A 459430-nucleotide genomic window follows, 5' to 3' on the forward strand; every position below is an offset into this window, starting at 1 on the left:
TGCGCGTGCAGGAAGTGCTGCGCAAGTTCTACAACGCCGACAGCGTCGACTTCGATGTGCTGCTGAGTGAATCCGCGCTGGCCCGCATCCACTTCGTGGCCCGCGTCGCCCGTGACTGCGAACTGCCGCAGATCGGCGCCGACGAAGTCGAGGCACGCATCGTCGGGGCCGTTCGCTCCTGGTCCGAAGACGTCCACGCGTTCCTCGTCCCCGCCGAGACCGGCGATTCCGGCGCCTCGCATGCCCGGGCCGACCTGTGGTCGAAGGCGTTCCCTCCCAGCTACGGCGAGCACCACACCCCCGCCGAGGCGGTCGCCGATGTCGGTCGGTTCGAAGCCCTCGACGCCGGTCACGGTCCGGCGGTGCGCCTCTACCGTCCCGAACAGAACACCGATGCCTCCGTGCGCCTCGTCCTCTATCGTCGTGACCGGGTCAGCCTGTCCGAGGTCCTGCCCTTCCTCACGGCCTTCGGCGCCGACGTCGTCGACGAACGACCCCACGAACTCGACCTCGCCGACGGTTCCCATCGTTACATCTACGACTTCGGACTCAGCTTCTCCGAAGAGCTGGCCGATGACGACTACGACCGCATCGCCGAGGCCTTCATGGCCGGCTGGGACGGCAAGAAGGAAGCTGGGGTCTTCGACCGCCTCGTCGTCGCCGGACTCTCCTGGCAGCATGTGACGATCATCCGCGCACTGGGCAAGTACCTGCGCCAGGCGGGATTCACCTATTCCGACGCCTATGTCGGTGAGGTCTACAGCGACAACCCGCAGATCTCGAAGCTGCTCGTCGACTACTTCTCCGCCAAGTTCGATCCCGACGTCGACGACGCCGGACGCGAAGCGACGATGACCGAGATCGACGACGCGATCGAAGCCGCCCTCAGCGAAGTGGCCAGCCTCGACGCCGACCGTGTGCTGCGCTCCTCGCTGGAACTGCTGCGGGCGACCCTGCGCACGAACTACTACATCGACGAATCCGGTGCTCTGCCCACCGCCCTGGTGCTCAAGATCCGGCCCGACGAGCTCAGCTTCGTGCCGAAGCCGAAGCCGGCTCTGGAGATGTGGGTGTATTCCCCGCAGGTCGAGGGCGTGCACCTGCGTTTCGGCACCGTCGCCCGCGGAGGGCTGCGGTGGTCGGATCGTCGCGATGACTTCCGCACCGAGGTCCTCGGTCTCGTCAAGGCCCAGATGGTCAAGAACGCGCTCATCGTGCCCACCGGGGCGAAGGGCGGCTTCTTCCCCAAGCAGCTGCCGCCGATGAGCGATCGGGACGCGTGGATGGCCGCCGGTCAGGCCGCCTACGAGGTGTTCATCGAAAGCATGCTCGAGGTTGCGGACAACCTCACCTACGGCAGCGACGACTCCAGCGTCGTCGTCCACCCCGACCGTGTCGTCCGCCACGATGGAGACGACTACTATCTCGTCGTCGCCGCCGACAAGGGCACGGCACGGTTCTCCGATGTGGCCAACGCGATCGCCGAACGCCGCGGATTCTGGCTCGGCGACGCCTTCGCATCCGGCGGATCGGTCGGCTACGACCACAAGGCGATGGCCATCACCTCCCGGGGCGCGTGGAAATCCGTCGAACGCCACTTCCGCGAACTCGGACTCAACACCGCCGCCGAGGACTTCACCGTCGTGGGCATCGGCGATATGAGCGGTGACGTCTTCGGCAACGGCATGCTGCGCAGCGAGCACATCCGCCTCGTCGCGGCATTCGACCACCGGGACATCTTCCTCGATCCGAACCCCGACGCCGCCCGCAGCTTCGTCGAACGCCAACGCCTCTTCGACCTGCCGCGTTCGAGCTGGCAGGACTACGACAGGGACCTCATCTCCTCAGGAGGCGGAGTCTTCTCCCGGTCGGCGAAGTCGATCGACCTCAGCCCCGAAGCCGCCTCGGTGCTCGGAGTCGAACCCGGAAAGCGCAGCCCCGCCGACCTCATGTCGGAGATCCTCAAGGCACCGGTCGACCTCGTCTACAACGGCGGTATCGGCACCTATATCAAGGCCTCGAGCGAGAGCCACGCCGACGTCGGCGATAAGTCCAACGATGCCATCCGCATCGACGGCGCCGATGTGCGGGCGCGGGTGATCGGCGAGGGCGGCAATCTCGGTGTGACACAGCTGGGACGTGTCGAGGCCGCCCTGGGCGGCGTCGAGGTCAACACCGACGCCGTCGACAACTCGGCCGGCGTCGACAGCTCCGACCACGAGGTCAACATCAAGCTGCTCCTGCGTACGCTCTTACACAAGGGAGCCTTCGCCGCGGAAGAACGGGAGGCGGTCCTGCACTCGTTCACCGATCAGGTCGCCGATCGGGTGCTGGCGAACAACTACTCGCAGAACGTCGTCCTCGGCGAGGCTCGGGCCCAGACCGAATCGATGTCGGGCACCTACGGCCGGCTGCTGGGCTACCTGGAGAAGAATGCCGATCTCGACCGGGCGGTCGAATTCCTGCCCAACGCCGATGAGCTCGCCAAACGCGAGTTCAGCTACTACGTGTCGCCTGAACTGGCCGTGCTGCTGGCCTATGTGAAGATGCACGCCGCCGATGAGGTCCTTGCCAGCACCGTGCCGGATGAGACGTGGATGCGGCGCGAACTCGTGTCCTACTTCCCGGATGCTCTCCAGGAGAAATACGGCGAACTCATCCCCGAACACCCGTTGCACCGGGAGATCGCGACGGCGAAGCTCGTCAACCGGCTCGTCGACCGCGGCGGACTGACCTACATCTACCGGATGTTGGAAGAGACACCGGCGTCGGTGCCGCAGATCGCACGCGTGTTCGTCGTGGTCTCGGAGATCTTCGGACTCGATGACTTCTTCGACGCAGTGTGCGCACTCGACAACCAGGTGCCGACCGAGGTGCAGGTGAAACTCCAGCACGACTATGTGCGTGTCCTCGATCGTTCCTCGCGCTGGCTCGTGCAGCAGGCGCCGGACAGCCTCGACGTCGATTCCGGCATCGAGATGTACGGCAAGGTCGTCGAAGCACTGCGCTCCCGGGTCCCGGACCTCGTCGACGGCTACGATGCCGAGACCATGCAGGCGAAGGCGCAGAGCTACATCGACGAAGGCGTGCCGAGCGAACTCGCGTGGCGCTCCGCCGCCCTGCTCGACGAGTTCGTGCTGCTCGACATCACCCAGCTGGCAGCTCGGGCGAACGAATCCGCCGAGGATGTCGCAGAGGTCTACTACGCCGTGAACGAACGCTTCTCCGGTTCGCAGATCCTCACCCTCATCGGAGAGCTCGATCGCAGCGACCGGTGGTCTGCGCTGGCCCGCGGATCCATGCGTGACGACTACTACGCCGCGATCCTGTCGGTGACCGGCACGGTTCTGGCCGCCACGGATTCGCCGATCTCCGGAACCCCGGACGAACGGGCGAAGCAGCGCCTGGCCGAATGGCTCGAACGCAACGAGACTGTCGTGGGGCGGGTGCTGGAGACGACGGAGACGATCCTCGGTCTCGATTCCGTCACCCAGGCGCCGCTGTCTGTGCTGCTGCGCTCACTGCGGTCGATGGTCCGCTCCTCGGCCTGGGAGAGCGAACACAACGGCTGAGGCCGATTGCGGTCGCGGTCGACACCATGGTCGGCCGCGATCGGCAGTGCGTCCGCGACCGGCCGGACACTCCTGATCGGTTCGACAGCGGTGACCGGCAGGGCGACCACGATCGGCAGGTCAGTTGGGATCGTGCGGACACAGTCGCCTCGGTGGGTCCGAACACCGACCGATTAAGTGGTAGCGTCTGAACATCGACATCTCAGCAGATCCGCGCAACGCGGGTCTGCTGATCTCACCTTGGAGGAACGTATGGTGCTCAACGAACTGCTGGCGGCCGAGGGCATCACGGATGAGTCAGACGTCGAACACATCCATCTGCTCGTCGGCGACTGGCAGCTGTTGGCCGACCTCTCCTTCGCCGATCTCGTGCTGTGGGTGCCGTCGCCCAACGGTGCCTACACGGTCCTGGCTCATGCCCGATCGACGACCGGGGCGACATTGTTCAACCGGGATCTGATCGGAGCGCGTGCGACCGGTCTGGAGAAAGAGCTGCTTGACCGGGCCAGCAGCACCCGCAGCTCTGTCTCCCACGTTGCCGCGGCCCGAGAGATGGGAATCAGCGCCGGATCCTCTGACGTCGACATCCTCGCCGAGGCGGTGCCGATCATCCGCAGCGGCGAGGCCATCGCGCTCGTCGTCCGGTATTCGGAGGAGGTCCGACGCAGAGGTTCGTCTCGCCTGGAGAAGTACTACCGGGAAACGGCGATGGCTCTGATGCGGATGATCGTGCAGGGAACGTTCCCCGATCGCGATGCCCCGTCCGGGGCCCGGCACGGCGAACCGCGAGTCGGCGACGGCATCTTCATCCTCGACCGCGATTCGCATGTGCAGTATGCCTCCCCGAACGCCGTATCGCTCATGCACCGGCTCGGCTACGGAGGAGAGATCGAAGGCAGCTATCTCTCCGAGGTGGTCTCGAACCTCAGTGCAGAGCTGCGTCAGGTCGATGAGACCCTCCCACTGGTGCTCACCGGGCGTGCCCCGTGGCGGACCGAACTCGAAGTCGGGCGAACGAGTGTGTCCCTGCGCGCGATTCCGCTGACGGACGAGGGTGAGCGGGTCGGTGCGATCGTCCTCGCCCGTGACGTCTCAGAGATCCGTCGCCGCAAACGCGAGCTGCTCTCCCGCGACGCGATGATCAAGGAGATGCACCACAGGGTGAAGAACAATCTGCAGACCGTGTCCGCCCTGCTGCGGCTGCAGACCCGCCGCATCGACAGCCCCGAGGCCAAGGGTGCGCTGACGGAGGCGATGCGCCGGGTCTCGATCATCGCCGTGGTCCACGATGTGCTCAGCCAAGGCGTCGAATCCGAAGTGGACTTCGACGAAGTCGTCGATAAGGGACTGCGTCTGACTCCCGAGCTGACCAGCCCCCTGGTGCATATCGAACTCAAACGGTGCGGAAGCTTCGGAACCATCTCCTCCGCCGATGCCACCTCTCTGGCCCTGGCCATCACGGAGCTGATCACGAACGCGATCGAACACGGATTCCCCACCGAGAACCTCGAGAGCCTGGAACCGGGGGAGACGCTCAACGGCCATGTGTGGGTGACCCCGGAGCGCAACGGCGACCACCTGAGCGTGACGATCGCCGATGACGGCATTGGGTTGGGGGAGACGCAGAATCCGGGCAATGGTCTGGGCACGCAGATCGTGCGCACGCTGGTCTCGGCCGACCTGGCAGGTTCGATCCAATGGCAGGCGCGCGAAGGCGGCGGAACAGTTGCCGTCCTCGACGTTCCGCTGCGCCCGGACTCCTACGACTGAGCGAGGCCCGTCGGACCGACCCGCAGAGCTGCCACGCTCCGGTGTCGGTCGACATTCGGCCGGACGCTCGTGCGCGCACACGACTGAGTCCCTTGTTCCGACGACGATCTTTCGCCGTCGGGACAAGGGACTCAGTCTTCGGTGCAGGTGTGGCTGGTGATTCAGTTATCGCTTCGGCAGTCCGGGGGAACCGCCTTCTCAATGGCCGGCGACTCAGCCGGCGCGGCGGGCGCGAGCGGCACGACGCTTGAGAGCGCGGCGCTCGTCCTCGCTCAGACCGCCCCAGACTCCGGCATCCTGACCGGATTCGAGGGCCCACTGCAGGCAGGTCTCTGCGACTTCACAACGGCGACAGACAGTCTTTGCTTCCTCAATCTGGAGCAGCGCGGGTCCGGTGTTGCCGATCGGAAAGAAGAGCTCCGGATCCTCATTGAGGCATGCTGCACGGTGTCGCCAATCCATGGTGACCTTTCGACGAATTCAGTGAACGCGGTTGACTACGCCCGAATTCCGGGCGTGCAACTCTCACAGTCAAGGTTCACATAACGCAATTGGGCGCACAAGGGTCCGGCAGTGTGAAATTTCTGACAAGAATTTTCCCCATTGTCCTGCTATGAGGGCGATCGCGCAAATCGGTCCGCGATTCGTCTTTCCGGGCCTGTCTGAGCGTCTCCGCCTAGACTGTCAGGCACATGCAGACAGCAGGTGAATGCACACAGACATCACGTGAACCAATGGAGGACTCATGACCAACGATCTCGCCAGCCCACGCATCGTCTCCGTCGGCGGACACACACCGCAGATCGATCCGGAGGCGTTCGTCGCAGCCGGTGCCACTCTCGTCGGCGACGTGCACGTGCGGAAGGGCGCCAGCGTCTTCTACGGCTGTGTTCTGCGCGCCGAAGCCGCCCCGATCACGATCGGTGAGGACTCGAACGTGCAGGACAACACCGTCATGCACACCGACGCCGGCAAGCCCGTCGTCATCGGCGCGCGCGTCTCCATCGGCCACCAAGCACTCGTTCACGGTGCCGTCGTCGATGACGATGTGCTCATCGGAATGCACTCCACAGTGCTCAACGACGCCCATATCGGCAGCGAATCCCTCGTTGCAGCGGGCGCCGTCGTCCTCGAAGGCACGCAGATCCCCGCACGGTCGCTCGTCGCAGGTGTGCCGGCGAAGGTGCGCCGGGAGATGACCGATGAAGGAGTGGAGAAGGTCCGGCAGAACGCCCAGTCCTATGTGCGTCTGTCGACCCTGCACAAGGACACCGCCGTGGTGGTCGACCCGAACTGATCGGACCGTAACCGGACCGATTCCGGACCGGCCCAGGCCCGATCTCCACCAGATCCCAAAGGAACCATTCGGTCGATCCCCAGGGGGCCGTTCGCCAGCATCGTGGCGATTTGAGACAATCAGTATGTGAACACTGAATTTGATTCCACTGCAGATCGCGTCGTCATCATCGGCGGCGGCCCCGGCGGCTACGAAGCCGCGCTCGTCGCGGCTCAGCTCGGTGCCGATGTCATGCTCATCGAGCAGAATCGGTGCGGTGGTTCCGCCGTGCTCACCGACGTCGTGCCGTCGAAGTCGCTCATCGCCACCGCGGAGATGATGGACGAGATCGAGCGCTCCGACGGGCTCGGAATCCGGATCGAGAACTCCGAGGACACCGAGGCCGTTGCGCGCCGAGTCACCGCCGACCTCGAAGCGGTCAACAAGCGCATCCTCTCCCTCGCCGACGCTCAGGCCAACGACATCTACGAGGGCCTCATTCGGGCCGGTGTCAAAGCCATCCAGGGCAAGGCGACTCTGGCCGGTCGCGACCAGGTCCATGTCGTCGAATCCGGCGGCACCGAGTACACCCTCGAGGCCTCGACGATCCTGCTCTCGGTCGGCGCCCACCCGCGTGAGCTGCCCACTGCGCAGCCTGACGGTGAGCGCATCCTCACCTGGACTCAGCTGTACGACCTCGACGAACTGCCCGAGCACCTCATCGTCGTCGGCTCCGGTGTCACCGGTGCCGAGTTCGCTTCGGCTTATCGGGCACTGGGCACCGAGGTGACCCTCGTGTCCTCGCGTGAGAAGGTCCTGCCCGGCCAGGACGAGGACGCAGCCGATGTGCTCGAATTCGTCTTCCGCAACAAGGGCATGAATGTCCTCTCCCGCTCCCGCGCCGCCTCGGTGACTCGCACCGACGACGGAGTCGAAGTCGTGCTCGCCGATGGTCGCCGTGTCGAAGGATCCCACTGCCTCATGGCCGTCGGTTCGATTCCGAACACCGAAGGTCTCGGCCTGGAGAAGGCCGGTGTCCGGGTCAGCGAATCCGGACACATCGTCGTCGACGGCGTTTCGCGGACCTCGCGGGCCGGAATCTACGCGGCCGGTGACTGCACCGGTGTGCTGCCGCTGGCCTCGGTGGCAGCGATGCAGGGGCGGATCGCCATGAACCACGCGCTCGGCGACGCCGTGCAGCCTCTCAAATTGCGCAATGTAGCATCGAACGTGTTCACCGCACCCGAGATCGCCACCGTCGGCTTCACTCAGCAGAACTACCGCGAGAACCCGACGGACATCGACACCGTGATGCTGCCGCTGGACACGAACCCGCGCGCCAAGATGCTCGGCATCGAGGACGGCTTCGTCAAGATCTTCGCTCGGCGCGGATCCGGCTCCATCCTCGGCGGAGTCGTCGTCGGTCCCCGAGCCAGTGAGCTCATTCTGCCGATCACCATGGCAGTGGAGAACCGGCTGACCGTCGATCAGCTCTCCGCCTCCTTCGTCGTCTACCCCTCGGTGAGCGGTTCGCTGACCGAAGCGGCACGGAAGCTCCACCGTCACCTCTGAATCGTCGATCCGACGATCGCAGGAAAGTTTTTCTCCGCAGCTGTCGATCCGGTCGCTCCTCGACCGTCATCATGGTGTCAGGCCGCCCGGCATGACATGAGGAACGACGAAGGAGAACGACATGAAATACGCACTTCTGCTCATGGGACGCACACAGGATCCTGACTGCGGTGAGGACGGCGGAGCGGACCCTGAAGAATTCATGGCATTCGACAAGGAGATCAGCGAGGCGGGGATCGTCGTCGGCGGCTTCGCCCTCGAAGGACCCGAACTCGGGGTCCGGGTGAGCGGATCCGGAGGCGAATCGCTTGTCACCTCGGGCCCGTTCGCCGAATCGAACGAGTTCGTCGGCGGCAGCTACGTCATCGACGTCGCCGATATCGACGAGGCGATCGCCTGGGCGAAGAAGAGCCCCGCAGCCAAGGCCGGACACATCGAGATCCGTCCGGTGGCCGACTACTGATGGACCCCGACCCCGATGCGGCCGCCCGCGTCCTCAGCGCCATCGGCGAGGAGGACTACGGGCGGCTGCTCGCGGCGCTGGTCACCCGGTTCCGTGACTTCGACCTCGCCGAGGAGGCCCTCCACGATGCCGTGCTGCGCGCGGTCGAGACGTGGTCGGGCAGGGGAGTGCCCGAACGCCCTCAGGCGTGGCTGATGGCCACGGCGAAGAACCGCGCCATCGATCTCATCCGCTCCGATGAGGCGCGCACCCGGCATCTCGCCCGCCTACGCATCGAGGACGAGCTGCGACCAGGTGACCACGACGATCACGCGGAGCGCCTCGGCGAGGAGATGGATGCCGCGGATCTGCCCGACGAGCGCCTCGGCTTGTTCTTCACCTGCTCCCACCCGACCCTGCGCGAGGACGAACGCATCGTGCTCATCCTGCGCTTCCTCTCGGGGCTGACCACCGCCGAGGTGGCCGCCGGGTTCCTCATCGAGACCGCGACGATGCAACAGCGGATCGTCCGTGCCAAACAGCGGATCCTCAAGACCGGGATTCCCTTCGGCCGCCCAGCGCCCGATGAACTCGGCAACCGGCTGCCCGGAGTGCTGCGCGTCCTCTATCTCATCTTCACTCAGGGCATCAACGCCACTGCAGGACCCGAACATACTCGAGTCGATCTGCAGCACGAAGCCATCCGGCTGACCCGACTGCTCGTCGGATACCTGCCCGAGCAGACCGAAGCCCGTGGCCTGCTGGCTCTGCTTCTGCTCACACGGGCACGTGAGACCGCCCGTGTGACGCCGGATGGCCGGCCGGTGCCGCTGGCCGAGCAGGACCGCAGCCTGTGGGACTCACGCCTCATCGCCGAAGGGACCGGACTCGTCGACGTGGCCGCCGGCGAACCGGGAGCCGGGGCATTCACCATCCAGGCGGCGATCGCCGCCCTTCACGCCGACGCCGCGCGATTCGCCGACACGGATTGGAAGCAGATCCTCGTGCTCTATCGGATGCTGTCCGGCCTCGATCCGTCGCCGGTCGTCGCTCTCAACACCGCGATCGCCCTCGGGCAGGTCTCGGGTCCCGAAGCGGCCATGAGCGCACTCGGTGAACTGGCCCACGATCCGCAGCTGCTGCGTTACCGGCCCTTCCACATCGCACGGGCGATCACCCTCGACGAACTCGGTCGTACGGCGGAGGCCGAGGACGCCTATGCCGCGGGTCTGGAATGTCCCGGCAACGATGCCGAATCCGAATACATCACTGCCCGGATCACCGATCTTCGACGGTGATCCGGGCAGGGACTTCTGTGTTCGTGACTCCTGACCGCAGGCCGGAGCGAACGGAGGCAGGAGCGGGAGCGGCTCAGGCGGCGAAGCGGATGATCGCCTCACCGGACTTCACCGAGGCGCCTGCGCCGACGAGCACCTCGGAGACGGTGCCGGAGTGGCCGGCCTTGAGCGGCTGTTCCATCTTCATGGCCTCGATGACGGCGAGGGTGTCACCGGCTTCGACGGTGTCACCGGGGTTGACGGAGACGGAGACGATGGTGCCCTGCATGGGAGCGTTGAGCGCATTCGAGTCGTCGGCGATCTTCGCACCCTTGCGGCTGCTCAGCCCGCGCTTGCGCCGCGGCACGCTGGGGCTGGGAACATGACCGAGGTCCGAGATGACGTCCTTGGGGACCGAAACGGTCATGCGGCGGCCATCGACCTCGACCACAACGCTGAAGCTGTCGGTTGCAGTACTCATCTGTTCTCCTAGCTGTGGATCGACAAGCGGATTGACGAAAGCGGTTTCGAGCCAGTTGGTCCAGACCTTGAAATCGGTCGCGAAGGCCTGTTCGTTCACGAGCACCCGATGCAGCGGCAGCAGCGTCGAGACGCCCTCGATGCGGTATTCGGACAGGGCCCGGCGTGCTCGTGCCAGGGCCTCGTCACGGGTGGCACCCGTGACGACGAGCTTGGCCAGCATCGGGTCGAAGTCCGTGCCGACGACGCTGCCTTCGCCGATGCCGGAATCCAGACGCACTCCGGGACCCGAAGGTGCACGGTAGTTCTTCACTGCGCCGGTGGCGGGGAAGAACGTCGTGGGGTCTTCGGCGTTGATGCGGAACTGGAAGGAGTGTCCGCGCACGGCGGGGAATTCGTCGGGCAGCGCCTCGCCCGAAGCGATGCGCACCTGCCAACCGACGAGGTCGACTCCGGTGACCTCCTCGGTGACGGTGTGCTCGACCTGGATGCGCGCGTTGGCTTCCATGAAGATGATCGTGCCGTCCTCGCCGAGGAGGAACTCACACGTCGCGGCGCCGACGTAGCCGACGTGGGCGAGCAGGCGAGACGAGGCTTCGGAGACGATGCGCTCCTGTTCGGCGGTGAGGAACGGAGCGGGTGCTTCCTCGATGATCTTCTGGTTGCGGCGCTGCAGAGTGCAGTCACGCGTGGACACGATCCGCACGTTGCCGTGGGCATCGGCCAGGCACTGGGTCTCGAGGTGACGGGGGCGCACGATCTGCTTCTCGATGAGGCACTCACCGCGCCCGAAGGCACTCTGTGCCTCGCGGGTCGCTGCAGTATAGGCGGCTTCGAGGTCTTCGGCAGCAGCGCAGGCGCGGAAGCCACGCCCGCCTCCGCCGTGGACGGCCTTGACGACGACGGGGAACCCGATCCGGTCGGCCACCTCGGCGGCCTCTGTCAGATCGGCTACGGCGCCGTCGGAACCGGGCGCAACCGGAGCGTCGACGGCTTCGGCGACGGCACGGGCTCCGGACTTGTCACCGAGGAGTTCGATCGCCGCCGGGGGAGGACCGACCCAGATCAGCCCGGCATCGATGACGGCCTGCGCGAACTGCGCGTTCTCGGCCATGTAGCCGTAACCGGGGTGGACGGCATCGGCGCCGGAGCGCTTTGCCAAGGCGAGGATCTTCTCGATGTCGAGATACGTCTCCCCGGCTCCGGAACCGTCCAGCAGCCACGCGTCGTCGGCGAGTTCGACGAAGTCGGCATCGGAATCGGCGCGAGTGTACACGGCGACGGCCTTGATACCGAGGTCGTGGGCGGCCCGGATGATGCGCAGAGCGATCTCACCGCGGTTGGCGATGAGGACTCGGCGGACGGCCCCGGTCGGAACAGTGGTGCTCAGTACCGAGGTCGTGGAGTCGGAGAGGACTGTGGTCATGGTGCTCCTTTGTACGATCACAGAACAATTTAGAGAACAGCACCAAGGGTTTGTAGGACAGCGATAAAAAATTGGGACGAGAACTTCAATGTCCTCGGGCGTGTCACCGGACCAGGGTCGAGTCTACCGCTTGAGAGTCCACAGATCGGGCCAGAACAGGCCCATGTCGGTGACCAATTCGCGCACGACGGGCAGGCTGAGGCCGAGCACGGTGAGGTGGTCGCCGTCGAGCCGGTCGACGAAGGCCCCACCGTAGCCGTCGATCGTCAGCGCCCCGGCCACGTGGAAGGGCTCTTCGGTGGCGATGTACGCTTCGAGCTCCTCCGTGCTGGGTGAGCCGATGAGCACCGAGGTGGCCGACCGCTGCGAGCGCAGCGCGCCGAGTTCGAAGGGCGCCGAGTCGGTTCGACCGGCAGGGGCGGGGCTGTCACCGCTGCTGTCAGCTCCCGCTCGTCCGGCTGTGCCGTTCGCTGGCTGCGCCCGCGTGAGCACTGCGACCGTATGGCCCGAATGCAGCTGTGTCCACTGACCGGCGATCGCCGACCACACGTTGCGAGTGCGATCGGCCGTTCCCGGTTTGCCGATGGCCTGTCCGTCGAATTCGAGCAGGGAATCCCCGGCGATGACGACCACGGTGTCCGCGCCGTCAAGTGTCGGGGGAGCGGACGTGATGATCCGGTCGATGACCGCACGCGCCTTCGCCTCCGACAACGCTGTGGTGAGTTCGCCGACGGAGCCGGTGAAATCGTCCTCGATGGCACGTTCGTCGACCTCGGAGACGATGATGACCGGGTCGATCCCGCCGTCCCGGAGGATCTGGCGACGTGAAGGAGATTGGGAGGCGAGGACGACGGGGATCACGAGGCTGCTTCCGAACGATTCGGGACCGGTTCGGGGCTGGCGTCTTCTGTCACTGCTGTTTTTTCGGCATCTGGCTGCGCCTCGGCGCCGGTCTGCGCCTCGATATCCGAATCGTTCTGAGCAGCAGATTGCGCCTCGGCGCCGGGGACCAGTTCGTGTCGGCGGGCGGTTTCGCCCTTCTCGGGGATGTCGAGGCTGCGGTCGACGACGACCGGTGCATCGATGCGTTCGGCGATTGCGGCCAGCAGCGTCGAGGACAGTTGCGCATAGCCGAGTTCGCTGGGGAATCGGCCCGAGTCGTTGAGCAGAGACCGGCGTGTCGTTCCGCTCAGCGATCCCGTCGACCGCAGCGGAACCGCACGCGCGGCCAGGGCGGCCAGCCATTGAGAGCCGGCGAGGACCCGCGAGGTTCGGCGCAGCGACGTCTTGAGAGGATCGCGCAGCCCCGGCAGACCGCCGAGATTGGGGCAGACGAGAACGAACACGGTGTAGCGGCCCTCGCGTTGGAGCCGGTTGATGGCCTGGTTGAGCACGGGTACGCCGATGGTCGCCTGGATCGGGTGGATGATGTCGCCGGTGCCGATCGAGATGATCGCGAACCGGCGGTCGTCGCTCCAGCGGTCCGAGAGCTGGCGCGAGAGCCACGGCGAGCGCAGGACTTCGTCGACCTGTCGGTGCAGATCATCCGACAGTGCCGAGGGGCGTGCGGTTGTCTGGACCCGGACGGTGGTGCCGAGCATCCGCGCCAGGCCTCTCCCGATGAGGGTCGGGGGCGCCTGCTCCGGGTCGACGTCGACCCCGCACAGCCAGGAGTCGCCGATGATGGCAAGAGCGGCGGAGTCGTCATCGTCGTTGTCACGTGGGGCGGCGATCGCCTCGGTGAAGGTGGAGAAGCGACGGTTCTTGTCGTCGTCGAAGGAACGGCGCAGCGATCCGGCCTGGTGGCGGAGCAGTCCCGCCGCCGAGGCGCCGGCGCCGACGACGGTCGCCCCCATGGTCGCCAGCGTGTAGATCAAGCGTCTTCCCACTGATTTCCCTCCTCCGGCGTCATCATTGCACCTTTGTCACTGCATCAACAACTATTGTTGAGTCATGAGCGAAAACGATCAGCAGCATCCTCCGAACCGACTCCGAGGAGCATGGGAGGCGTTCCGGCGCGGACGCGGCTCCTCTCACTCCTCGTCCGAACCCGAAGCTACCCCATCGCAGGCAGTCAGTCCCGAGGAGATCGCACTCAGCCGAATCGAAGCCGAGGCCAAACCGTATGTGGCTCCCGGTCTCAAGCTAGCTGCCGCATGGTCGTGGCGGTCGATCGTCGTGCTCGTGGCGATCGGTGTGGCGCTGTGGCTCCTGTCGAAGATCTCCAGCGTCGTGCTGCCCGTGCTCATTGCTCTGCTGTTGGCAGCGCTGCTCGCGCCCCTGACCGGATGGCTGAAGAAGAAGGGCGTGCCTCGAGGAGGGGCCGCCGCGATCTCCTTCATCGGGTTCATCGTCGTCGTGCTCGGACTCTTCGGCCTCGTCGGTCAGCAGATCTATTCCGGCATGCCCGACCTCGTCAAACAGGTCATTGCCGGTGTGTCCGGGATCAGCGGATGGCTGGCTTCGAGCCCCTTCGGCATCGACGCAACGACGATCTCGAGCTATATCGACGACGCCATCAAAACCGCGACGAACTTCTTCCAGAACAACAGCAGCCAGCTTCTCGGCGGCGCCCTGGAGGCCACCTCCTCGGTGGGCACCTTCCTCACCGGTATGGCCGTCTGTCTGTTCGCGACGTTCTTCTTCCTCTACGACGGGCAGAACATCTTCAGGTGGGTGATGAACCTGCTGCCGGTCCCGGCCCGTCCCGTCGCCACGGGTGCCGCTCTGAAGGGGTGGACGACCCTCGTGCAGTACGTGAGGGTCCAGATCCTCGTCGCCGCCGTCGATGCGATCGGCATCGGCATCGGCGCTGCGTTCCTCGGGATCCCGCTGGTCATCCCCATGACCGTGCTCGTCTTCCTCACCTCGTTCGTCCCCGTCGTCGGAGCCATCGCCTCCGGTGCGGTCGCCGTGCTCGTGGCATTGGTATCGAACGGTCTGGTCAGTGCCGTCATCATGCTCGCGGTTGTCATTGCCGTCCAGCAGATCGAAAGCCAGGTGCTGCAGCCGTTCCTCATGGGCAAGGCAGTGTCGGTCCATCCGCTGGCTGTGATCCTCGCAGTCACCGGAGGCGGCTTCCTCTTCGGCATCGTCGGCGCTCTCTTCGCCGTTCCCTTGGTTGCCGTGCTCAACAGCGTCGTCAGCTATATCGTGCGTACGAACGCCGGTGATTCGGACGAAGACGAAGCGGAGGACGACGCCGAGCGTGACCCGGACGAACGCGAGGCCACGGCAGTCCTCGAGACGGCGAAGGAACGGCTCACCGATGCCGTCCACGAGTCCGCGGAAGACGAACGTGCATCAGGTTCCGGACAGACCGATTCGACGGAAACCGGATCAACCGGTCCGACCACGTCGGGTGAGACCGGTTCGGCCGAACCCGGACGGCCGAAGAAGGGCCCCGATGCCTGAGGCTCGGACCAGACGACCCGGCAGGACTCGTCTGAATCGGGGTCCGGAAGGACGCGCCTGAACCGGAATGAATAGAGAAGTGGGCGGGTGCGATCGCACCCGCCCACTTCTCTTTTCGGTCTCGATCAGCCGGTGAAGGCTTCGACGGAATCGACCTTGACCTCGATGGTCTTGCCGTTCGGAGCCTCGTATGAGGTCTTGTCTCCGGCCTTGACGCCGAGGACAGCCGCTCCGAGCGGCGACTTCTCCGAGAAGACGTCGATATCGGAGTCTCCGGCGATCTCGCGGTTGCCCAGCAGGAATCGCATGGAGTTGCCGGCAACGCTGGCGGTCACGACGGTTCCGGGTGCCACGGTCTTGCCGTCGCTGTCGCTGGAGCCGACCTTCGCGTTCCGCAGCAGCACCTCGAGTTGGCGGATGCGTGCTTCCTGTTTGCCCTGCTCATCACGCGCAGCGTGATAACCGCTGTTCTCCTTCAAGTCACCCTCGTCGCGGGCGGCTTCGATCTTCTCAGCAATCTCTGCACGACCCGGTCCGGAGAGATGCTCGAGTTCCTTCGACAGGCGGTCAAAGGCTTCCTGGGTCAACCATGTCTCTTCCTGGGTGACTTCCTCGGTCATGACTTCTCCTTCTTCGGTCGGTGCACTGACGGGCGTGTCAGGCAACGAAAAAACCGGGCGTATGGGCACGCCCGGAAGTTGAATGAAACTACAGTGTAACGCATCTGCGGAGAAAAACGATGAGTTCGATCACGTCCCCGGCCGTGAGGCGGAGGTTCGCGACCGCAAGATGCGTTCCCGTGCGAGAACTATTCGAAGAGACTCGTGCGACCGGGTTCCTGTGCTTCCACCAGGCGGTCGAAGCGGTCGAAGGTTCGGCCTATTCGAACCAGCAGGAGTCCACGTGGCCGGAGGCAGCCAGCTGAGTTGTGGCCAGGTCCACGTCGATGCGCTTCGGCGAATTCGGATCGGCGTTCGGATCGGCGGGAACGGTCACCTCGGTGAATCCGACGATCGCTTCCTGCTCATTCGTGGCCTGGACGATGCAGTGCACGTCGCGTTTCTGATCAGGAAATATTCCGACGCTGACGCGCGTTGAAGAATCGTCGACAACCGAATAGTCAAGGGTGCGCGGTGTTGTGGGATTCGTCTGCGGGCGGAATGCCCAGACAGCGATGACGGCGACCACCACGGCGAGGACGATGACGGCGATGATCTTCGCCCGACGACTCAGCTCTCGCTTGGGTCTGCTGGTCCGGCCGTAGCGATCATCATGCAGTGGTGGTGCCACTGTTACCTCAGTCATTGAATTCCTCTTTAAGTACTTCGCGCACTAATCTAGAGTAGTCGATCCTCTGCCGGCGATCATGTCAGCCGCAGCGCCGGCAGCAGGTGGCCACCAGGCTGAATCGAAAGGGACATTTAGGATATGACTTCGCTTCCGTACCATGGACTGCGCCTGTTGGCCGTCCATGCCCACCCCGACGACGAATCCTCCAAGGGTGCGGCAACGAGCGCGAAGTACGCTTCACTGGGTGCCCGGGTGCTCATCGCCACCATGACCGGTGGCGAGGCCGGCGATATCCTCAATCCCGCTCTCCTGCAGAGTCCGAAGGCCAGCCGCGACATCGCCGGTCTCCGTCGAGAGGAGATGGCGACCGCTGCCGCAGCCCTCGGCGCCGAACATGTCTGGGTCGGTCACGTCGACTCGGGACTGCCCGACGGCGATTTCGACAACCAGACTCCTCCCGGATGCTTCTATCGGGTTCCCGACGAGGTGGCGATGCTTCCCCTCGTGCACATCATCCGCACCTTCCGTCCTCAGGTGGTGACCACCTACGACGAGCTCGGCGGATATCCTCACCCCGACCACATCAAGAACCACGCTGTGACCATGGCCGCTGTCGAAGCCGCCGCAGATGCGACCTCGCATCCCGAGCTCGGCGAACCGTGGCAGGTGCAGAAGATCTACTTCAACCAGGACCTGTCGGCGAAGAAGTGGATCACGATCCACGAGAAGATGCTCGAGGCGGGACTCAAGTCCCCGTTCGCCGACCACCTCGAGGATTTCAAGAAGCGTGACAACCAGCGCCACAACTGGCTGAGCACCCGCATCTCCTGCTCCGAGTTCTTCTCTGCCCGCGATCGTGCGCTGCTCTCCCACGCCACTCAGATCGATCCCGAAGGCGGTTTCTTCTCCGCATCGCGCAAGGCCGCTCGTACGTATTGGCCGACCGAAGAGTTCGAGCTGGCTCTCGACCTCACCGACCGTGAGCCGCTGAACCGGGAACTGGACTTCCAAGAGACCGACCTGTTCGCCGCAGTGACCTTCGATGACGGTCGTCGCGTTCCCGCCGAGGGGATGCTCCCGGACTCGCCGGCTGCCGACGACCTCGACGCTGATTCCGCCGTCCCGACCGAAAGCGACACCCGCGCATGATCTTCGCGTCCTCTCCAGCCCCGACTCCGGACGGAGGCACACCGGACCCGGATCTGGTGACGCCCGGAACCGTCGGCTTCCTGGCCACCCTCGCCATCGTCGTCCTGACGATCTTCCTCATCAGGGACGCCCTGCGCCGTGTCCGTCGGGTGCGGGCGCACTCGGGCGCCAGCGATGCCTATCCGATCCCGCTGCGCAGGCATGTGGTGCCCAACCAGTCGAAGCTCTCAGGGCCGGAGGCACCCGAACCGGAGACCGCTGACAGCGACTCCGACGCGTCCGCCGATACCGGACCATCCGATGCAGATCGCCGAGGCGGCTCGGCGGAGGAGCCGATCGATTCCTCCGAATCCACCGACGAACGCAATGAACGAGCCTGAGCTCTGAGGCTTTGAGGTCCTGCGCACACAGACAACGGCGCGATCACCGATCGGTGATCGCGCCGTGTGCGTCCGTGCGGACTCAGTCGATTGGAGTTCAGTAGGCTGCGACGGCGGCGATGATGAGTGCGGCGAGGTGGCAGCCGTAGCCGAGGATCGTGAAGATGTGGAAGATCTCATGGAAGCCGAGCCACTTCGGTGAGGGGTTCGGGCGCTTGATCCCGTAGATCACCGCGCCGGCGATGTAGCACACGCCGCCGACTACGACGAGGAGTCCGACGGGGAAGTTCGTGGCCCAGATCTGGGGAATGTACCCGACTCCGGCGACGCCGAACCCGACGTAGATCGGGACGAAGAGCCACCTCGGTGCGGTGGTGAAGATCGTACGGAAGGCAGCGCCGAGTGCGGCGGCACCCCACAGCACGGACAGCAGGAGGACTGCCTGGTCGGTGCGGAGCATCAGCACTGCCAGCGGTGTGTACGTACCGGCGGTGATGAGGAAGATATTCGCGTGGTCGAGCCGCCGCAGGACGAGGCGGACGCGGGTGCGCCAGCGGCCTCGGTGATAGACGGCGGAGGTGCCGAAGAGCAGCATGCCGGTGACGGCGAAGATCGCGGCGGCGATGCGCGACTCGATGGTCGGGGAGATGATCACCAAAGCCAGGCCGCCGATCATCGCCAGAGGGAACGCCCCGGCGTGGAACCAACCGCGCAGCTTCGGCTTGACCTGACCCGCCAACTTCGTCAGTTCGGCGCGCAGTGCTGAGCGGCGACGGGCGATGCGGTGGTCATCGGCGGGCGGAACGTCATCCGCGCCCGCTGAACCGACCGGCCCGGCGCCGTCGGGAACGACCGGAGAGGAATCGGTGAGCGAAGCATTCATAGCTCCATGGTAGCCAGCGGACCTGAGGCCTCATTCAGCATCGTCGGCTAGTAGTCTGTACAGTATTCGAACCGACCGACGACCCATGTGGAAGAGGACAGCTGTGGCGCGACCCGTGAACCTGCTCTATCGGCTGTACGAGCGACGGCTCAAACGTGAGCTCGACAAGTCGGTTCCGGTTCCACGTCACGTCGGGGTCATCACCGATGGCAACCGCAGGTGGGCCAAGGAGTTCGGTGCGACGACCGCTGACGGTCACCGCGCCGGAGCGGCGAAGATCGTCGAGTTCCTCGGCTGGTGCCACGAGATCGATGTGGAGATCGTCACTCTCTACGTTCTGTCCAAAGAGAACCTCGCCCGTTCGGCAGAAGAGGTGTCGATCCTCATCGAGATCATCTCGGACCTGGTGGAGAAGATCGCGGCTCTCGACGGCGTCGGCGTCCAGCTCGTCGGTGATCTCGACATCGTTCCCCCGGATCTGCGTGCCCGCCTCGAAGCGGTGTCGACGACCGAGGACTGTGGAATGCGCGTCAACGTCGCCGTCGGCTACGGCGGTCGGCAGGAGATCGTCAATGCTGTAAAGTCCCTGCTGCGCACACGGTCCGACGACGGCATGGACCTGGAGTCGATCATCTCCGAACTGTCGCCGGAGCAGATCGGCGAACACCTCTACACCAAGGGCCAACCCGATCCCGACCTCATCATCCGCTCCTCGGGAGAGCAGCGACTCTCCGGCTTCCTCATGTGGCAGAGCGCCTATTCGGAGTTCTATTTCTGCGAAGCCTATTGGCCGGACTTCCGCCGTACGGACTTCCTCCGAGCCGTGCGCGACTACGGTCTGCGGCAGCGGCGCTTCGGCAAATAGGTCGTGCCCGCCGCCGGCGAGACCCAGCGGCCGTCTGACGGGGGAATCCCGCATTCACTCGAAGTTCATGACCCTGACTTGCCCGAGCACGCGTGCCGCTACCGCCTGCGGGGGCGAACCGGGTTAGGTTGGCTGTAGTTGGTCGACACCAACCCGAGATCGGGGGATGTCAGAACCGGATCTCGGCGGAACTCACGCCTCAGAGGTCCTCATGGCTGAAAAAGTCCACACCTACGTTCTCGACACCTCGGTGCTGCTGTCGGATCCCGGAGCGCTTCTGCGCTTCGCCGAACACCACGTCGTCATCCCGCTCATCGTCGTCTCCGAACTCGAGGGCAAACGCAATCATCCCGAACTCGGATTCACCGCACGCAAAGCCCTCCACATCCTCGACGACTTCCGTTCCGACTACGACCGGTTGGATCAGCCCATTCCCGTCGGTGACGCAGGCGGAACGCTGCGGGTCGAGCTCAACCACATCGACGCCTCCACGATGCCGGTCGGCTTCGACCGGACGGAGAACGACACCCGCATCCTGGCCGTGGCCCGCAACCTCTCTGCCGAAGGCTGTGACGTGGTTGTCGTGACCAAGGACGTGCCGATGCGAGTGAAAGCTTCGGCCCTGGGTCTGCACGCGGAGGAGTATCTGGCGGAGCTGGCCGTCGACTCCGGGTTCACCGGGATGAGCGAGCTCGGCCTCGACGACGAGCAGATGAACGAGTTCTACGATTCGGGGTCGGTCGTCACCGAGGATGTCTCCGACGAGGTGGTCAACACCGGGGTCGTCATCACCTCACCGCGCGGATCCGGACTGGGACGTGTGCGCAGCGGCAACCGAGTGTCGATGGTGCGCGGGGATCGTGACATCTTCGGCGTCCACGGACGGTCGGCAGAACAGCGGATCGCCATCGACATGCTGCTCGACGACGCCCTGGGGATCGTGTCGATGGGAGGGCGAGCCGGAACGGGGAAGTCCGCGCTGGCCCTCATGGCAGGTCTGCAGAAGGTGCTCGAGGAGAACAAGCACTCGAAGATCATGGTCTTCCGTCCCCTCTACGCAGTGGGCGGACAGAACCTCGGCTACCTGCCCGGCAGCGAAGGTGAGAAGATGAACCCCTGGGCGGAGGCCGTATTCGACACCCTCAGTGCGCTGGTGAGCAAGAACGTCATCGACGAGGTGGTCAACAGGGAGATCCTCGAGGTGCTTCCGCTCACCCACATCCGCGGACGGTCCCTCCACGATGCATTCGTCATCGTCGATGAAGCGCAGTCGTTGGAGCGCAATGTTCTGCTGACCGTGCTCTCACGCATCGGAATGAACTCGAAGGTGGTGCTCACCCACGATGTCGCCCAGCGCGACAACCTGCGAGTAGGCAGGCACGACGGAGTCGCCGCGGTGATCGAGAAGCTCAAAGGCCACGAACTGTTCGCGCATGTCACGCTGACGCGGTCGGAGCGGTCGGAGATCGCTGCCCTGGTCACCGATGTACTCGAGGAATTCGACCCGTTCCGGTCCTGAGCCTCTGCTCCGGTCGCCGACCGATCACGTTACCGCCGATGTCGCGTGCTGTTCGGTGAGCGGTCGACGCTGGGGTGGGCGGTCGACGGGACTCGAAATGGGCCGCCAACACGAAACGGCGCCCGGACGGTATCCGTCCGGGCGCCGTTTCGTTCTGTCAGATCGGAGGCTTACTTGTAGCTGCCGATCATGGTGGTGACGTCGAGGGCCTTGTCGAGGTCCGCCTCGGTGATGGAGCCGTTCTCGACGAAGCCGAGCGCGATCGTCGCTTCCTTGACGGTCATCTTCTCAGCCACGGCGTGCTTCGCGATCTTCGCGGCCGCCTCGTAGCCGATGACCTTGTTCAGCGGGGTGACGATGGAGGGGCTCGCCTCGGCGAGGAAGCGGGCACGCTCCTCGTTGGCGGTGAGTCCGTCGATCATCTTCTCGGCCATGACGGTCGAGGCGTTCGCGAGCAGGCGGATCGACTCGAGCAGGTTCGAGGCCATGACGGGGATGCCGACGTTGAGCTCGAACGCGCCGTTGGTCGACGACAGCGACACGGAGGTGTCATTGCCGATGACCTGTGCGGCGACCTGAATGGTGGCCTCGCAGATGACCGGGTTGACCTTGCCGGGCATGATCGACGAACCGGGCTGCAGGTCGGGGATGGCGATCTCGCCGAGGCCGGTGTTCGGTCCCGAACCCATCCAGCGCAGGTCGTTGCAGATCTTCATGTAGCCGTAGGCGATGGTCCGCAGCTGACCGGAGGCCTCGACGAGTCCGTCGCGGTTGGCCTGGGCCTCGAAGTGGTTGCGAGCCTCGGTGATCGGCAGTCCGGTCTCCTCGGCGAGGATCTCGACCACGCGGGAGGAGAAGCCGTCGGGGGTGTTGATGCCGGTGCCCACAGCGGTTCCGCCCTGCGGGACCTCTGCCACGCGCGGCAGGGAAGCCTCGATGCGCTCGATTCCGTAACGGACCTGAGCTGCGTAGCCGCCGAACTCCTGACCGAGAGTCACCGGAGTGGCATCCATGAGGTGGGTGCGTCCGGACTTGACGATCGAGGAGAACTCCTTCGCCTTCTTCTCCAGCGAAGTCGCCAGGGTGTCCATGGCCGGGATGAGGGTGTTGACCAGGGCCTTGGTCACTGCCAGGTGCACCGAGGTGGGGAAGACGTCGTTCGACGACTGCGAAGCGTTGACGTGGTCGTTCGGGTGGACGTTGATTCCGTCGGCTTCGAGCGCCTTGGTCGCCAACGAGGCAAGGACCTCGTTGGTGTTCATGTTCGACGAGGTTCCCGAGCCGGTCTGGAACACGTCGATCGGGAAGTGGGCGTCGAACTCGCCTGCGATGACCCGGTCGGCGGCGTTCTGGATGGCTGTGGCGCGGGCCTCGTCAAGCACGCCGAGTTCGGCGTTGGCCTTCGCAGCGGCCTTCTTCACCTGAGCCAGTGCGGCGATGTGAGCGGATTCGAGGGTCTTGCCCGAGATCGGGAAGTTCTCGACGGCACGCTGGGTCTGTGCGCTGTAGAGGGCGTCCTTGGGGACTTTGACCTCACCCATGGTGTCGTGTTCGATGCGAAATTCTTCGGTCATTGTTGTCCTTTCCGTTGGGTGCCTGGGAAATGATTGCGGAGCTCAGGCTCGTTGGGAGACTGAACGGCTGTCCACCGAGGTGGCTGGTCGCTCAGGAAGCATAGGTGGAGACCGCGGCCTCGTCGCCTCCGTATTGGGCGACGACCGTAGTGTGGCCGTCGTGGAGTTGGTAGGTGAGTCCGACGATGATGAGTCGGCCGTCGTCGACGGCGGTCTTGATGATCGTGGACAGCTGCATGATCTTGTCGACCGTGTCCATGGTGTTCTGCCCGACGGTCTCGTTGATCGTGGTGCGCCCGTTCTTTCGGGCCCGGGCCACTGTCGGCAGGATGCGGGCGACGACGTCGGAGATGAATCCCGGGGGAGTCTCACCCGAGTCGTAGGCGTTGTAGGCGGCGGTCACGGCCCCGCAGCTGTCGTGGCCGAGCACGACGAGCAGGGGAGTGCCGAGCATCTCGACTCCGTATTCGAGCGAGCCCAAGGTTACCGGGTCGACGACCTGTCCGGCATTGCGCACGACGAACATGTCACCGAGGCCGACATCGAAGATCATCTCTGCGGCGACTCGGGAATCCGAGCAGCCGAAGAGAGTGACGAACGGGGTCTGGCTGCCCGACAGTGACTCACGTCGCGCCGTGTCCTGGTTGGGGTGCTGAGGGACATCGTCGACGAAACGCTGGTTTCCCTCGAGGAGTCGCTTCCACGCCTGATTGGGCATTGCTTTCGCACCTGCTTCCGAGTTGTGTGCATCGCGCCCGGGACCGGGTGCGATTGGAGGTCAGACCAATCCGCGGCGTGCGGCTTCTTCGGCGGCCTCCACGTAGGAGTGGGTCTTCGCGGCCTGGTGCTCGGCGAAGACCTGCCGGACGGTCCCCGACTTCGACCTCATCACCAGGGAATGCGTGGTGACGTGGCCACCCTGGAACTTCACTCCGTCGAGCAGGTCGCCGTTCGTGATGCCTGTGGCGACGAAGTAGCTGTTGTCACCGGTGACGAGGTCATCGGTGTTGAGCACCTGATTGATGTCGAGGCCGGCCTTGGCCGCGGCCTCGCGCTCTGTGTCGTCCTGCGGCCACAGACGGCCCTGGATGACTCCGCCGAGTGCTTTGATGGCGCAGGCGGTGATGATGCCTTCGGGGGTACCGCCGATGCCCATGAGCATGTCGACGCCGGTTCCCGGACGGCAGGCGGCGATGGCTCCGGCGACGTCGCCATCGGTGATGAGCTGGATGCGGGCTCCGGCGGCGCGGATCTCATCGATCATCTGCTGGTGGCGGGGGCGGTCGAGGATCATCACCGTCACCGAGGCGGGATCCTTCGTTCCCTTCGCCTTGGCGACGCGGCGGATGTTCTCAGCGATCGGCAGACGCATGTCGACGGCGTCAGCGGCATCGGGGCCGGTGACGAGCTTCTCCATGTAGAACACGGCAGAGGGGTCATACATCGCACCGTCTTCGGTCACAGCCATGACCGAGATCGCATTGGGCATGCCCAGAGCGGTCAGGCGAGTGCCGTCGATCGGGTCGACAGCAACATCGCAGTGCGGTCCTCCGCCGTCGCCGACCTGCTCGCCGTTGAAGAGCATCGGAGCTTCGTCCTTCTCACCTTCGCCGATGACGACGGTGCCGGCCATGCGGACGGTGGAGATGACATTGCGCATCGCGGCCACGGCTGCTCCGTCGGCTGCGTTCTTGTCGCCGCGGCCGACCCAGGGGGCGGCGGCGATGGCTGCGGCCTCGGTGACTCGGACGAGCTCCAGAGCCAAGTTGCGGTCCGGAGCATCCGACTCGACCTGAGCCTTCTGTGACCATGAGTCGGTCACTGCGACAGGCGGAGCCTCCTCATCAACTCGTCCTCGGTCATGGTGAGATTTCACGTCAACAGGCTCTTTGGAGTCACTCATGCCTCCAATTGTGCCACCCCTGTGATCGAGGTCGCGACAGCGGTGTCCGCTTGTGGCCGCAGTCACGTCCTCGGGCCGGAATTGGCCCTTCGCGCGCGAGCCGAGGACAATGGCGGTGTGAATGTCCGAAATGCTGCCGACGAGACGGGTACTCGAACGGTCGTCGACGAGGCGACGACGAGTCCTAGGGGAGAGTCCATGGCTGATGAGTCCGGAGTGATGCTGCCGGGGTCCCGGGAAGAGATGCGCTTCCTGCGCAAGAACTCGAACTGGGTCAATATGGTCATCGCGATCCTCGCCTGTCTGGCGGTCGCCGTCGGGATCCTGTTCCTCGCCCCGCAGCCCGAAGTCGACTCAGAACGTGTCGTCGACTATCAGGGGATCGCCGAGCAGTCCCAGGGCAACGCCGATTTCGACCTCATCGTTCCGCAGATCCCGCGCGGATGGACGTCGAACGAAGCCAGCCTCGACCGCGTGGGCGACTCCGAATACACCTCGTGGTACATGTCGTTCATCGGCCCCGACGACCAATGGGTGAGCATCGAACAGGCCGAAGCGAGTGCGAACTGGGCGAAGCGGAAGACCGATGAGGCTGTCGCCGCCGAGAAGGTGACCGTCGGCGGCGCCGACTTCCAGGTCTACCGCACCGAGGAAGCTAAGGAATACTGGGTCACGCACAAGGGCGATATGTATGTCGTTCTGACTGCCACCGCTGCGCCGGACACCGTCAACAGCTTCGCCGATCAGGTCGCCGCCGAACTGAAGTGATCCCAGGCTGACCCGAAGTTCTATTCGGTGTCGTTCGAGGTTTCCTCACGGGCCTTGTCGAGGCGTTCCCGTGCTCCGTCGAGCCACGCCTGGCACCGGTCGGCCAGAGCCTCGCCGCGCTCCCACAGCCGCAGTGACTCTTCGAGCGGCAGGTTGCCGGTCTCCAGACGCTTGACGGTCATGACGAGTTCTTCGCGCGCCTGCTCGTAGCTGAGCGTGCTGATATCGGGCTGGTCCTGTTGGGTCGTCGGTTCGGTCATCGGTGTCTCCTTCGCAGAGTGTGTGAAACGTGGACAGAGTGTGGAGTTGTAGTCAATCGTCGGTCTCCGGAGTGACCTCGGTGATATCTGCGTCGAAACGACCACGAGCGACCCGGACATGGACGGTGTCGCCGGCGGCGACTTCGGCGGCATTGCGGACGGCCTGACCTTCGTCGGTCTGCACCACGGCGTAGCCGCGCTCCAACGTCCGCAGGGGAGAGAGGGACCTGGCTTGGGAACGAAGATGCTGGATCTCGTTCTGAGCTTGGATGAGCCGTCCGTTCGTCGCCTGCAGGCTGCGGCGGCGGATCGTTGTCAGCTCGTTCTCATGCGCGGTGATCATCGTCTGCGGTTCGGCGAGCACCGGCCGTGATCGCACGGCGGTGAGCATCTCCTGTTCGCGGTCGAGGATGCGATTGACGGCAGCTTCGAGCTCGGCACGGGCACGCAGCAGATTCATGCCTTCCTCGGCGACATCCGGAACAATCCTCTTTGCGGCATCTGTTGGTGTTGACGCCCGCATGTCAGCGACCTCATCGAGGATGGGCCGGTCCGCCTCGTGCCCGATCGCCGAGACGACCGGTGTCTGCGCGGCGGAGACGGCACGGACGAGGGCTTCGTTGGAGAACGGCAGGAGGTCTTCCATGCTGCCGCCGCCGCGGGCGATGACGATGACATCGATCTGCGGGTCGGCGTCGAGTTCGGCGAGGTTCTTCATCACTCCCGGCACGGCATCCGGGCCTTGCACTGCACAGTTGCGGACTTCGAATTCGGCGGCAGGCCAGCGAAGGTGCACATTGCGGATGACGTCCTTCTGCGCATCCGAATCCCGTCCGGTGATCAGCCCGATCCGGTTCGGCAGGAACGGCAGGCGCAGCTTCCGGTTGGGATCGAAGAGCCCCTCGGCGCCCAGCTGTTTCTTCAATCGTTCGAGGCGGGCGAGGAGTTCGCCGAGGCCGACGGCGCGGATATCGTTGGCGCGCATCGTCAGCCGACCGGTCTTAGTCCAGAAATCGGCTTTGAGATTGGCGACGACGTGGCTGCCTTCGGTCAGAGGAGCCCCGGTGCGGTCGAGGACGTTCTTCCAGATCTGGACCGGCAAGGACATCTCGACATCGGTGTCGCGCAGGGTCAGGTAGCTGGCCTTGCCTCGATGGTTGAGCTCGACGACCTGCCCTTCGATCCACACGCTCGACATGCGGTCGATATAGGATTTCATCTTCGAAGACAGCAGACTCAGCGGCCACGGATTCTCCGCCGTGGTCTCGGCTGCGGTGGCGGCGAGCTCCTTCGGCTCGGCTGTTTCACCGAGCGTGCCGGGAGTGCCGGAAATTCTTTGCGCCATTTAAGTCCCCTTCCGAATCCCAAGCCTAACGAACGGCACTGACGCAGCCCATTCCTGGCCGCAGTCGATGGCTCCGGCTTAGACTGAACGGGTGAGCGTCGTTTCAGTACCTGCCCCGACCATTCCGCGCCGGCGTTTGGCACCGGGCGAGATCCGCACTCCGGTCAATGCAGACAAGAGGGTGCTGCTGGCCGCACCGCGAGGCTATTGTGCCGGCGTGGATCGTGCTGTCATCGCCGTTGAGCGCGCCCTCGTGCACTTCGGCGCACCGATCTATGTCCGCAAGGAGATCGTGCACAACCGGCATGTCGTCGAGACCCTGTCCGAACGCGGGGCCGTCTTCGTCGATGACACCGATGAAGTCCCGGAAGGTGCTCGGGTCGTGTTCTCCGCTCATGGAGTCTCACCGGCCGTGCACACCGAGGCTGCCCAGCGTTCGCTGTCGACGATCGATGCGACATGCCCGTTGGTGACGAAAGTCCACAAGGAGGCCATCCGGTTCGCCCGGGACGGCTTCCGCATCCTCCTCGTCGGCCATGCCGGGCATGAAGAGGTCGAAGGCACCATGGGCGAGGCGCCGGAGCACATCACACTGGTGCAGAGCCCGGAAGAGGCCCGCACCATCGAGGTTCCCGATGCCGAGAAGCTGGTGTGGATCTCACAGACGACCTTGAGCGTGGACGAGACCATGGAAACGGTTGAGATCCTGCGTGAGCGCTTCCCGCACCTGCAGAATCCACCCAGCGATGACATCTGCTACGCGACACAGAACCGGCAGGTCGCGGTGAAGAAGGTCGGGCCCGACGCGGATCTCGTCATCGTCGTCGGGTCGGCGAACTCCTCGAACTCCGTTCGCCTCGTCGAAGTCGCTCTCGAACACGGGGCGAAGGCTGCCTACCGTGTCGACTTCGCCCGCGAGATCGACGAGACATGGTTCCACGACGTGGCCACGGTCGGTGTCACCTCAGGTGCGAGCGTTCCGGAGAACCTCGTCCAGGACGTGCTGCAGCTGCTGGCCGAATACGGATTCGACACCGTCGAAGAGGTCGTCACCGCCGAAGAGGACCTCATCTTCTCGCTGCCGAAGGAACTGCGCAAGCTCGGCTGAGCTGAGCAATTCCGCTGCGCGGCGCGACGGGGAGTTCCACGACTCAACGGAGTCGACGAACGCTGTCGATTCTCAGCTTGTCCCCGTCTGCCGATCACGCAGATGAGTCGGACCGCGTCCGTCGAAGTCCATGGCCCGCGGCCGACTGAGTTCTTCTGCGCTGATGCCGCGAGTGCGAGTATCGAGTTCGGCCACGGCATCGAGTTCGTCGGCGACGATCCCGGTCGACGGAAACTTTCTGGCGGTGACGAGGAACCGGGACTCCAAGGACGAGACGAACCGGTTGTAGTCCTCGACGGAGCGGTCCAGGCTGGCTCCCATCCGTGACACATGAGTCACCAAAGTGCCGATGCGTTCGTAGAGTTCCGTGCCCAGCCGCAGCACTTCGGCCGCCGAGGTGGACATGTCCGCCTGCCGCCAGTTGAGCGCCACGGTCTTCAACAGCACCAGCAGAGTCGCTGGTGAGGCGAGGACGACGTTCTTGCCCAGTGCATGATCGATCATCTTCGGGTAGCTTGCCGCGGCCGCGGAGAGCAGACCGTCGGTGGGCACGAAGCAGACGACGAAGTCGGGGGAGGCTTCGAACGCCTTCCAGTACTCTTTCGATGCCAGCGCATCAACATGGCGCAACAGGGCGCGGGCATGGTCCTGACCGCCCGTGCCGGAGTCGGCCGCCTCGCCGGAATCCTCGTTCATCCGCGCCGACAGGGGAGTCTTTGCATCGATGACGATCGTGCCGCCGCCGGGCAGGTGGACGACCATATCGGGGCGATGGCGCTTGCCGTCCCGGTCGGCGCTGACCTGCGTGTCGAAGTCGACGTGGGGGAGGAGGCCGGCATATTCGACGATGCGTTTGAGCTGGACCTCGCCCCAGTCTCCACGGTGGGTCGTCGAGTTCAAAGCGTTGGCCAGTGACCCGGTCGATTCCTGGAGGCGGAGGTTCTGTTGGCTGAGGTGCCCGATCTGGGAGTTCAGTCGGGTGATCTGTTCGATCTGCGTGCGGTCCTGGGAGTGCAGGTTCTCCTGCAGATTCTTCACGCTTGCCGCCAACGGCCCGATGGCGGCGGTGATCTCACCGGCCATCTGCGCATCGGCCTCGAGATCTTCGGTGCGCTCGGACAGGATGCGTGACGTGGTCTCGGCGCGAGTGAGTCTCTCGAGATAGCGGGAACGGGTGAGACTGCGGCCGAGGAGGAATCCGAGCGCGGCGGCGAGGACGATCGCCACGATGAAGACGATGATGACTGCGGATGCGGGGAAAGCATTCATGATCCCAGGGTGACAGAGGGCACTGACACGAGAATTCGAGGACCACCTCGGCGACGGCTAGACTTGGATACCGTGGCTTTGACTATTGGAATCGTGGGACTGCCCAATGTCGGCAAGTCGACCATGTTTAACGCACTGACCAAGAACCAAGTTCTCGCGGCGAACTACCCGTTCGCGACGATCGAACCGAACGTGGGTGTGGTCCCGCTGCCGGACGAGCGACTCACGCGACTGGCTGAGATCTTCGGCTCCGAACGCATCCTCAATGCCACCGTCGACTTCGTCGATATCGCTGGAATCGTGCGCGGCGCTTCCGAAGGGGAAGGCCTGGGCAACCAGTTCCTCGCCAACATCCGCGAAGCCGATGCGATCTGCCAGGTCATCCGCGGATTCGTCGACGACGACGTCGTCCACGTCGACGGCAAGATCAGCCCCGCAGACGACATCGATACGATCAATACCGAGCTCATCCTCGCCGACCTCCAGACATTGGAGAAGGCTCGGCCCCGGATCGAGAAGGAAGTCAAGGGCAAGCGCGCTCCTGCTGAGCAGCTGACTGCGATCGATGCCGCCACCGAGATCCTCGAAGGCGGGCGGACGCTCTACCAGGCGATGCAGGCCGAGAAGTTCGATGTCAGTGCACTGCGCGAGCTGCAGCTGATGACGGTCAAGCCCTTCCTCTACGTGTTCAATGTCGACGACGAGGTGCTCGCCGATGAGGACAAGAAGAATGAGATGCGGGCACTGGTGGCTCCCGTCGAGGCGATCTTCCTCGACGCGAAGTTCGAGTCCGAACTCGCCGAACTCGACGAGGAGGAAGCCCGGGAGATGCTCGAATCGACCGGCCAGGAAGAGAGCGGACTCGATCAGCTCGCCCGAGTCGGCTTCGACACCCTGGGTCTGCAGACCTATCTGACGGCCGGGCCCAAGGAATCCCGTGCGTGGACGATTCCGAAGGGTGCCACCGCCCCCGAGGCGGCCGGAGTCATCCATACAGACTTCCAGAAGGGCTTCATCAAGGCCGAAATCGTGTCCTTCGATGATCTCGATGCGAACGGTTCGATGGCTGCCGCGAAGTCCGCCGGCAAGGTCCGGATGGAAGGCAAGGATTACATCATGGTCGATGGGGACGTGGTCGAGTTCCGGTTTAACGTCTAGCGTTATTGACGGTTTCCGTTATAGAATGCTCTCGTGATCAGATCGTTCGGCAGCAAGGACACCGAGCGCATCTGGCATGAGCAGTACGTCAAGCGCGTCGACCGGACGGTGCAGCGGGCGGCCATGCGGAAGCTCGAGCTGATCCATGCGGCGAAGGATGTCGAGGATCTCCGGGTCCCGCGGGGCAACCGCCTGGAGCGTCTGGTCGGCGACCGAAACGGGCAGCACAGCATCCGCGTCAACGCGCAATGGCGTATCTGCTTCGTCTGGAGAGAGGGAGGTGCGGACGATGTCGAACTCGTCGACTACCACTGAGGCCGACCTGATCGAGCCGATCCACCCGGGAGAGATCCTGATGGAGGACTTCATCGAGGGCTTCGGGATCACTCAGAACAAGCTCGCGGTGTCCATCGGCGTGCCGCCACGCCGGATCAACGAGATCGTGCACGGCAAGCGGGGGATCACCGCTGATACGGCGATCCGTCTGGCGCGCTACTTCGGAACGTCCGAGGAGCTCTGGATGAATCTGCAGTCGAACTACGAGCTTCGGCTTGAGCGCCGTGTCCTGCACGACAAGGTTGCCGCGATCACACCGTTGGAGGTTGCGTGACTGTCCTCGTGGAAGAGCTCCGCGATTCTGCACAACGTGACGGCGTGGAGAAGTTCGTGGTCGGCGCGGTGATACATTCAGATGGGTCTGTGCTGGTCGTCACTCGTAGCGAACTGGACGACTTCCTGCCTGGGATCGATGAACTGCCCTCTGGTGGCGTTGAGGTCGGGGAGTCACTCACAGCGGCGCTTGATCGTGAACTGCTCGAAGAAGTCGGATTCGAGTCTGAGGTGATCGATGGCGACTTCCTTGAGCACTTCGACTATAGATCCGCTTCGGGGAGACTGACGCGACAGTTCACAGTGTCAGTGCCGTTGGCCGATCGTATTGTGAAGCTCTCGGACGAGCACGTCGCGGCTCGATGGATCACTGCAAGGGATGTCATTGGTGCGTCATGTACGCCAGAGACTCAGGGCGTGATCGAGACATGGTTCCTCCGCTGAGGTCTCCCGTGCTTGCCGAGCGTGGGGTTTGAGACGTTGTTCCGTGCCGGAACTCGGTGGAGTTCCGGTCCATCGAGTGATGCCCACACTCTTGACTCTTCCTATAAGTGGAAGATATCTTCGTGTTCTATGAAGAATATCGCACCGCAGCTGACGCCTTTCGTGCGCTCGGATGCCGTTGGGGCGATTCTGGCCGAGACTCTCGGGCACCCTGAGCGGGAGTTTACGCTGGCAGAGCTTGGGCGGCGCACGGACACGAGCGGCCCGGTCGTGCACCGCGAAGTGGGGCGACTGGTCGACTCCGCCGTGCTTCGTGACCGGTATGAGGGGCGAAACCGTCTCGTGAGTGCGAATGCCGACCACCCATTGTTCGCTCTGATGCGAGATCTGATCGCGGCGACCTACGGGCCGGTGCCGGTCTTGCGTGAGCTCTTCGACGGGATCGACGGGGTGGAGGAGCTGCTGATCTACGGATCTTGGGCCGCGCGCCGGTCCGGGGAAAGCGGTGAGTTTCCCAACGACTTAGACGTCCTCGTCGTGGGGGAGACGCCGCGGAGGACGCTCTCGGGGATTGCGGCCGAAGCAGGTGACAAGCTCGACTTGCCCGTGAACATCACGCGTATCGCACCGGTTGACTGGAACTCTGAGGACCCGTCGCCGTTCGTCTCGACGATTCGGTCACGCCCCTTAGTCGATGTGAGGTCCGGTGAGATCCTTGCCTGAGATCGTCAATCAGATGCTCGTGAACCGAAGACTGGAGCGTGTGGAGCGGAATCGCGAGCATGCGCTGGCTGTGGTCGTGACCGCAGAACGCCATATCCGTACGGCAGAGCTGCTTGCTGATACCGACGATCACGCGATGGCGTTCACAGCGGCGTACGATGGTGCGCGCAAAGCGCTCGTCGCGGTTCTTGCCGCCGAAGGGTTCCGTGTCCGACCCGTGGGCGGAGCTCATCGCAACACCGGGATCGCGGCAGCGGGCTTCGTCAACGACAGTGCCTTGGGCGAGTTTGAGTGGATGCGTCAAGTGCGCAACGCGACTGAGTATCCCGACGACGATCGACCGACAGCGACGAACCAAGACGTGGCTGAAGCGATCACCGCGGCCGTTCGGATCGTCGATGTCTGTGCCGAGTACGTGCGTCGCGACGGGTAGTCGACGAATTTGGGTGCAGTTTTTCGCCCGCATCGGCTTCGACACGGCGGAAGAGTTCTGGATGAACCTGAAGTCGAGCTGCGGGCTGCGTCGTGAGCGTCGGGTGCTGCGCGACAGGATCTCTGCGATCACACCTCTCGTAGTCGCGCAGCCGTTCGACTCTTCGCGGAATCCGGTCTGCCGAAGGTTCCGCTTCAACGTCTGCGGCAGAGGCTGGGGCACTGTGGCAACGACAGCTTGAGCTGTCACTGCACTTCCCCGGCTCAGAACGCCCGAATAGTTGCGGAGAGGCCGGACGGCTCTGGACGTGTGCGGATGGAGTGCGGCGGCGATCAGCCCCTAGACAGCTCCTTGCGGACGATCGCTGTTCCCGCACTCAAGGCGCTCATCTTCGCGAGGGCGACGTCGCGCGCGAAGGGGGCCATGCCGCAGTTCGTGCTTGGAATGAGCTTGTCGGCGTCGACGAACTTCAGAGCCTTGCGCAGAGTCGCGGCGACCTCCTCCGGTGTCTCAATGGTCTCGTTTGCCACGTCGATGGCACCGAGCATGACCTTCTTGCAGCGGATCAGTTCGATGAGGTCCATCGGGACATGGGAGTTGTGGCATTCGAGCGAGACGATGTCGAGGCTCGAGCGCTGCAGGAGGGGGAAGGATTCCTCGTATTGGCGCCACTCGGACCCGAGGGTCGTTTTCCAGTCGTTGTTCGCCTTGATCCCATAGCCGTAGCAGATATGCACTGCGGTTTCGGCCCGCAGACCTTCCGCTGCTCGTTCGAGCGCGGCGACTCCCCAGTCCTTCATCTCCTCGAAGAAGACATTGAATGCGGGCTCGTCGAACTGGATGATGTCCACTCCCGCCGCCTCCAGATCCTTTGCCTCCTGATTGAGGACCGTGGCGAATTCCCATGCCAGCTTCTCGCGGCTCTTGTAATGGTCGTCATAGAGTGTGTCGATCATCGTCATCGGTCCCGGCAGCGCCCACTTGATCGGCTGATCGGTCTGCTGGCGGAGGAACTTCGCATCGTCGACGAAGACCGGTTTCTCACGGCTCACGGCGCTGACGACTGTGGGTACGCTTGCGTCGTAGCGATCGCGGATCCGAACCGTCTTGCGCTTCTCGAAGTCGACTCCGCTGAGATGCTCGATGAACGTCGTCACGAAGTGTTGGCGGGTCTGCTCTCCGTCGCTGACGATGTCGATGCCGCGGTTGGTCTGCTCATGAGTCGAGATGCGCAGGGCATCGTGCCTGCCCTCGACCAAGGCATCGCCTTGGAGGTTCCAGGGGGACCAGAGGGTTTCGGGCTGCGCGAGCCAGGACGGCTTCGGCAGACTGCCGACGATTGAGGTGGGCAACAGCGGCTGGGTCATCGTTTCTTCTCCTGCGGTCATGCGACTGGGACGGGTCGGTCGGACGCCCACTGCTCGAGCATCTCTCGGTGCGGGTTGACGAAGAACTCCTCCGTGAACTTTCCCTGTCTGATGCCGAGCTGGTTGCGTTCGACGCGATCATAGGTGACCGGCATCTCCGAGAAGTCGTGCCGGTCCAGCGTCGGCCGGTAGACCTCTCCGGCGGCGGTATTCGCGTTGTAGATCTCTGGCCGATAGATCTTCTGGAAAGTCTCCATCGTGGAGATCGTGCCGATGAGCGCCAGATCGGAATAGTCGCCGAGGAGGTCGCCGCGATGGTAGAAGGCCAGCGGTGCGACGCTGCCCGATGGCATGAAATACCTCACCTGGAGTCCCATCTTTGCGAAGTAGTCATCGGTCAGCGAGTAGTCGTCCTGCTGGTATTCGAACCCGAGAATCGGGTGGTGATTCTCGGTCCGATGGTACGACTTGCTCGTGGACACGCTGATGCAGATCACGGGTGCCGTCTGGAACCGTTCCCGATAGGCGGCAGAATCGAGGAAGTGTTGGAATAGTTTGCCATGCAGATCACCGAAGTCATCGGGGACCGTGAACTCGGTTGCGGCCTCATTGGCAGCCGGCAGCCGCACGCTGAAATCGAAATCGCGGACGAAGGACGAGAAATTGTTCCCCACGATCCCGGGGTGACGTTTTCCAGTGAGTCTGTCGATGATCTGGATATCCAGGACTTCGAGCAGCGGGAACTCCTGTTCCCGGCCGCCCGAGGTGAAGTGAAGTCCTCCGGAGACGATGTCGAGTTCGAGGACATAGCGATCCCGGTCGGGATTGTCCCAGGACGCGAGTTCGTTGAAGCGGCGATTGATGATGCTCAGAGCAGTGCGGAGGTTCTGCTGACGGTCCTCGCCCCTGGCGAGGTTGGCGAAGTTCGTCGTCGCTCGGGTGCTCTCCGACGGCGAGTAGTCCTCGTCGAATCGAGTCGTGGTGATGCTGAATGAGAACTCAGGTGTCATGGACGTCCAATTCGGTGGGTGTGCGGCCGGTTGTGGTCGCTGGCGTGTCTGTGATCCATCCTGCCCGTCCCCTGTGGTCATCGGGTAACTCGGGGGAACTATGGATTCCTATAGCCTTGATCTATGTCTCGAGGTCTGAAGAACATCACGCTGCTGCAACTCCAGTACTTCATCGAGGTCGCGTCGGAGGGGTCGATCACCGCCGCCGCCGATCTCCTCTATGTCTCTCAGCCGACCATGTCTGCCGCGATGAAGGACCTGGAGACCCGTGTGGATCGCGCTCTGCTCGTCCGATCCGCCCGCGGGGTGACGTTGACTGACGACGGTGTGGAGTTCCTCGGCTATGCCCGGCAGGTCGTCGAACAGGTGGAACTCCTCGAGCAGCACTACCTAGGGCGCCCACCGTCACGGCGTCTGCTCGGAGTCTCGGCGCAGCACTACTCGTTCGTCGTCGATGCTTTCGTTCGGATGGTCAAGGCCAGCGATGCTGCCGAGTACGAGTTCTCACTGCGAGAGACGCGTACCTGGGACATCATCGAAGACGTTCGCACGCTCCGCAGTGAGCTCGGCATCCTCTACCGCAACGACTTCAACAGGAAGGTCATCGACAAACTGCTGCGAGATTCCGGGCTTGCGTTCCACCCGCTCTTCCTCGCCTCCCCTCACATCTTCATCTCTCGTACGAACCCGCTTGCCTCCCGCCACCGCGTCACCCTTGACGATCTCACTGCCCTGCCGCGCCTCACTTTCGACCAGGGGGCGAACAACTCGTTCTCCTTCGCCGAGGAGATTCTCTCCACCCTGTCGAGCAAGCAGGAGATCCGGGTTTCTGACCGTGCGACCATCTTCAATCTGATGATCGGTCTCGACGGCTACACCATCTCGACGGGCATCATCAGCGACGATCTCGATCCGGCCATCGTCGCGATTCCACTCGAGGTCGATGAACGCATCGAGATCGGCTGGATCGATCATTCCGGGATCCCGCTGACCGAACAGGCGCAACGCTACCTCGACGAAGTTCGGGCCGTCGTCGGCGGTTTCGGCATTGCGCTGCTCGATCAGCCGTGACCGAGGACAGCACCAAAGGAGTTCTGGATGAACCTGCGGTCGAACGACGAGTTGCGGATGGTTCAGCGCCTGTTGCGTGATGCTGTCGCCGCATTCACACCTCTGGAGGCCGCATGTCTGTCGTCACATTAAGAGGCAGGCTCATCTGTGCCGACGGCAACGAGGCGGACATCGTCGCCGGCTATCTTGACCGGCATGTCGAGCTCACTCGCGCCGAATCCGGGTGTCTTCACTTCAGTGTCGAACCGACGGCGGATCCACTCGTGTGGATGGTGTCCGAGAGGTTCGTCGACAAGCATGCGTTCGATTCCCATCAAGCGCGAGTGCGGGTCAGTGACTGGGGCCGAGTGACGGAAGGAATCATGCGGGAGTACACGATCGACTATGGTGCGGACTCCTGATTATCTGGGTTCGGAGGGTTGATCACTTTCCGTGAAGCATTCCGGTGGAGTTCCGGTTCAAGGTATGACTTGTACTGCGGGCGAGACTTGGTCAGCTGACAGTCTGCACGACCTGAATCAGATGTCCTTCTGGGTCCTCGGCCCAAGCGATGAGCAGGTGGTCGAGCCAAGGTTCCGGTGGCTTGATCGGGGTTGCACCGAGATCGACCCGATGCGCGTAGCCTGCGTGGACGTCGTCAGTCCAGAGGATCACCGCTGCGTGCTGGCCGTCGGCGACCGGGTCGAGGCAGTGGTCATTGCGGGTGCTCGTTTCAGTTGCGAGCCCGATTCGGTACCCATCTAGGGTGAGGTCGACGTGTATGGGTGTTCCAACTCGAGGGGTGCGAAATGCCTCCTCGAAGCCGAGGCGCCGATAGAAGTTCGTCGCGCGGTCGATGTCGCGGGTGAACAGCACGATCTGAGGCGTGCGAAAGAGCGTCATGCGGCTACATTGCCTCTGGGCTGCTGACGTCGTCAAAGATAGGCACGAATAGTCGTCATCGCACCTGATTCATCAAGGTCGTGAGAATCAGCCTGCGTTAGAGTGACCCCTGGCGCCAGCAGGTGACCGCCACGATGAGATCTGCCGCAGAGGGAATCTCAACCCGAAAGCTCGGAAGGCGAGGACCGAAGATGACAGCCAGCAAGAATTCGTCACAGCCCGCGGTGCCTCAGCGCGTGACCAAAACAGTTCGGGCAACGGGCCTCATCCTCGCGCTCGTGCTCGGTGCGATCGCTGCGGTCATCGGCCTGGCATCGCTTATTCCCGGGCTTGGCCCGTTCAGTTCCGCCGCTGCTCGGTTTGCGCCGACGATTGCGCCGATAGCGACTGTGACCGGAGCGATTGTGCTTGGGTTTGGAATCTTCTGCCTGCGCCGAGGCCGACGACGGACCGGAGCTGTGGTGACAGGATTCGGAGCGGTGAGCACAATCGCGAATCTGGCTGTCGTCATTGTGCTCCTCGTTGCCATCACCTCGGCCGGTGGTTCGGTGAATCTGTTCACTGCGACGTTCGGGCTCTCGGCGATCGACTCGGCATCGCCTGATCGCAAGGAAGTGTACGACAAGTCCAGCTCAGGCGATGACCTCTCCGTATCGATCTACGAACCTGAGAGAGCGAAGGGTTCAGCTCCGACGATCATGTACGTCCACGGAGGCGGTTGGATCGCAGGCGAACCGAACGCAGCGAGCTCAGAGCTCCGTGAACTCGCCGATCACGGCTACCTGGTCGTATCGGTCGAATACGAACTCGCCACCCTGGATAACGCCACCTGGCAGAGCGCACCATCGCAGGTCGCCTGTGCGGCAAGCTGGATTCAGACCCACGCAGACACAATCGGTGCAGACACCGATCGCCTTGCGTTCTGGGGCGAGAGTTCGGGCAGCAACATGGTCGCCAATACCGCCGGTGCCGCAGCGCAAGGCGACGCCGAATCGTCCTGCGGTGGGAAGGTTCCGGTTCCGGCGGCGGTGATTGCCGACTACCCGGCGTTCGACGTGACGGGCCTCTACGAGAACGCACCCACCGGGCCCGGTGCGGGATCCGGCACGCGCCTGTTCGCGACCAGTTACACCGGTGGCACACCGGAGGAGTATCCGGAACGCTATGCAGTGGCCGATTCCGTTACGCATCTGAAAGCACCCGCGCCGCCGATGCTCATGATGACAGCGATGCGCGATGACGTGATCACCCCAACCGACCAGCTTTCATGGGCCGAATCGGCCCGAAGTCGTGGCGTCGACGTCACAACCGTGAAAGTTCCCCTCGCCAATCATGCGTACCCGCAGAAGGCGAAGAACTCAATCGGCAGCCAGGGACACCTGAGCATCGCAGAGGCCTACTTATCCGAACAACTTCGCTAGCCACACGTCCGTTGTGGATCTCGGCTGCTCTGGCGGGGAGGCATCGATGCAGGTATCGTGGAAACCGGCAGCACGTACGGTTGCCAGCACTTCCAGGTACCTAAGCCTGAATCATTGCGGAGAGCTCCGGTCGGCCCGGAACATGTCCAGATGGGGTGCGGCGCATTTCTGCGCCGTCTTCAACCGCCGGTGCGACACACCGGCTGACGTAAGGACATGACATGACGACCAAAGACGAGAAGAACCTGTCCCAGGTGACCGACAAGATCGCGAAGATGGACGAACCGGAACGATCGCTCATGCAGCGAGCGCACGACATCATCGTGACCGTCGCCCCCAGTCTCAAACCGCGGATCTGGTATGGCATGCCAGCCTATGCTCTGTCCGCGAGCACTCCTGCACTGGTGACACTGCGTAATGACGAGCGGGTCAACCTGGCCCTCACGGAAAAGGTCGAACTCACCCCAGCCGGTGGTTCCGACGGATCGCTGATGCCCGCCGCATGGTACTTCGAGACCATCGACGAGGCCGCCGAGAAGCGCATCGCCGATATCGTCAGGACGGCAACCTCCTGACGGTGACGATCGCCGGGCTGAGCCCGCAGACGTCACTTCGTGCGATGTCTGGGGCTCGGCCGCGCGGTCGGGGCTGAGCGTCTCACTTCCGATTGGCTATGGTGGTGCTTAAAGGGAGAGCAGTCCCATCTGCCATAAGTTTGAGGAGTGATCGACTTGAGTTTCTCTGTCTATCTGTCCGGTGAGATCCACACCGAGTGGCGCGATGAGGTCAAGCGCGGAGCCGAGGCGGCCGGTCTGGATATCGATTTCACCGCACCCGTGACCGACCACCCTGCCAGCGATGCTGCCGGTGACCACCTCGGCGAGAACGATAGCGCCTTCTGGCGTGATCACCAGTCGGCGAAGGTCAACGCCATCCGCACCCGGACCCTGATCGAAAAGGCCGATATGGTCGTCGTGCGCTTCGGAGACAAGTACAAGCAATGGAACGCCGCCTTCGATGCCGGCTATTGCGCGGCACTCGGCACACCCTATGTGACCCTCCACGATGCCGACATCGTGCATCCGCTCAAAGAAGTCGATGCCGAAGCCAAGGCCTGGTGCCAGACGACGGATCAAGTGGTCGAAACCCTGAAGTATGTTCTCAGAGACTGAACTCGATGAGTTGAGACCGCGAACGACCGAGGAGTGAAAACGGCCGGTCGCGGCCTCAGGACCTGCGCGTCGTGACGCTACGGCAGGGGATGATCACCCTTGATCTTGAAGAAGGATCCACGGATCTCCCCGGCGAGCTTCGACTTCTGACGGGCGAACTTGAACGCCGACAGCTCGGGAGGCACGTCCATCCCCTCCGAAAGTTTGAAGCCGACGGCCCGCTTGCCATCGTCTGCTCGTGTCCATAGGACATTGACTGCGAGCCCGGACTCGTAGAAGACGTGCACCCAATAGATGCCATCGACGTCATTGATGCTGACTTCGAGGGCAGGCGAGGTCGGTACGATCTCACGCTCGGAGTCAAGGATCTCCTCCACCCAGTTCAGGGCCTCCTGTACCTCGGCGGCCGGGGCCACGGCGAATGTGTGTTTGTATTTGTTGGAGAAGTACCGTGCCTCGTTGGCGCGCAGACCAGCCAGCGCCTCGGCGATGGGGGAGGATTCGAGTCCCGCGGTGGAGACATCGGTGAATGAAACGGCTTCGAACGGCATGGGTCAAGGATATGCCTGATCCTGGATATCCGCCCACGACCGGGCCCACGGTCGTCAGGAAGGGTGAGAGACTCGCTCATGAGGCAGCGAATCCGCATGTCGCCGAGGGCCGATGAACATCTGTCAATGAACCTCTGAGGAGGAATGCATGCACAGCGGAACCGACGTCAAACCGTTCACACCGTCAGACCACTGGCTCAACGACTGGCCGTTCGACGTGTGGACCGTAGTTCAAGTCCGGGCCTCGATCACAGGTGCTACCGCCGAGCGCGCGGTGCGCACGTTTCAGGCTGCTCTCAGGCCCGACCCCGATGCTGATGTCGCCGAAGGCACAGAAGTTCACTTTTGGGGGAGGCTATACGGCGGAGACGTCTCCGTCGACTGGCAGAATTGGATGGCAGATCGTGCTCAAATCGTCGGGTCAGGACGGTATCAGCTCTGTCATCGGAGCGACTGACGACCTCGTCGAGGCGATTCGTCAGACGTCTGGAGAGGTGCGACTCACCTGGCATGAGGTGGCCGCGAGCCGGGCCGAAGGCCATTGAGCAGGTGAAAGCCTCCGTCCCCGCACCCAGGGTCCCCGCACCCAGGTCGAATCGGTGCGGTAGGGTGATCTGCATTCCACAGGTTTTGCGAACTGCACCACGGCGGTGCGGACACACGTGACGACAGAGGAGTCCCACCTTGGCCCTGCACGAAATCGAGTTCACCTCTCACAACGATCGTGACACGGTCTTCGGCTGGCTCTACACACCGACCACTGAACCTCGAGCCATCATCCACATCATCCACGGCCTCGGCGAGCATTCCCGGCGCTACCACCACCTCATCGCCACCCTCGTCGACTCCGGATTCGCCGTCGTCGCCGATGACCATTCCGGCCATGGCCGGACGGCCATGCAGTCGGGAATCTGGGTCGATACAGGTGACGACGCCGCTCGAGTGGTCGTCGCCGACGAACTGACGCTCCAGCGCGAGGCTCGAGAGATCCTCCCGAATCTGCCGTACATCGTGTTCGGTCACAGTTGGGGATCGATGATTGCACGGGTCATGGCCTCCGATCCGACGGCTGGCCTCGCGGGGCTGGCTCTGTGTGGAATCGCTGCGCAGATGCGCGGTATCGATCAGACCATCGACCGTGTCGAACTCGCCGAGGCGGCCACCGGCAACCGACGAGCCGAACCTGCATCCGATCAATTGGTGGGCCAGCTCTTCGACGGATTCGTCGAACGTTTCGGTCCGGATGCCGGCCCCACCGCCTGGGTCGCCCTCGACGAGGCTGTCGTCGCCGATCATGGGCGCGACCCCTTCAACAACTTCGGCGCCCCGATGAGCTCCCGATTCCTGCAGGGCTTCGTCGAACTCTATGACGGTGCCAATGCCGATTCCTGGTACGCGACGATCCCCAGCGGTCTGCCGGTGCTCATCCTCGCAGGTGACCAGGATCCTGTCGCGAACTACGGCGAAGGCGCCTATCACGTCGCGAACCGCCTCCGCGCGACCGGACACGACGATGTGCGCACCCGCGTCTTCGCCGGAGTCCGCCACGAAGTCCACAACGAACCGACCACCCGCCTCGAGGTCGAGGCGGAGATCGTCGACTTCGCTTCCCGCGTCAGCAATCGGACGAGGCCCGTTCAAACGAACGAGAGCTGAATCCGTGAACCCGGCAGAAAGCTCAAACCGCAGTGTGAATTGGCCACAGGCGACACCCATCGTCACCGACAGGCTGCAGCTTGAGCCGCTCGCAGTCCACCATGCGTCGGAGATGGTGGAGACACTGTCCTCACCCGACCTATACACCCATATCGGTGGGACGAGCCCGAGCCGGTCCGAACTCGAACGACTCTATGCACTCCAATCCGCAGGTGCCTCACCGACCGGTGACGCCGGCTGGCTGAACTGGATCGTTCGCGAAACGGCTGAGTCCGCTGCAGTCGGATATGTTCAGGCCACAGTGACAAGAGCCGAAACCGGTTATCAAGCCGACATCGCTTGGGTCATCGGCGTCGACAGCCAGGGGCAGGGATTCGGCACCGAGGCGGCCCGAGCCATGGTCGATTGGCTGGCGGATCATCTCGTGACTGTGGTGCAAGCGGCCATCCATCCTGACAACGCCGCTTCCGCCCGAATCGCTGTCTGTCTCGGACTGCAACCGACCGACGAGATCGACGACGGTGAAGTCATCTGGCGCGCAGAGGCGAGGACAGAGGAATGACCATGTTGACACCGACTACGACGGACCGGCCGGACATCATCGACACTGTCGCGTCCTGGCAACGCGAAGGACTGCCCGTCCAGGTACATCCCGGAGACCTCGGTTGGTATCAGCGTTTCGGGGCCGATGCGCTCGCCTCGGCACTGCGGGTGTGGACGGTCGGTGACGACCCCGCGGCCGTCGGATTCCTCGACGAATCCGAACTCATCCGAATGGCCATCTCACCCGATCACTCCGATGACCAAGCGCTCGCTGAGGCGATCTTGGCCGACTTCACCGGAGATCTCTCCGAACTGCTGCCGGCAGGGAAGGGCATCGTCGAAGCTCGATTCGGATCCGCCCTGCAACATACCCTCACCGAGGCGGGATGGGGATCCGACGAAGCGTGGACCACGCTCCACCGAGATCTGAGCGAACCGATCCCATCCGTTACCCAGCGGATCGAAACGGTCGACCCCGACAGAGCAGATAACCGTATCGCCGACCGTATCGCGGTCGAATCCTCGGCTTTTCCCGGGTCCTCATTGACTGCGGACCGTTGGCGGTCCATGGCCGACGATCACGCTTACAAGCAGGCCAAATGTCTCGTCGGATTCACCGCCGACGGCGCTCCAGCCGGTGCCACAACCGTTTGGTCGGCCGGTCCTAGGCGCCCCGGTGTCATCGAACCACTCGGCGTCCACGGCGACCACCGGGGTCACGGATTCGGAGTCGAGATGACACTGGCCGCGGCCGCGGGCCTGCGCGGGACGGGAGCCTCGAGCATCACCGTGGCCACTCCGTCATCGAACACCGCCGCCGTCGCCACCTACCGTGCGGCCGGGATGAGCATCCTCGGCGAAGTCAGGGATTTCCGCCGCCCCTGAACCAGGTCAAGCAGTCGCGCCCGCGATGAAAGCCGCCTGCGCGACATGCTGGATCGCATCGTCGATGATCGAGACCATGCGAACGCCGCGTGTGACCGCAGGAGTCCAGTTCTCGTCGATGATCTCATCGAAATCTTCCTCGGACAGCGTCTTCAAGTACTCCATGAACGCATTCAAAGTGGCGTGGAGATAGTCGACGAGAAGCTGCTGATCGTCCACGCGGATCTCGGCTGCTTGTTCCGGGGAGTGGCCGAGCCCGAAGCCGTCGCCGGCCTCGCCGAGTCCGAATCGTTCTCGGAAGTCCTCCCACTGCTGAGGACGGCCAGTGAGGTCCGAAAGCTGCACATCGATCTCACGGCCGCTGTGCCACAGCAGCCAGGCGACGGAATTCGGATGACCGCCCAGACGGCTGTTGAGCTGTTCGGGGGAGAGGTCGGGCAGAGCTTGTGCTGCCTGGAGAGGGCGCTGGGACAGGTCGGTGAGAATGTCGATGCTGTTCATGTCGCCCATTCTGCTCTTCACGTCAACCGCTGTCACCACCCGGGCTCAATCGAGACGGGGCCTGCGACGGTTGCGTTTGATCTCCGACCGCCGCTGTTCGGTCCGGACTCGGCGACGACGGGAATTGCGTGACGGCTTCGTCGCTCGCCTCTGCACCGGCGGAGCCAACGCCTCACGCAGCAGCTGCGCCAGACGCATGCGTGCGTCCTGACGGTTCTTCAGCTGTGACCGCTGCTTCTCCGAAGTCACGGTCACCACGGTGCCCGACAGTCGTGGTGCCAACCGACTGAGCACTCGCTCGCGTTGAACCTCGGTGAGGAATCTCGCTGAGGCCAGGTCGAGGCTCAGTTGCACCCGTGAATCGGAGGTATTGACGTGCTGGCCGCCCGGGCCGGATGACCGGGAGAACTGTTCGGACAGGTCGGACGCGGGGATGACCAGCCCGGCGGGGATACCCGGCCCGGCGGGGACGCGCAGATCACCGTCCATCTCAGTTCGGCTCCGCTTCGCCTTCGCGATCGTCACCGGCGGAGTCTTCTTCGCGCAGCCTCGGCGTGATCTGCAGGTGCGGGCGGATTCCACGCTTGTCGGCGTAGAATTCGCGGATCCGATCCATGTCCGCGGCGATGTCGCCGGTCATCTCCAGGGTCGGGCCCAGCCCCGTCGTCCGGGTCGCGGTATCCAGGTAGCCCAACGTTACGGGCATTCCCGTTGCCATCGCGATGCGATGGAACCCGGATTTCCAATGAGTGTGTCCGCCGCGGGTGCCGTCCGGGGTGATGACGAGCGCGAAGACCTCGCCGTCTCGCATGCGGTCGACCACCTCGGTGACGATCTTGCTCGGATCCGACCGATCGACGGGAATCCCACCGAGTCCCCGCATGATCGGCCCCCGCCAGCCGGTGAACAGGGAATGCTTACCCAGCCAATGGACGTCGACGCGCATGCGCCACGCGATCGCGAGCATGACGACGAAGTCCCAGTTCGAAGTGTGCGGGGCGCCGACGAGGATGGTCGGACGGTTCGGAGCGGGCTCGGTCACGAGGTTCCACTTGCTGAAGGACCAGAAAGCGCGAGCGAGGAGGCGTCGGATCATGAACTCAACGGTAAGGCACGAGGATGTGTGGGCCTATCGGTGTCCATGGACGTGTGGTGAGAAACGGGCATGAGCGGCCCTGAGGACCGGGTAGAGTCGGCGATGTGAGAGGACGAATCCGCTTCTGACGAGCATGCGCGGATTGCGCCCGCGTCCGATGAGTCGGCGGGTTGCCTCTTCGGTGAGCATATAAGCGAGCACCTTCGGGCCTGGAGACACCGCCGATTCGAAGACCACTGACTCGATATCGTGCCATGGCAGCAGAGTCCCGGGCAGAACCTCACCGCGCCGGGCCGACGCGACGCCGGTGGGGGAGACAACGAGGGATTCGTGCCTGCGCAGCCGCACGAATACGCCGACCGGCGCGACGACGAGGCATCCGATGATGCCAGCGACAATTGCCCACATGCGCAGGTTCGCAACGATGACCCATGGGCTGCCTCCGTCACCGAGAGCTGCAGTGACAATGTAGACGAAGAAGGCGAGCAGGCCGATGCCGAGCGGGACCGCGATGGCCAAAGCAGTGAAGACGTTGCGTTTCGAGGAGGGGATGACGACCTGCTGTCCACGCTCGAGCCGGCGCACGACGTCGGCGGGGGAGAAGTCGTCGGTCATGGTCCTCAGAATACCGGCGGACTGGGAATAATCGCGCAAGTGGCATCGCTGTACCGAATGCCAAGCTTCACCGACAACGGAGGTAGATATGTCTGATTCAACTCGTGTCGTCATTCTCGGCGGCCATGGAAAGATCGCACTTCTGGCCGCGCCCAAGCTCAAGGCCGCAGGCTTCGCCGTCGATTCGGTGATCCGCAACCCCGACCAGTCATCAGATGTCGAAGCCGCTGAGGCCAACCCGGTCGTCCTCGACATCGAAACCGCCGACACTCAGGCGCTCGCCGATCTGTTCTCCGGAGCCCAGGCTGTCGTCTTCTCCGCAGGCGCCGGCGGCGGCAACCCGGCCCGGACCAAGGCCGTCGACCTCGAAGCAGCCAAGCGATCGATCGACGCCGCCGGGCAGGCGGGCGTCAAGCGCTTCGTCATGGTTTCCTATGCCAGTGCGAGCGTCGACCGTGATCGCGTCGACCCCGAGAGCTCGTTCTACCCCTACGTCGAGGCCAAGGCCGGTGCAGACGAGCACCTGCGCGCCAGCGACCTTGACTTCACGATTCTCGGACCCGGCGGTCTGACCCTCGAGCCCTCCAGCGGCAAGGTCCTCATCGCCGATGCGGCCGGCGATCTCGACGGTGAACGCCCGGCAGACGAGGTGCGGGTGACCTCCCGCGAACTCGTCGCCGAGGTCATCACACACGTCATCGCCGAATCTGCAGCTGTGCGTGAGACTGTGAACTTCTACGACGGGCAGACCCCCATCGCCGAGGCGATCAACTGACCTGACAATCCATGCGGGCGCTGTCCCGTCCCTACCCGATGGCCTGTGGTCTCCGAACCGAGACCACAGGCCATCGGGCGTTCCGACGAGTCCGGTTCGAGTCGCCGCTGAGATTCAGCCTCGTCTGTTCCACAATTGATGGGTCAGACCGCTGGCCGTGGTGAGACTCTCGATCGTGAAGTCCTTCTCCAACCCCTCGAGTCCTTCCCAGAGCCAGACCCCGCGGCCGAGGGTGACCGGGACGATGACGAGGTGCATGAAGTCGACGAGGCCGTCCGCAAGGAACTGTCTGACCATCGAAGGACCGCCGCCGATGCGGACATTGCCGCCGTCAGCGGCAGAGGTCGCCTCGGCGAGTGCCTCCGCGGGCGACGCGTCGATGAAGTGGAAACTCGTGCCGTTGTCGAACTCCATCGGCTCCCGCGGATGATGAGTGAGAACGAAGCACGGGGTCTTGAACGGCGGCTCCTCACCCCACCAGCCACGCCAGCCGTCGTCGGGCCACGGCCCCGTCTGGGGACCGAACTTCTTCCGGCCCATGATCTCGGCTCCGATGCCCTGCCCCCACATGGCGAACAGAGCGCGGTCTGCGGTCACCGGGGCGTCGACCTTGTCCACGCCCTCGATGCCGCGGCCGTCGAAGTAGGAGAACAGTGCTTGGGCTTCGCCGATCGGCTGATCGAAGGTGACGAACTCGCCGGCAGCGAATCCGTCGAGGGAGACGAAGAGGTTGTTGACACACGCTTTGGCCATGTGCACTCCAATGTGATGGTTCGGCTGATGTCTTCAGTCCGACGGATGGCGTGGGTTCCGGGGAAGTGGACCCAGTGTAAGATTAAGTAGTTTCAGAATGCAATCACTGGAGGTGGATCGATGCCCGCGCAGCCGCGTTCAGGATGTGCGATCAATGCCGCCGTCGAGGTCCTCGGAGACAACTGGTCGCTCATCGTCCTCCGCGACATCATCTTCGGCAATCGTCGGCACTTCCGCGAGCTGCTCACCCGCAACGATGAGGGCATAGCCTCGAACATGCTCGCCAGCCGTCTGAAGAAGCTCATCGACGAAGGGCTGCTGACGAAGGCGGAAGCCGCACGCGGGCAGCGAGCTGAATACTCCCTCACCGAGGCTGGAATCCAGACTCTGCCGGTCATGGTCGCCCTCGGAACATGGGGAATGACCCACCGGGAGACCTCACCGGAGCTGACGATCCGATCCAGAATCATGGCCGATGACTCCCGACTCGTCGCAGGTCTCATGGACGAACTTCGGGAGACCCACCTTGGTGTGCCGCGCCCGAATCCTGACCAACCGCGTTCCTCAGAGCAACTGCAGGCCGCCTATGAAGCGGAGATCTCCGGAAGTTGAATCAGGCGGGGGACTGCCCGGGCAGTCTCAGTCGCTCCAGCAGCTTCCTTGAGGTGATCGAGACGATGCCGACCAATCTGCCGTCTGCCACGGTGCATGCCATGAGCCCCAAACGGTGACCGCTTGCGGTCAGAACGAGCAGACCCGGCTCGCCGTTGACGTTGACCTTTCGAACTTCGATCCTGTCCGGATCGCCGCGCCGAATCGCTGCGAGCACCTCGTTCGCACCCATCCGGACCATGTGGCCGCGGGCGTTGCTGCGGTGCCACGTCAGTCCCGGGTCGAGAAAGTGCAGCAGAGCGTCGAAGTCTCCAAGCCGTGCGGCAGTGAGGAATGCGTCGACGACAGCACGGCGCTGTGAAAGTTCTCCGGACGGTGGTGGTGTGTCCTTGACCTTGCGCCGGGCCCGACTGGCGGCCATCTTCGCGGCGGCTTCCGAGGATCCGATGACGGCCGCGATTTCGGCAAAGGGCACTGAGAACATGTCGTGGAGGACGAACGCGACTCGCTCCTCCGGGCGCAGCGAGTCGAGCACGATGAGCATGGCCGGTCCGAGCGAATCCGACAAAGTTGCATTCTGCTCGGGCGTCGGGTCATCCTCGTCGACGATTGCTTCGCTGAGCCAGGCGTCAAGCGACGATTCTCCCCGAGTGGTGCGTCGGCGGAGCGCATCGAGGCAGATGCGTCCGATGACCCGGGTCAGCCACCCGCCGAGATTGTCGATGGACTCCGGGCCGTTCCGCTCCCAGCGGAGCCACGTCTCCTGAACGGCATCCTCGGCGTCCGAGTGCGAGCCGAGCACTCTCGTGGCCAACGCAGTGAGGCGAGGGCGATGAGCTTCGAACTCTGAGGTCGAAGATGACTGCGCGATGGTTGTTACCTTTCCTGGCGGCGGTGCGTCAACAGAGTGAGAGTCCGACCGGGCTCTTTCGGCAAAGGAGAATCGCAATGATGGACATCGTACTATGGGTCGTCGCCGCCGCAATGGCAGTGGCCTTCGGCATCGGCGGAGCCTCGCAGGTGAATTTGTCCAAGGAGAAGTATCGGGCGCTGGCTCGCAGCCAGCACTGGGTGGACGATTTCAGTCCGGGGCACATCAAAGTCATCGGAACCATCAAGCTCCTCGGCGTGATCGGACTGATCGTGCCCCCGCTGGCGGGAATCCTTCCGGTTCTCTCGCCGATCGCGGCGTGTGGACTCATGCTGGTGATGACGGGGGCGGCGACGACACGATTTCGGCGCAGCGAATGGGGCCTGATGGCGGGGGACACCGCGTACCTGCTGGTGTTTGCGTTCCTCGCATGGGGCCGGTTTGCGTTGGCCCCGTTCGGGGGCTGAGCTGAGCGTCGCTCTTGTTCCCGGGGCCGATGTGTGCTTCCATGGAATAAGTGATTGCAGAATGCAATCACTCAATCTCAAGACTGATCCCGAAGGAGCGATCATGATCACCGGACTCATGGCCAATATCGTTGTCACCAGCGAGAAGGAAGCGACCGAATGGTATTCCCGACTCTTCGAAAGACAGCCGGATGACAAGCCGATGGCGGGGCTGGCCCAATGGCTCTTCGACGAGAGGTTCGGAATCCAGATCTGGGAGGACCCGCAGCGAGCCGGACGCTCCAACGTGGTTCTCGACGTGGACGACCTCGACACGATGGCCGAGCGTCTGCGAGCGGCCGGAATCGACCATGACGAACCGTCCCCAGGCGGCGGACAGCGCATCCTGCCGGTCACCGACCCGGACGGAAACCAGGTGGTGTTCTTCGGTGAGTGAGGCAGCATCCGACCAGGGCGCGCCAGTGACCGCGACGATCAGCCTCGGCGCTGATTTCGAGCATCTGGTCTCAAAGGTCTGGAACGCCTTCGCCGATTCGGATCAGCGCGTGCAGTGGGGAGTTCCCGAGGGGGAGGAGATAGTCTGCGACATCGACGAATTCCGTCCGGGCGGAGCGATCCGGGCCCGCTGTGGGTCACCGGGAGAACTCGAGTTCGTCTCCACCGGGCAGTACTGCTCACTTGCGCCGGGACGTCACATCGTCACAACGGAGACTCTCACCAAAGACGATGAGATACTATCGACGGCCATCATCACCTGGACCCTGACCGCTATCCCGACAGGCACCCGGGTCGAGCTCGTCGACCAGGTCGTGTCCTTCGTCGGTCGGGGAATGATCGACGGACACCGCAACGGCCATGACATCTGCCTGCGACAGCTCGGCGACTTCCTCAGTTCGTGAGTTCCACGGCCCACGGCAGATCCGCACCCTCACGGCTGACCGTGATCGCCGCAAGCGCCGATGCGCGATCTCCCAGGGCTGTGAGTTCTGCCGTGCTGAGATCGGACACAGCGTTCTCCTGAGCATGCAGGTCGTGGATGAGTGAGACCATGAACGTATCCCCGGCCCCGATCGTGTCTTTGACTTCCACCTTCCTTGAGGTCACCGATGCCCGCGCCGAGGCGGTCGCCACGATCGCACCCTCACCACCGCGAGTCATGGCGACCAGATTCGCCCCGAGGCTGAGAAGACGGTCGACCTGTGCGGACTCGTCGAGATCGGGATAGAGCCAGTTCGCATCGACGTCGCTGAGTTTGAGAACGTCGACTCGACGAGCCAACTCCTCGAAACGCGGCAGCGCATCTTCGCGGGAGCCGATGATCGACGGTCGGATATTCGGATCGAAGGAGATGAGCGGACGAGGATGCGTACCGAAAGCCCCGGTCGCAGAGGCGAGAACATCATCGATGACTGCGGAGCCAGGCGAAAGGAATGCCGCAATCGAGCCGAAATGCACAACGGAGCGAGGTGCGTCCGTGAGCAGGGAAGAGTCAGGGTCCCACCGCAGGTGGAACTCGTACTCGGCGGAGCCGTCATCGGCGAGGCGAGCCAGCGCCGTCGACGTGGCGCCACGTGGTGAAGCGAGCACAGTGACATGAGACTCCTGAAGATGAGCGAGAAGGAACCCGCCGTGGAAATCATCACCGACATCGGTGAGGAACTCGACCTCGACGCCGAGGCGGCCCAGCCCGAGAGCGACATTGGCTGGAGCTCCACCCGGTGCATATCGGTCTGGACTCCCGGGCGTGCTGACGATGTCGATGAGGGCCTCACCGATGACGAGAATGCTCATGGGTCCGATTCTAAGGTGAAAAGTCTTCTCCAGTTGCGACCTGCATAAATAGGACGGAAATCGATGAACGATATTAATTCGCCTCATGTCATGTCAGTGCCGTCTGGGACTGTGTGGCCATGGACAAGAACACCATTGACAACGACGTCAGAACGATCATCGACGAGGAGACCGCCCGAGTCTTCGCTCCGCGCCCCGGCGAATGCCTGGCCTGCTACGTGTTCCGACAACTCGGCGAATTCGGCTGCAACGGCACCCACCGGTTCGCGGAAGGCTTCCGCGACCGTACGGCTCCACGCGCCACGGCTCTGCTCGCGCGGCTGAGCAGCATGGGTGCCTGCTGCTGTGACTGTGAAATGTTCCTCAACGCCTTCACCTTCGCGGCCAAACCGTGGATCACCAGCATGCCGTTCGGTGAAGTCATCGGCACTCCCTTCGGCAGCGAGGAAGCCATCGACATGAGAGAAAGGTTCGGAATCGACGGACCTCCCTCGGCGAAGCTCTACCTCTGCTGCCGACTGGTGAGACGGGGATCAACCCAAGCCTGCGGAAACTGGGCCCGCATCCGACGGTGGTGACACAGCCGGATCCGGCAGAATAGAACCATGCCTGCCGCTCTGCCGCTCTTCCTCGACTGCGACCCCGGAATCGACGATGCTATTGCACTGGCCTACCTGTGCTGCCAAGACGACGTCGACGTTGTCGGCATCGCCGCATCCGGAGGCAACGTCGCCACCGCACAAGTCGTCGAGAACACCCGCGGATGGCTGTCGCTGGCCGGACGCAGCGACATTCCCGTCCACGCCGGCCACAGCCTTCCGCTGGCATGGCGGGTCCTGCAGATGGATCCGCAGGCAGCGGAGACGGCAACGGGCGAAGCCCTGGAATATGCCGACCTCACCCATGGGGAGTCCGGGCGGGGATATGCGCGGCTGCCGGCCCCGAGCACGCCGGTGAGTTCGGTGACGGCGGCTCAGGCCTGGGTCGATGCTGCCCACGCCCATCCCGGACAGCTCCTCGGTGTCGTCATCGGTCCAGCCACGAATCTTGCCCTGGCCCTCGAAATCGACCCGGAACTCCCGAGTCTGTTCAAACGTCTCTTCATCATGGGAGGAGCGTTCAACTACCGGGGCAACACCCACCCGACGACGGAATGGAATGTCACCTTCGACCCTGAGTCCACCGCCCAGGTGCTTGCCGCTTTCGACCGCACCAGACAGGAGGAGAGGCTGGCCCACCTTCCGGTCATCGCCCCGATCGAAGCGACCGAAGCCGTTGAGATGACACCCGAGCGTCTCGCCACCATCCTCGACGGAACCTCTGCCGGTGGTGCCGATGACCGCTGGCAATCAGTACTCGCACAACTGGCCGAGGCGCTTCGGTTCTACTTCGAATTCCACGAAACCGACGGGCTCGGCTACCTCGCCCACATCCACGACCCGTTCGTCCTCGCCTGCGCTCTGTCCTGGGCTCGGCAAGACACCACAACGTCGACCGGAACAGAGCTCGAGGGATCGGACTCCGACTCCCGGGAGCCGTCCGCCCCGGTGCCCGTGAGGGGAAGTGCGGGGGACCTGCCATGGGCGTCGACGCTGTGGGCACCTGTCGATGTCGAACTCACGGGTACACTCACACGAGGCGAAACCGTCGCCGACTGGCTGGGGCGGTGGGGCCGCCCCGTGAACGCAGAGATCATCCGCGCCATCGACGCTCCTGCCTTCCTCGACCACCTGAGCGCCACCCTGATGAAAGGACCACCCGCATGACCGCACACTCCAGAAAGTCTGGGCAGGGGCCGACCACCACGGTCGGTCCCGGACAAAACCGCAACCGCACTCTTCCCCTCATCCTCACACTGCTCGGCACCCTCATCGTCATCGGCACCTACGTCGCCGTACTCCTCACCCAACCTGCCAACCTCGGCGTTGACCTCGGATACACCACTCTGTGGGTCATGCTCGGCTATCTCGGCGGAGGAGTTCTGCTCGCCGCAGGCACTCTCCCGCTCATTCCCCGCAGCGTTCTCGCGCTCATCCCGGTCGCCATCGCCCTCAACGTCGTCATCGGGCAGATCATCGGCAACTACACGCCCGTGCCCCTCTACCTCGACTCCATCGGAACCGTGCTCATCGGCGTCCTGGCAGGCCCCGCAGCAGGTGCCTTCACGGGAATCATCTCGAACCTCATCTGGGGCGTGACCCTGAGCCCCAGCGTCATCGCCTTCAGCTCCGGAGCCGCCTTCATCGGCGCCGCCGCCGGCTGGGCAGCAAGGCTCGGAGTCTTCCGCACACCCTGGACCGCGATCATCGTCGGCGCCGTCGCCGGTGTTCCCGCCGGCGCCATCGGAGCACCCGTCGCCGCTTATGTCTTCGGCGGCGGGCTGGGGGCCGGCACCGGGGGAGTCGTCGCGATCCTCCAAGCGACGGGCCTCGAGATGTTCAATGCCACCTTCGCTCAGAGCATGGTCTCCGACATCGTCGACAAGGCGCTCATCTTCGCCCTCGCCTATGTCGTCATCCAGTCGCTGCCCAAACGCATCGTCGGTCGCTACGAGTTCGCCGCTCATAGTCGCCCCCGGGCGAAGAAGTCCGACGGCCCCGATCTGACCAAACAGGCCGAATCGGCACAGCCGGCGGAATGAGTCACGCCTCTTCCGACACGCACGCCGCCGTTGACGCGGCTGAGGCTCACCGCCCGAAGCGTCGTCTGCACCCTGCCACGGAATTGATCATCCTTGCCTGCAGCCTGCTGCTCGTCTTCGGAATCCCCTCTCCGATCGTGCCGGTCATCATCCTGACCGGCACGGTCGTGACCGTGACAGTCTCACCTGCCGTGCGACTGCGGGAATGGGCGACGACAGTAGGTCTCCTGTGCCTGCCGACTCTGGTTGTGCTGATCGTCGTGCAGGGGCTGTTCTACCCCGGAACCGATGTGCATGTGCTCTGGCAGGTCGGACCCGCTCGCCTCAGCGTCGAAGGACTGAGCATCGCCGTTCAGATCTGGCTGCGGGTGAGCGCCCTGATCGGGCTGTGCGCGATGTTCGGTCTGGGTGCCGACTCCGCTCGCCTCTTCGACGGTCTGCGTCGACTTCGTCTGCCCTCGGCAGTCGCCTATATGTGCGCCTCTGCCATCGGTCTCATCCCAATGATCGGCGCACGCACCCGACACATCATCGAAGCCAGACAGGCCCGCGGCTGGGCCACCGACTCCTGGCGGGTGCGCATCCGACTGCTGCCGGGAATCGTCACAGGACTCGTCACCGCGATCCTGCTGACCGTCGACCAACGTCACGACGTGCTCGAATCCAGCGGACTCAATTCGAACGCGACCGCGACTGCGCTCCAGGACCACACGGACGGGACAGGGCAGAGCCTCCTGCGGATCCTGACTCCGCTCGTGAGCATCGGACTCATCGTCGCCTCGGTGACGGGATCCCTCCCGCTGCCGGGCGCCGCGCAGCTGATCGGCGGTGCCTGAGATGACCGTTTCGATCACGGACGCGTGGTTCACCTATCGTGGAGAGGACACTGCCGCGCTGAGCGGAATCACTTTCGACGTTGTCAGCGGCACCATGACCGCAGTGCTCGGACCGCTCGGATCGGGAACGTCGACTCTCTGCCGCCTGTTCGCCGGACAGCTCGTCTCTCGGGGAGCCCTGACCGGCACCATCGACCGGAACGGAACCGTGGCGCTGCTCGGCGATGACCCGGAAGCGCAACTGAGCGGAATGACCAGCCACGTCGGTGACGAGTCCCAGCTGGCGTGTCGACTGTACGGGCATGATCCGGCCGATGCCCACCGCCGAGCCCGGAACCTGCTCGAGCTCCTCGGCATCGGAGACCTATGGAACCGACGGCTGGACACGCTCTCCGGAGGGCAGAGGCAACTGGTCGCGGTGGCACGGATCCTCGCACCCGGGCCCGACCTGCTCGTTCTCGACCAACCAGCACAGTCCTTGGATCCGCAGATGCGTGTGCGCCTGGTGACAGTGCTGCAGGAATTCTGTGATCGGGGAGGGGCTGTGCTCATCACCGGTCATCAGACTGACGAACTGACCCGGATCTGCGAAGAGGTCCGCTTCCTTGACGCCGGTCGGCTGCAGACGGCGACTCCCACGGTTCGATCCGTCGGAATCTGGGACAGCCGCCCGAACGATGATGCGACTCTCTCGACGATGCTGAGGTCACAGGCAGATCCGCTGCTCACCGTTCGCGACCTCACCGTGGATCGGGGGAGCAGCCGAATCCTCGACGGCCTCGACCTCGATCTGCGGCCCGGCGAACTCACCTCAGTCACCGGTGCCAACGGGGCCGGCAAGTCCACGCTTCTGCGGGCCCTCCTCGGCCTGCTCGACCGGTCGGCGTCCGTGACGGGCACGATCACAGTCAGCCGCCTCGGCGAGATGATCCGATTGGACACCCTGCCCGCCCACGCGCGCAGTGCTCACCTCGGATGGGTGGGACAGGATGCAGGACTGCAGCTCTCCGCAGCCACAGTGGCACGCGAACTGCTTCACGCCGCTCCGCTGCCGCCGCATCGACGGCGAGACCGAAAGCGAGTGCGCGACCATCGCCTGGCAGCCGCAGACAGCGTCCTCGCCGAGGCGGACCTGACCGAGGTCGCCGACGACCATCCCTTCGACCTCGATGTGGCCAGGCGCAAAGACATCGTCATCGCCTCGGCTCTGATGACCGAAACGACGGTGCTGCTGCTTGACGAACCGACGATCGGGCGCGACCTCGCGGCAATGACCCGACTGAACGCGATTATCGAGTCGTTCCTCAACAGTGGAGGCGCTGTCCTGGCAACAACACACGACCAGCGCTGGGCGAACGAGTTCGCGCACCGCAGACTGCGGCTTATCGACGGGCGAGCCCGGTCATGATGGAATGGCGGGCGGATATTTGAGAGCGGATGACAGCGGTCAGTAGTCGAAGGAATCGTCTCCGGCAGCTGCGGGGCTGCGCAGCCTCTGCAGGTGCAGATGCCTGATGAGGCGGATGACCGGGCGAATGAGCATCTCGACACTGCCGATGACGAACAGCCAGGTTCCCGAATAGGTCAGTGATTCGGAGAAGAACATGAAGCTGCCGATGAGGAACCACAGGCCGATGAGCACATCATTGGCGATGCTGATCACCTGGTAGCGCTGCCGGACGACGAGTTCCTCCCGCCCGATCCGCAGATGAAGATCCGGATTGTGCTCGGTCAACACTCTCTCCTTTCCCGCTGAATCTGTTTCACAGCGAGCCTACCGCCGCCGCCCGGGCACGGACTCCGACCGGCGCCGAATCTCGTGTCAGGGGCTGCGCCTACCGTGAGAACATGGATCAGAAGTCGAAACCATTCGATTCCCACGTTGCCGAGTTGCTCGACCGTCACTTGCCGATGTCATGGGATGAGTTGCTCGCCGCTGTTCGTCGGTCCCCGCAGCTCTCCGCCGTCGAAGCGGCCCGCGGTGCGAAGCAGAGGCCCGATCGCACGACCGACGGTCTCAGGTCTCTGCCCGCGGCGAGCCCACCCACCTGGGATGGACTGCACGCAGTCATCAATACGCTGCACCGGAAGAACCTGCTGCCGGACGACCTTCCGCACACACGCAGCCCCTCCGTCATGCTCATCCATCTCCTCAGCGAACTCGCGCTCAGCCTCTCCGACCACCGCAGGCCAGGGCGCGACCTCGGTGCGGCGTCGGTCGAGCCGAAGGCTGAGGGAGTCCAGGCGCGGTTCGAAACCGAATGCATCATCTGGCTCATCACCGGGCGACTCGGTGTGAGGGCCGCCGCGACCGGATCACTCAAGGGCTACCTCAAATACGGAGAGCTCATGCCCGAGTTCTCCCGGGACCGGGTGCTGCAGACCGTCGACACGATCGAGGGACTCTTCGGAGGTGCGCTCGCCTTCGGGATCATGATCCGAGAGGAGATGCCGAGCCTGTTCGAACTCGATGACAGCTTGGCTGTCTGAACCCTGGCAAAGCGCCTTCGACCCTGGTGCTCAGCCGTCCACCGGAGCAGAATGACCATCATGTCCACCTCACCACAGCGCTGGAGCATTGCCACCGTCTACCCCGATATGTGGGTCGATCCCGACGACGACCCCCGCAGCTCCGACAGACACAGTCCCGACGGAGAACTCGCCACACTGCTGAGCTACCTGCGCGACTACCGGCTGACCCTGGATCTGAAATGCCAGGGACTCACGCTTGAGCAGATGATGAAGCTCTCCGTCCCACCGTCGACGATGTCGCTGTTCGGGTTGGTCCGTCACATGACCGAAGTGGAGCGAGACTGGAGGAATTGGATCAACGACGGCGAACCCGAACCCCCGATCTATGGGAGCTTGGATGACGCATTCGACCTCAGTGATGTTCCGTCTCACCCCGAGGAAACCGTCCTCACCGATGCCTTCGCCCGACTGGAACAGGAGCAGGCCGCCACCGACGCTGAAGTCAGCAGACACGACGACCTCGGCACACACGTGGGCCGAGAAGACATCGCGGTTCGGGAATTCTTAGTCCACCGCATCGAAGAATATGCCCGCCACTGTGGTCACGCTGACCTGCTGCGTGAATGCATCGACGGCAGAACCGGACAATAGGGAGCCACCGACCATGAGCCGAACAATCCAGGTGACCGTCGACTGCCACGACCCCGAAAGGCTCGCCCGCTTCTGGGCCGAAGCACTCGGCTACATCATTCCAGGACCTCCGGGGGTGCGACTCGGTGCTGACGACGACCCCCTCGTCGCTTGGAAGGAATTCATCGCCGGACTCGGCGTCGAACTCGGTCCCGAGAACATGCGTGCCGCCATCGAAGACCCTGAACAGGTCGGTCCTCGGGTCTTCTTCCAAACGGTGCCCGAGCCCAAAACGGTGAAGAACCGCGTGCACCTCGACGTCCGTGCCGCTCCGGGACTCGACGGCGATGAGCGGATGGATGCACTCGAAGCAGAATGCACCCGACTCACGGGACTCGGAGGCACTCGGTTGCGCCGAGTCGATCCGGACCCGCCGTTGGAACACGGCTTCATCGTCATGGCCGATCCCGAAGGCAACGAATTCTGCCTTGACTGACCAGCAGTCTCGAACCCCTTCAGATGAGATTGTTCTCAGAAACGACTTGTGAAAGGTGTTCGCTTGCTAGCGTGGCAGCCATGAAGACGAATCGCATGGCAATGAGTACAGTGGCCGGACTTGCAGCACTCACTCTCGGCCTGGCCGGGTGTGGCGGAAGTGATTCCGGAAACGGAGGCGATGAGGCGCAGGACTCGTCCGCGGCAAGCGAATCGGCCGAGGCCAGCCCTGCCGGAGGCGAGGATCAGCGCGACGATGGCCAAAACGATGACGGCGATGAAACCAGGCCGGCGGAGGAATCGTCCGGGAAAGGCCTGAGCGCCGGTGCCGACCTGAGCAAAGAATCGCCGGCCATCAGTGCCGAAGACGCGATCAAGACTGCCGAGGAGGAAGTCGGGAACGGAATCGTTCATGGCATCGAGCTCGACTGGGACGACAAAGACGAGGCCTGGCAGTACGAGGTGTCCATCCTCGACGGAAACACCGACCATGACGTCGAGATCGACGCGGAGACCGGGAAGATCGCCGAACACGAGCAGGACTCGACCGATGACAAAGAGAAGGCCATCGACCTCAACGATCCGATGGCCTTCGACGACGCTCTCAAACTTGCCCAGAAGAAAGCCGACGGAAAGCTCGTGAGCTGGAAACTCGAATTCGACGACGGCAAGCAGGAGTACCAGTTCGATTTCGAGAAGGGCAGCGGAGACGTGGAAGTCACCGTTGACACCGACTCCAAGAGAGTCAGCGTCGATGACTGACACCGGTCGTCTCACGGTCATCGCCGGACCTATGTTCTCCGGAAAATCCGAAGAGCTTATGCGCAGGGTCCGGCGGGCTACGATTGCCGGAATCGATGTCCTCGTCGTGTCCCACTCGCTCGACACCCGATCGGACATCTCCACGATCACCTCGCACACCGGGGTGAATATCCCCGCAGTGCCGCTCGGAGACGTCGCGTCCCTTGCAGGGGCGGCCCTACAGAAGGACTATGACCTCATCGCCATCGATGAGGCGCAGTTCTTCGGCCCGGAGCTCGTCCCCGCCGTCGAGGACCTCCTCAGCCGTGGACTCGACGTCATCGTCGAAGGACTGTGCGTGACCTTCGACGGGCAGCCGTTCGAACCGCTGCCCAGCTTCATGGCCGTCGCTGAGGAGGTCCTGAGACTCACGGCGGTGTGCACAGTCTGTGGGAAGGACGCTGTGTTCCACCAGCGTTTGGAACAGACGGAGAGCCCGAACGGACCAGACGCAGCACGGACAGTTCAGCCACCCGAGGCGACTCTGGCCGCGACTGAGATCGACGCCAGCCACATCGGTGGCTTGGATACCTATGTCGCTCGCTGTCGGCAGCACTTCACCGGGGCCGGGTAGCTTCACCGGACCTGTCCAACGGTCCTAGCCGTCGATGCTGTCCCAGACCTCTCGCCAGATCCGCGCGAGGTCTGGGATCTGATAGTGGGCGTTGAGGCCGCTCGGCTGCGGAACCACATGCAGCGCCACATCAGCCGGCCACCCGTCGATCAGCGTCGTATCCTGCCGGCCGAGCTGAGCTTTCGGCACCTGAAAGCCGGTGCGGAACGCTGTGATCCCGGCGATCGCGACCGCCCGGGGTCGGATATCGGCAAGACGCTCGATGAGGTGAGCCGCACCTTCACGCAGCTCCTGCCGGGAGAGTTCGTCGGCGCGGACAGTGGCTCGCCCCACGAGGTTGGTCAGACCGATTCCACGACTGAGCAGCTGCAGCTCATCCGCAGGCTCGAGCCCACACGAGGCATCGACTTGGTGATCGGTGAGACCCGCCTGATGCAGAGACGGCCAGAAACGGTTGCCGGGACGTGCGAACGGCGCATTCACCGCGGCCGTCCACAGCCCCGGATTGATACCGACGATGAGCATCTTCAGCCCGGAGGAATCGCTCGGCAGAATATCGTCGATCGCATCCGGGTCGTCCGTGGCGAAAGCCGCGAGATCGTCCTTGGTCGGTTTGCGACCGCCCAGAGGGGATAGCCGACGATTGCTGACGAAGTTGTCCTCACTCACATCTTTCACACTACCGTCGTACCATGAGCCACGATCATGTGACCCCACAGCCCGGAGAGTCCGCACCCTTCCATTTCAACGACCGCTGGACCACCGACGCCGGAATCGAATCGGTGTGGGCGGTTCTGGAACAGGTCGACGAGTGGCCTGGGTGGTGGCCGGGACTGACAGCAGCCGAAAGGGTCGGGGCTGCACAGGCTGACGTTGATGCCGCCGATCTGCCGGTGACCCCAGGCAGCCGAGCCCGCCTTCTGGTCCACGCACCGGTCGGGTGGTCTCTGCGGTTCTCCATCGAAGTCGAGGAGGTCGATGCACCCCATCACATCCGGTTCCGGGCGAGTGGTGATCTGCGCGGCGAAGGCCGATGGACTCTGACCGCCACCGAGGGGGTGACGACAATCGATTCTCTGTGGTGTGTGACGACGAGCAGAACGATCATCAGTGCGATGCGACCGCTGTCCGGACTCATGCATGGGGCAGTGATGAGAGCCGGCGAACGGGGACTGCGATCACGACTGGCCGACCGGCCCGGCTCCTGAGCGAACCGGTACCCAGGTCCTCGAATCTGCCGGTCGCTGGTCTCTCTGGTCTGCCGAGGCGCGAGCGGCGGCCTCCCACGCCTCGATGCCCCCGGCAAGCGAGCGCAGACGTACTCCGGTCGGGACCGATCGGGACAGAATCTGGGCGGCCTCGGCCGATCGGGCCCCGGACTTGCAGTGGAAGACGATATCGACCGGTGCCTCAGCCCGGCCGGAGGCACCGAGCAACGACTCAAGCGCCTGCCACCCGCCGTCTCGGAGGGCGCCGAGCGGCAGATGCATCGAGCCGGGGATGGCCGCCAGCTCACGTTCCCAGTCCTCCCGCACATCGACGACGAACACATCGTCTTCGACGGACAGGAATTCGGCGACGTCGATCTCATCCGCCGCAGGCTCTGCCACGCCGCCGCCGTCTAGGTCCACAGCACAGGCGGCAGCCACCTCGGTGAGGTCGGTGACCGGGGGACGGTCGGGATCGAGGGAGAACCGCAGGGTCGAGTACTCCCCGGTCAGCGCCTCATAGCGCAGCAGCCGACCGATGAATGGGGCACCGATGCCGCAGATGAGCTTGATCGCCTCGGTTGCCATCGCCGAGCCCACGGTTCCGCACAGCACACCGAGGACTCCGCCCTCGGCGCAGTTGGGCACCGAATCGGGTTCCGGGATATCCGGGAACAGATCGCGCAGCATCGGCCCGTGACCGGGAACGAACGTGCTCACCTGACCGGCGAAGCGGAAGATCGTGCCCCACACCAACGGGGTGCCGGTGAGTTCGGCGGCATCATTGGATAAGTACCGAGTGGCGAAGTTGTCCGCCCCGTCAACGACGACATCGTGTTCAGCGAAGAGACCGAGCACATTCTCCGGGCTCAGCCGTTCCGCGATCGTGCGCACCTCGAAGTTCGGATCGAGCCGGTGCACGGCATCGGCGGCAGATGAGACCTTCGGTCGGCCCACATCCGCATTCCGGTGGATGATCTGGCGCTGCAGGTTCGAGGCCTCCACCACGTCATCGTCGATGATCGTGATCGACCCGACTCCTGCGGCCGCGAGATAGTTGAGGACTGGAGCCCCGAGCCCGCCGGCGCCGATGACCAGCACCGAGGCGGCCCGCAGACGCCGTTGTCCCTCGAGTCCGAATCCCGGCAGGCTCAGGTGCCGGGAGTAGCGTTCCAGCTCCGTCCGGGACAGAGACTCCACGGGGTCGACGAGAGGAGGCAGCGACGGAGGAGTGGCGGCAACGGTGGTCATCGTGCTGCGACCATTCCATCGAACGGCGATGATGCCAATGCCAACGGTCGTTTGGGAATCCTCCCGGCTCCGGCCGCCAGATGCCCGGCCTCGACGGCCAAAGCCATCGCCCGGGCCATGGCGTGAGCATCGTGGGCGCGGGTGACCGCCGAGGCCAGCAGCACCGCGGTGCACCCGAGCTCCATCGCCAGAGCGGCATCGGAGGCGGTGCCGACACCGGCGTCGAGGATGACGGGCACCTGTGCACGGGAGACGATGGTCTCGATGTTGTGAGGGTTGAGGATGCCCAGCCCACTGCCGATCGGAGCACCGGCCGGCATCACCACAGCCACGCCAGCGTCCTCCAGACGCTTCGCCAGGGCCGGATCGTCGTTCGTGTAGGCGAAGACCGTGAACCCATCGAGGACGAGCTCCTCGGCTGCGGCGAAGAGCTCGATGGGATCCGGCAGCAGGGTGTCCTCATCCGCGATGACCTCGAGCTTCACCCAATTCGTCTCCAGCGCCTCTCGGGCCAGTCGGGCGGTGAGCACGGCATCCCGGGCCGTATAGCAGCCGGCGGTGTTCGGCAGCACCCGAATACCCAGACGCTGGAGCATTGTGAACACTGAGTCGCGGGACTCGGCATCGAAACGGCGCATCGCCACAGTGGTCAGCTCGGTTCCCGAAGCCACGAGTGCGTCTTCGAGAATGCTCAGGGAACTCGCCCCTCCCGTGCCCATCACGAGGCGAGACGACATCTCCACATCATCGATCGTCCAGGTCATCTCAACCTCCCTGCACAGCGGTGACGATGTCGACGGTGTGCCCGTCGGCCAGGGTGTAGTCGGACCAGGCACCGCGACGGATGACTTCACCGTCGACGGCCAGGGCGATGCCCAGGCGGCCGCCGTCGGCTGGTGTCCCATCGGGGTTCAGTTCCCGTCCGGTGACGTCGGCGATGAGGTCGAGCGCCGAGGTGGCACCCGGCAGCTCATGGCGAGCGCCGTTGAGGACGATGGTCGGTGAGTGTTCGTGGTCGGTCATGCGTTGCTCCTCATCGGGTAGGCACTGGTGTGGTCTGTGGTGAAGCGGTGTGGGGACACGGACTCGAGCGTCCCGTCAGGAGGCCAGTCGGAGGCGACGCCCAGGGCGAGCTCGGCACCGAGCCTGCCGCCGAACGGGGCCAAGAGGATGCCGTGGCGGAAATACCCGGTGCTCACGATGCAGCCGGGATCGATGCGGCCGATCATCGGCAGGTCGTCCGGAGAACCGGGCCGGGCACGGGTGGTGATATCGGTGATCTCCGCGTCGAGGATGCCCGGGACCAGTCGCTGCCCGTCGGCGAGCAGCCGGTGAATCGTCCCGGCCGGAGTGCCGGAGAGTCCGTCCTCACGCGAACTGGCACCGAGCACGATCTCGCCGTCCGGGCGAGGAACCAGGTAGACGGGGCGACCATTGACCAGCCCGCGGATGGTGCGGCTCAGCAGCGGAGTCGCCTTCGCGGAGGCGCGCAGTCGCAGAACATCACCCCAGACCTCACGCAGAGGCAGCTGCGGGGCACCGACGATCGCGGACACAGCGCTGCCGGCGCAGATGATCACCTGATCGGCCTCCAACCGGCGGCCATCGCCCAGTGCGACTCCCACAGTCGTATCGCCGTCCTTGATCAGGCTGGCCGCCCGCTGGCGAATGAAGCCTCCTGAGTGAGAGGACAGGACAGTCAGCAATGCGGCAGTGAGCCGACGGGGGTCGATCGAGTGATCGCCTGGAATGTGGACTGCCCCGGCGACGGCAGGCGACAACGACGGCTCAACCCGGCGGGCAGCACTGCCGGTGATGAGCTCGGTGGCGAAACCGGACCGCGATTGTGCATCGCGCAGCTCCCGCAGAGCCTGCAGATCAGCTCGGTCACCGGCGCACACCAATGTTCCGGCATCCGAAAAACCGAGATCGCTGCCAGCGGCGCTCGCCACCTCGGCGGAGAACTGAGGATACATCTGCGCGGAGGCTCGCATCAGCGGGTACAGGGGAGTCTGCCCCCAGACCACCTCGGCGGCGGGAGCGAGCATCCCTGCGGCAGCATGGCTCGCACCCTGAGCGGGCGCAGGATCGATGATGGTGACTTCGGTACCGAGGCGGCGCAGATACCAGGCCGTGGACAGGCCGATGATCCCGGCGCCGACGACAATGACTCTCACAGCTTCTCCCTCCGGCGGCATGATCCGCATCAGGTCTGACGGTCGGCTCCTACGCCCTCTCAGCCTCGTTGGGAGGCTCCCGCGAACTCCTCTACTCTATGACCATGACCACACAGATGCCACCGCGCACCGCAGCGCGGCAGACGAAGAGAGCCTGGAGAGAGGCGCGACTGGCAGAGGCGAAGCTCTACCTGTGCACCGATGCCCGGACCGGTCAGGGCGACCTCGCCGAGTTCCTCGACGCCGCCTACCGTGGAGGTGTCGACATCATCCAACTGAGGGACAAGAGCCTCGAGGCCCGCGCCGAGATCGCGGCATTGGAGGTCCTCAAAGATATCGCCACCCGTCACGACAAGCTCTTCTCAGTCAATGACCGTGCCGACGTTGCGCTGCTGACCGACGCCGACGTCTTCCACGTCGGTCAAGGCGACCTCACCAGTGCTCAGGCCAGGGCTGTGCTCGGACCCGATGTCATCCTCGGCCGCTCGACCCATTCCCTCGAGCAGGCGCTCGCCGCCGAGGCGGACCCGGAGACCGACTATTTCTGTGTCGGGCCGGTCTGGGAGACCCCGACGAAGCCAGGCCGCGCCTCTGTGGGGACGGCGCTGCTGACCGCCACCGCCGCCGAGGCGGCCAAACCGTGGTTCGCGATCGGCGGTATCGCGACCGGGGAGAGGCTGGACGCGATCCGTCAGGCGGGCGCGAGGCGTGCCGTCGTCGTCCGTGCGATAGCCTCGGCTGAGGATCCCGCTGCGGCCGCGCGGGAGCTCAAGGAGGAGTTGGAATGACCCAAGCAGCTGACAGCGCATCCGACGGAATGGGTGCTGGCGCCGACCTGTCGATTCTCATCGCCGGGGCGGGGGCGACCGGCGGAGCGTTCGGCACCTATCTGCAGGAGGCCGGACGCAATGTCACTTTCCTGCTCCGGCAGGCACGGGCGGAGACGGTCCGCGCGGAGGGGCTGCGCTTCACTGCACCCGGTGATGATCGGACGAATCAGGTCGATGTCATCACCGCTGAGGAACTCACAGCCGCACCACGAACCTTCGACCTCGTCATCGTCGCGGTCAAAGCGGGTGGACTCGACTCGGTCATCGCCGATATCGGACCGGCTGTGGGCGAGCAGACGACGATCATTCCGTTCCTCAACGGCATGGCTCAGATCGAGAAGCTGCAGAGCAGATACCCCGGACAGGTGCTCGGAGGGTTCGTCAAGATCGTCGGCACCATCAGGGACGGAGCCGTCGTCCAGCTCACCGACCTGGCCGTGATGACCATCGGAGATCTCCACGGCGCCGAAGTGCCCACACGCATCTCCGAGGCGCTCGATGTGCCCGGATTCAAACTCCAGACCGTCGATGGAATCATCGACGGGCTGTGGGAGAAATGGATCTTCATCGCCGCGGCAGGAGTCGTCACCTGCCTGTTCCGCGCCCCGGTCGGAGCGATCATGGAAGCCGGCGGCAGATCGCACGTGTATGCCATCGTCGATGAGCTCGAAGCCGTGGCGGCTGCGGCAGGACACCCGGTGTCGGAAGCCTCCCACGCCATGACTATCAAGATGCTCACCGAGGACGGTTCCGCCTTCACCTCATCCCTCTACCGGGATGTGACGGCAGGGCTGCCGAGCGAAACGGAGCACATCCTCGGCGACCTGTCGATCAAGGCGGAGGATCTGGGAGTGGCGACTCCGCTGCTCGACCTCACACTTGTGCAGCTGCGGGCAGGGGAAGCCCAGAAGCGGCTCTGACTTCGGCAATGCCGGTGCGCAGCATCGCCAGATACGGCTCCTGCGGCTGAGCGTGTTCGACGTCGGACGAACGATGCGCGGCGGTGAACGTGACCATCGGGACACCGTCGACATCATCGAGGACGAGCAGCGTCTCGTACCCGCCCGGACCCAGAGAGTGGGAGCTGCCGGCTGCCAGATCGAAGACGAGGCGTTCCAGTGGACTGTCCGGTTCGGGCGGTCGGTGCATCTCCTGTGCCGCCACATCGGCGAACTGTTCGGCAGTGATGAGGTAGGCCTTGGCGGGGGTCGGTCCGGGGAGGAAATGATCGTAGAAGGCCATGCCGCCGCCCCACACCTTGGACTCGCCGGCGAAATAGATCGTTCCGGGCAGTTCGATCCCGGCTTCTGCGCGGGGCAGTGTTGCGTCCCTGGCACCTGGATAGGTGACCATCGCCCCGGGCGGTCGCCCGCCCTGCAGATAGCAGGCGAGCCGATCGCGAGCCATGTTCGACCCGTAGCTGACGTACCACACATATGTTTGAGACATCCCTGCCATCGTGACATCTCGGGCTTGGAATTCGGTGAATCGGTGACGTGCGCGTCCTCTGCGGCGCCGGCGTAATCGGCGGACGAGTTCGGCGCTGCCGGTGATGGCCAGGGCGATGCCGATGCCCACGGCGACTCCGAGCAGCGGCCGGTCCTCGAAGATCATTCCCCCGATGAGTCCGATCACCGTCGAATAGAGCGCCCAAGCGAGACTGCCGATCCCGTCCCAGAGCAGGAAAGTGCGGATCGGGAACCCGAGCAGACCGGAGCCGATGGTGGCCAGGCTGCGGCCCCCGGGAACGAATCGGCCGGCGATGAGCACGGTCCCGCCTCGGTGAGAGAAGACCGTGTGGGCGGAGTCGAGCAGGTTCGCGATGCTCGCCCACTGTCGCCATCGGCCGACCCCGGTCGCAGCGAATCGGCCGACGAGGTGAGCCGCCAGGTCCCCGAGGAGAGCCCCTCCGGCAGCGGCGAGGACGAGTCCTGCCGGGTGAGGGTGCCCCGTCGCGGCGAAGGTCGCAGCGGTGATGAGCAGAGTCTCCGACGGCACAATCGGCACGAGCGAGTCCAGTGCCGCGGCCACGGCGATGAGCAGGTACACCCACGGAGAGGTGAGGGTGGCGGTGAGCAGCTCGAGTGCGAGATCCATACTCATCCACGCTAGGCACAAGACGGCAGGGCCGGTACGCGGTCGGGCGCACGGTCAGTGCGGCCGACCGGCAGGTGCCATTGCGGAAAACCGGAATCCGAGACTGCGGCCGAACCTCTGGGAGGCGGCGTCAGGCGTTGCTACGATCGACTCATGCCCTGGCCGAGCGCGCTGTCCACCCGCCTTCCTCCGGAAGTACGGATGTTCACCGCGCGGTGGGCGCGGTCCGTACTCGCCGTCGCGTGGGGCGGTCTGCTGTGTCTGCCGCTGCTCATGGCCTCCGTGCTTCCGCCCACCTCACGCATGGCCGCGAAGGTGCGGAGCTGGGAACTCGCTCGGCATTCTCGCGGGTTCGGACTCGTCCTCGCCGACGAGCCGACCAAACGTCGGTTCCTGCTCGGCAACGGCTTGGTCGCAGCACTCGCCATCATTCCCACCGCGAACCTCCTCGGCGGATTCTTCGTCGTGACTCTCGGATCGCTCTTCCAAGGATTCTTCATCGGGGGAGCGGTCAACATCGGGTTCGACATGTGGTCGATCTCGCAACCCACGCTCTTCGTCGGTGTCCTCTACGGGGCGGCGAACCTCATCGGCGCCGTCGCTCTGGCCGAGGCGGCAAGCTGGGCGCATGGTCGCATCGACGCTCATTTCGTCGAGGTGGAGCGTCCCTTCGCCGTGTACACCCGCATCAGCGAGCTGCTGACGACCCGCCGTGGAGTCGTGCTCGCCATCGACGAGGAACGACGCCGGATCGAACGGGACCTGCACGACGGCGTGCAGCAGAATGTCGTCTCCCTGTCCGTGCTCATCGCCCGAGCCAGGCGTGCCTCTGACCCGGCGAAGTCCCAAGCGCTGCTCGACGATGCGCTGGTCCAGTCCCAGGACCTCATCGACGAGATGCGGGAAGTCGCCTGGCGGGTCTATCCCACTGCGCTGGACGACCATGGTCTTCGAACCGTGCTCGAGAGGATCGCCGGTCGCAGTCCTATTCCGCTGACCCTCGTGACCGTGCCGGAAGGCAGATTTCCGCCCGCAGTGGAATCTGCCGCCTACTTCGTCGTCCGTGAAGCCGTCACGAATGTCGTCAAACACGCCGAGGCGTCCGCGATCACGGTGAGTATCGTCGCCGAGCCCCGGACCGCGTTGACCGTGACCGTCTCCGATGACGGTGTCGGTGGAGCCGATCCGCGCGGGGGAGGGCTCCAAGGGCTCACACGGCGGGTCGGAGCGCTCGACGGGAGTCTCGAGGTCGACTCCCTTGAGGGCGCAGGCACCACAGTTCGAACTCGGATCCCGTTCGGGACCGACGCACAGGACGGCAGCACGACGAAGGAGAAGAGACAGAAGTGAACACGACAGAGGTCCAGACAGAGAACCGGATGCGCGTCGTCCTCGCCGATGACGCGGTGTTGCTGCGAGAGGGCGTCCGCAGTCTGCTCGAAGACGAAGGGATCAGCGTCGTCGCGTCCGTCGGAGACGGAGGGGAGCTGCTGCGGGCGGTCGCCGAGCTGCGCCCGACCCTGGCGATCGTCGATGTGCGGATGCCTCCGACTCACACCACCGAAGGACTCGAAGCGGCGTTGGCGATCAAACGTCGCTTCCCGGATATCGGAGTCCTCGTCCTCAGCCAGTATGTGCTGAGGGAGTATGCGACGGAGCTGCTGAGCACCGAATCGGTGGGCGTCGGCTACCTCCTGAAGAACCGGGTGACCGACATCGACCGGTTCCTCGAGTCCGTACAGCGGATCGCAGAGGGAGGAACGGTCATCGACCCCGACGTCGTCCGGCAGCTGCTCACCACCTCGGAAAGGCAGAATACGTTGTCGACGCTGACTCCACGTGAGAGCGAAGTGCTCGAGGCGATGGCCGAAGGACTGTCGAACCGGGGAATCGGCGAACGGCTCTTCGTCTCGGTCAGTTCCGTCGAAAAGGCGATCAGCTCCATCTTCGATAAACTCGGCCTCCAGGCAGGGGAGACCACGAGCCGCCGTGTCGCGGCAGTGCTCGCCTACCTCAACCGAGAACGAGGAGAGAGATGAAGCGCCGACTGCCCGATCTGAGTGAGCTCGCCCCCTTGCTGCAGTTCGACCTGCCCCGACTCGACCGGGTCGCAGCCAGATTGGAGTCGGCCGCAGACATCTGGGACCTCCGCCGCATCGCCAAGCGCGTGACGCCGACCGCGCCGTTCGACTATGTCGACGGTGCCGCTCTGGACGAGCGGACCTTGGCGAAGAACCGTGAGGCGCTCGGCAACGTTGAGCTCCTTCCGCGCATCCTCCACGGAGTCGATGCGCCGGATACGTCGACGACGATCGCCGGTGCCCGAACCCGGCTGCCCTTCGGCATCGCCCCGACCGGCTACACCCGCATGATGCACTCCGAAGGCGAGGTCGCCGGAGTGCGTGCGGCGACGAAGGCCGGAATCCCGTTCTCACTGTCGACGATGGGCACGACCTCGGTCGAAGACGTCGCGCAGGCGGCGCCGGATTCCACCCGGTGGTTCCAGCTCTACCTGTGGAAGGATCGGCAGCGCAGCCTCGATCTGATCCAGCGGGCCGCCGCCAGCGGTTACGAGACCCTGCTGGTCACCGTCGACACTCCGATCACCGGTCAGCGTCTGCGCGATCACCGCAACGGTCTGACGATCCCGCCCCGACTGACGCTGGGAACCATCCTCGACGCCTCCTATCGACCTGGCTGGTGGTTCAACTTCCTCACCACCGAACCGCCGAAATACGCGTCGCTGTCGAACACCTCCCAGTCCCTCGCGGAGATGACGAAGACGATGTTCGACCCGACCCTCGACCTCGATGACCTGCGGTGGATCCGCGAACAGTGGAACGGACGCCTGTTCGTCAAGGGAATTCTCACCGCCGAGGATGCCCGCCGCGCTCAGTCGATCGGAGCCGATGGACTCGTCGTCTCCAATCACGGCGGCCGGCAGCTTGATCGGGCTCCGGACTCGCTGACCTCACTGGCCGAAGTCCGTGCGGAGGTCGGACCGGAGATGGAGCTGATCTTCGATTCCGGGATCATGTCCGGCACCGATGTCGTCGCCGCACTGTGCGCCGGAGCCGACTTCGTGCTCATCGGCCGGGCGTACCTGTACGGGCTCATGGCCGGAGGCCAGCGCGGAGTCGAGCGGGCAATCGAGCTCATCGGACAGGAGATCCTCACCGCCATGGGACTCATGGGTGCCCGGAGCATCTCTGATTTGGGTCCCGAGCTCGTCCGCGGGCTGCCTCAGGCACCGGCCGCTGACGGGGAGTTGCGGACCGACGCTGTGTGAGCCTCGGCCCGACGAAGGAGACCACGCATGATCATCGCGGCAACGGTCAACGAGCAGCTGAAGCACGTGGACTCGGACGAGCCGCGCATTCTCATCGTCGGAGCCGGAATCGCCGGGATCACCCTGGCGCAGCTGCTCCGGGGTCGCGGGATGCACCCGACCCTCATCGATCGGTCGGCCGATTCCGGTCGGATGATCGGTGACAATCGTGCCGGATATATGCTCGCCCTCATGCCTATGGTCGATCCCATCATCGAAGAACTCGAGTGCCGGGAAGCCTACCTCGAAGCCAGCGTCGGCATCGATCGCTATATCGCCCATGCACACACCGGGAAAGTCCTCCGACAGGACCACCTCGGTGATCTTCTGGCCGACTTCGGCGACTATCGCGGGATCTCCCGCTCAGCGCTGCTCGACGTGCTCACCGGCAGCGACTGCCCGATCGCCTTCGGCACCACAGTGACCGGTCTGTCCGGCGACGGCGCCACTGTGACTCTGGCCCAGGCGAGCGTCGGCCGACAGCGCTTTGGAGAGCAGGAACAGAGCCGTGGCCACGAAGAAGTGCTCGAATTCGATGCCGTCGTCATCGCAGACGGAATGAATTCCCACACCCGTCGGCTCGTGACCAGAGAACTCGCCGCGATCGCCACCAGCGACTCCGGCGGTACCGCCGTTGCCGGCTCGGGCACGCCTTCGCCGGTGTCGACAGTGGACACGACATGGGGCGGATGGGTCTGCTGGGCCGAGACGGATGACGATCAGGGCGCCGTCGATGAGATCTGGGGCGATGGATTCTTCCTCGGCATGTATCCGGTCAAGGGCGACGTCGGAGTCTTTCTCGGCTGTCCCGACACCCGTCAGCCGCTCGGCCCCCGACGTTTTGCAGCCGAAGTCCGCAGTCGACTCACGATGCTGACTCCGCGGATCGACGCCTGCCTCACCGCAGTCGAAGAGGCCGAAGCGCCGTTCTTCTGGCCGCTGAGAGATTCGCGGGCGCACAGGTGGAGGCATGGTCGCGCCGTTCTGGTCGGCGATGCCGCCGCCGGGTTCCTTCCCACCGCCGGAATCGGCGCCGGAATGGCGATGGAATCGGCCGGAGTGCTCGCCGACGAACTCTCCGCCCTGTCGACCGGGCCCGGTGCAGTCTCAAACGGGGGCGGGCCAGCCGCCCCCTCAGGTACTCGCAGGCCGGCCGCACCTTCCTCGATGGTCGCCGCACTCGAACGCTTCGAGGCCCGCCAGCGGCCGCGAGTCGAGGCCGCTCATGACAACTCGCGGTCCCTGGCGCGACTGATGTTCGGCAGATCCCGCCTCTTCGCCTTCGGCCGCGACCAGGCGTTCCGCTTCATCAGCATCCGCACCGCGCTCAAGCCGATACTGCATCTGCTCGAATCCCCGCCGAAGAGGGTGTGACCCTCCTCCCACCCTGCATCTTCGTCGGCCGTGGATGCCTCCGTTTGTGGTAGGAATGGCCAGGGTCCTCGTGCGCGGACCTGCCGAACCACGAACGAGGATGACCATGGGAATGCCAGCCGCCTCGGCGAACGAAGAACGCCGACTCCGACGGGGACTGAAGTCCCGCCACCTGCAGATGATCGCCATCGGCGGTGCCATCGGCACCGGGCTCTTCCTCGGCTCCGGCGGCACGATCTCACAAGCCGGCCCCGGCGGCGCCCTGCTGGCCTATGCCGCGATCGGCATCATGGTCCTCTTCGTCATGCAGTCCCTCGGCGAGATGTCGACCCACCTGCCCGTGGCCGGATCGTTCCACACCTACGGGACCAAATACGTCAGTCCCTCGTTCGGATTCGCCATGGGCTGGAACTACTGGTTCAACTGGGCGATCACCCTGGCTGCCGAACTCGTCGCCGCGGGCGTCATCATGTCCTTCTGGTTCCCCGACGTGCCCTCGTGGATCTGGGCGGCGGTCTTCCTCATCCTGCTGGCCGGGCTGAACTTCCTGTCGGCGAAGGCCTTCGGCGAAGGTGAATTCTGGTTCGCCGCCATCAAGGTCACGGCCGTGCTGGCGTTCCTCGTCCTCGGTGTGCTCATGATCGCCGGCATCCTCGGCGGGACTGCACCCGGGGTGAGCAATTGGACGACGGGAGAAGCTCCTTTCGTCGGCGGCTGGATGTCCATCATCAGCGTCTTCATGATCGCCGGATTCTCATTCCAGGGCACCGAGCTCGTCGGCGTCACCGCGGGGGAGTCGGAGAACCCGCGCAAGGACATGCCGCGCGCCATCCGCACCGTGTTCTGGCGCATCATGCTCTTCTACATCGGCGCCATCGCCGTCATCGGCTTCCTCCTGCCCTACACCGACCCCTCGCTGCTGGCCTCGGCGAACAATGAGGACATCACGGCCTCACCGTTCACTCTCGTCTTCGAACGCGCCGGAATCGCAGTGGCCGCCGGAATGATGAATGCCGTCATCCTCACCGCAATCCTCTCCGCCGGCAACTCCGGCCTCTACGCCTCCACCCGCATGCTCTACGCCATGGCGAAAGAGGGAACCGCGCCGAGGCTGTTCGCCCGACTCAACGAACGCGGAGTCCCCGTCATGGCGCTGCTGGCCACCGCCATGATCGGACTGTTCGGATTCCTCACCGAGATCATGGGTGACGGTGGAGCCTATACCTGGCTGATGAATGTCTCCGGACTCTCCGGCTTCATCGTCTGGGTCGGCATCGCCTGGTGCCACTTCCGGTTCCGCCGCGCCTATGTGCGGCAGGGGCGCGCTGTAGCGGACCTGCCGTACCGGGCGCCGCTGTTCCCGATCGGCCCGGTCATCGCGCTCATCATGCTCATCGTCGTCATCATCGGGCAAAACGTGCAGGCGATCGTCAACGGGCAGCTGCTCCAGGTCGCCAGCGCCTATGCAGGGCTTCCTGCGTTCCTGCTTCTGTGGGTCATCCACCGCATCGTCACGGGCCGCCGCTCACGCATGGTCGCCCTCGATGACATGGACGTCGAAGGGCTCGAGATCAAGGCTCCCTGATCCCTTGGTCGATTCCTCGCCGAGGCGGCCGTGCGGTCGGATTCGAACCGCCGGAGAAATGGGTTAAGCTAGGCTCGCCTAACTACTCAAGAAGGATTCCATGCGCCGTATTCTCGCCCCAGTGATTGCCTCCGTTCTCGTCCTCGCCGGCTGCGGCGGAGGAGCAGATTCAGCCGACGAGGCCTCGGGGCCCACCGTCGACACGAAGTTCGGCGCCGTCGAGGTGCCCGCCGACCCGCAGAAGGTCGTGGCGCTGGGATGGGGCGATGCCGAGACCGCTCTGGTGCTCGGAGTCCAGCCCGTCGGCGCCTCTGACTGGGTCGAGTTCGGCGGCAAGGGCGTCGGCCCCTGGGCCGAAGATCTCTACGACGAAGCTCCGGAGATCATCGCGACGATGGAACCCGACTACGAGGCCATTGCCGCACTTGAGCCCGACGTCATCCTCGATACGAACAGCTCCGGAGAGAAGGAGCGCTACGACCGCCTCTCTGAGATCGCTCCCACGGTCGGAGTGCCGGAAGGCGGCGACAACTACCTGACGACGATGGACCAGCAGGTCGACCTCGTCTCCCAGGCGCTCGGCAAGGAAGACGACGGGAAGAAGCTGCTCGACGACCTCGACGAGACCTACGCCGATGCGCGCGAAGCCCATCCGGAGTTCAAGGACAAGTCCGTGACCGTGGCAGCGAAGACCTCCGAGGGATGGGGTGCCTACGTCGAGGAATCAGGTCGCGTGCAGGTCATGGAGCAGCTCGGCTTCAAGCAGTCCGAGACGATCGCCGGAATGAAGGCGGACGGCTTCTCCGTGCCGATCTCCGAGGAGAACCTCGATCAGCTCGACGCGGACCTGCTCCTGACGTTCCCGATCTACATCGAGGACAAGGATGTCACCGAGGATGCTGCCTACAAGCGCATTCCTGCCGTCAAGGACGGGCACGACCTCGTTCTGACCAACGACAATGACGACATTCGCAAGGCTTTCTCACTCAACTCGATCCTCTCGGCCAAGTACACCGCAGAGGAGCTTCCGGGACTCATCGCCGACAAGGTGAAGTAACCGACTGACGAGCGCTGCTGCGCGCCCATGCGCAGAACTCACACTGCGGCACGCCACGCATCCAGGCCGAGGTCGATGATGCGGGCGTGCCGCACATCTTGAAGTGAATCGATCGGCAGCCATTCCGCCCGATCCGTCGTCCCATCGACCTCGAGCGTGCCCAAGGTGCCGCCGGTGATCCGCGCCTCGTAGACGACGCGTACGCCTTTGAAAGGACGATCCGTCGAATCGCTGAAGATCGGATTGCGACGTGCTTCCGTGAAGGAATGAGTGGTCAGCGGGCGGACGACCTCAGCGTCGAACCCGGTCTCCTCTTTGATCTCACGGACCGTGCCGGCTTCGATGCTCTCGTCGAACTCGATTCCGCCTCCGGGCAGCGTCCAGATCGCGTGCAGGCGGTCCTTTCCGCCGTTGAACCAGCTGAGGAGGATTTCGTCGTCGTCATTGACGATGACCGCATAACCGGCAAGTCGGGTGTCATATTCGGAGAAGTGCATGACCTCACCCTACCCGCGTCAGCAGTGACCGCCGGGTGAGAAACTCAACAGGGCTGCTGATATGCAGAACGGCACGGGCTAGGCTGGGATCGTGACCACCATCAACAGCACTCGAATCGGCGAGTCCGGGCGCCTGGTCGTCTTCCTCCACGGCCTGTTCGGCCGAGGCAAGAACTTCACCCGCATCGCCAAGGACATCGAGCCCGAATTCTCCAGTCTCCTCGTCGACCTGCCCAACCACGGTGAATCCGAATGGACAGAGACCTTCGACTATGTCGAGCTCGCCGATGCCGTGGCGGCCCATATCGCCGAGGCGGTCGATCCCGGCGATCAGCCAGTGCACCTGGTCGGACATTCCCTGGGTGGAAAGGTCGCCATGGTGCTCGCACTGCGCCACCCCGAACTCATCGACCGCCTCGTCGTCGTCGACATCGGACCCAACGCCGGCGGGTCCACCGGAGTCTTCGACCATCTGCTCTCCAGTCTCGCCTCCCTCGACCTCGACCGGATCGAATCGCGTACCGACGCGGATGAGGCGCTTCGGGACCCGATACCCGAGGCTGCGATCAGGGGATTCCTGCTGCAGAACCTGCGCCCCACCTCGGCGGGGTATTCCTGGCAGCCCAACCTCGCGTTGCTGCATTCGAGCCTCGACATCATCGGAGGCTTCCCGGACATGGGCGGTGCCGTCTTCGACCATCGGGTCCTCTGGGTCGCCGGTGAGAAATCGGACTATGTCGACCGTGACGACCTGCCGCAGATGCGCAGTCTGTTCCCCCGCACCACCCTTCTCACGGTCAAAGGCTCGGGGCATTGGGTGCATTCGGAGAAACCGCGTGAGTTCGTCTCAGCGCTGTCGGCATTCCTCAGCCGCCCCTGAAAGGGAATATGCTGAACGCGCTCGACGTTGCCACAGCGAGCACAATTGGACTCAAACCCTCAGGAGGAATGCGTGAGCACTTCGATCCCGGCCGATCCCGCAGAGAAGTTCGCCGAATACTCGGACGGAACCCGACTGGTCAGCACCGATTGGGTGGCTGAGCATGCAGGCGATCCCGGACTCGTCATCGTCGAAAGCGACGAAGACGTGCTGCTCTACGAGACGGGGCATATTCCCGGAGCGGTCAAGGTCGATTGGCACACGGAACTCAACGACCCGGTCACCCGTGACTACGTCGACGGCGAAGGATTCGCCGCACTCATGTCCGCCAAGGGCATCTCCCGCGATGACACCATCGTCGTCTACGGCGACAAGTCCAACTGGTGGGCCGCCTACGCGCTGTGGGTCTTCACTCTCTTCGGCCACGAAGACGTCCGCCTCATGGACGGCGGTCGCGCGAAATGGCAGGCCGAGGGCCGCGAGATGACCACGGACAAGCCGCAGCCCGTACCCTCCGAATACCCCGTCGTCGAACGTGACGATTCGGTCATCCGCGCCTTCCTTCCCGAGGTTCGAGACAGCCTCGGCGACCTGCCGCTCATCGATGTGCGCAGCCCGGAGGAATACACCGGCGAACGCACCCACATGCCCGCCTACCCGGAGGAAGGGGCACTGCGCGGCGGCCATATCCCCGGCGCGAAGTCGATGCCCTGGGGCAAGGCGGCCAACGAAGACGGCACCTTCAAGTCCGCCGCCGAACTCAAGGAGCTCTACACCGAGCAGGCAGGGCTGGGCGCCAGCAACGAGGTCATCGCTTACTGCCGGATCGGCGAACGCTCCAGCCACACCTGGTTCGTCCTCAAGCACCTCCTCGGATATGAGAACGTGCGCAACTACGACGGCTCCTGGACCGAGTGGGGCAATGTCGTCGGCGTGCCGATCGTCACCGGAGCGGAGCCGGGAGAGGTGCCCGGACGCTGATGAGCGAGACGACGACGCCTAAGACCGACGATCTGCCGGAGGCGCTGGCGGAGATCGTCACGGACTTCGCCGAAACCCCGTCCGACGACCGTCTCCAGGTGCTGCTGGAGTTCGCGACGGACCTTCCCGACCTGCCGGAGAAGTACACGGACCACCCGGAGCTGCTCGAGCCGGTACCCGAATGCCAGTCGCCGATCTTCCTCGTCACCGAGGTGGCCGACCCCGAGGCGGGGGAGCGGGCGGAAGTGCGCCTGCACTTCTCCGCGCCCCCGGAGGCGCCGACCACGCGGGGTTTCGCCGGGATCCTGCACGAAGGGCTCGACGGAGCCACCGCCGAGGCGATCCTGTCGGTTCCAGCCGACCTGCCCCTGCGGCTGTCGATGTCGGAGATCGTCAGCCCGCTGAGGCTGCGCGGAATGAGCGGAATGCTCTCGCGGATCCAGCGGCAGGTGTCCGAGAGGATCGGCAAGATCACAGCCGAGTGAGACCTCTCTCGCTTGGCTGAGGTGGTCCGGTGAGTTACAGTGTGGTTAGCCTGCCCTTAGTCACCTGACCGCCACCTCACTCAAAGGACCACCTCGATGACCGGTTCCGCCACCTCTGCCGAGGCGAAACCGCATACCGACACCAGTCATCCGACCGGTGGGAGCCTGCGGATCAGAAGAGTACTGGGACTGGTCGCAGCGATCATTGCGCTCATCGTCGTGATCGCAGCCTCCTTGGCGATCGGCGCCAGGGACATGCCGATCTCGGAGGTCCTCCGAGCCTTCTTCGCGCCCACCGGCAGCGACGATCAGCTCGTCGTCCTCGAACTGCGCCTGCCGCGGACCGTGCTCGGCATCCTCGTCGGCATGGGATTGGGCCTGGCCGGCGGTCTCATCCAAGCCCTGACGCGCAACCCCCTGGCCGATCCGGGCATCCTCGGCGTCAACGCGGGTGCGTCCCTGGCGATCACGATCGGCGTCGCATTCTTCGGGATCTCCTCGATCACCGGTTACATCTGGTTCGCGTTCGCCGGCGCCCTCGTCGCCACTGTCGGCGTCTATGTCATCGGGTCCGCGGGCCGCAGCCGCACGGTCGATCCGATCCGCCTGACTCTGGCCGGAGTCGCCGTCGCCGCTGTGCTCACCGGACTGACCAAAGCCATCCTGCTGACCAACGAACGCGCCTTCGACGCCTTCCGATCCTGGGACGTCGGCGCGATCGCCGGCCGCGATTTCGATACGATCACCGCGATCCTGCCGTTCATGGTCATCGGCACCGTGCTCGCACTGGCACTGTCCCACTCACTCAACGCCGTGGCCCTCGGCGACGATCTGGCCGCCAGTCTCGGCACCTCGGTCAACCGCACCCGAGTGCTCTCCATCCTCGCGGTGACCCTCCTTGCCGGAGCGGCTACGGCCGCCGCCGGACCGATCGGATTCATCGGCCTGATGATTCCGCACATCGCCCGTTGGATCGTCGGTCCCGACCAGCGCTGGATCCTCGGCTACTCACTCGTCCTGTCTCCCATTCTGCTCCTGGCCTCGGACGTCATCGGCAGAGTCGTGATGAAACCCGGCGAACTCCAAGTCGGAGTCGTCACCGCGTTCGTCGGTGCTCCGGTGCTCATCGCCCTTGTCCGTCGAAAGAAGGCGAGCGGCCTGTGAAGACCACCAACCTCGCGGTGCCCGACCGCAGCCTCACCGCGCACCCGCATGCACTGCCGGGGGAGAAAGTCGACTTCGGCCGGCCCATGCTGCGAGTCTTCGGATTCCGCATCGACCTGCGGGTTGTCATCACCGCCGGAATCATCACGCTGATCGCGCTGGCCTGCGGCTTCGCCGGTCTCATGCTCGGCAAGTTCTCGCTGACTCCGACCGAGGTGTTCCAGGGCCTGTTCGGGGCCGCTGAGAAGCGCATCGTCAATACCGTCGTCGGGGAGTGGCGGGCACCGCGCATCATCGCCGGCATCGTCCTCGGCGCCGGACTCGGAGTCTCCGGAGCCGTCTTCCAATCGCTGACACGCAATCCTCTCGGCTCCCCGGACATCATCGGCTTCTCCACCGGTGCCTACACCGGCGGCATCGTCACGATCATCGTCTTCGGCACGAGCTTCGTCTCCACCGCGGCGGGCGCGATCATCGGCGGACTCCTGACCGCCGTGGTCGTCTACCTGCTCACCTGGAAAGGCGGGGTCCAGGGCTTCCGGCTCATCATCGTGGGTATCGCACTGACGGCGATGCTCAACGCCTTCAACACCTGGCTGATCATGCGCGCCGATCTCGAGCTCGCCATGGCCGCTGCCACATGGGGTGCCGGAACCCTGAATGGAATGGGCTGGTCGACGATCGCACCGGCGGCTGTGGCCACCATCGTCCTCGGTCTGGCCTGCGGACTCTTCTCCCGAGATCTCGGCACTCTGGAACTCGGTGACGATACGGCGAAAGCGCTGGGCGTACGCAACGAGCCCATCCGTGCCGTTCTCATCGTCATCGCCGTCGCCCTCGTCGCCGTGGTCACGGCCGCGGCCGGTCCGATTGCCTTCGTCGCCTTGGCCGCACCGCAGATCGGGCGGCGGATCGCGCGGGCGCAAGGCACCAGCCTGCTGACCTCCGCGGCTGTCGGAGCACTGCTCCTCGTCGCCGCCGACCTCATCGCCCAACATGCGTTCGGCGATATCCAACTGCCCGTCGGCGTCATCACCGTGAGCATCGGCGGCATCTACCTCATCTGGCTCCTCATCCAAGAAGCTCGGAAGGCATCATGAGCATTCCCAACCCCGCAGGCGCAGCCTCCCCGCTGATCGCCGAGAACCTCGACCTGGCCTATGACCAGCGCCAGATCGTCAGCGATCTCGACGTGAGCATTCCCGACGGTAAGTTCTCGATCATCGTCGGCCCCAATGCCTGCGGCAAATCAACTCTGCTGCGTGCTCTCGCGCGACTGCTGCCGCCGGCGAAGGGCACTGTGCTTCTCGATGGGAACAACATCGAGAAGATGAAGACGAAGAAGATCGCCCAGCGGTTGGGTCTTCTCCCGCAGTCGTCCATCGCCCCGGACGGGATCACGGTCGCCGAGCTCGTCTCCCGCGGGCGGCACCCGCATCAGTCGTTCCTGCGCCAGTGGACCGACGCCGATGAAGCAGCTGTGCTGTCGGCGCTGCTGGCGACGAACACCGAAGAGCTGTCCTCACGGCTCGTCGACGAGCTCTCCGGCGGTCAGCGTCAGCGCGTCTGGGTGGCCATGGTGCTCGCTCAGGAGACTTCCCTCCTGCTGCTCGACGAACCGACGACCTTTCTCGACGTCGCCTATCAGATCGAGCTGCTCGACCTGTTCTCGCAGCTCAATCACGAATACGGGCACACGCTGGTCGCCGTCCTCCACGACCTCAACCAAGCCTGCCGCTACGCCGACGAGATCATCGCCATGAAGAACGGTTCGATCGTCGCTCAGGGGGCTCCGGAGACGATCATCACCTCGGAACTCGTCAACGAGGTCTTCGGCATCGACTGCACAGTCATCGACGATCCGGTCACGGGTGCGCCGATGATCGTGGCGGGAGCACCGAAGAAGACATTCGCTCAGCGCTGAGCGCACGTATCCCGGAAATGAGAACCCTAATGACAAGGACCGCTCTCGGAGTCATCTCGGTGCTGGCGGCCTCGACGCTGCTGCTGGCAGGATGCGGCGGAACCGATGAGGCGGCGGACAACGCCGACTCGGTCACGGTCGACACTCTCAAGGGGGAGGTCGAAGTCCCGGCTGGTGCGAAGAACGTCGTCGTCCTCAATTCGCCTGCCGCTGACGCGGCTGCGGGAATGGGCGTGACACCGGTCGCCGTTGCATCCACGAAAGACCAGATCATGCCGTGGCAGAAGGGCGTCACCGACGATGTCGCGGACGATTCGCTCATCAACGCCGAATATGCGCCGAACCTCGAGAAGATCGCGGAATACGAACCGGATGTCATCTTCGCAGCACCCTGGAATATCGCCGACGACTCCACCTACGAGCAGCTCTCCGACATCGCTCCGGTGATCATTCCGGACACGGAGTCGGCGAATCCCGACTGGGATGAGATGACCGAACAGGTCGGCGAAGCTCTGGGGAAGTCTGATGAGGCAGAGAAACTGATCGACACGACGAAAGACAAGCTCGAAGCCGTCGGTGCCGACCTCGGGGTCGACGGGAAGTCATATCAGCTGATCTCGCCGCGGGCCGAAGGGATCTATTTCGGTAACGCCGCACCGCTGGAACTCTTCGGCCTCAAACCCGGGCAGCACCAGACGCCTGAAGAGATCAACAAGTTCACTCTCTCGGCCGAGAACCTCGACGAGCTCGACGCAGACTACCTTTTCGTGTGGGCCATGGACGACGACGGGAAGAAGCAGGTCGTTGACAATCCGAGCTATGACTCGCTGCCGTCGGTGAAGAACGGCACCGCAGCCTTCATCGACGCCGAATTCGCGACCGCCGTCAATGCCGCCAGCCCGGCCAGCCTCGACTGGCTGGTGACCGACAGCGGCATCGAGGACATGCTCAAAAAGTAGGCGACCGGGCCAGCCCTTCTCTCACCGGCCCAACTCAACTCACGGAGCCCGGAACCCGAGCGACAAGGGACGCCGCCGCAGCTCAGGCGGTAGCAGTGTCCTTCTTGCCGTCCTTCTTCACGAGCGCTTTGACTCCGAAGATCACGCCGACGACGATGCCTCCCCAGATCGCACCGAGGATGAGGGAGAAGAACGTGTTGACCAGCCAACCCAGGAAGGCGCCGATGACCGCGATCGCAGCGACCGGCTCTTCGAGGTGGTGGACAAAGCCGTAGAGGGCGTGGAAGCCGAGCTCATCGGTGCCGACGAGGATGATGTGTCCTCCGACCCACAGCATGGCGAAGGTGCCCACGACAGAGAGCAGAGCGAGCAGCTTCGGCATCGCTCCGACGAGGAACCGACCGAACTTCTGCTGCCCGGGTGAGTCCTTCTTCGCCATATGCAGACCGATGTCATCCATCTTCACAATGAGTGCGACGACACCGTAGACGCCGACGGTGATCGCAACGCCGACGACGGCGAGGATGACGGCACGGCTGGTCAGGGATTCGGCGGCCACCTCGTTGAGGGCGATGACCATGATCTCGCAGCTGAGGACGAAATCGGTGGTGATGGCCGATCGCACGACCTTCTTCTCTGCCGCCTTGCCATCGGTCGACTGTTCGGCGGCCGGGGTGTCCTTCTCGTGGTGGGCGATCCAGCCGAGCTTCTCGAAGACCTTCTCGGCACCCTCATAGCAGAGGTAGGTGCCGCCGATCATGAGCAGCGGAGTGAGGAGCCAGGGCAGAAACTGGCTGAGCAGGAGAATGATCGGGAGGATGATGACGAGCTTGTTGAACAGGGAGCCCAAAGCGATGCGCTGGATGATCGGAAGCTCGCGTTTGGGGTCCACTCCTTCGACGAACTTCGGCGTCACCGCGGCATCGTCGATGACGACCCCAGCCGCCTTCGCACCGGCTCGTGACGCACCTGCGGCGACATCGTCGAGGCTGGCAGCCGAGAGTTTGACGAGTGCGGCCACATCGTCGAGGAGTGCGATCAGACCTCCGGCCATCTAACGACCGCCGAGCTTGTGAGTTGGGCCGTGCAGCTGACGATGAAGGTCGCCGAGGTGGTTCTCGGCAGCGTCGAAGAGGTGCAGACGGTCGCCGTCGGGTTCGACTCTCCTGGCTTTGGGAACCCAGGTGACCATTCCGGGAGCGGCTTTGAGCGTCATCATCGAGGACTTGATCATCAAACCCTCGGGCTCGGCCGACCATGAGGTCATAAGGTTGTTGGCGCCGTCGCTGCCGTGCAGTGAGCCGTCCTCGGTGAACTCGAGGAAGGCCCGCTCGTTCGTCTCGGCCGTCCAGCGGCCGATGAGTTCCTGTGTCATTTGTCGTCCTTTTCCAGTCCGCCGATGACTTTCCCGTTGCTGTCTTTGACCTTCATGACATCGCCTTCGATAGTCGCCGTTGAGGCTTTGCTCAGCCAGGTGTCGACGCCAGCGCAGGCTTTCTGGGTCGACATGAAGGAGTCGATGGTGATCTCGTCGCCTTTGACCTTCCAGCTCGTGACGATCGCGTTGCAGCCGTCAGAGCCTTCGAGCGAGCCGTCGTCAGAGAATTCGAGGAACGGGTCGCCCTTCTCCGGTGAGGTCCATTTACCGGTGGGATCGAGCTTGGAGGCGTCGTCGCTGGGAGACGTGGTTTCGCTGGACTCGGTGGGGGAGGGGGAGCTGGGGTTTCGGGGGTCGTTGCCGGTATCACAGGCTGCCAGCGGCAGAGTGAGAGCAAGGGCCGCGAGTCCGAGCGCGAGCCTCGAGGCGGGTCTTACGGAGGCCAGGGGGCGAAGCTTTGTGTGGTTCGGCATGCCCCTGATCATAACGGCACCGTTTTCGAGCGACCTGGAAGAACACAGGACAGCTTGTGTAGTCCGACTTCTGTAAGTTGTGTTCACCTGCGACATTGATGGTTCTTGCATTGCGTCGTGATCAAACCGTAACCTTTCACACGGTTGGAAATCTGACACCGGAAGCATGAACCGCCGAGTCGCGGCGAAGCCTGTTGACGGGGTCGGGCAATCGAAGCATCGACAACGATCAAGGGAATCAACCTTATGCAGAAGAAACTCGTGCAGAGTTCACTGGCGATCAGCGCCGCTGCGGCGCTGAGCCTGAGCGGCGCGCTCGTCGCCTCACCGGCGATGGCTGACAACGCCCCGCAGAAGCTGGACCTTCAGAGTGAAGCTCACGTCCAGAAGGCACTTTCCGGTATCGAAGGCGTCAACGCCTACGGCACCGACGGCGGCGAGCTCAGCATCGGCGTTGCCAAGAAGACCGACGAGATCAAGAAGCTCGAAAAGAAGTACCAGAACATCAAGGTCACCGAGGGCGTCAAGGAACTGAAGCCCTATGCGAAGAATGATCTCGTCGGCGGTGCCGGCTACCTGGTCAAGGCCGGCGAGAGCGGCGGGGCCTGCTCGACCGGTTTCTCCGGCTGGGACGGAGACGGCAAGCCCGTCGTCCTGACCGCCGGTCACTGCTCGAAGATCATCAACGAGCAGACCAACGAGTTCGACGGCGACACCACTGTCGATCAGACCGAGAAGCCCTCGATCTCCGAGGCCAACGGCGGCGAAGGCTTCCAGGCCTCCGGCAGCGGCGTCATCGGCAAGTGGGGCTTCCACAACTTCGGCGGCGACCTCCTCGAGGGCGCCGACCAGAACAAGTGGCCTGAGCCCAGCGAGTCCGACATCGACTTCGCCGTCATCAACGTCGACGAGTCGAAGTACAACGTCAAGAACGGCATCACCGACTGGTCGACCGCCGATTCGGACGATCTGGCCAAGTCGACCACCGAGATCACCGAGGTCGGTGCGCACAAGGACGGCGCCATCAGCAAGTCCGGTCGCACCACCGGTAAGACCGACGGCGAAGTTCTGCCCCGCTCGGAGTACGACTTCGACTACCAGAATGTCGGCGGTCGTTGGGTCCACGGATTCGGCGTGACCGCGCCGATCGACAAGCCCTTCTCCCAGCCGGGCGACTCCGGCGGCGGCGTCTACCAGGGCAGCACCGCCGTGGGTGTCATCTCCGGCGGCGGCGACCTCGATGCGAACACCTCGTTCACCTGGGTTGCCGACCTGGACCACTCGCTCGAGGAGTCCGGCACGGACTTCAACCTCAAGAAGCCGGGCGAGGAGACCCCTGAGGCACCTGCCGCTCCGAAGGCCGAAGACCAGACCATCGAGCCTGAGGGCAAGGTCAAGGGCAAGGCCGAGGCTGGCGCCAAGGTCGAGGTCAAGTGGGAACCCGCTGAAGGTGCTCAGGCAGCCGAGAACGGTTCTGAGACCGTCACGGCTGACAAGGACGGAAACTTCTCCGTCGAGGGTCCCAAGGCCGAAGGCGACTACAACTTCACTGCGACGGCGATCGTTGACGGACAGGAATCCAAGACGACCGAATTCGATGTGACCGTTGAGAAGGACGAGTCCGAGACTCCCGCTCCTGCCGAGCGTGAAATCAGCGTCGACCCCAAAGAGATCGCCGCGTCCGACTTCGTGAAGGAAGACAAGGGCGTGACGATCACGGTTAAGGGCTTCGACGAGGGCGAGAAGGTCAACCTCGAAGTTGCCAACGGGCCTGAAGGCGTCGAAGGCATCAAGCTGGACGAGACCGCCAATGAGAACGGTGCCGCCGCATTCTCGATCTACGGCACCAGCGCCGAGAACGCCGAGGCCTACCTCGGTAAGTACGACGTCGAGGTTACCGGCGCCAACGATACCGAGGACGAGTCGGCACTGACCGGTACGTTCGAGGTTGTCGCTGACGAAGACGGTTCCGGCGGCGGATCCGGCGGAGACGATGACGGCAACAACGACGACGGCAATGCCGGCGACGGAAACGACGATGACGGAAACGGTGACGGCGGTTCTGACCTGCCGCGCACCGGTGCCGAGCTGACCGGCCTGGCCGCCGGAGCCGGACTGCTCCTCGTGGGCGGAACCGCGGTCGTTCTGACCATGCGTCGCAAGAACAACAACTGAGTGCTGTGATGCCGGCCGTCTGACGGTCTGGCGAACTGACACTGACGATGCCCCCGGTCTTCTGACCGGGGGCATCGTCTATTCATGGCGACTGCCTAGAGGCGATAACAGCAAGTCTCTTTGTATACATCTACTGAAGTTTCGTACATTAAGTTCACAGTCTTCGACCTACTTTTTTGGTAGTCACTGAGTGCGCCCCGTAACCTTATCGTGACTTAGGTCATCAACTTGTGACATTGATCCCTCAGAACAGAGAGACAACAACTTATGCAGAAGAAACTCGTACAGAGTTCGCTGGCGCTCACAGCGGCAACGGCGCTCGGCTTGGGCGGAGCGTTCGCTGCTTCTCCGGCCGTCGCTGACAACGGTCCGCAGAAGCTGAATGTGCAGAGCGATGCGGCTGTGCAGAAGACTCTGGACAAGGCGTCCGGTGTCAACGCATACGGCGCCAAGAACGGCAAGCTCACCATCGGTGTTGAAAAGGCCGACAAGACAACCAAGAAGCTTGAGCAGGATTTCTCGAACGTCAAGGTCGTTGAGGGAGTCAAAGAGCTGAAGGCCTATGCCGGCAACGACTTGGTTGGCGGCGCAGGTTACCTCGTCAAGGCAGGCGAGGGCGGCGGAGCCTGTTCAACCGGATTCTCCGGTTGGGATGCTGATGGAAAGCCGATCGTGCTCACCGCTGGTCACTGCGCGAAGATCATCAACGAGCAGAGCGGGGAATTTGAGGGCGACACGACGGTCGACGAGACCGAACAGCCTTCCACTGCTCCTGCGGTCGGTGGAGAGGGATTCAAGCAGACCGGACTCGGCGTCATCGGCAGCTGGGGTTACAACAAGTTCGGTGGCGAACTGGTTCCTCCGGGTTCAGACGCTCAGCCCAATGACGACGATATCGACTTCGCGGTCATCAATGTCGATGCTTCGAAGTACAACGTCAAGACAGGTGTGACTGACTGGTCGACCGCCGGAGACGACGATCTGGCTGCGAAGCTCGCCACTGATATCACCAAGGTCGGCGCTCACAGCGAAGGTACCGTTCAGAAGGCCGGCCGGACGACCGGACTGACCGAGAACGAGACATGGACTGCCTACAACGAGCAGTTCGACTTCGTCAACGTCAGCGGACGCTTCGTCCATGGTTTCGGTGTTAAGGCACCGTCCGGCAAGCCGTTCTCCGCGCCCGGCGATTCCGGTGGCGGCGTCTTCCAGGGAGACACTGCAGTCGGCGTCATCTCCGGCGGCGGTCCTGCAGAGGACGAGAACGGTCAGGAGATCGACTTCAGCTGGGTAGCCGACCTCGACTACTCGCTCGAGAAGTCCGGACAGTCGATCTCGTTCACTGATCCTAACGAAGAGCCTCCGGGTGATGATGAGGCAGAAGCTGACGCTTCCGCTGCTGCCGACGGTGAAGATGCAGATGCTTCGGCCGCTGCCGAGGGAGACGACGCAAACGCTTCCGACAACGCTGACGCCGACGCCAAGGAAGCTGATGCTTCGTCCGCTGCGGAAGGCGACGACGCTGAAGCTTCGGCCGCCGCAGACGGAGCAGAGGCTGACGCTTCCGCTGCCGCCGATGGCGACAATGCCGATGCTTCCTCCTCAGCCGATGGCAAGGATGACAAGGCCGATTCCGACGCCGACGGTGACGAGAAGCCTGAAGCTCCCAAGGTCGGAGACCAGACAGTCGTTGAAGGTGGAAAGATCACCGGCAAGGCTGCTCCGAACGCTGACGTCAAGCTGACCTGGAAGCCCGCTGGCGATGCCCAGGCAGGTTCCGCTCAGGCCCAGGCCGCACCGGCTGAGGGCAGCGTCACGGTCAAGACCGATGCTGATGGAAACTTCTCCACCGAGGCTCCTGCTGAAGCTGGCGAATACGCCTACTCCGCTACGGTCACAGCTAACGGACAGACCTCGGAAGCCACTAACTTCACGGTGACTGTTCAGGCTGCAGAGGCCGAGCGCAAGCTGACTGTCGAGCCGAAGGAGATCGCTGCTTCGGACTTCGTGAAGGAAGACAAGGGCGTGCAGATCACGGCTGAAGGCTTCGAAGAGGGAGAGAAAGTGACCCTCAAGGTTGTCGACGGGCCTGAAGGCGTCAAGGACTACGAGATGACGCAGACTGCCAACGCTGAGGGAGTCGTCGGATTCTCGATCTACGGCACCAGCGCTTCGAACCCCGAGGCCTACCTCGGTAAGTACGACGTTCAGGTCACCGGCGCCAACGACACCGAAGACGAAGAGGCCCTCACCGGCTCCTTCCAGGTTGTTGCCGACGAAGACGGCAACGGCGGCGGCAACGATGGTGACGACAACGGCAACGATGATGGAAACGGTGACGGCGGCGGATCTGATCTGCCTCGCACCGGTGCCGAGCTGACCGGCCTGGCCGCCGGAGCCGGACTGCTCCTCGTCGGTGGAGCCGCTGTTGTTCTGACCATGCGTCGCAAGAAGAACAACTGAAACACACTCTGACGGTCACTCGTTGACCGACTGAGAGAAAGTGCCCCTGGCCTTCTGGCCAGGGGCACTTTCACGTCATCGGACGAAAGCACGGACCGCCGCCCCTGCAGACGGGGCGGCTTCGCTGAAGCCGAGCGACGTGTAGAACTCAGCCAGTCCGGGATCGGCGTCGGTGAGCAGGACGGTCTGTCGGACATCGGCGAAAGGTTCGAGGACGCGAGCGACGAGTTCAGCCCCGATGCCGCGCCGCTGCATTCCTGGAGCGACCAGGACATCTTGGAGGTAGACAAGTGTTCCGAAGTCGCTGACCACGCGCGCCAATCCGACGAGCAGCTCTGCCTGGTGAGCACAAACCACGTGCGAAGAATTGAGGACACTGCGGACCAGTCGTTCCGGGGTGTTCGTGTACGCCGACCATCCGACTGAGTTGTAGAGCGCGAGCATCTCACTGCACGATGGCGGAGTATTCGACGAATACGTGATCCCGGCACGAGTCTGCTCACGGAAATGACGTCGATCATGCCAGTGCAGCTCATGGACGACGCCTGTCTCCCATTCCTCGCGCAGGATCGCATAGCCGACCGAATCCAGCGGATCGCTGCCGATTACAGGCCACGAGCGGCGATAGTGAGCTTCTTTCGTCCAGCCTGCCCGGTCGAAGACCGCCCTCATGGCGTGATTGTCTTCGCGCGTCTGACCCTCGAGTCGAATCGCTCCCGTGGTGGAAAAGACATGAGCGGTAATGGCGGTCAATGCCTCAACGCCGAGGCCCCGACCTCGAAATCGCGAAGCTAATCGGAGGTCGAACATCGGCGTCTCGTCACGAAGATCCTCCAGACGGACGATGCCGATCCGGCCCAGCTCGCTGTGAACGAGCCAGAACGTCTCGGTCTCCTCGCTGATGAAATAGCCGTCCGCAATCCGTTGGCGGACTTCTTCTGCCGACCAGCGAGACAGCCTGGCGTGGAAAGGGAACTCTTCCGTGGTGTAGAAATCAATAAGATGATCATCGTGGTAGCCATGTGGATCGACCCGGGTCAGCTTCACACTCATGCGCTTAGACTAATCGGTGAGCGCTCACAGCAACTCAACGCAGAGATGAAAGCGACAAGGTGCGCCCGACGAAGGAGTCCAGACATGAGCCTTGAAGACGATCCATTCGACTACCAAATCACCAAATCCGGAATCCTCTTCATTCGCCGAGGCGGCCGCACCGTCATGGAGCTCGGCGGAAAGAAGGCTGCCGCGCTCATTCCCAAACTCGGGCGAGATGACGACACCGACCAGCAGCTGTTGGCACGTGCAACAGGTCACTATCGTCACGGCAACGAACGACAGTCCGGTCGGCATTGAATCTGGCTGGACGTTCGTTCAGTTGTTGGTACTGTATGTGATATGAGTCAATCGACCGTCAGTGAGTTTTCACAGGCCACCGCAGTCACCCGCCAAGGCGACCACAGCTTTACCGCCGACCTCGACGCCGGCTGGAAAGTCGCCGGAGCCGTGAATGGAGGCTACCTCCTCGGAGTCGCCGGACAAGCCCTGCGGGCCGTCAACCCGAGCACCCCGGACCCCCTCGTCATCTCCACCTTCTATCTCGGACCGAGCAGAGAAGGTCCGGTCGACATCTCCACGCGCACACTGCGCGAAGGCCGATCGACGGCGAGCTACGGCATCGAACTCTCCCAGAACGGGGCACCGACGATCTCGGCGATGGCGACGATGGGCAACCTCGGCGACCTTCCCGACGATGTCGGCACGACAGCCACGCCGCCCCAGCTGCCCCCACCGGAAGAATGCGTCGGTGTCGCCGAAGCCAGCGAGGACTTCAAGAAGGCGGCGCCGCTCATCGAACGGTTCGATATGCGCCTCGATCCGGCCACCGCAGGATTCGCGGTCGGCAAACCCAGCGGTCGCGGGGTGTTGCAGGGCTGGATTCGGTTCATCGACGGGACCGATCCGGACCCGCTGTCATTGTTGACCTTCCTCGACTCGTTTCCGCCGGTGATGTTCGACCTCGGGCGCTTCAACTGGGCGCCGACGATGGAACTGACCGCACACGTCCGCGCCCTGCCCGCCCCCGGCTGGATCAGCGCACGACTGTCCACTCGGAACATCGCCGGCGGAATGTTCGAAGAGGACTGCGAACTGTGGGACTCGGCCGGTCGCCTCGTCGCTCAGTCGCGGCAGTTGGCGCGCCAGCCCCGCGGGTGACGCGACGATGACGGCGGATAACCGACGATGACGCCTTCGACTTGTCATGTCTGTGGGGTGCTCTAGAGTCGGGTCAACACCTATCCGACTGCGAAAGGACCGCGCTCATGGCGTCGCTGGCATCTTTGAGCATCACCTTCGACTGCCTCGATGTGGAAGCACAATCGATCTTCTGGGCAGACCTCCTCGGTGCCGACATCGATCCCGGCGCCAACGAGTTCGTTGCGAGCATCGGGGGAGTCCACAACAGCGAGTCACCGACCCCGGGAATGCTTTTCCTCAAGGTCGACGAACGGGCAGAGGGGAAGAACCCGCTGCACATCGACCTCGACGATCCGCACTATCCGGCGGACGTCGACCGCGCGGTCTCCTTGGGTGCACATAAGCTCGCGTCTTTCGACGAATATGGGATCGAATGGACGACTCTGAAAGATCCCGAAGGAAATCTCTTCGACATCGGTCGGCGAAAACTAGACTGAGCCTCATACACCTGGTTCGAACTTCAGGCCGTCTGCATGGTCAGAGAGGCTCAGCATGACCCTGCCATTGACCGATCCGAGCAACTCCCCGAACGAACGTCGTGGGCTCGAAGAATTCGTCGAGTACTTCCGACAGGTGGTCAGACGCAAGGTCGATGGGCTGACGCCCGAGCAGCTCGACCACACCGTGGCCTCATCGTCTCTGACGATCGGCGGCATCCTCCGCCATCTCACGCTCGTCGAGGAGAGCTGGTTCGTCGAAGTGCTGCAGGGCCGAGAGCTGGGGGAGCCGTGGTCGAGCGTCGACTGGAACAGCGACCGTGATTGGGACTTCGAGTCTGCGTCAGGGATGACCGCGGACGAGCTCCTGGCGGACCACGAGCAGGCCTGTGAGAAGTCCCGTGAAATCCTCACCGAGGTGGCCGACCTCGACACGCTCACCGAACGAGGAGACCGTGACGGAGAGAAGTTCAACGTCCGATGGATCCTCATTCATCTCATCGAAGAGTACGCTCGTCACGCAGGTCATGCGGACATCCTCCGCGAAGACATCGATGGTGAGATCGGCGACTGAGTCGCACCTCATCGGCGCCCGGTGGATCTAATAGGCTGGAAAGTATGACGAACACCCCGCCGACCGATACCGCCGCTGCGCCGAAGAGATCCAAAGCACTCCTCCCGCTCGACCTGATCCGGGGCTTTCTCATCGGCAGCGCGGAACTCGTCCCCGGGGTCTCCGGCGGAACCATCGCCTTGGTCACCGGCGTCTACGACCAGCTCATCGACTCCGCAGCCCACGTCGTTTCGGCCGCGAAGACCCTCGTGACAGGACCGAACCGTGCCGCGGGGGCTCTGGCGGAACTGCGGCGCACCGACTGGTTCCTCGTCATTCCGGTGCTGTTGGGCATGGCCGCGGCAGTGTTCACCATCGCCGGTGTCATGGAAGGCTTCGTCACCAGCAACCCCGAACTCTCCCGGGGTCTGTTCTTCGGTCTTGTCGCCGCCAGCATCGCGGTGCCGTTGAGGATGTTGCCGGCCCGCTCCTCACGGCAGCCCGTGCTCCTCGGCGTTCTGGCGTTCATCCTCGCCGCCGCTCTCGCGTTCTGGATGACGAGTCTGGCAGGTGGGGCAGACGTGGAGAATCCACCGCTCATCGCCGTCTTCTTCGTCGCCTCTATCGCCATCTGCGCTCTCGTCGTGCCCGGAGTGTCCGGATCGTTCTTCCTGCTGGCAGTGGGTATGTACTCGACCACTCTGCGGGCCGTCGACTCCCGCGATTTCGGGTACCTCGGAATTTTCATGCTCGGCGCGATCCTCGGCCTGGCGGTCTTCGTCAACATTCTCAAATACTTCCTGCACAACCACCGGTGGTGGACCCTCATCGTCATGGCAGGACTGATGTTCGGTTCCCTCCGCGCGCTCTGGCCGTGGCAGTCATCTGCAGAGGTGGGCGCCGACGGCGAAGAACACGGAGCGGGCGGCCTGCTGGCCCCCGTCGATCCGGTACTCGGTCCGATCCTGCTTGCGGTCCTCGGCGCGGCCGTCGTCGTCATCCTCATCATCGTCGAGGCTAAATCTGCGTCTGCGAAGGATGAGGCTGATAGAGCCGATTCCACCACAGCGTGAACGCAAGAGAGTTTGTGCAAATTTCTCTCAAGATCCATTCAGAAAACGATCAGCGCCCACTAGGGTAAGAGAGTTGGATCACTTTCATCCTCTCTGACCAGTTCTCTGGAGACTCATGCGTCTGCGCACCCTGACCTCGTCCACACTCGCCCTCGCTCTCATCGTCACCGGTCCCGCGGCCGCCTCCGCGACCGGACTCGGCAGTGCCGATGCCCCCGCCGACTCTCAGGCGGCGACAACCGGAGAACTGACCCTGTTGGCGACGACTGACGTTCACGGCAACGTACTCAACTGGGACTACTTCGCGAACAAGCCCTACCCGGCAGGGGAGGAGCTGGGCATGTCCCGAGCCTCGACTCTCATCAAGGGAGTGCGTGAGGACAAAGGTCCCGATTCCGTGCTCCTCGTCGATAACGGTGACACGATCCAAGGCAATCCATTGGCCTACTACTTCGCCAAACAGGCGCCGATCACGACGAGCGGCCAAACCCACCCACTGGCCAAGACCTACAACCACCTGGGATACGACGCACAGGTCGTCGGCAACCACGAATTCAACTACGGCCTCGATCTGCTGGCCACCTACCGTGACCAGGTCGACTTTCCACTGCTCGGGGCCAACGTCATCGACGACGCCGACGGACAGTCCCATTTGGACCCTTATGCGATGGTGGAGAAGCAGGTCGATGGTGAGACGATCACCGTCGGTGTTCTCGGAGTGACCACTCCCGGCAGCCGCATCTGGGACAAGAACAACCTGTCCGGGAAGGTGCACTTCGACGATCCGGTCGAGACGGCACAGAAGTATGTGCCCGAGATGAAACAGAAGGGCGCAGACGTCATCGTCGTACTGTCCCACTCTGGCAAAGATCCGAAGGGACAGAGCTGGGATCCGGACCAGCTGCAGGAGAACGTCAGCACCTCGGTAGCGAAAGTGCCAGGAGTTGATGTCCTCGTCGCCGGCCATACTCATCAGAACGAACCCAGTCAGGTCGTGACCCGTGACGACGGCACCGAGGTGCTCATCACCCAACCGAACTATTGGGCACGGTCGGTATCCGAGGTGGGACTGCCGATCAATCTTGACACCCACCACGTGGACTGGGGCGAGGCCGCGCCGCACGCAGACGCTCTTGCCACCCAGGGGGAGGTCGCTGAGGACCAGGAGATCAAAGACCTTGTCGATGAGCAGCACCAGACCACGATCGACTACGTGAACACGAAGATCGGATCGGTCACCGAAACACTGTCGGCGAAGACCTCCTACTATGAAGACACGGCCATCCTCGACTTCATCTCCCACGTCCAAACCGAGACGATTGAAGAAGGACTGAAGGGAACGGACTATGCCGATCTTCCCGTGATCTCGCAGGCATCACCCTTCAGCCGCACCGCAGAGTTCCCCGCCGGCGACATCACGATCCGAGATGTGGCCGGACTCTACGTCTACGACAACACTCTTGCCGGAGTCGAGATCAACGGCGCTCAGCTGCGCGACTACCTCGAATACTCGGCACGCTATTTCAAACAGACCGAGGAAGGCGCCGAATTCGACCCGATCGACGGCACGAACGCGATCGACGAAGTCTCGGAATCTCCGATCCCGGACTACAACTACGATGCTCTGGCCGGAATCGACTACGACATCAATGTCTCCAAACCGACCGGGAAGAGGATCGAAAACCTCACGCAGGCTGACGGCAGCGAAATCGGAGACGATGACCGGTTCATCCTCGCCATCAACAACTATCGTCAGTCCGGTGGCGGCGGCTACCCGGTCGACGGACTCAAAGAGGTCTACAACGAACAGGTCGAGGTTCGTCAGGCACTCATCGACTGGGCCGAGGAGAAGCAGATCGTCGACCCCGCCGATTTCTTCGACGAGAACTGGAAAGTCGTCACCAGCAGCCGTGCACCCGGCGGAGACGATGACGATTCCGGCGACAGCGAGGATTCCGACAGCTCCGGCGAAGCCACTGCCGAGGCAGGCTCGAGGGCGTCCGCTGGAGCCGAGTCCGATGCCGGTGGGTCCTCCGACGGCGCGGGTTCCGGGAGCTCCGGAAGCGCTGACGGGGAGGACAATGCCGGAGAAGCAACATCCGAGAACGACGGCTCGACGAACAGTGCATCGGACGGCAATTCTGACGGCGGCGACGCCGACGGCCGTGAAGCTGACGGTTCGGCAACCGGTGCAGGTGGCGGGGCCGACCTGCCGCGGACAGGCCTCGAGCTTGCCACAAGCATCGGCATCGCTGCTGCGATCATCGCACTCGGTTCGGCACTCGTGGTCGTCTCACGCCGCCGTCGTCGCTGAGCGGCAGTCTGCCGCCGGTGGGAATCAGCGGTCCGAGAGGCGGTCGAATGACCGGTCTGCATTCACCAGGTTCCCCTCGGCGCCGTCTCACGTAGAGTGAGAGTGACAGCAGTCAGCTCTGAAGAAGGAGAGAGTCAAGTATGGCCAACACAGCATTTCAGGGATCCCCGGTCAAGACCGTCGGCGAACTGCCTGCCAAGGGCGAACAGGCCCCGGCATTCAGCCTCGTCGGCGACGACCTCGGTGATGTGAACTCACAGGACAACTCGGGCAAGCGTGTCGTGCTCAACATCTTCCCCAGCCTCGATACGGGAGTGTGCGCCGCCTCGGTGCGCAAGTTCAACGAACTCGCCTCCGGGCTGGAGAACACCACTGTTCTCTGCGTGTCCAATGACCTTCCGTTCGCCCAGGCTCGCTTCTGCGGCGCTGAAGGCATCGAGAACGTCGTGACGGCGTCGGGATTCCGCAGCTCCTTCGGCAAGGATTTCGGAGTGACTATGGTCGACGGTCCGCTCGCCGGTCTGCTCGCTCGGTCTGTCGTCGTCCTCGACGAGAAGGGCACCGTGACGTATACGCAGCTCGTTGACGAGATCACCACCGAACCCGACTACGATTCGGCAATCGCAGCTCTGGGAGCCTGATCTTCTCCCGCGGGTCGAAGGTTCGACTCGCAAAGTACGAACCGGGTGGGACGCACACGCGTCCCACCCGGTTGTTCTGTATCAGCAGCGTGCCGGCCGAAGTGGTTCGGAGCACCGGCTGCTGACGAGGAGCAATTGGCGAAGTGTTCACATATCGACGACGGTGATCGGCAGGGCGTAGTCGACGCCGGCGAGTTCTCCACCGCTCGTGGTGATGCCGGGGATCATATCCTTCGGCGCCGGATGATCGCTGAGGGCGTCCAAATAGACCTTGTGCGCCTCAAGCGATCGCACACCACGGTCGACGTGTGCAGCAGTGAGCGCCACGGCGTGAGTGGGCTGGGCGCCATTGATGAGCAGCCGATCGGCCTTCCACGCTTCCAGTCCCTCATCCTTGAGATCGGTGAAGACCCAGGGATTGTCCGCATCGCGAATTGCATCGACGGTGGCAACGCCGGCATGGCGATGGTCGACATGATTGAGCCCCCATTGCACCTGGAGGTCGAAGGTCGTCACGACAACCGCATTCGGGCGGAACTCGCGGATCTTCCGTGCGATTGCCCGACGCAACTCGTGCGTGGGTTCCAGCAGACCATCCGGGAAGTCGAGGATCTCCAGATCGTCGACGCCGACGATATTGCACGCCCGACGCTGTTCCTCGGCGCGCAGCGGTGCCACTTCCTCCGGGCTCGTGTCCCGGATTCCTGCTTCTCCTCGGGTGAGCAGAAGATAAGCGACTTCTTTGCCCTCATCGGTCCATCTCGACACGGCTGCCGAACCCCCGTATTCCATATCGTCAGGGTGGGCGACCACGCAGAGCACACGGTTGATATCGGAGTCATCGAAAAGCGGGATCTCAGTCATGAGTCCAGGCTAAGCGGCAGTTGACGCTTGCGCCAGAGATCGGGGACGACCAGATGATTGGGTACGATGTGGAGGACCCCACCGATCGAGTGAAGGCAGACAATGATGAACAGACCACTCGTAGCGGTGACGCTGGCCCTGGGCCTGACTCTCAGCGGATGTTCGGCATTCCGGGTCAGCAGCTCCGAAGACGCAGGATCCAAGCCAGCGAATGTGGGAATCGGCGACGGACAGTCGCCTTCGCCGACGGCAACCGGCCCGACGATTCCCGACGGGATGAGCGAGACCACTGTCGACCTGGGTGGGCAATGCCCCGTCGAAGTCAGTTTGGCCCTGGGCGCCGACTGGGCAGATGGGTCCGGCTACGACGGCTACCGGCTCTACGAAGCTGATTCTGGCGCGATCATCACTGTCAACTGCATTGATGACGACGAGTCGTCACCTCAAGAATTGGTGGACAAGGCGCGGGAGAGGATGTTCAGCACGTCGGGATCGTCCATGACCAGTGAGTCCACCGGATCACTCAGCGGTGGAGAGTACTGGGTCTTCCACGGCACCTTGGCACCCGATGACATGCGAGCTGTCGACAAAGAGGACTCCGTGATGTTCGGTGCCGTTGCCGGAATATCTGTCGACGGTCGACTCTTCAAGGTCAGCGTCGACATGCTTGCGCAAGCCGATGACACAGAGGCTCAAGACCAGTTCCGACAGATGCTGCCGACGGTTCGCTTTGGCGATCAGGTGCTCAAAGCCCCAGACCTGCGCTGAGGCTGCCGACTGCCAGACATGCGTTTGAGCAGTTCTCGAGCCGCTATCCTCCCGGCCCTGGTCGCGCCGACCGTGGAACTGGCTGATCCGTAGCCGACGAGGAACAGCCGTGGATCGTCTTTGACCGCGACCTCGGTTTCCATGGAGATTCCGCCATCAGGTGTGCGCAGGCGCAGCGGTGCAAGGTGTTTGAGTGCTGCTCGGAACCCGGTGTTCCAGAAGATCACGTCGACCTCTTCGACACGGGGTTCGTCGAACGGCGCCCATGATTCGGGCACTGCCAGGTGGTCGCTGGCCGAAGGACCCAAGCCTTCAGAAGTGGGCGGCAGCTCGGTGTCGCCGATTCCGGGGAAGTGGACGCCGTGGGGAAGGATGCGGTCGAACATGCCTCGAGACACCAGAACTCCCGAGTCGATTCCTTCCCGGAACTCTCTGCGGATCGGCAGGCCAGTCGTGCGGACGACGCTGGCTGGGGCCAGACCGGACAGAGTTCGTTCGCGAACGGCTCGTTCGACCTCAAGTCCCCATTGGCCGTCGAACTCCCTGGACGTGAAGTTCGGGGGACGGCGTGTGGCCCAAAGAGTGTCGGTCACTTCGGCGAGTTCGAGGAGAAACTGCGTGGCGGAGATTCCGCCGCCGACGACGAGCGTGCGCAGTCCCCGGAAGTCCTCGACGTCACGGAAGTTCACGGTATGCAGCTGGTGGCCCTCGAACTCCGCGATGCCGGGGACGAAAGGGACGTAAGGCTGGGTCCACGTGCCGGTTGCGTTGATGAGGTAGTCGCTGGAGAGCGTCACGTGTTCACCGTCGATGGTGGCGGTGATGGTGAACCGTCCCTGTCCGGGTCCTTCGGACCGGACGGTGTCCACTTCAGCCGGGCGGATGACGCAGAGTTCGAGTTCGCGTTCGAAGCGGGAGTAATAGTCGGACACGACTTCGGAGGCGGGGACGTTCGGGTCGGGACGTCCGAGAGGAAACCCAGGCAGGTCGGAGATGTGGTTGGTGGTGCCCAGGGTCAATGAGTCCCACCGTTCTCGCCAGGCACCACCGGGGCCGTCTCCGGCATCGAGGATGATGAAATCTTTGCCCGGTGCGAGGCCGTCGCGCCAGAGGTAATGTGCTGCGGACAGTCCGGCTTGGCCCGCGCCGATGATGACGATAGGCCAATGAGAGTCGATCAGGAGCTCGTTGATTCGGCACACCATGGGGCCATTGTTTCAGGTTTCTCTCGTCACGGGTTCACTGATCATGGCCGGGCGATGGGCCGAGCCTTTCCGACTGAGAATGTCACGGCGTCATCGGGCAGATTGGGCACAGTCCGGCCCGCGGGGATTCGAATAGCAGTCTTCGTCGACAAGGTAGCGGTGGTAGCGGTAGACCTCAATGCCGATGTCGTTGCTGGCGACGTGAGCGAATCCGTCGATAGGGAGCCAGGGTCCGCCGTCGACCGAGAATTCTCCGCTTAATGTCGCAGTCATCGATGCCGACACGTTGCCGGATTCTTGGTATTCGTGTCCGATCTGGGGTGTGCCGCCGGGCAGGGGCTTCGCCCCCTTCGCAGTAGTGGTCGTGCCCGAGCCGTCTCCGAAGTCCCAATTGAAGCGCTCTGGGGTGACTTTGACCTTTACTGCGTAGGTCAGCAGGGTCATGTCGATATAGCTGACGTCGATGTCCGTCCAGAAGGCCGCCGGTTTGCCGACGACAGCCCAATCCTTCGGCCAGGCATAGATTGTGGGAGCCGGTATGTCGAAATTCTGGAACTGCGATTCGGGGATATGTGTCGGGGGATCGGGGCGCGCAGGAGTGCCGCCGCCACCGCCCCCTCCGCCACCGGGGCCGGGTTCACTCACGCACAGATAGCCGACGTCTTCAGTCGGGCAGTCAGGCTGACCGCCGCCTCCGCCGGCGCCACCTCCACCTCCGGATCCACCGCCGCCGTTGCCGCCTCCACCAGAGCCGCCACCTCCGGAGCCTCCGCCGCCGGAGTCGCCCCCGCCAGGAGGTGGCTGGGGTGCAGGGGGTTCTACAACTTTGCACTTCTTTAAGCTAAGTGCACTACATCCTGGCCCAGACTGGACACCGGCATGCGGACCAAAACCGCTGAGCATGATCAGACAGAGTAGAGAAGCTATAAGCCCTATTTGCCGCAAGGCGTACTCCACAAGCTCTGAGACTCGATTTTCCAATCGCTGTTATCCAACTCAGCAAGAAACCTGACTCGGAGTGGTTCGGGTTCCTGATCAGGTAGTGACTCTCCAGCACCCACCTCTGCAAATTTGGAATTATCAACGCAGGTGAGGACTACGACTTCGTCTGTTCGTGAATCTACGTCTTGAATTACTCGATCTTCAATGCGGAACTCGCCTGTCATGTGCATTTTATTTTTCTTGAGTTCCTTGGAATCCTGTTTAAGGGTTTCGAGCGCTTCCCCTTTTGCTGCGCCGTCAATATTTTCAGTTTTCTTTCCGCCGCTTGAAAACGCCTCGTTCAATGTCGTCACATACTCATCCAACGCCACCAATGCGCCCTCGACGGCCCTCTTTTCCTCTTTGTCGAGGTCAAGGTCGGTTTCGTAGTCGGGGATGGCCACCTCGGGGGGATTATCGGTCGACCCTCCGTCGGGCTGCTGGGCGGGCAGTGTCGACGTCGGCGCGGCTACCGGCGAGTTGTCGGCACAGCCGACGACCGAGACCAAACTCAACGCGGAGAAAACGGCAACGAATATTTGGGAAGGTCGACGATACGGTCGGGACGATCCAGTTCTCATTCCACGCCTCTGTGGTCTGCAACTGCGGCGCGACCCCATCGGCCGGCACCCGGATTCCCTACATTATTCGACCGGCATGCTTTTTAGAACAGGCGAAGTGAAATCTGTGGATAACTCACGCCCGAGTGCGTGGGAACAACGATCTTTCGGCAACTGCGGCTACTTGTTCGCTGCCTTCGCCGTCTTGGCCGCGGCCTTCTGCTGCTTCTTGAAAGCACGCACCTCTTGCAGAGTGACGTCATCGACGACATCGGCGATCGATCGGCGGGCGTCTGCGTCTCCGTAATCACCGGCAGCCTCCTGCCAACCGTCGGCCTGGAGTTCGAACTGCTTACCGAGCAAGGCCAGGAAGATCTTGGCCTTCTGATCGCCGAATCCGGGCAGCTTCTTCAGCCGTTTGAGGACCTCAGCACCGCTGGGGTCACCCTCAGTCCAGATCGCCTCGGGGTTTCCGTCGTACTCGTCGACAATGGCTGCGGCCAGCTTCTGCACCCGGCCCGCCATCGACTTCGGGAACCGGTGGACTGCGGGAGTCTGGGCGAAGATGTCGAGGAAATCGTCCGGGTTCATCTCGGCGATCTCGTCGATATCGAGCTTGCCCAGTCGATCTGCCAGCTTGGCCGGCCCGGCGAAGGCGCTCTCCATAGTCACCTGCTGGTCGAGCAGCATCCCGACAAGCAGAGCGAAGCGGTCTTCGGCCAAGAGTTCATCGGCCTTCGGATCTCCAGACAGGAACAGTGAAGTCATGACTCCATCTTCGCACGCCGCCTACGGCTGTCCACTGCCGATATCATCGACTGATGATCTGCCCCTGCTCCGGAATGCCTCCCGGCACCGCCTACGACGACTGCTGCCGCCCCGCCCTCGACGGTGAATCCTGGCCCACCACCGCCGAGGCGCTGATGCGCTCCCGCTACACCGCCTTCGTCCGCGGCAACGAAGACCACCTCTTCCGCACCTGGCATGCCAAGACCCGACCCGACGATGTCGGCGTCGATGACGCCACCACGTGGCTCGGCCTCGAAATCGTGTCCACCACGGGCGGGGGATTCGACGATGTCACCGGCACCGTGCACTTCCGTGCGCGATTCCGGGACCACCTCGGCGATCATGTCCTCGAAGAGAACTCCTCCTTCGTCCGCCGTGCCGGGCGGTGGATGTACCTCGAAGCGCTCGAGAGCTGACAACCGGCAACGGCTTCGAACGCCGACCACTGTGTCTATACTGGTGTTCGGCGCATCCAACGCCCAGCCGAGGTCGTGTTCCCAGCACACCGACCGCATGGCGAAGGGGAGAGAATCCTCGGACGAAACCGGCACGGTGATTTCCTGACCAGGTTTCGTGCTGGGGGAGACTTGGTCGTTTGAGGAAGTGACACCATGACCAAGGACAAGGATTTCAAGAAGCTCGTTCGCACGCGGATGACCGAAACCGGTGAGAACTACACCACGGCCCGCACCGCGCTGGTCGCCGCGAACCAGGGTTCAGGATCCAACAGTGATTCCCGCAGCGAATCCGTCATCGCCCCGGAGATCGCACGGTTTCGGGCGAAGACACTGAAAACGTTCATGCCGGACGGCCACATCGTCGCCATTCCGACGAAACGACGCGCCCTCGTGCTCGTCCTCATCGAAGTCCTCGCCGCCCTCGACCCGGACCAGGTATACGCCGAGAAACGACTCAACGGCATCCTCGGGGATTTCCATCCGGACTTCGCCCTGCTGCGTCGCGAACTCATCGACTACCGCCTGCTCGAACGCAATGCCCACACGGGGGAGTACTGGGTCAACCCGAACCCGCCGACCCATACCGGTTCGCAGGCGCAGGAGATAGCCGGACTCGAGGTATTTCTGCGCTGAACCGGCGACAGCGTATCCTTGAAGCTCGAACCACAAACGGGCAGACACGAGGAGCATCCATGGCCTATCACGCCGATTCGACCGATCTCGACGAAAAAGAGATTCTCAGCTGGGACATGTTCGGCCGATCGGCGCGTGAGATGGCGCAGACCATCGCGGATTCCGACTACGATCCCGAGATCGTCATCGCCGTAGCCCGCGGTGGACTGCTGCCCGCCGGAGCACTCGCCTACGCGCTCGGACTCAAGCTTTCCGACGCCATCAACGTCGAGTTCTACACCGACGTCCACGAGACCCTGCCCGACCCCATCCTGCTCGCCCCGATGCTCGACATCGAAGCGATCAAGGGCAAGAAGCTGCTCGTCATAGATGACGTCGCCGACTCCGGCCGCACCCTCGCCCTCGTCCTCGAACTGCTGCGCAAACACGGTGCGGAAGCCCAGTCGGCCGTCATCTACGCGAAGTCCGCATCGATCATCGACCCGGACTTCGTGTGGAAGCGCACCGATCAGTGGATCGTCTTCCCCTGGTCGGCCGAACCCCCGGTCGAACCCAGCAAGTAAGCTGACCAAATGGAGGAGACACGGGACATCGCCGCCCCGTGCGGACGCGTGCGCGCCTACGTCAACGACGACGTGATCCGCGCACGGGGCATCCGCTACGCCCGTGCAGGTCGTTTCCTCCCTCCCGTCGATGAACCTCCGGTGGACTTCATCGACGGCGGTCGACCGGGCCCGGCAAGCCCGCAGCTGCGCCGCGACCCGAATGCCGGAATGACCTTCGACCAGCTCAGCGGGCTGCCCATCAGCGAAGACTGTCTGCGCGTGAGCGTGACTATGCCGAAGGACACCATCACCGAGGCGGGGCTTCCCGTCCTCGTCTGGATCCACGGCGGAGCCTACGTCGCCGGGGCCGGGGACGCGGAGATCTACGATCCGCACGCCCTGGCCGCCGAGCAGAACATCATCGTCGTCTCCGTGACCTACCGCCTCGGAGTGCTCGGATATCTCGGAACCGGCCGAGACGAACACCTCAACCTCGGAGTGCTCGACCAGATCTCCGCCCTGCGCTGGGTGCAGACGAACATCTCCACTTTCGGCGGCAACCCGGACAACGTCACGATCGCCGGGCAAAGCGCCGGAGCAGACGCCTGCGCCCACCTCATGATCGCCGAAGGCACCGAAGGACTCTTCCATCGTGTGCTCATGGCCTCAGCACCCCTGGGGCTCGCCGGCGGCACCGACGCAATGAACTGGGCAATGGGGAAAGTCGCTGCGAAGATCGACCCTGAAGCCAGCGTCGACGGCATCCTCCGAGCGCAGGAAGAAGTGCACAAGGCCGCCCTCGTCGGGGGTCTGCATGCCGGAATGTGCTTCGGAGTCCGCTACGGCCAGTACCCTCTGCCATCGCGCTCGAAGGCAGCCGAGGCCTGGGCCGAAGTCGCTTCGAAATTCGACGTGCTCATGACTCGCACGGAACGGGAGATGGCGTTCTTCGCCGGTTTCGTTCCCGCACTGCGTCGCCTCCACGACCGCACCCTGACCTCGCCGATGCTCGAATCCCTCATCTCCGGAATCACGTCGGCGGTCTATACCCGGGCCGGACGCGAATTCTACGACCGCCACCGGATGTCCGGCGGTCAAGGAGCCCGCCTGCTCATCGTCTCCCGCGGAGACAGGAGCTTCTTCGACGCGGCCCACTCCGGAGATCTGCCGCTGATCTTCCCCGGCGATATCTGGCACGATTCCTTCCTCGACTACGGTGCGACCACCGATATCGCCGGTCCCGAGCTGCGCCGGACCTGGGGCGAATTCGCCTCCTCGGGCACACTGCCGCGGGTGCGGGTGCCCGGACTCATCGACATCATGGGCTGAACGGTCAACTGTACGATCGCCGTCTACGATCCCAGCTCTGTCGTCTTTTCACAACCGCCATGTCACCGGCGTGCACTACCGTTGGACCATGGACGCACATCAGATCTCGGCAGCCCGTCTGATCTCGCAGGGACTCATCGGACCTCCACCCGAGTCACCGACAGGAACCGACCTCTCAACCGCCGGCGCAGTCGTCGAGCATCTCGGCTGTGTCCAAGCCCAAGCTCTCGGCGGTGCACTGATCTCCATCGCCCTGCGCCTAGGACCGGATGTCACTGACGGTGTGGCCGCGGTCCGTGCCGCCATCGATTCCGGAGAGATCGTGCGTTCCTGGACCCAGCGCGGCACCATCCATCTGACCACGGCCAAGGACATCGGGTGGATCCTCGGCCTCACCGGGGCACGGATCATGAAATCCACGGCCAAGCGGCGCGAGTATTTCGGCATCACCGACGCGATGCTCGATACTGCAGCGGAACTCGCCACAGCGGCCATCCGGGACCGGGGACCGCTGACGCGCGAAGAGCTGCTCGAAGCGTTCGCTCCCATCGGTGCCGGAGACGAATACGGCCACGCCCGTTACCTCATCACTTCCTTGGCGCTGCAGAACATCATCGTCCAAGCCCCCGTGATCGAGGGCAAAGATGACATGAAATACGTGCTCACCGCCGATTGGGTGCCCACACCTACAGAGCTGGACACCGAGGCGGCCGACCACGAATGGATGAGACGCTTCGTCACCAGTCACGGACCGGTCACAGTCGATGACGCGACACGGTGGACGGGACTGCCGAAGACGAGAATGAGAAAGGCCATCCGCGCCGGAATCGATGCCGGAGAGATCGTGAGCACCGACATCGACGGCACCGACTACGCTCACGCACCGGATCTGGAGGACCGACTGGCCGAATGGGAGACGGCGGCGCAGGAGACCATGCTGCTGCCGGGATTCGACGAGATCATCCTCGGGTACAAGGACCGCAGCGCCACACTCGACCCTGCGAATGAGAGACTCGTTGTGCCCGGAGGCAACGGAATGTTCAAGAACACGGTGGTGACCGGCACCCGCGCACGCGCGACCTGGAAACGATCACCCCTCAAGACCGGTCCGCGGGTCCGCGTCGACACCTTCCCAGGGGAGAAGGTTGACCTCGAGGCCGTCGAATCGGTGAGTGCAACCCACCCGGCCTTCGTCTGAGCACGCAGAGACGACCGACGGTGGACGATCGCCACATGACACGCACACAGTGGGCCAGCCGTGTGGGTGAAGGCGAACGACCGGCATCGCCTGCGGGCCGAACTGCCGTCGGGATCATCCTCAATCCCAAACACCCGGCGACCCTGCGGGCGTATGCCGAGCTCGTGCCGGAACTGCGCAATACCGGCGCGCACTACCGAAGCATGACCACCAGCGTCGACCGTTCCGGTCGTTGGCAAGCCGAACAGCTCGTCAAATGGGGCGCTGACATCGTCATCATCCTCGGTGGCGACGGCACCATCCGAGCGACAGCGCCGGTACTCGCCGAGGCGGACATCCTGACGTTCCTCGTCCCGACCGGGACCGCGAACGTGCTCAGCCGCCATATCGGCCTCCGATCCTCCCGGCACGCCATTGACCATTGCAAGCGCACGATCGCCTCGATCATCCGTGACGGCTATCCGCCGAACCTCCGGAACGTTCCGATCAATACTGCGGAGTACCAGACGGCCGACGGCGCTCGACATCGCACCGAGTTCATCAGTCTCGCAGGAATCGGGGGAGACGCCCGGGCCGTCGCCCACCACCATGTCTCGCTCGGGCTGCTCGGCTACGCCTGGGGAGCCGCGCAGGCCCTCTTCGCCGCAGATTTCATCGCGAGCACGTGGGACACCGCAAGTATGTGGGAGCGAACCGCCTCGGCGCCGGTGTGGTCGGTGATGGCGTCGAAGGTGGCCCGTCCTGCCGGTCCCATAGCCGTGTTCCCCGAAGCGCACATCGATGCTCCGGCCTTCTCCGTGCTCACCGTCGGCCCGTTTCCGCACTCACCCATGGCGCGGTGCCGAGCCTGGGCAGGAATCGCCGCGGCATGCCTGCAGGGCAGACCGGAGGCCCACCCGCTCATGAACTATCGCCGTACGACCGAGGTGACGGTCACCGTCGAGTCACCGGTACCGGCACAACTCGACGGCGACCTCATCGGCGACTGCCTGGAGCTGCGGGTGAACGCCGGTGAGAAGACACTGCGGGTATCAGCGCCGGCGTCGTGAGGTACCGAAGATTCCGCGTGCGATCTCGCGTGCCGCGGTCCTTGTGAACTGCTTGAACGCCGAGGACTTCACGACCTGGGAAAACAGGTTCTCGTCGTCCTTCTTCGCCGACTTCTTCCCGGAGCCGCCGGACTCCTCCGGGAAATCGATCTTGTCCGCCGATGCGTCGCGACCCTGACTCTCGGCGGGCGCATCGGCAGGAGCTGACTTCCGTTCCTCGGCGTGAGCTTCTGACCCGCCTTCGAGGCGCTTGGTGAGGATCTCGCGGGCAGATTCGTTGTCGATCGCGGTCCCGTACTTCTCATGCTGGGGCGACTCCGCCACAGCCGCTTTGATCTCGTCCTCGCTCATCGGCCCCATCTTCGACTCCGGGGCTCGCATTCGCGTCGGTGCCACCGGGGTCGGAGCACCATCGGGGTCCATGACGGTGACCACGGCTTCGCCGATGCCGAGCGAGGTGAGCAGCTCTTCGAGGTCGTAGTCGGACTTCGGGAAGGTCTGCACGGTCGCTTTGAGAGCCTTCGCGTCGTTGGGTGTATGTGCCCGCAGCTGGTGCTGAATGCGCGAACCCAACTGTGCGAGCACATCTTCGGGAACATCCTTCGGCGTCTGAGTGACGAAGAAGATGCCGACGCCCTTCGAGCGGATCAGCCGCACGGTCTGCGTCACCGACTGGAGGAAGGCCTTCGACGCGCCGGCGAAGAGCAGGTGGGCTTCGTCGAAGAAGAACACAAGCGAGGGCTTGTCCGGGTCGCCGACCTCCGGCAGGTCCTGGAACAGGTCGGCCAGCAGCCACATGAGGAACGTGGAGAACAGGGCCGGCGACTGACTGAGTTTCTGCAGTTCGAGCACAGAGACGATTCCGGCACCGTTGTCGTCGGTGCGCAGCAGATCAGCGGTGTCGAATTCCGGTTCGCCGAAGAACACGTCGCCGCCTTGGGCAGCGAGTTCGGAGATCTTGCGCAGGATGACGCCGACGGTGGCCTTCGACGCCCCGCCGATGCCTTCGAGATCGGCCTTTCCCTCGTCAGAGGTGAGGAAGGTGAGGACGGCCTTGAGGTCGGAGAGGTCGAGCAGCGCCAACCCTGCCTGATCGGCATAGTGGAAGACCAGAGAGAGGACGGATTCCTGAGTGTCGTTGAGTTCGAGCACCTTTGCCAGCAGAATCGGCCCGAACGAGCTCACCGTCGCTCGCAGGGGAGTGCCGAGCCCCGAATCACCGAGAGTGTAGAACTCGGTCGGATTGGACCGCGACTGCCAGTCCTGACCGGCGGCATCGAGGCGCTTGCGCAGCTTGTCGGATTCGACGCCGGCAGCGCCGATGCCCGAGAGATCGCCCTTGATGTCAGAGGCGAACACCGGCACTCCGGCCCGTGACAGCTGCTCGGCGAGCACCTGCAGGGTCACGGTCTTACCGGTTCCCGTGGCACCGGCGACGAGGCCGTGCCGATTGAGCATGGACAACGGGATGGAGATCGGGGTCTCCTTCGAGGGTTCTTCACCGTTCAGGGCGACCCCAAGATCGAGTGTCTCGCCGTCGAAGGTGTATCCGTCTTTGAGTGTCTGCAACGCCTGCTCAGTCATGAGTCAATCTTTACACAGCGGCACCGAGGTGGTGGAGGAATTCTGCATGGATTCGTCCGTCGGTGCCCAATTCCGGGTGGAAGCTGGCACCCCAGACCGAGCCCTGCCGGACGAGGACGGGCACGTCGTCGTGACGGGAGAGCACCTCGGTGTCAGGCCCGAGCTCGAGGATCTGCGGGGCACGAATGAATGTGCCCTCGACCGGTTCGTCCAGTCCGCGTACGGTCAGCGGGGCGGTGAAGGACTCGCGCTGTCGACCGTAGGCGTTGCGGGCAACGATGATATCGAGCCCGCCGAGGCGGTCATACCCACCCAGCGAATCGTCGCTGAGCCGGTCGGCCAAGAGAATGAGTCCGGCACAGGTGCCGAAGACCGGCAGACCGCCGGCCATGTGTTCGCGCAGAGTCGCGAAGAGATCCGTGCCGGCGGCGATGCGCACCATGGCAGTGGACTCACCGCCGGGCAGAATGAGCGCATCGAGGCCCGTAAGGTGTTCGGACCTGGTGACTTTGAGGGTGTCGACCCCCAGGGAGCCGAGCATGAGCAGGTGCTCACGGAAGGCTCCCTGGAGGGCGAGGACGCCGACTCTCACCAGCCGCGCTCGGCCAGGCGGTGCGGTGCGGGGACGTCGGCGACGTTGATGCCGACCATCGCATCGCCGAGTCCGCGGGATGCCTCGGCCACGGCCTGCGGGTCATCGAAGTGCGTGGTCGCCTCGACGATGGCTTTCGCACGGGCCTCCGGGTTGCCGGACTTGAAGATGCCGGAGCCGACGAAGACGCCGTCGGCACCGAGCTGCATCATCATCGCTGCGTCTGCCGGGGTGGCGATGCCGCCGGCGACGAAGGTCACGACGGGCAGACGGCCGAGGCTGGCGACCTGCTTGACCAGGTGGTACGGGGCGGCGATCTCCTTGGCCGCGACGTAGAGCTCGTCTTCGCTCTTCGCTCCCAGTGCACGGATCTCGGAGTTGATGGTCCGCAGGTGGCGCATCGCCTCGGAGACGTCGCCGGTTCCTGCCTCGCCTTTCGAGCGGATCATCGATGCGCCCTCTTGGATACGGCGCAGAGCCTCACCGAGGTTGGTCGCACCACAGACGAACGGCACCTTGAAGACGGACTTGTCGATGTGGTTGACGTAGTCGGCGGGGGAGAGGACCTCCGATTCGTCGATGTAGTCGACACCGAGGGTCTCGAGGATCTGGGCCTCGACGAAATGGCCGATGCGGGCCTTGGCCATCACCGGGATAGACACGGCGCTGATGATCGAGTCGATGAGGTCGGGGTCGCTCATCCGGGCGACTCCACCCTGTGCGCGGATGTCGGCAGGGACGCGTTCGAGGGCCATGACTGCGGAAGCGCCGGCCGCCTCGGCGATGCGTGCCTGCTCTTCGTTGACGACGTCCATGATGACGCCGCCCTTGAGCATCTGAGCCAGTCCGGTGTTGAGCAGGGTCTGTGTTTCGGTCATTGTGGTGTAGATCCATTCACTGTCGCGGAGTCGATCCGGGTCGCCACGGGGAACAGAACAGAGGGATCTCTGTCTGCTGCCGGAGGTCGGAGGGATCGTGGTTCTTCGGGGTGAACGGCCGTTCTCGACCAGCCTAAACCGATGAGTGGCTCATTGAGAGAGCCAGTAATATGCAAGTATTTTAGGCCAGATAGACGTGATCGCTCTATGATCGACTCATGGTCACGAAGTCACCGAACGGCACTCAGGCCGAGGGCATCGCTCTGCCGGTGAACGTCGACAAAGGTCTGTCGACTCCGCTGCCGGATCAGCTCACTCAGGAGCTGCGTCGTCTGATTTCGGAGGGGACTCTGCGGCCGGGGGATGCTGTGCCTTCGAGCCGTCGGTTGGCCAAGCATCTCGGAATCTCTCGCGGCAGTGTGGAGACCGCCTATGCGCAGCTTGCCGTGGAAGGATTCCTCATCGCCGCCGAGCGTTCGGCCACGCGGATCAATCCCGACCTGCCCGCCGCCTCGACGACGGTGCGTCCCAAGCGCCGAGTTCCGGACTCGCCGAGGCGGCGCCTGCGCAACTATGTCGACCTGCGCCCGGGGTTCGGCGGTGACGATCCTCTGCGCGAACCGGCCTTTCGTCGGGCCTGGAGGGAATCACTCGACCTCGACCCGGGCCCGATCGACCCCTTGGGCCAGCCCCGTGCCCGGTGGGCGATCGCCGACTATCTGCGGCTGACTCGTGGGATGGCCGTCGACCCCGACGAGATCATCCTCACCAGCGGGTCTCGCGATGGTCTGCGCCTGCTGCTGAGCCTCGGCGTCTCCGGATCCATCGCCGTGGAGAATCCCGGTTTCCCGGGTCTGCGCCAGGCGATGACCGACCAGCAGCTTGTGCCTCTGGACTTGGTCGGCTCCTCGCCGGCACGGGCCGATGTGGCTGCGGCCGTCGTGACACCGAATCACCAGTTCCCGCACGGAACACCGATGCCGGTCGACCAGCGTGCCCGCCTGCTGGACTGGGCAGCTCGAGGAAACGTCCTCATCGTCGAGGACGACTACGACAGTGAGGCCCGCTTCACCCGCACAGTGCTGCCGACCCTCTTCGACCTCGCATCATCGACCGGCAGCAGCGCGCAGGTCGTCCACATCGGCACCTTCTCTGCCCTGCTGACCTCGGCCGTATCGACCGGATACGTCATCGCTCGCGGACCGATCTCGGAGGAGCTCATGAGCCTGCGCGCGGCACTCGGGCCGGCCTACTCGCCGATTCTGCAGATGGCCATCGCCTCCTACCTCGGCTCCGGTGGGCTGCGTCGCCGCATCTCCCGGGGACGGCGGCGACTCCGGGCCGCCGAGGATGTCGTATCCGAGATCGGCCCGATCCCCGGTCTCGTCCACGAGGGACGCACCCTCGTCATCGAAACGTCTCAGGCCCAGGCCGAAAGCCTCCTGAGGGAGCTAGCCGAGCGCGGCATCCTCGTCGCCTCGTTGGCTCGCGGCTGGACCGGTGGCGACGAGATTCGACACGGTCTGGTCATCGCCCATTCGAACGTCGAGGCCCCTGCGCTGCGGGAGGCCTTGGGGGCGGTGAAGTCCCTGTTGAGTAGGATTCAGTCATGAGGAATTCCGGATTTGCAGTCGACGGCATCATCAAGCTGCTGCTGGCCGTGCTCGGCTTCATCTTCATCGGCGGGCTCGAGGACTTCTTCCTCGCCCCACGCTGGTTGGTCGTCACCGCGCTGGTGCTGCTCTTCCTCAGCGCTGCCACCCAGATCTCCTATGCCGTGACCAAGGGGGAGAAGCGCTACCTGAAGTTCCCGATGGTCTTCGACGCGCTTCTCATCGTCGCGGTCGTCGTCGGCCTCATCCTCGCCGCTGCGAGCAACCCTGCCGGCGCCTGGGTCCTCTTCGGATTGGTCGGAGTGGGCTCGTTGGGCATCGCCGTGGTCTTCACGACCGGCGAGAACGGCCCGTCGTTCAGCGAAGACGAGCCGCAGAACCCCTGACCGCTGTCGCACGCCGCCCTACGTCGATGAAGCGTTCCCGCACGGTGCTTTCCGTCGATCAAGCGTTCCCGCGCGCCGCTCTCCGTCGATCAAGCGTTGGCGCACTTGTGCGCCCGTCTACCGGCACATATCTGCTGTAGGCCTTGATCGGCGCGCAGCTGACGTCGGCACGGCGTGCGCTCAGCGGTTGAAGGCGATGGCCGCGATATGGCCGTCGGGAATACCGGCCTCGAGATCGTGGATGTCGACATCGGGATGCGGTGAGTTCGGTTCCGGTCCGGCGCCGATGTAGTCGAGACCCGGATCGCGAGCCAGGCCCGTGCTCAGCGCCTTGAGGAAAGCTTCGGTGCGTGCCCACACACGGACGAAGCCGGAGGCGAAGTCGTCATCGGGAAGCGCTTCGAGTTCTGCCCGTTCTCTCTCATGGAGCAGCTGCATCGCCTCCAGTGCGACATCTCGCTCGGGGATCGCTTCGATGTCGAGTCCGACCGGATCGTCGGAGACAGCGACGAGGACGAGGCGACGAGACCTCGACACGGAGAATTCGCACTCGTCGTGACGTGGTTTGCCCGCCGAGTCGAGGCGGATCTCGATCGCGGCGGGGTCCTGACTCAGATGCGCTCCAAGCACATGGCGGAGGACGACCCGGCCGGCAGACCAGGTGGCGGCCGCCTCGGCGTCGAATTCCTTCGCATAGTTGCGTTCCTGCTCGGTGAGCACGGAATCGTCATCCCGCGCCCAGGCCGCTTCGGCCGAGGTATCGGCGAGGATGAGAGTGACGGGCAGCTCGGTGGGCAGTTCGGTGAAGCTGGGGTGGTGCGCCATCGATCAGCGGCCCAGGGCCTTGTTGATCTTCTTCAGCTTGCGGTTGAGCACGAAGATCCGCACCGAACCGATGATTCCGGCGATGAGGATGCCGCCGATCGCAGCGAAGAGCATCGCCACGCCCAGGGGCAGTTCGAACTGCCAACCGAAGTACTTGAACTCGGCCGGGACATTGTTCTGCAGAATGAAGATGAGCAGCAGGACGACGATGAGGGCGCCGAGGATGAGGGAGACCCACATTCCCGCGGACATTCCGGATCCGGCCTTCGTCGACGGCAGTTCACCGGTGTGTCCCGTCGGAGGCTGGGTCTGCTCATGCCTCTCCTGTGGGGACATCTCTCGGGTCTTGTCCACCGCAGCGGTCTCGCCCGTCGCGGGAGTATCGCTGCCGAGGACTGAATCGGTTTCGGCCAGGAGCTCTTCGGGCGTCTGCGAATCGCCACGCGGGTCTTGAGTACTCATGCGCCCCATCATAACTGCTGATGGGGCGCATAAGGCAGGTTTGCAGAAAGAGTCCCGGCAACCGCTGCCGGGACTCTTTCCTAAGCGTTGTCGATCAGTTGATCAGACGGTCTTGCTCAGCGAGGAGATGATCTCATTGAGCGTGGCCGAAGGGCGCATGGCGGCTTCGGTCTTCGCGTCGTTCGGGTAGTAGTAGCCACCCAGGTCGACCGGGCTGCCCTGAACCTCGAGGAGCTCGGCCACGATGGCGTCCTCCTTCTCAGCCAGTGCCTTCGCCACGGGGGAGATGGCCTCGGCCAGAGCTTCGTCCGAGGTCTGCTCGGCCAGCTGCTGCGCCCAGTACAGAGTGAGGTAGAAGTGGCTGCCGCGGTTGTCGATCTCGCCGACCTTGCGCGACGGCGACTTGTTCTCCTCGAGGAACTTGCCGGTCGCGGCGTCGAGGGTGTCGGCCAGGACGCCGGCCCGCTCGTTTCCGTGGACGTTGAACTCGTGGCGGAAAGACTCTGCCAGGGCAAGGAACTCACCGAGGGAGTCCCAGCGCAGGTGGTTCTCCTCGACGAGCTGCTGAACGTGCTTCGGAGCCGAGCCGCCGGCACCGGTCTCGAACAGCCCGCCGCCCGCGATGAGCGGAACGACGGAGAGCATCTTCGCCGAGGTGCCGAGCTCGAGGATCGGGAACAGGTCGGTGTTGTAGTCACGGAGGACGTTGCCGGTCACCGAGATGGTGTCCTTGCCCTCACGGATGCGGTCGATGGAGAACTGAGTGGCCTCCACCGGGTTCATGATGCGGATGTCCAGGCCCTCGGTGTCATGGTCCTTGAGGTATTCCTCGACCTTCGACGTGATGTTGCGGTCGTGGGCGCGGGTCTCGTCGAGCCAGAACACGGCCGGAGTCTCGGACAGGCGGGCACGGGTGACGGCAAGCTTGACCCAGTCGCGGACGGGGATGTCCTTCGTCTGGCAGGCACGCCAGATGTCACCGGCAGCAACCTCGTGGCTCATGAGCACATCGCCGGCGGAGTTGACGACCTCGACGGTTCCGGCCTCCGGGATCTCGAAGGTCTTGTCGTGGCTGCCGTACTCTTCGGCCTTCTGCGCCATGAGACCGACGTTGGGAACGGTGCCCATGGTCCGCGGGTCGAAGGCGCCCTTGGCCTGGCAGTCCTCGATGACGGTCTGGTAGACGCCGGCATAGGAGGAGTCGGGGATGACGGCCAGGGTGTCCTGGGTCTGGTCGTCCTTGTTCCACATCTTGCCGCCGACGCGGATCATCGCCGGCATAGAGGCATCGACGATGACATCGGAGGGCACGTGGAGGTTCGTGATGCCCTTGTGCGAGTTGACCATGGCCAGGTCGGGCCCGTCGGCCAGACCCTTCTCGATTCCGGCTTTGACTCCGGCAGCTGCCTCGGCAGGCAGGGTGTCGAGCCCGGCGAGGATGGCGGCCAGTCCGTTGTCGGAGGTCAGTCCCGCCTCGGCGAGGACGTCACCGTACTCGGCGAAGACGTCGGGGAAGAAAGCTTCGATGACCTTGCCGAAGAGGATGGGGTCGGAGACCTTCATCATCGTGGCCTTGAGGTGGACGGAGAAGAGGACGTCGTCGGCCTTGGCCGCGGCGATCTGGTCCTTGACGAATTCGTCGAGGGCGGCGGCGTTCATCTTCGTCGAATCGACGATCTCGCCGGCCAGGACGGGCAGGGACTCCTTGAGGACCTTCGTCTCTCCCACAGCGGTGCGCAGGCGGATCGACAGGGTGTCATCGGCCTCGATGATCACGGACTTCTCGTTGTCGCGGAAGTCGTCCGAGCCCATGGTGGCGACGCGGGTCTTCGAGTCCTTGGACCATTCGCCCATCGAATGCGGGTGGGCCTTGGCGAAGTTCTTCACTGCCTGCGGAGCGCGACGGTCGGAGTTGCCCTCACGCAGCACCGGGTTGACGGCCGAACCCTTGACCTTGTCGTAGCGTGCCCGAACGTCCTTCTCCTCATCGGTCGAAGGCTCTTCCGGGTAGGCGGGCAGGTCGTAGCCCTGGGACTGCAGTTCGGAGATCGTCGCCTTCAGCTGCGGGACGGACGCCGAGATGTTGGGCAGCTTGATGATGTTGGCATCGGGGGTCTTGGCGAGGTCGCCCAGCTCCGCGAGTGCGTCGCCGACCTGCTGTTCCTCAGGCAGACGGTCGTTGAACTGGGCCAGCACGCGTGCGGCGAGAGAGATGTCCCTGGTCTCAACCTCGACACCGGCCGACGTGGCGAAGGCTTCGATGATCGGCTTGAGCGAATACGTCGCCAGAAGCGGCGCTTCATCCGTGCGCGTGTAAATGATTTTAGCCATAGTTAAGGACCACTCCGCATCTTCTTGGGGTTTATCGCCCTCCATCCTACCTTCTGGGCCATTTCGGTAGGCGGCCCCGGCCGATGATGGTGCTCACATCCCCAGGTGGCACCCGGTAGTCTTCTGTGTCGGCACGGACAACAGAAAGAGGACGACAGTGGCCAAACTCTACTTCCGGTACGGGGCGATGAATTCCGGCAAGTCGACCGCTCTTCTGCAGGCGGCCTTCAACTACGAGGAACGCGGCCAGCGCGTTCTGCTGGCCAAGCCGCTGATCGACACCAAAGGCGCATCGCAGATCGTGTCCCGATTGGGCGTCACCCGTGAGGTCGACTTCGTCATCCCCGCCGACGGTGACGTGGAGCGGATCTATGCCGAACATGCCGACTACGTCGACCACGATGCCCTCATCGAATCCATCGACGCCCCGAAGATCCCGGTCGCGTGCCTGCTCATCGACGAAGCGCAGTTCCTCAGCCCCGTCCAAGTGGATTCGCTCATGCGGATCGCCACCACCGCCTCGGTGCCGGTGATGTGCTACGGAATCCGCACAGACTTCCAGACGAAGGCATTCCCCGGTTCAGCGCGACTGCTCGAGATCGCCCACACCCTCGAGGAACTCAAGACGATCTGCCGCTGCGGCCGCAAGGCGATGTTCAACGGCCGCCTCGTCGACGGACAGTTCATCTTCGACGGCGATCAGGTCGCCATCGACGGCAATTCCGTGACCTATGAGTCACTGTGCCCGAGCTGTTATCTCGAGTACTCCGGCGGTAGGCTGTCAACGACAGACTCCTGACCGATCCCGACACAGCTTCCCCGTCGAATCCAGCTCATCGACGACCGTCGTATCCAGTCGAAATCCGTTCGCACTTTCAGTTCTCAAGGAGCCTCCATGCGCATCGCCGTTCGTGCCTTCAACGACAATCCCGGTTCTCCCGTCCTCGTCTTCGGCAATGCTTTGGGCACTCGGATGCCCTTGTGGACCTCCGTGGCCGCGCGTCTGGCCGACGATTTCCAGATCTATCTCACCGACCTTCCCGGACATACCCTTCCCGCCGGCGATTCCCTCGCCGAGGCGGCCGCCCCGCTGACAGTCGAAGCGCTGGCTTCCGGTGTCGTCGAGTCCCTCGCCGAGCTCGGGGTGGAGTCCTTCATCTACTGCGGAGTCTCGATCTCCGGCGGCGTCGGTCTGACCCTGGCGCTCAACCACCCCGATTCGCTGACCGGACTCGTCGCCTGTGCGACGGCCGAGAAGTTCGGCACTCCGGAATCCTGGGACGAACGCATCGGCGAAGTCCGCGCCGACGGCACCAAGGGACTTGTCGATGACACCGCCGATCGGTGGTTCGCCGCCGGGTTCCTCGGCGAGGACATCGCCACCGGCCACCTCATCCTGTCCGACCTCGCCCTGGTCGATGACGAGGCGTACATCGCGGCCGCCTCGGCGCTGAAGACCTACGATCTGAGTGGGAAGCTCGGCTCGATCGCCACCCCGACGCTCGTCATCGCCGGCGCCCAGGATTCCGGCTGCACTCCCGAAGCGATGTCGGAGATGGCTGAACAGATCGAAGGTTCGCACTTCGCCACGATCCCGGACTCCGCTCACCTGCCGATGGTCGAACACCCTGAGATCGTCGTTGATCACATCCAGGAGTTCTGCGGCCAGCTCTAGAGAGGAGCGGACCGCGGCATCTTCGCCGTTCCGGTATTCGGGACCGGTGTCTGAGTCCGAGCGGAACTGGCAGACTGATGTCATGACTGAGCTGTTCGAACCGCTGACACTGCGCGGAACCGAGATCCCCAATCGCATCTGGCTGGCACCGATGTGCCAGTATTCCTGCGAAGCCGAAGACGGAATGCCCGGCCCCTGGCATCTCGTCCACCTCGGTGCCCGGGCGCAGGGCGGATTCGGGCTCATCCTCACCGAAGCCTCCGCAGTCGTCCCCGAAGGTCGAATCTCACCACAGGACGCCGGAATCTGGAACGACGACCAGGCAGAGTCATGGTCGGCCGTCGTCGACTTCGTCCACTCCCAGGGCAGCATCATCGGCATTCAGCTCGCCCATGCCGGCCGCAAGGCCAGCACCTATCGTCCTTTCACCGGTGAACCGAAGGGCAGCGTCCCCGAGTCCGAGGGTGGATGGCCGACGTTCGGTGCCAGCTCCATCGCCTATCCGCAGCTGGCCGAGCCCGTGGAGATGACGAAGGACGACATCGCCGAGGTGGTCGCCGCCTTCGCGGTCGCTGCCCGACGTTCGATCGATGCCGGGTTCGACCTCGTCGAGCTCCACGCAGCCCACGGCTATCTGCTCCATTCCTTCCTGTCCCCGCTGTCGAACCAGCGCAGCGACGAATACGGCGGCGATCTCGCCGGTCGGTCCCGACTGCTCCACGAGGTCTATGCGGCCGTCCGCGCCGAGGTCGGTGAGGATGTGCCGGTGTTCGTACGCATCTCGGCCAGCGAATGGACCGACGGCGGATTCGACATCGCCGAAGCCGCCGATGTCAGCCGTGCGCTGTCGGAGGCTGGAGTCGACCTCATCGACGTCTCCTCGGGCGGCAACTATCCGGTGCGGATCCCCATCGGTCCCGGTTACCAGGTGTCGCTGGCCGCGGCGATCCGCGCCGAGGGCGTGCCGACTGGCGCCGTCGGACTCATCACCGATCCGAAGCAGGCCGAGACCATCCTCAGCACGGGACAGGCCGATGCGATCTTCATGGCCCGAGCAGCCCTGCGCGAACCTTCCTGGCCGCAGCGGGCCGCCCATGTCCTCGGAGCCGAACCCGGACCCTACCCTCCGCAGTACACCCGCGGAGCCTGGTGACCTGTCCCTGAACCTCGGAAGCATCAGCACAGATTGAGGAGTTTGGAAATGCACACGATCGAAACCGAGCACGTCATCATCCGCTCTATCGCGGTCTCCGAGATGGCGAACAACGTCTATCTGCTCACCGCCAAAGAGACCGGCTCCCAGGTGCTCATCGACGCCGCCGACGACGCCGAGGCGATCACCGAGCTCATCGACTCGGGAGCCCAGGACACCGACGCGGAACCCATGCTGCGAGCGATCATCACCACACACCAGCACTGGGATCATATTCGGGCACTGCCGGCCACCTCGGCGAACTATCCGGAGGCGATGACGATCGCCGGTGCCGCGGACGCGGCCGCCATCACCGAGGCGGAAGGAGTGGAGATCGCGCACTCTGTCGATCACCTCGATGTCGGCGACTTCGGCGGATTCGTCCTCCAAGCCATCGCACTGCGCGGGCACACTCCCGGCTCGATCGCACTGCTTCTGCGCGACGGCGGTCAGACGATCCTGTTCTCCGGTGACTCGCTGTTTCCGGGCGGGCCGGGCAAGACCTGGTCGGCGGAGGACTTCACCTCACTCATGGACGACCTCGAGGAGCGGGTATTCGGCGAACTTCCGGACGAGACTCTCGTCCTGCCCGGACACGGGGACTCGACCACCCTGGGCGAGGAACGTCCGAAACTGGGGGAGTGGCGCGAACGCGGCTGGTGACCTCAGCTCGGCAGTGCCGCGAAGCCGAAGAGCGCCCAGACGATGGCGAGGAGACCCACGGCGATGATGCCGATGTTCCATCTCGTCTCGATGACACGCTGCCCACCGGGGTTGGCGAGTTCTGCGTCGCTGAGCGACGAATAGCGCTCGAGCACTGTGTCGACGGCCGGGCTCGGATTCTCGACGAGCCGGCGCATATCGTGCTCGTCCTTCTCCCACTTCTTGCCCTTGCCGGCCAGCGGCCATGAGGCGAACTTCTTCTCATGGGTGCGCACGCTCAGACCGAAGTGGGTCTCGAAGCCGTCGACGAGGTTCCACGGGATCGTCACGGTCTGCAGCGGATTGACCAAGATGAGCTGCTGTCTGTGCAGCTCGACGCGGGGAAACCGGTAGAAGACGAAGACCAAGGTGCCGACGGCCAGAGGGATGCCTGCGGCGGCCAGACCGCGCAGCGTGAAATCGCCGAAGAGGATTGAGAGCACGCCCAAGGCGCAGAGCCCGCCGACGATGAAGAACAGGGCCGTCGAACTCGTCGTCCGCACGACGGTCGGCTCGGTCTCATTGCGATCTATCTCACTGTCAGCCACCTGATCATCCTATCCATTGAGACTGAACAAAAGTTGTCTGTTCCCTTGGTTTCGAAACGGTAACGATTCCGAAATTTGCTCATTATGTGGACTCCGTCACAGTCGCCGGTGAATTAACTTTGTTGCAATCCATGTGAAAAACATGAACGCGGTCACATGCGCTTCGGTCTCTGCCGAAATGCTTCACGTGACCGGAATGCACTCCGGCTTTGGGGTGCAAGAACGAGGGTGACTCGCCCTAGAACAACAAGGAGAGAACGTGAACAAGCGCTTCCTCGCGGCTGGTGCCTCTGTGGCTGCCGCTGCAATGGTGCTCACCGCCTGCACACCCCCTGGCGGAGGCGATGACGACGAAGCATCGAAGGACACCGCCATCAATATCGGTTGGAACGAATCGTTCCGGTCGATGAATACGCTGACCGCCAACGGCAATGCAACCTCGAACGCCATTCTCACCTACATGATGAATGACAACTTCGGGTACTACGATGGTGACCTCGAAGTTCAGGACGGAGCCCTCGGCAAGGTCGAACAGGTTTCCGAAGACCCGCTCAAGGTCAAGTACACATTCAATGATGATGCCAAGTGGTCCGACGGCACCCCCGTCGACGCCGCCGACCTGGCGCTGACCTGGGCCGGCACCTCGGCGAACTTCAACACCGTCGAAGCCAACAACAACGACGACGGAACGGTGAAGAAGAACGACGCGAAGACCGTCTACTTCGATTCCTCGACCGCCGGTTCGGCTCTGATCAAGAAGTTCCCCGAGATCTCCGACGACGGCAAGGAGATCACCCTCGAATACTCCAAGCCCTTCGCCGACTGGCAGACCGAATTCGGCACTGGTGCCGACGGCGTCGGTGTGCCCGCTCATATCGTGGCGAAGAAGGCTCTCGGGATCGACGATGCCGAGAAGGGCAAGGAGGCCATCCTCAAGGCCATCAAGGACAAGGACACCGAGAAGCTGTCGAAGATCTCGAACACCTGGAACACCGGGTTCGATTTCACTTCGATGCCGAAGGACGAGGACCTGCTGGTCCACAACGGTCCGTACAAGATGACGAAGTTCGAGGAGGGACAGTATGTCACCCTCGAGCTCGACGACAAGTACACCGGTCCGGTGAAGCCGAAGGTCAAGACAGTCACGGTCCGCTACAACGGCGACCCGATGGCGATGATCCAGGCGATCGAGAACGGTGAGGTCGATATGACTCAGCCGCAGGCGACCGCTGACGTCCTCTCCGCCGCCGAGAAGATCGACGGAGTCAATGTCGATGCCGCCGATGGTGCGACGTATGAGCACGTCGACTTCACCTTCGACAACAAGGGTCCCTTCGATCCTGCTGCCAACGGCGGCGACGAGGAGAAGGCGAAGAAGGTCCGTCAGGCGTTCCTCAAGGCTCTGCCGCGTGAGGACATCGTCGAGAAGATCATCAAGCCCCTCAACGACAAAGCCGTCACCCGTGATTCGTACTCGCAGGTGCCGGGCTCGCCGATGTACGACGCGATCACCAAGGTCAACGGCGTCGCCGATGCCGCAGATGGTGACGTCGAGGCCGCGAAGAAGCTGCTCAAGGAAGCCGGAGTGGACTCCCCGACCGTGCGTGTCATGTACGACAACACGAACTCGCGTCGTCAGCAGGAGTTCCAGTTGATCAAGGAATCGGCTGAGAAAGCCGGCTTCAAGATCAAGGACGTCGGAGATGTCAACTGGGGCACCCGCCTCGGTGACGGCACCTACGATGTTTCGCTGTTCGGTTGGCAGTCCGAGGGCACCGGCGTGTCCGAGAACGATGCGAACTTCCGCTACGGTGCGCAGAACAACTACGGCGGCTACAAGAGCGAGAAGATGAACAAGATCCTCGACAAGCTTCTCGTGTCCAAGGAAGAGGAGCAGCAGGATCTCCTCATCGACATGGAGAAGCAGCTGACCGAAGATGCTTTCGGTGCGCCGATCTTCCAGTTCCCCGAACTGACGATCTACCGTGACAGCGTGAAGAACGTGAAGTCGACCGCTGTGTCGCCGACGATGTTCTGGAACTACTGGGAGTGGGAAGTCAACTGATCCGCGACTGACGCGATCGGTTCTTCTCCACTCAAGCCTTCTGTGGGGATCACTGTGTGGTCCCCACAGCGGCGTTTTCGGAAGATTGAAACGGAACTCCCATCATGATCAGATTCATCCTCCGACGATTGCTGTCGACAGCGCTCGTGCTCCTCGTCGTCACCTTCGTCCTCTACCTGCTCCTCAACGTCGCGCTCGACTTCTTCTGGGACCTGCGCGCGAGCACATCACCGAACATCGAAGCTCTCTACGAGTCGCGTCGACGTCTCCTCGACCTCGACACTCCGGCCATCGTCCGGTATTTCAAGTGGTTGGCAGGAGTCGGCGGCTGCGCCATCGGCCAATGTGACTTCGGCATCGCCTGGAAGTCGGGTCAGGAAGTCACCGAACAGCTGCAGGGCGCGATCGTCAACACGATCAAGCTCATCACCGCCTCGACGATCGTGGCCATCATCCTCGGCATCGCCGTCGGCATGATCTCGGCCATCCGCCAGTACTCGGGCTTCGACTACTTCATCACCTTCGTCTCGTTCCTCCTCTACTCGCTGCCCGTCTTCTGGGTGGCGGTGCTGCTCAAGCAGTACGGAGCGATCGACATCAACAACTTCATCAACGATCCGACCTTGGAATCCTGGTGGCCGATCATCATCGGCTGTGTGGCCATGGGGCTGTTCTGGATGGGTGCGCTCGGCGGCAGCGCGAAGCGTCGCGTGATCACCTTCGTCGCCGCAGCGGTCATCACCTTCGGCACCATCTACTACATCCTCGCCAGCGGCTGGATGCAGCACCCGACGATCGGCCTCCTCGGCGTGGTCGTCATCGGCGCCGGTGCGGCCATCGTCATGACGTACCTGTCGACGGGCCTGAAGAACCGCCGCGTGCTCTATGCCACACTCATCACGGTGGCCGTCGGCGCGCTGCTCTACTGGCCGCTGATGAACCTCTTCTACTACGTCGACATGAACTGGCTGTGGATGTTCGGGCTCTTCATCGTTGCGATCGCCGTCGCCGTCGGCATCGGTCTGGCATTCCGAGGCCCGGATCCCTGGGATACCGCGCGCACGACGAGCTTCACGGCCATCATCGTGGCAGTGCTCATCTTCGCCGACCGTGTGCTGCAGGGCTGGCAGGAGTATTCGGACGACCCGGCCATCAACAATCGTCCGATCGCGACGATCGGTGCATCGGCGCCGAATATCGACGGCGACTTCTGGATCACGAACCTCGACTCGTTCACTCACCTGCTGCTGCCGTCGATCGCTCTCGTGCTCATCTCCTTCGCCTCGTACACCCGCTATACCCGCGGTTCGATGCTCGAGGTCCTGGGCCAGGACTACATCCGCACGGCACGAGCCAAAGGTCTCAACGAACGTACGGTGATCATGCGGCACGCTATGCGCAATGCGCTGCTGCCATTGGCCTCGGTCGTTCCCGTCGACATCATCACAATGATCGGCGGTGCCGTCATCACGGAGACGATCTTCGGCTGGAACGGCATGGGCAAGCTCTTCATCGATTCGCTGAGACAGGCAGAGCTCGACCCGGTCATGGCCTACATCCTGATCACAGGCCTGCTCGCTATCATCGCCAACCTGGTCGCGGACTTCCTCTATGCCGTCCTCGACCCGAGAATCCGAGTGAACGCATGAGTACTGACAACGACAAACAGAACGCTCTCGCCCTCGACGAAGTCGGGGACAATGCGATCGAGTCGAAGGAGACCGAAGGTCTTTCCCAGGGCAAGATCGTCCTGCGCAAATTCCTCCGTCACAAAGGCGCGATGATCTCCATCGTCGTCCTTGTGCTCGTGGCCATCTTCGCCTTCAGCGCACAGGGATTTGCGGGAATCCCCGGTTGGTGGAAGTTCAGTCATACGGCGTCCGGGCCCGTGGTCAACCCCGGCGGAGCCCCGACCTGGTCGTTTGCGAACTTCTTCTCACTCGGTGATCATCCCTTCGGTCAGGATGAGATCGGTCGTGACAACTTCTCCCGAGTGATGAAAGGGACACAGATCTCTCTCGTCGTCATGTTCATCATCGGCATCGTCTGCCTGATCATCGGCACGGTCGTCGGTGCTGTTGCGGGCTACTACCGCGGTTGGGTCGATTCGGTGCTCATGCGCATCACCGACGGTTTCGTCATCCTGCCGGTCATCGTGGTCGGATCGATCCTCGGTGTGCTCGTCGGCGGAGCGAACGGCCCGCTGCTCGGTGTGGCGCTGGGCTGCATCCTCTGGGTGGGTCTTGCACGTCTCGTCCGCGGTGACTTCATGTCGCTGCGCGAACGGGAGTTCGTCGATTCGGCCCGCGTGGCCGGGGCCAGCGATTTCCGGATCATGTTCAAGCACATGCTGCCCAATGCCATGGGCGTCATCATCGTCAACACGACGCTGATCATGAGTCAGGCGATCGTGCTCGAAGCCTCGCTGAGCTACCTCGGCTTCGGCATCAAACCGCCCGGCATCTCGTTGGGACAGCTCATCAGCGAATACCAGACCTCCTTCGCCACTCGCCCGTGGCTGTTCTGGTGGCCCGGCTTGTTCATCATCGTCATCGCTCTGTGTGTGAACTTCATCGGCGACGGTCTGCGAGACGCGTTCGACCCGCGGATGAAGACCATCCCGAGTTGGAGGAAGATGAAGAAGGCCGAGCGCATGGCACAGAAAGAGGCGAAGTGATGGCTGAGAAGAAAGCAGAGGCCCAGCCGAAGACGGGCTCCCCGATCCTCGAGGTCAATGACCTCGGAGTCCAGTTCTGGGTCAGCGACGAATGGTGGATGGCCGCCGAACACCTCGACTACACAGTCAATGCCGGCGAGGTTCTTGCGATCGTCGGCGAGTCCGGCTCCGGAAAGTCGCAGTCGAGCATGTCACTGCTCGGCCTCCTGCCGAGCAACGGCCGTGCGACCGGCTCAGCGAAGCTCAATGGGCGCGAACTCATCGGCATGCCTCCGGAGAAGATGCAGGCCGTGCGCGGCAATGACATCTCCGTGATCTTCCAGGAGCCGATGACTGCGCTCAACCCGGTATACACCGCGGGGTACCAGATCGTGGAGACGCTGCGCGTCCACCTCGACATCGGTCCCAGTGAGGCGAAGCAACGGGCGCTCGAGCTCATGCGGCTGGTGGAGATCCCTGATCCGGAGGATCGGTTCCATTCGTTCCCGCATCAGCTCTCCGGCGGTCAGCGTCAGCGCATCATGATCGCGCAGGCTCTGGCCTGTCAGCCGAAGCTGCTCATCGCCGATGAGCCGACCACGGCGCTCGACGTCACGGTGCAGGCCGAGATCCTCATGCTCATGCGCGAACTGAAGTCGAAGCTCGATGCGGGCATCATCCTCATCACGCACGATATGGGCGTGGTGGCGGATATGGCCGATCGCATCATCGTCATGCGCGCCGGCAAGGTGGTCGAATCGGGTACCGCGGAGGAGATCTTCTACAACCCGCAGCATCCGTATACGAAGCAGCTCCTCGAGGCTGTTCCCCACCTCGGTGAGGGTACCGACAGCGAAGCATTCGGCGGCAGCATCGACGATGTCGAGGCCTCGCTGTCCGATATCACTTCCGATCAGGCCTCGCACGCCGATGACCCGGTCGGCGCACCGGACTCCGCCGTAGGTGGCGACGGTCTCTCCGAGGCCGGGGCTGCCGATATGGCCGTGGCCGAGGCTCGCGCTCAGGTGACCGCGCAGGACCGTCCCGATATCGAGATGGACTCCACGGAGACGTACTACCATCCAGGTTCGCAGGCGGACTTCTCGAAGCCCTCTGCCCTGCAGCTGCGTGACGCCGCGATCGAGTACCCCGCAATCGGACGGAAGAAGGCCTTCCGCGCCGCTCATCACATCAATCTCATGATCGCCCCCGGCGAAGTCGTGGGCCTGGTGGGGGAGTCGGGGTCGGGCAAGACCACGATCGGGCGCGCCGCTCTCGGGCTGCTGCCCACCGTTGAAGGCGACATGGTCGTCAACGGCACGAGCATCAAGGGCCTGAGCAATAAGCAGATGAGGCCCCTGCGCAAGGAAGTCGGGATCGTGTTCCAGGATCCCGGTTCCTCGCTCAACCCGCGACTGCCGGTCGGAGAGTCGATCGGTGAGCCGCTCTACCTCCACGAGGGGATGAAAGGGCCGGAGCTGAGCAAGCGGGTCGAGGAGCTGCTGACCGCGGTCGAACTGCCGACTTCTATGCGCAACCGCTATCCGCATGAGCTCTCCGGAGGTCAGCGACAGCGCATCGGCATCGCCCGTGCCCTGACCCTGCGCCCGAAGCTGCTCATCGCCGATGAGCCGACCTCGGCCCTCGACGTGTCCGTGCAGGCGAAGGTCCTCGACCTGTTCGAAGGCCTGCAGAAGGAATACGGCTTCGCGTGTCTGTTCATCAGCCACGACCTGGCCGTGGTCGAGCGCATCGCCGAGCGCATCGCGGTGATGCGCCACGGCTACCTCGTCGAGATCGGCAAGTCCTCACAGGTCGTGTCGAACCCCGTCCACCCGTACACACAGCGTCTGCTGTCTGCGGTTCCCGTTCCGGATCCGCAGGAGCAACGCAAGCGTCGGGAGGCCAGAGACGCGGTTCTCGAGGCCACGATGAACGCCTGAGTCCGCCCAAGCTGACGGCCACCTGCACGCGAGAGCGTGCGGGTGGCCGTATAATTGTCTGTTGGGTCCGGGCTGGACCGATCTCTCTATCTCAAAAAGGTTCTTGATGACTGAAGCCATCACACGACGGGAAAACCGCCGAAACGTAGCAATCGTCGCACACGTCGACCACGGCAAGACCACGCTGGTCGACGCCATGCTCCGGCAGACCGGTGTGTTCAGCGAACACGGCGACTTCGCCGAACGCGTCATGGATTCAGGCGACCTCGAACGTGAGAAGGGCATCACCATTCTCGCGAAGAACACCTCCGTCCTCTACAACGGTCCCTCGGCCGGCGAGGACCCCATCGTCATCAACGTCATCGACACCCCCGGGCACGCCGACTTCGGTGGTGAGGTCGAGCGCGGACTGTCCATGGTCGACGGCGTCGTCCTCCTCGTCGACGCATCGGAAGGTCCGCTGCCGCAGACCCGCTTCGTCCTGCGCAAGACGCTGGCCGCGAAGCTGCCCGTCATCCTCGTGATCAACAAGACCGACCGTGCCGATGCCCGCATCGACGGAGTCGTCGAGGAAGCTCAGGACCTGCTCCTGGGTCTGGCCTCCGACCTCGCCGACGAAGTCCCCGACCTCGACGTCGACTCCGTCCTCGATGTGCCCGTCGTCTTCGCCGCCGCGAAGGCAGGTGCCGCCTCCCTCGAACAGCCCGCCGATGGAGCGGTCCCGGACAACCCCGACCTCGAACCGCTGTTCAAGACCATTCTCGAGACGATCCCGGCACCGGAGATCAACTCCGACGGCATCCTCCAGGCACATGTCACGAACCTCGACGCCTCGCCGTTCCTCGGCCGTCTGGCTCTGCTGCGCATCTTCGGCGGCACGTTGAAGAAGGGGCAGCAGGTCGCCTGGGCCCGCGGTGACGAGATCAGCTCGGTGAAGATCACCGAACTGCTCGAGACCCAGGGTCTCGACCGGGTGCCCGCCACGGAGGCCTCGGCCGGTGACATCGTCGCCGTCGCCGGCATTCCCGACATCATGATCGGTGACACGCTCACCGACATCAACAATCCGAAGCCGATGCCGGCGATCGTCATCGACGATCCGGCGATCTCGATGACCGTGGGTATCAACACCTCCCCGTTGGCCGGCCGTGAGAAGAACACGAAGGTCACCGCCCGCATGGTCAAGGACCGCCTCGACCAGGAGCTCGTCGGCAACGTCTCGCTCAAGGTCGTCCCGACCGAACGCCCCGACGCCTGGGAGGTCCAGGGTCGCGGTGAGCTGGCTCTGGCCATCCTCGTCGAGCAGATGCGCCGTGAAGGATTCGAACTCACGGTCGGCAAGCCTCAGGTTGTGACCAAACAGGTCGACGGCAAGGTCCATGAGCCCTTCGAAGAGCTCACGGTCGATGTGCCGGAGGACTACCTCGGCGCCGTGACCCAGCTGCTGGCTGCCCGCAAGGGTGTCATGTCGACCATGACGAACCACGGCACCGGCTGGGTGCGGATGGAGTTCAAGGTCCCCGCTCGCGGCCTCATCGGATTCCGCACTCGGTTCCTCACCGAGACCCGCGGCACCGGTATCGCGAACACGATCTCGGCCGGATACGGACCGTGGGCCGGCAACATCGAGTTCCGCATCAACGGATCTCTCGTGGCCGACCGCGCGGGAACAGTGACCCCGTACGCGATGATCAACCTGCAGGACCGCGGTACCTTCTTCGTCGAACCGACCTCCGAGGTCTACGAAGGCCAGATCGTGGGCGAGAACTCGCGCGCCGACGATATGGACGTCAACATCACGAAGGAGAAGAAGCTGACGAACATGCGTTCGGCTTCTGCCGACAGCTTCGAGAACCTCACTCCGCCGCGCAAGCTGACCCTCGAGGAGAGCCTCGAGTTCGCTCGTGAGGACGAATGCGTCGAGGTCACCCCGGGTGCCATCCGCATCCGCAAGGTCGAACTCGATCAGAAGGAACGCGCAAAGCTCTACGCGAAGATGCGCCGCCAGAACGCCTGAGCCGGATTCCTTGATCCGGCAGCACCGAATGACCTCGAGCACCCAGGAACCAATGACTGTTACGCCACGCGTCCTCTTCGTGCACGCTCATCCCGACGATGAGACGATCACGACGGGCGGCACGATCGCCGAATTGGTCTCCGAGGGTGCCGAGGTCATGGTGCTCACAGCCACCCGCGGTGAGGGCGGCGAGGTCATCCCCGCAGAGCTGAAGCAGCTCGAGGGCGACCGGGCCGGTCTCGCCCGGGTCCGGGAGCAGGAGATCGCCGAGGCGATGCGTGCTCTCGGCGTGCGTATGCACACCTTCCTCGGCGGGACCACGCGCACCTTCGAGGATTCGGGAATGGAATGGGGACCGGACGGTCACGCTCGACCCGCGGCATCGATGACCGACAACGCTCTGTGCGCAGCCGACATCACGACCGTGGCCAGACACATCGCCGCCGTCATCGACGCCTTCGAACCGCATGCGATCATCACCTACGCCGCCAACGGGGGCTATGGTCACCCCGACCACGTGCGGGTGCACGAGGCCACGACCGCGGCAATCGACTTCGCCGAATGGCGGACCGGTCGACTGCTCTACGTCGACACCCCCACCGAGGTGGCCCGCCGTTCGTTCGATCCGCACCAGGCAGGCTTCGCAGACACCGGATTCGCCCCCGCCGACACGATCCCGGCCAAACCGCCGGTCGGTCAGATCGTCATCGACCAGGACGTCAGCGCGGTGCTGCCGGCGAAACGGGCAGCGCTGGAAGCTCACCGCACGCAGGTAAGTGTGTCGGGCGGCTTCTTCGCTCTGTCCAACGGCGTCGGTCAGAAGATCGGCGATCGCGAATACTTCTCGATCGGGGCAGGCACTCCGATCTCATCCGAGATCCTCAACACCGGACCGGCCCCGCACGTGCTCACCGGCCTCGATGTCGCAGCGGTCGAAGCTCAGGAGAACGCGGCGGCTCAGTCCCTGCGACGGCGACGGGAACCGCGGAAGCCCGGAATCTTCGCCTACCTCCACTCCGCTGTGCTCGGACTGCTCATCGCGTTCCTCGGCACCATGCAGCACCTCAACGTCACGGTGGTCAACCTCGGCGAGACCCCGATCATCCTGCCGTGGGGACTCGTGCTGGCCCTGGCTCTGGCCGCTGCGGGGCTGTGGCACCTGAAGACGATGTATCGCAGCAGCGCCCCGATGCTGGTCGCCGCCGTGATCATCGCCGTACTGTCCTTCGTCTTCGGCCAGCCGAAGTGGCTGCCCGGCGCCGATATGATCGTCACCGGACTGCTGCGTTCCGTTGTGTGGCTGCTCGGACCGATGGTCCTGGCTGCCGTCTTCTCCTTCATCAACGTGCGCGGGCACGATCGCACTCGCTAGACTCGTGCGAACCGCACCGAATCAGTCGTTATCGACACCCTCGGGAGAATGATGCCGACCAATACCCTGTCCGATGGAACCTCGAACGCAGGCGGGCCCGACCCGTCCGGCAGCGCTGCCCGGAAGAAGTCGGTCTGGCCCTTCATCCTCGTGGCCGTCGTCGTGCTGGCCGCCATCTATGTGGTGATCGGCTTCTTCAGCGGTCGCATGCTCGCACCGGGGACGACCGTGGCCGGAATCGACATCGGCGGCAAGTCCGCGACAGACGCCGAGAACACCCTGCGCAACGACCTGCGCGATGACGCGGAGAAGGACATCGTCTTGAAGGCCGGAGAACCGACGGCGAAGCTCGACCCGAAGAAGGCCGGAATCACCTTCGACGCGGAAGCGACAGTCGAGCGCATCACCGGCTTCAGCCTCGACCCCACCGTCATCTGGGACCGCCTGTTCGGCGAGGACGAAGTCGATCCCGTCATCGAGGTCGACGAGGAGAAGTTCGACAAGGAGACTGCGAAGGTCACGGAATCCCTGGCCGTGGATCCCAAGGACGCCGAACTCGAGTTCGACAAGACCACACCGAAGGTCAAGGACGGCAAGATCGGCCAGACCGTCGAGACCGCCGCCGTGCGCACCGCCGTCGACGATCATTGGCTGCGCACCGAGGATGCTCTCCCGGTCAGTCCGAAGAGCGTCGATCCCGATATCACCACGTCCGAAGCCGAAGACATGGCCGACGGATTTGCGAAAGACGCCGTGAGCAAGGACCTCACGATCACGGCGAAGCCTGCGAAGGATGCGGACTCGGAGGTCAAGGGCGGTGACCTCACCGTGTCCCCGAAGACCGTCGCGAAGACTCTGACGTTCAAAGCCGAGGACTCGAAGCTCAAGCCTGTCTTCGATCAGGAGGCTTTGCAGAAGGCCGTGCTGGCCGCGAACAAGGACATCGGACGACCGGCCGAAGACGCGAGTTTCGAGATCAAGGACGGCAAGCCCGAGGTCGTGCCATCCCGCGATGGAATCGGAATCAAGGCCAAGGAACTGACCGCCGCGGTCACCGACGCCATCAACGGCAAGGAGGACAAGCCCACGGTCACTCTGGCCTCGGTCAAACCCGAGTTCACGACGAAGGACGCGAAGAAGGCCGATGTCTCCGACACCGTGTCCCACTTCTCCACCGGCTACAGCTCCGAACCCAACCGCGATACGAACCTGCGGGTGGCCGCGAAGAGGGTCTCCGGCACGGTTCTCAAGCCCGGTGAGCAGTTCTCCCTCAATGAAGCTCTGGGCCAGCGCACCGCCGCAAACGGCTACAAACCTGCCGGCGTGATCTCCGAAGGGCAGATGAAGGAAGACTACGGCGGCGGCGTCTCGCAGGTGTCGACGACCCTGTTCAATGCAGCGTTCTTCGCCGGCTTCGAACTCGACGAACACCAGGCGCATTCGCGCTATATCTCCCGCTACCCGGAGGGCCGCGAGTCGACCCTCGACTGGTCGTCGATCGATATGAAGTTCACGAACAACTCGAAGACTCCGGTCGTCCTCGACATGTACCTCAAAGACGGAGAGGTCCACGCGAAGGTCTTCGGCGTCAAGAAGTACGATGTGTCGGCCGACGCCTCGGACCGGTTCAACCACACCTCACCGGGGTCGGTCACCGAAAGCGGGCCTTCTTGCTCCCCTCAGTCGCCGAAGGGCGGCTGGTCGATCCGGATCACCCGGACCATGAAAGACATCGCTTCGGGTAAGACCACGAAGGACGGCTTCACCACGGTCTACCGGCCGGTGAACAAGGTCGAGTGCAAGGGCTGAGCCCTCCCCGCTGGATTCCGGCCGGCTGACCGGTCAGCGTGCTTCGGCGTACCAGGACCGGTGACGCACTGCGGCTCCGAGAGAGGCGAAGAGGCCCAGTGATGCCTCATTGCTCGACTCGACGTCGACGAGGTAGGACCTGACCCCGCGCTGAGCGAGCAGTGCTGCCGCGGCTGCGGCCACCGAACGTCCGGCACCGCGTCTGCGCAGATCGGGACGGGTGATGAGGTTGGTGATGACCCCCCATTTGCTGCGCTCGACCACCCTGCAGGCCGCCACCATAGTCCGGGACCCATCGGGATGCTCGGCGTAGGCGGTGACGAACTCACACGGCTGATCGGCTTCGATGAGCGTCTTGAACGCCTCAGCTGAACCCGGTTCCTCACCGGGGTTGCGCTGCGACGTCCATGCGGCGAAATGCTCGGAGGTCGGGGCATCGGAGACGTCGACGATCAGTCCGGCCGCGGCCGCCTCGGCGGGGGAGGATGCACCGCCGGCTGCCTCTGCCGTGGCGCCTGTGAGCAGAAGTGTGGCCTCGGAAGGGGTGTAGCCGCGAGCCGAGAGCAGGGGAGCGAGCCCCTCACATTCGGGTGCCAGCGTCGAGGAATCGTCAGCGGAATAGATCTGGACGCGGCTCGGCCTGCCTCGGGTCCGATACCATTCCTCGACGGCGTCGAGGCCCTGTTCCCACCCGAGTCCGGTGTCGGTCACGGGCAGGCAGGAATTGGCGCGCCGGGTCGCGGACTCCGAATGGCGTAACAGCCAGCCCTTCTGCAGCAGACTGACCTCGGCAGCCGCCTCGGTGCCTTCGTTGCGCAGATTCTCCACGTGCAGCCAGGACACGTCGTGAGGAAGCCAGGCGGCGGCCGAGATGCGCCGCAGATCCACGGCGGAGACGATCTCATGCGTGCGCCCGGCCTTCGTCGGAGCCGGGGGCACCTCGTGGACGAGGAGGATCTGGGCGCGAGCGATGCGCAGGGGACCGCGCTTCGTATCGATCTCGAGCCCCGCCTCGTCGACGGCTGTGACGACGCCGAGGGCATCCGACGTCGAATGGGTGTCACCGGGTGCGAGCGAATACCGCACGACCACTCGTCTGCCGGGCTGCAGATCGTCCACTTCTGGCCTTCCTCCGCGAAATTGATGCCCTCCCACCCTATGACACGCGCGCCCCGGTCGGGTGCAGGCGTGGTCAGGGATGTCAGATGCAATGCGAATCACTTGAGACCGGTGGTCACGGGAATCGGGCGAAGGCGTATTGTGGGATGTATATGCGCACCATCTGTGAGTCTTTCGAGGAGTCAGCCCAGTGACGTACATCATTGCCCAGCCCTGTGTCGACCTCAAGGACAAGGCTTGCATCGACGAATGCCCCGTCGACTGCATCTACGAGGGCGAACGCAGCCTGTACATCCACCCCGACGAATGCGTCGACTGCGGTGCGTGCGAACCGGTGTGCCCCGTCGAGGCCATCTTCTATGAGGACGATGTGCCCGATGAGTGGGAAGAGTACTACAAGGCCAATGTCGAATTCTTCGACGACCTCGGTTCGCCCGGCGGTGCCGCGAAGCTCGGCAACACCGGCAAGGACCATCCGATCATCTCCGCCCTGCCGCCGCAGAACCACGACGACTGACCGATGACGAACGCCTTCGGACTCAACCTCCCGGACTACCCCTGGGACCGTCTCACGGAATACCGCAACCGGGCCGCCGAGCATCCCGACGGAGTGTGTGACCTCTCCATCGGCACTCCGGTCGACCCCACCCCCGAGGTGATCCGGCGTGCGCTGTCGGACGCAGGGGATGCGCACGGCTACCCGACGACTGCCGGAACCGCACAGCTTCGTGAAGCCATCGCCTGGTGGTACGAGAACTGGCACTCGGTTCAGCTCGATCCCGCCACGGAGATCCTGCCGACTGTGGGCTCGAAGGAGCTCGTAGCCTGGCTGCCGACCCTGTTGGGACTGCGCGAGCGAGGACTGGCCGTCGCCTGTCCCTCCGCTGCCTACCCGACCTACGAGATGGGTGCGACGATCGCTGGTGTCGAATGCCGCCGTCTCGACGCCGCGCAGATCGTCGACGGGGAGTCATTGGACGGTGTCGGTCTGCTGTGGATCAACACGCCGAGCAACCCGACCGGTGAGGTCCTCGACGTCGACACCATCGCCGAGGTGGTTCGCCGTGCTCGTGCCGCCGGAGTCGTCGTCGCATCGGACGAATGCTACGGACTGCTCAATTGGGAATCCGATGAGCCGGCGCCGAGCGTACTTGCAGCCGCGGGGGAGTCGAATGCCGGTGTGCTGAGTGTGTACTCGATGTCGAAGCAGTCGAACCTCGCCGGCTACCGCGCGGCGTTCGTCGCCGGTGATGCCGAGCTCATCTCAGATCTCACCCGCTCACGCAAGCACGCGGGAATGATCGTGCCGTTCCCGATTCAGGAAGCCATGGTCGCCGGACTCCGCGACACCGAACACGTGCTGGCGCAGAAGGAGACCTACCGGTCACGACGCGAGCAGCTGCGAACTGGTCTCGAAGAGTACGGATTCCGCATCGACCATTCGACTGCCGGTCTCTACCTGTGGTCGACCGCGGACAAGAACTGCTGGGAGTCCCTGGCTGACCTTGCCGAACTCGGCATCGTGGCGGGTCCCGGAGAGTTCTACGGAGCGGCGGCTGCCGACCATGTGCGGATTGCGCTGACCGCCACCGACGAACGCATTCGAGCCGCGGCCGAGCGTCTTCGGGCCGCCGCGAGATGATTGCGAGGGCTGGGCACGGTGCGAGGAAGTCGACGGTTTCCGAGCGTCCGCTAAGTTCCTGCTAAGACTTCATGCAGGGCGAAAAACTGTTGTCTGCCCTGGTCAGACGTATTACCAGCCAGTAAATGAAGCGTGCAGTGATTTTCTGATTCCCGCAGTTGTCGGTAGTCTTTGAAAGAACTGTGCAAAACACCTCAGGAAGTTCTTGGGGTCGGTCAACGGTGAGGAGATCGAATGACTTCGGAGGCGAACCTCAGGATCGCTGATACGGAGCTGACACTGCCCGAGGTGTCAGCAACAGCGGGCAACAACGGATACCGTATCGGTTCTCTGCTCAAAGAGACCGGCGCGGTCACATACGATCCAGGGTTTGCCAACACTGCAACCACCTCGTCGTCCATCACCTACATCGATGGTGACAACGGTGAGCTGCAGTACCGCGGTTACCCGATCGAACAGCTCGCGGAACAGTCGAACTTCGTCGAAGTCTGCTACCTCCTCATCTACGGTGAGCTGCCGACTCAGGAACAGTACGATGCCTTCGACGCTCGCCTGCGCGGACACACCATCGTCCACGAGGACCTGCGGCGCTTCTTCCGAGCGTTCCCGTACGACGCTCATCCGATGCCTATGGTTGCAGCTGCCGTCGCGGCTTTGTCGACGTTCTACCAAGATGACCTCGACGTCTTTGACGAAGACCAGATCGACACCTCGTCGTTCCGTCTGCTCGCGAAGATGCCGACCATCGCGGCACTTGCGCATCGGAAGAACATGGGCCTGCCGGTCATCCACCCGGATAACTCGCTGAGCCTCGTGGAGAACTTCCTGCGAGTGAACTTCGGCGTTCCCGCTGAGGAATACGAACCGGATCCGCTGGCGGTCAAGGCCATGGATCAGCTGTTCATCCTCCACGCCGATCACGAGCAGAACTGCTCGACCTCGACGGTTCGCCTCGTCGGCTCGTCGCAGGCCAACGTGTTCCAGTCGATCTCGGCCGGCGTCAACGCCCTGGCCGGACCGTTGCACGGCGGCGCGAACTCCGCAGTGCTCGAGATGCTCGAGCAGATCGCGGCCTCCGATGACGGACCGAAGAAGTTCATGGAACGCGTGAAGAACAAGGAAGACGGCGTCCGTCTCATGGGCTTCGGTCACCGCGTGTACAAGAACTACGATCCGCGCGCGAAGATCATCAAGAAGACGGCTGACGAGGTTCTCGCGCGGTCCGGCGGCGACCCGCTGCTCGAACTGGCTCAGCAGCTCGAAGAGATCGCGCTGGCCGACGACTACTTCGTCGAGCGCAAGCTCTACCCGAACGTCGACTTCTACACGGGCCTCATCTACAAGGCTCTCGGATTCCCGACGAATATGTTCACCGTGCTCTTCTCGGTCGGTCGCCTGCCCGGCTGGATCGCCCAGTGGCGCGAGATGATCAAGGACCCCGAGACGAAGATCGGCCGTCCCCGACAGATCTACACGGGCGAATACAACCGGAACTACAAGGACATCAGCGAACGCTGAGTCCCGGCGGACGCAACGGCGTCGGAGCAGATTCGTCTGCCCGGCGCCGTTGTGCATTCACCTGCCCGGCACAGTCGTAACTGCCCAGGTCCGTCCCGCGCTGCCGCCCTTTCCCCCGCACCGGCTGCGCCGTTCCGCGCTGCCTTTTCCGCAGGTGCATTTCTCCGCCAGCCCTCCCGCCGCCGACTCTTCCTCACCGAGGTCCTTCGTTCGGCCTCCCGCACCGGTAGTGCCACTATGCGCCGCAGGAGGCTTCTCCTACACGTACCTGGGCATCCATCACCCTTCGTTCCACAACCCCCTGCAGGAACGGGGCGTCATGGCACGCGCGAGGTGTTTTGCCGCCAGCAGGGTGACTCGCCGCGAAGCATGTGGGACGCCTGGCGTCGGCGAGGAGGTGAATGCGCTGAGGGCGCGCCCACATGATGTGAACGCGCCCTCGTGTACTCGGCGCAGGCGATTCGGCGTCAGCCTCACCGTCAGCTCAGCGCTAAAACGCCGCAACTCCGCAGCGCCGTAACGCCGCAACTCCGCAGTGCCGCGGCGCGTTGTCGCTGCGAACGGCAGGTCGGTCGATGAGACCCGTTTCGCCGGTCGCCGGAGGCTGACTCAGTGGAGGTCGGGGTTGAGCTCGATGCCCTTGGAGTCGCGAGCGATCGCCTCGACGGTGCCGGTGACCGAATTGCGGCGGAAGAGGATGTTGTTCTTCCCGCTGAGCTCGGCGGCCTTGACCACGGCATCGTCTTCGCCGGGGACCGTCACGCGAGTGCCTGCAGTGATGTAGAGACCGGCTTCGACGATGCAGTCATCGCCGATGGAGATGCCGACACCGGCATTCGCACCCAGCAGGCTGCCCGAGCCGATGGAGATGCGGTGCGTGCCGCCGCCGGAGAGCGTACCCATGATCGAGGCTCCGCCGCCGATGTCGGAACCGTCCCCGACGACGACGCCCTGGGAGATGCGCCCTTCGACCATGGCCGAACCGAGAGTCCCGGCATTGAAGTTCACGAAGCCTTCGTGCATGACGGTGGTGCCGGGAGCCAGGTGAGCGCCGAGGCGGACGCGGTCGGCGTCGGCGATGCGCACACCGGAGGGGATGACGAAGTCCGTCATCCGCGGGAACTTGTCGAGCCCGTACACGGCAACAGGGCCGCGGGCGAGGAGCTTGGCGCGAGTGGCCTCGAAGTCCTCGGGGGAGCAGGCGCCGAAGGAGGTCCACACGACATTGGCGATATGGCCGAAGATTCCGTCGAGGTTGACGTCGTTGGGGGTCACGACGCGGTGGGACAGTGCGTGCAGACGCAGGTAGGCGTCGGCCGCCGAGGCGGGACCGGCGTCGAGATCGATCGTGGTGGTGACGACCTCTGAGCGGGTGCCGCGAGCTTCATCGGTGCCCTCCAGAGCGTCGAGACCGTCGTCGGCGGCGCGAGCGGTGGCGGCCGCCTCGGCGGTGTCGTGGGTATCGCCGGTGCTCAGTACCGGGTACCAGACGGAGAGGACGGTGTCGGAATGGATCGTGGCGAGTCCACGTGCGGAAACGATGCGTTCTGTCATGCCTCAAGCCTAGACGGTGGCGCCGTACTAGGCTAAGAGACATGACTGTCGATCCATCTGCTGAGACTGATGCCATATTCGCGCCCGTCGGCGACCTCGGCGAGTACCTGTTCGCCGCGGTGGGTGACCCGGCCGAACTCACCGGCCGACTGTGCGCCATCGAATCCGTGTCCGGGAACGAAACCGTCCTCGCCGATGCCGTCGTCGCTGTGCTGGAGAGGATCAGCGCGGGTCCGGGACCGGACCTGGAGATCCTCCGCGACGGAGACACCGTCATCGCTCGCACGAACCTGGGGCTGGCCGAGCGCATCGTCGTCGCCGGCCACCTCGACACCGTTCCCGTCGAAGACAACCTTCCGCCCGTACGCACCCACATGTCCGGAGACGACTACCCCGATGATGAGGTCATCTGGGGGCGGGGTGCCTGCGATATGAAGGCCGGAGTGGCGATGCAGCTGTCCACCGCGGCCGCGCTGACCAGTCCGAACCGCGATGTCACTTGGGTCTTCTACGACCATGAGGAGGTCGATGCCTCACTCAACGGACTCGGCCGCGTCTCCCGCAACCATCCCGATTGGCTGGCCGGTGACTTCGCGATCCTCGGCGAACCCTCGAACGCCTCCGTCGAAGGCGGCTGCAACGGAACCATCCGCGTCGACGTCACCACCACCGGAGTCCGGGCCCACTCGGCCCGTGCTTTCATGGGTGTCAACGCCATCCATGCTGCCGCCGAGATCCTCACCCGGCTCGCCGAATTCGAGACGGGCACCGTCACGGTCGATGGGCTCGACTACCGCGAATCCCTGTCCGCCGTGAACATCCGCGGGGGAGTCGCCGGCAACGTCGTGCCCGACGAGTGCGTGGTGTCCGTGAACTACCGCTTCGCTCCGAGCAAGTCGGCCGCCGAGGCGGAATCCTTCCTGCGCGAGCTCTTCACCGGATTCGACGTCGTCGTCACCGATGCCGCCGAGGGGGCCCGCCCCGGACTCGACCGGGCGATCGCCCAGGACTTCATCGACACCCTCGGTCTGTCCCCGGCACCGAAGCTCGGCTGGACGGATGTGTCCAGGTTCAGCGCCCTCGGCGTTCCGGCGGTGAATTTCGGTCCCGGCAACCCTCTGTACGCCCATAAGTCGGACGAGCATGTGAGAGTCACCGAGGTGGAACAGGCCACCGCAACTCTGCGCAGCTACCTTCAGGGCCGGTGAACGAGATGACCAGAGCGACAGACGACGTCGATGGCGAGCTTTCGAGTGCTCCCGGGCGCCTTTCCGCCGACGATCAGACAGGCGACCGGGGAGACGACCCAACAGGTGACCCGGGCTTCTACAGCAAGGGCCCGCTGAGGCTGAGCGGTGACCAGGTGCCGGCGACGACGACGGACCAGCGCCTCCTCGAATCGAAGTCGGGCACCGACTGGGTGCATGAGGACCCGTGGCGTGTCATGCGCATCCAAGCCGAGTTCGTCGAAGGATTCGGCTCGCTGGCCGAGATCGGACCGGCAGTGTCCATCTTCGGCTCAGCCCGTCTGAAAGCCGGCACCCAGGCCTATGCGGACACCCGCGAGATCGCTCGCCGCATCGCCGAGAACGGTAATGCGATCATCACCGGCGGGGGACCCGGAATCATGGAGGCCGGCAACCTCGGTGCCTGCGAGGGCGGGGGAGTGTCCATCGGGCTGGGCATCGAGCTGCCCTTCGAGACCGGACTCAACCAGCATGTCGAACTCGGCGTGAACTTCCGCTACTTCTTCGTCCGCAAGACCATGTTCCTCAAATACTCGCGCGGATTCGTCGTCATGCCCGGAGGCCTGGGCACTCTGGACGAGCTGTTCGAAGCCTTCACCATGGTCCAGACCGGCAAGATCACCTCATTCCCGATCGTGCTTTTCGGGACCGACTACTGGCGCGGGCTCGTCGACTGGATGCAGAACACCCTGCTGGCCGCAGGGACGATCAGCGAAACAGACCTGAACATGTTCACCCTCACCGATGACATCGACGAAGTCGTCGCCGCGATCGGACCGGGACACGGCCAGGACTCGGCCGCGGCGAATCCTGCGAACGGTCGACCATGAGGGGCGACATCTCATCAGTGCCGGAGGGCGAACGGTTCGATCTGGCCCGGGCTCGGCCCGGAACCCCGGCGATCATGGCCGTGATCAACCGCACCACAGATTCGTTCTACGAATCCGCCGCCACCCTCGACGAGGCGATCACGGCGGTGGAGGCGGCCGCCTCGGCGGGTGCTCAGATCGTCGATATCGGGGGAGTGCGCGCCGGCCGCGGACGGGAGATCTCCGTGGCCGAGGAGATCGACCGCGTGTGCCCGACCATCGAAGCAGTCGCAAGGTCCCACCCGCACGTGCTCATCAGCGTCGACACCTGGCGCCATGAAGTGGCCGAGGCTGCCTGCAGGGCCGGTGCGGGACTGCTCAACGACACCTGGGCCGGGATCGACCCGAAGCTCGCCGAGGTGGCCGCCCGACATGATGTCGGCATCGTCTGCTCCCACACAGGGGGGTTGGATCCGCGCACCGACGCCCACCGCAACCGCTATGGCCTAAAGGCCGGTGACGTCGTCGATTCCACCTTGGCAGGCGTCATCGACCTCGCCGAGGCGGCGCGTGCAGCAGGGGTGCGCGAAGACCGGATCATCATCGATCCCACTCCCGACTTCGGGAAGAACACGTACCACTCGCTTCGTCTGCTGCGTGAACTCGACCGATTCGCCGCCACCGGCTATCCGGTGCTGCTGGCGATCTCACGCAAGGATTTCGTCGGTGAGGCCATCGGTGAGGTCGCCCCGTCGGACCGGCTGTACGGAACGATCGCCGCGACCGCGCTGGCCGTCGAGAAGGGAGCGGCGATGATCCGCACCCACGATGTCAGGGCCACTGCCGACGCCATCGACGTGACCGTGGCGATCACCGGCGAAGCGGCGCCGAGACACACCGTGCGCGGACTGCGCTGAGCCTTCCGTGCAGGCGCCTATGCGAAAATGGGGGCATGCCTCTGTGGATTGTCATCGGTGTCGCAGCTGCGGTCTTCGTCCTCGTATTCGTCGTCGCAGCGACCTTCAACGTCTTCTCCTCCGAAACCGTCGACGAGGCCGAAGAGAGCTGGACCGGGCTGCCGGCGGAGTTCACCGTCAAGGACCTGGAATCGGTGCGGTTCCGGCCCGCCCTGCTCGGCTACCGGATGGAAGACGTCGACGCGGCCATGGCGATGCTGCGGGCACGCCTGAGCGAACTCGAAACCGCAGCCGCCCCCGCCGAGGCGGCATCGCCCACCAGACCGACAACCTCACCTGACGGACCGGAAACGGCTGCCGGACCACGATGAGCCGCCCCGCAGACCTCCCCGGAATCACCCTCGCCCCCGAAGTCTTCGACTCCTCCCGTTTCAGCCGCCTCGGCGCACTGTTCATGGCTCTGCCCGTGTGGCTGCAGGCCGTGGCAGTGTACTTCGCCTCCCGCGTCGTGAGCATGTCGATCTTCGCCGCAGTCCTCAAACGGCAGGACCCGGCGAACTGGTCGTCGTCGCCTGTGACGACGACGCTCAATGACTTCCTCAACTTCTGGGACGGCGGCTGGTACGGGCGCGTCGCCGATGAGGGCTATCCCCGCATCCTGCCCGTCGACGAATCCGGAGCGGTCGCGGAGAACCAGTGGGCGTTTTATCCGCTGCACCCCTCGATCGTGTCCACTCTGGCCGACCTCACGGGGCTGAGCTACGAAGTCATCTCGCCGATCGTGTCCACGATCGCGGCCGGTCTGGCCTCGATCGTCATCCTCCACCTCTTCCGGAAGTACGTCGATGCCGGTCAGGCGCTGATGGGCCTGGCGCTCGTGATGTTCTTCCCACCGGCCGCGATCTTCTCCACCGGCTATGCCGAATCACTGACCCTCCTGCTGCAGGCGTCGGCGCTGTTCCTCGTCGTCGAACGCCGCTATCTCACGGCGATCCCGGTCGTCGTCTTCATGGATCTGTCGCGGCCGATCGGCGTGGCGTTCTCGTTCTTCATGCTCTTCCACCTCATCGACCGCTTCCTCCGCCGCCGCAGCGATCCGTATCCGACCGGCGAGGTGATCCGGTCCTGGGCCCTGGGTGTGCTCTCCTGCGCAGCGGCCCTCATCCACCCGGTCCATGCCTGGTGGGCAACCGGATCGCTGACGGCCTATACCGACACCGAGGCGGCCTGGCACACCGGCGAGACCACGTTCGTCGTCCAGTGGGTGGCTCGGTCGATCAGCCTCATCGGTCCGCTCGGTCCGGTGCTTCTCGTCATCGTCGTCGCCGGAATGCTCGCGTTGATCTTCTCCCCGGCGGGAGCGCATATGGGACGGACACTGCAGCTGTTCTGCCTCGGGTACGGCCTGTATCTGCTCATCTTCTTCAATCCGCAGACCTCCACCCTGCGTCTGCTGCTGCCGTTGTTCCCGCTGGCCCTGACGTTGTCGCTGGTGCGCTCACGAGGCTATCGGGCCGCGATGCTGGTGGCCTATATCCTGCTTCAGATCGTATGGGTCGCCTACCTGTGGCACTTCACTCCGCCGGCCGATCTGCCGCCGTGATCGCCTGCTGATCTGCCGCCGTGACCGTCCGTTGGGCGGGAGAGTTACCGGGAACGCGCGGATCATGGAATAATCGTAGGTACATCATTCGGTCCACCTGGTGTGAACCGTCTTTGAATGACAACGGAAGGAAGAGCCCATATGGCAGCCCAGAAACCCCGCACCGGCGACGGACCTCTGGAAGTGACCGAAGAAGGCCGAAGCATGGTGATGCGGCTTCCAGTCGAAGGCGGAGGCCGTCTGGTGATCGAACTCAGCAGAGATGAAGCCACCGGACTCCATGACACTCTCGCCCAGACGCTGGGGCTCTGAGCCGACGGCCGCAGAACACGGCCGGACGGAGACGCACGAACAGCAGAGACTTACCTGTAAGTCTCTGCTGTTGTTGCATTCACCGGGTCTTCTGCAGCAGCAGCAGCCCTTCTCCGATGGGCAGCAGAACCCGTTCGAGGTGCTCCTGTTCGGCGATGCGGTTGAGCATGCTCCGTGCCGCCTGAGTCCGGGGACTGCGATCGACGGGATCGGCGACGGCGCCCTTGAGCAGAGTCTTGTGGATGACCAGCAGGCCCTGGGCATCGAGCAGGCGGAGAGAGGGTTGGATCATCCTCTCAAGGCTGCCCGGCTCCACGTCGATGAAGACCATGTCATAGGCCGAAGGCGCAAGACGTTTGAGCACCTCTTCGGCTCGACCGCTCATCAGCCGCAATCGCCCCGGCCGGATTCCTGCCATGTCGGCGAGGTCACGAGCTGCGCTCTGGGTCGTCGAATTCGTGTCGATCGACGTCAGTATCCCGGCGGTCGGCATCCCGCGCAGAAGTGACAGCGTCGACGTTCCCACACCGGTGCCGACCTCGACGGCCGCGACCGGTGTGAGCAGTCGGGCCAGCAGCGTCAGCGTCCTCGCCGTGGTCTGCGACACCGGTGCGATCCCGAACTCATGAGAGTGGGTGCGAGCGGCGTCGAGCAGCGGATCGGGACCGTTGTACTGTTCCGAGAAGGTGAGATCACCTGCATTTTCGCGTGCCAACCGGCCCCTCCCTTCTGGTGCTGAGTTCTCCCAAGTCTAACCGCAATCGGGGTCGATTCCTTGGCTGCGCCACAGTCGATCGAGTTCATCGACTTCGAGGAATGCCGCGCGTTCGACCCGCTCATGTGAATGCAGTGTGCCCTCCTCTTCCCAGTGGATGCGGGCGCGGGCGAAGATCTCGGGCGGCAGGATCCCGGCCGCGTTGACGACTCGCCACCAAGTGACGTTCGATCCGAATTCCCTCATCACCCGTCCGACATAGCGGGGTGAGCAATCGGCAACGGCGCCGACTGTCCCGTAGGCGACGACGCGTGCGGCGGGTACGAGTTCGATGATGCGCAGCACCCGTTCGACTGCTATCTCGTCCACTGCACCTCCCGGCAGCGGGATGTCGAACCTGAGCTGACCATGAGTCGATGCTACCGCCGTCCACGGTAGACTTGAGACCATGTTCGGTATCAACGGCACCGAAATGGTGATTCTGGTCGTTGTGGCGTTGGTCGTCATCGGACCCAAACGCCTACCCGAATACGCTCAGAAGCTGCGGGACTTCGTGCGGCAGATGCGTCGCATGGCCGAAGGCGCGAAAGACAGCGTCCGACGCGATTTCGGCGACGACTTCAAGGACGTGGACTGGCAGAAGCTCGATCCGCGCCAGTACGATCCCCGCCGCATCGTACGTGAGGCACTCGTCGAAGAGGATGCAGCCATCCGCGAGTCCAAACGTCAGGAACGGGCCTCTGAAGAATTGTCATCCGCTGAGTCCTCCGGTGCTGCCCTGTCCACTGAGACCGACACCGAGGCGACCCCTACCCGGGAGAAGTCACCCATCGAACGGTTCCAAGCTCAGATCGACCAGCGCGACCGTTCCGCTGCGGCACCGTTCGACCCCGAAGCCACCTGAGCCGCCCCCGGAACCCACCTGGGGTTGGGGCCGACGGCGTCTGTTGGGAATGTTTCATTCCCTCTTCCGTTCGGGCGTCAGTGGCTCAGTTCTTCATCACCGCGGGATGTTCGGGATTCGAGCACAGCTCATCGCCGTAGCCGCGGCAGAAGTACGACCCGCCCTTCTTCCACTCGATCCCGGAGAAGAGCTCGCTCACGGTCACTGCGTAGAGGCCCTTGTCCGCCACGGCCGAGAACACCTCCGGAGCAGCCTTCGCGGTCGACGGATGGATGGAATGCATGAGCACGATCGATCCGGGGCGAGTCAGTGACTGCACGCGTCGGGCCGTCTTCTTCGCATCTCTGTGCTGCCAGTCTCCGGTATCGACGTCCCAGATGATCGCAGGACCGCCCAGAGCATGTGCTGCGCGTTTGTCGAGGGCACCATAAGGCGGACGGACGAGAGGTTCGTCCTTCACACCGACCGAGCGCAGCGACCTGTCCGTCCGGTCGAGCTCTCTGCGGATCGTCGCCGAGGAGGTCTTGTCCATCTGCACATGCGAGAACGTGTGATCGTCGACTTCATGGCCGGCGGAGATGATGCGCTCGGCCACTTCGGGGAAGGCATCTGTGTTCTTCCCGAGGAAGAAGTATGTCAGACGGATGTTCGCCTCATCGGCTGCGTCGAGGATCGTCTGTTCGGTCTTCGCCTCTCCGGGACCGTCATCATAGGTCAGCGCCACACAGGGCAGCAGCGCGCAGGAGAAGTCGGGAGAGCGCAGATCGAACGGCTGCGGCAGTTTGAGACTGCTGTGCAGCGCCTTCTGGACACGGACGCCGATGGAGGACAGATCGGTGTCGGAGACGGCATCGTCATTGATCGTCAGCGTGCCGGTGTCATCGGCTCCGACGGCTGCGGGGTCGACCGGTGCGGCGAAGAGCCGGCGAGCATCGACTGTGCTGTCGTGGGCGAGATCGGTCAGCAGCAGCCTCGTCTGCGGATGCGGCGACTGAACATCGATTGCGGTCACGACGAATTTCCCGCCGCTTGCCAGCACCCGGGTGCTGATGTCGATGGCACGCGGGTCGACTCGAGACGCGGGAGCGTCATCGATGCTGGTCTGTGCTGGGGTGAAAGCCGTCGTCGGCCACCTGTGGACAGGGGCTGTCTGAACGGGGTCGAAGGCAGCGCGGTCGGCGAAGCCTCCGGAACCGTCGATGAGAGACAGCACATGTTCTTCGATCGCCGCATTCAACGAGGCGGCCGTGGGCAGTCCGAAGGTGTGGACGTCCAGTCGAGGTGTGCGTTCGTCTGAGACGAGCGCGTAGCTGCGCAGCACTGCGGAGAGAGCGTCCCGGTTCTCGGCGGCGATCGTTCGCTGCGCGGGTTCCACCGACCGTCCGGGGGCGGGGTCTGCTCGAAGAGCAGTGACGACAGCTCCGGCCAAGAGGACGAGAGCGGTCAGAGCGCTGAGGCCGGCGAAGACAGAGTAGACGAGGGTATCGCGAGGGGAGAGAGGAGACACCGAGTCAGACCGGGCTCAGTCCCAAGGACCTGCCGGACAGGCCGCGACTGCGTCGCCGCAGCGACTCCGCAAGGGTGTCGAAAGCCCTCGCCGCAGGCGAATCTGGACCGCCGAGCACGACCGGGGTACCCGCGTCCGAACCTTCCCGCAGACGAGTGTCCAAGGGGATCTGGGCGAGCAGCGGAACCTCCTGGTCGAGGGTGGCGGCGAGGTTCTCGGCCACGCTGGCACCTCCGCCGGAGCCGAACACCTCCATCCGAGTGCCGTCGGGCATCTCCATCCATGACATGTTCTCGATGACTCCCGCCAACGTCTGCTTCGTCTGTGTGGCGATGGATCCCGCACGTTCGGCGACTTGGGCGGCGGCCGACTGCGGTGTGGTGACGACGAGGAGCTCGGATCCGGGCAGCAGCTGAGCCACGGAGATCGCAATATCACCTGTGCCGGGAGGCAGATCGAGCAGCAGCACGTCGAGGTCGCCCCAGAACACATCGGTGAGAAACTGCTGCAGAGCGCGATGGAGCATGGGACCGCGCCAGACGACGGCCTGGCTCGGCGGGACGAACATGCCGATGCTCATCACCTTCACGTCGTGGGCGACCTGGGGCAGGATCATCTCATCGACTCGGGTCGGCTTGCCGGAGAGACCGAGCATACCGGGGATGGAGAAGCCGTAGATATCGGCATCGACGATGCCGACACGCAGGCCCTTGTCCGCCAGGGACACGGCGAGGTTCGCGGTCACCGACGACTTTCCGACTCCGCCTTTTCCGGACGCGATGGCATAGACCTTCGTCAGCGATTCCGGGCGATTGAAGGGGATATCGCGGGTGCCGGAGCCCTGCAGCTTCTCCTTCATCTCCTTGCGCTGTTCGGGGGTCATCGTGCCCAGAACGACAGCCACCTCGGCGACCCCGTCGACACCGGCCACCGCAGCCTTGGTGTCTTTGGTGATCGTGTCCTTCAGCGGGCACCCGGCGATCGTGAGGAGAACTGTGACGGTGACCTTGCCGCCTTCGATCACGATCGACTCGACCATATCGAGTTCGACGATGCTGCGGCGGATCTCAGGGTCGATGACCCCGGTCAGCGCCTCTCTCACGGCGTCCTCAGAGGGACCAGTCATGCCCACGTCCTTTCCTTCCCGGAACAGTGCTCCCGGGCCCTCAACACTACCGCTTCGGCGGTCGTCTCGTCATCCGCCTCGAGGGCCGCCTCGGCGCTTTTCGGAGGCCCGGGGATCGACCTTGTCGGTCCCGTTTTCGTCCTGTCTCTCCTCCTCGAGCTCCTTGAGCAGATCCTTGAGCTCGGAGCGGATGAAGTCACGAGTGGCGACCTCGCGCATGGCGATGCGCAGCGCCGCCACCTCTCGTGCGAGGTACTCGGTGTCGGCCAGGTTGCGTTCGGCGCGCTGCCGATCGTGTTCGAACTCGACGCGGTCCCGGTCGGTGCTGCGGTTCTCCGCGAGCAGGATCAACGGCGCGGCATAGGAGGCCTGAAGGGACAGGATGAGGGTCAACAGGGTGAAATTGAGCGATCGCGGGTCGAACTGCCACGATTCCGGCAGCAGGGTATTCCACAGCAGCCACACCGCACAGAACACCGTCATCCCGACGAGGAACGCGGGAGTGCCCATGAACCGAGCGAAGGCCTCGGCTCCGCGTCCGAAGGTCTCGGGGGAGACGGTGAAGCTCGGCAGTCGGCGCTTGCTCGACCGCGGGATCTCGAAATCATCGACGGCCATATCTACCCCCTGCTGCGATCGTCTCGACCGGTGGTTCGCCAGTCCTCGGGCAACAGCTCGTCGAGGACGTCATCGACGGTGACCACACCGACGAGGCGATCGTTGTCGTCGGTGATCGGCACCGACACCAGATTGTACGCGGCCAGCAGCTTCGCCACCTCGCCGAGCGGAGTCTCCGGCGACAGCGGTTCGACCTCGGTGTCGAGCATGATGCCCACGGCCTCGTGCGGCGGATGGCGCAGCATCTCCTGGATGTGGACGAGACCCAGATACTTGCCAGTCGGGGTCTCTACCGGCTGCCTGCAGACGAAGACCGCGGCAGCCAGCGCCGCAGGCAGGTCTTCCCGCCGGACATGGGCCAGCGCCTCGGCGACAGTGGCTTCCGGGGTGAGGATGACCGGTTCGGTCGTCATCAGACCGCCGGCTGTGTCATCGTCGTACGCCAGAAGCGTACGCACATCTTCGGCCTCATCCGGTTCCATCAGAGTCAGGAATCGTTCGGCCTGTTCATCGCTGAGCTCGCCGAGGAGGTCTGCCGCATCGTCTGGAGCCATCTCTTCGAGCACGGTCACGGCTCGTTCGGTTTCGAGTCCGGTGAGGATCTCGATCTGGGTCTCGGCCGGCAGCTCCTCGACGACATCGGCAAGGCGTTCGTCATCGAGGGCTCGGGCCACCTGGAGGCGGCGAGCGGCGTTCATCTCGAAGAGCACATCGGCGAGGTCGGCAGGCTTCGTGTCCTGATAGGCGGCGATGAGCTGAGTGGCTTCCTGATCGACCTCGGAATCCACAGGATGGTCGGCATCCGTCCAGTCGATCTGCTTGGTCTCGCCGCGGCGGCGGAACGCGGCGAAGGCGCTGCGTTCGGGCACACGACGCACGAACAGCCTGGTGACCTCCCAGTCCTTGTTCACCTGCTGTTCGATGCCGACGTCCTCGACGAGCACCGGTGAGTTGTCTTCGCGCAGACGCAACCGTCGGTCGAGCAGGTCATTCATCACCAGGGTCTCGGATTCGCGCTGTTCGAAGCGGCGCATATTCACCAGGCCGGTCGTGATGACCTGGCCGGAGTCGATCGCGGTGACCCGGCCCATCGGCACGAATACTCGGCGACGGCCCGGCACTTCGACGACGAGGCCGATGACTCGCGGGAACTGCCGCATCGTCGCACGATAGACGACGACGGCGTCACGGACACGGCCGACCTGATCGCCGAGAGGGTCGAACACGGGGGCGGAGACGAGTCGGGCGACGAAGACTCTTTTCGGTGGACCACTCATGTTCTCAGACTACGTGGTGCATGGAGTTTTCAGTGATCGCCTCCACGAATTGAATCGAGATCACATTCGCGGGCGGTGAACGCAGTGGGCGTCGGGTTCCACTCGCCCACTTTTCCTATTCATCAAGCCGTCCTGTCTGCTTCATCTCGATGTCGCCCCGTCTCCCTAGGGTCATTTCTCGGCAGAACCCGCCATAGTCGAATACAGGAGAAATCCATGCAGACACGACGAATCCGCCCGCGCACCGCTGCCGCAGGCCTGGGAGCCTGTGCCGCGCTCTCGCTCTTCGCTCCGCTTCTCTCGCCGACCTCGGCGACGGCCGCGGACGCACCGGCTGAACTCTACGAGGGCCACGTCCAGGTCGACCGCGGCAAGGCCGCCGACCCGAAGAAGTTCACCGGTCAGGTCTTCGATGACGTGAACGAGAACTCGAAGCTCGACGGCGACGAGAAGGGAGTGGCCGGAGTCGCGGTGTCCAACGGCGTCGACGTCGTCCAGACCGACGGCGAGGGCCGCTACGAGCTGCCCGTGCGGGACAACATGACCGTTTCCATCACTCAGCCGTCCGGCTGGCAGGTTCCCGTCGATGAGGACAAGGTCGCACAGTTCAGCTACAACCACCTGCCCGAAGGGTCCGGTGATCTCGAATACGGCGGCATCGAACCGACAGGGGACACGCCGAAGGCCGTGAACTTCCCGATGGTCGAGTCGAAGGCCTCGGCAAAGGGCGAGCAGAACTGCCCGATCGCCTCCGACACCCAGGCCTATGACAAGACAGAGATGGGCTACGCCCGCGACGGAGCCGTCGGTGACCTTGCTGATCGCAGTGATTATGGGGCCTGCGGAGTGCTGCTGCTCGGGGACAACGTCGGTGACGACCTCAGTCTCAACGATGAACTGCGCGATATCTACTCCCAGATGAACGGACCCGTGCGCGTGGCCCCGGGCAACCATGACCAGGACTACGACGCGGTCGACGACGCTCACGCCCTCGACACCTTCCGTGACCAGTTCGGACCCTCTTACTTCTCCTACGACGTCGGCAAAACCCACTTCGTCGTCCTCGACAGCATCGAATACGAGGGCAAGGCGAACAAGAAGAAGTACAAGGAGAAGATCAGTCAGGATCAACTGACTTGGCTGGAGAACGATCTGAAGAACGTGCCGAAGAACGCACAGGTCGTCGTCGCCACCCACGCGCCCATTCTCACGCACAAAGAGGTCGTCGTCGACAACGCGAAGGACTTCTACGACGTCATCTCCGACTACCCGAACGCCGTGACCGTCGGCGGACACACTCACACTCAGGAGAACCTCGTCGCAGGCGAGACGAGGAAGGAATGGGCTGCAGCCGGGATCGAGAAGCTGCCGAACACGCAGATCGTCGCCGGTGCCGTCTCCGGCGACTGGTACTCCGGCGGCCTCAACGCCGACGGGCTGCCGTACTCATTCACTCAGGACGCTTCGGAACCGGGCGTGCTCACCCTCGAATACGACGGTGCTTCGCGCAGCGAACGCTACACCGTGCGCAACGAATCCGACGACCACCAGCTGCTGCTCGGCGTGAACTCGCCCGAGTGGCGCGACTGGGCGCAGAAAGCCCAGGAATGGCAAGACGCGGACAAGAAGGGCACCGCTCCGAAGGAGATCTCCGAACGCGTCGTCACCCGCGAGGACCTCAAGCAGGGCGAGACCTGGCTGACCTCGAGCTTCCTCGCCGGCACCTCGGACGCACGAGTGGAGGTCAGCTTCGACGGCAAAGCACCGAAGCAGTCCGAGCACACTCAGCCGGGCAAGGGCGAAGCTCTGGCCAAGGGCTGGGAGTACACCGATCCGTACACGGCATCTCAGAATCTGCGCACCTCCGGCAATGTGGGCCAGTCGAGCTCGCACCTGTGGCGGACCGAGATCCCCTCGAACCTCGACCTGGGCACCCACACCGCCGAGGTGACCGGAACCGACCGCTACGGTCGTGACTTCACCGAGTCGGTCCGGTTCACCGTGGTCGAGGATGAGGCCGCGGCGAAGACCGAATCGCAGAAGCTGCTGCGTCAGGATGGCTTCGATACTCAGCAGAAGAAGGAAGTCCGAGACCCGAAGGGTCTCGACTCCGAAGAGGCTCAGTCGGCTCGCAACGACTGACAGCTGAAGAAGGAGCTGCAGCTTCGTGCGGCTGTCGGATGATGGCGCTTGGAAGCTGCGGAGAACTGAGAGGAGCGGGGCCCGCCGAACGGCGGGCCCCGTCTCCGTGATCAGAGAGCGTTGAACTCCGAGGCGAAATCCGGTGCGATCTCGCTCAGCGTCGGCGGCTGCCCCCACGAGCTGTCGACGGGTGTCGCCGAAGCGTGGGCGTCGAGGATCGCCAAGCTCAGCGCATCGGCTGCCGCCGCGGAGATCATCACGAGCTCTCGGGTGGCGGCGTCACGATCGGAGGGCAGATCCTGCGCTCCGGTGGCGATGCCGAAGACCGTGTCGCCGTCGAAGAGGGTGTGCGAGGGCCGCACAGCTCGGGAGATGCCCGCGTGCGCACCCGATGCCATCCGCGTGGTCTGCGCCGAGTCGAGGCGTGCATCGGTTGCGACGATCGCAATCGTCGTGTTCTTCGCAGCAGTCCCCGGGACCGGCGCTGCCGAGTCGGGGAGACTCAGCACCTTCGGCAGATCGAGGCCGATCGAGCGCAGCAGCGGGTCCAACCACAGACCGCCCGACGGCGTGCCGATCGTTCCCAGCGAATTCGCCACGACGAGCGCCGCGACCATGGTTCCGCTGGGCAGCCGGACGGCATAGGATCCGAGCCCTCCGCGCACACTCTGGAATCCGGACCGGGCTCCGATGCCTGCCCCGATGCTGCCTCGGACGTCGTCCGTCCGTCCGGACAGCGCCGCTCGTGTCGCCTCGGCGCCTTCGTCCGGTCTCGGCGGTGCCACGGAACCGTTTCCGCGGCCGAGGTCGAAGATCGCGGCGGCAGGAACGAGCGGAATGACCGCATCGGCAAGTCCGGGAGCAGGGAATCCGAGTCCCGCCTCGGCGAGGGTATCGACGACTCCGGAGACGGCACCCAGCCCGAATGCGGATCCGCCGGTGAGGACGATGGCATCGGCACCATAGGAATGTGTTCCCGTTGCGATGACATCGGTCTCACGGGTGGCGGGACCGCCCCCGCGGACATCGACGCCGATGGTCGAACCGATCGGTGGCAGCACGGTGGTGATCCCGGTCAGCCGGCTGTCGGTGAACTCACCGGCATGGCCGAGGCGGATACCGGGGATCTCGAGGACTCCGCGCCCGCGGAACGGGCCGGGTCGTGCCTCGGAGCCCGAACCGCGTGCGGTATCCGAGGTCATCAGCGGTCCTGGGCTCGGCTCTGCACCCAGGCCTCGATCTCGGCGCGGGTGCGGGGGAAGTCGGCCGAGAGATTCTCCACTCCGTCGGCGGTGACGAGGACGTCGTCCTCGATGCGGACACCGTTACCGCGGAACTCCTCGGGCAGGAGCAGGTCGTCTGACTTGAAGTACAGTCCGGGTTCGATGGTGAAGACCATTCCCGGTTCGATGGTCGCGTCCAAGTACATCTCCGCTCTCGCCTGCGCACAATCATGGACGTCGAGGCCGAGGTGATGACTGGTGCCGTGGACCATCCATCGACGGTGCTGCTGTCCTTCCGGTGACAGCGAAACGGCAGCGGAGACCGGCAGCACACCGAACTCTTCGAGACGCTTCGCGATGACCTCCATGGCCGCCTCGTGGACCTCACGGAACTTCACAGGACGGTTGGGGTGATCTGCGGCCACAGCGAACGCGGCATCGGAGGCTTCGAGCACGGCATCGTAGATCTTCGCCTGCACCGGAGTGAAGGTGCCCGAAACGGGCAGGGTGCGGGTGATGTCCGCGGTGTAGAGCGAATCGGCTTCGGCTCCGGCATCGACGAGGATGAGGTCACCGTCCCGGACCTGACCGTCATTGCGGATCCAGTGCAGGGTGCAGGCATTGTTGCCCGAGGCGGCGATCGTGTCGTAGCCGACCCCGTTGCCGTCGGAGCGAGCGGCGGTCTCGAACGCGGTCTCGACGACACGCTCACCACGACGGTGTCCGAGTGCCTTCGGCAGCGCTGCCACCACGTTGTCGAAACCGGCGCGGGTGATGGCGACGGCTTCGCGCAGCTGCGCGATCTCGTGGTCGTCCTTGATCAGGCGCAGCTCGGAGAGCAGCTGGGCCAGTTCGGCGTCGCCTGCCTCGGATGTCTCGAGATCGGCCTGGACCTGGCTGCGAGCCAGGTCGATGACTCCGTCGATGCGGGCGTCGGCCTGTCGGACGAGGCGCACGGAGATGGCCCCGAGATCCTTCGTGATGGCGTCATCGACAGTGGCGGAGCTCTCAGTTGCGATGCCGGTCATGGTGGACATCGCTTCGAGATCGGCACGCGGTCCGACCCAGTACTCTCCGTAGCGGGAATCGGAGAAGAACTCCTCCGTCTCGGCACCGGCGCGGGGACGGAAGTACAGCGTCACATCGTGGCCGTCGCCCTCGGGTTCGAAGACGAGCACGGCGTCGGGTTCGGAGTCGGTTTCCAGACCCGTGAGGTGGATGAACGCGGAATGAGCGCGGAAGCGATAATCGGTGTCGTTCGAGCGGACCTTGAGTCCGCCGGCGGGAACGACCAGCCGTTCGCCGGGAAATGCCGCCGAGACCGCGTCCCGACGGGCAGGGGTGAAACCGGCGGCGGCGAGAGCCTCGGCGTTGAGGGGAGTGCGATCCCAACCGGAGGCGACGAAGTCGCGGAAGGCGGCGGAATTCGGGCGATGCGAGCGGTTGTTGACGCGGTCTGCGAGGTCCTGAGTCGAGTCTGGGGTATCTGAGTTGTGCTCTGTCATGCCGCCAGTCTAGACGGGCGGAGTGACATGGTGTGTACACGTGGAAGTCGGAACGACAGATGCAGATAGACTGTGACCATGGTCATCGATCTCCACGTGCACACCGCATTTTCGGACGGGACCCAGACCCCGTCCGAACTCATCTCAGAAGCCTCGATGGAGGGCATCGACGTCGTCGGACTCACCGATCACGACACCACTGCAGGTTGGACCCTTGCCGAAGATGCCGCCCGCGTCTACGGGCTCGGCCTGGTGAGGGGAATGGAGATCTCCTGCCGCTACGAGGGGATCAGCGTGCACCTGCTCTCCTACCTCCACGACCCGTACGATACGGGGCTGGCCGAGGTCGTGCAGGAGACCAGGCGGGCGAGACTCGATCGCACCCACCTCATCATCGAACGATTGGCCGAAGACTATCCGATCGACATGGATGCGGTGCTCTCCGTCTCGGGAGAGGACGCCACGATCGGACGTCCGCATATCGCCGATGCGCTGGTCGCGGCCGGCGTCGTCGAGTCCCGCACCGAAGCGTTCTCGTCGATTCTGTCCAGCCAGGGAAAATATCATGTGTCCCTGCCGACGATCGATCCGATCACCGCGATCGGGCTGATTCGGGAGGCCGGGGGAGTCTCGGTCTTCGCCCATCCGCGCGCAGCCATGCGCGGTCGGGTCGTGCCCGATTCGGCGATGACCGAATTCATCGCCGCCGGTCTCGACGGACTCGAGGTCGACCATAGGGACAACCCTCCGCAGGAACGAGAGGCGATGCGACGTCTGGCGCATGAGCACGACCTCATCGTCACCGGCTCCAGCGACTATCACGGCACGGGCAAACCCAACCGCCTCGGCGAGCACGTCACCTCCGACCATATGCTCGCGAAGCTGCTCGAGCGTGCGGCATCACGGCCGGGGGGCGTCGACTACATCCAGGGCTGAGCCCGGCTCCGATCTGCGCCAGCCTTCATCCGGCGGTTGAGATCGGCCGAGGATTCGGCGGACGCAGCGCATGCGCGTGATGGATGATGAAGCGTGCGAACATCATCGGTCACAGAATCGAACGGGATCAGGGCTCGAGTCGAATACAGGATGCACGAAGGGCCCCGACCGAGTGGTCGGGGCCCTTCGTGCAGACGGTACGGAGAATAGGTCTCGCCAGCGGAGAGGTCAGTCCTCGCTGGAGTCGGTGGCCGGGTGACCGCCCTGACCCGCCTGGCCGCCCTGCGCGCGGTTGACCGGCTTGCCGCCGCGGGTGCGGCGACGGCTGCGCTGGCGGCGCGGTTTGCGGCTCTCCTCGCCGGATGCGGACGAGGCGTCACGACGGTCGGATGAGCCGCCTCGGCGAGAATCCGAACGGCCACGGCCGGAACCGCGACGATCAGACTCACGGGCCTGGCGCTCACCGGAGGACTTCTCGTCCTCGCCTTCGGGGTGCTGGCGCGGCAGTCGGCCCTTGGTGCCCTTCGGGATGCCGAGCTCGGAGAAGAAGTGGGGCGAGGTCGAATAGGTTTCGGCGGGTTCATCGAAGTCGAGGCCGAGGGCCTTGTTGATGAGACGCCAGCGGGGCATGTCGTCCCAGTCGACCAGGGTCATGGCGACACCGGAGTTGCCGGCTCGACCGGTGCGTCCGATGCGATGGACGTAGGTCTTCTCGTCCTCGGGGCACTGGTAGTTCACGACGTGGGTGACATCGTCGATGTCGATTCCGCGGGCCGCGACATCCGTGGCCACGAGCACGTCGACCTTTCCGTCGCGGAAGGACTTCAGAGCCTTCTCACGCTGTGACTGACCGAGATCGCCGTGGAGCGCCTTGACTGCGAAACCGCGATCCTCGAGTTCGGCTGCGAGCTTGTCGGCGGTGCGCTTGGTGCGGGTGAAGATGATCGTGCGACCACGGCCCTCGGCCTGGAGCATGCGGGCGACGAGCTCGGATTTGTCCATCGAATGGGCGCGGTAGACGAACTGCGTGGTGTTCTTGCCCGTCAGCGACAGATCCTCATGGTCCTGGGCGCGGATGTGGGTGGGCTGGTTCATGTAGCGGCGGGCGAGGGTGATGACCGCCCCCGGCATCGTCGCGGAGAACAGCATCGTCTGCCGGTGGGCGGGCACCGCGTTGATGATCTTCTCGACGTCGGGCAGGAAGCCGAGGTCGAGCATCTCATCGGCTTCGTCGAGGACGACGGTGCGGACGCGGTGGAGCTTGAGGATCTTGCGACCGTAGAGATCGAGGAGGCGGCCGGGGGTGCCGACGACGACGTCGACGCCGGATTTGAGCCGGTTGATCTGCGGATCGAAGTCCATGCCGCCGTAGATGGTCATGATGTCGATGTCACGCTGCACCGAGGCGGTGACGAGATCGGCCGCGACCTGCTTGGCCAGCTCACGGGTGGGAACGACCACGAGGGCCTGCGGCAGCCGCGGCTCCTTGGCATCGCCCACGCTGTCGGGAGTCGAATCGGGGTCGGAGGTGACCGACGAGTCCTCGGTTTTGCCGACGACACGCTGGAGCAGGGGGATTCCGAATCCCAGGGTCTTTCCGGTGCCCGTCTTCGCCTGCCCGATGATGTCGGCTCCCGACAGTGCCACGGGCAGTGTCAGCGCCTGAATGGGGAAGGGGTGGGTGATTCCTGCCGAGGCCAGTGAGGCCACGATCGGTCCGGCGACTCCCAGCTCCGCGAAATCCGCTTCTGTCTCCGCCATATTCCAAACTCCTTTTAGCGCGTACGCGCTTGTCATGGTGCGAACCGGTAGTCTTGAACTATGCCCGATTCTGTCCCATTGGCCGGTAATGATGCTGCAACGCTCGCACTTCTGGCGTTCGGCGAGCTGACCGGTTTCGAACGTATGGCCACAAACGCGACGACCGCAGCGGATCTGGATGACAAGGTCATCCTGGCGCGGCTGGCCTCTCAGTCATTCGCGAACTTCGAACAGCTCTCACAGCACATCGATCAGATGGGCCAGGATGTGATCGAGCTCTGTCAGCATTTCGAACCGACCTTCAGCACTCTGGCTGAAAGAACTCGTCCTCGCGACTGGTACGAAAGCCTCATGAAGGGATTCGTCTTCGACGGAATCATGAATGATTTCTACCGCACGGCGGTGGACGAACTCGCGGAGCCCGGATACAGCCTGGCTATTGCAATTCTCGATGATACACGTGCCAGCGAATATGCGCGCAATCGTCTGACCTCCGAAGTGGCTGTCGATACACAGCTGGCCTCGCGGCTGGCCCTGTGGGGCCGCAAGCTCGTCGCCGAGACCCTGGGACGGGCACGCAGTCTGCTCACCGATCCGTTCCTCGGCCTCGACGAAGATCTCGTCGTCGAGCTGATCCCGGCGGTGACGTCGAATCACTCGAAGCGGATGTCGGCGCTCGGTCTCGTCGCCTGATCACACAATAGGCGCCTGCACCGGCAGCGGAGCACGATTCCGCGTCTGCAGCACGAACCTGCGGATCCTGCGAGGGACGCATGGTTCCGCCGCGAACGCGAAAAGGGCCCCAGTCGTTGCGACCGGGGCCCTTCCGCTCAGGCGCAGCTCAGGCGCTGAAGCCTACGCGACGTGAAGTCTCGGCACCGATTTCGAGGTAGCCGAGCGAAGCGGAGGGGACGTAGACCTGACGGCCCTTCGTATCGGTGAAGGTCAGCAGTCCATCGGACTGGATCTTCTCTTCGACGCGGGCGGCGAGAGCCTTCGCATCCTCGTCCGTTTCGAGGGTGATCTCGCGCTGAGTCTGCTTGACGCCGATCTTGATTTCCATGGTGCTCCTTGTGCCGATGCTCGGTGATCGATGACGGATTGGACTGTGTTCAGCTTAACGTCCGCAGACTTGGGTTTCTTCCCCATGGATTCTGCTGAAGGCTGAGCGGCCGGTGGAACGTCAGCGATCTGCGAACGACCGCAGTCCGCCCCAGCTCATCTGGGTGAGCAGTTCGACGGCGGTGTCGACGTCGACACCGCGCTGAGAGTCGATCTGCTTGACGACGACCTCGGCGGTGCCGATGAGAGCCCGGCACAGCAGCTGTGCCTCATCGTCGCTGAGGCGGGCGAAGTTCTTCAGCGCCGACACGACCCGTGTAGCCGAACTCTCCCGCAGCGCGCGCAGCTTCTGTTCGGCTTTCGGCTCGTAGACGTCCGAATTGAAGATGATGACGAACTCTTCGCGGTGTGAGACCACGAAGTCGAAATACGCGCGATAGGTCGCGTGGACCTGCTCATGCGGATCTGTCGTCGATCCCAGAGCTTCGGCGAGCCGAGAGTCGAGCAGCGCCGCCGAGGAATCGATGAGCGCCAGATAGAGGTCCTGCTTCGAATCGAAGTGCTGATAGAGCACAGGCTTGGACACACCGGCTGCCTCGGCGATCATGTCCATTGAGGTCGTCCGATATCCACGGGTGGCGAAAACGGAGCGTGCGACTCCCACTAATTGGTCGCGGCGCTGGTCACGGGGCAATCTCTGTTGTGGACTCGACATTCTTCAATGCTACGCGAAGACAGGCTGTGCACCGGGCATCCGCGCTGTCACTTTGACGACGCGCCGGTCAGGGGCTCGGAAGTCTCATGTCAGCGGGCCGTGATGGAATACGAGTATGGATGAGATGACGCAGCGGATGGGCAGCACCCTGCTCTCGGGCGGCTGCCTGAATATCATCGGGCGGCCGGGAACCGGGAAGACGACTCTGCTCGAGTCGCTCTATGCACAGCTGGTGTCGACGATCGACCCCGCCTCGGTCCTCGTTCTCACACCCGACCGTGATCACGCCGATGTGCTGCGCAATCGTCTCGAGCTGCCCGCTGACGCGGTTCTCTCCTCCGCCCCGGCCCGCAGTCTGGCGTCGTTCGCGTACGGGATCGCCCGTGCCGCACATACGACGCGGACCGGGGAGGATCTCGAATTCATCTCCGGTGCCGATCAGGATGTGTTCCTCGCCGATCTCCTCGCCGGACATGAACTCGGTCGTTCCCGCGGCCCGGCGTGGCCGTCGGAGATCACCGCCGAGGTGCGCTCGACCTCGGCCTTCCGAACCGAGGTCCGCGACGCGCTCAACCGAGTGATGGAGTTCGATTTCGGAATGCGCACGCCCGACACGTCGCAGGAGATCGCAGAACACGTGTTCGACTTCGGTCGCAGCGCCCTGGATCGTGCCCTTGCCGACAACCCCGACCCTCGGTGGCAGGCCGTGGCTGAGATCCTCGACGAATATCTGGGCATCATGTCCATGCCCGGCTACGGGGGCGTCGACTCCGCGACCGTTCTCGCCCTTGCCGCTTTCGAGATCCTCCGCGAACCTGCCGAGGTGACGGCCGGACGTTCGTGGACGTTCGCCCCTGACCGATTGCCCACAGTGGTTCTGGCCGACGGGGTCCAGGACTTCCCTGCCGCCAGTTGGGGAATCCTCGAACAGCTGCGGGCCAGGGGGAGTGCCATCGCTCTGTTCGGCTCGCCCGAGACGGTGACCGGACGTTTCCACGGAGCCGACGCGTCGATCATCGATCGGGCGACGGCCGAGGCCGGCTTCGAAACGGTCGTGCTCGATCGTCAGTGGGATGTCGACCCTGCATTGGCGACGACCATCGACGGCTTCGGAGCCAGGATCACCACGCGCTGGTCGACCGGTCATATGCCGCGCCCACGTCCCCTCGAGGATGCTGTTGATTCTGCGGCTTCCGCTGAGGCGTCGGCGACCGTGCCGCAATCAGCTCCGACAGCGGCACCGGTTGAAGAGCTGTCTCCCGTGTCGTCCGAGCCTGCCGTGGAGACGCACGTATTCGAGGGCAGTGCGTCCGGACACCGATATCTGGCCCGTCGGATCACGAACTTCGTCGAACAGGGGCACAGCTGGTCCGATGTCGCACTCATCTGCCGCAATTCGTCGAGTGCTCGCGCGATCGCCAATGAGCTGAGAGCGTCAGGGGTCTCGATCGCCACTCTCATGCAGCCGCTCAATGTCGACCCCGCGACCGCACCGTTGTTGGACCTGCTTTCGGCCGCTCCTGATTTCGACGATGACGAGTCGATCGCCGACCTCGCTCTGTCCCTGGCCGGCAGCATCTACGTCCGCCTCGACCCCGTGCAGATCCGCCGTTTCCGACGAGCAGTGCGCAGACAGTTCCCGGCGTCCAGCAGCACGGCGTCGCTGGCTCAGGCACTGCGCAGCCCGATCGACGATTCGTCCCCACAGGGACTGGCCACGATCTCACGGATGCTCCACGCCGCTGCTGAGGTCGGCACCACCGACCCCCACCAAGCGCTCTGGAGCATCTGGGACGCGGCCGGAGTCGCTGAGAAATGGCAGATCGAAGCCCTGCGCGACCCGGAATCGGTGACCAACGGCTATCTCGATTCGGTGCTCCGGCTGTTCGCGCTGGCCGAGAAGATCGCCGACCGCGGCGGTTTCACCGCTCGCTCGTTCGCCGGCATCGTCGCCGAACAGGACATCGCCCAGGATTCCCTGGCCGATACCGCAGGATTCGCCGACCACGTGCTGGTGGGCACCCCGTCCTCACTGGCCCATGTGCGTGTGCCTCTGGTGATCATCGCCGAAGTCAACGAAGGCGTCTGGCCGAACCCGAAGCTGCGCGGCGGAATCCTCGGCCTCACCGATCTCACGGCGGTGCTCGCCACGGGTGAGACGGTCACCGGTGACCCCGGCTACCACGCGCATGCGAAACGGACGAATCTGCGTGAAGAGGGCGAGCTGTTCTTCACCGCGCTCAGCCGTGCGCAGGAACGCGTGATCGTCACCGCCGTCACCGATGCGGAGACCGAGCCGTCCCCGTTCTTCGATGTGCTCGCCGCTGGCTCCGCCAAGGGCACCGAGGCGGCCGACGGCTATGCGATCACCCACGAGGATGAGCTGCCTCCGCTGACGGTGCCGGAGATGGCGGCACATGCCCGCGCTCATCTGCTGCAAACGGCTGCCGCGGCCGATGTCGAAGCTGCGGGGCCATCGTCGACGCTTGTGGACGCCACCACGACCGAAAGCGCCGAAAGCTCTGCGATTCCGGACGCGGACACGCGGTCATGGGCGGCGCTGATGCGGGCGCTCTCAGCTGGTGGCGGGGCGGTGGGGTCACCGACGCGGTGGCGCGAGGCTGAGGACATCACCACGAATGAGCCGCTCTTCACCGACTCCGATACGGTTCGCGTCTCACCCTCCCAGGTCGAAGCATTCACCGACTGCTCTCTGCGGTGGTTCCTCACCCGCAACGGTGGTGACCGCCCGATGTCGACAGCCCAAAGTCTCGGAACCATCATCCACGCCGCCGCCGAGAACTATCCGGAGGGCCCCACCTCCGCGATCCGCAGCTTCGTGGAAACTGAGTTCGCGTCCTTGGAATTCGACGCAGAATGGGAACGGGAACGGGAATTCGATGTGGCGATGACCATGGCCGACCGGCTCGGCGACTACATCAAGAAGACTCCGGGCCGCCTCGTCGGAGTCGAAGCACAGGTCTATGCGGTCGGTGTCGACTCGAACGGACGTGAGTGGAAGGTCACCGGACGCCTCGACCGAGTCGAGGAGGTCGAGGGCGGACTGCGCATCGTCGACTTCAAGACCGGCAGGAACGTCGTCGCCGGCAAGGAGATGGACCGGCATGCACAGCTGGGTGTGTATCAGGAAGCCATCAATTCCGGGACCATCAGGATCGGTGAGGACCAGGAGCTCGATGCACACGCTTTCGGCGCTGAACTCGTCTTCCTGCGCAAGTCGGCTCGCACTGTTCGGGAGCAGTCGGCGCTCGACGTCGATGAGAACCCCGACTGGGCTCGTGAACTCATCGACGACGTGTCCGGCAGGATGCGTGCCGCGAGCTTCCCTGCACGGGTCGACCCGCAGAAGTGCAAGTCGTGCCCCGTCCGATCATCGTGCCCGGCGATCGGCCCGAAGATGTTGGAGGAGAACTGATGCGCTTCACCGCCGAGCGGCTTGCCGAGCTCACGGCTGCCGACCCTGCCCAGGCCTTCCCTCCGAGCCCGGAGCAGAAGGTGATCATCGAGGCCGACCCGGCACAGTCGATGAAAGTCACCGCCGGGGCCGGATCGGGAAAGACCACAGTCATCTCCCAGCGTGTGGTGTGGCTGGTCGCCAACGAATTCGTCTCTCCCGAAGAGATCCTCGGCCTGACCTTCACCCGCAAAGCAGTCGGAGAACTCGGCGGACGCATCCGAGTGCTTCTGTCGCGTCTGCGGCACAACCTCGGCCGGGGTCAGGACCTTTCACTGCCCGGTCTCGACAATCCGACCGTGTCCACATACAACTCCTATGCCGCGTCCATCGTCAGCGAACACGGGGTGAGCATCGGCATCGAACCCGAAACTGTCCTCCTCGATGACGCCGCGGCACACACCATCGCCGGGACTCTCATCGATTCGACGCCACCCGACGAGATCCCCGGCGATTTCTCCCGCGAGACGATGATCGCCGATGTCATCGCCCTGGCAGGGCAGATGAATGATCACGGTCGTGATGTCGACGACGTCACGGACTATCTCGAGCAGTGCCTGGCTGCCCTGGTGTCCAGCAAGGGCAAGCCCGTCGATCCCAATGGACGACGGGCAAAGCTCGAAGCGAAGATCCGAACGGCCCGCCTGGCTGATGCCTATATGCGCGCGAAACGGCGCAATCTGGCAATGGACTTCTCCGACCAGGTGCGATTCGCCCAACGCATCCTCGACGAGGTGCCCGCCGCGGCCGAGGCCGAGAGAGCCAGGTGGAAGATCGTCCTCCTCGACGAGTTCCAAGACACCTCGGTGGCTCAGCTGAAGCTCTTGCGCGACCTCTTCCACTCCACCGCAGTGACCGCAGTCGGTGATCCCCGCCAGGCCATCTACGGTTGGCGCGGCGCCAGCGCCGACAACATGGTGCGTTTCTCATCGGACTTCCGGGACGTCGAATCACTGTCGCTGAGCACAAGCTGGCGCAACGACCGCTCGATCCTGCAGGTGGCCAACCGCATCGCCGCCGGACTCGCTGACAGCAGCGAGTCCCCGCTGTCGGCCCGCGATGATGCCGGTGAGGGCGAAGTCTGTGTCGAAATCAGCTCGGGTGCCCACGATCCCGATTTCCTCACCACGGGCCTGCGCGCACTCACGGATTGGTTCCACACGATCCCCGCGGGTTCGTCGAAGGCCGTGCTGTGCCGCAAACGTGCCCACTTCGCGCCGGTCGCGGCGGCGCTGGAAGCCGCCGGATTCGCTGTACACGTGCACGGTTCCTCCGGGCTGCTGACCGATCCCTTCGTCGCAGATCTGCGCGCGGTGCTCACCGCTGCGGTCGATCCTATGGCCGGCGACGAGATCATGAGGCTCGTCAGCGGACGTATGCTCGGCCTCGGCGCAGGCGACATCGCGGGGCTGCAGGCCTTCACTCGCCGTCAGACCGAGCGGCGAGCGTCCGAGCGAACCGAACCGGCCGCCGAGGAGGTGATCGCCGAAGCCATCGACCAGGCGACGATCGTCGAAGGCATCGATGAGCTCATCGAAGTGCGGCGCGTCCTCGACCAAGGAGCGCGGACAGCTGCTGACAGGGGACTCATCGCCGACTATCAGCAGTCCGGTCTGAGCTCGGAGGCGCTGCATCGTCTGGTCCGGTTGGCTCGCGCGCTGCGGGCCACCCGGTCGGGAACCGGCACCGTGGCTTCGATCATCCGCACCGCGATGTCCGAGACCGGAATCGATTCGGATATCTGGGGCCTCGGCGATTCGCTGCGCAATCTGCACAGAGCCTCCGTCGACGCTTTCCTCTCCGCGGCCAGCCAGTACTCGGCCACCGATGACAAACCCTCGATTACAGGCTTCCTTTCCTGGCTCAGTCTCATGGAAGCTCATGATGCGCTGAGCGTCGCCGAGCCGACGACGGCAGCCGATGCGATCAACATCATGACCGTCCATGCCTCGAAGGGTCTGGAGTTCGACGCCGTCGCCGTTCCGTCTCTGGTGGTCAAGGACTTTCCCACCGAGCCGCGGGACAAGGAAGGGTGGATGGATCGCACGGCTCTGCCGTACCCGTTGCGCGGTGACCGCGCACACCTCGTCGACTTCGACCTGCGGGAGGCTGAATTCGAGACGAAGAAGGCCCTGGATGAGTGGATCGGAGACTTCATCCGTCCACGGATCGCCGATGCGCACGAGGGGGAGGAGCGACGCCTCGCCTACGTGGCGTTCACTCGTGCGAAGAGGCATCTGTGGCTCGGTGCCGAGCTGATGGGTGCCCGCGCGGTCCCCGACGATCCCTCGCCCTTCCTCACCGAAGCGATCGAGGCCTTGGGCCTCGAAGTGGAGATTCCGGAACCTGCCGACGACACGGCGGAGGACCGCATCGAGACCACTCCATGGCCGGTGCCGCGCACGAAGCAGGTCGCCGCCGCACAGCGAGCCGCCGGTTGGGTCGAAGCGAGCCCGGACGTCAGCTTGGAGTCCTTGGCCGAGAATCCGGGAACGATCGGGCGGTTCGCCGCTCAGGCCCTGCGCATCGGTGACCGGCCCGAAGCGGTGTCCGCTGCGGCCATGCCCGACCGTCTCTCGGCAACGGCCCTGGTCGCGTGGAGGAGGGACCCGCAGGGTTTCCGTACGCAGACCCTGCGTCCGATCCCGGCTCCGCCCAGCCGGGCGGCCGAGATCGGAACGACCTTCCATTCCTGGGTGGAACAGCACTTCGGCCAGTCGAGCATCGAAATCGGCGAAGACGAATCGGTGAGACCGATCGACGCCGCGACGGTCCAACGGCTGCAGGAGACGTTCTCAGCCTCCGAGTTCGCGACGCGTCGGGCCGACCATGTGGAGATGTCCTTCGAACTCGTCCTCGGCAGATTCCGGGTGCCGGGGAAGATCGATGCGGTCTTCATCACCAGGGATCATGCCGAAGTTGTGGATTGGAAGACCTCGAAGAAACCCGATGCGGCAGTGCTCGAAGTGATGAAATGGCAGCTGGCGCTCTACCGGTTCGCGATTCTCAGGGTGCATCCGGAGATCGCCGAGGTGACGGGGACGTTCTACTTCGTCGGCAGTGACGACATCGTGCAGTTCACAGATCTGCCTGATGAGGCCGAAGTCGTCGAATGGCTGGAAGACAACGACATGGGCTGAGATCAGCGGATCCGGCCGGTCTCTTCCCCGTCATCAGTTTCGTCGGCGTCCCGAGTCGGCTCGGTCCGCACCTGCGATCCCGGCTCGGAGTCGAACTCCGAATCGTCTTCCGAGGGCGCCGACGGAGGCTGAGCTCCGGGAATGAACACATCGGGGGCTGCGGTCTCCGTGATCGCGGCTTCCACGTCGGGAGCATCGGCCGCTGCCGGGGCAGAGGAATTCGGGGCCGCTCCGCGAGTGTCTCCACCGTCTGCAGGTTCGGTCGCGGACTCAGAAGTCGGTTCCTCAGCGGAGGCGGCTGCATCGGCGGAGGAACCGAACAGGACCTCATTGAACGAGCTGAGGAGCCCGGCGGCATCCTCGACGGCGGTCTCATCCCCGGAGTCGACCGCCTCGAGCAGCCAGTCGAGCACTGCGAATTCGGCCAACAGCTCGGCGCGGGCAATGACATGCTCGTCGGCGCGGGGCCGGGAATTGCGGTACTCCTCGTAGAAGGTCGGCAGGGCGGCAGGATCGATCAGCGCGGAGGCCGCCGCCAGATCGATGGCCGGATCGGCGACGCGCAGACGACCGATCTCGGCGAGTGCGAGCACTCGCTCCTGATCGGTATAGACGCTCGTCTCATCGAGAGAACCGTGGATGGGCGTGGCAAGGAAATGCCAGAGCGCCACCTTCTCGAATTCCTCCTCCCAATGCTGCAGCAGAGACGACGGGACTCGTCCGGTGCTCGCCGCCTGGTCGAGGCGCTCAAGGATGAGGAACTGTGATCGAGAGGGATCCTCCACCGGGAAACCGGCATCGGCGACGGGCTCGGGCGCAGCCGAATGCAGAGTCGCCAGAGCCTGGGCCAGCGAACTGGCCCGCGCAGTGTCGGAGATGGGCACATCGCCCAGCGGCGCACCCGGCAGCGGATCGGCCAGTGTCACAGTCGTCGGGGACGACGTGTCGAAGTAGTCGGCGTCCACCTCGGTGATGGCCCGCAGGCGCGGCCATACGAAGTCAGCGTGTGGATACATGGACTCGTAGATTCGTCCCGCCTCGGCTGCTGAGCCGATGTCCGCGGTCCGATCGAGCTGGGTCTGAGCCGTTGCGACGAGCTGCTGATCGTCATCGCCGAGCAGGACTCTGACTCCGGCATCCAGCGGCGGCAGGGGTGTCCATGTCGTCGGGACGAAGCCGTCGAGCATCGTCGCCGCGATCGCAGTCAACTTGAGCGCCTTGGTATCCACCTTCCCCAATCTACCGTCTGGGTTCGACTGAGACACGGGACTCGCCGTCGAGCGTGTCTGCCGAGGGGACATTCGGGTCCGGTCAGGCATTCACGGCCACGGTCTGAGTGTCAGGACGCTGAGATATCGTGGAGGGCATGAAGCCATTGCCTCCAGTGCAGCCGATCAGCCTCGCCCGACACGGAATCGATCGGGACCATCTGACTCGGGGCCACGACGGAGACCTCAGCGAGATCTGGGCCTCAGGGGCCCTCGCCGTCCTCGAACATCGCGGATCGCTGCTCGTCGCCGGCGGCGGGCTCTTCCTGACCGACCGCGAAGCTGTGCCGGAGGGCCAGACGGAGGTCTACCTCGGCCGAGACCCACAGGGCACCCGATATATCGGAGTGTCCTTGGACGACGACGGTCGCAGCCACGTCGATTCCCGATTGGACGCCTCTCGCGCCCGGGACGCCACCGATCTGCTGACCGCTCCGGGAGAGGGGATCGACAGTTCCGAACCCGTCTGGCTGACCCTGCGTAATCTCGCCGAAGCCCTTGACGATGTGCAGGTATCCCTGGCCTGCGAGATCGTCGGTTTGGGAAACTGGCATCGTGCACACCTGTTCTCCCCGCGCACCGGCGCACCGACCACTCCGATCATGGGCGGATGGGTCCGCCGCGATCCGGTGACTGGAAGCGAACACTTTCCCCGCACCGATCCGGCAGTCATCGTCGTCATCGTCAACACCGATGAGGACGGGGTCGAACGTGTCCTGTTGGGCAACAACGCCGCCTGGGAATCCGACCGGTATTCGCTCCTGGCCGGATTCGTCGAACCGGGTGAGACACTCGAACACGCGGTGATCCGCGAGATCTGGGAAGAAGCTCATCTCGAAGTCACCGAACCTCGGTATCTGGGCTCTCAGCCGTGGCCGTTTCCCTGTTCGCTCATGCTCGGCTTCTCGGCCGTCGCTCCCAGCCGAGACTTCGCCGCCGACGAGGCTGAGATCGCCTCGCTGCGCTGGTTCACCCGGGCGGAGCTGCGCGCTGCCATTGCGAACGGCGAGGTGCGCGCTCCATCGACGATCTCCATTGCCGGTCAGCTCCTGTACAGCTGGTTGGACAACGCATGAATGCTTCGGCCACGGCCCTGCTCGAGGCCTTGGACGAGGAACAGCGCGCCGTCGCCACCCATTTCGACTCACCGGTGATCGTCCTCGCGGGTGCCGGCACCGGTAAGACCCGCGCCATGACGCACCGGATCGCCTTTGGAGTTGCGTCGGATGTGTTCCCTGCCAACCATGTCCTCGCGCTGACATTCACCGCCAAGGCGGCGGGGGAGATGCGCTCACGCCTGCGCGGACTCGGAGTCCCCGCGGTCCAAGCCCGTACGTTCCACTCCGCAGCGCTGCGTCAGCTGCGGTTCTTCTGGGACCGGTTCGCCGAAGGAGACTTTCCGCGGATCATCGAGAACAAGGCGGGCATCATCGGCTCGGTCATGCAGAGCCTCGGGTTGGAGACCAGTCGGGAACTGACCAGAGACGTCGCGTCGGAGATCGAGTTCGCGGCCTCGTCCCTGCTCGGCGTCGACGACTATGCGACGAAGGCAGCGGCCCGGGACCTCCCTGGTCAGCTGAGCGTCGACGATATGGTGCGGATCTTCGAAGCCTACGGGGAGGCGAAGACACGGGGACGGCTGCTCGATTTCGATGATGTGCTCCTCGTGCTCTCGGGAGTTCTGGCCGAGTATCCGGCGATCGCAGCCGAGATCCGCGAACAGTACAGGCACTTCGTCGTCGACGAGTTCCAAGACGTCTCGCCGCTCCAATACGATGTTCTCTCCCGGTGGCTGGGCCCCCGTGACAATCTCTGCGTCGTCGGCGATCCCGCTCAGACCATCTATACCTTCGCGGGAGCCGATGCGAGCCTGCTCGGTTCGCTCAGCACGTCGATGCCCGAGGCCAGAACGATCCGCCTGGTGCGCAACTACCGGTCGTCCCAGGCCATCGTGTCCACCGCGAACAATCTGCTGCGACACACCTCTCGGACCGCGCTGACCTTGCGGACCGACAACCCGATGGGCCGCCAGCCGCGCATGGTGGAGTATCCGACCGACGAGGCCGAGGCCACCGGGGTCGTCCAGGCTATCTCGGCAGAGATCCAGGCCGGACGTCGTCCGCGCAACATCGCAGTCCTCTTCCGCACGAACGGACAGAGTCCCTCCTACGAACAGGCTCTGGCCGCAGCCGGGATTCCCTATGTGCTGCGCGGCGGAGAGCGCTTCTTCGCGCGCAAAGAGGTCAAGGAGGCCGTTCTCATGCTCAAGGCCGCACGCGCGACCTCGAGCGGACAGCGTCTGACCGAAGCCGTGACAGAGGTTCTCGGCTCTCTCGGATTCACCCGAGAGCCGCCGGCCGCCGGAGCCGGCAGACAGCGTTGGGAATCGCTCAAAGCCCTCGTCGACCTCGCCGAGGAGCATCAGCACGGTCAGGAACTCCCTGTGCCGATGGAGGTCTTCCTCAGCGACCTGTCGGATCGTGCCGAGCACCAGTTCGCCCCGGACATCGAAGGCGTCACTCTGGCTTCCTTCCACGCGGCGAAGGGCCTGGAATGGGACAGTGTGCACCTGGTGGGTCTCAGCGAAGGTCTGCTGCCCATCAGCTATGCCCAGACGCCTCGAGCCATCGCTGAGGAACGTCGCCTGTTCTACGTGGCGCTGACGCGTGCAGGCACAGACCTGCGGATGAGCTGGTCGCTGGCCCGGTTCGACTCCAAACAGAGACCGCGGAGGTCATCACGCTTCCTCGCCGAACTCGGGCAGTCGGGACCGACGATGGGAGATGGCCGCACAGCGTCGAACTCTGCGGCGCTCAACCGCTGCCGCGGCTGCGGGAGGGCATTGGTCTCGCACCTCGACCGTGCACTCGGACGATGTGCGGACTGTCCTGCCGACATCGATCTCGAGCTGCTGGACCGTCTGCGACGCTGGCGGGTGCGCATCGGAATGGAGCAGGGACTGCCGCCGTACCTCGTTCTCACGGACACCTCGCTGTCAGTCATCGCGGAGGTCCGTCCCCGCACCCTCGACGAACTTGCGCGGGTCCCCGGCATCGGTGCGACGAAGCTCGAACTCTACGGAACTCACCTACTGGGTCTGCTCGGCGACTGACCCGAAATCCGGGACCGGCGTGCGACACTGGCAGCGATCGTGGAAGGTCATTCCACTATCCGTGACCTCGCCGGCATCCAAGGTGACCACGCGTCGGATCGGTGCTGTTTCGGGGCGCAGCAGCGCCTGACGAAGCATCTGAACAACATGCGCCGAACCGAGGATGCGTGCGGCGGGATCGCTGAGGCTCTCACGCTCCGGCAGGGCACGCAGACGCGGATGCTGATCGAGCCAACCGGCATCGCTGTCCTTCCGGTGCAGGCAGGAACACACAGAGCACGGTGTCGAACCGGGCCGGATGAGTCCCGTGATCTCCACAGACTGCTCACCGAGGACGACCTGACAGTGGTCGACTTCGCGATCACTGAGCCACATGGCGGAATTGAGATCCGGAACCAGGTGAGAACTCGTGACCACCACCGGTGAAGCCATGAGATCGAGCTCCTCGACACGGCGAGCCGCGGCGACGGCGAATCCGAGAGCCGCCAGCTGCCCTTCGACATGGGAGCGCAATGGACCCGTGACAAGCACAGGCCGGGACCCGAGGACCTGGGACACCCGATCCGGCGACAGATTGAATATGCGCGCCGCGGCGAAGACCGGGGACCCCTTCGGCACGGCGCCGCCGTCCGCGTCGGCCGGGATGAGGACACCTGCCTCCCCGAGGAGGGTGATGAGGGAGCTCGCCCTGCTGAGGTCGACCCCGAGTTCCTGAGCGCGTGAATAGAACTGAGCCGAGCCGATCCCGAGACGGAGATCTTCGATGAGACTGGCGTCACCGAGCAGCAGCCCATCGATGAGCACAGGATCATCTGCGCCGAACTGGATGCACGAGGACGAACGCCATGTGATGGGAACACTCGGAAAGATTCTGAACATCTCGGCCCCTCCGCCTCGCCATCCTGGAGACTTCCACAGTAGTGAACGAGAGCCGGAATGGCCACGGTGGGAGAGAAATTGTGGACAACCCTGTGGAAAAACGGCTGAGGACAGGCCGGGAAACGCATCCCGGCATGCCCTCAGCCGCATAGTGCCCCAGGCGCTCGCGAGGACTCGTGCGGCTTCCCCTTCCGCACGCATCCTCGGGTTTTCCGGGGTCAAGCATAGAACTTATTCCGCAAAAGCCTCCGCGTCAATGCACCGTCATGCACAGACACGTCAACAGCCTGTGGAAAACCTGTGGGAATCGCCGTGGAGTCTGTGGAGGAAAGGCGCCTTGAGTGTCGATATGACTGTTGATAAACACGCTCCCGGGTCGGATCAGCTCCCGTTCTGCGGGGACTGCGTTCTCGGAGGCGGCTGTGGACGGGGGATTCGACCTCAACTTTTCGGCAGACTCAGGAAACTCACAAACTCCGAAGGCTGTTCGTCTTCAGAACCGCTGCAGAGACGCCGCCACGGTGCCGGTGGCACTGTCACCGTGTCAGTGCGGTTTCCTATGATGGTCCGGTGAACAGAGCACAGCGGTGGAGTGAAGAAGAGGTGCTGCGGGCGATCGCCCGGGGTGAGATCGAAGTGCGTCGATCGGCACGGCGGAAGAAGACCGTCGCCGTCTCGAAGGAGGTCGAGACCTACGTGCTGCGCACTCCTGAGCGCTACAGCGTGGAGCGCAACATCCGTTCGCTGACGGATCTGTTCAATCGCCTCTCCGCCCGTGATCACTCGTCGGATGCCGACCTCGCCGAGCTGGCTGAGGAGATGAGCCGTCGTTTCTTCGGCGGCAGGCTGCGACCGACGTCGATCCGCTGGGTGACGAATCAGAATGTCAGCAGATGGGCGTCAACGACGACGTCGACGGGTGACATCCGCGTCTCCCATCGCCTGCAGGCCGTGCCGCGCTGGGTGCTGGAGACGGTCGTCGTCCATGAACTCGTCCATCTCCAGATCGGTCCCCACTCGAAGGAATTCCATGCATTGGCCGATCGCCATCCGCGGCAGACCGACGCAAAGATCTATCTCGAAGGATTCAGCGATGGGGAGCGTTTCAGGCGTGGGAGCTGAGCGCTGACACAGCGGAGCGGAAGAGGCCCGGCAGCCGGTCCGGCAGGTCGGGCATGAGGTCAGCGGGCAGTCGGTCCAGAGTGAACCAGGCGACGTCGAAGGACTCCTCCGACACATTCGGCGAATCGTCAGTCGAAGCCTGGGCTGCGAAGACGACGTCGAAGTGTCGGGTGCAGGTCCCGAACGCGGCCGAGAGGTCATGCACATGCACGTCGATGGGATCGGCAGTGACTCGTGCGAGCGGGCGCAGACCGCTTTCCTCTTCGGCCTCTCTGCGAGCGGCATCATGCAGCGAGGTGTCGACAGATTCGAGGTGTCCTCCGAACTGACCCCACAGCCCGGCCTTCCGGTGGTGGTTGAGTAGAACCGCCTCGGTGACCGGATCGATGACCAGACAGCTGGCTGTGAGGTGGTGCTCACCGCCGGAGCGGTGCAGGGCGTCGGCACCCTGCCGGTCGAAGAGCTCCGCGAAGGACGCGGAGAATGAGTTCCGCGGTCCGCGCTCGACTTCCTGCCGGGCGGTATCGAGATCGATCATTCAGCGATCGTCGCGATCGTCGGAGCTGTCGTCGTCGGAGCTGCTGTCACCGGTCGGCGCAGAGTCGTTGCGATCCGTCTCTTCGGACTCTGTTTTCGCATCGCTGCCGCCGGCTCCCTCAAGTCCCTCGGCGAGAATGCGGGACAGGGCCTCATCGATGCTCGATTCGTTGGTCCATTCGGCCTGACGTCGCTCGGAATAGCCCAGCGGGTCGTCCAGATCCTGCGTGGTCGGCAGCAGATCCGGATGGGAGAACACGCGATCGCGGGCTTCGGCGCCGCCCTGCGTCTCGAGATACGCGAAGAGCGCGGCGGCATCGCGGAGGCGACGGGGGTTGAACTCGAGACCCACAAGGGTTGAGAAGGTCTTCTCCGCCGGTCCCGCGGTTGCCCGCCGACGGCGCAGCGCTTCGCGGATCTGATCGCGACCTGGCAGATGCTTGCACGCCTCATAGACGACGACGTCGACCCACCCGGCGATGACGGCGAGGAGGTTCTCCAAAGACGTCAGCGCCTTCCTCTGATCGTCTGTCGTCGGCGGGTTGAACAGTCCCTGGCGAATATTGTCGCTGAGGTCGGAGATGTTCGACGGATCGATGTTCGACGCCATGTCCTCGATCTGCGAGGTGTCGACCTTCAGTCCCTGCGCATAACGAGTCAGAGCGGTCTCGACCTGGGCGCTCAGCCACGGGGCGCGCTCGAACAGAGCGAGGTGGGCGAGCTCCTGAGCCGCGAGGTAGATGCGGACCTCGGAGACGTCGACGTCGATCTCGGAAGCGAACGTCTCGACGTTCTTCTCGATGACCACGGCAGTGTCGTGGGGCAGCAGCGGGAGTCCCACCTCGGTGCCGGTGAGGACGCTTTCGGACAGCGCGCCGACGGCCTGTCCGATCTGCATGGCGAACATCGAATCGCTCATCGATCCGAACATCGACGATGCGCCTGCGAGGATGCCCTTCATCTCGGCCGGGACCTGGGACTCGAGCGTGTCCGTCAGGGCCGAGGACATGTTCTCCTTGATGGGCAGCACGAACTTCTGCCAACCGGGCATCGTCTCCTTGACCCAGTCGGCTCGGCGCAGCGGACGGGCGGAGCGGTTGGCGACGGAGAAGTCGGTGGCCTCGGCGAGCCAGAGCTCGGCCAGACGGAACGCATCGGTCGTCGCCCGCTCAGCGTCCTCGGATACAGAGGGGTCGGGAGTCGGAACCGCCTTCTGAGCGATCGACACTGCCTGGGCCTGCGGATCGGCACCCTGCCCGAAGAGCCCCTGCATCTGATTCATGATCGTGGACATCATCGCCGGATCGATCGAGAAGCCCTGCGGCATGCCCGAACTGTTCTTGTCATCTCCCTGACCGGATCCGGGACCATTGGCGCCGAAGAGCATTCCGAAGATCTGCTCGAACGGATTCTGTTCGTTGTTGTTGTCATCGGTCATTGTTCTACAGCCCCCAAGAATCGGTTTGACATCAACGTTAACGGTTCCGAATGTGCGAAGCTTCCCAATTCCGGGAGGTTTCGCAGGATGTTCGCACCGGGCGAAAGGAGTCTGTGAAACGGACGCTGAGGTTTCAACTAGACTGGTGGGGCGGTGCAGCGAAAGGATTACATGACAGAGAACGCCCCTCGGGCCGTGCCGGCGTCACCGGCACCGACACGCGGCACCAAACGACGACGGACTCCACGTCTGGCCACGACCTCGGGCGTCCTCACCTACGTCTTCATCGCGCTGGCCGTGCTTCTGCCGGTTCCGTACATGCTTCAGCTGCCGGGACCGGTTTTCAACACCCTCGGCGACTACCAGGGCGACCCCATGATCAGCGTCTCCGGAGCCAAGACCTATCCGACTGCAGGCCGCATCGACATGCTCACCGTCGCCGTCAGCGGCGGACCCGGTCGCGACATCTTTGCCTCTCAGGCACTCGGCGCACTCATCAACGGCGAACAGACCGTCGTCCCCACGGAGGCGTACTACCCGCTGGACACCACTCGCGAGGACGTGACCGAATCGAATGCGGTCGAGATGTCCTCGAGCCAGGATGTCGCCATCGCCGCCGCCATGGGCCAGATGGACAAGTCGTACTCCGTGCATCTGTCGGTCGATGACGTCGTCGCCGATGCTCCGGCTCAGGGCAAGCTGCGCAAGGGAGACCGACTCATGTCGGTCAACGGCAAGAAGCTCGATTCCGATCCCCAGGCCGCGCAGATCATGAGCAGGACAGTGCAGGGGACGGACTCCGTCGAGCTCGGCATCGAACGCGACGGGAAATCGAAGACGATCTTCCTGACTCCCGCGAAGGTCGACGACCGCAAGGCGATCGGCATCACGATGAAGCAGGACTTCGAGTTCCCCGTCGACGTGAAGTTCAACGTCGACGGCGTCGGCGGTCCCTCAGCCGGGACGATGTTCGCGCTGGCCATCATCGATGAACTCACTCCCGGTGCGATGACAGGCGGCAAGCATGTGGCTGGCACGGGAGAGATCACCCCTGACGGAACGGTCGGCCCGATCGGCGGTGCTCGCCAGAAGGTGGCCGCCGCCACCGAGAAGGGAGCGACGCTGTTCCTCTCGCCCGCCGACAACTGCGCGGAGGTCATGGCCGCCGCGGACCAATCCAAGATCACGGTGGCGCGCATCGACACGCTCGATGACGCGCAGACCACCGTGGAGCAGTACGCCGCCGGCAACACTTCGGACCTGCCGAAATGTCCCGCCGATGGTGCCGACAACAATGAGAAAGGGCAGTAGTGAGCACCTCGTCCTCACCCACCTCCGCACGCATGCCGGCGAATCGGCCAAGACGTTCGCCGCTTCTGCTCACCCTCGTGTCTGTGGCGATCCTGCTGATCGCCTTCATCGCCTTCACCCAGGTCTACACCGAGGTGCTGTGGTTCCGCCAGATCGACGCGGCGAACGTCTTCCGAACCATGTGGCTCACCCGCGGGCTGACATTCCTCGGCGGATTCATCCTCATGGCCGTCCCGGTCTGGCTGAGTCTTCATCTGGCCTACCGCCATCGTCCGGTCTACGCGCCGACGACCCCGCGACAGGAGAACCTCGACCGTTATCGTGAGGCCATCGAGCCTCTGCGTCGGGTCGCGACGATCGCGATTCCCGCGGTCATGGGTGTCCTCGCCGGCATCACCGCCTCGGCGCATTGGAACACGATCCTCGAATGGATCAACTCGACGTCCTTCGGCTCGAAGGATCCTCAGTTCGGTCTCGACAAGTCGTTCTTCGTCTTCGTCCTTCCTGGCCTGCGCCTCATCGGCAACCAGCTTGGCATGGCGCTGCTCTTGGCGCTCATCGCCGCCCTCGTCGCCCATTACCTCTTCGGCGGAATCCGTCCGGGGGAGCAGAAGGGCGTCATCCTGACGAAGGCTGCCCAGTGGCAGCTGGGCATCACCGTGGCGGTTCTCGTCATCGTTCAGGCCGGTCGGCTGTGGCTCTCCCGCTACGACCGGATGACCGCTGCCGGCGGGATCGTCCCCGGCGTCACCTACGTCGATGATCATGCCGCCCTGCCGGCCATGGCGATCGTTGCCATCGCCGCCGTCCTGGTCGCACTGCTGTTCGTCTACACCGCGTGGAAGGGCAACTGGCGGATCTCGATCATCGCCACGCTCACCCTTATCGTGCTCGGCGGCGTTTCGATCATCGCGTACCCGGCCCTGCTTCAGCAGTTCCAGGTCAATCCGTCGCAGCAGAGCAAGGAATCTGACTACATCCAGCACAACATCGATGCCACGCGCGATGCGTTCGACTTCGATGACATCGAAGTGACTCCGTACTCGCCGAGCACCACTGGCAAGAAGGGCGACCTGCGCAAGGACGCCGAGACCGCGGCGTCGATCCGTCTGCTGGACCCGAACCTCGTCTCGGACACCTTCCGGCAGCTGCAGCAGGTGCGACCGTACTACTCGTTCCCGCAGAAGCTCGACGTCGACCGCTACAACATCGACGGAGACATGCGCGACACCGTCATCTCGGTGCGCGAACTCGCCCCGAGTTCGGTGAACAACCAGAGCTGGTTCAACCGGGCGATCGTCTACACCCACGGATTCGGTGTGGTCGCAGCCAACGGCAACCAGCGCAACCCGGACGGCGAGCCGCTGTTCATGGAGTCGGATATTCCGCCGAAGGGCGAGTTCCCCGACTACGAGCCGCGTGTGTACTTCGGAGAGTCATCTCCGGACTACTCGATCGTGGGCGCCCCGAAGGGCGCGACTCCGCGTGAGCTCGACTACCCCTCCGATGAGAAGAGCGGCTCCGGCCAGGTCAACAGCACCTTCTCCGGTGACGGCGGACCGTCGGTGGGCAATGTGTTCAACCGCCTCGCCTACGCCCTGAAGTTCCAGGACGAGCAGATCCTTCTCTCGGACGCGCTGAACGAAGAGTCCCAGATCCTCTACGATCGTCACCCGCGCGAGCGTGTGGAGAAGCTCGCACCCTTCCTCAAGGTCGACGGAGATCCGTACCCGGCCGTCGTGGACGGGAAGATCAAGTGGATCCTCGACGGCTACACCACTGCCGAGGACTACCCGTACTCGACACCGCAGCCGCTCCAGCAGGCCACCGAGGATTCGACCACGGCGTCGGCTCCGAATTCGGTGGCGACTCTGCCGGACGATGAGGTCAACTACATCAGGAACTCGGTGAAGATCACCGTCGATGCCTACGACGGTTCCGTCGACATGTACCAGTGGGACAAGGACGATCCGGTCCTGAAGACCTGGATGAAGGTGTTCCCCGGACTCATCAAGTCGTCCTCGGAGATGTCCGGCGATCTGATGAGCCACGTCCGGTACCCGGAAGACATGTTCAAGGTCCAGCGCGACCTGCTCACGAAGTACCATGTCACCTCCGCCAGTGAGTTCTACTCCGGTCAGGACTTCTGGACCCTGCCGACCGATCCGACGACGAAGGCGAGCAGCGGACTGACGCAGCCGCCGTTCTACATGACCCTGCAGATGCCGGGCCAGCAGTCGCCGTCGTTCTCGCTGACGAGCTCGTATATCCCGGCTCGATCGTCCGAGGGGCAGTCGAGAAACAACCTCACCGGGTTCCTCTCTGCCGATGCCGATGCCGGCAGTAAGAAGGGCGAGACAGCCGAGGGCTACGGCAAGCTGCGGCTGCTGCAGCTTCCGCGCAACACCACTGTGCCCGGACCTGGTCAGGCTCAGAACAACTTCAACACCGCGCCCGATGTGCAGCGCAGTCTGAACCTGCTGCGTCAGGGTGAGTCCGAAGTCGAGAACGGCAACCTGCTGACTCTGCCGATCGGCGGGGGTCTGCTCTACGTCCAGCCGGTCTATGTCCGGTCCGCCGGTGAGACCTCCTATCCGCTGCTGCAGCACGTGCTCGTGGCGTTCGGTGAGGACATCGGGTTCGCTCCGACCCTCGACGAGGCGCTCGACCAGGTGTTCGGCGGAGACTCCGGAGCCTCGGCTGGCGATGCCGGAACCGAGGACAGCGGAGACGGCGAGTCGGGATCGACCTCCGGCGGAGAGGACGCGGATTCGAAGTCCGGCTCGCCGGACAAGGCTCTCAACGATGCTCTGCAGGAGGCGAAGAAGGCCATGGAGGACTCCGATGCCGCGCTGAAGGACGGCGATTTCGCGGAGTACGGAAAGGCTCAGGATCGCTTGAAGAAGGCACTTGAGGATGCCGTCGCCGCTGACCCGTCGCTGGCCGAGGATGCGGCGGGCAGGGAATCCTCCGCTCCCGCCTCGGAGCCGGCTGACGAAGGCGGCGACTCGGGCAACTGAGTCGGAGGCGAACCGGTACGGCGCTGAGAGGCCGTGCCGACCGAGTTCGGACTTTCCGCGACGAACGCCCCTGGGACATCCCAGGGGCGTTCGTCGTTCGCAATGGATTCGCCGGAGGTGAGACCGGCGTCGCTCGCTTCTCTGGACGCACTCGCAGCGCTGCGTCAGCCTAGGTGCGCGGTATCTGTCTGAGGTGCTGCGTCAGCTGAGGGCAACGCACCTGTCTGTGGCGCTGCGTCAGTCCGAGATTCGGCATCGGCTTGATGCGAGATGAAGGCTGTGCGGTGACCCAGGGCCGTGCGCTCTGCAGATCGACATCTGCCTGGGTGCTTGATGGCGTTCGACGTGCCGAGCGCTCGAGTTGCCGTCACTGTATCGAGTTATGCGGCGAGCGGTCGACGCTGAGTCGAGCGGCCGGCAGGGAATCGACTCTGCAAAGTCGGTCGGCAAGGAGTGTGAATGAGAAGAACCCCCAGTCAGAGAACTGACTGGGGGTTCTGCCGCTATCGTGGCGGGGGAGGGATTTGAACCCCCGACCTCCGGGTTATGAGCCCGGCGAGCTACCGAACTGCTCCACCCCGCGGCGTGTTCTTAACTTTACACGAGGGGTCACCTGGCGGCCAAACCGAATACAGGTGACCTCCGCCACATGGTCACTTGCCGTTCATCTGCAGCGGTTGCATCTGGTTGAAAGTTGAACTATAGTCATTCTTGTACTTCAAATTTCAACCAAAAGGAGAAATCATGACTGCTCTGCCTCAGGGACTCACCGCCGGAACCTGGAACATCGACCCCATCCACTCGGAGTTCACCTTCACCGCTCGCCACGCGGGCGTCTCGAAGGTCCGCGGCCACTTCGAAGAGATCGCCGGCAGCGTGAACGTCGGTGAGACCCTCGAAGACAGCGCCGTGTCCGCCGAGGCCTCAGCGAACTCGATCAACACCCGCAACGAACAGCGTGACGGTCACCTCAAGAGCGGTGACTTCTTCCTCGCGGAGGAACACCCGAAGCTGAGCTTCAAGTCGACCGCGATCAAGGCCGACGGCGCCGATGAGTTCGAGACCGTCGGCGAACTGACGATGCGCGGCGTGACCAAGGAAGTCGCCTTCGCCACCGAATTCGCAGGAGTTGCCACCGATCCGAACGGCAACCAGGTCGCCGGCCTCTCGGCCACCGCCACGGTCAACCGCAAGGACTTCGGAATGTCCTTCGAAGCCGTCCTCGGCGGAGGAGAGCTTCTCGTCTCCGACAAGATCAAGATCGAACTCGAACTGGAGCTCGTCAAAGCCTGATATGCCCTGAGCTGGGCTGCTGATCGGCGCGTGCGCCGACACGGAGCCAGACTCAGCGGGCAGCGTCGCTGCCCGAGACAGAAGGGGCGAACAGTCTATGCGGTTCGCCCCTTCTGGCGTCTTTGGGCGCCGCGACTCCTGTCCCTCGGCGCGGCGATTCCCGTACCGTCCCTCGTATCCGGAACTCAATCTGCCTCGACCACGAAAGCCAGCGATACTCAGTTCCTCCGACGCAGCGCGTCCGGGTGCTCCCGCAGGTGCCCTCCGAGTGCGTTGAACAACTGTGCGCCCTTGTCGACATCGGCAACGGACTTACAGAACGAATATCGGATCGAGGACCTATAGGCCTCGTACGCCGGGCTGCCCTGCCTGCACAGAGCTGGTACGGGAATTCCGACCAAGGAGAATTCTCTGGCCAGCAGCTCATTGAGCTCGAAGGCATCGCGATCCGTCAGCGCAGAGAAGTCAACCACTGTGAAATAGCCGGCGCGCGGAGTGGACACTTCAGCGCCCGGCACCGAGCGACAGGCGGGCACGAGGACCTCAGCGCGTGCCCGCAGCGAAGCTCGGTTCTCGGCGACGAACTGCGAATCGCCGTCCAGCATATCGGCCATTCCGATCTGCATCGGACCGCCGGCCGTGAACGACAGGAACTGCTTGACGGTCTGAATGGCCTGGCGAACCTCGGGAGAGGCGATGACCCAGCCGATCTTCCACCCTGTCGTGTTCCATGATTTGCCCGCCGAGGAGACCGTGACGACGCGTGCAGAATCCTCGATGGCAACTGCGGGAGGCACATGCCCAAGATCAGTGAGGACGAGCTGCTCGTAGACCTCATCGGAGAGCACCCAGGCGTCGACCGCCTCGGCGGCTCGTCCGATCCGGCCGAGATCAGCGGCAGAGAAGATGAACCCGGTGGGATTGTGCGGAGTGTTGACGAGGATGATCGCCGGATCGACCTCGGCGATCACTCGGTCGAAAGTCTCCCAGTCCGGGGCGAAGTCACCACGGCCATCGGGCAGGATCGGCACCGTGTGCAGTGTTCCGCCGGCGGCGGCGATCGCCGCCGGATAGGAGTCGTAGAACGGTTCGAAGGCGACGAGAGAGCCGCCCGGCGGCAGCAGTGCGAGGATCGCGGCGGTCAGGCCCTCCGTGGCGCCAGCAGTGTAGAGCACCTCGTCAGGATCGACGTGCTGTCCGAAGTCGCGTCCGCGTTGAGCGGCCACGGCCTCGAGCAGCTGCGGGTATCCCTGACCGGGGGCGTATTGATTGAAACCGGCCCGCATCGCCTCTTCCGTCGCGGCGATGAGCTCGTCCGGAGGCTCCGTGCCCGGAGCGCCCTGTCCGAGGTTGACGGCTCCGACCTCGGCGGCGAACTTCGTCATCTGCCCGTAGATCGTCTCACCGATCGACCCGTCCGGATTCGTGAGTCCTGCGGCCTCGGCCATCTCATGCCACAGCGGGGCTCCCATGATGTCCGGCATCAGGAGACCTCCGCGGGAGCGACCCGACCGAGTCGATCGAGTGCGGCTTCATGGAGGCGAGAATTGCTGGCCAGGGCATTGCCGCCGAAGGGCCCCGGAAGTCCGGCCGTGTTCGTGAAGGTGCCTCCGGCTTCGAGGACGATGGGTACGAGCGCTCCCATATCGTAGAGCGCGAGCTCGGGCTCGCAGGCGAGGTCGACAGCACCCTCGGCGAGCAGCATATAGGAGTAGAAGTCGCCGTATCCGCGAGTGCGCCACAGCGAATCGCAGAGATCGAGGAACTCATCGAGGATGCCGAGTTCCTTCCAGCCCGACAGCGACGAATACGACAGGGACGCATCGGCGAGAGAATCGACGGATGACACAGCGATGCGTTCGGCCGGGGACCCGAGCTCGGTCGCGTAGGCGCCCTGGCCCGTTACTGCCCACCATCGGCGACCGAGCGCGGGAGCGGAGACGACTCCCAGCAGCGGCTGGTCACCGTCGTAGAGGGAGATCAACGTCGCCCACACCGGCACCCCGCGCACGAAGTTCTTCGTTCCGTCGATGGGATCGATGATCCACCGTCGCGATGACTGCCCGTGTGCACCAAATTCCTCACCGAGCACGCTGTCATCGGGTCGATCCTCTGTGAGGCGATCCATGATCGCCTTCTCCACCGCACGGTCGCATTCGGTGACCGGAGTGAGATCGGGTTTGGTTTCGACGGCGAAGTCCTGTGCCCGGAAGTGCGGGTGGCTGATGGCATCGGCGAGATCGGCGAGTTCGATCGCCAAGTCGAGGTCGTTCATGCCTCCAGCCTATCCAGTCGAGGGCAGCAGCCGGCGCAGGGACTCCAGCCGTGAGACTCCTCCCGGTCCGGCCTTGCCGTCGGCCACCCATTCATCGAGTCGGCAGCCGGGGGAGTCCGCGAGGTGAGTGCATCCGCGGGGGCAATCGGCCGTGGCCTCGACGAGTTCGGGGAACGCGGAGAGCAGGGTCTCGCGGTCCACATGGGCCAGGCCGAAGCTGCGCACTCCCGGGGTGTCGATGAGCCAACCGCCGCGTTCCAACGGCAGGCACACGGCCGAGGACGAGGTGTGACGTCCGCGTCCGGTTACGTCGTTGACATGGCCCGTCGCTCGGTCGGCGGCGGGAACGAGAACGTTGGTCAGCGTGGATTTGCCCACCCCGGAATGGCCGACGAGGACGCTGATGCGTCCACGGAGACGCTCGGCCACCTCGGCGTGGCGTTCTGCCTCGTCGCGGGCCGCATCGTTCGCGGCGTCCGTCGTATCGGTCGGCTCGGCATCGGGATCGATGGAGGATTCGACGATGTCGATCCCGGACGCGGAGAAGCGTTCCTTCAGCTCCGTCGCCGGGCGCAGATCGGTCTTCGTGACGATGAGCAGGGGAGTGATCCCTGCATCGAAGGCCGCGACGAGTGCGCGATCGATGAGACCGAACGAGGGAACCGGGTCCACGGTGGCCGTGACGATGCCCATGACGTCGACGTTGGCGACGAGGACGCGCTCGGTCGGGTCGGTGTCATCGGCGCTGCGGCGCAGCAGGGTCTGCCGCTCGGTGATCTCCACAAGCCTGGCCAGGGTGCCCTCGGCCCCCGAGGTGTCGCCGACGAGGCGGACGACGTCTCCGGGAACGATCGCCTGCTTGCGCAGGTGCGAGGCGCGCACCGCGGTCACCGAGGTGGCCCCCTGTGACCGTTTGCCCTTCTTCCGAATCGGGGGACTTGACGGGAAGTTCCCGTCGTCGTCAGCGAGGATGACCCGGTATCGGCCCCGATCGACCGCGGTGACCAGACCCGAAACAGCGTCCTTGTGGTCGGGGCGGCTCTTCGTCCGCGGTCGCGAACCGCGTCGATTCGGCCGGGGGCGGTAGTCCTCATCGCGAAAGATCTTCGCCATATCAGGCTCCGGGGGTGAGCATGGCTTCCCACAGCTGAGTGAAGGCAGGCAGGGTCTTGGCCACAGTGCCGGCGTTCTCGATGACCATTCCGTCATTGCGCAGGGCGAGGACGGCACCGGCCATGACCATGCGGTGGTCGTGGTAGGTATGCCACAGCGCCGGGCGCAGGTGCGTGGTGCCGGTGATCGTCAGCGCCTCGGCATGTTCGACGACATCGACGCCGATGGCACCGTACTCTCTGGTCAGAGCCGCCAGACGGTCGGTCTCGTGCCCACGCAGATGCCCGATTCCGCGCAGCTGCGACGTTCCTTCTGCCATAGCTGCGAGTGCCGAGACCACTGGGGTGAGCTCGCCAACGGCCGACAGGTCGAGATCGACCGCGGTGAGCCGGTCCGGGCCCTGCACATGCAGTCCTTCCCTATCGAGGCGCACCGTGGCTCCGAACGCCTCGGCGATCTCGCGGAAGCCGTCACCTGCCTGGGTGGTGTGCACGGGCCAGTCGGCGATGGTCACGGATCCGGCGGTGGCCACGGCCGCCGCTGCGAAGGCTGCGGCATTGGACAGGTCGGGTTCGACCCGCACGTCGAGACCGCGCGGAAGTCCTGGTTCGACGATCCAGCGCTCGGGTTCGGGCTCGCTGATGTCGACGCCCGCGTCGCGGAGGACTTCGATCGTCATATCCACGTGCGTTCGGCTGGGCACCGAGTCCGCAGTGTTGGTGAGTTCGAGTCCCAAAGGCATGACGGGAGCGGCGAGGAGCAGACCAGAGACGAATTGACTGGAGGCGCTGGCATCGATGCCGAGGTGGCCGCCGCGCAGCTGAGAGTCGGCGTGGATCGTCATCGGCAATGTGCTCGCGGCGGAGGTGATCGACGCACCGAGCTCCCGCAGCGACTCGATCGTCACCGACATCGGCCGCACCCGGGCCTGTTCGTCGCCGTCGAGGACGACCTCACGACCGGTGAGCGCGGCAAGTGGGGGGATGAAGCGCATCACGGTTCCGGCGAGACCGCAGTCGATGGTGATCGGTGCGGAATCCTGCGCAGCTGCGTCTGTGGGCGCGTGTCCGTCCGGGAAGGGGATCGGCTCGATGTGGAGCTCATCGCCGTCTTCGTCGATCACGGCGCCGAGGCGACGCAGGGCGTCGACCATGAGAAGGGTGTCGCGGCTGCGCAGCCATCCCTTGAGATCGGATCCGGAACGGGCGAGAGCCGCAAGGATGAGATAGCGGTTCGTCAGAGACTTGGAACCGGGAACGGTCACAGTGGCAGAGACGGCGGAACCGGCGACCGGCGGCTGCCAGTCGCCGGTCGCCGGGGGAGTGTGCGTGGAGATGTCAGTCAACTCCGAGTGCGCTCAGAGCCTGCTTCGAGGTGTCTTCCACGCTCGACCACAGGTCTTCGGCCGCGTGCTGGGTCCGCCACCACAGGCCGGGGCGTCCAGCGGTGTCGACGGCGGCGAGCAGGGCACCGCCGAGCATCGAGGTCCGCAGAAGAGTGCGTTCGTTGCGAGCCTTCTTCTCCTCCTTCGACGTCGTCTTGTCAGCAGACAGACGCTCACCGACCGTGTCGAGCAGGTAGGTGCCGACGAGGATCGATGCGCTGAGGCGGGGGAAGCGTCCGATGGCGAGCATCGAACCGGCAGCGACCTGTGCAACACCGGTGGCTCGGGCGAGAGTCACTGCGTCGACGGGGACGTCGACCTGCTTGCGAGCCTGGTTGAGGAGCGGGCCGACCGATGCGGCCGCTGCCTCCGGCTTGCGCAGTCGTTCGACGCCGTTGAGGATGTAGCCGGCGGCCAGCATGGGCCGTGCGATAAGACGAATGGGAGACACAGTGGTCCTTCCTACGTGGCGGTCATCTCACTGGCAAGCATAACTGCTGAGGTGGGAATAGTGGGACGTCGGTCCGATGTTGTACCGGGTGAAGCCATTCGACGGGTGCACCCGTCGGGAAGTCGACAGGCAGAAGGAGAAGTCTATGAGCGCCACTGCCGTCCTGGAGAGAACGGGCGTACCATTGACTGCGATGACCGAATCAGTCAAAGAAGCCCCCGAAACCGACGCCGAGAGGTCGGCGCGTTTCGAACGGGATGCTCTGGAATATGTCAACCAGCTCTACGCAGCTGCTCTGCGTATGACCCGGAATCCAGCCGACGCCGAAGACCTCGTCCAGGAAGCCTACGCGAAGGCGTATGCCGCCTTCCACCAGTACAAGCCCGGAACCAACCTCAAAGCCTGGCTGTACCGGATCCTGACGAACACCTTCATCAATAACTACCGCAAGAAGCAGCGTCAGCCGCAGGAACACGGCAGCGAAGACATCGAGGACTGGCAGATTGCACAGGCGAACAGCCACTCGTCCTCCGGCGGTCGTTCCGCCGAACTCGAAGCCCTCGACCACCTTCCCGACTCCGACGTCAAGGAAGCGCTCTCGGCACTGCCCGAAGACTTCCGCATGGTCGTCTACTATGCCGATGTCGAAGGACTGCCGTACAAGGAGATCGCCGAGATCATGGAGACGCCGATCGGCACTGTGATGTCCCGGTTGCACCGCGGTCGCCGACAGCTGCGGGAGATGCTGGCCGACTATGCCGCCGAGCGCGGTTTCGTGAGTCCTGAGGGAGGTGCGAAATGAGCGACGAAGGATGCTGCGAAAGCGTCAGGACCGAGTCACTGATGCGCATCTACCACTACCTGGACGGAGAACTGACGACGACGGAGATCCGCGAGATCTCGATCCACCTCGAACAGTGCCCGTCGTGTCATGACGAGTACGAGATCGAAGCGCTGCTCAAAGAGCTCGTGCGTCGTTCGTGCAGCCACGACCGTGCCCCGATGGGACTGCGAGAGAAGATCCGGCAGCGGATCGCGCTCGAACAGAACTCCTGACCGGCGCCCAGACACAGGGGAGTCCACGGACACAACGAAGGCGGGAAGAGATTCGAATCTCTTCCCGCCTTCGTCATTCACCGAACGTATCAGCGAATCATGCGTTTGGACGCTTGCCGTGGTTTGCTTTCTTACGGCGGCGATCGCGACGCTTACGGCCACGCTTGCTCATTGTGCCCTCCTTTGATAGACGCTCAATTGTCTCATGATCACCCGAGCAGAGCAAAGTCGGACCAGGTCACCCACCTTGCCGAATTCGTCTGACAAGATGATGCGACTGTCACGGCTGAGCTCTTCGTCGGCCGGACATCGCAGAGTTCTTCGGTCGGGCACCCCATCGACGTCTCAGCTGTCGCCGAGGACGTCCTGGACTCCCAGCCAGTTGAACCAGCCGCGATGGAGAACCAGCCAGGCCAACAGACCGTATCCTTCCTGCGCCGGCAGATGGTCCCGCGACGATGCGACCTCGCGCTGCCACACGGGATGGCCGAGGAGGGGCGTGAAGGTGTCGACATAGGTGATGCCGCGCCGCTTGGCCACATCGGAGAAGCTGGCATTGAGCTCGGCGATGCGACGATTGCGGTCACCGTCGTGTTCAGGCGGAGGGCCCAGCACGAACGTCGAGACCTTCCGAGCCAACGCCTCGTCGAGGATGTTGGCCACATCGAGCCGGGCCCTGGCCACCGAACGCCCCGAATCGAGATCCCCGGACCCCAGAGCCAGCACCAGACGGTTGTCCCCTTCCCGAGTGAACCGAAGGGACGCCTCGGCGATGGTCCGACCGTGAAGACCAGCGGAATCCTCGGCCGGCACGGCGAGGGGATACACCTTGAGTTCAGGCAGACTCGGCAGAGTCCTCGCCGTCACCCGACCGACCCACCCGAGGCCACGGCCATCGCCGTGGCCGGCGACCAAAGGGCCTCCGACCACGGCGATGGTTGTGGTGACGTCGCTGCTCACCGGCTGAAGATCCGGTCGACGAGTTCCTTCTGCTGAGCTTCGTGGAAGTGCTTGAGCCCGGTCGAGGTGGCGGCAGAAGCGGCACGGGAGATGACCTTGACCTCACGGCCGCCGAGGAGCTCGGGCAGGTGCAGTGCCATGAACGGCCATGCACCCTGGTTCTCCGGCTCTTCCTGGGCCCAGACGATCTCGGCATCGGCCGGGAAGCGGTCGAGCACAGCGGTGATGGCCGCCTCGTCGAGCGGGTAGAGCTGCTCGAGGCGGACGAGCGCCATCTTCGTGTCGTTGTCCTTCTCCCGCTTGGCTTTGAGCTCCCAGTAGAGCTTGCCGGAGACGAGGACGACGCGCTCGACCTGCGAGGCATCGACGTCCGTATCGTCGATGACGGCCTGGAACCTGCCCGAGGTGAAGTCCTCCGGCGAGTTCGCGGCAGCCTTGAGGCGCAGCATCGACTTCGGGGTGAAGACGATGAGCGGACGCTTGTTCGTCGTCGAGGCGTGGCGACGCAGCAGGTGGAAGTACGAGGCGCCCGAGGACGGGTAGGCCACCGTCATATTGTTCTCCGCGCACAGCTGGAGGTAACGCTCGATGCGACCCGAGGAATGGTCGGGTCCCTGTCCCTCATAGCCGTGGGGCAGGAGCATGACGACACCGGAGTTCTGCTGCCACTTCTGCTCGGAGGAGGAGATGAACTCGTCGATGACGGTCTGCGCACCCTGTGCGAAGTCACCGAACTGAGCCTCCCACGCCACGAGGGCGTCCTTGCGTTCGACGGAGTAGCCGTATTCGAAGCCGACAGCGGCGTACTCGCTGAGCAGGGAGTCGTAGACCCAGAATCGAGCCTGCTCCTCGGTGAGGTTCTGCAGCGGCGTCCATTCGTTGCCGTTGACCGAGTCGATGAGCACCGAGTGGCGCTGGACGAAGGTCCCGCGACGGGAGTCCTGACCTGCCAGCCGCACCGGCACGCCGTCCATGAGCAGCGAACCGAAGGCCAGCAGCTCGGCGAAGCCCCAGTCGATTCCGCCCGACAGCGACATCTCCTTGCGCTTCTCGAGCAGCGCCCGCAGCTTCTTGTGAACCGTGAAGCCCTCGGGGATCTCGGTGAAGGCCTCGCCGATGCGCTGCAGCGTCTCGGGACTGATGGCCGTCTCGGCATCGTTGAAGGTCTCGATGTCGCTGGGCTCGTAGGGAGCGTTGAACGCTTCTCCGTCGTAGGAGCCGGTCTCGGCTTCCTTGGTCTCGGCGAAAGCCGATTCCAGCTTGGACTGGTAGTCCTTGAGCGCCTCGGCGGCCTCTTCGTCGGTGATGCACTTCCTGCCGACGAGGGATTCGGTGTAGAGCTTGCGCACCGAGCCCTTCTTCTCGATGAGGGAGTACATCGTCGGCTGGGTCATCGACGGATCGTCGCCCTCGTTGTGGCCGCGGCGGCGGTAGCACACGAGGTCGATGACGACGTCCCGGTTGAATTCCTGGCGGTATTCGAAGGCCAGGCGGGCCGCCCGGACGACGGCTTCGGGGTCATCGCCGTTGACGTGGAAGATCGGGGCGTTGATCGACTTGGCGACGTCCGTGCAGTAGAACGAGGACCGCGCCGAGGCGGGGGGAGTGGTGAACCCGACCTGGTTGTTGATGATGACGTGGACCGTTCCGCCGGTGCGGTAGCCGCGCAGCTCGGAGAGGTTGAGCGTCTCGGTGACCACACCCTGTCCGGCGAATGCGGCATCGCCGTGGACTAGGACCGGCAGTACGGTGAAGCCGGACTCGCCCTGGTCGACGAGATCCTGCTTGGCGCGCACGATGCCTTCGAGGACCGGATCGACGGTCTCGAGGTGGCTGGGGTTGGCCGCGACGTAGACGCCGGTGGTGTTGCCTGCCGGTGAGGTGAACGAACCCTTGGTGCCCAGGTGGTACTTCACATCGCCGGAGCCCTGGACGCTGTCCGGGGACATGGTTCCGTCGAACTCACGGAAGATCTGCGCATAGGACTTGCCGGCGATGTTCGTCAGCACGTTGAGGCGACCACGGTGGGCCATGCCGATGGCGACCTCGTCGAGGCCGGTGTCGGCGGACTGGTTGAGGATCTCGTCGAGCAGGACGATCGCGGATTCTCCGCCTTCGAGGCTGAAGCGCTTCTGTCCGATGTACTTCGTCTGGAGGAAGGTCTCGAAGGCCTCGGCGGCGTTGAGACGACCGAGGATGTGTCCCTGCTCCGAACGGGTGAGCTCCTGATGCGGGACCTCGATCTTCGACTGGAACCAACGGCGCTGGACCGGGTCGGCGATGTGCATGTATTCGAAGCCGGTGGTCCGGCAGTAGCTCTCACGCAGCAGTCCGAGGATGTTGCGGAAGGGCATCATCGGCTTCGATCCGAATCCGCCGGTGGGGAACTCGCGTTCGAGATCCCACAGGGTCAGACCGTGCTGATTGATGTCGAGATCCGGGTGGGACCGCTGACGATAGACGAGAGGATCGATATTGGCCATTAGGTGACCGCGCGTGCGGTAGGCATCGATGAGTTCGATGACGCGTGCGGTCTTGTTGACGTCGTCCTGGTCTTCGGCCGAGACGTCGGGAACCCAGCGCACCGGCTCGTAGGGCAGGCGCAGGGATTCGAAGACATCGTCGTAGAAGCCGTCTTCGCCGAGCAGGTAGCTGTGGACGAGCTTGAGGAACTCGCCCGAACCGGCTCCCTGGATCACGCGGTGATCGTAGGTCGAGGTCAGGGTCAGCACCTTGGACACGGCCAGGGAGTTGATGGTCTGCTGGCTGGCACCCTGGAACTCGGCGGGGTAGTCGAGCGCGCCGACACCGATGATGCAGCCCTGGCCCTTGGTCAGACGCGGAACGGAGTGGACCGTGCCGATTCCGCCGGGGTTCGTCAGCGAGACCGTGGTGCCGGCGAAGTCGTCGGCGGTGAGCTTGCCCTGCCGTGCCTTGTCGACGAGGCCGTCGTAGGCGTCGACGAACTGGCGGAAGGTCAGCGTCTCGGCCTTCTTGACGTTGGGCACCAGCAGGGTGCGTGATCCGTCCTTCTTCGGCACGTCGATGGCGAGGCCGAAGTTGATGTGGGCGGGGGAGACCATCACGGGCTTGCCGTCGCGGACGTCGTAGGAGACGTTCTGCGAGGGGAAGTTCTGCAGGGCGCGGATCACGGCGAATCCGATGAGGTGGGTGAAGGAGACCTTCCCGCCTCGGGTGCGCTTGAGGTGCGAGTTGATGACGATCCGGTTGTCGATGAGCGCCTTGGCAGGCAGGGCCCGGACCGAGGTGGCGGTCGGGACTTCGAGCGACTCATCCATGTTCTTGGCGATGAGCTTCGCGGGGCCGCGCAGGGGAGTGATCGTCTCCTCCGGTGCGGGCTTCGGTGCGGCTTCCTTCGCGGTGACCTTCGGCACGGACTTGGTCTCTGCCTTCAGCGTCTCGGACTCAGCCGAAGACGGGGAGACGCCGCGAGAGGTCTCACGGGAGGTCGCCGGGGCTGCAGCTGAAGCAGGGGCCTTGGCATCCGACTTATTCGCGGCCGGCTTCGCCTCCTGCTTGGCGGCGGGCTCGGCAGCGGACTGAGCGCCTCCGCCGTTCTTCTCGTACTTGTCGAAGAAGGGCCACCAGGACTGGTCGACCGAATTCTTATCTGACTTGTACTGCTCATACAATTCCTCGACCAGCCACTCATTCGACCCGAAGTCTTCAACGGTGCGGTTCGGAGTATTGACGGACACGGCGTTGATCGCCTACTTCCTGATTCAAGACTTGCTGCTTAACGACATCTCCAAGCCTAACGTGATGTGCCATCGAATGTGCAGTTAAGGGACAATAGTGTTATGCGTTTCATCTCAAATGACCCGAACACCGATCTCACCTACTCCGATGTCTTCCTCGTGCCGAACTCCTCGGCACTGACTTCGCGCTTCGAAGTCGACCTCACGGCGACCGATCCGACCGGGTCGACGACGCCGCTCGTCGCAGCGAATATGACTGCTGTGTCCGGTCGACGGATGGCGGAGACGATGGCACGTCGCGGGGGACTGGCGGTGCTGCCCCAGGACATTCCGCTGACCGCCGCGCAGGAGACCATCGCCTGGGTCAAGAGCCGCGACCGAATCTTCGAATCCGCGCTGCGCTTCTCGCCTGATGACACAGTGCTCAACGCTCTGCACGTGCTGGCCAAGCGTTCGCACGGCTTCGGCGTCGTCGTCGACGACGGGGGAAGGCTCGAAGGCATCATCAATGCTGCAGATCTGCGCGGAGTCGATCGCTTCACCTCGGTGGCGGAGCTGTTGGACTCCTCACCGCATGTCATCCGCGCCTCCGAGGTCGACTGGGAGGACGCTGCACAGCTGGAGTCCCTCTTCGAGTCGATGACGGAGTCGCGAGCCGAGTTCGCCGCTGTCGTCGACGATGAGAACACGGTGCTCGGCAGCCTGACTCCGAAGTCGCTGCTGCGCTCGTCCATCTACACGCCCAATGTCGACGATCGAGGACGGCTGAAGATCGCCGTGGCCATCGGCGTCAACGGTGCCGCGGTCGAACGTGCCGCTGCGTTGGTCGAAGCCGGCGCGGACGTCCTCGTCGTCGACACCGCCCATGGCCACCAGGTGAAGATGCTCGACACACTGTCGGCGATCGCGGATGCCGAGCTCGGGGTGCCGATCGTGGCCGGAAACGTCGTCACGGCCGAAGGGGTCCGCGACCTCGTCGCTGCCGGCGCCGACATCGTCAAGGTCGGAGTCGGCCCGGGAGCCATGTGCACGACCAGGATGATGACCGCGGTCGGTCGTCCCCAGTTCTCCGCAGTGCTCGAATGCGCCGAGGCGGCTCGCGAGCTGGGTGCCCACGTGTGGGCCGACGGCGGAGTCCGCTACCCCCGCGATGTCGCTCTGGCCCTGGCGGCCGGGGCCTCTCAGGTGATGGTCGGATCCTGGTTCGCCGGGACCCACGAATCGCCCGGCGACCTGCTCGTCGACGGAGAGGGTCGGAAGTACAAGGAGAGCTTCGGCATGGCTTCGGCTCGGGCCGTGGCCAACCGGACCAGAGCGGAATCGGCCTTTGCGCGCGCTCGCAAAGGACTGTTCGAAGAGGGCATCTCTTCGTCAACTATGTACATCGACCCTGAATCTCCTGGGGTCGAGGACCTGCTCGACGGCATCACTTCGGGCGTTCGCAGCTCCTGCACCTATGCCGGGGCCGGTGATCTCGGAGAATTCGCGCGTCTGGCCGCGGTCGGTGTTCAGAGCGCCGCCGGCTACGAAGAGGGCCGACCGCTGTCGGGAAGTTGGTAAGATCTCCTCATGCACAGTGACAGTCCCGGCCGGCGGGAAGCCGGCGCCCCAGATGACGACCCTCACCCCGCGAGGGTCTCACACCTCAACTGCTCTGCTGAGCAGATAGCGATCGGCGGGGACAGTCACTGATGGAATGGATACTCCTCGCCCTCGCGCTGCTGCTCATCCTCGGCACCGGAGTCTTCGTCGCAGCCGAATTTTCGCTGCTGACGCTCGACCGCCATACAGCCGATAAAGCGGTTGAAGAAGGTGTCGTCGGCGCGAAGACGCTGCGGCGTTCGATGACCCATCTGTCCACCCAGCTCTCGGCAGCGCAGGTGGGCATCACGATCACCACTCTGCTCACCGGTTACCTCATGGAACCGTCCTTGGGCAGGCTGCTGGCGCCGCTGTTCGAGGCCTGGGGCGTCGGCCCCGGCCTCGCGGCCCCGCTGGCGCTGACCATCGCCCTCATCGTCTCCACCGTGGGATCGATGATCTTCGGAGAGCTCGTGCCGAAGAACCTCGCCATCGCTGTTCCGCTGGCGACCGGTCGCATCGCCGCACCGATGCAGTACGTCTTCTCGATCGTCTTCAAGCCCGTCATCGCCGTCCTCAACGGCACGGCGAACAAGATCCTCATGTCGATGGGCATCGAGCCGCAGGAAGAAGGTTCGGTGGGGCGTTCCCCGGAGGAGCTGACCTCACTCGTGCGGCACTCCGCCGAAGAGGGCGTGCTCGATGAGCAGACAGCAGGTCTGCTGGAGAGGACTCTGAGCTTCTCCGAGCGCACCGCGGAAGACGTGATGACTCCGCGCACGCGCATGTCCACGGTGGACAAGGACACCACGGCTCGACAGATCATCGAACAGGCTCGGGACACCGGATTCTCCCGGTTCCCCGTGGCTGACGAGGACAAGGACCACATCGTCGGAGTCGTTCACGTCAAACAGGCCTTCGCCGTACCTCCGAGCAACCGCGACGACGCCTATGCAGGAGGGCTGATGACCGAGGTCCGTGAGATCCCGGAGACGCAGCGCCTCGACCCGCTGCTCTTGGAGCTGCGCGCCACCGGTCTGCAGATGGCTGTGGTCGTCGATGAGTTCGGCGGCACAGCTGGAGTGGTCACCCTCGAGGATGTCGTCGAGGAGCTCGTGGGCGAGGTCGCCGACGAGCACGATCGGATGCGCGTCGCGGCACGACCGGCTCGCGACGGCTCCTGGATCGTGCCCGGTCAGCTGCGGCCCGATGAGATCTCGTCGACGATAGGGGTCACGATCCCGGAGGACTCGGACTACGAGACTCTGGCCGGATTCGTCCTCAAGGAGCTCGGGCGGATTCCCGAACCGGGTGACGAGGTCCGCATGGACGATGCCCGCATCGTGGTCGAACGGATGCACGGACGACGCATCGAACGCCTCCGGGTGGTGCTGCGCGCCGCCGACGCAGGGGCTTTCGAAACCGGAGGTGAGACTCGATGAGCGCCGATTGGTTCGGACTGGTCTGGCTGGTCGTTCTCCTGCTGGGCAACTCCTTCTTCGTCGCCGCCGAATTCGCGATTGTCGCTGCCAAGCGATCACAGATCGAACCGCGAGCGGCCGAAGGCTCCGCGGCGGCCAAGACCGCTCTCTATGCGATGGAGCACGTATCACTGATGCTGGCGATCTGCCAGCTCGGCATCACCGTGTGCTCCCTGCTTTTGGGCAATGTGGCCGAACCGGCCATCCACCACCTGCTCGCCGGTCCCCTCGAGGGCCTGGGCATTCCCGCCGGACTGTCCTCGACGATCTCCTTCGTCCTGGCGCTCGGCGTCGTCACCTACCTGCACGTGGTCATCGGTGAGATGGTGCCGAAGAACCTGGCGCTGGCCGCCTCCGGCCAGGCCGTAATGCTGCTGGCGACACCGCTGGTGTTCCTGGCGCGAGTCTTCGGTTTCGTCATCCGCCCCCTCAACGGCCTGGCCAATGGGGTCCTCCACCTGTTCAAGATCGAGGCCCGTGACGAGGTCAATGAGGCCTATACGATCGAGCAGGTCGAATCGATCGTGGCCGAGTCGAAGCGCGAGGGACTGCTCAGTGATGACACTGGGCTGCTCAAGGGCGCCATCGAGTTCAGCGACAAGACTGCGTCCGACATCATGGTCCCGATGTCCGAACTCATCACGATCTCGGACAAGGTGACCCCGAACGAGCTTGTGACCTTGGTCGGCAAAACAGGCTTCTCCCGATATTTCGTCGTCGGTGACGACGGGTATCCGCAGGACTACCTCCACATCAAGGATGTCCTCTACGCAGACACCGAAGAGGCCTTCGACGCTCCAGTGCAGAGCAAGCGTTTCCGTCCCCTGTTCACGGTCACCGCCGATGACGAGGTCGAAGAGGCGCTGGCGCAGATGCAGAAGGCGGGAATCCATGTCGCCCGCGTCATCGACTCGCAGGCGCAGGTCCTCGGCCTGCTGTTCCTCGAAGACGTGCTCGAAGAGCTCGTCGGCGAAGTCCAGGACGCGATGCAGCGGGGACGATTCGACTTCCGCCGCTGAGCATTCTGTGCCGGCCGATCCGCCCGGCTCACCCAGTCGCCTCGCGGGCGGTCTCCTGATTGCGGGGAGGCCGCCGTCGAGCCGTCGCGTCCGCTCCCGGCGCTGTGTCGGTGCGCGGAGCCATGTGTTCGGCCGTGAGGCCATGCCTGTGCTCGTGAGAAGTGCCGTTCGGCGCGGAGTCCCAGACGTGACCGACTGTGTAACGGTTCGTAACGAAACAGTCATTCAGGACACATGGAGTAGGGCGCCTGTAGTGATCTGTGACCATGCATCGTCAGGAAATGACCTGGTCACACGCTGTGTATGAACTGAAGGTGACATTCTGTAACGATGTCGTTATAGTGTTGTGACATAAGCTTTCGGGTGCCCGGCAGAGGGCTTCCACCGCACAATCTTCACCAACAGTATGGAGCACTATGTCGAGTGAGCTCTCGACCGTCGAGGCGCCGCCGGTCCGCCGACGTGATCTGCGGAAGCAGAACGCCTCTTCGCAGGTTTCGACGATCAACTCTTCGCATCCCGTGACATCGCAGTCGCGGAACAGCGCATCCGCAGCCCTCTCACCTCGTCGCGCGGCGATGGCCGCCGAGGCCCGCGCAGCAGCGGGCTCACCGCGACGGGCAGCGATGGCCAAAGAGGCTTCTCTCCCGATGACCCCTGCGGGTCATACGTCGACGCTGGCCGCGGCTCAGCTCGGCAACCGCGGTTCCGACGGTTCGCTGCTGCGCTCGGTCCGCCGCCGTCAGGTCACCACCTTCTCCGCTCTGGCCACCGTCTCGGTCACCGGTACCGCCATCGCTGCCGTGATGGTCGCCGGCAACATGAGCGGCAACCAGGAAGTCAAGGTCGACGACACGGCCGCACAGTCCCAGCCGCGTGCGATCAACGCCGAATCGGTCTCCGCCGACATCAAGGTCGACGACGATGACAAGACCTCGATGACCATCGGCGCCCCGAGCGCCAAGCAGACCAAGGTCGACGCGGCGTCTCGCGCGATCACGAAGACCGTTCTGCCCGGCTGTGACGAAGCAGCCCCGAAGGGTGAGGCGAGCAACGGCGAGCTGCCCGACGGATGGCTGTGCGAGATCGGCGTGGGCAATCACAAGCTGCGCTCCGATGCGGCCGTGTCGTTCGCGAAGATGAACGCTGCCTTCAAGAAGGACACCGGCAAAGACCTCGCAGTCACCGACTCCTACCGTTCGCTGGAATCACAGGTCTCCGTCGCCGCACGCAAACCCGGCTTCGCGGCTCGTCCCGGAACCTCCAACCACGGTTGGGGCCTGGCACTGGACCTCGGCGCGGGAACGCAGAACGGAACCGGCCAGCAGTACGAATGGCTCGTCGCCAACGCCGAGAAGTTCGGGTGGGAGAATCCGGACTGGGCCAAGCGCAATTCCTATGAGCTCTGGCACTGGGAATACGTGCCCGGCCGCAAGGCTATGAAGGGTGCCTGATCTGCTCGAACATCTCTGATCACAGCCCTACGGCACCGCGGGCAGTCCTCGAGGACTGCCCGCGGTGCCGTTTTGGGAGGTGGTGCCCAACGGTGATAGAGTTGCATCCGTTGCCCGCGTAGCTCAGTGGATAGAGCGTCTGCCTCCGGAGCAGAAGGTCGTAGGTTCGAATCCTGTCGCGGGCACCACGACACCGCCCATCTCAACTTCTGAGGTGGGCGGTTCTGCATTCGCGGTCCGAGTGGTCGATGGTGCAGACAGGATCTAAGGTAGTCGGAGACGAGACCCGGACCGCGATGTGAGGCATACGATGTCGGAATCTGCTGAAGAGCCCGTCCAGACCGGCGCGGGGGACGATGAGATCGTCCTCCGAGCGCAGGGTCTGCGCAAGAGCTTCGGCCGCGGTGATACGGCAGTCGACGCTCTCGACGACATCAGCGTCGACTTCGAATCGGGACGCTTCACCGCCATCATGGGGCCCTCCGGATCCGGAAAATCGACGTTCATGCATGTGCTTGCCGGACTCGACCGTGTCGATTCGGGCTCGATCATCATGCGCGGGCAGGACATCACCCGTCTCAACGACCGGCAGCTGACCCAGCTGCGGCGTGACCGCGTCGGCTTCATCTTCCAGGCCTTCAACCTCGTCCCGACGCTGAGCGCTGAACAGAACATCGAACTGCCGGTCTCGCTGGCCCGGAAGAAGATCGATCGTGAGTGGAAGGCCGAAGTCGTCGAACGACTCGAACTCGGCGATCGTCTGCAGCATCGTCCGCACGAGCTCTCCGGCGGTCAGCAGCAGAGAGTCGCCGTGGCCCGGGCTCTGCTGACGCGGCCGGATGTCATCTTCGCCGATGAGCCCACGGGAAACCTCGACTCCCATGCCGGAGCGGAGGTCCTGTCCCTGCTCGGTCGGGCCACGACCCTGTACGGGCAGACGATCATCATGGTCACCCACGACCCCGTCGCGGCATCGCACGCTGGCCGGGTCGTTCTGCTCAAGGACGGGAGAGCCACGGGTGAAGTTCGTCAGCCGACGCGCGAGAGCGTGGTCACGGCGCTGAGTGAACTGAGCTCTCTGTGATCGCAGTCGCCCTCGCGCAGATTCGGATCCACTGGGCCCGATTCCTCGCAATCGGCCTCGGCATCGCATTGGCTTCCGGATTCGTCGCAACCACCCTGATCATCAATTCCTCGCTGCAGGACAGCCTCGAACACGCCGTCGGTCGTTCTTTCGAGAAAGCCGACCTCACCGTCGTCCCGGACAGAGACGTCTTCGTCGGGGGAGACGAGGCCTCTCCGCTGCTGCGCCCCTTGGCCGAAGTCGACGGGGTGGCTACCGCGTCGTTGTCGGCCCGCACAGTGACCACGGGCCGAGGTGCCGCATTCTCCGAAAGCTCTTTTGCGCTGTCTCCGGTGCCCGCCGATGAACGGCTCGACACGTTCGATATGGTCTCCGGTCAGCGACCGGAAGCGACGACGGACCTCGTGCTCGACACTCGCACGGCCAGCGATCTCAACGTCGGAGTCGGCGATGAGATTCGCTTCACCGTCGATGCTGTGCCAGTGGAGAGCGGAGACGATGACATGCCGATCTACCGGGGTCCGAGTCAGAGCAGCGTCACCTTCTCCGTCGTGGGCATCGCCGAAATGGGGCAGGATCCGGCCCTGCCCGGCGCCACTCGAGCGCTGACGACAGCATCGGGCTATCAGGAGTATTTCGCCCAGCAGGGCGATGTCATCGCCATTCAGATCGCCCTGGAGAGCGGCGCGGACCCAGAGGCTGTGCGTACTCAGCTGCAGAGGGTCATCGATGGTTCGGAATTGAGCGGCAGCCTCGAAGCGCTCTCCGTGGACGATGCCGTGAAAGCGAAGACCGACCGCCTCTCCGGCGGCAACGCCGTCGTGACCGGTCTCCTGCTCGTCTTCGCCGGAATCTCCGTCATCGTCGCCATCCTCGTCGTCTCCAATACCTTCTCCGTCATCGTCGCCGGACGCCGTCGGGAATTCGCTCTGTTGCGCTGCCTCGGAGCCACCCGCCTGCAGATGTACGGCTCGGTCGTGGCCGAAGGGCTCTTCGTCGGATTGCTCGGGTCGATCTTCGGTGTGCTCACCGGGGTCGTCGGCAGTCGCGTACTGATGGCTGTAGCGGTGCGCTACTGGCCGCAGGAGTTCCCCTACGACACTCTCACCGTTCCTGTCTCCGCCCTGTTCAGCGGTGTCGTCGTCGGTGCCCTGCTGACGATTGTGGCCACCATCCGACCGGCTCGCAGTGCCATCGCTGTAACCCCGCTCGAAGCACTCCAGCCCTTCGACGCATCCATCTCGCCGAGCACCCGCGCTCGTCCGCGCCACCTCGTGGGTTTCGGCTGCATCGGGCTGGGTGTGGTTCTCGTCATCGTCTCGGTCTATGCGGTGTCGGCTTCGCAGCTCTGGATCCTCGGCGGAGCGCTGGGTGGGGGACTCGTGGTCACGGGGCTGGTCATCAGCGCGGCGAAGATCATCCCGCCCGTCGTCGCATGGACGGGGGAGGTGCTGTTCAGCCCTTGGGGCGTTCCCGGTCAGCTGGCGACCCTGAACACATTGCGCAATCCGCGTCGCACCGCGGCCACAGCCACGGCGCTCATCATCGGCGTGACCTTGGTGGCGACGATCCTCGTGGGCGGCATGTCGACGAAAGCGACGCTCAGCCACGGCCTCGACCAGCGTTATCCCGTTGACATCTCCGTGCCGCTGTCGGGCCTCGTCGATGATGACCAACTCGACGATGTGCGCGGGATCCCCGGCGTGTCCACCGCGGTCATCGCCCACCGCGCCGAGGCGGTCGAAGACTTCAAGGGCTCCCGTCCCGAGATCTTCGTCATCGACCCGGACAGCGCCGAGACCGTACTCGGAGACGCGGCCGCGAACATCGTGTCCGGACGGGTCACAGTCCCCGAAGACTATCCTTCACCGACAGTGCGGGTGAAAGGGCTCAACGAGATGAGCGTGCCCGTGCACAGGGACGGCCTCTCCAGTCTCGCCTTCTTCACCACCCCCGACGTCGGCAACGATCTCGGCATCTCGGCGACGACGACGGCCGTGCTCGTCCGCCTCGACGAGGATGTCGACGTCGACGAGATCACCCGCATCCGTCAGTCCGTGGCCGAGACGCTCGACGTATCCAGCGACGAGGTCGGCGGCTCGGCCGTCGCCCGGGGCGCCTATTCCGAACTCATCGATGTCATGCTGGCCGGGGCCGTGGCTCTGCTCTTCGTCTCCGTGGTCATCGCGCTCATCGGCGTCTCGAACACGGTCAGCCTCTCCGTCATCGAGCGCCGCCGGGAGAACGCGCTGATGCGGGCGCTGGGGCTGAGCCTTGCGCAGCTGCGGACTCTGCTGGCGCTCGAAGCGGTGCTCATCTCATCGGTGGCTGCACTGCTGGGACTCGTGCTCGGCGGTGCCCTGGGCATCGTCGGCACACGGTTGGTCACCCACGACTACTCCACCGACCTCATCGTCGACTTCTCTGCCCCGTCCTTCCTCGGCATCCTCGGCGTGGCGGTCGTCGCCGGCATCCTCTCCGCTCTGGCACCGGCCAGGCGAGCGTCCCGACTCTCACCGGTCGAAGGTCTCAAACTCGACTTCTGATGGGCCCCGGCCACCGAACCGGACGTCGGTGTCTGATAGGAAAGAGCTCATGAACTCCGCGCGCATCCGCATTCTGATCGTCCTCGGAATCGTCTTCGCTGCCTTCAATCTGCGCCCCGGAGTCACCGGGCTCTCGCCTCTGCTCGACACCATGGGCGAAGAGATCGAACTGAGCGCGGTGTTCCTGGCCGTCATCGGCATGCTGCCGCCGCTGCTCTACGGCATCAGCGGCTTCATCACCCCGCGGCTCTATGCCCGCTTCTCCGGACTCGGCCTGACCTTGGCCGCCATGGTGATGGTCATGATCGGACTGGGTGTCCGCTCGGTCATCGATTCGCCGTCGCTGTTCCTGGCGCTGAGCGTGCTGGCCCTGCTGGGAATGGGCATCGGAAACGTCGTCCTCCCGCCCCTGGTGAAATCGTATTTCCCCGACAGGGTGGCCCTCATGTCGACCGTGCACGTCGGGCTCCTCCAGTTCGGGACGTTCATTCCGCCGCTCGTGGCGGTTCCCCTCGCCTCCGGTGTCGGTTGGAGAGGCTCACTGCTCGTCTGGGCCGGTTTCGCGGCTCTGGGTGCGGTCGTGTGGATCGTCATCCGCATGGCCAGGCCCGCACCCGCCGCCGAGGTGGCCGTCGCCGTCGTCGGCGGCAGTGAGCTCTCCCGCCTTCTGCGCAGCCCTCGGGCCTGGGCGCTGATGACGATGACGGGTCTGACGTCGTTCAACAACTTCATCCTCTTCACCTGGCTGCCGGGTCTGCTCACCCGCTCCGGGTTCGATGCTGCCTTCGGCGGGGCGATGCTCGCGCTGGTCACAGCCATCCCTCTCGTCCTCGGATTCGTCCTGCCGACCCTGGCTCAGAAGATGACCTCGGCCTATCCCATCGTCGTCGGCTTCTGCCTCAGCCTGGCCGTGGGGTACCTGGGTCTGTGGCGGCTGCCGACAGCGGCTCCCGTGCTGTGGACAGTGTTGCTGGGCATCGGCATCTCCACGTTCCCACTCGCTCTGACACTCATCACCCTCCGGGCGCGAAACGCCGAGGCGGCGGCTTCCCTGTCCGGCTTCGTCCAGGGCGGAGGGTATCTCCTCGCGGCCACCGGCCCGCTGATCTTCGCCTTTCTCCTCCAGAGCTTCGACAGCATGTGGCCGGCATTCGTCGTGGTGCTCGCCTCGGTGGCCGTCAAATTCTTCGTCAGCCACGCCGCCTGCCGACCCGGCGCCATCTGAGGCCCGGCGGGCTTCCGTCTCGTCATGAGAGCGAAGATGTCATCGGATTCGTCCTCGCCGTCCGGGCCCGAGTACTCTGTTCGAGTGACCCCGGAAGACTTGCAGACTGCACTCGCGCGCGCCTTGGCGACGGCCGAGGCAGGCCTCGTCGCACCGGGGTTCGCCATGCAGATCGACGTCCTGGCTCCGAACCGTTCCGAACTCGGTGACTGGACGACGCCCGTGGCGCTGCGCGCCGCCGCTGCACCCGAGCAGCGGACCGAGCTCGCCGCACATCTGTGCACCGAACTGCGTGCCCTGACCGGGGTGGCGGATGCCGTCATCGCCGGGCCCGGCTTCGTCAACGTGACCCTCACTCCCGCTGGCCGAGCACATGTGCTCAGCGACATCATCACCGCAGCGGGGGAGACCGATTCGATCGAAGGAGCGGAACAGGACGGGTCGCCGCTGCGCACGCTGCTCGTCGCTGCGGACCGGGAATCGGCACAGGCGCCTGTCACCGGCGACCACGACCGTGACGTCGACCCGGTCGCGGTGAACAGCCTGCAGCGCGGCCATGCCGCCGCCTGCCGGGAGCAGCGGCGGGCGCACCGGGCGGGAATCCCGTCCGAGGCCGTCGACGCGGCGGGACTCGAGGATCCGAGCGAGACGCGAATGCTCAATGCCGTGGCGGGACTGCCGTCAGCGCTGGAACGCTCGCGCCGCCTCGGCGAGAACGATCTGTTCGTCAACGCTCTTATCGACCTCGGCGATGCCGTCGAGGACTGGATCCGCCGCTGTCCGGTCACTCCGACGGTCGATGAGGACATCACCGTCACCCATGCCTCCCGGCTCTTCGCTCTGAGAGCCGTCATCATCGTCCTCGCCGCAGGACTACGACAATTGGGCGCTTCGGCCCCGGAGAGGATCTGATGCCCGCACATATCGCAGGGACTCTGCACGCGACACCGGCCCCGGTGTGGCTGCCCTATCCCGATGACGTCAATGCCCTGTTGCCGAGTCTGTGGTCGGACAACGTCACGAAGACCGACGACGGAGTGCTCACGATCGCCGGTCATTCCGTGACGGACCTGGCCGAACGATACGGGACCCCTACTCTCCTCATGGACGTCGCTGACTTCCGCAGCCGTGCCGAGGCCTACCTGAGCACATTCTCCAACGCCTTCTCCGTGGAGAAGGGACTGGCTGGCGCCGATGTGTTCTACGCCGGGAAGGCATTCCTGTGCACAGCTGTGGCCCGCTGGGTGCATGAGGCCGGGCTCGGCCTCGACACCTGCTCCCTGGGCGAGATGATGATCGCCCGCGCCGCCGGTGTCCCCGGCGACCGCGTCGGGCTGCACGGAAACAACAAATCGGCGTCGGAGCTCGAATACGCCCTCGACTACGGCGTGGCCAGGATCTTCGTCGACAGCCTCGATGAGGTCGCACGTCTGGAATCCATCGCTGCGGCCAGAGGAACGGTCGCCCCGGTCATGCTGCGAGTCACGGTCGGCGTCGAAGCGCACACCCACGACTTCATCGCCACGGCTCACGAAGACCAGAAGTTCGGGCTCTCGCTCGCCGACGGCACCGCCGCCCGGGCCGCTCGGCTGGTCGCCGAATCCGAACATCTGCGTCTCGACGGTCTCCACTCCCACATCGGTTCGCAGATCTTCGACATCTCCGGATTCCAGGTCGCCGCCGCCCGCGTACTCGCCTTCCGAGCCGAGATCATGGGCGAACACGGCATCGACCTGCCCGATGTCGACCTCGGCGGCGGCTTCGGCATCCGCTACACCTCCCAGGACACCCCGATCCCGGTCGCGGAGATGGCCGCAGAGCTCGCCGCCGTCGTGGCCAAGGAATGCCGGGGCCTGGGCACGAGCGTCCCCAGGATCTCCATCGAACCCGGTCGCGCCATCGTCTCCCCGGCGGTGTTCACTCTCTACGAGGTCGGCACCGTCAAACAGGTGAGCACGGACAGCGGCACTCGCACATATGTCGCTGTCAACGGGGGAATGAGCGACAACATCCGCACGGCACTCTACGACGCGGACTATTCGTGCACCTTGGCCAACCGGAACTCGAACGCCGAGCCTGCGATCGTGCGGGTCGTCGGCAAGCACTGCGAATCCGGTGACATCATCGTCCGCGACGAATACATGGGCGCAGACGTCACTGCAGGCGATCTCGTCGCGGTCCCCACCACCGGGGCGTACTGCCGCTCGCTGGCCAACAACTACAACCATCTGCCCCGGCCGGGCGTGCTGGCCGTCGAGGCCGATAGAGTTGAGTGGATCGTGACCCCCGAAGACCACACGCAGATGTTCGCCACGGACCCGGGAATGGCCGGGGGAGTGGCGTCGAACTGATGAGTGCGAGAGACAAGAGCGGAAAAGGTGAGGAAATGCAGGCACTGAAGGTTGCCGTGCTCGGATGCGGAGTCGTCGGCACGGAGGTCGCCGCCCGAATCCAGAATCGCGCGGAGGGCCTGGCCGAGCGCATCGGCGCTCCGCTGGAGCTGAGCGCCATCGTCGTCCGCGATGCTTCGAAGGCCCGTCCGGGAATCGACGAGAAGCTGCTGACGACCGACGCCGAGGCGGCCATCGCCGGAGCCGATATCGTCGTCGAGCTGATGGGCGGAATCGAACCCGCCCGCTCGCTCATCACCGCAGCGCTGCGCCAGGGTTCATCGGTCGTGACCGCGAACAAGGCTCTGCTGGCCGCCAGCTACGGCGAGCTCATGTCCGCTGCCGACGACGCTGGTGTGCGCCTCGAGCACGAAGCGGCGGTGGCAGGGGCGATCCCGATCATCCGACCTGTCGGCGATTCGCTGGCCGGGGACCGAATCGAACGCATCATGGGCATCGTCAACGGCACTACGAACTACATCCTCGACCAGATGGACTCCGAGGGCTGGGATTTCGACCAGGCTCTCACTGCCGCCCAAGGGCTCGGATACGCAGAGGCCGATCCGACCGCTGACATCGGCGGACACGATGCGGCGGCGAAGGCTGCGATCCTGTCCTCGCTGGCCTTCCATGCACCCGTGTCGATCGATGACGTCCACGTCGAAGGCATCGAAGGCGTCACCGCCGAGATGGTCGAGACCGCCCGGGACCAGGGCTTCGTCATCAAACTCCTCGCCGTGTGCGAACGTGTGGCCTCATCACCGGCAGGGGCCGGTCTCTCGGCGCGCGTCTATCCGGCGCTTCTCGACCGAGGACACGCACTGGCATCCGTCCGCGGTGCCTTCAACGCCGTGTTCATCGAGGCCGAAGCCGCCGGCGAGCTGATGTTCTACGGACAGGGAGCCGGTGGAGCACCGACCGCATCCGCCGTGCTCGGCGACCTCGTGTCCGTGGCCAGGCGCAAGGTGCTCGGCGGACGCGGACAGTACGAACGCCCCTTCCACGAGGACTACCCGATCCTGCCGATCTCGGCGATCACGACCAGGTACCACATCACCCTCGACGTGGTAGACCGTCCCGGTGTGCTCGCCGCGGTCTCCGAGGTCTTCGCCGATGAAGGGGCATCCATCGAACTGATGCGACAGACGATCGGGGACATCGACGACAACGGCGTCCAGCACGCGAAGCTCGTGCTGGCCACCCACTCGAACACCGACTCGACTCTGCAGAAGACGGTCGATCGACTCGTCGATCTGCCGGTCGTCCACACCGTCAAATCCGTGATCCGCGTAGAAGGACAGTGACTATGAACTACCCCAGACACCAGTGGCAGGGCGTCGTCGAGGAATACCGCAGCCTCCTCGACATCTCCGCTGACACTCCTGCCGTCACACTCGGTGAGGGCGGGACCCCGCTGATCAGGGCGGAGAAGCTCAGCGCACGCACCGGTGCCCAGGTGTGGGTGAAGTACGAGGGCCTCAATCCGACTGCGTCGTTCAAAGACCGCGGTATGACGATGGCGATCACCAAGGCTGTGGCCCACGGTGCCAAAGCCGTCATCTGCGCCTCGACGGGCAACACCTCGGCCTCTGCCGCCGCCTATGCCACGAAGGCCGGACTGACCTGCGCTGTGCTCGTGCCCACCGGCAAGATCGCGCCGGGGAAGATGAGCCAGGCCATCGCCCACGGAGCGACCCTGCTCGAAGTCGACGGAAACTTCGACGACTGCCTGACGCTGTGCCGCAAGCTCTCGGAGTCCTACCCGGTCCACCTCGTCAACTCGGTCAATCCCGATCGCATCGAAGGCCAGAAGACCGCGGCTTTCGAAGTCGTCGACGTCCTCGGCGACGCTCCCGACATCCATGTTCTGCCCGTCGGCAACGCCGGCAACATCACGGCGTACTGGAAGGGCTACAACGAATACCGCGAACACGGGATCTCCAAGCAGCTGCCTCAGATGTGGGGCTTCCAGGCCGCCGGTGCCGCACCGCTGGTGCTCGGCCACCCCGTCGACGAACCGGACACGGTGGCGACCGCCATCCGCATCGGCAACCCCGCCAGCTGGACGCAGGCCGAAGCTGCGCGTGACGATTCGGGCGGTCTCATCGATTCGGTCACCGACGACGAGATCCTCGCCGCCCATAAGATCCTGTCCAGCGAAGAGGGCATCTTCGTCGAACCCGGTTCGGCCGCCTCGGTGGCGGGTCTGCTGAAGATGGCCGACGCCGGTCGGGTCCCTGCCGCTGCGACGATCGCGGTCACCGTGACCGGTCACGGACTCAAGGACCCCAGCTGGGCCCTGCACACCGCCGACGGGTCCGATATCGAGACCAAGCGGGTCTCCGTCGACGCCGTCAGCGCCGCACGCGCCCTGGGACTCGAGGACAGCTGAGGGTGCGCGTCCGACTCGAGGTCCCGGCCACCTCGGCGAATCTGGGGCCCGGCTACGACTCGTACGGGCTGGCCCTCGACATCGTCGACACCCTCATCCTCACCGTCCACGACGCAGCGGTCGATCCTCACCGCTGCGTCGAGGTCACGGGGGAGGGCGCCGAGGTGCTGCCCCGGGACGGCTCGCACCTGATCATGCGCATCATCGGTGAGGTGCTCGACTCGGAGTTTCCCGCCGTCGCGGCAGAGCTGAGGCCGCGTCTGTCGCTGGAGTGCGACAACCGGATCCCTCATTCCCGTGGATTGGGCTCCTCGGCCGCGGCCGTCGTAGCCGGCATCGCCCTCGCAGCGGAGCTCGGAGCCTGGTCGACCGGAGTCGAGCTGAGCCGGGACCGGATCCTCGAGATCGCCACCGCCGTCGAGGGGCATCCGGACAACGCCGCCCCCGCGATCTTCGGCGGACTCACCGTCTCTCTGTCGGAGCCTGTGAAGTCGTGGCAGGTGCCAGTGCGCACCGTCCAGGCGGTCACCGTGCTCGTGCCCTCGTTCCGCCTTGACACCGAGGTCGCCCGTGGACTCATTCCCGCCGACATCGATCACGCGATCGCGGCCGACAATTCGGCTCGGGCGGGCCTGCTCGTCCATGGGATGAGCAATGACTCCCAGGTGCTCTTCGAAGCCACCCGCGACCAGCTCCATCAGGAGTTCCGCCGCGGCGCCTATCCGGAGTCGATGGCTCTGGTCGACGCACTGCGCGCCGAAGGTCTCCCGGCCGTCGTCTCCGGCGCCGGACCGACGGTGCTCGTCCTCGCCGAGGCGGTTCCCGACGCCCTCGTGCCGGAAGGCTTCGTCGCTCAGCGCACCGCGATTGACCTCGGTGGTTACCGGGTGAGCCGAGAAATCTGAGGAAACGATTCGCCAGATCGTCTCCGAACAAGTAGACTGTGGGTGTTCCGACAGGGCACGGCTTCCCGCTGTTCTGCACAGGTCCGTCGCCGATGTCATACATTCTGGAACATCTCCTGCTCATTCTTTAGCAGGTTTTCTTTCACAACGCACCGTCAATGGTGTTTCCGTCGCCGTGAGCAAACGGCACATGCCGCACGGCCGAAAGAGGGAGAAGGACCTTCGTGTCTGAAACCACCACTCAGGATTCCACCCCGCGCACAGGCAGCCTCACAGCGCTGCGGCTGCCTCAGCTCCAGGAAATGGCTGCCGGGCTGGGAATCAAGGGTTACCGTCGCCTTCGCAAGAGCGAACTGATCGACGCCATCAACAGCCACTCGGGCGGATCTGCTGAGAAGAAGTCCGTCCCCACCGAGAAGAAGCCCGCCGCGGAAGCGGCCGCCAAGGCTGAGAAGCCGGCGGAGAAGCCGGACGAGAAGAAGCAGGAGTCGACGAACCGTCGCTCTTCGCGTCGCTCTGCCGCTTCCGCGTCCGAGGACGCTCCGGCGCTCATCATCGAACCGAACACCGAGTCCTCGTCGTCTTCGACGGCGAACGAGTCCGGTGCGGACCAGTCCGGGGGAGCAGCCTCCGAGGAGAACAGCGGCGATCAGGATCGTCAGCGCTCTCGCCGCAGCCGTTCTCGCTCCCGCGGCTCCGAGTCCCAGACCGAGGGTCGCGACGGCAACGGTGAGGAATCGGCCGACCGCGGCGGCCAGGATCGCTCCGGCGACCAGGACCGCTCCGACCGTGACCATCGCGGAGGGCGCGACAACGACCGTCGCAGCCGGAACAACGACCGCTCCGACGACAACCGTGGCGGCAACGGCCGGGGCAACAATGACCGGGACGGCGGCAACGATCGCAGCCACCGCAACGACCGGGGCGGCAACAACGACCGCAACGATCGTCGCAACCGCAGCAACGACGATGACGATCGCGGCAACAACCGCCGCGGACGGGGTCGTGACCGCAAGCGCCGCGGCCGCGGCAACGACGAGCCGGACATCCGCAACGACGATGTGCTCATCCCCGTCGGCGGCATCCTCGACGTCCACGACAACTACGCCTTCCTCCGCACCTCCGGCTACCTGCCGGGGCCGAACGACGTCTACCTTTCGGCATCCATGGTGCGCAAGAACGGTCTGCGCAAGGGCGACGCCGTCGCCGGCGCGATCCGTCAGCCGCGTGAGAACGAACAGCGGAACAACAAGCGCGAAAAGTTCGATGCCCTCGTGCGCCTCGATTCCGTCAACGGACTCACCGTCGACGATGCCCGCAGCCGTGTCGAGTTCTCGAAGCTGACTCCGCTCTACCCGCAGGATCGTCTGCGCCTCGAGACCACCTCGAAGCTGCACTCGACCCGTCTCATCGATCTCATCACCCCCATCGGCAAGGGCCAGCGCGGACTCATCGTCGCGCCTCCGAAGGCCGGCAAGACGACGATCATGCAGCAGATCGCCAACGCGATCACGGAGAACAACCCCGAAGCGCACCTCATGGTCGTCCTCGTCGACGAACGTCCCGAGGAAGTCACGGACATGCAGCGTGCGGTCAAGGGCGAAGTCATCGCCTCGACCTTCGACCGTCCGGCCGACGACCACACCACGATCGCCGAACTCGCCATCGAACGCGCCAAGCGCCTCGTCGAGATGGGTTCCGATGTCGTCGTGCTGCTCGACAACATCACGCGCCTGGGACGTGCCTACAACATCGCCCAGCCGGCATCCGGTCGGATCCTCTCCGGCGGTGTCGACGCCAATGCGCTCTACCCGCCGAAGAAGTTCTTCGGTGCTGCACGCAACATCGAAGGCGGCGGCTCGCTGACCATCCTCGCCACGGCTCTCGTCGAGACCGGCTCCAAGATGGACGAAGTCATCTTCGAAGAGTTCAAGGGCACCGGCAACATGGAGCTGCGTCTGAGCCGTCAGCTTGCCGACAAGCGCATCTTCCCGGCCATCGACGTCAACTCCTCGAGCACTCGCCGCGAAGAGATGCTCATGACCAAGGAAGAGACGAAGGTCATGTGGCAGCTGCGCCGACTGCTCTCGGGCCTCGAGCAGCAGCAGGCTGTCGAACTGCTCATGTCGAAGCTCAAGGAGACCGGCTCGAACGTCGAGTTCCTCATGCAGGTGCAGAAGACGACCCCGCTGCCGAAGTCGTCGACCGACAACAGCTGAGATGGTCGACGACACCCTCACGGCCAGCGTCAGCGCACTGCTCGATGAGCACGCCCGGGTTCAGGAGGAACTCTCCGACCCCGCGGTCCACGCTGACGCCGGCCGGGCCAAGAAGCTGACCAGGCGGTACGCGGAACTCGACAAGGTCGCCGCGGCCGCCCGGCACTTCGCCCAACTCGAAGCCGACCACGCAGCCGCCGTGGAGCTGGCCGAGGACGACGCCGACTTCGCTGCGGAGGCCAAGCGTCTGTCCGCAGAGATGGAGACGGCCGAGGGTGAGCTCAAAGATCTCCTGGTACCCAGCGACCCGGATGACTCCCGAGACGCCATCATCGAGATCAAAGCCGGCGAAGGCGGCGACGAATCCGCACTGTTCGCCGGTGACCTGCTGCGGATGTACCAGCGGTGGATCGACTCGCGCGGCTGGTCGAGCCAGATCCTCGACGCCACGCATTCGGATCTCGGCGGATACAAGGACGTCACCATGGCCGTCAAGGCGAAGAACGACGGCGCCTACGGCTGGGTGAAGTTCGAAGGCGGAGTGCACCGTGTCCAAAGGGTCCCGGTCACCGAATCGCAGGGACGCATCCACACCTCCGCAGCCGGTGTGCTCGTCTTCCCCGAAGTCGATGAACCCGAAGAGATCCAGCTGGACGAACACGATCTGCGCATCGACGTCTACCGCTCGTCCGGACCCGGCGGCCAGTCCGTGAACACCACGGACTCCGCTGTGCGCATCACGCACCTGCCGACCGGAATCACAGCGAGCTGCCAGAACGAGAAGTCCCAGCTGCAGAACAAAGACGCAGCGATGCGCATGCTCCGTGCTCGGATCTTGGCCAAGCAGGCCGAAGAGGCCGCAGCGGAAGCCGCAGACATCCGTCGTTCGCAGGTGCGCACCGTCGATCGCTCGGAACGCATCCGCACCTACAATTTTCCGGAGAACCGGATCACCGATCACCGCACCGGATACAAGGCCTACAATCTCGATCAGGTGCTCGCCGGCGATCTCGATCCGGTCATCGGATCCTGCCGCGACGCCGACAAGGCCGCACGCCTCGACGCGCTGGGGGACTGACCTGGACACTGTCAGGCCGACTCTCGTCTCCGACCTCCTTCGCGGGGCGACCACGCTCCTCACCGAAGCAGGCATAGCGAGTCCCGAAGCCGATGCGCTCGAACTGCTCGCCCACGCATGGTCGATTGACAGGGCATCGCTGAGCCGCCGCCGTCTCTTCGACGAACCCGTGCCGGAGTCGGTGAGCACTCGATTCGCCGAACTCTGTGACCAGCGGAGGCGGCGGACACCGCTGCAGCATCTCACCGGCATCGCCCACTTCCGGCATCTGCAGCTGCAGGTGGGCCCCGGAGTCTTCGTGCCCCGACCGGAGACGGAGCTGCTCGCCGGAGCCGTTCTGAGCGAACTGTCCGAACTCGCCGAAACTGACTCTACGACGGAGAACGACAAGGCTCGGCGTCCCTTCGTCATCGACCTGTGCTCCGGTTCGGGAGCGATCTCCCTCTCCGTTGCCACCGAATTCGACTCCGTCGACGTCCTCGGCGTCGAACGCGAATCCGCGGCCCTGGAATGGTCACTGAAGAACCTCGAGCAGTGCCGCCTCGGCGAGTCGACGGTCGAGTTCATCTCCGGTGATGCGACGACGATCACGAAGGCTCGGCCGGATCTGTGCGGGCGTGCCGACATCGTGGTGACGAACCCGCCCTATGTTCCCGATTCCGCCGTGCCGCGGGACCCGGAGGTCGCCGAACACGATCCCGCGGCCGCGCTCTACGGCGGGGATTCGGGTTTGGAGATTCCGGGACTCATCATCAGTCAAGCCGAGCAGCTGCTGAGATCAGGCGGACTCTTCCTCATGGAACACAGCGAGGAACAGGGCGATGGGGCACGGGAACTCCTGGAGGCCACGGCCAGTCTGAGACATGCCGCCACATTCCAGGACTACACTGGACGCGACCGCTATACAGTGGCGCGCCGTGAGGCGTAGGGGATCTCGGAGACGAATTCCCGCCGCGTACTGCCCAGTACCGAAACCACAACCCGAACATTCGAAACGGAGAACTCGTGTCGAGACGATTCGACGTCAGCCAAGAAGAGATCCGTGAACTCGTCTTCGACGAGTGCGCGCGAGTCGTCGACACAGGCAACCTGCTCGTCATCCCCACCGATACGGTCTACGGGATCGCCGCCGATGCCTTCAGCGCATCGGCCGTTGCGGCTCTGCTCGCGGCCAAGGGCCGGGGACGGGACATGCCGCCTCCGGTTCTCGTCCCACGCGCGGAGACCATCTTCGGGCTCGTCGACGGGGTCGATGAGACTGTGCTGGCACTGACCGCGAAATTCTGGCCCGGACCGCTGACGATCATCGCGAACGCTCAGCCCTCCCTCGACTGGGACCTCGGCGATACCCACGGAACCGTGGCCGTGCGCATGCCCGACGACGAGTCGGCGCTGGCCCTGCTCGGCCGCACCGGGCCTCTGGCCGTGTCGAGTGCGAACATCTCCGGACAGCCCGCCGCCAGGACCGCCGACGAAGCGCAGGAGATGCTCGGCGACGATGTCGACATCTACGTCGACGGGGGAGTGCGGGAGTCGGGGCTGTCCTCGACGATCATCGACCTCAGCGGCGACGTGCCCCGCATCCTGCGCCGCGGTCCGATCACCGCCGAGGACCTGCGCGAAATCGTCCCCGAACTCATCGACCTGGACGGCTGAGTGCGCGCCTACCTCTTCATCCTCGTTGTCTCCGCCCTCGTGGCGTACCTGCTGACTCCAATGGTCAAGCGGGTGGCCGAACGAGGAAAGATCTTCTCACCGCTGCGTGACCGCGACGTCCATTCCATTCCGACGCCGAGGCTGGGCGGAGTCGCGATGTTCGGCGGGCTTCTGGCCGGCCTCATCTTCGCCTCCCAGATGCCGTTCCTCAATCGGATCTTCGTCGAATTGGGCCCGATCATCGGAATCGCCGGAGCCGCCGGCCTGCTGTGTCTGCTCGGAGTCATCGACGACATCTGGGACCTGCATTGGATGGCGAAGCTCGCCGGCCAGGCTCTCGCCGCAGGCTTCATGGCGATCAAGGGAGTGGCGCTGCTGTCGATTCCCTTCGGCGGAGTCATCATCGGCTCCCCGCGGATGTCGATCATCGTCACTGTCCTCGTCGTCCTCGTGACCATCAACGCGGTGAACTTCGTCGATGGGCTCGACGGTCTTGCCGCGGGCGTCGTCGCCATCGGCGGCAGCGCCTTCTTCATCTACTCCTACTGGCTCGCTCGTGACGCTTCACCGGAGTCGTATGCGAACCTCGCCTCGCTCATCATCGCGATCCTCGTCGGCGCCTGCCTCGGTTTCCTCCCGCACAATTTCAATCCGGCGAGGATCTTCATGGGCGACTCCGGGTCGATGCTCATCGGCCTGCTGCTCGCCGCCTCGACGATCAGGGTCACCGGCCAGGTCGACCCGGCGCTGATCGGCCAGGAGCGAGCGTTCGCCACATTCATGCCGATCATCCTGCCGGTGGCCGTGATGTTCCTGCCGCTGCTCGACCTCGGACTGGCCGTGGTGCGCAGGCTGCGTGCCGGACAGTCTCCGTTCTCCGCCGATGCCAAACACCTCCACCACCGGATGCTGCGTCTGGGACATTCCCATGCGCGTGCGGTGCTCATCCTCTATACCTGGACGGCGCTCATCGCCTTCGGCTCGGTGCTGCTCCTGTTCAAGGGCTGGCTGTTCTCGGCCTGCGTCATCGGCGGCCTCGCTGCCATCACCCTGATCTTCACCTTCTATCCCCTACGCATGCGTCAGAAAGCCAGAGAGGAAATCTCGTGACCGACCCGATACCGCGCCGAGAGACCGAAGTCGAAGCAGCCTGGACCCGCGTCTGGAGGACCCTGCTCATCCGTGGCATCATCCTCGTCCTCGTCGTCGCGGCCCTCGGAATGGGCATCGGCTGGCTGGTCTCGGGGATGACGGGACTCGTCGGCGGGGCCGTCGGCGGGGGACTGGCTGCGGTCTTCATCATCATCACCCTCGTCGTCATGTACGTCGGACGGAACATGGGACTGACCGCGATCGCCGGGTTCCTCGGCATCGGGTTCCTCTTCAAGGCCTTCATCTTCATGATCGTCATCTGGCGCATCAAGGATGCGACCTGGCTCGACGGCACGGTCGCCTTCTTCACCATCGTCGTCGCGGTCATCGGCTCCTCGCTCGTCGAGGCGATCACCGTGGTCAAGGGACGCGTGCCCTATGTCGATCCGGAGGCGAGATAGGCGAGCGGAGACCGATCGTCGCTCCCATCTGAGACGCGTCGTGGGGTGAGGCGCAAGACGAATGACGTGTCGTATAAAATCGTTGACAGAAATTGCACAGAGAAGCCTGATGAATTTGTCGGTCACTCTCTACAGTTGGTAGAGTAGACCCGGTGCTTGGGCGGATCTTCGCCCTTTGTCGCTCCTGAACCTCAAGCCTCGCCATCAGTGCGGGGCCAAGGCCAGGCCATCAGGGCCCTTGACCATGGGAGAGTAGTAAAAACGTGGGAACACTCAACGCCGCGAACACAACAGTCAGTGCTGCAGAAGGCGGCTTCCACGCACCGTCGATGGCTGAATTCTTTCCAGCCTCGTTCCTCTTTGAGGGCACACCGTTCGAAATGAACCGCGTGATGCTCATCCGCATCATCGCCACCGTCGCCGTCGTTGTGCTCCTGGCCGTCTGGGCCAAGCGCATGAAGCTCATTCCGTCCCGCTTCCAGTCGAGCATGGAGCTCGCCATGGAATTCGTGACCGTCGGCATCGCCGAGGACACGATGGGCAAGGAGAAGGCCAAGAAGTTCATGCCGCTCATCGTGGCGATCTTCTTCGGAATCCTCTTCTGGAACGTCACGAAGCTCATTCCGTTCCTCAATATGCCGGGCACCGGCGTCATCGGCATGCCGATCGTGCTGACCCTCGTGGTCTATGTGACCTACCACTGGGCCGGCATCGCCGAGAAGGGCCTCGGCCGCTATCTCAAGGATTCGCTCGTCCTGCCCGGCGTCCCGCCGGCAATGCATATCCTGCTCATCCCGATCGAGTTCATCACGAAGTTCGTCACCCAGCCGTTCACTCTGGCGATCCGACTCTTCGCGAACATGATGGTCGGCCACCTCCTGCTCGTCCTCTGCTTCTCCGCTACGAGCTTCTTCCTCTTCGACGCAGCCAACGGATTCCAGTTCTTCGGCATCGTCACCTTCGCCGGCGGCATGTTCGTCTTCATCCTGGAGATGCTCATCGTCGTGCTGCAGGCCTACATCTTCGCTCTTCTGTCCTGTGTCTACATCAATGCCGCGATCTCGGACGAACACTGAGATCGCACCCCCAGATCCGTAACTCACGAGTTGCACGGTCGGGCCAACCACCCGGCTTCATTATGAAAGGAAAAGCATCCTATGGATATGCTCGCCGCAGTTGAAGGTAGCGTTTCGACGATCGGTTACGGCCTCGCCGCAATCGGTCCCGGTATCGGTGTCGGAATCGTTATCGGCAAGACCATCGAGGGAACCGCTCGTCAGCCCGAAATGGCCGGCGCCCTGCGCGGAAACATGTTCCTCGGTATCGCTCTGATCGAGGCCCTGGCCCTCATCGGTATCGCCACCCCGTTCTTCCTCCCCTGATCTCGAAGAGGACTGAAAGATGACTCCGGTAAACATCGTCGCCGACGCGGAGAACCCGCTTCTCCCGGCGGCCTACGACATCCTCTGGAGTGCCGTCTGTCTGCTGATCGTCTTCCTGGTTGTCTGGAAGTACGTCCTTCCCGCCTTCAACAAGACCCTCGACGAGCGTGCTGAGCGCATCCAGGGTGGAATTGAGAAGGCCGAGAAGGTGCAGGCCGAAGCCGATCAGGCTCTGGCCGAGTATCAGAAGCAGCTCGCCGACGGTCGTGCCGAAGCTGCACGACTGCGCGCCGAGGCTCAGGAAGAGGGCGCCCAGATCATCGCCGACATGAAGGCCCAGGCTCATTCCGAGGCTGATCGCATCATCGCTCAGGCACAGACTCAGATCGACGCCGAACGTCAGTCCGCCATGGTGCAGCTGCGTTCCGAGGTCGGCACTCTCGCCACGGACCTGGCATCGCGCATCGTCGGTGAGTCACTCACGGACGATCAGCGTTCGGCCAATGTGGTTGATCGCTTCATCTCCGATCTCGAGTCCAACTCGTCCGCGCAGCCGGTCAAGGGGGCGTGATGCTCCAGTCGAGCAGATTGTCCCTGCAGGCCGTCCTCGAGACCGCGAATTCCGAGATCTCCGGGGGAGACCCCCGACAGATCGGGGAGGAGACTCTGGCACTCGTCGGCGTCCTCGCCGAGAATGTCGGACTGCGCAAGGCTCTGGCAGACTCCTCCGAGTCGGCCGAGAGGAAGCAGCAGCTGCTGCGGACTCTGTTCTCGACTCGGATCACGGATGCGGCTCTGCGTATCAGCGACAAGGCCGTCGGTCATCGTTGGGCGCGGACCCAGGACCTCGTCACCAGCCTTGAAGTCGCCGGTGTGACAGCGATCGCCGCTGCCGCACAGGCCGACGGGAAACTGGGACAGGTCGAAGAGGAGATCTTCCGCTTCGCGCGTCTGCTTGAATCCAACCACGAGCTGTCCCGCGCGCTTGATTCGCAGGCCACCGAAGAGAGCAAGCGCGCTCTCGTCTCGGACCTGCTCACCGGCAAGGCACAGCTAGACACCATCAAGCTGGTCGAACAGGCAGCTCTGCACCCTCGCGGACTCCGCGTGGCGAAGGCGCTCGACCAGTACAGCGATATCCTCGCCGCCCGCCAGCAGCGGTCGGTTGCGGACGTCACCGTCGCCAGACCTCTGAGCGAGTCGCAGACCGAAAGGCTGCAGGCGGCATTGTCGGCCAGCTATGGTCGCGAACTCGTCCTCAATGTCCAGGTCGACCCCGATGTTCTCGGGGGAGTCCGGGTGCAGGTCGGCGACGAGATGATGAACTCGACCGTGGCCGATCGACTGGCCGATGTGCAGCGCAAGCTCGCAGGTTGACACTAGTGGCCGGCTTCTCCGGCATCGGCGGCCCACCGGTCGTCGGACGCAAGATTTGAGTAAAGGAAGCAGGGAAACCAGATGGCGGAACTGACAATTCGCCCGGAAGAGATCCGGGACGCTCTCGGGAAGTTCGTTGACTCGTACAACCCGGAGAGCTCGGAAAAGACCGAGGTCGGCAAGGTCGTCACCGCTGGTGACGGTATCGCTCACGTTTCGGGCCTGCCCGGCACCATGGCCAACGAACTCCTGCGGTTCGAAGACGGCACACTGGGCCTGGCACAGAACCTCGACGAACGCGAGATCGGCGTCGTCATCCTCGGTGAGTTCTCCGGAATCGCCGAAGAGCAGAACGTGTACCGCACCGGAGAGGTCCTCTCGATTCCGGTCGGCGACGGGTACCTCGGCCGTGTCGTCGATCCGCTGGGTCGTCCCGTCGACGGACTCGGCGACATCGAGACCGTCGGCCGCCGTGAGCTCGAGCTTCAGGCCGCCGGCGTCATGGACCGCCAGGAAGTGCGTGAGCCGCTCCAGACCGGTTACAAGAGCATCGACGCGATGATCCCCGTCGGCCGTGGTCAGCGTCAGCTGGTCATCGGTGACCGCAAGACCGGTAAGACCGCTCTGGCGATCGACACGATCATCAACCAGAAGGCCAACTGGGAGACCGGAGACCCGAAGAAGCAGGTCCGCTGCATCTACGTGGCCGTCGGCCAGAAGGGTTCGACCATCGCCGGCGTCCGCCGTTCGCTGGAAGAGGCCGGTGCGCTCGAGTACACGACCATCGTGTCCTCTCCCGCGTCTGACCCAGCAGGCTTCAAGTACCTGGCTCCATACTCCGGTTCCGCAATCGGTCAGCACTGGATGTACGACGGCAAGCACGTCCTCATCGTGTTCGATGACCTGTCGAAGCAGGCTGAGGCCTACCGCGCCGTGTCCCTGCTGCTGCGTCGTCCGCCGGGCCGTGAAGCCTACCCCGGCGACGTCTTCTACCTGCACTCGCGTCTGCTGGAACGCTGCGCGAAGCTCTCCGATGAGCTCGGCGGCGGTTCGATGACCGGTCTTCCGATCATCGAGACGAAGGCCAACGACGTCGGTGCGTTCATTCCGACCAACGTCATCTCGATCACCGACGGTCAGATCTTCCTGCAGTCCGATCTGTTCAACGCCGGCCAGCGTCCCGCTGTCGACGTCGGTGTGTCCGTGTCTCGAGTCGGTGGTGCCGCTCAGACGAAGGCTCTCAAGGGAGTCTCGGGCACGCTGAAGATCTCGCTGGCTCAGTACCGTTCGCTCGAGGCCTTCGCGATGTTCGCATCCGATCTCGACGACGCGACCAAGCGCGATCTGGCCCGTGGTGCGCGTCTGACCGAGCTGCTTAAGCAGGGTCAGTACGCTCCGATGCCGTTCGAGAAGCAGACCGTGTCGATCTTCGCCGGAACCAACGGCTACCTCGACGAGATCCCTGTCGACGACGTGCTCCGCTTCGAGTCCGAACTGCATGATCACATCGAGCGCAAGACCGGTATCTTCACGACCATCCGTGAGACCCTGAAGCTCGACGACGACACGACTGAAGAGCTGAAGAGCGTCCTGGCCGAGTTCACCCAGAACTTCGCCAGCTCGGACCAGAGCGGTTCGAAGGCCGGCAGCGAAGACACCGCAGCCGCGTCCTCCGACGAGGTCGAGCAGGAGCAGATCGTTCGGCAGAAGCGTTGAACCTGTTCCGTAACGGCGAAAGGAAGAACTGATGGGAGCCCAGCAGAGGGTCTTCAAACAGAAGATCCGCTCGACTCAGTCCTTGAGGAAGATCTTCAAGGCGATGGAGCTCATCGCTGCTTCGCGGATCCAGAAGGCCATTGCCCGCTCGCAGGCCGCAAGCCCGTACGCGAACGCCCTGACCCGGGCCGTGTCGGCAGTGGCCAGCGAGTCGAACGTGGACCACGTTCTCACCACGGAGTCGGACAACGTCAAGCACGCTGCCGTCCTCGTGATCGGACCCGACCGCGGATTCGCCGGTGCCTATTCCGCGAACCTGCTGCGCGAAGCCGAGGAACTCATTCGGCTGCTGCGCAACGAGGGCAAGAGCGTCGACCTGTTCACTATCGGCAGCAAGGCCAAGAACTACTACACCTTCCGCGATCGTAAGATCGAGAAGTCCTGGACAGGCATCTCCGAGAACCCGCTGGCCGAACACGCACGTGAGATCGGCGAGGCGCTGTTGGAGAACTTCGACCCGGAGTCGGCCGACTCAGGGATCGACGAGATCTACATCGTCTTCACCCGTTTCGTCTCCAGCGTCACGCATGACCCGGAATACCGGCGACTGCTTCCGCTGGAGGTCGTCGACGCCGAAGAGGCATCGACCGGCGGACAGGCTGGGGAATCGTCCGATGCACCCGCGTTCCCGCTCTATGAGTTCGAACCGAGTGCGGAGGCTGTGCTCGACGCACTGTTGCCGCGATACATCGATTCGCGCATTCTGTCGGCGCTGCTCAGCGCAGCAGCATCCGAGCAGGCCTCGCGACAGGCGGCGATGAAGACAGCCACGGACAACGCGGATGATCTCATCAAGACCTACACCCGGTTGGCCAATACGGCTCGCCAGGCGGAAATCACCCAGGAACTCACCGAGATCGTCGGTGGGGCGGATGCCCTCGCGGCATCGGCAGCCGGCGACTGACCGGCGAGAGCAGAGAGAAAGAGACCATGACTGCCACAGCAACGGAAACCTCTCCGGCACAGGGCACTGCCCTCGGCCGGATTTCCCGAGTCATCGGCCCGGTTGTCGACATCGAGTTCCCGCTCGACTCCGTGCCCGAGATCTACAACGCACTGACCGCGTCGGTGGAACTGTCCGAAGGAACCCGGAAGCTGACCTTCGAGGTCGCACTTCACCTGGGCAACGGACTGGTCCGCGCAGTGTCGCTGCAGCCGACCGACGGACTTGTCCGCGGACAGGAAGTCGTCGACACCGGCGCACCGATCTCCGTTCCCGTCGGAGACGTGACCAAGCACCATGTGTGGAACACCACCGGTGACTGCCTCAACCTCGCCGACGGCGAGGAGCTGGAGATCTCCGAGCGGTGGCCCATCCACCGTCCGGCACCGTCGTTCGACGAGCTCGAGTCCAAGACCGAGATCCTCGAAGTCGGCATCAAGAGCATCGACCTCCTGACTCCATACGTCCAGGGTGGAAAGATCGGTCTGTTCGGCGGCGCCGGCGTCGGCAAGACCGTGCTCATCCAGGAGATGATCTTCCGTATCGCGCACAACCACTCGGGCACCTCGGTGTTCGCCGGTGTGGGCGAGCGTACCCGTGAGGGCAACGACCTCATCATGGAAATGGATGAGGCAGGAGTCTTCAAGGACACCGCGCTGGTGTTCGGCCAGATGGACGAGCCGCCAGGCACTCGTCTGCGCGTGGCGCTGTCGGCGCTGACCATGGCGGAGTACTTCCGCGATGTGCAGAACCAGGACGTGCTGCTGTTCATCGACAACATCTTCCGCTTCACCCAGGCCGGCTCCGAGGTCTCGACCCTGCTGGGTCGCATGCCCTCGGCCGTGGGCTACCAGCCCAACCTGGCTGACGAGATGGGTCTGCTGCAGGAGCGCATCACCTCGACGCGTGGTCACTCGATCACGTCGATGCAGGCGATCTACGTTCCCGCCGATGACTACACCGACCCGGCTCCTGCGACGACATTCGCCCACCTCGACGCGACCACGGAGCTCAGCCGTGACATCGCTTCGCGCGGTCTGTACCCGGCGATCGACCCGCTCGCATCGTCCTCGCGCATCCTCGATCCGCTGATCGTCGGTGACGAGCACTACCGCGTGGCCAACGAGGTCAAGGCGATTCTGCAGAAGAACAAGGAACTGCAGGACATCATCGCCATCCTCGGTGTCGATGAACTCGGTGAAGAGGACAAGCTCGTCGTTCACCGTGCGCGTCGTATCGAACAGTTCCTCTCGCAGAACACCTACACCGCTGAGAAGTTCACTCAGGTTCCCGGTTCGACCGTGCCGCTGGCCGACACGATCGAAGGCTTCTCGAAGATCTGCTCGGGCGAAGTCGACCACATCCCGGAGCAGGCATTCTTCAACGTCGGCGGCCTTGACGATGTCATGCGCAACTACGAAGAGATGCAGAAGTAAGCCATGGCGACACTCGAAGTGAATGTCGTGGCTGCTGATCGCGAGGTATGGGTCGGTGAGGCCAAGCGCGTCATCGCCCGTACCCTCGACGGCGAGATCGGCATCCTGCCGGGCCACGAGCCCGTGCTGGGTGTCGTCGCCGACGGCGAAGCGCGGATTCTCACTCCGGGAGAGGACACCATCAGGGTCAAAGCCGATGGCGGATTCCTCTCGGTGGAGAACAACCGTGTGATCATTGCCGCTGATCAGGCCGAACTTCTCTGATCCGCAGGTTACACTGGCAACCGTGAACCCTTCTGTCCTGCTGATCGTTCTGCTCTCGTTGGTAGGACTTGCGCTTGCTCTGATCGTGGTCGTCACGATCCGACGCAGGTCGATCTCGAAGCTCTCGGGTGCCTTTGACTGTTCCATCAACGTGGGCGAGGAGTACTCTTCTCGCCCACGTTGGCGTTTGGGCGTGGCCGTGTTCTCGGTCACTTCACTGGACTGGTATCCGGTCTTCGCACTGACGCGGCGCGCCGCGTTCCGATTGCCGCGCGCGGATCTCGACATCCTCGTCCGGCGCAAGCCCACCTCCGGTGAGCAGTACTCGGTTCTGCCCGAAGCGGTCGTTGTCGACTGCTCGTACGGCAAGGCGGACGGTCGTCCGCGTTCCGTGTCTCTGGCAATGGACACCGAATCCCTGTCCACGATGGCTTCGTGGCTCGAATCATCACCTCCTGGCTTCAATCCGACGATGGGACGTTTCACTTAATGGATGTCTTCCGCTTGACCGGGCCCGCACAGTTGGCGGGAACCATCGACGTCAGAGGCGCCAAGAACAGCGTCCTCAAACTCATGGCGGCGAGTCTCCTCGCCGTGGGACGCACGACTATCACCAACGTCCCGGCCATCCTCGACGTGCGGATCATGGTCGAACTGCTCGTCCGCCTCGGTTGCGAGGTCGACTATGACGCCGAAGACGGCGTCGTGAGCATCGACGTCCCCGCCGAAGTCGGCATCCAAGCCGACTATGAACTCGTCCGCGCAATGCGGGCTTCGATCTCCGTCCTCGGCCCACTGACCGCACGGATGCGTGCTGCACATGTGGCTCTTCCCGGCGGTGACGCCATCGGTTCCCGGGGACTCGACATGCATCAGGCCGGTCTCGAGGCCCTGGGCGCTGTCGTCCACCTCGACCACGGCTATTTCGTCGCAGAGGCTCCGACGGGGCTGCGCGGTACCGAGATCGTCCTCGAGTTCCCCTCCGTCGGAGCCACCGAGAACCTCGTCATGGCGGCAACTCTCGCCCATGGCACCACTACCATCGCCAACGCCGCACGCGAGCCCGAGATCGTCGACATCTGTACGATGCTCGTCGAGATGGGGGCGCAGATCGAGGGGATCGGCACCTCTGACCTCACCATCACCGGTGTCGAATCGCTGCAGCCGGTCACCCACCGCACCGTCGGCGACCGCATCGTCGCCGGAACCTTCGCCTTCGGCTCCGCATTGAGCGCGGGCGATGTGACCGTGCGCGGAGTCGGGCTCGACATCATGCCCAATATCGGTATGAAGCTTCGGGATTCGGGCGCCACGGTGGAAGACCTCGGTGAGATCATCCTCGGTGACGGAACGCGGGGCAAGGGCTTCCGCGTCATCGGCGCCTCGCGTCCTCATGCCATCCGGGTGGCCACCATGCCGTTCCCGGGATTCCCGACGGATCTGCAGCCGTTCGTCATCGCGTTGAACTCGGTGTCCGACGGTATCGGTCTGCTGTCGGAGAATCTGTTCGAAGCGCGCTGGCGCTTCGTGCAGGAGATCGCCCGCCTCGGTGCGAAGGTCCGCATCGACGGCAACCATGCACTCGTCACCGGCAGCGAGAGTCTTTCCGGTGCCGAAGTCGAAGCTTCCGATATCCGCGCGGGAGCGGGCCTGGTCATGGCCGCCCTCCGGGCCGGGGGAGTGACCGAGGTATCGGGAATCGATCACATCGAACGCGGCTACGAGAATTTCGTCGACAATCTTCGCGCCCTCGGTGTCGACATCGAACGTGTCGAGAAGCGCGACGTCCTCAGCTTCGACTAGTTCTCTCACTCGACGAACCCCGCGGACCCTGGCAGTCAGGATTTGCCTCGTTCGTGCAAGTCGGTCGTCGGTTTTCGGTAGTCGTCGCGCTCGTTCAAGCCGGCCCCCGTCTGTCCGAGGTTCGCTCTCTCGTTCAAGGTCGCCCTCGTCTGTCGATAGGTAAACGGCGCGGAATTCGCGCTTCGCCTTGAACGGCGACTGCGGCCGACCGCCGTTCGAGGGCCTGCGCGGTGGTTCCGCGGTCCCGCACGTCGGCCGTTCCTCGTGACGATGCGGTCTGTGTGGAAGAGTCGAGGGTTGTCCACAGCCCGACTTCTCATCCTGGTTCTCCCGCGTCTCGTCACGCATGCTTGAAGGCATGTATAGATGTCTGTCGACTGCCGCACTGCTCGAGGCCGGGTGGGACTGTCATCGGATCAGAGCCGCCGAGCGATGCTGTCTGCGACGATTGGAACGAGGGCGATATGTTGTCACCGCAGAATGTTCTGATCCGGCGCACAGTTTCGTCAGTGCGATAGCCGCGGCTCCCACAACCACACTGCCGATAGAGTCGACGGGCCTGCGCAAACGCGTGGAGGATCTGAGAATCCTCGTCCGGTCGTACGTCGATCGCCTGCCTCCGGACGCAGTATTCTCTCACCGCAGTGCACTCATCGTTCACGGCCTTCCGATTCCATACGTCGAGCGGGACGATGTCTTCGCCGAATCGGTGAGTCCGCGCAGCGGAGTTCGTCTGGCGAAGATGCTTGTGCGGCGACGCGTCTCAGATCGTGCAGGGTACGAGTTCGTCGATGGGATCCCGGTGACGACGGTCCTGCAGACGCTGCTCGACATTGCTCGGGACTGTCCGCTCGCATTCTCTGTCGCGGCGCTCGATGCAGCGGTGCGCAGCTCGGTCGTGACCGTCGAACAGATGCGTTCCTTCAGTGAAGCGCATCCTGTTCGCACAGGCACACGGAAGATCGTCAAGGTATTGGAGAATGTCGATGCACGCCGCGAGAGCGTCGCTGAGTCGATCTGCGCGGTGCGGTTAGTCGAGCATTCGATTCCGGGGTTCGAGCCGCAGGTCGACATTCGCGATGGAGCCGGCAAACACTTGGGCCGTACCGATTCCGCCAATAGACGGGCGAAGGTCATCGCAGAGTTCGATGGTGCAGGAAAGTACCACCTCGACGGAGCGGATCCGCAAGTGACTTTCGAACGTGAACAGCGCCGCGAGTATGCGCTGCGCAACGAGGGCTGGTTGGTCTTCCGTGTCCGGTGGAGCGATCTCTTCTCCGCCGACCTCTTCCTGCGGATCGGAGAGTCAGTGCGACGACGACTAGTCATGGACGACAGCCGTCGCGAAGCGTGATCCTGACGCTCGATCAAGGCGGACAGCGCAAGTCGTTCCGTAGACGGGGCGATAGACGCTGTCCGCCTTGATCGACGGTTTGGGCCCGCGCTGAGGAGCTACGGACGCTGCACGAAGGGAGCGACACGGCTCGGCTTGATCGGCGCGGCTGAAGTGAGTGGCCGGCTTTCCCGCGGGTTGATCGGCGACGCTGGAGTTGGTGGCCGGCCATCCCGCAGGTTGACCGTGGGCTGATCCACCGGCTGATCGTGGGTGATCAGAAGAGGCGCGTCTCGGGGTCGTCCATTCCGCGGAGAGCATCGTAGTCGAGAACGACGCAGCGGATGCCGCGGTCCTCAGCGAGAGTACGTGCCTGCGGTTTGATCTCCTGAGCAGCGAAGACTCCGTTGACTGGGCTCAGCAGTGGATCGCGATTCATCAGCTCGAGATAGCGGGTCAGCTGTTCGACACCGTCGATATCGCCGCGGCGCTTGATCTCCACCGCCACAGACTTCTGTCCGTCGTCACGAGCCAAGATGTCCACCGGACCGATCGCGGTCATGTACTCGCGGCGCACCAGACTGTAGCCCTCGCCGAGGGTCTCGATATGTTCGGCGAGCAGTTCCTGCAGATGCGCTTCGACCCCGTCCTTGACCAGCCCGGGATCGACCCCGAACTCATAGGAGTCGTCAGCGAGGACCTCGGCGATGGAGATGACGAGACGGTCACCGGTCTTCGTCTGGGAAACCTCCCACAGCTCCGTCAGGCCGGCTTCGGCCTGCTCGGCGTCGGGCTCGATATGCCGAACCGTACACGGGGGAGTCATCCAGTTCAGCGGCTTATAGGAACCGCCGTCGGAATGGATAAGCACCGAGCCGTCGGACTTGAGCATAATGAGGCGGGTGGCCATCGGAAGGTGGGCGGTCAGACGACCGGCATAATCAACGGAGCATTGGGCAATGACTAGACGCACGCGCTTCAGCCTACGTGAGACAATGACTCAATGCCACGATCTTCATCCTCGCGTCGCAAGAACAAATGGCAGCAGTCTCCCCGCGATCTGTCCGACTCTGTGGCAGGCATGAGGACAAGCCGTTCACTGCCGGACGGAACCTGGTCCGTGCAGACCGTGAAGGGAAACGAATCCGGCAAAGTCTATGTCTGCCCTGGATGTGGCCGGGATGTCAGTGCCGCCTCGAGCCATGTCGTTGCGTGGCGTCAGGATGCTCCCCACGGAATCGAGATCGGGGTCGAAAGCAGGCGGCACTGGCACCAGCACTGCTTCGACCGCTTCCGGTGAGGTCAGATGATCTCCGGGCTGTCGTCAACAGGGCTGGAGTCGACTGAGACCTCAGTCAGCCAACGTGCCTCACAATGACGATGGGACCCGCATCAGCGGGTCCCATCGTCATAGTCGATTCGGCCGGTCTCAGATCAATCGTGCTGGACCCGGTCGGTCTCGACTCAATCGATCTCAGCGCAGCGAGTTGCGCGAGCGCGAGGTCTTCGAGTTGTCCTTCGAGCCGGAGACCTGAGCGTTGATCGAGATCGTGTCCTCGTCGGTGGCGCCGTTGGGCAGATCTTCGCCTGCCGTGTCCTTCTCATCAGCGGCAGAGTCAGCGTTCGACTCCGCAGCGTTCTTCGAAGCAGGAGTCGACTTCGAGCTTTCGGCCGACTCGTCGGAAGCCTTCGCAGGGCCGTTGTCCTCGGCTCCGGCACCATCGTTCTTCGCAGGACCGGTCGACTTCGAACCCCCGCCCGAGGCGGATCCGGACTTCGAGGTTTCGGCGTCGTTCGATCCTGCGTCATCGGTCGACTTCGCGGAGTCGTCGGCCTTGGGCGCATCCGACGAGTCATCGTCGGCCAGCAGGTCTTCGAGCTCCTGACCGTCGGCGATCTGCTCGGTGGCGTGAGACGCCGATTCGGCCTTCGCCGGATCCACTGAGTCGCCGCCCATGACCCCGGGCATAGCGAACAGCGAACGGAGCTGGTCGAGCTGAGCAGTGATCGTCTTGCGCTGCTTCGTGAGCAGATCGACCTGCGACTGTGCGGAGGCGACATTGCGTTTGGCCTCTGCCGCGGATTCCTCAATGGTTGCCTCGGCGGTGGCGCGAGCTTCCGCAATGAGCGTCTGTGCGCGGGACTTTCCGTCGGCGATGATCTCGTCGGCCTTCTTCACCGCGTCGGTGCGAGTCTGCTCCGCACGCTCGGCAGCTTCCTTGGCCTCGGTGTCGGCCTTCGCTGCGCGTGCCTGAGCCTCTTCGACGAGCTTCTTGTTCTCGACCTGAGCCTCTTCGTAGCGCTTCTTGCGTTCGGTCTCGGCTTCCTTGCGCTTGTTCGCGAGCTCGACGTCGAAGTCGTTTCCGGCCTTCTTCGATGCCTCGTCGCGTGCCTTCGCGGACTTGAGCAGCTCATCGGCCTGCGCCTGAGCAGCCGCCACTGTCTCCTCTGCCTCGGTCTTGGCTTCGGCACGCAGATCCGCAGCTTCCTTCTCAGCGGTCGCCCGCAGTTCGGAGAGCTCGAGATCGAGACTCTCACGAGCCTCCTTGGCGGAAGCGGCATTCGCTTCCTTGGCCTGGTTGGTCTCGCGTTCGGTGGTCGCGCTGAGTTCGGCTGCACGCTTCTCAGCAGCTTTGATCGTCTCTTCGGCGCGCAGCTCGGCCGAGGAAGTGATCGCATCGGCTTCCGAGCGAGCATTGGACAGTGTGTCGTTGCTCTCGGTGTGCATCCGAGCGCGAGCGGATGCCGCCTCGGCGCGGGCCTTGTTCCGAATCGTCTCGGCATCGGAATTGGCCTGAGCCAGGGTCTCGCGGGCCTGCGACTCGGCGATCTTGAGAAGATGGTCGATGCGGCTTCCGGGAGGCCCTGCCGCCTCTGCATTGTCGTTGGCAGCCTTCTTCAGCTGTGCTTTGGCTTCGGAGAGCTCACCTGCGATCTGCAGCTTCGCCCGATCTGCATTGATGACCTGGCTTCGCGCATCGGCCAGGGCCTTGCGGACCGACTCGACCTCGGTGCGCAGCTGCTGCAGTCGCGAATCGACTTCACTCTTCTCGTAGCCGCGCATCGCTGTGCGGAATTCTTCGGTGGGCGTCACTGAAGCGAACTCCTGTCATCTTGGAAAGGGGGTGTTCTTAGGCTGTCCTCGTCCTACTCTAACGGAGACTCCATGAGTGTTGGGTGCGAATGCGAGAGTGTGGACGAGGGCTTGATCCATGGCCGCGCGGACCCCGTGATGCAGGCCACATGGGCCTCGACTAGGCTGGTGGATGTCGAAATGCATACGTGCTGCGGACACGCGTCCGCAGCACGGATATCCGAGGAGGAAATATGGCTGATGCAGTGATCGTCGCCGGAGCGCGCACACCGTTCGGGCGACTGCAGGGAGAGCTGTCGAAACTCAGTGCCGTCGAGCTCGGCGCCGAAGCCATCGCCGGGGCACTCGATCGTGCCGACATTCAGGGCTCCGACGTCGACTACGTGATCATGGGCCAGGTTCTGCAGGCCGGAAACAGTCAGGGCCCCGGTCGACAGGCGGCAGTCAAAGCCGGCATTCCGATGTCCGTTCCGGCTGTGTCGGTCAACAAGCTGTGCCTGTCGGGAATCAACACGATCACCCAAGCGGCTCAGCTGATCCGAGCCGGCGAGTACGACGTCGTCGTGGCGGGCGGGCAGGAATCGATGAGCCAGGCCCCGCACATGCTGATGAAATCGCGTTCGGGGTACAAGTACGGTGATGTCGTCGCCAAGGACCATATGGACTACGACGGACTCTGGGACGCATTCACCGATCAGGCTATGGGCGGACTGACCGAAGAGGCCAATGCCGGTGACCGCGAGTTCTCGCGCGCTGAGCAGGATGAGTTCTCCGCTCGTTCGCACCAGCGCGCGGCGGCGGCACAGAAGGCCGGTGCCTTCGAGAATGAGATCGTGCCAGTGACCATCAGCTCGCGCAAGGGCGATGTCACCATCTCCGCAGACGAGGGTGTGCGTCCTGACACGACGGCCGAGTCCCTGTCCAAGCTGCGGCCGTCTTTCCGGAAGGACGGAACGATCACCGCCGGCAACGCTTCGCAGATCTCCGACGGAGCCTGCGCTGTCGTCGTCATGTCGCGTGAGAAGGCCGAAGAGCTCGGCGCTCCGATCCTCGCCGAGATCCGTTCGCATGCCTGGACCGCCGGACCGGACTCGACTCTCCAGCACCAGCCCTCACAGGCGATCAAGGTCGCTGCCGAGCGTGAAGGCGTCGCAGCCGACTCCTTCGACCTCTATGAGATCAACGAAGCCTTCGCCGCCGTCGGCCTGGCCAGCGCCAAGGACCTCGGCATCGACGAGGACAAGGTCAACGTCAACGGCGGCGCCGTCGCACTTGGCCACCCGATCGGTGCCTCGGGAGCCCGGGTCGTCCTCACCCTTGCCCTCGAACTCCAGCGCCGAGGCGGCGGCACGGGTATCGCCGCACTCTGCGGAGGCGGCGGGCAGGGTGACTCGCTCATCGTGACAGTGCCCACTCAGGCCTGAGCCGAGTCGTTCGACCTCAATTCAGCCAGATGAACCGGTGGGGAGCCGATCGGCTCCCCACCGGACCGGACAGAAGGGACCATCAACATGCTCGCAGCTTTCTCAGTCGCTCCTAGTGGGGGAGAAGGGGCCGACGCCTCGGTCCACGATGCCGTGGCAGCGGCTGTCGAGATCGTCCGCAATTCCGGTCTGCCGCACCGGACGGACTCGATGTTCACGACCATCGAAGGGGAATGGGACGAGGTCTTCGCGGTCATCAAAGAGGCCACCGAGGCTGTCGGCCAGTTCGGCACTCGAGTGTCCCTGGTGGTCAAGGCCGATATCCGTCCCGGCTACACCGGCGAGATCGACGGCAAACTCGAGCGTCTGGAGAAGGCGATCGACGCTCGGGGCGAAGGCTGAGTCGAATTCTTCCGAAATTCTCAGTGACGTGAGTCTCATCTGGCGTTAGTCTTTCTCCATCGGATGCATCGATCGAAGGAGATGGACAATGAATGGTGCAAAGCTCTTCTCAGTTGCCACGGCACTGACGCTTGTCGCGTTGCTGGGCTTCATGCTCGCAGGATTCTTCCCGATCATCGTCGACTTCGCCTTTGGGATCGAAGCCGTGGCAGTCATTCTTGCGATGACGGGAGTGGTGGCCGTGTCATTCGTGACGGTGAGGCAGTCGATGGAGAACGCAGCCCGTCACTACTGAGATGTTCCTGCCGAGCTTTCACGGCAGCGCGTCGGCCCCGGTTCGAGGCGACGGACGAGACAGTCCGCACCGACCCGGGGCCGCTTTCTGTTCTCATCCGGGCATCGGTTACGATATTTGAGCCTCCGTAGCTCAGTCGGATAGAGCAACCGCCTTCTAAGCGGTAGGTCGCGGGTTCGAGCCCCGCCGGGGGCGCTTCTCATGCCCGCACCCGTTGAACGGGCGGATCCGTCTGATCCCTGCAGTCGCTGAGCAATTCCGCGCCGATACGGCGTGGCAGTTGGTGCCGAGCTGGGAAAACATAGAGAGTGGAGGCGTGATGACTGAGAGCAAGAGCGCCGTGACGCCGCCGGTCGGCCAAGCGTTGAACGATATCGTCAAGCGAGTTTCGGAGACGCGCTTCACCCTGCGCAGCGAAGACTTCGCCGACGCTCGCACAGCACACTCGACACTGACTGCGGAACTCAACGACTACGTGCTGCCGCGGATCAATCGTTCGCGGACTCCGTTCCTCATCGCCGTGGGCGGGTCGACAGGTGCCGGCAAATCGACACTGGTCAACTCCCTCGTAGGGCGCAATGTCAGTCCTGCCGGCGTGCGTCGACCGACGACGGGCAACCCGGTCGTCATCTTCAACCCCGCCGATGCGAAGTTCTTCGAATCAGAGCATTACCTGCCTGACCTGCCGCGCAGCTCCGATCCTCAGTCGGCCATGCCCGGAGTCGTGCTCATCGCAGATGAGAACATCGAAGCGGGCACTGCCATCCTCGACTGTCCGGACATCGACTCCATCTCGGAGACGAACCGTGCGCTCTCGCGCAGGGTTCTGCTCAGCGCCGACCTGTGGCTCTTCGTGACAACGGCGAACCGGTACGCCGATGCCGCCCCGTGGGCCCTGTTGAAGACGGCCGCTGCGCGAAGCACTTCGGTGGCCATCGTTCTCGATCGGGTTCCGCCCGAAGCCAACCGCGAAGTCAGGCATCACCTGTCGAGTCTTCTCGCCGATGCAGGACTGGCGAACTCACCGATCTTCTCCGTCGCCGAGCTCGAGCTGGAAGACGGTCTGCTGCCTCATGCGGCGATCTACCCTATTCGCTCCTGGATCTCTCAAGTCGGCACGGAGGGCACCTCACTCGAACGCATCCGCAATCGCACGCTGACGGGTGCGATCGCTGCCCTGCCCGCACGGGTGAGGGAGCTCGCCGACTTCGCCGAAACTCAGGAACAGGCCCACATCGCCCTGGTCGGCTCAGTGGAGAAGAGCTTCCGATCGGCTCAATCCGGACTCGCCGAAGTCTTCTCCGACGGACGGGTTCTCCACGGAGAGGTCAATGCCCGCTGGCAGGACTTCGTGGGCACAGGACAGCTCTTCCGCGGACTGGAGCCGACGATGGCTCGAATGCGCGATCGCATCTCCGCCGCAGTGACCGGCAAACATGACGCGGCCACTCCATTGCATGTCGCCATCCTGCGCAGCGCGGCTGTGTCGCTGCGCGAACAGGCCATCGACGTGGTCGATGAAGTCAATGCCGAATGGCGAAACACCGCTGCAGGTGCAGCGCTCATCGAAGATCAACCCGAACTGCGCACGGTGGCCGCGGGGCTCGAGGACTCAGTGAAGTCGGCGGTGGCCACGTGGTCGGATGAAGTCAACGCGCTAGTGCGCGATATCGGTCAGGGCAAGAAGTCCAAGGCCCGGATCCTCTCCTTCGGCGTTGCAGGAGTCTGCGCCGTCGTCGAATACGCGGCCTTCTGGGATCCGCGGAGCGCCAGCGATGGCGGGCAGAGCACCCGACAAGGGGCAGGAGTCGCACTCAATCTTGCGGAGACGATCTTCGGAGCCGACGAGGCGGCCGGTCTCATCGCATCGATCCGACAGCGCTTCCTCGACGCGGCTGTGGGCATCGTGGCGGGCTGCCGTACTCCTTTCGACAACGCACTGAGACTATCCGCGGTACCGGCGCGGCAAGCGGGCGCCCTGCGCGCCTCCGGTGAACGACTTGAGGTGGCATTGTGAACAGTTCCGCACAGACCGAGATCCGGCGTCTCGCCGAAGGCATCCGACACGCCCTGTCGCTGAGTGAGGACAAGCTCGGCGGAGAAGTTCGCACCGATGCTCAGAATCTGCTCGACCGGGCGGAAGACCGCCTGGGCCTGGGTGAGGACTTCACCGTCGTGGCCTTCGCAGGGTCGACGGGCTCCGGCAAGTCCTCACTGTTCAACGCAGTGGCCGGTCTCGAGATCGCCCGTGTCGGTGTGCGCAGGCCGACGACTTCACGACCGACCGCATGCGTCTGGGGCGAGGGCGGAAACGATGTCCTCGACTGGCTGCACGTGCCCGAACGCAGCCGCACCTGGCGCGAGTCCGCGCTCGACGGCGACGATCAGAGACGCCTGCACGGACTGATCCTGCTCGACCTGCCCGACCACGACTCCACGGCAGTTGAACACCGTGTCGAGTCGGATCGTCTGGTGGGACTCGTCGACGTCGTGTTCTGGGTCGTCGACCCACAGAAGTACGCCGACTTCTCGCTGCACTCCGAGTACCTGACCAAACTCGCCGAGAACAGTGCGAACATGGTCGTCGTCCTCAACCAGATCGACAAACTCAGTCCGGAGGAGCAGAAGGCCGCAACCGACCATCTGCGCCAGCTGCTCAACGAGGATGGGCTGAGCGAGACGAACGTGCGCATCTCCTCGGCCGTGACCCGAGAGGGCATCCCAGAGATCCGCAGCATCCTCGCCGACACCGTCGACTCGAACGACGCAGCGGCCGAGAGGCTGTTGGCCGATATGCAGGCGATGGCCAATCGGATCCGGAAGGAACTCGGAGAACCGGTCTCCTCGCCGGACGAACTGGCCGGTGCATCCCGACTGGTCGAGACGATGTCGGAAGCCGCCGGTGTCGAAGCCGTGGCACAGACCGTGCACGATGATTACATCCGCCGTTCCTACCGCAAGACCGGGTACCCCATCCTCGCATGGGCCCAGCGCAATGCGCCCGATCCGCTGGGTGCCAAACACGGTCAGGACAGGGACGAGCTCGTCCGCGCATCGGTGCCGGCGACGACGAAGGCACAGAGCTCCCACGTCCGGCTCATGGCCCACGAACTCATCGCAGAATCCGTGTCGACCATGCCGCAGGCATGGCAGAACGAGGCCGCGGAAGCAGAGAAGAAGAGCACCGACGAGCTGTCGGCGAATCTCGACTCGGCCGTCACCGCTGTGGATATCACTCGCCAGAGCCCTGGTTGGTGGTCGCTGGCACACACCCTGCAGATCATCTTCTTCGTCGCTTCGATCGTCGGTCTCCTCGGCATCATCGTCTCCGCCCTCGTCGCCGCAATCGGTTCGGGTGCCCTGCCGACGTGGTGTTGGATCGTCAGCATCGGGCTGTTCCTGATCGGCTGCATCGGTTCGTTCGTGACCTCTCTGATGGCAAAGTCTGCGCGGGCCAGAGGCGCGAAGGAGGCGGCCTCCGAGGTCGACGGCAAGCTGCGGGACGCGGTCGGCCGCGTCGCCCAGAGCTCGTATCTCAACTCGGTGAAGAGCGTCATCGGAGAGCACCGACGGGCTTACGAGATGCTCGGCTGAGACGCAGACGCGCGTCTCCGACTCGAACACACTCCGTGGGCGACTCGGACATTGAAGCTCTGTGGACGGAGAACCTCTGTCCACAGGGCATTTCATGTTTCTGGACACTGGAGCGATGGACCGGGCTGACTGGAGATCCATGCGGACGCAGATGACCGCATGGTTTCATCACACCGATTTGGAGACACCGATGTCCGCAATCCCGATCACCGTCACCGGCACCGTCGCCACCGAGCCGAGCGCGCGTACGTTGCCGTCCGGGCGAGCCTGCGCCTCGTTCAGGCTGGCCGTCAACCACTGGCGAGTCGACAAGAACACCGGCGAGTTCGTCTCAGACGGCACCTCGTGGTTCGGCGTCGACTGCTACGGCGACCTGGCGAGCAATTCCGCGATGTCGCTCAACACCGGCGCCGCAGTGATCGTATCGGGCAGCTTGAGGAATCGAGAATGGGCCACCGAGGAGCGCAGCGGAATCTCGCCGACGGTGGTCGCGGAGCATATCGGCCCCGACCTGAGGTACGGAACCGCTCATTACAAGCGCGCTAAAGCAGCCGACCGGTCACAGTCGACGACCGGAGAGTCGAACTCTGAGTCATCCGGATCGAATGATTCGGTTTGGAACACCTTGGGCACCGCGGAAACGCCGCCGGAGTCCGAATCCGACGGCGATACCGATCGTGGCGACATCGTCGATGCCGCGAGCGGCGCCGATGCCGACATCGACACCGGTGCCGAAGATGATCCGATCGCGCAGGAGACCGCAAAAGTCGCGGCGCCCTTCTGATCGCGTGAATTCCTTGCCGTCCTGGAGAATGGATGCGCCTCGCGGCCCGTGTCATCCGCTAGAGTGAGACTGTCAATCGTCCCCTCTCGCCGAGGTTGCAGATGCGTCTTGTTCCTGTGCTGAGTGCTGCGGCACTGACTCTGGCATTGTCGGGCTGCTCGCTTCTCGGCTTCGGCGCCGATGATTCGCAGCCGCAGCCGAAGCAGACCCAGGCGAAGCCCGTTGCCGAAGTCGACAAGGTGCTCAAGGCACTCAAACCGCTGACGGGTGACAAGGAATCGGTGCCGTCGACGAAGAAGTTCTTCTCCACGATGCTCGACGCCGGATATGAGCCCGAACAGCTCGAGGCGACGATCGACGAATCGCCGCTCGGCAATGAAGTTCCTTCGAAGATGTTCGGAGTCAAGACCGACAAGGGCTGCGTCGTCGGCGAGATCCGGAAGGGCAAAGCCACCGCCGACCTCGTCCAGCCCACGGAATCGACGGGCTCCTGCCTGTTCGGCGAAGTGGAACGGCCGAAAGGTGTCAAAGCGCCGAAGGGCGAGAAGCGCGACGAAGACGGCGACTCGAACGGTGCCGGCCACCTGCCCGGCGAGGACATCAACGGCAAGGACGGGGAAACCGAGAGCCCCGTGCCGAGTGAAGACGGCTCCTCGTCGGCAAGCACCGGGGGAGCGGAAGGGACTGCGGGCTCCGAAGGCACTGACAGTTCCCAAGGAACCGATGGTTCTCAGGGCACCGACGGATCCTCCGGTGAGGGCGGGTCCGAGGAGACTTCGAGCGACGGTGGCACTTCGGGTGAAGCCCCGTCTCTCGGCGGAGGCTGAGCGCTCGTCAACGCAGGTCTGGCCGCCTCGGCGGAAGTTCGGACATCCCCGGCGGATGCCGAGCGTCAAGTGGCGCTGGGGTGCGCCGAACCGATAGCCTGAGTGCACTATGGCCGAATTCATCTACACCATGCACAAGGCGCGCAAAGCGCACGGTGACAAAGTCATCCTCGACGATGTATCGATGTCGTTCTACCCCGGAGCGAAGATCGGTATGGTCGGCCCCAACGGCGCCGGCAAATCAACCATTCTGAAGATCATGGCGGGTATCGAGCAGCCCTCCAACGGTGAAGCTCGACTCAGCCCGGGGTACTCGGTGGGCATCCTCATGCAGGAGCCGCCCCTGAATGAAGAGAAGACCGTCCTCGGCAACGTCGAAGAAGGCGTCGGCGAGATCAAAGCAAAGGTCGATCGTTTCAATGCCATCTCCGAGGAGATGGCCGATCCCGATGCGGACTTCGACGCCCTCATGGAAGAGATGGGCAAGCTGCAGGAGGCCATCGACGCCGCTGACGCTTGGGATCTCGACTCCCAGCTCGAACAGGCGATGGACGCTCTGCGGTGCCCGCCGCCGGACGCGGACGTCGCTGTACTCTCCGGCGGTGAACGTCGCCGCGTGGCACTGTGCAAGCTTCTGCTCGAGAAGCCCGATCTGCTGCTCCTCGACGAGCCGACGAACCACCTCGATGCGGAATCGGTGCTGTGGCTCGAGCAGCACCTGAAGACCTACCCGGGCGCTGTCATCGCGATCACCCACGATAGGTACTTCCTCGACCACGTGGCCGAATGGATCGCCGAAGTCGACCGTGGGCACCTCTACCCGTATGAGGGCAACTACTCGACCTACCTCGAGAAGAAGCAGGAGCGCCTTCAGGTCCAGGGCAAGAAGGACGCGAAACTCGCCAAGCGGCTGAAAGACGAACTCGAATGGGTGCGTTCGAACCCGAAGGCGAAGCAGACGAAGTCGAAGGCACGTCTGGCCCGCTACGAGGAGATGGCGGCCGAGGCGGAGAAGACGCAGAAGCTCGACTTCGAAGAGATTCAGATTCCGGCCGGCCCCCGCCTCGGTGATGTCGTCATCGAAGCGGACAAGATCGAAAAGGGCTTCGATGGGCGCAAACTCATCGACGGCCTGAGCTTCTCCCTGCCGCGCAACGGCATCGTCGGCGTCATCGGACCCAATGGCGTCGGAAAGTCGACGCTGTTCAAGACGATCGTCGGCATGGAAGACCTCGACGGCGGAGATCTCAAGGTCGGAGAGACTGTGAAGATCTCCTATGTCGACCAGTCCCGCGGCGGAATCGATCCGGACAAGAACCTGTGGGAGGTCGTCTCCGACGGGCTCGACTTCATCCAGGTCGGCAAGGTGGAGATGCCCTCCCGGGCCTATGTCTCCGCGTTCGGATTCAAAGGCCCGGACCAACAGAAGAAGGCCGGAGTCCTCTCCGGCGGTGAGCGCAACCGCCTCAACCTCGCTCTCACCCTCAAACAGGGTGGAAACCTGCTCCTGCTCGATGAGCCGACGAACGACCTCGATGTCGAGACCCTCGGCTCGTTGGAGAACGCTCTGCTCGAGTTCCCCGGCTGCGCCGTGGTCGTCTCGCACGATCGCTGGTTCCTCGATCGTGTGGCCACGCACATCCTCGCGTGGGAGGGCACCGAAGAGAACCCGGCGAACTGGTACTGGTTCGAAGGCAACTTCGAAGCCTATGAGAAGAACAAGGTCGAGCGACTCGGCGAAGACGCGGCCCGCCCGCACCGAGTCACCCACCGTCGTCTCACCCGAGACTGAGCTCAGTTCGGTCTGAGCCGAAACGGTTCCGACTCTTCTTTCGAACACAGTGATGCCCCGGTCATAGAGACCGGGGCATCACTGTATCCTTGCGGAACAGGTGGACGATGAACGCGCCCGCACAGAATCGGTGGGAGACGTGCGCTGCGTCCGCTGGCGGACCGTCCAAAACGAGCCAGCCCGAAGCCTCGACCGAATGAGGAGAAGAGTCAGTCCTCTGAGCGGCGGGTGAGTCCGCCGAGGTTCGCGATCCCTCTGAACAGCAGACGGACGAGGATCGTGCCGATGACTCCGCACACAACGGCCAACAGCCCGCAGACCGCCACATGCAGATCCGTGCGCCCCATGAACGCCACGAGACTGAGCAGCCCGATGACGAGGAAAAGCGCCACGTTGACCAGTCGGCTGAGGATGGTGCCGATGATGTCCATCATCGTCGGGTCCTTACTCGTCACTGAACCTCCTTGACCCGGACCATGCCTTCCTGGGCCACAGTAGCCAGCAGGGTTCCGTCCTGAGCGAAGATGCGGCCGTAGCCGAGACCGCGCCCACCCTGTGCGGCAGGAGACTCCTGCACATAGAGCATCCAGTCGTCGACGCGCACACGGTGGTGCCACCACATCGCGTGGTCGAGGCTGGCCACCCGCAGCCCCGGGGTTCGCCACGTCAGTTCGTGATGACGAAGGACGGGTTCGAGCAGGTTGAAGTCACTGGCATAGGCCAGAGCCGCGGCATTGAGCACTGGATCGTCGCCGAACGTCGAACTGGCTCGGAACCAGGAATGCTGTTCGGTGATCGAGGGATCCGAGACGCCCGAGGTGTGCAGAGACGGCTCGACAGGACGGACTTCGAAGGGACGCTTCCTCAGCCAGTCGCTGACGACCGGAGAATCCTCGTCACCGATATAGTCAAGCAGTTCCGGGCAGTCCTCGGGAGCCGGCAGACCGGTCGGCATCTGCTCGGCATGGCTGAGACCCGGCTGGTCGTCCTGGAACGAAGCGCTCAATGACAGGATCGGCGCGCCCTTCTGATATGCGTGGACGCGGCGGGCAGAGAACGAACGGCCGTCGCGCAGCCGCTCGACGCCGAATTCGATGGGCTCACTGACATCGCCGGCGCGCAGGAAATATCCGTGGAGCGAATGGATCAGGCGGTCACTGGGAAGTGTGGCAGCTGCTGCGACGACACACTGTGCGAGCACCTGCCCGCCGAAGACTCGACCGTCGGGTTTGTACTGACTGTGTCCGATGAAGAAGTCCGTTTCGCTGGACGCCGCAGTGAACTCGAGCCGGCGCAGATCGAGGATCTCGTGCAGCCGAGCTACGTTCGCCTCCGCTTCGGAGGATGCTTCGTCGGTCATGGGCTTCTCCCTCGGATGACTGGGCCAATCGTGCGTTCGAGTAACGATCCTATCGCGTGCGGCACCGTCGTGAGGAAGGTGGCATGATGGGAGGCATGCACTCTGGCGCCACCAACCCCCTTCTCGACGAATTCACCCGCGTACTGTTGGAACTGAGATGGGGTGATATGGACGCCTACGGCCACGTGAACAACGTCACCCAGCTCAAACTGCTGGAAGAGGCCCGCGTCCGTGCTCTCGGCTCTCCCACTCACAGCTCCGATGCACCGACCACGCCGGGAGAGCACGGGGTGACCGAGACGGTCAGCGGGGTCGAGATACCGACGATCTTCGCCGACGCCTCTGCCACCACCGAGCTGCTCGTGGCCTCCCACGCCATCGAATACCGTGCCCCGATTCCCTATCGGACCGGACCCATCGCCGTCGATCTCGTCATCAGCGATGTGCGACCCGCCTCGGTGACGGTGGGCTATGTCATCTGCGAACCGGACGGTTCGCGCACCTACACGGTCGCCGAGACCGTCATCGTCTTCATCGACATCGCCAGCGGCCGGCCGCGACGCCTCAGCGAAGCCGAGACCGTCGCCATGGAATCGGTGCTCGGCACGCCCGTTCCGCTGCGGAGGGCCCGACGATGACGGATCTGCATATCAGTGACCCGCTGGCGATGCGGGATCTCTCCGCCTTCACTTCTCTGGCGCACAGGGCAGATGCTGACGGAGCGATGCGACTGCAGGTCGCCTCCGACGTCCTGGCCGCCACCGTGGCACCGCTGTTCCCACACGGGCTCGGCGATTCGACACCGCTGGTGCTGGCCATGCGGATGCTGCGCCTGCACGACCACGAACAAGACGGATTCGACGAGGCGGTGCCGCTGTCGAATCTGCTCGACCGCTTCGCCCGAGACGAGAATGGAACCACTCTGCCGGTGCCGCCGAATTCGGTGCTCGTGTCGTGGACCGGGATCGCGCCCCCACGCGGGGGCTGGTCCGAGTACGACACGATCAGCGTCGGGCGGCTCCACGAGACTGCGGAGTCGGGGATCGCAGAGATCAGCACCGGTGCGCCCGAGGGTTCCGGGGGACACGCGGTCAAAGCTCTGCGTTCCCGCGTGTGGTCACGTCCGATGGCGGGCGAGCAGGGAACCGGGATGCCAGGAGGATTGGCCTTCGCAGCCGCTGCCCTGCGCTTCATTCCACCGCCGGGGCGCGATGACGACCGTCAGCTGCGCATCATGGAATCCGGAGGCTGGCTGCGTCTCGTCGCCCCAGGCGGTCACCTGCTCACGCGTGCCCGCGGACTGTGATCAGCGGTCTGTGGTCACCGGAGAGTGATCACCGGATGTTCGGGTTCGTATTCACCATCGCGGTCGCTGCCCGCTGGAAGTAGTCCCAGAACATCTCGTCGTACAGCGGCGGCAGGCTCACATCGTCGAGCGCCGCGCGCATGCAGCGCAGCCAGCGGTCCCGGGCATCGAAATCGATCGGATAGTCGAAATGCCGCATCCGCAGTCGCGGGTGACCTCGCTGCTCCTGGTAGGTCGACGGTCCCCCGAAATACTGCTCGAGGAACATCTGCAGACGGTGCTTCGCCCCCTCCAGCTCATGGCCGTCGGGATACATCGCAATTAGCTGAGCATCCGCATCGACATGCTGGTAGAACACGTCGACGAGGCGGGTGAACGTGTCATGCCCGCCGACGGCCTCGAAGATGGAACCGTCAGTTGTTGTCTGCGACATCGCTCGATCCTTCACTGGGGGAGTCCTCCTGCACGGTGCTGCGGATCTCCTGGTCACTGGGCAGAGGCGAGGGATTCTCGGAATCCTCGGCGACTGCCGGAGCCATCGCCTTCTCCTGAGCGGGCAGGGTACGCAGAACCGTCTCCTGCACCATACCGATCTGTCCGCCGCGCTTGGCCAGCTGGGTCATCAGTTCGGCACGGAAGGCACGCTCGACCAGCCACTGCAGGTTCGGCTTGGTCTTGACCATCGTGCGGATGACCCGGTGGGAGCCCGACAGCGACTGGACACCGGCGATCTCGGGATCCTCCAACATCGCACTGGCCAGCTCGGGATCCTTCCGCAGAGTGCGCGTGATGTCCGCGGTCATCTCGCGGTACTCATCCATCGAGGTCCGGTAGTCGAGCGGGATGTCGAGCACGGCACGAGCCCAACCCTGGGACAGATTGCCCACACGCAGGATCTCGCCGTTGCGCACATGCCACAGGGTGCCGGTGAGGTCACGGATCTGGGTGCGGCGCAGGCCGACGTCCTCGACTTCGCCGACGGCTTCGCCCAGGTCGACGGTGTCACCGATTCCATACTGGTCTTCGATGACGATGAAGAATCCCGACAGGTAGTCGCGGACGAGCTCCTGAGCACCGAAGGCGATGGCAACACCGGCGATACCGGCAGAAGCGAGGATCGGGGCGATGTTGAAGCTGAGCGCATCGAGGATCATGAGGACCGCGATGACACTGACGAGGATCGTCGTCACCGACGAAAGCATGCGCCCCACGGTCTTCGCCCGCTGGGCTCGGCGCTGCTTGATCGTCTGCTCATCGATCCCGGTCCGCTGAGCCTCAAGCGCCGTGGCGGAGAACTTCGCTCGGCCCGCGCTTTCGGCCTTCTCGCTGCCCACCGTGCCCTTGGCCACCGCAGTGGTGAACCGGCGGATGAAGAGCCGGATGATGAGGTTGACGACGATGGCGCCGATGATGATCACGGTGATCTTCAGCGGAGCGCCGAGGAGGAAGGTTGCCCAATCGAAGTCACTTGCGTTCTGAACAGTGGAATCTATTGCATCGGTTGTCATGATCTTTCGAGACTAACTGTGAAGGTTCAATGATCCCTTGGAAGCGCTGGACACACGCTGAACCTGCAGCGCCCGCTTCGCATCGGCGAGGTTCTCCCGCATCAGCCGCACCAGGCCCTTCGGTGCTGAGGGGTGATCGTCGAGCCACTGTGACGTGGCGTCGACTGTGGCAGAACTCACCGGTGGGTACAGCCGCAGAGTCATCGTCTGCGCCATCTCCAGGGTCCGCGTCTCCCACCAGCCTGCCACCCGTGCGAAGTATTCGTCGGCGAAGGACCGCAGCGGCGCCTCGGCGGCGATGGAATCCCCGGAGTTCGTCTGCAGCCCGGTACCGAAGCCGAGAGCGAGCGCCCCGAGTTCCGAGTTCGGCAGATCTGCATCGTCGACCATCCGTGTGAAGGTCTGCGATTTCGACGCCGAGGTGGGGCGGCTGGCCCGCGCTGTCGCGGCGTGGCGGACACCGGTGGCGCTGGGGTCTCTGCGGCTCATCTCCTCGACTGTCGAATCATCGACGGCGTCGTTCGAACACAGGCCGATGATGATCTCCCATGTGAGATCGGTGTCCAGGGCGATCCCATAGACGCGTTCGGTCTCCGGTCGCAACCAGGACTTCAGCCGATCCAGCTGAACGGGTGTGGTCGCGTGACGGATGAATCCGCGCACGAACTGGAAGGCCTGGTCCGATCCTTCCTCGGTCGCCTCGAGGACCTCGAGGAAACGGTCAGCCACCTCGGCGTGCATCCTCTCGCGCTCCTGCGGCGGCAGGTAGGAGCCGACCGCGGTATCGAGCTGGCGCATCTGCGTGAGCAGTCCGGAGGAATGGGTGATGGCGCCCAGATGGGTGAGCACAGTGTTGATGTAGTCGTGGACGGGCCGTTCTCCGTCACGGACTTCATCCCACAGCGTTGCCAGCACGAGGAGCTGGGTGAGCGAATCGTCGAAGTCACCCAGTCTGTTCGCCGCAGTGTCCATGCTGCGGGCGTCGAAGCGGACCTTCGCATAGCTGAGATCGGCGTCGTTGACGACGATGACATTGGGCAGGGCCAGGCCTCGAGCCTCGTCCACCTCTGCGGATTCTCCGTCGATGTCGAGGGGGAAGGAATGAGTGCGTTGCAGACGTCCCTGCCCGTTGTCCGAATAGAAGCCGACGGCCAGCCGGTGCGGACGCAGCGACGGGGTCGGCTGACCCGGAATCGACCAGGGCTGCTGAGTCACGCGCAGGCTCGAGATCGTCTGCTCGTCCGTTCCCGATGCCTTGGCCGTGCCATCACCGGCTCCAGTGGTGACGACGGCCTCGAGGAGGTTGACTCCGGATTCCTCCAGCCACAGCTTCGACCAGCTCTCCAGATCCCTGCCCGAGGTAGCCTCGAGCTCCGTGAGCAGATCGGAGAGCTCGGTGTTCGACCACGCGTGCTTGTCGAAGTAGCTCTTGAGGCCGGAGAAGAACTCCTCGCGACCGACCCAGGCCACGAGCTGTTTGAGCACGGAAGCGCCCTTGGCGTAGGTGATTCCGTCGAAGTTGACTTCGACATCGGCAAGGTCCTCGATCGGGGCGACGATCGGGTGCGTGCTCGGCAGCTGATCCTGTCGGTAGGCCCAGGACTTCTCGATCGTGGCGAAGGTCGTCCACGCATCGGCGAATTCGGTGGCCTCGGCCGTCGCCAGCGTCGACATGAACTCGGCGAAGGACTCGTTGAGCCACAGATCGTTCCACCAGCGCATGGTGACGAGGTCGCCGAACCACATATGGGCGAGCTCGTGGAGGATCGTGACGGTCCGGCGCTCAACAAGAGCCTCGGTTGGACGTGACCGGAACACATAGTTCTCGAGGATCGTCACGGCGCCGGCATTCTCCATCGCTCCGGCATTGAACTCGGGCACGAAGAGCTGATCGTACTTCTCGAACGGGTAGGAGACACCGAATTCGCGTTCGAAGAACTCGAAACCGGCCTTCGTGATCCGGAACAGCTTCGTCGCATCGAGGTGTTCGAGCAGAGACGCGCGGCAGTAGAGGCCCAGAGGAACAATCGAACCGTCGGAGGAAGTCAGCTGCGAATGCACGGACTCATACGGGCCGGCGATGATCGCGGTGATATACGACGAAATCGGCGTGGTCGGGGCGAACTGCCACACCGCCATGCCCTCCTGCGGTTCCTCTCCGAGCTCGGCGAAGGTCTCCTTCGCGTCGCTCGGAGTCGGAGTGGGGGAGTTCGAGACGACGGTCCACTTCTCCGGCGCGATGACGGTGAAGGAGTACGGAGACTTGATATCGGGCTGCTCGAACACGGGGAAGACACGGCGGGCGTCAGGGACCTCGAACTGAGAGTAGAGGTAGACCTCGTCATCGATCGGGTCGACGAATCGGTGCAGACCTTCTCCGGTGTTCATATAGGCGAAATGGGCATCGACGATGAGTTCGTTCTCAGCGGCGAGGCCGGGAAGGGTGATGCGGGCCGGTGCGACCACCTCGGCGAGGTCGAGGTCCGTGCCGTTGAGTCGGACGCGCTCGACACTCGCGGTGATGGCGTCGATGAATGTCGTCGAATCCGCTGCCGCGGTGAACCGGATACGTGAACGGACGCGGAAACTCTCACCGACTCCTGTGAGGATCAGAGTGTGCTCGTAGCTCGAGACGTCCACGATGGCTGAACGTTCGCGTGCTTCGTCGCGTGTGAGATTGTGTTGCGGCACAGTGAGGTGACCTTCGCTTCGGGAACCGGGTGTACTCGGTCATTCTTTCATGGACAGGCTCCGCTGCGGCGGTGTCGGTGCGACGGATCGCGATTCGGCCACCGTCACCGAGGATGGCCGGTCTTGATAGATTGAGCACTGACACGATGGGTGCCCGGCACGGGACCCTCGAGCGTTTGACGGAGGAGAGACAGTGAGCAAGGAAACACTCGATCTGTGGTTCGACACGGCCTGCCCGTGGGCATGGATGACCTCACGCTGGGGACTCGAAGTGGCGAAGGTCCGCGACGTCGAGGTGAAGTTCCACCCGATGAGCCTGAACTTCCTCAATCGGGACAAGGACATTCCCGAGGACTACCGGGCACTGATGAACCGGGCCTTGGCCCCGATGCGCATCGTCACCGCCGCGATCGCCGAGCACGGTGAGGAGATTGCCGAACCTCTCTACACCGCGATCGGCACAAGGATCCACCCGGGCGGAGAGAAGGACTTCGAGAAGGCAGTGTCCGAGGCTCTGGCCGAACTTCAGCTGCCCGCCGACCTCATGAAGTACGGCGAGACCGATGACTACGACGCGCAGCTCCAGGCCTCCCACGACGAGGCTCTGAGCTTGGTCGGCGACGATGTCGGCACACCGATCTGCCGTGTCGCCGGAACCGCGTTCTTCGGTCCTGTCGTCACCCCCGCTCCGAAGGGAGAGGACGCCGGACGCCTCTTCGACGGAGTCCTCGCGGTCGCCTCGACGCCGGGATTCTTCGAACTCAAGCGCACACGTGACCAGGGCCCGAACTTCGACTGAGACTCAACGGTCCGCACAATCAGCGGACTCGATCGATCAACAGATCCCACCGAAAGGCAGACATATGAAGGTTCACCTCGGCACCGACCACGCCGGATTCGAATTCAAGGAGGTCCTCAAGTCCCATCTCGAGTCGGCCGGTCACGACGTCGTCGACCACGGCGCCCTTGAATATGACGCGCTCGATGACTACCCGGCCTTCTGCATCGCCGCGGCACAGGCCGTCGTCGATGATCAGGCCGCCGGTCAAGAAGCACTCGGAGTCGTGATCGGGGGATCGGGCAACGGCGAGCAGATGGCCGCCAACCTCGTCAAGGGTGCACGCACCGCTCTGGCTTGGAACCCGGAGATCTCGAAATTGGCCCGTCAGCACAACAACGCGCAGATCGTCGCCGTCGGTGCCCGCCAGCACCCGGAAGCCGATGCGATCGCGATCGTCGATGCATTCTTGGCCGAGCCGTTCTCCGGCGATGAGCGTCACGAACGTCGCATCGACATCATGGCGAAGTATGAGGAGCAGGGCCGGCAGGCTCTGTAAGAGGGAGAACACTGTGAAGATCCACGGCGCTGTTCTGCGCGAGATGCAGCGGCCTCGGCCATTTGCCCAGTCGCAGCCGATGTCGGTTGAGACCCTCGAACTCGATGAGCCGGGTCCCGGTGAGGTGCTCATTCGGATGACGGCGGCCGGGGTCTGCCACTCGGATCTCTCTGTCGTCGACGGCAACCGTCCCCGCCCGCTGCCGATGCTGCTCGGGCACGAAGGCGCGGGAGTCGTTGAGAAGCTCGGCGACGGCGTCGATGATCTCGAGATCGGCCAACAGGTCGTCACAGTGTTCCTGCCTCGCTGCGGGGAGTGCGCGAACTGCCGCACCGACGGAAAACTTCCGTGCACGCCTGGCAGTGCGACGAACGGAGCAGGGACCCTGCCGTTCGACGGACACAAGGTGCGTCTCCACGACGACACCGGCGCCGAGGTGCTCCACCACCTCGGTGCGTCCGTGTTCGCCACTCACGCAGTGGTCAACCGGGCATCCGTGGTTCCCGTCGACGACGATGTTCCCGCCTCCATCGCTGCGGTGCTCGGCTGCGCCGTGCTCACCGGCGGGGGAGCGGTGCTCAATGCGGGACGGCCGGGACCGGATGATGAGGTGATGATCGTCGGTCTCGGCGGAGTCGGAATGGCCGCACTCACCACGGCTCTGTCGATCGAGACGGCCGGAGTCATCGGCGTCGACGCGAACCCCGACAAGCTGGTGCGGGCGAAGGAACTCGGCGCCATCGAGGTCTACACCCCCGAACAGCTCGGGGAGCGGAAGGCTCCGATCGTCATCGAATGCGTCGGGCATGCTCGGGCCTTCGAGACCGCGTTCACGGCCACAGCCGTCGGCGGGACGACTGTGACGGTGGGGTTGCCCGCCCCGGACGCGCAGTCTCACATCACCCCGGTGACCCTGACAGCCGAGGCCCGGACCGTGATCGGCTCCTATCTGGGGTCGGCAGTGCCGAGTCGGGATATCCCCGTCTATGCCCAGTTATGGAGAGAAGGCAAGCTGCCCGTCGAGGAGCTCATCTCCGACACGATCAAGCTGAACGAGCTCAACGAGGCCTTCGACGCGCTCTCCGACGGGACGGTCGTCAGGCAGGTCATCGACTTCGAGGCGTGAGCCTCACCTGAGATGTCTCCTTTGGTACTACCTGACGGCGGCTGAGCAACCTAGCGCCAGGTATCTGGGCCGCCCTCAGGTAGTAATTGGGGGCCAGCGTATTTCGGCATGACGAAGCCGCCCGGACCGATCGGTCCGGGCGGCTGGAGTCTGTCGGGATGACAGGATTTGAACCTGCGACCCTCTGTTCCCAAAACAGATGCGCTACCAAGCTGCGCCACATCCCGCGACGGCTCCTATCTAACCACAGGCGGGTCGCGACGTGCACCTTGTGAATCGCGCAAACCCGTCAATGCGATGCACCTCACATTGAGATCGCAGGGGTGACACAGGTCACCGAATGTCGATTTGGCGCTCGAAGAAGTTCTCGACTATAGTCGAACTCGCAACACGGGGATGTAGCTCAATGGTAGAGCCTCAGTCTTCCAAACTGATGGTGCGGGTTCGATTCCCGTCATCCCCTCCACAAGCCGGTCTGACCTGATGGTCAGGCCGGTTTCTTCATTCCCGGACGGGTAAGATCCTCAGATGACCACAGTCGATCAGCCGCCGCAGAGCACGCCCTTGCGCGATGAGCGGGACACTGCGTCGGCGATCGCCCGGCCCAGCCGGCGAGCGATGCTCACCGGAGCGGTCGCCGGGATCGGTGCGATCGGTCTCGGTTCGGCGATCACCGCAGCCCTCGCCGAGGCGGCCCAACCGGATCCCGTCCGCTCGGTCACCGCCGCCTACACCGGATCTGGCCGGCGTGAGGCCCTCGACGCCGTCGCCGCGCGACGCCTGCCCGCACAGTCACGAGTCATGCCGGATCTGTCCGATCCGGGCCCGGCCCGGAGGCAGCGGGAATTCCTCGACAGCTGCGAATCGTGGCTGGGATCTCTGCCTGCCCATCGCCGCGACCTCGCTGTCTCCGCCCTGCTCGACCTGTGGGTCCTCAGCGACGAGCTGCCCGCGCCGGTCGCCGGATGGGCCGGTGCTTGGCGCTATGTCTGGCCGCGGGACACGGCCTTCTCTGCAGTGGCTCTGGCGCGGGTCGGGTTGTCGGAACTGTCATGGAGCCATCTGCGCTGCCTGCAGTCCGTACAAGCGGTCGACGGGTCGTTTGCCGCCCGCGTCGACCCGTCGACCGGACTGCCTCCGGACGATCGCGAGTCGCAGTTCGACTCCCTCGGTCTCGTCCTGTGGGCGATCTCCGAAGTGCATTCGGTCTCCAGGGCGACGGCCGCTCAGTTCGACCTCGGCGAGTTCGATGACCTTCTGCGACGGACCACCCGGCGTCTCTTCGACCTCACCGACCGCGGTCGCAGCCTGCCTCCGGTCGGCCCGGACTATTGGGAGGTCGGAGAATCCCAGGTCACCCTCGGCTTGGCCGGACCGACTCTGGTCGGGATGAACTCACTCACCGCACTGACGAAGGCGGATTCTGAACTGTGGGGCCGCCTCGGCGAGGATGCGGCAGCCGTTCTGCTCGCAGCGGATGATTTTCGTGCGACCTTCACTCGAACCTTCGGAGCCAATGGGATGCAGCGGTACCCCACCTCGGGCGGATCGGATTCGGCCATCGCCTACCTGCCTGCGGCCGGGCTCGTGCCGAATCGGTCAGAGGGGATCTACGCGCTCGAACCCGAGGTTCTCGCCGGCGTCTGGGACCACCTCGAGCAGCCGGCCGGAGGGATCAAGCCCGGACACGGCTGGATCATCGACCGCTCCAGCTGGACGCCGTCGACGTCGCTCATGGCGCTCGGCTTCGCGCGCCTCGGGATCAGCGACCGAGCCGAATCGATCCTCGATTGGCTGGCAGGGCACCGCACGAGCGCAGGGTCTCTGCCGGAGAAGATCAGCGGGGACGGCGATCCGGTCTCCGTGGCGCCACTGTCGTGGACTGCGGCCAACGTCATCATCACCCTCGACGAACTCTATGGGCACCGAGGTGGAGCGAGCTCGTGAAATCACCCCGGTTTCGCGTATCGGGCGGGGTTTCGCGTAACATAGGGGATTGCGTCTTGCGGACGTGCGCGAACTATTCGTGGACTTTCGCTCCCTCTAAGGTCACGAGATGACCGATCAGGCTGTGAGATGGCCGTTTGCGGTCACGAACCCGGATGATCAGGTCGGAGATGACCGAAAATGCATGACTGTCGAATTTGAAAGGTCACACTGTGAAGAGCTCCGTCGAGCAACTCGACCCCACCCGGGTCAAGATCAGCGTGGAAGTCCCATACGCCGAACTCAAACCGAGCGTCGACGAGGCATACAAGACCATCGGGGCCCAGGTCACCGTCCCCGGGTTCCGTAAGGGCAAGGTCCCCGCGCGCATCATCGATCAGCGCATCGGCCGTCCTGCTGTGATCCAGGAAGCCATCAACAACGGTCTTGACGACTTCTACCGCAACGCGGTCGAAGAGCACGACCTCAAGCCGATGGGCCAACCCGAGGTCGAGATCTCCGAGGTTCCCGGTCTCGACGGAACCGAAGACGGCGAACTCGGCTTCACCGTCGAGGTCGACGTGCGCCCCGAGGTCACGCTGCCTGCCTACGACACGATCAACATCGAGGTCGACCCCATCGAGGTCACCGACGCCGATGTGGATGCGGAGCTCGAGCAGCTGCGTACCCGCTTCGGAACCCTCGTCGCCGTCGATCGCCCCGCGGCCAAGGACGACTTCGTGACTCTCGACCTCGTCGCCACCATCGGCGACGAAGAGATCGACACCGCCTCCGACATCTCCTACCAGGTCGGCGCCGGAACGATGCTCGAAGGCATGGACGAAGCGCTCGACGGGCTCTCCGCCGGAGAGACCACGACCTTCGAGACCACCTTCGCAGGTGGCGAGCACGCCGGCGAACAGGGCACTGTGAAGATCACCCTGGGCGCTGTGAAGGAACGCGAACTTCCCGAGGCCGACGACGACTTCGCTCAGCTGGCCAGCGAGTTCGACACGATCGACGAACTGCGGGAGGACCTGCGCGTCCAGGCCGGCAAGGCCAAGGAAACTGAGCAGGGCGTCCAGGCACGGGACAAGGTCCTCGAACACCTCATCGAGACCCTCGACGTTCCGGTCCCGGCCAAGATCGTCACCGACGAGGTCGAGCGTCACCTCGAGTCCGAGAACCGTTCGGACGACGACGAACATCGCAAGGAGGTCACCGAGGAGACCGAGCGCAACCTGCGCACGCAGTTCATCCTCGATGCGGTCTCCGAAGCCGAGAACGTCGAGGTCAGCCAGCCCGAACTCATCGAGTACCTGATCTCCGCTTCGCAGCAGTACGGAATGAACCCCAACGAGTTCGCCCAGATGCTCGACAGCTCCGGCCAGGTCAATGCGCTTGTCGGCGAGGTCTCGCGCCGCAAGGCCCTGGCCGCTGTCCTCGCCGGTGCCACGGTCAAGGACACCGCCGGAAACGTCGTCGACATGGAGGCCTTCACCTCCGCCGGGGACGACGCCGAGGAAGCCGGCGCCGAGGATGCCGACGCGACTGCGCAGAGCGCGGAAGCCGCGGACGAAGCACCTGCAGAGGCCGCCGAAGAGAACTGAGGACGAGCCGCCTCGGCGGTGGAATCCTGATGAGACGGTGGGTACGGATCACGATCCGTACCCACCGTCTTCGCATCTGCGCAGGTCCCGATCACGCTGAGGGCGAACACAGGCCTCGCCGCGGACTAAAACCCGGGGGAGAGCGGTTAGAGTCCATAACAAGCCATCCACAGAACACAGGAGTGAAACGTGAGCGCATACGACATGACAGCGCCCGTCGGCCTCGACGCCGGTGGGGGAATGGGTCTGGACGACCACATCTTCAATCGTCTTCTCAAAGAGCGCATCATCTGGCTCGGTTCGGAAGTGCGTGACGACAACGCCAACGCCATCTGCGCGCAGATGATGCTGCTGGCCGCCGAAGATCCCGAAGCGGACATCTCGCTCTACATCAACTCGCCCGGCGGCTCCGTCACCGCCGGAATGGCCATCTACGACACGATGCAGTACATCAAGCCCGATGTCTCCACCGTGGCCATGGGCATGGCCGCGTCGATGGGACAGTTCCTGCTCTCCTCGGGCACCCCGGGCAAGCGCTACGCCACCCCGCACGCCCGCATCCTCATGCACCAGCCGCTGGGCGGCATCGGCGGCACGGCCACCGACATCAAGATCCAGGCCGAACTGATCCTGCACATGAAGAAGCAGATGGCCGAACTGACTGCTCAGCAGACCGGGAAGTCGCTCGAGCAGATCCTCCAGGACAACGACCGCGACCACTGGTTCACCGCCGAAGAGGCGCTCGAATACGGATTCATCGACAAGATGGTCACCCGCGCGTCCGACGTCGAGAACAACTGAGCAGGAGTGAGGGAAGAATGAATTCAATGAACTTTATGCCGGGTTCGACGGCGTCGAACATGCCGCAGTCGCGTTATGTCATGCCGCAGTTCGAAGAGCGCACACCCTATGGCTTCAAGCGCCAGGATCCCTACACGAAGCTCTTCGACGACCGCGTCGTATTCCTCGGCGCACAGGTCGATGACACCTCCGCCGACGATGTCATGGCTCAGCTGCTCGTCCTCGAATCGCAGGATCCTGACCGCGACATCACTCTGTACATCAACTCGCCGGGTGGGTCGTTCACGGCGATGACGGCCATCTACGACACGATGCAGTACATCAAGCCGGAGATCCAGACCGTCTGCCTCGGTCAGGCCGCCTCCGCAGCTGCCGTGCTGCTGGCCGCCGGCACTCCCGGCAAGCGTCTGGCCCTGCCGAACGCGCGAGTGCTCATTCACCAGCCCGCGATGCAGGGGCAGGGACAGGGTCAGGCCTCTGACCTCGAGATCCAGGCCGCTGAAGTGCTGCGGATGCGCGAATGGCTCGAGGGAACTCTGGCCAAGCACTCGAACAAGGAGGCCGCACAGGTCTCGAACGACATCGAACGCGACCTCTTCCTCACGGCCGAGCAGGCCAAGGACTACGGTCTCGTCGACCAGGTGCTCTCTTCGCGCAAGAACGCGAGCTGATCACCTGTCGGAGGACAGGGAGACACTGAGAACGGGTTCGTGCGATTGCGATCGGCGGACCCGTTCTCGGTTCCTTCCGCCGACACACCGAGTCGTGGCTGGGGGCTCGTGTCAGCCACGTATGGGAAGCTATTGAGGTACAGGAAACACGAGCGGTAGAGTTGGGGCCAAGCGTCCTGGCGAAAGGTTGTGACAGTGGCTCGCAGTGCGGACGGAGCAGACCTGCTCAAATGCAACTTCTGTGGGAAGTCTCAGAAGCAGGTTCGGAAACTCATCGCCGGACCTGGTGTTTACATCTGCGATGAATGCATCGGATTGTGCAATGAGATCATCGAAGAGGAGCTCAGCGAATCCAGTCCGGAGCAGGCCGAACTCGAGTTGCCCAAACCTCGTGAGATCTTCGACTTCCTCCAGGAGTACGTCGTCGGTCAGGAACCGGCGAAGAAGGCACTGTCGGTAGCCGTCTACAACCACTACAAGCGCATCCGTTCGCTGCAGTCCGGTGACGAGAAGACCCTCGGCTCCAGCGAGTCCGAGGTTGAGATCGCGAAGTCGAATATTCTGCTCGTCGGTCCCACCGGCTCGGGAAAGACCTACCTCGCCCAGTCGCTGGCCAAACGCCTCAATGTCCCATTCGCGGTCGCCGATGCCACCGCGCTGACCGAAGCCGGCTACGTCGGCGAAGACGTCGAGAACATCCTGCTCAAACTCATTCAGGCCGCGGATTTCGATATCCAGCGTGCCGAGCACGGAATCATCTATATCGACGAGATCGATAAGATCGCTCGCAAGTCGGAGAACCCGTCGATCACCCGTGACGTGTCAGGTGAGGGCGTGCAGCAGGCACTGCTGAAGATCCTCGAAGGCACCCAGGCGTCGGTGCCGCCGCAGGGCGGGCGCAAACACCCGCACCAGGACTTCCTGCAGATCGACACGACCAATGTGCTCTTCATCGTCGCCGGCGCTTTCGCCGGGATGGAGGAGATCGTCGCCGGCCGCAAGGGCAAGCACGGAATCGGCTTCGGCGCCCTGCTGCAGTCGAAGAACGACGAAGAGGACCTCTACGCGGACATCCTTCCCGAAGATCTGCTCAAGTTCGGCCTCATCCCGGAGTTCATCGGCCGCCTGCCGGTGCTGGCCACCGTGTCCAACCTCGACCGGGCAGCGCTGATGTCGATCCTCACGGAACCGAAGAACGCCCTGGTCAAGCAGTACCAGCGGATGTTCGAGTTCGACAATGTCTCCCTGACATTCGAGACCGAGGCACTTGAGGCGATCGCCGATCTCGCTCTGCTGCGCGGCACGGGCGCTCGTGGCCTGCGCTCGATCATGGAAGAGGTCCTGCAGCCGGTCATGTTCGATGTGCCTTCACGCGAAGACATCGCCGAGGTGGTCGTGACCAAGGACGTCGTCGAATCCAATGTCGCCCCGACCCTCGTGCCGAAGTCACGGAACAGGACGAATAAGAAGTCTGCCTGAGTCTCTTTTCGCATGAGACTCCTGGCCGACACACGCCCACTGCGCTACGCGTCGTTCCGACGACTGTGGGTGGCCAATATCGTCACCGTCATCGGTGCGCAGATGACTGTTGTGGCGATCCCCGCACAGATCTTCCATATCACCGGGTCGTCCGGGTATGTCGGGCTCGCCGGTGCGTTCGGGCTGATTCCTCTTATCGTCTTCGGACTGTGGGGCGGATCGTTGGCCGATGTCATCGATCGACGCAGACTGCTCGTGATCTCGACGGTCGGTCTGATCGTCACGAGCGCGATACTTGCCCTCATCGCGGTGCTCAGCATCGACAATGTCTGGCTGCTGCTGTCGGTGTTTTCGATGCAGCAGGCATTCTTCGCACTCAACCAGCCGGCTCGGGGAGCTCTGCTGCCGTCGATCATCCCGCTCGGCCTGCTGCCCGCGGCGAACTCGCTGAACATGACTGTGATGACATTGGGCGCCGTCGTCGGCCCTGTCGTCGGCGGAGCGCTGATCCCTCTGTTCGGGTACCAGCTGCTCTACGTCATCGACGCCGTGTTCCTGTTCGCTACGCTCTACGCAGTGATGCGACTGCCGTCGCTGCCGCCGCAGAAACAGCTCGATACTCGGTCGGGGTTCAAAGGCATCGTCGACGGGTTCCGGTATCTGCGGACGAACACCGTCGTCATGGTCTCTCTGCTGGTGGACATCATTGCGATGGTCTTCGGAATGCCACGGGCCCTGTTCCCGCAGATCGCCGCGGAGACCTTCGACGGTCCGCCTGAGGGCGGCATCGTCTTCTCGCTGCTCTTCGCCGCGCTGGCCGGCGGAAGTGCATTGGCCGGGATCTTCTCGGGGTGGGTCTCACGTGTGGAGCGCCAGGGACTGGCCGTCATCGTCGCCATCGTCGTCTGGGGTGCGGCAATGACGGTGTTCGGACTGTCCCTTGAGCTGGCGGCTGGGTTCTGGCTGACCGCACTCGTCGTCGCATTGGCTGCGATGGCGGTCGGCGGAGGAGCCGATATCGTCTCCGGCGCTTTTCGGCAGACGATGCTCCAGGAAGCCGCAACCGATGCGATGCGCGGTCGGATGCAGGGAGTGTTCATCGTCGTCGTCGCCGGCGGACCTCGTATCGCGGACGTCCTCCACGGCTCCGTTGCTGCAGTCACAGACACCACGGTCGCCTCGGCGGGTGGCGGCATCGCCGTCATCGTTCTCGTGCTCGCCTGTGCGGTGGCCTTTCCGACCTTCCGGAAATACCGGGTCGAACGCGGCGGGCACGAGCACACTGTCCCCACTGCCTGATCCATCAAGCAGACCTTACGTTCGACCGTACTCCTGCTACGAGTCGTCCCCGAATCTGCGCGAGTCGTCGTCCCGGAGGGACTGCTCCATTCCGGCCAGTATTCCCGGTCACCCCGGACCCGTGCGCTTGAACGCCTGACGCCCCAGCGGAGAGTCGACGTCGAGCCCCGAATGAGCCAAGCGGACTCGGTTTCTCCGACATGTCAGGATAGCCCGACTCTTCTGCGCTTTCGGGTATTGTCGCGCAGCTTGCCGCGTACCACTCACACCGGATTGCAAGAGCCATGACGCTCCAGTACTTTCGCATCTCTCAGTGCTGCTCTCGCTCTACCGCGTTGGTGTCTTAACGCCCCGGTGCTGGTGCATCCCTCTCCCGTCCTGTCGAAACACCGTTGTGCACCAAGGCGTTGAGTCACGACGGGTGAGGGGCGCCCGATGCGAGAACATGGGGAGATGCGCGGGGGAGACGACGACACCCCCGACTCGCTGCCGAAGCTGCAGGTCGGGGGTGCGTCAGCGTGGTGATGCTGCGGACGGCCGCCAGGTGCGTCAGCTGGTGGTGGCCGAGTAGACGGCGTTCTCTGCGGGCTGGACGACGACGAAGCCGGGGCCGTGGAATGCCAGCTGCACGGACTCACCGGAGCCGCGACCGAAGAATGTGCCGACGCTGACGTCGGTCTTGATCTGCGGGGCCAGCGCCGAGGACCAGCAGACGGCGGCCTGCGGGTCGACGAAGGTCGGCTGCTGCGAGCAGTCGAGGACCATGGGTTCACCCTTGCAGCAGATGGCGGCAGTGCCCTGTCCGGCAAGTTCGAGGTTGAACAGTCCCGAACCGCTGACCATCGCACCGACACCGCCCTTGATGCGTTTGATCTCCCAGCTGAGCGCGTCGTCGAAGGCGAGCAGATTCGCGGTGTTGACGGTCAGTGCGTCCTGCGGACCTTCGAGCGCCATCATGAAGATGTTCGAGGCCTCCCTGGCGAAGAACACTTCTCCGTGTCCCTCGACGCGCATGACGTTCCCGCCCTCGCCGGTGGCTGCCTTCTTCATGAACTGGCCGACCGACTTCGACCCCTGGTGGGTGAAGCGGACATCGCCCTGATAGGCGACCATCGCGCCCTTGGTGGCGATCATCGGAGCGTTCGGTGTGACCACCGAACGCAGCATCTTGTTCGACTGGAGCGTCCACCGCTCTTGATTCTGGACCTCGGCGTTGCGCTTGGAAAAGAGTTCGCTTCTCACGGTTCTGGGGACCTTTCGTTCAGGGAGGACTTCGGTGTTTCTTCAGTGGTCGATAACCATAGTACGGCGGAGAGAACGCAGACCCCGGTCATTTCGTGTATCCGTTCCGGAACATGAACAGAGCCCCACGGCATCCACTGCTCCGACGCTGCGGAGGAACGAATGTCGCGGGGCTCTGCGGGACCAGTTCGGGTCTCAGTTCAGCCGGTGGGGCCGGAAGCTGCTTCTTCTGGCAGTCAGGGCCGGCTGGTGTTCGGCTCAGTCCTGGTCGACGAAGTCGATCGAGGCAATGGTGATCTCATCGCCGGCTTCCTCGGTGCTCAGGGACTTGATACGGCCCGCCGCCGTGAGGTCGCCTTCTGCCGCCGTGATCGCGGAGACGACGGCGGCCGGCGCCTGAATGGTCACGGAAGCGACCTCGGTCTTCTGCGACACCTTGGCCTCGGTCTTCGTGCGGCGGATCTCGGTCAGTGCGGCTGCCACCGAGGCTAGCAGCTCGGGATCGACGGACGATTCCGGATGGCTCAGCACCTCATCTGCCGGCCACGGCGCACGGTGGACCGAACCGGTGCGCCACCAGGACCAGACCTCTTCGGTGACGAACGGAGTGAACGGAGCGAACAGACGCAGCAGGACATCCAGAGCAGTGGCCAAGGTGACGTGCGCCGACAGCTGATCGTCAGATCCCGATGAGCCGTAGGAACGGTCCTTGACGAGCTCGACATAGTCATCGGTGAACTCCCAGAAGAAGCTCTCGGTCACACGCAGTGCATGAGCATAGTCGTAAGCGGCCATATGCTTCCCGGCCTGCTCGACGACCTCGGCAAGCTTTGCCAGCAGGGCCCGATCGAGATCGTGGGTGACGGCGCCGAGCTGACCGATGAGACCGGCATGCACACCCTGTGCCAGAGCGAACTTCGAGGCGTTGAGCAGCTTCATCGCCAGCCGGCGGCCGATCTGCATCTGTGTGACGTCATAAGCGGTGTCCGCACCGAGTTTCGCGCTGGCCGCCCAGTAGCGGACCGCGTCAGGACCGAATCCCGGCTTCGCCTCGCCGAGGATGTCCGACGGAACCACGACATTGCCCTTGGACTTCGACATCTTCTTCCGGTCCGGATCGAGGATCCACCCCGACAGGCCGGCGTGCTTCCACGGTGCCGCATCGTTGAGCGAGTTCGCCCGGACCACGGTGGAGAACAGCCAAGTGCGGATGATGTCGTGTCCCTGCGGACGCAGGTCGAAGGGGAAGACCTTGTCGAAGAACTCCTCGTCACGCGACCAGCCGCCGAGCAGCTGCGGCGTCAGCGACGACGTCGCCCAGGTGTCGAGGACATCCGGGTCTGCGGTGAACCCGCCGGGCACATCACGCTGGTCGTCGGTGAAGCCGGCGGGAGCCTCGGCGATGGGGTCGCACGGAAGCGACTCGGGCACGATCGGATCATCATAATCGGGCTGACCATCAGCGTCGAGGCGGTACCACAGCGGAATCGGGACACCGAAGAACCGCTGCCGGGAGACCAGCCAGTCGCCGTTGAGGTTCTCCACCCAGTTCTCGTAGCGGGAGCGCATGTACGCCGGATGCCACTCGATCTCGCGACCGCGGGCGATGAGCGCATCCCGCAGCTCGGCCGACCGCCCGCCGTTGCGGATGTACCACTGACGGCTGGTGACGACCTCGAGCGGTTTGTCGCCCTTTTCGTAGAACGGGACCGGATGCGTGATCGGCTCGATCTCACCGATGAGGTCACCGGAGTCGATGAGCATCTGCGCAATGTCCTTGCGCGCAGAGAACGTCGTCTTTCCTGCCAGCGCCTCATAGTTGGCCACAGCATCGGACTTCGGCGAGTTCGCGATCCACTCGGGCACCTCGAGGTTGAGGCGGCCGCCTCGGTTGATCACCGCGCGGGTCGGCAGATCGAGTTCACGCCACCACGTGACGTCGGTGAGGTCGCCGAAGGTGCAGACCATGGCGATGCCGGTGCCCTTATCGGACTTCGCAAGCTCATGGGCGCGGATCTCGACGCTGACACCGAAGAGCGGCGAAACGACATTCGTGCCGAACAGGGAGGCGTAGCGTTCGTCATCGGGATGGGCGACGAGCGCCACGACCGAAGGAATGAGCTCCGGACGCGAGGTGAGGATGATGATCGGTTCCGCCGAGGTGTCGGCCAGGCCATCAGCGCCCTCGGGGAAGAACTTCACCTTGTGGTACGCGCCTTCGCGCTCACGATCCTCGAGTTCGGCCTGAGCCACAGCAGTGCCGAAGGTGACGTCCCACATGGTCGGTGCGTCCTGCGAATAGGCATGCCCGTTCTTCAGATCGGTGAGGAAGGCTCGCTGGCTCACCGCACGCGAATCGTCATCGATCGTGCGGTATGTGTACTTCCAATCAACGGACAGTCCGGTGGAGCGGAAGAGGTCTTCGAACACCTTCTCGTCCTCGGCGGAGAGCTTCTCGCACAGTTCGATGAAGTTCTGGCGAGAGACCTTGACGAAGTCGCGCGAATTCTTCGGTGCCTTCTCCGGCGGCTGGAAGTCCGGGTAGTAGGACTGGCCGGGATCGCAGGTGACTCCGTAGTAGTTCTGCACGCGACGTTCGGTCGGCAGGCCGTTGTCGTCCCAGCCGAGGGGATAGAACACGTTCTTGCCGGTCATCCGCTGATAGCGGGCGATGATGTCGGTCTGGGTGTAGGAGAACACGTGTCCGACATGCAGCGACCCCGAGGCGGTCGGCGGGGGAGTGTCGATCGAGTAGACCTGCTCGCGATCGGTGTCGACGTCGAAGGCGTAGACATTCTGCTCGCTCCACGCGGCGTCCCATTTGTCCCGCAGCCCCTCGAGGGCCGGCTTGTCAGGAAGGTTCACTGACTCGTGCGTCGAGTCCGAAAAGGCAGGTGTGTTCATAATTGCTGATTTTCTCACCCGGTTCGCGATCGGCCAAACCGGTTCGCGCCAGTGGCCGCGCGAAGCCCGACCGGAGCTCGAGTGCAGCACTCGCGCCCCGGCCGCCCCAGTCCGACGGCGTGGGACGGCTCACACCCTGAAGGCGCAGTGAGTCGCCTGCGCCGCGGGCAATGACATCATGGACACATGGCGCCCTTGGACCGAATTCCGACAGAGAATCCGCCGCCCACGTCGACCGCGTGGATGAATCCGGCACGTGCGATCGCGATCATCGCCGTCGTAGCCATCCATTCCCTGGGCACCGTCGTCGAAGAGAACTTCGCGAGTATGGGACCCGACTGGTGGCTGGCCAACACCATCGACTCCGCCTGCCGGTGGTCGGTGCCCGTGTTCATCATGATCTCCGGGGCTCTGGCCCTCGACCCCGACCGGGGCAGCAAACCGCGCAGGTTCCTGTCCAAACGTGTCTGGCGAATCGGCATCCCCCTCGTGTTCTGGACAGTCGTGTACGTTCTGTTCCGCCGCTACTACCTGCAGCCCGACGATGACACCTGGAACCCGGGCATCGCGATCCTCACCGGATCGCCCTTCGTCCAGCTCTACTTCCTCTACGTCCTTGCCGGTCTGACCCTGCTCACCCCGTTCTTCCGCCTGCTGAGCGTCCATGGCTCCCGCCGTCTGCAGTGGGGGACCGGTCTGATCTTCCTCGGCATCGGCATGACCGACCAGTGGGTGTCGATGGTCTTCGACGTCGGCGAAGCCAATATCGCCACCAGGTTCCTGCCGATGGCCGGTTTCTACATCCTCGGCTGGGTGCTGCGCGATATCGTGCTCTCGGTCAGGGGTGCAGTCCTGGCGTGGGTCAGCCTCATCATCGCGGTCGCCGGAACCGCGGTCTGGGCAGGTCTGGGTCCCGGTGAGAAGCCGTGGATGTTCCCGTATGAATACCTCGCCCCCGGAGTCGTCCTCGCCTCCATGGCCGCCTACCTCCTCCTGCATTTCCATCTGCGCGAAGGCTTCGGATTGCTGCACCGGTTCTACCCGTATTCCTTCGGTGTGTTCCTCCTCCATCCGCTCCTGCTCTACCCTGTCCGAAATGCCATGGGCCTGCCTGACACCGTGCCAGGCGTCCTCCTCCACGCCGTGATCATGCCGATCGCCTATGCGATCATCTGCGCCGCAGTCACCTGGGTGGCAGTGAAGATCCCCGGCTTCCGTGCCGTCTTCGGCGAAGGCGGGCCCCGCAACCCGCACACCCGACCGAGCGTGAAGAAACTCCGACCGGGCGCGAAGGGTGCCCCACCTGCCGCGTCGACGACCCCGGAAGAAACGACGCCACCCGAGCCGGCCGGGAGTGGCCCTTTCGAGACCGATCTCGGCTCAGAAGACACCGCACGCGGCCGAGAGCCGACTCCGTAGACTGAGATGCGAACAGGAAACCCCGCTTCCGGGATCCAGACTCAAACCCGCCGACAGACCCGACAGAGGAGAACACAGATGGAAAAGCTCAGAGCAGTAGTCACAGGAGCCAGTTCCGGAATCGGTGCGGCCACGGTCCGACAGCTGCGCGAGCAGGGCTGGGACGTCGTCGCCGTGGCTCGCCGTGAGGACAAGCTCAAGGCCCTCGCCGAGGAGACCGGAGCCGACTACATCGTCGCCGACCTCACCGATGACGCCGCCGTGGTGTCCATGGCCGAACAGGTGCTCGCCGGCGGAGCCGTCCATTCCCTCGTGGCCAATGCCGGCGCCGCATTCGGAACCGACACCGTCGCCGAGGCATCGGTCGACGGGTGGCGGGACATGTTCGACATCAACGTCCTCGGCGTCCTGCGCGTCGTCAAAGCACTGCTGCCGGCTCTCATCGATTCCGGCCGCGGAGACATCGTCGTCATGTCCTCAACCGCCGGCCATCAGGCCTATGAAGGCGGCGGTGGCTACGTCGCTGCGAAGCACGGCACCCACTCGATGGCAGCGACCCTGCGCCTCGAGCTCGCCGGCGAACCCGTGCGCGTCATCGAGATCGCACCAGGAATGGTCGCCACCGACGAGTTCACCGTCAAACGCGTCGGCGGTGATGAGACGAAGGCCGCGAAGGTCTACGAAGGCGTCGAGAACCCGCTGACCGCGGACGACGTCGCCGACGCCGTCGTCTACACCCTCACCCGGCCCCACCACTTCAACGTCGATCTCATGGTCATCCGACCGATCGCCCAGGCCGCTCAGCATAAGGTCGCACGCAACCGGGGGCTGTGAGCACCCACGGCTCCAGCCCGGGGCCGCCTCGGCGAGGGAGATCCCCGCGCCGCCGAGTGGTCTCGGGCGGAGTCGACGGTATACGATTGTCTTGTGTCGATCCGGCTATCACCGGGGAGCATCCGGAAGAACGGAACCAGCGTTCGAAACGCCGCGTTCTCAGTAGACCCGGACGGGTGGACCCGTCATCGTCTGAGTGAATGAGCGATCCGCTGACCGATCTGAACCGGTCGGACTGCGGATAAGCGAGGTGGTACCGCGGCAGACTGTCGTCCTCGTGACAGTGACCGCAGTGACCCAGAAGGACGCTCATGACTCAGCCTCTCTATCCCAAGGTTTCGACCTCGACCTTCGGACTCTCGTCGTCCCCGAACTTCCCTGCCATCGAAGACGCTGTGCTGCGCTACTGGCAGGAGGACGACACCTTCAAGGCGTCGATCGCCCAGCGCGATGCCGGCGAGAACGGCGAGAACGAATTCGTCTTCTACGACGGACCTCCCTTCGCCAACGGCCTGCCCCACTACGGTCACCTGCTCACCGGCTACGTCAAGGACGTCGTCCCGCGCTTCCAGACGATGCGCGGCAAGAAGGTCGACCGCCGCTTCGGCTGGGACACCCACGGCCTGCCGGCCGAACTCGAAGCCGAACGCCAGTTGGGCATCACCGACAAATCCGAGATCGGTCGCATGGGACTGGCCGCATTCAACGACGCCTGCCGCTCCTCGGTGCTGCGCTACACCCAGGAATGGGAAGAATATGTGACCCGTCAGGGCCGGTGGGTCGACTTCGACAACGACTACAAGACTCTCAACGTCGAATACATGGAAAGCGTCATCTGGGCGTTCAAGCAGCTCTGGGACAAAGGCCTCGTCTACGAGGGCTACCGCGTGCTTCCGTACTGCTGGAAGGACGAGACACCGCTGTCGAACCATGAGCTGCGCATGGACGACGACGTGTACAAGATGCGTCAGGATCCGGCCGTGACCCTCGGATACAGACTCAAGGACTCCGACGAGTGGGTCCTCATCTGGACGACGACCCCGTGGACGGTTCCGTCGAACCAGGCCGTGGCCGTCAACCCGGAGATCCCGCTCGTCGCAGTGATCCCCGGTGAAGACGGAGCCGAAGAGCTTCAGGGCAAGACCCTCATCCTCGCCGAGGCGCGCCTGGGAGCCTATGCTCGTGAACTCGGTGCCGAACCGCAGGTTGTGCGCACCTTCCCCGGCAGCGAACTCGTCGGCGCCTCCTACGAACCTCCGTTCCCGTACTTCGAAGGCCGTCAGGAGGAGTTCGGCGAGAACATGCACACGATCCTGGCCGCGGACTTCGTCACCGTCGAAGACGGCACCGGAATCGTCCACCAGTCACCCGCCTTCGGTGAAGAGGACAAGGAACTCACCGACTCCTACGGAATCACCGCCGCCCGTCCCGTCGACGACGCCGGTCGCTTCGATACGACCGTTCCCGACTACGCCGGCCAGCAGGTCTTCGACGCCAACAAGGCGATAATCAAAGACCTGCGCAACCACACGGGTCCGATGGAATCGCGGGGTGCTCTGCTGGTCCGCCACGAATCCTACGAGCACTCCTACCCGCACTGCTGGCGCTGCCGGAATCCGCTGATCTACCGTGCGGTGTCCTCCTGGTTCGTCCGCGTCACCGAGTTCAAGGACCGCATGGTCGAACTCAACGAGCAGATCAACTGGGTGCCCGACAACGTCAAGCACGGACAGTTCGGCAAATGGCTCGAGAACGCCCGCGACTGGTCGATCTCGCGCAACCGCTTCTGGGGCTCGCCGATCCCCGTGTGGATCTCCTCCGACCCGGCCTACCCGCGCACGGACGTCTACGGTTCCCTGGCCGAGATCGAAGCCGACTTCGGACGTCTGCCGCGCAACGACTCCGGAGACGTCGACCTCCACCGCCCGTGGGTCGATGACCTCACCCGTCCGAACCCGGACGACCCGACGGGTCAGTCGGTGATGCAGCGCATCCCGGAGATCTTCGACGTCTGGTTCGACTCCGGCTCGATGAGCTACGCCCAGGTGCACTATCCGTTCGAGAACTCCGATTGGTTCGACAACCACTTCCCGGCCGACTTCATCGTCGAATACGTGGGACAGACACGCGGCTGGTTCTACCTGCTGCACGTTCTGGCCACAGCGATCTTCGACCGACCCGCATTCACGAACTGCATCTCCCACGGCATCGTGCTCGGTTCCGACGGGCAGAAGATGTCGAAGTCCCTGCGCAACTACCCCGATGTCAACGAGGTCTTCAACCGCGACGGCTCGGATGCCATGCGCTGGTTCCTCATGGCTTCGTCCATCCTGCGCGGCGGCAACCTCGTTGTCACCGAACAGGGCATCCGCGACGGTGTCCGCCAGGTCGTGCTCCCGCTGTGGAACACATGGCAGTTCTTCGCCACCTACTCCAACGCGGCCGACGGCCCGGCGGGGGAGAAGACCGGCTACCAGGCACAGTCCCGCTACGACTCGTCCCAGGTCCTCGACCGGTACCTCCTGGCCAAGACGCACGACCTCATCACCGAGTTCGCCGAGGTGATGGAGGGCCTCGATATCTGGACGGCATGCGAACTCGTGCGCAACTACCTCGACATGCTCACGAACTGGTATGTGCGTCGTTCGCGTCGCCGGTTCTGGGACGGCGGCACCGACACGCATGAGTCCTTCGACGTGTTCTATACCTGCCTGGAGGCATTCTGCCGTGTGGCCGCACCCCTGCTGCCGTTCACGGTCGAAGAGATCTATCGCGGACTGACCGGGCAGCGGTCGGTGCACCTGGCCGACTACCCGGATGCCGAGGCATTCCCTGCCGACGCCGACCTCGTCGCGGCGATGGACCTCACCCGCGATATCTGCTCAACGGCCTCCTCGGTGCGCAAGGCCAACCAGCTGCGGGTGCGCCTGCCGCTGTCGCAGCTGACCGTCGCCACCGACACGGACCTGAGCTCCGACTTCACCGAGATCATCGCCGATGAGCTCAATGTGCGTACCGTCGAGGTCCTCGACGTCGCCGAGGCGGAGGCCGCCGGATTCTCCCTGTCGCAGAATCTCGTCGTCAACGCCCGTGCCGCCGGACCCCGTCTGGGCAAACAGGTCCAGCAGGTCATCAAGGCTTCGAAGTCCGGCGACTGGTCCGTCACCGACGGCACCGTCGTCAGCGGTGGAATCGAACTCGTCGACGGCGAGTACACCCTCGAATCCGTGGCCGAATCCGGTACCGAGGGCATGGAGCTCGCGGCACTCGACTCCGGCTTCCTCGCCCTCGACACGCGGGTCACACCCGAGCTCGAGGCCGAAGGCATGGCACGAGATGCCGTGCGCGCCATCCAGGGCATCCGCAAGCAGCTCGATCTCGATATCTCCGACCGGATCGCCGTCACCATCGAAGCCGGCACCGAGGTGGTCGCCGCGCTCGAGCCTCACGTCGACCTCATCGCCGGTGAGACCCTGACGACCACTCTGGACTTCGGCCCGGTCGACGCCGATGCCGAGGTCTTCAGCCCCGAAGAGCTCCCCGGCGGCACCCGTCTGGCGGTGAAGCGGGCATGACCGAGGACAACACCCCGATCGACGGGCCCCTCCCGGACGAGGACCCCACCTCCGACGTGGAACCGCAGAGCGTGGACGAAGAAGCTTCGGAGGCTCCGCCCGAACCGGTCGTCGATGAGGCCACTCGGGCCGAGCTCGCCCGGGTCTATGCCCTGCTGCTGGCGCGGGCGGGGGAGACGCAGGTCGAGCTGCGCCTCGACGCGACTCGGCGGGCGTGTGAGATCCTCGGCGATATCCACACTGCGGCCCCGACGATCACGATCACGGGCACGAATGGGAAGACGTCGACGGCACGGATGATCGATTCGCTCATCACCGCTCATGAGCTCCGGGTCGGCCGGTTCACCAGTCCGCACCTGCATTCGGTGACCGAACGGATCTCCGTGGACGGCGCCCCCGTGTCCGCTCACACCTTCGTGCGCATCTATGACGAGATCGCCCCGTACCTCGAGATCGTCGATGCCCAGCTCGAATCCGAAGGACGCGCGAAGCTCACCTACTTCGAGGCGCTGACCGTTCTGGCCTTCGCCGTGTTCGCCGATGCTCCGGTCGATGTGGTCGTCACCGAGGTCGGCATGGGCGGACAATGGGATTCGACGAACGTCGCCGATGCCCAGGTGTGCGTGTTCACGAAGATCGGTCTCGATCATCAGGCGTTCCTCGGCGACACCATCGAGGAGATCGCCGCCACCAAGGCTGGGATCCTCGATCGCAGCGTCGAGGACAGCCCGGCTCCCGAACCTGTTGCCGTGTCTGCTGTCCAGGACGAGGCCGCCCAGGCGGTCCTCGACGAGGAAGCTGCCCGCCGTGAGGTTCCGCTGGCCGCTGAGGAGCGGGACTTCCGTCTCCTCGACCGGCAGCGGGCCGTCGACGGTCAGCTCATCACGGTCCAGGGCCGCAGAGACGTCTATTCCGACCTGTTCCTGCCGCTGCACGGAATTCACCAGGCCCACAATGCCGCGGTCGCGATCGTCGCAGCCGAGGCCTTCCTGGGAGCCGAAGACAAGCCGCTCAATCAGGAGACGGTGGCCGAGGGGCTGGCCCGCGTGACGTCACCGGGCCGCGCGGAACTCCTGCGCACGGGACCGAGCGTCGTCGTCGACGGCGCCCATAACCCGGATGCCGCGCATGTGCTGGCCGAGACCCTCGACGAGGCGTTCGACTTCGACTATGTCGTCATCGTGCTGGCGATGCTGGCGGACAAGGACAGCGACGGTGTCATCGAAGAGCTTCATCGCAGCGCAGATGTGTTCGTCGTCAGCGAGAATCTCAACTCCCGTGCGCTGCCGGCAGGCGACCTCGCCGAGGCGGCGCGGGAATGGGTCGACGAGGATTCCGTCATCGTCGCCTCCGATCTCAATGCCGCTCTGATGAAAGCCATCGACCTGGCCAACAGCGTCGATGCGAAGAGTCCGGGAATCGTCGTCACCGGCTCCATCTACACAGTGGCCGAAGCGCGCCTGCTGCTCGGACGTGGGGAGGAGGGATGAAATCGAAGTACCCCGTGCTCTGCGGATCGATCCTCATCTGCGAGCTCGTCGTCGTCTACTTCGCCGTGCTCACGACCTTCGGCCTGTCGGTGAAGTCAGCGCAGACCCTGACCCTGGCGCAGCTGCTCATCGGCGCCTCGGTCATTGCAGTGCTGGCCATCATCGCCGTCATCCTGCTGCCGCGGCGGATCGGTGAGAAGCGTCCCGGTGTCATCATCGGCTGGGTCGTGCAGGGGCTGCTGCTGGCCTCCGGCTTCGTTCTCACCTCGATGTTCTTCGTCGCAGCGCTGTTCATCGCTCTGTGGGCCGTGGCCGTGTACTGGTCGGCTCGCATCGATCGTGAGGTCGCCGCGCGCGGCTGAACTGTGAGAACGCCGAGGCGGGAGCGCCTCGGTGCCCGGGTAGACTGTGGACCGACGTCCACACGACATTGGAAGGACCGGAATGGAACGTACGCTCATCCTCATCAAGCCCGACGGAGTCGCTCGCGGACTCGTCGGACAGATCGTGGCCCGAATCGAAGCCAAGGGCTATGCGATCGACGCCTTGGATCTCCGTTCGGCCACCGCCGCCGAACTGGCAGCCCATTACGCCGAGCACGAAGGCAAACCCTTCTACCAGCCGCTGGTCGACTTCATGTCCGAAGGGCCGATCGTCTCGATCATCGCCTCCGGACAGGGCGTCATCCCCGGCTTCCGGTCCCTGGCCGGCGCCACCGACCCGACGGCAGCAGCCCCCGGCACGATCCGCGGCGATCTCGGTCGCGACTGGGGTGAGAAGGTGCAGAAGAACCTCGTCCACGGATCCGATTCCACCGAATCGGCCGAACGCGAGATCGGAATCTGGTACCCGGCCGAAGGCTGATGACAGGCAGAAGACCGCACGCGGCCGACGTCTGAGCCGAGCCGGTCGAATAAGTGAGGGTGCCCCACCGTTTGGTGGGGCACCCTCACTGCATCTGCGGACAAAGCCAGACGTCCAGAACTGGCTGCGGAGCCTCAGAACAGGTTGGAGAAGAATGCCCAGAACTGTACGACGATGCAGGCGAAGATGATGAGCATCCACAGCACCGACAGGGCGATGTTCTCCTTCGCCAGGACCCTCAGCACGGCATTGTCGGCGGCGCGCCGACCGAAGGCTCCGGTGAGCAGATTGCGGGCGGTGACGGCCATGAACATCGGAATCGTCACGGTCCACACGATGATGCACCACGGGCAGCCGACTCCGATCTTGTAGATCGAGACGTAGAACAGGAACATCACCAGCGCCACGCCGCAGCCCAGTCCGATATTCAGTCCCACCATCACCCAGCTGGGCAGCCGGGTGCCGGACAGGATGAGCACACCGAGCAGCAGCGGAATGATGAAGGCTGCCACGCCCATGAGCTGATTGGGAAAGCCCAGGAGCTCGGCTTCGGCATGTTCCATGACCGAACCGCACGAGAAGAACGGGTTGAGGTCGCACGAGAGCACGACGTCCGGGTTCGCCAGCTTCTCGTACTTCTCCGCCGACAGGGAGAACGAGGCGAGGAAGCCGATGGCAGAGGCGATGATGAGGAAGATCCCGAACGGCACCGATCTCAGCACCCACGACGAGGTGGTGTCGGCGGACTCGAGATCATCGGATTGAGTCAGTGTGGTGTTCACTCCTCAAGAATGCCTGGCCATGTCCCGTGCGGCAAACCCCGTCCCCGTCGAAGCCTCAGCGCAGAGGCACTTCTGTGACATAATGGTCGGACGGATACCTGTTCTCACACCGAGCAGGAGAAGTGCCTCCACCGAGTCGAGGGTATGACCTCGCAGGTCGACAACAAGATGAGGCAGCACGGAAGGCCTACGCGCTGAGCGCGAGCCGGATGTGCCATCCACAGGTTTCGGTCCATTGCGGACCATGCAAGGATCCGAAGATCCGTACGGTGTGGACGGCGTCTTCGGACTGGGAGATACGATGAACGATACGTCGAACGACGGCACAGAGGCGACAGATCCGACCGAAGGCATTCTCGCGGACCTCGCGAATCTGCAGCAGTCGGCGGGTGCCAAGAACGCCGAACACGAGGATGTCGACGACAGCGTGCGTGCGCGCCTCGATGACATCGCCGAGGCGGCCGAGTCGCTGCGTATCGGCGATGCCGATGACAGCGACGACGAAGAGGACGAAGAACCGACCCCTCGCCGAGGCGGGCAGAAGTCCGCTCGCGATGCCGTGGCCAATCGGGGACTCGTCTTCGAGGAATTCGTCCGCGGAGACTCGGGCGACGATGACGATGATCACGACGACTCTGACAATGCCGATGGCGACGACGAGGACGATGAGTCGGATGCTGCGTCGCAGGCATCGCCGAGCTTCGACCCGCGCAATCCCTTCGCGGCTCCGGCCGCTCCGACTGCCGCACCCGAACCCCGCACCACTCCAGCTGTGCCCTATGACGGCGGCCTGATCTTCCAGGTGCCGAAGGCCGAACACGCCGAGGTCATCACGATCGACGACGATGACTCCGACGACTGGGATGATTCCCACGACTCCGATGGCGACACGTCGTCCTCACAGGAGAACCGCCAGAACGACCGCGGTGAGGACGATTCCTCCAGCGGTCCGCGTCGGCGGCGAGGCGGCCGCGGGCGCCGATCGCGGGGTCGCGATGACTCCCACGACGATTCCTCGGACTCCGACGACGACTCGAAGGACCCCGAGGACGACTCCTCGGACTCTGCCGGCAAGCAGGACGCGAAGTCGTCGAAGCGGGGATCTCGGTCGAGCAATCGCGGTTCGAAACGCTCCGATGCGGACGCCGAGGACTCTCATTCGAAGTCGGATCATCAAGACTCCGATCACAAGGAGTCCGACCACAGGGACTCCGACGATTCGGATTCGGACGATGGTGATGACGACTCCGACGGCGGTTCGCGCCGACGCCGCCGTCGCCGGTCTCGCACCCGCAGCACCGACCGCGACGAAGTCACCTCGCTCAAGGGTTCGACCCGCCTCGAGGCCAAGCGCCAGCGTCGTAAGGAGGGCCGCGAAGCCGGACGTCGCCGACCCATCATCACCGAAGCCGAATTCCTCGCTCGACGTGAGTCCGTCGAGCGGACCATGCTGGTGCGGGAGAGCGGCGACCAGACTCAACTCGTCGTCGTCGAAGACGGGATCGCTGTCGAGCACTACCTCAAGGAGAACCGTCAGCAGTCCTCGCTCATCGGCAACGTCTACCTGGGCAAGGTTCAGAACGTGCTGCCGAGCATGGAGGCGGCATTCATCGACATCGGCAAGGGCCGGAACGCCGTGCTCTACGCCGGTGAAGTCAACTGGGACGCCCTCGGCATGGACGGCAAGGCGCGCCGCATCGAAACCGCGCTGAGTCCCGGCGATGCCGTGCTCGTGCAGGTGACGAAGGATCCGATCGGACACAAGGGCGCCCGTCTGACCAGCCAGATCTCCTTGCCCGGGCGGTTCCTCGTCTACGTTCCGGGCAATTCGATGACCGGAATCTCGAGGAAGCTGCCCGACAACGAACGCGCACGGCTGAAGAAGCTGCTCAAACAGCTCGTCGGCGATTCGAACGGCGTCATCGTGCGCACCGCTGCCGAGGGCGCCACCGACTCCGATCTCTCGCGTGATGTCGAACGTCTCGCCAAACGGTGGGAGACGATCGAGAAGAAGTCGAAGTCGACGAAGGTGCTGGCCCCACAGCTGCTCTACAGCGAGCCGGACATGATCGTGCGCATAATCCGTGATGTCTTCAACGAGGACTTCAGCTCGCTCGTCATCGACGGCGACGGCGCATGGAACACCATCCACGAGTATGTCGAATCCGTCGCACCGGACCTGCTCGATCGTGTCCACAGCTACAACGAGGACGAGGACATCTTCGACCACTACCGGATCGAAGAGCAGGTCCAGAAGGCGCTGCAGCGCACGGTCAACCTGCCCTCGGGAGGTTCACTCGTCATCGACCGCACCGAAGCGATGACGGTCGTCGACGTCAACACCGGCAAGTTCACCGGCTCCGGGGGCAACCTCGAGGAGACGGTGACCCGCAACAACCTCGAAGCCGCCGAGGAGGTCATTCGGCAGATCCGCCTGCGCGACATCGGCGGAATCATCGTCGTCGACTTCATCGACATGGTGCTCGAGTCCAACCGCGACCTTGTGGTGCGCCGCCTCGTCGAGTGCCTCGGTCGCGACCGGACGAAGCATCAGGTGGCCGAAGTGACATCGCTGGGACTCGTGCAGATGACGCGCAAGCGCATCGGCACCGGACTCGCCGAATCCCTGGTCAGCGCCGGTGAAGACCTCACCGGCCGCGGCCTGCTGCTGCCGGGTTCGGAAGAAGACGGATCGAAGGCGCACCGCGGCGGCCGCTCGGCGAACCACGACAACCGCCGTGACCGCAAGCGCCGGGGAGACTCAGGCTCGAAGTCCAAGCACAATGAGGCCGAATCGACAGATGAGACAGTGTCATCGGACGCTTCTCGGTCAGCCGTCGCCGCGATCGCGAAGGCCACCCTGAAGAAGGATGACGCCGATTCGCCCGAATCGACGTCCGACGCTCAGACTCAGTCCGATGATTCGGCGAACAACGGCGAGAACGGCAAGTCCCGATCGCGTTCACGGAACGGCCGGCGACGTTCGCGCTCGAACCGGAGCGACGACTCGCAGGCCGCGACGCCCGACGAGAAGTCCAGTGGCAACGAGAAGTCGAACGGCGCTGAGCACACACCGGCGGAAGCGACGCCTGCGAACGAGCAGACACAGTCCGCTGAACAGAAGCCGGCGGCCGAGCAGAAGCCAGTCGCCGAAGAGCCGAAGGATCTGCCGTTGATGATCGGCGCGGACAGCGAGACGAAGGTCGCCGCCGCTGAACCGGTCAAGAGCACTCCGGCGAAGAAGCGCGAACCGGCGAAGAGGGCCCCTGCCCCCAAGCAGGAGCAGCTGCCTGCCTCGTTCGTCATCATCGGTGAGGACTGAACACCTCTCCTGAGCTGAGACACACGGCAGCGCCCCGCCGACGGATGACGTCGACGGGGCGCTGCGGTGTGCGGTACACCCAGCTCCGGGAGGTCAGCCTGCCGACTGCTGATTGCGGGTGGTGCTGATCGTCGGCTGTGCGGCCTGGTCACCGCAGAGGACGATCATCAGGTTCGATACGAGGTCGCTGCGTTCGGTCTGACCGAGCCTGACGATCTGGCGCCCTTCGATCTCCTCGATCGCCGTCTCGACCATGCCCACAGCTCCTTCGACGATCAGCTGGCGGGCGGCGACGACGGCCGTGGCCTGTTGCCGCTGGAGCATGGCACGGGCGATCTCCGGGGCGTACGCCAGTTGGGTGATGCGCGACTCGATGATCGTGACTCCCGCAGCCATGACCCGGGCAGCGACCTCATCGGAGAGCCGCGAGGTGATCTCGTCGGCGTTGTCACGCAGCGACATACGGCCGGGATCCGACGAATCGTAGGCATAGGAGTTGGCGATGTGACGAACCGCAGTCTCCGCCTGGATGGCGACGAACTCTTCGAAATCATCGACCTCGAACATCGCCTGTGCGGTATCGCGGACCTGCCAGACCACCACGGCGCCGATCTCGATCGGATTGCCGTCGAGATCATTGACCTTCAGCGTCGAGGTCTCATGGTTGCGGATGCGCGTAGAGATCTGATCCTTCGTGTAGAAGGGATTGACGAATCGCAGACCCGACTGCCTGACCGTTCCGACGTACTTGCCGTAGAGCTGGAGGACGACGGCATGTCCGGGCGCCACCGAGGTGCAGCCCTTGAACAGGAACATCGAAGCGATGAAGCTGAGGACGGCCACGATGAAGAGGACGACACCGACCGCGACCTGGGCGAAGGTCATGACGAACCCGACGATGCCCAGGAGCACGGCGAGGAGCAGCAGAACGATGGCGCCGACGATCGCGAAGTAGCCTGAGACCCCGCCCGCCGGCTTCTCTCGGACACGTTCGCCATCGGGGGAGACGATGCGCTTGGGGGCAGAATTCCCCTGCCCCGAGGCGGATGGGCCGCGGTGGGAATTCGGCGTCTGCGCAGCGGACCGTCGGTTCCCAGGGGGCGGTGCCTGCGACGAGACAGGTCCGGACCCGGTGGACGGGACCGGACCTGAACCGGCAGGCTGTCCGTCCGTGCGACGACTCTGCGGTGCCGGTGGCAGCGGTGTGCCTTCACGGTGGTGCGGCGGCGCACCGGTGTTCGCTTGGGCGCCGGCGGGCGGGCCATACGGTGGCGTCGTGCCCGAACCGCCGATCGACCCGGACTGAGCACCCTGCGAACCATAGTGGCCATTGGGATTCGTCACTGCTTCAGCCCCGGGATAGGCCGCGGGCTGACTGTGTCCGGCCTGGATATGTGTGCTCTGATCACCGCTGGGGACGGGGCCGCGATCGGGGTTCGGGCCCGAGGATCGATTCGGTCGCTGACCGGGCTGCTGAGGATTCTGAGTCATGCCCCCAGTCTAAGTCAGGTAATGAGACGCGGATCTCAAAAGTCCCGCGAACGCCCCATTTGGTAACGGTTCGATAACTGAAACGATCCCACAACATGGAACGCTTGAATGTGACGCAAGTCTCAGTAGGTTGTCGCACTATGGACAATCTTCATATCTCAGCAGCGCCGGTCTCACCGGTCGACGATGCCATCAACTCTTGGTTCGACCCGATCGCCACATGGTTCGGCAGCATCATCTTCTTTCCGCTCACCTTCGGAGACTTCTCATTCCCCTTCGTCGTCCTGTGGCTGATCTTCGCCGCAGCGGTCTTCACCGTCTACTTCGGCTTCATCCAGGCTCGAGGGGCGAAGCTGTCTCTCGAGATCATCCGCGGAAAATTCTCGTCGAAGTCCGACCCGGGTGAGGTCACCCATTTCCAAGCCCTTGCCTCTGCCCTGTCGGGCACCGTGGGCCTCGGCAACATCGCCGGTGTCGGCGTAGCCATCGCCCTCGGCGGCCCCGGAGCGACCTTCTGGATGATCGTCGCCGGCCTCCTCGGCATGTGCACGAAGTTCGTCGAATGCACCCTCGGGGTGAAGTACCGTGAGATCGACGAGAACGGCGTCGTCCACGGCGGTCCGTTCAAATACCTCCCCGTTGCGTTCCGACGCTTCTCGAAGCCCGTGGCGACCGCTCTGACCGGACTCTTCGCCGTCGCCATCCTCATCTTCGGTGTCGTCGGCGGCGGCATGTTCCAGGCCAATCAGACCTTCGCCCAGGTCCGCACCGCCACCGGCGGCGATGACGGCTTCCTGGCCGGCCCCTTTGCCTCACTCGTGTTCGGACTCATCTTTGCGGGGCTCGTGGCACTGGTGATCCTCGGCGGCATCCGCTCGATCGCAAAGGTGACCGACAAGCTCGTCCCTGGAATGGCCATCTTCTACGTCGTGTCATGCCTCCTCGTGCTCGGTCTCAACTACGCGAACATCCCGAACGCCATCGGCGAGATCTTCGCTGGAGCGTTCAACCCTCAGGGAGTGGCCGGCGGCATCGTCGGAGTCATGATCATCGGCTTCCAGCGTTCGGCCTTCTCGAACGAAGCCGGCATCGGTTCGGCGGCCATCGCCCACTCCGCTGTCAAGACCCGTCGCCCCATCTCCGAAGGATTCGTCGCACTGCTCGAGCCTTTCATCGATACGGTGATCATCTGCACCATGACCGCGCTGACCATCATCGTGGCCAACCAGGCTTCGTACCGAAATGACCTCGGTGAGGGCGAGATCGGCGGAGTTGCTCTCGCCTCGGATGCATTCTCCACCGTCGCTTCGTGGTACCCGATCCTGCTGGCCATCGCCGTCGCACTGTTCGCCTTCTCGACCCTCATCACATGGGCGTACTACGGGGAGCGGGCGTGGAGCTATCTGTTCGGCCGCTCGAAAGCCACGATCATGATCTTCCGCACGCTCGTCTGCCTCTTCGTCGTCGTCGGCTGCATCGCCAGCTTCTCCAAGGTCGTCGAATTCGCCGATGCGGCCCTGTTCATGTGCGCGTTCATCAATATCCTCGGCCTCTACATGCTCATGCCGGTGGTCAAGAAGGAGATGAGGAAATACCTCGCCGACCGGAAAGCCGGAACGCTCAACGACCCGGACACCGCCGACGCCGTCCCTGTCGACCAGCCCGCCTGAATCCCGACCTCCGTCGACATCGGAGGAGCACCAGCTCGATCAAGGATGCCTGTGCGCCGCGCCCAAACGGATGCGGCGCACGGGCATGTCCGGGCATCGATAGACTGGGAGCGTGGATGAGAACAGAGACGACAGAACACGCGCAGTCGAACGGCTGCAGGAGCTGCGAGGCAGCATCGACAACATCGATGCCTCCCTCGTTCACCTGCTCGCCGAGCGCTTCAAACTCACCGAACGCGTCGGTGAACTCAAGGCCGACCACGGTCTGCCCCCGGCCGACGAGTCGCGGGAAGCCAGGCAGGTCGCCCGACTGCGGGAACTCGCCGAGGAGTCCCATCTCGATCCGGAGTTCGCAGAGAAGTTCCTGGCGTTCATCGTCGCCGAGGTCATCCGCCGGCACGAGCGCATCGCGGAGACGCGCGAAAGCTGAGTCGACGTGCCCGGGGAGCCGCCTGCCTCCGGGAGTGAACGAGAGATGGCTCACAATGGGCAGGTCTTCCCCTCGAGCATGAGCGGCGGGTTTGCCGTTGCTGTGCACTCTCGACTAGAATTGATCGTCGGTGCGCGTGACGCACCACGGCTGGTGATTCCTCTCAATGGGATGTCTGCGGGACTCGTTCTGCGGCAGCCAAGGGACAACCGCCGTTCGTTTGTTTTCAACAGAAAGAGGGTTCGACCATGGTCTATGCCATCGTCCGCGCCGGAGGCCACCAGGAAAAGGTGAGCGTCGGCGATATCATCACAGTCAACCGAATGAAGGCGAAGGCTGGAGACAGCGTCGAACTCGATGCCGTACTTCTTGTCGACGGTGAGACGGTCACGACCGATCCCGACGCACTGGCGAAGGTCTCGGTCAGCGCTGAGGTCGCCGGTGAACTCCGCGGTCCCAAGATTGTGATCCAGAAGTACAAGAACAAGACCGGGTACAAGAAGCGTCAGGGCCACCGCCAGGACCTCACCCGTCTGAAGATCACGAACATCAAGTAAGAGGAGACTTCTCACATGGCAAGCAAAAAGGGAGTCAGCTCGACCCGCAACGGTCGCGACTCGAACCCACAGTACCTCGGCGTGAAGCGCTTCGGCGGCCAGGCCGTCAAGGCCGGCGAGATCATCGTCCGCCAGCGCGGAACCAAGTTCCACCCCGGAGCCAATGTCGGCCGTGGAGGAGACGATACCCTCTTCGCTCTGACCGCCGGTGCCGTGGAATTCGGAACCCGCAACGGTCGCAAGATCGTCAACATCGTCGGAGCCTGATCCTTCCCGGATCCGTTCCGTCGTCAATATGATCTCTCCCTGAAAAGGGAGCATGAAGGGTGAGTCGAACGACTCACCCTTCATCTGATATAAGGACATTATGGCCACCGAGTTCGTAGACCGTGTCACCGTTCACCTCGCCGCAGGCGCAGGTGGGAACGGGTGTGCCTCGATCAGGCGCGAGAAATTCAAACCGCTCGGCGGGCCCGACGGCGCCGACGGCGGCAACGGCGGCAACATCATCTTCCGCGTCGACCGTCAGACCACCACCCTGCTTCCCCTGCACCACCGTCCGCACGTGCGTGCCGACGACGGCGGGATCGGCAAGGGCGATCTGCGCCACGGCGCCGACGGCAGAGACCTCATCGTCGACGTCCCCGAGGGCACCGTGGTGAAGAACACCAACGGTGACGTCATCGCCGACCTCGTCGAAGAAGGAACCGAATTCACAGCAGCCGCCGGTGGCCGCGGCGGTCTCGGCAATGCCGCGCTGGCTTCGACGAAGCGCAAGGCCCCCGGCTTCGCGCTCCTCGGAGAGCCCGGGCAGACCCTCAGCCTCGTGCTCGAACTCAAGACGATCGCCGATATCGCCCTCGTGGGATACCCATCGGCGGGCAAGTCGAGCCTCATCGCTGCGCTGTCGGCCGCCAAGCCGAAGATCGCCGACTACCCATTCACGACACTCGTGCCCAACCTCGGGGTCGTTCAGGCCGGCGACACGCGCTACACCGTCGCCGACGTTCCCGGACTCATCCCCGGCGCATCTGAGGGCAAGGGACTCGGCCTCGAGTTCCTCCGCCACGTCGAACGCTGTGCCGGCCTCGTCCATGTCATCGACATGGCCACGTGGGAGCCCGGACGTGATCCCGTCTCCGACCTCACGATCATCGAATCCGAACTCGCCGCCTATGCCGTCGACCTCGACGACGGGAGCGGACTCCTGCCGCTCTCGCAGCGCCCGAAGCTCGTGGCGCTGAACAAGATCGACATCCCCGACGGTCGCGACCTTGCCGATATCGTCCGGCCCGATCTCGAGGCCGCCGGATACCGGGTCTTCGAGATCTCGGCAGTCAGCCATGCCGGTCTGCGGGAACTCTCGTTCGCCATGGCCGAGCTCGTGCTCGCCGAACGGGAACGTCGCGCCGAGATCGAAGCGACACCGCAGCGCGTGGTCATCCGTCCGAAGGCCGTCGACGATCGCGGATTCGAAGTCCGTTCCGAACGCACCTCCGATGGCCCGCTGTTCCGCGTCCTCGGCGACAAGCCTCGTCGGTGGGTGCAGCAGACGGACTTCGGAAACGACGAAGCCGTCGGCTACCTCGCCGACCGCCTCGAGCACCTCGGCGTCGAAGAGGCTCTTTTCAAGGCCGGAGCGAAACCCGGCGACAGCATCGTCGTCGGCGGAGACGACGGCGTCGTCTTCGACTGGGATCCCACAACCGTCGGCGGAGCCGAACTGCTCGGCTCCCGCGGATCGGACGCCCGACTCGACGAGGAAACGCGCTCCACACGCAAGGAACGCAAGGCCGCTTATCACGAGAAGATGGACGCGAAGGCCGCCACCCGGGCCGAGTTCGAACAAGAACGGTTGGCCGAACGAGCACACCGCGAGAGCCGCCTCGGTGCACCTGCGACAGAGTCTGGTGAGGGAGCCGGCGAGGAGTGAGCGCCGCAGCTCAGGCGGACTCTTCCGCAGGATCGTTCCGTGACGACATCGCCCGAGCCCGTCGCATCGTCGTCAAGGTCGGATCGTCCTCGCTGACGACGATCGACGGCGGACTCGACGAAGCCAAACTCATCGCGCTCACCGATGTCATCGGGGCGCATCGATCAGCCGGTCATGAGGTCATCCTCGTCTCCTCCGGCGCGATCGCGGCCGGACTGGAGCCGATGGGGCTGAAGAAGCGCCCTCGAGACCTCGCCAGCCAGCAGGCGGCGGCCGGGGTCGGTCAGGGACTGCTCATGGCCGCATACACGCGAGCGCTGGGACGCTACGACCTCGTTCCCGGCCAGGTGCTGCTCACCGCCGATGACCTGATCCGACGCACCCAGTACAAGAACGCGCAGCGCGCCATCGACAAACTCCTGGCCCTGGGCACGCTGCCCATCGTCAACGAGAACGACGCCGTGGCCACCGAGGAGATCCGCTTCGGAGACAACGACCGGCTCGCAGCCCTCGTCGCTCACCTGGCTCACGCCGATGCGCTCGTGCTGCTCTCCGATGTCGATGCGCTCTACTCGGGACCCCCGGATCAGCCCGGCTCCCGCCTGATCAGCCGTGTGCACGGACCCAGCGACCTCGATGACCTCGCCATCGGCGGTGTCGGGACGGCCGGAACCGGCACCGGCGGAATGGCCACGAAGGTCGATGCCGCCATCATGGTCGCCGATTCGGGGATCCCGGCGGTGCTGACCTCGGCACCGCAGGCCGCCTCGGCGCTGGCGGGGGAGACCGTGGGCACATACTTCGCTGTCACCCACAGACGACGGGGCACCCGCCTGCTGTGGCTGCGCCATCTCGCCCGGACCTTCGGCTCGGTCACGATCGACAGAGGAGCCGAAACAGCTGTGCTCTCCCGGGGGACGTCCCTGCTCGCCGCGGGAGTCACCTCCTGCAGCGGAGACTTCGAAGCAGGGGACCCGGTCGAGATCCGCAATCTCGACGACGAGGTCATCGCCCGCGGTATGTCGAACTTCTCCTCGGACGAGCTGCCGCTGATGTTCCGTTCCACGACCGAGGAACTTGGCACCCGTCTGGGAAATGATTACCGTAAAGAGGTCATCCATCGAAACGATCTCGTTCTCACACAGGTGAGCGGGGGGAGATAGCACATGACAGCAGCAGCCGAGATCCACCCGAAGACCGTGCGCGGAGTGACCCGCATCGTCCGCAACGCCAAATCCGCCTCGAGCCTGTTGGCAACGACCTCTACCGCCGAGAAGAATGCCGCTCTCGGCGCCATCGCCGAGGCGCTGCGCAGCAGCACCGACCGCATCGCCAAAGCCAACGACGCCGACATCGCCGCCGGCACCGAGAACGGAATGAGCGAGTCTCTGCTCGACCGTCTGCGCCTCGACGCCGATCGCATCGCGGCGATCGCGGACTCCGTCGAGGACGTCATCGATCTCGCGGATCCCGTCGGCGACGTCGTCGTCGGACGCACCCTGCCCAACGGCATCCGACTCACCCAGAACCGTGTGCCGATGGGCGTGATCGGAGCGATCTACGAAGCCCGTCCGAACGTCACCGTCGACATCGCCGTCCTCGCACTCAAATCCGGAAACGCCTCGGTCCTGCGCGGAGGATCGGCTGCACAGAACTCGAACACTGAGATCATCTCCATCCTCCGCCGCGCCGTCGAATCGGCGGGACTGCCTGCCGACTCGATCAACGGCATCGACCAGTACGGACGCGAAGGCGCGAACGTGCTCATGCACGCCCGCGACTACGTCGATCTGCTCATTCCCCGAGGCGGCGCCGACCTCATCAACATGGTCGTGCAGGAATCGATCGTGCCCGTCATCGAAACCGGTGTGGGCAATGTGCACATGTTCATCGACTCCACCGCCACTGTGAAGACCTCCGTCGACCTCGTCCTCAACTCGAAGACGCATCGACCCAGCGTGTGCAACTCACTGGAGACCCTCCTCGTGCATGAGAAAGCCGCGAAACGAGTGCTGCCGAAGATCCTGGAACGCCTCGACGGCGCCGGGGTCATCGTCCACGCAGACTCGGACGTCTCGGCACTGGCACCGGCAGGGATGAAGGTCCGACGGGTGTCGCGGCGAGACTGGGCCAAGGAGTACCTGGGACTGGAGATCGCCATCAAGCTCGTCTCCGGTATCGAAGAGGCCATCGACCATATCCGTGCCTACAGCTCCGGCCACACCGAGGTGATCGTGACGAAGGACCTCGACAACGCGGACACCTTCGTCACCGCCATCGATGCTGCGGCGGTGGGAGTCAACGTCTCCACGCGATTCACTGACGGGGGAGAGCTCGGCTTCGGTGCGGAGGTGGGCATCTCCACCCAGAAGCTGCATGCTCGCGGCCCCATGGGACTCGAACAGCTGACGACCACGAAATGGGTGATGATGGGCAACGGCCAGGTCCGTTCCTGAGCCCGAATCGACTCCGACACTCCGCGATCAGGGTACTCACCGCCCGACCAGGGGAGACATCGGAGAGGGAAGAATTCATGTCGATGCCGGATTCCCGGATGGTTCATGAGAAACTGAGAAGGTAACGACCCCGAAGCGCTCTGCGCGCGACGGATCACTGAGTAAGGAGAAATGACGTGAACGCAGCCATTATGGCCGCCGCGGCCGAAGGTGGGGAGCACGCAGCCCACGTGGAGCTGCCGATGGATCCGATCTGGTACGGACTCATCACCCTGGCGATCTTCATCACGATGGGCATTGTGTCTCGGTCGTGGAAGGGCATCTCGCACCGCCACTGATATGGCAGAGCACAGACGCAGAGTCGGTGTCATGGGCGGCACCTTCGACCCCGTCCACAACGGCCACCTCGTCGCGGCAAGTGAGGTCCAGGCGACCTTCGACCTCGACGAGGTGGTTTTCGTCCCCACGGGACGGCCGTATCAGAAGGACGTCGAAGAGGTCAGCAGCGCCGAGCACCGGTACCTGATGACCGTCATCGCCACGGCATCGAATCCGCGGTTCACCGTCTCCCGAGCCGACGTCGACAGACCGGGTCCGACCTACACGATCGACACGCTGCGCGACCTTGCCAGCAGCTACGGTCCCGATACCGAGTTGTTCTTCATCACCGGCGCGGACGCTTTGGCTCAGATCTTGACGTGGAAGAATGTGGATGAGCTGTTTTCCCTGGCCCATTTCGTCGGGGTCAGCCGGCCCGGGCACGAACTCCGCGGTGAGGGACTGCCGGTCGACCGACTGAGTCTCGTGCAGATCCCTGCGCTGGCGATATCGTCCACGGATTGCAGACAACGGGTGATGGATGGTGCACCCGTCTGGTACCTCGTACCGGACGGCGTAGTGCAGTACATCGCGAAATACGAGTTGTACAGGAGTGAGAATGGCTGAGGAGCAGTTCACGTCACGTCGAGCACGGCGGGAAGCCGAAAGGCTGGCGGCGGAACAGGCGTTCGAAGCACGAGAGGTTCCTGAGCAGCCGAAGGAGGCTCCGAACTCTCGCGCCGGACTCCTCAGTCCGCTGCCCCCGAAGAAGCCCGGTGCGAAACCCGCCGCCGAGACCAGTGACGACACCGCCTCGCGCATCGACCCCGAGCCCTCGCCGCGGACCAGCCATGAGCGCGGCGCCCTGGCATCGGATCACCCGCAGGAGTCCCGGCCGCCGGTACATGCCGAAGACCGTCTCGACCCGACAAGAACCCCGTTGCCGCACTTCCAATCGCGCGCTGAGAAGAAGCGATACCTGCGCGAACACGGACTTTCGCTGTACGGCGATCTGTCCACCGGCGCGATGCCCGTTGTGGCCGACGAGAAGGAACTGGCCGAACGCCAGGCCGCTGCCGAAGGTCGACTGACAGGACCGATCCCGGAAGTCTCGGATTCCGAATCCGCGGACTCGAGCTCGGAATCTGCGACGCCGACAGCAGACTCCGCCGAAACTCAGGCTTCGGCATCCGCTGCGAAGGAATCGGCGGCCGATTCGCAATCCGACGCGAAGTCCGCTGTGACTGAGCACGAATCCTATGACACTGCCGGTTTCGGGGGAGCCTCCGACGAGGTCGCCGCCCGCGACTTCGAGGCGCCTGTCACGCCTGCCTCGGCTCCGCGGCCGACGACCGTGGAGAGCGAACCCTATGACGCACTGTCAATGCCGTACTCGGCTCTCGACGGCGACGCTCCTGCACTGGGCACCGAGGAAGAGGGCGAGAAGCCTGCCGAGACCCCGGACGAGCCGGACCCAGAGGATCAGAACGCCTCAACCGACAAGCCGACCACGAGTACTGCCGCTGCAGCAGCCCCCGCGGATGAATCTGTCCCAGAAGACAAGCCGGCTGCGAAGCCTGATGCCGAGGACGAGCCCGAGCCTTCGTCCCGGTCGCGACGGATGCCGATCGTGCAGCCGCCTTCGACATCCGGAGTCCGCGTCGTCACGGCCGCCTCGGCGCAGATCCCCGAGGTCGATGAACCCCGCAAGAGCGATGCTCGCAGACCGCAGACGCCGCTGTCCGGTCGTGCCGACGAGCCGCAGTCCGGCTCAGACTCCGGCAGGACCGATGATTCGGGCGGCGACGCAGGCTCCGACGACGCGGCACGCGCCCTGGCCGCCAATCCGGAGACCCGGCCGATGGACGCTGTGCCCGAAGCCTGGTCGCTGCCGAACGCCGACTACGAAGACGAAGAGACCGTCAACCCTCCCGGCTCACGCATCCGTGCCAGCTCGGTGACCGGGCAGGACGGTCAGATCCTCATGGGCGAAGAGCCTTCGAAGATGCCCTATATCGTCCTCGGCGTGGCCGCATTCTTCGCTCTTGCCCTCATCGTCATCGCCCTCGTCATGTTCCTCTGAGCAGCACCCGGGACACACCACCTCGATAACCGCATCCATGCGAAAGGATCTTGTGAGCGAGATCGCCGAATCCACCCAGCTGCTTCGAACCGCGGCCAAAGCCGCGGACGAGAAGCTCGGAACCGACATCATCGGCCTCGATGTGAGCTCCACGCTCTACATCACCGACGCGTTCCTCATCGTCTCCGCCGACAACGAACGCCAGATCGGGGCGGTCATCGACGCGATCGAACAGGAAGTGCAGCTCGTCCACGACCGCACCCCGTTGCGCCGCGAGGGCCGGGGAGGGGACTGGGTGCTGCTCGACTTCGGCGAGATCGTCGTCCATGTCTTCTCCGCCGAACAGCGCGAATACTACGCGCTCGAGCGGTTGTGGAAGGACGTCCCGGTCATTGATCTGCAGCTGCCGGAACCCGGCTCGGACACATGACGAAGACCGTTCTGTTCTGGCGTCACGGACAGACGGACTTCAACCTCGCGGGACGGTTCCAGGGACAGTCCGATGTCCCCCTCAACGACACCGGCCGCGCGCAGGCCGATCAGGTCGCCAGGCGGCTCGCTGAACTCGGACCGGAACTCATCGTCTCCTCCGACCTCTCGCGCGCCGCTGCGACCGCCGACAGCTTGGCGACACTCGTCGCTCTCGAACCCGTTCGCGATGAGCGGCTGCGCGAGACCGCCTTCGGCGAGTGGGAAGGCTCCACCCGCGCCGAGGTGGCGGAGACCTGGCCGGACGAACTCGCCGAATGGGCCTCCGGAGCCGATATCGCACCTCCCGGAGGAGAATCGCGTTCCCAGTCGGGTCGCCGCGTCGCCGACGCCATCACCGATATCGTGCGGTCCGCTGAAGCCTCGACGATCGCCATCGTCGCCCACGGTGCGGTGCTGCGCGCCGCCGCCGAAATTCTCCTGGAGATGAACGGGACCGGCCGGCTCGGGGTTCTCGGAAACTGCGGTCATGGAGAGTTCGGGTACACCGGCGACCAATGGGTCCTGCGCAGTTGGGGCACGCGCTCTCACTGAGTCCTTTGGTCGCACCGTTGCGGGTTCGGTCACCGGCCGCTGCGCCACTGTCGAACCGGAGGCGGACATCCGTGCATCGGTGCCCGCTCGGACTCAGCCCTCTGTCTTGCGGTTGGCAGCGACGGATCTGATGAGCTCGACCAGCGAGTCTGCCGACTTCGCCCAATCGAAGACCTGTGACTGACGCCCGCCGGCCGCGGACTGCTCCGCCCACCTGCCGGCATCGGTGAGCCGGTCGATCGCGTGCGCGATCGACCGCGGATCTTCCGGGTCGAAGTATTCGGCCGCCTCGGCGGCGATCTCCCGGAAGATCGGAATATCCGACACGGCTACGGGCACTCCCTTGGCCATCGCTTCGATCACGGGCAGACCGAAGCCCTCCTCCCGCGAAGCCGTGACCAGGGCAGTCGACTCGTCGAGCAGACGTGCATACTCCGCATCGCTGATTCCCCGATGGAAGACGACCTTCGCCCGGTCGGGAATGAGGGCTCGCAGCTGAGCTTCCCTTCTGCCGTCGATGCGGCTGGCGATGTGCAGGGTCCACGCCGGCAGGTGCTCGAGCGCGCGGATGAGGGATTCGACGTTCTTGTACGGCAGGAACGCACCCATGTAGATGAGCGTCTTCGCATCGTGACGGTTCACTGTCCGCGCCGGCGCGGCGACCGCCTCGGCGGCATTGGACACCACCTGCACCGGACGATCCGTCAACCGGTTTGCGGCGATGAGCTCTTTCGTCGTCTCGGAGACAGCTGCCACGGCATCGGCACGATTGAGCAGCAGCCGCTGCGGGACGAAGCTCAAGTGATACGCCCGCCACAGCAGCCTCACCGGCAGCGGCAGGTCACCCGGCGGTTCGGGGTGGGAGTAGTAGATGAGGTCGTGGATGGTCAGGATGAGTCCGTAGCGACGTCCGAACGAGCCCATCGTCTGCATCGTCGAGAACACGACATCGGCGCCCAGTGCATTGAGCTTCCCGGCGATGGCCACCTCGGCGGGGGAGGTGGGATCGCTCAGCTGCACCCACGAGCATTCGGGAAGCAGAGCCAACTGAGCCTCATCGCTGATGATCACGGTCACGTCGATCTCCGTGCCCTCGACGGCCGTCAGCAGGGCCGAGAGCAGACACGAACCGTACCGGGAGATCCCGTCGTGATGAGTCGTGCGGGTGAAGCGTGCGTCGAAGAAGACCGACAGCCTCGGTGACGGTTGGAGGCTCTTTGTGCTTTTGCTCATGGAACTCCGAGTCGATAGTCTGAATCTTCGAAAGCCTGTGTCTATCAGTTTGCGCACGAAGGATCAGTGAGTGAAGGAACGATCACCTGTGCCCGCGGCCGTTGAGGCCCGGTCATGATCCTAACGCTAATCGCTCTGGCCGCACTCGTCGCACTCACCCCCGTTCTCACCCGTTCTGCGGGTCGGGAGAGCGGCTGGCCGCTGGCGATCGCCTATCTCGGCGTGGCAGCCCTGTTCACTCCCACCGCCGCCGAGGTGATGGCCGGGCGGAATCCGGAAGTCTCCTACTCCTGGATTCCCAGCTTCGGCGTCGACCTGGCGCTGCGCGCCGACGGAATCGGTGTCGTGTTCACCTATATCGCACTGATCATCGGTGCGGTCGTGTTCGTCTATTCGACGCGCTATCTCAGCCCTGCACGCAATACGAGCTTCTATTGGCTGATGGTGATCTTCACCTTCTCCATGGTCGCCCTTGTGTTGACCAACGATGTGCTCGTGCTGTTCGTGTGCTGGGAGCTGACGTCCCTGGCATCGTTCTTCCTCATCGCCCGGTCCGGATCCCCCGGGCAGGCACCGGCCCTGCGGACGATGTTCTTCACCTTCATCGGCGGCCTCAGCCTGCTGGTGGCCACCGGAGTGATCATCGCCGTGACGGGGACGACGAACCTCGCGGAGGCGATCAGCTCCCCGGTGTGGGCGGGCCAGCCCGAAGTCACGACGCTCGTGGCCCTCCTCGTCGGCGTTGCAGCCATGACGAAGTCGGCTCAGTTCCCTTTCCACCCATGGCTGCCCGATGCGATGGCCGCCGCCACCCCTGTTTCGGCTTATCTGCATGCCGCAGCCGTCGTCAAGGCCGGCATCTTCCTCATGCTCCGGTTCTCACCGACCTTCCACGCCACGCCGGCATGGAACGTCCTGCTCGTGACGGCAGGACTCCTCACTGCCTGCCTGGGCGGCTGGTTCGCGCTCAACCAACATGACGTGAAGAAGCTCATGGCCTATTCGACCGTGTCCCAACTCGGGCTCATCACCGCGGTCATCGGTGTCGGCACCGAGGCTGCGATCGCCGCCGCCACCCTCCACGTCATCGCGCATGCACTCTTCAAGTCCGGCCTGTTCATGATGGTCGGCGTCGTCGATCACCTCGCCGGCACCAGAGACCTCGCACGTATTCCGAAGCTCATGCGCACCGCCCCGGCGGCGTTCACGGTGATGATCATCGGCTGTGCGTCCATGGCCGGGATTCCGCCGCTGTTGGGATTCGTGTCCAAAGAGGCTCTGTTCACCGCGCTGGGGGAGACCCCGGGCGGGCCCTGGGCCGGCTGGGTGGCTCTGCTCGTCGCCGTGGGTGCCTCGGTGCTCACCTTCGCCTACTGCGCGAAGACGGTCTGGGGCAGCTTCATCGACGGCCGCGAACCCGAGGAGCGCCGCATCCACCGCGGTTCACCCGTCATGCTCATCGCAGCGGCCCTGCCGATCCTGACCTCGGTGCCCCTGAGCTTCGTCCTGTTCCTCTTCGACACCCTGCTCGACCAGGTGGTGCGGGCAGCGGTGCCGACAGCCTCGGAACACGTGCACCTGGCGCTGTGGCACGGGTTCAACATCGAACTGCTCGCCTCCGGGCTCATCATCGTCATCGGCGTGTTCATCATCCTCCGCCGATCACGAGTCTTCGTCTTCTTCCACAAAGCCACGCTGCCCTTCGACGGAGCCGATGTCATCGACTCACTGACGAAGACTCTCAAACGGCTGGGATACGGGCTCTCCGCTTTCGTCCGGCCGATGAACTCAGGGCCCTATCTCGCTCTGTCCCTGGGCGGACTGAGCGTGCTCGCAATCGGGGCCCTGCCTGTCGTCTTCGCCGAACTGCCGCCGCTGCAGGAGAACCTCAGCCGTCCGGTGGACATCATTCTGCTCATCCTCATCACCGTGGCTGTGCTCGTCCTCTGCACCTCGCACTCACGACTGACCACCGTTGTGGCGCTCTCGGCCATCGGCATCCTCGCCACCGTGCAGATCCTCGCTCTCGGCGCCCCCGACGTCACCCTGACACAGCTGCTCGTCGAAGCGATGACGATCATCGTCATCATGCTCGTGCTGCAGAAGCTGCCGCGCTCGTTCTGGAAGTACCCGAAGCGCAAGCAGACACCGCGTCTGCTCCTGGCGATCATCGTCGGCGCGAGCGTCGCCGGACTGACTCTGGCGCTCAACGGCCGTCGGGAACGCTCCGCCCTCGGCCAGTACTATCTCGACAAGGCTCCGGACATCAGCGGCGGAGACAACATCGTCAATACCATCCTCGTCGAATTCCGTGCACTCGACACCCTCGGTGAGCTGACCGTCCTCGGCATGGCCGGAATCGCCATCGTCGCGGTGATGTCGACGGTCAAGGACAAGTTCATCGACCCGCCGGCCGAGAACATCCCGGAACCGCCCAGGCCCCCGTGGGTGTCGATCCGCCCCAAAGGCACCACCGCATATCGAGCTGTCCACGAGGCGTGGCCGAACGTCATCCCTCTGCAGCTGACTCTGAAGGTTCTCGGGCCGCTGCTGGCGCTGAGCTCCCTGCTCATCTTCTGGCGCGGTCACAACTCCCCGGGAGGCGGATTCATCGCCGCCCTCGTCGGTTCCGCCGTCATCGGTCTGGCCTACCTGTCCACGCCGAAGGACCGGGCGCTCGGTCCGCCGCGTGCGCCGCTCTATCTCATCGGCTCCGGAGTCGCCACGGCGGTGGTCACAGGAATCATCGGTCTCCTGCTCGCCGGTTCGTTCCTCCAGCCCATGCACACGGAATTCGCCGGTCAGCATTGGACGACATCGATGCTCTTCGACGTCGGCGTCTACTTGGCGGTACTCGGCCTCATGCTGCTCTCGTTCAACCTCCTCGGCGTCTCGGACTCCGCGGCCACGCCAGCCGGAGACGATGTGCTCACCAACGGCATCATCCGCCGAGACGTCGAACGCACACGCGAACGTGCCGATGAGCTGCTCTACGGTGAGCTGAGCGGTCCGATGGAGGCCATCCGCGGGGAACGCCCCGAACGCAGCCGCCGCCGCGGCGTCGAAGCGTCCGGGGAGGCGAAGGTGCGCGCGAATTCGACGCATATCCTCCACGGGGACCCACCAGCCGACGGAGATGAGGAGGAAGCATGATCCTGGCACTGACGATCGGCGTCCTCACCACAGGCGGCGTCTACCTCATGATGCAGCGCTCCATGGTCCGGGGAGTCTTCGGTCTCACCCTCATCTCCCATGCCGCGAACTTCATCCTGCTCTCGGCTGGCGTCGGCGCGTGGAGAGGGGAACCTCTGGCCGGGCGCGGTGACCTCGCCGAGGCGGCCGATCCGCTGCCTCAGGCCTTCGTCCTCACCGCCATCGTCATCACCTTGGCGGTGACCATCTTCATGCTCGCGCTGGCCGTGCTCGGCCACGATGACGATCAGAAACGCAATCCCGAGACAGGGGAGGAGCGCGACTCATGAACTCCGCACTGCTCCTCCTGCTCATCGGCATCCCGCTCCTGGCCTCGGCCCTGAGCGTGCTCATCACCTCACGCACCTTCGACCGGCTGCTCCTGCTCGCCGTTCCTGTGCTCGTCGGCGGCAGCGGCATCGTCCTGCTCGGGGTGCACGCCTCGACCCCGGTGATCGCCCATTCGGTCGGTGACTATGTGCCCGGCCTGGCGATCGTGTTCGTCTCGGACACGTTCACCGCGCTCATGCTCGTGCTCACCTCGCTCGTAGCGCTCGTCAGCAGCCTGTTCCTCATCTCCACCGGAGAGGACCAGTACAGATTCGTCCCGGCCCTCATCCTGATGATGCTCACCGGCGTCTACGGTGCGCTGCTGACCGGTGATCTGTTCAACTTCTTCGTCTTCGTCGAAGTGATGATGCTGCCCGCTTACGCTCTCATCGCCGTCACCGGCACCTGGCGCAGGCTCGGCATCGGACGTCTCTACGTCATGGTCAACCTGCTGACCTCGACGATGCTGCTCATCGGTGTCGGGTTCGTCTACGGAGCCACCGGAACCGTCAACCTCGCCGTCCTGGCAGATCAGGGCCGCCCGACCGGACAGGCCGCGATCGCTCTGGGCGTGGTGCTGCTCTCCCTGTTCGTCAAGGCCGGCGGCGCGCCCTTCCACGGGTGGCTCGTCCTCTCCTATCCGAACACCTCGGCGGGCATGATGTCACTGTTCTCCGGTCTGCATTCGAAGGTCGGGCTCTATGCGATCTATCGCATCTACACCACCGTCTACGGTGAACCTGCCCCGTGGGCGACCGTCATCCTCATCGTCGCGGTGGCCAGCATCCTCATCGGTGCGATCTCCGGATTCGGGCAGGTGCGGGTGCGCAACGTGCTCGGATTCCAGATGACGGCCGGTGTGGGCCATATCCTCATCGGCGTCACACTGCTGACTTCGGCGGCTCTCGGTGCCGGTGCCTTCTACATGATGCACCACATGATCACGATGGCAGGCCTCCTGCTCATCATGGGTGCCGTCGAACAGACCTACGGCACCGGTTCCTTCCGCAAGCTCTCGGGCCTCGCCTCACGAGAGCGGTGGGCGACCGTCCTCATGATCCTCGGACTCTTCTCACTCGTCGGTCTGCCGCCGACCTCGGGACTGTGGGGCAAGGTCGGACTCGTCAGGGCCTCCACGGACACAGGCGGCGGCTTCGGATGGGTCCTGGTCGCCGTCATCGTCGCGGGCGCACTGATCAGTCTGCTGGCGCTTCAGCGCACCTGGCGCAACACCTTCTGGGGACCGCCGATGCAGACGTACCGTCCCGACTCGGCTGAGACCGGGCGTGCCCCGGCCGAACCGATCACGCGCAGCGTGCGCATCCCGGGCCGACTGCTGGTGCCCGCCACGATCATGATCGGGCTGTCCGTTGCGCTCTTCTGCTTCCCGGAGCCTCTGCTCGCCCTCACACATCGGGCAGCCGAAGGTCTGCTCGATCACAGTGACTACATCGAGGCGGTGATGGCACCGTGATGCGAGTCATCCACGGCATCTCATACGTCGGCTTCATCGTCTGGGCGATCATCACGGGCTCGGCGACCATCATCTCCCGACTCTTCCGCAGCGACTACGCCCAGCCGATGATCGTCGAACTGCCGATGCGCTGCGCCACCGACCTCGAAGTCACGCTCTTCGCATCGTCGATCACCATCACTCCCGGCACCCTGGTGACAGCGATCGCCGCCGGCACGTCGACGACCCCGCCGGTGATCTTCGTCCATGCTCTGTTCGAGGAGTCGGAGGAATCCGCTCTCGACGGACTCATCGATATGGAATCCCGACTGCTGTCCATGACCCGCGGACGAGCACCGGGGCCACACGCCGATCCGCAGGGAGGCCGTCCGTGATCGTCATCGCAAGCATCTGTGCGGTCATCCTCGCCGCCGCCATCATCATCGGCCTCATCCGCGTGCTCACTGCTCGCGATCAGGGCTCACGCGCGGTGGTCTCGGACCTCATCTACTTCTCGGCGATCGCCATCGTCACCATGCTCGGCATCACCGTGTCCTCGTCGATCGTCCTCGATGTGATCTTCCTGTCGTCCATGGTGGGCATCCTCGCCACGATCGCTCTGTCCCGAATCCTCACGAGGGGGCACCGCTGATGAATGAAGCACTTGCCACGACCCTCGTCGGGATCTTCGGAATCACCGGCTCCCTGCTGCTGCTCGGCTCCGCTCTGGCGATGTTCAGGGTCCGTGATGCCCTGTCTCGGATCAATGTGTTCTCTCCGGCCACCGGACTGGGTATGCCGTTCATCGTCATCGCGGCCTTCATCTACGACCTCTACGCGTCCGGGTTCTCCTGGAGTTCGCTGATCATGGCGGTCATCGCCGTGCTGTGCCTGATCATCGTGTCCTCGGTTGCGAGCAACACCCTGGCCAGGTCGGCGGTGCTCTCCGGACAGCCGGTATTCCGGAAGACGTCACCGAATCGGCTGGCAGCGCCGCCCGAAGGGGTTGTCGACATCGACCCCGACGCGAAGGACTCCTGAGCCGACTCAGTCAGTCGGGTCTGCCCGGCCATTGATCACGTGAGCTCAGTTCCGTCCGGTCGTGCGCATCGTGATGTTGATCCTGCCCCCGCCGAGGTGGTTCAGTCGTCCCGCATCCGGTGCAGTTCCCGGCTGGATCGACCTGACCCCGTGGTAGGCGAAGCGGGCAGGGCCGCCGAAGACGAAGGCGTCACCCGAGGCCAACCGCAGATCCTCGAAGGGACGGTTACGTGTCTCCGTGTTCCCGAACCGGAAGAGGCAAGTATCGCCCAATGACAAGGAGACGACAGGAGCAGGGTCGAATTCGTCCTTGTCTTGGTGCATACCCATCTTCGCGTGCTCGTCGTAGTAGTTCACGAGGGCCACATCCGGGTGGTAGTCGGCGGGGTCGAATCCCCACGCGGCGGCTGTACCCGGGGCGAGATCCGGTGCAGCCTCGACGACCGCTGCTGTGGACTGCAGAACCTGGCGGCCCAGACGGGTCATCCAATCGGGGAAGGGCAGCACCACCTTGTCGTTGACGTCGACGGCGCGGCGGTCGTAGCGCCCGGGCTGCCAATGCCAGCCCAGCCCGATCGTCGTGACACTCATCGGATGCCCTGCGATCGTCGTCGCATGGGGAGGAACCGGACCGGACTGCCAATCGGCATAGCGGGCGATGATCCACTGCTGCGCCTCGGCGCTGAGGAAACCCGGTACCCAGACCGCGCCGGGGGCGACGATTCTCGGTCGGCGGTCGAAGGCCTCATCGGCGAAGAGCGAATCCATGTCTACCAGGATGCCAGAGCGGGATCTAGAATGATCACGAGACCCGAGGAGACGCGATGAACGCAGCCAACACGCAATTGATCTTCCTCCACGGCGCCGGTGAGCGCGCCGATGTCTGGGACGACGTCATCGCCGAACTGCCGGCCGATTGGTCGTGCAACGCCATCGACCTCGGCGAACTCGGCGTCATCGACGACGGAATGTTCGACTTGTCCGACGCCGCGGATCGAGTTCTACAGAGGATCGAAGCGGAGCAGTCGACAGTGGTCTGCGGACTCTCTCTCGGTGCGATGGTGGCGACGGTGGTCGCGGCTCGAGCCGACCCCGGCGCACTCGACGCGCTGATTCTCTCCGGTGGACAGGTGAGGCCGCCGAAGTGGATGATGCGCCTGCAATGGCAGATCTCCATCCGACTGCCGGAACGGGCATTCGCCGCATACGGTTCGACGAAGTCCGAGACCTTGGCCATGTACGCGGCGGTCGAAGCCGCCGATCTGCGGGACCGCCTCGGCGAGGTGAGGGTGCCGACTGCAGTGTGGTGCGGAACGCGGGACATCGCGAACAGGCCTGCGGCCAGGGAGTTGGCGGAAGGCATCGACGGAGCCGAACTCCGGTTCGTCCCCGGGATGGGCCATGACTGGCACCGCAGTCATCCGGCGGCTTTCGCAGCGCACCTGCGCGAATTCCTCTCTGCCACGTCGGCACGCACGCCGCGGGGCCGGTGACATTCGGTCACCGGCCCCGCGGAGTCGACGATGGATCGCCGATCCGTCCGACTCGGACGTTCTCGGACTCAGAGTTCGCCGACCGGCACCTGTTCGTCGGCGAGACGGTCGGCGCTGACTTCCTTGCCGATGAGGGCGCGGAGCTCGTCGCCGTAGTCCCAGACATTGACGTTCATGGCCGCGGTGACCTTGCCGGCTCGGTGCCAGAACACGATGAATTCGCCGCTGGACTTGTCGCCGCGGATGACGACGTCGTCCTCGGATTCGCCTTGACCGACGTATTCCATGCCGAGGTCGAACTGGTCGGTGTAGAAATACGGCTGCCAGTCGTAGGTCTTGGTCCCGCCGCTGATCGTCGAGGCTGCGACCTCGGCCTGGCGAACTGCATTGTCCCAGTGCTCGACGCGCAGACGTTCACCGCGCAGAACGTTCTTCGCATTCGCGATATCGCCGATGGCAAAGATGCTGCCATCAGAGGTGCGCATCTGTTCGTCGACGATCACGCCGTTCTCGGTCGTCAAACCCGCCGAGGTGGCCAGATCGACGGCGGGATCCGCGCCGATTCCGATGACGACGAGATCGGCGGGTACACTTCCGGCAGACGTTTCGACGGCCTCGACAGCGGAGTCACCGGTGAAGGCTGTCGTGTCCGCGTTCTTGAGGAAGTTCACTCCGTTCTTTCGGTGCAGGTCTTCGAAGTACTCTCCGAGCTCCTGCCCGAGGACACCGGAGAGCGGGGGAGCATCGGTGTGGAGGATGACCGTGACATCGCAGCCGTGAGACTTCGCTGCGGCCGCAACTTCGAGGCCGATCCAGCCGCCGCCGATGATCGCGACCTTCTTGCCCTCACCGAACTGGGACCGGATGGCCACGGCATCCCCGGCGTCGCGGAGAGTGTGGATATTGCCCAGTTGAGCGCCGGGGACATCAAGAGTTCGGGGCACCGATCCGGTCGCGAGGATCACCTGACCATAGGACAGGTCACCGCCGTTGTCGAGAGTAAGGGTCTGAGCATCTGTGTCGACCGCGGTCACCGAGGTGCCGAAGAACGTCTCGACGTCGTGGGCCGAGTACCAGTCTTCTCCTCGGAGGGCCGAGTCGGCGGGATCCGAACCCTCGATCATCACCTTCTTCGACAGATCCGGGCGGTAGTACGGAGCCGCGGGATCGGTGCCGACGAGCGCGATCCGAGCGGTGTAACCGGCATCCCGCAGCGATTCGACCACGGTGCCTCCTGCCAGGCCTGCGCCGATGACGACTGTTCCGAATTCTTCTGCCATTGTCGGTCCTTTCGTAGAGGGGACTCTCGTTCGACTGTACTCGCCGAGTTCAAGTGGCTCCACCGAGCCCGCCCCAGGTGACACACTGTGCCTCACGAGGTCCCATACCGCTCGTGCGATTTTGATCAAGGGCAGGGGGCAGGCGTAAGCTGAAGTCGAAAAGGGGCTATAGCTCAGTTGGTAGAGCGTCTCGTTCGCAATGAGAAGGTCAGGGGTTCGATTCCCCTTAGCTCCACACATCTCTCCGTCGACTCGTTCGATGCCGAATATTGCGTTGTGGACCTCATGCAATCGAAGCCGGACGCCGGGTCAGGCGGCGCGTCGAAGCGAGCAGAGTCAGGACGGACGTGGAATGGACACGAAGACGGCGACCATGACCGGCGTCCTGGGCCTTGCCGGGGTTGCCCATTTCGCCCGACCCAAGCTCTTCGACTCCATCGTCCCGCCTCGGTTGGGCAATCCACGTTTCTGGACCATAGCCAGCGGCGTCGCCGAACTCGGTTGTGCAGGGCTGTTGGCCAACCCGGCCACCCGGCGCCTCGGCGGTGTCGCTTCTGCCGCGCTCATGGTCGGCGTCTTCCCGGCCAACATCTACACAGTGGTCAAGCAGTGGGACAATCCGAAGGGCCGAGCCATCGCCTGTGCGAGACTGCCTCTGCAGATCCCGCTCGTGTGGGCATCGGCGGCGATTGCCGCTGAATCCGACTGATTCTCCTCCTGCACACCCGAACCTCCTGCCGCGATCAGTCCTGAGCTGACCGTTCGCGACGCCCCCTGCGCGCCGCCCGTCCTCCTCGCAGAGTGAAGACCTGGCTGCAAGGTTCCGGATCATCTGTTGCAGGCCCTCACCAACCGTGACATATTCGACTCATGGTGGGGAATCTTCCAAGCAATGTCGAGACTTTGGCCGGAATGCACTTCTCTGCGGCCACAGCTGCCTTCCAGATCGAAGGGGCGCGCAGCGCAGATGGTCGCGGCCGCAGCATCTGGGATGACTTCGTTGACACGCCCGGTAACATCATCGACGGCAGCACTGCCGAACCGGGTCCCGACAGCTACCACCGCCTCGATGACGATATCGCGATGCTTGCCGACCTCGGTGTCGACCGGTACCGGTTCTCCATCTCCTGGACCCGTGTCATTCCGAATGCCGGGACGGACGCCTCGGTGAATTCGGCGGGGCTCGACTACTACGACCGCCTTGTCGACGGACTCCTCGCCGCCGGGATCACACCCGAACCGACGCTCTACCACTGGGACCTGCCGGTCGCACTCGAGGCGAACGGCGGATGGCTCAACCGCGACACAGCCCACCGCTTCGGTGACTATACGCAAGTGGTAGCCGGTCGCCTCGGTGACCGCGTTCGTCATTGGTACACGATCAACGAACCCGCATCGACATCGCTGCAGGGCTATGCGCTGGGGGAACTGGCCCCCGGGCGTACTCTGCTCTTCGACTCTCTGCCCACGGTCCACCACCAGCTGCTGGCCCACGGGATCGCCGCTCCCATTCTGCGCGGGCACGGCGCAGTTCAAGCGGTGCCGACGCTCAACCACAGTCTCGTCCTCCCCGCTTCCGAGTCTGCCGACGACCATGCTGCGGCCGACCTGCTCGATGCGATTCACAACCGCCTCTTCACTGACCCGCTGCTCACGGGACGATATCCCGACCTCAGCCCCTTCGGCGTCGAGCTGCCGGTGGCCGACGGCGATATGGACCTCATCTCCGCACCAAACGAGGTCTACGGCTTCAACTACTACAATCCGACCACGGTCCGTGCCTCGGCAGGACCGGTGCCGTTCGAGATGGTGCCCACACCCGGGGCGCCCGTGACCGGGTTCGGTCCCATGTGGCCGATCCGACCGGACACGATGCGCGACTTCCTCATCGACATGGGTCGACGCTACGGGACCGCACTGCCGCCGATCATCATCACCGAGAACGGAGCCTCGTTCCCCGAACCCGACACCACCGATACGGAGATCATTGATTCCGAGCGGATCGACTATCTGCGTGACCACCTCGGCGCGGTGAGTGAAGCGAAGGCAGCAGGTGTGCGCATCGACGGGTACACCGTCTGGTCGCTGTTGGACAATTTCGAATGGGCCGAAGGATGGAGCCAGCGCTTCGGCCTCGTACATGTCGATATGAACACCGGAACGCGGACACCGAAGGCGTCCTTTCGCTGGTATCGGGATCTCATCTCCGCGGTTCGGCCATGAGCGCGGTCAGCCCTCCGCCTCACCCAGGCGGCTCCGTTTCGCGAGTACGTGTATCGATTGGGTGGATGGTGTGGTTCACACTCGCCTGGTTGGCGATCTGGACGGTTCAGCTGACACCGATCCAACTCCTCCTGCCACTTCAGCTCGACACTCAGAGCGGACACTGGATCGACGGAGTCGTCTGGTCCGGACTCGTCCTCTCGGCCGGCGGCCTGGCAGGTATCGCTGCCGCCCCCGTGGCCGGTCGGCTCTCTGACCGCACCCGTTCGCGGTACGGTCGGAGACGTCCTTGGGCGATCGGAGGATCGGTGCTCGCCGCACTCGGTCTCGTCCTCACCGGCAGCGCGGAAGGACCCCTGCTGGTCGGGGCGGCGTGGGTGGTCACCTCGGTCGGCGTATCCGTGGCTTCTTCGGCGCTGACTGCACTCATCGCCGATCAGCTCGATGACCAGCGCGGTGCAGCGTCCGCTGCGGCCAGCTCGGCTCAAGCCGTCGGCGTCGTCGTCGGCGTCGCCACAATCGTGCTGCTCGGCCTGAGCGCCGGCGCATCCTATGCGGTGCTGGCCTGCTTCATCCTCGTCATCGGCACGGTCACTGCGCTGCTGCTGCCCGATCCGCCGCTGCCGCATGCCGCCGTGCTCGAGTTCCATGCCCGTCGTGATCTCATTCGGCCGCGGGTATCCTCACTTGTCGACCCGAGCTTCACCCGCCTGCTCCTCAGTCGCTTCATCGTCAACGTCGGCAATTCGTTCGGAACGTCGCTGCTGCTGTTCTTCCTGCTCTACGGGATCATGATCCCCGCCGCCGACGCCGAGAACCGCCTGCTCATCCTCATCGTCATCTACACGGTCTTCGTGGTGGCGGCCTCGATCCTCGTCGGCATGGTCACGGACAGACGAGGCAGCCGACGCTTCTGGACAGTCATCGCCGCACTCGTCCAGGCCTGTTCGGGAATCATCATCCTCATCAGCCCGAACTTCACCATGACAGCAGTGGCGGCCGGAGTCATGGGTGCCGGATACGGAGCCTACATGGCGGTCAGTCTCGCCCTGGCCACGGACCTTCTGCTCGACCCGGACGACCATGCTCGCGACCTCAGTCTCGTCAACAGTTCCGCGAACCTCGGCCAGCTGATCGGTCCGCTCCTGGGCGCCGGGCTCGTTGCCTTGGTCGGTGGGTTCTGGCTGCTCTTCGCGGCCGCCGCGGTCGTCTCCGTGCTTGGAGCAGGACTGACGCTGACTGTGCACCCCTCACGTGCCGTGCTGCGGGCTCCGCAGCCGGACTGAAGCTCATCCGACTCGTCGGTCGGATGAGCTCTGGCTCAGGCCAGCCCGAGCAGCTTTCCGCTCTTCGACAGTTCCGGGTCCGTACATGAGGACAGATCGAAGCAGCAGGGACGACGTTTGCCGGACTCGAGCTTCGAGATTGCGACGTCGACACGGCGTGCCCGTGTATCGGCGTTCTTCGTCGACTTGATCCAGCGCACCCATTCCCACCGGGCCATCGGCGTGAGTCCGGCCCAGACATCGTCGAGATCACCGGCACCGTCGAGCGCCGCACGGAGGTCTGAGGGAACCGTCACCTCCGGCCAGTTCTTCGTCGGCGTCAGGCCGACCTCGATCCCCGCTCCTTCTCTCTTCCCAAGCTTCTCCCACTGGTCGTCATCGAGACTGATCCAATGACCGCGACGTCCGTCGGGTTCGATGACAGTGCTGAAATCGGTGCCATCGAGGGTGCCCGTGACTGCGACCTGGCCGCGTGAGGGCAGCTGATCGCTGGCGTCCTGAGGCAGGCGCAGAATCGGCCGGTCGAAGAGCAGCTCGGCGTTCGCAGTGAAAGTGACGTCGGCAGTCGTGGCGGTCATGGTGACTCCTCAAAGTACGGATGCTCGGGTCGGGACACTCGGCTTCTGTTGATCCAATGACTTTCAGAATAGCGGCACGAGACGGTGCCGGCTTCTTGATTCCTGACGTACTTCAGCCGACCGCCCGACCGACCCAATCCGGGCGCTCCATGTCGATCTGTGAGATCCGATCCGCCACTGTGTCCGGGAAGGGCACGACTCGGTCCTCCGCCTGGTCGACGTGGAGGGCCATGATCTCCTCGGTCGATACGAGCCGCTCATCGACGTACATCTCATAGGCCAGGTGCAGCTTCTTCTCAGCAGCACTCACGAGGTGGGGGACGACGGTGATCCTGTCGCCGAGGGCCGCCTCGTCGAGGTAGCGGATATGGGATTCGACGGTGTACAGGGACGCCTTCGCGCTTTCCCGGTAGGCGGCATCGAGACCGAGCTGATCCATCACCTGATCGGTGGCGAAACCGAACACGAGGACGTAGAAGGCTTCTGACATGTGCCCGTTGTAATCGATCCACTCGGACACGACTTCGGTGCTGTATGACCCGAGTGTCGTCGCCGAGGCGACCCTTGACATCGGTGCGGACGTCGGGGGAGCAGCAGAGGAGGGAGGAGCGCCTGCCACGCCGTCCGCAGACTCACCGTCACCGGAGTCTGCCGTGGTGGTGGCCAACTGGTCGGTGAGCCGACGCAGGGCGATGATTCCGGCATCACGATGCGCCACGAGGTCGGCGATGGAGCGGTCACCGGCCTCGATATCGCAGCCGGCCACGACATCATCACGCAGCCGTTGACTGAGCTCCGGAGCGGTCAGCCGCGTCCACGGAGACTTCAGCGAGGGGCCGAAATGGTCGAGCATATGCGCCATTCCGCCCTCGCCGCCGGCGAGGTGGAAGGTGAGCATCGGCCCCTGGAACGGCCACCGCAGACCAGGGCCGTCGGTGATCGAGCGGTCGATCTGCTCGACCGTGGCCTCGCCCTGCTCGACCATGTACAGGGCCTCGCGCCACTGAGCCTCCTGCAGTCGGTTGGCAATGAAACCGGGGACTTCGCGGTCCATGCGGATGACGGATTTGCCGATATGGCTGAAGAAGTCGGCGGCCCAGTCGACGGCGGCAGCCGACGTGGACCGGCCGCCGACGACCTCGACCAAGGGGATGAGGTAGGGCGGGTTGAATGGGTGGCCGACGACGAGGCGCTCGGGGTGGGCCGCCTCGGTGGCCATTTCGGTCATGCTGTATCCCGAGGTCGACGAGCTGACGACGATATTCGGCGGGCACACCTCGTCGATCTGGGCGAGCAGTCCGCGCTTGAGGGCGAGGTCCTCGGGTGCGGACTCCTGGACGAATCCGGTGCCGGCGACCGCCTCGGCGAGGTCGGTGTGGATCGACCAGGCGGTGCGGTCGGCTGACTCGACCATGTCGAGTTCGGCCAGGGCCGGCCAAGCCGCATCGAGGAGGCGCGCGAATTTCTCGCCGGCGTCTGGAGCCGGGTCCCAGATCTTCACCCGGTAGCCCTGTGCGAGGAAGTATGCGGCCCAGCCGCCGCCGATCGTTCCAGCGCCGACGCAGGTGATGGTGTCGATGGCGTCGAAGCCGAGGAACTCCGGCGTGTCGGGAAGGGGCGTGGCGGGGGTGGAATCGTTCACAGATCGCCTCCGGTGATGGTCGGTGTCTGCACGCGCAGATCGAGGATCTCGCGGGCCTCGTCAGGAGTGGCGACTGATGCACCGAGATCGGTGATGATGTCGACGGCACGAGCGGTGAGATCGGCGTTCGTGGCCTTGACGCCCTTGGACATGTAGAGGTTGTCCTCGAGTCCCACGCGGGCATGACCACCGGCGAGCACGGAGTGGGCCACCCACGGCAGCTGGTTGGCACCGATGGCAAATGACGTGAACTGCGCACCTTTGGGCAGCATGTTCACCATTGCAGCCAAGAGGCCAGGATCGGCCGGAGCACCGTAAGGGATGCCCATGCACAGCTGGTACAGGGGCGGGGCGTCGATGAGTCCCTCCTCGACCAGCACATTGGCGAACCACAGATTGCCGGTGTCGAAGATCTCCATTTCGGGACGCACTCCCAGAGTCTGGATGCGCTTCGACCCTTCGCGCAGCATGTCGGGGGTCGAGACATAGAGGTTCGAACCTTCGCCGAAGTTGAGGCTGCCGCAGTCGATCGTGCAGATCTCGGGCAGCAGCTCCTCGACGTGGGGGAGTCGGTCCAGGGCGTTGATGAGATCGGTGCCCGGCATCGTGGTCAGCGGATCCTGCGGATCGATGACGAGGTCGCCGCCCATCCCGGCGGTGAGGTTGATGACCGGGTCGACGTCGGAGGCGCGGATGCTGCGAACCACTTCGCGGTAGTAGGCGACTTCGCGCGAACCCTGTTTCGTCTCGAGGTCGCGGACGTGGATGTGGACCACCGACGCCCCGGCGCGGGCCGCCGCAATGGCATCGTTCGCAATCTCTTCGGGGCTGACGGGAACGTGTTCGCTCTTGCCGGTGGTGTCCCCGGCTCCTGTGACGGCACAGGTGAGGATGACCTTGCGGTTCATGATGACTCCTTCAGTCGATCGGCGGTTGTAGCGGTTGTGGGTTCTGTGGGATGCATGATGGCGCGATCGAGGTAGGAGCGCAGACGCCGGGAGAAGGTCTCGGTGTCCATCACCCCGGTGAGCACCTTGATTCCGAGTCCGTCGAGGAGGGAGGTGAGTTCGTCGGTCATGGCACGTGGATCACCGCCTCGGAAGCAGCCGGTGCGCTGACCGTCCTCGAGCGTCGTCTGGACGGTGCGCGACCAGCGTTCGTAGCTGAGCGGATAGTTCGACAGAGCCGAACCTTCGAGGGCCATTCGAGTCCACGTCTGCAGCCAGATCGACCATTCGCCGCGTTCCGTGCGTCCCAGTGGGGACTGCAGCTTCAACAGACTTTCTAGTCTCTGCGCGGGGTCCGCGATGTCGTCAAGCCACGCGATCTGACGGTCGAAGGCGAGTTTGACCGAATAGTCGAGAGCGGCATCGAAGAGCTCGGACTTGTTGGCGAAGTAGTAATGGATGCTCGGCGCCGAGACCCCGGACGCCGCCGCGATATCGGCGATGCGCACTGCGTCGAAGCCGTACCGGCCGAACAGCGTCCACGCCGCCTCGGCGATCGTGCGTCTCGGGTTGGCGTCGTCGTCGCTGACTGCCGCGGCTGCTGGGTTCGGCGGAAGCGCGGAGACCTGGGACTCGTCGCCGAGCAGCCACCGGACGGTCACACCTGTGGCGGTGGCCACGCCGAGGAGCTCATCGGCGGTGAAGCGGCGGCGACCTGACAGCGCCTTGGACAGCTTCGTCTCGTCGATGCCGATCACAGAGGCGATCTTGCGCTGCTTCAATCCGGACCGCCGGATGGCGTCCCGGACGCGGAGTCCGGTGGCCTCGGACCCCCTGTCGATCGTGCCGCGGGAATAATCCCCGGTTTCGGTCGTCTGCCCTCCTGTCATGGTGCCGAACCTACCTCAGCAACAAGTCCGCTCGCAAGTAAATATGAATAAGAGTCAGAACTTGCGATCAGTGACCATGGAGAGGAATTCGTGTCGATCCGAACCGTCCGAGGCAACACAAATCGGTTCTATGCGGATAGTCTCGTTATCGGTGGGCGATCCCCATCACCATCGACCGCGCCGAGGAGCCCCAATGACCGACAGTCTTCATTCCCGCATGCACGTTGTCTCCGATGAGACCCGAAACCTCGTGAATCTCGTGCTCGAGTACTCGCGTCGTCGGACTCTGGCCGAGGACACTCCGCTCGACCATCCGACCTCGGAAGCCGAGCTGCGTCGACTGGCCGGCCCCACCGTCACCGAGGAGGGGCTGGGATCAGCTCGGGCGCTGGCGATCTTCGAGCACATCTTTGCTCCGGCTTGCATCTCCACCGACCATCCGAAGTACCTGTCATTCATCCCCAGCGCTCCCACGAAGGCGGCTGTCGCCTTCGACCTGGTCGTCTCCGCCAGTGCTCTCTACGGCGGTTCGTGGCTCGAAGGTGCCGGAGTCGTCCATGCAGAGAACGAAGTCCTGCGCTGGCTGGCGGGAGAGTTCGGGCTGCCCGCTGGAGCCGGGGGAGTCTTCGTCCAAGGAGGTACGATCGGCAACCTCTCAGCTCTCGTCGCCGCCCGCAACGCACAGAAGGAGAAGCTCGGTGAGACTCGGCCGGGACGCTGGGTGATCGTGTGCAGCGCCGAAGCCCACTCCTCGGTCGCCTCCGCTGCCGAGGTCATGGATGTCGATGTCGCCCCGGTGGCCACCGGCGAGGACGGGATCCTGCGTCCCGACGGCGTGCGTGAGGCCCTGCTCGAACACGGGGACGCCGTGATCGCGGTGGTCGCCACCTCGGGGACGACGAACTTCGGCACCATCGATGACATCGCCGGCATCGCCGCTCTCAAGGACGAGTTCGACTTCTGGCTCCACATCGACGGCGCCTACGGTCTGGCCGCGATGCTCTCGCCGCAGGCACGCCACAAGTTCGCCGGAGTGGAGAAGGCCGATTCGCTCATCGTCGACCCTCACAAATGGCTCTTCGCTCCCTTCGACGCCTGTGCGCTCATCTACCGCGATCCGAATTCGGGGAGGCGAGCGCACACGCAGAAGGCCGAATATCTCGATACACTCACCGACGCGCAGGATTGGAGCCCCTCGGACTTCGCCATCCAGCTGACACGGCGACCGCGTGGGCTGCCGCTGTGGTATTCGCTGGCCAGCTATGGTGCCGAAACGTATCGGGAGGCGATCGGCCATTCGATCGATCTGGCGCGTGAGATCGCCACGGAGATCAAGCATCGAGAGCATCTGCGGCTCGTGCGCGAACCCGAACTCTCGGTCGTCGTGTTCGAGCGCGACGGTTGGCAGCGGTCGGATTATGACGCATGGTCGGATCGTCTGCTCGAGGACCAGCGCGCTTTCGTCGTCCCGAGCTCGCACCAGGGGCGGCCGAATGCCAGGTTCGCGATCGTCAATCCGCTGACGACGTTCGACGATCTCACCGACATCCTCGATTCGATGGAGTGAATGGATGCGTTCGATCCGTCCTTCACTGAGGTCCTCGATCTTCTGAGGGCCCCGCAGAGGTGACGGTCGCTCAGTCTTCGGGTGCATCCTCGGCGGCGGTCGTCGGCTTCGACCGGGGACGGAGTTCGACGGTGAAGGCGGGAAGCAGAGCTTGGGTGATCGGGCCGATCCCCAAGGCATAGAGGACTGTGCCGACCCCGACGACTCCGCCGAGAAGCCAGCCCACGGCGACGACGCTGACTTCGATGAGTGTGCGCACCAGGCGGATCGAGCGTCCGGTCACGCGGGAGAGCCCGGTCATCAGCCCATCGCGGGGGCCCGGCCCGAATTGGGAGCCGATGTACATCGCCGAGGCGGCCCCGTTGAGGACGACGCCCGTGACCATGAGAGAGATGTTCCACCCGAGTTCTTCGGGCCGGGGCAGGAACAGGCGGGTGAGGTCGAGCGCCGGCCCGACGAGGAGGGCATTGAGAATCGTGCCGATCCCCGGCTGCTGGCGCAGCGGGATCCAGATGAGGAGTACGAGGAACGCGAGAATCGTGATGATGGTGCCGAAGGTCAGCGGCACGTGATTCTGAATGCCGGAGTGGAGGACGTCCCACGGCATCATGCCCAAGCCGGCGTTGACCATCATCGCCATCGAGGCACCGAAGAGGTAGAGGCCGAGGACCAGCTGGGGGAGACGCCGCCACAGCCGTCCGCCGCGCAGCTGTGCGATGGGACCGACGTTGGCCAGTTGACGCCTCGGGGCTCTCATCTTCGTCATGTGGTGGCTTTCTGAGGGTTGCGATCAGAGGGACATTTCCATCATGACCGAAATTGGTCTTGTGCGATATAGCCACTTCGTGGAAAGTGGTCCCATGAGGTCAGAACCATGAGCACACCGGTCCTGGGAGCCAAACGACTCATCGGCATCATCGGAGACGGACCGTGGAAGGCGCCCGCATACGAATCGCTGGCCGCCGCAGTGGCCGCGGCGATCACCGACGGACGACTCCCGGTCGGCACGAGGCTGCCGAGCGAACGCGAACTCGCAGCCGCCTCCGGTCTCTCGCGCACGACGACGGGACGAGCGTACGCTCAGCTGCGGGAACAGGAATACATCCTCACTCGCCGAGGCTCCGGCAGCACCGTTCAGCTGCCCAGCGTCCCGGGCGGCCGCATCGACCACCTGCTCTCACCTGCCGGCGGCGACGAGTCGGAGGTCGATCTCACGTGCACCGCTCCGGTCGCACCTCCGGATATCCTCGACGCCTACGACCGGGCACTGTCACGTTTGGGTGCCTACCTGCCCGGCACCGGGTACTATCCTTCTGGGCTACCGGTGCTGCGGGAGATCATCGCCGATCGCTATACCCGGCGCGGCGCCCCGACCGACCCCGATCAGATTCTCATCACCTCCGGGGCACTCGGCGGTGCGGCCATCGCCGTCCGCGCCCTCCTCGACGTCGAACCCGATGAGTCCGCGCGCCGCGGCGGGGCACGGTCGACCTCGCGGGTGCTCATCGAAAGCCCCACCTATCCGAATGCGATCGCCACACTCGAAGGCGCGGGCGCCGCTCTCGTGACCTACCCCCTCGAGTTCGGAACTCAGGGGCACCATTGGGACATCGACGCCATGGAGCAGCTGATGGGACAGACACGTCCGCGCAGCGCCTATCTCATCCCCGACTTCCACAATCCGACCGGCGCACTGCTGCCCGAAGCCCAGCGCAGTGAGCTCGCGGAGGCTCTTCGTCGGCATCGAGTCGTCCCCGTCTTCGACGAATCCCTCGTCGAACTGGAACTCGAGGACGGCAGGATGGCCACTCCGATGTCCGCGCTGATCACGGACGCGGTGACAGTGGGCAGTGTGAGTAAGATCTATTGGGGAGGTCTGCGCATCGGATGGATGCGCATTCCCCGCCACCGGATCGGTCATTTCGCGTCCTCCCGGCTCGGACTCGACCTGGGAGCACCGGTCCTCGAACAGCTCGTCACGGTCGAACTCATGAGCAATCACGATGCTGTCGTCGCCGACTGCCGCTCCCGGCTCAGAGCCGCCCGAGACCTGCTCGCCGCACAGGTGAGGTCATGGCTGCCAGAGTGGAAGCTCATCGTCCCCTCCGGTGGAATGGCGCTGTGGGCCGAACTGCCGGAGGCACGTTCCGGGGTACTCTCGATCGCCGCGAGAAACCATGGTCTCCGCCTCGTCGCAGGACCGAACTTCGCCCCCGCCGGTGGACTCGATCGGTGGGTGCGCCTGCCCTATACGGTGACGGAGAGCGAACTGCAGCATGTGGGGCCGCGACTGGCCGCAGCCTGGGAGGAAGCCAAATCGATGACCGGACGTGGACCGACCGACCGGGCCCGCATCGTGGCGTGAACATCGCGGGCACGCAGGGAAAACCTGAGTACGATGACCGTATGGGAGACGACAGCGGACTCAGTCACGATGGGCAGTACTCGACGGCGACGACCGTCGGGGAGTTCCGAGCCAATATCGCCGAGGTGAAGCGCCGGATCGCCGCTGCCGCCGAGCGCGCCGGCCGGGACCGCGCCGACATCGAGCTGCTTCCAGTGAGCAAGACCGTACCCCAGGAACGCATCCGCCTCGCCGTTGCCGCCGGTTGTGCGAAGTTGGGTGAGAACAAGGTTCAGGAGGCCCACCGCAAATCCGAGGAGATGGCCGACCTCGACATCGATTGGGCTGTGATCGGGCACCTCCAGTCGAATAAAGCCAAGGACGTGGCGAAGTTCGCCAGCGAATTCCAGGCGCTCGACCGACTCAAGGTCGCCAGAGCCCTCGACCGTCGACTCGAAGCGGAAGGACGCAGCCTCGACGTGTATGTCCAGGTCAACACCTCCTCTGAGGACTCCAAATTCGGCATGCCGCCGGAAGAGCTCCTCGACTTCCTCAAGGAGGTGCGAGCCTTCGAGACTCTCAAGGTCCAGGGACTGATGACTTTGGCAGTCTTCTCCTCGGATATCGACCGTGTCCGTCCCTGCTTCCAGCTTCTGCGCGGTCTGCGCGACCAGGTTCGCGAAACCGATCCTGACCTTCTCGGCCTGGGGCGGCTGTCGATGGGCATGTCCGGTGACTTCGAAGTGGCCATCGAAGAGGGCGCAGACTGCGTCCGTGTGGGGCAGGCCATCTTCGGTCGACGAGCGCTGCCGGACTCCCACTACTGGCCCGAAGCCGACTGAACGGCCGACCGGCTGTGCCTCCTTCCCACCCGGAGTCCGGACGTGACAAGCCATCGGCTCAGACGAGTTCGGACGCCGTTCGGCGCCCCTCGACGCAGACGCTCTGGTGGTTCGGCGGTGCCGTGCTCGGCGTCATCCTCGGTGCGGGAATCTCCGGATTCGCCGCTCTGGCCGAAACCGCCCTGACGTCGTGCCTCATCGCTCTGCTCTTCCTCACGTTCCTCGACATCCCTTTCGAAACGGGATTGCGTGCGGTTCGCGATCTGCCTCTTCTTGCTGTGACGGCGGCCTTGAACTTCCTCATCGTCCCGCTGGTCGTCGCCGGTCTCATATCGGTCTTCGACATCGCTGATCCGCTGCTGCCGGCTGTGCTCATCGTGCTGCTGTGTCCCTGCATCGACTACGTCATAGCGTTCACACGTGCTGCAGGAGGCGCCGCCGATCGCCTGCTGATGCTCACTCCCATGCTCATGATCGCTCAGCTGCTGTTGCTGCCCGTGATGCTGTGGGCGGTCACCGGAGGGCGGCTGAGCATCGATCTGCCTGTTCGTCCGCTCGTCGGCGCGCTGGTGCTGTTCATCATCATTCCTCTTACGGCCGCCGTCGTCGTTCGTCGACTTGCCCGCCGGACGCCACGATTGGGCCGGCCCCTCGCCGCGAGCGCACGTCTGATGGATCCGGTCATGACGCTGACGCTGCTCGTCATCACTGCCTCGGTCACCCCGAGGATCGCCCATTCCGCCGGACAGTTGGGGACCGTGGCCGTCGTCTTCGCAGTCTTCGCTGTCGTGATGACCACGATCGGGTGGGGCGTCACGCGGGCTCTGCACGTCGGTCCGCGGCGATCACGTGCTGTGATCCTCTCCGCCGTCACGCGCAATTCCCTGGTCATGCTTCCGATCGTTCGTGCGATCACCGGGGAGGGCATCGGTCCAGCGGGGGTCGTGACGCAGACCCTCATCGAGCTTCTTGTTCTGATCGTCCTCGTCCGCGTCCTGCCTCGTCTGGTGCCGGCCACTGCCGTGGCCGAAAACCGCTAGTAATCGTTCTCCTCGGGGCGGACAATGGAACTATGTTCACCTCCGATCAGTGTTATCAGGCAGTCACTTCCCGTGATCGACGCTTCGATGGAATGTTCTTCACCGCGGTGCGCACCACCGGGATCTTCTGCCGTCCGTCGTGTCCGGCGAGGACTCCGCGGCGGGAGAACGTGGACTTCTTCGTCACGGCCGCGGCCGCGGCAGACGCCGGTTTTCGGGCCTGCCGACGGTGCCGCCCGGATGCCAGTCCGAATTCGCCGCAGTGGGACACCCGCGGAGACGTCGTGGCCCGAGCCATGCGCCTCATCCGCGACGGTGCCGTCGACCGCGGAGGAGTCGCAACCCTCGCCGCCGAACTCGGGTACAGCACTCGCCAACTCGGGCGCCTCATCCACGCCGAGCTCGGTGCCGGACCTCTGGCGCTGGCTCGCACCGAAAGGGTACGCACTGCCAGGACACTCATCGAGGCCACCTCGATGCCGATGAGCGAGATCGCCTTCGCCGCCGGCTTCTCCAGTATCCGACAGTTCAACGACACCTTCCGAACGATGTATTCGATCAGCCCACGACAGCTGCGCAGAGACGGTGCCGAACATTCGGTGACCGACGAAGTCGTACTCCGATTGGCGTATCGCCCGCCGTTCGACTTCGCGCATCTGCTGGGGTACTTCGAGGCACGAGCCGTTGCCGGGATCGAAAATGTCTCGGACGGCGCCTACACCCGGTCGATGCGGCTGACTCACGGTCCCGCCGTGATCACGGTGCGGCAAGGGCACGGGGACTTCGTTGACTGCCGTCTCCGCCTGGCCGACACCCGCGACCTCGGCAGCGCCGTCGCACGAGTCCGGCGCCTCCTCGACCTCGATGCCGACCCCGAGGCGATCGCCCATACACTGCGGTCGGCGGGCCTGCGCCGCCTCGTCGACGACCATCCAGGACTTCGTTCACCGGGCCACAGCGACCCCGTCGAACTGGCTCTGCGGACAGTCCTCGGACAGCAGATCTCCTTGGCCGCCGCCCGCACCCATCTGGAACGCCTCGTCGCAGGTGTTGGAGAATCACTGCCGGAGGAGCTGAGCTTCGGCGGAGTCGACAGGGTCTTTCCCACCGCCGAGGCGATCGCCGCTGTCCCCGCATCCGAATGGGCGTTGCCTTCGAGTCGGATCAGGACGATTCAGACACTGTCGCAGGCGTTGGCCGAGGGCAGTGTGGACCTCGGCGCGGGCAGCGACCGCGAGGAAGCGAGCCGGAATCTGCTGGCACTGCCCGGAATCGGTCCGTGGAGCAACGGCTATATCCGGATGCGCGCCCTCGGAGATCCCGACGTCTTCATGGACTCCGACCTCGGCGTGAAGAAGACCATCGCCGATCTCGACGCGAGTTCAGCGGCACCTGTCGATTGGAAACAGGTCGCCATGAACTGCAGTCCCTGGCGCTCCTACCTCACCCACCTGCTGTGGGCACATCACGCCCGCAGCCCAGCAGCCTGACCGACCGAGACCGAGCAACGAATGATTCTGCCCATGACTCACCGACACGAAGGACGCGCAGACATGACCACGCCGACAACGACCCAACCCGACACCGCACGGAAGTTCACCGCTGCCATGGAGCTGCCGACCGCCTCGGCGCCGGTATATACGACGATCCTCGATACGGACCTAGGACCGATCCTGCTCACCTCCGACGGAGTCCATCTCACTGGTCTCTATCTCGAGGTCTCCGAGGCGATCGATGCTCGACTCGACAGAACGTTCGGAGTCGAACCGACTCCGGAAGACGACCTGGAGATCTTCCACCGCGCCGAGGCACAGCTGGGGGAGTACCTTTCAGGCCAGCGCACACAGTTCGATCTGCCCTTGGCGGCGAAGGGAACGGAATTCCAACGCTCGGTGTGGCAGGCGCTGACGCAGATTCCGTTTGGCAGCACAGCAGGTTACGGTGAGCTGGCCGAGATGCTGGGAAGACCCGGTGCGGCGCGTGCTGTGGGGGCCGCCAACGGAAAGAACCCTATCAGCATCATCGTGCCCTGCCACCGAGTCATCGGAGCGGACGGATCCCTGACCGGCTACGCATGGGGAGAGGGAAAGAAACGCACCTTGCTCACCCTGGAAACCCGCCCCTAATTACTACCTGACGGCGGCCCAGCAACCTCGCGCCAGGTTGCTGGGCCGCCGTCAGGTAGCAAGAAGGGCGGGGATCCTTGTTTGGATCCCCGCCCTTCAGCGGTGGAGGTAAGGGGATTCGAACCCCTGACCTTCTCCATGCCATGGAGACGCGCTACCAACTGCGCCATACCCCCGCTTGCCTGATCAATATTACCCACGTGTGGGTGAGAGACCAAATCGGCGGAGAGTGACGCTCGCCACAAGGGCGGGAATACTGGAACCCCGTGTTCAGGCACTGATCGGGGCCGACCCCGCGGCCCGAGTCCGATGAACTCGGGCCGCGGCGAGTCAGCTATCCGCCGAGGATTCTCCGCGGTGGATCAGATGAACGGCCGGACCTGGCTGAGGTAGCGCACGATATCCCGCTCGCGCAGTTCACGTACGCGCTGCTCGCGAGCGTGTTCGCGCAGGCGAGCCTGCTGACGACGGGCAACCTTCAGGCGGCGAGACTCGGGTGTCGGGGCTGGGCGGCGCGCCCACCGGATGAGCTTCATTCCGGTGCTCAGGGCCCAGCGTCGTGGATAGGTGAATGGGAATGTGGTGGACACAATTATTCCTCGTGGTTTTCGGGCAGGGGATATCCGCAAATGGGCAGGAGATATCCCGGAATGGCGGTCAGATAAACAATTGCCGAAAAAGTCGCGACATTGACAATGAATCGCCTGCGCAAGGGTGCATATGACAAAGGCAGCTAATTGCCAATAAGGGAATAGGTCATTGCAATGACAGATTCACTGATATGGCAACGGAATACGATAGGCAATGAATCCGAACTGGTCGGCCGCACAGCGGAAGGCGCCAGGTGGTACGGCGCTCACTCGCGAATGCAGCAGATCGGACCGAACTCAATGATGTCGGCGTGAAGTGGCCGGATCAGGTGCGGCAACTGGCGGTGCTGGGCACAGCAGGGATGCCGAAAGTGATCTGGACACAAGCCGGGCGTGAAGAATGCCGGATATCAGGCAACCGGTGGCTCAGAGGACAACGGTGGCCGGAAGCCAACCGGTGGAAAAGACGTGGGAGACGGCTGTGTCAGCCGACGAGTCCTTGTCCGCCAATCGGGCAGGCAGCGTATTCATGCCAAGGCGTTCGAAGGTCAGGGCCTGCAAGAAAATTCATCATCGTAACTGCTCTCCTTTCATGGTCGTGGATCTCGTGGGGACGGCGTCAACGTCCGCTATTGTCAAGGTGCAATCAGGGTGGTGTCTGCGAATCCGTAATTGCACTGTCGAATTTAGCACAGCTTTCATTGCGTGTGGGAGTTTTGTTCATTATTTTCTCAAATATTTTCACTTCGACTGTTCGGGCGAGAAAGACGGTTCGTGAAAACTGTTGGTCGAAGCGCTGTTTGGGCCGACGTAGAATCGGAAGAGACGTGCATCAGTCGGACACGCAGCTTGAGGAGTTGAGGATGTCAGAGACCGCCACCACCAGACGTCTGGTCGTCGGATACATCGCCACGGATCGGGGCCGGGATGCGATCTCGCTGGCCATTTCGATCGCGCGTTCCATCGACGTCGAACTCGTGGTCACCATCGTCCGTCCGGAATCATCGACGATTCTCGCCGGCAGCGCCGTGCCCAAGGACGGGGCCGGGATCGTGGCCCAGCAGATCGACGATTGGCTGGACGAAGCCCTGGCACTCATCCCCGATGACATCCGCGCCAGAGGCTGCATCCACATCGCCTCGAACGAATCCAAGGGCCTCATGGAGGTCGCCGAGCAGGAAGGCGCACTGGGCATCATCATCGGTGCACGGGCCACCACACTGATGCGCCAACTGCGCATCGGCACGGTCGCTTCATCGCTGCTGCACTCGTCGACGGTGCCCGTCGTGCTCGCCCCGTCGGGCAGGTCCGACATCGGGCCGATCTCGCGGGTGACCGCACTCTACGGGGCCCGCCCAGGTGCTTCGTCACTCATCGGAGCGGCCATCGAATCGGCTGTCGGCCTCGGAGTCGATCTCAGACTGCTGTCCCTGATCGAGAACGACGGACTCTATGACGACGAGGTCGCCGAGATCACCGAATTCGCCGAACAGTACGGGGGAGCGGTGCTGGCGGACGACGCTTCGGAGATGCTGGCCTCTGGCCGTGCGACGGTGAGAACCAAGGCCGGAGCCGATATCGAAGAGGCCGCCGAGACCATCGACTGGCAGCCCGGCGACCTCGCCTTCATCGGATCGAGCCGCTTGGGCCACGGAGGCAAGGTCGCAATCGGTGCGAGGGCTCGCCGTCTGCTGCGTGTCCTGCCCGTTCCGGTGGTGGTCGTGCCCCGACGTGCCGTGAGTCGACTGCACACCGCCGAAACCGACTGAGGTGCGGATACGTCAATCACAGCGGACCGACATCCGGCTGGGCTCCCACAGCACGGCCGCGTGGATCCATCCGGGTGAGCGGCGTCGGCGTCCGCTGCTGATGGTGCATGGCTTCCGTGGGGATCATCATGGAATGGACCTCATCGCCGGCAGCATCACCGACCGCGAGGTGGTCGTGCCCGACCTGCCCGGGTTCGGTCTCACTGCCCCGCTGGATTCGGGTTCGTCGCTCTCTGCCTTCGTCGATCATCTCCTCGCTCTGCGCGCCGAGGTGGGCAGGCAGCGGGGCGTGACACCGATCCTGGTGGGGCACTCCTTCGGGTCGATCCTGGTCAGCCACCTGGCGGCCTCCCACCGGGACGTCGTCGACGAGCTCGTGCTCATCAATCCGATCACCAGCCCCGCCCTCGAAGGGCCCGCACGATTCCTCACCGCGGTCACCCGCGCCTATTACGCCCTCGGTGCGCGGCTGCCCGAGCGAGCCGGTCGCTCCCTGCTGAGCAACCCCGTGATCGTCCGGGCCATGAGCGTGGCCATGGCCACGACTCGCGACCCCGGCCTGCGTTCGTACATCCATGATCAGCATTCGCGGCACTTCTCGTCGTTCGCTGACCGCGCGTCCCTGTCAGAGGCCTTCGCGACGTCCGTCGCGCACACCGTCACCGAGGTGGCCGACCACCTGAATATGCCCACGCTCGTCATCGCCGGCGATCAGGACGCCATTGCCCCGATCGGCCCGACCCGGGCATTCGTGGAGAAGCTCCCCGACGTCGAATTCGTGGAATTGGATGGGGTGGGCCACCTCGTGCACTATGAACGGTCGGAGGAGGCCGCCTCGGCGATCATGGATTTCTGCCACCGGCGAATCGACCGGTGATTCGGCGCGTGACAGGCCCAAGGCAGATACGGTGAATCGACGAAGGGCCGCTGCGCATCAGCGCAGCGGCCCTTCTCTTCAACCGTGTTGGAGATCAGCGGCGGGAGTCGCGTGCCCAGCGGTAGAGAATCGGCACGAGGAATGCGAAGCACGACGCGAGCAGACCACCCCAGAACACCCAGAACTCGGTTCCCTCAGGTGAGGAGAATGAGGCTCCGAAGAGGTAGAGTCCGAACACGAACAGAGCGAAGGCGAAGACGAAGACGATGACATCGGCGAACGATGCTGAATTGCGGGTTCTCTTCGGGGCGGCGATATCGGACATGGTCTCCTCCGGCGATGTTTCTGGTGGTCAGCTGACTCTCAGCAACAGTCTACATCGCGTAGAGGACTTTGCTCATCTCCGGTCGTGTTCGGCGCTTCGCTCCGGGACCAGCCAACCGAGCAGAGCCGAGACGATCGAGACGATGATCGCGGCGAAGATGGCGGAGAAGAAGAACGAATCGATGGTGAACTCGAACGGGGTGAACCCGCTGAGCCAACTCGTCAGCGCCAACATGATCGCGTTGATGACGATGGAGAACAGTCCCAGGGTCAGACACGTGATCGGAGCCGAGACGAAGCTGAGGATCGGTTTGATGAAGGCATTCGCCAATCCGAAGATGAGGCCGATGACGAGGTAGGAGATGATCATCGCCGGAATGGCGCCGGCCTGCTCCTCGACGACCCGGTTCCCTGTGATCGTCACACCCGGCAGGATCCAGGCCGCCACCCAGATCGCACAGGCGTTGACGATGACGCGAGACAAGAAGTTCATAGCCGTCATCCTCGCAGACCGATCTGCGTTCTTTCTGAGTCGCGGATGGGAATGAGGTCCGTGCCATGGTGATCAAACTCAACGTCGCTTGGTGCATTGGCACTCGAATCGGATCGCCAAACACAGTAGCCTGAAGGTGAACCCTTCGGTTCGACTTTCTCAGACCAACAGCGTGCACCTACCGAGTGATTTGATCCAGGTCACCACGGCGGCACGACCTCCCGGACGAGCGGGAGCAGAAACTGGATTGATATGACAGACAGCGACATGCCCGCCTCGGCTCGGCGCACCACCGCGCAGCAGTCCTCACCGACTCTGTTCTCGGCCGTCGGACGCAGCTATTTCCCGATCGCCTTCGTCGCCCGCATGCCTTTCGCCATGATCGTCGTCGGTGTGCTCACCCTCGTTGTGGCCGGCCGCGGATCGCTGAGCTTGGGCGGGATCAACTCAGCTGTGGTCGGATTGGGCACGGCTCTGTTCGGTTCCTTCATCGGGGCGGCCGCCGACCGGTGGGGTCAGCGCTATGTTCTGCTCATCGCCGGGATCCTCAACTGCCTGGCGCTGACCTTCATGGCGTGGGTCGTCTTCAGCCCGCTGCCGGATTTCGTCGTGTTCATCGCCGCCTTCGCGATCGGTGCCACCTCACCTCAGGTCGCGCCGATGTCGCGGTCTCGCCTCGTCGACATCGTCATGTCCGTGCTGCCCTTGTCGAGGCGGCCGAAGGTGCTCAATGCCACGATGGCCTATGAATCCGCAGCCGATGAGGTCATCTTCGTCTTCGGACCCTTCCTCGTCGGACTCTTGGCGACCTTCTTCACCCCGGTCGCGCCCATCATCGGGGCGATCGTGATGACGCTCGTCTTCGTCTCCGCCTTCGCACTCCACCCGACCGGGCGGGCGCGTTCGACTGGAACGTCGAGCAGCCTCGGCGAGCGTGCCCCCGCCAAGGACATGTTCACCGCCGGTGTCTTCGTCATCATCCTCGGTGTCTTCGGCGTCGGAATGGTGTTCGGCTCCACCCTCACCGCTCTCACCGCGCTGACCAACGACATCGGCCGGCCGGAGGAGGCCGGTCTCATCTACGGAGTGATGGGCATCGGCTCTGCGGTGCTGGCGATCTCGGTGGCGCTGTTCCCCTCTGCGTTCGCTCTGTGGGCGCGACTGCTGTGCTTCGCGCCCATTCTGGTCACGGGATCGGTCATCCTCGCGTCGACGGAATCGATGCCGATCATCGTCATGGCTCTGCTGCTCATGGGCACGGGAATCGGCCCGAGCCTCGTCACCCTCTTCAGCCTCGCCGCCGAACGTGCGCCGCTCGGACGGTCGGCGACCGTGATGTCGATGGCGGGGTCGGCGATCATCGTCGGCCAATCGGTGTCCTCGGCGATCAACGGAATCCTCGCCGAGGATCGGGGAACGGCCGTGGCGATGGCCGTCCCGGTGGCCGCCTCGGCGATCGTCCTGTGTGCCGGTGTCCTCAATCTGTTCGTCGGGAGGCGCCGCGATCTGAGCTCTGACAAGCCGTCACGGCAGCGCGTCGACGGAGCCGAGGAAGAGATCTGAATCACTTCGACTTTCCGTGTTTTGGGACGGCGTGTCCCAGGCATTGCCAGGTGTGACCGGGACATAACCGAGGAGTAGGATGTCCGCTGGTCCATCGTGAAATGCGCCACGGATCGTGGCCTCTCACACCACTACGGAAAGCACACAATGTCTTCAAGCACCTCGACGACCGAGGCCGTCCGCAGCGATACCCGCTTCTTCGGACACCCTCTGCCGCTCATGCAGCTGTTCAGCCTGGAACTGTGGGAGCGATTCTCCTACTACGGGATGAACGGCATCCTCGCGATTTACCTCTACTTCAGCGTCACCGACGGCGGCATGGGGATGGAGCAGGGTACGGCCGTGGGCATCGTCGGTGCGTACGGCGGTGCCGTCTTCCTCGCCACGATCCTCGGCGCCTGGATTGCCGACCGGCTGGCGGGAGCGGAGAAGGTCCTCTTCTACTCCGCGATCATCATCATGGTCGGCCACATCTGCCTGGCTTTCATCCCCGGCTTCGGGGGAGTGGCCGTCGGCCTCATCCTTGTCGCGCTCGGCTCGGGCGGTCTCAAGGCGAACGCCTCGGCGCTGGTCGGTGAACTCTACGAAGAGAAGGACCCGCGTCGTGACGCCGGCTTCACCATCTTCTACATGGGCGTGAATATCGGTGCCCTCCTCGGCCCGCTGCTCACCGGACTCCTGCAGAAGAACATCGGATTCCACTATGGATTCGGGGCCGCCGCGGTCGGTATGGCACTCGGCCTGATCATCTACCTCACCGGTCGCAAGAGCCTGCCGCCGGAGTCTCGTGTTGCAGTCAATCCGCTGCCGAAGAACAAGCTCTACCTCTTCATCGTGGCCGTCGTGGTCGTCATTCTCCTCGCCGTCATTCTATGGATGACGAAGATCGTCAACGCGGAAAACCTCGATTGGTGGATCGCCGGGATCTCTGCCGGAGCGGCCGCCTGCTACTTCATCGTCATGTACACCTCGCCGCAGACGAACTCCGACGAACGCTCTCGTGTTCTCGCCTTCATCCCGTTCTTCCTGACGGTTGTGGTGTTCTGGTCGATGTACCAGCAGATCTTCGGAGTGCTGACCGTCTACTCGGATACTCAGCTCAACCGGTCGATCTTCGGATGGGAGATGCCGATCAACTGGATCCAGCTGATCCCTGCGTTCTTCGTCATCGTCTTCGCCCCGCTGTTCGCGACGATGTGGATGAAGCTCGGACCCAAGCAGATCTCGACACCGGTCAAGGCCGGACTGTCACTCGTGCTCATCGGCATCGGCTTCCTCATGTTCCTGCCCTTCGCTGAGGCCGGCCCCAATGAGACTCCGCTGCTGTGGGTGGCTCTCACATTGGCCGTATTCGTCTTCGGTGAGCTGCTCATCTCGCCGGTGGGCCTGTCGTTCTCGACGAAGGTCGCTCCGAAGGTCTTCCAGTCGCAGATGATCGCCGTGTTCTTCCTTGCCTCGGGTGTCGGTACGGCACTGTCCGGTGTGCTCGGCGGGTACTTCGACGCCGGCAACCAGGCACCCTACTGGCTGTCGGTCGGCGGATCGTCGGTCGTGCTCGGCCTGCTCGCGCTGACGCTGACGAAGCCGATGCTGGGGCTGCTGCGCGGAATCCGCTGATTCAGTAGCTTCGGGCATAGCCAGCGCAGTCCGAAGGCTCCTGTGGGTCTCCGCCTCACGGGAGCCTTCGTCGTTTCCGGGCGGGCATCCCTCACCCGCAGTGTCGCTTCAGAGCGTTGCAGCACGAGGGTGTGGCCGGACGGGTGAGGGATGCGGGAGCAACGGTATGAATTGGCACTAGTGGGAGGGCGTGCGACCAACGGGAGGGCGTGACGCTGGCGCGGCAAATCGCGAGCACAGCGCCGCACAGCCTCGGCGAGCGCGAGGGACGCGACCCCCGAGTCAGACGCCGATGAAGATGGGCAGCGCGTCAGGATGGTGGGCGTGGACGATCGTGAGGAACACGAGCGCGTCGAAGAGCAGATGCACCGTGACCGTATACGGCAGCGATTTCGTGCGATTGAAGATGAAGGCCTGCACGAGTGCGAAGGGGATCGTCAGCAGCGGACCGATCGACCGGTAGCCGAGCTCCCAGAGGAACGAGACGAAGATGATCGTGGTGAATATGTTCGCGGTCCAGAACGAGAAGTGTTTGCGCAGGAGCGCGAAGACCGTGCAGATGAAGAACAGCTCGTCCCAGATGCCCACGGCGTTGACCCCGAAGAACAGTCGGATGATCTCCGACCAGTTCGTCAGCGGAGGCCAGTTGAGGTAGACCCCGGTGCGCATGAAGTACTGCGGCAGCACTGCCCAGGCGACCACAACGACGAAGACCAGCCAGGCCCATTCCAGCCGCGACCAGGGTTGGCCGCGACGCAGCGGAAACTGGATCGTCTTGTCTTCGAACACATAACGAGTCACGAGCCAAGGGCCGATGACGACGGCCGAGAGCACAACGCCCATGCGTGCGATGTTCGACCACGAGATATCGGCTTCGACCGATATCGCCGAGATGAGAGCGAGACACGCGGCGATGATGCTGAGGTCTCTGGCGAAACTCCGATTGACACTCCACGCGATGATCAGGGCCGCGAGCATCGGTGCGTATCCGAAGGCGCGGACCTGCGGAAACGTCGTTCCCAGGCCGAAGAGCACAACCGCCGAGACCGCCAGCGAGGCAGCCGCAGCGGCCTCCCAGCTGAGCGGTTTCAACTGTGAGGATTCGATGGTTACTGCTCGGTCAGTGTCCACGCTCCACACTGTAGACGAACCCGGTCCGAGTCGCACCGGAACTTCGACCAGTGCCGCACCGAATCATCGCGTCTGGCTCCGCCGATTCACAAGTAGGATCGGAGCGAGGGAAGGACATCATTGGACCCAGAGGACTACTCCGAGCTCATCGCCGAATTGGCACCGAATCTCCACACCGAGACGACGCCGGTACGCAGCGCCGTCGGGCGCACCACGGCCTCGGACATCAGAGCTCCGCGATCGGTGCCCGACTTCGCCGCCTCGGCGATGGATGGTTTCGCCCTCGACGGCGCGGCCCTGAACTCCGCCCGCGACGGGAACGCCATTCGAGTCGTCGGCGACACCCCCGCCGGACATTCCGCCGTCACGCTGCAGACGGGATGCGCTGTGCGCGTGATGACAGGTGCTCCCGTTCCCTCCGGCGCCGAGGCGGTCGTCCCTGTCGAGCTGACCGACGCTCGACAGACCGGGCCGGCTCCCGAAGCCATCCGAATTGATTCCCTCCCCGCCGCTGTCCCGCCCGGGTGGAACATCCGCTCGATCGGTGAGGACATGTGCCGGGGCGACATCGTCCTGACCGCCGGGGAGCGGATCACCTCGGCCGGAGTCGGCGTGCTGGCGATGCTCGGCATCACCGAGATCGAAGTTCTCCGCAGACCCCGCATCGGTCTGATCGTCACCGGGGACGAAATCCAGGGTGCCGACCAGACAGGTGAGAGTCGCACCGAGGCGGCCGCCTCCTCGATCTTCAATTCGAACCTGCCGATGCTCGCCGCCGCAGTCCGCGGCTTCGGTGCCGAATCCATCGAAGCCACGTGCAGCGACGACGCCGACGAGCTGCGCGGTGTGCTCACGACGATGAGCGCCGAGGCCGACCTCGTTGTGACAACCGGAGGTATCAGCGCCGGTGCCTTCGAAGTCGTCCGTCAGGTCCTGGAACCCGACCATTCGACGTTCCGCCGACTGGATATGCGACCCGGATCGCCTCAGGGCTTCGGACGCCGCGGCACTCTGCCGCTCATCCATCTGCCCGGCACTCCACAGGGAGCCTTCGTCGCCTTCCACCTCTTTGTCGGCTCGCTGCTGACCGGGAAGAGCCTGCGACGGAGATGGCGGAAGGGACTTCTCGCAGGACCCGATCTGCGAACACACGGAAACGCCGTCACTTTCCGTCCCGGCACCTTCACCGAATCAGGGGAGATCCTCCCTGCCGACCGGTCCAGGCTTCCGAGCTTCGCCGCGGCCGATGTGATCATCAGAATCCCGCGCGGCACCGATACCCCGCATGGTTCAGCAGAACTGTGCGCAGGCACGGCCATCGACTACCTCGAGTGCTGACGCCTTCCCTCCCTCCCTTCCGGATTAGGATGGGGTCATGTCGACTTCACGCCTGAGTCCTGCCGACCGGACCCGCTACGCCCGGCAGATCCGACTGTCCGGATTCGGTGAAAGCGCGCAGGCCGCACTGCTCGACTCGCATGTTCTCGTCATCGGTGCCGGGGGACTCGGCGCCCCGATACTCAGCTACCTCTCGGCCGTCGGCATCGGCACGATCACCGTGATCGATCCCGATGTCGTCGAGCTGAGCAATCTGCATCGCCAGGTCATCCACACCGAGGCGGCCATCGGCACTCGTAAGATCGATTCCGCCCGGCAGCGGATGAACGGGATCAATTCGTCGATCGAGGTCCGGACGATTCCGCAGCTGCTCACTCCGGACAACGCTCTCGAACTCTTCGAAGGCGTCGACATCGTCGTCGACGGCAGCGACAACTTCGCCACCCGCTACCTTGCCAACGATGCCTGTGAGATTCTCGGAATCCCACTCGTGTGGGGGACGATCCTCGGTTTCGACGGTCAGGTCGCCGTCTTCGATGCCGAACGCGGCGCCACACTGCGCGACCTCTACCCCGAGGTTCCGGCTCCGGGCAGTGTGCCCGACTGTTCGGTCGCCGGAGTCCTCGGGCCCCTGTGCGGAAGCATCGGATCCGCGATGGCGATGGAGGCCATCAAGGTGCTCACCGGAATCGGCACACCGCTCGTCAACAGCGTGGCCATCCACAGCAGCCTCGACACCAGTTGGGAGACGGTCCCGGTGCGACCGATTCCGGGCAGGCCTCCGGTGACAGACCTCGGGCAGCACCGCGGCGACTACGCCCAGCACACGTTCGACTCACTCAAGACCGACGACACCGCAGAGAGAACAGCCGGCCCGACCACAGGGGAAAGCCTTCTGGGGCCGGCCACCGTGACCTGGGCGGACGTCGAGGCCGACTCCATCCTCGTCGACATCCGCGATGACGATGAGGTCGCCTCGGGGATGGTCCCCAGTGCCATTCACATTCCGATGGACGAGCTGCTCGCCGATCCCAGCCGCCTGCCGACTCCCGACACAGCGGACACGTCCGCCTTCTCTGATGCCGCCCCAGCACGGCCGCACGGCATCGCCCTCTACTGCCGGTCGGGGGTGCGCTCGGCGAAGACCGCTGCGCAGCTGCGTTCACACGGCATGGCAGTGACGTCGGTCAACGGCGGATATCTCGCCTATCTGTCACAGGCGGCTCCAGAGCAGAGCTGACGAGGCTTCAACCGATCTCGCCGTTCAAGGTCCTACCCGCCGGCGAACGGCGGGAGGACATCGACGGTGTCACCGTCGGACAGTTTCACGGACCGATCGGTGGCGGCCACGGAATTGACGAGGAAGCTCGAGCGCGACAGCACGGTCGCGGCTTGGGGGTCGGCCGCCTCGGCGAGGGACGTGACGAGCTCATCGACGGACCCGGCACGGATCTGTGATTCGCGGGCGCCGAAGGCCTCCCGGGCTGCGGCGAAGAACCGAACGGTGATGGTGGGCACTTATCCTCCGATGGCGCTCATGGGTCGTTGTGGCTGCTCGAACGAATCCGTGTCCATCCCATGACCGGCGAGCTTCTTCCAGTGCGCACCCTTCCATAGGTTCGCAATCGATTCGTCGGAGGCACCATCGCGCATCGCCGTGAGCAGATCGACCTCGGTGCGAGAGAACAGGCAGGTGCGCACACGTCCCTCCGCGGTCAGGCGGGTGCGAGTGCAGTCGGCGCAGAAGGGACGCGTGACCGAAGCGATGATGCCGACAGTGCCGAGGATCGAATCGGGACGGCGTCGATCGGCGACGAGGAACTTCTCGGCCGGGGCCCCGTTCCGCGGGGCCGAATCCGGGGTGAGCACGAATCGGGGTTCGAGGAGGGCGAAGATGTCGGCTGCGGTGATCATCGACGTCCGCTCCCAGGAATGTCCGGCATCCAGGGGCATCTGTTCGATGAACCGCAGGCTCAGATCCTGCTCGAGACACCACTGCAGAAGATCAGGAGCCTGTGCATCGTTGACCCCCGGCAGCAGCACAGCGTTGATCTTCACAGGGTTGAGACCGGCGGCTTTCGCCCCGTCGATGCCCTCGAGCACACGTTTGAGGAACGGGCGCCGGGTCATGGTCGCGAAGGTCTCCGGATCGATCGTGTCGAGAGAGACGTTGATGCGATCCAGTCCCGCCGCTTTCAGCCCCGCGGCGCGTTTGTCCAGGCCGATCGCGTTCGTTGTCAGTGCGATGTTCGGTCGCGGCTCCAGTGCTGCGACGCCGGCGATGATCTCGTTGATGTCCTTGCGGGTGAGAGGTTCGCCTCCGGTGAAGCGGACCTGGTCGACGCCGAACTTCTCCACGGCGATGCGGACGAAGCGGACGATCTCGTCACCGGACATTGCGGAGTCGCGAGACATGAACTCGACGCCCTCTTCCGGCATGCAGTAGGTGCAGCGCAGATTGCAGAAGTCGGTGAGGGAGATGCGGAGGTCGCGAGCGCGGCGATCGAAGGTGTCGAGCAGCGAGTCCTCCTTATGAGCGGTGAACTCCTCGCCCGGGTCCACCGTCGGAGTTCTCAGCACCGGCATGGGCAGGCCGATCTTCTCCATTGCGTCATCCTCCTTGAACAGCGTGTCGATATCATCGTCCCATGACTACTGCGAAGATGCATCGTGAGCGCATATCCGAGATCATATCGCCGCTGACCGGTCCGGTGAGCCTGCCGCTGAGTTCACTGCTGGAAGCGCCGAGGCGACTGACCGCCGATGTGGAATCGCCGATCGATGTGCCCGGCTTCGACAACTCGAGCATGGACGGCTACGCCCTGGCCGCGGCCACCGTGGAGGAGATGCGGCAACGCCCGATTCTCGTATGCGGTCGCGTCGCAGCGGGGTCCCGTGGTGAGACAGTCCAGCCGGGCACCGCGGTGGAGATCATGACCGGGGCACCGCTGCCGCAGGGAACCGATATGGTCGTCAAGATCGAAGACACCTCGCCGGGACGCTTCGGTGCCGAATCCATCACCCTCGACGCTCATGCGGAACCGCGCCCGGGAGCATTCGTCCGCCCCCGCGGCTCCGACGTGAGCGCCGGTCAGACCGTGTTGAGCGCGGGCACCATGCTGACGCCAGCTCACCTCGGCGTGGCCGCCGCGTGTGGAGTGAACGAACTGCCCGTGCTCGGCCTGCCGCGTGTCCTCGTCGTGAGCACGGGTGATGAGATCGCCGCCGAGGCGGCCGCCGGGATCAACGACGCGAATTCCGTGACGCTCAGCTCCGGGCTGCGCCGCCTCGGTGTCGACACCGAGGTCGCGTTCGTCCCCGACGACCCGCAGCAGCTGCTCGACCGAGTCCGCGACAGCGACGCTCAGCTGGTCATCTCGACCGGCGGCATCTCGAAGGGAGCGCACGAAGTCGTCAAACTCGCTGCCGATCTCGATGCGGGCTCTTCGATGACCTTCGAACCGATCGCCATGCAGCCCGGGGGACCGCAGGGCTGCGGACGTCTGGCCGACCACGCGTGGGTGGCACTTCCCGGCAACCCGGTGAGCACACTCATCAGCTTCGAGCTCTTCATCCGCCCCGCCCTGCTCGGGCTGGCCGATCATGAAGCACCCCGGGAAGTCGCCCACCACCGACTGGCCCACGGATTCGACGAAGCCCCTCCAGCCGGAAAGCTGCAGGTCCGCCGTGCCAGACTGACTGAGGCAGGCCTCGAGTTCGTCGGTGACTCCCGATCCCACCTGCTGCACAGCTATGCCGAAGCCAGCCATCTCGTCTTCGTCTCACCCGAGGAGGCGGGCACAGGCGATCCGTTCTCAGCTGTGGAAGATAGGCTGATGACGTGGAAGATCGCATGAAACTCAGCCACGTCGACGCATCGGGGACAGCCCAGATGGTCGATGTCGGCGACAAGGACGTCACTAAGCGCCGGGCCGTCGCCTCCGGCCTCATCACCACTCGGTCCGAGGTCATCGACCTCATCGCCGAGGCGGGACTGCCCAAGGGTGATGCCCTGCCCGTGGCCCGCATCGCGGCCGTGATGGGCGCCAAGCGCACCAGCGACCTCATCCCGCTGTGCCATCCGCTGCCGCTGACGGGAATCGATGTGGAGTTCGAACTCCGCGAGGACGCGGTGGCCATCACCGCCGCGGTCAAGACCGTGTCGAAGACCGGCGTCGAAATGGAAGCGCTGACGGCTGTGACCACGGCGGCGCTGACGATCTTCGACATGATCAAAGCCGTCGACAGTCGAGCCGTGATCGGCGACATCAAGGTCATCGAGAAGACCGGAGGAAAGAGCGGCGATTGGACACGAGAGTCATGAGCACCGGAACCGTCGTGACCACAGGAGTCGTCGAGACCCCGATTTCGACTCAGGAGCTCGAACCCGAGGTCCTCACCGACGCCTGTGGTGCCGCCGTCAGCTTCTCCGGTGTCATCCGCGACCACGATGAAGGCCGTGGAGTGAGCCGACTGCACTATGAATACCACCCCCTGGCCTCAACACAGATCGCCGAGGTGGCGGCAGACGTCGCTGCCCGTCATCCCGCGGTCAGGCTCTCCGTCGTCCACCGCGTCGGTGACCTCGAGATCGGCGACGTGGCCCTGGCCGCGGTCGTCGCCTCCGCTCACCGGCAGGATTCCTTCCGTGCCTGCTCCGAGCTCATCGACGAGGTCAAGGCCCGGGTCGCGATCTGGAAACACCAGCACTTCAGCGATGGCACGGACGAATGGGTAGGAGCCCTCGAATGACACGACTGCGTATCAGCGATGCGGCACGCTTCCTCGGAGTCAGCGATGACACGGTTCGCCGGTGGGTCGCCGATGGTCGCCTCTCCCAACACAAAGACGCGTCGAACCGGGCGGTCGTCGAAGGCAGTGAGCTCGCCGCCCTCGCCCAAACATCGTCCGGGGCTCTGCCCGATCCCAGCGGCGTCGTGAGCTCCTCGCGCAACCGCTTCGCCGGACTCGTCACAGACGTCAGCATCGACGGAGTGATGGCCCAGGTCAGCATGCAGTGCGGTCCCTTCCGCGTGGTATCGCTGATGTCGGCCGAAGCCTGTCGCGAACTCGAGCTCGAACCGGGAAGCCTCGCGACCGCCTCGGTGAAGGCGACGATGGTGTCGATCGACACCGTCCCGGGTTCATGAAGGGCAGCCGACTCTTCCGCGTTGCACGAACTCTGCGAGTCTCATAATCGGAACTGAAGTCGACACGGAACCGCATCTGCGGGTTCAATGGGGGTATGAAGAAAACCCTGCTGGGGCTCTGCACCGTCGCAGCCCTGACCCTGACCGCCTGCTCCTCCGGACCCGACACGGGGGCCGAAGCGGACCAATCGGAAGAGATCACCGTCTTCGCCGCCGCTTCGCTCACCGAAGTCTTCGAAGACATCGCCGATGAGTTCACGGCCGCCGATCCGAACGCACCCGAGGTGAAGTTCTCCTTCGCCGGATCGTCCGACCTGGTCTCCCAGATCTCCGAAGGCGCCCCCGCCGACGTCATCGCCACCGCTGATGAGAAGACGATGGACACGCTGGAGAACGACGACCTGCTCGCCGGCGAGCCTGAGATGTTCGCTTCGAACACGCTTACGCTGGCCGTGGCCGACGGCAATCCGAAGGCGATCAAGAGCTCCAAGGACTTCTCCGGCAACGACCTCGTAGTCTGCGCACCTCAGGTGCCCTGCGGAGCCGCGACGGAGAAGTGGGCCGAGACCAATGACGTCGATCTCGATCCGGTCAGCGAAGAGAACTCGGTCACCGATGTCCTCGGCAAGGTCGGCGCCGGACAGGCCGATGCGGGAATCGTCTACGTCACTGATATCGCCCGTGGCGACGGCAAGGTCGAACAGGTCGATCTCGACGGCGCAGACAAGGTCATCAACAAGTACCCGGCCGCCACCGTCAAAGCCAGCGAGAACCAGGACCAAGCCGATGCCTTCGTGAAGTTCCTCGGCTCCGACACAGCCCAGAAGCTGCTGCGCGACGCCGGTTTCGCCGCAGGCTGACAATGCCCGCGCCCTTCCCAAACCGACCGGCGGCGTCCCCGCCCAGCCGAGAGAGGCGGCTCAGATCGGATCCGCTCATCCCGGGCTGGCTGTGGCTGCCCGCCGTCATCGGCATCGTCTTCCTGCTCCTGCCGATCATCGGCATGCTCACCCGAGTCGACCCGCAGGGTCTGCTTGCCGTGATTACGGCCGAGGAATCGCGGCTGGCGATGAAGCTGTCCCTGCTGACCTCGGTGACCTCGGCTCTCATCAGCGTCCTCATCGGCTTTCCCCTCGGGTACCTGCTCGCCACCCGAACGGTCCCCGGCCAACGCATCGTCCGCACCCTCATCCTGCTGCCCCTCGTGCTGCCACCGGTGGTCAGCGGACTCGCACTGCTCTACACCTGGGGCCGGTCGGCCATCCTCGGCGGCGGACTCGAGGCGGCGGGCCTCAGCCTCGCCTACACCACCTCGGCGGTGATCATGGCGCAGGTCTTCGTGTCCCTGCCGTTCATGGTCATGTCCGTCGAGACCGCCACCGCTGGGCTCGGCCGCCGCTATGAGCTCACCGCCGCCGAGCTCGGCGCGAAACCCAATCGCGTCTTCTTCACCGTCACCCTGCCGCTGCTCCGACACGGGATCATCACGGGTGCCGTGCTGTGCTTCGCTCGCTCGCTCGGCGAGTTCGGGGCGACGCTGACCTTCGCCGGGTCGCTGTCCGGCGTCACCAGGACGATGCCGCTGCAGATCTATCTCGTGCGCGAATCCGACCCGCAGGCAGCCATCGGCCTCTCGCTCCTGCTCATCGCCATCGCCGTGCTCATCATCATCCTCGCCTACCGGTCCCCGCACGCTCCCCGCCTGAAGTCCCCGCGCAGTTCTCCGACACCCACTCCCGCCGACACGGTCCCGGCTGCCGCCCCCGTCGAGGCGGACCCGCGCTCCCCGACGGATGTATCCGAACGTGGGGGAGCGGAGAGCACAGACGCGCAATCCGCGGACCCCGGGCAGGGCATCAGTGCCGAAATCCGACTCAGCGCCCGTGGAATCGCACTGGATCTCAGTGCCTCGCGGCCGGGAACCACCGCGATCATCGGTCGCAACGGGGCCGGAAAATCCACCCTGTTCCAGGTCCTCACCGGAGCCCTCGTGCCCGACTCCGGACGACTCCGCATCGGGGAGAACACGGTGTTCGATATCGCCGCGGGCCTGTGGCCACCCGTCCACGATCGCGGCATCGTCCATCTCGCGCAGAACCCGCTCCTGTTCCCGCACCTCAACGTCATCGAGAACGTCAGCTTCGGTCTGCGGGCTTTGGGCGCGTCTCGCGGCGCCGCAAATGAACGCGCGCAGGCGATGCTCGACCGCCTCGGCGTGGGGCAGTGCGCGAACCGCAGACCGGACGCCGTCTCCGGCGGGCAGGCCGCCCGCATCGCCCTGGCTCGTGCTCTCGTCGTCGAGCCGAAGCTGCTGCTGCTCGACGAGCCTCTCGCTGCCCTCGACGTGGATGTGGCAGTCGAGACCCGGCAAGTGCTGGTCCGTCTGCTGAAGGGTCGCAGCGCACTGCTCGTCACTCATGACGTCGACGATGTCACCGCCTTGGCCGACTCACTGGTTCTGGTCGAGAACGGAAGCGTCGCCCACTCGGCTCCCATCGGGCAGGTCGACCCCGAATCCGCAGGTGAGGCCGCTGAATTCCTCCTCAGCTTTTGCATGCGGGACCGTGACGGAATAGTGTGCAATCAGTCACAGTGAAAATTGGCATGCAAGGGAGCACACCGCAGTGTCCGAATTGTCTTACTCGTCGGGAACATCGACGGAACCGCTGCTCGGGATCACCATCGCCGAGCACATCAAACGCACCGCAGCCGAGAATCCCGAAGCGCTGGCCTTGGTCGATCGGCATTCGAACCGGAGGTGGACGTACTCCGACTTCGATCGTGATACCGACGCACTGGCCATCGGTCTTCTCGAACGTGGGGTGAAGAAGGGCGACCGCGTCGGCATCTGGGCGCAGAACGTCGGCGAATGGGCGCTCGTCCAGTACGCCACGGCGAAGATCGGGGCGATCCTCGTCAACGTCAACCCCGCCTACCGCAGCCACGAACTCGAGTTCGTCGTCGAGCAGTCCGGAATGAGCCTGATGATCTCGCAGATCGTCGCACCTCCGCACTCGGACTTCCATGCCATCGCCACCGAGGTGGCGGCCAAGATCCCCGGCCTCGACCTCGTCTTCCTCGACACTGTCACCGAGGACCTCATCGGCGGTGTCACGGTGGGCGAGCGCGAATCCTTCGCCCACCTCATCGAGCAGGGTCGCGAGATGCTCGACGACGAAGGGGCGAAATACGCGGTGCGGCTGCAGCAGCTCATCGACGACCTCTCGGCCGATGATCCGATCAACATCCAATACACGTCCGGAACGACAGGCTTCCCCAAGGGCGTGACGCTCAGCCACCACAACATCCTCAACAACGGCTTCTTCATCGGCGAGATGCTCTCGTACACCCCCGCCGACACCGTGGTCGTTCCCGTGCCGTACTACCACTGCTTCGGCATGGTCATCGGCAACCTGGCCGCACTCAGCCATGGTGCAGCGATCGTGCTTCCGGCTCCCGCCTTCGACCCGGTGGCGACGATGCGGGCGGTCACCGAAGAGCAGGCCACCTCGCTCTACGGTGTGCCGACGATGTTCATCGCGGAACTCGAGCATCCGCAGTTCGCGGAATTCGACTTCTCCTCGCTGCGCACCGGCGTCATGGCCGGGTCGCCCTGCCCGGTCAATACGATGCGTCGAGTCATCGACGATATGAACATGTCCGAAGTCGCCATCTGCTACGGCATGACGGAGACCGCGCCGGTGTCGATGATGACGCGAGTGGATGACTCACTGGAGAAGCGCACCGAGACGGTCGGCCGAGTCATGCCCCACCTGGAGATCAAGATCGTCGACCCCGTCACCGGACAGACCGTTCCGCGCGGCCAGAAGGGCGAATTCTGCACTCGCGGATACGCTGTCATGCTCGGCTACTGGAATCAGCCGGACAAGACGGCCGAAACCATCGATGCGGCTCGCTGGATCCACACCGGCGACCTGGCCATCATGGACGACGATGGGTACGTCGACATCTCCGGACGGATCAAGGACATGGTCATCCGCGGAGGCGAGAACATCTATCCGCGCGAGGTCGAGGAATTCCTCTACCATCATCCCGCGATCCGCGACGTCCAGGTCGTCGGCGTCTCCGATGAGAAGTACGGCGAGGAGCTCATGGCGTGGGTGATCCTCAAGGACGGATTCGACTCGCTCACCGCCGACGAGGTCCGTGAGTTCTGCTCCGGCAGACTCGCTCATTTCAAGATCCCTCGCTATGTCGAAGTCCGTGAGTCGTTTCCGATGACCGTATCGGGCAAGATCCGCAAGATCGAGCTGCGCAGAGAGGGCGAGAAGCTCGCTCACACGGCCGACGCCTGAGGGCGACGGGCACATCCAGGCAGGAACTGCAGCCGGATGAGTGCTCGAGGTCACAAGTCGGTTGCAGTTCTGTCTGCCCGGGGCGTGCCGTTCTTCTGCGCGCCCATATTCACTAGGATCACAACATATGAGAGCTGAATCACCACCACTGGTGTCCTTGAGCAATGTCGAGAAGCACTACGGCGACTTCCATGCGCTGAAGAACGTCAACCTCGATATCGCCGAACGCGAGGTCGTCGTCGTCATCGGCCCCTCCGGCTCGGGCAAATCGACCCTGTGCCGGACGATCAATCGGCTGGAGACCATCACCTCCGGCAGCATCACGATCGATGGCAGGGAACTGCCCGCCGAAGGCGCTGCCCTGGCTCAGCTGCGCTCCGACGTCGGCATGGTGTTCCAGGCCTTCAACCTCTTTGCCCACAAGACGATCCTTGAGAACGTCACTCTGGGACCGATCAAGGTGCGCAAGATCCCGAAGTCCGAGGCGGACAAGCAGGCGATGGCGCTGCTCGAACGCGTCGGCGTCGCCCACCAGGCCGACAAGTATCCGGCTCAGCTCTCCGGTGGTCAGCAGCAGCGTGTTGCGATTGCCCGGTCTCTGGCGATGAAGCCGAAGGTGATGCTCTTCGACGAGCCCACCTCGGCGTTGGACCCGGAGATGATCAACGAAGTCCTCGACGTCATGGTCGGACTCGCCGAGGAGGGAATGACCATGGTCGTGGTCACACACGAGATGGGCTTCGCCCGCAAAGCGGCCCATCGCGTGGTGTTCATGGCCGACGGGGAGATCGTCGAAGTCGCCGAACCCGAGGAGTTCTTCACGAACCCCCAGAGCGCCCGAGCCAAAGACTTCCTGTCGAAGATCCTCACCAACTGACACCACCGCTTTCAATCAGCACTACCTCACTCACAAGGAGAGACCATGAAGAAGCTCAGACTGGCGGTCGCCTCGGTGGCCATCGGAATGCTGGCACTCAGCGGCTGCGGCCAGGGCGGAACCCCGGACGCACCTGCCGACGGCGACGGAGCCAAGGCAGAGGCTCCCGAATACACGGTCAACGAGAGCGCGGACATCGCCGACTCGAAGACGTGGAAGGCGGCGAAGGACGCCGGCGAGATCACCATCGGCGTGAAGTACGATCAGCCGGGTCTCGGAAACGTCTCGGCCGGATCGAAGACGCCCGAGGGCTTCGATATCGAGATCGCGAAGATGGTCGCCGCACAGCTCGGTTTCAAGCCCGACCAGATCAAGTACACGGAGACCGTCTCGGCCAACCGTGAGCCGTTCCTGCAGCAGGGCAACGTCGACATGGTCGTCGCCACCTACACGATCAACGACGAGCGCAAGAAGGTCGTCGACTTCGCCGGGCCGTACTACGTCGCCGGTCAGGATCTGCTCGTGGCCGAGGACTCCGATATCGCCGGCCCTGAGGACCTCGACGGCAAGAAGGTCTGCTCCGTCGACGGTTCGACTCCGGCACAGAACATCAAGGACAAGTACAAGAAGGCCGAACTCGTCACCTACGATGCCTACTCGAAGTGCGTCACCGACCTGCAGTCGGGATCCGTCGACGCGGTGACCACCGATGACGCGATCCTGCGCGGCTATGCCAAGCAGTACGAAGGCGAATTCAAAGTCGTCGGCAAGCCCTTCACCGAGGAGCCCTACGGTGTCGGACTGCCCAAGGGCGACAAGGCCCTGCGGGACGCGGTCAACGATGCTCTGGAGAAGGGCATGGACGACGGCGATTGGAAGAAGGCATTCGAATACACACTCGGATCCACCGATGGTGTCGACATGCCCAAGGTCGACCGCTACTGACCCAGTCCACAGATTGACATGATGCGAGGGCACCGTGCGGTGCCCTCGCATCGATTAAGGAATCTGCCATGGATTTCCTGGAGCTTCTCCAGATGTTCCTCTCCGGCGCGTGGGGAACGATCAGACTCTTCACCGTCGCCCTGATCGGATCAATGATCCTCGGTACGGTACTCGCCGCCATGCGTGTCTCACCGACCCCGGTGCTGCGCATCGCCGCATCGACGTACATCAACGTCGTCCGGAACACTCCGCTGACGCTCGTGATGTTCTTCTGTGCATTCGGACTGCCGTTCCTCGACATCCGATTCGGGTCGACGAGTTCTTTCAACTCCTTCGTCTACGCCACGATCGCTCTCATCGCCTACACCGCGTGCTTCGTTGCGGAGACGCTGAAGTCGGGAATCTCGACGATTCCCGTCGGACAGGCCGAAGCCGCCCGCGCAGTAGGCCTGAGTTTCGGACAGACCTTGAGCGAAGTGGTTCTGCCTCAGGCCTTCCGAACGGTCATCCCGCCCCTGGGCAGTGTGATCATCGCGATGCTCAAGAACACCTCGATCGCTTCGGCGTTCAACAACCGAGAGCTGATCTCCGCGATGCGCAATGCCATCGAAATCCGCGGTGACCTCGTCATCCCGATTCTGTTCGGCACCGCATTGGCCTATCTGATCCTGGCTCTGCTGCTCGGCCGTGTCTTCGACTACCTGGAGAAGAAGCTGGTGATTCTGCGATGAGCGCACCCACTCAAGTGCTGTTCGACGAACCGGGGCCGAAGTCCCGCCGGAACAACATCATCCTCTCGATCGTGTCGCTGATCGTGCTGTTGGCTCTCGTGGCGTTTGTGATCTGGAAATTCGCCGACGCCGGTCAGCTCGAACCCGAGAAGTGGTACCCCTTCACCTTCGCGCAGATTCAGACCGTCCTTCTCCAAGGCATGCTCGCGACCCTCAAAGTCGCGGTCGTGGCATCGGTCCTTGCCTTGGTGGTCGGAGTGGTCTTCGCCCTCCTGCGGCTCTCACACAAGAAAGTCATCTCGGTTCCCGGAACGATCGTCCTCGAATTCTTCCGCGGCGTGCCCGTGCTGCTGCTCATCTTCGCGATGTTCCTCCTCTTCGGCAACGAGATCGGTGCCTTCTGGTCGGTCGTCTTCGGCCTGACTCTCTACAACGGAATGGTGCTGGCCGAGATCATCCGCGCAGGCATTCTCGCCGTCCCCACCGGGCAGCGTGAAGCGGCCATGGCAATCGGGCTGCGCTCGGGACAGGTGATGAGCCTGGTGCTCATGCCGCAGGCGCTGCGAGCGATGATGCCGACGATCATCGCCCAGATCGTCGTGCTCCTGAAGGATTCGGCCCTGGGCTTCATCGTCACGTATCAAGACCTGCTCTACCAGGTGAACCTCATCGGCCGTGAGTACAACAACCTGCTGCCGACGTTCATCGTCGGTGCGGCGCTGTTCATCATCATCAACATGATCGTCGCCGGGTTCGCCCGCTGGCTCGAGTCCCGACTCCAGCGCAAGACCACCGCCGACACCGAGGCCGACGGCCTGACCTCGAAGATCGTCGACTGACTCTGCAGTCGCGAACAGGGCCCGGTCGACAGCGACCGGGCCCTCGTTCGACCATGTATCGTTCACATAGGAGTCGGCCATGAAGGAGTGCCAATGCCACAGCCTCAACTCAGCCCCACACCGGTTCGAGTAGTGAAGAACATCGACCGCGAACGGTACGAGCTGTTCACCGATGAGACACCGGGAGAGTTCATCGGGTTCCTCGCCTACCAGGTCATCGATGACCACACCCTGGAACTCCAGCACACGATCATCTCCGAAGGCTTCTCCCGACGAGGCTTCGCCCGTACCCTCGTCACTCGGGTGCTCGACCTCATTCGGGCCGACGAGTCGACCATCGTGCCGACCTGTTCGTACGTGCAGGACTACCTCGAGCGGTTCCCGCAGTACGGCGATCTCGTGGCCCATCAGTGACGGAGAGACCTCGAGGCGGCGGGGCCGGCCGTTTCGCTCCGAGCCCGAGCGGTGACCTCCACATCGGCAATATCCGCTCCGGGCTGCTCAGCTATGTGCGTGCCCGGCAGACGGGCCGGCGGTTCCTGTGGCGGATCGAAGACCTCGATCGGGTGAAGGTCGGCGCGGCCGCCTCACAGCTTCAGGTCTTCGCCGATCTCGGCGTCGTCCCGGACGAGGCGCCGCTGGTCCAATCCGAACGCACTGCCGAATACGCCGCTGCGCTTGCGAGGCTGGAGGCGGACGGACTCGTCTACGAATGCTATTGCTCACGCAAAGACATCGCTCAGGCCCCCAGTGCACCGCACGCACCACCCGGAGCCTACCCGGGGACCTGTCGCCGCCTCGGGGAAGAGGAGCGCGAGTCCGCCCGGCTGAGGCTCGAAGCGAACGACCGGCGGCCGGCGCTGCGTCTGCGCGCGGACAATCGAGTTCACAGCATCGACGATGTGCTGCTCGGCCGGGTGGAGGCGGTCGTCGACGATCTCGTGCTGCGGCGAGGTGACGGTGTCTTCGCCTACAATCTCACCGTCGTCGTCGATGATGCAGCGACCGGAATCGACGAGATCCTGCGCGGGGACGATCTCGCTTCTTCGGCACCCAGGCAGGCGTATCTGGCTCGGCTGCTTGGTCTGGCCGAACCGGGCTGGGTGCATGTTCCGCTGGTGCTCAACGAGGGCGGTCAGCGGTTGGCCAAACGTGATGGAGCGGTGACTTATCAGCAGCTGCGCTGCCTCGGATGGACCAACGAGGACCTCTTCGCCTGGATGCAGCAGTCGCTGGGATTCGCCGGAGACGGTGGCCCGTGGAGATCCGTCGACGATATGGTCAGCGGCATCGATTTCGCCCGGATGTCCACGACGCCGACGGTCTTCATCCCGCCTGCGGGTTCCTAGGGCCGAATCCGCTCATGCCGGCGCCTCGTCAGGCCGCTTCTTCATCAGGCTGCTGACGAGTCGACGGCGTCTCGGATGACTCCGTCGTAGATCGCTTCGAACGTGTCGAGAGTGTATTCGATATCGTGTTTGGCCACGACGTCGAGCGACGCCTTCGACATGGCATCGAGTTCATCATCGGGCATCCGGCAGATACGGGTGAACCGGTCAGCCAGCGCATCTGTGTTGCGCGGCGGGAACAGGTACCCGTTGACTTCGTCGCGGACGAGGTGCGGCAGAGCCACCGCATCGGCGAGGACCACGGGTTTGCGCGACGCCAGCGCCTCCAGCGTAGCGATGGACTGCAGCTCAGCGGTCGAGGGCATGCAGAAGAAGGTGCAGCGCTGGTAGGCCTCCATGAGCGCCTTGTCACTGATCTTCCCGAGCACATGCACACGATCGGCGATGCCGAGTTCGACAGCCAGCTGCTTCAGCGGCTCCTCCTGGTCACCACCGCCGACGATATCGGCTTCGAGCCCCAGCGCTGGATCGGTCTTCGCCACGGCCTCGACGATGTCGGCGGCGTGCTTCTCCGAGGAGAGTCGGCCGACGAAGAGAACACGCGGGGGAACGGCCCGCGACGCGGCGCAGTCGAGTTCGCGCAGATGAGCGAAGCGTTCCAGGTCGATCCCGCAGGACACCGCCCTGATGGGCGAGGAGAACCCGTTCTCGGTGAGCAGATCGGCGGCCAGCTGCGTCGGAACCGTGATGAAATCGGCGGACTGGAACTTCCGGCGCAGATCCCACCAGGCGATGGCGGTGCCGCCGTCGAGAACGGCCTTCGGAGCCTTGAGATAGGGGCGGACGTTGTCGGGCATGAAGTGGTTCGTGGCCACGACAGGGATTCCGCGCCTGATCGATTCGGAGAAGGCATAGCGGCCGATGACGAAATGCGCCTGAGTATGCACGACATCGGGGCGGACGCTGTCGAGGAGTCGCGAGAGCTCGGGCTTCGTCTCCCACGGCATGCAGATCATCCACGTCGGGTGCAGAGGCCATCTGTGAGCGGTGAGGCGGTGGACGGTGACCCCGTTCTCGACACTGACCGAGGGTTTGCCCGTGGCCGAGGGGCAGGCCACGTGGACATCATTCCCGCGAGCGGCGAGACCTTCGGCCAAGCGCTCGGCGAACTTCGCGGCACCATTGACTTCGGGGGCGTACGTCTCCGCCGGGATGAGGATGCGGCGTTTCGGGGTGGGACGGTGCGCAGACAGGATTCAGCTCTCCTCGGTGTCGGTCATGGTGTCGGAACGGCGGGCGTTCCTGCGCTGAGCTTCTCGATCTCTGACATCGGGATGATACCGCGACAATACAACGACGGCTGCGCAGGCGACCAATCCGGTGAGAGAGATGAGGATGATGAGCCAGACGGGGGAGTGGGCCGCCTCGCCGAGGACGACGGTGCCGAGGATCACGGCACCGATCGGGTCGATGACGGTCAGGCCGGCGATGACCATCTCCGGCGGGCCAGCGGCATAGGAATTCTGGACGAACAGGGACCCCAGGGCAACTGCCGCCAGCAGCGCCGCGACGTTGATCCAGGTGACCTGGTCGAGTCCGGCCTGGAGGAACTGGACGCTGACCAGGTGAGCGTTCGTCGCCACACAGGCGAACAGCAGGCCGGCGGCGATGATGAGCACGAGCTGAGGGGCGTGGCGGAAGACCACCACGATCACCAGGCCGACCGCCACGGCAACGGCAGTGATCCAGAACAGCGGCATCGCATCGGCTCCGAGGTGGACCTCCGATTGTGCCGTCGTCGCCGATAGCGCGACGAAGAGCGTCACCCCGGCGGTACACCAGACGACTGACTGGACGAGTCGCCTGTTGACCTTGAGCCCACGGTGGCGGACGCCGAGCAGCACCGAGACGATGAGTGAGAACGCTCCGATCGGCTGCACGACCATCACCGGAGCCAGCGCCAGGGCCACGAAATTGCCCGCCGTTCCCACTCCGAGGATGATCAGTCCGAGCAGCCACCGACGATTGCGCAGCAACTCGGTGAAATGGGCCCAGCTCAGGCCGTTGTGGGAGTCATCCTGCCCGGCGACCGCATCGTGCTGATACAAGGCGCCATAGGCCAGTGCCACGGCCGCGATGACGGCGAGGGCGATTGCCACTATGGTCACGATGAGTCTTCCGGTGTAGACGGTGTGGATGTGGGGAGCGGATCGCTTCGAGTCTATCGCGCGGGGCGGCGGCGAAGATGGCCGCAGACTGTGTTTGTCCTGACTGTAAGGCAACCCTGCGGCGACAGGTGGGGAAACCCTCAGCGCTGTGGCCGAAGCACCCTCAACGCTGTGAGCTAAAGCACTCGTCACGGTTTTGTTCGCCGGCCGGGGGATTTGCTAAGCTGGAACATACATCCGCTGGAAACTGCGGCATTCCTCCGTAGCTCAGTTGGCAGAGCATTCGACTGTTAATCGAAGGGTCGCTGGTTCGAGCCCAGCCGGGGGAGCAGCCAAGGCCCCGTCCGTTAGGACGGGGCCTTCGTCGTTGCCCGACACCGCGCTCGGGGTCGTCGACGTGGCTGGGGAATAGGCTCTGCACACGGCGGGTTCATCTGGCATGAAGTCTTTCGGATTCCTCAGTTTCGGTCACTACGACCTTGGCGGCGACCTCGACGCCGGGCGGATGCTGCGCGATGCGGTGGAGATCTCCGTCGGTGCCGACGAGCTCGGCGTCAACGGCGCCTACTTCCGAGTCCACCATTTCGCGACCCAGGCGGCCTCTCCCATTCCGCTGCTGGCGACGATCGCCGCGAAGACCAGCAACATCGAGGTCGGCACCGGGGTCATCGACATGAGATATGAGAACCCGCTCTACCTCGCCGAGGAGGCCGCCGCCCTCGATCTGCTTTCCGACCAGCGAGTGGCGTTGGGCATCAGTCGCGGGTCCCCGGAGCCCGCCCTGCGCGGATGGGAGGCCTTCGGCTACGAGGATCTCACCGAGCCGAAGGCCGCGAACATGGCCAGAGAGAAGTTCGATCGGTTCCTCCGGGCCGTCCGCGGCGAGGAACTTGCCCCGGCCGATCCGCAGCAGTTCGGTTCGGGGAAGCGTCTGCGCATCGAACCGCATTCCCCTGGCCTTGAACGCCGCATCTGGTGGGGAGCCGGGTCCGCCTCCACCGCCGAATGGGCTGCACAGCAGGGTGTGAACCTGATGAGTTCGACTCTGCTCACCGAGGCGACAGGCGCCGCATTCGGAGACCTGCAGGCCGAGCAGATCGCCAGGTACCGTCAGGCATGGAGCGCCGCGGGGCACGGATGGACTCCACGAGTGTCCGTCAGCCGCAGCATCTTCCCGATCACCACCGACCTCGACGACCTCTACTTCGGTCGGCGAGGGGCGGGCCAAGGGGATCAGATCGGCATCATCGACGACACACGGTCGACGTTCGGCCGTACCTACGCGGGCGAACCGGACAAGCTGATCGAAGAGCTCAAGGCCGACGCGGCGATCGCGGCAGCTGATACCCTCATGCTCACCATCCCCAGTCAGCTCGGCGTCGACTACAACCTGCATATCCTCGAGTCCTTTGCCCAGCACGTTGCGCCGGCTCTGGGCTGGGCTCCTGCCGGATAGAGCTGAGACGCGGGGCCGAACCGAATTGCATGAACGTAGGATGAGACGAGGCAGAGACGACGAATAGCTGAGGGGGCCGCGTGAGCGAGAGCACGAAGATGACGCAGACGCAGAAGCGCATCCTCCTCATCGGCCTCGTTCCCCTCTTCATGTCCCTGCTGTCGGTGTCCAGCATCAACGTCGTCCTGCCCTCGATCGCTGCTGATATCGACGCCTCCACTTCGGCGCTGCAATGGGTGCTCACCGGTTATGCGCTGTCCTTCGGCGTGGTCCTCGTCGCCGCCGGACGTGCCGGAGACGTCTTCGGACGCGGACAGCTGTTCGCCATCGGAGTCGGTCTGTTCGGACTGTCCTCGCTCGTGGCCGGAATCGCCCCTGATCCGCTGACGCTCAACATCTCCCGAGTGACAATGGGGTTGGGCTCCGGATTCCTCAATCCGCAGGTCGTGGGCCTGCTGCAGCAGTACTTCCAGGGGCCGCCGCGCGGTCGTGCATTCGGGCTGATGGGCACCACCGTCGGTTTGTCGGTGGCCATCGGCCCTGTGCTCGGCGGTGCCCTCATCGCACTCTTCGGCAGCGACCTCGGCTGGAGAGCGACCTTCCTGGTCAATGTCCCCTTCGCCATCGCCTCCCTCATCCTCGCCCGGGCCTGGCTGCCTGCCGGAGCATGGCGACCCGCCGTCGACCAGGATGCGAAGAACTCCGATGGCGGGAAGGATCTCGACCCCGTGGGGGTCATCCTCCTCGGCGTCGGAGTCCTCCTCATTCTCCTGCCCTTCGTCGAATCATCGCTGGGCTGGTTCGTCTGGCTGTCCCTGCCGATCGGCATCGGCATGATCTGGGTGTGGGCCCGGTGGGAACGTCGGTACGCGCGTCTGGGCCGTCCCCCGATGGTCGATCTCGATCTCTTCCGCATCCGCAGCTTCAGCAACGGGTCGATCATCATCGCTCTCTACTTCCTCGGCGTCACCAGTGTCTGGGTCCTCGTCGCTATGTACATGCAGCAGGGTCTGGGACACACAGCTCTGGCCGCGGGAATGATCGGTCTGCCGGCCGCGCTGTGCTCGGCGGTCTCAGCCGATGTGTCCGGACGGTTCGTCTTCCAGATCGGCCGCCGCCTCGTTGTCTGGGGGATCGCGCTGTGCCTCGTCGGTCTGGTGGCCACGATCGCCGTCGTCGCGCTGCTGTCCCAGGGCATCGGCAGCGAGTGGTGGATGCTGCTGACTCTGGCGTTCATCGGCACCGCGCAGGGCATGGTCATCAGCCCCAATCAGACTCTCACCCTGCAGGAGGTCCCCCTGAGGTACGCCGGGTCCTCGGGAGGAGTGCTCCAGACCGGGCAGCGCATCGGCACTTCGATGGGGCTGGCGATCATGACCGCGCTGGCGTTCTCGATCACCGCGGTGAGCAATTGGCATCGGGGGATGATGGGGGCGTTCGTCGCGATCGCCGTCATCGTCATCCTCGCCGGTATCGTCGGTCTCATCGAGGTGCGCCGAGGCGGCCCCCGCCGGGCTTGAGTGCCGCTCGCGGCGCGCCCGGCTGAGTGAGGCAATCGTCAGCTGTCAGCGCAATAATGTTACGGATTTTAGACAATCCGCTGTGTCCGAATGTGGAAGACTGTGAACGCACATCAGCCCATGGAAGGAAACACAGTGGTCGAGGCCGTACCCGATGACGAGCTGGAGCTCGAGGAACTCGTGCGCTCGGGCGGGATCGAAACCTATTTCGCCCCCGTCGTCGACGCACTGACCTTCCACCGAGTCGGCCACCAGATTCTGCAGGCTCCCACGGGTTCCCCGGAGTTGGGTCGCGCCGAGTCGGAGAACCTGCGCCACGCCATGCGCGCCTCGACGATCACGGGTGATATCGATGCCTCTCTGCGTGACTCTGCGCTGCGCACGGCAGAAGGTGCCGGACTGCCGAAGTCGAACCGCCTGTTCCTCCATGCCGAAGCTGAGTCTTTCGCGACCCTCGAGGACCGCACCGGAGAACCCGACCGCTCGGTCATCCTCCAGCTCGACGCTACTCGGGTCGCCTCGTCCCCGGCCTCCGTGCTGCGCTCGGTGCGCTCCGCACGCGCCATGGGATGGGGAGTCGGCATGTCTTCTGTGGGTGCCGACCTGCGCAGCACCGCTTTCGTCCCGCTGGTCAATCCTTCGGTGGTCGGACTCCACCCGGACGTTCTGCGCATCGACTGCGACTCTCATCTTGCCGAACTCAACCGTCTTCTCCACGCCCATCTCGAACGCACCGGTGCGGTCATCCTCGCCGACGGCGTGGAGACCGAAGACGACCTGGACCGTGTGCGTGCGCTCGGGGCACGGTTCATGTCTGGGCCCTACTTCGGTGAGGCCACGAAGCAGCCGCAGGCGTTCTCCGAGCCGAGCGAGGATGCCCTCGTCTCTCACTACTCTCGCAATCTGCCTGCGCTGGGCACCCCGTATTCGATCTCTCAGGGACTGCGGCGCGAGCCTCTGGTGATGAACCGCGAACTGCTCGTCGCTCAGATCGCGGCATTGGAAGAACGCGCTCTGGCATCGGGTACCGCAACCATCACCCTCGGCGTGTTCGGGGAGGACGACGAATTCTCCGAGGCGACGCGACTCCGGTACGAGAAGATCCGGGACACCGTGGGGCTCACGGCGATGTTCTCCGGCGGCTTCGACGGACCGCCGATTCCCGGAGTGCGCACCGGACTCGTCGACGCGTCCGATCCCATCCGCAACGAACACGGCGTCGTTGTGGTCGGGCCGGACTGGTCGGGCATGGTTGCCGCGTCGAAACGCAACGACCCGGGCAGCGACGGACAGACCGTCTTCGATGTCTACATCACGACCGACCGATACACATGCGTCGACGCCGCACGCAGCGTTCTCACTCGCGTCGCACCTCTCACCGCAACGGCGAAGCTGCGGACCTGAGCAGCGCGAGTCCGGGTGTCTCGACTCCGCTGAACGCACGTGTGATCCGTATGGGGAAGCGGACTCCGATGGTGCTAATGTTGTCTCGGCTGGCCCCCGTAGCTCAGCTGGTTAGAGCAGGGAACTCATAATTCCTTGGTCGTCGGTTCAAGTCCGACCGGGGGCACCACTGACCAGGAACGATAGGCAAATCTACCTCCCGGCCTGATACTGAAACACACGGTTACGACACGGTTTCGTTCTCGTCGACAAATCGATCGAGCAATGCCACGACTTCGGCAGGACCGCGGTTTTCGTGCTCAATGTAGTGCCTACTCGTAACTCCCACTTCAGAATGCCCGAGCTGCTGTGACGCATCCTTGAGGTCCGATGATCGGTAGACCTGAGTTGCGACGGTCTTCCGGATCGTGTGCGTAGTCACCCACGAGAGATCCACACCCTGGGCCATGGCCCGTACCTGTCGGAACCGGCCGCTGAAGTTGTCCTTGTCCATCCATGAGTCCACTGAAGTCGGGAATATCGCATCGTTCTCCGGCTTGTGGTCAAGGTCGTGCCAATAGCTCCTGAGGCTCGCCACAGTGAATTGGGGCAGGTACAGCACTCGCTCAGAAGACCGCGACTTCGACAGCTCTTGCCGCTTCACGCGCCCGTCTTCCCCGTACACGATGGTGCCCGACACAGTCACAGTGGGATTATCAGAAACCAAGTCGAGGTCGGACCAGCGGAGGGCCAGCAGTTCACCGACCCGCAATCCCGTGCCGAGCATGACATCAATGCACACGCCGATACGCAGTTTCGGCCACGGACGCGTATTCTTCCGCGGTCTTGCCTCCCACTTCGCCGCAGCTGCTCTCAAGGCAGACACTTCGGCCCCGGTCATCGCCCGCGCCTCCTTCGCTGACACTTCGATAGACCGCGTTGCCAGGACTGGATTCACAGCGATGACGTCGAGGCGCACTGCCTCGTTGAATCCCTGACGGAGTACGTTGCGAAGCTGTCTTGCTGTCTGCGGCGTGGACTTCTTGATGCCCTGCAGGACGGCCTCGATTCGTCCCGTCGAGCTGACTCATGGCTACACCATCTCAACTCGTCGCCAAGGCAACATCGAAGGTCGGCACCACTGAGATCGGGTACACCAACAAGGTCGAGTTCAACGACTGGTTCTACGTCGGCCGATCCAAATACGGGTCGTGGGCCGCATGGTGTGCCGCGTTCACATCCTGGGCCTGCGCCCAGATCGGCATGAAAGCCAACATCGACTACCCGCGCACTGCCGGTGTCGCGATCGCCCGCTCCTGGGCGCAGCAGCGTGGCCGGTGGGTGTCCCCGTCGAACATCAAGAAGGGAGACCTCGTCGTCTTCCTGCCCCACTTCTCCCACATCGCCATCGCCCGCGCCGACGCCTCCGGCGGTTCGGTGAAAACCGTCGAGGGCAACACCTCGCCGGGGTCGAGCGGTTCCCAGCGTGACGGCGGTGGCGTGTGGAACCGCACCCGCCCGCTGTCTCTCGTCGGCGGAGGAATCCGCCTCAACTTCACCAGCACCGAAACCACCACCCCCAGTAAGCCCACCGAACCAGAAGGGATTCTCGGCATGAGCGTCACCAACGCAGGCTTCAGAAACAAGGACGTCCCACTCCCGAAGGGGAAGTGGAAGTCCATCCCCATCGATGATGCCGGCGGCTACTCGCTCGGCATCCTCGCCAACGGCACCAGCTTCATCGCTGACACGGAACTCACGTTCAAGGGCCTCAACCCGGGTGCCGCGGTCATCGGCCGCTTCTACCTCGTTTCCTATAAGAAGGGCACCCCCACCCGCCGGTTGAAGGGTGGCACCTACCCGGCCAAGGAAATCGTCGGAACTGCGGGCACCAGCCTCGGTTCGGTGATGCAGATGGCGAAGTCGTCCCGCACCCCCGACAAGGGGCGCAGCATCCGTCTCCGCTTCGAAGTGTTCGCCGGGACGAAAGGCGTCACCTTCACCAAAGCCTCCCACCGATTCGCAAAGGACTGAACTATGAACCTCAACGAAATCATCCCCGCCGCTTGGCGGAAACCCACCTACGCCGTCTACGCCCTCATCGGTGTTGCACTCGGCGCGATCGCCACCGCCTACGGACCCGAGCATGTGCCCGCCCGGCACGCCGTGGCCACGAACGTGTTCCTCTACGTCGGTGGCGCGTTCGGACTCACCGCGGCCGCGAACACCATCGTCAACCAGCGAGCCAACGGTGACGAGCCGATCATTGAACCCGATGACGACAACGACATCATCGACCCCGACGAAATCGAACCAGACGAGGAGCTCGACTCCCTCGAGGTGGTGAAGGCCGACGAGCAAGCTGCCCTCGACGCGCAACTCGCAGCCGAGATCGACAAGACACCCCCCGGCAGAGGACTACCGGCCTCGGCACTGACCCGGTATTCTTTACCCTCTAGTTCCCCGACTAGATGCGTCCGCTGGACGCTCGGCCCCGGCCTCACCACACAGTGCGGTCGGGGCCATTCGTCGCTGTTTGAGCAGGGTTGATAGCTCTCGCATATGATAAGCCCATGGAAAAGGCACGCGAGATCTCTAAGTCTCGAGCGAGGAAGATCGGCAAGATACTGCGCCGATCTCCTGAGACGATGGAGGAAGTCGATGCCTATATGGATGCAGTCGAGGATCTCGACGCCTACCGGGCGACGTTCCAGAGCCCACTGGTCAGAATCAATAATGGTATTCGTCATTACGCCCGGAAAACGGGCGTCGAAGCCCGAGTGACCCAGCGCTTGAGACGATTGCCGACGATCGTCGACAAGTTGAGTCGCGTCCGTGGTCTTGGTCTTTCTCGCATGCAAGACATCGGTGGATGCCGCGCCGTCACCGAGACGATTGACGAGCTCGAGCAGCTACGAAAATCTCTAGAGGCAGCATGGGGATCGGATATCATCCGCAGAACCGATTACATTGCCGAGCCTCGAGAATCGGGGTATCGAGCGGTTCACCTCGTGGTCGAACGCGACGGCAAGCCAGTCGAAATCCAATTACGCTCAGCACTGATGCACTCCTGGGCCGAGTTTATCGAAGGTTTATCCGGTGCACTGGGGGAGAACTACAAACAAGACGGGTCAAGCGTTGTGCAAGATCTAGGTAAATCTCTGTCTGTCCGGTACCGTTGTGAGGAGGAGGGCATACCGGAGCCAGTGAGTTTGCGCGCTACGATCAGCCATCAACTCGCAGACGTTAACTCTGCGCTCAAGGCCCACCGCACAAGGAGGGACACCTAAATGCCTAACGAAGCAAGCTCAATTAACCACTTCTTGCTCGTGTTCGATCACTCAAAGGATCGGCTAATTGAGGTAGAAGACTATGGCCACGACTCAGAGCTAGCGATGGCCGAGTATGCGGCACGAGAAAAGAAGTTCAGGGACTCACACGCCATCGACATCGTGCTCGTCGGATCGGACTCTATTGAGACAGTCAAGGTCACTCACGGCACTTACTTCAACGAAAAGAAGGACGAGCGAACGGCAGAGGACTTTCTTCGCGCTGTGCTCTGACTGAATTACCCTGGCCCCACCGCTACGGCGGTGGGGCCATTTGTCGTCTGCTCGGAAGATTTCATTGAAGCGTGAAGTCGAGCACCTGCTTCTCGCCGAGGTGGTTCTCCCAGGTCACGTGCAATCCACCCGTCTTTCGCTGAAAGGGTGGAGCTAGTTCGAACTGGACATGTTGGCCCGGTATCAGCTCGGGTACGTTGATGTCATTGCGCACGTCGCCGGCGATCGTGACGTGATACGCCGCGGTGCTGCCGTTTCGGAGAGTGCAAAGTTCGCTGCTGTTCTGAATCAGTTCCATGACTCGCTCCTGCGATGGATGGGCTATAAAGATTACCGAGCGCTACTGGGGTGCCGTTGGTATTTTCATGTGCTTTTGCTGCGGGCAGCCCGTCGACGACTGGTGCGATTGATCTCCTCTATGGACGCGACGGAACGACCGAGAATGGCTGCCCTTTCCGCGACCGTTAGGTCTGTTCGGGTCACAGCGAAGTCGATGTCGTCTCGCGCCCACGGCCGCCACAGGTTCGCAGCTCTCGCATCTTCTCGTGTCCCGACCCGCACGCCCCACTCGCGCAGCCACCTACTCGCGGTAGATGTGTTTACCCCGACCGCGGCGGCAATGTCAGCAATTCTCTGCCCGGCCTCTCGGCGCAGTGTAATCTCGTCGCGCAGGCGTGCCTTGTCCTCGGCTACCGCATGCCGCTTGGTTGGAGAGATGGGGCTGATGCCTCGCCGGTACCGGTCATAGCAGCATTTGCACAATCCACGCGCTATTGCGTCCCGGTCACACCACACTGCGGCACAGGTGCTCATGCTGGGCTCATCGTTGAGAGCATGGCAATAGGGTAGCGGATGCAATGTAGGCCCCCACCGTGGTTACGGCGGGGGCCTACGTTGTTTCATGGTGAGATCGCCGTGGTTTGACGGGCCCGAGTGGGGGCTACTTTTCGCCTAGCACTCTCTTGACGAAGCTGGTGGCACGCTCGTTCAGTTTGTCGACGCGCATTGACACATGGGCTTCGAAGTCATTGTGACCTTCGACTGCGCGTGGAGGGTTCCTGACGATCTCGGAACACTCGAAATTGCCGTGTATGAGCGTCCCGAGCGAATTGCCGTTTCGTCCCGAAGGCCCGGCCTTCTTCGCTGTGAACATCCGTACGCCGGTGGTCTCGTGCAAGTCCTCGCACCAACTGCACATCGCTTGGGACTTCGCCATGGGCACTGCCCTGAGCATCAGTCCGCGTGGGACGTCGTCTACGGGGACGACTATATAGGCCCGTTGAGGAATTTTCGCATCAGCCCAACCAAAGTAGTCGAGCTCGGCCCACTCGATCTCAGCGAGATTGGGTGGCAGTGTGATCTTTTCCACTTCGCGGCGAGAGGTGTTGATAAAGGACTTCTTAATCTGGGTGGCATTGAGTCGCTGCATGACTGGCTTTCTCTGATTTCAGCAGTTGCCTGAAGTTGAATAGCCGTGAAGCCGGTGCAGTTTAGCCTTCGCGCATTCTTGCGGGCAGCTCTTTGGGGGTGCTGGCGGGCTTTGTTCGCACCAAGCATGACCGGTGAACGCGAGTGGCTAACTGAGAATGTTTAGCGTGGCAATCAGCTACGGCAACAGGGAATGGGTAGAAGCTAGGTCGACTGTGTTTAGGCACAAGTCACCTATCACCCGACCGGCTGTGAATGCGGAGTTCGGGTGATTCTAGGGCAGCAGGACTAGAAGCAGGCCACGAGGGCCACCATTCCTTTCTTCCTGAGATTTCAGGTGGTTCGGCGATAGTTTCCGAGTTTGACTATATCCAAGTCCGCGTCACTGGTTCAACATGGTTCTGTTGCGTACTGCTGGCGTCGATGCTTTCGGTGGGAAGTCGGTGCTAGCTCGGGTCGCGTGCGCTCGTGTCCGGTTCGGCATTTGGCTGTGGGTGGAGTATGGCGGATGCATAATAGAACACATAATCGAATATGAGGACTACGGCACAGCCGCTTGGCGGTACTGGCAGAAGATCCGCAACGACGCCGGCGCCCGCGGTTCCTTCCAGAGCCGTCCGCCCGTGCCGGTGCGTGCTCATGTCATGTTCGAGCGCGACGGTGAAGTATGGCTCGATGGCACCGCGCCGCGACTCGGTTTCGATGGTGCGATATTCGTTGAGATCAAAGATCGACGAGTCCAGGCGATCGGGGCGTGGTTGCCGCCGGATGATGTGTGGTGGGAGGGGAAGCCTGTCAGTTCTCAGTTGCGTTCTGCTCCATATACTTGAGCGCGATCGGGCATGTCACGTTCACCTTTAGCCACCGGCCGCGAGCATCTTCCAGAGCTCGTTTCATAATCTCCTGGCAGTGAGCGTCCTTGTCGGTGTCCTCGATCGTCTCGCAGTAGACGAACATGACTTCGTTGTCTTCGTCGTCGATCTTGTAATGCAGCGATGCAACGAGTTTCCCGGGCAGGTACAGGTCGAATTTCGACTGTTCCTGGTTGTTGAGCATGGTGTACACGAGACACACTCCTTCTGTGGAATTGTCAAAGCACTGAATGAAAAAGACTCTAAACTGCTGGTCAGACTGCTGCAAGAGGGGTTTAGAGTCTTCCGACGATCTTCGCAACAGGCACATCTTCAACCCTTGTTCGGCTCTCGAGCTTCTCTGGCAGAGGCAACGTCATCGACGACAACAGCAATATGACGCATGCTCGTGATCAACGCCCCGTAGAGGGGCCACGAAGCAGTCGGGAGATGCTGGTCATCGGAAAGGGCTCTCGCCAGTGAGTCGAGGCGTTCATACACGGGCTCAACTTCAGCATCAGGGTCGCTGATCGAGCGCCCGGCATCTTTGACAATGTTTCCCCACTCGCGGCGAAAGCTGTCATCCCACTCGCCCTCGGCGTACGTCGCGTCGCGGAGCGTGCGCGTCAGATTCCTCAGATGCGAGATCCCTTCATCGACCCGCTGCAGGATATTCTCGTAGCTCGTTTCCTCCGCCTGAGACTGTGCTTGGTTGCGAACCCGAGGATTAAGCGACTTCCTCAAATCGCCTCTCGGGTTTGCTCGCCTGCTCTCCCTCGCGAAGCGAACGGACTGCCATGCTCTGTTGAGCTCGTCGCTCATGGACTCGGTCTCGCGGAACCACTCATCGGCGCGGTCTGTGTCCCAGGAGTCGCTGAACTCGTCGGACATGCTGGTCAGGACGTCGCCCATGCGCCGATTGATACTGTCGACGTAGCGAGAGGCCTGCCGGTCCCGGATCGGGGGAATGATGATCAAGTTGACGGCGAGCCCGACAGCGACGCCCAGCGCGATCTCAATGATTCGTTCTAGAAGGAGGGGCTGCTGACTGTCGAATCCGCTTCCGAGGATGAAAATCGCGGTGGTGGCGATGGCGATCCCCTCGTCTCGGATCCATGTCACCCTGGCTCCGAGAAGACCAACAAAGAGCGCCAGGGCGAACGTCCACAGGCTGACTCCGAGGTAGTTGCCAATCAGGAAGGACAAGCCCACGCCGATTGCAGAGGCCACTGTTGACTGGGCGCCTCGCGAAAGTGATCGGTAGACCGTCGCGTGAACGGTGAGCAGTGCAGTCCATGGCGCGAGGAAAGGCATCGCCGAGTCGAGTATTGCGATTGACAGCCACCATGCTGCCGTTGCCGCGACGACAGATTTGACGATCTGGAGGAGATCGGTCGTGACTTCTGGGCGTTGGAGTAGTTCAGTGATCTTCTTCGTTGGAGTTGGCAAGGTCGCTCCGTTGCAGGTCCGTCTCTGTCATGATTACACCGTAAGCAAAGCTCGGTTTGAGACTAGCATTTGCCCTGGTCGAAGTCGTTTTGCTCTTGACGACTCAGGACTGAATTCGGTCGGCTGAGCGTCCTAGCGTCTCAGGCAACGATGGTCTCGGCAATCAAGGGGTGACGGTAGACCCTGTTCACGAGCACGACTGTCCGAACGCACACCTAGCCGAGACCCAGAGGCGTCCTTAGACTCTATTCACGAGCGCCGAAGGAGGCAAACATGACCACCTACGAAGAAGCAATCAAGCGGGCAGCAAAGCCACTCGCGGAGGCATTCTCCCGCATTCAAGAGGGCACAGCACGGGAAGCAGCTGAACGCGCCTACACGCCCGGTAGGCCGGGGCTCGACGAGCTCGAGGAGCGCATCCAGGCATGGCGGGACGAGTTCATGATGGAGCAGGGAGACAAGGCAGCCGCTGGGCGAGATCACGAGCTAGAAGGACGGAAAGTTGCATTGCTATCCGACCAGGAAGTCGCCGAACAGATCGGCTGCAGTGTCTATCAGCTACGAGCCGACCGCGCACTCGACCGAGGCGACAGAGGTGACCGAGCCCCCGCATGGATCGAGGTCGGCACCTCCTGGCGCCCCCGAGCACGCGGAACACGCCAGTCCGCCGTGGACGCCTGGCTCGACCGACATGAAACCGGGGGGAGCAAGGAAACGAGATGATCGATCTAGAGCAGCTACTCACTTCGAAAGAGGTCGCGGAGACCCTCCAGTGCACTCCGAAACATGTCAACACGTTGCGTAAGCGTGGAGACTTGCCGGCGATGGCGATTGGCGGTATGTGGCGCTACGACCCACGGGATCTCCGGCAGTATGTTGAGCGACAACGGAGGGCTGGAGCGCAATGAACGTGCGCCAACTAGGAGACGCTGGTCTGCGACACGTTTACGACACGGTTTGAGCGAAATTTCTAGTCTGTTGGGCCATCTGCCGAAAATCGGTCTAAGGTGCTGAAGGCCTCGAAATCACTGGTCAAGGACAGACCAGTGCGATCAACGACTGACACGCAAGATCAGTACCTCTTAGAATTCCTTGGCCGTCGGTTCAAGTCCGACCGGGGGCACCACGAAGCGCTCCGCTGATTCGGACGCGAACCCTCAGTCCCCGTCACTCAGCTTCTGTTGGCGGCCCGCCTTTCTCATTCGAATTCGGTTTGAAGACGGTCCCGGACAACGGAGCGTAGGCAGTCCACTCTCCGTCCGGTTCGTTCCTGACGAGTTCGGCAATTCTGCGGTCGTCTGCCTCCGCCTCGTCGAACAGCCGTGTGAAAGCTGCTTCCGCCTTCGAGTTCTCGGCGGAATGCTCGGCCCGTATTCGCATTGCCTCGGTGTCGTCATCGGATGAAGAGATCTCGACGACGAACTGCGGGCCGACTTCGGCAGACACGAGTCGCGCGAGATGCACGCCTTGCTCGGCGAAAATGCGCGCAGCAGTCTCCGGCACCCAATTGAAGTCGGAATCCAGCGAGTCATAGTAGGACTGTTCCCATGCCTCCAGCTGCGCGACAAGTGCGCCGGACAGCCCCGTGTCCTCGTAGTCGATGGGCATGCTGATCCACAGCACCGTACCCGCATAGTCGGGGAACATGCGGATGGTCCGCGGCGGTCGTTCGTCGGTCATCTGCTCCTCGGCCATGGCGCCAGCCTCACGCCGGTCATTCGCTCGGCCCAGACACCCGACGCCACCAGCATCTTTGATGCTTGGCTGCACGCCGAACATCGACTATCATGTGGTCAGCACCTCCTTTCGGATCGTAGGGGAAGACGTATCCGAGGTAGGAGGCAGAAATGGATATGACTCAGGGCGTACTCTTCGTCCACTCAGCACCTCGTGCGCTGTGCCCTCACATCGAGTGGGCAGCGGGCGGGGCCATCGGCGCACAGGCACGCTTCGACTGGACACCCCAGCCGGCAGCACCAGGTCTCGTGCGCGCAGAAGTCTGCTGGCGCGCGCCCGCAGGCTCCGGAGCTCGCATCGCATCCGCCCTGCGCGGCTGGGACTCACTTCGCTACGAAGTCACCGAGGAGCCCTCGGCCGGAGTCGACGGCAGTCGATGGAGCCACACACCTGATCTGGGCATCTACCACGCTGTCACCGACACAGCCGGCAACATCCTCGTCCCTGAAGACCGCATCCGCTCCGTGATGGAACGCGCTGCCGGGGACCCGGCGAAGTTCTCCTCGGAGATGGCGACCGCCCTCGGAGAAGCCTGGGATGAGGAACTCGACGCGTTCCGCCATGCAGGTGAAGGCGCACCGGTGCGCTGGCTGACGAAGGTCGGCTGAACCGCTCCCTTCACCGCCGAACTGCACTCAGCTGCGAGAGTTCGGGCGTTCACAAATGCCGATGGGCACACCCTCCTACCTCGGGTGTGCCCATTTCGCACGCTCTCGTGCCTGAGCGCTTATGCAGGAGGCTCTGCGCAAGCCACCTTCCCAAGCACAGATCGCGTCGTGCGCCCTCATGGAAACGGCCCACTCTGAGTCGGAAAGCACAGTTTCAAAACCGTGCTTTCCGACTCAGAGTGGGCCGTGGAGCTGTCTGAGTTCGCTCAGAACCTCAGACTGAGCGGAACGCGACGACGGCGTTGTGACCGCCGAAGCCGAACGAGTTCGTGATCGCTGCGATATCGCCGGCAGGCAGATCAGCAGGAGTGTCACGGACGATGTTGATCCCCTTGACCTTCGGGTCGACTTCGTCGATGTTGATGGTCGGGGGAGCGGTGCGAGTCTGCAGCGCCTTGACCGTGAGGATCGCCTCCACGGCACCCGTACCTCCGAGGAGGTGTCCGGTCATCGACTTCGTGGCCGAGACCAGTGCATCGGAGACGTTGTCACCGAGGAGTTCGCTGATGGCCAGCGATTCCGGGATGTCTCCGACAGGAGTCGACGTGGCATGCGCGTTGACGTGCTTGATTTCGCCGGCGGTCAGCCCTCCTGCGTCGAGTGCCTGCTGCATGGCGGCCAGCGCGTGCTTGCCCTCCGGCTCTCCGCCGGTGATGTGGTAGGCGTCGTTCGAGATGCCCCAGCTGGCCACCTCGGCGTAGATCTTCGCTCCACGAGCCTTCGCATGCTCCTCGGTCTCGAGGATGAGCGTGCCCGCACCTTCGCCCATGACGAAGCCGTCGCGGTCGACGTCATAGGGACGCGAAGCGGTCTCGGGCGAATCGGTGCGACGCGACAGCGCCTGCATCGAATTGAACGCGGCAAGAGTGATCGGGTGGATCGCTGCTTCCGAACCGCCGGCGATGATGATGTCGGCCTTGCCCGAAGCGAGAACGTCATAGGCGTGGCCGAGGCTCTCGGTCGATGAGGCGCAGGCGGAGACCAGGGTCTGCACACCGGCACGTGCCTTGAATTCCATGCCGATAGCGGCCGCAGGTCCATTGGGCATGAGCATGGGAACTGTCAGTGGCATGACCCGGCGCGGGCCTTCCTCCTGCAGGGTGTCCCAGGCGTCGAGCAGAGTCCAGACTCCGCCGATCCCGGTGGCCCAGGAGACGGCGGTGCGTTCCGGATCGGTCTCCTCAAGACCGGCATCGGCCATGGCTTCACGAGCAGAGATGAGAGCGAACTGGCTCGAAGGATCGAGGCGTTTGGCCTGGACCCGTTTGAGATTGTCGGGCACGACCTGTGGGTCGACCTGCGCTGCGAAGTCCACGGCGAGGCCGTACTTCTCTGACCAATCGTTGTCCATTGTGTGGACGCCGGACTGACCGGCCAGAATGGCTTCCCAAGTGGCATCGACAGTCGCGCCCAAGGGGGTTACCGCACCGATTCCGGTGACGACAACTTTAGATGTCATGGTACAAACCTCGTCGATAGTGTGGACACGGCCCGTCTGTGGACGGGCCGTGTTCGGCTGCTGTGTGTCAGGCTTCCTGAGCCTTGTTGATGTAGTCGACAGCGTCCTGAACGGTGACGAGGTCCTTGACGTCGTCATCGGGGATCTTCACGCCGAACTTCTTCTCAGCGTTGACGACGATGGTCATCATCGAGATGGAGTCGATGTCGAGGTCATCGGTGAACGACTTGTCGGCTTCGACTGCTTCGACAGCCAGGCCGGTCTCTTCGTTGACGATCTCTGCCAGCCCAGCGAGGACTTCAGCTTCGGTGAATGCCATTTCTTTCCTACTTTCTGATTTCGGTCGAGGGTTTTTCGACCGTTTGAGGAACTTTTCGACGAGTGTCCCGCCGAATATCTTAGGACATTCACGGAGAGTTTTCCGTGAATGGGTGTGTCTCAGGGCAGGCGCACGACCTGAGCACCGTAGACGAGGCCCGCACCGAAGCCCATCTGCAGGGCGAGACCGCCGCTGAGTTCGGGCTGTTCGCGCAGGAGACGTTCGGTGGCCAGTGGGATCGACGCCGCCGAGGTGTTCCCGTTGTCGGCGATGTCACGTGCGATGACAACGGACTCGGGGAGCTTCAGCTGCTTGGCGAGTTCGTCGATGATGCGCATGTTCGCCTGGTGCGGGATGAAGGCAGCGAGATCCTCGGCCTCGATGCCGGAAGCAGCGAGCGCCTCTTTGGCCACCTCGGCGCCGTCCCACACGGCCCAGCGGAAGACGGTCGGCCCGTCCTGACGCAGGGTCGGGAAGGGCAGTTCGCGGTCGTCGCGGATGTCGTAGAGGGAATCCGTCATCCGGATGGTCGACCAGTTCTCGCCCTTCGAGCCCCACACCGTCTTCGAGATGCCGGGTTCGTCGGAGGAGGACACGACGACCGCGCCGGCGCCATCACCGAGGATGAACGAGATCGAACGGTCCTCGGGGTCGATGACCTCGGAGAGCTTCTCGGCTCCGATGACGAGGACATTGTCGAGCGTGCCGGCACGCACCAGCGCATCGGCCTGCGAGATGCCGTAGCAGTAGCCGGCACACGCCGCGCTGATGTCCCATGCCGGGATCGGCCCGGTCCCCAGCCGTGCGGTCAGGGCCGCAGCCGCTGAGGGCGTGAAGTACTCGAAGGTGACGGTCGAGATGATGATGCCGCCGATGTCCTCCGGCTTCAGCCCCGCCGAGGCGATCGCCTCGAGCGCGGCTTCCTCGGACATGTCGAGGACGCCGACGTCCTTGCTGGCACGACGGCGGGTGACGATGCCCGTGCGCTGCCGGATCCATTCGTCGGAGGAGTTGATGGGTCCGGCGATATCGTCATTGGTGACGAGGTTCTCCGCACGGTAGGCACCGATTCCGGCAATGCGGGAGAAAGTGCCGAGTTCGGCAGTCTTGAGTGTAGGCATGGCGTCTTCTTTCGATTCTCAGGCGTGGGCTGCCGCGAACTCACGCGCGCCGTCGAGGTCGGCGGCCGATTTGATGGCGAATGTCTCCACGCCCTTCATGGCGCGGCGAGCGATTCCGGTCAGCGTGCCACCGGGGACGAGTTCGATCATTCCGGTCACACCGGAGTTCAGCAGCGCCTCCTGGCACAGATCCCAGCGGACCGGGTTCGTGACCTGCTTGACCAGACGGTCGACATACTCTCGGCCGGCTTCGACCGCAGTGCCGTCGGAGTTGCTGAGGATCGACACGGAGGGATCGGAGACCTCCATCGCCGAGGCGGCGGCATCGAGATCAGCGGTGGCGGGAGCCATGAACTCGGTGTGGAAGGCGCCGGCCACGGCCAGCGGGATGACCCGAGCACGTTCCGGCGGGTTCTCGGCCAGGGTCTCGAGCGCCTCGAGAGAGCCGGCAGCTACGGTCTGGCCCCCACCGTTGACATTGGCGGGGCTGGCCCCGGCGGCCTCGATCGCGGCGAGTACATCCTCGGGCTGGCCGCCGACCACGGCGGACATGCCGGTCGGGGTGACGGCGGCAGCGGCCGCCATTCCATCGGCACGGACCTTGACGAAGGCCAGGGCGTCCGCCGGGGTGAAGATGCCTGCGATCTGTGCGGCTGCGATCTCTCCCACGGAGTGGCCGGCGACGACGGCAGGGCTGACGCCGAGCTCAGCGGCGCAGGCGACGGCGGAGGCGACGAGCAGAGGCTGTGCCACCGCGGTGTCCTTGATCGTCTCGTCATCGGATTCGGTTCCGTGCAGACGCAGATCGATTCCCGATGCGGTCGAGAGTTCGTCGATCTGTGCCGAGAAGGTGTCGAGTTCGAGGAACGAACTCAGGAAACCGGTCTTCTGGGCTCCCTGGCCCGGACAGGTGATTGCAAGCACTCAGTTCTCTTTTCGTTGGGTTCCGTTGATCAATCTAATGGACACTGGACCGATCTCGGCGAGATTTGTCGTTGTTCGACAATACGCCGTCCTCGGACAGTCGCCCATACACCAAGGCGATGTGGATGACGAAGGCATCACGCGAAGTCGTCGGATCGAGCCCGATGGCGTCGGTGATCTTCCGCAGTCGGTAGCGCACGGTATTCGGGTGCACGGACAGTGCCTTGGCCGTGGCTTCGAGCGAGGACCCGAATTCGACATAGGCGCTCACGGTCTTCAGCAGCTGACCCGTTCCCGAGGTCAACGGTTCGTAATAGCGTTCGATGAGTTCGGTCAAGGCGATCCGGTCCCCGGACAGGGCGCGTTCGGGCAGAAGATCATCGGCTTTGACCGGGCGCGGGGAATCGGGGCGGGCGGTCGCCGCCTTGAGTGCGCGGATCGCCGCCTTCGCCGAGGTGGCCGCTTCGGCAAGTCCCGGCACTGCCGGTCCGACGATGACTTCGGAGGGCCCGAAGCAGTCCGAGAGGTCCTCGACGGCATCGTCGAGTTCCGTCACCCCGCCGAGGACGATGAGCAGACGGTTGTCGTGGATGCCCACAAGAGCATCATCGGCCCAGCGACTGGCCTTGCGGCGGATGCCGTCCAATCCCTTCTTCGCCGAGCGCTGCGGTGCGCGGCCGACGATGACGCACACGGGACCTTCTGACTGCCAGCCGAAGGCAGCGGTGCGGCTGGCGAGTTCGTCGACGGAGTCTCCGCGGACGAGGGCGTCGACGACCATCGCCTCGAGTCGTGCGTCCCAGCTGCCTCGGGCTTCTGCGGCCCGGGCGTAGACATCGGCCGCGGCGAACGCGATCTCCCGGGAGTAGATGAGCACCGCTTCGCGGAGCGCCGGCTGCTCGACGGGGCGAGCGATGTCCGGAACGCGTTCCTCGACGACTTCGACGACGATCTTGAGCAGCTGCAGGGTCTGCTGCAGGCTGATGGCCCGGATGAGGTCGCGTGGCGCAGTCTTGAAGATGTCGGAGACCACACGCAGATTCGTATCGGGCTTGCGGTACCAATCGACGAACGAGGAGATGCCCGATTGGGCGAGCAGCCCCACCCAAGAGCGATCGGACGACGACATCGAGCGGTACCAGGGCAGCTGAGCCTCCAGCCGCTGCAGAGTCACCGATGATAGGACGCCGACTCCGGCACGCAGTCTGCGGGCGGTTTCGGCACGACGGCGCAGGGTCTCGGCATCAGACATCATGAGCACGAGTTTAGATGAATGAGAACAATCCGCTTGTCAGCGACATACAAAGTGTCGAAAGAGGCGACAAATATGGCCGGAGTCTTGGAGACTCCGGCCATATTCGCTTTCAGCGTGCGGAAGAAGTCAAGCGCCTGCCCCTTCGGTGGAACCCGAGTTGCCGGCACGGACATCGTTGAGCTGGTACTTCTCAGCCGCCTCGGCGGCCTTGTCGATCGAGATCTTCCCGGTATCGGCCAGCGAGATGAGCGCCTGTGTGACCACGGACGGACCATCGACGAGGTAGTAGCGACGTGCCGCCGGGCGGGTGTCCGAGATTCCGTATCCGTCGGTTCCCAGCGAGGTGAAGTGGCTGGGCACGTACTGACGGATCTGATCCGGCACTGCGCGCATATAATCCGAGGTCGCAATGACCGGGCCCTCAGTCTCGGCCATCTTCTCGGTGACATACGGAGTCCGCGGTTCGGATTCGGGGTTCTTCAGACGCTCGTTCTCGGCGTCGAGTCCGTCACGGCGCAGCTCGGTCCACGACGTCACCGACCACACATCGGCCGAGACGCCCCAGTCCTGATCAAGCAGCTCCTGAGCCTCGAGCACCCAGGGCACACCGACACCTGAGGCCATCAGCTGAACCTTCGGCCCGCCGTTGTCTGGTCCCTTCTTCAGGAGGTAGAGACCCTTGAGCACGCCTTCGACGTCGAGATCCTCCGGTTCGGGCGGCTGGACCATGGGCTCGTTGTACATCGTGATGTAGTAGAGCACGTCAGGGTCTCGCTCATCGGCGGGATCGTACATCCGGTGGATGCCGTCCTTGACGATATGCGCGATCTCATAGCTGTAGGCCGGGTCATAGGAGACCACGGACGGGTAGGTCGACGCCAGCACGTGCGAATGTCCGTCGCCGTGCTGGAGGCCCTCGGCCACCAGAGTGGTGCGTCCCGCGGTGGCGCCGAGGACGAAGCCGCGAGCCATCTGGTCACCGGCGGCCCAGAAGAAGTCACCGGTGCGTTGGAAGCCGAACATCGAGTAGAAGATGTAGAACGGGATCATCGGCTCACCGTGGGTGGCATACGAGGTGCCGACCGCAGTCAGCGCCGCGGTCGCCCCGGCCTCGTTGATGCCGACGTGGAGCAGCTGACCGTCCGTGGCCTCCTTGTAGGCGAGGAACAGGTCGCGGTCGACGGAGATGTAGTTCTGCCCGTGCGGATTGTAGATCTTCGCTGTGGGGAAGAACGAGTCCATGCCGAAGGTGCGAGCCTCATCGGGGATGATCGGCACGATCCGGTGGCCGAACTCCTTCTCCCGCATGAGGTCCTTGAGCACGCGTACGAAGCCCATCGTGGTGGCGATCTCCTGTTTGCCTGATCCACGACGACCGGCCTGGTAGGCCTTGTCCGAGGGCAACTTGAGATCGATATGGGTCGAACGACGCTCGGGGGAGTAGCCGCCGAGCTCCGCGCGGCGCTCCTGCATGTACTTGATCTCGGGTGCGTCGACGCCCGGGTGGTAGTACGGAGGCAGCTTCGGGTTGTCTTCGAGTTCCTTGTCCGAGATCGGGATCTGGAAGTGGTCGCGGGCGAGCTTGAGATCGTCGACCGTGAGCTTCTTCATCTGGTGCGTGGCGTTGCGGGCCTCGAAGTGCGGTCCGAGCGAGTAGCCCTTGACCGTCTTGACGAGGATGACGGTGGGCTGTCCGGTGTGCTCCATCGCGGCCTTGTAGGCGGCGAAGACCTTTCGGTAGTCGTGGCCGCCGCGCTTGAGGTTCCAGATCTGCTCGTCGCTGTAGTCCTCGACCATCGCCTTCGTCCGCGGGTCGCGGCCGAAGAAGTTGTCGCGCACGAAGCCGCCGGACTCACCCTTGTAGGTCTGGTAATCGCCGTCGGGGGTGGCATTCATGAGGTTGACGAGCGCGCCGTCGCGGTCCTTGGCCAGCAGCGCGTCCCATTCGCGTCCCCAGACGACCTTGATGACGTTCCAGCCGGCACCGCGGAAGTACGACTCGAGCTCCTGCATGATCTTGCCGTTGCCGCGGACGGGCCCGTCGAGACGCTGCAGGTTGCAGTTGATGACGAAGTTGAGGTTGTCGAGCTCTTCGAAGGCAGCGACGTGGAGCATGCCGCGGCTCTCCGGCTCGTCGAGCTCGCCGTCACCGAGGAAGGCCCAGGTCTGCTGCTGGGAGGTGTCCTTGATCCCACGATTGTGCAGATACTTGTCGAACTGTGCCTGCGCGATCGCGTTCATCGGTCCCAGACCCATCGACACCGTAGGATGCTCCCAGAAGTCGGGCAGCTGGTGCGGGTGGGGGTAGGACGGCAGTCCCTGCGGCTTGCCGTCGATGAAGTGCGACTGCTGCTGACGGAAGCCGTCGAGCTGTTCTGCGCTCATCCGGCCCTCGAGGTAGGCGCGCGCATACATGCCGGGGGAGGCGTGGCCCTGATAGAAGATATGGTCGCCGCCGCCTGGATGGTCCTTGCCGCGGAAGAAGTGGTTGAGACCGACCTCGTAGAGGGTCGCCGAGGAGGCGTAGGTGGAGATGTGCCCGCCGACCTCGACGCCGGGACGCTGGGCCCGGTGGACCAGCATGGCGGCATTCCAGCGGTTCCAGCGACGGTAGCGGCGTTCGACCTCTTCATCGCCGGGGAACCAGGGTTCGTTCTCCGGACCGATGGTGTTGACGTAGTCGGTGGCAGTGAGGCTGGGTACGCCGATCTGCTTCTGGCGAGAGCGCTCGAGCATGCGCAGCATGACATAGCGTGCTCGAGTCCGACCGCCCTCGTCGATGAGGCCATCGAGGGAGGCCAGCCATTCAGCGGTCTCCTCCGGGTCGATGTCGGGCACCTGGCTGGGCAGCCCGTTGAGGATGGGCCCGCCCTGATTCCGATTGTCCACGATGTGGTCCTCTCTTCAGCTCCACGATCTTCTTTGGTGTAGAGATCATGACCATCGGATGGTGTGTGCTCCGCAGGTTGTCTGAGCCCAGAGGCCACCCGATCTACCTGTCAGCCTAGTACTCCCAGCCGAACTTCGCGCTCCCGCGAAGTTGTGATCTCTCTGACGCATCTGCGCACTGTGCTGACAGGCTCACAGTCCGGTGTGCTGATTGAGTGCCGTTTGAGTGCGCTTGCCGCGCGCGGGCGCGCCGATATTTGCACCTTGGCCACTGTTGGCGGAAGAATACAGGCATGAGCAACTCCGCTTCTGAAAGGACATCCTCCACTTCGACCCTCGCAAACGAGCTGGGACACAACCTCGGCTTGAAAAAGGGCGACTATGTGCAAGAGGTCGGCTATGACGACGACGTCGATCAGGCACTCTGCGAGGCGATCGAGAACATCATCGGAGACAAGATCGCCGATGGCGAAGAGGATGACGTCTACGACGTGATCCTCATGTGGTGGCGGTCGGACGACGACGACCTCGTCGACGGTCTCGTCGACGCCCAGACCACACTGAAGGAGGGCGGAGTCGTCTGGCTGCTCAGCCCGAAGGCGAACCGTCCGGGACACATCAGCCCCGCCGACATCTCCGAAGCGGCTCCCACCGCCGGAATGCACGTGACCTCCACGGTCAGCGCCGCCGACGATTGGGCCGGATTCCGGCTCGTGGGCAAGAAGAACTATTCATGATCCTGCGGCCCGGTGATCGGGCCCCGGATCTCACCCTTCCCGATCACCTCGGATCGGTCATCACCCTCACCGAGGCGGCCCCACTTACCGCTCGTGTGCTCGCATTCGTTCCGTTCGCCTTCTCTCCGATCTGCGGAGACGAACTCGCCGCTCTCGAACAGTGGCAGGAACGGATGCGAAAGGGCTCTCATGCCGTCGACGTCGTGGTCGTCTCAACCGACTCCAAGTACACCTTGGCGGCGTGGGCACAGCAGACGAGGGTCGACGTCACTCTCGCATCGGACTTCTGGCCCCACGGTGAGGCGGCTCGCGCGTTCGGCGTCTTCGACGAGGTCCACGGTGTCGCCGAACGAGGAGTCTTCGTCATCTCACCTGCGGGTACGATCGTGAGTGGCAGGCATGTCGCCCGCACCGAGACTCGGGACTTCTCCGAGGATTTCGCCGCGGCGCTTTCCAGCCTCTGAGAATCGAGCCTCGCCGAAGAACCGATCGACGGCACCTTCGGCGCCTATTGAGGAGGACCCATCATGGCCACGCTGTTCACGAAGATCATCAACGGAGAGATCCCCGGCACCTTCGTCCATCAGGATGACAAGTGCGTCGCATTCCTCGATGTCGCTCCGATGACCGAGGGCCATGTGATGGTCGTCCCGCGCGACGAGATCTCTCACTGGATCGACGCCGACGCAGAGCTTCTCGCCCACCTCACCGCAGTGGCGAAGAGGATCGGAGAAGCCCAGAAGGCGGCCTTCGACTGCGAGCGGATCGGCCTCCTCATCGTCGGCTACGAAGTGCCCCACCTGCACATCCACGTCCTGCCGACGAACTCCATGGATGACTTCGACATCTCCGACCGTGCTCCGATGCAGACACCGGAGCAGCTGGAGGCGCCCGCCGAGAAGATTCGGCAGGCGCTCTCCGCACTGTCCTGATCCGATGCTGCTCGGCTCAGATCGACTCAGAGGCCTTTGACCTCGAGGTAGTGGTCGAGTGAGTCTCTGACGAGCTCGGCTCCCGCGGTTCCGCCGTAGTTCGCGCCGAATCGCGGGTCGTCGACATACATCTGCCCGAGACCGCGCACGTATCCTCCGAGGTCTCCGTCGGGATCATCTGCGGGCGTGCCCGGAACTGCTCGCAGCCATTCAATATGACGTCGGGCGAGGTCCTGGCAGCGGTCCGATTCGGGACGCGCCCCCGCCTCGGCGGCGGCGATCCAGTCCGCGGAGAGAGCGGAAACGAGGGCTTTCCACTCCTTCTTCTCCTCAGGCGACTGGCTGGACCACCATTCGTCTCCTCGTCGGTAGGCGTCGGCTCCCCAGCGCCTGGTCACTTCCTCTTCGTATTCGCGATGGTCGAAACCATCGAACATCTCTTCAGCCATGAGCGGCTCACCTGCTTTCAGTCGTGTGATGGTGACGGTGACGGCGGTGAGCTGTCGGTCGAGCCGGTCTCTCTCGCGTCCGAGTGAGACCAGATGCTGCGACAGCGCCTCGACCGGATCGTCTCTCCGATCGAGTACCTCCGATATCGTCGTCAATGGCAGTCCCAGCTCCTTGAGCAGCAGGATGCGCTGGAGGCGCACCAGGGCTGCTTCGTCGTAGCAGCGATAGCCGTTGGCGGCGATGGAGGTCGGCGGCAGCAGACCGATGGCGTCATAATGACGCAGGGTTCGGCTCGTCGTTCCCGTCAGCCGTGCGATTTCCTGAATGGACCAGTCCATGCCTGACAGCTTAGAAGTTGACGCGGCGTCAAGGTCAAGAGCCGTTTGAGACCTTCGACGAGTGGACGGTGTCAGGCCGCTTCGCGAATCGCGTCCAGCGCCGTGAATAGGTCGCGTGCAAGGTCGTCGACATGTTCGAGCCCGACCGACAGGCGGACGAGGCCGTCGCCGGGCTTCGCCGTCGCGGCTACGGGCCGGTGTGTGAGTGAGGCCGGATGCTGGACGAGGGTATCGGCGCCGCCGAGCGAGACCGCGTGCACGATGAGGTCGCAGTGTTCGACGAAGGTGCGGGCCGCTTCGAATCCACCGGCGAGTTCGATGGCGATCATCGCCCCTCCGCCGCGCATCTGCGAACCGACCAAACCTCGCGGATCGGACCCGGCGAGACCGGGATAGTGGACCCGGGCGACCTCGGGGCGTGTCTGGAGACGACGAGCGAGCTCACCTGCGGTGTCCTGAGCTGCGCGCATCCGCACGGCCAGCGTCCGCAGCCCGCGATGGAGGAGATAGGCGCCCATCGGGTGCAGGAGGGCCCCTGTGATGGCGCGGACCCGGCGCAGGCGCATGGTCCATTCGGTGTTCGTCGCGATGATTCCGCCCATCGCGTCGCCGTGACCGCCGAGGTATTTCGTGGCGCTGTGGAGGACGAGGGCGGCCCCGTGATCGATCGGCCGTTGGAGCACGGGGGTGCAGAAGGTGTTGTCGACCAGCACCGGCACAACTCCCGCTGCGGCGACGACCGAGCCGATGTCGACGAGGTCGAGGCTGGGGTTCGCCGGTGTCTCGACGATGACGAGCCCGGTGTCCTCGCGAATCGCCTCGGCGATCTGGTCCTCCTCCGCCCAGGTGACCGACGTGCCGAGAAGGCCTGACTCGAGCAGGTGGTCACTGCCGCCGTAGAGGGGACGGACGGCGACGATATGGGGCGTCCCGGCCTCGACTGCGGCCAGCAGTGCGGCGGTCATGGCAGCCATTCCCGTGGCGAAGGCGACGGCAGATTCGGCGTTCTCCAATTCGGCGAGCGCGGATTCGAATCGCGCCACACCGGGCTGCCACAGACGTTGGTAGACGGGGGAGTCCCCTTCCTTCAGAGGATGTCCGCTGGCGAGGCTCTCATAGGAATCTCCTCCCGTACGGACGTCGTTGACCGGGTTGGTGGTGGAGAGGTCGATGGCGGGGACATGGACGCCTGCGGCCGCGAGACCGTCCATTCCGCCGTGAACCATACGGGTCTCAGGGTGCATAGAAGTCATAAGCGCATTCAATACACTTCTCCCAGTCTGTGCAATGAACGTGCAATCTCCTCCAAGTATTCGGCCGTTTCCGGGATAGTCTGCGATCAGATATGGGAGACTGTGACTCATGTCGCAGAACGTCTCACTCGATGACACCGATCTTCGCCTTCTGCAGGAGCTCAACGCCGATGCCCGGGCCTCGGGTGCGGTCTTGGCTGCGGCCGTCGGGATCTCCGAATCGACGGTCTCCCTGCGTCTCAAGAGACTGAAGTCGCTCGGCGTCATCCGCGGCTTCCATATCGACGTCGATCCGACTGCGCTCGGGGTCGGTCTGCAGGCTCTCGTATCGATTCGGCTGGCCAAACACGATCGGGCCGAGATCGACGCGTTCACGGCGGCTGCGCCGAAGTTCCCTGGGGTGGTGCGGATGTACCACATGGCCGGAGCCGATGACTACCTGCTGCATATCGTCGCCACTGACACCGCTGCGGTACAGTCCTTCGTCCTCGACTACCTCACCCGATATCCCGCTGTCGCACATACGCGCACGAACCTCATCTATCGGGTCGAAGACGGTTCTGCCTGGATCCCTTCGGAGGCCTGAACTGCCATACTGGCTTCATGGCAGAGAACAAGACCCAGCCGACCGATGCCGATGTCGCCGCTTACCTCGATTCGGTGACTCCCGAGAAGCGTCGCGAGGATGGAATCGCTCTTGACGCGATCTTCCGAGACGTCACCGGTGAGGAACCCGTGATGTGGGGACCCTCGATCGTCGGCTACGGCCGGTACCACTATCGGTCGCCCGTGAACCCGCGCAACCACGGTGAGTGGCCGGCCACGGGATTCTCCCCGCGCAGGAGCCAGCTCTCTCTGTACGGACTCAAGGACCTTCCCGAAGGAGCGAGGCTGCTCCCGCAGCTCGGAAAGTACACCGAGGGGGCCGGGTGCGTCTATGTGCGCCGTCTGGAGAACATCGACGAGGCGGTGCTGCGCCGACTCATCGCGATCGCCGCTGCCCGTCCCGACGATCCCGAGCCGGGCAGCTGATTGCACACGCTGACGGTCGATGACAGGTCCTGTCCGAGAGATCGCAGAATGACCTCGGTGGCCGAGAACGTCGCGGTGTTCATCTGCGAGCCGTGATGCTCAGCCCCGATTTGCGCTGATGGACTGAGAAGTACTGCAGTCCCGCCTCGGCGTCGGCTAGGAATCGCCGGCGGGAGCGGCGGGGCAGCCACACGATCTGACCGGGGGACAGTTCGATCGTTCCGGTTGCGGTCTCAAGGGTGCCGGCACCGGCGAGGACGTGGATGAGCACGTCGAGAGATGGGCCGGTGTGTTCGCGGATCTCGCCGCCGGGGGCGAGCGCGATGACATTCGCATCGAGGTCACGGTGGTGCGTCGGCAGCTGCCAGACGGACCCGGAATCCTCGACGGTCGCGGTCAGCTCGGCAACATCGAGAACGACGCAGGGTACAGGGGTGGCGGCACGACGGATGATGCGCACCCGAACCCCGTCCTGCGTGCTCTCCAGCGGCTCCCACCCGACCGCCTCGGCGAACTCGCGGTCCATTTCGACGCGCAGCCCTTCAGGCGAGTGGTCATTGATGAGGATCAGGCTGGAGCCGACGTCAAGATCTTCATACGCTCTGATGACGAGCGGATGCCGTTCCGACTTCGGTAAGGTCCGGACGTCGATGACGGGTTCGTCTGCCACGGCTGCCCCTCTCAATCGCTTCGATAGTTCCTCCTCGAAACTATCACCGGAGTGATGACTGCCGGCCTGGGCCGGCCAGCGGCGCCGGGCAAAGACCGCTCGGGTCGGTCCTACAGGAGAACGGAAAAGGCACCCCGTGATACGGGATGCCTTGACGGTGGGCCCAGAGGGACTCGAACCCCCGACCCTCTCGGTGTAAACGAGATGCTCTAGCCAACTGAGCTATAGGCCCCACCTGCGTCGTCGATGTCTCCGACAGCGCTTGATCAGTATGCCACATCCGAGGGTGACCGGCGAAACGGGAACGCAGGCGGTCGCGGGACCGCTCAGTGCGTCGGTCCGGACTGCCATCAGGAGGATCGGAGCAGGCGTGCCGCATTGGCGGCGAAATTCTCAGCTGCCTCTGCGGTGTCGACGTCGAAGATCCTGCGATTCTGCTCAACGGCCACGGCACCGAGTGTGAGGGTGAGGATTCCGTGCGAGAGTTCGGCGCCCAGGCGATCAGCACTCAGGGCCCGAGGCGCAACGTCTGTCGGAGCGATCGAATACCCCAGCAGCACGATCTCTGCTCCATCACGGTATTTCAGCAGCACCTCGCGCAGAGACATCGCCGCGGCGAGCGGGTCGGCAGTGGCGGGACAGAGGGCATCGACTTCGGCTTTGAGCGAACGTGAGATGAGGATGAGCAGTGACTGCTTGTCCTTGACGTGCCAGTACAGTGCAGACGGCTGAACGTCGAGTTCGCGGGCGAGCCGGCGCATGGACAGATCGCCCAGACCGTACTGCGAAAGAATGCTCAATGCAGTGGTGGTGATGCTTTCGGCTGTCAGTGCCAATGAGACATACCTTTCATTCTCGAGCAGAGGTCCTTCCCGATTTTTCAGATCGCGTTCCCCTCGCTATAGTAGTTCCTGGTCACGGGATATAGCGCAGCTTGGTAGCGCGCCTCGTTCGGGACGAGGAGGTCGTGGGTTCGAATCCCGCTATCCCGACCAAGGGAAAGTGCCGCAGCATCGCTCAGGCGAGACTGCGGCACTTCTGCATTCCCGGACCGTTGTGAGACCACTCTGCGTCCAAACCATCAAGACGCGAGCAGACGCCTAGAACGAGAAGCAGCGCACGGCCGCACCGAAAGTGGTGCGGTGCGTTCTCGCCGTGGCGCAGGACCAATCGAGTTCTGACCAGATGATCGAGTTTGACCCCGATGACTGGTCCAGAACTCGATGCTAAATGCACAAAGGCGATGGGGCGCACTGCTCGAAACAGCAGTGCGCCCCATCGCCTCAACTCGTGCTCAGGCGGGTGAGCCCGGCTCTTGGGAGGAGCCGTCCGTCGCGTCGGAAGCGAACGGGTGGGTCGCCCGGCCCCGTCGTGGAGCCTGCGGCGCATCGGTTCGGTGGGCCGCCTCGGCGAAGTTCTCTGTCACGAGGTCAGAGTCGGTGCCCCGCCACCGGGCGATGGCCTTCATCACCTGATAGATGATGATCGCCGAGGCGGTGCCCAGGGCGATGCCTTCGAACTGCAGTCCGCCCGGGGTCCAGGTGAAGTTCGCGATGGCGACGATGAGCGCGACCGCGGCAGTGTTGAGATTGATCGGGTTGGAGAAGTCGACCTTGTTCTCCACCCAGATGCGCACGCCGAGCATGCCGATCATTCCGTAGAGCACGGTCGCCGCTCCGCCGAGGACTCCGGGAGGGATCGTCGCGATGATCTCGCCGAACTTCGGCAGCATGCTGAGGACGAGGGCGATGAACGCCGCGCACAGGTAGGCGGCAGTGGAGAAGATGCGCGTGGCTGCCATGACGCCGATGTTCTCGGCATAGGTCGTCGTTCCGGAACCGCCGCCGGATCCGGCGAGGATGGTGGAGAACCCGTCGGCGAAGAGCGTCCGGCCCGTCAGGTGATCGAGGTCGCGGCCGGTCATTGCGGCGACCGATTTCACATGGCCGATGTTCTCGGCGATGAGGACGAGGACGACGGGTAGGAACAGGCCGAGGTAGCCGAGATCGAACGCCGGTGCATGGAACGCGGGCAATCCCACCCAGTCGGCTTTCGAGACGGTGGAGAAGTCGAGCTCACCCTGCAGCCATGCCGCACCATAGCCGACCAGGACGCCGATGAGGATCGAGAGTCGGCCGAGCATCCCGCGGAAGAGCACCGTGGTCAGCAGGATCGCGACGATCGTGATCACGGCGGTCAGGGGAGCGGCCTTGACCCAATCCCAGGCGGCCGGGGCCAGGTTGAGGCCGATGAGGGCCACAATGGCCCCGGTCACCACTGGGGGCATTGTCACCTCGATCCATCGGACGCCGACGAAATGGACCACGAGCCCGACGAGCGCCAAGGTGACTCCCACCGAGATGATTCCACCTTGAGCCAAAGCCATGGCATGAGGTTCGAGGTCCTCTCCGGCCGTGGCCGAGAACCCCGTGACCGCTCCGATCGGGGCGAGCAGTCCGAACGACGAACCGAGGTAGGAGGGCATCATCCCCTTCGTGATGAGCAGGAACAGCAACGTGCCGATGGCGGTGAAGAACAGCGTCGTCGACGGTGGGAACCCGGTGAGAAGGGGCACGAGGAACGTCGCGCCGAACATCGCCACGACGTGCTGTGCGCCGATGCTGATGGTCCGCGGCCAGCTCAGACGCTCTTCCGGCAGAACCCTCTCACCGGGAGCGATCGTCCGCCCGTTTCCGTGCAGACGCCAGCCGCGGCGATTGCCTGTTCCTTTGTGGGTGTCCGTGGGTGCCGACTCCGCCATTGTGTTCCTCGTTCCGTTCTTCCCTGTACTGGGTCGTTGGCCGGCGGTCGGGCAGTGCTCCGGGCCGGCGAAAGAATTCTATGCTCCAGCTCACCGGCACGCCGACTCGACGGCTGACGAAGCGGTATGGCCGGTGTGTCTGAGGACCCTGCTCCGGAAGGCGGGATCAGCATTCTGATAGCCTATTGAACAGTGTTCAGGAGATCTGAACTCGACCGATTCTGACCTTGTTCAATCGCACGGAGACAAAGGACCAATCGATGACGACTGTGAACCCTGACCAGAACGTGAACCCCGGCCAACTCGCCGAGTCCATCCTCAACGGGGGAGCGGCCACCGAAGCCGACGCGCTCACGCTCCTGGCTACGCCGGATGAGGAGCTGTTCGGTCTCGTCCATGCCGGATCGCGACTCCGCCGAGAGCACTTCGGCATGACGATCAAGTTGAACTATCTCGTCAACCTCAAATCGGGAATGTGCCCGGAAAGCTGCACCTACTGCTCACAGTCACTGGGGTCGAAGGCCGAGATCCTCAAATACTCGTGGCTGAGCACCGACGAGGCCATGGAACAGGCGAGCATGGGCATCGGCGGAGGGGCATCCCGCGTCTGCCTCGTCGCCAGCGGTCGTGGGCCGAGCCGTCGCGACGTGGGCCGCGTCGGTGAGATCGTCGAACGCCTCAAAGACGAGAATCCCGAAGTCGAGGTGTGTGCGTGTCTGGGCCTCCTCAACGAAGGTCAGGCTGAGGCGCTCAAGGAAGCCGGCGCCGATGCCTACAACCACAACATCAACACCGCGGAATCCTTCCACGACAATATCGTCAAGACCCACACCTACGAGGACCGGACGAATACCGTCGAACACGCCAAAGCGGCGGGACTCTCACCCTGCAGCGGCCTCATCGTCGGGCTCGGCGAAAGCGACGAACAGATCGTCGAAGCGCTGTTCGCGCTCAAGGCCCTCGGCTCCGAGTCGATCCCGATCAACTTCCTCGTCCCGTTCGACGGAACACCGCTCGAAGGACAGTGGAACCTCACACCCATGCAGTGCATGAAGATCGTCGCGACAGCCCGCTTCGTCTGCCCCGACCGGGAGATCCGGCTGGCCGGCGGTCGCGAGATCCACCTCAAATCCCTCCAGCCGATGGCGCTGCAGCTGGCCAACTCGATCTTCCTCGGCGACTACCTCACCGCCGAGGGCCAAGCCGCAGCCGACGACCTCGCCATGATCCGAGACAACGGATTCACTATCCTCGGCCAGGAGGACGAGGAGGCCCGGACGGAAGAATCCGTTGGGTGCTGCGGTGCGGAAGCCGGCTGCTGTTCCGACCGGCAGACCCCCGCCGAGGCGGTCGCCCACACCGATCCCGTCATCCGCAGGCGCGGTGCAGGCACCGCTGAAGTCGCCAACGCCTGAGCGGCCGCATGCCGTCAGGCTTGGCGCAGGCTGCGCTTGAGGATCTTCCCGGCCGAGTTCTTCGGCAGTTCGGCAACGAACTCCACCCGCTTCGGCACCTTGAACCCGGCCAAGCGGGACTTGACGTGACCGATGACTTCTTCGGCCGACAACGGCGGCTGGCCGTCCTTGAGGACGACGAAGGCGGCCACCGCCTCGATCCACTTCTCATCGGCGATCCCGACCACAGCCACCTCGGCGACCTGGGGCAGTTCGAAGACGGCGTCCTCGACCTGGCGGCTGGCGACCAGCACGCCACCCGTGTTGATGACGTCCTTGACCCGGTCGACGACCTCGACGAAACCGTCCTCGTCGACCTTGACGAGGTCCCCGGAATGGAACCAGCCGTTGTCGAACGCCTCGGCGGTGGCTTCCGGCCGGTTCCAATAGCCTTCGCACAGGTGCGGCGACCGGTAGAGGATCTCGCCCTCCTCGCCGGGGCCGACGTCGTCACCGTCGGCGTCGACGACGCGGGTCTCGACGAACATGACCGGGCGTCCGGCCGAACCCGGATGAGCGTCATGCTCTTCGGGGCGCAGCACAGTGCACAACGGGCCGAGCTCCGACTGGCCGAAGCAGTTGTAGAAGCCCAGCTGCGGAAGCCGCTGGCGCAGGCGCTCGAGGATCGGTCCGGGCATGATCGAAGCACCGTAGTAGGCCTTGTGGAGGCTGTCGAGGTTGCGGGTTTCCAGGTCCGGGCTGTTGGCCAGCGCCACCCAGACGGTGGGGGCGGCGAAGAACGAATTGATCTCCCGTTCCTCGAAGACGGCGAGCAGCTGCTCGGGCACAGGTGCTGGGACGATGATGTTGTGCGCGCCGATCGACAGAAGCGGCAGCAGGAAGACGTGCATCTGCGCAGAGTGATAGAGGGGCAGGGCGTGGACGGCGCGATCTGTCGCAGCGAAGTCGAGGGACATGAGGGACGACAGGTACTCGTGCAGAAGGGCGCGATGGGTCATCACCGCACCTTTCGGCGCCGAGGTGGTGCCGGAGGTGTAGAGCAGCTGTGCCACGTCCGTGTCGTCGACGGAGAACTCTGTGCTGTCGGCTGGGGCGATCTCCTCCGCGGTGGCGACCGGAACGAGATCGGCGAAGTCGATCACCTGCGCCTCGCCTCCGGTCGGGGTTGAGGTGACTGCGGACATGAGGTCGGAGTCGGAGAAGACGATCTCGGCGCCGGAATTGCTGAGGATGTAGTCGAGTTCGTCGTTCTTCAGCTGATAGTTGACAGGCACGTGGATGAACCCGGCACGGGCGCAGCCGAGATAGAGGAGGACGAAGAGGTCGGAGTTCTTCCCATAGGCGGCGACACGGTCGCCCTTCGTCACACCGAGGCGGACGAGTTCGCGGGCCACAGCGGTCACGGCAGAGTCAAGTTCTGCATAGGTCCAGGTTCGGTCGCCGAATTCGAGGGCCGTGTCGGTGGGGAAGCGGCCGGCGCTGCGTCGGATGAGGTCCGAGACCGTGGACGAGTTTCTGATGACGGGTGATTCGGGGGAGATGTGTGTAGATGTCATGATCCAAATATATGAGCGAAATCACTTTCGCCGAAAATCGTCCGTCGATCTCTACTTCGTCTGCTGCATGGTCCTCGATCCCACGGCGCCGACGATGTGCCCCGGTCCCGATGTAATAGTGTGGGGGACATGAGACATCCGAAGGTGAGTGACTGCGTAGAGGTGTTCGACTCACTGTGGCCACCGGCCTTGGCCGAGCCCTGGGATTCCGTGGGCCTGGCCGTCGGCGACCCCGACGCCGAGGTCCAGTCGATCCTCTTGGCTCTCGATCCGATGGACGCCGTGATCGCCGAGGCCGTCGTTCTCGGCGCAGACCTGGTGTTCAACCATCATCCGCTCATGCTCAAACCCGTGAAGTCGGTGAACGCCGCAACTTTGAAGGGCGGAGCCGTCCACACTCTCATCAGCAGCGATATTGCGCTGTTCAATGCGCACACGAACGCTGATTCGGCCCGCGGCGGAGTCTCCGATGTGCTCATCTCACTCCTGGGCATCGAGGGCGCGCAGCCACTGTCCCCGCATGCCGAGGCTGATGATTCGGGACGCGGCTCGCTGCCGACCGGAATCGGCCGCGTCGGCGACCTCGACCGGCCCACACCGGTCCGGGACCTTGCCAGGCTACTGGCTGCGCAGCTGCCGCGCACCACGACCGGTGTGCGCATCGCCGGCGACCCCGCTGCGACAGCGACCCGTGTCGCGGTCTGCGGCGGCGCCGGCGACTCGCTGTTCGACGAGGTCAGGGCCAGCGGCGCCGACGTCTACGTGACGGCTGACCTCCGCCATCACCCGGCCACCGAGGCGCTTGATGCGGCGAATCGTCGAGAGAGCGGACTCTCGCTCATCGACGTCTCCCACTGGGCGTCCGAGACAGTCTGGCTGAGTGCGGCGGCCGAGGCTCTCGAGACCGAATTCGCGCGGCGCGGGTTCACTGTCTCGCTGCAGCATTCGGCAGTCAACACCGACCCCTGGGTCGAACGGTACTGACAAGGAGACCGACGATGCTCATCACCGACAGCCAGAGAACCGCGCTGCAGACCCTCATCGAACTCACTGCCCACGGGCGCGCCCTGCAGTTCGAGCATGACAACCCGAAACGGGCGGAGGAGCTGCAGGAGCTCATCTCCCGCCACAAGGAGCTCGGAGAGAAGCGGACCGAAGCCGCCGCTGTCGTCGACGGCCATCAGGACGCCATCGCCGAAGCCACCGGACTCATCGAAGCACAGCGATCGAAGATCGAGAAGAAGACCGCCGAGCTCAACGACGGCACCGGTCTGACCAGCAGAGACATGGTGAATCTGCAAGAGGAGATCGCCGGTCACGAAGCTCGGGTCGCCGAACTCGAAGAATCGCAGCTGGAGGAGATGGAGAAGCTCGAAGCCGCTGAAGACGAACTCGCGGCAGTCGATGACCGAATCGCCGAGGTCACGGCCTCCGGTAAAGAGGTGCAGACCGCGGTGAAGGACAGGAAGGCCGAACTGCGGGAGCTCATCGCCGAGAACGAGTCCGCGGCGTTGGGCGCGAGGAGCGAGCTGCCGGAGCAGCTGCTCACGACGTTCGATGCCAATGTCCGCCAGGGCGGTCCCGGGGCCGCCCTGCTCAACGGACCGAACTGTCAGGCGTGCGGACAGGAGATCGGCGGAGCAGTCTGGCACGGAATGCTCGGCGCCGATGTCAACGAAACCTATGAATGCGAAGAATGCGAGGCGGTGCTGCTGCGTCGCAGTTGATTCCGTCTCGACTGACCTCGTCGAATCTGCAGGACTGGGTCGTTGTCGACGCGCGTCTCAGTCGCGGAGGACGATCATGAGGTTGGCCGGCTTCGAGTTCGTCGAGCCTGTGAACTCGACCTCATAGAACTCCTCGGCCCGGGACACAAGGTCTTCAGCGGTCTCCGGCAGGGCCCGATCATCGGACAGCAGCCGACCGGCGAACTCACCTCGGTAGAATTTCGCCCAGTGGGAGACGACGCGACGTTTCCCGCCGCTCACGGACACGGCACCCATGGTGACGACCTGATCGGTGGGACCCGGCCACACGGACCGGTAATCGCTCGAGCGGCAGTCGAGGGCCACCTCGGCGGGGTCGAGGGAGCAGGACTTCGCCAGAACCGGCTTCCAATAGGATGTCAGCTTTCCCAGGGTCCCCAGATCGGTCTTCATCGCCAGTCGGTAAGCGGGGATCTCGTCGAGTCCGTGCACCCGGCCGAACAGGGCGGAGAATACGTGGACGTCGTGGAGGCGGTCCCGCAGCTTCTCGTTATCGGTCGACTGCGCCACCAGCTCACTGGCGCCCATCGCCTCATAGAGCACACCGGAATAGGTGAGCAGCGCGGGGGCGCAGGGGATCTCATCGAGGACGGTGTTCCGTTCGACGTCCGCGGCGAGTGACGCGCCGACGCCGAGCTTCTCGAGGGCATCTCGACGCTTCGAGACCTTCTTCAGCGCAGCGAGCACACGCTTGCGCTTGGTGGTGAGTTCCGGAGCCGAGAGACCGTCGAGATCGAGCGTGGGACCGGTCGGCGACGGAGTCTTGCCCTCGGAGGGCGGCAGCAGGATCTTCACCACCCCATCGTATGATCACGCAGTGACGCGGCTGGGACCGGGTGCGGATGAGGTTGATCACGTTCGATGTCCGGTCTCCGCCGCGTGCGGGTGCTGTGTGCGTGGGGGCATTGCTGAGCGACTACACTGGGTTGCTTGAGGACAGGTCACCAGACGGTCGCGGCTCTCTTCACGAGGGCTGAGGAACGTCCGGGCTCCACAGAGCAGGGATGGTGGGTAACACCCACCCGGGGCGACCCGCGGGCCAGTGCAACAGAAAGCAGACCGCCCAGTTCCGACTGGGTAAGGGTGAAACGGTGGTGTAAGAGACCACCAGGGCGGCGGGTGACCGTCGCTGCTGGGTAAACCCCATCCGGAGCAAGATCAGACAGACGACGTTCGAGGCTGCTCGCCGAGTCGTCGGGTGGATTGCTTGAGGCCGGTGGCAACATCGGTCCCAGATAGATGACCGTCAGGCGAGAAGGGCAACCGACTCGTCGACAGAACCCGGCTTATCGGTGGCCTGTCCTCTCCCACATCCTCAGCTGCGGCGCGTCTTTCAGGACGGACTGCGACGCACCTTCGCCTTACCGCCGTTGACTGCGATCATCGCTGCTCCCACGATTCCGGCGTTGTTGTACAGCTTCGCCGGCTTGAGTTTCGCCCGCGTCTCGATGAGCGGCAGGAACTGGTCATGGGACTTCGAGACTCCGCCGCCGACGATGATGACATCCGGAGCGACCAGCAGTTCGATCTGCGAATAGTACTGTTGCAGCCGAGCCGCCCACTCCGGATAGGTCAGTCCCAGCCGGGTCCTGACCGATTCCGCGGCCTGCGTCTCGGCATCGGCGCCGTTCATCTCGATATGGCCGAGTTCTGTGTAGGGAACCATCCGGCCGTGAGTGAACAGGGCGGTTCCGATTCCCGTGCCCAGCGTCGTCAGCAGCACCGTCTTCTTCCGGTGTTTGCGCCCGGCACCGAAGGTCATCTCGGCCAGTCCGGCGGCATCGGCATCGTTGAGGAAGTACACGGTGCGGCCCGTGCTCTCGCCGATGATGTCGGAGATGGGCGAACCGATCCAACTCTGGTCGAGGTTCGCCGTGTACTCGACGAGTCCTTCGCGGATCACTCCGGGGAAGCCGCAGCCGACAGGCAGGGAGTCGATCGCGGCACGGTCGGCGACGAGTTCGAGTTCGACGGCATGTTCGCTCAGTGCATCCAACAGCGTGGCGATCGTCGCAGCCACGGCAACCGGGGTGCTCGGCTTCGGTGTGAGCTCGCGCAGCCGCTTGAACGGCAGCTTGCCCGTCACCGTGTCGACGAGTGCCGCTTTGATCCCGGTGCCGCCGATGTCGATGCCGATCGCAAAGCGTGGGGAGGTCTCCGCGCTCATATCAGCTCTCCTCGTGTGCGGGTCCGGCGGCAATCGCGGTGTCGGCATCGGGCAGAGTCAGGATATCGGCACCGGACTCGGTCACCACTAGTGTGTGCTCGAACTGAGCGGAGCGCTTGCGGTCCTTCGTCACCACGGTCCAGGAATCGTCCCAGACGTCCCAGTCGATCGTGCCGAGGTTGAGCATCGGCTCGATCGTGAAGATCATTCCCGGTTCCATCGTCTCCGCATGGGCGGGAGCCGCGTCATAGTGCGGGATGATGAGCCCGGAATGGAATTCGCGGCCGACTCCGTGCCCGCTGTAGTCGCGCACGACTCCGTAGTCGAAGCGCTTCGCGTACTTCTCGATCACTCGTCCGACGACGTTGATCTGACGTCCCGGTTTGACCGCTTTGATCCCACGCATCATCGACTCATAGGTGCGTTCGATGAGGAGACGGGACTCCTCATCGACGTCTCCGGCGGTGAATGTGTAGTTCGTATCTCCGTGCATGCCCTGGTAGTAGGCGGTGATGTCGACATTGACGATGTCGCCGTCCTCGATGACGGTCGAATCGGGGATGCCGTGGCAGATCACCTCGTTGACGGAGGTGCACACGGATTTCGGGAAGCCCCGATAGCCCAACGTCGACGGGTACGCTCCGTGATCGCACATGAACTCGTGCGCCACCCTGTCGATGTCATCGGTGGTGATGCCGGGGACGATCATCTCGCCGACGGCGGCCAGGGCATTGGCCGCGATCCGACCGGCCGCCCGCACCACCTCGACTTCTTCGGGGCTGTAGAAATTGTTTCCCCGGCCTTCATCGGCGTCGGCGCGACCGACGTACTCCGGGCGGGGGATGTCCTTCGGCACACCGCGTTCGGGCGAAATGGTGCCGGGCGTGAGCAGGCGAGTGTGAACAGTCATGATGGTGTCGATCCTATGCTGGAAACGCGGCTTTGTCCCGCCGCCCGGTCGCCTGTCGATGCCGCGGTGCGGGCCCGGTGGAGTCTAGAATCGGAAGCAGCCGTGCCAAGGAAGCGGGAGGCAGATTGAGCGACGACACGACATCGGCGGGCCACGAGTTCGCTGGACTGGGCGAAGTGGTGAGCCTGACGAGCGCACCGCAGCAGATCGCGGACCACATCCTCTCCGGAATCGCCGTCGGAGCGCTGCCGGAAGGCACCCTGCTGCCGGGCGAACGGACGTTGGCCGCGGATCTGCAGGTGTCCCGCTCGAGCGTGCGCGCAGCCCTGCTGCGGTTAGAGCGTCTGGGAGTCGTTGAGCGCCGCCGCGGCCGCGGGGGAGGGACGTTCGTCAAGACGGCCCGCCCCGAGGCGCTGGCTCCCATGGCCGGCAGAATCGACGAGTTCCATGCCGAGAGGCGGAACCTGCTTGACGCCCGCGCCGTCTTCCAGAATTCGCTGGCGGCGACCGCGGCCCTGCGACGTACCGAGGAGGAGCTGAGAGAGCTCCGCGAACTGGCCGAAGTCTATTCCCAACGCGCCGAAGCGGCCGCCGCGCGCACCGCGGACGCGCAGTTCCACTTCGCCATCGCCCGTGCCGGTCACAACCCGGAACTCGTGCGCATGGCCATCGACCTCGATACGAAGATCAACGCCGGTTTCCGTCACGACCCGTTCTCGGCCGAGCTCTTCGATCACGCCGTGGACGACCACGCCGCGATAGTCGAGGCGATCGCTGCCGGAGACGCAGAAGCTGCGGGAAGACTCTGCGAGGAGCACTTCAGGTACACGACTATCGTCCCCCGCCCCTAACCCAATTACTACCTGACGGCGGCCCAGCAACCTCGCGCGAGGTTGCTGGGCCGCCGTCAGGTAGTAATAGGGGTTCTTCAGTTGGCTAGGGCGTGGGCCACGGACACTGCTTCGAAGCCGAATGCCTCTGCGACGTTGTCGTTCGTGACGTGCCCATTGTGGATGTTGAGACCACGGGCCAGCGCAGAATCGTTCGACAGTGCCTTGTGCCACCCCTGGTCGGCGATCTTCACAGCAAAGGGCAGAGTCGCATTCGTCAGCGCCGCCGTGGCTGTGTTCGGCACCGCACCCGGCATGTTCGCCACGCAGTAGTAGACCGAGTTATGGACGGTGAACGTCGGATCGTCGTGAGTCGTCGGACGAGAATTCTCGAAGCAGCCGCCCTGGTCGATGGCGATATCGACGAGCACCGATCCCGGCTTCATCCCAGCGACCATCTCATCGGTGACGAGCTTCGGCGCCTTCTTGCCCGGGATGAGCACCGAACCGATGACGAGGTCGGCTGTGGCCAGAGACTTCGTGATCTCGTACTTATTCGACACTTTCGTGCCGATGGCACCGGCGAAGGTCTCATCGATCTGCCGCAGACGCGGAATGTTGATGTCGATGACCTCGACGGTCGCTCCGAGGCCCAGAGCCATCCGGGCGGCATTCGTCCCGGCCACACCGGCACCGATGACGACGACATTCGCGCGCTCGACACCGGGGACTCCGGACAACAGGATCCCGCGGCCGCCGTTGGCTTTGAGCAGGCTGTGAGCGCCGACCTGAGTCGACAGGCGTCCGGCGATCTCGCTCATCGGAGCCAGCAGCGGAAGTCCGCCGCCGTCGGGCTGGACGGTCTCATAGGCGATGGCGGTGGTGCCGGCCTCCATGAGAGCAGTGGTGAGCGCCTCATCCGCGGCGAGGTGGAGGTAGGTGAACAGGACGAGATCCTTGCGCAGGAAGCCGTACTCCTGGGCGATCGGCTCCTTGACCTTGAGCACGAGGTCGCCGGCTGCCCATGTGGTGGCGGCGTCGGGGGCGATCTTCGCGCCTGCTGCCTCGTATTCGGCATCGGCGATGAAGGAGCCCTCGCCGGCTCCTGCCTGCACGGTGACCTCATGGCCGTGGGCGACGAGTTCATGGACGCCGGCAGCGGTGATGGCGACTCGGAACTCATTGTTCTTGACCTCGGTGGGCACTGAAATGCGCATGGTGTGTCCTTCTCTCCTGATCGTGTGCCGCAGGGGCGGAGGCGACCGACTTCTCCGTCGGTCGTCGATGGTGTCAACTCTATTCCTTAGAAGGTTTGGAGAGCAAACCTTTAAATCTGTTTTCGTCACCAATGATGCGAAATCAGTGCGTCTGGGTGCCAGATAACGCGGAAAACATGATTCCAGTCGGGCTCAGACTGCACCAAAGATGCAGATAGAGCGCTTCCAACGCATAAGCGACACATTCCGTCAGTTCGCGACTTGAAACGGTAAGCTGAAAGCGTCAATGCAGAACCCCGCAGAGGAGAGAAGGCTCGCCATGGGACTCTACGAAGATATCGACGACCCGAACTCGAAGTACTACTTCAACCTCGAGACGAACACCGTGGAAAAGGGCCTGGTCAGCGACTGGACCCACCGCATGGGGCCCTACGAGACCGAGGAAGTCGCTCGCGCCGCCCTGGAGAAGGCACGTGAACGCAATCAGCAGTGGGACGAAGACGACGAGAAGTGGAACGGCTGAATAGATGTCGCGTCAGGAGGAATTCGTTCTCAGGACCGTCGAGGATCGTGAAGTGCGGTTCATCCGACTCTGGTTCACTGATGTCCTGGGACAACTGAAGTCCGTGGCCATCGTCCCCGCCGAACTCGAAGGCGCCTTCTCCGAAGGCATCGGATTCGACGGCTCGGCAGTCGAAGGGCTGTCCCGCGTGTTCGAGGCCGATATGGTGCTCAAGCCCGACCCCTCGACGTTCTCTCTGCTGCCCTGGCGCGGGGAGACCGAGCCCACCGGGAGGATGTTCTGCGATATCCACGTGCCCGGGGGAGAGCCGGCGCCGGCCGATCCGCGCAACGTCCTCAAACGCACTCTGGCCAAAGCCGCCGAGCGCGGCTTCACCTTCTATGTGCATCCTGAGATCGAGTTCTACCTCTTCAAGACCGACAATCTCGACCCTGTGTCCGGGATCAGCGACGGCACAGCGCCGATGCCCGTCGACACGGCCGGCTACTTCGACCATGTCAACGGGGGAACGGCCAATGATTTCCGCCGCGAAGCTGTCACCATGCTCGAAGCGATGGGGCTGTCCGTGGAGTTCTCCCATCATGAGGCCGGGCCCGGTCAGAACGAGATCGACTTGCGCTACGCCGACGCGCTGACAATGGCCGACAACGTCATGACGTTTCGGTCGGTCATCAAAGAGGTCGCGATCTCCCAAGGCGTCTACGCTTCGTTCATGCCCAAGCCGATGGCCGATCACCCGGGCAATGGGATGCACACGCACGTCTCCCTGTTCGAGGGCGAGAACAATGCCTTCTTCGAACCGGGGGCCGAATATCAGCTGTCGAAGACCGGCCGACAGTTCATCGCCGGACTGCTCACCCACGCCGCCGAGATCTCGGCAGTGACCAACCAGCACGTGAACTCCTATAAACGCCTCTGGACCGGCCATGAAGCTCCGTCGTACATCTCCTGGGGCCACCGCAACCGTTCTGCTCTCGTGCGGGTCCCGCAGTACAACTCCGGAAAGTCCTCATCCGCCCGCGTCGAGTACCGTGCTCTGGACTCCTCGGCCAACCCGTACCTGTCGTATGCGCTTATGCTCGCAGCGGGACTCAAGGGGATCGAAGAGGGCTACGAACTGCCCGAAGAGGCCGAGGACAACGTCTGGCTGCTCTCTTCCACCGAACGTCGGGCGATGGGGATCGAAGCGCTGCCGCGCAGTCTGTCACATGCCCTGGAGCTGATGGAGGGATCGGATCTCGTCGCCGAGACCCTGGGCGAAGAGGTGTTCGACTTCTTTCTGCGCAACAAACGGCAGGAATGGACCGATTACCGCGCGCAGGTGACTCCATATGAGCTCGCGAAGCACTTCACCTCGATGTGATGGCCGCTATCACCTCACGCACGACCAGCGTCCCGGAGGCCACCTCTCGGTTCCTCCATGAGCTCGATGAGCTCCTCGGTGTCCCTCTGGCCACTGATTCGCGGTTCGTTGATCTCCTCATGGCAACCCCGGATCCGCATGGAGCGGCGCTGGGTCTGCTGCGCGTGATCGAGGCCGCGGGGGAGGGTTCCGCGGCCCTGCTGGACGCAGTGCGGACCGGATCGAAGAGCGAGCTGGCCGAGGACGAACTCAACCGCCCCCTCCTGGCCCGGCTCCTCGCGGTCGTCGGCACCTCGGAGGCGATGGTCGACCATCTGGTCCGGCATCCCGACTCCCTGCCGCTGCTGCTCGTTCCCGACCCGTTCCTGCTGATCTCCACGCCTGCCGCCTCGGCGGTGTCCCTGCGAGCAGAGATGCTCACGGTCCTCGGTGCGGACCCCGAGGACCCGGCTCCGCGCGCGACTGTGACCGGAGATGACGGGGTCAAGGCGCTGCGAAGGAACTACCGGGATGCGGTGCTTCGCCTCGTCGCCGATGATCTGTCGGCGGAGTCTCCGGACGAAATCGTCGACCATGTCATGGCAGTCCTTTCCGACCTGGCCGCCGCTGCCCTCGACGCGGCGCTGGCCATTGCACGAGCCGAACTCGACGAGGCGGCCGACATCCGTCTGGCGGTCATCGCCTTGGGTAAGACCGGAGCACGAGAACTCAACTACGTCTCCGATGTCGATGTCGTCTTCGTTCTCGATTCCGCCGAGACCGAAGGGGCCAGGAGCCTGGCCACCGACCTCGCCCAACGCATGCGCGGCATCCTCTCCGATGCCGGTGGTGAGCCTGCACTGTGGGAAGTCGATACGGCGCTGCGCCCCGAAGGCAAAGCCGGAGCGCTCGTGCGTACGCTGTCGGAGTTCGAGCACTATTACGCCGATATCGCGGAGAACTGGGAATTCCAGGCCCTCCTCAAGGCCCGACCGGTGGCCGGCGATGTCGAAGTGGGGGAGGCGTTCTCCCAGTCACTCCTGCCCTTGGTCTGGCAGGCGGCCAGCCGTCCCGGCTTCATCGACGGGATCCGTGCGATGCGTCGGCGCGTCGTCGACCTCATCCCGGCGGTCGAAGCCCCGCGTCAGATCAAACTGGGTCGCGGCGGTTTGCGTGATGTCGAGTTCTCCGCACAGATGCTCCAGCTCGTCCATGGACGCAATGATGAGGACATCCGCACCCCGAATACGCTCGTCGCCCTCGGTGAACTCGGAGAACATGGCTATATCGGGCAGCAGGACGCCTCTGTCTTCTCCACTGCATACCGGTTCATGCGTGTCGTCGAACACCGAGTGCAGATCCCGAGGATGATGCGCAATGCGCTCATCCCCGATGATGAGGCCAAACTTCGGTCGTTGGCCCGTTCCGTCTTCCGGTCCGGATCTCGGACCGGGGATCGCCTCGAAGAGGCCCGCCGCGACTATGCCAAACAGGTCACCCGCCTCCACGAACAGATCTTCTATCGGCCCATCCTCGAGGCGGCTGTCGGCGTCCACGGCGCCGTCGTCGATGCACAGAAGCGCGGGTCGAGCCTGCAGGCTGCCGCCGACCGTCTTCAGGCGTTCGGATACGTGGACCCACAAGGAGCTTTGGGCCATATCAAGGCGCTGACGACTGGTATGTCACGCACTGCCATGGTCATCAAGCAGGTGCTTCCGGCCCTGCTCGATTGGTTCTCCGATGGAGTCGAGCCCGACCGAGCACTGCTGGCCTTCCGCCGGCTGAGCGAATCGCTGTCCTCCTCCGGCTGGTTCCTCAAGATGCTCCGCGACTCCGGTCTGGCGGCCAAATCTGTGGCCGAAGTGCTCTCCCTGTCCGGATATGCGACGGAACTTCTGCTGCGCCAGCCCGCCGCTGTCGCCTGGTTGGACCGCCATGAGAACCTTAAGGCCCGTGACCTGGAAATTCTCAATGCTGAGGTCGATGGACTGCTCAAGCGCCATGGCGCCGAGGCGGTCACTCCGATCCGTGAGACCTACAGTCGTGAACTTCTGCGGATCGCGTTGCGCGACGTCCTCGGGGTCGGGGACCGAGTCGCCATACCCGGTGATCTCTCCGACCTCATGGACCTGGCGGTCAGAGGTGCCCTGCAGGCGGTGCGAGCAGACCTCGACGGGTCCGAGACCCCGGACTACGAATTCGCAATCATCGCCATGGGCCGGTGGGGCGGACGGGAGATCGGCTACTTCTCGGACGCCGATGCGATGTTCGTCTACCGTCCCGTGTCAGACGACCTCGACGCCGAGGCGCGCGGAAGGCTGAGCAAGCACGTGACGAAGGTGGCCCTCCAGCTGTCGACTCGCCTCAAGGCCAGCGAAGGCGCTCAAGGGGTCGATCTCGATGCTGATCTGCGTCCGGAGGGCAAGAACGGCCCCTTGGTGCGCAGCTTCTCGTCTTACCAGGCCTATTACGCAAAGTGGTCCCAACCGTGGGAGGCGCAGGCGCTGCTGCGGGCCAGGCCGGTGGCAGGCGATGACGGCCTCATCGCCGACTACCTGGCGCTCATCGATCCGCTGCGCTATCCCTCGGAGATGCCGCAGAAGGCACTGACGCAGGTGCGCACTCTCAAGGCGCGGATGGAAGACGAGCGACTGCCGCGCAATGCCGATAAGCGACGACATCTCAAGCTCGGCCGGGGAAGCCTCTCCGATGTCGAATGGACCGTTCAGCTTCTGCAGCTCCAGCACGGGCATCAGGTGGAAGGGCTGCGCACGACCTCGACGCTGACGGCCCTCGACGTGGCCGCTGACGGGGGTCTGCTGCCGACCGAGGATGCCGAACAGCTGGCCGCTGCCTGGCAGCTGGCCACCGATGTGCGTTCGGCCGTGATGCTCTTCCGTGGGCGCACCGCCGAGTCGCTGCCGGCCGATCATACCGAGCTCGAGGCCACAGCCCGCCTGCTCGGTTATCCGGCAGGGGCGGGCCATGACCTCGAAGACGACTATCTGCGCACCACCAGGCACGCACGTTCAGTGATGGAACACCGCTTCTACGACTTCTGATTCTCCAGGTGCGGCAGTCCGCCTACGTGCGATCTGCCGCTCCCGGTCATCGGCCGAATCGGTGGTCGGTGGATGTGCTCAGTCGTCGAATTCGAGTCCGAGCAGGGCGTTTTCGACCACCTCGGGCAGGGCGGGGTGGATCCAGTACTGGCCGGTTGCCACCTCGTCGGCTTTCTGGCTGAAGGCCATGGCCTGGATGAGCGGTTGAATGAGCATCGAGGCTTCGTGACCGACGATATGAGCGCCGAGGATGCGCCTGGTGCTGCGATCGGCGATGATCTTCACGATTCCCGGATCATCGGCCATCGCCCAACCGTAGGCGACATCGGAGAACTTCTGCACCTTGATCGTGACGTCGTGTCCGGCATCAATGGCCTCTGCTTCGGTCATGCCCACATAGGCGACCTGTGGGGAGGAGAAGACGGCACCGGGAACGGCATGGTGATTGACTGCGGCGAGGTCGTTCGCCCGAGCACTGCCGGGCGACCCTGCGGCAACGTCTGCGGCCAGATTGCGGCCGACGATCTTCGCTTCGTGGTTGGCGACGTGTTTGAGCTGATGGGGTGAGGAGATGTCTCCGAGAGCGAATACTCCGGGAACGGGCTGACCGCCCGAGAGGACTCTTTGGTGCTCGTCCACGGACAGGCGGTTGCCGTCGGTGACGTCGAAACCGGCGGCCTCGACGTCGAGCTCGGCGGTGTTGGGAACCCTTCCCGTGGCCACGAGCACTCCGTCGGCGGTGATCGTCTCCGGCAGGTCCGCCTCGGCGAGGCGGCCGCTGGGTTCGAGGGTCAATGTGACTTCACCGTCGGCGATGTCGATCTGCTTGGACTGAGCACCGTGGAGGACGGTGTGGGAGGAGTCGAAGATGCGAGTGAACTCGTCGGCGGCCTCCTCGTCGATATTGCCCAGGAGGCGGGGGCCGCGGGCGAGGACGGTCACCTCGGTGCCGAGGGCGGCGAAGACGTGGGCGAATTCCATGGCGATGATCCCGGAGCCGATGATGACCACTCGCTTCGGCTGTGCGGCGCGGCGCATCACCGTGTTCGATGTGAACACCGGGTAGCCGTCGGAGTCGATGCGGGCTGTGTCGAGCCCGGCGATGTCGGGGATGATCGGGTGGGCGCCGGCGGCGATGACGATGCGTTCGGCGGTGATCTCCTCACCGGAGGCGGTGCGCACGGTCTTCTGCCCGGTGAAGTGAACATGTTCAGCGACAACGGTGATATTGGGCTGGCGGTCGCTGCTGCGGTACTCGCGTCCTCCGGATTCGATCGCGTCGATGCGGGAGAAGATGCGGTCCTGGAGTCCGGCCCAATCCACTTTCGGGTGGGTCGGGGTGAGGTTGTAGCGGTCGGCCTCGGTGGCCTGCTCGGCGAGGGTGGCGGGGTAGACGAACATCTTCGTCGGGATGCACCCGACGTTGAGGCAGGTACCGCCGAAGTGCCATTCCTCGGCGATGGCGGTCTTCAGTCCGGCGAACCGCTTGTCGAGGAACATGTTTCCCGATCCGGTGCCGATGAGCAGCAGGTCATAATGCGTCAAAGTCCATCCCTCCGATGGTGCGTGATCCGACCGGCCGCGTCGACGGCCGCAGAGCCGAAAGGGCGCCACGGGTGATAACCCGTGACGCCCTCACTCTATTCCACCCGGCGGCGGGATCTCAGTTCAGCTGGAATCGACCGCCGATCGAGGTCAGAGTGCGTAGTAGAGCTCGAACTCGGTCGGTGTCGGACGCAGACGAGCAACATCGAGTTCGTTCTCACGCTTGATGCGGATCCACGTCTCGATGAGGTCGGGAGTGAACACATCGCCGGCGGTGAGGAAGTCGTGGTCCTTCTCGAGCTCGTTGAGCGCCTCGTCGAGGGTGCCGGGGACGAGCTTGATGTCCTTGGCCTCCTCGGGTGGGAGCTCGTAGAGGTCCTTGTCGATGGGCTCCGGCGGTTCGATGCGGTTGCGGATACCGTCGAGCCCGGCCATGAGCTGGGCCGAGAAGGCGAGGTAGGGGTTCGACGAGGGGTCCGGAACGCGGAACTCGAGCCGTTTGGCCTTCGGCGAGGATCCGGTCACCGGAATGCGGATCGCGGCAGAACGGTTGCGCGCGGAGTAGACGAGGTTGACCGGAGCCTCATAGCCGGGCACCAGGCGGCGGTAGGAGTTGATAGTCGGGTTCGTGAACGCCAGCACCGCGCCGGCGTGCTCGATGAGTCCGCCGATGTACCAGCGAGCCAGGTCGGAGAGCCCGCCGTAGCCGTTCTCGTCGTAGAACAGCGGCTCGCCGTTCTTCCACAGCGACTGGTGGCAGTGCATGCCGGAGCCGTTGTCGTCGAAGAGCGGCTTGGGCATGAAGGTCGCGGACTTGCCGAGCTCGAAAGCGGTGTTCTTGATCACGTACTTGAAGTCGAGCAGCTGATCGCCTGCGTGCTGGAGCGTCTTGAACTTGTAGTTGATCTCCTGCTGACCGGCGGTGCCGACCTCATGGTGCGCCCGCTCCATCTCGAAGCCGATCTCCTCGAGCGTCAGCGACATCTTGTCACGGACATCTGCGTACTGATCCTGCGGCGAGACCGGGAAGTAGCCGCCCTTGAACGGGGTCTTGTAGCCCTGGTTTCCGCCGACCTCATCAGAGCCGGTGTTCCACGCAGCTTCCTGTGAGCCGATCTTGTAGAAGCTGCCACCGGGAGTGTTCTCGTAGCGGATGGAGTCGAAGAGGTAGAACTCGGCCTCGGCGCCGAAGAAGACAGTGTCGGCGATCCCAGTGGATTCGAGGTAGGCCTCGGCCTTGGCCGCGACCTGCCGGGGATCGCGGGAGTAGGGCTCATCGGTGAACGGATCGACGATCGAGTGCGTGACGACCAGCGTCTTGGCCTCACGGAAGGGGTCGATGTACGCGGAGGTGACATCGGCCAGCAGTTTCATATCGGATTCGTGGATGCCCTGGAAGCCTGTGATGGAGGACCCGTCGAAGAGCAGACCTTCGGTGATCTCCTCGGTGCCGTATGAGGCGGCGGGGAGATTGAAGTGCTGGACCACACCGGGCAGGTCGCAGAACCGGACATCGACGAATTTGACGTCATTGTCCGATATGTAGTTGACGAGTTCTTCAGCAGACGAGAACACTTAGGTCTCCTAGTTCGTGTACGGTGGCCGTTTGTCCTGACCACGGTCAATCTTAGTCGCCGAAGAATGAAGTGGTGATGTCGACCATGTTTCGGGCATGTTTCCTGAGGATCCACTCAGGCCGGATTTCGTAGGCTGGGGGAGTGATCAATCGTGACGACCTTGGTTCCTGGCTCGAAGGACCCCGGTTCGACAGGGAAGAAGACGACTGGCCCGGAAAGCGGCTGGGTCTGCCTGTCAACGGCTCGCATTCTCTGGCCCCGGCGTGGAAGCGAATCCTCGCCCTGCTCGTCGACTGGCTGATGTGTCTGGCGATCGCCAATCTCATCGATCCGGCGAATCCGATCCTCGCGCCCGCGTTCTTCGCCCTCGAGAATTTCGTGCTCGTGGGAACTCTCGGGTATTCGGTTGGCCATCGTCTCTTCGGCATCGAAGTCCGGCGCCTCGACGGCCACGTGCCGGGACTGATCAAGTCGCTCATCCGCGCCGTTCTCGTCGTGCTCGTCATTCCGGCGCTCATCTTCAACCGCGACAACCGCGGAGTCCACGACCTTGCGGCAGGAACCGTCATCCTCCGCCGCTGACCTCCCAATTACTACCTGACGGCGGCCCAGCAACCTCGCGCGAGGTTGCTGGGCCGCCGTCAGGTAGTAAGAGGGGAATACACGGGGAATGGGAAGCGGCGCCGACTCTCGTTGAGTCGGCGCCGCTTTCTTTCGCCTCGGCCGAGGGGTTTCGGCGGAGGGGACGCGGGTCAGCGTCCGCGCATCGCCTTGTGGTTCGGGCGGGCCTTGTTCGGGTCGATGCCCTTCGGGATCGGCGGGCGCGTGCCCTGCGTCCCGAGAGCAGCCAGACGATTGCGCACGGCCAGGACCTCGGCGCGGTTGAGCTTGCGCGGCAGCTTCTGCACGGCCGGGACGACCTGCTTCATCGCGAGCTGGCCCTCTTCCTTGCCACCCTGGAAGGTGTGGACCGGAACATTGGGGAGGATGCGCTCGTGGCGCTTCTTCTCCTTGGCCAGCAGCTTCGCGCTGCGTCCCTTCGGACCTTCGCTCAGCAGCACGACGCCGGCGCGACCGGTCGATCGGAACACGAGGTCGCGGCTCTTCGGATCGACGGCGATGGGCTTCTCATCCATCAGGTATCCGCGGCGGGCCGTGTTGAGAACAGCGCCGAAGGCTCCGGGCTGTCCGTCCATCTGAGCGAAAGCGGCGGTCTCGGCGAAGCGGCCGAGCATGAACATGCCCAACAGCAGACCGACCATGAAGCCGAGGATCGTCGTGAAGATCGCGGTGGTGCCGCCGATGAGCAGACCGATCAGCAGACCGATGAGCGTGCATCCGAGGATCGCCGCAGCCAGCAGCCACGGAGTCGCTTTGTTGTGTTTGGCGGACAGCTCGTAGACCTGACGCATCTGCGCCAGTCGGCCGGGCTTCTTGTTCGGATCCTTTGGCTTGCGCCGGAAGAGTCCCTTACGCGGTTCTTCGCTCATTCTCTCACTTGCTCTTGAGGGGCGTTGCGGCGTCGCCTCCGGTAATCAGGGGGAGGCCGACGCTCATTGCTCAGCAGTCAAGTCTACCTCTTCGCCGGGGCCGAAGGTATCCACAACGGCCTGCGCCTCCTGCTTGGCGGGGGTGTGCTTGTCCAGGTGCGCCAGATGCGAGGGGATCTCCTCTCCGCGGCGGCGCATGGCGGTGGCCCACAGGCGTCCGGCACGGTACGACGAACGCACGAGCGGACCCGACATGACACCGAGGAAGCCGATCTCCTCTGCAGCGTCACGCAGCATCACGAAGTCGGCGGGCTTGACCCACCGGGTGACGGGATGGTGCCGAGGAGAGGGACGCAGGTACTGCGTGATGGTGATGAGGTCGCAGCCGGCATCGTGGAGGTCCTGCAGTGCGGAGATGATCTCGTCGTTCGTCTCACCCATCCCGAGGATGAGGTTCGATTTCGTGACCAGGCCGGCCTCGCGGGCCTGAGTGATCACCGACAGCGATCGTTCGTAGCGGAATGCGGGACGGATGCGCTTGAAGATGCGCGGAACCGTTTCAACATTGTGCGCGAGCACTTCAGGTCGGGAGGAGAACACCTCGGCGAGCTGATCCGGCTTGGCATTGAAATCGGGGATGAGCAGCTCCACGCCGGTGCCGCGTCCGTCGACATACGAGAGGTCGTGGATCTGGCGCACGGTCTCTGCATAGAGCCAGGCGCCGCCGTCTTCGAGGTCGTCTCGTGCCACACCGGTGATCGTCGAGTAGCGCAGACCCATCTCCGCCACCGAGGCGGCCACGCGGCGAGGTTCGTCAGCGTCGAATTCAGCCGGTCGGCCGGTGTCGATCTGGCAGAAGTCACAGCGCCGGGTGCACTGTTCGCCGCCGATGAGGAAGGTCGCTTCGCGATCTTCCCAGCATTCGAAGATGTTCGGGCAGCCTGCCTCTTCGCAGACCGTGTGCAGCTCCTGCTTGCGCACGAGCGACTTCAGTGCGGTGTATTCGGGGCCGATATGGGCCTTCGCTTTGATCCAGGCCGGCTTGTCCTCGATGGGAGTCTCGGAGTTGCGGGCTTCGACGCGGAGCATGCGGCGGCCCTCTGGTGCGATCGTCATCTGAGTTCTCCTAAGCGGTGATGGTCTCGTGCAGGATTTCGTCGAGTCGCTGCGCCACATCTTCGGGAGTGACGGTCCGACCGAGCTCAGCACTGATGGACGTGGTGTCGGCGTCTGTGATCCCACACGGGATGATGGACTCATAGGCGCCGAGGTCGTTGCTGCAGTTCAGGGCCAGGCCGTGCATCGTCACGCCTTCGTGGATGCGGATGCCGATGGCACCGATCTTGCGGTCGCGACGGAGTTCGTCGCCGCGCAGCCAGACACCGGCCCGGCCCTCGATCGTGGTCGCCTCGATCTCGTATTCGGAGAGCAGTCGGATCATCGCGTCCTCGAGTTGGGACACGAAGAGTCGGACCTCTTTGGGGTCGTTGAGCTTGTAGATGCAGTAGGCGACCAGCTGTCCGGGACCGTGCCAGGTGATCTTCCCGCCGCGGTCGACGTCGATGACATCTGTGCCGTCGGTCGGTCGTTCGAAGTCCTCGGTGCGCTTGCCGGCCGTATAGACCGGGGAATGCTCGAGGAGTAGGATCGTCGATCGACGGTCGCCGGCGAGCACTTCGTCGTGGTATCTCTTCTGCAATTCCCAAGTCTGCCGATAGTCCGAGAGGACAGGGGCGAACCCGAGCGTTTCTGTGGCCAGGGGCATGGCTCCACACTATGACTCTTGACCCCAGTGTTCAATTTGTTTCCAATCACATCTGGCGACCTCCACCGAGGCTGTGGCCCTTGACACATAACGACATCGGCGAGCATCATTAAACAACACTAAATGCGACTGATCATCATCAACGGAGATGACGAACCATGACATGGGAGTTCCAAGCAACGATCGCGGATGATATCCATCGCGTCGTCGATTCCGACGGTCGCAGTGCATGGGGCGTCGTGCACAATGATTTCGATGCCGACGACCCCCGTGTTCTCGCCCTCACCGAGGTGGCTCTTCCGACCGGCGCCCGTTCCCTTCTCATCGTCCCCGCTTCGCCCGGTGGTCTCGTCCTCGACGTGATCCGCACCTATCAGGGACTGACCGAGGCCGAGCTGTGCACCCTGTTCCTGGGCATCATCGAGGAGCTCACGACGTGCACGCGACCAGAGGATCGGCTCACTCTGTCCGCGTTCTCCCTCGACGCCCACGGTCGACCGGTCCTCATTCCCGGAGTCTCGGCGCCCATTGCGACGACACCGCGCCGTGCCGTGGGAGAGATGATCTATCACGCCGTCCACGGGCGGCCGTGGGCCGAGGTGCTGCTTCCCGTCGACCTCGCTCTGTCCGAGTCATCGTCGGCTCTGCGGTCGCTCGTCGCAGGCCTCCTGGACGATGCGGCGTCCGAAATCGGGTTGGGCACCGCCCTCGCCGAGGCGGCGGATTCCCTTCGTACACTCGACCGTCCCGCTACGCTTCCAATGGTGCCTGCCGAGAGCGGAACGTCGCCGGAATCGGCCCTCACGGCTCGTCTGCGCGTGGCAACCGGACTCAGACCGCACCGGCGATCCGAGGAGGACAGCGGTTCGACGCACAGCGCACCGGCCCCGCCTCTGCGCGGAGGCGGAGTGACTCCGCTGCGCGCCGAGGCGAAGAGCTCGCGACGCTCGAGACGTGATCGCCGACGCGCAGGCGGCCGAAAGGAGTGGATGGCACCGCTGCTGGGCTCCGTGGACTCCCTGTGGACCCGCCTGCGGGCGGTGGACCTGCATCGTGTGTTCGGTCACGGCACCCTGCTCATCGGCCTCGCCGTGTGCCTGACGGTTCTGGGCGGAGTCGTCGTCTGGTCCTCATGGTCGTCCACCGCGGCCGTGAGCGGAGAAGAGGCGCCGTCCGCCGAGGGGGCGACCCGGCCGCCCGAAGCGACGTCGACGCCGAGCGCAGACGACGTGTCCGCCGTCCTCGAGGAACTGTGCGAGTCACGCGCAGCAGCTCTCAGCAATGGCGACGAGGCGGCTCTGAAGGCACTGACTGTGCCCGACTCGGCCGCCGCAGCAGCCGATGAGCTCATCGATCCCTCGGCGTATGCCGACTCCGACTATTCGATCGATGTCGAGGACGTGGAGATCGTCGCCGCCGACGATGACCGGGTGGTCGCCTCGGCGCTCATGCGGTCGAGCGGAGGCACCGGGGCCGCCCTGGTGGAGTTCGCCGAGCAGACCGTCGAGTTCGAACTGCACAGAGTCGAGGGTACATGGCTCGTAGCGGAGGTCCGGGAGGCGACGACGCGGTGAATGGCCCGAGGGGCCGACCACGAATGGTCGGCCCCTCGATCAGGTGTGTCGGAGAGTCAGGCTCAGAGGTCGAGATCGGCCTCGAAGTTGCCTTCTTCCAGACGTGCCTTGATGGTCTGCAGGAATCGTCCTGCATCCGCACCGTCGACCAGCTGGTGGTTGTAGGTCAACGGCAGGTACACCATGTCGCGGATGGCGATCGCCTCATCGCCGTCGGCCGTCTTCACGGCGATGGGACGGCGGACGATCGCGCCCGTGCCGATGATGCCCATCTGCGGCTGGTTGATGATCGGCGTGTCGAACAGTGCCCCGACGGAACCGATGTTGGTCACCGTGAAGGTACCACCCGAAAGCTCGTCCGGCATGATCTTGTTGTTGCGGGTCCGGTCGGCGACATCGTCGATGGCCTTCGACAGACCTGCGACGCTGAGGTCACCGGCATCCTTGATCACGGGCACGAGCAGTCCGCGCGGGGTATCGACCGCAACGGCCAGGTGCTCGTGATCGAAGTAGGTGATCTGCTGCAACTCGAGATCGTACTGAGCGTTGACCTTCGGGTGCACCTGAAGCGCTTCGACGATGGCCTTGGCGAAGAACGGCAGGTAGGTCAGCTTCGAACCGTGCTTGGCCTGGAATGCCTCCTTATTGGCCTTGCGCAGCTTGACGACGCGAGACATATCCACTTCGATGACCTGCGTGAGCTGAGCGGAGACATCGAGTGACTCGCTCATGCGCTTGGCGATGGTCTGGCGGATACGCGAAGCCTTCTCCGTGGTGCCGCGCAGCTTCGCAGCCTCCTCGGGGATCTCGACCTTGAACGGAGCCTTCGGAGCTCCGGCCGATGCGCCGGACTGTGCCGCGGGAGCGGCAGCAGGGCCGTTCTTCGCGGCCGATTCGACATCCTGCTTGCGGATGCGACCGCCCACTCCGGTGCCGGAGACCTGCGAGAGGTCGACACCCTTCTCGCGGGCCAGACGGCGCACGAGGGGAGTGACGTAGGCAGCGTTCTCACCGACGGTGTCGGCGGCGGCAGGTGCCTGTGCAGCTGCTTCCACCGGCTCTTCGGCCTGAGCGGCCGAGGCGGACTGTGCGGATGCGGTCGCGGCCGGCTTGGGAGCCGATTCCTGCTTCGCTGCCTCCTCCTTGGGGGCTTCCTGTTTCGGAGCCTCTTCGGCGGGGGCTTCCTGCTCCGGAGCTTCCTCGGCGGGGGCCTCTTCCTTGGGCGCTTCCTCAGCCGGTGCGGATTCGGCCGGGGCACCGGAACCGATGCGAGCCAGAGGCGCGCCGACCTCGACGGTATCGTCCTCTTCCGCCAAGTGAGCCTGAACGACTCCGGCAACGGGGGAGGGGACCTCGGTGTCGACCTTGTCGGTGGAGACCTCGAGGAGCGGTTCGTCGACCTCGACCTCTTCACCGACTTCCTTGAGCCAGCGGGTCACGGTGCCCTCGGTGACGGATTCGCCGAGCGCGGGCATTGTGATCTCGGTGCCTTCGGAGGATCCGGAATCCGAAGCGGCAGGTTTCGGATCCTCGGCCGGGGCCTCTTCGGCCGCGGGTGCTTCTTCGGCCGCCGGTGCTTCTTCGGCCGGGGCCTCTGCAGGCTCCTCGGCGGGTTCCTCCGCAGGTTCCTCGTCGTCGGTTGAAGCGCCGCTGCCGTCGCCGATGTAGGCGAGGTCGCCGCCGACCTCGACCACGTCATCTTCTTCGGCCAGGATCTTCTCGAGGGTGCCTGCGTAGGGGCTCGGGATCTCAGTGTCGACCTTGTCGGTCGACACCTCGAGCAACGGCTCGTCTACCTCGACTTCTTCGCCCACTTCCTTGAGCCAGCGAGTGACAGTGCCCTCGGTGACCGACTCTCCGAGAGCCGGCATCTGAACGGAATTCGACATGAGTATTCGTCTCCTCGGATCTTATGAGTGGAAGTGCAGGGGTTTGCCGGCCAGGGCCAAGTGCGCCTCGCCGAGTGCTTCGTTCTGCGTGGGGTGCGCGTGGATGAGCTGCGCGACTTCCTCGGGGAATGCTTCCCAATTGACGATGAGCTGCGCTTCACCGGCCTGCTCGGACAGGCGAGCACCGATTCCGTGCACGCCCACGACCGGACCGTCCTTCTCGCGGATGACCTTGATCAGGCCTGTGGTGCCCAGGATCACGGACTTGCCGTTGCCGCCGAGGTTGTACTCGAGCGATTCGACCTGGTCCGCTCCGTACTTCTCTTCCGCCTGAGCGGAGGACAGTCCGACGGAGAAGATCTCCGGTTCGCAGTACGTCACGCGCGGGATGCCCGATTCGACGACCGGTGCCGGGTTGAGGCCGGCGATCTCCTCCGCGATGAAGATGCCCTGGCCGAAGGCGCGATGGGCCAGTTGGAGTCCGGGGACGATATCGCCGCAGGCGTAGATGTTGCCGACGCCGGTGTGGAGACGTTCATTGGCGAGGACGAACCCGCGATCCATCGGGATACCCTGCTCTTCGAAGCCGAAGCCCTCGGTGACCGGGCCGCGGCCGACGGCGACGAGGAGGTACTCAGCCTCGAGCGTCGAACCGTCTTCGAGAGTGACCTTGACCCCGTCGGCAGTCTCTTCGACGCCCTTGAACATGACGCCGAGCTTGAACTTGATCTTGCGCTTCTTGAAGGCGCGCTCGAGGTTCTTCGAGATGGTCTCGTCCTCGTTGGCAACGAGGTGCTTGAGGCCCTCGACGATCGTGACGTCAGCTCCGAAGGAGTTCCAGACGCTGGCGAACTCGACGCCGATGACGCCGCCGCCGAGCACGATGGCCGAGCTCGGGACCTTGTCGAGCTGGAGAGCCTCGGTGCTCGTGATCACGCGGTCGGTGACCTCGAGACCGATGGTCTTCGATGTCGAACCGGTCGAGAGCAGAACGTTCGTGCCCTTGACGGTGTGGTTGCCGTCTTCGCCGGTGACCTCGACAGTGTCTTTGCCGACGAGCTTGCCGGTGCCGAAGTAGGTGTCGATTCCGCGAGCCTTGACCAGACCCTGCAGACCCTTGTAGTTGCGGGTGATGACCCCGTCCTTGTACTCGAGCACCTTGGCGATGTCGATCCCCTTGAACTCGGCTTCGATGCCGAAGGTCTCAGAGTTCTTGGCGGTGTCGGCGACTTCTGCGGCGTGCAGAAGAGCCTTCGTCGGCACGCAGCCACGGTGCAGGCAGGTGCCTCCCACCTTGTCGCGTTCGATCAAAGCGACCTTCATGTCGAGCTCTGCGGCTCGCAGAGCAGCGGCATAGCCACCGGTTCCGCCACCCAGAACGACAAGGTCGTAGGTCAATTCGTCACTCACGGATTTCTCCTCGTAGCTGTGAATAAGCCTGCAGTACGCAGCTTTCAGTCTTATCTTTCCACTTTTCTTGCGCGGGGCGAAGAAAAACGCTGTCTGATTGGACACAGGTGGGCATCATCACGTTCACCTCGACAGCGTGTAGAACCACCGGGCTCAGGCCTTCGCCTTCGCGATTTCGATGAGGGTGCGCACCGCGGCTCCAGTCGCGGCCTTCGGCGTGTAGCCGAAGGGTGCTGAACCGTTGAAGCTCGGTCCGGCGATGTCGATATGCGCCCAGTTCGCATCCTCTCCGACGAATTCACGCAGGAACGCCGCAGCGGCGAGCATGCCGCCGGGGCGAGGTCCTGAGTTCGTGAGATCGGCGGCGGTGGAGTCGAACCCGGAGAGCATCTCCTCGGGGATCGGCATCGCCCACATCTGCTCACCGGCCACGGAAGCCGAGGCGATGACCTCTGCCCGTGCGGCTTCGGAACCCATGACACCGGAGGTGCGTTCGCCGAGGGCGACGATCTGAGCACCGGTGAGTGTGGCCACATCGATAAGCAGATCCGGGTTCTCAGCCCCCGCATCGGTGAGCGCGTCCGCGAGGACGAGGCGACCCTCGGCATCGGTGTTCGTGACCTCGACGGTCTTGCCGCTGCGCATCTTCAGCACGTCGCTGGGGCGCTGTGCCGAAGACCCGGGCATGTTCTCCGCCATCGGCAGCCACGCAGTGACACGCACCGGGAGCTTGAGGTCGGCGATGCCGAAGAGCGCCTGAACGACGGCCGCGGAACCGGCCATATCGGACTTCATGTCCTCCATGCTCTTCGCCGGCTTGAGTGAGATGCCGCCGGAGTCGAAGGTGATTCCCTTGCCGACGAAACTGAGATGGCGCTTGGCGCCGCGAGGTGCGTATTCGACCTTGACGAGGCGGGGTCCACGAGTCGAACCCTGGCCGACGCCGATGATTCCGCCGTAGCCTCCGGCCTTGAGCTCCTTCTCGCCGAGCACTGTGACCTTGAGCTTGCGGTCCTTGGCCTGGTCCTTGACGATCTCCGCGTAGGACTCCGGGTAGAGATCCAGTGGGGGAGTGTTGACGAGATCGCGAGCTCTGTTCGTCGCGGCCGCGATCACTGCGCCGGCGTCATGGGCTGCGGCGAAGGTCTTGCCCTTGGGGCCGATAACGGTGATCTCGCCCGGAGTCCCGCCTTCGCTGCGGTAGTCGAGGAAACGGTAGGTTCCGAGTCCCGCGCCCACCGTGATCGCTTCGACCTCTGTCGGAGTGGCGGCGGGCAGGGCCAGTGCGATCGACTCGACACCGTCGAGTGCACGCAGCGCCGCTCCCGCGCCGCGACGCAGCGTTTCAGCAGCTGCGGCGACATCGGAGTCATCGGGATCGAAGTCCCCGAGCCCCACGAGCAGGACGGAGTCGGCGGCGACACCCTTCGGAGCGGGAACACGAGCGGTGGATCCGGCCTTTCCGCTGAACCCGATGGCGCGAGCGGCTTCGTCGAGGGCGGTCTTCGCCGCCTTCGCCCCTTCGAGTCCGAGGACCGTCGAGTCGGCTGCCGCCAGCACCAGAACGGAGGCGGTGGCCTTCACCGGTGAGGTCGTGGAGTAGCTGCTGAGGGTGGATGCACCAGCCATGAGTTCCCTTTCAGTCGTCTTTGAACGTTGCTTCGATCCTAATGCCAAACACGCCGACTTGCTGAAGCAGTGAGTCGAGCGCCTGCTGAAGCGATGAGGGACTCTGACATATTCTTAGGTGCGTGTACTCATTGATCTTCAGACTCCTCTTCGTTCCCATGGATGCCGAACGGGCCCATCACCTCTCGTTCTCCGCGCTGCGCCTTCTTGACTCCATTCCTCTGCTCGGTCGCCTGCTCCGCGTCGTCTGTGCCCGCGACACCGTCCGGCCCGCTCAGGTGATGGGTCTGCCCTTCCCCAACCGAGTGGGCCTGGCCGCGGGGTTCGACAAGAACGGCGTGGGGGTCCGTGCTCTGTCGTCATTGGGCTTCGGACATATCGAGGTCGGCACGATCACCGCCCATGCGCAGCCGGGCAATGATCGTCCGCGGCTGTTCCGTCTGCGGAAGAATCTCGCCCTGCTCAATCGGATGGGGTTCAACAACGACGGAGCCCGGCAGGCATCGTTCAACATCGCCGCCGAACGGAGGAAGATCGAATCCCTCCCGCAGCGCCTGCGTCCAATCGTGGGCATCAACATCGGCAAGACGAAGGTCGTCGAGGCGGCCGACGCGGTGGCCGACTATGCCGCCTCGACCCGTGCGCTGGCTCCCTTGGCCGACTACCTCGTCATCAATGTCAGCTCACCGAACACTCCCGGTCTGCGCGATCTGCAGTCCGTGGGCAGCCTGGAGCCGATCATCACCGCCGTCCGCGACACCGCCGCCGAGGTGGTCGAGCGCCCGCGGTCGACGCTGGGTCATGTGCCCCTGCTGGTCAAGATCGCCCCGGATCTCGCCGACGAGGATGTGGCCGAGATCTGCGACCTCGCTCTGCGCACCGGCGTCGACGGACTCATCACGACGAACACGACGATCGATCGCGGTGTGCTGACCGGCGCCGAGGCGGAGTTCGCCGAAGGCCAGGCAGGCGGCATCTCCGGACGCCCCGTGGCCGAACGCTCTCTCGAGGTGCTGCGTCTGGTCAAGAGGCACGTGGGCGACGAGCTCACCGTCATCTCCGTCGGCGGCGTCGCGGATGCGAAAGACGCCCGGGCTCGAGTGGCCGCGGGCGCCGATCTGGTTCAGTTCTATTCGGAGATGATCTACTCCGGTCCGTTCTTCCCCGGCCGCATCGCACGCGGCCTCGAGTCGAGCCGGCTGCTCACTCGGGGTACTGGCGGCGCTTGACCTGAGGCTTGGGCATGCGCAGCGGACGCAGCTGGATGCTGCGCATGACTGCGTAGAAGGTGATGCCCCGTTCGACCTCGCCGAACTTGTTGCGCAGCCGGTTCTTGAGGATGTAGTTGAGCACGAACCCGTCGAGGACGATCAGTGCGATGAGACCCCAGACGGCGTAGGTGAAGTACTGCTGGATCTGCACCGGCTGCGTGAACGCGATGACGAGGATGAGGATCGCGGCTGGTATGAAGATCTCGCCGATCGAGAAGCGGGCATCGATGTAGTCGCGGATGTACCGGCGTTGCGGGCCTTTGTCCCGGCGGGTGAGGTATTTCTCCTCGCCGTTCATCATGCCGATGCGTGCGCGGTCGCGCTCCTGCCGCTGGTGCTCCTTGGCTTGTCTGTTCGCGACTTTGCGATCCTTGTTCACCAAGGGCTGACGGCGCGCGGACTCCTGTTGGCTGCGCTTGGGCGTGGGCCGTCCCTTCTTCGCCTCCGCTTCGCGACGGGCGTCGGCTTCTGCGGAGAGGTCGTCATGGACTGGCTGAGAGGCGGAGGTTTCGTCCTCGGCGCGAGATTTTTTGTTTCCGAACACGAGATGAATACTACCTTTGGAGGATGAGCGAATCGACTTCAGCACTTGACAGTGCACAATTGCATGCCGAACTGGACACCATCTTCGACGAGGTTCTCGGCAATCTCACGGATCTCGTCGCCATCCCCTCCGTCGCCTGGCCGAGCTTCGACGCCGCGAATGTCACGGCCAGCGCCGAGGCTGTCGCGGGCTTGGCGCGTCAGCTCGGCCTCGAGACGGAGATCCTCACCGCGAAGCAGTCGGACGGCGCCGACGGATACCCGGCCGTCGTCGCCTCCGTGCCGGCGCCGGAGGGCGCCCCGACCGTCCTCCTCTACGCCCATCACGATGTGCAGCCGCCCGGCCGCGCCGAGGATTGGGACACCGAACCCTTCGTCGCCACCCGGAAGGGCGACCGCCTCTTCGGCCGTGGAGCCGCCGACGACAAGGCCGGGATCATGGTCCACCTCACGGCTCTGCGGCTGCTGGCCGACCGCCTCGGTGTCGGTGTGACGCTCTTCTTCGAAGGTGAGGAAGAAGCCGGCAGCCCGAGCTTCCGCAATTTCCTCGAGACCTACCGGGACCGCCTGCGCGCAGATGTCATCGTCGTCGCCGATTCGGGCAACTGGGCAGCGGGGACTCCGGCCCTGACGACGAGCCTGCGCGGAATGTGCGCCGTCGAATTCGAGGTCTCCACCCTCGACCACGCCGTGCATTCGGGAATGTACGGGGGAGTGGCACCGGATGCGATGCTCGCGATGACGAAGCTGCTGGCAACCCTCCATGACGACAACGGCTCCGTCGCTGTCGCCGGCCTGCACTCGAGCACAGAGACGTCCATCGACTTCGACGAGGCGACGCTGCGAACAGACTCCGGGGTGCTCGCGGAAACCGAGCTCATCGGCGCAGGCACCTTGGCCTCCCGTCTGTGGACACAGCCGTCGATCACCGTCATCGGTCTCGACATTCCCGATGTGGCGGTCTCCTCGAATACCTTGCAGTCCTCCCTGAAGGCCAAGCTCTCGATCCGACTCGCGCCCGGGGACACCCCCGCCTCGGCGGTCCGGGCCGTCGAGGAGCATCTGCGCGCGCATCTGCCCTTCGGTGCGCAGTTGAGCATCGGGGAGACCGAGGGCGGAAGCCCCTGGCAGGCCGATGAGAACGACCCTGTGGTCCGGACCGCCCGCCAGGCGCTCACCGACGCTTGGGGCACCGAATCGGTGACGATGGGCATCGGCGGATCGATCCCCTTCATCGCCGATCTGCTCGATGTGTTCCCCCGCGCATCGATCCTCGTCACGGGCGTCGAAGATCCCGACGCGAGGGCCCACAGCGCCAACGAATCGCTCTACCTGCCCGATTTCAAAGCCGCGATCGTCGCCGAAACCCTGCTGCTGCAGCGCCTCGGCGACCACGGATGACACGAATGGGGAATAGCTTGCCGGGCACCGACGTTGTCACCGGTGTAGCCTGGGGACAGGAACGCGAAAAGGAGTAACCATGACTGTGACCGAAAATGCAGAAGCCACCCACGAGGTGGAGCTGTCGTCGACCGCTGCCGACAAGGTCCGCAGCCTGCTGGAACAGGAAGGTCGTGACGACCTGCGCCTGCGCGTGGCTGTCCAGCCCGGCGGATGTTCCGGACTGATCTATCAGCTCTATTTCGATGAGCGCTTCCTCGACGGAGACGCGGTCCGCGACTTCGACGGCGTCGAGGTCATCGTCGACCGGATGAGCGTTCCCTACCTCAGCGGTTCGACCATCGACTTCTCCGACACCATCGAGAAGCAGGGCTTCACCATCGACAACCCCAACGCCGGGGGATCCTGCGCCTGCGGAGACTCGTTCCACTGATCAGCCTCGGCTGAGGAGGAGCGCTTCTCATGGACCTGGAGGATCTGCGTGCCGTGTCGTACACGGCAACGCAGCCCCAGGTCCTTTTGTCGTATCGGGCCGGACTCTTCCCGATGGGAGTCGGCCACGGGGGCACCGGTCGGATGGGATGGTGGGCTCCACGACGACGTGGAGTTCTGTTTCCCGGTGACCTGCGTGTGACGAAGAGCCTGCGCAAATCGATGAAGCACTTCACCTTCACCACCAACCGCGCCTTCATGCACGTCATCCGGGCATGTGCCGACCCGCGGCGGACGGGCAGCTGGATCACCGAGGACATGATCGAGCTCTACCAGGGCCTCCACGACGACGGGTGGGCGCATTCGGTCGAGGTCTGGAACGGCGATGAGCTTGTCGGCGGTCTCTACGGAGTCGCCATCGGTTCGTTCTTCGCCGGCGAATCGATGTTCCACACTCAGCGCGACGCCTCGAAGGCCGCGCTGGCCCACCTCGTCGGACTCTTCGACGGAACCGACGTCGTCAGCGGAGAAAGCCGGTCCACCTCGGCGGATGCGGATACGGGACCGGGGAATTGGCTCATCGACACCCAGTGGCAGACATCACACCTCGCCACCCTCGGCGTGTCGGAGATTAGCGGCCTGGAGTACTCCGCGCACCTAGATTCCGCGCTCAGGGGCAGTGTCTGTCAGCATATTCTCAACAAATGAACATCTGCAGGTGAATTTCTACCGCGTGTAGCGGTAGTCTTATGAGTGACAGAGTAAGTACACGTCTCTCGGCCTGACCTGGAGACGCAGAACGTTGTGAAAGGCTGCACGTGGATTCTCCGAATCAGTCAGGACCGCAGCGGTCCTGGGCGAAGCGGCTCGGCATTCTGAGCGCCGTGTTGATACCGGCGTTGCTATCGGGTTGCACTAAAGAGCAGATCGCCACAGGATTTTTTCCCGTCGAATCGCAAGGCGCGACGAACCACACTGATGCCTATACAGCGCTGTGGAACGGCGGCTGGATCGCCCTTCTCATCGTGGGCCTCATCGTGTGGGGACTCATCCTGTGGGCCATGGTCGCCTACCGCCGCCGCAAGAACGATCGCGGACTGCCGGTGCAGATGCGCTACAGCATGCCGATCGAAATCCTCTTCACGGTGACTCCGGTCGTCCTCGTCCTCGGCTTCTTCTTCCAGAACGTCCAGGTCATGGAGAAGACGACGGATGACTCCACCCCTGGCGAGCAGGTCATCGAGGTCGCTGCCAAGCAGTGGGCCTGGGACTTCAACTATGAGACCGAAGACGTCTACTACGCCGGCACTCAGGTTGCCCTCGACGGCACCGAAGCCCCCGAGAAGACCGCTCCCGTCCTCTACCTCCCCGTCGACACCGACCTGGAGATCCGCCTGCACTCCCGCGACGTCCTCCACTCCTTCTGGGTCCCCGCCTTCCTCGAGAAGCGCGATATGATCCCCGGCCACGATCAGAGCCTGCATCTGCGTGCCGAGAAGGAAGGCGAGTATGTCGGCAAGTGTGCCGAGCTTTGCGGTGAGTACCACTCGGAGATGCTTTTCAACGTCAAGGTCGTGTCGAAGGAAGAATTCCAGGAGTACACGCAGTCGCTTGCCGATCAGGGCAACACAGGCCAGCTGGGACCGGAGTACGATCGCAACTGGTACCCGAAAGAAGGTGCTGAGAAATGACCGCCACGATGGATCAGGCGGCTCTTGATGCTCCGGTAGTTCCACGGAGCAAGGGCAAGATCATCGTCGACTGGATCACGTCGACGGACCATAAGACGATCGGGTACATGTACCTCATCGGCTCGTTCTTCTTCTTCTGCGTCGGCGGTGTGATGGCGCTCATCATCCGCCTCGAGCTCTTCGAGCCCGGAATGCAGATCGTTGAGACCAAGGAACAGTACAACCAGCTGTTCACCATGCACGGCACATTGATGCTGCTGATGTTCGCCACCCCGCTGTTCGCCGGCTTCGCCAACGTCATCATGCCGTTGCAGATCGGCGCTCCGGACGTGGCGTTCCCGCGGCTGAATGCCTTCGCCTTCTGGATGTACCTCTTCGGTAGCCTTGTGGCCATCTCCGGATTCCTCACCCCTCAGGGTGCGGCATCCTTCGGCTGGACCGCCTACGCGCCATTGAGCAATACGACGTTCACACCGGGCGCCGGTGGCAACTTGTGGGTCCTCGGACTCGCCCTGCAGGGCTTCGGAACCATCCTCGGCTCCGTCAACTTCATCACGACTGTGATCACCATGCGCGCCCCGGGCATGACCATGTTCCGCATGCCGATCTTCACCTGGAACGTCCTGGTCACCGGCATCCTCGTGCTCATGGCCTTCCAGCCTCTGGCTGCTGCGCTGCTGGTGCTCGGTTCCGACCGCGTCCTCGGTTCCCATGTGTTCAGTCCGGGCAACGGCGGACCGATACTCTGGCAGCACCTGTTCTGGTTCTTCGGCCATCCGGAGGTCTATGTCATTGCGCTGCCGTTCTTCGGCATCGTCACAGAGATCTTCCCGGTGTTCAGCCGCAAGCCGGTCTTCGGCTACAAGGAACTCGTCTTCGCGACAGTTGCCATTGCTGCGCTGTCGGTGACCGTGTGGGCCCACCACATGTACGTCACGGGCGTCGTGGCACTGCCGTTCTTCGCCTTCATGACGATGCTCATCGCGATTCCGACAGGTGTGAAGTTCTTCAACTGGATCGGCACGATGTGGAGAGGCTCGATCACATTCGAGACTCCCATCGTGTGGTCGATCGGCTTCCTCGCAACGTTCCTCTTCGGCGGTCTGACCGGAGTCATCCTGGCCAGCCCGGCCCTCGACCAGCATGTGTCCGACACCTACTTCGTCGTGGCGCACTTCCACTACGTCGTCTTCGGCACCGTCGTGTTCGCGATGTTCGCCGGATTCTACTTCTGGTGGCCGAAGTGGACGGGCAAGATGCTCAACGAAAAGCTCGGACACATCCATTTCTGGATGCTGTTCATCGGCTTCCACGGAACCTTCCTCGTCCAGCACTGGCTGGGTGTCGACGGAATGCCGCGTCGTTACGCCGACTACCTGCCGCAGGACGGCTTCACCTGGATGAACCAGGTGTCGACGGTCGGTTCGCTGCTGCTGGGTCTGTCCATGGTTCCGTTCTTCTGGAACGTGTGGATCACCCACCGCAATGCACCCAAGGTGACGGTCGATGACCCATGGGGCTACGGAGGATCGCTCGAATGGGCTACCTCCTGCCCGCCCCCGCGTCACAACTTCACCTCGCTGCCGCGGATCCGCTCCGAACGTCCTGCCTTCGACCTCAACCACCCCGAGCTGCTTGAATACAGCGGTCACGGTCAGGCAGAACCCCAGCTCACAGGAGACAACGCCAAATGAAGTCATCGATCTACGTCTTCAACCTCTGCGGCCTGTTCTTCATCGCAGTCGGGATCTTCTACGGCTTCTTCACCGACTTCACCGAGCTCGTCGGATTCCCGGCGTTGCTCCTCGTCGGACTGATGGCCCTGATGATCGGCGTCTACCTCTGGCTGACGGATCGACGCGTCGGTCGTCAGCCTCAGGACAACGACGACGCCGAGATCTCCGACGCCGATGCCGACTACGGTATGTTCAGCCCGTGGAGCTGGTGGCCGATCGTCAGCGCGGGAGCCGCCGCCGTCGCATTCTACGGAATCGCCATGGGTTGGTGGATCTTCCCGTTCGGTGTCGTGCTCGGCATCGTTGCTCTGGTCGGTCTCACCTACGAACACGATCGCGGCGATTTCGCCCACTGATTCAGTGATCTGATCGCCCAGCCACTGTGGCCCGGACTCAAGTCGAGTCCGGGCCACAGTGCTATTCACCGGCAGCGGACAAACCCGACACAGGTGGACAGAAATCATCGTGGGCACGTCCTCCGGTCCCTTGTCGGCGCCGGAGTGGCTGATGGACGCTTGCGTGGTCCCCTGCGGCCCATACGTACACCCGCAGGGTCGCACTTCTGCCGTTCGCAGTCGGAGCAAGCGGCGGACTGCTCTTCCGGAGCTAAAGGCGGACTGCGGTTTGGTCCAGGCTGTTCTGAACTCATCACTCTGTTCGGTGAACATTTGAGAACATTCAGTACCAATTCGACAGAGCACACCGCGATGAAGGAGGCGTTGTGCCGACGCAATCGCCAAGATCGACATCGGGTCCACCACGGATCGCGGCGAGCGTCCATTAGGGCGGACGCAGACGCAGCCGGAGGCGACTGGAGGCTGAAGAGAGCCCTGGTGACACTCTTTCGCTGGCCAAGATGCGGCAGTGTGTCACTGTACCGTTCGGCTCATTCTCTTTCTGCCAATCTTGGGGCCGATGAGCCTCGATCGGCAGTCGAGACTTTGAGAGCAGCTATGAGGCGCCAGGCAACGGGCCAGGGGAGAGGCAGATTCCACGTCTGGGCACCGCTGAACGAACGCCCGTCTTCGTGCACGGGCCTCCCCGAGGCGAACGGAGCAGTACGTTCAGAAGCTTGCTGCAGGCCCGTCAGCGGCCCGTCGGCAGTCTCAGACGACCTCGTGCTCGGCCAGAGCATTTTGAGACGCAGGACGTGGCTCTCATAGCCTACGGCGGGTGTTCCGATTCGCGGAGAACCAGATCGGACCGACACGGGACTATTCCGATCGAGGCGGAAGCGGCTCAATCCAGGTGGTACTGCCCCTGGCCAGCAGTTGCTGAGACCGACAGGGGCAGGTGCAGATATCCACATCAGGAGGCGGAGAACGGAGTACGCGACGGGGAGTGACGAGTGACCGCCTCTTCTGTGAATGGAGCGAGGGGCTCAGCAGTTGAACTGCTGAGCCCCTCGTATCAGGTGTGTCGGACCTGTCAGTGTCCGAGTTCCTTGTTGTTCGAACCCTCGACAACGTCGTGGTCGTGGTGCGAAGCTTCGAGCTCCTGCTTCGTCACCGGGGCCACACGATCTTCGAAGAAGAAGCGAGACAGACGTGCACGCAGCTTCTCCATCCCCGTGATCTTGCCCTCGGCATTCGGCTCGGCCGGTACGTAGGCCGGCGACTCGAACGCGGTGATCTTCCACAGCTTGTGCGGGGGAAGAGCCTCGTGACGTTCGAGGAACTCACCGTGGGGCAGACGGATGATATGGGCCGTCTCCCGTCCGTGCAGAGCGATTTCACGATCCTTGCGCTGAAGCGCGAGGCACATGCGCTTGGTGATGATGTAACCGATGATCGGTCCGAAGAAGAACAGGAATCGGAAGATGTAGATCATGTCGTTGAGCGACATCTGGAAGAACACTGCGATGATGTCACCCGATGCTGCCGCCCACATGTTGCAGTAGAAGATGATTCCTGCAACGCCGATGGCGGTACGAGTCGGGTTGTTGCGCGGACGATCGAGGATGTGGTGCTCCCGATGGTCCTTCTGCAGCCACGCCTCGAAGAACGGGTAGATGAACATGACAGCGAACACGCCGCCCATGACGATCACGGCGCTGTTGATGTTGAACGAGATCGGCCATCCGAAGATGTAGAACTCGAACCAGCCCGGGACGATGCGGAGGAACCCATCGGCCCAACCGATGTACCAGTCAGGCTGGGTACCGGCCGAGACCGGGGAGGGGTCATACGGACCGTAGTTCCAGATCGGGTTGATCGTGAACAGCGCCGAGATGAGCGAGAGCAGACCGAAGATGAGGAAGAAGAATCCTCCGCCCTTGGCTGCGAAGGTCGGCAGAACAGGTTCTCCGACGACGTTCTTCTCGGTGTTTCCGGCACCAGGGTACTGGGTGTGCTTGTGCACGACGACGAACATCAGGTGGATGCCGATGAGTGCGATGAGCAGAGCTGGCACGATCATGATGTGCAGGGTGTAGAGGCGGGCCACGATGTCGATGCCCGGGAACTCTCCACCGAAGAGGAAGAACGAGATATAGGTTCCGACGAGCGGTAGCGACTTCAGGATGCCGTCGATGATTCGCAGTCCGTTGCCCGAGAGCAGGTCATCGGGGAGCGAGTAGCCGGTGAAGCCGGCCGCCATGCCCATGATGACGAGCAGAACACCGACGACCCAGTTGAGCTCACGCGGACGGCGGAAGGCACCGGTGAAGAACACGCGGAGCATGTGGACGCTCAATGCGGCGACGAAGAGCAACGCGCCCCAGTGGTGCATCTGTCGGATGAACAGACCGCCGCGGATCTCCAGGGAGATCGCGAGTGTCGAATCATAGGCTTCGGAGATCTCGACGCCGCGCAGCGGCAGCCAGGGTCCGTCGTAGTGCAGTTCGCCCATGGCCGGCTGGAAGAAGAACGTGAGGAACGTTCCGGACAGAACGACGATGATGAAGCTGTAGAGAGCAACCTCGCCGAGCATGAACGACCAGTGGGAGGGGAAGATCTTGCGACCGAACTCGCGCACGAGGACAGATGCCCCGACGCGGGTTTCGGCGAAGTTCGCCGCCTTCCCGATGGTGGTGGTTGGCTGTGTAGTACTCATGGGTGGTTGATCTCCCAGAACGTAGGTCCGACAGGCTCAGGGAAGTCCGACTGGGCAACCAGGTAGCCTTCGCTGTCCACGGTGATGGGCAGCTGAGGAAGCGGTCGTTTGGCCGGGCCGAAGATGACCTTGCAGTGTTCCGTCACGTCGAAGGTCGACTGGTGGCAGGGGCACAGCAGGTGGTGTGTCTGGTGCTCGTACAGTGCGACGGGGCAGCCGACGTGGGTGCAGATCTTCGAGTAGGCGACGATTCCGTCGTGCGACCAGTCCTTGCGATCCGGATCCTCTTTGAGTTCCTTGGGATCGATGCGCATGAGAAGCACGGCCGCCTTGGCCTTCTCGTTCAGCGGGTGCTCGCTGGCCTCCTCGTCGCCGATGCCCGAAGGCAGGACATGGTAGGCCGAGCCGATGGTGACTTCGTCAGCCTTGATCGGACGTTCGGAATCCACCGAGGGGATTCCGCCGACGTCGCGGATGAGGCGAGTGCCCTTCTGCCAGAGCGTGTTGAACATCTTGTCGCCCGGCAGCGGACCGAGGTCGCGGAAGACGAGAACTGCCGGCAGCGGCGCGATCGCCAGAGCGGCGATGAGCGTATTGCGCAGCAGAGGACGACGGGCGATGCCCGACTCTTCCTTGGCCTGGTGGAGGATCTCGAGCGCAATCGCCTGATCCTCTTCGCTGCCGCCGATGTCATGGCGTTCGTCGATGCCCTCGTGATCGCTCATGAGGTTCTTGGCCCAGAGCACTGCACCGAAGCCGATGGAGAACATCGCGACAGCGGCACCGAGGCCGACGAACATGTTGTGAAGGCGGATGCTCTGCATCGATTCGCCCGGGGTGAACAGGAAGTACGCCACGATGAACCAGATGGTTCCGATCATCGAGAGGATGAACCAGGCGGCTACCTGTCGTTCGGCGACCTTCTCGGCGCGTGGGTCCGAGTCGGCCAGGCGCGGTTTGTGCTCGGGCAGACCTGGGTTCGTGAACCCGTTCAACTCCTCGAGCTGGCTGCCGCCGCCGGAGTGCTCTTTCGAGGTCATTGAATTCCCCGTCTATTCTCGTAATTGATGGTGAACGACACTGTCAGACTCACTTGGCCCTGGATGACAGCCACACTGTCAGACCGATGACGGCAGCAAGTCCGAAGAACCAGATGAACAGGCCCTCTGCCACTGGGCCCAGCGAACCGAGCTTGAAGCCGCCGGGGGAGGGGTTGTCCGAGACTTCCTTGACGTAGGCGATGACATCGCGCTTGTCTTCGGGAGTCAGGTTCGCGTCGTTGAAGATCGGCATGTTCTGGGGGCCGGTCTGCATCGCTTCGTAGAGGTGCTTCTCGGAGACTTCGGACAGGTTCGGTGCGTATTTGCCGCGGGTCAGCGCACCACCGGAGCCGACCACGTTGTGGCACATGGCGCAGTTGGTGCGGAACAGACCGCCGCCGGCAGCGGGATCACCCTTCGAAGCATCGAGGTACTCGTCTTCGGGAACTGCCGGCCCGGGGCCGAGCGAAGCGACGTAGGCAGCGAGCTGAGCGGTCTGCTCTTCGTCGAACTGCGGTTCCTTGACGCGAGCCTGCGGGCCGTTGGCCTGCAGCGGCATGCGTCCGGTGCCGACCTGGAAGTCCACTGCAGCGGCGCCGACGCCGATGAGGCCGGGACCGGCCTTCGAGCCTTCGGCGTTCATGCCGTGACAGGTGGCACAGTTTGCCGCGAAGAGTTTCTTGCCTTCTTCGATATCAGAGGCGCTGGCTGTGTCCGCCTTGGCGCTCGAAGTCTGCGTGAAGAGTGCATAGGCTCCGCCGGTCAGCAGCAGTCCCACGAGAAGAAGCGCGACCAGCGCCATGGGATGTCTGCGGCGATCTGCTAGAAGCTTCACTTGATCGTCCTTTGCTTGAAGTGTTGTGAGTCCTGGGGGCCGAGCATCTCGGGCCGGCTACTGGAGCAGGTAGATGACGCCGAACAGACCGATCCAGACGACATCGACGAAGTGCCAGTAGTAGGACACGCAGATTGCGAATGTGGCTTCATGGTGACCGAACTTCTTCGCTCCGTAGGCGCGTCCGATGACGAGCAGGAAGCAGATGAGCCCGATGGTCACGTGAATGCCGTGGAAGCCCGTGGTCAGGTAGAAGACGGAACCGTAGCCGTCGGAGCTGATCGAGATGCCCTCGCTGACGAGGGTCGCGTACTCCATGACCTGACCGGAGACGAAGATCGCGCCCAAGGCGAAGGTGAGGTAGAACCACTCGACCATTCCCCATTTGGCGATGTTGAACAGCGACCCGGTCCGCCGGGGACGGAACCGCTCGGCAGCGAACACACCGATCTGGCAGGTGAACGAAGACGACACCAGGATCAACGTGTTGCCGAGAGCGTAGGGGATGTCGAGGATCTGGGTCCTCGCCTCCCACAGCTCCGGAACAACGGACCGGACGGTGAAGTACATGGCGAAGAGCGCGGCAAAGAACATCAGGTCGCTCGCGAGGAACACGATGAAGCCCACCGTGGTCACATTCGGACGATTGACAACCGGATGTGCTGGCGCTGTTTGAGATGCAGTGGCAGTTGACACAACCCCATTATTACCCGTCTCGGGGTGAGTTTTCATCTTTTACCCAGGTTTCGAGAAAGAAATTTCTACACGACGTAGCAAAAACCGCGATCTGGTGCCGAAATCTCGTTTCGGATGCCGCTTCCGCCCGCGTGTCGAAGTCGCGATAGTATGCCGCAGGTAAGGTCCGCCCTGAGCTTCGGGGCGGCGGCAGCCCCTAGTGAGAGTTCAGACGGATGACCGATTCGACGCCCAAGACCACCCCGGCAGCTCAGGCTTCCGGGGCCCGCACCACGGTTCCGGCGGCCGCTGAGAACTGGCCCGACCTGCTCATGGCTCTCATGCACCAGCAGGACCTCGATGGAGACCAGGCGGCTTGGGCGATGGATCAGATCATGTCGGGCAAGACTCCGGATGTGACAATGGCCGCATTTCTCGCCGCACACCATACGAAGGGCGAAACGGTCGAGGAGATCGCCGGCCTCGTGGCGGCCATGATGGATCATGCCGTTCCCCTGCCAGGACTGGAAGATTCCGTCGACATCGTCGGCACCGGAGGCGACCGCGCGAAGACGGCGAACATCTCCTCGACCGCGGCCATGATCATCTCCGCCACCGGACAGCGGGTCGTCAAGCACGGAAACCGCGCGACATCCTCGGCGTCGGGATCGGCCGATGTGCTCGAAGCCCTCGGCGTGCGGTTCGACATCACACCCGCACAGACCGGTCAGATCGCCCAAGAAGTCGGACTGGCCTTCTGCTTCGCCAACGTGTTCCATCCGTCGATGCAGTTCGTCTCTGCAGTGCGGCGCCAGATCAACGTTCCCACCGCGTTCAACATCCTCGGCCCCCTGACGAACCCGGCTCGAGCCAGGCATACGGCCATCGGCGTCGCCGATGCCCAGATGGCCCCGCTCGTCGTCGGCACGCTGGCCAAACGCGGGCACCAGGCCGTGGTCTTCCGGTCACGCGACGGTCTCGACGAGCTGAGCAACACCGACGTCAACGATGTGTGGGAAGTCCGTCACGGCGAGATCGAACACACGACGTTCGACGCCCTCGACCTCGGCATCGAGCGGGCGACGAAGGACGATCTGCGCGGCGGCGGCCCGAATGAGAACGCGGCCATCACGCGCGCGGTCCTCGACGGTGAACGATCGGCCGTGCGCGACATCGTGGCCATCAACGCCGCAGCGGCGCTCGTCGCCGCCGACGAGTCGGCTGTGGGCACCTTCACGGAGCGCTTGGCCCTCAAACTCGAAACTGCGGTGGCGACGATCGACAACGGGGGCGGCGCGGACAAGCTCCAACAGCTCATCGACGTCTCACACAGAGTCGCTGAGTCGAACCGCTCCTGAGCTCTGTGCATGGCTGGTCGCTCCCTGACGGGGCAGCGACCAGCCATGATCGCCTGCGGGCGTCACAGAGACGAGCTCGGCGGTCTCCAGCCAGCCGGCCAGCAGACGCGACTCCTCCGGGAGCGAGTCGGTCTCCTGCGGCAGCGCTCCGGGGGCAGGGACCCATTCGGCCGTCGAACTCAGCGCCGACAGAGAATCTCCCATGGCTTGCCTGGTCGACACATGGCCGGCGCCGGCGAGTTTCCCGTGGCGGATGATCGCCAGGTCCCAGCCGGAGTCGAAACCGGGGGCCGCCGCAATCAGTTCGGGAACTCTCCGCAATGCCGTGACCTGTTCGGCTCGCGCCGCGATGGACACTGCCGAGCGCATTGAGTCACGGACCTCGGCGGCCGTTTCGAACCGGGCCTCTCCTGACAGTCGCTGCATGCGTTCAGCGGCCAAGCGCTGCAGTGAGGACAGGTCCCCATCGAGCAGAGCGAAGAGCTCGCGGATCGAGCTCTGGTAGTCATCGACATCGGTGATCCCAGCGCAGGGACCGCCGCATTGACCGACCTGTGCACTCACACAGGGACGATGTACGCCGAGGCTGCGCTGCGTGATCGCTGCCGTGCACCTCTTGACGGGGTAGAGGGTGTCGAGGAGTTCCTTGACGGCCTGGGCCGACTTCCGTGAACGGAACGGTCCCAGCGGTGGAGCGGGGGAGCGTTCGAGCGCCGAGTTCGCCCGGACCACCGACAGTCGGGGGAAGAGCTCATCGCTGAGGACGATCCAGGAATTGCGTTCCGGGTTCTTCGACCGTCGGTTGTAAGGCGGCGCCAACTCTCCGATGAGGCGGATCTCGCGGACTTCGGCTTCCAGCGGGTGGGCGCAGGGCAGGCAGCTGACCTCTTGTGCCGCAGTGATCATCTCGGCCATGCGGCCACGGTTCTCCGAGGCGTTGAAGTACCCGCGCACTCGCCTGGCCATATTTCCGGACTTGCCGATGTAGAGCACACGGCGAGTGCCGTCGAGGAACATGTAGACGCCGGGCTCCGCGGGAACGCCCTTGGCCAGGTGGGATTTGGCCTGACGCTTCGCCCACCCTGACTGCCTGACGGTCGACAGCTCCTCCAGCGTCGTCACTCCGTAGCCGCCGAAGCGTTCGAACAGATGGTGGAGGAGCTCGCCGGTCGCTCGCGCATCGGAGAGCGCACGGTGATCGGGCTCGACCTGGGTGCCGAAATGAGCGGCGAGCGTCGAGAGTTTGTGGTTGCGCACTTCGTCGCGGCCGACCACGCGTCGGGCCAGCGTGACGGTATCGAGGACTGTGGGCGCCGGCCAATGGTAGTCGAGACGTTCGCAGGCCGAGCGGAGGAATCCGATGTCGAAGGGCGCATTGTGTGCGACCAGCACCGCACCGACGGAGAATTCCAGGAAGCTCGGCAGAACCGAGCTGATCGGAGGTGCGTCATCGACCATCGCATGAGTGATGCCGGTGAGCCGGGCGACGAATGGGCTGATCACGGAGTGTTCCGGTTTGACCAGGGTCTGGAACTCGCCGATGACCTCGCCGCCGAGAGTCTTGACCGCGCCGATTTCGGTGATCTCCGATTGCCCGGCTCGGGTGCCCGTCGTTTCGAGGTCGACGATGACGAAGGTGACGTCGGACAGGGGAGTTCCGAGGCTGTCGAATGACAGCTGAGTGTTGTGCAGTGCGCTGGGCGCGCGGTCGAACGGGACGGTCATGATGTCCAGTCTCTCAGGTGTCGCTGACACGAAGCGGCCAGCATCGCTCACACCGAGGATCCGTCGCCGTCGTCGGCGGAACGATGGCTCGGCAGGTGGAAGAACAGACCGACCGCGCCGCCGATGCCGACGGCCAGGCCGATGAGCAGGTACCACCCGGGCAGCGGTCGGAAGAAGATCACGCCGATGAGCAGCAGCACGACCGCGCCGAGAGCCGCGGCCCAGGACAGCACGAGAGTGGGCGAAGCGGTGCGCCACCCGATCGGCTCCGCCGGTTCGCGCTCCCAATGCTCGGTGTCCTCGAGGGCGTCGCGAACATCCTCGGCGGGCATATCACCCGTCGTCGCCGAGGGTTCGGCGATCTGCCGGACGAGGTCGTCCCATTCCTCGTCGCTGATGCGCGATCGGTCGTGCCCGATCCGCTCCGGATCGGGAACCTCCCCTCGCCAGTCCTCCCGGCCCTCGTCGTCGGGAGTCGAAGCGGTGCCGTCGTCGTTCATACCTGACTCAGCAATTCCGTGGCCCCAGCTATTCCCCGGTCTCGGACTGCCGTGGCACGGTCGTTTCGGTGGAGACCGCCTGCAGGACCGCCTCTGCGATGGTGTTCGCGTCGAAGTCGAGGGTCGCCACATGGCGAGATCGGCGCAGGGCGACGATCCTCGGCGGGTGCGGAAGGTTCGATCGCAGCGCACGCAGCGTCCGCGGACTCACGACGTTGTCCTCACCGGAGACCATGGCAGTGACGGGGCGGGTGACTTTCCACAGATCGTCGCGCAGGGTTCGCAGCGCACGATGGAACGTGGCCAGGGGAGCCACCGGCGTCCGTTCGTAGGCGTACTCGTCGCGGTCCGGGTGGGCGATGTCGCCGCCGATCGACGGAATCGTGCGCACGACGTGCCTGAGCACTGGCAGCAGGGGAGCGAAGGGAGAGTCGATGTAGAGGGCAGGATTGACCACGACGATCTCGTCGGGCGCACCCTCTGCCGCCGCCAGGGCGAGTGCAAGGGCTCCACCCATCGACAGGCCGGCGACGACGACACGCTCGTGGTCGGCCTGCAGCCGACCCAGCTCGGTGCGCGCCTCGCCGAGCCAGTCGGACCATCCAGTGGAGTCCATGTCCTGCCATGAGGTGCCGTGTCCGGGCAGCTGGGGGACGCTGACGTCGACGCCCTCCGCTGCGATCGCGCGGGCGATCGGGACCCAGGAGACGGGCGAACCGGTGAGTCCGTGCAGGAAGAGAACCGCGGAGGCTGAACCGTTGTCGAGGCTGCGATAGGCGGCCGTCGGGTCCGCTCCGAGTGTGAAATCGATCTCCATGCTCCCAGCATGGCACGGATGAGTCCGAGACGGACTTCGCTGTTCACCGTTCGTGTCGATATATGATTGCCGAGGACGACAAAGAGTCGTAGTCGGAAGGGTGCGCGTGTTCTACTGGTTTCTCAAGCGAGTCCTCGCCGGACCCATCCTGCGGATCCTCTTCCGTCCGTGGGTGCGGGGCCTGGACAATCTGCCGTCCGAGGGCCCGGCGATCATCGCAGGAAATCACAACCACTTCATGGACTCGATCTTCGTTCCGCTGCTCGCTCCGCGTCCCGTCGTCTATCTGGCGAAGAAGGACTACTTCACCGGTCGCGGAATCAAGGGTGCGGTGACACGGTGGTTCTTCAAGCTCAACAATCAGCTGCCCATGGACCGCGGCGGCGGATCGGGATCTCAGGCGTCGCTCGAATCGGGTCTGAAGGTTCTCCGTGAGGGAAACTCGCTGGGCATCTATCCCGAAGGCACTCGCTCGCCCGACGGGAAGCTCTATCGCGGACGCACCGGCATTGCGCGTCTCGTCCTCGAGTCCGGCGCGCCTGTGGTTCCAGTGGCGATCATCGGCACGGACAAGCTGCAGCCTGCCGGTCGCCTCGTTCCCAAGCTCCGGCGTGTCGGAGTCGTCTTCGGCGCACCGATGGACTTCTCGAAGTATTCGGGTCTTCCTGTCGACCGTTTCATGCTGCGGTCGGTCACCGACGAGATCATGTACGAGATCATGCGCCTGTCCGGACAGGAATACGTTGACAGCTATGCGTCGACGGTCAAAACCAAGCTGCTGACGAGCGCCAAGCCGAAGAAGACGGATCCTCCGAACCGGGATGAATCGAAATCAGACGGCGAAAGCCCGTCGAACTAGGCCCTTCGGCCCCGGCTCCTTCCGCTCCGGGTCGCCTGAATGACATCCATGTGACATGTTCGAATACTGCGGTAACGGCGACACGCGGAAATTGTTACCTCGAGATGTTTGTCCTGGCGGGGACGGCAGAATAACTTGGAGTTGTTGAATCCCACTGTAGGTTCGCTGGGAAGAGAGCTAGAATGACTATGTTCTCGGTCCTTCCAAGCGACCTTCGCTTCCCCCAGGGACTTTAAGGAGGAGTCGGTGTGAACCGCTCAAGTCATGAAAGCGTCGACATGACGCCGATGCCGTCAGCAGCCCAAGGGCTGCTGTTCGATGATGATCTGCCCGTACTCGATGAAGAGGCCGGCTACCGCGGTCCCACCGTCTGCAAGGTCGTCGGCATCAGCTACCGTCGCCTCGATTACTGGGCGCGCACCGATCTGGTGACCCCGTCGATCCGCAATGCGACCGGATCCGGCAGCCAGCGGCTCTACAGCTTCCGTGACATCCTCGTCCTCAAGATCGTCAAGCGACTTCTCGACACCGGCGTCGGACTGCAGTCGATCCGCACCGCGGTTGAGCACCTGCGTTCCCGCGGCGTCGACGATCTCTCACAGATCACCCTCATGTCCGATGGCGCCAGCGTCTTCGAATGCACCTCACCTGATGAGGTCGTCGACCTCCTCCAGGGAGGGCAGGGCGTCTTCGGCATCGCCGTCGGCCGCGTCTGGAACGAAGTCGAAGGTTCGCTGTCCGAGTTCCCGAGCGAACGAGTCCCAGAAGACGACGCGGCCCTCGAAGCCATGGATGAGCTCGCCGCCCGTCGCGCACGCAAGTCCGGCTGACAGCCGACAGAGTACTCACACCACCACCGAGGCGGTCCGCTCATTTCGAGCGGACCGTCTCGGTCGTCGTATGGAACGGAAAGGTGAGGCGCCGGGCGCCTCGAATGTGTCCGAGGCGCCCGGGAACAGAGAACTGCCGTCGCGAACCTGAGTTCGCGACGGCAGTCGACGTGTTGGTGGGGGAGCGGGGGCAGCTAGTCGTTCACTTCTGCTCGGGCTGCTGAGCGCCGTTCTTCGCCGGGGCGGCACCGCGTCGTCCGCGGATGTTCTCCGAGCGCAGTGCTCGTTCGAGAAGAGCGTCGAACGAGCCGGCGACTTCTTCGGCGGGTTTGCCCGGCCAGGAGTGGATCGGACGCGCCGATCCCTGAGCCTGCTGCATGACGGCCCGTTCGGCCAAGGGCGGATTGAGGACGAGAGGACCGAACATCTCACGCATCTCCTGGATGCGATAGTCATGTTCGGTCGAACCGGCACGTACCCGATTGACGACCAGGCCGAGTGGCTGCAGATCGGAGGCACCACGCTGCCGCAGCTCGTCCGTCGCCCGCAGGGCACGGTCGGCAGCCGCAACAGAGAACAGGCTGGGCTCGGTGACGACCGCGACTCGGTTGCTCGCTGTCCACGCCGTACGGGTGAGACCGTTGAGGCTGGGCGGACAGTCGATGAGGACGAGTCGGTAGCCTTTCGCGATGCGAGTCAGGGCATCTTCCAGCCGGCGCAGATAGCGCTCGGACAGCGAAGGCCGATCGAATTCCGCGGCACGCGGAGATCCTGAGATCACATCGAGGTGGCCGAGCCTGTCACCGACCCACCCGGAGGGGATGATCGCCTCGGACAGGATCTTCTGGGACTTCGGAGCAGCGAGCACATCGGCGATGTCGACACGCGTCGAGGTCGGCACATCGAGGCCGGTCGACGAGTCCGCCTGCGGGTCCATGTCGACGACCAGGGTGGGAATCCCCCTGTTGTAGGCCGCCGAGGCCAGACCGAGCGTCACGGATGTCTTACCGACTCCGCCTTTGAGGCTGCTGATACTTAGGACAAGCACCCTCCTACGTTAACGTATTGGCGGCTGCCGAGCCGTGCCGACCACGCCGAGACTCACGTCTCAGTCCAAAGTCGACCCCCGGGCGCAGAGGTGTTCCAGGTCACTTGTAGAGTATGTTCCCGACAGCTTGTCGACCAGTCGCCCAGTGCGGCCGATACAGAAGTGAGAGACACCTATGTTCTCTAAAGTCCTCGTGGCCAACCGCGGAGAGATCGCCGTTCGTGCGTTCCGTGCCGCCTATGAGCTCGGAGCCTCCACCGTCGCAGTCTTCCCGTATGAAGACCGCAACTCCGAACATCGCATGAAGGCCGACGAAGCCTACATGATCGGTGAGGAGGGTCATCCCGTCCGCGCCTACCTCAGCGTCGAAGAGATGCTGCGGGTGGCGAAGGAGAGCGGCGCCGACGCCATCTACCCCGGATACGGCTTCCTCTCTGAGAACCCCGATCTGGCACGAGCCTGTGCCGAAGCGGGCATCACTTTCATCGGCCCCAAGGCCGATGTGCTCGAACTGGCAGGAAACAAGGTCCAGGCGCTGGCGGCAGCACGCAATGCGGGCATCCCGGTCCTCGACTCGACACGTCCGTCGGCCGATATCGCGCAGCTGCTCGCCGATGCCGAATCGATGGAATACCCCCTCTTCGTCAAGGCCGTCGCCGGCGGCGGTGGTCGCGGAATGCGTCGCGTGGCTCAGGCCTCCGACCTCGAAGACGCTCTCAAGGCCGCGATGCGCGAAGCCGAAGGCGCCTTCGGCGATCCCACGGTCTTCATCGAGCAGGCGGTGCAGCGCCCCCGTCACATCGAGGTCCAGGTGCTGGCCGACAACGACTCGAACGCCATCCACCTCTTCGAACGCGACTGCTCCGTGCAGCGCCGCCACCAGAAGGTCGTGGAGATCGCTCCGGCCCCGAACCTCGATCCCGAGATCGCGGCCGCCCTGCACGCAGATGCCCTGAAGTTCGCAAAGGCGCTGGGCTACCAGAACGCCGGCACCGTGGAATTCCTCCTCGAAACCGACGGGCCGCGCGCCGGCAAGCACGTGTTCATCGAAATGAACCCGCGTGTCCAGGTCGAACACACAGTGACTGAAGAGATCACCGACGTCGACATCGTGGCCTCGCAGATGCGCATCGCCGCCGGGGCCACCCTCGAAGAGATCGGCCTGCGCCAGGACGAGATGCGGATAAAGGGCGCCGCACTCCAGTGCCGCATCACCACCGAGGATCCCGCGAACTCGTTCCGCCCCGACACCGGCACGATCACCGCCTACCGCTCTGCCGGTGGTGCAGGTGTGCGCCTCGACGGCGGAACCGTCCACGCCGGTGCTGCCGTCAGCCCCCACTTCGACTCGATGCTCGTGAAGCTCTCGTGCCGCGGCCGCGACTTCGCTCAGGCCGTCGGCCGTGCCAAACGCGCCCTGGCTGAGTTCCGCATCCGCGGCGTATCGTCGAACATCGGCTTCCTGCAGGCCGTCCTCGATGATCCCGCATTCGTCGCCGGAGACTTGTCCACGTCCTTCATCGAAGAACGCCCGCAGCTCTTCGACGCTCGAGTGAGCGCCGACCGCGGCTCGAAGCTGCTCGACTACCTCGCCGATGTCACGGTCAACCGCCCCCACGGCGAACCGGGCCTACGCATCCGTCCGGGCGACAAGCTCCCGAGCATCGACCTCTCCGCAGCACCCGCTGCGGGCAGCCGCGACCGTCTCGCCGAGCTCGGACCGGAGGGCTTCGCCCGCGCCCTGCGTGAGCAGAGCTCCCTGGCCGTCACGGATACGACATTCCGCGACGCCCACCAGTCCCTGCTGGCCACCCGTGTGCGCACACGAGACCTGCTGGCCGTGGCCGGGCACGTCTCCCGGATGACACCCGAGCTGTTGAGCATCGAGGCCTGGGGCGGTGCGACCTATGATGTGGCGCTGCGCTTCCTCGGCGAGGATCCATGGGAACGTCTCGAAGCCCTGCGCACCGCGGTGCCCAACATCAACCTGCAGATGCTTCTGCGCGGACGCAACACCGTCGGCTACACCCCGTACCCGACCGAGGTTACCGACGCATTCGTCGATGAGGCGGCCCGCACGGGCATCGACATCTTCCGCATCTTCGACGCTCTCAACGACGTCGAGCAGATGCGTCCGGCGATCGAGGCCGTGCGCGGAACGAACACGGCACTGGCCGAGGTGGCCCTGTGCTACACCTCGGACATCCTCGATCCGAAGGAAGAGCTCTACACGCTCGACTACTACCTGCGCTTGGCCGAACAGATCGTTGGCGCCGGAGCTCATGTGCTCGCCATCAAGGACATGGCCGGCCTGCTGCGCCCTGCCGCCACGGTCAAGCTCGTGACTGCTCTGCGGGAGAACTTCGACCTGCCCGTCCACGTCCACACCCACGACACCGCGGGCGGACAGCTGGCCACCCTCTATGCAGCTGCCGCCGCCGGTGCCGATGCCGTCGATGCCGCCTCGGCGGCCATGGCCGGAACCACCAGCCAGCCGAGTCTCTCCGCGCTCGTCGCCGCATTCGAGAACACCGAGCGCGACACCGGCATCAGCCTCGACGCCGTCAGCGACCTCGAACCCTACTGGGAATCGGTGCGCAAACTCTACGCACCCTTCGAGTCCGGGCTCGCCGGACCGACCGGCCGCGTCTACCGTCACGAGATCCCCGGTGGACAGCTGTCGAACCTGCGCCAGCAGGCCGTCGCACTGGGCCTGGGGGAGCGGTTCGAGGACATCGAGCACATGTATGCGGCCGCCGATTCGATTCTCGGCCACCTCGTCAAGGTCACCCCGTCCTCGAAGGTCGTCGGCGATCTGGCGCTCCACCTCGTCGGCGCCGGAGTTGCGCCGGAGGAGTTCGCGGAGAACCCCGACAAGTTCGACATTCCCGATTCGGTGATCGGCTTCCTCAACGGTGACCTCGGTGACCCTCCGGGCGGCTGGCCCGAGCCGTTCCGCACGAAGGCCCTCGCCGGCCGTTCCGCCAAGCCGCTCACCGAGCATCTCGAACCGGCGGATGCCGAAGCACTGCAGACGCCGGGCCGGGACCGGAAGGACAAGCTCAACGAGCTGCTGTTCCCCGGGCCGACGAAGGAATTCCAGTCGATGCGCTCGAACTACGGCGACCTCTCCGTCGTCGAGACCTCCGAGTACCTCTACGGCCTCACCAGTGGGGAAGAGCATGCCGTCGAGCTGGCGAAGGGCAAGAACCTGCTCATCGGCGTCCAGGCCATCGGCGGCACTGACGAGCGCGGGATGCGTTCGGTCATGTTCACCCTCAACGGGCAGCTGCGTCCGCTGCAGGTGCGTGACCGGTCCGTCGAAAGCGAAGTCAAGACTGCGGAGAAGGCCGATCCGAACAACAGCGGACACGTCGGCAGCCCGTTCGCCGGTGTTGTGACCATGCAGGTCCACGAGGGCGACAGGGTCTCCGTCGGCGACACCGTGGCCACCATCGAGGCGATGAAGATGGAAGCGACGATCACCACGCAGACGGCCGGAACCGTCTCCCGTGTGGCCATCGCCGATGTCCAGCAGCTCGAAGGCGGAGACCTCGTCGTGGTGATCGATGCCTGAACGTGAGATCCGACTGTGGGGAGACCCCGTGCTCCGCAGCAAGTGCGAACCGGTGATGGTCTTCGATGATCACGTCGAAGCTCTGGCAGCCGACCTCGTCGACACCGCACGGCCCGGGGGCCGTGCGGCCGTCGCCGCTCCGCAGATCGGGGTCGGACTGCGAGCCTTCGGCTACGACCTCGACGGTCGCACGGGATATGTCATCAACCCGGAGATCGTCGAGCTCGGCGGGCAGCTGCGAGATATCGAAGAAGGCTGCCTCTCCGTCCCCGGGCTGTTCTTCCCCACCCCACGCTACGAGTTCGCTCGGGTACGCGGGGTGGATGCGAAGAATCAGCCGATCGAGATCGAAGGCACGGAAGTCTTCGCCCAGATGCTCCAACACGAGGTGGGGCACCTCGACGGGCAGGTCTACATCCAGACTCTGCCCGGGGAACGCCGGCGGGAGGCCATGAAAGCCATCCGCTCGGCCGATTGGTTCCTCGCCCGAATGCCCTGAGCCGAGTCATTCGCACCCGACCGACCATATAGACCAAGAAGGAGAAGTTTATGAGCATCCAGCGCACCGCCGTCATCGGCAGCGGACTCATGGGAGCCGGAATCGCCGAGGTGCTGGCGAAGTCCGGTCTCGACGTCATCGTCCGCGAGATCAACGAGGAGGCCTCGGCCGCCGGTCGTGCCCGCATCGAGAAGTCCCTGGCTCGCGCAGTGGACAAGGGCAAACTCGATGCCGCTGCCCGCGACGAAGCACTCGGCCGACTGCGGTTCACCACCGATATCAGCGATCTCGCCGATCGTCAGCTCGTCATCGAGGCGGCCAGTGAGAACGAGGACATCAAGAAGTCGATCTTCGCCGAGCTCGACCAGGTCGTCACCGACCCGGAAGCGATCCTGGCCTCGAACACCTCGTCGATGCCGATCATCCGATTCGCGCAGGCGACCTCGCGCCCCGAACGCGTGCTGGGTGTGCATTTCTTCAACCCCGCACCGGTCCAGCCGCTCGTCGAGATCGTGTCCTCGGTGCTCACCACCGAGGATGTCCGCAGCACCGTGACGTCCTTCGTCGCCGATGTGCTCGGGAAGAATCCGATCCAGGCCGATGACCGCCCCGGTTTCATCGTCAACGCCCTGCTCATCCCGTACCTGCTCAGTGCGGTCCGGATGCTCGAGACCGGACACGCGACGAAGGAGGACATCGACGCGGGAATGGTCGGCGGCTGCGCCCATCCGATGGGACCGATCAAGCTGGCCGACCTCGTCGGTCTCGACACCTGCCTCTATGCAGCAGAGAGCATGTATGAGGAGACCGGTGACCCGGCGAACAAGCCTCCGATCCTGCTGTCGCGCATGGTCGATGCCGGCCTGCTCGGTGTGAAGTCCGGACGCGGATTCTACGAATACTGATCCGACGCTCCGGTACAGACAGGTCCGCCCCGAACCCTTCGGTTCGGGGCGGACCTGTCTCAGTCTGCAGGCAGCGTTCGGGTGTCAGCTGGCGAGCAGCTTCTCATAGCTGGCCAGGCGAACACACGCCACGAGGCCCTGAGCGGCGAGTTCGACCTCATCGAGGGTCGGCATCGTCGGCGCGATGCGGATGATGTTGTTGTGGGGGTCGAGACCGTACGGGTGTGTGGCACCGGCAGGAGTCAGCTTCACTCCGGCTTCCCCTGCGAGTTTGACGACCCGGTCGGCGATGCCCTCGATCGTTGTCAGAGTGATGAAGTACCCGCCGTCCGGTGAGGTCCACTGCGCCAGCTCTTCCGCTCCGAGTCCGTCCTCGAGCGCCTTGAGCACCGCATCGAACTTCGGTGCGACGATCTCGGCATGCTTGCGCATATGTGCTTCGACCCCGGCCGGGTCGGAGAAGAACCGGACATGGCGCAGCTGGTTGATCTTGTCAGGGCCGATCGCGACCTTCCCGAGGTTCGCTCGCATCCAATCGACCGTGGCCGGGCCTCCGGCGAAGAACGACACACCGGCCCCGGCATGAGTGATCTTCGACGTCGAGGCGAAGACCCATGCGCGTTCGGGATGACCCGCCTCTGCGCAGAGGGAGAGGATGTCGAGATTGTCCGGATGGTCCTCTCGCAGATGGTGCACCCCGTAGGCGTTGTCCCACAGCAGAGTGAAGTCGGGCGCCGCCGTCGGCATGGCAGCCAGCTCCCGTGCCCGCGTTTCGGTGACCGTGATTCCGGTCGGGTTGGAATACATCGGCACCAGCCACATGCCCTTGACCGCCGGATCTTCGGCCAGACGCTGCGCCTCGGAGATGATCGGGCCCTCGTCATCCATCGGGATGGTCAACAGCTCGAACCCGAGGGATTCGGCCAGGGTGAAATGGCGGTCGTAACCGGGCACGGGACACAGCAGCTTATGCGGACCCTGCCCCCACGGGCGATCATCGACGGCCGTGCCGTGCATGAGGGCGAAGGTCAGCGCCTGGGTCATGAAAGTCAGCGAGGCATTGCCGCCGGCCAGCAGCTGATCGGCCGGAACCTTGAGCAGCGGAGCGAAGATCTCCCGCAGTTCGATGAGTCCGTCGAGTCCGCCGTAGTTGCGGGTATCGACACCACCGGGAGTGCGGAAGTCGTCGCCGCTGACCGCAGTGAGCAGATCGGCAGCGAGGTCGAGCTGCTCCGGGGCCGGCTTGCCCCGTGTGATATCGAGCGCGAGACCGCGCGAGGCGAATTCCTCGTATGCGGCGGAGGCTTCGTCCAGTTTGGACGAGAGGTCGGACGGTGCGGACATGCTGGCTCCTTAGGGCTGGGAACGGGCCGTTGACTCCATCCTATCGACTCGGCGAATGTCGACGACGCTAGAGTGGTCTGCAGCGGTGACCCGGACGACCGCAGGCAACTCGATGAAAGGCAGACTCAGATGGTGCGACCACGTGCGCAGGCCGCCCACGGACGCAGTTTCGGCACCCAGGCCGGAGTCTATGACGAGGTGAGGCCCGGATATCCCGACTCCGCCCTCGACCTCGCGCTGACCGGTTGGGAGCCGCAATGGTCCGGTCTGCGCGTATGCGACCTCGGTGCGGGAACAGGGATCCTCAGCCGCCGGCTGCTCGCACACGGTGCTGATCTCATCGCCGTCGATCCCGACACAGCCGCACTCGAACGCAATCCTGCCCCCACGAAGATCGGCACCGCTGAGGACACCGGCCTGAAAGCAGAGAGCCTCGACCTCGTCACTGTCGCGCAGGCCTGGCATTGGTTCGACGAAGCGCAAGCAGCCGCCGAAGTGGCGCGCATCCTTCGCCCGGGAGGCCGGCTGCTCATCCTCATCAACCAACTCGATGTCCGCGTCGACTGGGTGCTGCGCCTGAGCCGGATCATGCACGCGGGCGACGTCTATCGACCGCAGTACCGACCTCAGCCCGGCAACGGTCTGGCTCTCACCGACCACAGGCTCGTCGAATTCACCACGGAGCTCGCCGTCGACGGAATCGTCGACCTCGCTCGCACACGGTCGTATTGGCTGCGCTCGAACGAGAGGACACGAGCCCGAGTCGAAGCAAACCTGCGCGAGTACTTCAGTGTCGAGCATCCTGTGTCCGGCACAGTGGATCTGCCGTATATGTGCCTGGCGTATCTCCTCGAACGGGCCTGAAACGCACGAAGCGGGCCGCACCCGATGAGGGTGCGGCCCGCTGTCGGCAACCGGGGAACGCCTCGGCGTCCGAACCTCGGCCACCGTGATTCCGTCGGAATCCGGCGCCGGTGTCAGCTGTCGAGGCCGGGGGAGCGGGGCTCGTCGGACGAAGACGATTCAACCACCTCGGGGGAGGTCTGTCCGGCTGCATGGGAGACGGAGATCTTCCGGGGGCGGGCCTCCTCGGCGACGGGGATCGTCAGCGTGAGGACACCGTCGCTGTAGTCGGCGCGGATGCGATCCAGCGCCACCCGGTTGCCGAGCGTGAGCTGGCGGGCATAGGTGCCGTTGGTGCGTTCTCGGGTCAGCCACTTCACGTCCTTGTCGGCGACCTCGGACTCGCGGCGAGCGCGAACCGTGAGCGTGCGGTCTTCGACGTCGACATCGATGCTGCTCGGATCGACTCCGGGCATATCTATGCGGGCGATGAAGACTTCGCCGTCGCGGTAGAGGTCCATCGGCAAGGTGGTGGCGTTCGGGGTGCGGGTCACCTCGGAGAAGAATCGGTCGAGGTCACGGATGGGGTCGAAACGTGTAGCCATGTGCTTCCTTTCGTTCGGGTCCTACATTGAGTCAAACACACTCAACTTTGAAATGATTCCAAACTCATGAAATTCTCAGTCTGTGAGCCTGGTTCCCATACTCCTCGCCCTTCTTCCCGTCACGGCGCTCATCGCATTCGGTCTCATGCTGAAGAGACTGCCGGGATTTCGGAGTCAGGAATTCTGGTCGGGCGCGGAGAAGCTCGCGTACTACTGTCTCCTTCCGGTGCTCCTCTTCACCTCCGTCGCCGAGGTGGACGTGGCCCATGTCCCGCTCGCGCGCTTGGCAGCGGCTCTCGTCATCCCCACCGTGATCGTATCCCTGGGCATCGTCCTCGCCCGCCGGGTCATCGCCCGCGATCTTCCGGCCTTCACCTCCGTTCTCCAAGGCGGGATCCGCTTCAACACCTATATCGGCCTGTCGTTGGCGGGCAGCCTGTTCGGTTCCGAAGGCAGCGCCGTGGCCGCGATCGTCGCGGCGATCCTCGTCCCCACGGTGAATGTCATCTCGAGCCTCGGCTTCGAGTTCCTGCGCACCGGACCGAGCTCGCTGCTCGCGCTGTTCAAGGCGATCGCGACGAATCCTCTCGTGCTCGGCTGCGTCGCCGGAGCCGCGGCCAATGTCAGCGGTCTGGGTCTGCCGGACGTGGCGGCCACGGTCCTCGAACCCTTGGCGGTCGCCTCGCTGCCCATCGGGCTCCTCTGCGTCGGTGCCGGTCTGCAGGCGTTCTCGATGCGTGCCCATGCCCGGGCGATCATCGTCTCGACGATCGTCAAGCTGATCGTGCTGCCGGGGCTGTCCCTCGTCGCACTGTCTCTCTTGGCAGTCCCGACGGTGCCGGCGCTGGTCGGACTGCTCTTCCAGTCGATCGCCACGGCGAGCTCGGGCTATGTCATGGCCCGGCAACTCGGGGGAGATGCGAAGCTCATGGCCGCACTCATCGCCGGTCAGACCGTCGTCATGCTCGTGTCCCTGCCGGTCGTGCTGCTCATCGGCAAGTCGGTCCTCGGCTGAGGACGAACCGGTCTCCCCACAACCTCGGGCCTGCATACGACAGCGGCCGATCCCGTGCTGGGATCGGCCGCTTGAGTACTCGATTCGAGTTCACACTCGACTCATGGAGCTCGATCTGAGCGCTGAGCCGGAGCGGTCATGCAGTTCTCACTCGCTGTCGGCGGTGATATCAGGGTGGCGTGAGCCGAGTTCGGAGTCGATGCGCAGGACACCGGCACCGTCGTTGCCGACGCGCTCGAGGCGACCGATGATCTCGGAGATGCTCGACTCCTCCTCGACCTGCTCGTCGATGAACCAGTGGAGCAGCGGCAGGACGTCGAGGTCGGCCTCGTCCTGAGCGGTGCGGTAGATGTTGCGGATGGACTCCGAGACCTTCTCCTCGTGGGCCAGTGCAGCCTTGAAGAAGTCGATCGGCTGCGAACCGGAGACCTTCGGAGCGGCGATGTCGCCGATCTGAGGGGCGAATCCGCGGTCGAGGCAGTGCTGGGTGAACTTGGCGGCGTGAACCTGCTCTTCTTCGGACTGGGCGCGCATCCAGCGCGTCATTCCGGGAAGATCGAGATCATCGAGCTGGATGGAGAGCTGGAGGTAGACCAACGAGGCTTCGAGTTCGAGGGTGACCTGCTCGTTGAGGACCTTCTGCATAGCGGGGCTCAGGTGCATCTTTTACTCCTTTGCGGTTCGAGGCGGATCCGTTCCGCCTGCTTAGAGAATATCCTGACACCTTTTCTAGAACCGTTCCAGTGTGGAAAGGCTCGGCAAACTCTGCCCAGGTATGCCATACCTGCCTCGACCGACGCTGCGTCCTGCGCAGAATGCCGATCAGAGGTCCGGCCGTCTGAGGTGATGACCGGTGGCGGCTTCGAAGGCATGAGCGACTCGCAGCAGCTCGACGTCCGCACCGGGCTTGGCCACGATCTGCACGCCCACCGGCAGACCGGAGGCCGAGAAGCCGGCGGGTACCGAGATGGCTGGGCAGCCGGTCGCCGAGATGAGGCACAGTGCCCGCATCCAATCGAGATAGTTCTCCAGCTGTACCCCGTTGATCTGACTGGGATACTCGATGTCCGCATCGAACGGCCGGACCTGGCACGTGGTGAGCACGAGGACGTCATGGCCGGCGAAATAGCTGTCGACTTCCGCGTGCAGGCGGGTGCGTGCTGATTCGGCCGAAGCCACCTCGGCACCGGTGAGGTCGAGGCCCATGCGGATGTTCCACCGGACCGATTCCTTGATTCTGTCCGGGTGCGCCTCATACAGACCGCCCCAGGAGCCCACGAAGTCGAGGGCGCGGCGGACGTTGAATACCTCGTCGGCGTCCGTGAGATCCGGGATCTCTTCGTCCACATGCGCGCCGAGGCTGCCGAACACCGGCGCGGCGGAAGCGACGATCTCCTGCACCTCGGATTCGACCGGAAGCAGTCCGTCCAGGTCGGGGTTGAAGCCGACCCGCAGTCCGACGAGGTCGGGGGAGCGGTCGGCGTCGAGTGCGAACTCCGGGAGGTCGAAGACACTGCCCGATTCCAGGATCGATTCCGGCGCCGAAGGATGTGGCCCCGAAGCCACCGACATGAGCAGCGCCACGTCGGAGACCGTGCGTGCCATGAATCCGCTCTGGGACAGCCACGCGAAGGGGTTGCCCGGTCGAACGTGGGGGATACGGCCGTTGCTCGGTCGCAGACCGACGACGTTGTTGAACGATGCGGGCGACCGCAGTGATCCGCCCATGTCGGAGCCGTCTCCTGATGCCTGGATCCCGGCCGCGAGCACCGCCCCCACACCGCCGGAGGATCCCGATGCCGATTTCGTCCGGTCGTAGGGGTTCACGGTTGTGCCGAACACCTCATTGAAGGTGTGGGAGCCGGCGGCGAACTCGGGCACGTTCGTCTTGCCTGTCGTCGTGATGCCGGCGGCTTTGAGCCGGGCGATGATGAGCGCATCCGATTCGGGCACGCGATCGGCCATGAGCGGTGAACCCCAGGTCGTGCGCATACCTGCCGTGTCGTGGGTGTCCTTATGCGTCATCGGCACTCCGTGCAGGGCACCGAAGCTCTCACCGCGGGCGGTTGCTGCGTCTGCGGCATCAGCTCGGGCGAAGGCGGTTTCGTCGTCTCGTGTGACGACGGCGTTGAGAGCAGGGTTGACCTCATCGATGCGGTCGAGATGGGCCTGCAGAGCCTCCCGAGCAGAGACTTCTTTGGCGGCGATTCGGCCGGCCAGCTCACGGGTCGACCACCACAGCATCTCCTCGCTCATGCGCGGTCCTTTCCGACCTTGCTCAGCACCGCGGACAACGCGGCTCTGATGCCCGTCTCGAGAGTGGTCTCGACATCGTCGGGAGCGAAGAACGGGGAGTGATTCCCGGGCGGGGTCTGACCATCGGCGAACTTCTCGGGGGAGTAGCCGCCGAAGAACCAGTACACGTATGGGACGCCGATGTCATCGCCGAACGCTCCGACATCCTCGCTGCCGGTGGCGGGCTCGGACAGGTGGACCTGTTCGGTGCCGAGTTCGGCTCCGACATGGGTGAGGAACGACTCGGTCTCCTCGGGGTCGTTGTAGCACCGCGGGAACCGATACATCTCTTCGATCTCGGGTTCCGGAGCTCCGGAGGCAAGAGCCTCGGCTTCGATGATGCGGCGGACCCGGTCGAGGACGATCGCGCGGACCTCCTCGGTGAAGGTGCGGATATTGAGTTTGAATTCGGCGGAGTCGGGGATGATGTTCTCTTTGAGTCCGCCGTGGAAGGTGCCGACGGTGACGACCGACATGTCGCGGCCGGAGATCTCGCGTGACACGACCGACTGAAGGCGGGTGATCATATAGGCGCCGAGGACGATCGGGTCGATCGCGTTCTCCGGCTGGGATCCGTGTGCCTGCTTGCCCTTGACGGTCACGCGCAGGCAGTCGGACATCGCCATGGCGGTGCCGCTGCTGACGTAGAGGTGACCGGCGGCACCGGGCCACACGTGCTGACCGAAGATGACCTCGGGGCGCACGATCTCATCCCAGAGCCCGTCATCGAGCATGGCGCGCGCACCTTGGCCGGTCTCCTCACCGGGCTGGAAGAGCATGACGACTGTTCCCGACCACAGGTCCCTGTGTGCGACGAGGTGCTTGGCGAGGTAGAGGCCGACCGTGATGTGAGTGTCGTGGCCGCAGCCGTGCATGACCTTCGTCGTCTCGCCGTCGGGAAGAGTGCCGTCCGCCGTGGAGGCATAGTCGAGTCCGGTGTCCTCGCTGATCGGCAGTCCGTCGATGTCGGCACGGTAGCCGATGACCGGACCGTCGCCGTTCTCGATCACGGCGACGACTCCGGTTCCGCCGAAGGTGTGTGTCTTCAGTCCGAGGGCCTGGAGCCGGGAGGCGATCTCCGCGGCGGTGTTCGTCTCCTGCATGGACAGCTCGGGAGTGCGGTGGAAGTGCTTGTAGTCGGCGATCGTCTGGTCAAGATCGGCACTGATCGACGCGCGGAGGGCGGAGTTGAGTGACATGATGTCCTTTCAGCAGAGGTCTGGTGCCATCTTGGCAGGAATTGTCGGATGCGGGGGTCGGTCTCGGCAGACGAGCACCGAACGTTGTCAGCCCTCAGTTGATGCCGACGGTGTCGGTGCCGTCGCTGTCGGGTCTTTTGTCCGTGACCGCCTTGTTGCGGGTGAACCATGTGATGAGGATGGTCAGGAACACGACGATGGCGACGTCGCCGGGCGCGAGCACGGGAACCAGTCTGACGAGGACGAGGATGACCAGCGCCGCCATGCCGAGGGCGATGAGCGTCGATTTCAGCTGCTTGAGAGAAGCGATGAGCTGGACGGTGACACCGCCGAGGATCGCCGGGAGGATGTAGAGCTTCGCGACGAGGGTCACCGGCTCGGGAATGAGGGAGACGAGCCAGGTGCCGAGGATGCCGACGAAGATGACCATCGAGGCGACGTGGATGATCGCGGCTCCGCAGATGGCCATCGTCGCCGCGTATTCGCCCTTGCGGGTGCCGGGCTTCGCCCCGATCGTGTCCTGGGCGACGATCGCCGAGGGTAGCAGCTTGTTCGCGACATTGCCGATCATGAAGGCCTGGTACATCCCGGCGGGTCCGAGGATCGGGAAATAGGTGAGAGGTTCGACGATGTAGAAGACTCCGTAGACGGCGAACACGGCGAGGAATCCCTTGAGGATCTCTCCGAAATCGATGTTCGCGTCGGCGACGAACAGAAGATAGAACGGCACCGAGGTGGCGATGAGGAATCCGATGAACAGCGTGATCGAGCCCCACCGGCTGGTGGTGCGCTCGAATGCCGCGTGCGAGGGTGATGTGATGATCGATGACATGGTCTCTCCTCAGGCTTCGGGCATGCCGAGACCGGCATAGTGGGCGAAGTAGGCGGCGACGAGGCCGATGAGCAGGGAGATTCCCAATCCCCATTCCTTCAGCCAGTTCTGTTTGAGCGTCTTGGCGAGCAGCAGGCAGATGCTCATCACCACTGCCGAGACGATGACGGCGATGACATGGGTCGGTGACTTCGGCAGCTCACGGAAGGTCAGCGCCGCGAAGGCCGCGAGCAGTGCCGCACCCGGGATGATCGACATGAGTGCGGGATTGACCTTCTCGAGCTTGTGAGAGCTGCGTTTGAAGATCGGGGTGAGGATGAGGGTGGAGATCATCCAGCCGGCGCCCGAGAGGCTCATCGCCATGAGGGCGACGATGAACACGCCGCGAGTGAAGGTCTCATCACCGAGGTTGGCACCCATGGTGCCTGCCGCCAGGGACGCAGATGCGACCTCGGTGGCGGCGGACCCGATGAGTCCGACGCGGACGATGACCGGGGGAGTGCCGAACAGAGGCAGCAGAGCGATGGCGACGAGGACCACCGACAGCGATGGCCCGATGGCGGCGACACCGCCGGCGCGGAAGGCCGAACGGACTTCCTGTTGGCTCATACCCGCGGACTCGGCGTTCTTCTTCACCGCGGTCATGTAGATGAGCGATTGAACGACGACGACACCCATTACCGCCATCGCGAGTATCCAGAGAATCGGTGCGTTTGCGAGGCCGATGTAGTCGGCCGAACCGCTGGCCACGGTCATGGTCAGCTCCTCACTTCATTGTCGAGTTGCAGGGGCGCAGGACGGCGATCCACATTGGTATACCATCACGCAGCGCGCAGGAACAACTTATACTGACCGAACGGTCAGGACCATGGTTTGACCAGAAGTTCTCAACACTCGAGATTCATCGGAGCGATTTCTGATGCCCTTCCCGCCTTGCGGAACGACACCACCCGAGATCGTCGGTACGGTCCCAGGCATCCGGACTTAGGCTGAGGGCATGGATGAAGTCACGACCACTCAGCTCGATCAGGCAGAAGCATGTTGGGTCACAGCCCTCCGTCGAGTCCGCACCTCCGATCTGAACCGGACGAGCGGGGCGGCGGAATGGTCGAATGCGGAGCTCATCAATCACCTGATCGGCGGGGGAGTCCGCTACACGAAGCTGCTGCAGCAGGCGAGCACGGAGGAAGTCGAAGCCACCAGGGGAGCCGATCACCTCGGAGAGGACATGCTCGATTCCTTCTGGACTCACGAGAGGTCGTTCAGGGCGCTGGTGTACGAATGCGACCTCCACGCGCCCGTCGCTCACCGGATCGGCAGCATCCCGGGAGCGCAGCTGGTGCAGATGCGCATTCTCGAGCTCGCACTCCATGCCGCTGATCTCTCGCGCGGCACCGGACATGACTGGCCGATCGATGAGAGCCTTGCCGAGTTCATCTCAACCGAGCTCGGCGATCTCATCATCGACTTAGGGCCTGAAGGCGGGTACAGGCCGCCACGCCCGATCGGCGGGGGAGTCACGCACGCTCAGCGCGTGTTGCTGCTGTCGGGCCGGTAAAGGGTTCCAGGCGGTGACCTGGTGGATCCGCGGTGCTTCAGCGCTTCTTCGGTGAGATGTACATGGTGATGCGTGCGGTGACGAAGGCGATGCCGTTCGCGTCGAAGACATCCACAGGGACGATCAGGTCGAACTTCTCGTCGCCGAATTCGGGGATCTCTTCAAGCCGGGTGACTGCCATGACCGCCCCTTTGCTGGCCTTGGCGTTGTATTCCACGGTCATTCCCGCTGGGATCCAGCGGTGAGTGGGCGGCACGGTCGCTTCCGTCATGACACCGGCGGCGACTTCGGCCATATTGCACGACGCGATTGCGTGATAGGTGCCGATATGGTTGTGCATTCCACGGCGGTTGGGCGCAGTGACGCGGCACAGCCCGGGTCGCAGCTCTTTGATCTGCGGGCGCACAGTACGGAAATAGGGTGCTTTGAAGCAGATGCCCTGAGAGAACAGCCATGAACCGACGAGGCCGCCCAGAGGCATCTCCTGCATCTTCTTCCAGAGCTTGAAGGTGGGTGCAGATTCGGCGGTCTGCACGGCTGTGGTGTCTGCGGTCATGGAGGCGCCCTTCACTGTGATCTGAGTTACTGTTCAGTACACATGCTATCAGTCGGACCATTCGGCGAGCGTGTGGTCACGAGTGCGCTTGAGGAGTTCACGCAGCACCGATTCGTCGGCATCATTCAAGCGCGTGAGATACAGGCACGACGTGCCGCTGCGGTACTTGCCGAGCCTGGAGGCAAGGTCGGGCCAACGGTCCTCATAGTCGCTCGTGAGATAGATCGTATGCTGACGCGAGGCAGGGGAGTACGCGAGAACCGGCATCGTGCCGCCATGTCCTGATTCGTAGCGATACTCGACCTCGCCGAATCCGATGATGCGTGAGGCCCAGACAACGGGCTCTTCGCCGGAGATCTCTGTGAGGATCTCGCGCAGGCGATCAGCCTCGGCGCGCCTGGGACCGCCTGCACGGTCGAGCACGTCATCGACGGGTTCGCCTGTCGGTCGCATTGCTGGTTGCTTCGTCGCCATTTCGCCTCCCAGTCAGAACTCGGCAGAAGACCTGGACCATCAGATTGCAGAACACATCTGCGGCCATCGATCGTCAGCATCAACTCTATAGGCGAGACCACGGGGAAGCGGCTCGGCTCTCAATCTTAACTTAACATAATGTATATTATCGGCGTTCTATCCTAAGACGGAGAGGAGCTTCGAAACTCACGGATGACACCCCCGACACGAAAGCACAATGCGCAGCGACGACCCTCACCGACAGAAATGGCCGTGAGCGACGCATGGGTCACTCACGGCCATTCCATGATCACGATCACAGCGCACGTGTCCATGCCTGCAGATCGTTGATCGTCAGATCAACGTGTGGTCTCAGCTGCCGACGGTGACGTTGCCGCCGAGGCCGACTTTGCCGCTGTCGTCAGAGCCACCGTCGTCCTTCTTGCCGCCATCGTCCTTCTTGCCGCCTCCGTCATCGGCAGCGCCATTGGACTTCGTCAGTCCGGCTTTCTCACCGCAGGTCGGCCATGCGCCCGGCCCCTGCTCTTTGAGGACCTTCTGAGCAATCCGGATCTGTTCCTTCTTGCTGTGCTCATCCGCAGTGCCCGAACCGCCGAAGCCGTTCCAGGTCTGCTTGGAGAACTGCAGTCCGCCGTAGTATCCGTTGCCGGTGTTGATGTGCCAGTCTCCGCCGGATTCGCATTCGGCGACCTTGTCCCAGACGCCCTTCTCAGATGCCTGGGCCGGCTGCCCTGCGCTCATTCCGGTCAGTCCGGCCGCTGCGACAGCGCCGGCGCCGACGAGCAGGGCGACCTTGCGGAGGCTTGTGCTGTAGAGGTTCACTGTGTCTTCTCCAAAGTACGACTGCATTTCGGTTCTGTAACCCGGTCGTTACCGAGCCGTTATACACCGTAACGAATCAACTGCCGCATTTGAACCCGAGACCGTGAATTCAGCATCCGAATCGCCTCCGCGGAACCTGAGTGAGGCCTGAAGAGCAGCGGCTCCCCCGGTCAGGAATTCACGTACTGTGCCAGATGCTCCGCGGTCAGCGATCCGTTCGCCTTCGCCCCTGCGACCAGCTCAGTCGGGCTGCCTTCGAAGACGATCGACCCTCCGTCATGTCCGGCGCCGGGCCCCAGGTCGATGATGTGATCGGCGTGAGCCATCACGGCCTGATGGTGTTCGATGACGATGACGGTACGCCCCGAATCGACGAGCCCGTCGAGGAGCTGGAGCAGATTCTCGACATCGGCCAAGTGCAGACCGGTCGTCGGTTCGTCGAGGATGATCACCTGCGCGGCATCAGCGGCCTTCGCCGACAGATGGACCGCCAACTTCAATCTCTGCCGCTCTCCCCCGGACAGAGTCGTCAGCGGCTGACCGAGGCTGACATAGCCGAGTCCCACCTCGGCGAGGATCTTCAGAATCTTCACGACCGCGGGGATACGCGACTCCCCCGCACCGAAATGCTCAATCGCTGCGTCCACCGGCAGGTCGAGGACCTCACGGATATTCAGTCCGCCCAAGGCGAACTCGAGCACCTCGGCTTGGAAACCCTTGCCCTCGCACTCGTCGCAGGGTGCGGACACGCCGCCCATGAGCGCCATATCCGAATAGATGATTCCGGCCCCGTTGCACACGGGACAGGCACCTTCGGAGTTCGCGCTGAAGAGAGCGGGCTTGACCCCATTGGCCCTCGCGAATGCCTTCCGAATGGGCTCGAGCATCCCTGTATACGTGGCCGGGTTGCTGCGCCGGGATCCCTTGATCGGCGCCTGATCGATCATCACGACCCCATCACGTCCACGCAGGGATCCCTCGATGAGGCTGCTCTTACCGGACCCTGCGACGCCGGTGACGACGGTGAGCACGCCGAGGGGCACGTCGACATCGACATCTCGCAGATTGTGCGACCCGGCCTCGCGGATCTCGAGAGCTCCCGCCGGCTCCCGCACCTTTTCCTTGAGCGACGCCGTGTATCCGAGGTGGCGACCGGTGAGCGTATCGGATGCCCGGAGACCGTCGACGGTGCCGGTGAAGGTGACCTCTCCCCCGTTGCTGCCGGCTCCGGGTCCGAGATCGACGATGTGATCGGCGATGAGGATCGTCTCGGGTTTGTGTTCGACGACGAGCACCGTGTTGCCTTTGTCCCGCAGCGCCAGCAGGAGTTCGTTCATCGATCGGATGTCGTGTGAGTGCAGGCCGATCGTCGGTTCGTCGAAGACGTAGGTGACGTCCGTGAGCGAGGACCCGAGGTGGCGGACCAGTTTTATCCGCTGCGCCTCTCCCCCGGACAGCGATCCGGCTGATCTGTCCAAGGACAGATAACCGAGGCCGATGTCGTTGAAGGCGCGCACATCCGCACGCAGGGAATCGAGCAGCGCCGAGGCGGCTCCCGGCTCGATCTGGTCCAACCAACCCGTGATGTCCGAGATCTGCAGAGCGCAGACATCAGCAATCGACTTGCCGGCGATCAGCGAGGACCGGGCGGCTCCGTTGAGCCGTGTCCCTGCGCATTCGGGGCAGGTGGTGAAGACGACGGCACGGTCGACGAATTCGCGGATGTGCTTCTGCATCGAATCCCGGTCCTTGGACAGGAACGACCGTTGGATCCGCGGAATCAGCCCGTCGAAGGTGATGTTGGTGCCATTGATCCTGACCTTCTCGCCTTCGGCATAGAGCAGATAGTGCCGCTCCTTCTCATCGAAATCGGCGACCGGTTTGTCCGGATCGAAGTACCCGGATTCGGAGAACATGCGCACCGACCAGCCGCCGGGTTTGTACCCGGGAACGGTGATGGCCCCGTCATTGAGAGATTTCGACTCATCGACCACCTCGGCGATGGAGATGTCCGTGGCTGTGCCCATGCCCTCGCAGTGCGGGCACATGCCGCCGTTGACGGAGAATGCCTTCCGTTCGACCTGTTTGCCCTCGCCCTTGTCGATGGTCACCGCGCCCTTGCCGCTCAGGGTGGCGACGTTGAAGGAATACGCGTTCGTCGATCCGAGGTTCGGTTCTGCCAGACGCGCGAAGAGGGTGCGCAGCTTCGCATTGATATCAGAGACCGTGCCCACCGTGGAGCGCGGGTTCGCCCCGATCCGCTCCTGGTCGACGATGATGGCCGTCGTCAGTCCCTCGAGGACGTCGACCTCGGGTCGGGCCATCGCCGGCATGAAGCCTTGGACGAAGGCGGAGTAGGTCTCGTTGATCATCCGCTGGGACTCGGCGGCGATGGTGTGGAAGACGAGTGAGCTCTTTCCGGAGCCCGAGACGCCGGTGAAGACCGTGAGACGGCGCTTGGGGATCTCGACGCTGACGTTCTTGAGGTTGTTCTCCCTGGCTCCGCTGACGCGGATGAGGTCGTGGCTGTCTGCACTGTGCACTGGTGTCAGTCTCTCTGCTGGATGCGGATCATGTTCCCGGCGGGGTCCCGCAGGGCGCAGTCTCGCAGACCATAGGGCTGGTCCATCGGCTCCTGCACGATGTCGGCGCCCTTGGCCTCCACCTCGGCGAAGGCCTCATCGACGTTCGGTGTCGCGAGCACGATCGCGGCATAGCTGCCTTTGGCGATGAGTCTTTCGATGGTCTCCCGTTCGGTGTCGCTGATCGTCGGGTCGGTCACGGGCGGGGTGAGCACGATCGATGTGTCGGGTTGGCCGACCGGTCCCACCGTCAGCCAGCGCATGCGTCCGGCACCGACGTCGAGGCGCAGCTCGAAGCCGAGGATGTCACGGTAGAAGGTCAGGGATTCTTCCGCATCGGTGTGCGGCAGGAAGCTGGCGTTGATCGAGATGTCCATGTCAGCAATCGTAGACTGCTCAGCTCGGTGGGACTTCTCGATTCCTGACCGGTCGCAGTGCATTCTTCACCACGATCGTCGGCAGCCGGTGCTCGCCCGCGGCGACCCCGTCGCGGTAACGGGTCGGTGAGAGTCCGACGAGTTCGCTGAAGCGAGTGCTGAAGGTGCCCAGGGACGAGAAGCCGACGGTGAAGCAGATCTCGGTGATCGTGAGATCGCCGCGGCGGATGAGGGCCATGGCTCGTTCGATCCTGCGCGTCATGAGATACGAATACGGTGACTCGCCGAAGGCCGCTCTGAACTGGCGGCTGAGGTGCCCGGCGGACATGTGCACGCCTGTGGCCAGGGCCTCCACGCTCAATGGCTGGTCGAACTCGCGGTCGATGCGGTCCCGGACCCGGCGCAGAGCCACCAGCTGTTCGTTCACCCCTCGTCGACTCCCTGCTTCAGGGTGCGTCCGCGGAAGAAGTCGGGATGGCGGACGGATTGGAAGATCATGATGACCACTCCCAGGGCCAGCACCCCGATGCCGAGGACGAAGACGAGTCCGACGCCGAAGACCGAGGATCCCGAACCGTAGTCGGGGTCGAGAGAGTCGATTGCGGTGGTGACGAAGATGATCAGCAGGGTCACGCCCCCGACGAGCGGGAACAGGAAACGGTAGAAGAACGTGCGGGTCGAGGAGAAGAGGCTGCGTCGGAAATACCAGATGCAGGCCAGACCCGTGATGCCGTAGTAGAAGCAGACCATGAGTCCCAGCGCAGTGATCGTGTCCCACAGAGCGTTCTCCGAGAGCAGGCGCATGACGACATAGAAGATGATCGCGGCCCCCGCCGAGGTGACGGTGGCGACCGATGGGGATTTGTAGCGGGGAGAGACCCGACCGTACTTCTCAGGAAGCGCCCCGTAGTGGCCCATCGCCAGGATCGTCCGCGAGGGCGAGACCATCGTCGCCTGCAGCGAGGACAGGGAAGATGAGAGCACCGCAACGGACACGAGCACAGCGAAGGGCCCCATGACCGGGCCGGCGAGTGAGGCGAAGATCGATTCCTGGTTGTCGGGGTTGCCCGCACCCAGCCCTTTGGTGCCGACCCCTGCGAAGGAGATGACGGCGATCGTACAGGCGATGTAGATGATGACGATCGCGATGATCGTGAGCATGGCAGCGCGACCTGGAGTCTTCTCCGGATCCTTCGCTTCCTCGTTCATCGTGATCACCGTGTCCCAGCCCCAGAACAGGAAGATCGACAGCGATACGGCCGCAGCGACGGTGGAGAAGTCGCCGGCGGACAGCGGATTGAACCAATCAAGCGAGACCGGGGTCGGATCATAGGAGGTGCCGTTGGACGCCTGCACGATCGCAGCGACGACGAACCAGCCCAACGCCAGCACCTGGAAGGCGACCAGCCATACCTGCAGCTTCTCGGTGGCTTCGACTCCCCGATAGGACACCCAGGCCGCAGCAGCGGTGAGGATGATCGTCACGGGGATGTTGATCCACAGCACCCGTGTGAGTTCGGCGATGGACGGATCGGAGAACACTTGGGACAGCAGAAGGAAGAGGAAGTCGACGGCAACGGCTGCGAGGTTGGACAGCACAAGGACGGTGGCGGCGACGAGCCCCCAACCGCCCATCCAACCGAGCCACGGCCCGAACGCTCTGGTCGCCCATGTGAACGTCGTGCCCGAATCCGGCATCGCGGTATTCAGTTCGCGGTAGCCGAAGACGACGAGGAGCATCGGCACGAAGCCGATGAGCAGCACGGCCGGGGTGTGCACTCCGACCTCGGAGATCGTCGGACCCAGTCCCGAGGTCAGCGTATAGGCCGGAGCGATGCAGGAGATGCCGATGACGGCTCCCCCGATGGCTCCGATCTTGCCGGCGGAGAGTCCTTTGGAGCTCAGTCCGCTCGTGTTCGTCGACGGTGACGGCTGTGTGCTGCTCATCTCAGGACTTCTCGCCGAGGATCCTCTCGGCGGTGGCGGTGCCGATGCGCACCGCTCCGTCGACGTGCTGGTAGCCTTCGGCAGCGATATCGGAGCTGGCGAAGTGGATGGGCCCGACCGGGTCGTTCTGGAACGGTCCCCACCGGTGCAGACCGCCCAGGTCGTAGCTCGTCGCATAAGCTCCGCGGGTCCATTCCTCCGCGCCGAAGTCGGAGAGGTAGAACACTCGGGGGTCGAGTGCCTTCGGGCCGAGGAATTCGGCGAGGGCTTCGAGGATCTTCGTCCGGCGGGACTCTTCGTCCAGGGCCCACATGGCATCGGCGTTGACATCGGAGATGAAGCCGACGAGAGTACCCTGCTCTTCACCGTGGTTCGTGTTGTCGTAGACCTCTTGGACGAGACGTGAGGCACCGAATCCGGTTCCGCACAGACCGTCTTCGCGCCAGAACGGGCTGTCGTAAGTGGCGTGGACCTTGATGACGAGCCCCATCGACTGGTGTTGGTGGAAGATCTGCTGGAGCCTCGGCAGCGGCGGGTCATAGCTGATGCGCGAGTACAGGTTCGGTGGCACGGCGACGATCGCATGGCCTGCGCTGACTGTCAGCTCGTCGGTGGAAACACTGACGCCGGTCTCCGACCATTCGATCCGGCGCACCGGCTGCTGCAGACGGACGATGTCCTCGCCGAGCTCCTCGGCCATCTGCACCGAAACCGACTGCATCCCGCCGACGACGCGACGATCGAGGATGAAGTGATCGTCGACGAGATTCGTGAACGATCCCGCCGAGGCGGCCATGAGAATGGCTTGGAGTGCTGAGAAGGTGGTGGCGGGCTTGGTCAGCATGCCGCCGGCGACGAACAGCCCGATGTTCTCACATGCGAGTTCGTCCTCGGACTGCTGGCGCAGCCAGTGGTGAAAGGAGATCGAGTCGAGTTCGGCAGCGTCTTCGGCATCCCAGGGTGAATTCGGACCGATCCTGGCGGCGAGTTCGTCGAGGATGCCGATGAGACGTTCCATCTCGGACTGGGTCGACTCCCCCACCGGGAACATCTCTCCCGAGTAGACGGTGCGTTTTCCGTCGGGAGCGATGTAGACGCTGTCTCCGTCGCGGTACCGCGGGTAGGTCTCTTTGCCGAGTTCGTCGACGAGCGCGAGCAGCGCGGTCTGGTCCGGGGAGATCCACTGGCCGCCGAGTTCGAACATCTGCCCGTCGATGTGTTCGGTCCAGGTGCGGCCGCCCACGCGGTCACGGGCCTCGAGCACGATGACGCTGCGTCCGGCCTTCCGCAGCCGACGGGCGGCGCTCAGGCCCGATGGGCCTGCTCCGATGATGACGACGTCACGGGTTTCTGCGGACACGGCGAACTCCTCCTGAAGCGATTGGGTGGCTTCAGACTAACGAGGTCCCGGGCCCGTGCCAAGACGGATTCGGCAAGTGCGGAATCCGCACTCGCCCGTGCGGTCAGCGGAACTCGCGGGGATCCGCCGCAGGGTCGTTCTCAAGGGTGGTGATGAAGCTCCACGAATCGGGTCGCGAACCGTCGAGGTCATTGAATCCGTAGTGGACAGCCAATCCGTGGGTGTCCTGCGTCGTCGAGTTGAAGCTGTGCCGGTCGGGATCGGCGGCCAGTGCGACAACGGAACGACCGAGCAGATGAGGCGTCTCGGAGATCGCAAAATCACGTGGCGGTTCGGTGCGGGTTTCGTCGAGCGAGTCGCGCATCCAGTCATCCTCTGTGGTGCCGAAGTGATCGAGCATCATCTCCGATCGCAGCCAACCGGGGGTGATGGCGACCGCGGTCGCTTCCACCTTGGCGAGTTCGTGGCCGAGCCCGAAGGCCAGACGGCTCACAGCCGTCTTCGTGAGGTCGAGGAAGATATTCTCCCGGTAATGGCCCGCGTTGAACTCTGCGGTGCCGTCGGTGATCTCGATGTGGAGACCGCCCGGATTCCGTGTGAGCAGGGGCAGGGCGGCATGTGCGGTGTGCAGGTGAGTGAGCAGACCCGCCCGGAACAAGCGCATCTCGGTATCGAGTTCAGTCTCCCAGAACGGTGTGCCCCACTCGACGTAGGCTTCTCCCCCGATGTCGTTGACGAGGATGTCGAGACGACCGTGGTGGGCTTCGATCTGGCCGATCACCTGTGAGATCCGGGCCGGATCGAGGTGATCACAGACGTGGGCTTCGGCCTGGCCGCCTTCGTCGGTGATGAGGGCGGCGGTGTCTTCGATCGTCTCTGTGCGTGCGTAGTCGGAGGGACGCTCGTGGGTCGATCGGCCGGTGCAGTGGACGAAGGCGCCGGCGCGTGCGAGGTCCCGGGCGATGGCGCGGCCGGCTCCTCGGGTGGCCCCGGCGACGAGGGCGACCTTGCCGCTCAGCGCACGTTGGGAGAACGGAGCGAAGTCGGCGGGGTCGGCGGCGTGAGCTGATTCCGGTGTCGGTGTATTCATGGGAACAGTCTCATCGGCTTCCACTGACATCTCGTGTCAGTGTCCTTCATTATTCTCGGAATTATGAAAGCTGCTCGCCTCGTTTCGGAGATCGTCATCCTCGGTGCGCGTTCTCGGCCGCTCACGGCATCCGATCTCGCGCGACGTCTCGAGGTCACCGAGCGGACGATCTACCGTGACCTCGGTGAGCTGTCGCGGATGGGCGTGCCCGTCATCACCGAGGCGGGGCCCGGCGGCGGGATCAGCCTCCTCGGCGACTGGGTCTCGCCTGTGGCGGGTCTGACCCGGGACGAACTCGACTCTCTCCTCATCGGCTCCCCTGCCGCGGCCGATCTCGGCTTCTCGTCCGCGTTGGCCACGGCCCGAGCGAAAGTCCTCGCCGAATCGTCATCGGCATTCTCGCAGCTCATCCTCGTCGACGGGCCGGATTGGTTCATGGCCAAGGAGGATCCCGAGCAGCTCGACACCATCGTCACCGCACTGCGCACTCAGCGGGGACTGCAGGTCACATATCGCGGACGGAACGGTCTGCGATCGCGCACACTGCTGCCTCTGGGACTCGTCGTCAAGGCCGGTCGCTGGTATCTCGCGGCGCAGCCGCCGGGAGGCAGTCCCCGAACGTATCGAGTTTCACGGATCGGCTCGGCCGAGCTGCGATTCCTCCACTGCACTCCCCCGCCTTCTTTCGACCTCGCGGACTACTGGACGGGGGCGCAGGCTGAATTCGATGCTTCGATTCGTCGGATACTCGTGAGACTGCGGCTGCCCGTGGCCCAGATCGACGACCTTAAGCGCGCGATTCCGGGCCGACTCACCGAGGACGCCATCAACACGGGGCGGACGGATCGCGACACCATCGAGATCGACCTTCCCATGGAACCCGCCGGGGTGGCCGTCAGCCAGCTCGTCACCGTGCCCGGGGTCGAAGTCCTCTCGCCAAAACAGCTCCGCCGCGTCCTGCACGATCATGCATGGGCCGCGGCGGAGCTCAATGAGTGACGTGAGCAGTCAGCAGCTCACCGCCCGGGTCACTGCACTTCGTACTTGCCGTTGATCTGCCCGGCGCCGACACCGCCGACGGCCTCCATGGCGGCTTTGGACAGGTCGAAGCACCGATTGCCGTGGTAGGGGCCGCGGTCGTTGACCCGCACCGTCACGGACTTTCCGTTCGCGCTGTTCGTGATTTTCACCTTGGAGCCGAACGGCAGAGTCTTATGGGCCGCGGTGAGCTTGTTCGTATCGAAGATCTCGCCGTTTGCGGTCTGTTTCCCGTCGAATCCGTCACCGCCGCCGTAGTAGGACATCGGGCAGCTGCCGGACTCGCCGGCCGACTTGCCGGAGTTCGACGGTCCGTCGTTCTCATCAGCGGACCCGCCGGACGAGCCCTCGTCGCCAGAGGATTCTCCGCCGCCGGACGAGCCCTGATCCTTTTTGTCAGCGGTCTTCGACGGCTCAGGGCTGGGCGTCTCGATATGAGTGTCGATCGTGACTTCTGCGGGCTTCTCCTTGGCCTGCTTCTTCGCCTTGGCGAGGAATTCATCCGCGGCCTTCGTCGGCTCGGAGACGGCGACAGCGGGGGCTTCGGCCGGCGCTTCGGCCACGACCTGGCCGCCCGTGGAGGCACCATCGGGCACCATTGCAAGGCTCGAAGCGACGACGGCTGCCGTTGCGGCCGTCGGCACGATGAAGGCGGAGAGCACCGGACGGGTGCGGACTGCTGCCAGCACTCCCCCAGCGGTGTTCGGGCGGCCGGTCGGTGCGTGGCGTCCGGTCTTCTTCTTCGCCGTCAGCGCTGAGAAGATCGAACCGGTCTTCTTGGTGCTCGGTGCTGAGTGTCTGCCCACAGTGGTGTTCCTCGTCGTCATCAGAAAGTGTCTCGGCAACTCGGAGATGCAACGGGAAGACCTCTCGCAAAAGTGCGCTCGAGGAGAAACTCCAAGTTATCTGATCGTTACCTTCACAGATTCTAGTTAAGGAACTGTTACAAAAGCAATGTGGCACACCCGAACGGTGTGCCACATCGCTGAGATCCTGCTCACGACAGCATGTCCGTGTGCCGCTGGTCCTCGGAACCTCGACGGATGCGAGAAACGCAAGGCGGTCCTGGCGAGCCGGTGATGGTCAGCGGGACTTGCGCGTCACCAGTTTTCGGACACCGTCGGCTCCTGTCGTCACGGTCTCCTGTGCCCGGTCGAAGGCTCGTTCGACCTTGCCGCTGCGCACAGCGTCATCGATCGCGTGCGAAACGGAACCCAGTGCACGGTTGACGCCGTTCTCGGTGGCTTCGATGAGGCGGGAGGTCGAGGCCGCCTCACGCACATTCTTCACACCTGTGCTCGCGACGCTGTATGCGCGTCCGGCGGCCCGGCGGGCGCGTTCTGTCGGGGTCTTCGCGGTTGCGTCGATGACGTCGTCGGGTTCGATGGGTTCGCGGTGTGAGCTCATGGCTCCATCCTTGAACACAGCCTCGGCGAAATCAACACCCTGGTTAGGATTGGACCATGAATTCCCAGCGGGAGGTCATCGCGGACCCAGAGATCATCGCGCACCGAGGCGGCCTCTGGCCGGGGATGAGCGAAAACACCCTCGAGGCCTTCGCCGCTGCGGCGTCGGCCGGAGTCAAGTGGATGGAGACCGATGTCCACGCCTCCGCTGACGGCATCCTCTTCGCCGCACACGATGCCGACCTCAATCGCATCGCCGGGCTGGGCCACACCATTCGGGAACTGCCGGCAGCCGAGCTCGACCGAGTCGAACTCCTCGCGGGCGGTCGACTCCCCCGCCTCGAGACGCTGGTGGAAGCACTGCCGGACGTGCGATGGAACATCGATGTCAAAGCCGCCCACAGCATCGGCCCGATGATCCGCTTCGTTCACAATTTCCATGCCGCCGACCGCATCCGCCTCGCTTCCTTCGATTCCGCAACGCTCCGACGGCTGCGCATAGCTCTGCCCGGTGTGCGGACGTCGACGGGGACGACGGAGACCGCCCTCTTCGCCCTCGGCCGACTGCCGGGAATTCCCGATCATGGGGTTGCTCCCCTCCCGCCCGGAGCCGACGCTCTCCAGGTTCCGGTCTCGTTCAGACGGATCCCCGTAGTCACAGCGGACTTCGTCGACCGGGCTCACCGGTCAGGTCTGCTCGTCCACGTCTGGACGGTCAATGACGAGGCGACGATGCGGACGCTGCTCGATCAAGGAGTCGACGGGATCGTCACCGATGATGTCGAGCTCGGCCTCGACGTGCTCGCTGGCCGACACGGCTGAGTCGAGATTCCGGTCGAGGAATGGATCACTCCCGGTCGGCGAGGAATATTCGAGCACGGTAGACTGTTACATTGCGTCCAAGGTGTGCAGTCGAGTCGGAAGGTCTTAGATATGAGCGAACGCAGTCTCCGCGGAACACAGTTGGGCTCGCGCAGCCTCGAAACCGAAGAGGGCGTCGAGCCGGCACCCCGCCAGATGGTCGAATTCGAATGCGAAGACGGGACCCGTTTCAAGGTGCCGTTCTCCATCGAAGCCGAGGTTCCCTCGACCTGGGATTCGGGAATCCACGGCATCGGCGTCCGCGTCGGGGTCAATGAACCCGATGGCGAGCCCGTCAAGCATGTGCGTTCCCACTGGGACATGCTCCTGGAACGCCGATCCTTCGACGAACTCCAGGTGCTCCTCGACGAGCGCCTCGCAATCCGTCGCGGTGAGGTTCCGGCCCAGAGCTGATATAACCACAACAAGAGCACACAAGGGGTGCAGGTCAACCGACCTGCACCCCTTATTGCTACCTGACGGCGGCCTAGCAACCTCGCGCGAAGTTGCTGGGCCGCCGTCAGGTAGTAAGAGGGGAATTTAGGTGGTGGGGGTGGAACGGGTCAGCAGGCGGCGCAGCTGACTGCGGCGGCGGGTCAGGCCCCAACTCGCAACCTTCGTGAACGCTTCGGTGATGATCGAGCCGCTCATCTTCGATTCACCGAGCTCGCGTTCGACGAAGACGATGGGCACCTCGGCGACGCGGAAGCCAGCTTCGACGGTGCGGTAGGTCATGTCGATCTGGAAGCAGTATCCCTGCGACTGCACACCGGAGAGATCGAGTGCCTCGAGCACAGCGCGGTTGTACGCGCGGAAGCCGGCGGTCGCATCTTTGACTCCCAGACCCATGACAGCGTTGACGTAGACGTTCGCGCCGCGGGAGAGGAAGTATCTCGACTTCGGCCAATCGACGATCTCGCCGCCGGGCACCCACCGTGAGCCGATGATGAGGTCTCCTCGTCCTTCTCCCGCGGCGTCGAGCAGCTGCCCCAGGTCGAGGGAGCGGTGAGAACCATCGGCATCGAACTCGCAGATGATCTCGTAGTCGCGTTCCAATGCCCATTCGAATCCAGCGATATAGGCCATTCCGAGCCCTGACTTCTCGCTGCGGTGGAGGACGTTAATGCGGGGATCCTTCTCAGCCTGCTCATCGGCCCACACGCCGGTTCCATCGGGAGAGCCGTCGTCGACGATGAGGACGTCGACTTCGGGCTGCTGTTCGAACAGTCCGGCCAATGTCACGGGGAGGGCGAGACGTTCGTTGAAAGTGGGGATGACGACAAGAATCTTGGAAAGCACGGACTCCACGATACGCGGAAGTCGCCCCAGACAATGAGTCGACACCCCCGCCTTCGGACCACGCTGCCGCAACAGCGAGTTATCTATTGACGGGAGTGCCGACTCCATCCCACGTCAAGCGGAATGTTCACGTCGAATCTAGTGGCCGCCGGAGACTTTGCAAAATCGCTGTGACCTGGGCTGATGGCTGAAACTGCAGGTCAGAGGCTCAAATGAAAAACCGGAATTTTCAGTCCATCGGCGTGTCGGCTGGACAGGCCGAAGCATCGGTTTCAGATCAGAGTTCCACCCGGGTGGGCAGCGCCACATCGGGAGACAGTTCGGGCAGCCCCGGTGTTCCCGACCGCGGATCGGTGCTCCAGGCTGCGACGCGCGGGTCGGCGACCTGGACGACGAGCCGTTCGACCTTCCAGCGCACGATATCGGCATCGGCACCGGGGGCGAGCACTCCGCCTTCGGGATTTCCGGCCGCCCGGTGGGCGAAGCGGGTGGCAGCGTTGAAGGCCGCACGGGCGCCGATTCCTCCGTCGCCGACGACGGCATCCCGCACTCCTGCCCAGGGCGAGGTTTCGGAATGGCTGAAGGACACCTGCGCTCCGGCGGCGAGCAGCTGTGCCAAGGGCTGCGGGCGAGCCGGGTCGAGGGTGATGGCGATTCCGCTGCGGCCGAGGGCTTGGACCTGATCGTCCGGAACGGCGAAGTCCAGGCGCAGACGGTACCCGTGGCGTTGGGCATGTGCGGCATCGGCCCGCAGGGTCTCGAGCACCTCGGTGAGCTGGTCGTCCGAGGCGACGAGGATGAAGAGGCTCAGTGCCGGCAGCTCCTCGAGTCCGAGCAGGTCAGCGGCGGTGATCGAGGCCCGACGGGTTCCGAAGGAGCCGGACTCCAGCTGCGGGTAGTCGACGATCGACAGTGCCTCCGGAGCGTCGGCGGCGAACCGGGCGACCGCCTCGGCGGTGCCGATCGCGTGCACATGGGTGAACCCCTGTGCGTACAGGTCGGCGGCCGACGGGGCCGAGTCGTCCACGATCAGCCCGGCATGGACGAAGCCCGGGGTGAGGAAGTCCTCACCGAGGTCGATCGCCTCCGGGTCCAGAGCCTTGGCCGCTTCATCGGAACCGATGAATGAGACCTTTCCGTCCGCATATCCCAGCGCCGTCGCAAACGGGTCGACACTGCTGTAAACATCTCCACCAAAGTACATAGTCACAGCCGACAGGCTACACCGTCGGCCGTTGCGGCTACACCTGTGTCAGGAGGGTCGGGTATCGTCACCTGATGTGAAGCCCTTGGTTCTGCTCGATACTCCAGCCCTGTACTACCGCGCCTTCTATTCGGTGCCGGATTCGATCGTCAATGCCGACGGTCACCCGGTCAACGCCGTTCGAGGGGTGCTCGACACCGTCGCGCAGATGGTGCGCCGGTTCGACACCGATCGTGTGATCGCGACGATGGACGCGGATTGGCGTCCGGCCTTCCGCACCGCGATCATGCCCGAGTACAAGGCGGCACGCGTCAAGGACGAAGAAGCCGGCACGGAGATCCCACCTGAGCTGGCCGTGCAGCTGCCCATCATGAACCGCGTCCTCACAGCCGCGGGGATTCCCATCGCCGAGGTGGCCGGGACCGAAGCCGATGACGTCATCGCCACGATGGCTGCCCAGTCGAAAACCCCTGTGATCATCGTCTCCCCCGACCGCGATCTGTTGGCTCTGCTCGACTCGTCCGCCGAAGTCAGCGTACTGCGCCCCCGGAAAGGCGGCGAGTGGGAAGCCCTGGCACAGACCGACCTTCCGACCGCCTACGGAGTGCCCGACGGCGCCCGCTATCGCGAGCTCGCCGCTCTGCGCGGCGATCCGTCCGACGGGCTTCCCGGAGCACCCGGTATCGGGGAGAAGACCGCCGCGACGCTGCTGGAGAACTTCGGCTCCCTCGAATCGATCGTCAAGGCCGCCAAGGCCGGGGTGAAGACCGGCGGGCTCAGTCCGAAGCGAGCCGCAACGATCATCGAGGTCGAGGAGAGTCTCTACAAGACTCTGGAGGTCATGCGCTGCCTGACCGACGTCGAGCACGGCATCGACCTCGACCGCGTCCCGAACAGCTTCGACCGCGCCGGGGTCGAAGCTGCGGCCGAGGGGCAGAACATCCGCCGCTCCGTCGACAATCTCACCAGTGCTCTCGAATCCGTGTCGGGGACCGCCGGTGCGGCCTCCGCACACTCCGCGGCACCTGGGCGCACAGCGACGGCGTCCGCGTCACCCGAGTCTGCCGAGTCAGCTGAGTCAACAGTACGGAACGGGACCGACGGTTCGTGGGCTCAGTCGCGGCTCGTCGGCTTCGACCTCGAGACCACCGGAGTCGAACCGGCCACCGCCCGAATCGTCACCGCCGCCTTCGTCGACTCGGCGGATCAGGTGCGCACGTGGCTGGCCGATCCGGGGATCGAGATCCCAGAGTCGGCGCGGGCGGTCCACGGCATCACCACCGAATTCGCTCAGGCCAACGGAGCGGCCGCCACTCAGGTCATCAGCGAGCTGTGCGCAGAATTCGCCGCACTGAGAGAAGAGGGCGCCGTCGTCGTCGGACACAACGTCGTCTACGACCTCAGTGTGATGGCCGCCGAGGTGGCCCGCCACCGCCCGGACATCGATTTCCCTTCGATCATCCCGACGATCGTCGACACCTTCGTCGTCGACAAGCACATCGATCCCTACCGCAAGGGCAAACGGACGCTCATCGAGACGGCGAAGAGCTACCGCGTCGAACTCCTCGACGCCCATGATGCTGCCGCCGACGCTCTGGCCGCTCTGGACATTTCCCGAGCATTGGCCGAGAAGTCGACGGAAATCTCAGCGATGAGCAACGATGAGATCATGGCCGCACAGGCCGATTGGAAGCGCTCACAGGCGGCAGGGCTGCAGGCCTGGCTGCGGAAGAAGGGCAACGCCGAGGCCGTCGTCGACGGTTCGTGGCCCATGTCCTGAACGCTAGACTCGACATCGACGTACAAACGACGAAGGACGACAATGGGATTCTTTTCTCGCCTGCTCAACCGACCCGGCTCTCATGCGGAGAAGACGACAGGTTGGTTCGAGCGCGCCGTCGACGATCTGGACGCGGCCGGGCGCGAATTCTCCGAACTCAGCGATGCCGAAATCACGGAGGCCGCCGGCGAGGTCTTCGGCTCGGGCACACAGCAGCAGACTCTCATCCGCTACTGTGCTCTGGCGCGCGAAGCCGGTGAGCGGGTGCTGGACGAACGCGCCTATGACACACAGCTTCGCGGACTCGTCGGGCTGCTGCAGGGCAGCATCGTGCAGATGGCCACCGGTGAGGGCAAGACTCTCGTCGGTGCGCTGGCCGCAGCCGGCTACGCACTGCAGGGGCGACGCGTGCACGTCGTCAGCGTCAACGACTACCTCGCCGTCCGTGACCGCAACTGGATGAAGCCCCTGTTCGACCTCCTCGGAGTGAAGTCAGCCGCGATCTCCGGCGCGCAGGGCGACGACGAACGCCGTGAAGCCTACCGCTCCGAGGTCGTCTACGCCTCGGTCACCGAGGTCGGCTTCGATGTCCTCCGTGACCGGTTCCTCACCGAGGATGCCGATCAGCGGGTGCCCGAACGCGATGTCGTCATCGTCGATGAGGCCGACTCCGTCCTCATCGACGAGGCGCGTGTGCCACTCGTCCTCGCCGGTTCTTCCAGTGTCCAGGACACCGACGCCGCGATCGCAGCGCTCGTGTCCCGGCTCAGCCCTGACACCGACTATGAGGTCAGCGCCGACAGGCACGCCGTCTCACTCACCGACGCCGGAGTCGACCGGGTCGAGGAGGAACTCGACGTCGAACTCTTCGGAGAGGACTCCGAGACGCTCGCCGCCGTCAATCTGGCACTCCACGCCCGAGCGCTGGTCAGACGCGACGTCGACTATCTCGTCGTCGATGGACGGATCAAACTCATCTCCTCGTCCCGAGGTCGCGTCGCCGAACTTCAGCGCTGGCCGGATGGACTCCAAGCCGCGGTCGAAGCCAAGGAGAGCCTCGACGCCACCGACAGCGGTGAGATCCTCGACCAGATGACGGTCGAAGAGCTCATCCACGGATATCAGACCGTCTGCGGAATGACCGGCACCGCCCTGGCCGTCGGGGACGATCTGCGCGAATTCTATGGGCTGGAGATCGTGCCCATCGATACGCACCTGCCCGTGATCCGCGTCGACGAACCCGACCGCCTGTTCACCTATCAGGAGTCGAAGGAACGAGCGATCGTCGAAGAGGTCGCCGACCATCATGCCCGCAGCCGTCCCGTTCTCATCGGCACCTCCTCGGTGGCCGAGAGCGAGTCGTTGGCCGAACGGCTGACCGAACGCGGAATCGACGTCGCCGTCCTCAACGCTAAGGACGATTCCCGGGAAGCAGAGATCATCGCGAAAGCAGGTGCACCTGGCGCGGTGACGGTGTCGACGCAGATGGCCGGACGCGGGACGGACATCCGACTGGCCGACGACGAGGTCGCTGACGCCGGGGGCCTCCTCGTCATCGGCGCCGGTCGCTATCCGTCATCGCGACTCGATGACCAGCTGCGCGGTCGCGCAGGTCGTCAGGGCGATCCCGGCACGTCCGTGTTCTTCACCAGCCTCGAAGACGAACTGGTCACCAGGGTTCCCGAGATCCAACGCTTCGTCTCCGAAGGTGATGAGACGGGTCTCATCGAATCCAAGCGCGCGCTCGGCCTCGTCGAACACGCTCAGCGCATCGCTGAGGGACAGAACACCGCACTGCATCGTGACACCTGGCGCTTCAACGAGCTCATGGCCAAACAGCGCGAGCTCGTCCTCGAGCGCCGAGCCGAGATCCGCAAGGACGACGAGCCCGTCGAGCAGCTGCGCAAGGAGCTCGGCGACCGTGCCGATGAGATCGCGCAGGACCACTCCGACGAGCTGCTGGACTCGGTGCTGCGAGAGGTCATGCTCTTCCACCTCGACGCGCGTTGGGTTGATCACCTCGCCTTCCTCAACGATCTGCGTGAGGGCATCCACCTGCGCACATTCGCCAGGGAGAAGCCGCACGAGGCGTTCAACACCGAGTCGATTCGGGTCTTCTCATCGTTCTGGTCCGATGTCATCGACGATTCGAAGTCGACGATCGAGGAAGCGACGATCACCGATGAGGGAATCGACCTCGAGTCGCACGGACTCAAACGCCCGTCGTCGACGTGGACCTACCTGACGACGGAGAACGCGTTCGGCTCCGATATCGAGAACATCGTGAAGAAGGTCCGCCGCTGAGACGAAGACGCTGCGTCTGCGCTCCCCCGGCGGAGAGCGCAGACGCGGTGACGCTCAGGAGTCGGCGACGACTCCGCGACGAATGGCTTCGATGGTGCGACGAACGCGCACTGCGGTCTCCGCGTCGATGACCTCCGCGACCTGACCGAGCAGATCGAGGCTCTGCTTGGCCCATCTGACGAAGTCACCGGCGGCGATATCGCTGCCCCGCAGTGATTCCGACAGGGTTCTGCCTTCTGTCCACCGGTACATCGGTCTGATCAGCCCACGGTCCGGTTCGTCAGTCGTGGTCAGAGCATGCTGTTCTTCGAGGTGGAAGAGCCGACGCCAGATCGTCTCCGATTCGTCGCAGACAGCCTTGAGGTCGGGGCTCGGAGCCCGATGTGCGGTCAGGGTGTCCCTGCGCGACTGGAAGACGAAGATCGATGCGAACGCCGCAAGTTCCGGCTCATTGAGTCTGTCCCACAATCCGGCGCGGATCGTCAGTGCCACCAGGAGATCCCGTTCGCCGTAGATCCGACGCAGCATAGTCGAGTGCTCGGGATCGAACCCGAGCCCGCGCAGCACATCCTGGACTCGGTCGAACACCAGAGCGATCGAGGTGGTGCGGCCTTCGATCCGGGCGATGAGCGAATCGTTCTCCCGGATGAGTTTGTCCGCACGGTTGGCCCACCGGGCGTGGAGTTCCCGGTCCGGGCAGTCGTGACAGGGATGTGCCCGCATCTGCGCTTGGAGCTCGGCGACAGTGGTGCTCTCCCCCTGATGCTCTCGGGTCGATTCCCAATGGGCTTCCGCATCGACCCTGCCGTCGGCAACGGCAGATTCGAGGATGGACAGCAGCTGCCTGCGGTCGCCTGCCTGCCGGTGGTTGAACTTCTTCGGTACTCGGACGCGCCCTTGAGAGGCGACGGGTTCGGTCACCTCGTGGGGTCGCAGATGCCACACTTTGCCCTGCTCTGTGAGGACGGTGGGCAGTCGTGAGACACCGTCCTTGTTGCTCATCGGAGAGATGATGACTGCGCGTCCGCCGACCCGTTTGGCCGGCATCGTCACGACATCGCCGATCTTGAGAGCGGTGAGGGATTCGACGATGTCGCGCTGCCTGTTCCGCGACTTCGTCCGGGTCTCCTGCTTCTGCGTATCCGAGATCGCCCGGCGCAGTCCGGCGTATTCGGAGAAGTCACCGAGGTCGCAGTGCATCGACTTCTCGTACGCCTCGATCGTGGCTTCGTTCTTGCGCACCTTCCGGGCCAGGCCGACGACGGCCTTATCGGCCTGGAACTGGGCGAAGGAGGTCTCGAGCACCTTGGCTGCCTCGTCCGAACTCATTCGCGACAGCAGATTCGCGGTCATGTTGTAGGTCGGCCCGAACGCCGAATTCAGTGCGTAGGAACGGTTCGAGGCCAAGGCTGCCAGCTCGCTGACCTCGATGGTCGGGTGCCAGACCACGACCGAATGGCCGATGCGGTCGATTCCGCGGCGACCGGCTCGTCCGGTCAACTGGGTGTATTCCCCCGGGGTGATCATCACATGTGCTTCGCCGTTGAACTTCACGAGCTTTTCGAGCACGACGGTGCGCGCAGGCATGTTGATGCCCAGCGCCAGCGTCTCCGTGGCGAAGACGACCTTGATGATTCCCTGCGAGAACAGCTCCTCGACGAGCTGTTTGAACTGCGGGATCATCCCCGCATGGTGCGCAGCAACTCCGAGCAGCAGACCCTCACGGAAGGTGTGATAGCCGAGGATGCCGAGGTCTTCGTCGGCGAGATCGTCGCGCAGCGACTCGAGGGCGGCATTGACGATCGTCTTCTCCTCCCGAGAGTTCAGATCGGTGCCCGTGCTCAGATACTGTTCGACGGCTTCATCGCAGCCATTGCGGGAGAAGATGAAAATGATCGCCGGGAGCATGGCCGCCTCGGCGAGAGATGCCACCACCTGAGTGCGGCTGGGACGGCGGAATCGGGCACGGGTGGCACGTGCGCGCTTCGACCGCGGTCCCCCGTGTGTCCGAGTGGCGTGGTTGAGTGCCGGATCGATGCGGTCGGAATCGCTGTGCGTGAACAGGTCGTACATCCGGTGGCCGACCAGGACGTGATTGACCAGCGGCACCGGCCGGTGGCTCGTGGACACGATCGTCGTCGGTCCCCGGACTTCACGCAGCCAGGCCCCGAACTCCTCCACATTCGACACCGTCGCCGACAGAGACACCATCTGCACTCGGTCCGGCAGGTGGATGATGACCTCTTCCCACACCGGTCCGCGGAATCGGTCGGCGAGGTAGTGGACTTCGTCGAGGACGACGAAGCCGAGGTCCGAGAGACCAGACACGTCGTTGTAGAGCATATTGCGCAGCACTTCGGTGGTCATCACGATGATCGGCGCATCGCGGCGGATCGATGTGTCGCCGGTGAGCAGCCCGACGTTCTCCGCCCCGTGGACCTCTGCGAGGTCATTGAACTTCTGATTGCTCAGCGCCTTGATCGGGGTCGTGTAGAAGACCCGTTTGCCCTCGCCGCGAGCCAATTCCACAGCGAACTCCGCGATGAGCGTCTTGCCGGCACCGGTCGGCGCTGTGACCAGCACGTCCTCGCCGTCCTGCAGATGACTGCAGGCTTCGATCTGGAAGTCATCGAGGGCGAACTCGGTGCGCTCCATGAACTGTCCCAAGGGAGTGCGGGCGAATTCCGCACGCTCCTTGAAGTCGGCATAGGCGGCCGAGGGGCTCAGCGGTTCATCGGCAGAAGCGTCGGTCGAAAGCGGCGTAGGGTCAGTCATTCTTCTCTTCGTCGGTCAGTTCATCCTCGTCGACCCACAGGCCCTGCGCGATGAGGCGCTTCTTACGTCGGCGATCATTGAAGACACAGATCACCCACGCCAGACAGAACAAGGTCATCATGGGGATGACGAGGAAGAACATGGACATGGCGTCCGGAGTCGGGGTGGCGATCGCGGCGAACAGGAAGACGAGCATGACGATGATGCGCCACGATTTCTTGATCCTCTCCGCCGACAGGATTCCGAGCATGTTGAGTCCCACCATGAGCACGGGAAGGACGAACGCAAGTCCGAAGACGACGATGATGATCATCACGAAGCTCAGATAGTCCTGTGCCGGGATGATGTTCGTGCCGCCCTCGGGGGTGAACGAGGTCAGTGCCTTCACCGCATTGGGCAGAGCGAAGAACGCCATGGTCGACCCGGCCAGGAACAGCGGAATCGCTGCCCCGAGGAATCCGAGGGAGTACAGCTTCTCCTTGCGCTTCAGTCCCGGGACGATGAAGGCCCAGACCTCATAGAGCCAGATGGGGCAGGAGAGGAAGAGACCGATGAAGAACGAGAGTTTGATCTTCAGGTCGAAGGGAGAGGCGACTCCGGCGAAGTTGATCTCGGCCATCCGTCCGCCGTTGTCACGGATCGTCCGGATCGGCTCTTGGAGGATGTCGAGGACAGGGTCGTAGAGGAACCAGCCTGCCACCGCGCCCAGAGCGATGGCGATGGCGGAGATGATGACGCGATTGCGCAACTCGACGAGGTGCCCGACGACGGGCATCTTCTTCTCAGGATTGCTCTTCCGTGATCGAGATGGCTTCCGCTGGCTGTTCTCTTTCACTTCTCGTGAGACTGCGGGTCCTGCTTCTCTCGCCGCGACTCCTCGGTACCAGTGGTTTCACCGGTGGCCGTGGTGGAATCGGTCGAGGAGTTCTGGTTGAGCGCTCCCGGCTCGGTGGTCTTGCCGGATTCGTCGTCGTCGCGCAGGTCCTTGACTTCGGACTTGAAGATCTTCATCGACTGTCCCAGGCTTCGGGCCAGCTGCGGCAGTTTGGGTGCGCCGAAGATGATCACGATGATGAGGATCACGATCGCGATCTGCACGAAACTTGGTCTCATGGGGAGCTCCTTGGATTGTTGATGCTGTGGATGATTCTACGCGCTGCGGCTGAGCCTTTCATCCACATCCGGGCGCGGTCTTCGTCTCAGCCGAGCCTGCGCAGGGCGGCCGCAACGGCTTCGGTGTCGTCGATCTCGGTGATGACATCGGCATGGCAGAGCAGGAACCGGCTGAGCCAATCCACCGAATGCACGAGCAGGCGGATGCGTACGCTCGTGTCACCGCCGTCGAGGTACTCGCGATTCGTCACGTCGAGTTCATCTGCCAGCCATGCTCCCGCGGCCCCGAGACCGAGGGTGACTTCGTAAGAGCTCGTCGTCGACTCACTGACCGACATCGGCGGATGCGCTGCCGGTTCCCAGGAACGGATGCGCCCCAGGGCGAAGCGGCGGGGTGCTCCGGCCGAGTAGCACCAGGCATCGACGTACCAGTCAGCACCAGGTACGAGCCGGGTCGGGGCGATGGTCCGGGTCGTGAGTTCGTCGCGGGAGCCGACGTAGTAGTCGATGCTCATCGCCGTGCCTTCTTCGACAGCCTGTCGCAGTGCGGTCAGCAGCTCTTCGTCGGCATCGATGGGGCTGACGTCGACGGCGGTGCGCAGGTTCTCTCCTGCCGCCACACGCAGTTTGGATGCTGCTGTGGCCACGGCTTCGGAATCGAGTCCGGGCAGGGAAGAGAGCATATCGAGCGCGAGCACGAGGACGCCGGCTTCCTCGGCGCTGAGCCGCACGGGCACGGAGACCTCTTCGGCGTTGGAGATGAATATCTGCCCGCCTTCCCAGGAGGCGTCGATGAGATCATCGGGCATATGTCCGGGTCGACCTGTAACGAAGAGCAGCTGCAGATCGTCGATGAGGGTGTCGGAGTCGATGCCGAAATAGGCGGCGGTCTCTTCGAGGTCCGCTCCCGGATGCGCGTCGAGGTAGGGCACGAGGCTGAGCAGCCGGGTGAGGCGTTCACGCGCTGAGGACACTGGTGCCTCCCAAGCGGTTGAGCGAGTCCCGAATCGTTTCGCGTCGGCGGTCGACGGCACGCACGAGGTCGGGCGGATCGACCACGTCGACGGCGTCCCCGAAGCCGACGATCTCAGCGGCGAGGCCCTCGACATCGGAATACCCGATGATCACGTCGTCTCCGTCGCTGCGGATCTGTCGACGGCGCAGCGGATCGGCCCGGTGCGCACGGATGCGCAGCGTCGCCTCGGCGACGACGGCCATCTCGGAACTCGACTGCAGCGCCAGCTGCGGGGAGAAGTCCTCGGGAATCTCATAGTCGCCGGGTTCACGGCCGCTGAGCTTCGCGATCCCTCCCTCAACACGGGAGAGCCGGAAGGTGCGGCGAGCTTCGCGATCGAGATCGAAGCCGAAGAGGTAGACGCGGTCACCGCGGCTGAGCAGCGCATAGGGTTCCAGACGCACTTTCCTCACGCTCTGGCCGGGTTTGTGGTAGCGGAAGCCGACGGCTTCGCGGGCGTTGATGTGGTGAAGGGCCGTGGCGAAGTTCGCGCTGGCCAGCCGGTGCGCGGCGGTGCCCGGGTCGACGCTTCCCGGTCCGGCGGCGGACTGGCCGAGGTCGATGCCGAGAGCACGCAGCTTCGTCAGCGCCTGAGCCGAGGACTCCCCGAGTTCGGTCTCCGCCCAGAACGCGGCGGCCACGGTCACGGCAGCCACCTCGGCGGGGGTGAGATCGACGTCGCCCATCGCATAGTCGGCGGTGGAGATCCGATACCCCGTCTCCCCCGCATCGCCATAGGCATCGTGTTCGGCCCGGGTGGCGATGGTGATGCCCATGTGCCGCAGCAGCTCTTTGTCGCGAGAGAATTTGCGATCGAAGGCGACCTCGTCGAGTCCGGAATAGCCGTCGATGGCGCTCATCAGCGTCTTGCGCGACACCCAGCCGCGGGAAGCGCGCAGGGCGATCAGCAGATTCATCAGACGTTCGGTCTGCTGTCTCTGTCTGCTGGTGCGGGGTGTATTCACGATTCCACCGTAACCTAAGCCGGGCGATAGTCTTGGGACCATGATTCATTGGCGCAAAGGAATCGTCGCAGCGATTCGCTCCACCCGGCCAGGATACACAGAGGTCGAGGTCGAACTGGACGAGGCCGTGCCCGGCACCGATGTGAGATCCATCCGAGCGGTCGCCTACACCGATGCCGTCGGGCAACCGCAGAACCGGGACACCGTCATCGTCAATGTCTCGGCTCTTGCGAAGCGCCTGGGCACCGGTGGCTTCGGTCTCATCGTCGCCCTACCCGATGCGCTGCCGGCAGATCCCCCGGACGGCCCCGGTCATCTGGTCAAGGACCGCTATTCGCCGTTGCAGACGATGGTCCTCGGCGTCGACGATCAGGAGTCGCAGCATCATTCCACCCTCGCCGAGGCGGACAGCCTCGGTGGCATGCCGGTGGTCGTGGCCGATCTGCATTCGGCTCTGCCCGCGGTACTTGCCGGCATTCGCGCCGTCGACCCGTCGTTGTCGGTGGCTTATGTGCTCAGTGATGGTGCGGCTCTGCCGGCCCCGTTCTCTCAGGCCGTCGCCGGACTCAAGGACGCCGGCTGGCTTCAGGGCGTGATCAGCACAGGTCAGGCCTGGGGCGGAGATCTCGAAGCGGTGACCATCCACACGGGACTGCTCGCGGCCAAACACGTGATGGATGCCGATATCACCATCGTCGCTCAGGGCCCTGGGAATCTGGGCACCGGCACGAAGTACGGCTATTCGGGGCTGGTCACCGGAGAGCACCTCAATGCCGCTGCTCTGCTCGGCGGGCATCCGATCGGTCTGCTGCGGATGTCGAACGCCGATGCCCGCGGTCGCCATTTCGGCATCTCCCATCATTCGCTGACGCCCTTGAGTGAGATCGCACGACCGGGGATGACCGTACCGGTGCCCGATTTCTCCACCCTCGCCGAGGCGGAAAGAGCCGAGATGGACCCGGACCCCGGTGTCGTCGCCGAGACCGTGGCCGAACAGCTGCATCGACTCCGGAAGCATGATCTCGTCGACATCGATCTGACGGGGCTATGGGAAGCCCTGCGCACTTCACCTGTCCGGCTGTCGACGATGGGCAGAAAGCTGCCCGCAGATGCGGCGTCGTTCCTCGCAGCAGCCGCCGCTGGCCGCTGCGCCGCCGGGCTCGTCCGCCGCTGACCGCGTCGAACACAGGTCAGCGCCTGATCTCCTCAGAATCCCCCTCCGCGTCGGCGAAGACAGATGTGGCCGGGTTCCGAAGAACCCGGCCACAGCCGTCTCAGTCAGGATCAGCGTGTGCTGATGATCTGGCTGAGTCTCAGCGCACGTTCTCGAGGTCGCAGACGAAGATCAGCGACTCTCCGGGTTGGATGACTCCGCCTGCGCCTTGATCGCCGTACGCCAGGTGCGGTGGGATCTGCAGGGTGCGGCGTCCGCCGACCTTCATGCCCTGGATGCCCTGGTCCCAGCCGGAGATGACCATTCCGGATCCGAGGCGGAACTCCAGCGGGGTGCCGCGGTTGTACGAGGCGTCGAATTCCTCGCCCGTGGAATGGGCGACTCCGACGTAGTGCACGCTCACGGTGTCGCCGGGTCCCGCCTCGGCGCCGGTGCCGATCACATCATCGGTGATGATGAGCTCGGTCGGGGCGTCCCCGCCGGGGAAATCGACTTCGGGCTTCTGCTTGCTCATGTGTTCCTCCTGGTGTCGGTTCTGTTGAGATATCGGACGTTCTCAGCCCTGGGCCGAGAGGATGTCGACGACGAAGATCAGGGTCGCATCACCTGGGATGGACGGTTCGCTGCCCTGTTTGCCATACCCCTTGTCCGGCGGGACGACGAGGACGACCTGGTCGCCGACCTTCTTGCCGACGAGCCCCTCGTTCCAGCCGTCGATGACCTGAGCCTCGCCGACCGGGGCGACGACGAAGGGCTGTCCGTCCTTCTTCCAGTTCGAGTCGAAGGTCTTCGATGTGTCGTCCCAGAGCCAGCCGGAGTACTTCACGGCGACGCTCTGGCCCTTCTTGACCTCGTCGCCTTTGCCTTCGATCGTCGTGTACGACTCGAGCTCGGTCGGCTTCTTGCCCTTCGGCTTCGAGATCGATGGGGCGCCGTCGTCGCCCCACTTCACGGTCACAGGGTTGTCCGACTGATCGGCCTTCTTCCCCTCGGCGCGAGTCAGCGGCTTCTTCGTGTCCTCGATGTCGATGACGTAGACGAGCGTCTGCGACGCCTCCCCCTGCTGGGCGCTGCCGTTGAGCGACATCATCACGCGGGAACCGACCTTGACGTCGATGAGTGCGTTGTAGAGGTCTTCGGAGATCTGGGACTTGTCCATGGGGAATCCGGCGGCGGAGTCCGAATCGTAGCTGGATTCGACGGTCTTGCCGGTCGTCCCGGAGACCAGCGTCATCTGTGCCGTGACCTGCTCGCCGTCGGCGACCTTGTCGCCGGTGCCCTCTTTGAGCACCTTCTTCTCGGTCTTGTCCATGACCAGCGGTGCTTCGAAGCTGACCTTGGGCTTCTTCCCCATCTTGCCGTCGACGGTGATGTCGTCGAGGCTGGTCGACTTCGCGTCCTGAGCGGCCACCGACGGCGGAGGCGTGGTCGAGTCCTCTGACTCATCACCCTGCCCGCAGGCCGAGAGCAGCAACAGGCCCGCCGCGATGGCGCTGAGCACTTTGGTGCGCACTGGTTTCCTTTCGTCACGCCGAGGCCGCGCCCGGGTAGGGGCTCGACCGAATCACAGGGCGATCTTACAGGCCCGCGATGAGTGTTTCCGCCTGCGGGTGAGTCGTGGCGAACGGGTCCTTGAGTGCGACGGCTCGACCGGATTCGTCGTTGAGGCGCAGGTGCACCCAGTCGACGGTGTAGTCGCGACGGGCCGCATGGGCTGAGCGGACGAATTCGCCGCGGATCGCCGCCCGTGTGCTCGCTGGCGGTACGTCCTTCGCTCGTTCGGCTGCCTCGGCGGGGACGAGACTCTTCGCCATTCCCGCGGCCTCGAGCTTGGGAAACAGCCCCGTCGCGGGCGTGATGTCGTGGAAGGCGATGTCGAGTCGGTGGATGCGCGGATCGGCGATATCCGTGATTCCGCGCTGCAGCGACCGTTCGATGAGGGTGCGTTTCATCACCCAGTCAATCTCCGTGTCCACGGTCGAGAAGTCCTGCGATTCGACGGCGGTGAGCATCCGCGTCCACAGGTCGATGACGTAGTGGGCCAGATCATCATCGCCGAGGCTGTGCTCCCCGGACTCCACGATCCGCTGTGCCCGATCCCGGTAGTCGCCGAGCAGTCCCAGCGGAGTCGTCGTGGTTCCGTCGGTGCGTTCGAGCACGACCCGTCCCGTGAGATCACGGGCGACGAGCCTGATATCGCGCACCGGGTGGCGCAGCCCGTTCTCCGGGATCCGTGCGCCCTGTTCGATGAGGTCGAGCATGAGGACTGCGGATCCGATCTTCAGCGCCGAGGTGGCCGTCGACATCGAGGAATCACCGACGATGACGTGCAGCCGTCGGTACTTCTCCGCATCGGCGTGCGGTTCGTCGCGGGCGTTGATGATCGGACGCGACCGTGTCGTCGCCGATGACAGTCCTTCCCACATGACGTCGGACCGCGCGGAGAGGCCGAACATCATCTCCGAGCGGTCGGCTTCCTCGTCGGGGGTGAAGGCCGAACGGCGTGGGATCACGGCTCCGGCTCCGACGAGCAGCTGCCGCGAGACGAGGAAGGGCAGCAGGACCGTGGTCAGCCGGTTGAAGTCGAGGGTGCGGCGGATGAGGAAGTTCTCGTGGGACCCGTAGGAGTTGCCTGCCGCGTCCGTATTGTTCTTGACCATGTGCACGCGTCCGCCGATGCCGTCGACTTCTAGCGCGGTTTGGGCCTTGTCCAGCAGGTCGATCATCAGACCTTCGCCGGCTCGGTCCTGGGCGAGCAGGTCCCCGAGATCATCGCATTCGGCGGTCGCATACTCCGGATGGGATCCGACGTCGAGGTAGAGGCGCGACCCGTTGGGCAGGAACACGTTCGACGACCGGCCCCATTCGACGACGGGACGGAAGAGATACCGGGCGATCTCCTCGGGGCCGATGCGACGTCCGTCGGGGTCGGCGGTGTGGGCGAGTCCGTATTCGGTTTCGAGCCCGTAGATGCGTGCCATTCAGTCCTCCCGCAGTGCGCTCATCGCCGCGTCGTCGAGGCGGCGGAAGGTCCGCAGCTTCGTCGTCGTGCGGTCGAGGACGGCTGCCTCGAGTGCGTCGGTGGCCAGGATCGCCTGGGTCGCGGCTCCCAGTGCGGTCACACCGTGGTTGAATACTTCGCGCAGAGTCATCTGCGAGCTGCGCACCCCGGCCAGGGATGCCGTGATCGCATCGGCCTGACCGCCGATGGCCACATGTTCGGTCTCGTCGATGACGGATCCGTCGTAGCTGAGCCGGTAGAGCTGGTCGGTCTCCGGTGTGAGTCCGAGTTCGGCGACGACGAGTTCGACCTCGAACGGCTTCGACTCGGTGGTGAAGACGCCGGCCAGCGTCTGTGCGTACGCGTTCGTCAGTCCGCGAGCGGTGACGTCGGTGCGGTCGTAGGAGTATCCGCGCAGGTCGGCGTAGCGGACTCCGGCTTGGCGCAGGGTCTCGAATTCGTTGTACTTGCCGACGGCGGCGAAGCCGATGCGATCGTAGATCTCAGCGATCTTGTGCAGCGTCGGTGACGGGTTCTCCGCCAGCAGCAGGATGCCTGTGTCGAAGCGCATGACGACGACGGATCGGCCGCGGGCGATGCCCTTGCGGGCGAAGTCGGCCCGGTCCTTCATCAGCTGTTCGGGTGAGACGTAGAACGGTGCCTGACTCATCGACGGTCCTTTCGCGGTAACGGTGCCGCAGTCATCACCGGGCGGTGGCCGTGCGGCGGGCGACGACCTCGGTGGCGGTGTCCAAGACGGTGGCCGAATCGACCTCGGTGACCCCGTTCTCGAGGTCGACGGTGAAGATCGTCGGGGCGATCTGCCGGACGAAATCCGGTCCGCCCGTCGCCGAGTCGTCGTCGGAGGCGTCGAAGAGGGCTTCGACGGCAACCCCAATCGCCTGCTCGTGGTCGAGGTCGGCCCGCCACAGCTTCTTCAGCGCCCCGCGGGCGAAACCGGAACCGGAGCCGATGGAATGGAATCGGTGCTCTTCGTACTTTCCGCCGGTGACGTCGAAGCTGAAGATCTGACCCTGCGGTCTGGATTCGTCGACTCCGGCGAACAGCGGGACGACGGTGAGTCCCTGCATCGCCAGCCCGAGGTTTCCGCGCAGCATCGCAGCCAAGCGGTTGGCTTTGCCGTTGAGCGAGAGACGGGCGCCTTCGATCTTCTCGTAGTGTTCGAGTTCGAGTTGGAAGAGCCGGATGAGGTCGAGTGCGACCCCGGCGGTGCCGGCGATGCCGATGACGGAGTAGTCGTCGGCGGCTTTGACCTTCTCCATCGAGTGCGAGGCGATGAGGTTGCCGATCGTCGCTCTCCGGTCACCGGCCATGAGGATGCCCGAGGCGGTGCGGAAGCAGATGATCGTCGTGCCCTCCGGGGCCTGTTCGGCCAGATCCCGCACACCGGGGTGCGGCAGCGCTTCAGGCGCCGAGGAGCGGGCGAGTTCGACGAACGAATTGCTCGTCGAACTCAAGAATGCAGGAGGGAATCCTGCCATCTCATTGGCCGCCCTTCTGCACGAAGTTCTTGACGAACTCCTCCGCGTTCGACTCGAGCACACCGTCGATCTCGTCGAGGATGGAATCGACGTTCTGAGTGTTGATCTGTCCCTGCACGGCCTCCGGCGGATCGACGGGGGCGTCTCCCCCACCGGACGATTTGTCTCTCTGGACCTGTTCCTGCGAGCTCATCTCACACTCCTTCAGTCGTTCTTCGAACTCAGTCTATCCACTCCGAGTGCCTTGAGCAGGCCCTCGGCGGTCTCGATTCCCTCCACCCGATCGGCAAGCAGCTCACGGGTGCCTTTGAGCGGTTCGTGCATGGGCAGACGCACCACACCGAGGGCTCCCGCGTTGACCACGAGCGAGTCCCAGCTGGCGGCGACCAGATCCTCGCCGAGGCGGCTGACCGCCACGGAGCGCAGGAACGCGCGGGTCCCGTCGGGTGCGTTGACCACGGCGGCTTCGACCTCGGCGTCGGTGGTCATCCGACGGATGCGGCCGGCTCGTTCGAGCTTGTGGAACAGCCCCTTCTCCGGGCGCACATCGTGGTACTGGACGTCGATGAGGGCCAGCTTCGGATGGTCCCAGTCGATTCCCTCACGAGAACGGTAGCTCTCGAGCAGCACCCATTTGGCGACCCAGTCGATGGAGTCGGCCAGGGTCGTCGGGTCGGTCGAGAGCCCATCGAGGAATCGGCGCCATTCGGCGAGCACCTCGGCAGTTTCGGCATCCTCGGCATCGGCGTGTTCGAGGCACGCGGAGTAGAAGGCTTCTTGAATCTCCAACGCCGTTGTCGTCGTACCGTCGCTCAGCGCCAGCGGAGCCCTGAGGGTGAGGTCGTGGCTGACGTCCCACAGTGCCTGCAGGGCATCTGCGAGTTCGATCTGCGGTGCCAGCCCGGCCTCGATGAGTCCGAGGACGAGGGAGGTCGAACCGAAGCGGACGAACGTCGCAGGCTCCGCCAGGGTGGCGTCGCCGATGATCACGTGCAGCCGGCGGTATTTCGCGGGATCGGCATGTGGTTCGTCCCGGGTGTTGACGATGGGACGGCGCAGGGTGGTCTCGAGCCCCACTTCGGCTTCGAAGAAGTCGGCGCGGGACGAGATCTGGAAGCCCTTGCCCTCGCCTTCGCGACCGATGCCGACCCGTCCGGATCCGCACAGGATCTGCCGGGTGACGAAGAACGGGACGAGGCCCGCGACGATGTCGTCGAAGTCCGTGGACCGGTCGACGAGGTAGTTCTCATGGGTGCCGTAGGAGGCTCCCTTGGAGTCCGTGTTGTTCTTGTACAGATTGACCGGTTCCGCGCTCTTCTCGAGGGTCCGCACCGATTCGAGGGCGACGAGGTCGCCGGCCCGGTCGAAGGTGACGATATCGCGTGGAGTGAGGACTTCCGGGGACGAGTACTCGGGATGAGCGTGGTCGACGTAGTAGCGGGCGCCGTTCTCCGTGACGACGTTCGCCAGGTACTGGGCTTCGAGGTCGTCCTGCGGGATATGGGTCAGCTGCGAGGAGTCGGCGTCGGCGATGTTCATGAAGAAGCCGCGGGCGTCGGCCAATGGAGACTCGGTGGCGAAGTCCCAGAAGTTCTGGGACGACTTCAGTCCGCGCGGTCCGGCATAGGCGTCGACGACACGCGCCGAGTCCCGCATCGGGTTCGCTCGCGGATTGCCCGGCTGGCTGAGGCCGAACTCCGTCTCGGCTCCCATGACGCGCCTGACTCTGAGCATCTGATTCTCCTCCAAGGTCTAGACTCGGGGACGTGGCAACGAAGAAATCTCATCTCCCCATCGCACTGATCGTCGACCTCATCCTCGTGGTTCTGTTCACGATCGTCGGTCATTACACACATTCTCACAATTTCGATCCGCAGGGGCTGATGACCACAGCGTGGCCGTTCGTCGTAGCCCTCGTCATCGCCTGGCTGCTCACGGCCGTCTGGGATCGGCCGATCGCTCCGTTGGCCACGGGAACCGGGGTCTGGGCGATCACCGTCCTCGTCGGACTCGTCCTGCGCGGGGTCACCGGAGCCGGCGGCGATCCGGGGTCGGTGCCGGTGAGCTTTATGATCGTCGCGACGTCGCTCAACCTCATCACTCTGGTCGGTTGGCGTCTCATCGCCACGGCCGTCTCCGGGGGTTCGGGCCGCCGCAAGCGCAGCCGTTGAGCATCTTACCCTTCGGCCCTGTGCGCTGCCGGTAACGAGTCGAGCCCGCCGCTTCCGTCAGCTGACGGAAGCGGCGGGCTCGTCGTTCTTACCGGACCCTTCTCAGACGAGGTCGGAGTTGGGCCGCACCTCGGCGATGTCGGTCTCGTACGGCACGGTCGGGGCTCCCCTGGTCGTGTCGAGGTGCATCATCCGCAGATGAGTGACCCGTTCGCCCTTGCGCCCGGAGATCCGTGCCCATTCGTCGGGGTTCGTCGTGTTCGGCAGGTCTTCGTGTTCGCTGAACTCTTCGGCGATCGCATCCTCGAAGTGGCCGGGGCGCAGGCCGCGTTCGCCGGTGTCGAGCAGCGATTTGATTGCCGCCTTCTTCGCACGGTCGACGATGTTGTGGATCATCGCGCCGGAGGCGAAGGCCGAGAAGTGGAGGATTTCCTTCGACCCGTCGGCGTAGCTGACCTCGACGAATTCGTTCTCCGGAGTCTCTGCGAACATCCTTTCGACACAGCTGTCGATGAGTGCCGAGACCGCCTCGCCGGGGGTGTCGTGACCGGCGAGCACGCTCGAGTGCAGGGGCACCTCCGCGGTGAGGTACTTCTCGAAGATGTCTCGGGCCGCTTCGGCGTCGGGGCGTTCGATGCGGATCTTCACATCGAGTCGGCCGGGGCGCAGGATCGCGGGGTCGATGAGGTCTTCACGGTTCGACGCGCCGATGACGATGACGTTGTCGAGCTGTTCGACTCCGTCGATCTCGGTGAGCAGCTGCGGCACGATCGTCGTCTCCACGTCCGATGACTTGCCGGTGCCGCGGGTGCGGAACAGTGATTCCATCTCGTCGAAGAACACCACGACGGGGAATCCTGCCGAAGCCTTCTCGCGTGCCCGGGCGAAGATCAGGCGCAGCTGACGTTCGGTTTCGCCGACGTACTTGTCGAGCAGCTCCGGACCTTTGATGTTGAGGAAGTAGGTCTTGCTCGTGCGGACCTTGCCGGTGCGGTCGGCCAGGGAGTTCGCCACGGCCTTCGCGATGAGCGTCTTTCCGCAGCCGGGAGGGCCGTAGAGCAGGATGCCCTTGGGCGGTTTGAGTCCGTGTTCGGTGTAGAGCTCGGGATGTTCGAAGGGCAGTTCGACGGCATCCTTGATCTGTTCGATCTGGTCGGCCAGTCCGCCGATGTCCTGGTAGGTGATGTCGGGGACTTCTTCGAGCAGCAGCGAGGAGACCTCGGGCTTCTCGACGACCTGCAGCGCGTAATGGGTCCGGGTGTCGACGATGACGGCATCGCCGACGCGCAGTCCTGCGTCGACGAGGCCGGCGGCGAGGGTGAAGACCTGCTCGTCATCGCCGGGAGCTCCGACGAGGATGCGCTGGGAGTCGACGAACTCACGGACGTTGACGACCGATCCCACGGGTGGGAACTCGCCGGTGCCGATGATGACGAGGCCTTCGGACAGGAGCACATCGGCTCCGGCTCGCAGCGTCTCGGGTTCGATTTCGGGGGCGACGGCCACGCGCATGCGTCGTCCGCCGACGATGACATCGGCCGTCACTGCGTTCTCGCCGAGCGCGATGAGCGTGCCCCAGTTGTTCGGCGGCTCGGTCAGGCGCCGAGCCTCTTCCTTGATCCGGTTCAGCTCATCACGGGCCGTGCGCAGAGTCTTCGACAGTGCTTCATTGCGTTTGCCCGCTGTGTAGAGCTGCTGGCGCAGGGACGCGGTGTCCTCGCGCAGCTTCTTCACCTCGGTCGTGGTCTCTGTCATCGATCCTCCTTCGGCCCTGTGCTGTTGCTGGTCGGGCTGTCTGTGACATCTGTGGGCTGCGCATCTGCGGAGTCCTCGGGCTCGGTGCGCAGGCGTCTGCCGGCATCTCGCATCACCCGGCGCAGCTTCTTGCCGTGCGCGGTGCGGGTGCCGATCGCCGCCTCGGTGACTTCGGGCTCCGTCCACGCCGCCACATCCTCGGCGGCCGCGGTGGCTCCCTGGGGGCGTTTCTTCTTCTCCAACGGACTGATGCCGTCGGCCATTCGGCGGGCCATGATGAGGAACCCGGTGTGGGCGATCATCCGGTGGTCGGGCCGGACGGCGAGTCCGTCGACGTGCCAGCCGCGGACCATGGCCTCCATGGACTCGGGTTCGGCGAACTTGCCGGAAGCGCGCAGGGCTTCGACGAAGCGTGAGAGCTGCGGGACGGTGGCGACATACGCGATGACGATTCCACCGGGTGTCAGGGCTTCGCTGACGGCCTCGAGCGTGTTCCAGGGGGTGAGCATGTCGAGGACGACGCGGTCGACGCTGCCGGGCCCGAAGGTCTGCGGCAGAGTTTCGGCAAGGTCGCCCACGGTGACGGACCAGTTGTCCGGTTCGCCGTCGAAGAAGTCGGCGATGTTTCCGGCCGCGATCGTGGCGAATTCCTCACGCAGTTCGAACGAGTGCACGGATCCCGTCGCGCCCACGGCGCGCAGCAGCGCCATCGACAGGGCTCCGGATCCGACGCCGGCTTCGACGACGGTGGCGCCGGGGAAGATATCGCCGAGGGTGACGATGAGTCCCGAATCCTTCGGGTAGACGACTGCGGCGCCGCGGGGCATGGAGAGCACGAAGTCCTCGTATCGCGGGCGGAAGACCTGGAAGTCGACTCCCCCGGTGTTCGCGACGATGATTCCTTCTGTGCGCCCGATGATGTCGTCGTGGCTGATGAGGCCCTTGTTCGTGTGGAAGTGCTCACCCGGGGCGAGCACGAAGGTGTGCATCCGCCCCTTGGGGTCGGTGAGCTGGACCTTCTCTCCGCGGCTCAGAACGCGCGGGGGCCGGGAATGCAGTGGCTGAGTCATGATGAGTCCACTCTACGCTGGTGAGGATTGCCTCACACAACCGGCTCAGGCTGCCAGGAGTTCGTCGAAGAATTCCTGCAGGTCGATGACTCCGACCAGGGTGTTGCCGTCCATGACCAGGCTGAACTGCGCCTTGGGGCGGTGGGTGAGCGATTCGAGCAGGTGCGGGGCCGTGATGTCCTTCGGCACTCCGATCCACCCGGCCAGAGGGCGGGCGACCTCGCCGGCGGGAACCGCTTCGAGGGTTTCGGCGAGGCGACCGGCTGCGGCGTGCCGGTCGACGAGACCGTACGGCAGCCCCTTCTGGTCGAGGACGACGATGAGGGTGCGTTCCTTCGCGTTCCCGAGCGTGTTCGCATAGTCGAGGGTGTCGGCCAGATCGGCATCCCATGTGGCGGCGATCGCGGGCTGGATGACCTGGGAGAGGTCGTAGGTCTCCATCTTCCGGGCCCGTTTGGCGTGGGTGGCGGCATCTCCTGCGGAGAACCACAGCATGATCGCGATGAGCGACATCCAGGCGACGGTTAGCGGTTCCGGCCGATCACCGCGGAGCAGCGGGGTGATGACCGACCAGCCGATGAAGCCGACGGCGATGATCCGGCCGACCCAGCTGGCCACGATCGTGCCGAGGAACTGCGAACCGGTGATGCGCCACATGATCGCCTGCAGCGCCCAGCCGCCGTCGAGCGGAATGCCCGGCAGCAGGTTGATCGCACCGAGGGCGACGTTGGCGAAGGTGACGGCGATGAGCAGCAGCCACGGCACCGAGGTGGGGCTGGCGGCGCTGAGACACCACCATCCCAGCAGGGCGAGAACGATGTTGACGATGGGGCCGACGATGGAGATGACGAAGCTCGTCATCGCCGCTTTGTCGCGCGGGTTGTCCATCTGGGGCTCGAAGCGGGTGAACCCGCCCCAGATGTTCAGCTCGATCGCGGCGACCTTCTGTCCGTAGAACTGGCCGGCGACGCCGTGCGCGAGTTCGTGGAGGAACACGGAGGCGAACAGGAGGACAGCATAGGCGAAGGCGACGAACCAGGCCCCGATGCCGAGATCCGGTCGGACCTGGTTGAGCCACGGGGTGAAGAGGATGGTGATCACGATGGCGGCGAGGAACCACGACCACGCCAGAATCACCGGAGCGCCGAGGACAGTGCCCAGGCGCAGACCCGATGACGCACCGGGGTGGTGGTTTTTCGCGGCCATTGAAGGGGTTCCTCCGGTCGATGTCGTGGTCAGCGGACCACTGAGGGTCGGTTACTCAGCCTAACAGCGACGACGCACTCATCGCTGGTCGCCACGTCGTGTCCGTGCAGGTCGTTACAGTGGAGTTATGGCCGAGCTCACCAGTTTGTCGCCCTCCCGGGCCAATGACTTCATCCAATGTCCTCTGAAGTTCCGCTTCCGCAGCATCGACAAGCTGCCGGAACCGCCTTCGCAGGCGGCATTCCGCGGCACGGTGGTCCATGCGGTGCTCGAGAAGCTGTTC

The 459430-nt window shown here is 64.0% G+C and carries 434 protein-coding genes, 11 tRNA genes, 1 other RNA gene and 1 riboswitch (2 of these 447 only partly in view); of the genes, 268 read left to right on the forward strand and 178 right to left on the reverse strand.

Going from position 1 to position 459430, the window contains the following annotated elements:
- A protein-coding gene (locus HIM68_RS01000; protein WP_367647408.1) for an NAD-glutamate dehydrogenase crosses the window boundary here: on the forward strand, window positions 1-3572 show its 3' portion. Its footprint begins 1309 nt before the window's first position; 3572 of the gene's 4881 nt are visible here — the last part of the coding sequence; its start codon lies beyond the left edge, outside the window; the stop codon is at window positions 3570-3572.
- Window positions 3573-3824: 252 nt separating this feature from the next.
- Entirely contained in the window at window positions 3825-5342 is a 1518-nt protein-coding gene (locus HIM68_RS01005) for a sensor histidine kinase (RefSeq protein WP_216656708.1), read from the forward strand.
- A gap of 213 nt (window positions 5343-5555) precedes the next feature.
- Here the strand turns inward: HIM68_RS01005 and HIM68_RS01010 are convergent, their stop codons facing one another.
- Window positions 5556-5804, reverse strand: a complete 249-nt coding sequence (locus HIM68_RS01010) for a WhiB family transcriptional regulator (RefSeq protein WP_009374875.1) — start codon at window positions 5802-5804, stop codon at window positions 5556-5558.
- A gap of 283 nt (window positions 5805-6087) precedes the next feature.
- Here HIM68_RS01010 and HIM68_RS01015 point away from each other — a divergent pair, with 283 nt between their 5' ends.
- From HIM68_RS01015 to HIM68_RS01030, 4 genes are all read left to right on the forward strand, one after another.
- Window positions 6088-6639: a gamma carbonic anhydrase family protein gene (locus tag HIM68_RS01015; protein ID WP_172168886.1), complete on the forward strand. Its 552-nt coding sequence runs from the start codon at window positions 6088-6090 to the stop codon at window positions 6637-6639.
- A gap of 126 nt (window positions 6640-6765) precedes the next feature.
- Window positions 6766-8190: an NAD(P)H-quinone dehydrogenase gene (locus HIM68_RS01020; RefSeq protein WP_139466795.1), complete on the forward strand. Its 1425-nt coding sequence runs from the start codon at window positions 6766-6768 to the stop codon at window positions 8188-8190.
- A gap of 121 nt (window positions 8191-8311) precedes the next feature.
- Complete coding sequence (locus HIM68_RS01025) at window positions 8312-8653, forward strand: YciI family protein (RefSeq protein ID WP_139907488.1); 342 nt, start codon at window positions 8312-8314, stop codon at window positions 8651-8653.
- Entirely contained in the window at window positions 8653-9930 is a 1278-nt protein-coding gene (locus HIM68_RS01030; protein ID WP_172168888.1) for an RNA polymerase sigma factor, read from the forward strand. The genes HIM68_RS01025 and HIM68_RS01030 overlap by 1 nt, the downstream gene beginning before the upstream one ends.
- A gap of 73 nt (window positions 9931-10003) precedes the next feature.
- Here the strand turns inward: HIM68_RS01030 and HIM68_RS01035 are convergent, their stop codons facing one another.
- From HIM68_RS01035 to HIM68_RS01045, 3 genes are all read right to left on the reverse strand, one after another.
- Complete coding sequence (locus HIM68_RS01035) at window positions 10004-11815, reverse strand: biotin carboxylase N-terminal domain-containing protein (protein WP_139907490.1); 1812 nt, start codon at window positions 11813-11815, stop codon at window positions 10004-10006.
- Between the two features lie 123 nt (window positions 11816-11938).
- A complete protein-coding gene (locus HIM68_RS01040) occupies window positions 11939-12676 on the reverse strand; it encodes a Maf family protein (protein WP_172168890.1) in 738 nt (245 codons plus the stop codon).
- On the reverse strand, window positions 12673-13704 hold the full coding sequence (locus tag HIM68_RS01045) for an SGNH/GDSL hydrolase family protein (protein WP_258041932.1): 1032 nt from the start codon (window positions 13702-13704) through the stop codon (window positions 12673-12675). Before HIM68_RS01045 ends, HIM68_RS01040 begins: the two co-directional genes overlap by 4 nt.
- Window positions 13705-13768: 64 nt before the next feature.
- On the opposite strand from HIM68_RS01045, the gene HIM68_RS01050 reads away from it, so the two are divergent.
- Window positions 13769-15229, forward strand: a complete 1461-nt coding sequence (locus HIM68_RS01050; RefSeq protein ID WP_172168892.1) for an AI-2E family transporter — start codon at window positions 13769-13771, stop codon at window positions 15227-15229.
- A 125-nt stretch (window positions 15230-15354) separates the two neighbouring features.
- Here HIM68_RS01050 and greA read toward each other — a convergent pair whose 3' ends face one another.
- The gene (gene greA / locus HIM68_RS01055) at window positions 15355-15849 is read right to left on the reverse strand and encodes a transcription elongation factor GreA (RefSeq protein WP_101546580.1); all 495 of its coding nucleotides are present in this window, start codon (window positions 15847-15849) and stop codon (window positions 15355-15357) included.
- A gap of 259 nt (window positions 15850-16108) precedes the next feature.
- Complete coding sequence (locus HIM68_RS01060; protein WP_139466807.1) at window positions 16109-16534, reverse strand: DUF4307 domain-containing protein; 426 nt, start codon at window positions 16532-16534, stop codon at window positions 16109-16111.
- Between the two features lie 123 nt (window positions 16535-16657).
- On the opposite strand from HIM68_RS01060, the gene mca reads away from it, so the two are divergent.
- Entirely contained in the window at window positions 16658-17668 is a 1011-nt protein-coding gene (mca, locus tag HIM68_RS01065) for a mycothiol conjugate amidase Mca (RefSeq protein ID WP_139466809.1), read from the forward strand.
- The gene (locus tag HIM68_RS18785) at window positions 17665-18048 is read left to right on the forward strand and encodes a hypothetical protein (protein ID WP_180345505.1); all 384 of its coding nucleotides are present in this window, start codon (window positions 17665-17667) and stop codon (window positions 18046-18048) included. Before mca ends, HIM68_RS18785 begins: the two co-directional genes overlap by 4 nt.
- 97 nt (window positions 18049-18145) lie before the next feature.
- Here HIM68_RS18785 and HIM68_RS01075 read toward each other — a convergent pair whose 3' ends face one another.
- Entirely contained in the window at window positions 18146-18931 is a 786-nt protein-coding gene (locus HIM68_RS01075; protein ID WP_172168894.1) for a hemolysin III family protein, read from the reverse strand.
- A 103-nt stretch (window positions 18932-19034) separates the two neighbouring features.
- On the opposite strand from HIM68_RS01075, the gene HIM68_RS01080 reads away from it, so the two are divergent.
- Both HIM68_RS01080 and HIM68_RS01085 read left to right on the forward strand, forming a co-directional pair.
- A complete protein-coding gene (locus HIM68_RS01080; RefSeq protein WP_367647409.1) occupies window positions 19035-19796 on the forward strand; it encodes an isoprenyl transferase in 762 nt (253 codons plus the stop codon).
- Window positions 19797-20007: 211 nt separating this feature from the next.
- On the forward strand, window positions 20008-21315 hold the full coding sequence (locus tag HIM68_RS01085) for a PhoH family protein (protein ID WP_139907495.1): 1308 nt from the start codon (window positions 20008-20010) through the stop codon (window positions 21313-21315).
- A 170-nt stretch (window positions 21316-21485) separates the two neighbouring features.
- On the opposite strand, the gene HIM68_RS01090 is transcribed toward HIM68_RS01085, so the two are convergent.
- The 3 genes from HIM68_RS01090 to glpX form a co-directional block, all read right to left on the reverse strand.
- A complete protein-coding gene (locus tag HIM68_RS01090) occupies window positions 21486-22889 on the reverse strand; it encodes a class II fumarate hydratase (RefSeq protein WP_139466818.1) in 1404 nt (467 codons plus the stop codon).
- Between the two features lie 91 nt (window positions 22890-22980).
- Entirely contained in the window at window positions 22981-23607 is a 627-nt protein-coding gene (locus HIM68_RS01095; RefSeq protein ID WP_139907497.1) for a carbonic anhydrase, read from the reverse strand.
- Window positions 23608-23667: 60 nt separating this feature from the next.
- Window positions 23668-24792, reverse strand: coding sequence for a class II fructose-bisphosphatase (gene glpX / locus HIM68_RS01100; protein WP_139466822.1), 1125 nt, complete (start codon window positions 24790-24792; stop codon window positions 23668-23670).
- A gap of 198 nt (window positions 24793-24990) precedes the next feature.
- Here glpX and HIM68_RS01105 point away from each other — a divergent pair, with 198 nt between their 5' ends.
- Window positions 24991-25560: a DUF4245 domain-containing protein gene (locus tag HIM68_RS01105; protein WP_253903678.1), complete on the forward strand. Its 570-nt coding sequence runs from the start codon at window positions 24991-24993 to the stop codon at window positions 25558-25560.
- 20 nt (window positions 25561-25580) lie between these two features.
- Here HIM68_RS01105 and HIM68_RS01110 read toward each other — a convergent pair whose 3' ends face one another.
- Together HIM68_RS01110 and xseA are read right to left on the reverse strand one after the other, a co-directional pair.
- The gene (locus HIM68_RS01110) at window positions 25581-25820 is read right to left on the reverse strand and encodes an exodeoxyribonuclease VII small subunit (protein ID WP_172168901.1); all 240 of its coding nucleotides are present in this window, start codon (window positions 25818-25820) and stop codon (window positions 25581-25583) included.
- Between the two features lie 52 nt (window positions 25821-25872).
- Window positions 25873-27165, reverse strand: a complete 1293-nt coding sequence (gene xseA, locus HIM68_RS01115) for an exodeoxyribonuclease VII large subunit (RefSeq protein ID WP_172168904.1) — start codon at window positions 27163-27165, stop codon at window positions 25873-25875.
- 91 nt (window positions 27166-27256) lie between these two features.
- Here xseA and HIM68_RS01120 point away from each other — a divergent pair, with 91 nt between their 5' ends.
- Window positions 27257-28273, forward strand: a complete 1017-nt coding sequence (locus HIM68_RS01120; protein WP_139907501.1) for a 4-hydroxy-3-methylbut-2-enyl diphosphate reductase — start codon at window positions 27257-27259, stop codon at window positions 28271-28273.
- Between the two features lie 72 nt (window positions 28274-28345).
- On the opposite strand, the gene HIM68_RS01125 is transcribed toward HIM68_RS01120, so the two are convergent.
- Window positions 28346-29542 carry a DNA recombination protein RmuC gene (locus HIM68_RS01125; protein WP_172168907.1) on the reverse strand — a complete coding sequence of 399 codons (1197 nt, stop codon included), beginning with the start codon at window positions 29540-29542 and terminating at the stop codon, window positions 28346-28348.
- Between the two features lie 72 nt (window positions 29543-29614).
- On the opposite strand from HIM68_RS01125, the gene ychF reads away from it, so the two are divergent.
- The 6 genes from ychF (at window position 29615) to HIM68_RS01155 (ending at window position 32909) form a co-directional block, all read left to right on the forward strand.
- Window positions 29615-30700 carry a redox-regulated ATPase YchF gene (gene ychF / locus HIM68_RS01130; RefSeq protein WP_172168910.1) on the forward strand — a complete coding sequence of 362 codons (1086 nt, stop codon included), beginning with the start codon at window positions 29615-29617 and terminating at the stop codon, window positions 30698-30700.
- Window positions 30701-30733: 33 nt separating this feature from the next.
- Window positions 30734-31015: a type II toxin-antitoxin system RelE/ParE family toxin gene (locus HIM68_RS01135; RefSeq protein WP_172168913.1), complete on the forward strand. Its 282-nt coding sequence runs from the start codon at window positions 30734-30736 to the stop codon at window positions 31013-31015.
- The gene (locus HIM68_RS01140) at window positions 30990-31310 is read left to right on the forward strand and encodes a HigA family addiction module antitoxin (RefSeq protein ID WP_139466833.1); all 321 of its coding nucleotides are present in this window, start codon (window positions 30990-30992) and stop codon (window positions 31308-31310) included. The genes HIM68_RS01135 and HIM68_RS01140 overlap by 26 nt, the downstream gene beginning before the upstream one ends.
- Window positions 31307-31753 carry an NUDIX domain-containing protein gene (locus HIM68_RS01145; RefSeq protein ID WP_172168916.1) on the forward strand — a complete coding sequence of 149 codons (447 nt, stop codon included), beginning with the start codon at window positions 31307-31309 and terminating at the stop codon, window positions 31751-31753. Before HIM68_RS01140 ends, HIM68_RS01145 begins: the two co-directional genes overlap by 4 nt.
- Before the next feature lie 129 nt (window positions 31754-31882).
- A complete protein-coding gene (locus HIM68_RS01150; protein ID WP_172168919.1) occupies window positions 31883-32476 on the forward strand; it encodes an ArsR family transcriptional regulator in 594 nt (197 codons plus the stop codon).
- Window positions 32469-32909, forward strand: coding sequence for a HEPN domain-containing protein (locus HIM68_RS01155; RefSeq protein WP_172168922.1), 441 nt, complete (start codon window positions 32469-32471; stop codon window positions 32907-32909). The genes HIM68_RS01150 and HIM68_RS01155 overlap by 8 nt, the downstream gene beginning before the upstream one ends.
- A gap of 332 nt (window positions 32910-33241) precedes the next feature.
- Here HIM68_RS01155 and HIM68_RS01160 read toward each other — a convergent pair whose 3' ends face one another.
- Complete coding sequence (locus HIM68_RS01160; RefSeq protein ID WP_172168925.1) at window positions 33242-34276, reverse strand: methionine synthase; 1035 nt, start codon at window positions 34274-34276, stop codon at window positions 33242-33244.
- Window positions 34277-34293: 17 nt separating this feature from the next.
- A complete protein-coding gene (locus tag HIM68_RS01165; RefSeq protein WP_172168928.1) occupies window positions 34294-35286 on the reverse strand; it encodes a putative oxygenase MesX in 993 nt (330 codons plus the stop codon).
- 123 nt (window positions 35287-35409) lie between these two features.
- Here HIM68_RS01165 and HIM68_RS01170 point away from each other — a divergent pair, with 123 nt between their 5' ends.
- Both HIM68_RS01170 and HIM68_RS01175 read left to right on the forward strand, forming a co-directional pair.
- Window positions 35410-36357, forward strand: a complete 948-nt coding sequence (locus HIM68_RS01170; protein ID WP_172168931.1) for a LysR family transcriptional regulator — start codon at window positions 35410-35412, stop codon at window positions 36355-36357.
- A 113-nt stretch (window positions 36358-36470) separates the two neighbouring features.
- The gene (locus HIM68_RS01175) at window positions 36471-36758 is read left to right on the forward strand and encodes a putative quinol monooxygenase (RefSeq protein ID WP_172168934.1); all 288 of its coding nucleotides are present in this window, start codon (window positions 36471-36473) and stop codon (window positions 36756-36758) included.
- Window positions 36759-36849: 91 nt separating this feature from the next.
- Here the strand turns inward: HIM68_RS01175 and HIM68_RS01180 are convergent, their stop codons facing one another.
- Entirely contained in the window at window positions 36850-37239 is a 390-nt protein-coding gene (locus tag HIM68_RS01180; RefSeq protein ID WP_172168937.1) for a glyoxalase/bleomycin resistance/extradiol dioxygenase family protein, read from the reverse strand.
- Between the two features lie 479 nt (window positions 37240-37718).
- On the opposite strand from HIM68_RS01180, the gene HIM68_RS01185 reads away from it, so the two are divergent.
- The 3 genes from HIM68_RS01185 to HIM68_RS01195 all read left to right on the forward strand — a co-directional run bounded on the left by HIM68_RS01185 (window position 37719) and on the right by HIM68_RS01195 (window position 39832).
- On the forward strand, window positions 37719-38660 hold the full coding sequence (locus tag HIM68_RS01185) for an alpha/beta hydrolase (RefSeq protein WP_172168940.1): 942 nt from the start codon (window positions 37719-37721) through the stop codon (window positions 38658-38660).
- 221 nt (window positions 38661-38881) lie between these two features.
- Complete coding sequence (locus HIM68_RS01190; protein WP_139907519.1) at window positions 38882-39235, forward strand: DUF1801 domain-containing protein; 354 nt, start codon at window positions 38882-38884, stop codon at window positions 39233-39235.
- A 156-nt stretch (window positions 39236-39391) separates the two neighbouring features.
- The gene (locus tag HIM68_RS01195; protein ID WP_172168943.1) at window positions 39392-39832 is read left to right on the forward strand and encodes a YtoQ family protein; all 441 of its coding nucleotides are present in this window, start codon (window positions 39392-39394) and stop codon (window positions 39830-39832) included.
- Between the two features lie 77 nt (window positions 39833-39909).
- On the opposite strand, the gene HIM68_RS01200 is transcribed toward HIM68_RS01195, so the two are convergent.
- Window positions 39910-40383 carry a phage tail protein gene (locus HIM68_RS01200; RefSeq protein WP_172168946.1) on the reverse strand — a complete coding sequence of 158 codons (474 nt, stop codon included), beginning with the start codon at window positions 40381-40383 and terminating at the stop codon, window positions 39910-39912.
- 684 nt (window positions 40384-41067) lie between these two features.
- Here HIM68_RS01200 and HIM68_RS01205 point away from each other — a divergent pair.
- The 3 genes from HIM68_RS01205 to HIM68_RS01215 are packed head-to-tail and all read left to right on the forward strand — an operon-like array spanning window position 41068 to window position 43467.
- Complete coding sequence (locus tag HIM68_RS01205; RefSeq protein ID WP_172168949.1) at window positions 41068-42039, forward strand: alpha/beta fold hydrolase; 972 nt, start codon at window positions 41068-41070, stop codon at window positions 42037-42039.
- A gap of 34 nt (window positions 42040-42073) precedes the next feature.
- Entirely contained in the window at window positions 42074-42601 is a 528-nt protein-coding gene (locus tag HIM68_RS01210) for a GNAT family N-acetyltransferase (RefSeq protein ID WP_139466848.1), read from the forward strand.
- Window positions 42602-42603: 2 nt separating this feature from the next.
- Complete coding sequence (locus HIM68_RS01215; protein WP_216656710.1) at window positions 42604-43467, forward strand: N-acetyltransferase; 864 nt, start codon at window positions 42604-42606, stop codon at window positions 43465-43467.
- A gap of 6 nt (window positions 43468-43473) precedes the next feature.
- Here the strand turns inward: HIM68_RS01215 and HIM68_RS01220 are convergent, their stop codons facing one another.
- Genes HIM68_RS01220 through HIM68_RS01235 form a run of 4 tightly spaced genes read right to left on the reverse strand, consistent with a single transcriptional unit; the run spans window position 43474 to window position 45679 of the window.
- The gene (locus HIM68_RS01220; RefSeq protein ID WP_172168955.1) at window positions 43474-43968 is read right to left on the reverse strand and encodes a DinB family protein; all 495 of its coding nucleotides are present in this window, start codon (window positions 43966-43968) and stop codon (window positions 43474-43476) included.
- A gap of 45 nt (window positions 43969-44013) precedes the next feature.
- The gene (arfB, locus tag HIM68_RS01225) at window positions 44014-44457 is read right to left on the reverse strand and encodes an alternative ribosome rescue aminoacyl-tRNA hydrolase ArfB (RefSeq protein WP_172170215.1); all 444 of its coding nucleotides are present in this window, start codon (window positions 44455-44457) and stop codon (window positions 44014-44016) included.
- Window position 44458: 1 nt separating this feature from the next.
- Window positions 44459-45064, reverse strand: a complete 606-nt coding sequence (locus HIM68_RS01230; RefSeq protein ID WP_139466851.1) for a 1-acyl-sn-glycerol-3-phosphate acyltransferase — start codon at window positions 45062-45064, stop codon at window positions 44459-44461.
- 33 nt (window positions 45065-45097) lie between these two features.
- A complete protein-coding gene (locus HIM68_RS01235) occupies window positions 45098-45679 on the reverse strand; it encodes a hypothetical protein (RefSeq protein WP_172168958.1) in 582 nt (193 codons plus the stop codon).
- A gap of 88 nt (window positions 45680-45767) precedes the next feature.
- Between HIM68_RS01235 and HIM68_RS01240 the strand changes: the two genes are divergently transcribed.
- Window positions 45768-46454, forward strand: a complete 687-nt coding sequence (locus tag HIM68_RS01240) for an SDR family oxidoreductase (protein WP_139466853.1) — start codon at window positions 45768-45770, stop codon at window positions 46452-46454.
- Between the two features lie 114 nt (window positions 46455-46568).
- Here HIM68_RS01240 and HIM68_RS01245 read toward each other — a convergent pair whose 3' ends face one another.
- Window positions 46569-47207, reverse strand: coding sequence for a dihydrofolate reductase family protein (locus HIM68_RS01245; protein ID WP_139466854.1), 639 nt, complete (start codon window positions 47205-47207; stop codon window positions 46569-46571).
- 120 nt (window positions 47208-47327) lie between these two features.
- Here HIM68_RS01245 and HIM68_RS01250 point away from each other — a divergent pair, with 120 nt between their 5' ends.
- The gene (locus tag HIM68_RS01250; RefSeq protein WP_172168961.1) at window positions 47328-47819 is read left to right on the forward strand and encodes a helix-turn-helix domain-containing protein; all 492 of its coding nucleotides are present in this window, start codon (window positions 47328-47330) and stop codon (window positions 47817-47819) included.
- 1 nt (window position 47820) lies between these two features.
- Here HIM68_RS01250 and HIM68_RS01255 read toward each other — a convergent pair whose 3' ends face one another.
- Window positions 47821-48690 carry a sigma-70 family RNA polymerase sigma factor gene (locus tag HIM68_RS01255; RefSeq protein ID WP_172170218.1) on the reverse strand — a complete coding sequence of 290 codons (870 nt, stop codon included), beginning with the start codon at window positions 48688-48690 and terminating at the stop codon, window positions 47821-47823.
- Between the two features lie 77 nt (window positions 48691-48767).
- On the opposite strand from HIM68_RS01255, the gene HIM68_RS01260 reads away from it, so the two are divergent.
- The 3 genes from HIM68_RS01260 to HIM68_RS01270 all read left to right on the forward strand — a co-directional run bounded on the left by HIM68_RS01260 (window position 48768) and on the right by HIM68_RS01270 (window position 50056).
- Entirely contained in the window at window positions 48768-49157 is a 390-nt protein-coding gene (locus tag HIM68_RS01260; protein WP_216656712.1) for a DoxX family protein, read from the forward strand.
- Between the two features lie 103 nt (window positions 49158-49260).
- Window positions 49261-49593, forward strand: a complete 333-nt coding sequence (locus tag HIM68_RS01265; protein ID WP_172168964.1) for a VOC family protein — start codon at window positions 49261-49263, stop codon at window positions 49591-49593.
- Window positions 49586-50056, forward strand: a complete 471-nt coding sequence (locus tag HIM68_RS01270) for an SRPBCC domain-containing protein (protein WP_172168967.1) — start codon at window positions 49586-49588, stop codon at window positions 50054-50056. Before HIM68_RS01265 ends, HIM68_RS01270 begins: the two co-directional genes overlap by 8 nt.
- Here the strand turns inward: HIM68_RS01270 and HIM68_RS01275 are convergent.
- Complete coding sequence (locus HIM68_RS01275; protein WP_172168970.1) at window positions 50046-50948, reverse strand: carbohydrate kinase; 903 nt, start codon at window positions 50946-50948, stop codon at window positions 50046-50048. The two genes, HIM68_RS01270 and HIM68_RS01275, sit on opposite strands and share 11 nt — an antisense overlap.
- A 119-nt stretch (window positions 50949-51067) precedes the next feature.
- Between HIM68_RS01275 and HIM68_RS01280 the strand changes: the two genes are divergently transcribed.
- Genes HIM68_RS01280 through HIM68_RS01300 form a run of 5 tightly spaced genes read left to right on the forward strand, consistent with a single transcriptional unit; the run spans window position 51068 to window position 55833 of the window.
- The gene (locus HIM68_RS01280; RefSeq protein ID WP_172168973.1) at window positions 51068-51526 is read left to right on the forward strand and encodes a DUF2695 domain-containing protein; all 459 of its coding nucleotides are present in this window, start codon (window positions 51068-51070) and stop codon (window positions 51524-51526) included.
- Between the two features lie 27 nt (window positions 51527-51553).
- The gene (locus HIM68_RS01285) at window positions 51554-52714 is read left to right on the forward strand and encodes a nucleoside hydrolase (protein WP_172168976.1); all 1161 of its coding nucleotides are present in this window, start codon (window positions 51554-51556) and stop codon (window positions 52712-52714) included.
- Window positions 52711-53589, forward strand: a complete 879-nt coding sequence (locus HIM68_RS01290; protein WP_172168979.1) for a histidine kinase — start codon at window positions 52711-52713, stop codon at window positions 53587-53589. Before HIM68_RS01285 ends, HIM68_RS01290 begins: the two co-directional genes overlap by 4 nt.
- A complete protein-coding gene (locus tag HIM68_RS01295; RefSeq protein ID WP_172168982.1) occupies window positions 53586-54425 on the forward strand; it encodes an energy-coupling factor transporter transmembrane protein EcfT in 840 nt (279 codons plus the stop codon). Before HIM68_RS01290 ends, HIM68_RS01295 begins: the two co-directional genes overlap by 4 nt.
- 1 nt (window position 54426) lies before the next feature.
- A complete protein-coding gene (locus HIM68_RS01300) occupies window positions 54427-55833 on the forward strand; it encodes an ATP-binding cassette domain-containing protein (RefSeq protein WP_139907527.1) in 1407 nt (468 codons plus the stop codon).
- 39 nt (window positions 55834-55872) lie between these two features.
- Here HIM68_RS01300 and HIM68_RS01305 read toward each other — a convergent pair whose 3' ends face one another.
- Window positions 55873-56160, reverse strand: coding sequence for a YrhK family protein (locus HIM68_RS01305; protein WP_139466864.1), 288 nt, complete (start codon window positions 56158-56160; stop codon window positions 55873-55875).
- Window positions 56161-56273: 113 nt separating this feature from the next.
- Here HIM68_RS01305 and HIM68_RS01310 point away from each other — a divergent pair, with 113 nt between their 5' ends.
- The 5 genes from HIM68_RS01310 to HIM68_RS01330 all read left to right on the forward strand — a co-directional run bounded on the left by HIM68_RS01310 (window position 56274) and on the right by HIM68_RS01330 (window position 59397).
- Entirely contained in the window at window positions 56274-56915 is a 642-nt protein-coding gene (locus HIM68_RS01310; protein ID WP_139466865.1) for a hypothetical protein, read from the forward strand.
- Window positions 56916-56975: 60 nt separating this feature from the next.
- On the forward strand, window positions 56976-57548 hold the full coding sequence (locus tag HIM68_RS01315) for a DinB family protein (protein ID WP_172168985.1): 573 nt from the start codon (window positions 56976-56978) through the stop codon (window positions 57546-57548).
- 13 nt (window positions 57549-57561) lie between these two features.
- A complete protein-coding gene (locus HIM68_RS01320; RefSeq protein WP_172168988.1) occupies window positions 57562-58023 on the forward strand; it encodes a VOC family protein in 462 nt (153 codons plus the stop codon).
- Between the two features lie 80 nt (window positions 58024-58103).
- Window positions 58104-58784: a PepSY domain-containing protein gene (locus HIM68_RS01325; protein WP_253903682.1), complete on the forward strand. Its 681-nt coding sequence runs from the start codon at window positions 58104-58106 to the stop codon at window positions 58782-58784.
- Window positions 58777-59397: a thymidine kinase gene (locus HIM68_RS01330; protein WP_139466868.1), complete on the forward strand. Its 621-nt coding sequence runs from the start codon at window positions 58777-58779 to the stop codon at window positions 59395-59397. Before HIM68_RS01325 ends, HIM68_RS01330 begins: the two co-directional genes overlap by 8 nt.
- 24 nt (window positions 59398-59421) lie before the next feature.
- Here HIM68_RS01330 and HIM68_RS01335 read toward each other — a convergent pair whose 3' ends face one another.
- Complete coding sequence (locus HIM68_RS01335; protein WP_139466869.1) at window positions 59422-60066, reverse strand: mismatch-specific DNA-glycosylase; 645 nt, start codon at window positions 60064-60066, stop codon at window positions 59422-59424.
- Window positions 60067-60089: 23 nt separating this feature from the next.
- Here HIM68_RS01335 and HIM68_RS01340 point away from each other — a divergent pair, with 23 nt between their 5' ends.
- The gene (locus HIM68_RS01340; protein WP_139466870.1) at window positions 60090-60605 is read left to right on the forward strand and encodes an SRPBCC family protein; all 516 of its coding nucleotides are present in this window, start codon (window positions 60090-60092) and stop codon (window positions 60603-60605) included.
- Here the strand turns inward: HIM68_RS01340 and moeB are convergent.
- The 4 genes from moeB to thiO form a co-directional block, all read right to left on the reverse strand.
- Window positions 60576-61856 (reverse strand): molybdopterin-synthase adenylyltransferase MoeB, encoded by a 1281-nt coding sequence (gene moeB / locus HIM68_RS01345; RefSeq protein ID WP_139466871.1) that lies wholly within the window; start codon window positions 61854-61856, stop codon window positions 60576-60578. The genes HIM68_RS01340 and moeB overlap by 30 nt on opposite strands.
- Entirely contained in the window at window positions 61853-62620 is a 768-nt protein-coding gene (locus HIM68_RS01350; RefSeq protein WP_139907529.1) for a thiazole synthase, read from the reverse strand. The genes moeB and HIM68_RS01350 overlap by 4 nt, the downstream gene beginning before the upstream one ends.
- Window position 62621: 1 nt before the next feature.
- Window positions 62622-62879, reverse strand: a complete 258-nt coding sequence (gene thiS / locus HIM68_RS01355) for a sulfur carrier protein ThiS (RefSeq protein ID WP_139907530.1) — start codon at window positions 62877-62879, stop codon at window positions 62622-62624.
- On the reverse strand, window positions 62876-64033 hold the full coding sequence (gene thiO / locus HIM68_RS01360; RefSeq protein WP_172168991.1) for a glycine oxidase ThiO: 1158 nt from the start codon (window positions 64031-64033) through the stop codon (window positions 62876-62878). The genes thiS and thiO overlap by 4 nt, the downstream gene beginning before the upstream one ends.
- Window positions 64023-64126: riboswitch (TPP riboswitch) on the reverse strand. Its footprint overlaps the gene before it by 11 nt.
- 11 nt (window positions 64127-64137) lie before the next feature.
- Here thiO and thiE point away from each other — a divergent pair.
- Both thiE and HIM68_RS01370 read left to right on the forward strand, forming a co-directional pair.
- The gene (gene thiE, locus HIM68_RS01365) at window positions 64138-64821 is read left to right on the forward strand and encodes a thiamine phosphate synthase (protein WP_253903683.1); all 684 of its coding nucleotides are present in this window, start codon (window positions 64138-64140) and stop codon (window positions 64819-64821) included.
- Window positions 64818-65783 carry a ketopantoate reductase family protein gene (locus HIM68_RS01370; protein WP_253903684.1) on the forward strand — a complete coding sequence of 322 codons (966 nt, stop codon included), beginning with the start codon at window positions 64818-64820 and terminating at the stop codon, window positions 65781-65783. Before thiE ends, HIM68_RS01370 begins: the two co-directional genes overlap by 4 nt.
- Here the strand turns inward: HIM68_RS01370 and HIM68_RS01375 are convergent.
- Window positions 65737-66960, reverse strand: coding sequence for a DedA family protein (locus HIM68_RS01375; RefSeq protein ID WP_172168997.1), 1224 nt, complete (start codon window positions 66958-66960; stop codon window positions 65737-65739). The two genes, HIM68_RS01370 and HIM68_RS01375, sit on opposite strands and share 47 nt — an antisense overlap.
- Before the next feature lie 153 nt (window positions 66961-67113).
- Between HIM68_RS01375 and HIM68_RS01380 the strand changes: the two genes are divergently transcribed.
- The 6 genes from HIM68_RS01380 to HIM68_RS01405 all read left to right on the forward strand — a co-directional run bounded on the left by HIM68_RS01380 (window position 67114) and on the right by HIM68_RS01405 (window position 74304).
- Window positions 67114-68310 carry a sensor histidine kinase gene (locus HIM68_RS01380; RefSeq protein WP_172169000.1) on the forward strand — a complete coding sequence of 399 codons (1197 nt, stop codon included), beginning with the start codon at window positions 67114-67116 and terminating at the stop codon, window positions 68308-68310.
- Between the two features lie 29 nt (window positions 68311-68339).
- Window positions 68340-68999, forward strand: coding sequence for a response regulator transcription factor (locus HIM68_RS01385; RefSeq protein WP_139467405.1), 660 nt, complete (start codon window positions 68340-68342; stop codon window positions 68997-68999).
- Window positions 68996-70249: an alpha-hydroxy acid oxidase gene (locus HIM68_RS01390; protein ID WP_172169003.1), complete on the forward strand. Its 1254-nt coding sequence runs from the start codon at window positions 68996-68998 to the stop codon at window positions 70247-70249. Before HIM68_RS01385 ends, HIM68_RS01390 begins: the two co-directional genes overlap by 4 nt.
- 27 nt (window positions 70250-70276) lie before the next feature.
- Window positions 70277-71662 (forward strand): NAD(P)/FAD-dependent oxidoreductase, encoded by a 1386-nt coding sequence (locus tag HIM68_RS01395; RefSeq protein ID WP_172169006.1) that lies wholly within the window; start codon window positions 70277-70279, stop codon window positions 71660-71662.
- 106 nt (window positions 71663-71768) lie between these two features.
- The gene (locus tag HIM68_RS01400; RefSeq protein WP_301539170.1) at window positions 71769-73247 is read left to right on the forward strand and encodes an amino acid permease; all 1479 of its coding nucleotides are present in this window, start codon (window positions 71769-71771) and stop codon (window positions 73245-73247) included.
- Window positions 73248-73347: 100 nt separating this feature from the next.
- On the forward strand, window positions 73348-74304 hold the full coding sequence (locus tag HIM68_RS01405; protein WP_172169008.1) for an iron-siderophore ABC transporter substrate-binding protein: 957 nt from the start codon (window positions 73348-73350) through the stop codon (window positions 74302-74304).
- A 38-nt stretch (window positions 74305-74342) separates the two neighbouring features.
- Here HIM68_RS01405 and HIM68_RS01410 read toward each other — a convergent pair whose 3' ends face one another.
- Window positions 74343-74801 (reverse strand): NUDIX hydrolase, encoded by a 459-nt coding sequence (locus tag HIM68_RS01410; RefSeq protein WP_172169011.1) that lies wholly within the window; start codon window positions 74799-74801, stop codon window positions 74343-74345.
- A gap of 91 nt (window positions 74802-74892) precedes the next feature.
- Between HIM68_RS01410 and HIM68_RS01415 the strand changes: the two genes are divergently transcribed.
- From HIM68_RS01415 to HIM68_RS01445, 7 genes are all read left to right on the forward strand, one after another.
- Window positions 74893-75681 (forward strand): alpha/beta fold hydrolase, encoded by a 789-nt coding sequence (locus HIM68_RS01415; RefSeq protein ID WP_172169014.1) that lies wholly within the window; start codon window positions 74893-74895, stop codon window positions 75679-75681.
- 72 nt (window positions 75682-75753) lie between these two features.
- Window positions 75754-76662 (forward strand): rhodanese-like domain-containing protein, encoded by a 909-nt coding sequence (locus HIM68_RS01420; RefSeq protein WP_172169017.1) that lies wholly within the window; start codon window positions 75754-75756, stop codon window positions 76660-76662.
- On the forward strand, window positions 76662-77147 hold the full coding sequence (locus HIM68_RS01425) for a SufE family protein (RefSeq protein ID WP_172169020.1): 486 nt from the start codon (window positions 76662-76664) through the stop codon (window positions 77145-77147). The genes HIM68_RS01420 and HIM68_RS01425 overlap by 1 nt, the downstream gene beginning before the upstream one ends.
- A gap of 96 nt (window positions 77148-77243) precedes the next feature.
- Complete coding sequence (locus HIM68_RS01430; RefSeq protein ID WP_139466886.1) at window positions 77244-78311, forward strand: iron chelate uptake ABC transporter family permease subunit; 1068 nt, start codon at window positions 77244-77246, stop codon at window positions 78309-78311.
- Window positions 78308-79411, forward strand: a complete 1104-nt coding sequence (locus HIM68_RS01435) for a FecCD family ABC transporter permease (protein WP_367647410.1) — start codon at window positions 78308-78310, stop codon at window positions 79409-79411. The genes HIM68_RS01430 and HIM68_RS01435 overlap by 4 nt, the downstream gene beginning before the upstream one ends.
- On the forward strand, window positions 79408-80235 hold the full coding sequence (locus HIM68_RS01440; protein ID WP_172169023.1) for an ABC transporter ATP-binding protein: 828 nt from the start codon (window positions 79408-79410) through the stop codon (window positions 80233-80235). The genes HIM68_RS01435 and HIM68_RS01440 overlap by 4 nt, the downstream gene beginning before the upstream one ends.
- A 29-nt stretch (window positions 80236-80264) precedes the next feature.
- A complete protein-coding gene (locus HIM68_RS01445) occupies window positions 80265-81194 on the forward strand; it encodes an ABC transporter substrate-binding protein (protein ID WP_172169026.1) in 930 nt (309 codons plus the stop codon).
- Window positions 81195-81276: 82 nt separating this feature from the next.
- Here HIM68_RS01445 and HIM68_RS01450 read toward each other — a convergent pair whose 3' ends face one another.
- The 3 genes from HIM68_RS01450 to HIM68_RS01460 are packed head-to-tail and all read right to left on the reverse strand — an operon-like array spanning window position 81277 to window position 83045.
- A complete protein-coding gene (locus HIM68_RS01450; RefSeq protein WP_139466889.1) occupies window positions 81277-82248 on the reverse strand; it encodes a DUF808 domain-containing protein in 972 nt (323 codons plus the stop codon).
- Entirely contained in the window at window positions 82249-82569 is a 321-nt protein-coding gene (locus tag HIM68_RS01455) for an META domain-containing protein (RefSeq protein ID WP_172169029.1), read from the reverse strand.
- A complete protein-coding gene (locus HIM68_RS01460; protein ID WP_172169032.1) occupies window positions 82566-83045 on the reverse strand; it encodes an META domain-containing protein in 480 nt (159 codons plus the stop codon). Before HIM68_RS01460 ends, HIM68_RS01455 begins: the two co-directional genes overlap by 4 nt.
- A gap of 246 nt (window positions 83046-83291) precedes the next feature.
- On the opposite strand from HIM68_RS01460, the gene HIM68_RS01465 reads away from it, so the two are divergent.
- Entirely contained in the window at window positions 83292-85220 is a 1929-nt protein-coding gene (locus HIM68_RS01465) for a S1 family peptidase (protein WP_172169035.1), read from the forward strand.
- Window positions 85221-85487: 267 nt separating this feature from the next.
- Window positions 85488-87683 (forward strand): S1 family peptidase, encoded by a 2196-nt coding sequence (locus HIM68_RS01470; RefSeq protein ID WP_172169038.1) that lies wholly within the window; start codon window positions 85488-85490, stop codon window positions 87681-87683.
- A gap of 75 nt (window positions 87684-87758) precedes the next feature.
- On the opposite strand, the gene HIM68_RS19250 is transcribed toward HIM68_RS01470, so the two are convergent.
- Window positions 87759-88736 carry a GNAT family N-acetyltransferase gene (locus HIM68_RS19250; RefSeq protein WP_367647411.1) on the reverse strand — a complete coding sequence of 326 codons (978 nt, stop codon included), beginning with the start codon at window positions 88734-88736 and terminating at the stop codon, window positions 87759-87761.
- Window positions 88737-88820: 84 nt separating this feature from the next.
- Here HIM68_RS19250 and HIM68_RS01485 point away from each other — a divergent pair, with 84 nt between their 5' ends.
- The 7 genes from HIM68_RS01485 to tpx all read left to right on the forward strand — a co-directional run bounded on the left by HIM68_RS01485 (window position 88821) and on the right by tpx (window position 94957).
- Window positions 88821-89036: a hypothetical protein gene (locus HIM68_RS01485; RefSeq protein ID WP_139907554.1), complete on the forward strand. Its 216-nt coding sequence runs from the start codon at window positions 88821-88823 to the stop codon at window positions 89034-89036.
- Window positions 89037-89078: 42 nt separating this feature from the next.
- Window positions 89079-89897, forward strand: a complete 819-nt coding sequence (locus HIM68_RS01490) for a thioesterase family protein (protein ID WP_172169041.1) — start codon at window positions 89079-89081, stop codon at window positions 89895-89897.
- A 107-nt stretch (window positions 89898-90004) separates the two neighbouring features.
- Window positions 90005-90376: a VOC family protein gene (locus HIM68_RS01495; protein WP_101544850.1), complete on the forward strand. Its 372-nt coding sequence runs from the start codon at window positions 90005-90007 to the stop codon at window positions 90374-90376.
- Between the two features lie 55 nt (window positions 90377-90431).
- Entirely contained in the window at window positions 90432-90950 is a 519-nt protein-coding gene (locus HIM68_RS01500) for a DinB family protein (RefSeq protein WP_172169044.1), read from the forward strand.
- A 44-nt stretch (window positions 90951-90994) separates the two neighbouring features.
- Complete coding sequence (locus tag HIM68_RS01505; RefSeq protein WP_139466898.1) at window positions 90995-92002, forward strand: DUF368 domain-containing protein; 1008 nt, start codon at window positions 90995-90997, stop codon at window positions 92000-92002.
- 115 nt (window positions 92003-92117) lie between these two features.
- Window positions 92118-94316 (forward strand): bifunctional UDP-sugar hydrolase/5'-nucleotidase, encoded by a 2199-nt coding sequence (locus HIM68_RS01510; protein WP_172169047.1) that lies wholly within the window; start codon window positions 92118-92120, stop codon window positions 94314-94316.
- 140 nt (window positions 94317-94456) lie between these two features.
- Window positions 94457-94957 carry a thiol peroxidase gene (tpx, locus tag HIM68_RS01515; protein WP_172169050.1) on the forward strand — a complete coding sequence of 167 codons (501 nt, stop codon included), beginning with the start codon at window positions 94457-94459 and terminating at the stop codon, window positions 94955-94957.
- Window positions 94958-95104: 147 nt separating this feature from the next.
- Here the strand turns inward: tpx and HIM68_RS01520 are convergent, their stop codons facing one another.
- Entirely contained in the window at window positions 95105-95821 is a 717-nt protein-coding gene (locus HIM68_RS01520; protein ID WP_172169053.1) for a PIG-L deacetylase family protein, read from the reverse strand.
- Window positions 95822-95923: 102 nt separating this feature from the next.
- Here HIM68_RS01520 and HIM68_RS01525 point away from each other — a divergent pair, with 102 nt between their 5' ends.
- Window positions 95924-96589 carry a hypothetical protein gene (locus HIM68_RS01525; protein WP_172169056.1) on the forward strand — a complete coding sequence of 222 codons (666 nt, stop codon included), beginning with the start codon at window positions 95924-95926 and terminating at the stop codon, window positions 96587-96589.
- Here HIM68_RS01525 and HIM68_RS01530 read toward each other — a convergent pair.
- The 4 genes from HIM68_RS01530 to HIM68_RS01545 form a co-directional block, all read right to left on the reverse strand.
- The gene (locus HIM68_RS01530) at window positions 96559-97794 is read right to left on the reverse strand and encodes an NAD(P)-binding domain-containing protein (protein WP_172169059.1); all 1236 of its coding nucleotides are present in this window, start codon (window positions 97792-97794) and stop codon (window positions 96559-96561) included. The genes HIM68_RS01525 and HIM68_RS01530 overlap by 31 nt on opposite strands.
- Before the next feature lie 90 nt (window positions 97795-97884).
- Window positions 97885-98439, reverse strand: a complete 555-nt coding sequence (locus tag HIM68_RS01535) for a hypothetical protein (protein ID WP_172168593.1) — start codon at window positions 98437-98439, stop codon at window positions 97885-97887.
- A 287-nt stretch (window positions 98440-98726) separates the two neighbouring features.
- Window positions 98727-99179 carry a hypothetical protein gene (locus HIM68_RS01540; RefSeq protein ID WP_172169062.1) on the reverse strand — a complete coding sequence of 151 codons (453 nt, stop codon included), beginning with the start codon at window positions 99177-99179 and terminating at the stop codon, window positions 98727-98729.
- 336 nt (window positions 99180-99515) lie between these two features.
- Window positions 99516-100103: an HhH-GPD-type base excision DNA repair protein gene (locus tag HIM68_RS01545; RefSeq protein ID WP_172169065.1), complete on the reverse strand. Its 588-nt coding sequence runs from the start codon at window positions 100101-100103 to the stop codon at window positions 99516-99518.
- 53 nt (window positions 100104-100156) lie between these two features.
- Here HIM68_RS01545 and HIM68_RS01550 point away from each other — a divergent pair, with 53 nt between their 5' ends.
- From HIM68_RS01550 to HIM68_RS01575, 6 genes are all read left to right on the forward strand, one after another.
- On the forward strand, window positions 100157-100540 hold the full coding sequence (locus tag HIM68_RS01550; RefSeq protein ID WP_229663899.1) for a YchJ family protein: 384 nt from the start codon (window positions 100157-100159) through the stop codon (window positions 100538-100540).
- 195 nt (window positions 100541-100735) lie between these two features.
- Window positions 100736-101215, forward strand: a complete 480-nt coding sequence (locus tag HIM68_RS01555; RefSeq protein ID WP_139466907.1) for a DUF2087 domain-containing protein — start codon at window positions 100736-100738, stop codon at window positions 101213-101215.
- Between the two features lie 59 nt (window positions 101216-101274).
- Window positions 101275-101778 carry a phosphoribosyltransferase gene (locus HIM68_RS01560; RefSeq protein ID WP_172169068.1) on the forward strand — a complete coding sequence of 168 codons (504 nt, stop codon included), beginning with the start codon at window positions 101275-101277 and terminating at the stop codon, window positions 101776-101778.
- A gap of 9 nt (window positions 101779-101787) precedes the next feature.
- Window positions 101788-103089 carry a carboxylesterase family protein gene (locus HIM68_RS01565; protein ID WP_172169071.1) on the forward strand — a complete coding sequence of 434 codons (1302 nt, stop codon included), beginning with the start codon at window positions 101788-101790 and terminating at the stop codon, window positions 103087-103089.
- Between the two features lie 88 nt (window positions 103090-103177).
- A complete protein-coding gene (locus HIM68_RS01570; RefSeq protein ID WP_172169074.1) occupies window positions 103178-104287 on the forward strand; it encodes a winged helix DNA-binding domain-containing protein in 1110 nt (369 codons plus the stop codon).
- A gap of 35 nt (window positions 104288-104322) precedes the next feature.
- On the forward strand, window positions 104323-105336 hold the full coding sequence (locus HIM68_RS01575) for a diacylglycerol kinase family protein (protein ID WP_172169077.1): 1014 nt from the start codon (window positions 104323-104325) through the stop codon (window positions 105334-105336).
- Here the strand turns inward: HIM68_RS01575 and HIM68_RS01580 are convergent.
- Genes HIM68_RS01580 through pdxS form a run of 3 tightly spaced genes read right to left on the reverse strand, consistent with a single transcriptional unit; the run spans window position 105319 to window position 108390 of the window.
- Complete coding sequence (locus HIM68_RS01580) at window positions 105319-106920, reverse strand: helicase HerA-like domain-containing protein (RefSeq protein WP_172169080.1); 1602 nt, start codon at window positions 106918-106920, stop codon at window positions 105319-105321. The genes HIM68_RS01575 and HIM68_RS01580 overlap by 18 nt on opposite strands.
- A 10-nt stretch (window positions 106921-106930) precedes the next feature.
- The gene (gene pdxT / locus HIM68_RS01585) at window positions 106931-107512 is read right to left on the reverse strand and encodes a pyridoxal 5'-phosphate synthase glutaminase subunit PdxT (RefSeq protein ID WP_367647412.1); all 582 of its coding nucleotides are present in this window, start codon (window positions 107510-107512) and stop codon (window positions 106931-106933) included.
- Window positions 107509-108390, reverse strand: a complete 882-nt coding sequence (pdxS, locus tag HIM68_RS01590; RefSeq protein WP_139466913.1) for a pyridoxal 5'-phosphate synthase lyase subunit PdxS — start codon at window positions 108388-108390, stop codon at window positions 107509-107511. Before pdxS ends, pdxT begins: the two co-directional genes overlap by 4 nt.
- A 218-nt stretch (window positions 108391-108608) precedes the next feature.
- Between pdxS and HIM68_RS01595 the strand changes: the two genes are divergently transcribed.
- Window positions 108609-110003 carry a PLP-dependent aminotransferase family protein gene (locus HIM68_RS01595; RefSeq protein ID WP_172169083.1) on the forward strand — a complete coding sequence of 465 codons (1395 nt, stop codon included), beginning with the start codon at window positions 108609-108611 and terminating at the stop codon, window positions 110001-110003.
- Window positions 110000-110389 carry a hypothetical protein gene (locus HIM68_RS01600; RefSeq protein WP_172169086.1) on the forward strand — a complete coding sequence of 130 codons (390 nt, stop codon included), beginning with the start codon at window positions 110000-110002 and terminating at the stop codon, window positions 110387-110389. Before HIM68_RS01595 ends, HIM68_RS01600 begins: the two co-directional genes overlap by 4 nt.
- Window positions 110390-110569: 180 nt before the next feature.
- On the opposite strand, the gene HIM68_RS01605 is transcribed toward HIM68_RS01600, so the two are convergent.
- From HIM68_RS01605 to HIM68_RS01615, 3 genes are all read right to left on the reverse strand, one after another.
- Complete coding sequence (locus HIM68_RS01605; RefSeq protein ID WP_172169091.1) at window positions 110570-111214, reverse strand: 4'-phosphopantetheinyl transferase superfamily protein; 645 nt, start codon at window positions 111212-111214, stop codon at window positions 110570-110572.
- 3 nt (window positions 111215-111217) lie between these two features.
- Window positions 111218-111676 carry a lipopolysaccharide assembly LapA domain-containing protein gene (locus HIM68_RS01610; RefSeq protein WP_139466917.1) on the reverse strand — a complete coding sequence of 153 codons (459 nt, stop codon included), beginning with the start codon at window positions 111674-111676 and terminating at the stop codon, window positions 111218-111220.
- Window positions 111677-111778: 102 nt separating this feature from the next.
- On the reverse strand, window positions 111779-114007 hold the full coding sequence (locus tag HIM68_RS01615) for an NADP-dependent isocitrate dehydrogenase (protein ID WP_172169094.1): 2229 nt from the start codon (window positions 114005-114007) through the stop codon (window positions 111779-111781).
- A 157-nt stretch (window positions 114008-114164) separates the two neighbouring features.
- Between HIM68_RS01615 and HIM68_RS01620 the strand changes: the two genes are divergently transcribed.
- The 4 genes from HIM68_RS01620 (at window position 114165) to HIM68_RS01635 (ending at window position 117537) form a co-directional block, all read left to right on the forward strand.
- Window positions 114165-114806, forward strand: coding sequence for a thymidine kinase (locus HIM68_RS01620; RefSeq protein WP_139907616.1), 642 nt, complete (start codon window positions 114165-114167; stop codon window positions 114804-114806).
- Between the two features lie 96 nt (window positions 114807-114902).
- A complete protein-coding gene (locus tag HIM68_RS01625) occupies window positions 114903-115682 on the forward strand; it encodes an alpha/beta fold hydrolase (protein WP_139466920.1) in 780 nt (259 codons plus the stop codon).
- Window positions 115683-115764: 82 nt separating this feature from the next.
- Window positions 115765-116835: an NADH:flavin oxidoreductase/NADH oxidase gene (locus HIM68_RS01630; protein WP_172169097.1), complete on the forward strand. Its 1071-nt coding sequence runs from the start codon at window positions 115765-115767 to the stop codon at window positions 116833-116835.
- 48 nt (window positions 116836-116883) lie between these two features.
- Window positions 116884-117537, forward strand: a complete 654-nt coding sequence (locus tag HIM68_RS01635; RefSeq protein ID WP_139466922.1) for an MBL fold metallo-hydrolase — start codon at window positions 116884-116886, stop codon at window positions 117535-117537.
- A gap of 2 nt (window positions 117538-117539) precedes the next feature.
- Here the strand turns inward: HIM68_RS01635 and HIM68_RS01640 are convergent, their stop codons facing one another.
- Complete coding sequence (locus HIM68_RS01640; protein ID WP_229663900.1) at window positions 117540-118124, reverse strand: hypothetical protein; 585 nt, start codon at window positions 118122-118124, stop codon at window positions 117540-117542.
- Window positions 118125-118383: 259 nt separating this feature from the next.
- Between HIM68_RS01640 and HIM68_RS01645 the strand changes: the two genes are divergently transcribed.
- The 7 genes from HIM68_RS01645 (at window position 118384) to HIM68_RS01675 (ending at window position 129986) form a co-directional block, all read left to right on the forward strand.
- Window positions 118384-120189 carry an ABC transporter family substrate-binding protein gene (locus HIM68_RS01645; protein WP_139466923.1) on the forward strand — a complete coding sequence of 602 codons (1806 nt, stop codon included), beginning with the start codon at window positions 118384-118386 and terminating at the stop codon, window positions 120187-120189.
- Between the two features lie 104 nt (window positions 120190-120293).
- Window positions 120294-121838 (forward strand): ABC transporter permease, encoded by a 1545-nt coding sequence (locus HIM68_RS01650; RefSeq protein WP_139907628.1) that lies wholly within the window; start codon window positions 120294-120296, stop codon window positions 121836-121838.
- Entirely contained in the window at window positions 121835-122866 is a 1032-nt protein-coding gene (locus HIM68_RS01655; RefSeq protein ID WP_139466925.1) for an ABC transporter permease, read from the forward strand. The genes HIM68_RS01650 and HIM68_RS01655 overlap by 4 nt, the downstream gene beginning before the upstream one ends.
- Window positions 122866-124788: an ABC transporter ATP-binding protein gene (locus HIM68_RS01660; RefSeq protein WP_172169100.1), complete on the forward strand. Its 1923-nt coding sequence runs from the start codon at window positions 122866-122868 to the stop codon at window positions 124786-124788. Before HIM68_RS01655 ends, HIM68_RS01660 begins: the two co-directional genes overlap by 1 nt.
- Before the next feature lie 106 nt (window positions 124789-124894).
- The gene (typA, locus tag HIM68_RS01665) at window positions 124895-126805 is read left to right on the forward strand and encodes a translational GTPase TypA (RefSeq protein ID WP_139466927.1); all 1911 of its coding nucleotides are present in this window, start codon (window positions 124895-124897) and stop codon (window positions 126803-126805) included.
- 52 nt (window positions 126806-126857) lie between these two features.
- Window positions 126858-128177, forward strand: coding sequence for a PIG-L family deacetylase (locus HIM68_RS01670; RefSeq protein WP_172169103.1), 1320 nt, complete (start codon window positions 126858-126860; stop codon window positions 128175-128177).
- 48 nt (window positions 128178-128225) lie between these two features.
- Window positions 128226-129986, forward strand: coding sequence for a VanW family protein (locus HIM68_RS01675; RefSeq protein WP_253903685.1), 1761 nt, complete (start codon window positions 128226-128228; stop codon window positions 129984-129986).
- A 33-nt stretch (window positions 129987-130019) separates the two neighbouring features.
- Here the strand turns inward: HIM68_RS01675 and HIM68_RS01680 are convergent, their stop codons facing one another.
- Complete coding sequence (locus HIM68_RS01680; protein ID WP_139907636.1) at window positions 130020-131105, reverse strand: N-acetyltransferase; 1086 nt, start codon at window positions 131103-131105, stop codon at window positions 130020-130022.
- 190 nt (window positions 131106-131295) lie between these two features.
- On the opposite strand from HIM68_RS01680, the gene fdxA reads away from it, so the two are divergent.
- The 3 genes from fdxA (at window position 131296) to HIM68_RS01695 (ending at window position 134265) form a co-directional block, all read left to right on the forward strand.
- Window positions 131296-131622, forward strand: a complete 327-nt coding sequence (gene fdxA / locus HIM68_RS01685; protein WP_025776980.1) for a ferredoxin — start codon at window positions 131296-131298, stop codon at window positions 131620-131622.
- Window positions 131623-131625: 3 nt separating this feature from the next.
- The gene (gene dapC / locus HIM68_RS01690; protein WP_172169106.1) at window positions 131626-132747 is read left to right on the forward strand and encodes a succinyldiaminopimelate transaminase; all 1122 of its coding nucleotides are present in this window, start codon (window positions 131626-131628) and stop codon (window positions 132745-132747) included.
- Between the two features lie 234 nt (window positions 132748-132981).
- Window positions 132982-134265: a citrate synthase gene (locus HIM68_RS01695; RefSeq protein ID WP_101544913.1), complete on the forward strand. Its 1284-nt coding sequence runs from the start codon at window positions 132982-132984 to the stop codon at window positions 134263-134265.
- 609 nt (window positions 134266-134874) lie between these two features.
- Here HIM68_RS01695 and dapD read toward each other — a convergent pair.
- Window positions 134875-135819, reverse strand: coding sequence for a 2,3,4,5-tetrahydropyridine-2,6-dicarboxylate N-succinyltransferase (dapD, locus tag HIM68_RS01700; protein WP_139907645.1), 945 nt, complete (start codon window positions 135817-135819; stop codon window positions 134875-134877).
- Window positions 135820-135860: 41 nt separating this feature from the next.
- On the opposite strand from dapD, the gene dapE reads away from it, so the two are divergent.
- The 6 genes from dapE to HIM68_RS01730 all read left to right on the forward strand — a co-directional run bounded on the left by dapE (window position 135861) and on the right by HIM68_RS01730 (window position 140707).
- Window positions 135861-137027, forward strand: a complete 1167-nt coding sequence (gene dapE, locus HIM68_RS01705; protein WP_172169109.1) for a succinyl-diaminopimelate desuccinylase — start codon at window positions 135861-135863, stop codon at window positions 137025-137027.
- Between the two features lie 5 nt (window positions 137028-137032).
- On the forward strand, window positions 137033-137896 hold the full coding sequence (locus HIM68_RS01710) for a TIGR00730 family Rossman fold protein (RefSeq protein ID WP_172169112.1): 864 nt from the start codon (window positions 137033-137035) through the stop codon (window positions 137894-137896).
- Entirely contained in the window at window positions 137893-138792 is a 900-nt protein-coding gene (gene folP / locus HIM68_RS01715; RefSeq protein WP_216656715.1) for a dihydropteroate synthase, read from the forward strand. The genes HIM68_RS01710 and folP overlap by 4 nt, the downstream gene beginning before the upstream one ends.
- A 35-nt stretch (window positions 138793-138827) precedes the next feature.
- Window positions 138828-139163: a DivIVA domain-containing protein gene (locus HIM68_RS01720; protein WP_172169115.1), complete on the forward strand. Its 336-nt coding sequence runs from the start codon at window positions 138828-138830 to the stop codon at window positions 139161-139163.
- A complete protein-coding gene (locus HIM68_RS01725) occupies window positions 139160-140395 on the forward strand; it encodes a hypothetical protein (RefSeq protein WP_139466935.1) in 1236 nt (411 codons plus the stop codon). The genes HIM68_RS01720 and HIM68_RS01725 overlap by 4 nt, the downstream gene beginning before the upstream one ends.
- 141 nt (window positions 140396-140536) lie before the next feature.
- On the forward strand, window positions 140537-140707 hold the full coding sequence (locus HIM68_RS01730) for a DUF3117 domain-containing protein (RefSeq protein ID WP_064485784.1): 171 nt from the start codon (window positions 140537-140539) through the stop codon (window positions 140705-140707).
- Window positions 140708-140786: 79 nt separating this feature from the next.
- Here HIM68_RS01730 and HIM68_RS01735 read toward each other — a convergent pair whose 3' ends face one another.
- Window positions 140787-141422, reverse strand: coding sequence for an O-methyltransferase (locus HIM68_RS01735; protein ID WP_139466936.1), 636 nt, complete (start codon window positions 141420-141422; stop codon window positions 140787-140789).
- A gap of 36 nt (window positions 141423-141458) precedes the next feature.
- Window positions 141459-141791 carry an MGMT family protein gene (locus tag HIM68_RS01740; protein ID WP_172169118.1) on the reverse strand — a complete coding sequence of 111 codons (333 nt, stop codon included), beginning with the start codon at window positions 141789-141791 and terminating at the stop codon, window positions 141459-141461.
- 79 nt (window positions 141792-141870) lie between these two features.
- Between HIM68_RS01740 and HIM68_RS01745 the strand changes: the two genes are divergently transcribed.
- Window positions 141871-142326: a twin-arginine translocase TatA/TatE family subunit gene (locus HIM68_RS01745; RefSeq protein WP_172169121.1), complete on the forward strand. Its 456-nt coding sequence runs from the start codon at window positions 141871-141873 to the stop codon at window positions 142324-142326.
- Between the two features lie 85 nt (window positions 142327-142411).
- On the opposite strand, the gene HIM68_RS01750 is transcribed toward HIM68_RS01745, so the two are convergent.
- The 4 genes from HIM68_RS01750 to HIM68_RS01765 all read right to left on the reverse strand — a co-directional run bounded on the left by HIM68_RS01750 (window position 142412) and on the right by HIM68_RS01765 (window position 146854).
- Entirely contained in the window at window positions 142412-143833 is a 1422-nt protein-coding gene (locus HIM68_RS01750; RefSeq protein WP_172169124.1) for a polysaccharide deacetylase family protein, read from the reverse strand.
- A gap of 4 nt (window positions 143834-143837) precedes the next feature.
- Window positions 143838-144959: an Mrp/NBP35 family ATP-binding protein gene (locus HIM68_RS01755; RefSeq protein WP_172169127.1), complete on the reverse strand. Its 1122-nt coding sequence runs from the start codon at window positions 144957-144959 to the stop codon at window positions 143838-143840.
- Window positions 144960-145028: 69 nt separating this feature from the next.
- A complete protein-coding gene (locus HIM68_RS01760) occupies window positions 145029-145577 on the reverse strand; it encodes a DUF1003 domain-containing protein (protein ID WP_229663902.1) in 549 nt (182 codons plus the stop codon).
- Window positions 145578-145579: 2 nt separating this feature from the next.
- The gene (locus HIM68_RS01765) at window positions 145580-146854 is read right to left on the reverse strand and encodes a CBS domain-containing protein (RefSeq protein WP_101544936.1); all 1275 of its coding nucleotides are present in this window, start codon (window positions 146852-146854) and stop codon (window positions 145580-145582) included.
- Between the two features lie 216 nt (window positions 146855-147070).
- Between HIM68_RS01765 and HIM68_RS01770 the strand changes: the two genes are divergently transcribed.
- Entirely contained in the window at window positions 147071-148996 is a 1926-nt protein-coding gene (locus HIM68_RS01770; RefSeq protein WP_172169129.1) for a calcineurin-like phosphoesterase family protein, read from the forward strand.
- Window positions 148997-149106: 110 nt separating this feature from the next.
- Here HIM68_RS01770 and HIM68_RS01775 read toward each other — a convergent pair whose 3' ends face one another.
- Window positions 149107-150198, reverse strand: coding sequence for a P1 family peptidase (locus HIM68_RS01775; protein WP_172169131.1), 1092 nt, complete (start codon window positions 150196-150198; stop codon window positions 149107-149109).
- On the reverse strand, window positions 150198-151724 hold the full coding sequence (locus tag HIM68_RS01780) for an aminopeptidase P family protein (RefSeq protein ID WP_139466943.1): 1527 nt from the start codon (window positions 151722-151724) through the stop codon (window positions 150198-150200). The genes HIM68_RS01775 and HIM68_RS01780 overlap by 1 nt, the downstream gene beginning before the upstream one ends.
- 78 nt (window positions 151725-151802) lie before the next feature.
- Between HIM68_RS01780 and HIM68_RS01785 the strand changes: the two genes are divergently transcribed.
- Window positions 151803-152660 (forward strand): PHP domain-containing protein, encoded by an 858-nt coding sequence (locus tag HIM68_RS01785; RefSeq protein WP_139466944.1) that lies wholly within the window; start codon window positions 151803-151805, stop codon window positions 152658-152660.
- A 228-nt stretch (window positions 152661-152888) separates the two neighbouring features.
- Here HIM68_RS01785 and HIM68_RS01790 read toward each other — a convergent pair whose 3' ends face one another.
- Window positions 152889-154421, reverse strand: a complete 1533-nt coding sequence (locus HIM68_RS01790; RefSeq protein ID WP_172169133.1) for a DEAD/DEAH box helicase — start codon at window positions 154419-154421, stop codon at window positions 152889-152891.
- 60 nt (window positions 154422-154481) lie between these two features.
- Here HIM68_RS01790 and HIM68_RS01795 point away from each other — a divergent pair, with 60 nt between their 5' ends.
- Window positions 154482-155114 carry a ferritin-like fold-containing protein gene (locus tag HIM68_RS01795; protein WP_039210607.1) on the forward strand — a complete coding sequence of 211 codons (633 nt, stop codon included), beginning with the start codon at window positions 154482-154484 and terminating at the stop codon, window positions 155112-155114.
- Window positions 155115-155262: 148 nt separating this feature from the next.
- On the opposite strand, the gene HIM68_RS01800 is transcribed toward HIM68_RS01795, so the two are convergent.
- On the reverse strand, window positions 155263-155484 hold the full coding sequence (locus tag HIM68_RS01800) for a DUF3107 domain-containing protein (protein ID WP_139466946.1): 222 nt from the start codon (window positions 155482-155484) through the stop codon (window positions 155263-155265).
- 120 nt (window positions 155485-155604) lie between these two features.
- On the reverse strand, window positions 155605-156198 hold the full coding sequence (locus HIM68_RS01805; protein ID WP_253903686.1) for a TetR/AcrR family transcriptional regulator: 594 nt from the start codon (window positions 156196-156198) through the stop codon (window positions 155605-155607).
- Window positions 156199-156313: 115 nt separating this feature from the next.
- Here HIM68_RS01805 and HIM68_RS01810 point away from each other — a divergent pair, with 115 nt between their 5' ends.
- Both HIM68_RS01810 and HIM68_RS01815 read left to right on the forward strand, forming a co-directional pair.
- Window positions 156314-159634 (forward strand): UrvD/REP family ATP-dependent DNA helicase, encoded by a 3321-nt coding sequence (locus tag HIM68_RS01810; protein ID WP_172169135.1) that lies wholly within the window; start codon window positions 156314-156316, stop codon window positions 159632-159634.
- Window positions 159634-162813, forward strand: coding sequence for an ATP-dependent DNA helicase (locus HIM68_RS01815; protein WP_172169137.1), 3180 nt, complete (start codon window positions 159634-159636; stop codon window positions 162811-162813). The genes HIM68_RS01810 and HIM68_RS01815 overlap by 1 nt, the downstream gene beginning before the upstream one ends.
- A 2-nt stretch (window positions 162814-162815) precedes the next feature.
- Here HIM68_RS01815 and HIM68_RS01820 read toward each other — a convergent pair whose 3' ends face one another.
- Window positions 162816-164042: an aminoglycoside phosphotransferase gene (locus tag HIM68_RS01820; RefSeq protein WP_258041941.1), complete on the reverse strand. Its 1227-nt coding sequence runs from the start codon at window positions 164040-164042 to the stop codon at window positions 162816-162818.
- 137 nt (window positions 164043-164179) lie between these two features.
- On the opposite strand from HIM68_RS01820, the gene nudC reads away from it, so the two are divergent.
- The gene (gene nudC / locus HIM68_RS01825; protein ID WP_172169139.1) at window positions 164180-165157 is read left to right on the forward strand and encodes an NAD(+) diphosphatase; all 978 of its coding nucleotides are present in this window, start codon (window positions 164180-164182) and stop codon (window positions 165155-165157) included.
- A complete protein-coding gene (locus HIM68_RS01830) occupies window positions 165154-167193 on the forward strand; it encodes an ATP-dependent DNA helicase UvrD2 (protein ID WP_172169141.1) in 2040 nt (679 codons plus the stop codon). Before nudC ends, HIM68_RS01830 begins: the two co-directional genes overlap by 4 nt.
- On the opposite strand, the gene HIM68_RS01835 is transcribed toward HIM68_RS01830, so the two are convergent.
- Window positions 167170-168072 carry a hypothetical protein gene (locus tag HIM68_RS01835; protein WP_172169143.1) on the reverse strand — a complete coding sequence of 301 codons (903 nt, stop codon included), beginning with the start codon at window positions 168070-168072 and terminating at the stop codon, window positions 167170-167172. The genes HIM68_RS01830 and HIM68_RS01835 overlap by 24 nt on opposite strands.
- 570 nt (window positions 168073-168642) lie before the next feature.
- Between HIM68_RS01835 and HIM68_RS01840 the strand changes: the two genes are divergently transcribed.
- Window positions 168643-169194, forward strand: a complete 552-nt coding sequence (locus HIM68_RS01840) for a M48 family metallopeptidase (protein ID WP_172169146.1) — start codon at window positions 168643-168645, stop codon at window positions 169192-169194.
- Here HIM68_RS01840 and HIM68_RS01845 read toward each other — a convergent pair.
- A complete protein-coding gene (locus HIM68_RS01845) occupies window positions 169178-169732 on the reverse strand; it encodes an NUDIX hydrolase (RefSeq protein WP_139907689.1) in 555 nt (184 codons plus the stop codon). The genes HIM68_RS01840 and HIM68_RS01845 overlap by 17 nt on opposite strands.
- Window positions 169733-171169 (reverse strand): zinc-dependent metalloprotease, encoded by a 1437-nt coding sequence (locus HIM68_RS01850; protein ID WP_172169149.1) that lies wholly within the window; start codon window positions 171167-171169, stop codon window positions 169733-169735.
- 171 nt (window positions 171170-171340) lie between these two features.
- Here HIM68_RS01850 and HIM68_RS01855 point away from each other — a divergent pair, with 171 nt between their 5' ends.
- Entirely contained in the window at window positions 171341-172480 is a 1140-nt protein-coding gene (locus HIM68_RS01855) for a PDZ domain-containing protein (protein ID WP_172169152.1), read from the forward strand.
- 32 nt (window positions 172481-172512) lie between these two features.
- Window positions 172513-175500, forward strand: a complete 2988-nt coding sequence (locus HIM68_RS01860) for a UPF0182 family protein (protein WP_172170237.1) — start codon at window positions 172513-172515, stop codon at window positions 175498-175500.
- 509 nt (window positions 175501-176009) lie between these two features.
- Here the strand turns inward: HIM68_RS01860 and HIM68_RS01865 are convergent.
- Window positions 176010-176083 (reverse strand) — tRNA-Met (locus HIM68_RS01865).
- Window positions 176084-176244: 161 nt separating this feature from the next.
- Between HIM68_RS01865 and HIM68_RS01870 the strand changes: the two genes are divergently transcribed.
- Window positions 176245-176793 (forward strand): YceI family protein, encoded by a 549-nt coding sequence (locus HIM68_RS01870; protein ID WP_139466957.1) that lies wholly within the window; start codon window positions 176245-176247, stop codon window positions 176791-176793.
- Window positions 176794-177011: 218 nt separating this feature from the next.
- Here the strand turns inward: HIM68_RS01870 and HIM68_RS01875 are convergent, their stop codons facing one another.
- Genes HIM68_RS01875 through HIM68_RS01895 form a run of 5 tightly spaced genes read right to left on the reverse strand, consistent with a single transcriptional unit; the run spans window position 177012 to window position 182016 of the window.
- A complete protein-coding gene (locus HIM68_RS01875; RefSeq protein ID WP_172169154.1) occupies window positions 177012-178277 on the reverse strand; it encodes an aminotransferase class I/II-fold pyridoxal phosphate-dependent enzyme in 1266 nt (421 codons plus the stop codon).
- Window positions 178277-179068, reverse strand: a complete 792-nt coding sequence (gene hisN / locus HIM68_RS01880) for a histidinol-phosphatase (protein WP_172169157.1) — start codon at window positions 179066-179068, stop codon at window positions 178277-178279. Before hisN ends, HIM68_RS01875 begins: the two co-directional genes overlap by 1 nt.
- 9 nt (window positions 179069-179077) lie before the next feature.
- Window positions 179078-180181 carry a ribosome small subunit-dependent GTPase A gene (gene rsgA, locus HIM68_RS01885; RefSeq protein ID WP_172169160.1) on the reverse strand — a complete coding sequence of 368 codons (1104 nt, stop codon included), beginning with the start codon at window positions 180179-180181 and terminating at the stop codon, window positions 179078-179080.
- A gap of 1 nt (window position 180182) precedes the next feature.
- Window positions 180183-181526: a 3-phosphoshikimate 1-carboxyvinyltransferase gene (gene aroA, locus HIM68_RS01890; RefSeq protein WP_216656717.1), complete on the reverse strand. Its 1344-nt coding sequence runs from the start codon at window positions 181524-181526 to the stop codon at window positions 180183-180185.
- Window positions 181519-182016, reverse strand: coding sequence for a DoxX family protein (locus tag HIM68_RS01895; protein ID WP_139907894.1), 498 nt, complete (start codon window positions 182014-182016; stop codon window positions 181519-181521). The genes aroA and HIM68_RS01895 overlap by 8 nt, the downstream gene beginning before the upstream one ends.
- A 193-nt stretch (window positions 182017-182209) precedes the next feature.
- Here HIM68_RS01895 and HIM68_RS01900 point away from each other — a divergent pair, with 193 nt between their 5' ends.
- Together HIM68_RS01900 and rsrA are read left to right on the forward strand one after the other, a co-directional pair.
- The gene (locus HIM68_RS01900) at window positions 182210-182818 is read left to right on the forward strand and encodes a sigma-70 family RNA polymerase sigma factor (protein ID WP_139466962.1); all 609 of its coding nucleotides are present in this window, start codon (window positions 182210-182212) and stop codon (window positions 182816-182818) included.
- A complete protein-coding gene (gene rsrA / locus HIM68_RS01905; protein ID WP_039210641.1) occupies window positions 182815-183072 on the forward strand; it encodes a mycothiol system anti-sigma-R factor in 258 nt (85 codons plus the stop codon). Before HIM68_RS01900 ends, rsrA begins: the two co-directional genes overlap by 4 nt.
- Window positions 183073-183417: 345 nt before the next feature.
- On the opposite strand, the gene HIM68_RS01910 is transcribed toward rsrA, so the two are convergent.
- Complete coding sequence (locus HIM68_RS01910; protein ID WP_139466963.1) at window positions 183418-184032, reverse strand: GDSL-type esterase/lipase family protein; 615 nt, start codon at window positions 184030-184032, stop codon at window positions 183418-183420.
- Window positions 184029-187751: a multifunctional oxoglutarate decarboxylase/oxoglutarate dehydrogenase thiamine pyrophosphate-binding subunit/dihydrolipoyllysine-residue succinyltransferase subunit gene (locus tag HIM68_RS01915; protein WP_139466964.1), complete on the reverse strand. Its 3723-nt coding sequence runs from the start codon at window positions 187749-187751 to the stop codon at window positions 184029-184031. Before HIM68_RS01915 ends, HIM68_RS01910 begins: the two co-directional genes overlap by 4 nt.
- A 102-nt stretch (window positions 187752-187853) precedes the next feature.
- Here HIM68_RS01915 and HIM68_RS01920 point away from each other — a divergent pair, with 102 nt between their 5' ends.
- The 30 genes from HIM68_RS01920 to HIM68_RS02065 all read left to right on the forward strand — a co-directional run bounded on the left by HIM68_RS01920 (window position 187854) and on the right by HIM68_RS02065 (window position 220669).
- Window positions 187854-189311, forward strand: coding sequence for a GuaB1 family IMP dehydrogenase-related protein (locus HIM68_RS01920; RefSeq protein ID WP_172169163.1), 1458 nt, complete (start codon window positions 187854-187856; stop codon window positions 189309-189311).
- 131 nt (window positions 189312-189442) lie between these two features.
- Window positions 189443-190774, forward strand: a complete 1332-nt coding sequence (locus tag HIM68_RS01925; protein ID WP_139466966.1) for a hemolysin family protein — start codon at window positions 189443-189445, stop codon at window positions 190772-190774.
- On the forward strand, window positions 190771-191832 hold the full coding sequence (locus HIM68_RS01930; protein WP_101545483.1) for a hemolysin family protein: 1062 nt from the start codon (window positions 190771-190773) through the stop codon (window positions 191830-191832). The genes HIM68_RS01925 and HIM68_RS01930 overlap by 4 nt, the downstream gene beginning before the upstream one ends.
- A gap of 416 nt (window positions 191833-192248) precedes the next feature.
- Window positions 192249-193286, forward strand: coding sequence for a D-alanyl-D-alanine carboxypeptidase family protein (locus tag HIM68_RS01935; RefSeq protein ID WP_172169166.1), 1038 nt, complete (start codon window positions 192249-192251; stop codon window positions 193284-193286).
- A 112-nt stretch (window positions 193287-193398) separates the two neighbouring features.
- Window positions 193399-193474: transfer RNA gene (locus HIM68_RS01940), tRNA-Arg, on the forward strand.
- A 122-nt stretch (window positions 193475-193596) separates the two neighbouring features.
- Window positions 193597-194370 (forward strand): ABC transporter ATP-binding protein, encoded by a 774-nt coding sequence (locus HIM68_RS01945; protein WP_139466969.1) that lies wholly within the window; start codon window positions 193597-193599, stop codon window positions 194368-194370.
- Window positions 194367-196916: an ABC transporter permease gene (locus HIM68_RS18870; protein ID WP_172169169.1), complete on the forward strand. Its 2550-nt coding sequence runs from the start codon at window positions 194367-194369 to the stop codon at window positions 196914-196916. Before HIM68_RS01945 ends, HIM68_RS18870 begins: the two co-directional genes overlap by 4 nt.
- 49 nt (window positions 196917-196965) lie before the next feature.
- Window positions 196966-198141 (forward strand): CynX/NimT family MFS transporter, encoded by a 1176-nt coding sequence (locus HIM68_RS01955; RefSeq protein ID WP_172169172.1) that lies wholly within the window; start codon window positions 196966-196968, stop codon window positions 198139-198141.
- An 84-nt stretch (window positions 198142-198225) separates the two neighbouring features.
- On the forward strand, window positions 198226-199053 hold the full coding sequence (locus HIM68_RS01960; protein ID WP_172169175.1) for a DALR anticodon-binding domain-containing protein: 828 nt from the start codon (window positions 198226-198228) through the stop codon (window positions 199051-199053).
- A complete protein-coding gene (lysA, locus tag HIM68_RS01965; RefSeq protein WP_172169178.1) occupies window positions 199053-200492 on the forward strand; it encodes a diaminopimelate decarboxylase in 1440 nt (479 codons plus the stop codon). The genes HIM68_RS01960 and lysA overlap by 1 nt, the downstream gene beginning before the upstream one ends.
- 35 nt (window positions 200493-200527) lie before the next feature.
- The gene (locus tag HIM68_RS01970; protein WP_172169181.1) at window positions 200528-201835 is read left to right on the forward strand and encodes a homoserine dehydrogenase; all 1308 of its coding nucleotides are present in this window, start codon (window positions 200528-200530) and stop codon (window positions 201833-201835) included.
- 2 nt (window positions 201836-201837) lie between these two features.
- Window positions 201838-202923, forward strand: coding sequence for a threonine synthase (gene thrC, locus HIM68_RS01975; RefSeq protein ID WP_172169184.1), 1086 nt, complete (start codon window positions 201838-201840; stop codon window positions 202921-202923).
- A 2-nt stretch (window positions 202924-202925) separates the two neighbouring features.
- Window positions 202926-203828, forward strand: coding sequence for a homoserine kinase (gene thrB, locus HIM68_RS01980; protein ID WP_259356727.1), 903 nt, complete (start codon window positions 202926-202928; stop codon window positions 203826-203828).
- 224 nt (window positions 203829-204052) lie between these two features.
- Window positions 204053-206047 carry a transcription termination factor Rho gene (gene rho, locus HIM68_RS01985; RefSeq protein ID WP_172169187.1) on the forward strand — a complete coding sequence of 665 codons (1995 nt, stop codon included), beginning with the start codon at window positions 204053-204055 and terminating at the stop codon, window positions 206045-206047.
- Window position 206048: 1 nt separating this feature from the next.
- Window positions 206049-207125 (forward strand): peptide chain release factor 1, encoded by a 1077-nt coding sequence (gene prfA, locus HIM68_RS01990; protein WP_139466978.1) that lies wholly within the window; start codon window positions 206049-206051, stop codon window positions 207123-207125.
- A gap of 1 nt (window position 207126) precedes the next feature.
- Window positions 207127-208053 carry a peptide chain release factor N(5)-glutamine methyltransferase gene (gene prmC / locus HIM68_RS01995; RefSeq protein ID WP_172170243.1) on the forward strand — a complete coding sequence of 309 codons (927 nt, stop codon included), beginning with the start codon at window positions 207127-207129 and terminating at the stop codon, window positions 208051-208053.
- A 77-nt stretch (window positions 208054-208130) separates the two neighbouring features.
- The gene (locus HIM68_RS02000; protein ID WP_139466979.1) at window positions 208131-208781 is read left to right on the forward strand and encodes an L-threonylcarbamoyladenylate synthase; all 651 of its coding nucleotides are present in this window, start codon (window positions 208131-208133) and stop codon (window positions 208779-208781) included.
- Window positions 208782-209891, forward strand: a complete 1110-nt coding sequence (locus HIM68_RS02005; RefSeq protein ID WP_139907914.1) for an MraY family glycosyltransferase — start codon at window positions 208782-208784, stop codon at window positions 209889-209891.
- A complete protein-coding gene (locus tag HIM68_RS02010) occupies window positions 209888-210334 on the forward strand; it encodes a hypothetical protein (protein WP_172169190.1) in 447 nt (148 codons plus the stop codon). The genes HIM68_RS02005 and HIM68_RS02010 overlap by 4 nt, the downstream gene beginning before the upstream one ends.
- 263 nt (window positions 210335-210597) lie before the next feature.
- Window positions 210598-211410, forward strand: coding sequence for a F0F1 ATP synthase subunit A (atpB, locus tag HIM68_RS02015; protein WP_367647415.1), 813 nt, complete (start codon window positions 210598-210600; stop codon window positions 211408-211410).
- Between the two features lie 81 nt (window positions 211411-211491).
- Window positions 211492-211716, forward strand: coding sequence for a F0F1 ATP synthase subunit C (gene atpE / locus HIM68_RS02020; RefSeq protein WP_101572413.1), 225 nt, complete (start codon window positions 211492-211494; stop codon window positions 211714-211716).
- Window positions 211717-211735: 19 nt separating this feature from the next.
- Window positions 211736-212287, forward strand: a complete 552-nt coding sequence (locus HIM68_RS02025) for a F0F1 ATP synthase subunit B (RefSeq protein ID WP_172169193.1) — start codon at window positions 211736-211738, stop codon at window positions 212285-212287.
- Window positions 212287-213093: a F0F1 ATP synthase subunit delta gene (locus tag HIM68_RS02030; protein ID WP_172169196.1), complete on the forward strand. Its 807-nt coding sequence runs from the start codon at window positions 212287-212289 to the stop codon at window positions 213091-213093. The genes HIM68_RS02025 and HIM68_RS02030 overlap by 1 nt, the downstream gene beginning before the upstream one ends.
- Window positions 213094-213174: 81 nt before the next feature.
- Window positions 213175-214809 carry a F0F1 ATP synthase subunit alpha gene (gene atpA, locus HIM68_RS02035; protein WP_139907924.1) on the forward strand — a complete coding sequence of 545 codons (1635 nt, stop codon included), beginning with the start codon at window positions 213175-213177 and terminating at the stop codon, window positions 214807-214809.
- A 31-nt stretch (window positions 214810-214840) separates the two neighbouring features.
- Complete coding sequence (locus HIM68_RS02040) at window positions 214841-215773, forward strand: F0F1 ATP synthase subunit gamma (protein ID WP_139466984.1); 933 nt, start codon at window positions 214841-214843, stop codon at window positions 215771-215773.
- 26 nt (window positions 215774-215799) lie between these two features.
- The gene (gene atpD / locus HIM68_RS02045; RefSeq protein WP_025776912.1) at window positions 215800-217248 is read left to right on the forward strand and encodes a F0F1 ATP synthase subunit beta; all 1449 of its coding nucleotides are present in this window, start codon (window positions 215800-215802) and stop codon (window positions 217246-217248) included.
- Window positions 217249-217251: 3 nt separating this feature from the next.
- On the forward strand, window positions 217252-217512 hold the full coding sequence (locus HIM68_RS02050) for a F0F1 ATP synthase subunit epsilon (protein ID WP_101545515.1): 261 nt from the start codon (window positions 217252-217254) through the stop codon (window positions 217510-217512).
- Window positions 217513-217534: 22 nt separating this feature from the next.
- A complete protein-coding gene (locus HIM68_RS02055) occupies window positions 217535-218002 on the forward strand; it encodes a DUF2550 domain-containing protein (protein WP_025776910.1) in 468 nt (155 codons plus the stop codon).
- Complete coding sequence (murA, locus tag HIM68_RS02060; RefSeq protein ID WP_172169199.1) at window positions 218002-219315, forward strand: UDP-N-acetylglucosamine 1-carboxyvinyltransferase; 1314 nt, start codon at window positions 218002-218004, stop codon at window positions 219313-219315. The genes HIM68_RS02055 and murA overlap by 1 nt, the downstream gene beginning before the upstream one ends.
- Window positions 219316-219886: 571 nt before the next feature.
- Complete coding sequence (locus HIM68_RS02065; protein ID WP_172169202.1) at window positions 219887-220669, forward strand: hypothetical protein; 783 nt, start codon at window positions 219887-219889, stop codon at window positions 220667-220669.
- A 256-nt stretch (window positions 220670-220925) separates the two neighbouring features.
- On the opposite strand, the gene nucS is transcribed toward HIM68_RS02065, so the two are convergent.
- Both nucS and HIM68_RS02075 read right to left on the reverse strand, forming a co-directional pair.
- Complete coding sequence (gene nucS, locus HIM68_RS02070; RefSeq protein WP_139466990.1) at window positions 220926-221621, reverse strand: endonuclease NucS; 696 nt, start codon at window positions 221619-221621, stop codon at window positions 220926-220928.
- 501 nt (window positions 221622-222122) lie between these two features.
- On the reverse strand, window positions 222123-223742 hold the full coding sequence (locus HIM68_RS02075; protein WP_172169205.1) for a cell division protein: 1620 nt from the start codon (window positions 223740-223742) through the stop codon (window positions 222123-222125).
- A 233-nt stretch (window positions 223743-223975) separates the two neighbouring features.
- On the opposite strand from HIM68_RS02075, the gene HIM68_RS02080 reads away from it, so the two are divergent.
- The 9 genes from HIM68_RS02080 (at window position 223976) to ettA (ending at window position 232860) form a co-directional block, all read left to right on the forward strand.
- The gene (locus tag HIM68_RS02080) at window positions 223976-225166 is read left to right on the forward strand and encodes an acetyl-CoA C-acetyltransferase (protein ID WP_172169208.1); all 1191 of its coding nucleotides are present in this window, start codon (window positions 223976-223978) and stop codon (window positions 225164-225166) included.
- A gap of 87 nt (window positions 225167-225253) precedes the next feature.
- Window positions 225254-225568, forward strand: coding sequence for a thiamine-binding protein (locus tag HIM68_RS02085; RefSeq protein ID WP_139466993.1), 315 nt, complete (start codon window positions 225254-225256; stop codon window positions 225566-225568).
- A gap of 88 nt (window positions 225569-225656) precedes the next feature.
- A complete protein-coding gene (locus HIM68_RS02090; RefSeq protein ID WP_172169211.1) occupies window positions 225657-225863 on the forward strand; it encodes a hypothetical protein in 207 nt (68 codons plus the stop codon).
- 121 nt (window positions 225864-225984) lie between these two features.
- Window positions 225985-226058 (forward strand) — tRNA-Arg (locus HIM68_RS02095).
- 124 nt (window positions 226059-226182) lie between these two features.
- Window positions 226183-227880: a dynamin family protein gene (locus HIM68_RS02100; protein WP_172169214.1), complete on the forward strand. Its 1698-nt coding sequence runs from the start codon at window positions 226183-226185 to the stop codon at window positions 227878-227880.
- Window positions 227877-229457: a GTPase gene (locus tag HIM68_RS02105; protein ID WP_172169217.1), complete on the forward strand. Its 1581-nt coding sequence runs from the start codon at window positions 227877-227879 to the stop codon at window positions 229455-229457. The genes HIM68_RS02100 and HIM68_RS02105 overlap by 4 nt, the downstream gene beginning before the upstream one ends.
- A gap of 190 nt (window positions 229458-229647) precedes the next feature.
- A complete protein-coding gene (locus HIM68_RS02110) occupies window positions 229648-230241 on the forward strand; it encodes a single-stranded DNA-binding protein (protein WP_172169220.1) in 594 nt (197 codons plus the stop codon).
- 101 nt (window positions 230242-230342) lie between these two features.
- Window positions 230343-231068, forward strand: coding sequence for a hypothetical protein (locus tag HIM68_RS02115; RefSeq protein WP_139466998.1), 726 nt, complete (start codon window positions 230343-230345; stop codon window positions 231066-231068).
- Between the two features lie 109 nt (window positions 231069-231177).
- Window positions 231178-232860, forward strand: a complete 1683-nt coding sequence (ettA, locus tag HIM68_RS02120) for an energy-dependent translational throttle protein EttA (RefSeq protein ID WP_172169223.1) — start codon at window positions 231178-231180, stop codon at window positions 232858-232860.
- Window positions 232861-233069: 209 nt separating this feature from the next.
- On the opposite strand, the gene HIM68_RS02125 is transcribed toward ettA, so the two are convergent.
- Window positions 233070-233315 carry a hypothetical protein gene (locus tag HIM68_RS02125; protein WP_229663906.1) on the reverse strand — a complete coding sequence of 82 codons (246 nt, stop codon included), beginning with the start codon at window positions 233313-233315 and terminating at the stop codon, window positions 233070-233072.
- Window positions 233312-234220: an acyl-CoA thioesterase II gene (locus HIM68_RS02130; protein WP_172169226.1), complete on the reverse strand. Its 909-nt coding sequence runs from the start codon at window positions 234218-234220 to the stop codon at window positions 233312-233314. The genes HIM68_RS02125 and HIM68_RS02130 overlap by 4 nt, the downstream gene beginning before the upstream one ends.
- Before the next feature lie 95 nt (window positions 234221-234315).
- Between HIM68_RS02130 and HIM68_RS02135 the strand changes: the two genes are divergently transcribed.
- Window positions 234316-234858 (forward strand): thioesterase family protein, encoded by a 543-nt coding sequence (locus HIM68_RS02135; protein WP_172169229.1) that lies wholly within the window; start codon window positions 234316-234318, stop codon window positions 234856-234858.
- Window positions 234855-235526 carry a hypothetical protein gene (locus HIM68_RS02140; RefSeq protein WP_139907946.1) on the forward strand — a complete coding sequence of 224 codons (672 nt, stop codon included), beginning with the start codon at window positions 234855-234857 and terminating at the stop codon, window positions 235524-235526. Before HIM68_RS02135 ends, HIM68_RS02140 begins: the two co-directional genes overlap by 4 nt.
- A gap of 28 nt (window positions 235527-235554) precedes the next feature.
- Here the strand turns inward: HIM68_RS02140 and HIM68_RS02145 are convergent, their stop codons facing one another.
- Genes HIM68_RS02145 through pepN form a run of 3 tightly spaced genes read right to left on the reverse strand, consistent with a single transcriptional unit; the run spans window position 235555 to window position 239725 of the window.
- Window positions 235555-235959, reverse strand: a complete 405-nt coding sequence (locus tag HIM68_RS02145; RefSeq protein WP_172169232.1) for a globin — start codon at window positions 235957-235959, stop codon at window positions 235555-235557.
- Complete coding sequence (locus HIM68_RS02150) at window positions 235940-237034, reverse strand: mechanosensitive ion channel family protein (RefSeq protein ID WP_172169235.1); 1095 nt, start codon at window positions 237032-237034, stop codon at window positions 235940-235942. Before HIM68_RS02150 ends, HIM68_RS02145 begins: the two co-directional genes overlap by 20 nt.
- 12 nt (window positions 237035-237046) lie before the next feature.
- Window positions 237047-239725 carry an aminopeptidase N gene (gene pepN, locus HIM68_RS02155; protein ID WP_172169238.1) on the reverse strand — a complete coding sequence of 893 codons (2679 nt, stop codon included), beginning with the start codon at window positions 239723-239725 and terminating at the stop codon, window positions 237047-237049.
- Between the two features lie 193 nt (window positions 239726-239918).
- Here pepN and HIM68_RS02160 point away from each other — a divergent pair, with 193 nt between their 5' ends.
- The 3 genes from HIM68_RS02160 (at window position 239919) to HIM68_RS02170 (ending at window position 242188) form a co-directional block, all read left to right on the forward strand.
- Window positions 239919-240524: a disulfide bond formation protein DsbA gene (locus HIM68_RS02160; RefSeq protein ID WP_139467006.1), complete on the forward strand. Its 606-nt coding sequence runs from the start codon at window positions 239919-239921 to the stop codon at window positions 240522-240524.
- 64 nt (window positions 240525-240588) lie between these two features.
- A complete protein-coding gene (locus HIM68_RS02165) occupies window positions 240589-241062 on the forward strand; it encodes a ribose-5-phosphate isomerase (RefSeq protein WP_172169241.1) in 474 nt (157 codons plus the stop codon).
- Window positions 241063-241075: 13 nt separating this feature from the next.
- Entirely contained in the window at window positions 241076-242188 is a 1113-nt protein-coding gene (locus HIM68_RS02170; protein ID WP_172169244.1) for an alcohol dehydrogenase catalytic domain-containing protein, read from the forward strand.
- Window positions 242189-242341: 153 nt separating this feature from the next.
- Here HIM68_RS02170 and HIM68_RS02175 read toward each other — a convergent pair.
- Window positions 242342-242415: transfer RNA gene (locus HIM68_RS02175), tRNA-Pro, on the reverse strand.
- A 165-nt stretch (window positions 242416-242580) separates the two neighbouring features.
- Between HIM68_RS02175 and HIM68_RS02180 the strand changes: the two genes are divergently transcribed.
- The 7 genes from HIM68_RS02180 to HIM68_RS02210 all read left to right on the forward strand — a co-directional run bounded on the left by HIM68_RS02180 (window position 242581) and on the right by HIM68_RS02210 (window position 249974).
- Window positions 242581-242654 (forward strand) — tRNA-Gly (locus HIM68_RS02180).
- Window positions 242655-242716: 62 nt separating this feature from the next.
- Window positions 242717-244135: a hypothetical protein gene (locus tag HIM68_RS02185; protein WP_253903688.1), complete on the forward strand. Its 1419-nt coding sequence runs from the start codon at window positions 242717-242719 to the stop codon at window positions 244133-244135.
- Between the two features lie 212 nt (window positions 244136-244347).
- The gene (gene tig / locus HIM68_RS02190) at window positions 244348-245724 is read left to right on the forward strand and encodes a trigger factor (RefSeq protein WP_172169247.1); all 1377 of its coding nucleotides are present in this window, start codon (window positions 244348-244350) and stop codon (window positions 245722-245724) included.
- A 204-nt stretch (window positions 245725-245928) separates the two neighbouring features.
- Entirely contained in the window at window positions 245929-246525 is a 597-nt protein-coding gene (locus HIM68_RS02195) for an ATP-dependent Clp protease proteolytic subunit (RefSeq protein WP_101545567.1), read from the forward strand.
- Between the two features lie 26 nt (window positions 246526-246551).
- Window positions 246552-247196: an ATP-dependent Clp protease proteolytic subunit gene (locus tag HIM68_RS02200; RefSeq protein ID WP_139467010.1), complete on the forward strand. Its 645-nt coding sequence runs from the start codon at window positions 246552-246554 to the stop codon at window positions 247194-247196.
- A gap of 195 nt (window positions 247197-247391) precedes the next feature.
- On the forward strand, window positions 247392-248675 hold the full coding sequence (gene clpX / locus HIM68_RS02205; RefSeq protein WP_139467011.1) for an ATP-dependent Clp protease ATP-binding subunit ClpX: 1284 nt from the start codon (window positions 247392-247394) through the stop codon (window positions 248673-248675).
- A gap of 12 nt (window positions 248676-248687) precedes the next feature.
- Window positions 248688-249974, forward strand: a complete 1287-nt coding sequence (locus HIM68_RS02210) for an MFS transporter (RefSeq protein WP_172169250.1) — start codon at window positions 248688-248690, stop codon at window positions 249972-249974.
- 549 nt (window positions 249975-250523) lie between these two features.
- Here HIM68_RS02210 and HIM68_RS02215 read toward each other — a convergent pair.
- Window positions 250524-251216 carry an AIM24 family protein gene (locus tag HIM68_RS02215; protein ID WP_139467014.1) on the reverse strand — a complete coding sequence of 231 codons (693 nt, stop codon included), beginning with the start codon at window positions 251214-251216 and terminating at the stop codon, window positions 250524-250526.
- Window positions 251217-251474: 258 nt separating this feature from the next.
- Window positions 251475-254120 (reverse strand): valine--tRNA ligase, encoded by a 2646-nt coding sequence (gene valS, locus HIM68_RS02220; protein ID WP_172169253.1) that lies wholly within the window; start codon window positions 254118-254120, stop codon window positions 251475-251477.
- 186 nt (window positions 254121-254306) lie between these two features.
- Between valS and HIM68_RS02225 the strand changes: the two genes are divergently transcribed.
- The 6 genes from HIM68_RS02225 (at window position 254307) to ndk (ending at window position 262302) form a co-directional block, all read left to right on the forward strand.
- Complete coding sequence (locus HIM68_RS02225; protein ID WP_139907952.1) at window positions 254307-255539, forward strand: acyltransferase; 1233 nt, start codon at window positions 254307-254309, stop codon at window positions 255537-255539.
- A 78-nt stretch (window positions 255540-255617) separates the two neighbouring features.
- On the forward strand, window positions 255618-256373 hold the full coding sequence (locus tag HIM68_RS02230; protein ID WP_139467019.1) for an SDR family oxidoreductase: 756 nt from the start codon (window positions 255618-255620) through the stop codon (window positions 256371-256373).
- 311 nt (window positions 256374-256684) lie between these two features.
- Window positions 256685-259948, forward strand: coding sequence for an isoleucine--tRNA ligase (ileS, locus tag HIM68_RS02235; RefSeq protein WP_172169256.1), 3264 nt, complete (start codon window positions 256685-256687; stop codon window positions 259946-259948).
- Window positions 259945-261438, forward strand: coding sequence for a folylpolyglutamate synthase/dihydrofolate synthase family protein (locus tag HIM68_RS02240; RefSeq protein WP_172169259.1), 1494 nt, complete (start codon window positions 259945-259947; stop codon window positions 261436-261438). The genes ileS and HIM68_RS02240 overlap by 4 nt, the downstream gene beginning before the upstream one ends.
- Complete coding sequence (locus HIM68_RS02245; protein WP_139467025.1) at window positions 261435-261800, forward strand: DUF4233 domain-containing protein; 366 nt, start codon at window positions 261435-261437, stop codon at window positions 261798-261800. The genes HIM68_RS02240 and HIM68_RS02245 overlap by 4 nt, the downstream gene beginning before the upstream one ends.
- 82 nt (window positions 261801-261882) lie before the next feature.
- On the forward strand, window positions 261883-262302 hold the full coding sequence (ndk, locus tag HIM68_RS02250; protein ID WP_039210750.1) for a nucleoside-diphosphate kinase: 420 nt from the start codon (window positions 261883-261885) through the stop codon (window positions 262300-262302).
- Between the two features lie 134 nt (window positions 262303-262436).
- Here ndk and HIM68_RS02255 read toward each other — a convergent pair whose 3' ends face one another.
- Window positions 262437-263084: a vitamin K epoxide reductase family protein gene (locus tag HIM68_RS02255; protein ID WP_172169262.1), complete on the reverse strand. Its 648-nt coding sequence runs from the start codon at window positions 263082-263084 to the stop codon at window positions 262437-262439.
- A gap of 301 nt (window positions 263085-263385) precedes the next feature.
- On the opposite strand from HIM68_RS02255, the gene HIM68_RS02260 reads away from it, so the two are divergent.
- Entirely contained in the window at window positions 263386-266406 is a 3021-nt protein-coding gene (locus HIM68_RS02260; protein ID WP_253903689.1) for an Rne/Rng family ribonuclease, read from the forward strand.
- Window positions 266407-266499: 93 nt separating this feature from the next.
- On the opposite strand, the gene HIM68_RS18875 is transcribed toward HIM68_RS02260, so the two are convergent.
- Window positions 266500-267897 (reverse strand): SPFH domain-containing protein, encoded by a 1398-nt coding sequence (locus tag HIM68_RS18875; RefSeq protein WP_253903690.1) that lies wholly within the window; start codon window positions 267895-267897, stop codon window positions 266500-266502.
- A gap of 140 nt (window positions 267898-268037) precedes the next feature.
- On the opposite strand from HIM68_RS18875, the gene HIM68_RS02270 reads away from it, so the two are divergent.
- The 12 genes from HIM68_RS02270 to HIM68_RS02325 all read left to right on the forward strand — a co-directional run bounded on the left by HIM68_RS02270 (window position 268038) and on the right by HIM68_RS02325 (window position 278367).
- On the forward strand, window positions 268038-269567 hold the full coding sequence (locus tag HIM68_RS02270) for a sodium:alanine symporter family protein (protein ID WP_172169268.1): 1530 nt from the start codon (window positions 268038-268040) through the stop codon (window positions 269565-269567).
- A gap of 112 nt (window positions 269568-269679) precedes the next feature.
- Entirely contained in the window at window positions 269680-269997 is a 318-nt protein-coding gene (locus HIM68_RS02275; protein WP_139467033.1) for a chorismate mutase, read from the forward strand.
- Between the two features lie 248 nt (window positions 269998-270245).
- Window positions 270246-270554: a 50S ribosomal protein L21 gene (gene rplU / locus HIM68_RS02280; protein WP_025776790.1), complete on the forward strand. Its 309-nt coding sequence runs from the start codon at window positions 270246-270248 to the stop codon at window positions 270552-270554.
- Window positions 270555-270569: 15 nt separating this feature from the next.
- Window positions 270570-270821: a 50S ribosomal protein L27 gene (gene rpmA / locus HIM68_RS02285; protein ID WP_025776788.1), complete on the forward strand. Its 252-nt coding sequence runs from the start codon at window positions 270570-270572 to the stop codon at window positions 270819-270821.
- Between the two features lie 100 nt (window positions 270822-270921).
- Window positions 270922-272487 carry a GTPase ObgE gene (gene obgE, locus HIM68_RS02290; RefSeq protein WP_172169271.1) on the forward strand — a complete coding sequence of 522 codons (1566 nt, stop codon included), beginning with the start codon at window positions 270922-270924 and terminating at the stop codon, window positions 272485-272487.
- Window positions 272484-273650 carry a glutamate 5-kinase gene (gene proB, locus HIM68_RS02295; protein WP_139907962.1) on the forward strand — a complete coding sequence of 389 codons (1167 nt, stop codon included), beginning with the start codon at window positions 272484-272486 and terminating at the stop codon, window positions 273648-273650. The genes obgE and proB overlap by 4 nt, the downstream gene beginning before the upstream one ends.
- Window positions 273651-273653: 3 nt before the next feature.
- Window positions 273654-274943 carry a glutamate-5-semialdehyde dehydrogenase gene (locus HIM68_RS02300; protein WP_139467039.1) on the forward strand — a complete coding sequence of 430 codons (1290 nt, stop codon included), beginning with the start codon at window positions 273654-273656 and terminating at the stop codon, window positions 274941-274943.
- Window positions 274944-275119: 176 nt separating this feature from the next.
- Complete coding sequence (locus HIM68_RS02305; RefSeq protein ID WP_167443897.1) at window positions 275120-275281, forward strand: hypothetical protein; 162 nt, start codon at window positions 275120-275122, stop codon at window positions 275279-275281.
- 1 nt (window position 275282) lies between these two features.
- Window positions 275283-275888 (forward strand): nicotinate-nucleotide adenylyltransferase, encoded by a 606-nt coding sequence (nadD, locus tag HIM68_RS02310; RefSeq protein ID WP_139467041.1) that lies wholly within the window; start codon window positions 275283-275285, stop codon window positions 275886-275888.
- Entirely contained in the window at window positions 275881-277344 is a 1464-nt protein-coding gene (locus HIM68_RS02315; RefSeq protein WP_172169274.1) for a hypothetical protein, read from the forward strand. The genes nadD and HIM68_RS02315 overlap by 8 nt, the downstream gene beginning before the upstream one ends.
- A 52-nt stretch (window positions 277345-277396) precedes the next feature.
- Window positions 277397-277774, forward strand: coding sequence for a ribosome silencing factor (gene rsfS, locus HIM68_RS02320; RefSeq protein ID WP_229663911.1), 378 nt, complete (start codon window positions 277397-277399; stop codon window positions 277772-277774).
- Window positions 277771-278367, forward strand: coding sequence for a histidine phosphatase family protein (locus HIM68_RS02325; RefSeq protein WP_172169277.1), 597 nt, complete (start codon window positions 277771-277773; stop codon window positions 278365-278367). The genes rsfS and HIM68_RS02325 overlap by 4 nt, the downstream gene beginning before the upstream one ends.
- 93 nt (window positions 278368-278460) lie before the next feature.
- Here HIM68_RS02325 and HIM68_RS02330 read toward each other — a convergent pair whose 3' ends face one another.
- Window positions 278461-279600, reverse strand: a complete 1140-nt coding sequence (locus tag HIM68_RS02330) for a glycosyltransferase family 1 protein (RefSeq protein WP_253903691.1) — start codon at window positions 279598-279600, stop codon at window positions 278461-278463.
- A 114-nt stretch (window positions 279601-279714) separates the two neighbouring features.
- Between HIM68_RS02330 and HIM68_RS02335 the strand changes: the two genes are divergently transcribed.
- From HIM68_RS02335 to HIM68_RS02360, 6 genes are read left to right on the forward strand one after another with little or no spacing between them, the layout of a single operon-like run.
- The gene (locus HIM68_RS02335; RefSeq protein WP_172169280.1) at window positions 279715-282753 is read left to right on the forward strand and encodes a DUF4040 family protein; all 3039 of its coding nucleotides are present in this window, start codon (window positions 279715-279717) and stop codon (window positions 282751-282753) included.
- Entirely contained in the window at window positions 282750-283082 is a 333-nt protein-coding gene (locus HIM68_RS02340; protein ID WP_139467048.1) for a sodium:proton antiporter, read from the forward strand. The genes HIM68_RS02335 and HIM68_RS02340 overlap by 4 nt, the downstream gene beginning before the upstream one ends.
- The gene (locus HIM68_RS02345) at window positions 283079-284596 is read left to right on the forward strand and encodes a monovalent cation/H+ antiporter subunit D family protein (RefSeq protein WP_172169283.1); all 1518 of its coding nucleotides are present in this window, start codon (window positions 283079-283081) and stop codon (window positions 284594-284596) included. Before HIM68_RS02340 ends, HIM68_RS02345 begins: the two co-directional genes overlap by 4 nt.
- Window positions 284596-284970, forward strand: a complete 375-nt coding sequence (locus HIM68_RS02350; protein WP_139467420.1) for a Na+/H+ antiporter subunit E — start codon at window positions 284596-284598, stop codon at window positions 284968-284970. Before HIM68_RS02345 ends, HIM68_RS02350 begins: the two co-directional genes overlap by 1 nt.
- Window positions 284967-285227: a monovalent cation/H+ antiporter complex subunit F gene (locus tag HIM68_RS02355; RefSeq protein WP_139467051.1), complete on the forward strand. Its 261-nt coding sequence runs from the start codon at window positions 284967-284969 to the stop codon at window positions 285225-285227. Before HIM68_RS02350 ends, HIM68_RS02355 begins: the two co-directional genes overlap by 4 nt.
- The gene (locus HIM68_RS02360; protein ID WP_101545629.1) at window positions 285227-285616 is read left to right on the forward strand and encodes a monovalent cation/H(+) antiporter subunit G; all 390 of its coding nucleotides are present in this window, start codon (window positions 285227-285229) and stop codon (window positions 285614-285616) included. The genes HIM68_RS02355 and HIM68_RS02360 overlap by 1 nt, the downstream gene beginning before the upstream one ends.
- Window positions 285617-285661: 45 nt before the next feature.
- On the opposite strand, the gene HIM68_RS02365 is transcribed toward HIM68_RS02360, so the two are convergent.
- Complete coding sequence (locus HIM68_RS02365) at window positions 285662-286384, reverse strand: alpha-ketoglutarate-dependent dioxygenase AlkB (protein ID WP_139467053.1); 723 nt, start codon at window positions 286382-286384, stop codon at window positions 285662-285664.
- A gap of 56 nt (window positions 286385-286440) precedes the next feature.
- Between HIM68_RS02365 and HIM68_RS02370 the strand changes: the two genes are divergently transcribed.
- Complete coding sequence (locus tag HIM68_RS02370) at window positions 286441-287109, forward strand: alpha/beta fold hydrolase (RefSeq protein ID WP_139907966.1); 669 nt, start codon at window positions 286441-286443, stop codon at window positions 287107-287109.
- Window positions 287110-287177: 68 nt separating this feature from the next.
- Here HIM68_RS02370 and HIM68_RS02375 read toward each other — a convergent pair whose 3' ends face one another.
- Window positions 287178-288389, reverse strand: coding sequence for an NAD(P)/FAD-dependent oxidoreductase (locus HIM68_RS02375; protein WP_139907967.1), 1212 nt, complete (start codon window positions 288387-288389; stop codon window positions 287178-287180).
- Window positions 288390-288551: 162 nt separating this feature from the next.
- On the opposite strand from HIM68_RS02375, the gene HIM68_RS02380 reads away from it, so the two are divergent.
- The 4 genes from HIM68_RS02380 to HIM68_RS02395 all read left to right on the forward strand — a co-directional run bounded on the left by HIM68_RS02380 (window position 288552) and on the right by HIM68_RS02395 (window position 291898).
- Window positions 288552-288624 (forward strand) — tRNA-Ala (locus HIM68_RS02380).
- A gap of 117 nt (window positions 288625-288741) precedes the next feature.
- The gene (locus HIM68_RS02385) at window positions 288742-289098 is read left to right on the forward strand and encodes a hypothetical protein (RefSeq protein WP_229663912.1); all 357 of its coding nucleotides are present in this window, start codon (window positions 288742-288744) and stop codon (window positions 289096-289098) included.
- Between the two features lie 161 nt (window positions 289099-289259).
- Window positions 289260-290612, forward strand: a complete 1353-nt coding sequence (locus tag HIM68_RS02390) for a GH1 family beta-glucosidase (RefSeq protein ID WP_172169286.1) — start codon at window positions 289260-289262, stop codon at window positions 290610-290612.
- A gap of 65 nt (window positions 290613-290677) precedes the next feature.
- Complete coding sequence (locus HIM68_RS02395) at window positions 290678-291898, forward strand: MFS transporter (protein WP_172169289.1); 1221 nt, start codon at window positions 290678-290680, stop codon at window positions 291896-291898.
- 35 nt (window positions 291899-291933) lie between these two features.
- Here HIM68_RS02395 and HIM68_RS02400 read toward each other — a convergent pair whose 3' ends face one another.
- The 4 genes from HIM68_RS02400 to HIM68_RS02415 all read right to left on the reverse strand — a co-directional run bounded on the left by HIM68_RS02400 (window position 291934) and on the right by HIM68_RS02415 (window position 295955).
- Entirely contained in the window at window positions 291934-292476 is a 543-nt protein-coding gene (locus tag HIM68_RS02400) for a YdeI/OmpD-associated family protein (protein WP_172169292.1), read from the reverse strand.
- Between the two features lie 112 nt (window positions 292477-292588).
- Entirely contained in the window at window positions 292589-294118 is a 1530-nt protein-coding gene (locus HIM68_RS19255; RefSeq protein WP_172169295.1) for a 3-hydroxyacyl-CoA dehydrogenase NAD-binding domain-containing protein, read from the reverse strand.
- The gene (locus HIM68_RS02410; protein ID WP_172169299.1) at window positions 294115-295026 is read right to left on the reverse strand and encodes a 3-keto-5-aminohexanoate cleavage protein; all 912 of its coding nucleotides are present in this window, start codon (window positions 295024-295026) and stop codon (window positions 294115-294117) included. Before HIM68_RS02410 ends, HIM68_RS19255 begins: the two co-directional genes overlap by 4 nt.
- Window positions 295023-295955, reverse strand: coding sequence for a TetR family transcriptional regulator (locus HIM68_RS02415; RefSeq protein ID WP_172169302.1), 933 nt, complete (start codon window positions 295953-295955; stop codon window positions 295023-295025). Before HIM68_RS02415 ends, HIM68_RS02410 begins: the two co-directional genes overlap by 4 nt.
- Window positions 295956-296148: 193 nt before the next feature.
- Here HIM68_RS02415 and HIM68_RS02420 point away from each other — a divergent pair, with 193 nt between their 5' ends.
- On the forward strand, window positions 296149-297522 hold the full coding sequence (locus HIM68_RS02420; protein ID WP_139907974.1) for an aminotransferase class V-fold PLP-dependent enzyme: 1374 nt from the start codon (window positions 296149-296151) through the stop codon (window positions 297520-297522).
- A gap of 70 nt (window positions 297523-297592) precedes the next feature.
- Here the strand turns inward: HIM68_RS02420 and HIM68_RS02425 are convergent, their stop codons facing one another.
- On the reverse strand, window positions 297593-298288 hold the full coding sequence (locus tag HIM68_RS02425) for a YitT family protein (RefSeq protein WP_172169305.1): 696 nt from the start codon (window positions 298286-298288) through the stop codon (window positions 297593-297595).
- A gap of 108 nt (window positions 298289-298396) precedes the next feature.
- Here HIM68_RS02425 and HIM68_RS02430 point away from each other — a divergent pair, with 108 nt between their 5' ends.
- The 5 genes from HIM68_RS02430 to HIM68_RS02450 all read left to right on the forward strand — a co-directional run bounded on the left by HIM68_RS02430 (window position 298397) and on the right by HIM68_RS02450 (window position 303874).
- Window positions 298397-299887, forward strand: a complete 1491-nt coding sequence (locus tag HIM68_RS02430; protein ID WP_139907976.1) for a PLP-dependent aminotransferase family protein — start codon at window positions 298397-298399, stop codon at window positions 299885-299887.
- A 41-nt stretch (window positions 299888-299928) separates the two neighbouring features.
- Window positions 299929-300708: a YggS family pyridoxal phosphate-dependent enzyme gene (locus HIM68_RS02435; protein ID WP_139467073.1), complete on the forward strand. Its 780-nt coding sequence runs from the start codon at window positions 299929-299931 to the stop codon at window positions 300706-300708.
- 14 nt (window positions 300709-300722) lie between these two features.
- On the forward strand, window positions 300723-301748 hold the full coding sequence (locus HIM68_RS02440) for an arsenic resistance protein (protein WP_172169308.1): 1026 nt from the start codon (window positions 300723-300725) through the stop codon (window positions 301746-301748).
- 32 nt (window positions 301749-301780) lie between these two features.
- Window positions 301781-303238 carry a DNA-3-methyladenine glycosylase 2 family protein gene (locus HIM68_RS02445; protein WP_172169311.1) on the forward strand — a complete coding sequence of 486 codons (1458 nt, stop codon included), beginning with the start codon at window positions 301781-301783 and terminating at the stop codon, window positions 303236-303238.
- Between the two features lie 63 nt (window positions 303239-303301).
- Window positions 303302-303874, forward strand: a complete 573-nt coding sequence (locus tag HIM68_RS02450; protein ID WP_310650269.1) for a methylated-DNA--[protein]-cysteine S-methyltransferase — start codon at window positions 303302-303304, stop codon at window positions 303872-303874.
- Window positions 303875-303977: 103 nt separating this feature from the next.
- On the opposite strand, the gene HIM68_RS02455 is transcribed toward HIM68_RS02450, so the two are convergent.
- Window positions 303978-304050 (reverse strand) — tRNA-Ala (locus HIM68_RS02455).
- 186 nt (window positions 304051-304236) lie between these two features.
- Complete coding sequence (locus HIM68_RS02460) at window positions 304237-304464, reverse strand: hypothetical protein (protein WP_139467077.1); 228 nt, start codon at window positions 304462-304464, stop codon at window positions 304237-304239.
- A gap of 863 nt (window positions 304465-305327) precedes the next feature.
- Here HIM68_RS02460 and HIM68_RS02465 point away from each other — a divergent pair.
- On the forward strand, window positions 305328-306233 hold the full coding sequence (locus HIM68_RS02465; RefSeq protein WP_139467079.1) for a universal stress protein: 906 nt from the start codon (window positions 305328-305330) through the stop codon (window positions 306231-306233).
- A 133-nt stretch (window positions 306234-306366) separates the two neighbouring features.
- Window positions 306367-307110: an alpha/beta fold hydrolase gene (locus HIM68_RS02470; protein WP_253903692.1), complete on the forward strand. Its 744-nt coding sequence runs from the start codon at window positions 306367-306369 to the stop codon at window positions 307108-307110.
- 94 nt (window positions 307111-307204) lie between these two features.
- Here the strand turns inward: HIM68_RS02470 and HIM68_RS02475 are convergent, their stop codons facing one another.
- Window positions 307205-307435 carry a hypothetical protein gene (locus HIM68_RS02475; protein WP_139467084.1) on the reverse strand — a complete coding sequence of 77 codons (231 nt, stop codon included), beginning with the start codon at window positions 307433-307435 and terminating at the stop codon, window positions 307205-307207.
- A 72-nt stretch (window positions 307436-307507) separates the two neighbouring features.
- Window positions 307508-307927, reverse strand: coding sequence for a phage holin family protein (locus tag HIM68_RS02480; protein WP_039210811.1), 420 nt, complete (start codon window positions 307925-307927; stop codon window positions 307508-307510).
- A 252-nt stretch (window positions 307928-308179) separates the two neighbouring features.
- On the opposite strand from HIM68_RS02480, the gene HIM68_RS02485 reads away from it, so the two are divergent.
- Entirely contained in the window at window positions 308180-309490 is a 1311-nt protein-coding gene (locus HIM68_RS02485) for an MFS transporter (protein WP_229663914.1), read from the forward strand.
- Window positions 309491-309637: 147 nt separating this feature from the next.
- Entirely contained in the window at window positions 309638-311107 is a 1470-nt protein-coding gene (locus HIM68_RS02490) for a peptide MFS transporter (RefSeq protein ID WP_172169317.1), read from the forward strand.
- A gap of 282 nt (window positions 311108-311389) precedes the next feature.
- On the opposite strand, the gene HIM68_RS02495 is transcribed toward HIM68_RS02490, so the two are convergent.
- Window positions 311390-312238: a CPBP family intramembrane glutamic endopeptidase gene (locus tag HIM68_RS02495; RefSeq protein ID WP_367647416.1), complete on the reverse strand. Its 849-nt coding sequence runs from the start codon at window positions 312236-312238 to the stop codon at window positions 311390-311392.
- Window positions 312239-312358: 120 nt separating this feature from the next.
- Here HIM68_RS02495 and HIM68_RS02500 point away from each other — a divergent pair, with 120 nt between their 5' ends.
- Together HIM68_RS02500 and HIM68_RS02505 are read left to right on the forward strand one after the other, a co-directional pair.
- Entirely contained in the window at window positions 312359-313576 is a 1218-nt protein-coding gene (locus HIM68_RS02500; RefSeq protein ID WP_172169320.1) for a molybdopterin molybdotransferase MoeA, read from the forward strand.
- A 37-nt stretch (window positions 313577-313613) separates the two neighbouring features.
- Window positions 313614-314816 (forward strand): ThiF family adenylyltransferase, encoded by a 1203-nt coding sequence (locus tag HIM68_RS02505; protein WP_172169323.1) that lies wholly within the window; start codon window positions 313614-313616, stop codon window positions 314814-314816.
- A 32-nt stretch (window positions 314817-314848) separates the two neighbouring features.
- On the opposite strand, the gene HIM68_RS02510 is transcribed toward HIM68_RS02505, so the two are convergent.
- Both HIM68_RS02510 and moaA read right to left on the reverse strand, forming a co-directional pair.
- On the reverse strand, window positions 314849-315094 hold the full coding sequence (locus HIM68_RS02510; RefSeq protein WP_139467091.1) for a MoaD/ThiS family protein: 246 nt from the start codon (window positions 315092-315094) through the stop codon (window positions 314849-314851).
- Window positions 315095-316183: a GTP 3',8-cyclase MoaA gene (moaA, locus tag HIM68_RS02515; RefSeq protein ID WP_172169326.1), complete on the reverse strand. Its 1089-nt coding sequence runs from the start codon at window positions 316181-316183 to the stop codon at window positions 315095-315097. It lies immediately after the preceding gene.
- A gap of 41 nt (window positions 316184-316224) precedes the next feature.
- On the opposite strand from moaA, the gene HIM68_RS02520 reads away from it, so the two are divergent.
- The 13 genes from HIM68_RS02520 to gluQRS all read left to right on the forward strand — a co-directional run bounded on the left by HIM68_RS02520 (window position 316225) and on the right by gluQRS (window position 327783).
- On the forward strand, window positions 316225-317433 hold the full coding sequence (locus HIM68_RS02520; RefSeq protein WP_253903693.1) for a molybdopterin molybdotransferase MoeA: 1209 nt from the start codon (window positions 316225-316227) through the stop codon (window positions 317431-317433).
- The gene (moaC, locus tag HIM68_RS02525) at window positions 317430-317900 is read left to right on the forward strand and encodes a cyclic pyranopterin monophosphate synthase MoaC (protein ID WP_172170255.1); all 471 of its coding nucleotides are present in this window, start codon (window positions 317430-317432) and stop codon (window positions 317898-317900) included. Before HIM68_RS02520 ends, moaC begins: the two co-directional genes overlap by 4 nt.
- Window positions 317897-318328 (forward strand): molybdenum cofactor biosynthesis protein MoaE, encoded by a 432-nt coding sequence (locus HIM68_RS02530; protein ID WP_139467095.1) that lies wholly within the window; start codon window positions 317897-317899, stop codon window positions 318326-318328. The genes moaC and HIM68_RS02530 overlap by 4 nt, the downstream gene beginning before the upstream one ends.
- A complete protein-coding gene (locus HIM68_RS02535; RefSeq protein WP_139467097.1) occupies window positions 318325-318726 on the forward strand; it encodes a molybdopterin-binding protein in 402 nt (133 codons plus the stop codon). Before HIM68_RS02530 ends, HIM68_RS02535 begins: the two co-directional genes overlap by 4 nt.
- Before the next feature lie 95 nt (window positions 318727-318821).
- A complete protein-coding gene (gene modA, locus HIM68_RS02540) occupies window positions 318822-319586 on the forward strand; it encodes a molybdate ABC transporter substrate-binding protein (RefSeq protein ID WP_139467099.1) in 765 nt (254 codons plus the stop codon).
- Between the two features lie 2 nt (window positions 319587-319588).
- A complete protein-coding gene (locus HIM68_RS02545) occupies window positions 319589-321322 on the forward strand; it encodes an ABC transporter permease (RefSeq protein ID WP_172169329.1) in 1734 nt (577 codons plus the stop codon).
- A gap of 28 nt (window positions 321323-321350) precedes the next feature.
- Window positions 321351-323042 (forward strand): AMP-binding protein, encoded by a 1692-nt coding sequence (locus HIM68_RS02550; RefSeq protein ID WP_172169332.1) that lies wholly within the window; start codon window positions 321351-321353, stop codon window positions 323040-323042.
- A gap of 148 nt (window positions 323043-323190) precedes the next feature.
- On the forward strand, window positions 323191-323919 hold the full coding sequence (locus HIM68_RS02555; protein ID WP_172170259.1) for an amino acid ABC transporter ATP-binding protein: 729 nt from the start codon (window positions 323191-323193) through the stop codon (window positions 323917-323919).
- 45 nt (window positions 323920-323964) lie between these two features.
- On the forward strand, window positions 323965-324864 hold the full coding sequence (locus HIM68_RS02560; protein WP_172169335.1) for a glutamate ABC transporter substrate-binding protein: 900 nt from the start codon (window positions 323965-323967) through the stop codon (window positions 324862-324864).
- 68 nt (window positions 324865-324932) lie between these two features.
- A complete protein-coding gene (locus tag HIM68_RS02565; protein WP_092014068.1) occupies window positions 324933-325595 on the forward strand; it encodes an amino acid ABC transporter permease in 663 nt (220 codons plus the stop codon).
- Entirely contained in the window at window positions 325592-326434 is an 843-nt protein-coding gene (locus HIM68_RS02570) for an amino acid ABC transporter permease (protein ID WP_139907983.1), read from the forward strand. The genes HIM68_RS02565 and HIM68_RS02570 overlap by 4 nt, the downstream gene beginning before the upstream one ends.
- 93 nt (window positions 326435-326527) lie before the next feature.
- On the forward strand, window positions 326528-326848 hold the full coding sequence (locus tag HIM68_RS02575; RefSeq protein WP_172169338.1) for a GNAT family N-acetyltransferase: 321 nt from the start codon (window positions 326528-326530) through the stop codon (window positions 326846-326848).
- Entirely contained in the window at window positions 326845-327783 is a 939-nt protein-coding gene (gene gluQRS, locus HIM68_RS02580) for a tRNA glutamyl-Q(34) synthetase GluQRS (protein WP_172169341.1), read from the forward strand. The genes HIM68_RS02575 and gluQRS overlap by 4 nt, the downstream gene beginning before the upstream one ends.
- Window positions 327784-327827: 44 nt before the next feature.
- Here the strand turns inward: gluQRS and HIM68_RS02585 are convergent, their stop codons facing one another.
- Window positions 327828-329039, reverse strand: a complete 1212-nt coding sequence (locus HIM68_RS02585) for a glycosyltransferase (RefSeq protein WP_367647435.1) — start codon at window positions 329037-329039, stop codon at window positions 327828-327830.
- Window positions 329040-329951 (reverse strand): DMT family transporter, encoded by a 912-nt coding sequence (locus HIM68_RS02590; protein WP_259356748.1) that lies wholly within the window; start codon window positions 329949-329951, stop codon window positions 329040-329042.
- Between the two features lie 256 nt (window positions 329952-330207).
- Here HIM68_RS02590 and HIM68_RS02595 point away from each other — a divergent pair.
- The 5 genes from HIM68_RS02595 to HIM68_RS02615 all read left to right on the forward strand — a co-directional run bounded on the left by HIM68_RS02595 (window position 330208) and on the right by HIM68_RS02615 (window position 334500).
- Window positions 330208-330280: transfer RNA gene (locus HIM68_RS02595), tRNA-Asn, on the forward strand.
- 110 nt (window positions 330281-330390) lie between these two features.
- Window positions 330391-331407, forward strand: coding sequence for an LLM class flavin-dependent oxidoreductase (locus HIM68_RS02600; RefSeq protein WP_172169344.1), 1017 nt, complete (start codon window positions 330391-330393; stop codon window positions 331405-331407).
- Window positions 331408-331487: 80 nt separating this feature from the next.
- The gene (locus HIM68_RS02605) at window positions 331488-332927 is read left to right on the forward strand and encodes an MFS transporter (protein WP_367647417.1); all 1440 of its coding nucleotides are present in this window, start codon (window positions 331488-331490) and stop codon (window positions 332925-332927) included.
- A gap of 135 nt (window positions 332928-333062) precedes the next feature.
- Window positions 333063-334331: an EAL domain-containing protein gene (locus HIM68_RS02610; RefSeq protein WP_228281818.1), complete on the forward strand. Its 1269-nt coding sequence runs from the start codon at window positions 333063-333065 to the stop codon at window positions 334329-334331.
- A 92-nt stretch (window positions 334332-334423) separates the two neighbouring features.
- A tRNA-Ile gene (locus tag HIM68_RS02615) sits at window positions 334424-334500 on the forward strand.
- A gap of 54 nt (window positions 334501-334554) precedes the next feature.
- On the opposite strand, the gene HIM68_RS02620 is transcribed toward HIM68_RS02615, so the two are convergent.
- Window positions 334555-335211 carry a site-specific integrase gene (locus HIM68_RS02620; protein WP_172169347.1) on the reverse strand — a complete coding sequence of 219 codons (657 nt, stop codon included), beginning with the start codon at window positions 335209-335211 and terminating at the stop codon, window positions 334555-334557.
- Window positions 335212-335399: 188 nt separating this feature from the next.
- Here HIM68_RS02620 and HIM68_RS02625 point away from each other — a divergent pair, with 188 nt between their 5' ends.
- The 4 genes from HIM68_RS02625 to HIM68_RS02640 are packed head-to-tail and all read left to right on the forward strand — an operon-like array spanning window position 335400 to window position 337873.
- Window positions 335400-336344: a CHAP domain-containing protein gene (locus HIM68_RS02625; protein ID WP_172169350.1), complete on the forward strand. Its 945-nt coding sequence runs from the start codon at window positions 335400-335402 to the stop codon at window positions 336342-336344.
- 3 nt (window positions 336345-336347) lie between these two features.
- Window positions 336348-336860: a hypothetical protein gene (locus tag HIM68_RS02630; RefSeq protein ID WP_172169353.1), complete on the forward strand. Its 513-nt coding sequence runs from the start codon at window positions 336348-336350 to the stop codon at window positions 336858-336860.
- A 23-nt stretch (window positions 336861-336883) separates the two neighbouring features.
- A complete protein-coding gene (locus HIM68_RS02635) occupies window positions 336884-337600 on the forward strand; it encodes a RelA/SpoT domain-containing protein (protein WP_172169356.1) in 717 nt (238 codons plus the stop codon).
- Window positions 337601-337873 carry a hypothetical protein gene (locus tag HIM68_RS02640; RefSeq protein WP_139467126.1) on the forward strand — a complete coding sequence of 91 codons (273 nt, stop codon included), beginning with the start codon at window positions 337601-337603 and terminating at the stop codon, window positions 337871-337873. It abuts the gene before it with no gap.
- Window positions 337874-337934: 61 nt separating this feature from the next.
- Here the strand turns inward: HIM68_RS02640 and HIM68_RS02645 are convergent, their stop codons facing one another.
- From HIM68_RS02645 to HIM68_RS02665, 5 genes are all read right to left on the reverse strand, one after another.
- Window positions 337935-338171: a hypothetical protein gene (locus tag HIM68_RS02645; RefSeq protein ID WP_172169359.1), complete on the reverse strand. Its 237-nt coding sequence runs from the start codon at window positions 338169-338171 to the stop codon at window positions 337935-337937.
- Between the two features lie 65 nt (window positions 338172-338236).
- Entirely contained in the window at window positions 338237-338686 is a 450-nt protein-coding gene (locus HIM68_RS19260; RefSeq protein ID WP_172169362.1) for a helix-turn-helix domain-containing protein, read from the reverse strand.
- 127 nt (window positions 338687-338813) lie between these two features.
- On the reverse strand, window positions 338814-339302 hold the full coding sequence (locus HIM68_RS02655) for an FBP domain-containing protein (protein WP_172169366.1): 489 nt from the start codon (window positions 339300-339302) through the stop codon (window positions 338814-338816).
- A 794-nt stretch (window positions 339303-340096) separates the two neighbouring features.
- The gene (locus HIM68_RS02660; RefSeq protein WP_172169369.1) at window positions 340097-340366 is read right to left on the reverse strand and encodes a hypothetical protein; all 270 of its coding nucleotides are present in this window, start codon (window positions 340364-340366) and stop codon (window positions 340097-340099) included.
- Window positions 340367-340485: 119 nt separating this feature from the next.
- A complete protein-coding gene (locus HIM68_RS02665) occupies window positions 340486-341601 on the reverse strand; it encodes an aromatic acid exporter family protein (protein WP_172169372.1) in 1116 nt (371 codons plus the stop codon).
- A gap of 273 nt (window positions 341602-341874) precedes the next feature.
- Between HIM68_RS02665 and HIM68_RS02670 the strand changes: the two genes are divergently transcribed.
- Window positions 341875-342324 (forward strand): hypothetical protein, encoded by a 450-nt coding sequence (locus HIM68_RS02670; protein ID WP_172169375.1) that lies wholly within the window; start codon window positions 341875-341877, stop codon window positions 342322-342324.
- Entirely contained in the window at window positions 342321-342509 is a 189-nt protein-coding gene (locus HIM68_RS19265; RefSeq protein ID WP_139467139.1) for a helix-turn-helix domain-containing protein, read from the forward strand. The genes HIM68_RS02670 and HIM68_RS19265 overlap by 4 nt, the downstream gene beginning before the upstream one ends.
- A gap of 259 nt (window positions 342510-342768) precedes the next feature.
- Here the strand turns inward: HIM68_RS19265 and HIM68_RS02680 are convergent, their stop codons facing one another.
- Entirely contained in the window at window positions 342769-343296 is a 528-nt protein-coding gene (locus HIM68_RS02680; RefSeq protein ID WP_172169378.1) for a hypothetical protein, read from the reverse strand.
- 158 nt (window positions 343297-343454) lie between these two features.
- On the opposite strand from HIM68_RS02680, the gene HIM68_RS02685 reads away from it, so the two are divergent.
- A complete protein-coding gene (locus HIM68_RS02685) occupies window positions 343455-343946 on the forward strand; it encodes a DUF3145 domain-containing protein (RefSeq protein ID WP_172170267.1) in 492 nt (163 codons plus the stop codon).
- Window positions 343947-344220: 274 nt separating this feature from the next.
- On the opposite strand, the gene HIM68_RS02690 is transcribed toward HIM68_RS02685, so the two are convergent.
- The 6 genes from HIM68_RS02690 to aceE form a co-directional block, all read right to left on the reverse strand.
- Window positions 344221-345465 carry a beta-ketoacyl synthase gene (locus HIM68_RS02690; protein ID WP_139467143.1) on the reverse strand — a complete coding sequence of 415 codons (1245 nt, stop codon included), beginning with the start codon at window positions 345463-345465 and terminating at the stop codon, window positions 344221-344223.
- Window positions 345466-345532: 67 nt separating this feature from the next.
- Window positions 345533-345784: an acyl carrier protein gene (locus HIM68_RS02695; protein WP_025776743.1), complete on the reverse strand. Its 252-nt coding sequence runs from the start codon at window positions 345782-345784 to the stop codon at window positions 345533-345535.
- A 119-nt stretch (window positions 345785-345903) separates the two neighbouring features.
- Window positions 345904-346905: a beta-ketoacyl-ACP synthase III gene (locus HIM68_RS02700; RefSeq protein ID WP_172169381.1), complete on the reverse strand. Its 1002-nt coding sequence runs from the start codon at window positions 346903-346905 to the stop codon at window positions 345904-345906.
- Between the two features lie 18 nt (window positions 346906-346923).
- Entirely contained in the window at window positions 346924-347829 is a 906-nt protein-coding gene (locus tag HIM68_RS02705; protein WP_172169384.1) for an ACP S-malonyltransferase, read from the reverse strand.
- Window positions 347830-347863: 34 nt separating this feature from the next.
- Window positions 347864-349084 (reverse strand): CdaR family transcriptional regulator, encoded by a 1221-nt coding sequence (locus HIM68_RS02710; protein WP_139467149.1) that lies wholly within the window; start codon window positions 349082-349084, stop codon window positions 347864-347866.
- A 126-nt stretch (window positions 349085-349210) separates the two neighbouring features.
- Entirely contained in the window at window positions 349211-351973 is a 2763-nt protein-coding gene (gene aceE / locus HIM68_RS02715; RefSeq protein WP_172169387.1) for a pyruvate dehydrogenase (acetyl-transferring), homodimeric type, read from the reverse strand.
- Between the two features lie 293 nt (window positions 351974-352266).
- Between aceE and HIM68_RS02720 the strand changes: the two genes are divergently transcribed.
- The 3 genes from HIM68_RS02720 to HIM68_RS02730 all read left to right on the forward strand — a co-directional run bounded on the left by HIM68_RS02720 (window position 352267) and on the right by HIM68_RS02730 (window position 353642).
- A complete protein-coding gene (locus HIM68_RS02720; protein WP_139467151.1) occupies window positions 352267-352710 on the forward strand; it encodes a DUF3052 domain-containing protein in 444 nt (147 codons plus the stop codon).
- Entirely contained in the window at window positions 352707-353174 is a 468-nt protein-coding gene (locus HIM68_RS02725) for a redoxin domain-containing protein (protein WP_172169391.1), read from the forward strand. Before HIM68_RS02720 ends, HIM68_RS02725 begins: the two co-directional genes overlap by 4 nt.
- Before the next feature lie 63 nt (window positions 353175-353237).
- A complete protein-coding gene (locus HIM68_RS02730) occupies window positions 353238-353642 on the forward strand; it encodes an HIT family protein (protein ID WP_139467155.1) in 405 nt (134 codons plus the stop codon).
- A gap of 26 nt (window positions 353643-353668) precedes the next feature.
- Here HIM68_RS02730 and HIM68_RS02735 read toward each other — a convergent pair whose 3' ends face one another.
- Together HIM68_RS02735 and HIM68_RS02740 are read right to left on the reverse strand one after the other, a co-directional pair.
- On the reverse strand, window positions 353669-354430 hold the full coding sequence (locus HIM68_RS02735; protein ID WP_139467157.1) for a MerR family transcriptional regulator: 762 nt from the start codon (window positions 354428-354430) through the stop codon (window positions 353669-353671).
- A gap of 71 nt (window positions 354431-354501) precedes the next feature.
- A complete protein-coding gene (locus tag HIM68_RS02740) occupies window positions 354502-355683 on the reverse strand; it encodes a PLP-dependent aspartate aminotransferase family protein (protein WP_139907999.1) in 1182 nt (393 codons plus the stop codon).
- Between the two features lie 109 nt (window positions 355684-355792).
- Here HIM68_RS02740 and HIM68_RS02745 point away from each other — a divergent pair, with 109 nt between their 5' ends.
- Both HIM68_RS02745 and HIM68_RS02750 read left to right on the forward strand, forming a co-directional pair.
- The gene (locus tag HIM68_RS02745; protein ID WP_101546684.1) at window positions 355793-356269 is read left to right on the forward strand and encodes an Lrp/AsnC family transcriptional regulator; all 477 of its coding nucleotides are present in this window, start codon (window positions 355793-355795) and stop codon (window positions 356267-356269) included.
- 17 nt (window positions 356270-356286) lie between these two features.
- Window positions 356287-356715 carry a DUF1801 domain-containing protein gene (locus HIM68_RS02750; protein ID WP_139467160.1) on the forward strand — a complete coding sequence of 143 codons (429 nt, stop codon included), beginning with the start codon at window positions 356287-356289 and terminating at the stop codon, window positions 356713-356715.
- 79 nt (window positions 356716-356794) lie between these two features.
- Here HIM68_RS02750 and HIM68_RS02755 read toward each other — a convergent pair whose 3' ends face one another.
- The 3 genes from HIM68_RS02755 to HIM68_RS02765 form a co-directional block, all read right to left on the reverse strand.
- Window positions 356795-357385, reverse strand: a complete 591-nt coding sequence (locus tag HIM68_RS02755; protein WP_172169394.1) for a DUF2249 domain-containing protein — start codon at window positions 357383-357385, stop codon at window positions 356795-356797.
- Between the two features lie 158 nt (window positions 357386-357543).
- Window positions 357544-357617: transfer RNA gene (locus tag HIM68_RS02760), tRNA-Val, on the reverse strand.
- Between the two features lie 118 nt (window positions 357618-357735).
- Window positions 357736-358221, reverse strand: coding sequence for a TetR family transcriptional regulator (locus HIM68_RS02765; protein ID WP_139467163.1), 486 nt, complete (start codon window positions 358219-358221; stop codon window positions 357736-357738).
- 82 nt (window positions 358222-358303) lie between these two features.
- On the opposite strand from HIM68_RS02765, the gene HIM68_RS02770 reads away from it, so the two are divergent.
- Window positions 358304-358380, forward strand: a tRNA-Pro gene (locus tag HIM68_RS02770).
- A gap of 299 nt (window positions 358381-358679) precedes the next feature.
- Here HIM68_RS02770 and HIM68_RS02775 read toward each other — a convergent pair.
- Complete coding sequence (locus HIM68_RS02775) at window positions 358680-360146, reverse strand: uracil-xanthine permease family protein (RefSeq protein ID WP_253903695.1); 1467 nt, start codon at window positions 360144-360146, stop codon at window positions 358680-358682.
- Between the two features lie 260 nt (window positions 360147-360406).
- Here HIM68_RS02775 and bioB point away from each other — a divergent pair, with 260 nt between their 5' ends.
- Window positions 360407-361561, forward strand: a complete 1155-nt coding sequence (gene bioB, locus HIM68_RS02780) for a biotin synthase BioB (protein ID WP_172169397.1) — start codon at window positions 360407-360409, stop codon at window positions 361559-361561.
- 14 nt (window positions 361562-361575) lie between these two features.
- Here bioB and HIM68_RS02785 read toward each other — a convergent pair whose 3' ends face one another.
- Window positions 361576-363117: a fatty acyl-CoA synthetase gene (locus tag HIM68_RS02785; RefSeq protein WP_172169400.1), complete on the reverse strand. Its 1542-nt coding sequence runs from the start codon at window positions 363115-363117 to the stop codon at window positions 361576-361578.
- Window positions 363118-363246: 129 nt separating this feature from the next.
- Between HIM68_RS02785 and HIM68_RS02790 the strand changes: the two genes are divergently transcribed.
- Window positions 363247-364101 (forward strand): Nif3-like dinuclear metal center hexameric protein, encoded by an 855-nt coding sequence (locus tag HIM68_RS02790; protein WP_172169403.1) that lies wholly within the window; start codon window positions 363247-363249, stop codon window positions 364099-364101.
- 14 nt (window positions 364102-364115) lie between these two features.
- Complete coding sequence (locus HIM68_RS02795; protein WP_172169406.1) at window positions 364116-364844, forward strand: zinc ribbon domain-containing protein; 729 nt, start codon at window positions 364116-364118, stop codon at window positions 364842-364844.
- Between the two features lie 57 nt (window positions 364845-364901).
- Here HIM68_RS02795 and HIM68_RS02800 read toward each other — a convergent pair whose 3' ends face one another.
- Window positions 364902-365678, reverse strand: a complete 777-nt coding sequence (locus HIM68_RS02800; RefSeq protein WP_172169409.1) for a YaaA family protein — start codon at window positions 365676-365678, stop codon at window positions 364902-364904.
- A gap of 141 nt (window positions 365679-365819) precedes the next feature.
- Here HIM68_RS02800 and rnpB point away from each other — a divergent pair.
- Window positions 365820-366188, forward strand: an RNA gene (gene rnpB, locus HIM68_RS02805) — RNase P RNA component class A.
- A gap of 28 nt (window positions 366189-366216) precedes the next feature.
- Here the strand turns inward: rnpB and ppgK are convergent.
- Entirely contained in the window at window positions 366217-367050 is an 834-nt protein-coding gene (ppgK, locus tag HIM68_RS02810; RefSeq protein ID WP_139467169.1) for a polyphosphate--glucose phosphotransferase, read from the reverse strand.
- A 1-nt stretch (window position 367051) separates the two neighbouring features.
- A complete protein-coding gene (gene map, locus HIM68_RS02815) occupies window positions 367052-367960 on the reverse strand; it encodes a type I methionyl aminopeptidase (protein WP_139908003.1) in 909 nt (302 codons plus the stop codon).
- 125 nt (window positions 367961-368085) lie between these two features.
- Here map and HIM68_RS02820 point away from each other — a divergent pair, with 125 nt between their 5' ends.
- Window positions 368086-368811, forward strand: coding sequence for a FadR/GntR family transcriptional regulator (locus HIM68_RS02820; protein WP_172169412.1), 726 nt, complete (start codon window positions 368086-368088; stop codon window positions 368809-368811).
- Between the two features lie 77 nt (window positions 368812-368888).
- On the opposite strand, the gene ald is transcribed toward HIM68_RS02820, so the two are convergent.
- A complete protein-coding gene (gene ald / locus HIM68_RS02825; RefSeq protein WP_039207730.1) occupies window positions 368889-370007 on the reverse strand; it encodes an alanine dehydrogenase in 1119 nt (372 codons plus the stop codon).
- Window positions 370008-370326: 319 nt separating this feature from the next.
- On the opposite strand from ald, the gene HIM68_RS02830 reads away from it, so the two are divergent.
- Genes HIM68_RS02830 through HIM68_RS02840 form a run of 3 tightly spaced genes read left to right on the forward strand, consistent with a single transcriptional unit; the run spans window position 370327 to window position 374934 of the window.
- On the forward strand, window positions 370327-370530 hold the full coding sequence (locus tag HIM68_RS02830) for a hypothetical protein (protein WP_062242447.1): 204 nt from the start codon (window positions 370327-370329) through the stop codon (window positions 370528-370530).
- Between the two features lie 4 nt (window positions 370531-370534).
- Window positions 370535-371893 (forward strand): type I glutamate--ammonia ligase, encoded by a 1359-nt coding sequence (gene glnA / locus HIM68_RS02835; RefSeq protein WP_062242448.1) that lies wholly within the window; start codon window positions 370535-370537, stop codon window positions 371891-371893.
- Window positions 371893-374934: a bifunctional [glutamine synthetase] adenylyltransferase/[glutamine synthetase]-adenylyl-L-tyrosine phosphorylase gene (locus HIM68_RS02840; RefSeq protein WP_139908005.1), complete on the forward strand. Its 3042-nt coding sequence runs from the start codon at window positions 371893-371895 to the stop codon at window positions 374932-374934. Before glnA (HIM68_RS02835) ends, HIM68_RS02840 begins: the two co-directional genes overlap by 1 nt.
- A gap of 78 nt (window positions 374935-375012) precedes the next feature.
- Here HIM68_RS02840 and HIM68_RS02845 read toward each other — a convergent pair whose 3' ends face one another.
- Both HIM68_RS02845 and glnA (HIM68_RS02850) read right to left on the reverse strand, forming a co-directional pair.
- The gene (locus HIM68_RS02845) at window positions 375013-376479 is read right to left on the reverse strand and encodes a mycothione reductase (RefSeq protein WP_172169415.1); all 1467 of its coding nucleotides are present in this window, start codon (window positions 376477-376479) and stop codon (window positions 375013-375015) included.
- 150 nt (window positions 376480-376629) lie between these two features.
- Window positions 376630-378054 (reverse strand): type I glutamate--ammonia ligase, encoded by a 1425-nt coding sequence (gene glnA, locus HIM68_RS02850; RefSeq protein ID WP_101547431.1) that lies wholly within the window; start codon window positions 378052-378054, stop codon window positions 376630-376632.
- Window positions 378055-378197: 143 nt separating this feature from the next.
- On the opposite strand from glnA (HIM68_RS02850), the gene HIM68_RS02855 reads away from it, so the two are divergent.
- Complete coding sequence (locus HIM68_RS02855) at window positions 378198-378638, forward strand: RDD family protein (protein ID WP_172169418.1); 441 nt, start codon at window positions 378198-378200, stop codon at window positions 378636-378638.
- Between the two features lie 170 nt (window positions 378639-378808).
- Here HIM68_RS02855 and HIM68_RS02860 read toward each other — a convergent pair whose 3' ends face one another.
- The 3 genes from HIM68_RS02860 to lipB form a co-directional block, all read right to left on the reverse strand.
- Window positions 378809-379546, reverse strand: a complete 738-nt coding sequence (locus HIM68_RS02860; RefSeq protein ID WP_139467176.1) for a DUF4191 domain-containing protein — start codon at window positions 379544-379546, stop codon at window positions 378809-378811.
- Window positions 379547-379609: 63 nt separating this feature from the next.
- Entirely contained in the window at window positions 379610-380662 is a 1053-nt protein-coding gene (gene lipA / locus HIM68_RS02865; RefSeq protein WP_092013963.1) for a lipoyl synthase, read from the reverse strand.
- A gap of 10 nt (window positions 380663-380672) precedes the next feature.
- On the reverse strand, window positions 380673-381311 hold the full coding sequence (gene lipB, locus HIM68_RS02870; protein ID WP_139467178.1) for a lipoyl(octanoyl) transferase LipB: 639 nt from the start codon (window positions 381309-381311) through the stop codon (window positions 380673-380675).
- Between the two features lie 158 nt (window positions 381312-381469).
- On the opposite strand from lipB, the gene HIM68_RS02875 reads away from it, so the two are divergent.
- Entirely contained in the window at window positions 381470-382885 is a 1416-nt protein-coding gene (locus HIM68_RS02875; RefSeq protein ID WP_172169421.1) for a hypothetical protein, read from the forward strand.
- Between the two features lie 62 nt (window positions 382886-382947).
- On the opposite strand, the gene sucB is transcribed toward HIM68_RS02875, so the two are convergent.
- The 3 genes from sucB to HIM68_RS02890 all read right to left on the reverse strand — a co-directional run bounded on the left by sucB (window position 382948) and on the right by HIM68_RS02890 (window position 387813).
- Complete coding sequence (gene sucB / locus HIM68_RS02880) at window positions 382948-384774, reverse strand: 2-oxoglutarate dehydrogenase, E2 component, dihydrolipoamide succinyltransferase (RefSeq protein ID WP_172169424.1); 1827 nt, start codon at window positions 384772-384774, stop codon at window positions 382948-382950.
- A gap of 21 nt (window positions 384775-384795) precedes the next feature.
- The gene (lpdA, locus tag HIM68_RS02885; RefSeq protein WP_139467181.1) at window positions 384796-386184 is read right to left on the reverse strand and encodes a dihydrolipoyl dehydrogenase; all 1389 of its coding nucleotides are present in this window, start codon (window positions 386182-386184) and stop codon (window positions 384796-384798) included.
- A 153-nt stretch (window positions 386185-386337) separates the two neighbouring features.
- A complete protein-coding gene (locus tag HIM68_RS02890) occupies window positions 386338-387813 on the reverse strand; it encodes a leucyl aminopeptidase (RefSeq protein ID WP_139908011.1) in 1476 nt (491 codons plus the stop codon).
- A 122-nt stretch (window positions 387814-387935) separates the two neighbouring features.
- Between HIM68_RS02890 and HIM68_RS02895 the strand changes: the two genes are divergently transcribed.
- Window positions 387936-389042, forward strand: coding sequence for a quinone-dependent dihydroorotate dehydrogenase (locus tag HIM68_RS02895; protein ID WP_139467183.1), 1107 nt, complete (start codon window positions 387936-387938; stop codon window positions 389040-389042).
- On the opposite strand, the gene HIM68_RS02900 is transcribed toward HIM68_RS02895, so the two are convergent.
- The gene (locus HIM68_RS02900) at window positions 389017-389628 is read right to left on the reverse strand and encodes a DUF3043 domain-containing protein (protein WP_139467184.1); all 612 of its coding nucleotides are present in this window, start codon (window positions 389626-389628) and stop codon (window positions 389017-389019) included. The two genes, HIM68_RS02895 and HIM68_RS02900, sit on opposite strands and share 26 nt — an antisense overlap.
- Before the next feature lie 23 nt (window positions 389629-389651).
- On the opposite strand from HIM68_RS02900, the gene HIM68_RS02905 reads away from it, so the two are divergent.
- From HIM68_RS02905 to HIM68_RS02930, 6 genes are all read left to right on the forward strand, one after another.
- The gene (locus HIM68_RS02905) at window positions 389652-391028 is read left to right on the forward strand and encodes a dipeptidase (protein ID WP_172169427.1); all 1377 of its coding nucleotides are present in this window, start codon (window positions 389652-389654) and stop codon (window positions 391026-391028) included.
- Window positions 391029-391107: 79 nt separating this feature from the next.
- Window positions 391108-391461: an iron-sulfur cluster assembly accessory protein gene (locus HIM68_RS02910; RefSeq protein ID WP_172169430.1), complete on the forward strand. Its 354-nt coding sequence runs from the start codon at window positions 391108-391110 to the stop codon at window positions 391459-391461.
- A gap of 29 nt (window positions 391462-391490) precedes the next feature.
- Window positions 391491-392168, forward strand: coding sequence for a leucyl/phenylalanyl-tRNA--protein transferase (aat, locus tag HIM68_RS02915; RefSeq protein ID WP_139467186.1), 678 nt, complete (start codon window positions 391491-391493; stop codon window positions 392166-392168).
- Between the two features lie 110 nt (window positions 392169-392278).
- Window positions 392279-393151, forward strand: a complete 873-nt coding sequence (gene coxB, locus HIM68_RS02920; RefSeq protein ID WP_139467187.1) for a cytochrome c oxidase subunit II — start codon at window positions 392279-392281, stop codon at window positions 393149-393151.
- Complete coding sequence (ctaD, locus tag HIM68_RS02925; RefSeq protein ID WP_139467188.1) at window positions 393148-394845, forward strand: cytochrome c oxidase subunit I; 1698 nt, start codon at window positions 393148-393150, stop codon at window positions 394843-394845. Before coxB ends, ctaD begins: the two co-directional genes overlap by 4 nt.
- Complete coding sequence (locus HIM68_RS02930; RefSeq protein WP_139467189.1) at window positions 394842-395243, forward strand: cytochrome c oxidase subunit 4; 402 nt, start codon at window positions 394842-394844, stop codon at window positions 395241-395243. The genes ctaD and HIM68_RS02930 overlap by 4 nt, the downstream gene beginning before the upstream one ends.
- A 1072-nt stretch (window positions 395244-396315) precedes the next feature.
- Here the strand turns inward: HIM68_RS02930 and HIM68_RS02935 are convergent.
- Genes HIM68_RS02935 through HIM68_RS02950 form a run of 4 tightly spaced genes read right to left on the reverse strand, consistent with a single transcriptional unit; the run spans window position 396316 to window position 400443 of the window.
- A complete protein-coding gene (locus tag HIM68_RS02935; RefSeq protein WP_172169433.1) occupies window positions 396316-397941 on the reverse strand; it encodes a cytochrome bc complex cytochrome b subunit in 1626 nt (541 codons plus the stop codon).
- Entirely contained in the window at window positions 397938-398981 is a 1044-nt protein-coding gene (locus tag HIM68_RS02940; RefSeq protein WP_139467191.1) for a ubiquinol-cytochrome c reductase iron-sulfur subunit, read from the reverse strand. Before HIM68_RS02940 ends, HIM68_RS02935 begins: the two co-directional genes overlap by 4 nt.
- 49 nt (window positions 398982-399030) lie before the next feature.
- Window positions 399031-399816 (reverse strand): c-type cytochrome, encoded by a 786-nt coding sequence (locus HIM68_RS02945; protein ID WP_139467192.1) that lies wholly within the window; start codon window positions 399814-399816, stop codon window positions 399031-399033.
- 57 nt (window positions 399817-399873) lie between these two features.
- Window positions 399874-400443 (reverse strand): heme-copper oxidase subunit III, encoded by a 570-nt coding sequence (locus HIM68_RS02950; RefSeq protein ID WP_039207694.1) that lies wholly within the window; start codon window positions 400441-400443, stop codon window positions 399874-399876.
- Between the two features lie 284 nt (window positions 400444-400727).
- Here HIM68_RS02950 and trpD point away from each other — a divergent pair, with 284 nt between their 5' ends.
- Window positions 400728-401849 carry an anthranilate phosphoribosyltransferase gene (gene trpD, locus HIM68_RS02955; protein ID WP_172169439.1) on the forward strand — a complete coding sequence of 374 codons (1122 nt, stop codon included), beginning with the start codon at window positions 400728-400730 and terminating at the stop codon, window positions 401847-401849.
- Here trpD and HIM68_RS02960 read toward each other — a convergent pair.
- The 3 genes from HIM68_RS02960 to HIM68_RS02970 are packed head-to-tail and all read right to left on the reverse strand — an operon-like array spanning window position 401817 to window position 404891.
- On the reverse strand, window positions 401817-403574 hold the full coding sequence (locus tag HIM68_RS02960; RefSeq protein WP_172169442.1) for a DEDD exonuclease domain-containing protein: 1758 nt from the start codon (window positions 403572-403574) through the stop codon (window positions 401817-401819). The genes trpD and HIM68_RS02960 overlap by 33 nt on opposite strands.
- A 47-nt stretch (window positions 403575-403621) precedes the next feature.
- Window positions 403622-404074, reverse strand: a complete 453-nt coding sequence (locus HIM68_RS02965) for a hypothetical protein (protein WP_139467195.1) — start codon at window positions 404072-404074, stop codon at window positions 403622-403624.
- Window positions 404075-404102: 28 nt separating this feature from the next.
- Window positions 404103-404891: a carboxylesterase gene (locus HIM68_RS02970; RefSeq protein WP_172169445.1), complete on the reverse strand. Its 789-nt coding sequence runs from the start codon at window positions 404889-404891 to the stop codon at window positions 404103-404105.
- 106 nt (window positions 404892-404997) lie between these two features.
- Here HIM68_RS02970 and HIM68_RS02975 point away from each other — a divergent pair, with 106 nt between their 5' ends.
- A complete protein-coding gene (locus HIM68_RS02975) occupies window positions 404998-405750 on the forward strand; it encodes a 1-acyl-sn-glycerol-3-phosphate acyltransferase (RefSeq protein ID WP_139467197.1) in 753 nt (250 codons plus the stop codon).
- Between the two features lie 248 nt (window positions 405751-405998).
- Window positions 405999-406580, forward strand: coding sequence for a MerR family transcriptional regulator (locus tag HIM68_RS02980; protein WP_101544153.1), 582 nt, complete (start codon window positions 405999-406001; stop codon window positions 406578-406580).
- A gap of 202 nt (window positions 406581-406782) precedes the next feature.
- On the opposite strand, the gene HIM68_RS02985 is transcribed toward HIM68_RS02980, so the two are convergent.
- On the reverse strand, window positions 406783-407628 hold the full coding sequence (locus HIM68_RS02985) for a ParA family protein (protein ID WP_139908018.1): 846 nt from the start codon (window positions 407626-407628) through the stop codon (window positions 406783-406785).
- 175 nt (window positions 407629-407803) lie between these two features.
- Between HIM68_RS02985 and HIM68_RS02990 the strand changes: the two genes are divergently transcribed.
- Genes HIM68_RS02990 through HIM68_RS03000 form a run of 3 tightly spaced genes read left to right on the forward strand, consistent with a single transcriptional unit; the run spans window position 407804 to window position 412609 of the window.
- Complete coding sequence (locus HIM68_RS02990) at window positions 407804-411205, forward strand: pyruvate carboxylase (protein ID WP_172169448.1); 3402 nt, start codon at window positions 407804-407806, stop codon at window positions 411203-411205.
- Complete coding sequence (locus HIM68_RS02995; protein ID WP_172169451.1) at window positions 411198-411704, forward strand: peptide deformylase; 507 nt, start codon at window positions 411198-411200, stop codon at window positions 411702-411704. Before HIM68_RS02990 ends, HIM68_RS02995 begins: the two co-directional genes overlap by 8 nt.
- Before the next feature lie 50 nt (window positions 411705-411754).
- A complete protein-coding gene (locus tag HIM68_RS03000; protein ID WP_172169454.1) occupies window positions 411755-412609 on the forward strand; it encodes a 3-hydroxybutyryl-CoA dehydrogenase in 855 nt (284 codons plus the stop codon).
- A gap of 84 nt (window positions 412610-412693) precedes the next feature.
- Here the strand turns inward: HIM68_RS03000 and HIM68_RS03005 are convergent, their stop codons facing one another.
- Window positions 412694-413953 carry an aminotransferase gene (locus HIM68_RS03005; RefSeq protein WP_172169457.1) on the reverse strand — a complete coding sequence of 420 codons (1260 nt, stop codon included), beginning with the start codon at window positions 413951-413953 and terminating at the stop codon, window positions 412694-412696.
- A gap of 129 nt (window positions 413954-414082) precedes the next feature.
- Between HIM68_RS03005 and HIM68_RS03010 the strand changes: the two genes are divergently transcribed.
- Entirely contained in the window at window positions 414083-414817 is a 735-nt protein-coding gene (locus HIM68_RS03010; protein ID WP_172169460.1) for a class I SAM-dependent methyltransferase, read from the forward strand.
- Between the two features lie 113 nt (window positions 414818-414930).
- Here HIM68_RS03010 and HIM68_RS03015 read toward each other — a convergent pair whose 3' ends face one another.
- Window positions 414931-415401, reverse strand: a complete 471-nt coding sequence (locus tag HIM68_RS03015) for an Hsp20/alpha crystallin family protein (protein WP_139467204.1) — start codon at window positions 415399-415401, stop codon at window positions 414931-414933.
- 82 nt (window positions 415402-415483) lie between these two features.
- Between HIM68_RS03015 and HIM68_RS03020 the strand changes: the two genes are divergently transcribed.
- A complete protein-coding gene (locus HIM68_RS03020; RefSeq protein ID WP_172169463.1) occupies window positions 415484-416416 on the forward strand; it encodes an AEC family transporter in 933 nt (310 codons plus the stop codon).
- Window positions 416417-416563: 147 nt separating this feature from the next.
- On the opposite strand, the gene HIM68_RS03025 is transcribed toward HIM68_RS03020, so the two are convergent.
- The 5 genes from HIM68_RS03025 to HIM68_RS03045 all read right to left on the reverse strand — a co-directional run bounded on the left by HIM68_RS03025 (window position 416564) and on the right by HIM68_RS03045 (window position 421498).
- Window positions 416564-417079 carry a ferritin gene (locus tag HIM68_RS03025; RefSeq protein WP_139467206.1) on the reverse strand — a complete coding sequence of 172 codons (516 nt, stop codon included), beginning with the start codon at window positions 417077-417079 and terminating at the stop codon, window positions 416564-416566.
- A gap of 159 nt (window positions 417080-417238) precedes the next feature.
- Window positions 417239-418672 carry an amidase gene (locus HIM68_RS03030; protein ID WP_172169466.1) on the reverse strand — a complete coding sequence of 478 codons (1434 nt, stop codon included), beginning with the start codon at window positions 418670-418672 and terminating at the stop codon, window positions 417239-417241.
- Window positions 418669-419910 carry an amidohydrolase gene (locus tag HIM68_RS03035; protein ID WP_172169469.1) on the reverse strand — a complete coding sequence of 414 codons (1242 nt, stop codon included), beginning with the start codon at window positions 419908-419910 and terminating at the stop codon, window positions 418669-418671. Before HIM68_RS03035 ends, HIM68_RS03030 begins: the two co-directional genes overlap by 4 nt.
- A 94-nt stretch (window positions 419911-420004) precedes the next feature.
- Window positions 420005-420742, reverse strand: coding sequence for a hypothetical protein (locus tag HIM68_RS03040; RefSeq protein WP_172169472.1), 738 nt, complete (start codon window positions 420740-420742; stop codon window positions 420005-420007).
- Between the two features lie 9 nt (window positions 420743-420751).
- Window positions 420752-421498, reverse strand: coding sequence for a DUF5058 family protein (locus HIM68_RS03045; RefSeq protein ID WP_139467210.1), 747 nt, complete (start codon window positions 421496-421498; stop codon window positions 420752-420754).
- 241 nt (window positions 421499-421739) lie between these two features.
- Between HIM68_RS03045 and HIM68_RS03050 the strand changes: the two genes are divergently transcribed.
- Complete coding sequence (locus HIM68_RS03050; protein ID WP_139908024.1) at window positions 421740-422300, forward strand: maleylpyruvate isomerase N-terminal domain-containing protein; 561 nt, start codon at window positions 421740-421742, stop codon at window positions 422298-422300.
- 37 nt (window positions 422301-422337) lie between these two features.
- Here the strand turns inward: HIM68_RS03050 and HIM68_RS03055 are convergent, their stop codons facing one another.
- The 9 genes from HIM68_RS03055 to HIM68_RS03095 form a co-directional block, all read right to left on the reverse strand.
- Complete coding sequence (locus tag HIM68_RS03055) at window positions 422338-422856, reverse strand: hotdog fold domain-containing protein (RefSeq protein ID WP_216656720.1); 519 nt, start codon at window positions 422854-422856, stop codon at window positions 422338-422340.
- Window positions 422857-422904: 48 nt separating this feature from the next.
- The gene (locus HIM68_RS03060; protein ID WP_139467212.1) at window positions 422905-423330 is read right to left on the reverse strand and encodes a DUF1801 domain-containing protein; all 426 of its coding nucleotides are present in this window, start codon (window positions 423328-423330) and stop codon (window positions 422905-422907) included.
- A 351-nt stretch (window positions 423331-423681) separates the two neighbouring features.
- Complete coding sequence (locus tag HIM68_RS03065) at window positions 423682-424152, reverse strand: transglycosylase family protein (RefSeq protein WP_282433169.1); 471 nt, start codon at window positions 424150-424152, stop codon at window positions 423682-423684.
- Between the two features lie 170 nt (window positions 424153-424322).
- A complete protein-coding gene (locus tag HIM68_RS03070) occupies window positions 424323-426695 on the reverse strand; it encodes an excinuclease ABC subunit UvrA (RefSeq protein ID WP_259356762.1) in 2373 nt (790 codons plus the stop codon).
- Window positions 426696-426700: 5 nt separating this feature from the next.
- Window positions 426701-427120, reverse strand: a complete 420-nt coding sequence (locus tag HIM68_RS03075) for a VOC family protein (protein WP_218973605.1) — start codon at window positions 427118-427120, stop codon at window positions 426701-426703.
- Window positions 427121-427130: 10 nt separating this feature from the next.
- The gene (locus tag HIM68_RS03080; protein ID WP_139467216.1) at window positions 427131-427538 is read right to left on the reverse strand and encodes a helix-turn-helix transcriptional regulator; all 408 of its coding nucleotides are present in this window, start codon (window positions 427536-427538) and stop codon (window positions 427131-427133) included.
- Window positions 427535-429058, reverse strand: a complete 1524-nt coding sequence (locus tag HIM68_RS03085; RefSeq protein WP_172169475.1) for an APC family permease — start codon at window positions 429056-429058, stop codon at window positions 427535-427537. Before HIM68_RS03085 ends, HIM68_RS03080 begins: the two co-directional genes overlap by 4 nt.
- A gap of 1 nt (window position 429059) precedes the next feature.
- The gene (locus tag HIM68_RS03090) at window positions 429060-430418 is read right to left on the reverse strand and encodes an NAD(P)/FAD-dependent oxidoreductase (protein ID WP_172169478.1); all 1359 of its coding nucleotides are present in this window, start codon (window positions 430416-430418) and stop codon (window positions 429060-429062) included.
- A 103-nt stretch (window positions 430419-430521) separates the two neighbouring features.
- Window positions 430522-431508, reverse strand: a complete 987-nt coding sequence (locus tag HIM68_RS03095) for an SDR family oxidoreductase (RefSeq protein WP_172169481.1) — start codon at window positions 431506-431508, stop codon at window positions 430522-430524.
- 63 nt (window positions 431509-431571) lie between these two features.
- Here HIM68_RS03095 and HIM68_RS03100 point away from each other — a divergent pair, with 63 nt between their 5' ends.
- Complete coding sequence (locus HIM68_RS03100) at window positions 431572-432507, forward strand: YafY family protein (protein WP_172169484.1); 936 nt, start codon at window positions 431572-431574, stop codon at window positions 432505-432507.
- A 29-nt stretch (window positions 432508-432536) separates the two neighbouring features.
- Here HIM68_RS03100 and HIM68_RS19130 read toward each other — a convergent pair whose 3' ends face one another.
- Together HIM68_RS19130 and HIM68_RS03110 are read right to left on the reverse strand one after the other, a co-directional pair.
- Window positions 432537-433373: a septal ring lytic transglycosylase RlpA family protein gene (locus HIM68_RS19130; protein WP_172169487.1), complete on the reverse strand. Its 837-nt coding sequence runs from the start codon at window positions 433371-433373 to the stop codon at window positions 432537-432539.
- 256 nt (window positions 433374-433629) lie between these two features.
- The gene (locus HIM68_RS03110) at window positions 433630-433953 is read right to left on the reverse strand and encodes a hypothetical protein (protein ID WP_172169490.1); all 324 of its coding nucleotides are present in this window, start codon (window positions 433951-433953) and stop codon (window positions 433630-433632) included.
- Between the two features lie 56 nt (window positions 433954-434009).
- Between HIM68_RS03110 and HIM68_RS03115 the strand changes: the two genes are divergently transcribed.
- A complete protein-coding gene (locus tag HIM68_RS03115; protein ID WP_139908033.1) occupies window positions 434010-434774 on the forward strand; it encodes a glycerophosphodiester phosphodiesterase family protein in 765 nt (254 codons plus the stop codon).
- A 111-nt stretch (window positions 434775-434885) separates the two neighbouring features.
- Entirely contained in the window at window positions 434886-435227 is a 342-nt protein-coding gene (locus HIM68_RS03120; protein WP_098731087.1) for an RNA polymerase-binding protein RbpA, read from the forward strand.
- A gap of 126 nt (window positions 435228-435353) precedes the next feature.
- Here the strand turns inward: HIM68_RS03120 and HIM68_RS03125 are convergent, their stop codons facing one another.
- Together HIM68_RS03125 and HIM68_RS03130 are read right to left on the reverse strand one after the other, a co-directional pair.
- A complete protein-coding gene (locus HIM68_RS03125; RefSeq protein ID WP_259356763.1) occupies window positions 435354-436112 on the reverse strand; it encodes a polyprenol monophosphomannose synthase in 759 nt (252 codons plus the stop codon).
- Window positions 436113-436389: 277 nt separating this feature from the next.
- Window positions 436390-437316: a metal-dependent hydrolase gene (locus tag HIM68_RS03130; protein WP_172170273.1), complete on the reverse strand. Its 927-nt coding sequence runs from the start codon at window positions 437314-437316 to the stop codon at window positions 436390-436392.
- Between the two features lie 76 nt (window positions 437317-437392).
- On the opposite strand from HIM68_RS03130, the gene HIM68_RS03135 reads away from it, so the two are divergent.
- Together HIM68_RS03135 and secA2 are read left to right on the forward strand one after the other, a co-directional pair.
- Window positions 437393-439096 carry a 5'-3' exonuclease H3TH domain-containing protein gene (locus tag HIM68_RS03135; protein ID WP_259356764.1) on the forward strand — a complete coding sequence of 568 codons (1704 nt, stop codon included), beginning with the start codon at window positions 437393-437395 and terminating at the stop codon, window positions 439094-439096.
- A 42-nt stretch (window positions 439097-439138) separates the two neighbouring features.
- Window positions 439139-441400, forward strand: coding sequence for an accessory Sec system translocase SecA2 (gene secA2 / locus HIM68_RS03140; RefSeq protein ID WP_139908035.1), 2262 nt, complete (start codon window positions 439139-439141; stop codon window positions 441398-441400).
- Window positions 441401-441454: 54 nt separating this feature from the next.
- Here the strand turns inward: secA2 and HIM68_RS03145 are convergent, their stop codons facing one another.
- The 5 genes from HIM68_RS03145 to HIM68_RS03165 form a co-directional block, all read right to left on the reverse strand.
- On the reverse strand, window positions 441455-444175 hold the full coding sequence (locus HIM68_RS03145; protein ID WP_172169496.1) for an RNA helicase: 2721 nt from the start codon (window positions 444173-444175) through the stop codon (window positions 441455-441457).
- Complete coding sequence (gene tatC / locus HIM68_RS03150) at window positions 444168-445010, reverse strand: twin-arginine translocase subunit TatC (protein ID WP_308423766.1); 843 nt, start codon at window positions 445008-445010, stop codon at window positions 444168-444170. Before tatC ends, HIM68_RS03145 begins: the two co-directional genes overlap by 8 nt.
- Window positions 445007-445288 (reverse strand): Sec-independent protein translocase subunit TatA, encoded by a 282-nt coding sequence (tatA, locus tag HIM68_RS03155; RefSeq protein ID WP_139467226.1) that lies wholly within the window; start codon window positions 445286-445288, stop codon window positions 445007-445009. The genes tatC and tatA overlap by 4 nt, the downstream gene beginning before the upstream one ends.
- Window positions 445289-445374: 86 nt before the next feature.
- Window positions 445375-446262, reverse strand: a complete 888-nt coding sequence (locus HIM68_RS19270) for a WYL domain-containing protein (protein ID WP_139467227.1) — start codon at window positions 446260-446262, stop codon at window positions 445375-445377.
- Entirely contained in the window at window positions 446246-447268 is a 1023-nt protein-coding gene (locus HIM68_RS03165) for a YafY family protein (RefSeq protein WP_229663924.1), read from the reverse strand. Before HIM68_RS03165 ends, HIM68_RS19270 begins: the two co-directional genes overlap by 17 nt.
- Window positions 447269-447308: 40 nt before the next feature.
- Between HIM68_RS03165 and HIM68_RS03170 the strand changes: the two genes are divergently transcribed.
- A complete protein-coding gene (locus tag HIM68_RS03170; protein ID WP_172169499.1) occupies window positions 447309-448442 on the forward strand; it encodes a DUF3866 family protein in 1134 nt (377 codons plus the stop codon).
- Between the two features lie 139 nt (window positions 448443-448581).
- On the opposite strand, the gene HIM68_RS03175 is transcribed toward HIM68_RS03170, so the two are convergent.
- From HIM68_RS03175 to dop, 7 genes are all read right to left on the reverse strand, one after another.
- Window positions 448582-448956, reverse strand: a complete 375-nt coding sequence (locus tag HIM68_RS03175) for an FKBP-type peptidyl-prolyl cis-trans isomerase (protein WP_025778366.1) — start codon at window positions 448954-448956, stop codon at window positions 448582-448584.
- Window positions 448957-448998: 42 nt separating this feature from the next.
- Window positions 448999-449955, reverse strand: coding sequence for an FKBP-type peptidyl-prolyl cis-trans isomerase (locus tag HIM68_RS03180; protein ID WP_229663925.1), 957 nt, complete (start codon window positions 449953-449955; stop codon window positions 448999-449001).
- Between the two features lie 64 nt (window positions 449956-450019).
- On the reverse strand, window positions 450020-451423 hold the full coding sequence (pafA, locus tag HIM68_RS03185; RefSeq protein WP_172169502.1) for a Pup--protein ligase: 1404 nt from the start codon (window positions 451421-451423) through the stop codon (window positions 450020-450022).
- Window positions 451424-452113, reverse strand: a complete 690-nt coding sequence (gene prcA, locus HIM68_RS03190; RefSeq protein ID WP_172169506.1) for a proteasome subunit alpha — start codon at window positions 452111-452113, stop codon at window positions 451424-451426.
- A 34-nt stretch (window positions 452114-452147) separates the two neighbouring features.
- Entirely contained in the window at window positions 452148-452945 is a 798-nt protein-coding gene (gene prcB, locus HIM68_RS03195; protein WP_172169509.1) for a proteasome subunit beta, read from the reverse strand.
- A gap of 1 nt (window position 452946) precedes the next feature.
- A complete protein-coding gene (locus HIM68_RS03200; protein WP_025778371.1) occupies window positions 452947-453138 on the reverse strand; it encodes a ubiquitin-like protein Pup in 192 nt (63 codons plus the stop codon).
- 11 nt (window positions 453139-453149) lie between these two features.
- Complete coding sequence (gene dop / locus HIM68_RS03205; protein WP_172169512.1) at window positions 453150-454679, reverse strand: depupylase/deamidase Dop; 1530 nt, start codon at window positions 454677-454679, stop codon at window positions 453150-453152.
- Between the two features lie 32 nt (window positions 454680-454711).
- Here dop and HIM68_RS03210 point away from each other — a divergent pair, with 32 nt between their 5' ends.
- The gene (locus HIM68_RS03210) at window positions 454712-455116 is read left to right on the forward strand and encodes a DUF3054 domain-containing protein (RefSeq protein ID WP_172169515.1); all 405 of its coding nucleotides are present in this window, start codon (window positions 454712-454714) and stop codon (window positions 455114-455116) included.
- Between the two features lie 102 nt (window positions 455117-455218).
- On the opposite strand, the gene arc is transcribed toward HIM68_RS03210, so the two are convergent.
- Genes arc through HIM68_RS03225 form a run of 3 tightly spaced genes read right to left on the reverse strand, consistent with a single transcriptional unit; the run spans window position 455219 to window position 459147 of the window.
- A complete protein-coding gene (gene arc, locus HIM68_RS03215) occupies window positions 455219-456871 on the reverse strand; it encodes a proteasome ATPase (RefSeq protein WP_172169518.1) in 1653 nt (550 codons plus the stop codon).
- Complete coding sequence (locus HIM68_RS03220; RefSeq protein ID WP_172169521.1) at window positions 456868-457941, reverse strand: tRNA (adenine-N1)-methyltransferase; 1074 nt, start codon at window positions 457939-457941, stop codon at window positions 456868-456870. The genes arc and HIM68_RS03220 overlap by 4 nt, the downstream gene beginning before the upstream one ends.
- A gap of 45 nt (window positions 457942-457986) precedes the next feature.
- Window positions 457987-459147, reverse strand: a complete 1161-nt coding sequence (locus tag HIM68_RS03225) for a site-2 protease family protein (protein ID WP_139467236.1) — start codon at window positions 459145-459147, stop codon at window positions 457987-457989.
- A gap of 127 nt (window positions 459148-459274) precedes the next feature.
- On the opposite strand from HIM68_RS03225, the gene HIM68_RS03230 reads away from it, so the two are divergent.
- Window positions 459275-459430: the 5' end (the start) of a PD-(D/E)XK nuclease family protein gene (locus HIM68_RS03230; RefSeq protein ID WP_172169524.1), read on the forward strand. The gene runs 654 nt beyond the window's last position; the window shows 156 of its 810 coding nt (coding positions 1-156); its start codon is at window positions 459275-459277; its stop codon lies beyond the right edge, outside the window.

The organism is Brevibacterium sp. CT2-23B (assembly GCF_013168765.1).
GTDB classification, from domain to species: domain Bacteria; phylum Actinomycetota; class Actinomycetes; order Actinomycetales; family Brevibacteriaceae; genus Brevibacterium; species Brevibacterium sediminis.

Excerpts from the sequence above, each read along its gene's own strand:
- HIM68_RS01245 (WP_139466854.1), bottom strand. The coding sequence starts at position 47,207 with ATGGCCAAAGCGTGTGTCAACAACCTCTTCGTCTCCCTCGACGGATTC.
- atpE (WP_101572413.1), top strand. The coding sequence starts at position 211,492 with ATGGATATGCTCGCCGCAGTTGAAGGTAGCGTTTCGACGATCGGTTAC.
- HIM68_RS01970 (WP_172169181.1), top strand. The coding sequence starts at position 200,528 with ATGCAGGCACTGAAGGTTGCCGTGCTCGGATGCGGAGTCGTCGGCACG.
- HIM68_RS02395 (WP_172169289.1), top strand. The coding sequence starts at position 290,678 with ATGGTGTGGTTCACACTCGCCTGGTTGGCGATCTGGACGGTTCAGCTG.
- HIM68_RS01230 (WP_139466851.1), bottom strand. The coding sequence starts at position 45,064 with ATGATCCGACGCCTCCTCGCTCGCGCTTTCTGGTCCTTCAGCAAGTGG.
- nudC (WP_172169139.1), top strand. The coding sequence starts at position 164,180 with ATGAAGCCATTGCCTCCAGTGCAGCCGATCAGCCTCGCCCGACACGGA.
- HIM68_RS02165 (WP_172169241.1), top strand. The coding sequence starts at position 240,589 with ATGAAGGTTCACCTCGGCACCGACCACGCCGGATTCGAATTCAAGGAG.
- HIM68_RS01440 (WP_172169023.1), top strand. The coding sequence starts at position 79,408 with ATGAGCATTCCCAACCCCGCAGGCGCAGCCTCCCCGCTGATCGCCGAG.
- HIM68_RS02785 (WP_172169400.1), bottom strand. The coding sequence starts at position 363,117 with ATGACATCTACACACATCTCCCCCGAATCACCCGTCATCAGAAACTCG.
- HIM68_RS01350 (WP_139907529.1), bottom strand. The coding sequence starts at position 62,620 with ATGACCTGGACGATCGATGATGTGGAGATGTCGTCTCGCCTCGTGATG.
- HIM68_RS02570 (WP_139907983.1), top strand. The coding sequence starts at position 325,592 with ATGAGCGCACCCACTCAAGTGCTGTTCGACGAACCGGGGCCGAAGTCC.
- HIM68_RS02875 (WP_172169421.1), top strand. The coding sequence starts at position 381,470 with ATGACATGGGAGTTCCAAGCAACGATCGCGGATGATATCCATCGCGTC.
- HIM68_RS01030 (WP_172168888.1), top strand. The coding sequence starts at position 8,653 with ATGGACCCCGACCCCGATGCGGCCGCCCGCGTCCTCAGCGCCATCGGC.
- HIM68_RS01785 (WP_139466944.1), top strand. The coding sequence starts at position 151,803 with ATGGTCATCGATCTCCACGTGCACACCGCATTTTCGGACGGGACCCAG.
- HIM68_RS02030 (WP_172169196.1), top strand. The coding sequence starts at position 212,287 with ATGCTCCAGTCGAGCAGATTGTCCCTGCAGGCCGTCCTCGAGACCGCG.
- HIM68_RS03170 (WP_172169499.1), top strand. The coding sequence starts at position 447,309 with ATGATTCATTGGCGCAAAGGAATCGTCGCAGCGATTCGCTCCACCCGG.
- obgE (WP_172169271.1), top strand. The coding sequence starts at position 270,922 with ATGGCCACCGAGTTCGTAGACCGTGTCACCGTTCACCTCGCCGCAGGC.
- HIM68_RS02140 (WP_139907946.1), top strand. The coding sequence starts at position 234,855 with ATGACGGATCTGCATATCAGTGACCCGCTGGCGATGCGGGATCTCTCC.
- HIM68_RS01730 (WP_064485784.1), top strand. The coding sequence starts at position 140,537 with ATGGCAGCCCAGAAACCCCGCACCGGCGACGGACCTCTGGAAGTGACC.
- HIM68_RS02130 (WP_172169226.1), bottom strand. The coding sequence starts at position 234,220 with ATGACCGACGAAGCATCCTCCGAAGCGGAGGCGAACGTAGCTCGGCTG.
- HIM68_RS01410 (WP_172169011.1), bottom strand. The coding sequence starts at position 74,801 with ATGCACTTCTCCGAATATGACACCCGACTTGCCGGTTATGCGGTCATC.
- HIM68_RS01320 (WP_172168988.1), top strand. The coding sequence starts at position 57,562 with ATGAGCCGAACAATCCAGGTGACCGTCGACTGCCACGACCCCGAAAGG.
- HIM68_RS01140 (WP_139466833.1), top strand. The coding sequence starts at position 30,990 with ATGTCGAACTCGTCGACTACCACTGAGGCCGACCTGATCGAGCCGATC.
- dop (WP_172169512.1), bottom strand. The coding sequence starts at position 454,679 with ATGCTCAGAGTCAGGCGCGTCATGGGAGCCGAGACGGAGTTCGGCCTC.
- HIM68_RS02575 (WP_172169338.1), top strand. The coding sequence starts at position 326,528 with ATGCCACAGCCTCAACTCAGCCCCACACCGGTTCGAGTAGTGAAGAAC.
- HIM68_RS02630 (WP_172169353.1), top strand. The coding sequence starts at position 336,348 with ATGAACCTCAACGAAATCATCCCCGCCGCTTGGCGGAAACCCACCTAC.
- HIM68_RS02560 (WP_172169335.1), top strand. The coding sequence starts at position 323,965 with ATGAAGAAGCTCAGACTGGCGGTCGCCTCGGTGGCCATCGGAATGCTG.
- HIM68_RS02040 (WP_139466984.1), top strand. The coding sequence starts at position 214,841 with ATGGGAGCCCAGCAGAGGGTCTTCAAACAGAAGATCCGCTCGACTCAG.
- secA2 (WP_139908035.1), top strand. The coding sequence starts at position 439,139 with ATGGGATTCTTTTCTCGCCTGCTCAACCGACCCGGCTCTCATGCGGAG.
- glpX (WP_139466822.1), bottom strand. The coding sequence starts at position 24,792 with ATGAGTGACTCCAAAGAGCCTGTTGACGTGAAATCTCACCATGACCGA.
- HIM68_RS02670 (WP_172169375.1), top strand. The coding sequence starts at position 341,875 with ATGACCACCTACGAAGAAGCAATCAAGCGGGCAGCAAAGCCACTCGCG.
- HIM68_RS02400 (WP_172169292.1), bottom strand. The coding sequence starts at position 292,476 with ATGACCGCCACGACTGCCGACGTCACTTTCACTGCGAACGCCGAGCTG.
- HIM68_RS01610 (WP_139466917.1), bottom strand. The coding sequence starts at position 111,676 with ATGAGTACTCAAGACCCGCGTGGCGATTCGCAGACGCCCGAAGAGCTC.
- lipA (WP_092013963.1), bottom strand. The coding sequence starts at position 380,662 with ATGACGATCGCACCAGAGGGCCGCCGCATGCTCCGCGTCGAAGCCCGC.
- HIM68_RS02860 (WP_139467176.1), bottom strand. The coding sequence starts at position 379,546 with ATGAGCGAAGAACCGCGTAAGGGACTCTTCCGGCGCAAGCCAAAGGAT.
- HIM68_RS01180 (WP_172168937.1), bottom strand. The coding sequence starts at position 37,239 with ATGACGCTCTTTCGCACGCCTCAGATCGTGCTGTTCACCCGCGACATC.
- HIM68_RS01835 (WP_172169143.1), bottom strand. The coding sequence starts at position 168,072 with ATGTTCAGAATCTTTCCGAGTGTTCCCATCACATGGCGTTCGTCCTCG.
- HIM68_RS01560 (WP_172169068.1), top strand. The coding sequence starts at position 101,275 with ATGGCCTATCACGCCGATTCGACCGATCTCGACGAAAAAGAGATTCTC.
- HIM68_RS02245 (WP_139467025.1), top strand. The coding sequence starts at position 261,435 with ATGAAATCGAAGTACCCCGTGCTCTGCGGATCGATCCTCATCTGCGAG.
- HIM68_RS02905 (WP_172169427.1), top strand. The coding sequence starts at position 389,652 with ATGAGCGAATCGACTTCAGCACTTGACAGTGCACAATTGCATGCCGAA.
- HIM68_RS02470 (WP_253903692.1), top strand. The coding sequence starts at position 306,367 with ATGGACCTCATCGCCGGCAGCATCACCGACCGCGAGGTGGTCGTGCCC.
- HIM68_RS01875 (WP_172169154.1), bottom strand. The coding sequence starts at position 178,277 with ATGCCGGACATCATGGGAGCCCCGCTGTGGCATGAGATGGCCGAGGCC.
- HIM68_RS03015 (WP_139467204.1), bottom strand. The coding sequence starts at position 415,401 with ATGGCTACACGTTTCGACCCCATCCGTGACCTCGACCGATTCTTCTCC.
- HIM68_RS02935 (WP_172169433.1), bottom strand. The coding sequence starts at position 397,941 with ATGAGTACTACACAGCCAACCACCACCATCGGGAAGGCGGCGAACTTC.
- HIM68_RS01635 (WP_139466922.1), top strand. The coding sequence starts at position 116,884 with ATGCACACGATCGAAACCGAGCACGTCATCATCCGCTCTATCGCGGTC.
- HIM68_RS01615 (WP_172169094.1), bottom strand. The coding sequence starts at position 114,007 with ATGGCTAAAATCATTTACACGCGCACGGATGAAGCGCCGCTTCTGGCG.
- HIM68_RS19250 (WP_367647411.1), bottom strand. The coding sequence starts at position 88,736 with ATGAGTGTGAAGCTGACCCGGGTCGATCCACATGGCTACCACGATGAT.
- HIM68_RS01005 (WP_216656708.1), top strand. The coding sequence starts at position 3,825 with ATGGTGCTCAACGAACTGCTGGCGGCCGAGGGCATCACGGATGAGTCA.
- HIM68_RS01675 (WP_253903685.1), top strand. The coding sequence starts at position 128,226 with ATGATGCCGACCAATACCCTGTCCGATGGAACCTCGAACGCAGGCGGG.
- HIM68_RS19260 (WP_172169362.1), bottom strand. The coding sequence starts at position 338,686 with ATGAGCACCTGTGCCGCAGTGTGGTGTGACCGGGACGCAATAGCGCGT.
- HIM68_RS02635 (WP_172169356.1), top strand. The coding sequence starts at position 336,884 with ATGGAAAAGGCACGCGAGATCTCTAAGTCTCGAGCGAGGAAGATCGGC.
- HIM68_RS01280 (WP_172168973.1), top strand. The coding sequence starts at position 51,068 with ATGGACAAGAACACCATTGACAACGACGTCAGAACGATCATCGACGAG.
- HIM68_RS02970 (WP_172169445.1), bottom strand. The coding sequence starts at position 404,891 with ATGGAGATCGATTTCACACTCGGAGCGGACCCGACGGCCGCCTATCGC.
- thiE (WP_253903683.1), top strand. The coding sequence starts at position 64,138 with ATGACCACACAGATGCCACCGCGCACCGCAGCGCGGCAGACGAAGAGA.
- HIM68_RS03110 (WP_172169490.1), bottom strand. The coding sequence starts at position 433,953 with ATGAGCTCACACCGCGAACCCATCGAACCCGACGACGTCATCGACGCA.
- mca (WP_139466809.1), top strand. The coding sequence starts at position 16,658 with ATGACTTCGCTTCCGTACCATGGACTGCGCCTGTTGGCCGTCCATGCC.
- HIM68_RS01710 (WP_172169112.1), top strand. The coding sequence starts at position 137,033 with ATGACCAGAGCGACAGACGACGTCGATGGCGAGCTTTCGAGTGCTCCC.
- HIM68_RS01455 (WP_172169029.1), bottom strand. The coding sequence starts at position 82,569 with ATGACACAGGAACTCATCGGCCGCTGGACGGCCGAGACGAACGAGCGG.
- HIM68_RS01470 (WP_172169038.1), top strand. The coding sequence starts at position 85,488 with ATGCAGAAGAAACTCGTACAGAGTTCGCTGGCGCTCACAGCGGCAACG.
- HIM68_RS02475 (WP_139467084.1), bottom strand. The coding sequence starts at position 307,435 with ATGTCCGATATCGCCGCCCCGAAGAGAACCCGCAATTCAGCATCGTTC.
- HIM68_RS03100 (WP_172169484.1), top strand. The coding sequence starts at position 431,572 with ATGAAAGCTGCTCGCCTCGTTTCGGAGATCGTCATCCTCGGTGCGCGT.
- HIM68_RS01025 (WP_139907488.1), top strand. The coding sequence starts at position 8,312 with ATGAAATACGCACTTCTGCTCATGGGACGCACACAGGATCCTGACTGC.
- HIM68_RS02645 (WP_172169359.1), bottom strand. The coding sequence starts at position 338,171 with ATGGAACTGATTCAGAACAGCAGCGAACTTTGCACTCTCCGAAACGGC.
- HIM68_RS01290 (WP_172168979.1), top strand. The coding sequence starts at position 52,711 with ATGACCGCACACTCCAGAAAGTCTGGGCAGGGGCCGACCACCACGGTC.
- HIM68_RS02230 (WP_139467019.1), top strand. The coding sequence starts at position 255,618 with ATGGAAAAGCTCAGAGCAGTAGTCACAGGAGCCAGTTCCGGAATCGGT.
- HIM68_RS02445 (WP_172169311.1), top strand. The coding sequence starts at position 301,781 with ATGTTCACCTCCGATCAGTGTTATCAGGCAGTCACTTCCCGTGATCGA.
- HIM68_RS01845 (WP_139907689.1), bottom strand. The coding sequence starts at position 169,732 with ATGATCGATCTCGATACCGCCCGGCAGGAAGTCGAGCGCGGACCGCGG.
- HIM68_RS01330 (WP_139466868.1), top strand. The coding sequence starts at position 58,777 with ATGACTGACACCGGTCGTCTCACGGTCATCGCCGGACCTATGTTCTCC.
- HIM68_RS02680 (WP_172169378.1), bottom strand. The coding sequence starts at position 343,296 with ATGGCCGAGGAGCAGATGACCGACGAACGACCGCCGCGGACCATCCGC.
- dapD (WP_139907645.1), bottom strand. The coding sequence starts at position 135,819 with ATGACAGAACGCATCGTTTCCGCACGTGGACTCGCCACGATCCATTCC.
- HIM68_RS01315 (WP_172168985.1), top strand. The coding sequence starts at position 56,976 with ATGTCCACCTCACCACAGCGCTGGAGCATTGCCACCGTCTACCCCGAT.
- HIM68_RS03055 (WP_216656720.1), bottom strand. The coding sequence starts at position 422,856 with ATGACCGCAGACACCACAGCCGTGCAGACCGCCGAATCTGCACCCACC.
- HIM68_RS03010 (WP_172169460.1), top strand. The coding sequence starts at position 414,083 with ATGGTGCGACCACGTGCGCAGGCCGCCCACGGACGCAGTTTCGGCACC.
- HIM68_RS02545 (WP_172169329.1), top strand. The coding sequence starts at position 319,589 with ATGCCCGCGCCCTTCCCAAACCGACCGGCGGCGTCCCCGCCCAGCCGA.
- HIM68_RS02600 (WP_172169344.1), top strand. The coding sequence starts at position 330,391 with ATGAAGTCTTTCGGATTCCTCAGTTTCGGTCACTACGACCTTGGCGGC.
- HIM68_RS02990 (WP_172169448.1), top strand. The coding sequence starts at position 407,804 with ATGTTCTCTAAAGTCCTCGTGGCCAACCGCGGAGAGATCGCCGTTCGT.
- HIM68_RS01050 (WP_172168892.1), top strand. The coding sequence starts at position 13,769 with ATGAGCGAAAACGATCAGCAGCATCCTCCGAACCGACTCCGAGGAGCA.
- rsrA (WP_039210641.1), top strand. The coding sequence starts at position 182,815 with ATGAGCGACGAAGGATGCTGCGAAAGCGTCAGGACCGAGTCACTGATG.
- HIM68_RS01370 (WP_253903684.1), top strand. The coding sequence starts at position 64,818 with ATGACCCAAGCAGCTGACAGCGCATCCGACGGAATGGGTGCTGGCGCC.
- HIM68_RS02930 (WP_139467189.1), top strand. The coding sequence starts at position 394,842 with ATGAAGTCATCGATCTACGTCTTCAACCTCTGCGGCCTGTTCTTCATC.
- HIM68_RS01580 (WP_172169080.1), bottom strand. The coding sequence starts at position 106,920 with ATGACTGAGCAGGCGTTGCAGACACTCAAAGACGGATACACCTTCGAC.
- HIM68_RS01465 (WP_172169035.1), top strand. The coding sequence starts at position 83,292 with ATGCAGAAGAAACTCGTGCAGAGTTCACTGGCGATCAGCGCCGCTGCG.
- HIM68_RS02090 (WP_172169211.1), top strand. The coding sequence starts at position 225,657 with ATGAATGGTGCAAAGCTCTTCTCAGTTGCCACGGCACTGACGCTTGTC.
- HIM68_RS01900 (WP_139466962.1), top strand. The coding sequence starts at position 182,210 with ATGACCGAATCAGTCAAAGAAGCCCCCGAAACCGACGCCGAGAGGTCG.
- hisN (WP_172169157.1), bottom strand. The coding sequence starts at position 179,068 with ATGAACGACCTCGACTTGGCGATCGAACTCGCCGATCTCGCCGATGCC.
- HIM68_RS01340 (WP_139466870.1), top strand. The coding sequence starts at position 60,090 with ATGAGCCACGATCATGTGACCCCACAGCCCGGAGAGTCCGCACCCTTC.
- HIM68_RS01850 (WP_172169149.1), bottom strand. The coding sequence starts at position 171,169 with ATGACCGATGACAACAACAACGAACAGAATCCGTTCGAGCAGATCTTC.
- HIM68_RS02025 (WP_172169193.1), top strand. The coding sequence starts at position 211,736 with ATGACTCCGGTAAACATCGTCGCCGACGCGGAGAACCCGCTTCTCCCG.
- HIM68_RS01325 (WP_253903682.1), top strand. The coding sequence starts at position 58,104 with ATGAAGACGAATCGCATGGCAATGAGTACAGTGGCCGGACTTGCAGCA.
- HIM68_RS01625 (WP_139466920.1), top strand. The coding sequence starts at position 114,903 with ATGCGCATCGCCGTTCGTGCCTTCAACGACAATCCCGGTTCTCCCGTC.
- rplU (WP_025776790.1), top strand. The coding sequence starts at position 270,246 with ATGGTCTATGCCATCGTCCGCGCCGGAGGCCACCAGGAAAAGGTGAGC.
- HIM68_RS02150 (WP_172169235.1), bottom strand. The coding sequence starts at position 237,034 with ATGACAACCGATGCAATAGATTCCACTGTTCAGAACGCAAGTGACTTC.
- HIM68_RS01860 (WP_172170237.1), top strand. The coding sequence starts at position 172,513 with ATGCCGGCGAATCGGCCAAGACGTTCGCCGCTTCTGCTCACCCTCGTG.
- HIM68_RS01575 (WP_172169077.1), top strand. The coding sequence starts at position 104,323 with ATGACACGCACACAGTGGGCCAGCCGTGTGGGTGAAGGCGAACGACCG.
- HIM68_RS02430 (WP_139907976.1), top strand. The coding sequence starts at position 298,397 with ATGAGCACACCGGTCCTGGGAGCCAAACGACTCATCGGCATCATCGGA.
- HIM68_RS02965 (WP_139467195.1), bottom strand. The coding sequence starts at position 404,074 with ATGAACGACGACGGCACCGCTTCGACTCCCGACGACGAGGGCCGGGAG.
- HIM68_RS02700 (WP_172169381.1), bottom strand. The coding sequence starts at position 346,905 with ATGCCTACACTCAAGACTGCCGAACTCGGCACTTTCTCCCGCATTGCC.
- HIM68_RS01935 (WP_172169166.1), top strand. The coding sequence starts at position 192,249 with ATGTCGAGTGAGCTCTCGACCGTCGAGGCGCCGCCGGTCCGCCGACGT.
- HIM68_RS02210 (WP_172169250.1), top strand. The coding sequence starts at position 248,688 with ATGAGACTCCTGGCCGACACACGCCCACTGCGCTACGCGTCGTTCCGA.
- moeB (WP_139466871.1), bottom strand. The coding sequence starts at position 61,856 with ATGACCACCGTTGCCGCCACTCCTCCGTCGCTGCCTCCTCTCGTCGAC.
- HIM68_RS01275 (WP_172168970.1), bottom strand. The coding sequence starts at position 50,948 with ATGAGCATTCTCGTCATCGGTGAGGCCCTCATCGACATCGTCAGCACG.
- HIM68_RS02100 (WP_172169214.1), top strand. The coding sequence starts at position 226,183 with ATGACTGAGAGCAAGAGCGCCGTGACGCCGCCGGTCGGCCAAGCGTTG.
- HIM68_RS02535 (WP_139467097.1), top strand. The coding sequence starts at position 318,325 with ATGACACGACTGCGTATCAGCGATGCGGCACGCTTCCTCGGAGTCAGC.
- HIM68_RS02240 (WP_172169259.1), top strand. The coding sequence starts at position 259,945 with ATGACCGAGGACAACACCCCGATCGACGGGCCCCTCCCGGACGAGGAC.
- HIM68_RS02830 (WP_062242447.1), top strand. The coding sequence starts at position 370,327 with ATGGGACTCTACGAAGATATCGACGACCCGAACTCGAAGTACTACTTC.
- HIM68_RS03030 (WP_172169466.1), bottom strand. The coding sequence starts at position 418,672 with ATGAGCGAGGAGATGCTGTGGTGGTCGACCCGTGAGCTGGCCGGCCGA.
- HIM68_RS02425 (WP_172169305.1), bottom strand. The coding sequence starts at position 298,288 with ATGACGAAGATGAGAGCCCCGAGGCGTCAACTGGCCAACGTCGGTCCC.
- ctaD (WP_139467188.1), top strand. The coding sequence starts at position 393,148 with ATGACCGCCACGATGGATCAGGCGGCTCTTGATGCTCCGGTAGTTCCA.
- HIM68_RS01430 (WP_139466886.1), top strand. The coding sequence starts at position 77,244 with ATGACCGGTTCCGCCACCTCTGCCGAGGCGAAACCGCATACCGACACC.
- HIM68_RS02315 (WP_172169274.1), top strand. The coding sequence starts at position 275,881 with ATGGCTGAGGAGCAGTTCACGTCACGTCGAGCACGGCGGGAAGCCGAA.
- HIM68_RS02145 (WP_172169232.1), bottom strand. The coding sequence starts at position 235,959 with ATGTCGCAGACAACAACTGACGGTTCCATCTTCGAGGCCGTCGGCGGG.
- prcA (WP_172169506.1), bottom strand. The coding sequence starts at position 452,113 with ATGAGTCAGGCACCGTTCTACGTCTCACCCGAACAGCTGATGAAGGAC.
- HIM68_RS02940 (WP_139467191.1), bottom strand. The coding sequence starts at position 398,981 with ATGACCTCGAAAGAGCACTCCGGCGGCGGCAGCCAGCTCGAGGAGTTG.
- HIM68_RS01015 (WP_172168886.1), top strand. The coding sequence starts at position 6,088 with ATGACCAACGATCTCGCCAGCCCACGCATCGTCTCCGTCGGCGGACAC.
- HIM68_RS01555 (WP_139466907.1), top strand. The coding sequence starts at position 100,736 with ATGACCAAGGACAAGGATTTCAAGAAGCTCGTTCGCACGCGGATGACC.
- HIM68_RS01830 (WP_172169141.1), top strand. The coding sequence starts at position 165,154 with ATGAATGCTTCGGCCACGGCCCTGCTCGAGGCCTTGGACGAGGAACAG.
- valS (WP_172169253.1), bottom strand. The coding sequence starts at position 254,120 with ATGAACACACCTGCCTTTTCGGACTCGACGCACGAGTCAGTGAACCTT.
- prfA (WP_139466978.1), top strand. The coding sequence starts at position 206,049 with ATGGTCGACGACACCCTCACGGCCAGCGTCAGCGCACTGCTCGATGAG.
- HIM68_RS01175 (WP_172168934.1), top strand. The coding sequence starts at position 36,471 with ATGTCTGTCGTCACATTAAGAGGCAGGCTCATCTGTGCCGACGGCAAC.
- HIM68_RS01600 (WP_172169086.1), top strand. The coding sequence starts at position 110,000 with ATGAGGAATTCCGGATTTGCAGTCGACGGCATCATCAAGCTGCTGCTG.
- HIM68_RS02655 (WP_172169366.1), bottom strand. The coding sequence starts at position 339,302 with ATGCAGCGACTCAATGCCACCCAGATTAAGAAGTCCTTTATCAACACC.
- lysA (WP_172169178.1), top strand. The coding sequence starts at position 199,053 with ATGCCCGCACATATCGCAGGGACTCTGCACGCGACACCGGCCCCGGTG.
- HIM68_RS01220 (WP_172168955.1), bottom strand. The coding sequence starts at position 43,968 with ATGAACAGCATCGACATTCTCACCGACCTGTCCCAGCGCCCTCTCCAG.
- HIM68_RS19265 (WP_139467139.1), top strand. The coding sequence starts at position 342,321 with ATGATCGATCTAGAGCAGCTACTCACTTCGAAAGAGGTCGCGGAGACC.
- HIM68_RS03115 (WP_139908033.1), top strand. The coding sequence starts at position 434,010 with ATGAATTCCCAGCGGGAGGTCATCGCGGACCCAGAGATCATCGCGCAC.
- moaA (WP_172169326.1), bottom strand. The coding sequence starts at position 316,183 with ATGGAGAAGATCGGCCTGCCCATGCCGGTGCTGAGAACTCCGACGGTG.
- atpD (WP_025776912.1), top strand. The coding sequence starts at position 215,800 with ATGACTGCCACAGCAACGGAAACCTCTCCGGCACAGGGCACTGCCCTC.
- HIM68_RS01425 (WP_172169020.1), top strand. The coding sequence starts at position 76,662 with ATGAGCGAGACGACGACGCCTAAGACCGACGATCTGCCGGAGGCGCTG.
- HIM68_RS01125 (WP_172168907.1), bottom strand. The coding sequence starts at position 29,542 with ATGAATGCTTTCCCCGCATCCGCAGTCATCATCGTCTTCATCGTGGCG.
- HIM68_RS01550 (WP_229663899.1), top strand. The coding sequence starts at position 100,157 with ATGATCTGCCCCTGCTCCGGAATGCCTCCCGGCACCGCCTACGACGAC.
- HIM68_RS03040 (WP_172169472.1), bottom strand. The coding sequence starts at position 420,742 with ATGTCATCGATCATCACATCACCCTCGCACGCGGCATTCGAGCGCACC.
- HIM68_RS01725 (WP_139466935.1), top strand. The coding sequence starts at position 139,160 with ATGAGCCGCCCCGCAGACCTCCCCGGAATCACCCTCGCCCCCGAAGTC.
- HIM68_RS01150 (WP_172168919.1), top strand. The coding sequence starts at position 31,883 with ATGAAGAATATCGCACCGCAGCTGACGCCTTTCGTGCGCTCGGATGCC.
- HIM68_RS01375 (WP_172168997.1), bottom strand. The coding sequence starts at position 66,960 with ATGGATCTCGCACTCGAGCTGCTCACCGCCACCCTCACCTCTCCGTGG.
- nadD (WP_139467041.1), top strand. The coding sequence starts at position 275,283 with ATGGCAGAGCACAGACGCAGAGTCGGTGTCATGGGCGGCACCTTCGAC.
- HIM68_RS01795 (WP_039210607.1), top strand. The coding sequence starts at position 154,482 with ATGCCCGATTCTGTCCCATTGGCCGGTAATGATGCTGCAACGCTCGCA.
- HIM68_RS18785 (WP_180345505.1), top strand. The coding sequence starts at position 17,665 with ATGATCTTCGCGTCCTCTCCAGCCCCGACTCCGGACGGAGGCACACCG.
- HIM68_RS01170 (WP_172168931.1), top strand. The coding sequence starts at position 35,410 with ATGTCTCGAGGTCTGAAGAACATCACGCTGCTGCAACTCCAGTACTTC.
- HIM68_RS01395 (WP_172169006.1), top strand. The coding sequence starts at position 70,277 with ATGATCATCGCGGCAACGGTCAACGAGCAGCTGAAGCACGTGGACTCG.
- HIM68_RS01930 (WP_101545483.1), top strand. The coding sequence starts at position 190,771 with ATGAGCGCCGATTGGTTCGGACTGGTCTGGCTGGTCGTTCTCCTGCTG.
- HIM68_RS01505 (WP_139466898.1), top strand. The coding sequence starts at position 90,995 with ATGACGAACACCCCGCCGACCGATACCGCCGCTGCGCCGAAGAGATCC.
- ppgK (WP_139467169.1), bottom strand. The coding sequence starts at position 367,050 with ATGAGCGCGGAGACCTCCCCACGCTTTGCGATCGGCATCGACATCGGC.
- HIM68_RS01780 (WP_139466943.1), bottom strand. The coding sequence starts at position 151,724 with ATGACAGAGCACAACTCAGATACCCCAGACTCGACTCAGGACCTCGCA.
- HIM68_RS01060 (WP_139466807.1), bottom strand. The coding sequence starts at position 16,534 with ATGACTGAGGTAACAGTGGCACCACCACTGCATGATGATCGCTACGGC.
- HIM68_RS01870 (WP_139466957.1), top strand. The coding sequence starts at position 176,245 with ATGACTGCTCTGCCTCAGGGACTCACCGCCGGAACCTGGAACATCGAC.
- HIM68_RS01240 (WP_139466853.1), top strand. The coding sequence starts at position 45,768 with ATGTCTGATTCAACTCGTGTCGTCATTCTCGGCGGCCATGGAAAGATC.
- HIM68_RS02840 (WP_139908005.1), top strand. The coding sequence starts at position 371,893 with ATGGCCGCTATCACCTCACGCACGACCAGCGTCCCGGAGGCCACCTCT.
- HIM68_RS01295 (WP_172168982.1), top strand. The coding sequence starts at position 53,586 with ATGAGTCACGCCTCTTCCGACACGCACGCCGCCGTTGACGCGGCTGAG.
- HIM68_RS03025 (WP_139467206.1), bottom strand. The coding sequence starts at position 417,079 with ATGCACCTGAGCCCCGCTATGCAGAAGGTCCTCAACGAGCAGGTCACC.
- thrC (WP_172169184.1), top strand. The coding sequence starts at position 201,838 with ATGAACTACCCCAGACACCAGTGGCAGGGCGTCGTCGAGGAATACCGC.
- dapC (WP_172169106.1), top strand. The coding sequence starts at position 131,626 with ATGACGAACGCCTTCGGACTCAACCTCCCGGACTACCCCTGGGACCGT.
- HIM68_RS02340 (WP_139467048.1), top strand. The coding sequence starts at position 282,750 with ATGATCCTGGCACTGACGATCGGCGTCCTCACCACAGGCGGCGTCTAC.
- HIM68_RS01520 (WP_172169053.1), bottom strand. The coding sequence starts at position 95,821 with ATGACTGAGATCCCGCTTTTCGATGACTCCGATATCAACCGTGTGCTC.
- HIM68_RS01955 (WP_172169172.1), top strand. The coding sequence starts at position 196,966 with ATGAACTCCGCGCGCATCCGCATTCTGATCGTCCTCGGAATCGTCTTC.
- HIM68_RS02730 (WP_139467155.1), top strand. The coding sequence starts at position 353,238 with ATGGCCACGCTGTTCACGAAGATCATCAACGGAGAGATCCCCGGCACC.
- HIM68_RS02640 (WP_139467126.1), top strand. The coding sequence starts at position 337,601 with ATGCCTAACGAAGCAAGCTCAATTAACCACTTCTTGCTCGTGTTCGAT.
- HIM68_RS01790 (WP_172169133.1), bottom strand. The coding sequence starts at position 154,421 with ATGGCGGAGACAGAAGCGGATTTCGCGGAGCTGGGAGTCGCCGGACCG.
- HIM68_RS01490 (WP_172169041.1), top strand. The coding sequence starts at position 89,079 with ATGAGTCAATCGACCGTCAGTGAGTTTTCACAGGCCACCGCAGTCACC.
- HIM68_RS01285 (WP_172168976.1), top strand. The coding sequence starts at position 51,554 with ATGCCTGCCGCTCTGCCGCTCTTCCTCGACTGCGACCCCGGAATCGAC.
- HIM68_RS02385 (WP_229663912.1), top strand. The coding sequence starts at position 288,742 with ATGGACACGAAGACGGCGACCATGACCGGCGTCCTGGGCCTTGCCGGG.
- HIM68_RS02195 (WP_101545567.1), top strand. The coding sequence starts at position 245,929 with ATGACAGCGCCCGTCGGCCTCGACGCCGGTGGGGGAATGGGTCTGGAC.
- HIM68_RS02690 (WP_139467143.1), bottom strand. The coding sequence starts at position 345,465 with ATGACATCTAAAGTTGTCGTCACCGGAATCGGTGCGGTAACCCCCTTG.
- HIM68_RS02625 (WP_172169350.1), top strand. The coding sequence starts at position 335,400 with ATGGCTACACCATCTCAACTCGTCGCCAAGGCAACATCGAAGGTCGGC.
- HIM68_RS01380 (WP_172169000.1), top strand. The coding sequence starts at position 67,114 with ATGCCCTGGCCGAGCGCGCTGTCCACCCGCCTTCCTCCGGAAGTACGG.
- xseA (WP_172168904.1), bottom strand. The coding sequence starts at position 27,165 with ATGGCGCAAAGAATTTCCGGCACTCCCGGCACGCTCGGTGAAACAGCC.
- HIM68_RS01485 (WP_139907554.1), top strand. The coding sequence starts at position 88,821 with ATGAGCCTTGAAGACGATCCATTCGACTACCAAATCACCAAATCCGGA.
- HIM68_RS01300 (WP_139907527.1), top strand. The coding sequence starts at position 54,427 with ATGACCGTTTCGATCACGGACGCGTGGTTCACCTATCGTGGAGAGGAC.
- HIM68_RS01920 (WP_172169163.1), top strand. The coding sequence starts at position 187,854 with ATGCGTTTCATCTCAAATGACCCGAACACCGATCTCACCTACTCCGAT.
- HIM68_RS01565 (WP_172169071.1), top strand. The coding sequence starts at position 101,788 with ATGGAGGAGACACGGGACATCGCCGCCCCGTGCGGACGCGTGCGCGCC.
- HIM68_RS01695 (WP_101544913.1), top strand. The coding sequence starts at position 132,982 with ATGACTTCGGAGGCGAACCTCAGGATCGCTGATACGGAGCTGACACTG.
- HIM68_RS03005 (WP_172169457.1), bottom strand. The coding sequence starts at position 413,953 with ATGTCCGCACCGTCCGACCTCTCGTCCAAACTGGACGAAGCCTCCGCC.
- HIM68_RS02435 (WP_139467073.1), top strand. The coding sequence starts at position 299,929 with ATGGGAGACGACAGCGGACTCAGTCACGATGGGCAGTACTCGACGGCG.
- moaC (WP_172170255.1), top strand. The coding sequence starts at position 317,430 with ATGAAACTCAGCCACGTCGACGCATCGGGGACAGCCCAGATGGTCGAT.
- HIM68_RS02565 (WP_092014068.1), top strand. The coding sequence starts at position 324,933 with ATGGATTTCCTGGAGCTTCTCCAGATGTTCCTCTCCGGCGCGTGGGGA.
- HIM68_RS03095 (WP_172169481.1), bottom strand. The coding sequence starts at position 431,508 with ATGAATACACCGACACCGGAATCAGCTCACGCCGCCGACCCCGCCGAC.
- atpA (WP_139907924.1), top strand. The coding sequence starts at position 213,175 with ATGGCGGAACTGACAATTCGCCCGGAAGAGATCCGGGACGCTCTCGGG.
- HIM68_RS02695 (WP_025776743.1), bottom strand. The coding sequence starts at position 345,784 with ATGGCATTCACCGAAGCTGAAGTCCTCGCTGGGCTGGCAGAGATCGTC.
- HIM68_RS01605 (WP_172169091.1), bottom strand. The coding sequence starts at position 111,214 with ATGGCGCACCACCCCAGCTTCACCGAACTGCCCACCGAGCTGCCCGTC.
- HIM68_RS02995 (WP_172169451.1), top strand. The coding sequence starts at position 411,198 with ATGCCTGAACGTGAGATCCGACTGTGGGGAGACCCCGTGCTCCGCAGC.
- HIM68_RS02490 (WP_172169317.1), top strand. The coding sequence starts at position 309,638 with ATGTCTTCAAGCACCTCGACGACCGAGGCCGTCCGCAGCGATACCCGC.
- HIM68_RS02300 (WP_139467039.1), top strand. The coding sequence starts at position 273,654 with ATGACAGCAGCAGCCGAGATCCACCCGAAGACCGTGCGCGGAGTGACC.
- HIM68_RS03000 (WP_172169454.1), top strand. The coding sequence starts at position 411,755 with ATGAGCATCCAGCGCACCGCCGTCATCGGCAGCGGACTCATGGGAGCC.
- HIM68_RS01760 (WP_229663902.1), bottom strand. The coding sequence starts at position 145,577 with ATGGCCGTCGATGATTTCGAGATCCCGCGGTCGAGCAAGCGCCGACTG.
- HIM68_RS01650 (WP_139907628.1), top strand. The coding sequence starts at position 120,294 with ATGATCAGATTCATCCTCCGACGATTGCTGTCGACAGCGCTCGTGCTC.
- HIM68_RS01805 (WP_253903686.1), bottom strand. The coding sequence starts at position 156,198 with ATGTCGAGTCCACAACAGAGATTGCCCCGTGACCAGCGCCGCGACCAA.
- HIM68_RS02795 (WP_172169406.1), top strand. The coding sequence starts at position 364,116 with ATGCTCATCACCGACAGCCAGAGAACCGCGCTGCAGACCCTCATCGAA.
- HIM68_RS19130 (WP_172169487.1), bottom strand. The coding sequence starts at position 433,373 with ATGACGACGAGGAACACCACTGTGGGCAGACACTCAGCACCGAGCACC.
- HIM68_RS18875 (WP_253903690.1), bottom strand. The coding sequence starts at position 267,897 with ATGACTCAGAATCCTCAGCAGCCCGGTCAGCGACCGAATCGATCCTCG.
- HIM68_RS02085 (WP_139466993.1), top strand. The coding sequence starts at position 225,254 with ATGCTCGCAGCTTTCTCAGTCGCTCCTAGTGGGGGAGAAGGGGCCGAC.
- HIM68_RS02365 (WP_139467053.1), bottom strand. The coding sequence starts at position 286,384 with ATGGATTCGCTCTTCGCCGATGAGGCCTTCGACCGCCGACCGAGAATC.
- tpx (WP_172169050.1), top strand. The coding sequence starts at position 94,457 with ATGGCCAACACAGCATTTCAGGGATCCCCGGTCAAGACCGTCGGCGAA.
- HIM68_RS01010 (WP_009374875.1), bottom strand. The coding sequence starts at position 5,804 with ATGGATTGGCGACACCGTGCAGCATGCCTCAATGAGGATCCGGAGCTC.
- HIM68_RS01165 (WP_172168928.1), bottom strand. The coding sequence starts at position 35,286 with ATGACACCTGAGTTCTCATTCAGCATCACCACGACTCGATTCGACGAG.
- HIM68_RS01215 (WP_216656710.1), top strand. The coding sequence starts at position 42,604 with ATGTTGACACCGACTACGACGGACCGGCCGGACATCATCGACACTGTC.
- sucB (WP_172169424.1), bottom strand. The coding sequence starts at position 384,774 with ATGTCGAATTCCGTTCAGATGCCGGCTCTCGGAGAGTCGGTCACCGAG.
- HIM68_RS03085 (WP_172169475.1), bottom strand. The coding sequence starts at position 429,058 with ATGAGCAGCACACAGCCGTCACCGTCGACGAACACGAGCGGACTGAGC.
- HIM68_RS02960 (WP_172169442.1), bottom strand. The coding sequence starts at position 403,574 with ATGACCGTCCCGTTCGACCGCGCGCCCAGCGCACTGCACAACACTCAG.
- rsgA (WP_172169160.1), bottom strand. The coding sequence starts at position 180,181 with ATGGCGAAGATCTTTCGCGATGAGGACTACCGCCCCCGGCCGAATCGA.
- HIM68_RS01510 (WP_172169047.1), top strand. The coding sequence starts at position 92,118 with ATGCGTCTGCGCACCCTGACCTCGTCCACACTCGCCCTCGCTCTCATC.
- HIM68_RS01250 (WP_172168961.1), top strand. The coding sequence starts at position 47,328 with ATGCCCGCGCAGCCGCGTTCAGGATGTGCGATCAATGCCGCCGTCGAG.
- arfB (WP_172170215.1), bottom strand. The coding sequence starts at position 44,457 with ATGGACGGTGATCTGCGCGTCCCCGCCGGGCCGGGTATCCCCGCCGGG.
- HIM68_RS02325 (WP_172169277.1), top strand. The coding sequence starts at position 277,771 with ATGACGAAGACCGTTCTGTTCTGGCGTCACGGACAGACGGACTTCAAC.
- glnA (WP_062242448.1), top strand. The coding sequence starts at position 370,535 with ATGTCGCGTCAGGAGGAATTCGTTCTCAGGACCGTCGAGGATCGTGAA.
- HIM68_RS02225 (WP_139907952.1), top strand. The coding sequence starts at position 254,307 with ATGGCGCCCTTGGACCGAATTCCGACAGAGAATCCGCCGCCCACGTCG.
- HIM68_RS01800 (WP_139466946.1), bottom strand. The coding sequence starts at position 155,484 with ATGGAAATCAAGATCGGCGTCAAGCAGACTCAGCGCGAGATCACCCTC.
- HIM68_RS01075 (WP_172168894.1), bottom strand. The coding sequence starts at position 18,931 with ATGAATGCTTCGCTCACCGATTCCTCTCCGGTCGTTCCCGACGGCGCC.
- HIM68_RS02740 (WP_139907999.1), bottom strand. The coding sequence starts at position 355,683 with ATGACTTCTATGCACCCTGAGACCCGTATGGTTCACGGCGGAATGGAC.
- HIM68_RS01945 (WP_139466969.1), top strand. The coding sequence starts at position 193,597 with ATGTCGGAATCTGCTGAAGAGCCCGTCCAGACCGGCGCGGGGGACGAT.
- aat (WP_139467186.1), top strand. The coding sequence starts at position 391,491 with ATGGACCTGGAGGATCTGCGTGCCGTGTCGTACACGGCAACGCAGCCC.
- HIM68_RS02360 (WP_101545629.1), top strand. The coding sequence starts at position 285,227 with ATGAATGAAGCACTTGCCACGACCCTCGTCGGGATCTTCGGAATCACC.
- HIM68_RS01265 (WP_172168964.1), top strand. The coding sequence starts at position 49,261 with ATGATCACCGGACTCATGGCCAATATCGTTGTCACCAGCGAGAAGGAA.
- HIM68_RS03225 (WP_139467236.1), bottom strand. The coding sequence starts at position 459,147 with ATGGCCGCGAAAAACCACCACCCCGGTGCGTCATCGGGTCTGCGCCTG.
- prcB (WP_172169509.1), bottom strand. The coding sequence starts at position 452,945 with ATGGCAGGATTCCCTCCTGCATTCTTGAGTTCGACGAGCAATTCGTTC.
- HIM68_RS01035 (WP_139907490.1), bottom strand. The coding sequence starts at position 11,815 with ATGACCACAGTCCTCTCCGACTCCACGACCTCGGTACTGAGCACCACT.
- HIM68_RS03045 (WP_139467210.1), bottom strand. The coding sequence starts at position 421,498 with ATGACCGTGGCCAGCGGTTCGGCCGACTACATCGGCCTCGCAAACGCA.
- HIM68_RS02375 (WP_139907967.1), bottom strand. The coding sequence starts at position 288,389 with ATGGCAGAAGAATTCGGAACAGTCGTCATCGGCGCAGGCCTGGCAGGA.
- dapE (WP_172169109.1), top strand. The coding sequence starts at position 135,861 with ATGACTGTCGATCCATCTGCTGAGACTGATGCCATATTCGCGCCCGTC.
- HIM68_RS01400 (WP_301539170.1), top strand. The coding sequence starts at position 71,769 with ATGGGAATGCCAGCCGCCTCGGCGAACGAAGAACGCCGACTCCGACGG.
- HIM68_RS01745 (WP_172169121.1), top strand. The coding sequence starts at position 141,871 with ATGTTCGGTATCAACGGCACCGAAATGGTGATTCTGGTCGTTGTGGCG.
- HIM68_RS03120 (WP_098731087.1), top strand. The coding sequence starts at position 434,886 with ATGAGCGAACGCAGTCTCCGCGGAACACAGTTGGGCTCGCGCAGCCTC.
- HIM68_RS02270 (WP_172169268.1), top strand. The coding sequence starts at position 268,038 with ATGGACAATCTTCATATCTCAGCAGCGCCGGTCTCACCGGTCGACGAT.
- pafA (WP_172169502.1), bottom strand. The coding sequence starts at position 451,423 with ATGGCACGCATCTACGGGCTCGAAACCGAATACGGACTCGCCCACACC.
- HIM68_RS03060 (WP_139467212.1), bottom strand. The coding sequence starts at position 423,330 with ATGGCGACGAAGCAACCAGCAATGCGACCGACAGGCGAACCCGTCGAT.
- HIM68_RS01310 (WP_139466865.1), top strand. The coding sequence starts at position 56,274 with ATGGATCAGAAGTCGAAACCATTCGATTCCCACGTTGCCGAGTTGCTC.
- HIM68_RS02050 (WP_101545515.1), top strand. The coding sequence starts at position 217,252 with ATGGCGACACTCGAAGTGAATGTCGTGGCTGCTGATCGCGAGGTATGG.
- thiS (WP_139907530.1), bottom strand. The coding sequence starts at position 62,879 with ATGACCGACCACGAACACTCACCGACCATCGTCCTCAACGGCGCTCGC.
- HIM68_RS03130 (WP_172170273.1), bottom strand. The coding sequence starts at position 437,316 with ATGTACTTTGGTGGAGATGTTTACAGCAGTGTCGACCCGTTTGCGACG.
- ald (WP_039207730.1), bottom strand. The coding sequence starts at position 370,007 with ATGCGCATTTCAGTGCCCACCGAGGTCAAGAACAATGAGTTCCGAGTC.
- HIM68_RS02725 (WP_172169391.1), top strand. The coding sequence starts at position 352,707 with ATGATCCTGCGGCCCGGTGATCGGGCCCCGGATCTCACCCTTCCCGAT.
- HIM68_RS02530 (WP_139467095.1), top strand. The coding sequence starts at position 317,897 with ATGAGCACCGGAACCGTCGTGACCACAGGAGTCGTCGAGACCCCGATT.
- folP (WP_216656715.1), top strand. The coding sequence starts at position 137,893 with ATGAGGGGCGACATCTCATCAGTGCCGGAGGGCGAACGGTTCGATCTG.
- HIM68_RS01765 (WP_101544936.1), bottom strand. The coding sequence starts at position 146,854 with ATGAGTGGTCCACCGAAAAGAGTCTTCGTCGCCCGACTCGTCTCCGCC.
- HIM68_RS02260 (WP_253903689.1), top strand. The coding sequence starts at position 263,386 with ATGAACGATACGTCGAACGACGGCACAGAGGCGACAGATCCGACCGAA.
- HIM68_RS02350 (WP_139467420.1), top strand. The coding sequence starts at position 284,596 with ATGCGAGTCATCCACGGCATCTCATACGTCGGCTTCATCGTCTGGGCG.
- HIM68_RS01235 (WP_172168958.1), bottom strand. The coding sequence starts at position 45,679 with ATGACCGACGACTTCTCCCCCGCCGACGTCGTGCGCCGGCTCGAGCGT.
- arc (WP_172169518.1), bottom strand. The coding sequence starts at position 456,871 with ATGACAGAGACCACGACCGAGGTGAAGAAGCTGCGCGAGGACACCGCG.
- HIM68_RS02745 (WP_101546684.1), top strand. The coding sequence starts at position 355,793 with ATGTCGCAGAACGTCTCACTCGATGACACCGATCTTCGCCTTCTGCAG.
- HIM68_RS01815 (WP_172169137.1), top strand. The coding sequence starts at position 159,634 with ATGCGCTTCACCGCCGAGCGGCTTGCCGAGCTCACGGCTGCCGACCCT.
- HIM68_RS01525 (WP_172169056.1), top strand. The coding sequence starts at position 95,924 with ATGATGAACAGACCACTCGTAGCGGTGACGCTGGCCCTGGGCCTGACT.
- modA (WP_139467099.1), top strand. The coding sequence starts at position 318,822 with ATGAAGAAAACCCTGCTGGGGCTCTGCACCGTCGCAGCCCTGACCCTG.
- HIM68_RS01160 (WP_172168925.1), bottom strand. The coding sequence starts at position 34,276 with ATGACCCAGCCGCTGTTGCCCACCTCAATCGTCGGCAGTCTGCCGAAG.
- HIM68_RS02910 (WP_172169430.1), top strand. The coding sequence starts at position 391,108 with ATGACTGTGACCGAAAATGCAGAAGCCACCCACGAGGTGGAGCTGTCG.
- HIM68_RS01090 (WP_139466818.1), bottom strand. The coding sequence starts at position 22,889 with ATGACCGAAGAATTTCGCATCGAACACGACACCATGGGTGAGGTCAAA.
- HIM68_RS01260 (WP_216656712.1), top strand. The coding sequence starts at position 48,768 with ATGATGGACATCGTACTATGGGTCGTCGCCGCCGCAATGGCAGTGGCC.
- ndk (WP_039210750.1), top strand. The coding sequence starts at position 261,883 with ATGGAACGTACGCTCATCCTCATCAAGCCCGACGGAGTCGCTCGCGGA.
- ettA (WP_172169223.1), top strand. The coding sequence starts at position 231,178 with ATGGCCGAATTCATCTACACCATGCACAAGGCGCGCAAAGCGCACGGT.
- rpmA (WP_025776788.1), top strand. The coding sequence starts at position 270,570 with ATGGCAAGCAAAAAGGGAGTCAGCTCGACCCGCAACGGTCGCGACTCG.
- HIM68_RS03220 (WP_172169521.1), bottom strand. The coding sequence starts at position 457,941 with ATGACTCAGCCACTGCATTCCCGGCCCCCGCGCGTTCTGAGCCGCGGA.
- HIM68_RS02735 (WP_139467157.1), bottom strand. The coding sequence starts at position 354,430 with ATGGACTGGTCCATTCAGGAAATCGCACGGCTGACGGGAACGACGAGC.
- HIM68_RS01660 (WP_172169100.1), top strand. The coding sequence starts at position 122,866 with ATGGCTGAGAAGAAAGCAGAGGCCCAGCCGAAGACGGGCTCCCCGATC.
- HIM68_RS01445 (WP_172169026.1), top strand. The coding sequence starts at position 80,265 with ATGACAAGGACCGCTCTCGGAGTCATCTCGGTGCTGGCGGCCTCGACG.
- HIM68_RS03050 (WP_139908024.1), top strand. The coding sequence starts at position 421,740 with ATGGATGAAGTCACGACCACTCAGCTCGATCAGGCAGAAGCATGTTGG.
- HIM68_RS02185 (WP_253903688.1), top strand. The coding sequence starts at position 242,717 with ATGACCACAGTCGATCAGCCGCCGCAGAGCACGCCCTTGCGCGATGAG.
- HIM68_RS01385 (WP_139467405.1), top strand. The coding sequence starts at position 68,340 with ATGCGCGTCGTCCTCGCCGATGACGCGGTGTTGCTGCGAGAGGGCGTC.
- HIM68_RS02750 (WP_139467160.1), top strand. The coding sequence starts at position 356,287 with ATGGCAGAGAACAAGACCCAGCCGACCGATGCCGATGTCGCCGCTTAC.
- HIM68_RS02080 (WP_172169208.1), top strand. The coding sequence starts at position 223,976 with ATGGCTGATGCAGTGATCGTCGCCGGAGCGCGCACACCGTTCGGGCGA.
- HIM68_RS02390 (WP_172169286.1), top strand. The coding sequence starts at position 289,260 with ATGGTGGGGAATCTTCCAAGCAATGTCGAGACTTTGGCCGGAATGCAC.
- HIM68_RS01190 (WP_139907519.1), top strand. The coding sequence starts at position 38,882 with ATGACGACCAAAGACGAGAAGAACCTGTCCCAGGTGACCGACAAGATC.
- HIM68_RS01085 (WP_139907495.1), top strand. The coding sequence starts at position 20,008 with ATGGCTGAAAAAGTCCACACCTACGTTCTCGACACCTCGGTGCTGCTG.
- HIM68_RS01095 (WP_139907497.1), bottom strand. The coding sequence starts at position 23,607 with ATGCCCAATCAGGCGTGGAAGCGACTCCTCGAGGGAAACCAGCGTTTC.
- HIM68_RS01855 (WP_172169152.1), top strand. The coding sequence starts at position 171,341 with ATGACAGAGAACGCCCCTCGGGCCGTGCCGGCGTCACCGGCACCGACA.
- HIM68_RS02115 (WP_139466998.1), top strand. The coding sequence starts at position 230,343 with ATGCGTCTTGTTCCTGTGCTGAGTGCTGCGGCACTGACTCTGGCATTG.
- HIM68_RS03200 (WP_025778371.1), bottom strand. The coding sequence starts at position 453,138 with ATGAGCTCGCAGGAACAGGTCCAGAGAGACAAATCGTCCGGTGGGGGA.
- ileS (WP_172169256.1), top strand. The coding sequence starts at position 256,685 with ATGACTCAGCCTCTCTATCCCAAGGTTTCGACCTCGACCTTCGGACTC.
- HIM68_RS01595 (WP_172169083.1), top strand. The coding sequence starts at position 108,609 with ATGGTCACGAAGTCACCGAACGGCACTCAGGCCGAGGGCATCGCTCTG.
- typA (WP_139466927.1), top strand. The coding sequence starts at position 124,895 with ATGACTGAAGCCATCACACGACGGGAAAACCGCCGAAACGTAGCAATC.
- HIM68_RS02520 (WP_253903693.1), top strand. The coding sequence starts at position 316,225 with ATGACTACTGCGAAGATGCATCGTGAGCGCATATCCGAGATCATATCG.
- HIM68_RS01105 (WP_253903678.1), top strand. The coding sequence starts at position 24,991 with ATGGCTGATGAGTCCGGAGTGATGCTGCCGGGGTCCCGGGAAGAGATG.
- HIM68_RS01110 (WP_172168901.1), bottom strand. The coding sequence starts at position 25,820 with ATGACCGAACCGACGACCCAACAGGACCAGCCCGATATCAGCACGCTC.
- HIM68_RS02420 (WP_139907974.1), top strand. The coding sequence starts at position 296,149 with ATGACCGACAGTCTTCATTCCCGCATGCACGTTGTCTCCGATGAGACC.
- HIM68_RS01810 (WP_172169135.1), top strand. The coding sequence starts at position 156,314 with ATGGATGAGATGACGCAGCGGATGGGCAGCACCCTGCTCTCGGGCGGC.
- HIM68_RS02200 (WP_139467010.1), top strand. The coding sequence starts at position 246,552 with ATGAACTTTATGCCGGGTTCGACGGCGTCGAACATGCCGCAGTCGCGT.
- HIM68_RS02485 (WP_229663914.1), top strand. The coding sequence starts at position 308,180 with ATGACAGACAGCGACATGCCCGCCTCGGCTCGGCGCACCACCGCGCAG.
- greA (WP_101546580.1), bottom strand. The coding sequence starts at position 15,849 with ATGACCGAGGAAGTCACCCAGGAAGAGACATGGTTGACCCAGGAAGCC.
- HIM68_RS02505 (WP_172169323.1), top strand. The coding sequence starts at position 313,614 with ATGTCGACTTCACGCCTGAGTCCTGCCGACCGGACCCGCTACGCCCGG.
- bioB (WP_172169397.1), top strand. The coding sequence starts at position 360,407 with ATGACGACTGTGAACCCTGACCAGAACGTGAACCCCGGCCAACTCGCC.
- HIM68_RS01720 (WP_172169115.1), top strand. The coding sequence starts at position 138,828 with ATGCCTCTGTGGATTGTCATCGGTGTCGCAGCTGCGGTCTTCGTCCTC.
- map (WP_139908003.1), bottom strand. The coding sequence starts at position 367,960 with ATGACTGTTCACACTCGCCTGCTCACGCCCGGCACCATTTCGCCCGAA.
- HIM68_RS01925 (WP_139466966.1), top strand. The coding sequence starts at position 189,443 with ATGGAATGGATACTCCTCGCCCTCGCGCTGCTGCTCATCCTCGGCACC.
- HIM68_RS02135 (WP_172169229.1), top strand. The coding sequence starts at position 234,316 with ATGCACTCTGGCGCCACCAACCCCCTTCTCGACGAATTCACCCGCGTA.
- HIM68_RS02415 (WP_172169302.1), bottom strand. The coding sequence starts at position 295,955 with ATGACAGGAGGGCAGACGACCGAAACCGGGGATTATTCCCGCGGCACG.
- lipB (WP_139467178.1), bottom strand. The coding sequence starts at position 381,311 with ATGCCCCTGGCCACAGAAACGCTCGGGTTCGCCCCTGTCCTCTCGGAC.
- HIM68_RS02450 (WP_310650269.1), top strand. The coding sequence starts at position 303,302 with ATGACCACGCCGACAACGACCCAACCCGACACCGCACGGAAGTTCACC.
- HIM68_RS01630 (WP_172169097.1), top strand. The coding sequence starts at position 115,765 with ATGACTGAGCTGTTCGAACCGCTGACACTGCGCGGAACCGAGATCCCC.
- HIM68_RS02790 (WP_172169403.1), top strand. The coding sequence starts at position 363,247 with ATGAGACATCCGAAGGTGAGTGACTGCGTAGAGGTGTTCGACTCACTG.
- HIM68_RS01200 (WP_172168946.1), bottom strand. The coding sequence starts at position 40,383 with ATGCCGTTCGAAGCCGTTTCATTCACCGATGTCTCCACCGCGGGACTC.
- HIM68_RS02890 (WP_139908011.1), bottom strand. The coding sequence starts at position 387,813 with ATGGCTGGTGCATCCACCCTCAGCAGCTACTCCACGACCTCACCGGTG.
- HIM68_RS02110 (WP_172169220.1), top strand. The coding sequence starts at position 229,648 with ATGTCCGCAATCCCGATCACCGTCACCGGCACCGTCGCCACCGAGCCG.
- HIM68_RS01570 (WP_172169074.1), top strand. The coding sequence starts at position 103,178 with ATGGACGCACATCAGATCTCGGCAGCCCGTCTGATCTCGCAGGGACTC.
- murA (WP_172169199.1), top strand. The coding sequence starts at position 218,002 with ATGGATGTCTTCCGCTTGACCGGGCCCGCACAGTTGGCGGGAACCATC.
- HIM68_RS02710 (WP_139467149.1), bottom strand. The coding sequence starts at position 349,084 with ATGATGTCTGATGCCGAGACCCTGCGCCGTCGTGCCGAAACCGCCCGC.
- HIM68_RS02335 (WP_172169280.1), top strand. The coding sequence starts at position 279,715 with ATGATCCTAACGCTAATCGCTCTGGCCGCACTCGTCGCACTCACCCCC.
- pdxS (WP_139466913.1), bottom strand. The coding sequence starts at position 108,390 with ATGACCGAAACACAGACCCTGCTCAACACCGGACTGGCTCAGATGCTC.
- HIM68_RS01670 (WP_172169103.1), top strand. The coding sequence starts at position 126,858 with ATGACTGTTACGCCACGCGTCCTCTTCGTGCACGCTCATCCCGACGAT.
- HIM68_RS02410 (WP_172169299.1), bottom strand. The coding sequence starts at position 295,026 with ATGAACCGCAAGGTCATCCTCACCTGTGCCGTCACAGGAGCCGGGGAC.
- HIM68_RS02370 (WP_139907966.1), top strand. The coding sequence starts at position 286,441 with ATGAACGCAGCCAACACGCAATTGATCTTCCTCCACGGCGCCGGTGAG.
- HIM68_RS02480 (WP_039210811.1), bottom strand. The coding sequence starts at position 307,927 with ATGAACTTCTTGTCTCGCGTCATCGTCAACGCCTGTGCGATCTGGGTG.
- HIM68_RS02465 (WP_139467079.1), top strand. The coding sequence starts at position 305,328 with ATGTCAGAGACCGCCACCACCAGACGTCTGGTCGTCGGATACATCGCC.
- HIM68_RS03175 (WP_025778366.1), bottom strand. The coding sequence starts at position 448,956 with ATGAGCAAGCAGAAGCCCGAAGTCGATTTCCCCGGCGGGGACGCCCCG.
- trpD (WP_172169439.1), top strand. The coding sequence starts at position 400,728 with ATGACCGATTCGACGCCCAAGACCACCCCGGCAGCTCAGGCTTCCGGG.
- HIM68_RS03035 (WP_172169469.1), bottom strand. The coding sequence starts at position 419,910 with ATGTCACTCAACTCCGCCCTCCGCGCGTCGATCAGTGCCGATCTTGAC.
- HIM68_RS02620 (WP_172169347.1), bottom strand. The coding sequence starts at position 335,211 with ATGACCGGGGCCGAAGTGTCTGCCTTGAGAGCAGCTGCGGCGAAGTGG.
- tatA (WP_139467226.1), bottom strand. The coding sequence starts at position 445,288 with ATGAGACCAAGTTTCGTGCAGATCGCGATCGTGATCCTCATCATCGTG.
- HIM68_RS01530 (WP_172169059.1), bottom strand. The coding sequence starts at position 97,794 with ATGGTGTGCCGAATCAACGAGCTCCTGATCGACTCTCATTGGCCTATC.
- HIM68_RS01770 (WP_172169129.1), top strand. The coding sequence starts at position 147,071 with ATGCAGACACGACGAATCCGCCCGCGCACCGCTGCCGCAGGCCTGGGA.
- HIM68_RS01390 (WP_172169003.1), top strand. The coding sequence starts at position 68,996 with ATGAAGCGCCGACTGCCCGATCTGAGTGAGCTCGCCCCCTTGCTGCAG.
- HIM68_RS02775 (WP_253903695.1), bottom strand. The coding sequence starts at position 360,146 with ATGGCGGAGTCGGCACCCACGGACACCCACAAAGGAACAGGCAATCGC.
- HIM68_RS01655 (WP_139466925.1), top strand. The coding sequence starts at position 121,835 with ATGAGTACTGACAACGACAAACAGAACGCTCTCGCCCTCGACGAAGTC.
- HIM68_RS01460 (WP_172169032.1), bottom strand. The coding sequence starts at position 83,045 with ATGCCGAACCACACAAAGCTTCGCCCCCTGGCCTCCGTAAGACCCGCC.
- HIM68_RS02720 (WP_139467151.1), top strand. The coding sequence starts at position 352,267 with ATGAGCAACTCCGCTTCTGAAAGGACATCCTCCACTTCGACCCTCGCA.
- HIM68_RS02345 (WP_172169283.1), top strand. The coding sequence starts at position 283,079 with ATGAACTCCGCACTGCTCCTCCTGCTCATCGGCATCCCGCTCCTGGCC.
- HIM68_RS01495 (WP_101544850.1), top strand. The coding sequence starts at position 90,005 with ATGGCGTCGCTGGCATCTTTGAGCATCACCTTCGACTGCCTCGATGTG.
- HIM68_RS02685 (WP_172170267.1), top strand. The coding sequence starts at position 343,455 with ATGACTCAGGGCGTACTCTTCGTCCACTCAGCACCTCGTGCGCTGTGC.
- HIM68_RS01545 (WP_172169065.1), bottom strand. The coding sequence starts at position 100,103 with ATGACTTCACTGTTCCTGTCTGGAGATCCGAAGGCCGATGAACTCTTG.
- HIM68_RS01500 (WP_172169044.1), top strand. The coding sequence starts at position 90,432 with ATGACCCTGCCATTGACCGATCCGAGCAACTCCCCGAACGAACGTCGT.
- HIM68_RS03145 (WP_172169496.1), bottom strand. The coding sequence starts at position 444,175 with ATGACTGACCCTACGCCGCTTTCGACCGACGCTTCTGCCGATGAACCG.
- HIM68_RS01755 (WP_172169127.1), bottom strand. The coding sequence starts at position 144,959 with ATGACTGGTCCCTCTGAGGACGCCGTGAGAGAGGCGCTGACCGGGGTC.
- HIM68_RS02330 (WP_253903691.1), bottom strand. The coding sequence starts at position 279,600 with ATGAGCAAAAGCACAAAGAGCCTCCAACCGTCACCGAGGCTGTCGGTC.
- HIM68_RS01450 (WP_139466889.1), bottom strand. The coding sequence starts at position 82,248 with ATGGCCGGAGGTCTGATCGCACTCCTCGACGATGTGGCCGCACTCGTC.
- HIM68_RS01405 (WP_172169008.1), top strand. The coding sequence starts at position 73,348 with ATGCGCCGTATTCTCGCCCCAGTGATTGCCTCCGTTCTCGTCCTCGCC.
- HIM68_RS01775 (WP_172169131.1), bottom strand. The coding sequence starts at position 150,198 with ATGACCTCGGATACCGCACGCGGTTCGGGCTCCGAGGCACGACCCGGC.